Annotated in this window: 361 protein-coding genes, 4 pseudogenes and 2 riboswitches (1 of these 367 cut by a window edge); of the genes and pseudogenes, 79 read left to right on the top strand and 286 right to left on the bottom strand. The window is 50.5% G+C overall.

Features of this window, described 5'->3' with window-relative positions; translation table 11 throughout:
* Nucleotides 1-266 precede the first annotated feature (266 nt).
* From KZ483_RS09720 to iolD, 8 genes are all read right to left on the bottom strand, one after another.
* Entirely contained in the window at nucleotides 267-935 is a 669-nt protein-coding gene (locus KZ483_RS09720) for a PspA/IM30 family protein (RefSeq protein WP_220352453.1), read from the bottom strand.
* Nucleotides 936-1,496, bottom strand: coding sequence for a hypothetical protein (locus KZ483_RS09715; RefSeq protein WP_220352451.1), 561 nt, complete (start codon nucleotides 1,494-1,496; stop codon nucleotides 936-938).
* A gap of 305 nt (nucleotides 1,497-1,801) precedes the next feature.
* Entirely contained in the window at nucleotides 1,802-2,830 is a 1,029-nt protein-coding gene (gene iolG, locus KZ483_RS09710; RefSeq protein WP_220352449.1) for an inositol 2-dehydrogenase, read from the bottom strand.
* A gap of 28 nt (nucleotides 2,831-2,858) precedes the next feature.
* Complete coding sequence (locus tag KZ483_RS09705) at nucleotides 2,859-4,313, bottom strand: CoA-acylating methylmalonate-semialdehyde dehydrogenase (protein ID WP_220352447.1); 1,455 nt, start codon at nucleotides 4,311-4,313, stop codon at nucleotides 2,859-2,861.
* A gap of 30 nt (nucleotides 4,314-4,343) precedes the next feature.
* Nucleotides 4,344-5,357 carry a 5-dehydro-2-deoxygluconokinase gene (gene iolC, locus KZ483_RS09700; RefSeq protein WP_220352445.1) on the bottom strand — a complete coding sequence of 338 codons (1,014 nt, stop codon included), beginning with the start codon at nucleotides 5,355-5,357 and terminating at the stop codon, nucleotides 4,344-4,346.
* Nucleotides 5,358-5,383: 26 nt separating this feature from the next.
* Nucleotides 5,384-6,199: a 5-deoxy-glucuronate isomerase gene (iolB, locus tag KZ483_RS09695; RefSeq protein ID WP_220352444.1), complete on the bottom strand. Its 816-nt coding sequence runs from the start codon at nucleotides 6,197-6,199 to the stop codon at nucleotides 5,384-5,386.
* 4 nt (nucleotides 6,200-6,203) lie between these two features.
* Nucleotides 6,204-7,127, bottom strand: coding sequence for a myo-inosose-2 dehydratase (gene iolE, locus KZ483_RS09690; protein ID WP_220352443.1), 924 nt, complete (start codon nucleotides 7,125-7,127; stop codon nucleotides 6,204-6,206).
* A 22-nt stretch (nucleotides 7,128-7,149) separates the two neighbouring features.
* Nucleotides 7,150-9,015 (bottom strand): 3D-(3,5/4)-trihydroxycyclohexane-1,2-dione acylhydrolase (decyclizing), encoded by a 1,866-nt coding sequence (gene iolD / locus KZ483_RS09685; protein ID WP_220352442.1) that lies wholly within the window; start codon nucleotides 9,013-9,015, stop codon nucleotides 7,150-7,152.
* 465 nt (nucleotides 9,016-9,480) lie between these two features.
* On the opposite strand from iolD, the gene KZ483_RS09680 reads away from it, so the two are divergent.
* The 3 genes from KZ483_RS09680 to KZ483_RS09670 all read left to right on the top strand — a co-directional run bounded on the left by KZ483_RS09680 (nucleotide 9,481) and on the right by KZ483_RS09670 (nucleotide 12,810).
* A complete protein-coding gene (locus tag KZ483_RS09680; protein WP_220352441.1) occupies nucleotides 9,481-10,311 on the top strand; it encodes a glycerophosphodiester phosphodiesterase in 831 nt (276 codons plus the stop codon).
* A gap of 202 nt (nucleotides 10,312-10,513) precedes the next feature.
* A complete protein-coding gene (locus tag KZ483_RS09675) occupies nucleotides 10,514-11,704 on the top strand; it encodes an MFS transporter (protein ID WP_220352440.1) in 1,191 nt (396 codons plus the stop codon).
* Nucleotides 11,705-11,736: 32 nt separating this feature from the next.
* Entirely contained in the window at nucleotides 11,737-12,810 is a 1,074-nt protein-coding gene (locus KZ483_RS09670) for a bifunctional transcriptional activator/DNA repair enzyme AdaA (RefSeq protein WP_220352439.1), read from the top strand.
* 35 nt (nucleotides 12,811-12,845) lie between these two features.
* Here KZ483_RS09670 and KZ483_RS09665 read toward each other — a convergent pair whose 3' ends face one another.
* Complete coding sequence (locus KZ483_RS09665) at nucleotides 12,846-13,709, bottom strand: LysR family transcriptional regulator (protein WP_220352438.1); 864 nt, start codon at nucleotides 13,707-13,709, stop codon at nucleotides 12,846-12,848.
* Between the two features lie 155 nt (nucleotides 13,710-13,864).
* Here KZ483_RS09665 and KZ483_RS09660 point away from each other — a divergent pair, with 155 nt between their 5' ends.
* On the top strand, nucleotides 13,865-14,956 hold the full coding sequence (locus KZ483_RS09660) for an oxidoreductase (RefSeq protein ID WP_220352436.1): 1,092 nt from the start codon (nucleotides 13,865-13,867) through the stop codon (nucleotides 14,954-14,956).
* 234 nt (nucleotides 14,957-15,190) lie between these two features.
* Here the strand turns inward: KZ483_RS09660 and KZ483_RS09655 are convergent, their stop codons facing one another.
* Together KZ483_RS09655 and KZ483_RS09650 are read right to left on the bottom strand one after the other, a co-directional pair.
* Nucleotides 15,191-16,960, bottom strand: coding sequence for a glycoside hydrolase family 2 protein (locus KZ483_RS09655; RefSeq protein ID WP_220352434.1), 1,770 nt, complete (start codon nucleotides 16,958-16,960; stop codon nucleotides 15,191-15,193).
* Nucleotides 16,961-17,053: 93 nt separating this feature from the next.
* Entirely contained in the window at nucleotides 17,054-17,245 is a 192-nt protein-coding gene (locus tag KZ483_RS09650; RefSeq protein WP_220352433.1) for a hypothetical protein, read from the bottom strand.
* A gap of 297 nt (nucleotides 17,246-17,542) precedes the next feature.
* Between KZ483_RS09650 and KZ483_RS09645 the strand changes: the two genes are divergently transcribed.
* Nucleotides 17,543-18,706 (top strand): LamG-like jellyroll fold domain-containing protein, encoded by a 1,164-nt coding sequence (locus KZ483_RS09645; protein ID WP_220352432.1) that lies wholly within the window; start codon nucleotides 17,543-17,545, stop codon nucleotides 18,704-18,706.
* A 169-nt stretch (nucleotides 18,707-18,875) separates the two neighbouring features.
* Here KZ483_RS09645 and KZ483_RS09640 read toward each other — a convergent pair whose 3' ends face one another.
* The 6 genes from KZ483_RS09640 to KZ483_RS09615 form a co-directional block, all read right to left on the bottom strand.
* On the bottom strand, nucleotides 18,876-19,487 hold the full coding sequence (locus KZ483_RS09640) for a flavin reductase family protein (RefSeq protein WP_220352431.1): 612 nt from the start codon (nucleotides 19,485-19,487) through the stop codon (nucleotides 18,876-18,878).
* A 24-nt stretch (nucleotides 19,488-19,511) separates the two neighbouring features.
* Nucleotides 19,512-20,123, bottom strand: a complete 612-nt coding sequence (locus tag KZ483_RS09635; RefSeq protein ID WP_220352430.1) for an alpha/beta hydrolase — start codon at nucleotides 20,121-20,123, stop codon at nucleotides 19,512-19,514.
* Nucleotides 20,120-21,070, bottom strand: a complete 951-nt coding sequence (locus KZ483_RS09630; RefSeq protein ID WP_220352429.1) for a ring-cleaving dioxygenase — start codon at nucleotides 21,068-21,070, stop codon at nucleotides 20,120-20,122. The genes KZ483_RS09635 and KZ483_RS09630 overlap by 4 nt, the downstream gene beginning before the upstream one ends.
* 226 nt (nucleotides 21,071-21,296) lie before the next feature.
* Nucleotides 21,297-22,556: a SpoVR family protein gene (locus KZ483_RS09625; protein ID WP_220352428.1), complete on the bottom strand. Its 1,260-nt coding sequence runs from the start codon at nucleotides 22,554-22,556 to the stop codon at nucleotides 21,297-21,299.
* 17 nt (nucleotides 22,557-22,573) lie between these two features.
* The gene (gene yhbH, locus KZ483_RS09620; RefSeq protein WP_220352427.1) at nucleotides 22,574-23,800 is read right to left on the bottom strand and encodes a sporulation protein YhbH; all 1,227 of its coding nucleotides are present in this window, start codon (nucleotides 23,798-23,800) and stop codon (nucleotides 22,574-22,576) included.
* Nucleotides 23,801-23,821: 21 nt separating this feature from the next.
* Nucleotides 23,822-25,720 carry a PrkA family serine protein kinase gene (locus tag KZ483_RS09615; RefSeq protein ID WP_220352426.1) on the bottom strand — a complete coding sequence of 633 codons (1,899 nt, stop codon included), beginning with the start codon at nucleotides 25,718-25,720 and terminating at the stop codon, nucleotides 23,822-23,824.
* 611 nt (nucleotides 25,721-26,331) lie between these two features.
* Here KZ483_RS09615 and KZ483_RS09610 point away from each other — a divergent pair.
* The 3 genes from KZ483_RS09610 to KZ483_RS29105 all read left to right on the top strand — a co-directional run bounded on the left by KZ483_RS09610 (nucleotide 26,332) and on the right by KZ483_RS29105 (nucleotide 28,993).
* A complete protein-coding gene (locus KZ483_RS09610; RefSeq protein WP_220352425.1) occupies nucleotides 26,332-27,687 on the top strand; it encodes a cytochrome ubiquinol oxidase subunit I in 1,356 nt (451 codons plus the stop codon).
* Nucleotides 27,684-28,709, top strand: a complete 1,026-nt coding sequence (locus tag KZ483_RS09605; protein WP_220352424.1) for a cytochrome d ubiquinol oxidase subunit II — start codon at nucleotides 27,684-27,686, stop codon at nucleotides 28,707-28,709. The genes KZ483_RS09610 and KZ483_RS09605 overlap by 4 nt, the downstream gene beginning before the upstream one ends.
* Before the next feature lie 185 nt (nucleotides 28,710-28,894).
* Nucleotides 28,895-28,993, top strand: coding sequence for a cytochrome bd oxidase small subunit CydS family protein (locus tag KZ483_RS29105; RefSeq protein WP_397376166.1), 99 nt, complete (start codon nucleotides 28,895-28,897; stop codon nucleotides 28,991-28,993).
* A 151-nt stretch (nucleotides 28,994-29,144) separates the two neighbouring features.
* On the opposite strand, the gene KZ483_RS09600 is transcribed toward KZ483_RS29105, so the two are convergent.
* Nucleotides 29,145-29,528, bottom strand: coding sequence for a VOC family protein (locus tag KZ483_RS09600; protein ID WP_220352423.1), 384 nt, complete (start codon nucleotides 29,526-29,528; stop codon nucleotides 29,145-29,147).
* Nucleotides 29,529-29,548: 20 nt separating this feature from the next.
* A complete protein-coding gene (locus KZ483_RS09595; RefSeq protein WP_220352422.1) occupies nucleotides 29,549-30,052 on the bottom strand; it encodes a DinB family protein in 504 nt (167 codons plus the stop codon).
* 219 nt (nucleotides 30,053-30,271) lie between these two features.
* Here KZ483_RS09595 and KZ483_RS09590 point away from each other — a divergent pair, with 219 nt between their 5' ends.
* Nucleotides 30,272-30,787, top strand: a complete 516-nt coding sequence (locus KZ483_RS09590; RefSeq protein WP_220352421.1) for an NUDIX domain-containing protein — start codon at nucleotides 30,272-30,274, stop codon at nucleotides 30,785-30,787.
* Between the two features lie 276 nt (nucleotides 30,788-31,063).
* On the opposite strand, the gene KZ483_RS09585 is transcribed toward KZ483_RS09590, so the two are convergent.
* Complete coding sequence (locus KZ483_RS09585; protein ID WP_220352420.1) at nucleotides 31,064-32,143, bottom strand: Gfo/Idh/MocA family protein; 1,080 nt, start codon at nucleotides 32,141-32,143, stop codon at nucleotides 31,064-31,066.
* Nucleotides 32,144-32,304: 161 nt separating this feature from the next.
* Here KZ483_RS09585 and KZ483_RS09580 point away from each other — a divergent pair, with 161 nt between their 5' ends.
* The gene (locus KZ483_RS09580) at nucleotides 32,305-33,174 is read left to right on the top strand and encodes an AraC family transcriptional regulator (RefSeq protein ID WP_220352419.1); all 870 of its coding nucleotides are present in this window, start codon (nucleotides 32,305-32,307) and stop codon (nucleotides 33,172-33,174) included.
* A 63-nt stretch (nucleotides 33,175-33,237) separates the two neighbouring features.
* On the opposite strand, the gene KZ483_RS09575 is transcribed toward KZ483_RS09580, so the two are convergent.
* The 4 genes from KZ483_RS09575 to KZ483_RS09560 form a co-directional block, all read right to left on the bottom strand.
* Entirely contained in the window at nucleotides 33,238-33,957 is a 720-nt protein-coding gene (locus tag KZ483_RS09575; protein WP_220352418.1) for a response regulator transcription factor, read from the bottom strand.
* Nucleotides 33,958-34,083: 126 nt separating this feature from the next.
* Complete coding sequence (pnpS, locus tag KZ483_RS09570; RefSeq protein WP_220352417.1) at nucleotides 34,084-35,889, bottom strand: two-component system histidine kinase PnpS; 1,806 nt, start codon at nucleotides 35,887-35,889, stop codon at nucleotides 34,084-34,086.
* A 31-nt stretch (nucleotides 35,890-35,920) separates the two neighbouring features.
* On the bottom strand, nucleotides 35,921-36,853 hold the full coding sequence (locus KZ483_RS09565) for a bile acid:sodium symporter family protein (RefSeq protein WP_220352416.1): 933 nt from the start codon (nucleotides 36,851-36,853) through the stop codon (nucleotides 35,921-35,923).
* A 61-nt stretch (nucleotides 36,854-36,914) separates the two neighbouring features.
* Entirely contained in the window at nucleotides 36,915-38,459 is a 1,545-nt protein-coding gene (locus tag KZ483_RS09560) for a fumarate hydratase (protein ID WP_220352415.1), read from the bottom strand.
* Nucleotides 38,460-38,617: 158 nt separating this feature from the next.
* On the opposite strand from KZ483_RS09560, the gene yfbR reads away from it, so the two are divergent.
* Nucleotides 38,618-39,391: a 5'-deoxynucleotidase gene (gene yfbR, locus KZ483_RS28430; protein WP_258881620.1), complete on the top strand. Its 774-nt coding sequence runs from the start codon at nucleotides 38,618-38,620 to the stop codon at nucleotides 39,389-39,391.
* 158 nt (nucleotides 39,392-39,549) lie between these two features.
* Here yfbR and KZ483_RS09545 read toward each other — a convergent pair whose 3' ends face one another.
* The gene (locus KZ483_RS09545; RefSeq protein WP_220352414.1) at nucleotides 39,550-41,148 is read right to left on the bottom strand and encodes a glycoside hydrolase family 3 protein; all 1,599 of its coding nucleotides are present in this window, start codon (nucleotides 41,146-41,148) and stop codon (nucleotides 39,550-39,552) included.
* 267 nt (nucleotides 41,149-41,415) lie between these two features.
* Nucleotides 41,416-42,393, bottom strand: a complete 978-nt coding sequence (locus KZ483_RS09540; RefSeq protein ID WP_220352413.1) for an aldo/keto reductase — start codon at nucleotides 42,391-42,393, stop codon at nucleotides 41,416-41,418.
* A gap of 251 nt (nucleotides 42,394-42,644) precedes the next feature.
* Between KZ483_RS09540 and KZ483_RS09535 the strand changes: the two genes are divergently transcribed.
* Entirely contained in the window at nucleotides 42,645-42,785 is a 141-nt protein-coding gene (locus KZ483_RS09535) for a hypothetical protein (protein ID WP_220352411.1), read from the top strand.
* Between the two features lie 120 nt (nucleotides 42,786-42,905).
* On the opposite strand, the gene KZ483_RS09530 is transcribed toward KZ483_RS09535, so the two are convergent.
* The 5 genes from KZ483_RS09530 to KZ483_RS09510 all read right to left on the bottom strand — a co-directional run bounded on the left by KZ483_RS09530 (nucleotide 42,906) and on the right by KZ483_RS09510 (nucleotide 50,514).
* The gene (locus KZ483_RS09530; RefSeq protein ID WP_220352409.1) at nucleotides 42,906-43,208 is read right to left on the bottom strand and encodes a hypothetical protein; all 303 of its coding nucleotides are present in this window, start codon (nucleotides 43,206-43,208) and stop codon (nucleotides 42,906-42,908) included.
* Nucleotides 43,209-43,235: 27 nt separating this feature from the next.
* Nucleotides 43,236-46,196 (bottom strand): DEAD/DEAH box helicase, encoded by a 2,961-nt coding sequence (locus KZ483_RS09525; RefSeq protein WP_220352408.1) that lies wholly within the window; start codon nucleotides 46,194-46,196, stop codon nucleotides 43,236-43,238.
* On the bottom strand, nucleotides 46,193-47,788 hold the full coding sequence (locus KZ483_RS09520) for an SWIM zinc finger family protein (RefSeq protein WP_220352406.1): 1,596 nt from the start codon (nucleotides 47,786-47,788) through the stop codon (nucleotides 46,193-46,195). The genes KZ483_RS09525 and KZ483_RS09520 overlap by 4 nt, the downstream gene beginning before the upstream one ends.
* A gap of 120 nt (nucleotides 47,789-47,908) precedes the next feature.
* Complete coding sequence (locus tag KZ483_RS09515) at nucleotides 47,909-49,657, bottom strand: sensor histidine kinase (protein ID WP_220352404.1); 1,749 nt, start codon at nucleotides 49,655-49,657, stop codon at nucleotides 47,909-47,911.
* Between the two features lie 182 nt (nucleotides 49,658-49,839).
* On the bottom strand, nucleotides 49,840-50,514 hold the full coding sequence (locus KZ483_RS09510; protein ID WP_220352402.1) for a tetratricopeptide repeat protein: 675 nt from the start codon (nucleotides 50,512-50,514) through the stop codon (nucleotides 49,840-49,842).
* A 173-nt stretch (nucleotides 50,515-50,687) separates the two neighbouring features.
* Here KZ483_RS09510 and glsA point away from each other — a divergent pair, with 173 nt between their 5' ends.
* Nucleotides 50,688-51,620 carry a glutaminase A gene (glsA, locus tag KZ483_RS09505; protein ID WP_397376165.1) on the top strand — a complete coding sequence of 311 codons (933 nt, stop codon included), beginning with the start codon at nucleotides 50,688-50,690 and terminating at the stop codon, nucleotides 51,618-51,620.
* 106 nt (nucleotides 51,621-51,726) lie between these two features.
* On the opposite strand, the gene KZ483_RS09500 is transcribed toward glsA, so the two are convergent.
* The 6 genes from KZ483_RS09500 to KZ483_RS09475 form a co-directional block, all read right to left on the bottom strand.
* Entirely contained in the window at nucleotides 51,727-52,074 is a 348-nt protein-coding gene (locus KZ483_RS09500; RefSeq protein WP_220352398.1) for a DUF3243 domain-containing protein, read from the bottom strand.
* A gap of 185 nt (nucleotides 52,075-52,259) precedes the next feature.
* Nucleotides 52,260-52,907, bottom strand: coding sequence for a fructose-6-phosphate aldolase (fsa, locus tag KZ483_RS09495; RefSeq protein WP_220352397.1), 648 nt, complete (start codon nucleotides 52,905-52,907; stop codon nucleotides 52,260-52,262).
* A gap of 41 nt (nucleotides 52,908-52,948) precedes the next feature.
* On the bottom strand, nucleotides 52,949-53,371 hold the full coding sequence (gene ndk, locus KZ483_RS09490; protein ID WP_220352395.1) for a nucleoside-diphosphate kinase: 423 nt from the start codon (nucleotides 53,369-53,371) through the stop codon (nucleotides 52,949-52,951).
* Nucleotides 53,372-53,415: 44 nt separating this feature from the next.
* Entirely contained in the window at nucleotides 53,416-54,390 is a 975-nt protein-coding gene (gene glpX, locus KZ483_RS09485; RefSeq protein ID WP_220352393.1) for a class II fructose-bisphosphatase, read from the bottom strand.
* A gap of 27 nt (nucleotides 54,391-54,417) precedes the next feature.
* On the bottom strand, nucleotides 54,418-55,236 hold the full coding sequence (locus tag KZ483_RS09480; protein WP_258881619.1) for a pyruvate, water dikinase regulatory protein: 819 nt from the start codon (nucleotides 55,234-55,236) through the stop codon (nucleotides 54,418-54,420).
* 26 nt (nucleotides 55,237-55,262) lie between these two features.
* On the bottom strand, nucleotides 55,263-55,871 hold the full coding sequence (locus KZ483_RS09475) for a CBS domain-containing protein (RefSeq protein ID WP_220352392.1): 609 nt from the start codon (nucleotides 55,869-55,871) through the stop codon (nucleotides 55,263-55,265).
* A gap of 200 nt (nucleotides 55,872-56,071) precedes the next feature.
* Between KZ483_RS09475 and KZ483_RS09470 the strand changes: the two genes are divergently transcribed.
* The 3 genes from KZ483_RS09470 to KZ483_RS09460 all read left to right on the top strand — a co-directional run bounded on the left by KZ483_RS09470 (nucleotide 56,072) and on the right by KZ483_RS09460 (nucleotide 58,273).
* Nucleotides 56,072-56,410 carry a L,D-transpeptidase gene (locus tag KZ483_RS09470; RefSeq protein ID WP_220352390.1) on the top strand — a complete coding sequence of 113 codons (339 nt, stop codon included), beginning with the start codon at nucleotides 56,072-56,074 and terminating at the stop codon, nucleotides 56,408-56,410.
* 426 nt (nucleotides 56,411-56,836) lie between these two features.
* The gene (locus tag KZ483_RS09465; RefSeq protein ID WP_220352389.1) at nucleotides 56,837-56,992 is read left to right on the top strand and encodes a hypothetical protein; all 156 of its coding nucleotides are present in this window, start codon (nucleotides 56,837-56,839) and stop codon (nucleotides 56,990-56,992) included.
* 180 nt (nucleotides 56,993-57,172) lie between these two features.
* Nucleotides 57,173-58,273 (top strand): acyltransferase family protein, encoded by a 1,101-nt coding sequence (locus tag KZ483_RS09460; protein ID WP_220352388.1) that lies wholly within the window; start codon nucleotides 57,173-57,175, stop codon nucleotides 58,271-58,273.
* A gap of 73 nt (nucleotides 58,274-58,346) precedes the next feature.
* On the opposite strand, the gene KZ483_RS09455 is transcribed toward KZ483_RS09460, so the two are convergent.
* The 5 genes from KZ483_RS09455 to KZ483_RS09435 all read right to left on the bottom strand — a co-directional run bounded on the left by KZ483_RS09455 (nucleotide 58,347) and on the right by KZ483_RS09435 (nucleotide 64,559).
* Nucleotides 58,347-59,753, bottom strand: coding sequence for an O-antigen ligase family protein (locus KZ483_RS09455; RefSeq protein WP_220352386.1), 1,407 nt, complete (start codon nucleotides 59,751-59,753; stop codon nucleotides 58,347-58,349).
* A 36-nt stretch (nucleotides 59,754-59,789) separates the two neighbouring features.
* Complete coding sequence (locus tag KZ483_RS09450; protein WP_220352385.1) at nucleotides 59,790-60,887, bottom strand: acyltransferase family protein; 1,098 nt, start codon at nucleotides 60,885-60,887, stop codon at nucleotides 59,790-59,792.
* A 706-nt stretch (nucleotides 60,888-61,593) separates the two neighbouring features.
* Nucleotides 61,594-61,809: a hypothetical protein gene (locus tag KZ483_RS09445; RefSeq protein ID WP_220352384.1), complete on the bottom strand. Its 216-nt coding sequence runs from the start codon at nucleotides 61,807-61,809 to the stop codon at nucleotides 61,594-61,596.
* A gap of 49 nt (nucleotides 61,810-61,858) precedes the next feature.
* Nucleotides 61,859-63,151: a hypothetical protein gene (locus KZ483_RS09440; RefSeq protein ID WP_220352383.1), complete on the bottom strand. Its 1,293-nt coding sequence runs from the start codon at nucleotides 63,149-63,151 to the stop codon at nucleotides 61,859-61,861.
* 250 nt (nucleotides 63,152-63,401) lie between these two features.
* Entirely contained in the window at nucleotides 63,402-64,559 is a 1,158-nt protein-coding gene (locus tag KZ483_RS09435; RefSeq protein WP_220352382.1) for a glycoside hydrolase family 5 protein, read from the bottom strand.
* 346 nt (nucleotides 64,560-64,905) lie between these two features.
* Between KZ483_RS09435 and KZ483_RS09430 the strand changes: the two genes are divergently transcribed.
* Together KZ483_RS09430 and KZ483_RS09425 are read left to right on the top strand one after the other, a co-directional pair.
* Complete coding sequence (locus KZ483_RS09430) at nucleotides 64,906-65,064, top strand: hypothetical protein (protein WP_220352381.1); 159 nt, start codon at nucleotides 64,906-64,908, stop codon at nucleotides 65,062-65,064.
* 24 nt (nucleotides 65,065-65,088) lie between these two features.
* Nucleotides 65,089-65,244, top strand: a complete 156-nt coding sequence (locus KZ483_RS09425) for a hypothetical protein (RefSeq protein WP_220352380.1) — start codon at nucleotides 65,089-65,091, stop codon at nucleotides 65,242-65,244.
* Nucleotides 65,245-65,397: 153 nt separating this feature from the next.
* Here KZ483_RS09425 and KZ483_RS09420 read toward each other — a convergent pair whose 3' ends face one another.
* From KZ483_RS09420 to KZ483_RS09410, 3 genes are all read right to left on the bottom strand, one after another.
* Nucleotides 65,398-65,550, bottom strand: a complete 153-nt coding sequence (locus KZ483_RS09420; protein ID WP_220352379.1) for a hypothetical protein — start codon at nucleotides 65,548-65,550, stop codon at nucleotides 65,398-65,400.
* 72 nt (nucleotides 65,551-65,622) lie between these two features.
* On the bottom strand, nucleotides 65,623-67,938 hold the full coding sequence (gene gshAB, locus KZ483_RS09415) for a bifunctional glutamate--cysteine ligase GshA/glutathione synthetase GshB (protein WP_258881618.1): 2,316 nt from the start codon (nucleotides 67,936-67,938) through the stop codon (nucleotides 65,623-65,625).
* Nucleotides 67,939-68,040: 102 nt separating this feature from the next.
* Nucleotides 68,041-68,490: a MarR family winged helix-turn-helix transcriptional regulator gene (locus KZ483_RS09410; protein WP_220352378.1), complete on the bottom strand. Its 450-nt coding sequence runs from the start codon at nucleotides 68,488-68,490 to the stop codon at nucleotides 68,041-68,043.
* 71 nt (nucleotides 68,491-68,561) lie between these two features.
* Here KZ483_RS09410 and KZ483_RS29100 point away from each other — a divergent pair.
* Nucleotides 68,562-68,665: pseudogene (locus KZ483_RS29100) on the top strand (ArsB/NhaD family transporter); the annotation flags it as partial.
* Between the two features lie 404 nt (nucleotides 68,666-69,069).
* Here the strand turns inward: KZ483_RS29100 and KZ483_RS09405 are convergent.
* The 4 genes from KZ483_RS09405 to KZ483_RS09390 all read right to left on the bottom strand — a co-directional run bounded on the left by KZ483_RS09405 (nucleotide 69,070) and on the right by KZ483_RS09390 (nucleotide 76,002).
* Nucleotides 69,070-69,294 (bottom strand): helix-turn-helix domain-containing protein, encoded by a 225-nt coding sequence (locus KZ483_RS09405; RefSeq protein ID WP_204819491.1) that lies wholly within the window; start codon nucleotides 69,292-69,294, stop codon nucleotides 69,070-69,072.
* 180 nt (nucleotides 69,295-69,474) lie between these two features.
* Nucleotides 69,475-70,245 carry a YhcN/YlaJ family sporulation lipoprotein gene (locus tag KZ483_RS09400; protein WP_220352377.1) on the bottom strand — a complete coding sequence of 257 codons (771 nt, stop codon included), beginning with the start codon at nucleotides 70,243-70,245 and terminating at the stop codon, nucleotides 69,475-69,477.
* Between the two features lie 183 nt (nucleotides 70,246-70,428).
* Nucleotides 70,429-72,510, bottom strand: coding sequence for a glycoside hydrolase family 31 protein (locus tag KZ483_RS09395; RefSeq protein ID WP_220352376.1), 2,082 nt, complete (start codon nucleotides 72,508-72,510; stop codon nucleotides 70,429-70,431).
* A gap of 6 nt (nucleotides 72,511-72,516) precedes the next feature.
* Nucleotides 72,517-76,002 (bottom strand): COG1470 family protein, encoded by a 3,486-nt coding sequence (locus tag KZ483_RS09390; RefSeq protein WP_258881617.1) that lies wholly within the window; start codon nucleotides 76,000-76,002, stop codon nucleotides 72,517-72,519.
* Between the two features lie 469 nt (nucleotides 76,003-76,471).
* Between KZ483_RS09390 and KZ483_RS09385 the strand changes: the two genes are divergently transcribed.
* Nucleotides 76,472-77,317, top strand: a complete 846-nt coding sequence (locus KZ483_RS09385) for an AraC family transcriptional regulator (protein WP_220352374.1) — start codon at nucleotides 76,472-76,474, stop codon at nucleotides 77,315-77,317.
* A gap of 31 nt (nucleotides 77,318-77,348) precedes the next feature.
* Here KZ483_RS09385 and KZ483_RS09380 read toward each other — a convergent pair whose 3' ends face one another.
* From KZ483_RS09380 to KZ483_RS09350, 7 genes are all read right to left on the bottom strand, one after another.
* Nucleotides 77,349-80,069 (bottom strand): glycosyl hydrolase family 95 catalytic domain-containing protein, encoded by a 2,721-nt coding sequence (locus KZ483_RS09380; protein ID WP_220352373.1) that lies wholly within the window; start codon nucleotides 80,067-80,069, stop codon nucleotides 77,349-77,351.
* Nucleotides 80,070-80,286: 217 nt separating this feature from the next.
* Nucleotides 80,287-81,048: a response regulator gene (locus KZ483_RS09375; RefSeq protein ID WP_220352372.1), complete on the bottom strand. Its 762-nt coding sequence runs from the start codon at nucleotides 81,046-81,048 to the stop codon at nucleotides 80,287-80,289.
* Nucleotides 81,020-82,786 (bottom strand): sensor histidine kinase, encoded by a 1,767-nt coding sequence (locus KZ483_RS09370; protein ID WP_220352371.1) that lies wholly within the window; start codon nucleotides 82,784-82,786, stop codon nucleotides 81,020-81,022. Before KZ483_RS09370 ends, KZ483_RS09375 begins: the two co-directional genes overlap by 29 nt.
* Nucleotides 82,787-82,905: 119 nt before the next feature.
* The gene (locus KZ483_RS09365) at nucleotides 82,906-84,489 is read right to left on the bottom strand and encodes an extracellular solute-binding protein (RefSeq protein ID WP_220352370.1); all 1,584 of its coding nucleotides are present in this window, start codon (nucleotides 84,487-84,489) and stop codon (nucleotides 82,906-82,908) included.
* A gap of 77 nt (nucleotides 84,490-84,566) precedes the next feature.
* Nucleotides 84,567-85,448, bottom strand: coding sequence for a carbohydrate ABC transporter permease (locus tag KZ483_RS09360; protein WP_397376164.1), 882 nt, complete (start codon nucleotides 85,446-85,448; stop codon nucleotides 84,567-84,569).
* 24 nt (nucleotides 85,449-85,472) lie between these two features.
* Nucleotides 85,473-86,399: an ABC transporter permease gene (locus KZ483_RS09355; RefSeq protein ID WP_258881616.1), complete on the bottom strand. Its 927-nt coding sequence runs from the start codon at nucleotides 86,397-86,399 to the stop codon at nucleotides 85,473-85,475.
* Between the two features lie 599 nt (nucleotides 86,400-86,998).
* Nucleotides 86,999-87,346 carry a winged helix-turn-helix transcriptional regulator gene (locus KZ483_RS09350; RefSeq protein ID WP_258881615.1) on the bottom strand — a complete coding sequence of 116 codons (348 nt, stop codon included), beginning with the start codon at nucleotides 87,344-87,346 and terminating at the stop codon, nucleotides 86,999-87,001.
* A gap of 138 nt (nucleotides 87,347-87,484) precedes the next feature.
* On the opposite strand from KZ483_RS09350, the gene KZ483_RS09345 reads away from it, so the two are divergent.
* Complete coding sequence (locus KZ483_RS09345; protein WP_220352369.1) at nucleotides 87,485-88,402, top strand: SDR family oxidoreductase; 918 nt, start codon at nucleotides 87,485-87,487, stop codon at nucleotides 88,400-88,402.
* A gap of 120 nt (nucleotides 88,403-88,522) precedes the next feature.
* Entirely contained in the window at nucleotides 88,523-89,281 is a 759-nt protein-coding gene (locus KZ483_RS09340) for an MBL fold metallo-hydrolase (RefSeq protein ID WP_220352368.1), read from the top strand.
* Nucleotides 89,282-89,574: 293 nt separating this feature from the next.
* Here KZ483_RS09340 and KZ483_RS09335 read toward each other — a convergent pair whose 3' ends face one another.
* The 16 genes from KZ483_RS09335 to KZ483_RS09265 form a co-directional block, all read right to left on the bottom strand.
* Entirely contained in the window at nucleotides 89,575-90,888 is a 1,314-nt protein-coding gene (locus KZ483_RS09335; protein WP_220352367.1) for an MFS transporter, read from the bottom strand.
* A gap of 138 nt (nucleotides 90,889-91,026) precedes the next feature.
* Nucleotides 91,027-91,698, bottom strand: coding sequence for an ArsR/SmtB family transcription factor (locus KZ483_RS09330; RefSeq protein ID WP_220352366.1), 672 nt, complete (start codon nucleotides 91,696-91,698; stop codon nucleotides 91,027-91,029).
* A 354-nt stretch (nucleotides 91,699-92,052) separates the two neighbouring features.
* Nucleotides 92,053-93,498 (bottom strand): family 43 glycosylhydrolase, encoded by a 1,446-nt coding sequence (locus tag KZ483_RS09325; RefSeq protein WP_220352365.1) that lies wholly within the window; start codon nucleotides 93,496-93,498, stop codon nucleotides 92,053-92,055.
* A gap of 638 nt (nucleotides 93,499-94,136) precedes the next feature.
* Entirely contained in the window at nucleotides 94,137-95,810 is a 1,674-nt protein-coding gene (locus KZ483_RS09320; protein ID WP_220353353.1) for a cellulase family glycosylhydrolase, read from the bottom strand.
* A gap of 279 nt (nucleotides 95,811-96,089) precedes the next feature.
* Nucleotides 96,090-96,494: an alpha-L-fucosidase gene (locus KZ483_RS09315; protein ID WP_258881614.1), complete on the bottom strand. Its 405-nt coding sequence runs from the start codon at nucleotides 96,492-96,494 to the stop codon at nucleotides 96,090-96,092.
* Nucleotides 96,495-96,752: 258 nt separating this feature from the next.
* Complete coding sequence (locus tag KZ483_RS09310; protein ID WP_220352364.1) at nucleotides 96,753-97,400, bottom strand: SGNH/GDSL hydrolase family protein; 648 nt, start codon at nucleotides 97,398-97,400, stop codon at nucleotides 96,753-96,755.
* A 55-nt stretch (nucleotides 97,401-97,455) separates the two neighbouring features.
* Nucleotides 97,456-99,429 (bottom strand): beta-galactosidase, encoded by a 1,974-nt coding sequence (locus KZ483_RS09305; RefSeq protein WP_220353352.1) that lies wholly within the window; start codon nucleotides 99,427-99,429, stop codon nucleotides 97,456-97,458.
* A gap of 36 nt (nucleotides 99,430-99,465) precedes the next feature.
* A complete protein-coding gene (locus KZ483_RS09300; protein ID WP_220352363.1) occupies nucleotides 99,466-100,611 on the bottom strand; it encodes a response regulator transcription factor in 1,146 nt (381 codons plus the stop codon).
* A 167-nt stretch (nucleotides 100,612-100,778) separates the two neighbouring features.
* A complete protein-coding gene (locus KZ483_RS09295) occupies nucleotides 100,779-100,973 on the bottom strand; it encodes a hypothetical protein (protein ID WP_220352362.1) in 195 nt (64 codons plus the stop codon).
* A 20-nt stretch (nucleotides 100,974-100,993) separates the two neighbouring features.
* On the bottom strand, nucleotides 100,994-101,230 hold the full coding sequence (locus KZ483_RS09290; RefSeq protein WP_220352361.1) for an extracellular solute-binding protein: 237 nt from the start codon (nucleotides 101,228-101,230) through the stop codon (nucleotides 100,994-100,996).
* Nucleotides 101,231-101,278: 48 nt separating this feature from the next.
* Nucleotides 101,279-101,407 carry a hypothetical protein gene (locus KZ483_RS28425; protein ID WP_258881613.1) on the bottom strand — a complete coding sequence of 43 codons (129 nt, stop codon included), beginning with the start codon at nucleotides 101,405-101,407 and terminating at the stop codon, nucleotides 101,279-101,281.
* Nucleotides 101,408-101,433: 26 nt separating this feature from the next.
* Complete coding sequence (locus KZ483_RS09285) at nucleotides 101,434-101,631, bottom strand: hypothetical protein (protein ID WP_220352360.1); 198 nt, start codon at nucleotides 101,629-101,631, stop codon at nucleotides 101,434-101,436.
* Nucleotides 101,632-101,682: 51 nt separating this feature from the next.
* On the bottom strand, nucleotides 101,683-103,182 hold the full coding sequence (locus KZ483_RS09280) for a glycoside hydrolase family 43 protein (RefSeq protein ID WP_220352359.1): 1,500 nt from the start codon (nucleotides 103,180-103,182) through the stop codon (nucleotides 101,683-101,685).
* A 12-nt stretch (nucleotides 103,183-103,194) separates the two neighbouring features.
* A complete protein-coding gene (locus tag KZ483_RS09275; protein ID WP_220352358.1) occupies nucleotides 103,195-104,898 on the bottom strand; it encodes an ABC transporter substrate-binding protein in 1,704 nt (567 codons plus the stop codon).
* Between the two features lie 75 nt (nucleotides 104,899-104,973).
* Nucleotides 104,974-105,879: a carbohydrate ABC transporter permease gene (locus KZ483_RS09270; protein WP_220352357.1), complete on the bottom strand. Its 906-nt coding sequence runs from the start codon at nucleotides 105,877-105,879 to the stop codon at nucleotides 104,974-104,976.
* Between the two features lie 11 nt (nucleotides 105,880-105,890).
* Nucleotides 105,891-106,823 carry an ABC transporter permease gene (locus KZ483_RS09265; protein WP_258881612.1) on the bottom strand — a complete coding sequence of 311 codons (933 nt, stop codon included), beginning with the start codon at nucleotides 106,821-106,823 and terminating at the stop codon, nucleotides 105,891-105,893.
* Between the two features lie 263 nt (nucleotides 106,824-107,086).
* Here KZ483_RS09265 and KZ483_RS09260 point away from each other — a divergent pair, with 263 nt between their 5' ends.
* On the top strand, nucleotides 107,087-107,938 hold the full coding sequence (locus tag KZ483_RS09260) for an AraC family transcriptional regulator (RefSeq protein WP_220352355.1): 852 nt from the start codon (nucleotides 107,087-107,089) through the stop codon (nucleotides 107,936-107,938).
* Between the two features lie 548 nt (nucleotides 107,939-108,486).
* Here KZ483_RS09260 and KZ483_RS09255 read toward each other — a convergent pair.
* The 8 genes from KZ483_RS09255 to KZ483_RS09215 all read right to left on the bottom strand — a co-directional run bounded on the left by KZ483_RS09255 (nucleotide 108,487) and on the right by KZ483_RS09215 (nucleotide 117,337).
* The gene (locus KZ483_RS09255) at nucleotides 108,487-108,756 is read right to left on the bottom strand and encodes a TIM-barrel domain-containing protein (RefSeq protein ID WP_220352354.1); all 270 of its coding nucleotides are present in this window, start codon (nucleotides 108,754-108,756) and stop codon (nucleotides 108,487-108,489) included.
* Nucleotides 108,757-108,848: 92 nt separating this feature from the next.
* Nucleotides 108,849-109,118, bottom strand: coding sequence for a hypothetical protein (locus tag KZ483_RS09250; protein ID WP_220352353.1), 270 nt, complete (start codon nucleotides 109,116-109,118; stop codon nucleotides 108,849-108,851).
* The gene (locus KZ483_RS09245; RefSeq protein WP_220352352.1) at nucleotides 109,103-109,354 is read right to left on the bottom strand and encodes a hypothetical protein; all 252 of its coding nucleotides are present in this window, start codon (nucleotides 109,352-109,354) and stop codon (nucleotides 109,103-109,105) included. The genes KZ483_RS09250 and KZ483_RS09245 overlap by 16 nt, the downstream gene beginning before the upstream one ends.
* 16 nt (nucleotides 109,355-109,370) lie before the next feature.
* The gene (locus tag KZ483_RS09240) at nucleotides 109,371-111,053 is read right to left on the bottom strand and encodes a glycoside hydrolase family 43 protein (RefSeq protein WP_220352351.1); all 1,683 of its coding nucleotides are present in this window, start codon (nucleotides 111,051-111,053) and stop codon (nucleotides 109,371-109,373) included.
* A 383-nt stretch (nucleotides 111,054-111,436) separates the two neighbouring features.
* Nucleotides 111,437-112,351 carry a glycoside hydrolase family protein gene (locus KZ483_RS09235; RefSeq protein WP_220352350.1) on the bottom strand — a complete coding sequence of 305 codons (915 nt, stop codon included), beginning with the start codon at nucleotides 112,349-112,351 and terminating at the stop codon, nucleotides 111,437-111,439.
* A 611-nt stretch (nucleotides 112,352-112,962) separates the two neighbouring features.
* Nucleotides 112,963-115,335, bottom strand: a complete 2,373-nt coding sequence (locus tag KZ483_RS09225; protein ID WP_220352348.1) for a glycoside hydrolase family 95 protein — start codon at nucleotides 115,333-115,335, stop codon at nucleotides 112,963-112,965.
* A gap of 19 nt (nucleotides 115,336-115,354) precedes the next feature.
* Nucleotides 115,355-116,368 (bottom strand): zinc-binding alcohol dehydrogenase family protein, encoded by a 1,014-nt coding sequence (locus tag KZ483_RS09220; RefSeq protein ID WP_220352347.1) that lies wholly within the window; start codon nucleotides 116,366-116,368, stop codon nucleotides 115,355-115,357.
* A 24-nt stretch (nucleotides 116,369-116,392) separates the two neighbouring features.
* Entirely contained in the window at nucleotides 116,393-117,337 is a 945-nt protein-coding gene (locus KZ483_RS09215; protein ID WP_220352346.1) for an aldo/keto reductase, read from the bottom strand.
* Nucleotides 117,338-117,481: 144 nt separating this feature from the next.
* Between KZ483_RS09215 and KZ483_RS09210 the strand changes: the two genes are divergently transcribed.
* Nucleotides 117,482-118,348: an AraC family transcriptional regulator gene (locus KZ483_RS09210; RefSeq protein ID WP_220352345.1), complete on the top strand. Its 867-nt coding sequence runs from the start codon at nucleotides 117,482-117,484 to the stop codon at nucleotides 118,346-118,348.
* Nucleotides 118,349-118,941: 593 nt separating this feature from the next.
* Here the strand turns inward: KZ483_RS09210 and KZ483_RS09205 are convergent.
* The 17 genes and pseudogenes from KZ483_RS09205 to KZ483_RS09130 all read right to left on the bottom strand — a co-directional run bounded on the left by KZ483_RS09205 (nucleotide 118,942) and on the right by KZ483_RS09130 (nucleotide 165,122).
* Nucleotides 118,942-125,928: a LamG-like jellyroll fold domain-containing protein gene (locus KZ483_RS09205; RefSeq protein WP_220352344.1), complete on the bottom strand. Its 6,987-nt coding sequence runs from the start codon at nucleotides 125,926-125,928 to the stop codon at nucleotides 118,942-118,944.
* A 275-nt stretch (nucleotides 125,929-126,203) separates the two neighbouring features.
* A complete protein-coding gene (locus tag KZ483_RS09200; RefSeq protein ID WP_220352343.1) occupies nucleotides 126,204-131,762 on the bottom strand; it encodes a LamG-like jellyroll fold domain-containing protein in 5,559 nt (1,852 codons plus the stop codon).
* Between the two features lie 191 nt (nucleotides 131,763-131,953).
* Nucleotides 131,954-133,597, bottom strand: coding sequence for an ABC transporter substrate-binding protein (locus KZ483_RS09195; protein WP_220352342.1), 1,644 nt, complete (start codon nucleotides 133,595-133,597; stop codon nucleotides 131,954-131,956).
* Nucleotides 133,598-133,651: 54 nt separating this feature from the next.
* Nucleotides 133,652-134,533: a carbohydrate ABC transporter permease gene (locus tag KZ483_RS09190; RefSeq protein ID WP_220352341.1), complete on the bottom strand. Its 882-nt coding sequence runs from the start codon at nucleotides 134,531-134,533 to the stop codon at nucleotides 133,652-133,654.
* Between the two features lie 16 nt (nucleotides 134,534-134,549).
* Nucleotides 134,550-135,530: an ABC transporter permease gene (locus KZ483_RS09185; protein ID WP_220352340.1), complete on the bottom strand. Its 981-nt coding sequence runs from the start codon at nucleotides 135,528-135,530 to the stop codon at nucleotides 134,550-134,552.
* A 347-nt stretch (nucleotides 135,531-135,877) separates the two neighbouring features.
* Entirely contained in the window at nucleotides 135,878-138,271 is a 2,394-nt protein-coding gene (locus KZ483_RS09180; RefSeq protein ID WP_220352339.1) for a helix-turn-helix domain-containing protein, read from the bottom strand.
* A 219-nt stretch (nucleotides 138,272-138,490) separates the two neighbouring features.
* On the bottom strand, nucleotides 138,491-139,927 hold the full coding sequence (locus tag KZ483_RS09175) for a glycosyl hydrolase family 28 protein (RefSeq protein ID WP_220352338.1): 1,437 nt from the start codon (nucleotides 139,925-139,927) through the stop codon (nucleotides 138,491-138,493).
* Nucleotides 139,928-140,153: 226 nt separating this feature from the next.
* Complete coding sequence (locus KZ483_RS09170; protein ID WP_220352337.1) at nucleotides 140,154-143,684, bottom strand: LamG-like jellyroll fold domain-containing protein; 3,531 nt, start codon at nucleotides 143,682-143,684, stop codon at nucleotides 140,154-140,156.
* A gap of 161 nt (nucleotides 143,685-143,845) precedes the next feature.
* Nucleotides 143,846-150,841: a LamG-like jellyroll fold domain-containing protein gene (locus tag KZ483_RS09165; protein WP_220352336.1), complete on the bottom strand. Its 6,996-nt coding sequence runs from the start codon at nucleotides 150,839-150,841 to the stop codon at nucleotides 143,846-143,848.
* A gap of 517 nt (nucleotides 150,842-151,358) precedes the next feature.
* Nucleotides 151,359-157,307, bottom strand: a complete 5,949-nt coding sequence (locus KZ483_RS09160) for a LamG-like jellyroll fold domain-containing protein (protein WP_220352335.1) — start codon at nucleotides 157,305-157,307, stop codon at nucleotides 151,359-151,361.
* Nucleotides 157,308-157,533: 226 nt separating this feature from the next.
* A pseudogene (locus KZ483_RS28420) lies at nucleotides 157,534-157,726 on the bottom strand (gfo/Idh/MocA family oxidoreductase); the annotation flags it as partial.
* A gap of 69 nt (nucleotides 157,727-157,795) precedes the next feature.
* Nucleotides 157,796-158,719 carry a carbohydrate ABC transporter permease gene (locus KZ483_RS09155; protein WP_220352334.1) on the bottom strand — a complete coding sequence of 308 codons (924 nt, stop codon included), beginning with the start codon at nucleotides 158,717-158,719 and terminating at the stop codon, nucleotides 157,796-157,798.
* A 33-nt stretch (nucleotides 158,720-158,752) separates the two neighbouring features.
* Nucleotides 158,753-159,736: an ABC transporter permease gene (locus KZ483_RS09150; RefSeq protein ID WP_258881610.1), complete on the bottom strand. Its 984-nt coding sequence runs from the start codon at nucleotides 159,734-159,736 to the stop codon at nucleotides 158,753-158,755.
* An 87-nt stretch (nucleotides 159,737-159,823) separates the two neighbouring features.
* Nucleotides 159,824-161,524: an extracellular solute-binding protein gene (locus tag KZ483_RS09145; RefSeq protein WP_220352333.1), complete on the bottom strand. Its 1,701-nt coding sequence runs from the start codon at nucleotides 161,522-161,524 to the stop codon at nucleotides 159,824-159,826.
* Between the two features lie 115 nt (nucleotides 161,525-161,639).
* On the bottom strand, nucleotides 161,640-163,094 hold the full coding sequence (locus KZ483_RS09140) for a response regulator transcription factor (RefSeq protein WP_220352332.1): 1,455 nt from the start codon (nucleotides 163,092-163,094) through the stop codon (nucleotides 161,640-161,642).
* A 1-nt stretch (nucleotide 163,095) separates the two neighbouring features.
* Nucleotides 163,096-164,766, bottom strand: coding sequence for a cache domain-containing sensor histidine kinase (locus KZ483_RS09135; RefSeq protein ID WP_220352331.1), 1,671 nt, complete (start codon nucleotides 164,764-164,766; stop codon nucleotides 163,096-163,098).
* A 62-nt stretch (nucleotides 164,767-164,828) separates the two neighbouring features.
* Complete coding sequence (locus tag KZ483_RS09130) at nucleotides 164,829-165,122, bottom strand: hypothetical protein (protein WP_220352330.1); 294 nt, start codon at nucleotides 165,120-165,122, stop codon at nucleotides 164,829-164,831.
* Between the two features lie 328 nt (nucleotides 165,123-165,450).
* Here KZ483_RS09130 and KZ483_RS09125 point away from each other — a divergent pair, with 328 nt between their 5' ends.
* Nucleotides 165,451-165,660 (top strand): helix-turn-helix domain-containing protein, encoded by a 210-nt coding sequence (locus KZ483_RS09125; RefSeq protein ID WP_397376194.1) that lies wholly within the window; start codon nucleotides 165,451-165,453, stop codon nucleotides 165,658-165,660.
* 129 nt (nucleotides 165,661-165,789) lie between these two features.
* On the opposite strand, the gene KZ483_RS09120 is transcribed toward KZ483_RS09125, so the two are convergent.
* The 7 genes from KZ483_RS09120 to KZ483_RS09090 all read right to left on the bottom strand — a co-directional run bounded on the left by KZ483_RS09120 (nucleotide 165,790) and on the right by KZ483_RS09090 (nucleotide 176,943).
* Nucleotides 165,790-166,602 (bottom strand): carbohydrate ABC transporter permease, encoded by an 813-nt coding sequence (locus tag KZ483_RS09120; protein ID WP_220352328.1) that lies wholly within the window; start codon nucleotides 166,600-166,602, stop codon nucleotides 165,790-165,792.
* Nucleotides 166,603-167,511 carry a carbohydrate ABC transporter permease gene (locus KZ483_RS09115; protein ID WP_220352327.1) on the bottom strand — a complete coding sequence of 303 codons (909 nt, stop codon included), beginning with the start codon at nucleotides 167,509-167,511 and terminating at the stop codon, nucleotides 166,603-166,605.
* A 68-nt stretch (nucleotides 167,512-167,579) separates the two neighbouring features.
* A complete protein-coding gene (locus tag KZ483_RS09110) occupies nucleotides 167,580-168,938 on the bottom strand; it encodes an ABC transporter substrate-binding protein (protein WP_220352326.1) in 1,359 nt (452 codons plus the stop codon).
* A gap of 143 nt (nucleotides 168,939-169,081) precedes the next feature.
* Nucleotides 169,082-170,809 carry a sensor histidine kinase gene (locus KZ483_RS09105; protein WP_220352325.1) on the bottom strand — a complete coding sequence of 576 codons (1,728 nt, stop codon included), beginning with the start codon at nucleotides 170,807-170,809 and terminating at the stop codon, nucleotides 169,082-169,084.
* 14 nt (nucleotides 170,810-170,823) lie between these two features.
* Nucleotides 170,824-172,332 (bottom strand): response regulator transcription factor, encoded by a 1,509-nt coding sequence (locus KZ483_RS09100; protein ID WP_220352324.1) that lies wholly within the window; start codon nucleotides 172,330-172,332, stop codon nucleotides 170,824-170,826.
* A gap of 282 nt (nucleotides 172,333-172,614) precedes the next feature.
* Complete coding sequence (locus tag KZ483_RS09095; protein WP_258881609.1) at nucleotides 172,615-173,799, bottom strand: SGNH/GDSL hydrolase family protein; 1,185 nt, start codon at nucleotides 173,797-173,799, stop codon at nucleotides 172,615-172,617.
* Between the two features lie 42 nt (nucleotides 173,800-173,841).
* A complete protein-coding gene (locus tag KZ483_RS09090) occupies nucleotides 173,842-176,943 on the bottom strand; it encodes a glycoside hydrolase family 2 TIM barrel-domain containing protein (RefSeq protein ID WP_220352323.1) in 3,102 nt (1,033 codons plus the stop codon).
* Between the two features lie 140 nt (nucleotides 176,944-177,083).
* On the opposite strand from KZ483_RS09090, the gene KZ483_RS09085 reads away from it, so the two are divergent.
* Nucleotides 177,084-177,923 (top strand): helix-turn-helix domain-containing protein, encoded by an 840-nt coding sequence (locus KZ483_RS09085; RefSeq protein WP_220352322.1) that lies wholly within the window; start codon nucleotides 177,084-177,086, stop codon nucleotides 177,921-177,923.
* 99 nt (nucleotides 177,924-178,022) lie between these two features.
* On the opposite strand, the gene KZ483_RS09080 is transcribed toward KZ483_RS09085, so the two are convergent.
* From KZ483_RS09080 to KZ483_RS09045, 9 genes and pseudogenes are all read right to left on the bottom strand, one after another.
* Entirely contained in the window at nucleotides 178,023-179,630 is a 1,608-nt protein-coding gene (locus KZ483_RS09080) for a cellulase family glycosylhydrolase (RefSeq protein ID WP_258881608.1), read from the bottom strand.
* Nucleotides 179,631-179,897: 267 nt separating this feature from the next.
* Nucleotides 179,898-180,011: pseudogene (locus KZ483_RS28415) on the bottom strand (metal-dependent hydrolase); the annotation flags it as partial.
* A 94-nt stretch (nucleotides 180,012-180,105) separates the two neighbouring features.
* Complete coding sequence (locus KZ483_RS09075) at nucleotides 180,106-180,870, bottom strand: hydroxypyruvate isomerase family protein (RefSeq protein WP_220352321.1); 765 nt, start codon at nucleotides 180,868-180,870, stop codon at nucleotides 180,106-180,108.
* A 484-nt stretch (nucleotides 180,871-181,354) separates the two neighbouring features.
* Entirely contained in the window at nucleotides 181,355-183,016 is a 1,662-nt protein-coding gene (locus KZ483_RS09070; RefSeq protein ID WP_220352320.1) for an extracellular solute-binding protein, read from the bottom strand.
* Between the two features lie 57 nt (nucleotides 183,017-183,073).
* Nucleotides 183,074-183,961, bottom strand: coding sequence for a carbohydrate ABC transporter permease (locus KZ483_RS09065; RefSeq protein ID WP_220352319.1), 888 nt, complete (start codon nucleotides 183,959-183,961; stop codon nucleotides 183,074-183,076).
* A complete protein-coding gene (locus KZ483_RS09060) occupies nucleotides 183,955-184,854 on the bottom strand; it encodes an ABC transporter permease (protein WP_258881607.1) in 900 nt (299 codons plus the stop codon). Before KZ483_RS09060 ends, KZ483_RS09065 begins: the two co-directional genes overlap by 7 nt.
* A gap of 298 nt (nucleotides 184,855-185,152) precedes the next feature.
* Nucleotides 185,153-186,733, bottom strand: a complete 1,581-nt coding sequence (locus KZ483_RS09055) for a response regulator (protein WP_220352317.1) — start codon at nucleotides 186,731-186,733, stop codon at nucleotides 185,153-185,155.
* Nucleotides 186,730-188,475, bottom strand: a complete 1,746-nt coding sequence (locus KZ483_RS09050) for a sensor histidine kinase (protein ID WP_220352316.1) — start codon at nucleotides 188,473-188,475, stop codon at nucleotides 186,730-186,732. Before KZ483_RS09050 ends, KZ483_RS09055 begins: the two co-directional genes overlap by 4 nt.
* Nucleotides 188,476-188,940: 465 nt before the next feature.
* Nucleotides 188,941-190,644, bottom strand: a complete 1,704-nt coding sequence (locus KZ483_RS09045) for a cellulase family glycosylhydrolase (protein WP_220352315.1) — start codon at nucleotides 190,642-190,644, stop codon at nucleotides 188,941-188,943.
* Nucleotides 190,645-190,906: 262 nt separating this feature from the next.
* Between KZ483_RS09045 and KZ483_RS09040 the strand changes: the two genes are divergently transcribed.
* Nucleotides 190,907-191,242, top strand: a complete 336-nt coding sequence (locus KZ483_RS09040; protein WP_220352314.1) for a helix-turn-helix domain-containing protein — start codon at nucleotides 190,907-190,909, stop codon at nucleotides 191,240-191,242.
* Between the two features lie 1,722 nt (nucleotides 191,243-192,964).
* Here the strand turns inward: KZ483_RS09040 and KZ483_RS09035 are convergent.
* From KZ483_RS09035 to KZ483_RS09020, 4 genes are all read right to left on the bottom strand, one after another.
* Complete coding sequence (locus KZ483_RS09035; RefSeq protein WP_258881606.1) at nucleotides 192,965-198,595, bottom strand: DNRLRE domain-containing protein; 5,631 nt, start codon at nucleotides 198,593-198,595, stop codon at nucleotides 192,965-192,967.
* A gap of 397 nt (nucleotides 198,596-198,992) precedes the next feature.
* Nucleotides 198,993-199,493, bottom strand: coding sequence for a hypothetical protein (locus KZ483_RS09030; protein ID WP_220352313.1), 501 nt, complete (start codon nucleotides 199,491-199,493; stop codon nucleotides 198,993-198,995).
* 850 nt (nucleotides 199,494-200,343) lie between these two features.
* Entirely contained in the window at nucleotides 200,344-201,759 is a 1,416-nt protein-coding gene (locus KZ483_RS09025) for a glycoside hydrolase family 18 protein (RefSeq protein ID WP_220352312.1), read from the bottom strand.
* 185 nt (nucleotides 201,760-201,944) lie between these two features.
* Nucleotides 201,945-202,955 carry a LysM peptidoglycan-binding domain-containing protein gene (locus KZ483_RS09020; protein WP_220352311.1) on the bottom strand — a complete coding sequence of 337 codons (1,011 nt, stop codon included), beginning with the start codon at nucleotides 202,953-202,955 and terminating at the stop codon, nucleotides 201,945-201,947.
* Between the two features lie 294 nt (nucleotides 202,956-203,249).
* On the opposite strand from KZ483_RS09020, the gene KZ483_RS09015 reads away from it, so the two are divergent.
* The gene (locus KZ483_RS09015; RefSeq protein WP_309568658.1) at nucleotides 203,250-204,101 is read left to right on the top strand and encodes an N-acetylmuramoyl-L-alanine amidase; all 852 of its coding nucleotides are present in this window, start codon (nucleotides 203,250-203,252) and stop codon (nucleotides 204,099-204,101) included.
* Between the two features lie 70 nt (nucleotides 204,102-204,171).
* Here the strand turns inward: KZ483_RS09015 and KZ483_RS09010 are convergent.
* Nucleotides 204,172-204,674: pseudogene (locus tag KZ483_RS09010) on the bottom strand (group II intron maturase-specific domain-containing protein); the annotation flags it as partial.
* A gap of 883 nt (nucleotides 204,675-205,557) precedes the next feature.
* On the opposite strand from KZ483_RS09010, the gene KZ483_RS09005 reads away from it, so the two are divergent.
* Nucleotides 205,558-206,547, top strand: a complete 990-nt coding sequence (locus KZ483_RS09005) for a ketoacyl-ACP synthase III (protein WP_397376193.1) — start codon at nucleotides 205,558-205,560, stop codon at nucleotides 206,545-206,547.
* A 414-nt stretch (nucleotides 206,548-206,961) separates the two neighbouring features.
* On the top strand, nucleotides 206,962-207,915 hold the full coding sequence (locus KZ483_RS09000; protein WP_258881605.1) for a glycosyltransferase family 4 protein: 954 nt from the start codon (nucleotides 206,962-206,964) through the stop codon (nucleotides 207,913-207,915).
* Here KZ483_RS09000 and KZ483_RS08995 read toward each other — a convergent pair.
* Nucleotides 207,881-208,840 carry an NAD-dependent epimerase/dehydratase family protein gene (locus KZ483_RS08995; protein ID WP_220352309.1) on the bottom strand — a complete coding sequence of 320 codons (960 nt, stop codon included), beginning with the start codon at nucleotides 208,838-208,840 and terminating at the stop codon, nucleotides 207,881-207,883. The genes KZ483_RS09000 and KZ483_RS08995 overlap by 35 nt on opposite strands.
* Nucleotides 208,841-209,034: 194 nt before the next feature.
* Here KZ483_RS08995 and KZ483_RS08990 point away from each other — a divergent pair, with 194 nt between their 5' ends.
* Both KZ483_RS08990 and KZ483_RS08985 read left to right on the top strand, forming a co-directional pair.
* Nucleotides 209,035-209,751 (top strand): glycosyltransferase family 2 protein, encoded by a 717-nt coding sequence (locus KZ483_RS08990; protein WP_220352308.1) that lies wholly within the window; start codon nucleotides 209,035-209,037, stop codon nucleotides 209,749-209,751.
* A 242-nt stretch (nucleotides 209,752-209,993) separates the two neighbouring features.
* Nucleotides 209,994-210,206 carry a nuclear transport factor 2-like protein gene (locus KZ483_RS08985; RefSeq protein ID WP_220352307.1) on the top strand — a complete coding sequence of 71 codons (213 nt, stop codon included), beginning with the start codon at nucleotides 209,994-209,996 and terminating at the stop codon, nucleotides 210,204-210,206.
* Between the two features lie 156 nt (nucleotides 210,207-210,362).
* Here KZ483_RS08985 and KZ483_RS08980 read toward each other — a convergent pair whose 3' ends face one another.
* The 8 genes from KZ483_RS08980 to KZ483_RS08945 all read right to left on the bottom strand — a co-directional run bounded on the left by KZ483_RS08980 (nucleotide 210,363) and on the right by KZ483_RS08945 (nucleotide 219,015).
* Nucleotides 210,363-211,133: a glycosyltransferase gene (locus KZ483_RS08980; RefSeq protein WP_220352306.1), complete on the bottom strand. Its 771-nt coding sequence runs from the start codon at nucleotides 211,131-211,133 to the stop codon at nucleotides 210,363-210,365.
* A 26-nt stretch (nucleotides 211,134-211,159) separates the two neighbouring features.
* On the bottom strand, nucleotides 211,160-212,122 hold the full coding sequence (locus KZ483_RS08975) for an NAD-dependent epimerase/dehydratase family protein (protein ID WP_258881604.1): 963 nt from the start codon (nucleotides 212,120-212,122) through the stop codon (nucleotides 211,160-211,162).
* Complete coding sequence (locus KZ483_RS08970; protein WP_220352304.1) at nucleotides 212,119-212,949, bottom strand: dTDP-4-dehydrorhamnose reductase family protein; 831 nt, start codon at nucleotides 212,947-212,949, stop codon at nucleotides 212,119-212,121. The genes KZ483_RS08975 and KZ483_RS08970 overlap by 4 nt, the downstream gene beginning before the upstream one ends.
* Nucleotides 212,946-213,929 carry a polysaccharide biosynthesis protein gene (locus KZ483_RS08965; protein WP_220352303.1) on the bottom strand — a complete coding sequence of 328 codons (984 nt, stop codon included), beginning with the start codon at nucleotides 213,927-213,929 and terminating at the stop codon, nucleotides 212,946-212,948. Before KZ483_RS08965 ends, KZ483_RS08970 begins: the two co-directional genes overlap by 4 nt.
* On the bottom strand, nucleotides 213,919-215,016 hold the full coding sequence (gene wecB, locus KZ483_RS08960) for a non-hydrolyzing UDP-N-acetylglucosamine 2-epimerase (protein ID WP_220352302.1): 1,098 nt from the start codon (nucleotides 215,014-215,016) through the stop codon (nucleotides 213,919-213,921). The genes KZ483_RS08965 and wecB overlap by 11 nt, the downstream gene beginning before the upstream one ends.
* 52 nt (nucleotides 215,017-215,068) lie before the next feature.
* Nucleotides 215,069-216,607 carry a glycosyltransferase family 4 protein gene (locus tag KZ483_RS08955; protein ID WP_220352301.1) on the bottom strand — a complete coding sequence of 513 codons (1,539 nt, stop codon included), beginning with the start codon at nucleotides 216,605-216,607 and terminating at the stop codon, nucleotides 215,069-215,071.
* Between the two features lie 150 nt (nucleotides 216,608-216,757).
* Nucleotides 216,758-217,882 (bottom strand): CgeB family protein, encoded by a 1,125-nt coding sequence (locus tag KZ483_RS08950; protein WP_258881603.1) that lies wholly within the window; start codon nucleotides 217,880-217,882, stop codon nucleotides 216,758-216,760.
* Nucleotides 217,883-217,923: 41 nt separating this feature from the next.
* Nucleotides 217,924-219,015 (bottom strand): CgeB family protein, encoded by a 1,092-nt coding sequence (locus KZ483_RS08945; protein ID WP_258881602.1) that lies wholly within the window; start codon nucleotides 219,013-219,015, stop codon nucleotides 217,924-217,926.
* A 329-nt stretch (nucleotides 219,016-219,344) separates the two neighbouring features.
* Between KZ483_RS08945 and KZ483_RS08940 the strand changes: the two genes are divergently transcribed.
* Nucleotides 219,345-219,554, top strand: coding sequence for a cold-shock protein (locus tag KZ483_RS08940; RefSeq protein ID WP_220353344.1), 210 nt, complete (start codon nucleotides 219,345-219,347; stop codon nucleotides 219,552-219,554).
* Between the two features lie 78 nt (nucleotides 219,555-219,632).
* Here the strand turns inward: KZ483_RS08940 and KZ483_RS08935 are convergent, their stop codons facing one another.
* Nucleotides 219,633-220,535, bottom strand: coding sequence for a LysR family transcriptional regulator (locus KZ483_RS08935; RefSeq protein WP_220352300.1), 903 nt, complete (start codon nucleotides 220,533-220,535; stop codon nucleotides 219,633-219,635).
* Between the two features lie 168 nt (nucleotides 220,536-220,703).
* Here KZ483_RS08935 and KZ483_RS08930 point away from each other — a divergent pair, with 168 nt between their 5' ends.
* Nucleotides 220,704-221,981: an adenylosuccinate synthase gene (locus tag KZ483_RS08930; protein ID WP_220352299.1), complete on the top strand. Its 1,278-nt coding sequence runs from the start codon at nucleotides 220,704-220,706 to the stop codon at nucleotides 221,979-221,981.
* 40 nt (nucleotides 221,982-222,021) lie between these two features.
* Here KZ483_RS08930 and KZ483_RS08925 read toward each other — a convergent pair whose 3' ends face one another.
* From KZ483_RS08925 to KZ483_RS28405, 10 genes are all read right to left on the bottom strand, one after another.
* On the bottom strand, nucleotides 222,022-222,312 hold the full coding sequence (locus KZ483_RS08925) for a hypothetical protein (protein WP_220352298.1): 291 nt from the start codon (nucleotides 222,310-222,312) through the stop codon (nucleotides 222,022-222,024).
* Nucleotides 222,309-222,629, bottom strand: a complete 321-nt coding sequence (locus KZ483_RS08920) for a hypothetical protein (RefSeq protein WP_220352297.1) — start codon at nucleotides 222,627-222,629, stop codon at nucleotides 222,309-222,311. The genes KZ483_RS08925 and KZ483_RS08920 overlap by 4 nt, the downstream gene beginning before the upstream one ends.
* Nucleotides 222,626-222,937: an alpha-helical endospore appendage domain-containing protein gene (locus KZ483_RS08915; RefSeq protein ID WP_220352296.1), complete on the bottom strand. Its 312-nt coding sequence runs from the start codon at nucleotides 222,935-222,937 to the stop codon at nucleotides 222,626-222,628. Before KZ483_RS08915 ends, KZ483_RS08920 begins: the two co-directional genes overlap by 4 nt.
* Nucleotides 222,938-222,964: 27 nt before the next feature.
* Nucleotides 222,965-223,252 carry a nucleoside-diphosphate sugar epimerase gene (locus KZ483_RS08910; RefSeq protein WP_220352295.1) on the bottom strand — a complete coding sequence of 96 codons (288 nt, stop codon included), beginning with the start codon at nucleotides 223,250-223,252 and terminating at the stop codon, nucleotides 222,965-222,967.
* 84 nt (nucleotides 223,253-223,336) lie between these two features.
* On the bottom strand, nucleotides 223,337-224,713 hold the full coding sequence (locus KZ483_RS08905; RefSeq protein WP_220352294.1) for a glycosyltransferase family 2 protein: 1,377 nt from the start codon (nucleotides 224,711-224,713) through the stop codon (nucleotides 223,337-223,339).
* Nucleotides 224,714-224,758: 45 nt separating this feature from the next.
* Complete coding sequence (locus tag KZ483_RS08900) at nucleotides 224,759-225,916, bottom strand: GT-D fold domain-containing protein (protein ID WP_258881601.1); 1,158 nt, start codon at nucleotides 225,914-225,916, stop codon at nucleotides 224,759-224,761.
* Entirely contained in the window at nucleotides 225,913-226,635 is a 723-nt protein-coding gene (locus tag KZ483_RS08895) for a sugar phosphate nucleotidyltransferase (RefSeq protein ID WP_220352293.1), read from the bottom strand. Before KZ483_RS08895 ends, KZ483_RS08900 begins: the two co-directional genes overlap by 4 nt.
* A 23-nt stretch (nucleotides 226,636-226,658) precedes the next feature.
* Nucleotides 226,659-227,405 (bottom strand): glycosyltransferase family 2 protein, encoded by a 747-nt coding sequence (locus KZ483_RS08890; RefSeq protein WP_220352292.1) that lies wholly within the window; start codon nucleotides 227,403-227,405, stop codon nucleotides 226,659-226,661.
* Nucleotides 227,402-228,481, bottom strand: a complete 1,080-nt coding sequence (locus KZ483_RS08885) for a hypothetical protein (RefSeq protein WP_220352291.1) — start codon at nucleotides 228,479-228,481, stop codon at nucleotides 227,402-227,404. Before KZ483_RS08885 ends, KZ483_RS08890 begins: the two co-directional genes overlap by 4 nt.
* A gap of 4 nt (nucleotides 228,482-228,485) precedes the next feature.
* Nucleotides 228,486-229,199 carry a glycosyltransferase family 2 protein gene (locus KZ483_RS28405; RefSeq protein ID WP_309568674.1) on the bottom strand — a complete coding sequence of 238 codons (714 nt, stop codon included), beginning with the start codon at nucleotides 229,197-229,199 and terminating at the stop codon, nucleotides 228,486-228,488.
* Between the two features lie 109 nt (nucleotides 229,200-229,308).
* Between KZ483_RS28405 and KZ483_RS28400 the strand changes: the two genes are divergently transcribed.
* On the top strand, nucleotides 229,309-229,842 hold the full coding sequence (locus tag KZ483_RS28400; RefSeq protein ID WP_258881800.1) for a hypothetical protein: 534 nt from the start codon (nucleotides 229,309-229,311) through the stop codon (nucleotides 229,840-229,842).
* Between the two features lie 164 nt (nucleotides 229,843-230,006).
* On the opposite strand, the gene KZ483_RS08875 is transcribed toward KZ483_RS28400, so the two are convergent.
* Nucleotides 230,007-236,066, bottom strand: a complete 6,060-nt coding sequence (locus tag KZ483_RS08875; protein ID WP_220352289.1) for a WIAG-tail domain — start codon at nucleotides 236,064-236,066, stop codon at nucleotides 230,007-230,009.
* Between the two features lie 129 nt (nucleotides 236,067-236,195).
* Nucleotides 236,196-236,573, bottom strand: a complete 378-nt coding sequence (locus tag KZ483_RS08870; RefSeq protein ID WP_220352288.1) for a hypothetical protein — start codon at nucleotides 236,571-236,573, stop codon at nucleotides 236,196-236,198.
* A gap of 240 nt (nucleotides 236,574-236,813) precedes the next feature.
* On the opposite strand from KZ483_RS08870, the gene KZ483_RS08865 reads away from it, so the two are divergent.
* On the top strand, nucleotides 236,814-237,278 hold the full coding sequence (locus KZ483_RS08865; RefSeq protein WP_220352287.1) for a DinB family protein: 465 nt from the start codon (nucleotides 236,814-236,816) through the stop codon (nucleotides 237,276-237,278).
* 151 nt (nucleotides 237,279-237,429) lie between these two features.
* Here the strand turns inward: KZ483_RS08865 and KZ483_RS08860 are convergent, their stop codons facing one another.
* The 24 genes from KZ483_RS08860 to KZ483_RS08745 form a co-directional block, all read right to left on the bottom strand.
* The gene (locus tag KZ483_RS08860; RefSeq protein ID WP_220352286.1) at nucleotides 237,430-238,308 is read right to left on the bottom strand and encodes a carbohydrate ABC transporter permease; all 879 of its coding nucleotides are present in this window, start codon (nucleotides 238,306-238,308) and stop codon (nucleotides 237,430-237,432) included.
* 17 nt (nucleotides 238,309-238,325) lie between these two features.
* On the bottom strand, nucleotides 238,326-239,216 hold the full coding sequence (locus KZ483_RS08855; protein ID WP_220352285.1) for an ABC transporter permease: 891 nt from the start codon (nucleotides 239,214-239,216) through the stop codon (nucleotides 238,326-238,328).
* 197 nt (nucleotides 239,217-239,413) lie between these two features.
* Nucleotides 239,414-241,105 (bottom strand): type 2 periplasmic-binding domain-containing protein, encoded by a 1,692-nt coding sequence (locus KZ483_RS08850; protein WP_220352284.1) that lies wholly within the window; start codon nucleotides 241,103-241,105, stop codon nucleotides 239,414-239,416.
* Between the two features lie 103 nt (nucleotides 241,106-241,208).
* Nucleotides 241,209-242,849, bottom strand: coding sequence for a response regulator (locus KZ483_RS08845; RefSeq protein WP_220352283.1), 1,641 nt, complete (start codon nucleotides 242,847-242,849; stop codon nucleotides 241,209-241,211).
* Nucleotides 242,846-244,600 (bottom strand): sensor histidine kinase, encoded by a 1,755-nt coding sequence (locus tag KZ483_RS08840; protein ID WP_220352282.1) that lies wholly within the window; start codon nucleotides 244,598-244,600, stop codon nucleotides 242,846-242,848. Before KZ483_RS08840 ends, KZ483_RS08845 begins: the two co-directional genes overlap by 4 nt.
* Before the next feature lie 258 nt (nucleotides 244,601-244,858).
* Complete coding sequence (locus KZ483_RS08835) at nucleotides 244,859-245,533, bottom strand: ABC transporter ATP-binding protein (protein WP_309568656.1); 675 nt, start codon at nucleotides 245,531-245,533, stop codon at nucleotides 244,859-244,861.
* Nucleotides 245,534-245,553: 20 nt separating this feature from the next.
* Complete coding sequence (locus KZ483_RS08830) at nucleotides 245,554-246,762, bottom strand: ABC transporter permease (RefSeq protein ID WP_220352281.1); 1,209 nt, start codon at nucleotides 246,760-246,762, stop codon at nucleotides 245,554-245,556.
* Nucleotide 246,763: 1 nt separating this feature from the next.
* The gene (locus KZ483_RS08825; protein WP_220352280.1) at nucleotides 246,764-247,939 is read right to left on the bottom strand and encodes an efflux RND transporter periplasmic adaptor subunit; all 1,176 of its coding nucleotides are present in this window, start codon (nucleotides 247,937-247,939) and stop codon (nucleotides 246,764-246,766) included.
* A 1-nt stretch (nucleotide 247,940) separates the two neighbouring features.
* Nucleotides 247,941-248,585, bottom strand: coding sequence for a hypothetical protein (locus KZ483_RS08820; RefSeq protein WP_220352279.1), 645 nt, complete (start codon nucleotides 248,583-248,585; stop codon nucleotides 247,941-247,943).
* 26 nt (nucleotides 248,586-248,611) lie between these two features.
* A complete protein-coding gene (locus KZ483_RS08815; RefSeq protein ID WP_220352278.1) occupies nucleotides 248,612-249,178 on the bottom strand; it encodes a stage II sporulation protein M in 567 nt (188 codons plus the stop codon).
* On the bottom strand, nucleotides 249,175-249,939 hold the full coding sequence (locus KZ483_RS08810; protein ID WP_220352277.1) for an ABC transporter ATP-binding protein: 765 nt from the start codon (nucleotides 249,937-249,939) through the stop codon (nucleotides 249,175-249,177). The genes KZ483_RS08815 and KZ483_RS08810 overlap by 4 nt, the downstream gene beginning before the upstream one ends.
* Complete coding sequence (locus KZ483_RS08805) at nucleotides 249,927-251,570, bottom strand: hypothetical protein (protein WP_220352276.1); 1,644 nt, start codon at nucleotides 251,568-251,570, stop codon at nucleotides 249,927-249,929. Before KZ483_RS08805 ends, KZ483_RS08810 begins: the two co-directional genes overlap by 13 nt.
* A 196-nt stretch (nucleotides 251,571-251,766) precedes the next feature.
* Nucleotides 251,767-251,985, bottom strand: coding sequence for a circular bacteriocin, circularin A/uberolysin family (locus KZ483_RS08800; protein ID WP_220352275.1), 219 nt, complete (start codon nucleotides 251,983-251,985; stop codon nucleotides 251,767-251,769).
* 27 nt (nucleotides 251,986-252,012) lie between these two features.
* Complete coding sequence (locus KZ483_RS08795) at nucleotides 252,013-252,222, bottom strand: circular bacteriocin, circularin A/uberolysin family (RefSeq protein ID WP_220352274.1); 210 nt, start codon at nucleotides 252,220-252,222, stop codon at nucleotides 252,013-252,015.
* 369 nt (nucleotides 252,223-252,591) lie between these two features.
* The gene (thiD, locus tag KZ483_RS08790; RefSeq protein ID WP_220352273.1) at nucleotides 252,592-253,530 is read right to left on the bottom strand and encodes a bifunctional hydroxymethylpyrimidine kinase/phosphomethylpyrimidine kinase; all 939 of its coding nucleotides are present in this window, start codon (nucleotides 253,528-253,530) and stop codon (nucleotides 252,592-252,594) included.
* Nucleotides 253,527-254,675, bottom strand: a complete 1,149-nt coding sequence (thiO, locus tag KZ483_RS08785) for a glycine oxidase ThiO (RefSeq protein ID WP_220352272.1) — start codon at nucleotides 254,673-254,675, stop codon at nucleotides 253,527-253,529. Before thiO ends, thiD begins: the two co-directional genes overlap by 4 nt.
* A gap of 1 nt (nucleotide 254,676) precedes the next feature.
* Nucleotides 254,677-255,501 (bottom strand): thiazole synthase, encoded by an 825-nt coding sequence (locus KZ483_RS08780; protein WP_309568655.1) that lies wholly within the window; start codon nucleotides 255,499-255,501, stop codon nucleotides 254,677-254,679.
* A gap of 6 nt (nucleotides 255,502-255,507) precedes the next feature.
* Nucleotides 255,508-256,371 (bottom strand): thiamine phosphate synthase, encoded by an 864-nt coding sequence (gene thiE / locus KZ483_RS08775; RefSeq protein ID WP_220352271.1) that lies wholly within the window; start codon nucleotides 256,369-256,371, stop codon nucleotides 255,508-255,510.
* A complete protein-coding gene (locus tag KZ483_RS28390; RefSeq protein WP_258881600.1) occupies nucleotides 256,368-257,816 on the bottom strand; it encodes a ThiF family adenylyltransferase in 1,449 nt (482 codons plus the stop codon). The genes thiE and KZ483_RS28390 overlap by 4 nt, the downstream gene beginning before the upstream one ends.
* A complete protein-coding gene (gene thiC / locus KZ483_RS08765; protein ID WP_220352270.1) occupies nucleotides 257,809-259,572 on the bottom strand; it encodes a phosphomethylpyrimidine synthase ThiC in 1,764 nt (587 codons plus the stop codon). Before thiC ends, KZ483_RS28390 begins: the two co-directional genes overlap by 8 nt.
* 299 nt (nucleotides 259,573-259,871) lie before the next feature.
* A riboswitch (TPP riboswitch) is annotated at nucleotides 259,872-259,979 on the bottom strand.
* 113 nt (nucleotides 259,980-260,092) lie between these two features.
* Nucleotides 260,093-266,122 (bottom strand): hypothetical protein, encoded by a 6,030-nt coding sequence (locus KZ483_RS08760; RefSeq protein WP_220352269.1) that lies wholly within the window; start codon nucleotides 266,120-266,122, stop codon nucleotides 260,093-260,095.
* Between the two features lie 581 nt (nucleotides 266,123-266,703).
* Complete coding sequence (locus KZ483_RS08755) at nucleotides 266,704-267,615, bottom strand: stalk domain-containing protein (RefSeq protein WP_220352268.1); 912 nt, start codon at nucleotides 267,613-267,615, stop codon at nucleotides 266,704-266,706.
* 215 nt (nucleotides 267,616-267,830) lie between these two features.
* Nucleotides 267,831-268,991, bottom strand: coding sequence for a glycosyltransferase family 4 protein (locus tag KZ483_RS08750; RefSeq protein WP_220352267.1), 1,161 nt, complete (start codon nucleotides 268,989-268,991; stop codon nucleotides 267,831-267,833).
* 104 nt (nucleotides 268,992-269,095) lie between these two features.
* Nucleotides 269,096-269,380: a transposase gene (locus KZ483_RS08745; protein ID WP_220352266.1), complete on the bottom strand. Its 285-nt coding sequence runs from the start codon at nucleotides 269,378-269,380 to the stop codon at nucleotides 269,096-269,098.
* A 151-nt stretch (nucleotides 269,381-269,531) separates the two neighbouring features.
* Here KZ483_RS08745 and asd point away from each other — a divergent pair, with 151 nt between their 5' ends.
* Entirely contained in the window at nucleotides 269,532-270,320 is a 789-nt protein-coding gene (gene asd / locus KZ483_RS08740; RefSeq protein ID WP_220352265.1) for an archaetidylserine decarboxylase, read from the top strand.
* Nucleotides 270,321-270,414: 94 nt separating this feature from the next.
* On the opposite strand, the gene KZ483_RS08735 is transcribed toward asd, so the two are convergent.
* The gene (locus tag KZ483_RS08735; protein WP_258881599.1) at nucleotides 270,415-271,881 is read right to left on the bottom strand and encodes a MocR-like pyridoxine biosynthesis transcription factor PdxR; all 1,467 of its coding nucleotides are present in this window, start codon (nucleotides 271,879-271,881) and stop codon (nucleotides 270,415-270,417) included.
* A gap of 187 nt (nucleotides 271,882-272,068) precedes the next feature.
* On the opposite strand from KZ483_RS08735, the gene KZ483_RS08730 reads away from it, so the two are divergent.
* Nucleotides 272,069-272,698 (top strand): pyridoxamine 5'-phosphate oxidase family protein, encoded by a 630-nt coding sequence (locus tag KZ483_RS08730; RefSeq protein WP_220352264.1) that lies wholly within the window; start codon nucleotides 272,069-272,071, stop codon nucleotides 272,696-272,698.
* A 73-nt stretch (nucleotides 272,699-272,771) separates the two neighbouring features.
* Here KZ483_RS08730 and KZ483_RS08725 read toward each other — a convergent pair whose 3' ends face one another.
* Nucleotides 272,772-273,557: a helix-turn-helix domain-containing protein gene (locus KZ483_RS08725; RefSeq protein WP_220352263.1), complete on the bottom strand. Its 786-nt coding sequence runs from the start codon at nucleotides 273,555-273,557 to the stop codon at nucleotides 272,772-272,774.
* Between the two features lie 312 nt (nucleotides 273,558-273,869).
* Here KZ483_RS08725 and KZ483_RS08720 point away from each other — a divergent pair, with 312 nt between their 5' ends.
* A complete protein-coding gene (locus tag KZ483_RS08720) occupies nucleotides 273,870-275,174 on the top strand; it encodes an aminotransferase class I/II-fold pyridoxal phosphate-dependent enzyme (protein WP_220352262.1) in 1,305 nt (434 codons plus the stop codon).
* 62 nt (nucleotides 275,175-275,236) lie between these two features.
* Here the strand turns inward: KZ483_RS08720 and KZ483_RS08715 are convergent, their stop codons facing one another.
* The 7 genes from KZ483_RS08715 to KZ483_RS08685 all read right to left on the bottom strand — a co-directional run bounded on the left by KZ483_RS08715 (nucleotide 275,237) and on the right by KZ483_RS08685 (nucleotide 282,094).
* Nucleotides 275,237-276,118 carry a GNAT family N-acetyltransferase gene (locus tag KZ483_RS08715; protein WP_220352261.1) on the bottom strand — a complete coding sequence of 294 codons (882 nt, stop codon included), beginning with the start codon at nucleotides 276,116-276,118 and terminating at the stop codon, nucleotides 275,237-275,239.
* On the bottom strand, nucleotides 276,115-277,464 hold the full coding sequence (locus KZ483_RS08710) for a sensor histidine kinase (RefSeq protein ID WP_220352260.1): 1,350 nt from the start codon (nucleotides 277,462-277,464) through the stop codon (nucleotides 276,115-276,117). The genes KZ483_RS08715 and KZ483_RS08710 overlap by 4 nt, the downstream gene beginning before the upstream one ends.
* A gap of 1 nt (nucleotide 277,465) precedes the next feature.
* Nucleotides 277,466-278,167 carry a response regulator transcription factor gene (locus KZ483_RS08705; protein ID WP_220352259.1) on the bottom strand — a complete coding sequence of 234 codons (702 nt, stop codon included), beginning with the start codon at nucleotides 278,165-278,167 and terminating at the stop codon, nucleotides 277,466-277,468.
* A gap of 111 nt (nucleotides 278,168-278,278) precedes the next feature.
* Complete coding sequence (locus KZ483_RS08700) at nucleotides 278,279-278,800, bottom strand: hypothetical protein (RefSeq protein ID WP_220352258.1); 522 nt, start codon at nucleotides 278,798-278,800, stop codon at nucleotides 278,279-278,281.
* Nucleotides 278,801-278,938: 138 nt separating this feature from the next.
* Nucleotides 278,939-280,183, bottom strand: a complete 1,245-nt coding sequence (locus tag KZ483_RS08695; protein WP_220352257.1) for an ABC transporter permease — start codon at nucleotides 280,181-280,183, stop codon at nucleotides 278,939-278,941.
* Complete coding sequence (locus KZ483_RS08690) at nucleotides 280,167-280,931, bottom strand: ABC transporter ATP-binding protein (protein WP_220353340.1); 765 nt, start codon at nucleotides 280,929-280,931, stop codon at nucleotides 280,167-280,169. Before KZ483_RS08690 ends, KZ483_RS08695 begins: the two co-directional genes overlap by 17 nt.
* Nucleotides 280,932-281,053: 122 nt before the next feature.
* Entirely contained in the window at nucleotides 281,054-282,094 is a 1,041-nt protein-coding gene (locus tag KZ483_RS08685) for a two-component system sensor histidine kinase NtrB (RefSeq protein ID WP_258881598.1), read from the bottom strand.
* 629 nt (nucleotides 282,095-282,723) lie between these two features.
* On the opposite strand from KZ483_RS08685, the gene KZ483_RS08680 reads away from it, so the two are divergent.
* Nucleotides 282,724-283,146, top strand: coding sequence for a hypothetical protein (locus KZ483_RS08680; RefSeq protein WP_220352255.1), 423 nt, complete (start codon nucleotides 282,724-282,726; stop codon nucleotides 283,144-283,146).
* A complete protein-coding gene (locus KZ483_RS08675; RefSeq protein ID WP_220352254.1) occupies nucleotides 283,143-284,216 on the top strand; it encodes a phosphodiester glycosidase family protein in 1,074 nt (357 codons plus the stop codon). The genes KZ483_RS08680 and KZ483_RS08675 overlap by 4 nt, the downstream gene beginning before the upstream one ends.
* 66 nt (nucleotides 284,217-284,282) lie before the next feature.
* Here KZ483_RS08675 and KZ483_RS08670 read toward each other — a convergent pair whose 3' ends face one another.
* Together KZ483_RS08670 and coaD are read right to left on the bottom strand one after the other, a co-directional pair.
* Nucleotides 284,283-285,023 carry an MBL fold metallo-hydrolase gene (locus tag KZ483_RS08670; RefSeq protein WP_220352253.1) on the bottom strand — a complete coding sequence of 247 codons (741 nt, stop codon included), beginning with the start codon at nucleotides 285,021-285,023 and terminating at the stop codon, nucleotides 284,283-284,285.
* On the bottom strand, nucleotides 285,020-285,517 hold the full coding sequence (gene coaD, locus KZ483_RS08665) for a pantetheine-phosphate adenylyltransferase (RefSeq protein ID WP_220352252.1): 498 nt from the start codon (nucleotides 285,515-285,517) through the stop codon (nucleotides 285,020-285,022). Before coaD ends, KZ483_RS08670 begins: the two co-directional genes overlap by 4 nt.
* 146 nt (nucleotides 285,518-285,663) lie before the next feature.
* On the opposite strand from coaD, the gene KZ483_RS08660 reads away from it, so the two are divergent.
* Entirely contained in the window at nucleotides 285,664-286,263 is a 600-nt protein-coding gene (locus KZ483_RS08660; RefSeq protein WP_220352251.1) for an HAD family hydrolase, read from the top strand.
* Between the two features lie 80 nt (nucleotides 286,264-286,343).
* On the opposite strand, the gene KZ483_RS08655 is transcribed toward KZ483_RS08660, so the two are convergent.
* A complete protein-coding gene (locus KZ483_RS08655; RefSeq protein ID WP_258881597.1) occupies nucleotides 286,344-286,556 on the bottom strand; it encodes a hypothetical protein in 213 nt (70 codons plus the stop codon).
* On the opposite strand from KZ483_RS08655, the gene KZ483_RS08650 reads away from it, so the two are divergent.
* Together KZ483_RS08650 and KZ483_RS08645 are read left to right on the top strand one after the other, a co-directional pair.
* Entirely contained in the window at nucleotides 286,555-287,319 is a 765-nt protein-coding gene (locus KZ483_RS08650) for a hypothetical protein (protein WP_258881596.1), read from the top strand. The two genes, KZ483_RS08655 and KZ483_RS08650, sit on opposite strands and share 2 nt — an antisense overlap.
* A 118-nt stretch (nucleotides 287,320-287,437) precedes the next feature.
* Nucleotides 287,438-288,208 (top strand): sporulation protein, encoded by a 771-nt coding sequence (locus KZ483_RS08645; protein WP_220352249.1) that lies wholly within the window; start codon nucleotides 287,438-287,440, stop codon nucleotides 288,206-288,208.
* Nucleotides 288,209-288,281: 73 nt separating this feature from the next.
* Here the strand turns inward: KZ483_RS08645 and KZ483_RS08640 are convergent, their stop codons facing one another.
* Together KZ483_RS08640 and KZ483_RS08635 are read right to left on the bottom strand one after the other, a co-directional pair.
* A complete protein-coding gene (locus KZ483_RS08640; RefSeq protein WP_220352248.1) occupies nucleotides 288,282-289,301 on the bottom strand; it encodes a Gfo/Idh/MocA family protein in 1,020 nt (339 codons plus the stop codon).
* A gap of 45 nt (nucleotides 289,302-289,346) precedes the next feature.
* A complete protein-coding gene (locus KZ483_RS08635; RefSeq protein WP_220352247.1) occupies nucleotides 289,347-290,135 on the bottom strand; it encodes a sugar phosphate isomerase/epimerase family protein in 789 nt (262 codons plus the stop codon).
* A gap of 72 nt (nucleotides 290,136-290,207) precedes the next feature.
* On the opposite strand from KZ483_RS08635, the gene KZ483_RS08630 reads away from it, so the two are divergent.
* A complete protein-coding gene (locus KZ483_RS08630; protein ID WP_258881594.1) occupies nucleotides 290,208-291,047 on the top strand; it encodes a helix-turn-helix transcriptional regulator in 840 nt (279 codons plus the stop codon).
* Between the two features lie 141 nt (nucleotides 291,048-291,188).
* The gene (locus KZ483_RS08625) at nucleotides 291,189-291,641 is read left to right on the top strand and encodes a hypothetical protein (protein ID WP_220352246.1); all 453 of its coding nucleotides are present in this window, start codon (nucleotides 291,189-291,191) and stop codon (nucleotides 291,639-291,641) included.
* Nucleotides 291,642-291,785: 144 nt separating this feature from the next.
* Here KZ483_RS08625 and KZ483_RS08620 read toward each other — a convergent pair whose 3' ends face one another.
* From KZ483_RS08620 to KZ483_RS08605, 4 genes are all read right to left on the bottom strand, one after another.
* Nucleotides 291,786-292,628 (bottom strand): lipoate--protein ligase family protein, encoded by an 843-nt coding sequence (locus tag KZ483_RS08620; protein WP_309568654.1) that lies wholly within the window; start codon nucleotides 292,626-292,628, stop codon nucleotides 291,786-291,788.
* A 66-nt stretch (nucleotides 292,629-292,694) separates the two neighbouring features.
* Nucleotides 292,695-293,084 carry a glycine cleavage system protein GcvH gene (gene gcvH / locus KZ483_RS08615; RefSeq protein ID WP_220352244.1) on the bottom strand — a complete coding sequence of 130 codons (390 nt, stop codon included), beginning with the start codon at nucleotides 293,082-293,084 and terminating at the stop codon, nucleotides 292,695-292,697.
* A 3-nt stretch (nucleotides 293,085-293,087) separates the two neighbouring features.
* Entirely contained in the window at nucleotides 293,088-293,237 is a 150-nt protein-coding gene (locus KZ483_RS08610; protein ID WP_220352243.1) for a hypothetical protein, read from the bottom strand.
* Between the two features lie 319 nt (nucleotides 293,238-293,556).
* Entirely contained in the window at nucleotides 293,557-294,120 is a 564-nt protein-coding gene (locus KZ483_RS08605) for an MOSC domain-containing protein (protein ID WP_220352242.1), read from the bottom strand.
* Between the two features lie 171 nt (nucleotides 294,121-294,291).
* Nucleotides 294,292-294,387: riboswitch (glycine riboswitch) on the top strand.
* Nucleotides 294,388-294,588: 201 nt separating this feature from the next.
* Here KZ483_RS08605 and gcvT point away from each other — a divergent pair.
* The 3 genes from gcvT to gcvPB are packed head-to-tail and all read left to right on the top strand — an operon-like array spanning nucleotide 294,589 to nucleotide 298,534.
* Nucleotides 294,589-295,713, top strand: a complete 1,125-nt coding sequence (gcvT, locus tag KZ483_RS08600) for a glycine cleavage system aminomethyltransferase GcvT (protein WP_220352241.1) — start codon at nucleotides 294,589-294,591, stop codon at nucleotides 295,711-295,713.
* Nucleotides 295,713-297,080 carry an aminomethyl-transferring glycine dehydrogenase subunit GcvPA gene (gene gcvPA, locus KZ483_RS08595; protein ID WP_220352240.1) on the top strand — a complete coding sequence of 456 codons (1,368 nt, stop codon included), beginning with the start codon at nucleotides 295,713-295,715 and terminating at the stop codon, nucleotides 297,078-297,080. The genes gcvT and gcvPA overlap by 1 nt, the downstream gene beginning before the upstream one ends.
* Nucleotides 297,077-298,534: an aminomethyl-transferring glycine dehydrogenase subunit GcvPB gene (gcvPB, locus tag KZ483_RS08590; RefSeq protein ID WP_220352239.1), complete on the top strand. Its 1,458-nt coding sequence runs from the start codon at nucleotides 297,077-297,079 to the stop codon at nucleotides 298,532-298,534. The genes gcvPA and gcvPB overlap by 4 nt, the downstream gene beginning before the upstream one ends.
* Nucleotides 298,535-298,850: 316 nt before the next feature.
* Here the strand turns inward: gcvPB and KZ483_RS08585 are convergent, their stop codons facing one another.
* The 17 genes from KZ483_RS08585 to KZ483_RS08505 all read right to left on the bottom strand — a co-directional run bounded on the left by KZ483_RS08585 (nucleotide 298,851) and on the right by KZ483_RS08505 (nucleotide 323,471).
* A complete protein-coding gene (locus KZ483_RS08585; protein ID WP_220352238.1) occupies nucleotides 298,851-299,384 on the bottom strand; it encodes a type 1 glutamine amidotransferase domain-containing protein in 534 nt (177 codons plus the stop codon).
* A 153-nt stretch (nucleotides 299,385-299,537) separates the two neighbouring features.
* Complete coding sequence (locus tag KZ483_RS08580; protein WP_220352237.1) at nucleotides 299,538-302,690, bottom strand: alpha-mannosidase; 3,153 nt, start codon at nucleotides 302,688-302,690, stop codon at nucleotides 299,538-299,540.
* Nucleotides 302,691-302,694: 4 nt separating this feature from the next.
* A complete protein-coding gene (locus KZ483_RS08575; RefSeq protein WP_220352236.1) occupies nucleotides 302,695-304,995 on the bottom strand; it encodes a glycoside hydrolase family 3 N-terminal domain-containing protein in 2,301 nt (766 codons plus the stop codon).
* Between the two features lie 81 nt (nucleotides 304,996-305,076).
* Nucleotides 305,077-306,744: a type 2 periplasmic-binding domain-containing protein gene (locus KZ483_RS08570; protein ID WP_220352235.1), complete on the bottom strand. Its 1,668-nt coding sequence runs from the start codon at nucleotides 306,742-306,744 to the stop codon at nucleotides 305,077-305,079.
* A gap of 137 nt (nucleotides 306,745-306,881) precedes the next feature.
* On the bottom strand, nucleotides 306,882-307,781 hold the full coding sequence (locus tag KZ483_RS08565; RefSeq protein ID WP_258881593.1) for a carbohydrate ABC transporter permease: 900 nt from the start codon (nucleotides 307,779-307,781) through the stop codon (nucleotides 306,882-306,884).
* 16 nt (nucleotides 307,782-307,797) lie between these two features.
* Nucleotides 307,798-308,718 carry an ABC transporter permease gene (locus tag KZ483_RS08560; RefSeq protein ID WP_258881592.1) on the bottom strand — a complete coding sequence of 307 codons (921 nt, stop codon included), beginning with the start codon at nucleotides 308,716-308,718 and terminating at the stop codon, nucleotides 307,798-307,800.
* Nucleotides 308,719-309,001: 283 nt separating this feature from the next.
* Nucleotides 309,002-311,218 carry an AraC family transcriptional regulator gene (locus KZ483_RS08555; protein WP_220352233.1) on the bottom strand — a complete coding sequence of 739 codons (2,217 nt, stop codon included), beginning with the start codon at nucleotides 311,216-311,218 and terminating at the stop codon, nucleotides 309,002-309,004.
* A gap of 263 nt (nucleotides 311,219-311,481) precedes the next feature.
* Nucleotides 311,482-312,894, bottom strand: a complete 1,413-nt coding sequence (locus KZ483_RS08550; protein ID WP_220352232.1) for an alpha-L-fucosidase — start codon at nucleotides 312,892-312,894, stop codon at nucleotides 311,482-311,484.
* Nucleotides 312,895-312,922: 28 nt separating this feature from the next.
* A complete protein-coding gene (locus KZ483_RS08545) occupies nucleotides 312,923-313,939 on the bottom strand; it encodes an asparaginase (protein WP_220352231.1) in 1,017 nt (338 codons plus the stop codon).
* A 25-nt stretch (nucleotides 313,940-313,964) separates the two neighbouring features.
* A complete protein-coding gene (locus KZ483_RS08540) occupies nucleotides 313,965-315,263 on the bottom strand; it encodes a glycoside hydrolase family 125 protein (protein WP_220352230.1) in 1,299 nt (432 codons plus the stop codon).
* Nucleotides 315,264-315,305: 42 nt separating this feature from the next.
* Complete coding sequence (locus KZ483_RS08535) at nucleotides 315,306-316,007, bottom strand: copper homeostasis protein CutC (protein WP_220352229.1); 702 nt, start codon at nucleotides 316,005-316,007, stop codon at nucleotides 315,306-315,308.
* On the bottom strand, nucleotides 316,000-317,253 hold the full coding sequence (locus tag KZ483_RS08530) for an alpha-L-fucosidase (RefSeq protein ID WP_220352228.1): 1,254 nt from the start codon (nucleotides 317,251-317,253) through the stop codon (nucleotides 316,000-316,002). The genes KZ483_RS08535 and KZ483_RS08530 overlap by 8 nt, the downstream gene beginning before the upstream one ends.
* Before the next feature lie 23 nt (nucleotides 317,254-317,276).
* The gene (locus KZ483_RS08525; RefSeq protein ID WP_220352227.1) at nucleotides 317,277-318,140 is read right to left on the bottom strand and encodes a sugar phosphate isomerase/epimerase family protein; all 864 of its coding nucleotides are present in this window, start codon (nucleotides 318,138-318,140) and stop codon (nucleotides 317,277-317,279) included.
* A 3-nt stretch (nucleotides 318,141-318,143) separates the two neighbouring features.
* Nucleotides 318,144-319,901, bottom strand: coding sequence for a glycoside hydrolase family 35 protein (locus KZ483_RS08520; RefSeq protein ID WP_220352226.1), 1,758 nt, complete (start codon nucleotides 319,899-319,901; stop codon nucleotides 318,144-318,146).
* A 643-nt stretch (nucleotides 319,902-320,544) separates the two neighbouring features.
* Nucleotides 320,545-322,074 carry a DEAD/DEAH box helicase gene (locus tag KZ483_RS08515; RefSeq protein WP_220352225.1) on the bottom strand — a complete coding sequence of 510 codons (1,530 nt, stop codon included), beginning with the start codon at nucleotides 322,072-322,074 and terminating at the stop codon, nucleotides 320,545-320,547.
* Nucleotides 322,075-322,102: 28 nt separating this feature from the next.
* Nucleotides 322,103-322,876: an SDR family NAD(P)-dependent oxidoreductase gene (locus KZ483_RS08510; protein WP_220352224.1), complete on the bottom strand. Its 774-nt coding sequence runs from the start codon at nucleotides 322,874-322,876 to the stop codon at nucleotides 322,103-322,105.
* Nucleotides 322,877-323,009: 133 nt separating this feature from the next.
* Entirely contained in the window at nucleotides 323,010-323,471 is a 462-nt protein-coding gene (locus tag KZ483_RS08505; RefSeq protein ID WP_220352223.1) for a chemotaxis protein CheX, read from the bottom strand.
* A 157-nt stretch (nucleotides 323,472-323,628) separates the two neighbouring features.
* Between KZ483_RS08505 and KZ483_RS08500 the strand changes: the two genes are divergently transcribed.
* A complete protein-coding gene (locus KZ483_RS08500) occupies nucleotides 323,629-324,627 on the top strand; it encodes a zinc dependent phospholipase C family protein (protein ID WP_220352222.1) in 999 nt (332 codons plus the stop codon).
* Between the two features lie 56 nt (nucleotides 324,628-324,683).
* Here KZ483_RS08500 and KZ483_RS08495 read toward each other — a convergent pair whose 3' ends face one another.
* On the bottom strand, nucleotides 324,684-325,682 hold the full coding sequence (locus KZ483_RS08495; protein WP_220352221.1) for an HRDC domain-containing protein: 999 nt from the start codon (nucleotides 325,680-325,682) through the stop codon (nucleotides 324,684-324,686).
* A 284-nt stretch (nucleotides 325,683-325,966) separates the two neighbouring features.
* Here KZ483_RS08495 and KZ483_RS08490 point away from each other — a divergent pair, with 284 nt between their 5' ends.
* The 4 genes from KZ483_RS08490 (at nucleotide 325,967) to KZ483_RS08475 (ending at nucleotide 328,993) form a co-directional block, all read left to right on the top strand.
* Nucleotides 325,967-326,263 carry a DUF3055 domain-containing protein gene (locus KZ483_RS08490; RefSeq protein WP_220352220.1) on the top strand — a complete coding sequence of 99 codons (297 nt, stop codon included), beginning with the start codon at nucleotides 325,967-325,969 and terminating at the stop codon, nucleotides 326,261-326,263.
* Between the two features lie 51 nt (nucleotides 326,264-326,314).
* The gene (locus KZ483_RS08485) at nucleotides 326,315-326,623 is read left to right on the top strand and encodes a hypothetical protein (RefSeq protein ID WP_220352219.1); all 309 of its coding nucleotides are present in this window, start codon (nucleotides 326,315-326,317) and stop codon (nucleotides 326,621-326,623) included.
* Between the two features lie 312 nt (nucleotides 326,624-326,935).
* Nucleotides 326,936-328,189 carry an NAD(P)/FAD-dependent oxidoreductase gene (locus KZ483_RS08480; RefSeq protein ID WP_220352218.1) on the top strand — a complete coding sequence of 418 codons (1,254 nt, stop codon included), beginning with the start codon at nucleotides 326,936-326,938 and terminating at the stop codon, nucleotides 328,187-328,189.
* Between the two features lie 150 nt (nucleotides 328,190-328,339).
* Nucleotides 328,340-328,993: a fumarylacetoacetate hydrolase family protein gene (locus KZ483_RS08475; RefSeq protein WP_220352217.1), complete on the top strand. Its 654-nt coding sequence runs from the start codon at nucleotides 328,340-328,342 to the stop codon at nucleotides 328,991-328,993.
* 100 nt (nucleotides 328,994-329,093) lie between these two features.
* On the opposite strand, the gene KZ483_RS08470 is transcribed toward KZ483_RS08475, so the two are convergent.
* From KZ483_RS08470 to KZ483_RS08380, 19 genes are all read right to left on the bottom strand, one after another.
* Nucleotides 329,094-329,975, bottom strand: coding sequence for a 5'-3' exonuclease (locus KZ483_RS08470; RefSeq protein ID WP_220352216.1), 882 nt, complete (start codon nucleotides 329,973-329,975; stop codon nucleotides 329,094-329,096).
* 46 nt (nucleotides 329,976-330,021) lie between these two features.
* Nucleotides 330,022-331,224 (bottom strand): aminotransferase class I/II-fold pyridoxal phosphate-dependent enzyme, encoded by a 1,203-nt coding sequence (locus KZ483_RS08465; protein WP_220352215.1) that lies wholly within the window; start codon nucleotides 331,222-331,224, stop codon nucleotides 330,022-330,024.
* A 21-nt stretch (nucleotides 331,225-331,245) separates the two neighbouring features.
* Entirely contained in the window at nucleotides 331,246-331,608 is a 363-nt protein-coding gene (locus KZ483_RS08460) for an arsenate reductase family protein (protein ID WP_220352214.1), read from the bottom strand.
* A 22-nt stretch (nucleotides 331,609-331,630) separates the two neighbouring features.
* Nucleotides 331,631-332,590, bottom strand: a complete 960-nt coding sequence (locus tag KZ483_RS08455; RefSeq protein ID WP_220352213.1) for an RluA family pseudouridine synthase — start codon at nucleotides 332,588-332,590, stop codon at nucleotides 331,631-331,633.
* Complete coding sequence (locus KZ483_RS08450; protein WP_220352212.1) at nucleotides 332,587-333,162, bottom strand: cob(I)yrinic acid a,c-diamide adenosyltransferase; 576 nt, start codon at nucleotides 333,160-333,162, stop codon at nucleotides 332,587-332,589. Before KZ483_RS08450 ends, KZ483_RS08455 begins: the two co-directional genes overlap by 4 nt.
* Complete coding sequence (locus tag KZ483_RS08445) at nucleotides 333,159-333,710, bottom strand: hypothetical protein (RefSeq protein ID WP_220352211.1); 552 nt, start codon at nucleotides 333,708-333,710, stop codon at nucleotides 333,159-333,161. The genes KZ483_RS08450 and KZ483_RS08445 overlap by 4 nt, the downstream gene beginning before the upstream one ends.
* A gap of 102 nt (nucleotides 333,711-333,812) precedes the next feature.
* Nucleotides 333,813-334,055: an aspartyl-phosphate phosphatase Spo0E family protein gene (locus KZ483_RS08440; protein ID WP_258881591.1), complete on the bottom strand. Its 243-nt coding sequence runs from the start codon at nucleotides 334,053-334,055 to the stop codon at nucleotides 333,813-333,815.
* 116 nt (nucleotides 334,056-334,171) lie between these two features.
* Nucleotides 334,172-335,392 carry an aminotransferase class I/II-fold pyridoxal phosphate-dependent enzyme gene (locus KZ483_RS08435; RefSeq protein ID WP_220352210.1) on the bottom strand — a complete coding sequence of 407 codons (1,221 nt, stop codon included), beginning with the start codon at nucleotides 335,390-335,392 and terminating at the stop codon, nucleotides 334,172-334,174.
* A gap of 13 nt (nucleotides 335,393-335,405) precedes the next feature.
* Nucleotides 335,406-335,897 (bottom strand): Lrp/AsnC family transcriptional regulator, encoded by a 492-nt coding sequence (locus tag KZ483_RS08430; RefSeq protein WP_220352209.1) that lies wholly within the window; start codon nucleotides 335,895-335,897, stop codon nucleotides 335,406-335,408.
* A gap of 136 nt (nucleotides 335,898-336,033) precedes the next feature.
* The gene (locus tag KZ483_RS08425) at nucleotides 336,034-336,783 is read right to left on the bottom strand and encodes a YheC/YheD family protein (RefSeq protein ID WP_258881590.1); all 750 of its coding nucleotides are present in this window, start codon (nucleotides 336,781-336,783) and stop codon (nucleotides 336,034-336,036) included.
* Complete coding sequence (locus KZ483_RS08420) at nucleotides 336,780-337,907, bottom strand: 2-aminoethylphosphonate aminotransferase (protein WP_220353335.1); 1,128 nt, start codon at nucleotides 337,905-337,907, stop codon at nucleotides 336,780-336,782. The genes KZ483_RS08425 and KZ483_RS08420 overlap by 4 nt, the downstream gene beginning before the upstream one ends.
* Nucleotides 337,894-339,063 (bottom strand): phosphonopyruvate decarboxylase, encoded by a 1,170-nt coding sequence (gene aepY / locus KZ483_RS08415; protein WP_220352208.1) that lies wholly within the window; start codon nucleotides 339,061-339,063, stop codon nucleotides 337,894-337,896. The genes KZ483_RS08420 and aepY overlap by 14 nt, the downstream gene beginning before the upstream one ends.
* A 3-nt stretch (nucleotides 339,064-339,066) precedes the next feature.
* Nucleotides 339,067-339,951, bottom strand: a complete 885-nt coding sequence (gene aepX / locus KZ483_RS08410; protein WP_220352207.1) for a phosphoenolpyruvate mutase — start codon at nucleotides 339,949-339,951, stop codon at nucleotides 339,067-339,069.
* Between the two features lie 15 nt (nucleotides 339,952-339,966).
* Nucleotides 339,967-341,571, bottom strand: a complete 1,605-nt coding sequence (locus tag KZ483_RS08405; protein WP_220352206.1) for a YheC/YheD family endospore coat-associated protein — start codon at nucleotides 341,569-341,571, stop codon at nucleotides 339,967-339,969.
* A gap of 7 nt (nucleotides 341,572-341,578) precedes the next feature.
* Nucleotides 341,579-342,760: a KamA family radical SAM protein gene (locus tag KZ483_RS08400; RefSeq protein ID WP_220352205.1), complete on the bottom strand. Its 1,182-nt coding sequence runs from the start codon at nucleotides 342,758-342,760 to the stop codon at nucleotides 341,579-341,581.
* A 295-nt stretch (nucleotides 342,761-343,055) separates the two neighbouring features.
* A complete protein-coding gene (locus KZ483_RS08395; RefSeq protein WP_220352204.1) occupies nucleotides 343,056-343,721 on the bottom strand; it encodes a DUF2642 domain-containing protein in 666 nt (221 codons plus the stop codon).
* Between the two features lie 16 nt (nucleotides 343,722-343,737).
* Nucleotides 343,738-345,144: an arsenic transporter gene (locus tag KZ483_RS08390; protein ID WP_220352203.1), complete on the bottom strand. Its 1,407-nt coding sequence runs from the start codon at nucleotides 345,142-345,144 to the stop codon at nucleotides 343,738-343,740.
* A complete protein-coding gene (locus tag KZ483_RS08385; RefSeq protein ID WP_220352202.1) occupies nucleotides 345,137-345,343 on the bottom strand; it encodes a hypothetical protein in 207 nt (68 codons plus the stop codon). The genes KZ483_RS08390 and KZ483_RS08385 overlap by 8 nt, the downstream gene beginning before the upstream one ends.
* A gap of 136 nt (nucleotides 345,344-345,479) precedes the next feature.
* Entirely contained in the window at nucleotides 345,480-346,334 is an 855-nt protein-coding gene (locus KZ483_RS08380; RefSeq protein WP_220352201.1) for a hypothetical protein, read from the bottom strand.
* Between the two features lie 400 nt (nucleotides 346,335-346,734).
* Between KZ483_RS08380 and KZ483_RS08375 the strand changes: the two genes are divergently transcribed.
* Together KZ483_RS08375 and KZ483_RS08370 are read left to right on the top strand one after the other, a co-directional pair.
* Nucleotides 346,735-347,175 carry a hypothetical protein gene (locus tag KZ483_RS08375; RefSeq protein WP_220352200.1) on the top strand — a complete coding sequence of 147 codons (441 nt, stop codon included), beginning with the start codon at nucleotides 346,735-346,737 and terminating at the stop codon, nucleotides 347,173-347,175.
* Nucleotides 347,176-347,272: 97 nt separating this feature from the next.
* The gene (locus KZ483_RS08370) at nucleotides 347,273-348,346 is read left to right on the top strand and encodes a CotH kinase family protein (RefSeq protein ID WP_220352199.1); all 1,074 of its coding nucleotides are present in this window, start codon (nucleotides 347,273-347,275) and stop codon (nucleotides 348,344-348,346) included.
* A 3-nt stretch (nucleotides 348,347-348,349) separates the two neighbouring features.
* Here KZ483_RS08370 and cysK read toward each other — a convergent pair whose 3' ends face one another.
* From cysK to KZ483_RS08345, 5 genes are all read right to left on the bottom strand, one after another.
* A complete protein-coding gene (gene cysK / locus KZ483_RS08365) occupies nucleotides 348,350-349,255 on the bottom strand; it encodes a cysteine synthase A (RefSeq protein ID WP_397376163.1) in 906 nt (301 codons plus the stop codon).
* A gap of 32 nt (nucleotides 349,256-349,287) precedes the next feature.
* A complete protein-coding gene (locus KZ483_RS08360; RefSeq protein WP_220352197.1) occupies nucleotides 349,288-350,592 on the bottom strand; it encodes an MFS transporter in 1,305 nt (434 codons plus the stop codon).
* Between the two features lie 112 nt (nucleotides 350,593-350,704).
* Nucleotides 350,705-351,253, bottom strand: a complete 549-nt coding sequence (locus KZ483_RS08355) for a hypothetical protein (protein WP_220352196.1) — start codon at nucleotides 351,251-351,253, stop codon at nucleotides 350,705-350,707.
* A 144-nt stretch (nucleotides 351,254-351,397) separates the two neighbouring features.
* Complete coding sequence (locus KZ483_RS08350; RefSeq protein WP_220352195.1) at nucleotides 351,398-351,817, bottom strand: DUF350 domain-containing protein; 420 nt, start codon at nucleotides 351,815-351,817, stop codon at nucleotides 351,398-351,400.
* Between the two features lie 21 nt (nucleotides 351,818-351,838).
* The gene (locus KZ483_RS08345) at nucleotides 351,839-354,208 is read right to left on the bottom strand and encodes an endonuclease MutS2 (protein WP_220352194.1); all 2,370 of its coding nucleotides are present in this window, start codon (nucleotides 354,206-354,208) and stop codon (nucleotides 351,839-351,841) included.
* A gap of 281 nt (nucleotides 354,209-354,489) precedes the next feature.
* On the opposite strand from KZ483_RS08345, the gene KZ483_RS08340 reads away from it, so the two are divergent.
* The 3 genes from KZ483_RS08340 to KZ483_RS08330 all read left to right on the top strand — a co-directional run bounded on the left by KZ483_RS08340 (nucleotide 354,490) and on the right by KZ483_RS08330 (nucleotide 356,381).
* Nucleotides 354,490-354,852: a phage holin family protein gene (locus tag KZ483_RS08340; protein ID WP_220352193.1), complete on the top strand. Its 363-nt coding sequence runs from the start codon at nucleotides 354,490-354,492 to the stop codon at nucleotides 354,850-354,852.
* A 206-nt stretch (nucleotides 354,853-355,058) separates the two neighbouring features.
* Nucleotides 355,059-355,445 carry a cupredoxin domain-containing protein gene (locus tag KZ483_RS08335; RefSeq protein ID WP_220352192.1) on the top strand — a complete coding sequence of 129 codons (387 nt, stop codon included), beginning with the start codon at nucleotides 355,059-355,061 and terminating at the stop codon, nucleotides 355,443-355,445.
* Between the two features lie 258 nt (nucleotides 355,446-355,703).
* A complete protein-coding gene (locus KZ483_RS08330) occupies nucleotides 355,704-356,381 on the top strand; it encodes an SDR family NAD(P)-dependent oxidoreductase (RefSeq protein WP_220352191.1) in 678 nt (225 codons plus the stop codon).
* A gap of 165 nt (nucleotides 356,382-356,546) precedes the next feature.
* Here KZ483_RS08330 and zapA read toward each other — a convergent pair whose 3' ends face one another.
* From zapA to KZ483_RS08295, 7 genes are all read right to left on the bottom strand, one after another.
* Nucleotides 356,547-358,850, bottom strand: coding sequence for a cell division protein ZapA (gene zapA, locus KZ483_RS08325; RefSeq protein ID WP_220352190.1), 2,304 nt, complete (start codon nucleotides 358,848-358,850; stop codon nucleotides 356,547-356,549).
* 145 nt (nucleotides 358,851-358,995) lie between these two features.
* On the bottom strand, nucleotides 358,996-361,440 hold the full coding sequence (gene pheT, locus KZ483_RS08320) for a phenylalanine--tRNA ligase subunit beta (RefSeq protein WP_220352189.1): 2,445 nt from the start codon (nucleotides 361,438-361,440) through the stop codon (nucleotides 358,996-358,998).
* Between the two features lie 16 nt (nucleotides 361,441-361,456).
* Nucleotides 361,457-362,491 (bottom strand): phenylalanine--tRNA ligase subunit alpha, encoded by a 1,035-nt coding sequence (gene pheS, locus KZ483_RS08315; RefSeq protein WP_220352188.1) that lies wholly within the window; start codon nucleotides 362,489-362,491, stop codon nucleotides 361,457-361,459.
* Between the two features lie 487 nt (nucleotides 362,492-362,978).
* The gene (locus tag KZ483_RS08310; RefSeq protein WP_220352187.1) at nucleotides 362,979-363,671 is read right to left on the bottom strand and encodes a YcnI family copper-binding membrane protein; all 693 of its coding nucleotides are present in this window, start codon (nucleotides 363,669-363,671) and stop codon (nucleotides 362,979-362,981) included.
* Nucleotides 363,672-363,815: 144 nt separating this feature from the next.
* Nucleotides 363,816-364,544, bottom strand: coding sequence for a response regulator (locus tag KZ483_RS08305; RefSeq protein ID WP_220352186.1), 729 nt, complete (start codon nucleotides 364,542-364,544; stop codon nucleotides 363,816-363,818).
* A gap of 30 nt (nucleotides 364,545-364,574) precedes the next feature.
* On the bottom strand, nucleotides 364,575-365,474 hold the full coding sequence (locus tag KZ483_RS08300; RefSeq protein WP_258881589.1) for a sensor histidine kinase: 900 nt from the start codon (nucleotides 365,472-365,474) through the stop codon (nucleotides 364,575-364,577).
* Nucleotides 365,475-365,477: 3 nt separating this feature from the next.
* A complete protein-coding gene (locus tag KZ483_RS08295; RefSeq protein ID WP_220352185.1) occupies nucleotides 365,478-367,136 on the bottom strand; it encodes a copper resistance CopC/CopD family protein in 1,659 nt (552 codons plus the stop codon).
* Nucleotides 367,137-367,637: 501 nt separating this feature from the next.
* Here KZ483_RS08295 and KZ483_RS08290 point away from each other — a divergent pair.
* The 5 genes from KZ483_RS08290 to KZ483_RS28380 all read left to right on the top strand — a co-directional run bounded on the left by KZ483_RS08290 (nucleotide 367,638) and on the right by KZ483_RS28380 (nucleotide 373,191).
* Complete coding sequence (locus tag KZ483_RS08290) at nucleotides 367,638-369,863, top strand: ribonucleoside-diphosphate reductase subunit alpha (RefSeq protein WP_220352184.1); 2,226 nt, start codon at nucleotides 367,638-367,640, stop codon at nucleotides 369,861-369,863.
* A 115-nt stretch (nucleotides 369,864-369,978) separates the two neighbouring features.
* Complete coding sequence (locus KZ483_RS08285; protein WP_220352183.1) at nucleotides 369,979-371,016, top strand: ribonucleotide-diphosphate reductase subunit beta; 1,038 nt, start codon at nucleotides 369,979-369,981, stop codon at nucleotides 371,014-371,016.
* Between the two features lie 322 nt (nucleotides 371,017-371,338).
* Entirely contained in the window at nucleotides 371,339-371,854 is a 516-nt protein-coding gene (locus KZ483_RS08280; protein WP_220352182.1) for a dihydrofolate reductase family protein, read from the top strand.
* A gap of 54 nt (nucleotides 371,855-371,908) precedes the next feature.
* Nucleotides 371,909-372,037: a hypothetical protein gene (locus KZ483_RS28385; RefSeq protein ID WP_258881588.1), complete on the top strand. Its 129-nt coding sequence runs from the start codon at nucleotides 371,909-371,911 to the stop codon at nucleotides 372,035-372,037.
* Between the two features lie 227 nt (nucleotides 372,038-372,264).
* Nucleotides 372,265-373,191 carry a multicopper oxidase domain-containing protein gene (locus KZ483_RS28380; protein ID WP_258881587.1) on the top strand — a complete coding sequence of 309 codons (927 nt, stop codon included), beginning with the start codon at nucleotides 372,265-372,267 and terminating at the stop codon, nucleotides 373,189-373,191.
* A gap of 182 nt (nucleotides 373,192-373,373) precedes the next feature.
* Here KZ483_RS28380 and KZ483_RS08270 read toward each other — a convergent pair whose 3' ends face one another.
* From KZ483_RS08270 to KZ483_RS08245, 6 genes are all read right to left on the bottom strand, one after another.
* A complete protein-coding gene (locus KZ483_RS08270) occupies nucleotides 373,374-373,787 on the bottom strand; it encodes a gamma-glutamylcyclotransferase family protein (protein WP_220352181.1) in 414 nt (137 codons plus the stop codon).
* Between the two features lie 26 nt (nucleotides 373,788-373,813).
* On the bottom strand, nucleotides 373,814-376,003 hold the full coding sequence (locus KZ483_RS08265; RefSeq protein WP_220352180.1) for a putative bifunctional diguanylate cyclase/phosphodiesterase: 2,190 nt from the start codon (nucleotides 376,001-376,003) through the stop codon (nucleotides 373,814-373,816).
* A 24-nt stretch (nucleotides 376,004-376,027) separates the two neighbouring features.
* Nucleotides 376,028-376,807, bottom strand: a complete 780-nt coding sequence (locus KZ483_RS08260; RefSeq protein ID WP_258881586.1) for a LamB/YcsF family protein — start codon at nucleotides 376,805-376,807, stop codon at nucleotides 376,028-376,030.
* 53 nt (nucleotides 376,808-376,860) lie between these two features.
* Nucleotides 376,861-377,886, bottom strand: a complete 1,026-nt coding sequence (locus tag KZ483_RS08255) for a 5-oxoprolinase subunit C family protein (RefSeq protein ID WP_220352179.1) — start codon at nucleotides 377,884-377,886, stop codon at nucleotides 376,861-376,863.
* Nucleotides 377,883-378,605, bottom strand: a complete 723-nt coding sequence (gene pxpB, locus KZ483_RS08250; protein WP_220352178.1) for a 5-oxoprolinase subunit PxpB — start codon at nucleotides 378,603-378,605, stop codon at nucleotides 377,883-377,885. Before pxpB ends, KZ483_RS08255 begins: the two co-directional genes overlap by 4 nt.
* Nucleotides 378,606-378,952: 347 nt before the next feature.
* Nucleotides 378,953-380,317, bottom strand: a complete 1,365-nt coding sequence (locus KZ483_RS08245) for a VWA domain-containing protein (protein WP_220352177.1) — start codon at nucleotides 380,315-380,317, stop codon at nucleotides 378,953-378,955.
* Between the two features lie 206 nt (nucleotides 380,318-380,523).
* On the opposite strand from KZ483_RS08245, the gene KZ483_RS08240 reads away from it, so the two are divergent.
* Nucleotides 380,524-380,826 (top strand): hypothetical protein, encoded by a 303-nt coding sequence (locus KZ483_RS08240; protein WP_220352176.1) that lies wholly within the window; start codon nucleotides 380,524-380,526, stop codon nucleotides 380,824-380,826.
* Nucleotides 380,827-380,934: 108 nt separating this feature from the next.
* The gene (locus tag KZ483_RS08235; RefSeq protein ID WP_258881585.1) at nucleotides 380,935-381,912 is read left to right on the top strand and encodes a ribose-phosphate diphosphokinase; all 978 of its coding nucleotides are present in this window, start codon (nucleotides 380,935-380,937) and stop codon (nucleotides 381,910-381,912) included.
* A gap of 54 nt (nucleotides 381,913-381,966) precedes the next feature.
* Here KZ483_RS08235 and KZ483_RS08230 read toward each other — a convergent pair whose 3' ends face one another.
* The gene (locus KZ483_RS08230) at nucleotides 381,967-382,545 is read right to left on the bottom strand and encodes a TetR/AcrR family transcriptional regulator (protein WP_220352175.1); all 579 of its coding nucleotides are present in this window, start codon (nucleotides 382,543-382,545) and stop codon (nucleotides 381,967-381,969) included.
* Between the two features lie 315 nt (nucleotides 382,546-382,860).
* Between KZ483_RS08230 and KZ483_RS08225 the strand changes: the two genes are divergently transcribed.
* A complete protein-coding gene (locus KZ483_RS08225) occupies nucleotides 382,861-385,773 on the top strand; it encodes an MMPL family transporter (RefSeq protein ID WP_220352174.1) in 2,913 nt (970 codons plus the stop codon).
* Nucleotides 385,774-385,852: 79 nt separating this feature from the next.
* Here the strand turns inward: KZ483_RS08225 and KZ483_RS08220 are convergent, their stop codons facing one another.
* The 9 genes from KZ483_RS08220 to fumC all read right to left on the bottom strand — a co-directional run bounded on the left by KZ483_RS08220 (nucleotide 385,853) and on the right by fumC (nucleotide 395,179).
* Entirely contained in the window at nucleotides 385,853-386,458 is a 606-nt protein-coding gene (locus tag KZ483_RS08220) for a hypothetical protein (protein ID WP_220352173.1), read from the bottom strand.
* A 14-nt stretch (nucleotides 386,459-386,472) separates the two neighbouring features.
* Nucleotides 386,473-387,252: a LutC/YkgG family protein gene (locus KZ483_RS08215; RefSeq protein WP_220352172.1), complete on the bottom strand. Its 780-nt coding sequence runs from the start codon at nucleotides 387,250-387,252 to the stop codon at nucleotides 386,473-386,475.
* Nucleotides 387,239-388,822, bottom strand: coding sequence for a LutB/LldF family L-lactate oxidation iron-sulfur protein (locus KZ483_RS08210; RefSeq protein ID WP_220352171.1), 1,584 nt, complete (start codon nucleotides 388,820-388,822; stop codon nucleotides 387,239-387,241). Before KZ483_RS08210 ends, KZ483_RS08215 begins: the two co-directional genes overlap by 14 nt.
* 2 nt (nucleotides 388,823-388,824) lie before the next feature.
* Nucleotides 388,825-389,553, bottom strand: coding sequence for a (Fe-S)-binding protein (locus tag KZ483_RS08205; RefSeq protein WP_220352170.1), 729 nt, complete (start codon nucleotides 389,551-389,553; stop codon nucleotides 388,825-388,827).
* Between the two features lie 78 nt (nucleotides 389,554-389,631).
* Nucleotides 389,632-390,483, bottom strand: coding sequence for a DMT family transporter (locus tag KZ483_RS08200; protein WP_220352169.1), 852 nt, complete (start codon nucleotides 390,481-390,483; stop codon nucleotides 389,632-389,634).
* Nucleotides 390,484-390,555: 72 nt separating this feature from the next.
* A complete protein-coding gene (locus KZ483_RS08195) occupies nucleotides 390,556-391,272 on the bottom strand; it encodes a FadR/GntR family transcriptional regulator (protein WP_220352168.1) in 717 nt (238 codons plus the stop codon).
* A gap of 134 nt (nucleotides 391,273-391,406) precedes the next feature.
* Nucleotides 391,407-392,369, bottom strand: coding sequence for an aldolase catalytic domain-containing protein (locus KZ483_RS08190; protein ID WP_220352167.1), 963 nt, complete (start codon nucleotides 392,367-392,369; stop codon nucleotides 391,407-391,409).
* A gap of 106 nt (nucleotides 392,370-392,475) precedes the next feature.
* Nucleotides 392,476-393,618 (bottom strand): VanZ family protein, encoded by a 1,143-nt coding sequence (locus tag KZ483_RS08185; RefSeq protein ID WP_258881584.1) that lies wholly within the window; start codon nucleotides 393,616-393,618, stop codon nucleotides 392,476-392,478.
* 178 nt (nucleotides 393,619-393,796) lie between these two features.
* Nucleotides 393,797-395,179, bottom strand: coding sequence for a class II fumarate hydratase (gene fumC / locus KZ483_RS08180; protein ID WP_220352166.1), 1,383 nt, complete (start codon nucleotides 395,177-395,179; stop codon nucleotides 393,797-393,799).
* A gap of 151 nt (nucleotides 395,180-395,330) precedes the next feature.
* Between fumC and KZ483_RS08175 the strand changes: the two genes are divergently transcribed.
* On the top strand, nucleotides 395,331-395,525 hold the full coding sequence (locus tag KZ483_RS08175) for a DUF2188 domain-containing protein (RefSeq protein ID WP_220352165.1): 195 nt from the start codon (nucleotides 395,331-395,333) through the stop codon (nucleotides 395,523-395,525).
* Nucleotides 395,526-395,678: 153 nt separating this feature from the next.
* On the opposite strand, the gene KZ483_RS08170 is transcribed toward KZ483_RS08175, so the two are convergent.
* Nucleotides 395,679-396,317 carry a TetR/AcrR family transcriptional regulator gene (locus KZ483_RS08170; RefSeq protein ID WP_220352164.1) on the bottom strand — a complete coding sequence of 213 codons (639 nt, stop codon included), beginning with the start codon at nucleotides 396,315-396,317 and terminating at the stop codon, nucleotides 395,679-395,681.
* A 177-nt stretch (nucleotides 396,318-396,494) separates the two neighbouring features.
* On the opposite strand from KZ483_RS08170, the gene KZ483_RS08165 reads away from it, so the two are divergent.
* The gene (locus tag KZ483_RS08165) at nucleotides 396,495-397,481 is read left to right on the top strand and encodes a tetratricopeptide repeat protein (RefSeq protein WP_220352163.1); all 987 of its coding nucleotides are present in this window, start codon (nucleotides 396,495-396,497) and stop codon (nucleotides 397,479-397,481) included.
* A gap of 52 nt (nucleotides 397,482-397,533) precedes the next feature.
* On the opposite strand, the gene kduD is transcribed toward KZ483_RS08165, so the two are convergent.
* The 10 genes from kduD to KZ483_RS08115 all read right to left on the bottom strand — a co-directional run bounded on the left by kduD (nucleotide 397,534) and on the right by KZ483_RS08115 (nucleotide 410,097).
* The gene (kduD, locus tag KZ483_RS08160) at nucleotides 397,534-398,289 is read right to left on the bottom strand and encodes a 2-dehydro-3-deoxy-D-gluconate 5-dehydrogenase KduD (RefSeq protein ID WP_220352162.1); all 756 of its coding nucleotides are present in this window, start codon (nucleotides 398,287-398,289) and stop codon (nucleotides 397,534-397,536) included.
* Nucleotides 398,286-399,059, bottom strand: coding sequence for a DeoR/GlpR family DNA-binding transcription regulator (locus tag KZ483_RS08155; RefSeq protein WP_220352161.1), 774 nt, complete (start codon nucleotides 399,057-399,059; stop codon nucleotides 398,286-398,288). Before KZ483_RS08155 ends, kduD begins: the two co-directional genes overlap by 4 nt.
* A 36-nt stretch (nucleotides 399,060-399,095) precedes the next feature.
* Complete coding sequence (kduI, locus tag KZ483_RS08150; protein WP_220353329.1) at nucleotides 399,096-399,926, bottom strand: 5-dehydro-4-deoxy-D-glucuronate isomerase; 831 nt, start codon at nucleotides 399,924-399,926, stop codon at nucleotides 399,096-399,098.
* 251 nt (nucleotides 399,927-400,177) lie between these two features.
* Nucleotides 400,178-401,326 carry a glycoside hydrolase family protein gene (locus KZ483_RS08145; RefSeq protein WP_220352160.1) on the bottom strand — a complete coding sequence of 383 codons (1,149 nt, stop codon included), beginning with the start codon at nucleotides 401,324-401,326 and terminating at the stop codon, nucleotides 400,178-400,180.
* Nucleotides 401,327-401,377: 51 nt separating this feature from the next.
* Nucleotides 401,378-403,336, bottom strand: a complete 1,959-nt coding sequence (locus KZ483_RS08140; RefSeq protein WP_220352159.1) for a heparinase II/III family protein — start codon at nucleotides 403,334-403,336, stop codon at nucleotides 401,378-401,380.
* A 19-nt stretch (nucleotides 403,337-403,355) separates the two neighbouring features.
* Entirely contained in the window at nucleotides 403,356-404,954 is a 1,599-nt protein-coding gene (locus KZ483_RS08135) for a response regulator (RefSeq protein ID WP_220352158.1), read from the bottom strand.
* Nucleotides 404,947-406,713, bottom strand: coding sequence for a cache domain-containing sensor histidine kinase (locus KZ483_RS08130; protein ID WP_220352157.1), 1,767 nt, complete (start codon nucleotides 406,711-406,713; stop codon nucleotides 404,947-404,949). Before KZ483_RS08130 ends, KZ483_RS08135 begins: the two co-directional genes overlap by 8 nt.
* A 109-nt stretch (nucleotides 406,714-406,822) precedes the next feature.
* The gene (locus tag KZ483_RS08125) at nucleotides 406,823-408,184 is read right to left on the bottom strand and encodes an ABC transporter substrate-binding protein (RefSeq protein ID WP_220352156.1); all 1,362 of its coding nucleotides are present in this window, start codon (nucleotides 408,182-408,184) and stop codon (nucleotides 406,823-406,825) included.
* A gap of 110 nt (nucleotides 408,185-408,294) precedes the next feature.
* On the bottom strand, nucleotides 408,295-409,128 hold the full coding sequence (locus KZ483_RS08120) for a carbohydrate ABC transporter permease (RefSeq protein WP_220352155.1): 834 nt from the start codon (nucleotides 409,126-409,128) through the stop codon (nucleotides 408,295-408,297).
* 24 nt (nucleotides 409,129-409,152) lie between these two features.
* Nucleotides 409,153-410,097, bottom strand: a complete 945-nt coding sequence (locus tag KZ483_RS08115) for a carbohydrate ABC transporter permease (protein WP_220352154.1) — start codon at nucleotides 410,095-410,097, stop codon at nucleotides 409,153-409,155.
* A 236-nt stretch (nucleotides 410,098-410,333) separates the two neighbouring features.
* On the opposite strand from KZ483_RS08115, the gene KZ483_RS08110 reads away from it, so the two are divergent.
* Complete coding sequence (locus KZ483_RS08110; RefSeq protein ID WP_220352153.1) at nucleotides 410,334-412,193, top strand: DUF2264 domain-containing protein; 1,860 nt, start codon at nucleotides 410,334-410,336, stop codon at nucleotides 412,191-412,193.
* 246 nt (nucleotides 412,194-412,439) lie between these two features.
* Here KZ483_RS08110 and KZ483_RS08105 read toward each other — a convergent pair whose 3' ends face one another.
* The 6 genes from KZ483_RS08105 to KZ483_RS08080 all read right to left on the bottom strand — a co-directional run bounded on the left by KZ483_RS08105 (nucleotide 412,440) and on the right by KZ483_RS08080 (nucleotide 417,710).
* Nucleotides 412,440-412,838, bottom strand: a complete 399-nt coding sequence (locus KZ483_RS08105; protein ID WP_220352152.1) for an acyl-CoA thioesterase — start codon at nucleotides 412,836-412,838, stop codon at nucleotides 412,440-412,442.
* Nucleotides 412,839-412,985: 147 nt separating this feature from the next.
* On the bottom strand, nucleotides 412,986-413,684 hold the full coding sequence (locus KZ483_RS08100; protein WP_220352151.1) for a response regulator transcription factor: 699 nt from the start codon (nucleotides 413,682-413,684) through the stop codon (nucleotides 412,986-412,988).
* Nucleotides 413,662-415,194: a sensor histidine kinase gene (locus KZ483_RS08095; RefSeq protein ID WP_220352150.1), complete on the bottom strand. Its 1,533-nt coding sequence runs from the start codon at nucleotides 415,192-415,194 to the stop codon at nucleotides 413,662-413,664. Before KZ483_RS08095 ends, KZ483_RS08100 begins: the two co-directional genes overlap by 23 nt.
* 13 nt (nucleotides 415,195-415,207) lie before the next feature.
* On the bottom strand, nucleotides 415,208-415,957 hold the full coding sequence (locus KZ483_RS08090; RefSeq protein ID WP_220352149.1) for an ABC transporter permease: 750 nt from the start codon (nucleotides 415,955-415,957) through the stop codon (nucleotides 415,208-415,210).
* Complete coding sequence (locus tag KZ483_RS08085) at nucleotides 415,950-416,699, bottom strand: ABC transporter ATP-binding protein (protein WP_220352148.1); 750 nt, start codon at nucleotides 416,697-416,699, stop codon at nucleotides 415,950-415,952. Before KZ483_RS08085 ends, KZ483_RS08090 begins: the two co-directional genes overlap by 8 nt.
* Nucleotides 416,700-416,771: 72 nt before the next feature.
* On the bottom strand, nucleotides 416,772-417,710 hold the full coding sequence (locus tag KZ483_RS08080; RefSeq protein WP_220352147.1) for a hypothetical protein: 939 nt from the start codon (nucleotides 417,708-417,710) through the stop codon (nucleotides 416,772-416,774).
* Nucleotides 417,711-417,913: 203 nt separating this feature from the next.
* On the opposite strand from KZ483_RS08080, the gene KZ483_RS08075 reads away from it, so the two are divergent.
* Nucleotides 417,914-418,915 carry a YihY/virulence factor BrkB family protein gene (locus KZ483_RS08075; protein ID WP_220352146.1) on the top strand — a complete coding sequence of 334 codons (1,002 nt, stop codon included), beginning with the start codon at nucleotides 417,914-417,916 and terminating at the stop codon, nucleotides 418,913-418,915.
* Between the two features lie 52 nt (nucleotides 418,916-418,967).
* Here KZ483_RS08075 and KZ483_RS08070 read toward each other — a convergent pair whose 3' ends face one another.
* The 3 genes from KZ483_RS08070 to KZ483_RS08060 all read right to left on the bottom strand — a co-directional run bounded on the left by KZ483_RS08070 (nucleotide 418,968) and on the right by KZ483_RS08060 (nucleotide 424,689).
* Nucleotides 418,968-423,113 carry an OmpL47-type beta-barrel domain-containing protein gene (locus KZ483_RS08070; protein WP_220352145.1) on the bottom strand — a complete coding sequence of 1,382 codons (4,146 nt, stop codon included), beginning with the start codon at nucleotides 423,111-423,113 and terminating at the stop codon, nucleotides 418,968-418,970.
* A gap of 296 nt (nucleotides 423,114-423,409) precedes the next feature.
* Complete coding sequence (locus KZ483_RS08065; RefSeq protein WP_220352144.1) at nucleotides 423,410-423,931, bottom strand: OmpL47-type beta-barrel domain-containing protein; 522 nt, start codon at nucleotides 423,929-423,931, stop codon at nucleotides 423,410-423,412.
* Nucleotides 423,932-424,095: 164 nt separating this feature from the next.
* Nucleotides 424,096-424,689, bottom strand: a complete 594-nt coding sequence (locus KZ483_RS08060) for a hypothetical protein (RefSeq protein WP_220352143.1) — start codon at nucleotides 424,687-424,689, stop codon at nucleotides 424,096-424,098.
* A gap of 602 nt (nucleotides 424,690-425,291) precedes the next feature.
* Here KZ483_RS08060 and KZ483_RS08055 point away from each other — a divergent pair.
* On the top strand, nucleotides 425,292-426,011 hold the full coding sequence (locus tag KZ483_RS08055; protein ID WP_220352142.1) for a peptidylprolyl isomerase: 720 nt from the start codon (nucleotides 425,292-425,294) through the stop codon (nucleotides 426,009-426,011).
* 167 nt (nucleotides 426,012-426,178) lie between these two features.
* Here the strand turns inward: KZ483_RS08055 and KZ483_RS08050 are convergent, their stop codons facing one another.
* Nucleotides 426,179-426,493: a hypothetical protein gene (locus KZ483_RS08050; protein WP_220352141.1), complete on the bottom strand. Its 315-nt coding sequence runs from the start codon at nucleotides 426,491-426,493 to the stop codon at nucleotides 426,179-426,181.
* A 250-nt stretch (nucleotides 426,494-426,743) separates the two neighbouring features.
* On the opposite strand from KZ483_RS08050, the gene KZ483_RS08045 reads away from it, so the two are divergent.
* Complete coding sequence (locus KZ483_RS08045; RefSeq protein ID WP_220353328.1) at nucleotides 426,744-427,751, top strand: NADP-dependent oxidoreductase; 1,008 nt, start codon at nucleotides 426,744-426,746, stop codon at nucleotides 427,749-427,751.
* Nucleotides 427,752-428,126: 375 nt separating this feature from the next.
* Nucleotides 428,127-428,921, top strand: coding sequence for a GH12 family glycosyl hydrolase domain-containing protein (locus KZ483_RS08040; protein WP_220352140.1), 795 nt, complete (start codon nucleotides 428,127-428,129; stop codon nucleotides 428,919-428,921).
* Between the two features lie 76 nt (nucleotides 428,922-428,997).
* Here the strand turns inward: KZ483_RS08040 and KZ483_RS08035 are convergent, their stop codons facing one another.
* The 4 genes from KZ483_RS08035 to KZ483_RS08020 are packed head-to-tail and all read right to left on the bottom strand — an operon-like array spanning nucleotide 428,998 to nucleotide 433,553.
* Nucleotides 428,998-430,116, bottom strand: a complete 1,119-nt coding sequence (locus KZ483_RS08035) for a glycoside hydrolase family 88/105 protein (protein WP_220352139.1) — start codon at nucleotides 430,114-430,116, stop codon at nucleotides 428,998-429,000.
* A 38-nt stretch (nucleotides 430,117-430,154) separates the two neighbouring features.
* Complete coding sequence (locus KZ483_RS08030) at nucleotides 430,155-431,036, bottom strand: carbohydrate ABC transporter permease (RefSeq protein WP_220352138.1); 882 nt, start codon at nucleotides 431,034-431,036, stop codon at nucleotides 430,155-430,157.
* Nucleotides 431,037-431,056: 20 nt separating this feature from the next.
* Entirely contained in the window at nucleotides 431,057-432,010 is a 954-nt protein-coding gene (locus KZ483_RS08025; RefSeq protein WP_220352137.1) for an ABC transporter permease, read from the bottom strand.
* 4 nt (nucleotides 432,011-432,014) lie between these two features.
* The gene (locus tag KZ483_RS08020; protein ID WP_220353327.1) at nucleotides 432,015-433,553 is read right to left on the bottom strand and encodes an extracellular solute-binding protein; all 1,539 of its coding nucleotides are present in this window, start codon (nucleotides 433,551-433,553) and stop codon (nucleotides 432,015-432,017) included.
* Nucleotides 433,554-433,824: 271 nt separating this feature from the next.
* Here KZ483_RS08020 and KZ483_RS08015 point away from each other — a divergent pair, with 271 nt between their 5' ends.
* Nucleotides 433,825-436,086 (top strand): helix-turn-helix domain-containing protein, encoded by a 2,262-nt coding sequence (locus KZ483_RS08015; RefSeq protein WP_309568653.1) that lies wholly within the window; start codon nucleotides 433,825-433,827, stop codon nucleotides 436,084-436,086.
* 96 nt (nucleotides 436,087-436,182) lie between these two features.
* On the opposite strand, the gene KZ483_RS08010 is transcribed toward KZ483_RS08015, so the two are convergent.
* A complete protein-coding gene (locus tag KZ483_RS08010; RefSeq protein ID WP_220352136.1) occupies nucleotides 436,183-438,597 on the bottom strand; it encodes an OmpL47-type beta-barrel domain-containing protein in 2,415 nt (804 codons plus the stop codon).
* 281 nt (nucleotides 438,598-438,878) lie between these two features.
* Between KZ483_RS08010 and KZ483_RS08005 the strand changes: the two genes are divergently transcribed.
* The 4 genes from KZ483_RS08005 (at nucleotide 438,879) to KZ483_RS07990 (ending at nucleotide 444,352) form a co-directional block, all read left to right on the top strand.
* Nucleotides 438,879-439,874, top strand: coding sequence for a substrate-binding domain-containing protein (locus KZ483_RS08005; protein ID WP_220352135.1), 996 nt, complete (start codon nucleotides 438,879-438,881; stop codon nucleotides 439,872-439,874).
* Nucleotides 439,871-441,322 (top strand): sensor histidine kinase, encoded by a 1,452-nt coding sequence (locus tag KZ483_RS08000; RefSeq protein WP_220352134.1) that lies wholly within the window; start codon nucleotides 439,871-439,873, stop codon nucleotides 441,320-441,322. The genes KZ483_RS08005 and KZ483_RS08000 overlap by 4 nt, the downstream gene beginning before the upstream one ends.
* Entirely contained in the window at nucleotides 441,300-442,649 is a 1,350-nt protein-coding gene (locus KZ483_RS07995) for an AraC family transcriptional regulator (RefSeq protein WP_220352133.1), read from the top strand. The genes KZ483_RS08000 and KZ483_RS07995 overlap by 23 nt, the downstream gene beginning before the upstream one ends.
* A 266-nt stretch (nucleotides 442,650-442,915) precedes the next feature.
* Nucleotides 442,916-444,352: a sugar porter family MFS transporter gene (locus KZ483_RS07990; protein WP_258881583.1), complete on the top strand. Its 1,437-nt coding sequence runs from the start codon at nucleotides 442,916-442,918 to the stop codon at nucleotides 444,350-444,352.
* Between the two features lie 27 nt (nucleotides 444,353-444,379).
* On the opposite strand, the gene KZ483_RS07985 is transcribed toward KZ483_RS07990, so the two are convergent.
* From KZ483_RS07985 to sigI, 13 genes are all read right to left on the bottom strand, one after another.
* The gene (locus tag KZ483_RS07985; protein ID WP_220352132.1) at nucleotides 444,380-445,891 is read right to left on the bottom strand and encodes a response regulator transcription factor; all 1,512 of its coding nucleotides are present in this window, start codon (nucleotides 445,889-445,891) and stop codon (nucleotides 444,380-444,382) included.
* Nucleotides 445,888-447,639 (bottom strand): cache domain-containing sensor histidine kinase, encoded by a 1,752-nt coding sequence (locus tag KZ483_RS07980; protein WP_220352131.1) that lies wholly within the window; start codon nucleotides 447,637-447,639, stop codon nucleotides 445,888-445,890. Before KZ483_RS07980 ends, KZ483_RS07985 begins: the two co-directional genes overlap by 4 nt.
* Nucleotides 447,640-447,753: 114 nt before the next feature.
* The gene (locus KZ483_RS07975; protein WP_397376192.1) at nucleotides 447,754-448,572 is read right to left on the bottom strand and encodes a carbohydrate ABC transporter permease; all 819 of its coding nucleotides are present in this window, start codon (nucleotides 448,570-448,572) and stop codon (nucleotides 447,754-447,756) included.
* Entirely contained in the window at nucleotides 448,572-449,489 is a 918-nt protein-coding gene (locus KZ483_RS07970) for a carbohydrate ABC transporter permease (RefSeq protein WP_220353324.1), read from the bottom strand. Before KZ483_RS07970 ends, KZ483_RS07975 begins: the two co-directional genes overlap by 1 nt.
* Nucleotides 449,490-449,707: 218 nt before the next feature.
* A complete protein-coding gene (locus tag KZ483_RS07965; protein WP_220352129.1) occupies nucleotides 449,708-451,021 on the bottom strand; it encodes an ABC transporter substrate-binding protein in 1,314 nt (437 codons plus the stop codon).
* 797 nt (nucleotides 451,022-451,818) lie between these two features.
* On the bottom strand, nucleotides 451,819-452,391 hold the full coding sequence (locus KZ483_RS07960; protein ID WP_220352128.1) for a sulfite oxidase-like oxidoreductase: 573 nt from the start codon (nucleotides 452,389-452,391) through the stop codon (nucleotides 451,819-451,821).
* Nucleotides 452,392-452,430: 39 nt separating this feature from the next.
* Nucleotides 452,431-454,284 carry a hypothetical protein gene (locus tag KZ483_RS07955; protein ID WP_258881582.1) on the bottom strand — a complete coding sequence of 618 codons (1,854 nt, stop codon included), beginning with the start codon at nucleotides 454,282-454,284 and terminating at the stop codon, nucleotides 452,431-452,433.
* A complete protein-coding gene (locus KZ483_RS07950) occupies nucleotides 454,179-455,456 on the bottom strand; it encodes an MFS transporter (protein WP_220352127.1) in 1,278 nt (425 codons plus the stop codon). The genes KZ483_RS07955 and KZ483_RS07950 overlap by 106 nt, the downstream gene beginning before the upstream one ends.
* Before the next feature lie 56 nt (nucleotides 455,457-455,512).
* Nucleotides 455,513-457,027, bottom strand: coding sequence for a leucyl aminopeptidase (locus KZ483_RS07945; protein ID WP_220352126.1), 1,515 nt, complete (start codon nucleotides 457,025-457,027; stop codon nucleotides 455,513-455,515).
* A 334-nt stretch (nucleotides 457,028-457,361) separates the two neighbouring features.
* The gene (locus tag KZ483_RS07940) at nucleotides 457,362-458,735 is read right to left on the bottom strand and encodes an ATP-binding protein (protein ID WP_220352125.1); all 1,374 of its coding nucleotides are present in this window, start codon (nucleotides 458,733-458,735) and stop codon (nucleotides 457,362-457,364) included.
* A gap of 3 nt (nucleotides 458,736-458,738) precedes the next feature.
* Nucleotides 458,739-459,131: an ATP-binding protein gene (locus tag KZ483_RS07935; protein ID WP_220352124.1), complete on the bottom strand. Its 393-nt coding sequence runs from the start codon at nucleotides 459,129-459,131 to the stop codon at nucleotides 458,739-458,741.
* A gap of 155 nt (nucleotides 459,132-459,286) precedes the next feature.
* Nucleotides 459,287-460,786 carry an anti-sigma factor domain-containing protein gene (locus tag KZ483_RS07930; protein ID WP_220352123.1) on the bottom strand — a complete coding sequence of 500 codons (1,500 nt, stop codon included), beginning with the start codon at nucleotides 460,784-460,786 and terminating at the stop codon, nucleotides 459,287-459,289.
* Nucleotides 460,783-461,373: the 3' portion of an RNA polymerase sigma factor SigI gene (gene sigI / locus KZ483_RS07925; protein WP_258881581.1), read on the bottom strand. Its footprint extends 240 nt past the window's final position; only the last 591 of its 831 coding nucleotides appear in the window; the start codon falls outside the window, past its right edge — the gene reads right to left on this strand; the stop codon is at nucleotides 460,783-460,785. The genes KZ483_RS07930 and sigI overlap by 4 nt, the downstream gene beginning before the upstream one ends.

Raw genomic sequence — 461,373 nt, 5'->3', positions numbered from 1 at the left:
TCTCATTCATTGTTCTCCTCTCATTGCCAGCTTTTAATGGAATACATTCATTTCCTGCCTTCAAAAAAAACAATAATACCTCCTTGTCACCCAATTCGGCTTTAGTTTATAAAGCGCTTACAAATAATGTTTTTGTTAATGTTATTACCAACAAATTAATAATACTATGAATATTGAAAAACCTCAATCACAACATTTAATATTAAATTCCCATAAAAAAAGCCACCAGCCCCGCATACGATCGCGGATTTGATGGCTTCACTCCATTATGAGGTTGCGGCTTTCATTTCTTTCATGCGCCGCAATTCCTCCTGTACTTGACTCTGTAGTTCATCGTTTTGCTTCGGGACGGCGCCGTGCAGGATCTGGTACGCCTTTTGGCTGGCTTCCGCTTCGGCTTCAGCCCGCCACAGCTTCTGTTCAAGCTTCGAATATTCCTTCAAGACACGGTCGGTGTCATATTGACCAATAGTATCATTTGTTTCCCGAATGGTTTGAGCGGCGCTCGATCGCGAAACATACACGAAATGCTTAAATTGAAGCTGACTATGTGTATCCTTCAGTCGCCGAAACTGTTCCGTCAGCACTGTTATCTGGGTCTCGGCGGCCCCCAGCTCAAGACGGTAAGCTTCCAGCTTCTTCTCCTGCAATATCCGCTCCTGCAGCGCCAATTCGGCGATATTATCTTCTCCCCGCTGCACTGCAAGCTCTGCTTGCCGGGCTCGTCTGGAAACGACCGGCTCCGTTTCGGCGATCAGCGCCTGGAGCTTCCGCTGTGCAAAAAGCTGGTTCCCCAGCGCGGTCTGTATTTTCCCCATTTGTTCTTCCAGTTCCCTCGCATACAGCTTGAGCATGCTGGAAGGATCCTCCGCCCGGTCAAGCAGATCGTGAATATCCGCGGACAATATGTTCTTGATTCTCTTGAATACGGCCATCTATTTTTCCTCCTTAAGGGTGTCTCGCTCCCATTGGTCTAATACATCGGAATTCGAAATAACGGTCGGTTGCTGGATTGGTATATCCGAATAGCGGCGTTCTTCTTTCTTCCTCGTTTTGTACGCCAGATAAGCGATCAGAACGATAATCGGCAGTGCCAGCAAAGCCGGAAGCAGCGACCAGATGCCGCCCAGGACGAGAGCAGCGCCTGCCCATTTTCCAAAGCCTCCGTCTCGAGCCTTTCTCCACAGCAGCAAGCCGGCCATAATTACTCCAATCTTGACCAGCAGGAGCCAGATTCCGAAGCCGTGGAACCAGCCTCCGTGTCCTTTGAACATTCCGCGTTCGAACATGCCTCCGGCTCCTGGAGCACCGTGCCTCATACCGTTTCCGAACGGCCCGGCAATGCCGGGGGACATTCTCGGCGATCTGTCGAATCCATATCCATGTTGGCCCGGAAGGAGCATTCCGATCCATTTCACCACCAGTGCCAGCACGACGACGGCCGCAAGAATCAAGATGCCTTTAAACAGCCATCCTTTTTTCTTCAATTCGTTCATTTGTGCACCTCCTTTTTATTGGAATACTTACGGCTTCTATTTGAAGCTTGTCCTCATTATCCCTAACGAGTCTTAAATGTTAATGAAGCCCGGCTGAACGTTTGTTGAAGGTTGGCTGAAAATTATATGAATGTAGAGGGAGCCTGAAAATCGAAAGGCTTGGTAACCTCATTATTCGGAACATAACAAAAATCGCCCTCCACTTGGCCAAGCGGCCAAGAAAGGGCGATTCCTTATTATATTGGAGTCCGATTCCAGCAATATCTATGCGGGACACTTATCCTGTTAAGTATGATACCGGTGAGTTATACCTTCTGCCTCAGTCCGCTCACGACTTCTTCAATGCGCACGGGACGTCTTTCCCGCAATGAAATGGCAGCAGCGCTCGCGATCAGCTCGGCCTGGTAACCGTCATTGGCGTCAACAGGCACCGGCGTATCATTGACGACCGCATCGATAAAGGAAAGCACTTCCTTCACATAGGCTTCCTTGTACCGTTCGAGGAAGAAATGAAGCGGATTGTCCCTGTATGCGCCGTTCTGCGTATACACCTCTGCGGTATTCGGATTGTCATTTTGGATCGTGATTGAGCCTGCCGAGCCGAAGAACTCGACACGCTGATCATAGTAGTGGGCCTGCCTGCTGTTATGGATAACGCCTAGAGCTCCATTTTCAAACTTTAATGTGATAATGGCCGTATCGATATCCTGGAATTCGGCGAATACAGGATCGACCAGGACCGCACCCTGTACATAAACTTCCTCAACATCGCTGTCCATCAGAAATCTTGCGATGTCAAAATCATGGATCGCCATGTCAACGAAGAGCCCGCCTGAATTTTTAATATATTCCTTATGCGGCGGCGCGGGATCCCTCGATGTAACCTTCAGCATATGCGGCTCACCCGCTTTGCCTTCCCTGATCAGCTCCTTCACGCGGCTCATATTGTGATCGAACCGTCTGTTGAAGCCGGTCTGGAATTTGACGCCGGAGCTGCGTACCCACTCCAATACCTGAATCGTTCCGCCAAGATTAAAGCTGATCGGTTTCTCGCAGAAAATATGTTTCCCTGCCTTTACCGCCTCTTCAATAATCTCGATGTGAGTGTCAGTCGGTGAGCAGATGAAGATAGCGTCGATTTCGGGATCGTTTACGATGTCTTTGTAGTTGTTCGTCACGTTCTGTATACCGTTATCGGCCGCCCAATCCCGAATGGAATCGGCAAGGATATCGGATATCGATTTAATTTTCACTTGAGGAAGGCCTTTCAGATTCTCGACATGAAGCTTGCCGATTCGTCCGGCTCCAATAATGCCCAATGTTATTTTCCGCATAGGTGTTAGTCCTTTCATCATTTGCGAATTAGTACCGTGCCACTACCATTTTTTTGCGGGTATAGAACTCTACGCCGTCTTTGCCGTTCGCATGCAGGTCGCCGTAGAAGGACTTCTTGTAGCCGGAGAAGGGAAAGAAGGCCATCGGCGCAGGTACGCCGACATTGATGCCTAGCATTCCAGCATCGATGTTGTCCCTGAACTCACGGACGGCTTTCGCGCTGTTTGTGTATAAACAAGCCCCGTTTGCGAATTCCGACTGATTGGTAATCTCAATCGCTTCCTGAAGACTGCCGGCACGAACAACCTGCAGAACGGGAGCAAAGATTTCATCGTTCCAGATCTCCATCCCAGGCTTCGCATGATCGAATATCGTCGGGCCGATAAAGTAACCGTCAGCGGGTGCCGACTCGCACTTCCGCCCGTCCAAAGCAAGCACCGCACCCTCGGCTTCTCCCTTGCCGATGTAGCCGATCGTGCGCGTTTTATGCGAGTCGCGTATAACCGGGCCCAGGAAGTTTTCCTTGTCCATGCCGTTCCCGATCGTCAGCTGCTTGGCCGTCTCCACTAATTTCTCAACCAACTCGTCACCGGTCTCTCCGACGGCCACCACTACGGAACAAGCCATGCACCGTTCTCCCGCCGAACCGAAAGCGGCGTTGACGATTTCCTTGACTGCCAGGCTCATGTCCGCGTCCGGAAGCACGATGGAGTGGTTCTTCGCTCCGCCTAGTGCCTGCACTCTTTTCCCATGCGCTGCGGCCGTTTTGTACACATATTCCGCCACCGGCTGCGAGCCTACGAATGAGATCGCGCTGATATCCCGGTGTTCCAGCAGACCGTTCACCACATCGTGCGCGCCATGTACGATGTTGAACACACCGTCCGGCAGCCCCGCTTCCTGGAGCAGCTCAGCAAGGCGGCAGGCAAGAATAGGCGTACGCTCGGAAGGCTTAAGCACGAACGTATTGCCGCATGCGATCGCCAGCGGGAACATCCAGCACGGCACCATCATCGGAAAGTTGAAAGGTGTAATTCCGCCTACAACGCCGATCGGATAACGGTACATATTCGATTCAAGACCGGTCGCAATGTCGGGAAGTACGCTTCCCATCATCAATGTCGGCGCACCGGCGGCGAATTCAACGCATTCGATGCCGCGCAGCACTTCGCCGTGGGCTTCGGCATAGTTTTTACCGTTCTCCAGCGTGACCAGACGCGCGAGCTCATCCCAGTTCTCAACGAGCAGCTGCTGGTATTTGAACATAATCCGGGCCCTCCGCGGAACCGGCACTCTGCTCCATTCCTTGAATGCGGTTTTGGCCGTCGATACTGCGCGTTCCACGTCTTCCCGGGTGGAAAGGGGTACGGCCGCCAGCTCCTCTCCAGTCGCGGGGTTCACTACGATATCCGTCCGCTCCGATGCCGCATCGACCCATTGTCCGCCGATATAGTTCTGGATTTGTCTTAAATTCTGTGACATGGTTGTTCATCCTTTCAAGGTGTGGTGACTTTATAACCCGGTATTCTGTTTCTGCTTTGCCTGTTCTATAAATTCGGTAATCTGCGGAGCGGTAGGCATTGCATCCGAGCAGTTGTGGCTGGATACGACGATCGAAGCCGCTGCGCTGCCGAACTCTTGGCATCGCTCCACCGGCCAGCCCTGCATTAAGCCGTAAATGAAAGCGCCTGCGAAGGAATCGCCTGCGCCGAAGGTCTTGATGACATTCTCGGCCGGGAAAATTCCTGCTGCGGATTCTTTGCCGTCTTTCATAAATACGGTGGATCCTTCGCCGCCATGCTTAACGACAACCATCTTTGCAAAGTGATCAAACCATCTCCGCGCCGTGGCCCGGTCATTCTTCTCCGCAGGACCCGTGATCGTCTCCATAATATCGAACTCTTCCCGGCCACCGATAATGACATCGCATTTCTCGGCTACCAGATTGCAATAGACCGCTGTCTCCTCTTTCGATTGCCAGGTATAGCCCCGGTAGTCGATATCGAAGAAGACGACGACGCCATGCTTGCGCGCATGCTGAAGCGCCAGGAAAACCGCTTCCCTTGACGGGCTCTTCGCCAATGCCGTGCCGGAAATCAGCAGCGCTTTGGCATTCTTGATGTATTCCTCATCGATATCTCCGGTTTCGAGATTTAGATCGGCCGTATTGTCCCGATACATCAATATGCTGCAGTCGGTAGGGGATTTGATCTCGGTAAAAGCAAGCCCGGTCACGCTTCCCGGGCGGTCCGTAATCAAATTGCCCGTGTCGATATTCTCATTGTTGAAATAACTCGTGATGAAGCGTCCGAATTGATCGTCGGCCACCCGCCCGATAAACCCGGTCTTCATGCCCAGCCTCGCCATTGCGATCGTTATATTAGCCGGCGATCCGCCCACATATTTCGTAAACGTCCGCGTCTCTTCCATCGGACGGTTGATCTCATTGGCGTTGAGATCGATGCAGGCTCTGCCCAGACCGATAAAGTCCAGCCTGCGGCCCTGCGGAAATTCGATTTCGCTCATGTTACCCAGCCTCCCCGTACGGATATTTATTGCTTGCTTTGCGTCATTAACCATTCATGCGCGGGATCGTTATGAAACTTCCAGGTCCGTACCGGTCCGGCCATAACATTCAAATAGTAGCCGTCATACCCCGGAGGAGCCGATACCGGATGATAGCCCTTAGGGACAAGAACCGCGTCTCCATTCTTGATGACCATGGTTTCATCCAGCGATCCGTCATCGGTATAAACACGCTGCACAGCAAAGCCGGTATCGGGGCTAACTTTATGATAATAGGTTTCCTCTAAGTACGATTCATGAGGCAGGTTATCCTGGTCATGCTTGTGAGGAGGGTAGCTCGACCAATGGCCGTTAGGAGTAAACACCTCCACTACGAGAAGACTGTCCGCAGGCTCTGACTCCGGCAAAATATTATGAATCCGGCGTTCGATATTGCCGTATCCGCGCTTTTCAATGCCGACCTGCTCCGGAGCGATCAGTCTGGCCGGGTTACCGCCTTTGCCCGGTGCGCTGCATACTGCCAGCTCCAGCTCGGTTACCGCCGTTACCTCGTAGAAATCATCAGACGGAACATATACGCTGTAGGGTGGAATCCTCTCGAAGACCGACATCCGGCGTCCGATATTATCCAGCTCCAGCTCCGAGGTGCGGACATCCGCTTTCCCCGTTACCAGCACTAGACATATTTCCAGATCGCCGGTTTCTTTCCTCAGGCTCTGACCGGCTTTCAACGTGTACACTTCAAATCCGACATAGGTCCAGCCGGCCGATTCCGGCGTAATTGTGAGGACATTGCCCCGCTCATCCGCCTGCTTGCCGCTTGGTACAATCAATTTCGCCATAAACTCACCCCGTTATATCCGTTTTAAGATTCGAAAGAAGGCCATTGATGTACTGTTTGGATAGTTTGGCATATTCGTAAGGGTTAGCAACGGAAGGATCCTGCTCGGCTTCGATAATCATCCATCCGTCGTAGCCTTGTTTAAGCAGCAGCTCTCTGAATATCGGACCAAAATCGATGCAGCCGTCTCCGGGAACCGTGAATACGCCCTGGATCACCGCATCCTGGAAACGAATGCCTTCGCGTCTCACGCGGTCAAGCACGTCCTGCCTGATATCCTTCAAATGGACATAAGGGATTCGATCCGGGTATTTTTGCAACAGGGCAAGCGGATCGGCACCCCCGTAGTATGCGTGGCCCGTATCATACAGCAGATGCACCAGCTCCGGGTCGGTCGACTGCATCAGACGGTCGATCTCCTCCGGCTTCTCGACTATCGTTCCGATATGATAGTGATATATCAGCTTCATTCCGTACTCGCGGCAAATTTCTCCGGCTTGATGGAGTCCTTCCACCATATGGTCCCATTCCTCGTCCGTCGGCGGGATTATATCCGCTGCGAGCGGCTCCCGCCGCGGATCGCCGATAATCGATCCTCCCAGCTCACAGGTAACGACGTGTGCGCTGCCCATTTTTTTGAGAAACTGCACATGCTGTCTATATGCTTCGAGCTCGGCATCGCGGCGGCTGGGATCGGAGAACAGCACTCCTTTCCACTGAGAGGTCAATTGAATGCCTTTCTCTGCAAGAGCCGCGCGCAGAATCTCCGGGTCCTTCGGGAATTTACGGCAGTTCTCCGTGGCGCGAAAACCAAGGGACGAGAAATCCGATACCAGATCCTCAAACGTATAGTGGTCACCGAGTTCAAGAACATCCTCATTCACCCAGTTGATTGAGGAAATGCCCAGCTTCAGGTTATCTGTGTTCATTGTCTGCTCTCCTCTCTCATCATCAATATTTTTTGACAGTCTCAATCTTCTTCAATCCCGCTTGATACGACTCGGTCACTTTAGTGCTCTCCGATACTTCAGCCACTCCGACCCGCCACCACGATTCATAGCCGTCCGTATTCGTTCCGGGCACCACCTTCACCTCAATCAGCACAGACCGGGCATCGTCCTTGGCATTGGCCAGCGCCGCCTGCAGCTCTTGTATCGTGCCTGCCGTGTAGGCCTTGACCCCAAGCCCTTTCGCAATCAGGGTGAAATCAAGTGGCAGAAAGTCCCCGCTGAGCCGGTTCGTCTCGCCCGAACGGAACCGGAATTCATTGCCGAACCCGCTGCTGCCGTGACCTCTTTGAAGGTTGTGGATGCATTGAAACCCGTGGTTGTCGAGCAGAATGACCGTGATTTTACGCCCTTCCTGAATGCTCGTCAGCAGCTCGGAATGAAGCATCAGGAAGCTTCCGTCTCCGACTACGGCATACACCTCGCGCCCAGGATCAGCCAGCTTCGCACCGAAGGCCCCGGATACCTCGTAGCCCATGCAGGAGAAGCCGTATTCCATATGGTAGGTGTTCGGATTCTCGCATCTCCACAGACGGTGAAGGTCCCCGGGCAAGCTTCCGGCAGCGCATACGATTACGTCGTTCTTGCCGATGAACGAATTGATTGTTCCGAGAACTTTGGTTTGTGCAAGCCCGTCTTCCCGTTCCACTGCGTACAGACGGTCGACCTCGGCGTCCCATTCTTCCTTCAATGCCGCGAGCCGGTTAATGTCGTGCGAGCTCTTGTAATCAACACCGCGCAGAGCCTGCTGCAGTGCGGTGAACGCCTCCTTCGCGTCGGCTACTAGCATAAGCGAATTCATCTTCATCGCATCGAAAGCACTCACATTAATGTTGATGAAGGATACATCCGGATTCTGAAAAGCGCTCTTCGACGCCGTCGGGAAATCCGCCATGCGCGTTCCGGCGCAGATGACCAAATCCGCTTCCCTCGCCAGCTTGTTGGCCGCGAGCGACCCGGTTGTTCCGATGCCGCCCATATTCAGCGGATGCGTCCAAGGAAGGGCGCTCTTCCCGGCCTGCGTCTCGACCACCGGAATTTGAAATTCTTCCGCGAATGCGATCATTTCCTTCACCGCAAGCGAGTAGTGAACGCCGCCGCCGACAATCATGATCGGCTTTTTCTTGTTTTTCACAGCATCTACGGCTCTCTGGAGAGCGCCGGCGGATAATGACCGCCTGTCGATATAATGGATCCGTTTATCGAAGAAATCAGCCGGGTAGTCAAAGGCTTCGCATTGGACGTCCTGCGGGAGGGACAAGGTTACGGCCCCTGTATCCACCGGATCGGTCAATACCCGCATCGCCTGCAGGGCTGCCGTCATCAGCTGCTCCGGCCGCGAAATACGGTCCCAGTATTTGCTTACCGGCTTGAATGCATCGTTCGCGGAGATCGTATAGTCGGCAGGGTTCTCAACCTGCTGCAGCACGGGATCCGGCTGCCTGCAGGCGAAGATGTCGCCCGGAAGAAACAGCACGGGTATTCGGTTGACCGTAGCAGTTCCCGCAGCCGTCACCATATTTAAAGCACCGGGTCCTATTGAAGAAGTGCATGCGAATATTTCAAGCCTGTTCTTTTGTTTTGCGAACGCCATAGCGGCATGGGCCATGCCCTGCTCATTCTTTCCCTGTATGAACTGAAGCGTCCCTTTATCGTTCTCGAGCGCTTCTCCAATACCGGTCACATTGCCATGGCCGAATATCCCCATTACGCCTTTGACGAACTTGCGCTCCTCGCCGTCAATCTCAATGTACTGGTTATCAAGAAACTTCAATAATGCCTGGGCCATCGTTAATCGGATTGTCGTCATAATTTCCTCCCGATAAGTTAGGGTAAGCGCTTATCCCATCAATAAAATAAAAAGAGGACTACTTCTTGCCAGCTAAAACGAAGATACGAAAACATCCATCATGAGCAACCGTTTTCATTTTCAACTTTAGAAGATAAACAAGAAATGACTCTCTTCGTGCAAAGATTATTAGCTCCCCTAAAATGGTGCGCGTATATGAAACGATATGTAGGGTAAGCGCTTTACCTTTCAGCATTTATTATACCCTTTACTTTATTCGATTGCAATCAAATTATTAACATGAATTGAGCCGGCTTTGGCCGGTTACCGCGCACTTCCACGACCGGGTTGAAAGTCTTGTACAACTGTTCTTCCACCGCTATGTATTCACTTACCCGTTAATGTTTAAAATAAATGAGCCTTATACTGCGTTAACATAACTCCTTTAAGATTAGTTCGATTTCAATTCAAAGGAGGAGATTAATAATGATTCGTCCAGGCAGAATAACGGTTTTGACATTACTTGCTGCGGGGATGCTGGCAGCCCAAGCAGGAGGAGCGTCGGCAGCCATTCAGAAGGAAGAGAAGCTTGTAAATGTAGCCCATCGGGGGGCATCGGGGTACGCTCCGGAGAACACGATGGCTGCATTCGAGAAATCGGTTGAGATGAAAGCGGACTATTTGGAATTGGATGTTCAGCTCAGCCAAGACGGGCGTCTTGTCGTTATTCACGATACGACGGTCGACCGTACCACTGACGGCACCGGTCTGGTCGGCAGCCTCACCTTTGACCAATTGAGACAACTTGATGCAGGCAGCTTCTTCTCTGAAGCATTTAAAGGCGAGAAGATCCCGTCTTTGGAGGAGGTTTTGGATGCATACAGGGGTCGAATCGGTATTTTGATCGAGATTAAAGCATCTTATCTCTATCCGGGAATTGAAGAGAAGGTAGCGGCAGCACTCAGGGATCGTGACATGGATAAGCCGAATAACGCAAAAATCATTGTGCAGTCCTTTGAATTCGAATCCGTCAAAAAATTTCATGCTCTTCTTCCGGATATACCTGTCGGTGTACTTACTTCCGGCTACCACCACTTGACCGATGCCATGCTGACCGAGTTTAGCACTTATGCCGATTATATTAATCCGAATCTGGCTTATGTAAATGCCGAATTAGTGGAACGCGTTCATCGCTTGGGTATGGGCGTCATGGCCTGGACCGTACGGAACCGGTCGCAAGTGCAGCCGCTTCTGGATGCTGGCGTTGACGGCATTATTACCGATTACCCTGATTATGTTCCGCGGGTTAACGGATAACGATTTGCATTTGGATTCAATTTACCTGCGCAGGCTGCCAATGACGGCAGCCTGTTTTTGTTGATGGTATCCAAACAACAAAACGGTTGAAAAAAAAATCGATGTACGATTTTCGGCTGCGTCATTTTATGAAAGAAATATAATAGTGACAGATAACGGAATGAGGCTGGTTAATTGACAAGCGGATAGGAGCGGAGCGGTCATGCCGAGTACATGGAGAATTTACTTTTTGGCGGTCGTCAGTTTTTTGGTGGGGACTTCCGAGTACATTATTTCGGGTGTTTTGGATAAAATTGCGGTTACGATGGAGATATCGATATCCGCTGCCGGTCAACTCATTACTGTATTTTCATTGGTATATGCGGTCGGAACGCCCATTCTTATGGCTTTGACTACGAGCATAGAGAGGCAAAAGCTGCTCATTTACTCACTGGGAATATTCGTGCTGGCCAATATCCTTTCTTATGCGCTGCCGGGGATTGGACTTTTTGTTGCCGCGCGCATTATCATGGCTTTAAGTGCAGGAATGGTTGTTGTAACGGCATTAGGAATTGCAGCAAGAATTTCACCTGCGGGCAAGCAGGCCAGCTCCATTGCAATTATTATTATGGGATTCACGGCCTCGTTAATAATCGGTGTCCCGCTCGGGCGAATTGCAGCTGCGGCCTTTGGATGGAAATCGGTTTTCGGACTTATTGCGATACTCGGAATCCTTGCAATGATTGTTCTATTCCTGGCCATCCCGCGGTCAAAAGGGGATGTACCCATACCTTTACGTAAGCAGGTCGCACTGCTGAAAAACACCAAAATAGCGCTTGGATTATCCATAACCTTCTTTTGGCTCGGCGGATACTCAGTCGCTTATACCTACATCTCTCCTTATCTTCTCACGGTTACGGGATTAAATGAAAGGATGCTTAGTGCCGCTTTACTCGCTTTCGGTCTCGCCAGCTTGATCGGCTCCAAATTCGGGGGCTACAGCACGGACAAATGGGGCGTTCCTTCAACGTTAATCGGGGGGATGCTGCTTCATTTGGCGGCATTGATAGCCCTCTCATTTACAACTGCGGCGGAGAATTTCATTCCGATTTTCGCCATCCTTATGGCGTGGTCGTTCGCGTGCTGGTCATCCGGCCCGGCACATCAGTATAATATGATCCGTCTTAAGCCGGAATCTTCCGGTGTGATACTTGGATTCAATCAGTCGATGATGCAATTATCCATGTCTGCGGGGGCAGCAATAGGGGGTGCGGCGGCGCAGTATGTCTCCTTATCATCTGTTACCTGGGTCGGGTCTATTGGAATCGTGGCAGCCATTGCTTGTTCTTTGATGCTATTCCGCTCAGATATGCGGGAAAAGGCCGGAGGAAGCACACTACAGCTTCAAGACTAATATTTCAGTAAGTTTCGTTAAGGAGGAACAAAATGATTGCGACCGAAAACAAACATGAATATTATCAGGCATTAATCGATAAGAAGTCAGAATATGAAGGTGTCTTTTATGTGGGGGTCAAGACAACAGGCGTGTTCTGCCGCCCGACATGTCCCGCCAGAAAACCAAAATTCGAGAATTGCGAGTTTTATGAAACTGCCGAGCAAGCACTTCTGGCTTCGTTCCGGCCTTGTCAACGCTGCCGTCCGCTTTCTCATCCGGGTCACGTTTCAGAGCTGGTTCGGCAGCTTGTTAGCGCCGTCGAAGAGAATCCGGAAAAGCGATGGACCGATAGAGACTTTCGGAATCTGTCCGTCGATGCTGCAACAGCGCGCCGCCAGTTCAAAAAGCGTTTTGGCATGACATTTGTTCAATATGCACGAGCCCGGCGCATGGGAATCGCATTGAAACAGATCAGAGCGGGAAACCCCGTAATCGACGCCCAGCTTTCAACCGGTTATGAATCCAGCAGCGGCTTCAGGGATGCGTTCTCACGAATCATGGGAGCAGCGCCAACCCTGCTTGGTCATCATAATATCTTAAAAGCATCGTGGCTCGATACACGGCTCGGCCCAATGATAGCGATCGCGGATGAAACAGCGCTTTATCTGCTCGAATTTGTTGACCGCCGTGGTTTGGAGCGTGAGGTTGAACGCCTTAGACTAAGAACAAAATCAGCCATTATTCCGGGTTACACGGCACCGATCCGTTCGATTGAAAGTGAGTTGAGCGGCTATTTTAACGGCGAGTTAACAGAATTCAAAACACCGTTATTTCTTTTGGGATCGCCTTTTCAAAAGGAGGTTTGGGAGCAGTTAATACAAATCCCTCCAGGAGAAACGCTATCCTATGCCGAGATTGCAGCAGCGGTTGGAAAACCAAACGCTTATCGTGCTATAGCTCAAGCAAACGGCGCAAATCAGCTTGCCATTGTAATTCCTTGTCACCGCGTCATCAACTCCAATGGCGATTTGGGTGGTTACGGTGGAGGGATTTCACGCAAACAATGGCTGCTAAATCATGAAAAATACGATTTTGTTCAAACATCCAAAACTAGTTCAGACTAACATCCGGATTGATCGGAACAATCGTCCTAAGTATTTCAAAACCCTGTCGTTCTCACACATTCCGCGAAAGCGGCGAATGCTTTGCTGCGGAACTGCTCATTACGACGAACCAGGCGTGTAGTGGCGTATTGATACGGTTCCGGAACCGGATATACACGCAGCAATTCATTATCTCCGGCAAGAGCTGATTTGGGCACTAGTGCGAAGCCGAGTCCTGCCCGTACGCAGCTCAGCATCGTTTCCATTGTACTTATTTCAATTATGTTCGTATTCGACGCCCCCCTGCTACGAAGCCATTCCTCAACTGCAGTCCTGAAAGGGCAGCCCTTTGGGAATACGACCCACGCGGCATCCTCGATACTGGGGTATTCTGACGTTTCATTCTCAGCTGCCGTTAGCAAGACAACTTGATCTTGAATCTCAACCTCTACCTCCAGCGCGGAGGTATCGAAGTCCCCCGTGAAGAACGCGCCGTCCAATTGACGACTCAGCACATTCTCGTAATTTTGCGGTGATGTTCCGGGAACCAGCGATAAGGCAACTTCGGGGTATTGTCGTTGGAATTTCGACAGCGCCTGGATAAAAGGACCTGAGGATGCGATGGTCTCCACAACTCCAATGGCAAGCGGTCCGCATGGATATTCCGGCTCTTTCACCGCCATCACAGCTTCTTCCGTCTTGCGAAGAATTTCCAAAGCATATTTGCTGAAGGTGAGCCCTTTCTCGGTGGGGGTTACACCCTTCGGATGTCTGCTGAAGAGATGAATACCAAGCTCCGTCTCCAGCTTGCGGATCCTCGCAGTGACGTTCGATTGCACGTAACCCAGCTTCTCTGCCGCTCTCGATATGCTTCCTTCCTCCATAATTACGATTACGATTTTCAAATCCGTTAATTCCATAGGTGCCCCTTATTCTTCGGTATCATTTTTTTTAATACATGTATCATTATCAATCATTTTACAGTATGTTTCAACCCGGGTTACAATCATTTCCACAACAACTTACCATCGGCTGGAACAACGACCGCACACCCATATTTGAGGAGGACTATCAAATGATTACGTATTCCAAGCTTTTATCCGCATTTCAATTAGGCTCCTTACGTCTCCACAATCGAGCGGTACTCTCGCCCATGACACGTACGAGCGCAGAGTGCAATGGCCTTGCGAACCAACTTATGGTCCGTTATTATACAAGGTTCGCCAAGGGAGGGTTCGGTCTTATCATAACGGAAGGGATCTATCCGGACTCAGTGAACAGTCAAAGCTATAAGAATCAGCCCGGCCTTGCGGATAAAGAGCAGGCCGAGTCCTGGAGGCCGGTTGTAGAAGCCGTACATCGTGAAGGCGGACGAATAATCGCTCAACTGATGCACGCAGGTGCCCTCGTTCAGCATAACGAATTTAAGCCGATAGCACCTTCCGCCGTCAAGCCGGTCGGTACAATGCTGGAAGAACACGGAGGCAGCGGAGAATATTCCGTTCCAGACGCGATGAGCAAATCAGATATCCGGCAGGTGATTGATAACTTCGCACATGCCGCACAACGCGCCAAACAGGTTGGATTCGACGGGGTCGAATTACATGCCGCCAACGGTTATTTATTGGATCAATTTATTACCAAATACACGAATCAAAGAACCGATGAATACGGCGGTTCCACGGAGAATCGTATTCGAATCGTCGTGGAATTGCTGGATAGGATTCGATCCGTTGTGGGCCAAAATTACACGGTAGGCGTTCGCATATCGCAAGGCAAAGTTAATGATTTCAACCATAAATGGGCGAACGGAATCAACGATGCGAAAATCATCTTCGAAAAGCTCGGTACCGCTTGCCCAACTTACATTCATACTACCGAATACAAGGCGTTTGCGCCGGCATTCACAAATGGTGGGCCTACGCTGGCCAAACTCGCAGCGACTTACGGCGGTCTGCCCGTTATCGCAAACGGCAAACTCGGGGACCCGGAAATGGCGGAACAGCTTTTAGCCTCAGGTGAAGCCGAGTTAGCCGCGATTGGCACAAGCGCATTAGTGAATCCGGATTGGGTGAATAAAGTGAAGGAAGGAATCGTTCTAAACCGTCTCGAACATCAATTCCTGCACCCCATGGCGACACTTCGGGAAGATGAAATAGGTATGTAGTTGAGTTCTTGGAGGCTGTACAAAGTAAAGACGTCACCGCTTTCGTGGCGACGTCTTTATATAAAAGTACAGTCTGGATTGTCACTGGGACGTGCTGAGACTCTAGGCTTCATAGAGTTGCGGCATAAGGCGTCAAACGCGTCCCAGATGACCGTCTGGAGCCCCTTCGCTTTCGCGGCGAGCATAAGCTGAAATACCCAGTTTTTCCAATGCCTATTCTGCCGGCTTTAACCTTTACCGCTTCATATCATTGATCTCTTTTATTTTGGCGAAGTCGCACTTGGGCTTGCGGTCGTAGGTCAATAAGCCGTTAATTTCCTGCTCCACGTCCGTCAATTGCGTATAGCAAAACCCCTGAACAACCGGGCTTTCCATTAATGCCGCCGTCGCATCGCGATAAGCTTCGATCAGCATCTCTCCGGATTGCACGGAGGAATAGCCCCAACCCTCGGTTTGATCCATTTTGAAGGCAATGCCGCCGTATTCGGTAATCAGAATCGGCTCGCCCCGGTATGAATATCCGTTCGCGTAAATCGCCCTGCCTGCCGGCTCCGTAGCCACTGCCGATTCGAGTGCAGCATAGGCTTCTTTCATTTTTTCACCGCTTTGATAGTTATGAATGGTACACAGATCGGATAAAGTATGCTCCCAGCCGTCGTTGGAAATGACGAGGCGGCTAGAATCCAGCGACTTGACCAGTTGGTACATGGCAGTCGCATGCCTCTGCTGTCGTTCCTCCAGCTGGATACGCGAAACGCCCCAGCTTTCATTGATCGGCACCCAGACAACAATCGACGGGTGATTGTAGTCGCGGTTTACAATTTCAAACCATTCCTTCGTGAGCCGTTCTACCGCCTGCGAAGCGAATTCCACGCAGTTGGCCGTTTCCCCCCAGACCAGAAATCCGAGTCGGTCCGCCCAATAAAGATACCGCGGGTCCTCCACCTTCTGATGTTTCCTGGCCCCATTAAAGCCCATTTGTTTGGCCAATACAATATCGTTCTTCAAAGCCTCGTCCGATGGCGCAGTCAACAGCCCGCCCGGAAAATATCCCTGGTCCAATATGAGCTTCTGGTAATACTTCTTATTATTCAGCAGAAACTTGCCGTTGTCAGCAGATACCTTGCGCATACCGAAGTAACTGTCTACCTGATCGACAGTGCTGCCGTTTTTCTTCAAGACAAATTTCACATCGAACAAGTTCGGTGTTTCAGGCGTCCAATACCAGCCGTTGTCATGAATGTTGCTTCGATGGGCGAAGCGGTTACGCAGATTGTATGCACGTTTGGTATATGCTTCAAATACCTGAAACGAATCGGAGACGAGCAGCTCGCCCTGAAAAGAAATTTCTGTAAGCAGTTCGTACCGGGAACCGTCTTCACTTGTACATTCGATATCGTATTCTGTAATGATATCTCCTGAGTCAATATCCGGCGTAAACTTGATATTGTCAATATGTGATTCATTTACTGCCTCCAGCCATACCGTCTGCCAAATCCCCGTCGTTCGGGTGTAAAAAATCGACTCCGAACGCTCATGCCAATACTGCTTTCCACGGGGAATCAATTGATCCTCGGAAGGGTCTTCCACACGCAGCACCAGTTCATTCTCAGCTCCATTCAGAAGGTGAGTGATCCGGGCTGAGAAAGAGACGTGGCCTCCTTCGTGGTAGTGCGACATCTGGCCGTTTACATAAATCCAGGCGCGGTAATCGACCGCCCCAAAATGCAGAATGACCTCCTGACCCGCCCAATCGGAGGGCACCGTGAAGGTCCGGCGGTACCACACCATATCGTGGAAGGATGTATCGTGGATACCGCTAAGCTTGGTTTGAAAAGCAAAAGGAACCTCAATCGTTCGACGTTCGGCGGGGAAACTGTGATACCACTTTTGTTTCAATCCTTCATTATGATCATCAAAGCAAAAATCCCAGGTCCCGTTCAAATTTATCCACTGGTCACGGACAAATTGCGGACGAGGATATTCCGGTCTTGGAGGATTCATACGATTTCTCCTTTTAATAGTAGTCGGTAAATCGGCCGCGGCTTCTAACGGATTACTGGGCCGTTCTGCTTCCCGCTTCCAGGATGAGAATCCTTAACGCGCGGCCAATCGTCCTGCTTTACCGGCATCGTCTTTAAAATACATAGGATCGACGGAATTGTCCACCCCGATTTCGTTGCTCGAGAACAAAGCGCCGTGATCCGTAAGCGGACCCTCAGGACGGCCCCCAGTCGCAACGCCTATTTCAAGATTGCTGTCTCCCCAAATCGAAAAGGAATAATACATAAGCAAAATTGACAATAAAAGCACAAGGTTCCGATTCGTGCGCTTCCGCTCATAATATCCCTCTCTTTATTTAATGTCCGATTGCGTTATCGCTTTAACGAACGAACGCTGACTTCTGAAAGATATCCCGTAAAACAAACAAAAAAAATGTCCAATATCCAGTTAAAGTGGACATATTTTCAGGTCTCATTTGCTATCAACATTAGAATATTTACCAGAGTTACTATACATACGAACATTTGTTTGTTATGATAACATTATTCAATTATATTCCAATTAAGGAGGATTGGGCATCCGATGACTGATTCATTGCGTAATGGTTTAATCGCCGAATATTTGTTTCAAGGTAGCGCCCGCGATACCGGCAGTGCCGGTAGTTATGATGGGCAGCTGCATGGAGCCACTCTGACCGCCGACAGGTTCGGCAACCCTGAAAGCGCTTACGAATTTGATGGACTGGACGATTACATTCTAGTGCAGCCCGCACCAAAACTCAATAAGGAAGCATTCTCGCTTTCCGTTTGGGTCCGGTATGGACGTGACGCCAAGCTGCTGGGGTGGAACAACGCGATTGTTTCTCAGGATGGCCATGATGGGCGTCGTGTTTTTCAGCTCAGCACCCATCAGCAGCATGTCACTTGGCACCGGTTTTTCCAGTCTGACGAAGTGTTCGTTCAGGAGCCGGTCGGCGCCGGGCTTTGGGAGCACTATGTGACCGTATACGACGGCAGCAAGCACAAGCTGTATCGAAACGGGGTTCTAATGTCCGTGAAGGAGGGAAGCTTCGAACCGAACGACGACGAACCGCTCTATATCGGACGAAAGTCTACGGACGAGCCTTACTTTTTCTTCCGAGGCGCAATCGATGACATTCGAATCTATGACCGGCCCCTCGAAGACGATGAAATCATTGTACTTTATACTGAGAACGGTTGGGACAATCCGAAACTGGCCGCCGCCGCCCAACGGGCAAAAGTCGGGTCAGAAAGTCTCGAAATCAAGCACAAACGGGAGCCGAATCAGAAGCTTCGGGTAGAAAACACGAACTTTGCCTATTCGATATTCGTTAACTGCCGAGCTGAGGATGTCAAATTTCACGACGTGTCGATGCCGGGCTTATCGATCGAATGCGCCGATCTCCGCCGAACCCGTCTGCATAACATCAACTTAATCAACGGAAAAATAAGCGACGCCAATTTAAGCGATTTGGAAATCGATGGCGCTCAATTGGGCGGTGCGTACATTCATAACATCGGTATGCCGCCGAAGGGCCATCCCGGTTATGTGGAAGGCGCCGCGCAGCGTCCGCTTCGGCTCGAGAATTGCAACCTTCAGGGCAGCAGTATCCACGATTGCGATTTAAGCGGGGTCGCTATTGAACGCTGCAGTGTTCAGGGGATGACCATTGACGGCATTAGCGTCGAGGCTCTGCTCGACGCCTATTACCGCAGGCTGGCTTAAATCGTAAACTTGTTTGATACTGTTGTTTTTTCAAATAGACCCATGGGTCCAATTAGGCTCTCGAACACCGGCAGCCGTATTTAACCTAACAAGCAGACCCAGTTTCTTTTGTAGCAATCGCGAACCCGTTTTGTACCCGCGCCGTTTTGGATTACATTAAACCCGCTTTCTAATCTGGGCGCGCTATGGAGAATAGCTCGCCCAGCTTCGAATAATTGCTGCCTGCCATTCGGCTTATCGGCGCAAGTTTTGCAGGATTGATATGCCCTTCCTCATAGACTTCATCCGCAATGTGAAAGCGCACGACACGCCCGATCAACAAATCACAGGCGGGGTCTCCTTCTGAGCCTCCAAGCGGTACAGCCCGTTCCAGCAGGCATTCCATTCGGATTTTGGCTTCCGCCACTCCCGGAACAGCAATCATGTCGCTGGCTGCCGGCGTGAACCCTGCCATCGATACTTCACTTTCGCTTGGAGGCAAACTGGCGGCCGTCTGATTTACCTTGACAATGATGGATTCGTCCGTGATATGGATTACAAAGGCTCCGGCGTCGATCGCATTCCTTGCCGTATCCTTCATCACGCCTTGTTTCCGCTGAACGGAAACCGAGAGCAGCGGAGGCTTATTCGCTACGATGGAAAAGTAGCTGAACGGTGCGGCATTCAAGACTCCGTCCTTGGAGAGCGTCGTAACGAATGCGATCGGCCTTGGAACAATACTCCCAATAAGCAGCTTATAATTTTCCAGGTCGGTTTGCGCAGCCGGATCAATGGAAATCATGGTTATCCCCTTTCGCAAATCGTATTATTCGGCGAAATGATTACCGAACCACTCAGCGGCGGCATCTGCTTCAGCACCGGTCAGCTGGTGGCCGAAATTCTCCCAATGTACGGTAACGGAAGCGCCTGCTCCGCTGAGCAGCTCCTGAAGCTCTTCCGTTTCCCGCGGTGAACAAATCGGATCATTGGTCCCGGCACCGATAAAGATTGGAGTTCCGCTTAACTCCGGCAGTTGTATGCCTCGGCGAGGCACCATGGGATGATGGAGAACGGCGCCTTTCAATGAATTCTTATAGTGGAACAGAAGGCTGCCCGCGATATTGGCTCCGTTGGAGTAACCGACGGCCACCAGGTTGCCGCGGTCGAATCCGTATTGCTCGGCGGCCTGATCCAGAAACTCGTTTACTTCCGTTGTCCGGAAGATCAAATCTTCTTCATCGAATACGCCTTCCGCCAAACGTCTGAAGAAACGGGGCATCCCGTTCTCCAGTACATTTCCCCGGACACTAAGCACCGAAGACGACGGTGAAATACGTTTGGCCAGCGGCAGTAAATACCTCTCGGTTCCACCGGTTCCGTGAAAGAGAACAAGAGTCGGCGCTTCAGGAGCACTGCCCTTTTCGAAAATGTGTTTCATATCTCGCCTCCCTCCAATTCCCTTACCTGGATGGGCAGCAGCTTCGCTTCGATTTGCGAGCGCTTCGGCTCAAACCATTCAGGCAGCATCAACTTTTCCCCTAAAGCATCTGCTTGCTCATCACGGGCGAATCCCGGCGGATCCGTTGCGATTTCAAACAATATGCCGCCGCCCTCACGGAAATATATCGCATTGAAATATTGGCGATCGATGATCTGGGTCGGTTGATAGCCGTGTTGCGCGACTGAACGCTGCCATTCTTCATGCTCATGATAATCTTTCGCCCGCCATGCAATATGGTGAACAGTACCGGCACCGCCCCCGCCCCACTCCATATTGGCTTTCGGAACGTCAATCACGTTGCCGATATCCCCAGCAGCGCGATAACGAACATACTCTGCGTCCTCGGCGGTTTTAGCCAAGCCAAGGATGTTTTCAAGCACATCCATTGTTTTGCCGGCATTGGTACTGAATAACACAGCGCCCCCGAAGCCCTTGATTGCTCTGCCCTCCGGAATTCCGCCGAATAACCATTTGCTTTCCTGACCCTCTTCACGTTCTACCAGTTCCAGCTGCATGCCTTCTTTATCCGCGAATTGAAGATATTCCTCGGAAAACCGGTTTACTCTGTGAGTGGAAATGCCAAAGCTTTTCAACCGGTTTTCCCAAAAACCGAGCGAGCCCGGCGGTACGGCATAAGTCGTGATCCCGACTTGACCTCCCCCGACACTCCCTTTGCGCGAATCCGGCCATGGGAAGAAAGTAATAATGGTTCCCGGGCTGCCGGCTTCATTGCCGAAGTATAAATGATATACCTCAGGAGCATCGAAGTTAATCGTCTTTTTGACCAGTCGAAGACCGAGCACACCTGCGTAAAAGTCGACATTTTCCTGCGGATTTCTGGCAAAAGCGGTAATATGATGGATGCCGGCCGATTGTAAAGACATAAATATTCCTCCTTAAGTTATATTAATTGATAAAACTTTGTTTCTAAAGCTCTGTAAATATCTTTAAATTATTTATCTTAAATTTAAGATATAATATTTATTGGATCTTGTCAACTGCTGCTGCAAATTCTTCCATCCAACAAAACAAGCAGGCACGTGCGCGCCTGCCTAATTTGCCCAATTCCGGCATTCATGCCATCCTTCAATCGTGATGTTACCTTCACAATCAGTGATTCCCCTTCGCGAACATCTGAAGACCGTCATAACTGTACTTTAGTGTGAGATTGTCTTCATTCCGCGTCTCCAAATGAACGGGACGTCCCCACAGCCGGTATACGAGCGGCAGCGTTCTCTCGACATATTTGCTGTCGAGCTCGAGCCCTTCGTACCGGTGTTTAAGCAGCAGCTCGCCTCGTCCATGATAATCGTCATCCATCGCCGTTATATAAGGGAAGCCGCCATTGGTACGCTGGAGGATCAGCGCTTCACGCACTTGAGCGACATCCTTCTCCGTCACCCTGTATACGTCATGATCCCGCTCAAACAGAAACAGGTCCATTTCTTCCACCAATTCCCGGTTTAAGTAGTTGCGCAGGAACGACACATCCGATTCTGTCTCGCGAATCTCGAACAATGCGTCCCTTCCTTCTTTTCGCTCGATGTATTCAAGCATCCGCAGCCCCAAATAATATGGGTTCACGCCGCCTGTCCCCGGTTGAATCACACCGGCGTTCATTTTGGCGAATTCCAGAATTTCCGGGTCGGTCAGTTCGAGCTCCCGCACAAGGCGCAGATGCCAGAAGCTTGCCCAGCCTTCGTTTAAGATTTTCGTTTCCATTTGCGGCCAGAAATAGAGCATTTCTTCGCGCAGCATATACACAATCTCTCGCTGCCAGTCCTGCAGCGTCCTGCTGCCGCCGGCAATAAAGCCCATGACGTCCTTGCTCCCGCCCTCCGTTTCACTGAAGCCTTCTTTGCGCCCGAACCGGTGGTGGGGATCGATATGCTCTTGAATGGAGATACCGGCGTCCAGAATGAGCTCAACCTCATCGGCACCGTATTCCTGCTCGAATTCTCTCATTCGCCCGGCAAACGCCGCCATACGGTCAACCATTTTGCGGTCGGTACCCGAGAACATGGCATTATTCTTGAAAAAATCGCTGTGCCCCAGTACATGGGCGACGATCAATTTGTTTTGCAGCAGTGTGTTGCGGTCCAGGAGAAAGGCGTAGCAGGGGTCAGAATTTATGACCAGCTCGTATATCCGGCTGAGGCCGTAATCATACTCGGATTTCATTCGTTGATAAGCTTTGCCGAAGCTCCAGTGGGTGAATCGAGTCGGCATCCCATAAGCGCCTATCGAATACAGCACCTCAGCCGGGCATATTTCGTAACGCATCGAATAGAAATCCAGCCCTTCCCGTGCAGCCAATTCGGTAATGTGCCCGATCGCCTGTTCAAGCTGCTCGTAATCCGTTTGTTTCACTGGATGTCCCCCCTTCGTCAGCCTGCGGCGGCGTTACCGAAAAAGTCCTTCAATGTACGGTACACATCGCCTTTTTCCTTCAGCACCGAGCGGATAAAGCCTTCATGCCGGACATCGGACATTGCGTCCCACAGCCTTCCACCTTGCCCGTACCTGCGAATCTCGCCGTACCCGAGCATGTTGATCTGCTCAAGCAGCCTCTTCACCAGTGCTGCCGTGGCAGGATTGTCCGCATCAAGGTTGTCGCCGTCCGAGAAATGGAACGCGTATGCATTGTAATACTGCGGCGGAAACTGGGTATCCAGCAGCTCCAGCGCCAATTCATACACCGAGGAGCATTTCGTGCCGCCGCTTTCCCCTTTCGTAAAGAACGATTCCTCATCAACCTGCTTCGCTTCGGTATTATGGGCAAGAAAGCATACCTGTACCTGTTCATGCTTAGTCCGCAGAAACCGGACCATCCAGAAAAAGAAACTGCGCGCGATGTATTTCTCGAATGTTCCCATCGAACCGGACGTATCCATCATTGCCAGTACGACTGCCGAGCTTTGCGGCTTACGAAAATCCTCCCATGTTTTGAAGCGCATATCCTCATTGCGGATTATTCCAGCCTGAGCACCCGATGCCGCCGTCCCTAATTCCCGGGGCATATGCTGACTTGCAGCTGCCGTCTCCGGCTCCCCGCCGGAATAGCCGGACAGGGCCCTGCGCTTCATCGATTCCATCAGTGTACGCCGTTTATCGATGTTGCCCATCATGCCTTTGCGGCGGATATCGTTGAAGCGGATATCGTCAACGGTCAGATCGGCGGCGCTTTTCGGTTTTAACCGCGGGAGCTGAAGGTCCTCGAAGATCAGCTCTGCCAGCTCGTCGACGGTGATTTCCGCCTCATAATAATCGATGCCTGGCTGATCGCCTGCTTGTCCGCCCTTTCCCGGTCCGCTTTTCTCCCCGTCTTGGGAAGCCTGGCCGATTACGTCTCCTACCTTCGTGCCTCCACTGCCTTGCCCGACTTGGTTCTTGCCTGCGTGATCGTAGCGAAACCTCGGCTCGTCCATCCCGCGGATCGGCACCTTCAATATACGATCGCCTTGCGACGTTATAATCGACTCCTCGCTCACAAGATCGGCCAGGTTATTCCGGATTGCTTCTTTTATCTTACGGGAATGCCGCTGCTGATCAAGCTCTCCTTTGCGATGAAGCGACCAATCATCTTGTGACAATACAAACAAAGGTTCAAACATCGGACTCACCCCGCTATTTAGTTATCGGTTCAACAGACTGCCTACGTACTTCATCAGCTCGTTAGCGCAAACAGCGCAGTAACCGTGGTGCTCGATCAGCCGCGCAGAAACGTCGTTAATCCGTTTGAGTTGATTTTCATCCGGATTTTTGACCGATGTCGTTATTTTCACGACATCCTTCAGGTCCTCGAACAGCTTCTTCTCGATTGCTTCCTTCAGCTTTTCATGCGAAGTGTAATCGAATTTTCGGCCGCGCCGGGCCATTGTCGAAATCTTGATCAGAATTTCCTCGCGGAACGCTTTCTTCTGGTTTTCCGTGACTCCGATCTGCTCTTCAATGGACCGCATGAGCTTCTCGTCCGGCTCCCGCTCCTCTTCCGTGATCGGGTCCTTCATTTTGAAGCCGTTGCAATAAGCCTCCACATTGTCCAAATAATTGTTCATGAGCGTGCGTGCCGAGTCCTCGAACGAGTAGACGAAAGCTCTCTGTACTTCGGTTCGCGCCTTGTGGTCGTATTCTTTACGGGCAAGCGTAATAAGGTTAAGCAGCCGTTCCCTCTCTTCCTTCATAATCGAGGCGTGCTGATCGAGGCCTTCCTTGAGCGATTTCAGCACATCAAGCGCATTAATACATGATTTGTCGCCCTTAATGAGCGCACTTGAAATCCGGTTGATCACATAGCGGGGGTCGACTCCGGACATGCCTTCGTCGTTGAATTCCTTCTTCAGCTCCTGGGCGTCGCCGCTTTTCGCGCCGTCCACTTCGACCCCGTCGTATAGATACATTTTTTTGATCGGGTCCATGCCGGGCTTCTTCGATTCCTTGAGCCGCGAGAGCACACTAAACACGGCGGCGGTCCATAATGTAGCCGGAGCCAGATGAACACCGTGAATGTTGGACTGATCAATCAGCTTGGAATAGATTCTTTCTTCCTGGGTGACCTTAAGGTTATAGGGAATACGCATGACGATCATCCTGGAATGCAGCGCCTCATTCTTCTTGTTGGAGATGAAAGAGCGGTATTCCGTTTCATTCGTATGCGCTACTATTAATTCATCGGCCGAGATCAGCGCAAACCGCCCCGCTTTGAAATTACCCTCCTGGGTAAGGGACAACAAATTCCACAGAAACTTCTCGTCGCATTTGAGCATTTCCTGAAATTCCATCAGCCCTCTGTTCGCCTTGTTCAGCTCTCCATCGAAACGGTATGCCCTCGGGTCGGATTCGGACCCATATTGCGAGATGGTGGAGAAATCGATGCTGCCAGTCAAATCGGCGATATCCTGCGACTTTGGATCGGATGGGGCGAATGTGCCTATACCTACACGTTTCGCCTCCGAGAACAGCACGCGCGCCACAGGCATATTTTCCATGCGGCCGTCGAATTCCGTCTCCAGGCGCAGCCGGCAAACAGGGCATAAATCCCCTTCAATCTTGACTCCGTATTCGCGGTAAAAATCCGGACGGAGCTCTAGCGGCACCAAGTGAAGCGGTTCCTCCTGCATAGGACAGCCCTTGATTGCATAAACTGCGCCGGCATCGGTTCGCGAATACTTCTCCAGCCCTTTCTTGAGCAGGGCCACAAGAGTCGATTTGCCCCCGCTGACAGGGCCCATTAAGAGCAATAACCGTTTGCGGACGTCCAGCCTCTGTGCCGCCGGGCGAAAATATTCCTCGACCAATATCTGCAAATCGTCCTCGAGCCCAAATAATTCGGAACTGAAAAACTTGTACTCGCGCCGGCCCTCTTCCAAATCGTTAATTCCCGCCGCTTCAATCATGCGATAGATGCGGTCGTGTCCAAGTCCCGCAATTTCAGGACGCTCCCGGACAAGGTCCAAATATTCGACAAATGTCCCTTCCCAATGAAGCTTGTTCTCACTTTCACGATAATCCGCCAGCTTGTCCAAAAATAACATATCGTCCCCTCCTCAGTGTTTTGCGTGAGCAAAAACCGGCTTCGAAAGCATTCCTCGGCATTCACAACCAGATCGCCACAACACAGTCGCAGATCTCCTTATCCAGCATATTGCTGCCGACCCGCAAATCGAAAACTGCCCAGCGGAAGACAGTACAGCAAACTTTTATCTATATCTATATTATAACATTTTTAAATTATCTGATAAATATGAATATTCTGTCTTTTAAATTATCGACTGGATTTGACTGATATAAACATGCTTGCGAGTAGTGTATGACATGATTTTTACTCCGTAATCTGCGTCTTTCTCCAGAGGTTCAATAACTTGACACTATTTAGTCAACTGCTGCTCACAATTTATTGTGAAAATAATCACAATTAAGTTTATAATACAATTAAGGACATACGAACATAGGAAAGAAGGGATTCCGGGTGGCCCGTGACGAAAATGATAATCGGATCAACAAGCAGGAAAAACGGCTCATCATCCTGTGCATTGCAGTAGCGGTCATTATGCTGCTGTCCCTGTCCCGTTATTTATTCAAATAGCGGCCATACAGGTAATATTACAAATACAAGCAAGTTGCTACCTATCGGGAGGGAATTGTTATGCTGCTCAGCGGATATGATCCAGTCGTCTACAGTCGAATACTTACATCACTCACACTCGCTTTTCACATCATTTTCGCAACTATCGGTGTCGGGGTGCCGCTCATGATCGCTCTTGCCGAGTGGATCGGCCTGAAACGAAATGACGAGCATTACCTGCTCATGGCCCGGCGATGGGCGCGCGGTTTCGTTATTACCGTCGCAGTCGGTGTCGTAACCGGGACAGCTATCGGACTGCAGCTCAGTCTGCTTTGGCCCAGCTTCATGCGCGTTGCCGGACAATCGATCGCGCTGCCGCTCTTTATGGAGACGTTCGCTTTCTTCTTCGAAGCAATTTTCCTTGGCATTTATCTATATACATGGGACCGGTTCAGAAGCAGGATGGTTCACTTCTGGCTGCTTATTCCGGTCGTTATCGGCTCTTCGGCTTCCGCCTTCTTCATCACGGTTGTGAATGCTTTTATGAACGCCCCGGCTGGCGTCACCGTCAAGGACGGTAAAATTATCGACATTTCTCCGTTCGGCGCAATGCTTAGTCCCGCTATGCCGACTAAGGTTTCTCACGTTCTTATTACCGCATATGCGACATGCGCCTTTGTACTCGCGGCTATCTCGGCATGGTCGCTGCTTAAAGGCCGGCAGCATGTGTATTACAAGAAAGCGCTCAAGCTTACGATGGTTTCCGCATTTGTATTCCTGATCGGAAGCGCAATAATCGGCGACCTCTCGGGCAAATATCTGGCCAACTACCAACCGGAGAAGCTGGCCGCGATGGAATGGCACTTTGAGACATCGAAGCAAGCGCCGCTGGTGCTTGGCGGAGTGCTTACGAAGGACAATGAAATCAAGTACGGGCTGACGATTCCTTATGCGCTCAGTATTCTCGCCCACGGCACGCCTAATGCCGAAGTTACCGGACTGAACGATATACCGGCAGATGAACATCCGCCGCTCTGGATTCATTACCTTTTCGATATGAAAATGGCGCTCGTCGCGCTGATGACCCTTATATCGTCTGTGTTCATGCTCGTTCTGTGGCGTAAACGCAGCTTAGCCTATACTTCCAAATGGCTGCTGCGCGCAGTTATCCTCGCCGCACCGGTCGCTATGCTTACGATCGAGCATGGCTGGATCTTCTCGGAGGTCGGCCGTCAACCGTGGATTCTTCACGGTATTATGAAAACCTCGGAAGGCGCCACTGCTTCCGGTCATGTCGATACAATGCTGGTTGTCTTTGCACTTTTGTATCTCGTTCTTGGAGTTACCGCGGTTCGCGTGCTTATTAAGATGTTCAGCAGCAACCGGGCGGAAGACGAGATCAAAGCAAGAGGCATTGAAGGAGGCGAGGAGCAATGAGCTACGAGGTTCTGGGTATTACCGTACTTTGGGTGTTCCTGTTCGGATATTTGATCGTGGCTTCGATCGACTTTGGAGCCGGCTTCTTCAGTTATTACAGCACGATAACCGGCAAACGCCATCTGATTCACAACATTATCGAACGTTATCTGTCCCCGGTGTGGGAGGTGACGAACGTCTTTCTTGTGTTCTTCTTCGTCGGGATCGTCGGGTTCTTCCCCGACACCGCTTACTATTACGGCACCGCCTTGCTGGTTCCGGGCAGCGTAGCTGTTGTTTTGCTCGCGATTCGCGGTTCGTATTACGCGTTCAACGCTTACGGCTCGAAGAAGAACAACAGCATTTATATACTGCTTTACGGGGCAAGCGGGCTGCTTATTCCTGCCTCCCTGTCGACGGTCATGACCATTTCCGAAGGCGGGTATATTGATGTGGATCCTGCCGGAAAAGTAACCTTCCTGTACGCCAAACTGTTCACGAGCACCTACTCGTGGTCGGTTGTATTGCTCGCGCTCGTGAGTGTACTTTATATATCGGCCATGTTTCTCAGCTATTACGCCAAACGAGCGAATGACCGCTCCGCATTTGAGGTCGTCCGCAGATATGCGCTGGCTTGGAGCGCGCCGACGATCCTCAGCAGCCTGCTGGTATTCTTTGCGATCCGCGGCCACAACGCGGAGCATTTTGCCAAGCTGCAATCACATGCGTGGATGTTCGTCGCTTCGTTCGCCTGTTTTTTAATGGCAGTCTATCTGGTTTGGACCCGTAAACGATTAGGGCTTGCTTTCATATTCGTCATGCTGCAGTTCGGCTTTGCCTTCTTCGGCTACGGGGCGGCGCATCTACCTTATATTTTGTACCCGTACTTGACGATTCATGACAACTTTACAAGCCAGCCTATGGCGATAGCGCTCATATCGGTGTTTATACTCGGTCTGCTGCTGCTTATCCCGTCGTTGTACCTGCTCATGCGGCTGTTTCTGTTCGATGCCAAATATGTACAGGGCAAGAGGGCCAAATAAAACGTCAGCTTATGCTTACGATGCCGCGTTTTCTCCCAAAACGCCTTAGCTTATGCTTACGATGCCGCGTTTTCTCCCAAAACGCCTTAGCTTATGCTTACGATGCCGCGTTTTCTCCGAAAACGCCTTAGCTTATGCTTACGATGCCGCGTTTTCTCCGAAAACGCCTTAGGAGGGTTTAAAACATGAAAGATTTCTTGATTTTTGTGGCGCCGTTTCTTGTTGTCGCGTTTGCCGTCGGCCTTTTGTTCTGGTGGGGGGCACGAGCGCCGAAGAAGCAGTAACTGATTTTCTGGGTTCTTACAGTTCTCAAAGTATGATCTCATACTTCAATATAACGATTATTTGTAACATAGAATCGTCAGCCCTTTAAAAAAAATTAGAGCCGCAGTTTATTCTGTATCGCACCTGCTGGGTTCTTTGATTGAAATATTCCTAAATTCCTGCATTAATTTCAATCAAATTCCCGGCGGGATCACGGAAATACGCTACACGGTGACCCCATTCCGGTGTATCATGCGGCTCCTTCACGAATGCTACACCTCTGCTCTTTAATTGATGGCAAGTCGCGTCGACGTCATCAGCTTCGAATATGATCGCAACCCGGTCACTTGCACTGAAGTCATCCCGTTCACGCAGAACTTCAGTATGTTCATTCATCAGCAGAGGCTCCAGCGCAATGTTAATGTCTCCCGTTTGAAATTCCGCATACGGAGTATCTTCATTTCCATGGAGAACTTTGAGTCCCAGGATATCCCTGTAAAACAAAAAACATTCGTTAACATTGGGCACCAATAAGCGTAAATGTGATATCTTCAAGTTATTCCCTCCATGATCAATTATCGATATACAAGCTTCTGTTCGAGTTCACGCTTCTGATTCAGATGGTGGCGGAAATGCATGCCGACAAGGCCCAACCACTCCCGCGCGTTCAGCCATCCAAAGCCATCGTGATTAGCTTTGTAGTTTGGGTTTACAATATCAACTTTACTTTTCCATTCTTTCAACTTGAGCAGCACTTGATCAAGTCCGCTCATAAGGTCTTCTTTACTATCCGAATTGCTCGGAGAATTCTCAGGCCCGTCCGGCAGCTTGATTTTAATAGGCGGAAATCCGCCGCGTTTGAACAAAAGCTCGCCACCTTCTGTCTTCCCGAGCGTTTGCTCTTCACCAGCTGCCGCACAAATTTCCACATGAACCAAATAGTCAAGAGCAGTGAGTATCATATGGTTGTACATTTGGCTGAGAGACCAAACCCCTTGCGCGCTTATATACCTTAGCTGCTCCAATGAATAAGCTTGCAAGCAGTTTTTATAACTTTCAATCATTTCTTCATCTGTCAAAGTCAGATACTCCTTTCTTCTTGATTGCCCTGTATTTCACACTAGACAATTTCTTCATGTTCGTTCCTTATCATATCATCCAAATCAATATTACATTTCTTATCAATTGCTATTTATATAACCTTGCGGCTCCGCTATTCTCATTTTCCCCAATAGTTATTAACTATTAATCTCATTGATTTTATATATTTTTCCAGCAAAGCTGAATGAGTTAAGATAGTGGAAAAAGTGAAAGCGGTGTTAATGATGTCAATAAGGCAAACGATGTCAACCGGCGGAGTCCTCATAAAAGACGGCAAAGTCCTACTTGTTCGAGTGAATTACGGAACCAATAAGGGGCAGTGGATGATTCCCGGCGGCTTCGTTGGAGAGGGGGAATCATTGGAACAGGCGGTTACGAGGGAAATTAGAGAAGAGACAGGACTAGATACTATTCCTCACAGTATCCTCGGTATACGCTGCGGGGTGATACAAATTGAAAAAAGATACGAAACAAGCATTTATGTCGTATTTCAAATGGATTACGTCTCAGGTATTCCAAAGGCTATGGACGTTAATGAGATTGCGGATTTACAGTTTGCACCTATTCCATCCGCACTGTCAAATCCTGAAGTAATATCGCTCTCAAAAGAATTAATCAGAGTTGCTGTCAAGTCTGATAAGGAATTACTGAAACTCGATAAAGAAATCACAACGAATACGCCGTACAAATCTTACGACGTGTATACGAAATAACAGCCTAAAGGGCGGTAGCCACTACCACCCGGTTACGAATCCGATTCACCAATGCGCCTGAAGCTTATTACCGCTCGGATCGTAAAAGTGAAATAAAACGAAGCGATTCTAGAGGTTCGTTTTTTTATTATTTGCAACCAGCCAATAAAACCATCTGTTCCGCATATTGCGGTCCTTCCGCATAAGCTGTTTCCTTTCCGGTGTTAAGCCGCTGACATGAAAAAGGCTGGTGCATGGTTAATCCATACCCCAACCTTCACATTCCTGCGTTACGCTTTATTCGAAATAAACCGCTTTGCCCGTACGGGACGATTCGTAGATCGCTTCAAGAATTTCCGAAACGACCAGCGCCTGCTCCGGTTTAACGAGCACATCTTTATCGCTTAGCACCGCATCGATCCAGGTGCGCATTTCAAGCTCGGCCGGATCTTCGCTTGCACCGTCGTAGAATGCCACACCGCCGCTGTTCAGTTCGATTTCATTGACATACAGACGACTGTTGTTCTCTCCGTTAATGCGTAAGCCTTTCTTCATGTCCGCGCCGGCTTTGGTGCCGCACAGCGTTACTTTCGCCTCATCCACCTCAAGCGAGTTAAGCGCCCAGCTGGACTCCAGCACGATCGATGCGCCATTCTCCATCGTAATCATGGCGAAGGCCGAATCTTCCACCGTAAACTCCTTCGGATCCCATGGACCCCAAGCGTTGGCCGCGTTTTCGGTTTGGGACAGCTTGTGGTATGCGCGCCCGAGAACGGCTTTCGGTTTATAGTTATCCATCATCCAAAGGACAAGGTCAAGAGCGTGCGTGCCGATATCGATGAGCGGGCCGCCGCCTTGTTTTTCTTCATCAAGGAATACGCCCCACGTAGGAACGGCGCGACGGCGAATCGCGTGGGCTTTGGCATAGTAAATCTCGCCCAGATCGCCCGCAGCGCAAACTTCCTTCAAATAGCGGCTGTCGGAACGAAAACGGTTGTTGTATCCGATGCTGAGCTTCTTGCCGGTGCGCTTAGCAGCTTCAAGCATGCGGCGGGCGGCTTCGGCCGTTTTTGCCATCGGTTTCTCGCATAGCACATGCTTATCCGCTTCAAGAGCCGCGATCGAAATCTCCGCATGAGAGTCGTTCGGCGTACAAACATGAACGACATCAATCGAGCCGTCGCTGAGCAGCTGGTGATAATCGCTATATACTTTCGCTTCCGGATTGCCGTATTTCAATTTCGCTTCTTCAGCACGTTCGATCACGATATCACAGAACGCCACCATTTCCGCGTCTTGTACCTTCGCAAGGCTTGGCATGTGCTTTCCGTTGGCAATACCGCCGCAGCCGATAATGCCTACCCGAACTTTGGACATTGAGTTCTACCTCCAGAACGAAATAATCGTATTATTTTCAATTGCGTGCTTGTTTCATTGCACGACAAACACTAGAATAAGTATAGTCGATACCGATTCCAAAAAAACAGCTTCTAAATGGCGATGCTTTTATGTGATTTTGGTATCTGAGGGAGGATAATGTGGAGTTCTTTAATGAAAAAGTAGCCTATGAAAACCCTCTTTTGTCGATCAAAGTATTTCAAGCGCAACGAACCCACGACTTTTTCATTAACTGGCATTACCATCGGGAAATTGAACTGCTGCTCGTCAATGAAGGTGTGCTTGACGTGTACATTGATGAAGAGGTGGTTCGACTGGAAGCGGGAGACGTGGCGATAATCGGGGCCAGCCAGCTTCATCGGGACCGAAGCCTCGGCACTCCTATGGACTATATCGTACTGCAGTTCGACCTGCAGCAATTTTTCGATCACAGCACCATGCCTTATATGCGTTTTTTTTCCGAAACAAAAAACCCTCTCAGCCGGGCTAATTATATTTTCCAGGATAATAAAACCGCCAATAAGGAAGCGGCCGATTGCATACGCGCGATTCTGCAGGAAGTAACCAATAAGCAGACCGGCTATGAGCTCGCGGTCAGTATGATCATCAAGAAGCTGCTGCTTCTGCTAATCCGCAGCGATTCGAAGAAAATGCTAGCCGAACGGGAGGATTTCGATCGTGCCCGCTTGCGGGGTGTCCTCGATTTTGTTGAGGAGAATCTGAATGACCGCATCCAGGTGGAGGACGTTTGCAAGATGGCTAATATGAGCTATTACTACTTTGTTAAGTTTTTCAAAAAAGCGATCGGATTATCCTTCACGGAATACGTCAACTACCGAAAAATCAAATGGGCGGAACGAATACTGCTGACTAAGGACCTGAGCGTATCCGAGGTAGGAGACCGGATCGGCATGCCTAACATGGCCCACTTCTACAAAATGTTCAAAAAGTACAACGAATGCTCGCCGAAGCAGTTCCAGAAACGGATGCTCGACTGGAACCGTCAATAGAACCGGAGCACAGGTAAGACAGGCTGCTGCCGTTTGATCAGAAAATAAAGCTTGGTCCGCCGTTCATTTCGGCGTTCCAAGCTTTTTTGGCATAACAAATTTGTAGCCGACACCGCGAATGGATTCGATCTGAACCGACTGCTGGCCGAGCTCCAGCTTCTTGCGCAGCGAACTGACATGAACATCCACCGTCCGCTGTCCGCCTATATAATCGAAGCCCCATACGACGTTCATCAGATCGTCGCGGGTGATTACCATTCCGGGCCGCTGCACCAAATAGAGCAGTACTTCAAATTCCTTCGGTCGAAGCGGAACCGTTTCGCCGCACAGCACGACCTCATATTTCTCCGGATATATGGACAGCTCGCCCGCAGTAATGACCTTCTCCGTGGATTCGGTCTGCTTTCCTTCTTCCTGGCTTGTACGGCGCAGAACTGCAGACACGCGCGCCAGAAGCTCGGCGACGCCAAACGGTTTCGTAATATAATCGTCCGCACCGCGCTTCAGACCCTGTACAACTTCTTCCTCGGCATTGCGGGCAGTCAGCACGATAACCGGCGTACTGTTGCCGCTCTGCCTCAGCCGCGATAATATTTCGAAGCCGTTCATACCCGGCAGCATAATATCCAGAATAATTAGTTCAAACGAACGCTGAAGCGCTGTCTGCAACCCTTCCGCTCCGTGGTCGATTACTGTCGTATCGTAACCCTCCTGAGTCAGATTATAGGAAAGCAGCCTCGCCAGTGTCGGTTCGTCTTCGATGACCAATATTTTTTGTGACATTTCGACCCCCAGCTTCCGCGCGTATTGCATACGCCGATTTGCATGAACATTTACAAACTTATCATATCATTGCGCCGGAAGTAACGTCCAGCGCCATCTTTAGCTGCGGTACAATCTGTAAGTCTATTATTGCAGCACAGGCAATTCGATCGTAAACGTCGAGCCGATCCCGACCTGGCTGTCGACAGAAATCGAGCCCTTATGCAGCTCGACCAGATGCTTTACGATCGACAGACCGAGTCCGGTTCCGCCTGAACTGCGGGATCTCGCCTTATCTACCCGGTAGAATCGTTCAAAGATACGAGGCAGATCCTTCTTGGGTATGCCAATGCCGGTATCGGAAATCGTGATGCGTATATGCTCGTAATCGGATATATCGGCGCCAGCTTGATCGGACACAGACGATACCGGCTCCACCTCAATCGTAACGAGACCGCCACCTTGCGTATAGCTGATGCCATTGGCCAGCAAATTCATCACGATTTGCCGCAGCCGGTCCTCGTCCGCCTCGACATAGATGCCTGGCTCCGCTTTCATCGCAATCCTTATATTTTTACGCTCCGCTTCCGCCGACATGAGCTCGACCGTCTTGCCGATAAATGCAGACAGCTCGATCGGAGAGAACTGCAGCGGCACCCGGCGCGACTCGATCTTCGACAGCTCAAGGATATCGCCGATCAAGCGGTTAAGCCTGTCGCTCTCATCGTAGATGATCTGCAGGAAGGACCGGGCCGTTTCCGGATCGTTCACCGCTCCGCCAAGCAGCGTCTCGGCGAACCCTTTCACCGCCGTAACCGGCGTCTTAAGCTCATGCGAGACGTTTGCAACAAACTCGCTGCGCATCCGCTCCAGCCGTCTTATCGCCGAGACATCCTGCAGCACAAGCAGTACGCCGCCGAATTCATCATCTTGAAAAATCGGCACAAGGTTCAGGTCAAGCAGGCGTTCCTCCGGATAGTAGAACGTGATTTCCTCGCGGAGATGCTCCCTGCGATCAAGACCGTCCTGAATAATCTGAGAAAGCTCATACTGCTGTTTAGCTTCCGCATAATGCCGTCCGACAAGCTCTCTGGCCGAGAATCCCAGCACTTCCTCCGCACAGCGGTTGAGCAGTACGATGCGGCCGTTTCCATCGATCATGACGACACCATCAATCATATTATCGAGAACGCTCGACAGCTGGCTTTCGTTCTGATGAATACGAGCCATCTGAACCTGAAGGCTGTCGGCCATCGCATTGATTGCAATGCCGAGCTCGCCGATTTCGTCGCTGCTCTTCACCGTGACACGCGCGCGGTAATCCATGTTCTTGATTCGCTTGGCGACACGGGTGATTTGCTCAAGAGGCCTGGTCAGCCCTCTGGCGATGCGGTAGCTGATCAGCGCTGCCGCAACTAACAGAATCAGCAAACCGATCAATAGCGTCATCCATATGCGCCGAAGGCTGTCATCCACTTCCTGAAGACTTAGCGAGAGCCGAATAATATCCGAGTTCGGGCTGCCTGGATGAACGAGCATCGCGACATACAACAAATTCTCGTTGATGGTGTCGCTGTGACGGATTGCCCTGCCGACTCCATTGTGCTCCGCTTCCTGGACCTCCGCCCTTTGCAGGTGGTTGTCCATCGTCTTGGGATCGTGATCCGAGTCTCCCAGCACAACACCGTCCCCGCGGATAAACGTAACCCTGGATCCGGTGATCTTCTTGAGCTTCTGCGCCTCCTGCGTATAGTAGCCGTACAGACCGCTAATCTGCCCCTTAGGCCAGTCCATTTGATCCAAAATAATTCGCATTTCGCGAACCATATTGTCCTGCAGAGCGTCCAGATGATTGTTTTTAAACGTCTTGCCCATAAACAGACCGGCTGCCAATACCGATAAGCCGATCAATGCAATCAATATAATTGTCAGCCGCGTACGAAAACTGATCATGCTGTTATACCTCCACCGTTTCTTTCGCTCCCTATCGTACCTGCCCGGGAGTTTGTACGCCAGTCCTTCGATTGTAAATCTTTTGTAAAATGTAATGATGGAGTGTTGCGAGCGGCTGCTGGATCAGTATCGAAAGTACCACGGGTACGGCTGCAAGCGGGCTGAAGTAGCCGAGCGCCAGCACGATTCCAAGCGAAATATTGCGCATCCCGGTTGCATACGAAACGGTCGTTTGCAGCTCCCGGCTGCGGTACGGCGCAGCCCCGATGAAGCCGACTGCATAACACAGTCCGACCATCACGACGGCCAGCGGCACAAGGCGGAGCAGATCGCCCCTCAGCGTTTCGGTATAAGGAGCGATCGCCGCCGCATTAAGGGCGACGACAGCAACGAAGCAAAGCTTGGAGACCGGCGCCGCATATGGATGGACGGTTTTCTGAATTCGCCCTTTGGTCGCTTCGTGCAGCAGCACCCCAAGAGCCGTCGGGACGACAATGATCAGCAGAAGGTCCGCTACCATAGATGCCGTATCCGTATCGACCGCCGTCTTGAACAGCAGATGTATTCCGGTCGGGACGACGAACGGGCTGAGCGCCGAGTCAAGAACAACCATCGCGAGCATGAGCGGGACACTGCCTGACGACATGCCCACCCATAAGACCGTGGAGACTCCGAGCGGTATGATCGTGAATAAGACCAGACCGACGACGTAGGGCGAATCATGTCCGAACACCAGCGTACCCAAACCGTAGGCAATGAGCGGCGACACCACATGTGCCAGAACGAATGTCCACACCATGATACCGGGTCTGCGCACGACGGCGCGCAGCTGAGCGAGACCGCACCCGATTGCCATCGTCAGCGTCACAAAGGCGAACAGATACGGGACGGCGGGCACAAATCGGTGCAGCGGCGATGAAAAAAGAAATCCCAGGATGAGTGATCCGGGGACAATAAGAAACATCCATTGTTCAAAACGTCTATTGAAGGCAAGTCCGAAACTGCGCGTAACGCATCCCTCATTTCTACTTGAAAACAGGTTCTTTAAACTGCGCCAGCTTGGCGAATGAGTCCTGTTCCACGTCGGCATGCAAACTGTTTCCATGCGCATCCATCGTGACAATTGCCGCAAACCCTTCCGTCTTAAGGTGCCACATCGCTTCCGGAATGCCGAATTCCATGAAGTCGACTCCGTTCACTTTCTTGAAGCATTCAGCGTAATACTGCGCGGCGCCGCCGATGGCGTTCAAGTAAACCGCCCCGTGCTCCTGCAGTGCGGCGAGCGTTTTGGGACCCATGCCGCCTTTGCCGATAACAGCCCTGATACCGAATTTCTTCATAATGTCGCCTTGATAAGGCTCCTCGCGAATACTTGTGGTCGGGCCTGCAGCCTTTACGTGCCAGCCTTCCTCGTCCTTCAGCATAACAGGGCCGCAGTGGTATATAACCGCTCCGTTCAAATCGATCGGTGCGTCGTGATCCATCAAATACTTGTGCAGAGCGTCGCGACCTGTATGCATCTCGCCATTGATAATGACGATGTCGCCGACCTTCAGGCTGCGAACCTGTTCCTCTGTAAATGGTGTATTCAGCACTACCTCGCGGCGTTCCGCCTGCTCCGCTACCGCCTCGGCAGCAGCGTCGGCAGCCCGGGATTTCATCGGGGTGTCCGAACCGCCGGGATAAATCCATTCTTTAATCTCGCCGGACTCCGCATTCAACAATACGCCTTGACGGCGGTAAGCCCAGCAGTTATAAGCGACAGAGACGAAGAAGCTGGCCGGCAGCCGGTTCATCACGCCCGCTTTGCAGCCGAGCAGCGTCACTTGTCCGCCGAAGCCCATCGTACCGATTCCGAGCTTGTTGGCGTTCTCCATCACATATTCTTCGAGCTGCCGGAGTTCCGGATTCGGATTCGTATCGTCGACGCTGCGGAACAGCTGCTGTTTGGCCAGTTCATAGCCGGTCGTCCGGTCGCCGCCGATGCCGACGCCTATGAACCCGGCGCTGCAGCCTTGTCCCTGCGCCTGATAGACGGCATGCATAACGCATTTACGGATACCGTCGAGGTCCCGTCCGGCTTTGCCGAGTCCTTCGAGCTCGGTCGGGAGGCTGTACTGGATGTTTTTATTTTCACAACCGCCGCCTTTAAGAATGAGACGGACGTCGATATCATCTTGTTCCCATTGCTCGAAATGTATAACCGGCGTGCCGGGTCCGAGGTTGTCGCCCGTATTGGCTCCCGTCAGTGAATCAACGGAGTTTGTACGTAGCTTGCCGTCCTTCGTGGCGCGCGCGATCGCATTTTTAATTTGCCGCTTCATAATGATCTGGTTGGCTCCGACCGGAGTATGAACAATAAAAGTAGGCATGCCCGTGTCCTGGCAGATCGGCGAGACATTGCATTCGGCCATCTCAATGTTGGTGGCGATCGTGGAGAGCGACAGGCCTGCACGGGTTGCACGGTCCTCCGCCTCTTGGGCCGCCTGGATGACTTTCCGGACGTCGCCGGGCAGGTTCGTGGAGGTTTCTACGATAAGTTTATAGACGCTTTCTTCAAACTGTTGCATAAAGTAGTGCTGGCTCCTCTCTCTAGTCGCATTTGTCAATTAACTATATAATAGCATATACAGCCACTCGGGGCATCCCGTTTGTCGGTTAAAAAGAGCCCGGAAGATCCGATACAGCGGAGCCTCGCCACTCATCACAACGAAGGAGAATTCGTGCCATGGAAAGCCATTTTATCGCTTATATGTACAGGCTGAGATATATAGAACGCTGGAGCCTCATGCGCAACACCACCCGCGAAAATGTCGCCGAGCATTCGTACCACGTCGCGCTGCTGGCCCATATGCTGTGTGAAATCGGCAACCGTATATTCGGCCGGTCGCTGAATGCGGACAGAGCGGCGTCAATGGCCTTGTTCCATGACGCTACGGAGGTGTTCACCGGCGATATTCCCACGCCGGTGAAGCATCACAACCCCAGGATGCTCGCGAATTTCCGCGAGCTTGAGGCAATGGCGGCAGAGCGGCTGCTCGGGATGGTGCCGCCGGCGCTCAAGGCGGCTTATGCGCCGCTCGTCAGCGGCACGGCCGCGCCTTCGCCCGGCGCCGCTCCGGCTGCACCCGCCGACGCATCCGGCACAGCCCGGGGCGACGCGCCGGGCATGGTATCCGGAGCTGCCGCTTCGGTTACTGCGCCGGAAGCCGCATCGACCACGGAACCCGGCGTCGCTTCCGAGCTTGCTTTGGATGCGGGCGCCCCGCCAATCGATGAGGCTGACCGCGAGCTGCTGAAAATGCTGAAGGCAGCCGACCTGCTCGACGCCTATATCAAATGTCTCTCCGAGCTGTCATCGGGCAACCGCGAATTTGCGGTAGCCAAAGGTCAAACGGAACAGGCGCTCGCCCTGCTCAAGATGCCCGAGATCGACTGGTTTCTCGCGCATATGGCTCCAAGCTTCAGCAAGACGCTGGATGAGCTTTCAGAGCAGGAATAACGCGGCAGCTAAGCAAATACTGCTGCGCGGTGTTTTCAGCGAAGAAGATTTGCTCCATTTGTTAAACGAACAGCCAAAAAGCCGGAGAGCGGCCGTCACGCAAATGTGCGGCCGGTGCTCGCCGGTTTTTTTCTTCTTTTCCGGATTGAATTCCGCTACTACTCCGATCGCCAGCCGAAGGGATAGGTCTCCGATATTGTCAACGGCAGCCGTCCCTCGGGCGTGATCTGCCCTACGAGCGCCTTTGCGGCAGACTCCAGCGCGAGCGGACGGCATTCATAGACAGCAAGGTAAGCCCGCACCTCAGGGTATACAAGCAGATCAAGTGGATTGCGGACGGATACCGCCACTGTACGCTCACCTGCCTCGGCAAGCAGCTTCGCCGCGACATCCCGTTCAAGCGCATGCTTGACCGCATCATAGCTCACAAACACGATTTGTTCGAACTCGTCCAACCCGCTTAACGCACCTTCTTCGTTCATCGGCCGCTCCGTCACATTCTCCATATATTCGGAGAGACAGGCCCCAAGCGTGCCGTCATCGGTAAGCAGTTCATCAGCATCCGATACGGTAACGATCTGAGGCCAGAGGATGAGCGTTCTCGCTTCCCGCTTGAGCGGCAGAAGGCCGCCTTCATTCTTGACAAGCGTAACCGACGCTTCGCTCCAGCGGCGTGCGACTCCCTGCTGCTCCGGTGTATCGAGCTCCGGCTCCACGCTGTCCCACGGCTTAAGCGGCTCATCGAAGCCGCGCTTCTTCTTGAGCCGCATGATCCGCTCCACGGAGGCGTCAATGCGCTGTTCCGACAGCTCGCCTCGCTCCACTGCGGCCGCCACCGCTTCAAGCGCAGCCCGCTGCTTCGACGGTGTGTGGCTGACAAGCACCATGTCCGCTCCGGCTTGCAGCGCCATGACGGCGCCGCGTTCAGGTCCGTAGAACTTGTCGATTGCGTTCATCTCGAGGCAATCCGTCGTGATGACCCCCTCGTAGCCGAGCTCGCCCCGCAGCAGTCCGGTCAGTACCGGCTTCGACAGCGTGGACGGCACGCCTGACGGGTCGAGCGCAGGCAGGCACACATGCGCCGTCATGATCAAATCCGCTTCGGAGGCTGTCATACGGAATGGAACCAGCTCCACCGATTCCAGCCGTTCACGGTCATGCGTCAGCACCGGCAGATCCCGGTGCGAATCCACGCTCGTATCGCCATGGCCGGGAAAATGCTTAACTGTTGCCGCAACTCCCGCATCTTGATAGCCGCGTACCGCGGCGAGGCCAAGCTCGCCGGCCCGGCCCGGCCGATCGCTGTATGACCGCACATTGATGACCGGATTGTCCGGATTGTTGTTCACATCGATACAAGGAGCATAATTAACATTAATACCGACCGCCCGCAGCTGCCTGCCGCAGATGTGAGACGTGGCGTAAGCTCCCTCCGCCGAACCTGCTGCACCAAGCGCCATATTTCCGGGCATGAGCGTAACGCCCTTTACGAGGCGGGCGACCATGCCACCCTCCTGGTCCACCGCGATAAACATCGGCGGGCGTCCAGCTCGCCGAGCCGCCTCATTAAGGGTCGACGACAGCGTATGAACCTGCCGCGCATCTGCGATATTGCGGCTGAAATAGATAATGCCGCCAACACCGTATCGCTCGATTAACTCCAATATATCTTCAGACGGCTCCTGCCCGTGAAAACCAAACACGAACAATTGACCGATTTTCTCCCGCAGGCTCCAGCTGCGCCACTGCTCTGTCATAAATGCTGCACCTCTTCTTCCAAATTGATATTTGCGGCCGTTTAACCTATGCATTCATTATTGTTCCGTGGGCAGCCCCGCCTCGCCGCCTTGAAGCGCGGCGCGATATCCGTAGGATTCCGCCCCGTGTATTTCCTAAAACACCCTTATAAAATAGTGTAAGCTATGGGGTGAAAATAAACCACCCACAGGAGGTTTATCTCCTGTGGGCGGCGCTTACATTCAGATAAAAATATCCATCATGTCACGGAATATTACAAAAACCGACTACCAAGCGTATGCGCGCGGAGCGTCGCCGCCGGGTCCCGGGAAAATCTCATCGATACGCTTCATCGCAGCTTCATCCAGCTCAAGCTCAACCGCACGCAGCGAGCGTTCGAACTGCTCCAGCGTACGGACGCCGATAATCGGCGCAGTAACCGCAGGATTGGCAAGCAGCCATGCGAGCGATACGACATCCTCGCGTTCGCCCAGCTCATCGCACAGCCCTTTATAGGCTTCGAGCTGTGAACGGTGCTTCTCAACACGCTTCATGTCGCCGCTGCGCTTTCCTGCTCCGCCGCGCAGCGCATTCCCGGCCAGCAGGCCGCCGTCCAGCGGACTCCATGGAATGACGCCTAGTCCAAGGCTTTTTGAAGCGGGCAGCACTTCAAGCTCCGGCAAGCGGCACAATAAATTATATTTATGCTGCTCCGATATGAGTCCGATTAATCCCCGCGCCTTCGCTTCGCCTTGGGCTACCGCAATATCCCATCCCGCAAAGTTACTGGAGCCGACATAACCGATTTTGCCTTGGTTTACGGCCGTTTGAAAGGCACCCCAGAGCTCGTCCCAAGTGACATTGCGGTCCACATGATGCATTTGGTAAAGCTCGATATGATCGGTCTGAAGGCGGTGCAAAGAACCCTCGAGGTGGCGGCGGATTTTGTAGGCCGACAACCCCGATGATCCATTCGGTCCGTCATTCGCATCACTCATATCGCCGTACATTTTCGTCGCGATGACCGTGCGCTCGCGGCGTCCGCCGCCCTGGCTGAACCAGCGGCCGATAATCTCTTCAGTCCTGCCGGCATTTTCGCCCCAGCCGTAAATATTCGCGGTATCAAAGAAATTAATGCCTGCATCCAGTGCAGCATCCATTATACGAAATGATTCCTGCTCGTCCGTATCCACACCGAAATTCATCGTGCCCAAGCAAAGACGGCTCACCTTTAATCCTGAACGTCCCATATACGTGTACTTCATAAAATTAATACATCCTCCTTCACTTTATGGTCCACTATATATGATAGAGTAATCGCTCCAGCCTGTTAAGTACGTACTTTATGTGAAGTTGGTTACCTTCAGTATAGTGTTGTCCCCCTGTAGTTGTCATTTTCAACTGATTTACTATGTTTATGACGATGTCTGAAAAGCAGTAATTGCCGGACGTGGAACGACAGCAAGTATGAAATTCCCCTCGGCCGCTCATGTTATGAACGTCGGAGGTGACAACCATGACAGGCAGAAACAATAAGCCGGACAACGACGGACCGGCATCAAGCCCCGACCGGCTCGATCAGTTCGGCGACAAGCTCGCCCGGGACACCGGCACGAAGCCGATGAAGAAGGATAACGGCAGCGGCAAAAGCTGCTAACGCGAAGAGAAATAAGCCCTTTGGAACGGCCGTTCCAAAGGGTTTATTCCGACTTCGTTGCTATACTCAAGCGTCCGGAGATTATATTGTACATAAGCTGAGGGATTCGCCGCTTAACCTTTACGTGTTCGGCCGCATCGCCGCGATTGCATCACTGACAGCGCGGTAGAACGACTGCCAGTGCGGAGCCGCTTCAACCGGGCCGATTATTTTCTCACCGGTGGCAGGCGGTTCATCGTGAGGATCGTTTAATTGAAGCGAACCCGGCTGTCGGGGGCGAAGCTTCTTAACGGCTTGGCCTTCTGCAACGGTTTGGCCTGATACGTTGGTTTGACCTTCTGCCTTGGTCTGGTCTGCTGCGCTGGTCTGGCCATTGTGATTGGAATGGACCTCTTCTTCGCTTCGTTTATCTTGTTCCACCATTACGGGCCCACCTCGCTTTCGTGCTTATCAGCCTTTCAGCCTCTGCTTCCTCAGCGAGAACAAGTCTCGAAGCTCATCTGTCGACAGCTCCGTGATCCAGTTCTCCGACTGTCCGACCACTTGGTCGTTAAGCAGCTGCTTGCGCTTAATCATGTCGTCGATCCGCTCCTCGAGCGTACCGAGCGTTACATATTTGTGAACCTGGACATTTCGTGTCTGGCCAATGCGGAATGCGCGGTCTGTCGCCTGGTTCTCAACCGCCGGGTTCCACCATCTGTCGAAATGAATGACATGGTTAGCGGCCGTCAGGTTTAGACCGGTCCCGCCCGCCTTGAGTGAAAGAACGAAAGCGCAGCCAGGCGATTGCTGGTCCTGGAAGGATTCGATCATTTCATCCCGCGCCGCCTTCGGCACCCCCCCGTACAAATACGGCGTTGGCAGCTCAAGCCTTTGTTCGAGCAGTCGTTTCAGCATGGCCCCCATCTGCACATATTGGGTGAATATCAGGCAGCGTTCGCCTTCGGAGGCGATTTCCTCAACCATTTCAAGCAGCCTGAGCACCTTGTTCGAACGCTCTGGATCCCATGCAGTGAGGGAGGCTGCTTCATCCTCCTTCAGCAGGAGATTCGGATGATCGCACACCTGCTTCAGCCGGGTAAGAGCCGACAGAATGAGGCCGCGGCGCTGCATGGCGCCTGCCGATTCCAGCTTGCCAAGCAGGTCGGAAACGATATTTTCGTACAATGCTCCCTGTTCCACGGTTAAAGAGAGATATGTTTGCATCTCATTCTTCTCCGGAAGGGCCAACTGGATGGCCGGATCTTTCTTCACGCGGCGCAGCATGAACGGCTTGACCCAGCGCTGCAGCTCGGCAATGAGCGCTTCATCGCGGTCCCGCTCGATGGGAAGCACGACCGTTTTGCGAAATTCGCCCAACGTACCGAGATACCCGGGATTCGTAAAATCATAAATCGACCAGAGCTCGGTCAGACGGTTTTCCATCGGAGTTCCGGTAAGCGCAATCCGATGCTGCGCGGACAGCTGCCTGATCGCGGAGGATTGCTTCGTATAGTAATTTTTAATGTTTTGCGCTTCATCCAGACATACGACATCCCACTGCACCGAGGAAAAATCTTCTTCATCGATCGGCGCGAGCGCATATGAGGAAATGACGAGATCGGCCGCTGACGCCGCAGCCGCAAATTCCTCTCCCCGCGACCGCCGGGGTCCGTAATGCACATGCACACGGATGCCAGGCGCGAAACGCTCCAGTTCCTTCTCCCAATTGCCGATAACCGAGGTAGGACAGATCAGCAGCGACGGACCAAGTCCCCCGTGCTCCATAACATGCTGCAGGTACGCCGTAAACTGAATCGTTTTGCCAAGCCCCATATCGTCGGCCAGACAACCGCCGAGCCCGAACCGCCGCAGAAATACGAGCCACGAGACGCCCTGCAGCTGATAATGCCGCAGTTCTCCTTGAAAAGCGGCAGGCTTCTCGACCATCGGCAGCTCCGTTGATTCATTGAGCTTGCCGATCCACGCCGCCAAATGCTCATTCAGTTCAACCTCGGCCTCGAGCGCCTCCCGGTCCTCGTCCTCCGCCTCAAGCTCGGTACCGCCGCGCAAATGCATTTCCAATACATCGCGCATCGTAAAGCCTCGTTTGCCGCCGCTCTTGCGCAGCCATTTACGAAGCCGCTCCATGTCATCAGGATCCAAATGGACCCATTCCCCGCCAATTCGCATGAGCCGGCGGTTCTCCTGCGCCAGCCGCATAAATTCCGCTTCGCTCATATCCACATTGCCTACTGCGAGCTTCCAATCAAAATCTACGATCTGCTGCAAGCCGAACATCGACTGCTCGGATGAGCCGACAGACGATTTAACCTTAGCTCTCAGACGAAGCTTGCGGCTGCGGACGGTTTCCCACCATCCCGGCAGCAGAACGGAGCAGCCTGCGGCGAGCAGCCGTACGCTCGCTTCCTCCAGAAACAGCCAAGCTTCGGCGTCTGTAAGCTCCGTCTTGATGAAGACTGTGCCATCCTCCGATTCAGCGGGCACGGGATCTGTCCACTCGGGAAGGGCTTCAGCCCATTTCGCCTCTTCCTTGCTCATTCGCTGATGGAAGTAAAGCTGCCACTCCGGCGGAGTATCGTCTGGCAGCCGGAAACGGAGCGAATCCGCAGCGGCTGCGTCCGAACCGTCTCCTGCCGGCTTTCGCCAACCCGCGGCCGTGCGCTCCAGCGTCTTCCAGCGTCCGCCTTCCCCACGGTTTTGTACGGCAGGACGGAGCCTCCATCCGGCTTCGTCATCCGGCTCCAGCAGCTGCAGCGCCGTCCGAAACGGCACGTTGTCCTGCTTTAAGCCGATCGATACGAGCCAATCGTCTTCGTCTCCCGCTTTCATCATAAGAGCGCCTTCGCCCGCTCCTTCAGATGCGGCGCGCCAACTTGCAGCCACAACGCCATTGCCGGCAAGAAGCTCTTCTATGATGCCGCCAAGCCACATCCGCGCGGCACTGCGGTCACCCTGCTCATCCAATTCCATCACCAGACGGTTCACAACTGTTCCATGCTCAAGCTGCGCAGCCGGCACCTCCAGCTTCCACGCTCTTGACTCGGCCGACCAATTCGACCAATCAGGCGTGTACCAGCCGTTAAGCAGCGCCTCCCGCAGCAGACGGGCGTATTCCCGCAGCTTCGACGCCCGCTCCGTCCACTCCACCCGCAGCAGCCGGACGGAATCCGGGGATGCCAGGTAATCCATCGCCACAAGCGGCGATAAATACAGTTCCGTCAGCTTAGAGCGCTCATCGGTCCGTTCATCGATGTCTGCACCGTACCATGAGGCTTCGTGCCAGGCAAACAGCAGATGGCGCAGCCGCATCGTCAAACCGGCGGCATGACCGGCCGTCAGCACAACTCCTTCGCCCTCTTTCCAGTATCCGTCCACAATGATCGTTTCAGCGCCAGTGTAGCCTCTCATGTGATGATTTTTCCCCTCCAGAGCTCTTCCTGCAGCGCACGCAGCCGTTGATGCTTGCGTACGATACCATCTACAAAACGGCTCCATTTCTCCTGCTGCTTCTCAGCCTTATACAGCCGTTCCAGTTTCTTCATCAGCTTGACTGCCTGCTTGTAGCCCTGCCGATTACGGGCCCGGATCGACCCGTCAATCGCTTGATGGTAAAGTGGAATAAGCACGGACGGCGCAGCTTTCGCAATTTCACGCACTGCTTGTGCGTCGATTTCATCCGGCGCAATGCCAAGCAGCAGCTGCAGGTCGGCCCATTCCGTATACTGCCTGCGATCCAGCCAATGCTCTGTCAAGGCCGAATACGAATAAGGCAGAAAGGAAACCAGATACCGCTGCCATGCCGGATTCTCAGGCTGACGGATGTCGGCGAGCCGGCACATGTTCAGAAACGGACCGAATGCCCTTGATTTCCGTTCCACCGCCAAGCCTCCGTACAAATAGCCTATCCACCCCTCCAGCTTGCTCCAATCGTCTTCCTCGAGCCGCTGCAGCGCACAGTCGCAGGCCAGTAAAGCGGTCCGGTTGAACGCTGTTTCCGCCAGCAATTCGACCGCCTGTTCATCGCGCCGCTCAGCAAAAGCGAGAAAAGCAAGCGACATCGGATAGAACGAACCGGTCCTCCCCGAACGCTTCGTTTCTTCCAGCTTCCCTTCAAGCCATCGTTCCTCAAGGCTCCTCCAATCCGGAAAAGCGACAAGCTTCTCCCAAAGGGAGAAATAGAGCGTCTCCCACCTGTGAAGCTGATGCTCCCGGTCCATATCCCGTTCATGAAAAATCGCGAGCAAGCTCCGCAGACCTTGCTTTTCCCTCTCTTCCATCCTTCCCGGTTCGAGGGCCGCTGCCATCTCGTGGTAATGATTGATCCACGGCTCGGTCATGCGCGCAAATGCCATTTCGTAATAATAACGGCTGTAGCTGTCCGTCGCCGAATAGGCTCTCTCGGCCTGCTCGATCACAAAGAGAATCGCGTGCAGCCAATGGAGTCGGCGCAGCCCTTCGTCCCACGTCTTCGACGTCCCTTTCAAAGAGGAAAGCACCGACTGCAGCGGATGAAGCGAGTGACGGCACTGGCGCCAAACATCGCCGTGCTTCCGCTCCATATCAGGAATCCACTCGGCGGCAGGGGGTTCAGCTTCCACGGCGCCCGCCGCATTTCTTTCGCCTTCCCTGGAGCCAGCCTTCTCACCCTCTTCCGTAAACAACTCGCCGCCATAAAGCAGCCTGTTGTGTACCTCGTCGGGACTTGCGCCAATATAATTGCAATAAGCGTAATAAACAGCCGCCATATGCTTGCAGTACCCGTTGTAAGGGCATGTGCAGGTGCTGAAGGCAAAATCGTCGGCATCCAGCGTGACGGCATAAACATCGGTACCGCGCACCGCCGCGTAGATAGCGTTTCCGTCCATCACCTGAACGCTTAACACCTTTTCGCGGCGGTAATAATCCCATCCCCTCTCGAGCATGGATAAAGGCATGACGCCGGCAAGCTTTGATTCCATCGCCTGCAGCTTCTGCTCATCAAGCTGGAAAAATCCGCTCATCCCGCGTCCCTCCGTTCAACTTTTCTGCATCCATCTATTATACCACAATTAAAAAGCTCCTTGCGCGAACAGAACGTTCGGCAAAGAGCCATATCTTCTTAGACAATAATCGATCTCTTGTCAATGCGGAATTTTGATCACAAACGTAACCGAGTCCGGCTCGTCAAGCGTCATTCTGATAATCCCTTTATACCGATCGACAAGCGACTTGACAATAGCAAGCCCAAGCCCTGAATGCTTCGCATCCTTTGTGCTGTATCCCGACTCGAAGAGCGGTTTTCCTTCCAGCGCCTTCAGATCGCTGCACATGTTGTTGACTGAAAACTCCAGAAACCCTGAATGCTGCCCGATCGTGACGGTGACTTTACGTTTGTCTTCCGGGTAATTCATCACTTCATCAAACGCATTGTCAATCAAATTACCGAGCATTCTCGTCAAGTCGAGTGATTTCACGCCAAGCGCAAGCTGGTTAATATCGCTGAATCTGGTCTCAAACTGGATTTTCATCGATTCCGCCTGAGATATTTTGGAACGGATCAGCGCCGCAATCGCAGGGTTTCCGATATTTATGATATCGTTCATCTCCCTGATTTCGCCGGTCAATTCGGCGGTATATGCTTTAAGCCCGTCCAGCTTGCCAAGCTCCGCCAGCGAATGTATCGTTTGGACATGATTCATGAAATCGTGCCGCTGCGCCCGAATGGAGTGAAACAGCTGATTGATTTCTTCGACATAGGTCTCCTGGGCGTTACCCACCAATTTATCCCGGGACTTGCGATATCCCGTCATCGTCAAATAAACAATGATGAAGCTTAGAAGCGTTACAAATGCGACGATTATGACGATGTTGTAAAATTGCTTGTCCATGGTGTCCTGAATGGTTTGGTAATCTGCGACGAGCGTCAGAACATAACGGTTAATCGGATTGCCGTTCTCGTCAACCATACTCGCAACTTTATTTTCGACCGACACCGGAATAAACAGCTTGAACACGTGCTTGCCGTTTATGGTGGTGTTGATCCACACATCTTGATTCGATTCGTTGGCCAGCTTCACATTCGCCTTATCGTCATCCTGTTTATACATATTCGACCCGTTAATAATGGGTTCCTGGGTAATATGCTTGAGCTTGTCGCCGTTATCGGTTATGGTCGTCTGCGATCCGACCGGGAACGTATTGGGGTTAATGACAGCGATTTCCAGCAGCGAATGGTTGGATTTCAGCGTTTGCGAAATGACCCGGTTCACGCCCGTTACTTCATCATATGCACGCTGCCTGCTTTCGTAGCTGATGTAAGGATCGATAATATAATTGGTTGCCCCGTCATAGTAATAGCCCCACTTATTAATTTTGCTTGTGTCGGTCGAGGCAAATTCAAACGGGCCGGTCCAGAAATTGGTGAGCGATTGTCCCCACTTCACCGTTACATTTTTCTCGTCGAAGAGCTGATTGAACGCTTGGTACCAAGGCTTCCAAGAGCTTGTTTTATAACCAAGTTCCTTCGGATCCGATGATTTATACAGCACAATATTATCCTCTGTCCGCTTTAGCAGCGTAATATCTACCATATCGAGCTTCTCTCTGAGCTCTACCAGTTGAGGATTGGTGACTTTCTCGATATCGGGATTCAGGGCAAACTGGGTTGCAATTGACGCTGCGCGAAGCTCACGCCCGATTTGCTCCTGATACTTTTCCGCTCCGTTTCTGGATAACTCTATGGATATTTCAATCTGTTTTGCCACCGATTGGAGCTCATGCCGCAGGCGGTCCTCAAGCGTTTTTTTTGTTGTAAAGTAATATATGGTGTTGTTCACACCGAGTAAGGCGGCAACCAATACGATTGCCAACAGCCAGACATTTCGCCGCATTCCGTTATACTCCCCGCTCCCATTTCCTTGTACACATCTCAATAGATTGCTCGTCCGAATTTACTGTAATTATGAATGAATTATGACCACAGGACAATGATAGACATTATATGGAAATCACCGAAACGAATAGCCGCCCCCTTGAACGAGGGCGGCATGGATGGTAGCGTGCATTCAGCAGGCTACGATTTAATGCGTTTCAGAAACGCGAGCAGCGCCCATTTGCGCTCTTGACGCTTCTTATACCGCGGAAGCGAGCGGTATATCGAGCCGCACTCCGTCAGCGCGTTTCGGGCTTCCGCTGTGCGGCCAAGCTGCGTGTACGTTTGCGCCAGCCTGTAATAGGCTTCACAAGAAGACGATTGTATAGCGCGAAATGATTCCAAATGCGCGATCGCGGCCTGCGGATTGTTCCGGGCATTCAGTGATGCCAGGCGCAAATACGGTGTTCCGTATTTAACCCGCGGATTGATCGACAGCGCGTTGTTGATGGCGGCTTCCGCCGCATCATGCTCGTGTAAGTGGGCCAGACAGTTGCCTAAGTCATCCCAGAATTCGGCCGAGTTCTCAAGCGGGTCCTGCAGCGGCATAAGCCATTCTTTCGCTTCTCTATACCGCTTCCGCTCGATAAGCAATCTCGCCAGCTCATATTTGGCTGGTATGTCATTCGGATTCATATACACCTGCTGCCTAAGGCGCCTGATTGCGCCGAGCCGTTTGAGAGGCTTGACGAAGCTAGGTGTAATACCGACAAACCTGCGGTCAAGCACATAGAACAGCACCAGTATCACGATTATTGCCAGAAAAGGATTGCCGAGGAGCCGCCAAAGTAGAAGGAAACCTAATATTTTAAACATAGTGCCTCCTGCTGTATCATCTTCGTTGTTTAATATAAATACTTCAATTATTGTACACCAAACCGGCATCGGAATCATCTCTTTTTAACCGGTGCAAGTCCTTGTTTGCTTCCTGTCTTGGTTAAGACTTACAATGGAATGAAAGCGCCTGGGAACGGATGGTGAGTTCGAAGATGGAACAATTGCGGCAGGAACTGCCGGGATGGGTTGAAGCAAGCAGGTTAAAAGCGAAAGAAGGCCGTGTGGCGGCCTATATACCAGAGCTGGCAAAAGCGCCTGCCGAAGCGCTTGGGGTGACCGTGATCGGCCCGGACGGCGAAATGGTGTCAGCCGGGGAAACCTCTCTGCCCTTTACGATGCAGAGCATCTCAAAGGTTTTCACACTGCTGCTGGCTTTTATGGATAACGGTGAGGAAGGCGTATTTGCGAAGGTCGGCATGGAGCCGACGGGTGATGATTTCAATTCGATGCTCAAGCTCGAGCTCGTCGAGCCGGGAAAGCCGTTCAACCCTCTCATCAATGCCGGAGCCATCGCAGTGGCATCACTTATACACGGTTCTACCTCTTCGGAGAAGACGGAACGAATTTTGCGTTTTTTTGGTGAAGCGGCCGGCGGTGAACGGCTCGGCTACAACGAAGCCGTATACCGGTCGGAATCTGCGACAGCGCATCGCAACCGGTCTCTGGCTTATTTTCTGAAGGACAATGAGGTGCTTGGCGAAGAAATCGATGTCGAGGATGTTCTCGATGTTTATTTCAAGCAATGCGCCGTGGAAGTTACTTGCGGGCAGCTTGCGCGAATGGCGCTTTTACTGGCTTTCGACGGTACTGATCCGCTGACCGGGAAGGAGCTGATTCCCCGCCGTTATGTGCAGATTGCCAAGACGTTCATGATTACGTGCGGAATGTATAATGCTTCCGGCGAGTTCGCGATTCGCGCCGGCATTCCGGCCAAGAGCGGCGTTTCCGGAGGCATCCTCGCTCTCGTGCCGGGACGGTTTGGCATTGGCGTAGTCGGCCCGGCACTTGGCAGCAAAGGTAACAGTACAGGCGGAGTTCATTTGCTTGAGACAATGTCCTCAGCCTTCGATTGGTCGATATTCTGATTATTCCTCTATCCAGAATCTCATTCGGTGCAAAACAAAAGAGCTGCCTGCAAACTCGCCCTGAAGCGAAATTGCCGGCAGCTCTTTAACCGTCCCATGTCTCATATTAGTGCTCTTTCCTTTGCGCTATCCGCACAAGCATGTGAGCGAGTTTATGTCTCTCGTCTTCACGGCCTACCTTCCACAGCTCGCGCAGCAGCTGCTCCTCCGCATTGCGCGGTTCCTCATGCCGGGCAAGATAATCGGCAACCTTCTGAGCGGTTATGGCCATCTGTTCTTCGTTCAACCCTATCGCTTCGGCCATTCTGATCCGTCTGGCAAGATAAGAGCGGAAGCCCTCGAAATCCTGAAGGATTTTATCTTTGTCGCTTGAATCCAGCCTGTCCATCACATCCGCGATTTTCTCCGTTTGCAACTCACCGTCTTTAAGAACAGCATGATATTGTTCTGACATTCGATTCGCCTCCTAAGAGTTCTGCTTTCGCAAAACTGGCTTCGTAAGCATAAACTCAGTTTTCTTCGAGACTTCCGGGTTAACCTTCATGGCAAGCGAAGAACCCGCCTCGAAAGCTTAACCTGAAGTTTTATGTCACATATATTACTTAACTTTCCCGAAGGCGAATGAATCAGAAAATGCCGTTATTTCGACTGTCCTTTATTCCAATCGCTTAGAAACTTCTCGATACCGATGTCGGTAAGGGGATGCTTCCACAGCTGCGGAAGAAGCGAACCCGGAATGGTTGCGATATGAGAGCCGGCGAGAGCCGCTTTCTCCGCATGTCCGATATGGCGGATGCTGGCCGCAATAATTTCCGTCGTAAATCCGTAGTTATCCAGAATGGTCCGCAAATCGCGTACGAGCTGCATACCGTCTGCTCCGATATCGTCCAATCGTCCGATAAACGGACTGATGAAGGTTGCGCCCGCTTTGGCCGCCATCAATCCTTGGGCCGCGGAGAAAATAAGCGTCACGTTCGTTTTGATGCCTTTGTTATACAGTTCATTGCAAGCATACAAGCCGTCCTCGGTCATCGGCAGCTTAACGACCACATTAGGCGCCCAAGCGGCCAGTTCTACCGCTTCCTTGAGCATGTCCTCGGCCTTCGTTCCGATAACCTCCGCGCTGACCGGACCACTTACGATCGTGCAGATTTCCTGGATCACTTCCTTGAAATTACGGCCTTCCTTGGCAATCAGCGACGGATTTGTCGTAATTCCGTCGACAAGCCCAAGGCGCGCGACCCTTTTGATTTCCTCCACATTTGCGGTATCAAGAAAAAATTTCATATGCATTGTCCTCCCTATATTCCTGCAAAGTCATTGTGCCATCAGCTGGCGATCTGTTTCGACGATTGACCGAAAAACAATTCAATTTCGCGCGCAGCACTCTCACTTGAATCCGAGCCGTGAATTATATTGCTTGCCACATCGCATGCGAAGTCGCCCCGAATTGTTCCTGCGGCTGCATCCACAGGATTGGTCTTGCCGATTAAAGCTCTTGCGATCTGAACGGCGTTCGGGCCTTCCCATACCATTGCAAATACCGGACCGGACGTAATGAATTCCACAAGCTCGCCGAAGAAAGGCTTCTCAAGATGCTCCCGGTAATGCTGCTCAGCCAGATTCCTGTCGAGCGCTCTTAACTCAGCATGGGCCAGCTTAAGTCCTTTATGCTCGAATCTTGAGACGATCATACCGATTAAATTACGCTGCACCCCGTCCGGCTTCACCATGATAAATGTCTGTTCCATTGTCATTTACCCCTTTCCCGCATATGCGACGCTATCCGCTTCGGCTAACGTTTAAGTTCCGACAAAAGCGGTTTGTTCGGCAAGTAATGCAGCGATTTGATATACCGGATCGTCCGGGTTTTGGCCCGCATGACGATTGAATCCGTCTCTGCACGCTGATCGGGCAGCAAGCGCACTCCCCCAAGAAATTCGCCTGGCGTAATACCGGTGGCTGCAAAGATGACGTCCCCGGTACCGATCATATCTTCCATTCGAAGCAGCTTCCGCGGATCGGTGAGCCCCATTTCGACACAGCGCTGGGCTTGCTCCTCATTCTCAGGCATTAATCTGCCCTGTATTTCGCCACCAAGGCATTTCAGCGCCGCAGCCGCGAGGACACCCTCAGGAGCGCCCCCGGAACCGACGTACAGGTCAATGCCGGCCTCGGCAAAGGCCGGTGCAATCGCCCCGGCAACGTCCCCGTCGGACAGTAATTTGATCCGAACACCGACCTCGCGCAGAGTACGAATGGTATCTTGGTGACGTTCGCGGTCAAGAATGATAACGGTCAAGTCCGAAATCTTCTTGCTCAGCGCGAGCGCGGCTTTCTCCATTGTCGTGCTGATCGGGTCATTGATGCTGAGCTTTCCTACAAGAGACGGCCCAACGGCCAGTTTTTCCATATACATGTCCGGTGCGTGGAGGAGATGACCTTTCGGTGCGACTGCTATTACGGCCAGCGCATTGTTCAGCCCTTTGGCTACCAGTTCCGTTCCTTCAAGCGGGTCGACGGCTACATCGACTTCGGGCCCCTGCATGCTCCCGACTGATTCGCCGATATAGAGCATCGGCGCTTCGTCCATCTCGCCCTCGCCAATGACAACCGTTCCCCGTATCGATACCGAATCGAGCATACCCCGCATTGCATTAGTGGCGGCTTCATCGGCATGATGCTTGTCTCCCCGGCCCATCCACGGCGCTGCGGCCAACGCGGCAAGCTCCGTCACCCTTACAATTTCCAATGCCAATTCCCGTTCCATACCGATCTCCTCCTCAGGTTCTTGTAATCAGGACATGTTCTGCAGCCACTGAATAATCGTCCCTGCCGTTTCTTCGATGGCTTTCTCAGTGACATCAATAACGGGACAGCGCAGCGACTTGAGAACGGTATCCGCGAACTCAAGCTCCGTATGTATCCGTTCCATCGATGCATATTGCGCTGAGAAAGGAAGCCCCATCGCCTTCAGCCGTTCCGTGCGAATCGCGGACAGCTTCTCCGGCTTCATCGTCAAACCGACTACCAGGCTTGCCGCCTTTTGCAGCTCCTGCGGAATTTTCACCTCCGGCATGAGCGGTAAATTGGCGACTCGTATTCCTTTATGAGCCAAATAAATGCTGAGCGGTGTTTTTGAGGTGCGCGACACGCCGACCAATACGACTTGTGCGAGAAGCAGACCACGCGTATCTTTCCCGTCATCATATTTCACCGCGAACTCGATGGCGTCAATCCGGCGGAAATAATCCTCGTCGAGCGTATGCAGCAGCCCGGGCTGACGCTTCGGGGAATCATTGAACGTATCAATGAACGCTTGCATCATCGGCCCAAGAACATCGATGGCCCGAACGCCCTTGCGAAGTGCTTCTTCCTTCATCGCCTCGCGAAGGTCCGGCTGTACGAGCGTATAAGCGATAAAACCTCTGCTTGCCGCTGCTTCACCCACGATTTGCCCGACTTCATCCTCCGTTTTAATTTGACTGAACCGTTTCAGCTTCACCTGCTCGGCGGCAAATTGCCGCATTGTCGCTCTCACGACCGCCTCGGCCGTTTCCCCTACCGCATCGGAGCAAATGTATATATTATGCGGCCCGTTCCCTATCTTCTCCAATTTATAAGCTCCTCCTAACCTGCCATTCAAGCATCCGATTCCGTCATCCAGCGGAGGATGTTCGTTTTGCTGATCCAGCCTATCACTTCAACTCGTTCTGACTTATTTTCCGGCTTCGAAACGACAGGAAGACCGTCCAACTCATGAATTAACATTTTGTTAACCGCCTCCAGCAGAGGCTGCTCGGGCAAGACGGCTGCGATTGCGGGCAGCCGGTTCATCGCCATGCTCACCGGAATGGCGGCAGCGTTCGGGTTGCCGAGCGTCACCTTCAGAAGATCCTTCGGGGTTACGACACCGACAAAACGCTGATTCTCGTCAATAACGGTCAGCGCCTCCGTGTTCCCGATAAACAGGGTAATGACGGCATCATGGACGGATACTGTCTCCGAAACGTTGACAGGCATACCCTGCACATCTTTAACAAATGCGCCCTCCCACCGTTTAAGCGCAAGCTCCCTGCCGGATCCCCCTTCCCCTGGAAAATACCCGACTTTAGGCTTCGCCTCCAGAAGCCGAAGCATGACGAGCAGCGACAGATCTGCTCTTAGCGTCGGCTTACCTGTTCCCATCATTTCGGCAAGCTGATCACCCGTTATCGGAGCATGTATCTTTACTAGCTTCAAAATCTCCATCTGTCGTTCAGACAATGTAATGAAAACCACTCCCTTATGTAGTAAAACTACCTTCTTCTACAAATAATGTATCATATTTAATATTTAATACACAACATATATCTTGTTTTATTAATATTAATTCATTGTGAGGGGAATATGAGCCCATATATTGAAACAGCGGCACTATTTCACATACCATATATAAAGGAGTGAACATCATGCCCAAGTACCGAATCATTGTCGATCTCTCAGACAAACAATTATATTTACTGGATGGCAACACTGTTGTGCGCGGCTTCCCGGTCGGCATCGGCAAAATGCTCACACAGACGCCCTCCGGCGAATTCACTATCATCAACAAGCAGGAGAATCCAGGGGGGCCGTACGGGGCGTTCTGGCTGGGATTATCAAAACCTCATTATGGCATTCACGGTACAAACGATCCTTCCTCGATCGGAAGGCGGGTTTCACGGGGCTGTGTCCGGATGTACAATAACGATGTTGTAACTCTCGCGAACCTGGTGCCTATTCGAACACGCGTTACGATTCGGCCATAAGAGACGGTATATTTTCGGGACAAGCTGTGGTACGATTTGCGGGTATATATAACCTAATGGACGAGGTGCCTCTTGAAACAACAAAATCCGCTATTACTATGCGTAGTTGGGGTCTTTTTTATCATCTTTGGCGTGATCGACATCATATTCCTGAACAAAATAATAGGCTTGGCGCTGACGGTGGCAGGAGTTGCGTTCGGAGTAAATGGCCTGCGACGCTGGTAGAAGTTAAAGCGATAACAGCCAGGTCTCTGCTGAGTTGAATAGCGTCAGCTTGAATACAAGTTCCCGTACACGGGAGCTTTTTTGTTGTCCCGATGATAATTTTCCGGACATACATATCCACCTTATGTATTTTTATTCATAAATGTACCGATACTAATTCCGGTTCAAAACAAAAATAAATCAAAAATAGAGGGTGATTAAATGGAATACAAAACAGCCGACCTCTCTTCAGAGGCTTTAAAGCAGCTTCGGCAGTATGAGCAAGATTTGTCAACTGACACAGGTAAAAATATTGTACTGGTTGCATATACACAGCCGGAAAACGAAATGGCGGATGAACCCGATGCAGACCATTAAACATTACATGACTTGAGTTCCACGATTGTAAATCAAAGGAATGGAATAGTTCCAATTTCACTTGTAATGATACAAAATGTATCATATTATTTCACTAGTCATCCAGAAATGTGTATTGGCTAACTTTGGGGAGGAAGATGGAATATTATTTATTTTAGAATGATATAAGAGGGGGAGCCCATGAGCGAAAAAAGATCGGAAGAAATGATTTTTATAAGAGTGATAGCCTGTTTAAGCATTGTTCTGCTGCATTCTATTGAAGAGTTCAGAAAAAGAGTATCCGACATTGACAATTATAAAACTCTTGCTGAAACAATAGTTGTTATTCTGAAGTTTGGCACCCCGGCTTTTGTCTTTATTTCGATATTTCTGCTTGCGTATAATTATAAAAAGTCGCTTCCGGTCGGTTTTTTTCAAAAAAGAATAAAGTACATACTTATACCCTATGTATCAATGGCATTTTTCTTCGGTATCGTTTTCCATATTTATGGTACGGAGAATAGATCGGTGAAGTCTTACACATTTCATAATTTGTTCTATGGAGGGTATCACGGTTATTTTCTTTTAATCATCTTTCAGTTCTTCGCACTGTATTGGCTGTGGACCAAATATCCAATTGGTTACAAGAAGCTTTTGTCTTTCTCATTCCTCATTAATATTTTGTATCTCGCAGTTTTCAATCTCGTTGATTCGCCGAAATTCACTCCATTTTTAGATATATCAGGTGATTTGCTGTGGTACAGATTATCATGGATACCTTTTCCCGGATGGCTTGCCTATTTTGCTGTAGCGGTATGGATGGGAAATAATTATGAGCAAATCCAACGTTTTCTTGTGAGTCATAAAATTGCGGTTCTGACGGCACCCATTATCACCGGCGCACTGGTCGCATGTCTGTACAACTTTGACGTGATTACGCTTAACAGTTCCAAAAGAATCGATATGATACCCTTTACACTTAGTATGATCCTGGCCCTTTTATATCTGTTCAAAGACCGTAAAGCATCAAGAATTTGGTTAGTCATTAACAACTATTCGTTCAGTATATATTTTCTTCACGTTTTTTATGTCGTTGTTCTAACTGATCTATGCGCTCGCTTTAAAATAACTAACTTCACAATCATTGCAGCCCTATTTGTAGCAAGTACCGTTTTATCAATATGGTCTTCATGGTTATTGAATAAATTCAGTTTTGGAAAGTACATCGTCGGCAGAGTGAATACAATAAAATCAAAAAAATCCAATCGAAAAATTACTCGTACCAGCTATGAATCCGCATAATTAACGGCATCACGTATTATTTCGAATGAGGCGCAGAATGAGCTGCGCCTCATTTCTTTCTTTTCCTTTACATTCACATCTCTTCCTTGACTCTTATGACCGGTTTGTCCGGCATCTCTTCTTCTCTGCTGTTTCCTGCAACTGCAAGGAGTAAACCTAAATGGATCCAAAACATCGATAGGGTATGGCCGGGCGTGAAATTGAAACTGAATAAATATAACAAGGCCCCGGACAGCAAAGCTGTAATCATAATTTTTCTTTGCTTGTCCCGGGTTCTTTTAATGCCACGTACCCCCTTTATCATGATGCTCAAGATGACTAGGAAGAATATGATGCAGCCTACTATCCCGGTGTCGTGGTAAATAAACAAATACATGTTCGAGATCCATGCCGTGCTACCGTATACCTTAATCGAATAGTAACCTTTACCCAGCAGCTCATGACCTTGAACATCATCCAGGGCAGAGTTGAATTGTTGGACGCGATATCCTCCGGTGCCGCTGGTATGGTCAAATAGATGACTTAACTTTGAGATGAACAGACCGTTTTCTCCCGAAACATGATCAAACTGATTCTGAATAAGAAGAAACGACGGTACAACGATAAGCGTTAAAGTTACTGCTAAGCGAACGACTGTTTTGGGGTTTAAGAAGCTCCTAAAGTTATAGACTGCCATCACCGCCAACGCAAGAGCAAAACCGATCCAAGCCGACCTCGTCCAACTAAAAACCAGTCCGACGAATAAAATAATTGAAGCCAAGTACCATAGCCTAACATGAGCAACCATCTTATTGATGAGCAGGGCAAGGCAAAGAATGAGACCGACCGCAACAAAAGCGCCAAATAGATTCGCTTCAATGAATGTGCCCTTCAAAGTGACGGATTCCGCACCTTGGCCAAACATTAGCCCGCCGAGAATCGAACCGTTTAACCGATACGCCGTAAAACTGGCCAGACCGTAAATAGTTTGCAGTACACTGATGAGCACATATACTTTAATCAGACTTAATTGGGATTGAAAGTCGTAATTTCTAAGCTGCAGCATTACAACAAGTCCGAGAAAAGCAATGGTGATTTGTATCATTCCGTGCACGGATTGGTCAAAAACTGGGCTATATCGAGATGATACATAGTAGCTATAAGCTATGAATATAATAAAGCAGGCCACTTCGCTGCTTAAAAACATTTTCCCGCGTTTATATGTAACAAACAGGAAAATTGCTGCAATACTCAATAATATCGATGCGTTTTCCAGCTTTAAGAGCGGTGATGCTATATTTAATCCATTCATAGTAGATGCGAAAAGCACAAAAACAAGCGTTATCTTAAAATTGCTGATCAAGTACAATAAAACAATTCCGCAAGCCGCAATCGGAGCAAGTAACCAGTTGAAGGTGATCGCATATGAAACGACTATAATTGCTAAAGTCAACATCAAGGTAGTAGAGCGTTTTAAAACTAAATACCCTCCAAATTGCAAATATATAACCCCCTGCCCAAATTGCTCTATATTTCTCTAAACCGATACTTTCAAATTTACTTCCCGAATCTTCGGAGGATTATTTGCTTTCCCCGGTTTGAGCTTCAAGGCGTTCTTTTCAAGTACATGCCATGAGAAAATCGAGCATAGCAGTGTCAATGGTAAGGCTAATAAAAATTCGGTGTACGGATTGATATTAGGATATAAATACATAGTGATTGTTTGTTGGATTGGAAAGGCAAATATATACAGGCCATAAGAAAAATCTCCATACTTAGATGAGTTGTTTAATTTGATGCTTGGATTGAACACCAGGTAAATAATTAAATAAGTTCCAAATACAATTAGCCCATCTTTGACTCCGCCAGTAAACGTCAACACCGCCAATATGACAAATGATATCGATGCATAGTAATGATTAATTGCAATTTTGTCCCTGAATAAAAAACATAACATACCGGCCGAAAAGTATTGCAAGAAGTAGGCGGTGTGCTTAATGAGGTCTATCCCGAGCGTAAATCCCAGCGGAATATTGTAGATTATTATGGAGGCGATAAGCAATAGAAGCGCGAACGGTTTATTCAATATTTTCAGAACACCCATAAAAGCTACAACCAGATAACATATAAATTCATATTCAAGCGTCCATAAAGAACCATTGACCACACCCTCATGAACATTAGTCTCAAATACAGAAGGCAATCCGGGGGTATCACCAAATTGGTGCAGAAAAATGGTGGTCAGATATGTGTATGTCTCAGGATTTGAGAAGTAAGCTTGTACCGAGCCGGTGGAAACAATCGGCCCCAAAATAAACACAGTCGCCAATATGAGAAAAAGTAACGCAGGAAATATCCTTAATACGCGTGCAATCAGGAATTTTCTAAGGTTCTGACTATATACAAAGCTTTGAGTGATTAAAAAACCGCTTACGACAAAAAAGATCATAACGGACAAATTCCCCAGTGTAATCTGTCCACCAGATAGAATCATTAAAGGCTCTTCAGCATTCTCAGATGGTAAAGTTAATGGAAAACAATGAGAAAAAATAACCAATGAAGCGGCCATAAGCCTAATAAAATCAAAATTGTTTTTCCTTCGATCAACAAGACAGCTTTCAATTGTTTTTGCCATATTACTCCCTCCTTCGTGGAAATTTTAAGTCACATGTTGAAGTTTGCCTTTTAATTTGAAGCCAAAGAAGTTAATGCATCCCGAAGGACAATAATGATCGTCCGACTCAACAGTAGTTCCCATAATAACAGCAAAATTTTCGTCATCCTGATCTCTTTTAACTCGCCAAAGCGTCTTACACTTTGGGCATTTGAAAGTATCTTCAGAATCGCAGGACTCGTTTATCATGATGGATTCAGCCCTTCCTCTCATTAACGTCTGATGCGATTAATTTGAATTTATTTGTAAGACTTTTGTCGCTAATTTACGCTCAACGGTTATTTACACCTTAAAACTAAATTCCTATTTAAAATGCATACACATCCCTTACAGCATCCGTATTAAACATATATTTTCATATGAGGAAATAATATGATACTTTATGTAACATTGCAAGTCTTTTTCGTTACTTTTGAACCATGCTCATTTATCGACAAAAGCCGCGGAATTATCCATTAAGTTGTCGAATTCCTATTTTTCGTTGCGAAGAATCCAATTTAAGCCATATGTTTTCATTATAAGGAAATAATATGATACATTTAGTATCATTTCAAGTCTACTTTTATGACTAATGTACTAATGAATCTAACAATATCCGATAGAAAGAAAGGTCAGATCTGAATAATGGTTTGTCCGCACAAAAAAAACACCCCGGAGGGTGCTTGTTTTAACTGAAGCCGATCGACTTGTACGTCTCTTTATTTGCCTCGGTTATTTCAACTCGTGTTACATTATTCAAATTGATCAACTTGCCCTTAATACCGAACCATCCATTGTCAGCTTCAGTGATTTGAGTGGTAATGTCTGTATATTCCTCGGCTTCAATATCAAACGATTCCGAATCGCCACCAACGAATTTAAACCATACATTAAATTTCTTCACCTCATCACCTCCCAAAAACCTCTTTCGACGCAGCAAAGGAAATTCCTTTTTATCTTAAGATTTCCGCCAGTAGTTCTGCAAATAAAACCGAACCTATTATAACGGCTGCAGACAGAACAGAAGTTACCGCTTTCATTTTCCCGCTCATAAAATTCGTTGCAGCCCGTCTTGCTCTCTCACTTCCCTTATTCCCAATTATCAGAATAATAAACACGAAAACATATGGTGGAAGCGATATGTTGAAAAAGCTTACTATCGGAAATGTAGTCCAAAAGGCAGCAATTGCTGTCGCTAAAGGGGTTTTGCGAATCGCTGCTTGCTTGAAAACATACTGTGTCATTGAGATAAAGAGCAAGCCAAACACAATTAAGCCAAGAATGCCGAATTGAGCCCCGACAGCCAGATACATGTTGTCCACATAATTGAAACCGAACCCCTGCGTAAGTCCTGTGCCGAACAATGCCGTATATATGTCACTGCTTAACCATTTCCGCATGATTCCGTCCCATTCGGTGACTCTCGATGTATGTGTATAAATATCAAATATATCCAGCTGCCCGAATAAACCTGATATAATCGGCGCCAATTTCATAACAGCGAAACCGGCAAGCGCATTAATAACCATTAGGATGTAACCGGCTGAGCCGCTGCTTCTATTCTTAGATAAAATCAGGGCAGCTATCAAGGCGGACCCTATCTCCAAATAAGTATTTCGGGTCAGCGTTGAATAACCCGCAAATATAACAATCGCAATCAGAATGAATTTCCAGAACTTTCGCATCGGCATCAGGAGAATAAGCGCCCCCGCAACTGCTATATAATGACCGAAGGAGTACCCCGATTCAAATAAAGAGAATGCCCGTTGGTTTCCTTGGAAGCTGGACGAATATACTTTAAAGGATGAGTCATTTGAAACGACGGGGAGCAGCGGCTCATTTAAGAGAAATTGTACAATTCCCAGAGCCGCCAGAATTACAAATAGAGATATCAGTATTCCTGCAATTTGTTTCTCTTGTAAGCTGTTGCGTAAATGCAAGACCAACGGAATGGTGAAGATGAAGAAATAAACCGAGAGGATAGATGCGACCAAGGTTATGGAATCAATCGTATCGGGGGAAGGCAGCAGGGCGGTTTCAGCCATAATATATGCCGTGAATAAAAGCCAGGATAGCATTAGCGGCGTATAAAGCTCGATTTTACGCCTTAGTGTCAGCAGCAGACCGCCGAAGCCTAAGATAACCGCAATAGCTTTTACCACCGAAACGGGTATGACCATGCTGCCGTTGAAAAGAAACATTTGCAGCTGAGGTATGGATCCATTAACCATTAACGTCATAATCACTATAAAAAAGCAAAATGAAATCAGACTATTAGACGTGACTTGACCTTCCAAGGCATCAGTTTTCATTTTAGCGATACTCATCATGTACCCATCCCTCAAGGTTCGGATCTCTCTAATACCTCTATATATGCCAATATTTAGATATAATGCTTATAGAGTAAGAATTCCTTGTCAGGGAAAAGAAAAACACAGCCGCCCGTAGAGGCTGCTGTGTTCGGTGTAGTGATTATTGTTTCTTGCAGTACCGCCGTTACTGCTTCGGCGGAAGAAACTTGTTCTTACTGAAATTGGCTTTGAGAATGAGCTCCCGTTCCGTCGGTTCCGTCGCTTTCGCCGCTGCACGGTTCGCATCGCTGGTCATGACGTCATTGTATTCGACATCCCAGCCGTGCCATTCCTTATATGCATGATAGGTCCAGCTCCACCCGTGCTGCTCGAAAATGTCAATCAAGTCGAGGGTATATTGTGCTGCGCCTGGAGCCCAGCGGATCGCGCTGAATTCCCCGACGTAAATCGGGACGTGATATTTGTTCTGAAAATCAATTACAGGCTGTAAATCGCGAAGCAGCCTGTTTTTATCCCATTTTTCACCGTTTATGACGCCCGGATAGGTGGATTTGTCGGGCCATTCCGTCGTGACCGGCGCCTTATTGAAGGTTGAAAGTCCTTGGTGCGTGTAGCTCAGAGGGTTATACATATGAACGCTATAAATCACTTTGTCATCGTTAAGGAGCTGAAAATATCCCTTTCGCTGCCATTTCCGGTTCTCGATGAACGCTCTCGTAAGTGCGCCGGGACTGGCTTCGTAAATAACCGGAGTTTGCTTGTCGTATATTCGGATTCCATCGACGATTTGCTGCGCCCAATCAGGCCATTTAACCGCGCCCAGTGGAAGCTCCGAAGCATTATAAGGCTCGTTTAAGAGATCGTAGCCCCAAATATTGTCGCGATATGGTTCGAACCGCTGTGCCATCTCTTTCCAACTGTCGATCAGGATTTGCAAATTGGCATCGTTGTTCCAAAAAGCATCCGAGGTTGTTTTCAGGCTTGCGTCGGCTATTGGAGGCTCATGCAAATCGATAATGACGTACATTCCTCCCCGAACGGCTTCCGTCAAAGCCATTTCCATATTATTCAGTTGATTTTCCCAAGCAACCTTGATGGAAACTCCCCTATTGGCGGCCTCCGTCCGGGGTGTCAGCTGCAGCCTGACGACATTGGCTCCGAATACATCCTTCACCCTTTGCAGATCACCGAAGGCACTCGTATTGAACCCCCTGACAATGGGCGGGTTAAACGCTGTCTTCAACATCTCGGCAGCCGGCAGCTCGTGCGAGGAGCCCTTCAGGGACAAAATAAGCAGCAGCGATATTATAACGTAGTATTTGTTCAGCACTCCTCTGATCATTAGTTTATGTAATCTCCCTATGAATAATAGTATGGGGCAGGTTCCGGTATTATCGCCTGTTGATTACCGATCTTCCGTATTGTATCCAAAGGAGTGATTCGTTGCAACCGTCCAGGCTTGAAGCGGCCCTGAAATGTTTTTTTAATGGAACTGTCACCTGTCACTCATATGCTTTTAAGGTTCCAAGCCTATAATCAAATCAATGACCCCCCTTTAATATAGATTTTCTTAGACCCGCAGTGATGCGGGTCACTTTTTTTGCGGTGCAATGGCAGACTTACTCAGCGTTATAATCGAATAAAATAGCTTATTCTGCGGAATATAATGTGGAAAGGAGGCATGTCCAATGCCCGAGCATAATCAAAGGAATGAACAAGATAATGCAACTCCGCAAACGGAGCAAAGAGTAAAAATTGTTGCTGAAATGCCTGAGGATCAAGAAATGCGCGATAACCTTGAGGAGCTTCAAGAGAATGACGGATATCCGGGGTCTTGCGGCCTGTAACCACAGAGGGAAGGCGGTCTTGGAATGGCGAAAGATAAAACCGATGAACAAGAACCGAACATCGCTCCTGGGATGAACACAAATGATTCTCTGGAGGAAAAACCGAGCGAAGAAGAAGTAAGGCGCGGTGAAATTACGGAGGTCACCCGTCTTTATCTTGATCGGACTCCGCAGGATTAGAGCCGGACTTCATACGTTTGGAAATAAACATGTTCTTGCAGCCGCCAAAAGCCTTCTTGCCGGATTCCACAGACGGATGCCGGCAAGAAGGCTCTTACTGCTTGAATGTGGCTGCAGCATCCACAAACCGCAGTTAAATACGGTGTTTACCTCTCAATCGTCAAAACGCTGAGTATTTTCGTCACGACTCTTCTCAGACTTCACGTTTTTGACAGGTATCCCTTCTGTTGCGTCCTCCATTGCCAACTCTTCCGCCGTTACCGTTTTCTCTAAATTACCTACGCCTTTACTTGTTGCTTCATCCACAAAAATCACCTCCTGTTAAAGTTGACCTTAGTTTTCCCAAATGAAGGGCCAGTATGTCGACCTAAATCAATTCTACCGGCCGAACAACAATTCCAGGATCTTTTCTTCAGCTTGTCGATTGATGCCTTTGTAAGGATAACAATGAATATGAATCGCAGGATTGAAATTGATTTCAATAATGCTGTAGTTGGTTTCATTGGCTTCTTCACCGATATCACTGATCATCATGTCCACGCCGCAAAATGTTGCCCTGGCAGCTTGGGCTGATCGCACGGCAATTTGCTTATAACTGCCGGGAATATCGTCTGTGAAATCAATGCTGTCTCCTCCTGTGCTAATGTTAGAGTTCTCCCTGAGAAATACGACTTCGCCATCTTGCGGAATATTAGTAACACTCCTTGACTGATTCTTCAGAAACATTCTTTCCACATCACCGAGATGGATGCGTTCAAGGGGCGTTTTATACCCTTTCCCCCTTAACGGGTCTTGGTTTTTCTTCTCAATAAGCTGCTCAATCGTATGAATGCCATCCCCTATGACATTGGCCGGCACTCGATGAAGCACACCAACAACCTCATCCCCCATGACAAGGAATCGATATTCCTTACCGGATACGAATTCCTCAATCAATACCGACTGATCATGAGAAAACGCCATCTCCAAGGCTTGCGCATACTCCTCTTGGGAATAGGAATCCTTAAAGATGGTAATGCCAAGGCCAAAGTTCGTCGACTTCGGCTTAATCACGATGGAGTTGCCCAGATGCCACGCAAAGTCGTTCATCGCATCATCGATATTCCGATAAACGTTTCCCTTAGGCACGCGAATGCCATGCTTATTGAGAACTTTCTTCGTCACCACTTTGTTCTCCATAATGAGCACGGTGCTGTATGAATCCAGCGATGTTTTCGTGGCTTGTTTGACGTACTCTAGCCGATCCCCTTTCTTCAGAACGACAAAATTATCGTCGCGATCCAATATTGTGAAAGCAATGCCGCGTTTGATCGCCGCTTTGAGAAGCAGCTGTGTCGAGAGCTCCAGATCCTCGTAACCGACGAATTTATAACGGTTAGCGTGACTTTCGACGACGTACTGTTTCGCCTTGGACAGATGATAAGTAAGATACGATGATTCCTGGATTTCGGCTTTTACGATGTATGCAAAGTTTTGGTCCGAATTGCGAATCTTCCGCATTTCAAGCTCCAAGACTTCCATGTAACGTTGATCGCTTGGAATGAACGTCCTCGCGATTTGTTTCATCTCCCCGAACATGGCTTCCGCCTGCCCAGTGAATGTAAAGCTTGTGCCCTTGTCACTTTCAAACATCCCCATAAGACCGTTGATAATCACACTATCGTGGTTGAGATCGGCTTTCGCTTGCGCTTCATCGTCAAATGGTTGATCTTCAAGGAGAAGCATATAGACAAGGAACAAATGGATGAATCGCATCGTCTCCTGGCTGATTCCGATCTTCTTGAGCGGATTCAGGTCGATCATCCGAAGTTCCAAATAACCGATGCCGTTGCCAAGCAATTCTTGATAAAAGTCGTTACTTTTAGCTGCTGGTTTGAGGCGCACAGGGCTATAATACTCCCTCACACTGATTAACTCCTTGGCATCCACCAAAGTCATGATATCCCGAACGTATTCTTTCACAGACTGATAGGACACATGCAGTTGTTTCCTGTTGCGGTATCCGCAGATGCTGTTGCGAAGTGAGTTCATCGAAGAAAAGAAATGGCTTTCATCGTCGAAATGATCGCTCCATTTCACGCATTGCTCGTTGTAGGTTTTATTGAATACGGGACTTGCTCCTGTTAAATAGATCAGCAGCCAGCGGTATTTCAGTACATTGCGAGCGACTCTTAAATACAAGCCATCCTTGAAATCCTTATAACTGCCGTCGCTGTTTTGTGCACGATACAACTTCTTGATGAACTCCTCATCGAATGAAAAATTGTAATGGATCCCGCTTATAAGTTGTCTCTTCCGGCCGTATTTTTCCGCCAACTGCTGCCTGTACCGGTCTTCCTCGGGATTGTCCATCAGCGCGATCGGAATATCCTCGTCTTTGGGAAGTGCAGGCGGATTGCTGCTTGGCCACAGATACTCGCCCTGCAGCTCGAGGGAGACAATATCGTGAAGCGTCTCAAGGAAGTTGTGGGTGTCCTCGATCGAATCCAGCACAGGCGTCACCATTTCGATTTGGCTTTCCGAAAAATCCACTTTGATATAAGGGTTCTCTTGCTTGCTGCCAAAAGCTACGGGATGAGGGGTTAATGCAAGATGTCCCTCACTATCCACGCGATTGTTTTCTTTCTCAAGTCCGAATTTCCCCCGAAACAGGTCTTTCTGCAACCTGTTATCTTCTATTAACTTTGTCAACACAGGATCCAACATGTTTATCCACGCTCTCTCTCCTACCGAATTAAATGGCCAAATGACGCCACCTTCATAAAACTTGCATTTTGCAACTATATGAGAAAAAAATCACCCGATGGGGGTGGAACAGCATTGGCTCGATTTGGCCATGGCTTCGTTCAAGAGCTTAATGGAGCGAAGGACCGTTTCTTTTTCAAAATCGTTCATGTGAGAGAAAACTTCAGCTAAATAAGCGTTCATTTGCTGCTCAATTGTCGCCGCCACATATTTTCCTTCTGTCGTTAAAGAAAGGACATACACCCTCCGATCGCTGGGATCAGGCGCTTTTTTCACTAAACTCATTTTGATTAACGATTGAACTTGGCGGCTAAAGGTCGTGACATCGGTACCTAATGCCTCAGCTACCTGCTGCATGGAAGGATTACGCTGATGGTCAATCTCATACAGAATATGGCTTTGGACTAAGGATATCTCGCATCCACCGGCCGAACAGCAGTTTTTATTCAGAAATCCAAAACGCCGTGTCATGATTTGAAATAGTTCTCGGACGTTTTCCACTAAGGTCTCACCTCATGACATATTATAATCTAAATATTTGCAACTTGCAAATGATTTAATCGGGAAGATAGGTGTTGATTCTGTGGCAGCCTAAAGGTTTAAACATCGGATGGTCTGCCTCCGGCGTGCGGTGCTGGCGCTTGTCGGCGTTGTTAGTTTCCCCGATGTACGAAATGGTTCAGAGGTAATGATTCACTATTCAGCCGCCAACCGTAAGTAAAGAAACAGATAAATTAGCGGATCTGAAATCTTTTTTAATGGAACTGTCACCTGTCACTCATATTTATTTAAGGTTCCGAGCCTATAATTTAATCAATGACCCCCCTTTAATATAGATTTTCTTGGACCCGCAGCGATGCGGGTCACTTTTTTTGCAGTGCAATGGCAAACTTACTCAGAAAAAGATCGAATAAAATTGCTTATTTTGCGGAATATAATGTGGCAGGAGGCATGTCCAATGTCCGGGAACACGCGATTTAACATAAATTGACGGCTCTCTGCGGCCATCAAAAAGCCTTCCACCGTCGCTTCCATAATCGGAAGCCGGCAAGAAGGCTCTCAAGGTATGCCAGGAACATGTCAAATTTTTAATTCCCCAAGCTTGATCAGCTCGACAACCGCTTGTGAACGACCTTTGACATTCAACTTCTGCATCACATTAGAAATGTGGTTGCGCACGGTTTTTTCACTGATAAACAGCTGCTGTGCGATATCCCTGGTCGTTTTATCCTGTACCAGTAGTTCAAAAACCTCGCGTTCACGATGAGTTAATAAAAACTTGCTCTTCTGGTCGCTACCCTTCAATGTTTGTCACCCCTCCTTGCTCGGGTTTTTATGGTTTAACAAGGTTAAGGGATACAGTCAAATTATAGTATGATGGGGCATATGTAGTGGTGCGGTTCTTGTTAAAAATGGGCGGGTAGCGGCCTTCTCGAGGCAAAGAAAGAACAACTGATCAGCGGATCAGCTGTTCTTAATCAAACGTTAACGTACTCTGTCTGTGGGGAACGTGGAGCCGACGCCTCGCGGCGCGGCGGGGAATATCCGTTCAACCATCGCATTGAATTCGGCGACGAAGCTCTGAATCGGATGGCCAAGCCTTACATCATCCATATAGGATGTCATACGTGCTACAAAATCCGGATTCGCCGATACGTATACGTTTTGGATTTGCGGCGACATGCGCTGCACAATGCCCGCTATCCGAGCTTGCAAATCCGTCGATACATTTGCGGTAGCGGCGTTCATGTAACTACCGCCGGTATTCCCGTTTCTGATGCCGGTATAGCCGTTCATATATGGGCGCATATAGCTTTGGGGCGTTCGGCCCAACAAAGGCGCGGGCGTCGCGCTTTGGCTTTGCAATCCGGCACCACCGGCGCCGGCTCTGGCTCTGCTTTGATTCAAGGAGACCGCCACATAAGCATTGTATTCGGTCAGCATCACATAAGCTTTGTTGACCTCTTTTAATTCAGCCACGCGGTCCGCGATATCATCATCCATTTCCAGACGGTAATTGGCATGAGAACCGATAATGTTGTTGCTGTTCAATCTGCGGCCTTCCATTCGATTCATTTCGTTCAACTGGTCATCCGCAAAACGTTTGTTCATAATAAGGTTGCCGTCCATGTCATACCGGATAGAGTTTGGCCTTATATCGCGATTACCGAGGTCACCCTGCCTCTCGGTGCAGCCGGCAATCACTGTACTTAACAAAGCGCCGGCTGCCGCAAGAACTGCCCATTTGCGCTGCATTTCCCATCCTCCGTTTCATTATCATGATAATACGGCCCGCTTATAGCGTTAGCCGAACGGAGTGGCTCTATGCCTGGCAACTTTTTATTCTGCTCCCATCGGTGCAAAGGCCCGGACATCCATCCTTCCGCTGCGAATTTTATCGCTGGGCGTTAGTCCGGGCGATGACCGTGTTCGTTTATCTTAAACGATGTGCTCCCAACCAATAATACGGTATTGAGTGCCTTCGTAAGCGCCGCTTCTGGATGAGGAACCGGCTGCGTCACCGTTCGGCTGCCAGGAAAGGCGAACCCGGTTGAAGCCGCCGTCCCGGTATGCAAAGGACGTTCCATCGTCTTCGAACAGCTCGAAATCCTGCGGCTCGTTTCCATATGCTTTTACCGTTATCTCAAATACGGCATTATCGGCGACGAACTCCATCGGCTTTGCCAAGGGCAGCAAGCTGTTCTCCTTTACATAGACCGGAATGCGGTCCAGCTCAGGTTCTACCGTATACGTCCGCCCGCCTTCGTAAAGCTCGCCCGTCCAGAAATCGCGCCAGCAGCCTCGCGGCAAATAAACGGACCTCATCGTCCTGCCCGTAATCAGGGGCGCGACCAGCATCCGGTCTCCCATCATGTAGGCGTCCTCGATTCCATATGTCCCGGGGTCGTCCGGATAATCCATCACAAGCGCCCTGAACGGTGGTATGCCGTCGAAATAATAGCTCGCAAAGCTGGCATACAAATAAGGGATCAGCGACATGCGCGTTTCAAACAGCTTCCGGCATATGTCACGGACCTCTTCATAGTTGTCCAGAAATTCGCCTTTCACATTCTTTTCCCTGTCAACCTGCATCCACGGCGGATTCAGAATCCGCCAGCAGTTCAGCAGCGCGAGAGGGGAGAAGATCGTCGTCTGAATCCGCCTGATCAAATCCTCGGCCGACTCGGCCTGTCTCACCTCCGGCGTCCACAACAGTCCTGAAAATCCGGCATTGACCACGCCCCGGATAAACACCTCATGGTCGTACAGATCGCTGTACAGGACGAACGGGTAAGGCGAAGCAAGAGCGCCTGACGCGCGAACCTGGGACCACGTCCGTCTCCCCGCTGTCTCGAACGGAGCCTGGACGGCCGCCTGATAGAGCGTGCCCAGCTGATTGTGCATCTGCTCTCCGTCCATGCCCGAGGGGAATTCCGTCGTATCAGGGAAGGACCAGTTGGAATGCACGAAGTCGGAGCTGTCGCATTCATCCAGCTTGAAGCCCGAAATTCCCTTCTCGACGAATTCCTTCAAGTGATGGCCGGCGAATACATCTTTGGCTTCCTTGACGGACAAATCGGGTACAAGTCCTTCCCAAACCTCGTAATTACCGGAATGGGGAAGAAGCTCCGGGTACATCGGCGATGTCGGGTGGACGAACAGATGCTCCCACAGATTGATCCTGAAATTCATGCCATACAGCTGCTTCAGCATGTCCTCATGACCCGAGAATCTGCCTTCGTCCCAGACGAACGAACACGAATAGGCTTTCGTCTGCCATCCGGGCTCAAACCCGAACACGTCGACAGGCATCCGGTCCTCCCGGAACTGTCCGGCGAGCCGCATAACGTCTTCCCTCTTCGCCGCGCTGTAGGCGCGGTACCAGACGCCGAGCCCCCAGACCGGGGGCAGGCATCCGCCGCCGGAGAACAAGTTATACCGCTGTACTGCCGTTTTGAGGTCCGGGCCTTCAAACAGATAAATATCGATCCCTTGCGCCGCCGGCACGTCGATGACCATCGTGCGGTCGCCCTCCGCGGCCTGATAGCCGTACAATTCAATCTCGGAGGTGGCAACCTCCTTCTGTTCGGCACTCTTATGCTCCGAAGCTCCTTTGCGCAAGTTGGTGCCGCAGTAGAAGGCTGCATACCTGGACGTGTCAATATAGACGCCGTAGCCGCCGGTCGACACATAGAAAGGTACGGGCGCATGGCTGTCCCCCGTATCCGTAACCGGATCGCTGTTGACGCGCATCACCTTTTTCCGGCCGGTATGATTGACACGGTGCAGCTGCAGGCCGAAGCCGTAGATCTGCTCCTCTGCCCGAAGCGGGAGCTCAATCTTCACCCCGCGCGCGGTATGATGAATGCTTATCTCCGATTCGGGAACAGGAGACACTCCCGGGCAGTCAAGACGATCCAGCTCCTCGTATCGAATCTCCGTTTCCCGCAGGCTTACTGGCGTATGACGCTCGGGCTCTCCCCCGCGGAGCCTCCAGACACCGTTTGCTATTTTATCCATTGGCAATCACCTCAGGCTCCATGATTTTAAATCCCCGGACGCTTCTTCACAGACGGTCCTTCCGTCTTCGCCAATCTCCCGGATCTGTAAGGAGATGGCTTCTCCATCCCCTTCAAAACCGCTCAGCTTGATGATTTGCCGTCTGCCGTCCGACAATTCCACGCTTATCTCATCTGCCGAAGCTGCGGAAGCGCTGATTATTTGTGCGGTATGTTCATAGGTTTCAATGACGGAAATAAATCGGGCGCTTTTGCCGACAACGCGGGCGCTCAGCATTTTGCGGCGGTACGTCTCATCGCCCAAGGGGAAATCGCCCCCGATGGAAGCGACGAAACGCACTGCATTCAAGCCTGACAAGTCTACGGAGATAATGCCTTCCCGGTCTGAATCGGCAGGGTTGGCAGGTACCGCTCGGTCGAACCGCTTCCCTGCAAGCTTAACCGGACCGCCTTCGTAATCCGTCCCGATTCCGCGGCCTTGGTCTGTGTTCTCGAAGCTTAGCGGCAAATCCGCCAAATACCGGATTTCCCCTTCCGCCGTAACGACGTACGGATCGCCCCAAAAAATCGTCTTCTCCGGCTCGTTCATCACGCCAAGCTCGTTCATTACATCGTCCGTGCGGACCCGCAGCGATAGTGTTCCGACACCTTCAATAGATAAGTTTAGTTCATCCCTTCCCAGTATCCATGCCCCGAATTTGCCTTCGGTAAGCGAGAGACCGTCTCCTTCAACCGTATAGTAGAGCTGCTTCTGGACAGGGAAATATTCCGGATCGGTTCCGACGATCATCGTAAGCTGCGGCGGCCATACCGTATAGTGATCGATCTTGAGCGGGCCGTCCTCGTTGAATGCGGTCCGGTTCGCCCTGTTGTCATACTCGGCACCGAAGCCCATCTCGAAGCCGGCCTTGACCGGTCCGGCCATGTCATACCAATCGCAATCGGTGATGAATTGCGCGCTTCCCAGCGGATCGGGATTCCACTGCTCCGTATGCCCTCTGTGCCGCTTCTCATCCGCTTCCAAAGCAATCAAGCCTTTGCAATGGAACAAAGAGTCATAGGTATGCTCTTCCTCCCCGTTCAAATAATCGAAAAGCACCACATAATCGTCTGTGACAACGGTCATCCGCCGCTGCAGGACAGGCTCGGTAAAAGCGGTTCGCTTCGAGTAATCCGGAGCTTCTTCCGGTACGGGCACATAACGGCCCTCGTTCCAGGCACGCTCCGCAAACGTCTTTTCCCCGTTGACCCGCCACCCTCCGTAAGGGGGATGTGACCAGCGGGCTTTATTCTCCACTGCGCAGGCTTGGAATAACCGGCCGCTGTGAAACAGAAGCCTTCTTCCTTCTACCGGATCCTGAAGCTTCTGATCCACGACGACCATGTTGTGAGTAAGAGAATTTTGCACATAAAATTTATACATAAACGTATGGTAGTGGTACCAAATATTTTCCGGATTATAGAAGCTTCTTCCATACCTCATAACGGACAGCAGGCTGACCCTGTCGTAGTGACCGTGAGCCCCTCCGTGGGAGCCGTATTTCACGACGGCCTGAATCTGTTCGCGCGGAGCCCTCCCCTCCGTTTGCGAACGAAGGACGGCTACACCGGCATTGTCCGCATATGCTGAAGACAGATACGGTTTGGATTCGCTTTGCGTAAGGTCTGGGACGGCATACAGCAGGTCCCTGTCCGCAAGCTCGCAAGTGAGCAGCACGTCGGCATACTCCGGCCTGCGGTAGAGATAATAAGCAAGATCGAAGCGGGCATCCATATACCCTCTCGGCGAAATGCCCGGAAGCTTCGACTCGGCGGAATCGTTAATGCCGAACAGAACGCCGCGGTAATCCGCGAAAGGCAGCAGGCTGTCCCACAGCTGGCTGATCGAACGGTAATTCATTCGGCTTGGTCCCCATATATCGAGACTGAGGCCGTCAATATCCGGTTTCGCCCCCGGGGTAACCTGATCATAATAATGGGCGGGAACCCACATATCGGAGAGATTGATGCCCCATGGCCTGCAGCTTTGCGTGATCTCGGAGAACAGCCCGGCCGCCATCAGGTTGTAGCCGACCGAGCATTCATACCACCATCCGTCGTCCAAGGTGCCTTTGGACAGATGATCGGTAAAGCCTCCTGTTCCGTACAGGAACCGGTTCATCCACTCATAATCCTGAAGCGACTGGCTGCAGTATAAAGCGCCGATCATTTCGGCGAGCGTCCAATTGGAAGTCCCGCCCTTGCACAGCGCGAAGTCGATCAGCTTGATAAAAAGACGGAAGGTCCGCTTCACATTGGCATGGTCTTCCTCCGAAAGCAATCCGGAATCGTATATCAAATCGTAGACGACCGCTGCATGCTTGAACAATTCGCCTTCGTGGACGAGCTCCTGATGGCTGGTTCTTCCCGTTGCGGGATACCCTTTCTCCGGGTCGGCGAGCCTGCGCAGGAACAGTGCCGCTTTCTCCCCGAATTCCCCTCTGCCTGTTACCTTCCAGGCAATCGCCGCATTCTCGGCTTCGTGCGAATTATGGGTCTCGAACATATAGGGGCCGATATGGATTTCAGGCACCATCCATTGGTCCGCCCGCTGCTCGTACATAGCCAGAAGCTCCCTGGCCCACTCATGGCTTTGAACCTTCTCCCGGACCCCGTTCCATTCCGGTTCGGTCATTTTGATATACGGGTGAGGAAGAGAGCGGAGAGTGAACAGCTCCAGAACGTCTGCGGCGGCTCCTAGTCCGCCGGGGACTGCCGTAATTTTCTGCCTTTCATGGCCGCCCGGAGCGACTTTCTCCGGAACATTCACGCTGACCCGGAGCTTCTTCGATTCCCAAGGCTCTAGTATCAGGAAGGGCGGGTCCAGCTTGACGGACATCGTTTCCCACCCGTATTTCTCGCAGTTAAAGCTTACCGGTTGCTCACGGCCCGTACAATTGTGAACCGTGACGTCGTATTCAGCCTTTCCCCCGCCAGGTGCTGCGATAGAGCGGATAGGCGCGCTGATATGGACAGCCTGCCTGCGTCTCAGCTCCATTCGAAGCAGCTTGAAAGGTTCTTTCAAGGCATCATCCGCAGAAACATCTGCTTTCCATTCGCCGGATATCCGGATGGACCTTACAAACTTCCATTTTCCGGACAAGGACTTCTTATCGTCAAACTGATGAAGCGGGATGGTGACGGAATGCCTGCCATGTCCTGAAATCAGACATTGGGCTGCCGCAAACTCAACCTTCTCCGGCAGAGGACTTTTATTCACGAGCAATCCGACCTCCGCTTTCAGTTCCAGCAGTCCGTCCGCCTGCAGCTCCACTTCCAATTCCAGGCCGTGCCAATCTCTCAGATCGGCGCTATAATCGTTCTTCTCTTCAAAGCCGCGCAAATACCAATTATTCGGCTCGTGCACGCCCGGATATTGAAAGGTTATGTTGTTAAAATCTTCATAAAGAATATCCCATTCCATGAGGTCGATTCTCACAGCATCCGTATTCAATACATACACCATCCTTCTCTGTTACTCGTTTCTTAAGCGTAGCACATGAAAATGGCCGGCATATGCCATTTTTTTAAGCTTTTTGCGCAGTTTCTTAAGGAGTAAGAGGGGGAGATGTGCAGTGTCAGAATTGTCGAGAAAACAAGCAGTGAAAAACAAAAAAACTCGATCGCAATGACCGAGCCTTCTATCATTATGACGCAGCATCTTCCTTCAGCTTGCTGAAATTCAAATCGCCCATTCACGGCAGAAACCGTCTAAGCTATGTTAAGGCGACCGAAGAACCCCCTGCGTACTCTTGCTTTCTAACTGCTCCGAAGTCAAGGAGTGTTAAACTGAAGCACAGTTATGATACGATGGATAAGAAATCGTTATCATGCCTCTTCCTTGAAGCGGGTAATAACTGCGTACATGATCTTCGAAAGGTGGACTCAGCCTAGTGGAGCTCCCAAAAGTTAGTGTCGAAAATATGAACGTCAAGATTTCGTTAGGCGGATTATTATTAAACGTTCTGTATGTCAGGTTCGGGTACTTTTACCAATCCTTTCTGGAACACAGCCATAGCATTAAAAGCTACGAACTGCATTATATTCCTCGGGGACAGGGAATCCTGATAGCAAACGGCCGCCAATATCCGATACTTCCCGGTACGCTTTACATGACTGGCCCGGATATTGCGCACGAGCAAATTACCGAACTCTCCGACCCTATGGCAGAATACTGCATTTGCTTTGAAGTGTTAGCCAAACATGTTAACGATGATCCGGAGCTCTCCTTCCTTGCAGACCAGTTCGTTCAAACAACCTTCTGGTTCGGTCAGGACAAGCAAAATTTGATGCAATTATTCGAGCAGCTCTCCTTTGAAACAACCCACCGGTATATCGGCTACTACCCGACCGTTCAAAATATTATCGAGCAGATCGTGATCAAGCTGATCAGAAACTACACAAATAATTATCCGGCATCCGCCGCTATGCCGCTTAAAACCTTGGATGACAAGAGAGTTGTTATCATTGAGAACAGCTTTCTGACAAACTTTCATGATTTAACGATACAGAAGCTCGCTCAAAAACTGGGGTTAAGCGTCAGACAGACGGAGAGAACAATTCAACAGTATTATGGCATGTCGTTTACGCAAAAAAAGACAAAGGCAAGAATGACGGCTGCCGCTCACCTTCTTACTACGACCACAATTTCAATTAGCGAAATAGCGCAGCAAGTCGGTTTTTCTTCATTGGAACCCTTTTGTACCGCATTTAAGAAATACTACAATGTCCCGGCAAGCGAGTTTCGCAACCAAATCGCCTTGAAATAGACTCTTACACTTGTGTTTCTGAACCATCCATTTACTCCTCATTCAAATAAAATACGACTGTAACATCTGTACCGGAACTGAGCGTTAAATGAATATGTTTATCAAGTCCATCGGAAAGCGCTTTTGCTTGACGGCCGTCAACTGTTGCTTTTGCCCACGGAATGCCGGCTTTTATTTTGATCTGATTGTGATCAGCGACCGATTTAAAAGTAACAGTTACAATATTAGATAACATGTCCCATGATAACTCTCTAACCTCCACCCGAGTCCTTGCCATCAATCCGCTGATGGATCCCGCTTTCCATTCGGTGGGCAGTGCCGGAAGAACTTCAATTTCACCCGTATTGGAAAATAATAGAGCTTCATTTACTGCTCCCACAGTCCCAAATAATGTATCCGTGCAATAGCAGTCGCTTCTTCTGTTTGTGTCGTGGTCTGTCATCAAGGAAGTGTAGTAACCGGACTCCGTCATCATCGGCAGAAGAGAAGAGATGACCCCGTCGCCGTTTTTTAATCTGGCGTAGACCAGAGCCTTGTGCATCCAGCCGTGCCCTGCCGTCGCGTCCCCTGTATTGTATTTATTTCTGTTCTCAACAGCGATATTGGCAGCTTTAGTCAACTCCATATTGTTCTGCGTTTCATACGCAGGCCATGCCGGATAGAGATGGCTCAAATGGCGGTGGTTGTTGTTTTCGGCGTATTCATTCATCGCCCATTCGCGTAAAGCGCCGTCCTTATCAACCTTATAATCCGGCAGCAGCCTCAGCAACGCTTCCCATTTGACGATTGCGACTTCATATCCGTCGCGTTTCACTGCATTTTCGATGGCTATGACCATATGCAGTCCATCCCGCGCCGCAGCAATATCCATCGTGGCATTTGCCGTAATCGTACTGTTGTACCCGATCGGGTTATTTTCCGGTGAATAGGTAGGGATTAGCATATATTTCTCGCCCGGATTTAACGCCGTTTTACCTTTCTCATAACTCGCGTTGCCATTAATATCCGTATAGTATTCCGGAGTGCATAACTGTTCCCAGAAGTTCGCCTGTTTGGTAAGCAGCGGAAGCAGAATATCCTGTTCTAAATCCAAATATCCCTTATCTGTCAATTGTCTGAATTCTTCATCCGACAGCCCTCCGTCCTCTACACTGAGAAGCGGTTTGAGATCATGGATTCTCATGTTGTCGTGGATTGGAATCTTTCGGTTGCCGTAACACTGCCAATACTCAAAGATAGGAAGCAGGCACCAGCTTGCCCCGGCATTCCAATATTCAAACGGATAGTCATTGTCGTATTCCACATGCATTGCGCGGTCGATGTCCGAGTTGACCGACACCTGCAGCGCATCATGCATCCCGTAAGCCATTCGCGCATTGTATTCGAAGTCGGGCGTGTTTCTCAAGAAGAATATGATATACCCAAGCTGCGCCTCTGTTAAATGGCTTGTATTCATGGGGGAAACCTGTAAATTCACGTTGGCGTCAAGGGTATAGATGCCACGCCAGCCAGGATTCCACTCCCCGGTCCACATCCCATACAATCGCGGCGCGCTTGAACCGCTGCAGCATATCAAGGCATATCGTCCCTGATTGTACACCTGCTCCATGAAAGCATGATTGATCCTCGTTGTCGATTCCTTTTGCGCGTTGATAAGCGTCAAGTTGTCCGCGCTCTTGAATTTCTCGTCGCCTTTAAGCGTAAAACATACAGCGTTAAATTCTGCGGACTGTTTGTCGCTATGCGGCTCAAGGGCAGCGTTATAATCGAATGTACCGGAAGGATCTTTATACTTTTCCGCTGCAGCATTCGTGTTTTTATAAAGATAGTCTACAAGAGCATATTGCGTCATACGGGTAAAATCTTCAATTTTGCCCATATCAAATGTCCTGTTCGATTGCGTTATTAAATATACGGCGTCGGCGTCGGTCACTTGAATGGCCGGATTCTGCAGCGTCCCAACGTTGATCTGTTCATTCGTGTCAGCGAGCTGCACCTGTTTCTTGGTTCCGTTAACAACAATAACCTGTGTCAGTCCGGCATATCCCCCATTGATCAGTTCGCTGCCTGGGTAAGCAGGATAATGTGCAACCTGTGCGATATATTCCGCATTTGGATCGACCAGCTTTTTATATTGAAGTGCACTAAGCTCGGTGTGACCATCGCGTGCCTTATACATGCTCGAAACGTCATCAATGGAGATGATCATGTTGATTTTTGCACCGGCGGAGGATTGTTCGATTTTCGTAATCGAAACATTGTCTTCTCTGGATGTAAATGAGGTTCGGATCCACTCGCCACATTCATCGGTATAACGAACGCCGGTTTCCGCCGTTTCATAATTCGTCCATCTTTCATAACCGGATACGGTCCCCTTGGAAGTCATGCCAAGTCTGAGCTGGTGTCCCGGATGATAGCTGTAAAAAAAAGTTCTTTTCCTTGTTTTACCGTCCGCATGGGTAATCTTCCATCCATCATTCAGGTTAAAAACATTCCATCTGGCATCAGCAAGCTGTCCCGTTAATTCTTCCGGAATCACTCTTGGATCTCGGGACGGATAGTTGAACCACATATATTGAAATATAAAACTGTCCGTATACGGCGACCCTGACGTAATATAACCGTTTTCGCCGTTTCCGCTGATCATGCCTTCCCGCCATGCCAATCCTGGATTTGAGGCTGGCACTTCTGTGTACGTGCTGGCGTAATTTCCTTTTTGGTACATGCGTTTGACTTCCGATACTTTAGTCATTTTATTACTCTCCTAATCTGAAATAAAAAAGGTCCTGATTTGACAGCGTTATCAAATAAACGCCCGGCTTATGGCTTTAATTATATCGGGCGGAAGAAGGATCAGTGAATCGTTCAACGCGACACAATAGATTGCAAACATGTCGCAATTGTGCAGGCAGCCCGGTTTCAGGAGAACAGCACGTTGTTGAATACAATAAAAAAAAAGAGCCGGCGGCTCATGGTTTCGGCTCTTTTATGCTATCCCGATATTGTCCCGGTGTCTGTTCTGCATATTTGCGGAACACCTTATAGAAGGTGCGGCGGTTCTCGAAACCGACACAACCGGCGATTCTATCAAGCGATATATTCTGTCCGCCGGTCAGCAGCTCTTTCGCTTTCCCGATCCGGGTTTGATTGAGGTAATGGACGAATGAATCGCCGGTTTCGTTCTTGAACAGTTTGCCAATGTATACCGGGTGCAGATCGAGATAGGCCGCCGCATCAGACAATGAAATATCCTTCATGTAATTGTTATGAATATAATCGATCAACATCTTTATATGATCGCTGAAGGACTGGCAGGTCTCATCTTCTGCGCTGCCGGCTTCATTCTCCCGGCGCCGCTGATCCATCACCTCGATAGCCATTCGCTTCAATAATTCCGCCAGCTGCGCTTCATCAACCGGCTTAAGCAAATATTCGCTTACCTGCAAGCGGACCGCATGCTGTGCATATTCAAATAAATCAAACCCTGAGAGAATGATAAACCGTCTGACATTCCTGGCCTTAGCTCTGCGAATGAATTCCAGACCACTCATTTCGGGCATTTGGATGTCCGTAATAACGAGATCGGGCTGGAAATACGCGATCATTTCCAACGCTTCTATACTATCGCCGGCCGTTGCGATTCTCGTAAAAGCCGTGTTCGCTTTCTCCACCATGTCCCGGATCCCGGTCAAAATAATCGGTTCATCGTCCACGATCATCAGCTTGAGCATGGCCATTCTCCTTCATCGTGAGTTTAAGGGTACATCGCGTACCCTTTCCTGGAGTATTTATAATATTAATCTCTGAATTCGGGCCGAAATAAGCTCTGACTCTCTCCGCCACATTGCTCAGCCCAATTCCCGTACCTTGCGTTTCGATGACACCGTCCCCTATGTCACCATTGAGGATTCGCTTCAAAACAACCAGCTTGTCAGGCTCTATTCCCGCGCCGTTGTCCTCCACTTCGATCATCATTCGGTCAACCTCTTTCTTTATGCTTACGCCGATCCGTTTAACGCCTCTCTTCCTTGATAATCCGTGAATCATGCTGTTTTCCACGAGAGGCTGAAGTATAAATCGCGGACAAGAAACCGTCAGGACACTTTCTTCCACATCCAAATCGAATATCAAATCCTTCATGCGGATTTGATGGATGGACATATAGGAACGAATCTGCTCCAGTTCTTCCTTCAGAATCGTATCCGTATTTTTGGATAAGCTGTAGCGGAGAAGATTCCCGAGCGAGAATGCCATTTCCGCGACGACCCGGCCCTGATTGGATCTTGCAAGCATTCGCATCGTTTCCAGCGTATTGTATAGGAAATGGGGCTGAATTTGTGCCTGCAGCATTTTGAAGTCAGCCTCTTTCTTAAGCAGCTCCACCTTCTGGACACGATAGACGAGTTCATCAATCCGGGTGATCATCGCATTGTAGCTTGTAATCAGAAAGCCGATTTCATCCCTGCCGGTATGGCCTGCAAAATGCTTGCCGAGCGAGTCTTGTCCGACTTTCCTCATATGACGGGATAACATCACGATTCGCTTAGTAAGTGACGAAACAATCAAATAATAGCTGACGGACAGCAAGCCAAGAAGTAAGAACCCTCCAGCTACCCACAGCTGTTTGACCCGCAGGAATTCAAATAACACGTTTTGCTTGTTGATTTCAATAACGGTCAGGCCGAGTCTTGGAATGCTCACGGAATTTACAAGCAATTGGTCATGCCAGGCGAGAAACGATTTGGAAGCGCCGCTGTGAATGTCTGCCATTATATTTGAGATTTGACTCTGCGGGATATTCGACTGGAAAGGAGTATCGACCGAATTCCCCTGCTTGTCCATAAGGAGAATCGCATTATCGCGATGGACGTCACGAATATTCTGCATGAAGTCACCAAGCAGTTTGGGCTCGACTGACAATTCAATAATGCCAAGATCTCTTGTGAAAGTATCGTTGTATATTTTTTGGTAGTAAGTGAGTGAAATTTCTTTCGCGCTTACCGACTTTTTCCAAAGTCCTTGCGAAGGGCGCAAGGCGTTTATTTCGTCCCGTGAGAGCTTATCGTAAATGTTGTAGAACGGGCGAAAACCAGTTACCGTAAGCAGCCTCTTCTGCGACTTCGGGTATATTGTAAGCGATTGCACCGACGGCTCCGCCAAGGTTGCAAACGATATGGCCGGACTGATTTCCCTCAAATAGAAATAAATAAGATCCCGGTCATCGGTATATTCATCGCGTAAATAATCGATCAGGGCTGCATTATTCTGATAAATCGATTGCAGGGATTCAATCTTGCCCAGTGTCGAATCCAGGTTGCCGGCCAGCTGCTCAATATTTTGCTGGTTGGACAGCTGGTACTGCGTCAACAATTTATCGTACAGCTGCATATAAACAAAGACGGTAAACAGAAGAAATGGAAGTACAATGAGCAGAACATACCCGATGATCATTTTCGTACTGATGCGCATACGATCCATTCCTCCGTGCCTGAATGAAGTGTGCTGACAAAAGACGCATACGGAATGTAAAGCCTGATGAAAGACCTTACATTCCGTATGCTTCTTCGTTCATTCTATAGGGAAGGCGTTCATTTCGTCAAACTGTCGTATTTTTCCTTCAACGGGCCGTATTGCGAATTCGCCCATGCTTCCAGCTTCTCTAATCCCATCTTCTCCGCTTTTTTGAGAATCTCATCATAAGCTTTGTTTGCCTCGTCCTGGCTTGGCGCCAGATAAACCTTCGTCATTTCCGTTTTTACCATATTATCGATATTCGCTTTAATAATCTGTTCGGGCGAATCCGTATCCGGGTTAATCATGCCGATTGCCGGGTTTAATGTGATAATTTTGGAATACTGCTCTCCTTGCCGGGTCGTTTCCGAACCCTCCTTATAGGACGTTAAGGCCATTCCGACGCCCGTTTCCCATGGTACGCCCCACCAGTATACGCCTTTCTTCTTCAGCGTTTCCAGGTCGTTGACGTCATAATTGAATTCCGGATAGCCGGCCGGATTCCAGGTCCAATCCTTTCCTTCGACGCCCCATTCGCCAAGTCTCCAACCTTCTTCGGAGTACATATACTTCAGGAATTTCACGGTAGCTTCTACGTTCTTATTGTTCTTCGTGACATAAGCGCCCAAACCGCCGGTTCCGGTACTTACGATTTTCGCATCCGGGCTGAGCGGTTCTGCAAGCTGCACGAACTCGTACTTACCCTTGGCGTCCGCATTGAGGCGCTCTGCCCCGGAGTATGTCCACGTATAAGCGAATCCTTTGCCGGCAAGCATCATTTGCTCGGTCTCGGTTTCATTCTTATAGGCATAATTCTCCGATGTCACAAAATCATTGCGGTACAAGCTGTTCATATACAGAACCGACTTACGCAAGGCGTCCTGCTTCAGGTAGTAGATGAGCTTTCCGTTCTCATCCGCGAACCCTCCCTGAGCGCCGTATTGCACATCAAAATAAGGTCTCTGCCAGTTCGGATTTATAATAAGCGGCGTAATGTCCGGATGCTTCCTCTTGACATCGGCGAACACTTTATCCAGATCGGAAAGCGAACTGATCGAAGGGTTCCCAAGCTCCTGCAAAATATCTTTGCGCAAGGAGAGGCCCGGAACCATCATATGCGCGTAGGGATTCGCTTTCCATTCCGCTTCGGTCGAGAAATCATTCCGGATCGCGTAATAATTGCCGTCGCTGACGGTGTTGACGAATTCTTTCACCGGGTCGAATTTGACGTCGGGCGCGTACTTCGGAAATATTTCATTGTAGGGAAGGCTCACATTAGCATCCGACATCAGCTTGAAGTTGAAAGAAAGGATGAGGTCGGGCAGATCGCCGGAAGCAACCATCAAAGCAAGCTGCTTGTCATCGGTTGCCACCGTTACCTTCGGCTTTATGCAGGTTGCCTTTGTAATAAATTCTGGAATTTCACCGGACCATTCCTGAAACGGATACCAGGTGGCATCGACGAACATGCTGAGTTCTACCGGTTTCGTGCAGTCGCCTTGTTCGCTGCCGCCGTTACCTTCTTTGTTGGAGTCTGCAGCAGTTCCATTGCCATTTGCGGCTCCGCCGTTATTTTCGCTCTTGCTGCATGCCGCCAGTATACTGCCAAGCAGAAGCAGAAGAGCCATGAGCATGGTGATGCTATTGAAGCGTTTAGCCATTTTTATCCCCCCGATTAATCATTTTTATTTTAAGCATTCCCGGTGCCCTTAATACCGGGATGCTATAAAACCACACGTCAGCCCTTGACAGACCCGAGCATCATACCGGAGACGAAATGCTTTTGCAAAAACGGGTACACCCCGAGAATCGGGACAATCGATACGACCATTGCAGTAGCCTGGATGGAGAAAGGAGTCACTTTCGATCTTGACATTGCAGCAGATGCCGCGTCTCCAGTTGGTATCATAGACTGGTTGATCACCTGCATCATGCGGTAAGTCAACGTCCGAAGTCCCTCATTCTGTACGAAATAGGCGGAATCCAGCCATGCATTCCAATGGCCAGAACCCATGAACAGGCTCATTGTCGCAACAAGTGGCATGGATACCGGAAGTATGATGCGCGCAAAAATGCGAAGCTCGCTCGCGCCGTCCATTCGTGCCGATTCACCGAGCTCTTCAGGAATGTCGTTGAAGAACGAGATGGCGATGAGCAGGAAAAACAAATTGAGCATGCCAGGAATCACGTACACGCCGAACGTGTTGATAAGTCCCAAGCTTTTCAGCACGACATAGTAGGCGATCAGTCCGCCGGAGAAATTCATGGCAAAGACGATGATAAAGAAATAGCTTTTCCGGAAGAGCAGGTCACGTCTTGCAAGACCGTAAGCAACCATCGCGGTAAACAAAACCCCAAGCGACGTTCCAACGACGGTTCGAAGCAGCGACATCCCAAGCGCGCTGAGCCATTTCGGGTCTTTAAGAAAGTAAATATAGTTTCCGAATGTAAAATCCCTGGGCCATAAGTACATCCCTCCGAGTGTGGTATCCGTACCGGAATTGAAGGTAATAACCAGAATGTAATAAAAGGGATATAAAGTCATAAAAACAATGAGCACCAATACGACCATGATGAACGAGTCAAGGCACCGGTCTTCCAACGTCTTTCTTCGCTGCACGAGTATGCCACCCCCTATTCTTTTTTAAAATAAACCTGTTCCCGATACCCGCTTGGCAATCGCATTGCTCGTATAGATCAGGAACAGGGAAATGACCGATTGCATGAGATCGATAGCCGCCGCGAACGAGAATCTGCCCTGCGCCAGCCCGATGTTAAATGCATAAGTCTGAATAATTTGCGACTTCTCGCTGTTAAGCGAGTTGCCAAGCAGCATCGACTGCTCGAAGTTCGAGCCGACTAGTCCCCCGCCAAGCATGCTGCCGACGGACAGTATAAGGACAACGATGCTTGCGCTTTTTAATTCGGGCAGAGTGATATACAAGATGCGTTTAATTCTGCCGGCGCCATCCATCTCGGCCGCTTCATATAGCGAAGGATCAATACCGGCAAGAGCAGCAAGGAATATGATCGTCCACCAGCCCGCTTCTTTCCAGATCGCGGAGGCTACGGCTAAGCCATAGAACGAGTCAGGATCCGTCAGAACATCGACCGGCTCTTTCAATATGCCGAGCGAAAGCAGCAGCTCGTTAAAGATCCCATAACCGGTGGAAAAGAAAGCGTATGCAATCCCCGTTACAACAACCCATGATATAAAATGCGGCAAATAACTGACGGTTTGTACGAACCTCTTGAATGCGACATTCTTGACCTCACTGAGTATTATGGCAAACAGGATCGGGACCGGGTAAGAAAAAACAACCTTCAGAATGCTTAGAATGAGTGTATTCCTAACCAGATTCGGGAAATTATAATCGTCGATCAGTGCCTTAAAATGTGTTAAACCTGCCCATGAGCTTGTGAATATTCCCTCAATACCGGTTGAAATTTTATAGTTTTTAAATGCGATAATAATGCCGAACATGGGAATGTAGCTAAAAATAAGTAGAAACAATATCCCAAGCCATACAAATACGTGAAATGGGAATTGCTTGTGAAGCTGCTTGAGCAATAGCTGCTGCTTTTGAATGGTAATCCCCCTCCTCAGGAAGCGCTTTCTCTCTTTCTTGATTCCTATTATAGGACTACCAAATTAGTCGTGAAAACGGTTCATTTGCAATAAACCTGTGTCCATTTTAAAGGTCATTCTACCGAGATTGTGGAGGGTTGCGACCAATGACACACAGATCGCCAAGAGGCTCATGAAGAAAGGATAATCGAATAAAGAGTCTGGATACACATTGACTGAGTGGCGTCAGAATTATTGAAAAAGCGGCGTTGAAAAACGTGATTAATCGGGGAGCGTTTTCATTATTAGTGAGAAAGGCTTTAGCTAAAATACTCGAAAAGGAATGATTTTCATGGTTGATGAGATTATCCGCGGAATGCAAATGCATATTTATGCATTCTCTATTTGCTTCAATATCCAGTACAAAAAATGCTTAACATTGATATGTCAAAAGTCAATGTTAAGCATTCTATATCCGTCAAGATGATCGGCTGGCCATCTTACCCCGTCTGCGGTCCATCGCATGAAACTGACTGCTTTCTCCGCCGATCCGCGGTGATCTTCGAGAACCTCCTGCCGCCACTCGTACCGGTACGTACTTGTTACTGCCTGACACTATTTTGGATATTTTGCATATAGTCCAGGCCCCATTTCTCTATTTGGAGAAATATAGGATAAAGGCTCTTACCAGTCTCTGATAGTGAATACTCTACCTTGGGTGGAATTTCAGAATACACTCGTCGGTTAATCAGCCTATCGCTTTCGAGCTCACGCAGCTGGCGAGTGAGTGTACGGTGTGTAATATTAGGAAAATCTTTTCTTAATTCATTGAACCGTCTCACCCCATGAATCGAAAGCTTGTGCAAAATGACAAGCTTATACTTGCCTCCAACCATATTGACCGTAAATTCAACCGGACATGGTGAGCACTGTGAGTATTGTTCATCCACTCTGTTTCCCTCCTTATTTAAGGTATCCTCAAAGATACTCTATATCCTTAATGTGCGTACTTATATCTTTAGATTTAAACCTATATGATTTAACTATAATCAGTAAATTACTTTTAGTAAACGAAAGGATGATGATCAATGGCAACTAAGGATAAAGTATTGATTTATGGAGCTGGCGGCGTACAAGGAGGTGCAGTCGCTCGTAAGCTTTTGAATGAAGGAGACACCGTTCATACGATCGTAAGAAGTTCGGACAAGGCCGCCGAGCTTCGAAAGCGAGGCATTACTGCCTTTGTTGGCGATCTGTCCGATGCAGACAGTCTCACCTCAGCTCATGATGGCGTCAGCAAAGTGTTCCTGCTGTTACCGGTGGACTATGACCTGGAGCGTAATCGCCAATTCATCCACAATACCGTAGATGCCGCCAAACATGCCAATGTTAAGCTTCTCGTTTTTAATACCAGCGGTTTCGTTCCGGATGATATTACAGGTGTCACTGCCTATGATATTAAGAGAGAATTGATTGCTTATGTGAAGCAAAGCGGCATTCCATCTATCATCCTTCAACCTACATTTTATATGGAAAACTTCCTAATCCCCGGAGTTGTAGGCAACCAAACACTGGCTTATCCTATACCAGCCGATTCTGCAATCACCTGGATCAGCATGGAAGATGCGGCTGCTTACGGTGTATATGCGCTTAACCATCCAGAGCTGGCAGGGCAGGCATTGCCTATCGTAGGGCCTGAGTTGCTGACCGGCAATCAACTGGCTGAGAAATTCAGTGCTGCATTGGACCGTGAGATACAGTTTTTCTCTCTCCCTGTGGAAGCGTTCGAAGAAGCGTTAGCTCCAGTATTAGGCAAGGAAACTGCAGCCGGCTTGGCCGATTCGTACAAATGGATTGGATTAAATACGAACTTACTGCCCAAGCCAGACCAAGTCATTGACGAGTTGCGTACTGCTGCACCTGGCACTCCGCTCGTGGAGTGGGTCAAACAAGCTGCACAGCATGGATTTTTCGCACCTGCCGCCGGGGAGAACGTAAACAGCTGACCCATTACTAAAGTCACCGCAGACTCCGCGATAGCCGCACTCTGGGGCGATTTTTCCGGTTACAGATGTATGACTGTTTTATCTAGCTATACAAACCTTATGATATGAGGGGATTCAATCATGAAAATTCAACAAATCAGAAACGCAACTTTAGTCGTTGATTATGCAGGTAAAAAATTTTTAATTGACCCGATTCTGGCGGAGAAGGGTACTTACCCGCCTTTCCCCAATTCTTTAAGACAAGATCAGTTTAATCCTTTAGTCAGCTTGCCCTTATCCATTGAAGATCTTATTTATGCAGATGCTGTAATCATCACTCATCTGCATCCGGACCACTTTGATGATGCAGCAAAAGAAGTGTTGCCGAAAGAGATCAAGATATTTGTACAAAATGAAGAGGATGCAAAGGAAGTTCGAAATGCCGGGTTCCAAAATGTTGAGGTTTTGCAAGAAGATACAGTCTTCGAGGGGATCCGGTTAAGGAAAACGAAAGGCCAGCACGGAAGAGGCGAAATATTAAAACTGGCCGGAAACGTGTGCGGCGTTGTCTTCAACCACCCCAACGAAAAAACGTTATATGTAGCCGGTGATACGGTTTGGTATGAAGCTGTTCAAGAAACGCTCGATACTCATAAGCCTGAGGTCATCATTGTTAATGGCGGCGATAATCAATTTTTTGGAAGCGGTTCTTTAATCATGGGGAAAGATGATATCTATGAAGTATATAAGACTGCCCCTGACGCGATAATAATTTCCAGTCATATGGAGGCTGTAAATCACTGGACATTATCAAGGGAAGAATTAAAAAGCTTTATTGATGAAAAGGGAATTTCCTCCACCATTTTGGTTCCGGATGACGGTGAAACATACACATTTTAGTTAGGATATCCCAATAGTCGAATCCAATTTTCGGGTAAACCGGCCAAAGCAACAGTCCGGGACATGACGTTCATGTCCCGGACTTTTTCTGTTTCATTCATATCCTAAACACAGATTACTGATTCATAACCTGAGTAATTTGCGCAGCGGTTAATGGATTGTTATAGATGCGGAAGTCTTCCACCAATACGTTCAGATAAGGGTTGTTGGAGAATTGGGAGCGGCCGATCCAACCTTACTTTTCTTCTGTCTTCCATAAACCGCTGTATACACATAAACTAAAGAATAACGCATCATGCCTTCCGCTTCTTCTGCGCCCAAACGATAACCGGAATAAGAACCAAGGATAGGAATCCTCCTGCCAAGGAAAGCGTGGAATAGCTGGACTGGGCCACAACCACTCCAGATAGGGCACCTCCGGAGGCCCCGGCCAAAGCGATTAGAACATCCACCGTGCCTTGCGTCTTTGCCCGAACCTGCGGCGGTGTCGCATCGACAATGGCTGCAGTCCCGCTTATTAAGCCAAAATTCCAGCCCAACCCAAGCAGCGCAAGCGCAAGAACGAGAAGTAACGTTGAATCACCGGGCGCAAATGCAGCCAGCAGGCCTGCCAGGAGCAAAGTAACACCGGAGGCATAGGACATCATTCTTCGCCCATACTTATCAACGAGTACACCGGTAATCAAAGATGGAAGATACATCGCAGCAACATGGATGCCGATGACAACACCAACCTCCCCCAGCCCGTGTCCGTGATGCATCATGTGAACGGGAGTCATGGTCATAATGGCGACCATTACAATTTGGGTTAGTACCATCACCGTTGCGCCGACGATGAGGCCCGGTTTATGAACACTCACTTTAGAAGCACTGGTTATCTCCGTACCGTTATGGCTTTCTTTGGCATGCTTCGCTTCCGCTATGATTTTGGCAACGATGAAAGGATCAGGTCGAAGGAAAATGAGGAGCACCAAACCGGCTAAAATATACGCCGAGGCTGCCAGCATAAAGGGCCCAGATAATGCAGGAGCACCTATCGAAGCGGCCGCTCGACCTGTGATGTTTACGAGATTCGGACCGGCGACCGCGCCAAATGTCGTGAAGACAAGGGCAGTACTAATCGCTTTTGCCCGCTGTGTTGGCTGCGCCAAATCTGTGCCGGCATATCGCGCCTGCAAATTTGTGGCCGAACCAGCCCCATAAATCAACAATGAAAGAAAGAGCATCGGTAAGTTATTGAAGAGGGCAGCGAGGACGACGCCTACAGCTCCTAGCCCGCCCGCTAAGAAGCCCGTCGCTAACCCGGTTCGGCGGCCCAAACGCTGGGAAAGGCGACCGACTAAAAGCGCCGCAGCAGCGGAACCTAACGTAGTTAATGCAGCGGGAACTCCAGCATAGCTGTCTGTTCCAAGCATGTCTTGTGCAAGCAGCGCCCCCACCGTAATGCCTGCAGCCAATCCGGCCCCGCCAAAAATTTGAGAAGCGATTACGATTATCATAGTCCTTTTATACAAATGACGCTGCTTCTCAGGTGATTCTACGTAGTCATTCAGTTGACTCGGGAGGCTTTTTATTTTATCTCCAACCTGCAAGGGATACTCTGACATATTTATTCTCCTTCTATTTAACGAATCAATTGAATAATTAATTATTGGGCATTTAAAAAGCCATACGCATCGGTATAGCTCAAACCGTAGGGTTCTTTTCTATTTCGTTTGATGAAACGAGTTTGGATACTGCCTGGCTTAATGTTTCCTCTGTACTAAGTACTCGCGCCACTCATAAACACCTTCTTCCAAACGGTATGCTGAAAATCCTTCCCGACGCATATTCTCCACCGCTCTGGTTGCATATACACAATAAGGCCCGCGGCAATAAGCGGCGATCTGAATATCTTTTGGAAGACTTTGCAGGTAGTGATGCAGTTCCTCCATCGGGACGGAAATGGCACCCGAAATGTGGTCGGCCTCAAATTCATCAGCAGGTCGCACATCTAGCAAGATAATACTTCCTTCCTCCATTTTGCTTAGCACTTCCTCCAGCGAGAGGGTATGGTAATCCTCATACTGACTCATAAAGTCCGTTTTTAGACGTGCAATGTCTGCCAGCTGCTTCTCACATATTCGCCATAGAGAGGTTAAGAATTCCGCAATTTCAGGGCTAGCCAACGTATAAATGACATAAGTCCCCTTCTTGCTAAACTTCACCAAGTTGGAGTCAAGCAATATCTGGAGATGACGTGAAACGTTTGCCACGCTCATATCCGTTACCTGTGCCAATTTTTCCACAGGCTTGGGCCCTTGGGATAATAGATGCAAGAGTTCCAGCCGTTTATCGCTGGACAAGCATTTCCCAATTCGAGCGAATTGTCGGAACAAGTCCTCTTTGAAACCACGATCAGGTTGCTCGTTATTCATATTCCCATTCCCCTTTGATTATTCAATTAATTAATTGAATTGTAGTAATGATCGGGTTTTTTCGTCAAGTCATAATTACATCGGATATTATGCGACAGTACCCTTGAAAACGCTAGGTGTCGCCTATTCCGCATGTCCGTCAGGTGCTGGATTACGCTGCATCGGTCATCCCGCGTAATAAAATTATAATGGAGCTCCTACGATCCTATTGGGTACTTGGAGAACCTTTCCCGCAAAACTGGACGTTGCTGTCAATATAAGAAGGCCTTAAGCGGCCTAGAAAGCGGAAAAAAGGGGCTGCAAGAATGCAGCTCCCTTAATAACAAGGTGAGGACCGGTTGATGCTTGATGCCACTATTCGATTATTTTGTATTCAAAGTTTTCAAATAAAACAGATCCTTGTCCAATCGCATCAAGACCAATTCGTAAAGCGAGAAACCCGCCTAAAGCATTGTGATGTAAACCTGATGTCTCAAATGAATGCTGCAGTTTCGTCCAGGTTTGCCGGTCATGGCTATAGTAGAAGACGACTTCGTGATGCTCATTTCGCATCCGCATGAACATTGTGCTTCCCGCACTGGGAACAGCAGGAGTCTGCCATCCTCTGATAATCCCATAGACTCCTTCGTCTGATATACCCATCCCGCTGTAGACGGAATCATTGTAAAAAAGCAGCAGCCTGCCCTGACTCCCGGGTTCGACCGTGATCTTCACTGAAGCCTCATAAGCATGATGTTCAGGCATACATACAAGCGGTGAGGTGTGTGCAGCCGCGTCAAGTACGAGCTTATTGTTCTCAAGCTGGAAATTCCGATGTTCAGCCTTTTTATAAAAACTCCACTGTAAACCAAGGTCAGGACCGGAAAAATCATCACTGAGATTAAAACCATGAGGAACTTCAGAACCCGGCGGCTTGTTTATCGGTTTGTCCGCTGCGACCTGCTCAGGGATGCGGAACCACCCATCCTCCGTCCAAACAACGGGTTCAAGCAAGGTTTGTCTCCCTAATGTGTAATATTCTTTCTCATAGGCGTGGTAAATAATCCACCAATTTCCTTCAGGCGTATCAACAAGAGTTCCGTGACCTTTTGAACTCCAGCGTTCATTTCTGCTTTGGGTGCGAACAATTGGATTATAGGGGGAGTTTTCAAATGGCCCCCAAGGCGTTCTGGATCTTGCAGAGACTACCATATGACTGGTAGCGGGACCTGAAGACCCGCCTTGTGCAGACGTTAAGTAGTAATATCCATTATGATAGGTGATCTTCGGTGATTCCAGGAAGTTGCCTTCCACAATCCATTCTTCCGGAAAAGTCCATCCGCTATATACTTTAGTCGTTTCTCCCTGGATAGATAACCCGTCAGGCGTTAATGGGGTCATGAAGCCCCCACCCGTATGCAGATAACGGTTTCCCTCATTATCCACAACATGACCAGGGTCAATTGCTTGTAATCCGATATCGACAGGCTCGCTCCAAGGTCCTTCAGGAGATGGTGCGGTAAAAGCGATGATTCTTCCATTGATTGGGGCATAAATATAGAATGTTCCTTCATGCTCTATAAATTCCGGGGCCCATACGTCGCCCAGGTATTGCTTCAGCACTCTTGTGACCGGTCTCCAGTTAACAAGATCTTTGGAATGCCATATCAATAAACCGGGAGCAAACGTGAAACTCGAATGCGTCATATAATAATTATCACCACTGCGCAGGACTGAAGGATCCGCATAATCGCCGGATAGTATCGGGTTCAGAAAAGTGCCGTCTTTTAAATCCCCTTTTTGTCGAATCAAGATAGTCATCCTTTCACAAAGCGATTGTTAACCTATATTACCTGTTCTGCGCCCTCTGAACAACCATACTAATTAATCATAAATTCACTGCAAAATTGAATGTTTCGCCGCAATATATTTACCGAATCCATCGTCAAGTGCTTTTGCTCCCAGGCCTTCCGCCCTTGCTTTGGTCCAAGGAAGGCCCGCTTAGTTTCCCTATATTGGAGCCTTCCAAACTTCAAAGACTCCTCTGACTTGACTCAACAAAAATCTTACGCCGCTCATAGGCAAAAAAGATCATAGCGTTCGCCCGAGAAAGACACTTGCCTAAAAAGCGATGTGACAGGCTGGTTTTCGTCATTGATAAGAATATCCGCCAAGAGCAATGATGTATATTTATGCATCTTTGTATGATGATCCAAACAAGAGCCGGAAGCACAAAAAAGTGCTTGCCATTGACTTATCGGAAAGCCAATAGCAAGCACTTTTTTAACAAAACCGGCAATGCATCAACATTTGCGCAAACTTCCACACTGAAAAAAAATCTGATTAAAGCATGGTTTCTAAAATAACCATTGGAGCTTGAACTATCGCGCTGTTACCCATTTGGAGCGAAAAGCGAAATCGTCCTTTCGCCTCCCGCTCCATTCATCCAATTCCGGCTATTACAAAGCTGTGCCTGTGATGCTCGTGCCGTTCTTCGTAATCTTATACTCGATAATTGCGCCGCTCCAGAAGTGGAACTTCAGAATGACCTCACCATCGCTTACTTCTTTGAAGAAACCGCTTGTAAGTTTGATTTCATTCGTTGCATAAGAAGGTAAGTAATTCCGGCCGTACTCCTTGAACGAAGTCCAGTTATGCGGACCGGCGTTGCCCCCCGCAGCGTACATGGCCTCCATCGTGGCAAGACGGTCACCGTTGAAGGCTGTTGGAATCGCAAAGCTTCCGGTTGTACCTTCCGCGTTTTGCAGGACCGGCGTGTCATTGTATTGTACATGGAAGGTCCAATCGGCACCATTGTTGAATCGGGTCGTCAATAAGGCAACCTCACCGAGTTCGGCCGATTCGGTCAGCTTGGCAAGAAAACTAGCTTTGAAGATCAGGTCTTCGCCGTTCAACACATAATCAGTGCCTTTAATCAATTCGTAGTCTCCGTTTTTGATGCTGGTCAGCACATTGCCGTTCAAGTTCAAGGGCATTACAGTGTCCTGAGCCGGCGCGTCTTTCCTGACAAAGATCAAATCGGATTCGCCGGTGGAAGAGCGGCCCTTCAAGCTGGCCATGATCAAATTGTAAAGCTCCTGATCTCTCCACTGAAGCGCTCTGCGGTCAAAACGCCCGCCGTTGTCCCACAGCATAAGGGTAATTTTGTTCTCTACGGATTTAGAGGTGAAATACTCGATAAACTTCAACATCTCGCCATGCTGGGGCACACCGTCAGCTGCATCCCAGCCGAGCAGTCCGTATTCGCCTACAATAACGGGAATTCCTTTCGATACGAACGCATCGTATACATTGCTAATCGTTGTATCGACATCCTTAATCGCGTCGCCTTCAAACTTCGTGTAGTTCGCAATGTTCACACCGAAATGCCATAAGCCGTAGTAGTGTACTGTAGCGATCAAATTCGGATCGTTCAGCTTGGCAATCGTATTTGCAAGAGAATCCACACGCAATTTCTCGGCATTGCAATATAATGTCGGCAGCACAAGCGGACGAACGTCATTGTTGCCACCCGTCTGTCTTACAAGATGGACGAAGGTTGTGTTGATCTCATCAATAAGTGCGAGCTGCGTCGTTGTATCGACGTTTAAAAATTCCGGTTCGTTGATGCTTTCGAACATCAGTTTGTTGGAATGATTCTTGAAGCGGTCGGCAATTTGCGTCCAAATGGCGGTATACCGAGCCATTACTTCATCATGATTCGCCGGCATCGTTCTGAGCCACTTCCAAGCGTCGTGGTGAACGTTGATCATGACATACAGACCCTCTTGGAGCGACCAATCGACAACTTGCTGAACCCGGTTCATCCAATCCGGATTAATTGTATAGTCCGGTGCGCCGCCCATCCGTTTATCCCATGTAATCGGAATACGAATGCTTTTGAACCCCTGCTTCTTAATTTCCTTAATAAATTCTTTGGTGACGCGCGGGTTGCCCCAAGCCGTCTCGTCACCTTCTGTCTCCGGATCATTCGGGTTAAATGCATCCAATGTATTGCCCAGGTTCCATCCCGGCTGCATCGCGCTGACATAGGACTGCATCGGGGTTTCTTTCTCGGAAGCTGCGGCCGGACTGAGGGGCGAGAAAAGCGAAAGCAGCAAGGAAACGGCCATGACTACGGATAAATACGATCTCTTTGTGTTCACTGAAATTCTCCTTTGGTTTCATAGATTTACTGACCCTGCATATGAGCAGCATCATAATTGACAGTAAAAAATTTGGATGAATATCCTTTCCATAAATGCGGCACAGCAGTGTCACGAAACGAACCAGCCTACAGCGCACTTGCGACTGCGGTTCGATGTGGTTATCATGCACCCACTTAGTGGAATGTAAGCGGTTCTATTTTATTGTAACTGCAAGACATTCCTAATAATACATAAAAAAACCATCTAAAAAATCACTAAAAATTCGATTTTCATAGCAGTGGATTTTCGAATCATAGTTGAAGAAGTTGTCGTGGTGCATAGCTTGCGCAACGAAATACTTGGCGCAGCGGCCACGTACAAGTCCATCAGCGATTCAGGATCGAATTTTTCCGCTTTCCACAGCTGTACGATATCTTTGTAGCCGAATGTAGACGGATGTCCGTAATGGCGAATATGGTACCGATACTGTTCGGAACCTTCGTAATACATATTTCGGGCATACCAGTCCCCGTACATGGGAACCGATTGTGCGCCCCAGTGCGACCAGATACCGAGCTTGGCATCCCGGAACCAATCCGGACACTTGAAGTTCCTGAGCGATTCAAATGCGGGTTCGAAAGGACCCTTGGCGATTTGCGCCTTAACCATGCCAGCAAAGCTTCCTGTTTTATTGCTGCAGTTTAACAGCTAGCAGTATTATTGTAGACACATGAATATAGAATCCTAACTACCTTTTGTATAAAATTATCTACATTTACTTATTCGGTGATTATCCATGGACAATACCGGGCAGCAATTGATCCGGTTATATCTCGATAACCTTCAGGTTCAAGTAACCACAATCCTTTTCCTATTCCATCTCGATTTGGAAGACAACAGGCACAGAGCTCTTAGTTCGGCTTCGTTTCAGCGAATGACTAACGGGCTGTTCTGAACGACGGACAGCCATTCTCGGGCAATGAGCTCATGGCCGGCAGCCGTCGGGTGAACGCCGTCCCATATCCAATAGGCGGGATCCATGCCGGACGAGGCCTTGTCGAACGCCGCCTGTAAGGGAACGAATACCGCATCGTATTCCTCGGCCAACTGGCGAACGATACGACTGTAGTCATCGATCCGTATTCGCCACTCGTCCCATTTCTCCTCAGTCACCCCGACTTTCAATATAAACGGCTCGCAGAGCACAATTCCAGCGGAAGGCAGCGTCTCCTTCGTTTCCGCCAGCAAATGCCGGTACGCTCTTTCGAAACGGTCGCCCGAACAACCTGACATAATCCGCCAAACGTCGTTGACGCCGATCAGGATACTGATCAAGCCCGGTTTTAATCTGATCGCGTCTTCGTCCCAGCGGGCGTATAAATCCGAAACCCGGTTACCGCTGACGCCCCGGTTGATGAAATGCGGCTGGCTGCGCGCCAACTCGAAGCCGAGCTTGCTGGCAATGATAAAAGCGTAGCCGTGTCCCAAAATGTGATTAGGATCCTCATTGCGGCACCGGTTGCCATCGGTTATGGAATCTCCCTGAAACAGAATGGTTTGCCGTCCTTGATTCATGTTCGATTTCCTTTCGTTGTTGAATAAGTTATTGATTTGTCTTGGATTGAGACACTTATTGTTCCATCTTCACGATTTCTACTCCGTACGGGTCCAAATCCAGCTCCGGCCCGACCGTCTTGCGAAGAAGGAGACTCGAAAATTCGCCGCCAATAGAAACGATCTGCCGTTTCCGCGTAAGATTCATAATAAACATGTAAAGTGTGGTACCTTTACTCCGCACAGAAATTTGCACGCCTTCCGGCAGTCCGGGGAGACGGTTTACCCCGGCCTCGCGAACCACCTCTCGGAAAAGATCCAGATAGAAGCTCTCCTCGGCAATCGTGCCCAAATAATAAACTTTGCCTTTCCCTAGTTCGCGTACCGTAGCTGCCGCTTTACCGGCAAAGAAGTCGTCTTCGTACCAGGCGATCGTCTCCGCGCCCGCAGGCTCAAGAATATCGCACCACTGACTGCACGAATATGTTTTACCGCTTTTCGTCCTGATCGCGTGAATATCGTTCCCGACCGGATCGTATTCCGCGACGGTCGTTCCCGCAACATCGGCCAAAGGACCGGGCAGCGGACTCATCCAGCATACGTTGTTCATGTTTTTGACTCCGGAACGTGCCGTCAAAATAAGAGTAGCCCCGTTCTTAACGCAGGTTTCCAGATGGTCGGCAAGACTCTGGTCCGTTAGAAAGAGGGATGGGGCTATAATCATCCGATAGCCGCCCAAATCCTCGGTCATATTGACCACATCGGCCACAATGCCCAGCTTGGTCAGAGCCCGGTGATACAGCTTCAAATGATCGAAATAATGCATTCCTTCCACTTGGGGCTGTATTCCAAACGCATTGTAGAGGTCGTGCGAATGCAGCACGGCTGCTTCGCTCAGCACCACAGACCCGCCCAGCACCTCAGAAAGCCGGTTGACTTCTTCGCACAACACACGATATTCCTCGAAGCGCCGGCCGGGCACATTGCTATGGTCGATTAACCCGTGCCAGAATTGCTCGGCGCCAATCGGAGCGCTTCTCCATCTGAAATGCACGAGTGCGTCCGCTCCGCGGGAAATGCACTGCCATGCATACGCGCGAATGAGCCCCGGATGAGGCGTCCGCCACATCGGAAACCAGCAGCCGGGCGGGCCGCTGATCGTCTCCATGATCCAGAAAGGGCTTCTCTTGATACCCCGTGTCAAATCAAGTGTCAACGCGCCGCTGTAACCGCTCGAAACTGCTTTCTCCGGACTCGTGTTCGGGTAATAATCGAGAGAGGCGAAATCCAGCGTCTCACAAAGCTTGTAATAATCCAGCGACATCGGATAGCTCCATATATTATGGGTAACAAAATGTTCCGGACAATAACGCCGCAATATATTTACCTGCAGCTGTTGGAATTCGACGACGGAGTCGGTTTCGAACCGTTTATAGTCGAGCAGATACGATGGATTCTTGTATGCCGTACCGCCAAGCGGGGTCGTAATCTGGTCCCAGCTGCTGTATTCGCCGCTCCACACGACCGTCCCCCAGGCCTCGTTGATGGCATCAAGCGAACCATATTTGTTCGAAAGCCATCGACGGAATTGCTTATTGCAGCTCTCGCAATGGCATTCGTTCAGGCTGAACTCGTTGTCAACCTGCCAGCCGATAACGGCCGGATGATTGGAATAGTGCCTGGCAAGCTTCTCTACAATTCGCTCTGCATATAATCGCATGGACGGACTATTATAGCAGCGGTGTCCGCGTATCCCGGGATAGCGCGGATGAAGCACGGCATCTACAGGCAGCACATCGGGAAACCGGTTCACGAGCCAATTCGGCGGCGTACAAGTCGGCGTGCCGATGACGACCTTGATCCCCTGGCGATCAAAGACGTCTATCGCATCATCTAGCCACGAGAAATCATAGCCTCCTTCTTCCGGCTCCAGGCGTGACCAAGCAAACTCGGCTACCCGAACAAGGCTTACGCCTGTCTCGCGCATCAAATTCGCGTCCTGCTCCCACATGGTGCGCTCCCAATGCTCGGGATAGTAATCGACTCCCATTTTCACGAAAACAACCTCCTGATGGTTAGCGAACTGTCATTCATTTTGAGCGATTTCGCCTTGAAACGAGACGGTTTTTCTTTTGTATAGGGACGGTTTTTCCCCTATATATTTTTTGAATTTCCTATTGAAATAGTCGACGTTGGAGATTCCTACCCGGGAAGCAACCTGGTGAACCTTGAGACCGCTCTCAAGAAAAATTTTGGCATTTCGTATTCGCACCTTATCTAGATAAGTGCGGAAAGCGTCGCCTGTGGCATTTCTAAATAATCTGCCCAAGTATCCGCTATTATAATGAAACAGCTCTCCAAGCGTTTCCAACTTCAAATTCTCGTCGTAATGACGTTCTACAAAGTCCAATACTTGCTTGATAACCGATTCCCTGCAGTCCGATCCTATCCGATCGAGAAGAAGCATCAGCCTGTCTTCGAGCATCCGCTGTAGTGTCTTGTAATCGGGCTGCTCATAAATATGAGAAATCACAGATAAAGCGTCTTGTACAACGACGTATGCAATTTCATTGGTTTTCGACAGCTTGGTGAGCGTGAGCGAGATCCACTGTGAGGTCGCCGTTTTGACAGCCTGCTCGGCTCCGTCGTATTGCGCGATTGAATTCAGTCCTTCCTCAAGCACGCGACAGAGCAAGGATCGATTCCCTATATCGATGGCGTAGCACAGTTTGTCCGATAATGTACCGATATCAGGCGCCTCCTGCCGCATCATATTCGCTCTGTTGTCGTTATTTCCCCTCCCCCCCCAGTACAAAAGCTCTTTCTTTTGCAGCACTGCGACTTCGAAATCAGACTTCTTTTGCATCCGTTTTCCGATTCGCATCAATTCCTTCTCGATTTCAATTCCTTCTGCCGGTTTCAACAAATAAGAGGTTACCCCTAGTGAAATCGCAGTCTTGGCATAGTAGAAGTCTGAAAGACGACTTAAGATGACTATATGGCAATCCGAATCTGTCTTTCGAATTTCTTCCATCACTTGCAAGCCATCCATCACAGGGATGCTAATTTCGACGACGATCAGATCAGGCCGTAATTCATCATGCAAGAGCAACGCCTCCCTGCCATTACCTGCTTCACCGATGACTTCGAAACCGTGACGTTCCCAATCAACCGTCTCTTGCAATTGATGGCGTATTCCCTCTTCATGATCAACGAGAATGACCTTATGCAATGAGAATCCCCCTCTCCTTCAGACCGAAGAAAAGTAAAGGGCGCTCCCACGCCATCGATTGGGCTGCGTCCTCCATATTTCACACACAGAACCTGGAAGCGGTGCGTTTCGAAGGAGCCGCCAAGCGCGACGGCTCCTTCGAAACGGACCCGGTACGACAATCTAAATTACTGGATGCCCAAGTCCGCTTTCAGCTTGTCCTTGTCAGCCTTTACGGCCTTTTCGATGTCATCGGCGATTTGTTGAATCGCCGCTTTCGGGTCCTTGTTCTTCTCAATCGCTTCGTCGATGCCTTTATTCCAGATTTCCGACGCTTTGGCGTCCAGCGGGGTTGCGATAGACGTATCTGTTGAATTCTCCATAGCTTCCGCGCCGATTTCATTTATTTCTGTTCGCCTGTCAGCGGAGTCGTGAAGTCCTTGAATTTAGGGAACGACCATGCCGGCTTGTAGCCCGGAGCTCCGCCGCCTTCTACCCAAGCCTTCTGGCCTTCGTCCGATGCGAGCAGGAACTTGATGAATTCCCAGGCAAGCTCCTTGTTCTTGCTTTGCGACAGGATAGCTAACGTCGATCCGCTGCCGCAACCGCCTGCCCGAGCGGCAGGTGAGTCACTCTCCATTTGCCGACCGAATCCGGAGCCGCCTCCTGAATGTTTGCCCGCGATCCACTAGCCGTAATAAACCATCGCCAATTTACCGGATGCTACCGCTTGTTTACCCGGATCGCTCCAGAACGCGCTGTTATTAAGCGCAAGCCCCAATTGCTTCACCCGCTCGGCAAGCTTCAGACCTTCCACATATTTGTCTGTATTTCGGATAAAGTTCAGGTTTCAATCAAAGAAGCCTTCGCCGAGAGTAGAGATATCCACGTCCTGTTGAATTCGAGCAGATAGATGCCCTTCGCCTTGAGCGCTTGCGCCATGTCCAGGAATTGTTCCGGCTTGGACATATAGAAAGCAAGCTCCTTCGGATCGCTCGGGAAGCCGTTCTCCTCGAGTATATCCGCTCGATAGAATGACAATGTCGGCGGTGAGTCCCACGGCTAGCCAACTTGTTAGGATCGCCGTATATCCTAAAACACTGGATTATAATCGAACCAATCAAAGCGTGCCGGCGAGCCATGTCCCGTTTCGCACAACGCATACATCGCAACGATTACGCCCGTAAAGCCGCCTGCTACCTCCGTTGAGAGCAAATGCGATTCTCCCGAGCCTAATTCAAGTTCATCGGATTGATCCGGCTGGACGGAGAAGGCGAACCATTCCGGCCGAGCCTCTAACTTCAGTATGACAGAGCCCGCCGGGCAATCTAACACACTTTCCGTTCTCAGTGATCCTACGGTTCGCCTGAATACGATCACCTTGCGGCCTTCCTTGAGCTTGACGGCCAGGTCGTAGTGATACCTTGCGTTCATATATACGGTAAGTCCGGCTTCTTCACCGTCTCTTTCCGGCTCGTAATTCAGCAAGGCAGCTATGCTGCATGACAGGTGGCACAGCCTGCGGCCCACAAAAGCGGGAGCGCCGGCGTCGTCAAGCGACGTCTTATTCCCGCGCAGCACAAGATTCCCCGGACTTTCGTGAAGCGACCAGCTTTCCGGCGCCGGATTTCGCATGAAGATCCAGTCGAAACCCATCGTTGGTTCGTCGAAATCATCCCTGGTTGCCTTCAGCGGCCAACGGACTTCCGGCAGCTTCGGAGCCTCCATAAGGGGCTCGATGCGCCCGCCTTCACCGATGATCGGCCACCCGTCGGCTGTCCACGACACGGGTGCCAGGAAAGTCTCTCTGCCCAGATGATGCCGGAAGGGATAGGAAACAGGTCTGATGCCCAGGAATACCGCCCACCAGCTTCCGTCATGTGCCTGTACCAGATCCGCATGCCCGGTGGCGTGTATGCTGCTGTTCAAGCTTCTGTGAGACAAGATCGGATTATGGGGACACGGTGAATAAGGACCATAGGGAGAATCGCTTCTCGCTATTGTCGCCATATGGCCGTACTCCGTCCCGCCCTCGGATATCATCAAGTAATAAAGACCGTTAACCTTGTAAAGATGAGGGGCTTCCGGATAAGCCCCGCCGGTACCCTCCCAGATCAGAGTGCTCTCCGTCAGCATGCTTCCGGTTGAAATATCGATCTCGCATTGGTAGATACTGCCGTAACAAGCGTATTGAAAGTATACGCGGCCGTCCTCATCGAAGAACAGAGAAGGATCGATGCCTTCCTGCATGACAGGTACCGGATCGGACCAGGGACCCTCGGGCTGCTCGCTGCGGACATAGAAGTTGCCGATCCCGCTCACATTCGTCGTCACCACATAGAACCAGCCGTCGTGATGACGGATTGTCGGGGCATAGATCCCTCCCGAGCTCCCCGCGTTTGCCAGCGGCAGCTGCCGCTCGGTCATAAGACAATGTCCGATTTGGCGCCAATTGACAAGATCCTTGCTGTGAAATAGGGGGACACCGGGAAAATATTCGAAAGAGCTTGTCACCAGATAATAATCATCCCCGACCCGGCAGATGCTCGGGTCGGGATAAAAACCGGGAATAACCGGATTGCTATACTGCACAAAGGTACACTCCTATTCGTTCCAAAGCTTGACGCGATCCTGAACGTATTTCGTAAATCCTTTCTCCATTTTTTCCACGCCGGCTTTGATCAAATCCTGTTGGTAATCGTCCCAGATCTTATCGAACTGATCCGGTTTGGCCATAATGGCTTGAGGGATCCGCTTCCAGGTAATGTCCTTCATCTTGTTTTGCAGGATTGAGACCTCGTCGTCCGCCGGTACTGACAAGTTCCAAGCGGCGCCCCAAGGCTTCACCGGCAATTCTTGCATAGGTGTAAACAGATCCGCATAAGTCTTGGCGCCGTATGCCTGCAGGGTTTGCTTATCGGTATCGGAGTAGCCTTGAACGATTAGTTCCGGGAAATTCTTCGTATAGTAATTGCCGGTAGAATCCTTGACGCCGTCGCCGTATTTAAGGCTGTATCCATAAAAACCAATGCCGGATTCCTTGCTGAACGCCGTGTTGTCGTTGTTGATGCGATTCTGCACATCAGCCGGAACCACCCGTTTGCCGTTCTCCATGATGTATTGTTTTCCTTCAACACCCCAGTTGTTCAGGATTTGACCCTTCTCGGAAGCAAGGAAATCCAGGAACTTGATAGCGCGGACCGGGTCCTTGCAGCTCGTCGTAATGCCTACCCCCCAGCCGGCCATAAAGCCTGTCGACTGTAGACGGTTGTCCTTATATTTGTCGGACAGCATCACGGGAAAATACCCATAAGTTTGATCGAATTTGCCGTCTTTCTTAAGCGACTTCAAACCATCTCCGAAACTCCAGTCGGCATCGATCAACCCGATCACCCGTCCCGAAGCAATCTTTGCATTATATTGGTCGCTCTTCTGAACGAAAGTATCCTTGTCGAGCAGCCCGGTGTTAAACATATGGTTCAACCACTTGAAATAGTCCTTTTCACCTTCCGTGCGGTAGTGATAGGTTGCTTCATAGGTTTTCGGATCGATATACCATTCGCCGTCGCCGGCCTTCCCCGTCGAATCTGCAGCCGGGTTCGTAACGGAGATGTACGTATGCCAATCATCAGCATTGAGCGTCAGACCGATGTTTGGGTCCCCGTTTTCATTTGTGGGATGCTTATCCAGGTAGGATTTGATGACATTCTCGTAATCTTGCAGCGTCTTTATCGGCGGGTAGCCGGCTTCCTTTACCGCGCGGTGCTGGAGACTGAATCCGCCGGCTGCGACGAAGTTAACTTGATCGACGGCAGAGTAAGTCGGAATAACATAGATCGATTTGTCATCGTTGCTGTAGCGCAGACGCTTGATTTGATCGCCTAACATCTTTTTGATGTTGGGGGCGTGTTTGTCGATGAGATCGGTAAGATCAAGCATGGCCCCTGCGTCTACCAACTTGTTCAGTTCCGCCTTGGGACTGATCAGATCCGGGTATTGGCCGCTCGTTGCGATCAGAGCCACCTTTTGCGAAGCATCTCCTACCGGGAATTCGGCATCAAGCGTAACGCCCGTGAGCTTTGTGATTTCTTTGCCGACATCGTCCTGCATCTTGTTCCAGTTCGGATTAGGATCGGCACCGAAGAAGGAGAACGTGACCGGGCTCAAATCGTTATCGTTCGTCGAAGCTGCAGGCTGACCAGTATCCTCAGGCTTGTTAGTCGTGTTTCCACCGCAGCCTGCCAGCAGGCCAAGCGTAAGAGCCAACACCGTAACCACTTTCGCACTTCTACTAATCTTTGTTGTCATTCTTACTCTCCCCTTTTGAATTTCGTTTGATATTGTATAAACAGGCAGCCCTGTCGATACCGGATACGAGATCATCTAACTCTTTACAGCGCCGAGCGTCATGCCCCTGACGAAGTATCTTTGCACAAACGGGTAAACGAGCAGAATCGGAACTGTAACAACGATTGTAATGGCCATTTTGACGGAATCCGGCGATATCCGGTTCATGACTTGACTCATCGTCTGCGCGTTAGGGTCGCCGCCGGAGCCGAGCTGCGTGCTCTGCAAAACCTTCATTAGCTCGAATTGCAGCGTAGTCAAATGTTCACTAGAACCGTTATACAGGTAGGTGTCGAACCATGAATTCCATTGGCCGACCGCGAGGAACAGCGCGATCGTTGCAAGCGCCGGTTTCGTAAGCGGCAGAATAATTCGCCAGTATATCGTGAAATCGTTGGCTCCGTCAATCATGGCCGATTCTTGCATCTCGAATGGAAGCCCGTCAATGAAGGATCGGACGATGAACACATTGAAAGCGCTTACTATGCCCGGAAGCACGTACACTGCAAACGTCCCGAGCAGATGAAGATCTCTCATCAGGAGGTAGAATGGAATCAACCCTCCGGAGATATACATCGTAAGCGCCAGGTAGGTCGAGATGAATTTGCGTCCTTGAAAGTCCCTCCGGCTCAGCGCGTATGCCAGCATGGATGCGCTGATCAGTCCCAGAAGCGTTCCGACCAAGGTTCGCAGAATCGAGATTTTCAGACCGGTTAGGAGCCCCGGGAACGAAAAGATCAGCGAGTAATTCTCAAACGTCAGGTGGCGGGGAAATATCGTGATGCCTCCCTTCACCGTGTCCGTCGAATCGTTCAATGAAATGGCCAGCACGTTCAGAAACGGATAGAGCGTGCAAATTGTCGCCAGGAGGATGACCGTATAGACAAAAATATCGAAAAATCGGTCCGGCAAGTTCGCTCTCAAGCGGGTCTGTTTGTCCATCTATATTCTCCTTACATGATGCTTTCTTTCGTCAATTTCTTAAAAATGCCGTTTGATACAAAGAGCAAGATTAAACTGATAACGGAGTTGAAAATATTGATCGCGGTGCCGAACGAGTAGCGTCCCATACCGAGACCGTAATTTAATGCGTACAGATCGAGCACCTCGGATTTTTCCCTGACCAGGCTGTTTCCGAGGAGAAACTGTTTCTCGAAGCCGATGCTAAGTAAGTTACCAATCGACATGATCAGCAATATAATGATGGTCGAACGAATCCCCGGCAGCGTAATGTGCCAGATTTGCCGAATCCGGCTGGCCCCGTCTACACGAGCCGCTTCGTATAAATCGGCGCCGACGCCTGTTATGGCAGCGAGATAAATGATCGCGTTCCAGCCCGTCTCTTTCCAGACATCCGAGCTGGTGACGACGTACCAGAACAGATTCTCGTTGGCCATGAACTGTATGCGTTCATCGATAATGTGCCAACCGACCAGAAGATCGTTGACAACGCCGTCCGTAGCGAGCATCTTGGTTACAATTCCCGCAACGACTACCCAGGAAACAAAGTGAGGCAAATAAGAAACCGTTTGCACAAAACGCTTAAAGACAGAAACGCGTACTTCATTCAAGATAATGGCAAAGAAGATCGGGAACACGAACCCCGCAATTAGCCCCATCACACTCATGGCCATCGTATTCTTGAGTGCGTTATAGAACTGATCGTCCTGAAACAAAAGACGAAAGTTATCAAGACCGACCCATTGCTGTTCAAAGAAGGAACGTCCTACCCTAAACTTCTGGAACGCCATCGTCCATCCCCAAATCGGCAAATAACTGAATATAAATGCCCAAATGACAAACGGTACGGACAAGAAATAGAGATATTTCTGCCGAAGCAGGACATGCCAAAATCCTCTCTTCTTTACAGATCTGTCGTGTTGCACTGGTATCGAAGTCGAAGACAAACCTGCATCACTCCCCCAATTTCATAATGTTATATTTTCATTTCGGAATAGGTAGTGCTATATAGCATTGAATCTTAATTTTTTTGGTCGTCGGTCATCTCATCTCCTTTTTCCATTCGATATATGCTATTATTTTGTGTAAAGCATTCGATAGAGCCAATTATATTCTCTAGAAAATACGATGTAAATCACAAGATTTTGCAATATGAATATGAATAATTTGTGATTGCAGGGAGGTAAGAATGAGGGTTTACCATTATTTGCCTAGGCCTCGCGTTAACGGCTACGCATGTTACCCGGATTCCTTCGGGCATTACTATGACGAGCCGAATCATAGGGAGAATCGTTCGGCCGATCAATGCCCTGTCTGGAATCTGCATTTAATAACAAAAGGCAAGGGGTATGTGATTCAAGGGGATCGGAAGACGGCTTTGGGGGCGGGTACGGGCTTCCTTTATTACCCTCATATGCCCCAGCGCTACGAAGCAGATCCGGAAGACCCATGGGAATTTCGGTGGGTACACTTTGAAGGAGCGGGCATTAGTTCCCTGTTTAACAACGCGGATAGAGATGAGGTTTGGTTGTTTTCGTGGAAAGGGACAAAACGCTTGCCTGAGCTGCTGGACGAACTGCTGGCTTACGGCAACGATTTTGTACACGAGTATGAGAGACGTATTTCCGTTTTGCTTTATGAAATCATTGTAGAGCTGATACACGAAAGTGAAAGTTTGCATGCAGGCAGGACATCGCTGCTTCGGCAGAAGATGCTGCAGACGGCCGACTGGATACATGCGAATTGCCGCGGAACCATAACCTTGAAAGACATGGCGGAAATATCCGGTTACAGCGAATATTATGTAAGCAGGGAATTTCATCGGGTAATGGGGGTAAGTCCCGTAGAGTATTTATTGGAATGCCGAATCGTTCAAGCGAAACATCTGTTGGCTTCCACAGATTGGACCATGAAGCGTATCTCGGAATGGCTCGGTTTTTCACAGAGCTCATACTTTATCCGCAAATTTCGAGAGTCTCAAGGGATCACACCGGATCAATTCCGGAAGTTGGGGAGAGATGAATATACCATTCAAAAATAATAACTACAGAGTAGCCGGTTTCGGTATAAGATTCAGGTCGAGACGCGGGAATTTGGCTGCTGCTGCTTACCTAGGTTACTTGCCTTGGAACGGGAAGCCAATGTTTCCTTCGCCTCCCATTCCTCTCAAACAATTCTAGCTTGCTCTCCATGTCTTCGTTTAAAGAGTACAGCAGATAATAAGGTCCATTCACAACCCCGCGAAATGATTGTGGGTAAGCTTCATACTCCTCACGAGTAAGCAGGGGATAAATTCTCGCGCTCTTATTCGCGCGTTCTTGTGCCATTTTCTTGATTGCATCCTTAAATTCGTCCATGACGGAAAGAACAGATGCCTTTTGTTCATTGTACAAACAGAATCTCATATCTTAGCTCCCTCACTTTTGCATGTGCTGGAACTCCTCACGTAACCAGAGATACGCCTTGCTCGAAAGAGAAGCAGGCATTCATCCTGCTTCTCCATGAAACCCGATAGAATATTATATTTTGCCGATAAGATACTCTTGTTTTCCGTCCCGCAAAAATACCGGAATCGTGCTTAGAGGAGCTTCAACATTCCGGGTTGCCTCCTGCGAAACCTCCGATATCCGTCGTCCCCGCCATTCCCATATGAAGTCCTGCCACGATTTGTTTTCTGAAATCTTCATAGGAAGAATGAATATCTCCCGACCATACTAATGCGCCATAGCGTTGGCTGCCTGCCCAAGCGCATCGGACCAGGTTTACGATATTATCCTGTCCCTCCGCCTGCATGCCGTCATAAAAGGTTCTGGAGTAGTGCTGCGGATATATATTTCCGATTTGAACATTCGGTCCCATACGTAGCGGTAATTATCAAAGTCATACACATCGTATTCCGGTTCTGCTTCAGGTGCTTTCCGCAACCCATTCCGTCCGATTATTCGCGAAGTTCACTTTTCCGATCGCCGGATTATGCCATAAGAAGCCGTACCCTTTACTGGAATAAAGAACGGAACGCTGGCTTGGGAATTACGATGGGCCAATTCAAGCGTGGAGCCTTTCAAATCAAAGGTTTCCTGTTGGTATTGACCCATTCCGTAGATTCTCTCACCGTCATTCCCGGCGAAGGAAACCGTTAATTGATGATCCCCTCCGATAATCGGCTTGAATGCTCTTGACCGAAGCTTCAAAGCACCGCCGCCGCCTATTTCCTGAAGCAATAATTCACCTTTATCATTGTAAAAAGAATGCGTCCCGGCGTATCCCACCATGATTGTCTGACCACTGCCGTTATCTTGCCGTTCTGAATGGAAGCCGTTTGAGTATCGCGATCGATCTCAATGACAGCCTCCGCACCGCCGTTCACAGGCAGCAAGGCAAAGTCCGTATCCATTATTTCACCCATCATTCGGGAGCGGATACGTAAACTGTTATCCCCCCAGGCTTCAATTTGCAACGTTTCTCCGTTAAACTCAAAAATCAGTTTCCCATTTCCGACATATACCCTCTATGTGAATGTAGTCAATATCTACATATCCATTGTCAGATTTGTTGTTATAGTTGAAAAAACCAATATAATCGCCCCTGTAATCCTTGCCTTTAAGCCTGATTTTATCCCCTGCAGCGGCAAAGTTTACTCCATCAAAGCTATATGAAAAAATATTGATATAGTCAAAATCCCACTCCGATTTAAACCATATATGGTTACATCCTGGCTGCATTACGCAAATAACCTCTGCTATTTCATTTGTCATAAACCTAATCGTTCGTTTCCCGTCTTCTATAGAAACTCCAACCGAGGCAAAAGATCCCCCGGCAGCATGAAGCATTCCTGAGTTTTGGCCCTCTTCCATACCTGATAAATCAAACTTTGTTATTGCAGTATTTTTTTCATACCTATAGTTCCTTTGCAAGAGAGTATTTCCAGCCGTCTCTATCTTGTCCACTACTAGAGGTTTGAAAGCATAGAGTCGCAGGTAACCCGGACGCTCCTGTAAGGACCACATATCACTTCTCGGTTGGAAATTCCACATCCATTGAAGCCCCAGCTCGTTTTTGTTAAAATCATCACTTGTTTCGGGAACTACCCTTGCTGTTTCAGGGAATGGTTTTTTTAAGTCCTGCCATATCATCCTTCCCTCACTTTGTTCGCTCTTGACTAAAGGCCATTCGTCCTCCCATACAATGGGCAACAGGCTGCATGGGCGTCCATCAACATCATTCTGGCCATGGTGCGTGAAGAAATACCACTTATGCCCCTCCGGTGTGATTGCATCTATTAAATTTCCCTGGCAAGGTTCCCGATAGCCTTCAACAATCGGAAAAGGTATATGCTCATATTTGCCGGGATTTTCAAAACTTCCTGCGCTACCATCATTGTGTGTTCCATAAATACAGCTTGATTTCATAATCCAAGCCATTCTCACATGTCTGCCGTCAATAATATAACAGCCGTTATGCAAAAAATAATATTTACCGTTCTTTTTGAAAATCTTATTTGCCTCCGGTACGCATTCCAAAGGATTATATTCATCATTAGAACAATGTACAAGTACCCCATCATCCTGCAGCATGATGCCATCCTCAGAAAGTTTGAATAGCCACGACTTATAATTATTAGCAAAATTTGTGCCTATAAAATACCCTTGTCCATCATCATCCCATAGCACTGTGCAATCATCCCAGCCAAATTTAAAGCTGCTTCCATCCTGTTTCTTCACTTCATACACATCACTCCATTGTCCAAAAGGATTCTTTGTCTTTACCATGAAGAATCCTTCATCAGGAGTTCCGAAATGTATGAAAAATGTACTGTTAATTTTATTGTAGGTTATGCAAGGAGCCCATATGCCTCTGGAATACCCATCCATTTTATCCCAATTAAACCGTGGATTGATTTGTGTTAGATCCCTTACTGCATGATTTATTATTGTCCAATTTATCAGATCGCTCGAATGCAGGACCACAAGTCCCGGAGATAGTTGAAACGTCGAGCTGATTAAAAAGTAATCTTGTCCGACCCTAATGATATCAGGATCAGAATAATCTCCAGCAAGCACAGGATTATTGTAAGTTCCATCGCCTTGATCTCCCCAATTGCCTTGATACGAGCCTTTATCGAATAATTCCGTTGTAGAACTTTCCAGTTTAATCATAATTAATCAAATCCCCTCAGTGTACTGCAAAGCTGTTTTGGTGACTCCAATTTTGACTCATTTGCAATCACCCTTGAAGTGATTTTTGAGTCTGATGCTGAAAATAACGGACAGGGTAAGCTCGCCTTCAAAGCGGCTATACTTAAATTGAATGCGGTTTTTTCTATTTTCGTCAAAATGAGTACTTTATTCGCAATTTACCTATTCGGCATCAGCTGTTAAACCATTTTTGTCTTATCTCAAGTTTTTAGCCCTTGTCCAAAACTAGTCGGTCTTTAACCCAATAATAACAGCATAATCTAACAATAAAATATTAGATTATTGTGTATTTAATTTGCTGTCATCAACTTATACTGCGCCGCACCTGAAAACAAGCATCCCTATCAATCTTCAGCTCTAAGATTTAACTCAAACTCCTTGTTGCGATCACAGATCAGCACACCGTCCACAACTTCCAGCTTGGCCACCTGAATGGACGAGCGACGTGTTTCATAGTTCAAATCTTCATTATGCCCATTAACACGGCCAGGATGAGTGAAATAGAAAATATACCCCTCTTCTCCTTGTACGACCACATCTGCGTGAAGGCCGATCGTCCCGTCATCCTTACGCATGCCAGGTTGGTCGAGAATGATTCCGTTTCGTTCCCATGTCTGAAGGTCATCGGAACGGAAAACACCCTGTCCTCTCCATTCATCTATGATAAGCCAATAATATCCTTTTAAGTGAAACACATTCGGTCCTTCGTGGTTTCTTTCGGTTATCACCGGACCAATCGGCTGCCAATCATACAGATCCTTGCTCTCGGCAGCGTAGGTATGATTCCACTGTTTAAACCACATTCGAAACGTGCCGTTCGGCAGCCGGTACACACAGGCATCAATCACGTTCTCCTCACTAATTCCAAGTGTGGACTGGAACTCCCAACGAATAAGGTCGGGGCTTGTATAATGCCTGATACTAGCCTTGCCCGTCCAATCTTCCGGTACGCCGTGGACGTAAGTGACATACATATGGTATAGCCCATCATGCCAAATGATTTCAGGCGCCCAGAACGTATTTCTGCCCCAGCCTGTTTGGAGACCTTCCAGGGTTCCCCGGTATAACCAGGTTGATCCGCCATCCGATGAAGAAGCAACACCGAGATCGGTGCCATGCACCCATCCGAATTTCGGACCTTCCTGCGTTGCGCGGCGGTTCGTATAGATCATCCACCATTCCTTGGCCTGCCGATTCCAAATTACTACAGGATCTGCCGCACCGTCATAGATGGGATCCCTAAACAATGGCGATTTCATTCATTTTCCACTCCTCTTTTAGCTCTTAGCGCGTCTTGAGCTGTTGAACTTTAGAACCCTTCTCCCATTCAGTTGTTGTAAACCAATTGTGCAATAGGTTTGCGCAAAATGGCAAAGCCCCGCTTCCTGCCCGTCTGCCATGCCGCCGATCTCTATTTTTACGGTTGCCGCATTGTGAACGGTTCTAATCCTCCAGAACCGAGTCATCCATTCCATTCTAAAATTTGGGTTTTTAAATTCGGAAAATCCGGAACAAGCCATCATGTTCCGGACATCCGCTGGTCATTCAGTGACGCTGCAAACTATTCGTTCATTACAGCCGCTATTTCTACGGCATTGCGCTTTTGCCGGCAACCCGACTCGCGCCGCCAACCAATATTCAATTCCAACCATTTCCAGTTGCATCAATTGCCCTCGTCGTACTGCTTGTCTCGTCAAACGGCAGCTGCGCCATGGTCACGGTATCGCCTGTCGCTCCGCGTTTAGGGTTGTTAAAATATTACCGCTTTCAACACAACCTGTTCCCCACCCGACTATAAACGCTTTCACATTAATGAACAGGATGAACAATTTCGGACATCGGAATCCGTACGATTGGGGCTCTTACCCGGTTACTCCGGTATGATGGTGTAACTTTTTCCTTCGACTGCCTCGAACTCATATCGTCCGCTTGCAGTCAGATTCGTCAGAACAGGCTGATTGTTCTCCAGGATGCGGACCGGTCGCCCAACCTGAATTCTGCATGTCCGGGTTATGGAAGAGCGGATCTCGGCATGGGTGAGTTCCCCGTTCTCCCAGGCCAGGTCGATCCCGAATCCTCCTCGCCCTCTCAGTCCCTTGATATAGCCGCTGTTCCAGGCATCCGGCAATGCCGGCAGCAGCTGGATTTCTCCCTGGTGCGATTGCACCAGCAGCTCTGCGATCCCGGCAGTCGCCGCGAAATTGCCGTCAATCTGGAACGGTGGATGCGCATCGAAGAGATTGGCGTAAACTCCTCCGCCAGCATGATTGCCCGGCTCGTCTTCCTTCACGAGCGTCAGCAGGTTGGATAACAGACGGTGCGCACGGTTGCCATCCTTGAATCTAGCCCACAGTCCTACTTTCCATCCGAGGCTCCAGCCTGTGCCGCCATCTCCTCTTATTTCAAGCGACTTTCTTGCGGCAACGAACAGACGAGGCGTCTCTGTTTCCGTTAGCTGTCTGCCGGGGTAAACGCCAAACAGATGGGACACATGCCGATGATGAACGTCTTCATCCTCAAAGTCCTTATACCATTCCTGCAGCTGTCCGTGTTTGCCGATTTGGAGCGGCTGAAGCTTCGCGCGCGCATCGGCTAATTTCGACCGGAAAGCTTCATCCGTACCGAGAATTTCAGACGCTTCGATGCAATTCGTAAATAAATCCCAGATGAGCGAAATGTCCATCGTTGCCGAACGGCTTACCGCATAATGCTTGCCGTCTATGACGAATTTATGTTCGGGCGAGGTCGAAGGCGCGGTTTGCAAATAACCCTGATCGTCTTCGTACAGCCAATCGAGACAGAACATGGCGGCTCCCTTCATTAAAGGGTAGGCCTTATCTCGAAGGAATACACGGTTCTGAGCGAACGCGAAGTGCTCCCACAAATGCTGTGCCAGCCATACGCCCCCCATCGGCCAGTACGCCCACACCGGATCACCGTCGCCGTAATCGCCTACCGGAGCAGAATGGGCCCATATGTCCGAATTATGGTGCGCCACCCATCCCTCGGCCCCATAATTGACCGCCGCGGTTTGGCTGCCACTTAATGCGAGCCGTTCGATATAATCAAACAACGGCCCGTGACACTCTGCCAAATTGCACGTCTCGGCAGGCCAGTAGTTCATTTCCGCATTGATGTTCAGCGTGTAATTGCTGCTCCACGGTGCGCGCGTCTGGTCATTCCAGATTCCCTGCAGGTTCGCAGGCTGCGTCCCCGGCCGGGAACTGGCGATCATCAGATAGCGCCCGTAATGAAACAGCAGCTCCACAAGTCCGGGATCGCTCGCGCCAAACTGCGCAATCCGCTTATCCGTCGGCATGTCCGGCGGTGCGATACTTTCCCCCAGTTTCAAGGTGACCCGATTGAAAAGCAGTCCATGGTCGGCAGCATGCTTGTCCCGAAGCCGCCCGTAGTCTCCGTCTTTGACTTTATCGAGGACGGATTTGGCGAAGGCCCCAGGATTCCGCTCCTTGTCCGGCGCGCCGCTTTTCCCGTCGTAATTGGTGGCAGCGCTGAAAAGCAAGGTTGCGTTCGTGGCCCCGGTAACGTGATACCCGTCATGGTCGACGCTCAGCTTGCCACCTTCACACGCAACATACAGCCGGCCATGAAACTTAAGCGACTTCTGTTCCTCGGCATCTCCGTATTGTATCGGATTGTCGCTTGGGTAATAATTGGGCCATACATGCTCCGGAGCGATTCCTTCGATGACAAAATCCCCCTCGGAAACCTCAGACCGAAAGCGCAGCGGGCTGTCCAGCCGGGCGTGAAAACTGAGACTTCCCTGTTTGCTGGACCGAAGACGTATCGCAATGACTTGATCGGGAAATGAAGCAAACACCTCGCGCGAATAACGAACATCGCCGATGGAGTATTCAACCAGCGACAGCCCCCGTTCCAAATCCAGCTGCCTTCTATAGTCCCTGTACACGTCGCCGTGCTCCATCACGAGCCTCAGATCTCCAAACGGCAGGTAGGACTGCGTATACGGCCCCATCATTTCTTTGCAGAGCCGGTCAGCCTCTGCATAGTTGCCTTCCTCAATTTGTTTTCGCACTTCAGGCAAAACCTGAATAGCCCGCGGATTCGTACCGTCTTTCGGATAACCGGACCACAGCGTATCTTCATTCAGTTGAATGCGTTCGCATTCCACGCCCCCGAAGACCATCGCTCCCAATCTGCCGTTACCTACCGGCAGCGCTTCCGTCCAGTATACGGCGGGCAAACTGTATTGCAGCTTCATGGAAATCCCCCTGATTCATTTACAGTGTAACGATCGCTTTGATAACCTTGGATGCCGGATTCAGCCAATCTTGAAACCTGTCCATCATCTGTTCGAATGGCGCGTTATGCGTCATATAAGCATCTGTCTGAAGTCGGCCTTCCTGGATCAGATCGATCACGTACAGGAAGTCCTCACGTGTTGCATTTCTGCTGCCGAGCAGCGTGGCCTCCCGTTTGTGGAACTCCGGATCGTCCAGGGGAATTTCCCCTTTAACAAGGCCGACATAAACCAATCGGCCGCCGTGTGCCATGTAACGAACGGCTTCCGACATGGAGCGGGCATTGCCGGTCGCATCGAACACAACGGTCGGATATTCCCCGTTTGTCAGTTCTTCGATTGTTGAGGCAGGGTTTTCCGTCGCATGTACCGTTCCGTCAACATGTGCCCAAGCTTTGCAGAAAGAAAGCCTCTCCTTGTCGATATCCATTGCGATTACCTTGGCGCCTTGAAGTTTTGCGATCGCCATGACGCCAAGACCGATCGGACCTCCGCCAATGACTAATGCAGTCTCTCCTGACTGCAATGCCGACCTGCGCACGGCATGGGCCCCGATACTCAGCGGTTCGACGATTGCAGCCTGATCGAGCGTTAGCGAATTGGCCTTCAGCAGATGTGTAACCGGCACGGAGAGCAGCTCCTTCATACCGCCGTCGGTATGGACACCAAGTACCCGCATGGATGTGCAGCAGTTCGTCTTTCCGTTCCTGCAAGCGATGCAGATCCCACAATGCAGATAAGGAATAATACTGACTTGATCACCGGCATGCAAACCCGCATCATTGTCCCCGATCCACTCGATGATGCCGGACAGCTCATGTCCAAGAATTCGCGGATACGTGAAGAAGGGTTGATTCCCTTTAAAAGCATGAATGTCGGTTCCACAAATGCCGATACGTTTGATCCGCACGATCCCTTCCCCGGTAACGGGGGACGGTTCTGGAAGTTCGATCCGTTTAAACTGCCCGACTTGTTCGCAGACGATAGCTTTCACAGTTTTTATTCTCTCCTTTTGGTACTAAAGATTAATATCAGTATTGTATGCCTGGATACCGCTGGACCAGGTTTTATCTTTGATAGGCTCCAATATCCCCAGCACTTCGTGGAGCAATTCATGGTCAATCGGCTCCGTGACCCATGCCGCATTCTTGCGAATATTGGCCGGATTGGCCGTGCTGACGAGCGTAGTTGGAATTCGTTCGTTCATGGTTGAGAATTGTATAGCGAGTCTGGAAATATCTTCGCCTTGCTCCGCGCAATACTCCGCAGCCTGTCGGCAAATCCGCTTGATTTCATCGCCTGCCGGATGCCAGTCCGGTGTACCGCGCGTGCCTAGCAGTCCCATCGAGAGCGGGGATGCATTCACAAGACCGACCCCTTTCTCCTCGATGAGCGGCAGAAGCCTCAGCAGCGTTGTGTCGCTCAGGGAGTAGTGACAATAGGAGATTATCGCATCCGCCTGAACATGAGGGAGGAATGTCTCGAAGAGACGGATCGGCAGGCCGCAGATTCCCGTATTGCGGATTTTGCCTTCCCGCTTAAGCCTATCAAGTGCGGGGAAAGCCTCCTCATACAAGATTCCAGGCTCAACAAACTCGATATCGTGGAGAAATAGAATATCGAGATAATCGGTATGAAGTCTTGCAAGGCTTTCTTCCACACTTGCGACGATCCGCCGACCGGAAAAATCGAAGGTATCAGGTCCATACCTGCCTGCTTTGGAAGACAGATAATAGCGGCTGCGCGGAACTTCCCGGATTGCCTTCCCAAGCACGGACTCCGCTTTCGTTAACCCGTAGTAAGGAGCTACGTCGATATAATTGATCCCGGCGTCAAGCGCCTCATGAACCGTGCGGATGCCTTCTGCATCATCAATGTCGCGAAACACGGATCCAAGCGACGATGCGCCAAAGCTTAGGATGGAAACGTCCATTCCGGTATTCCCGAGCTTCCTGTATTTCATATATACCTTCCCTCTCAACGATTAAAATGTGATCGTTCTTTACCCCAATAATAACAGCATAATAAAACAATAAAATATAAGATTATTGTGTATTTATGCTCTTATTTGCTATCATCAATTATAGTGTCGAGGAGGGGATTCGAAATGAAAGCAATTCACAAAAGATTAAGCGAGGGAAATAAAATCCCTGTGGTCCTTGTTTACAAGGATACCAAGACTCCCCAGATGGAACTTCCCCACCATCTGCACGACTGGCATGAAATCATCTATGTATATTCCGGAAAAGGTACTCTGCTGGTCAACCACACTTTTTACGAGATGAACGAAGGCGACCTGTTTCTCATTCCCGGCAATACCGTACACCGCGCTTTTCCCGACGAATACAACCCTGTAACATCGAGCGCCCTCTTCTTCAGCCCAGCCTTGATCCAGCCGCTGGAGTTGGGGGAACAGGGCTCCATTCTCCGCTGTCTCGAGAATGCAAGGCGAAACAAGCAGTACAAATTAGAAACACCGCAATCGGAACGTGCTTCTATTACATCCTTCGTTGCTTCCATCCATGAAGAGCTCGGTAAAATGATGGCATATTATCAAACCGCTGTTCAAATCCGGGTCTGCGACCTGCTGCTGACGTTAAACCGTATTTCTTTGCCAGGCACCTCAGCCAAGGGGGATTCAATGCTTGAGCCTTTATGGATGCGGGAAACCTTATCATACATGGATACCAATATCGGCGATCCTAACATGACACTTTCCGCACTGTCCAAAAGGGCTGCGATCACACCGTCACACTTCTCCAGGGTGTTCAAACAACTGACCGGTATGAACGTTACGGAATATGTCGTGGTCAAGCGAGTCATGCTGGCGAAAGAACTGCTGGTACGTACGGATGACAGCATCAAAACCATATGTGAAAAATGCGGGATGGAGAGCGAGTCGTACTTTTATCATAAATTCAAGCTTATTACAGGCATGACACCGAAGGCTTACAAAACGCTGCATCGGATATAGCTGCGATGCAAGCAGCTTTAAAGGCAAGAAGTACGAAGTCGCGGTAGCGCCCACACAGCCGGGTCGGATGAATTAAAGCTTGCTTGACTTGTAAGAACCTGGCTGCTTCGGTCCGGATGAATGACCCTTAGTACGGATTGGTGCGTATGATTGATATAAAGAACATAACTGCTTACGTGGATTCGGTCTGGATTGCGGGTCGGCGGCAAACGTAAGAAACGCCGTATTCCACGGCTCGTCTCCTGCTCTCACATGGTCGCGCATATTGTCCAGATCGGCCAGCGTTATGGCAATGTTTGTAAGAAGTAATCAGCGGCGAAACAGCCGCATTCGCCGATTCAATGCCTCCAAAACCTGTAAAGGTAACGGCTGTCGTAATACAAAGGATACTGGAAACAACCTTCTTGTAAGCGATCTCACTTGCGATAAACCCATTTCATTTTCCTCCTTTTTTGAACATTCATAACCTGTGTTTCTGATAACCTCCCACATAGCTCTTAAAGCTTAATGATGAGAGGCCCCTAACCTCAAAATCGAGATTGGGGCCTCTGGTCATGCTTTCGACAGATGACACCCGAGAAATTCCGTTTGAGCTAGATCACGATCTGTGCCCAGCGGATCAGAATATCCGCTTGCTCTTGCGTGAAATATTTCCCGGTTTGGTCCGTTACCTGTTTGATATAGTCGGCCATCATGCTCCTGGCCGCGTCTATTTTACCTCTGGAGGCTGCAGCTTTGGCCTGATCGAGTTTTTGATGGTACGACTTAGCAACAGTTTCCCAACCCTTATAGCCGGTCGTTTGCATAAAGGTGTTCGTCACGGTCTTCAAGCTGTCAAACGTGACCGTCACCGTAAAGGTGTGGGTGACCGTTGTTTGATGGCCTGCCATATCCTCTGCCGTAACCGATATCGTGTTCTGGCCCGCAGGCAGCGTGTACGCCTTCGCTTGAACCAGCGGTGCGGTACATGGCGTACCGTATACACTCGAGACGACATCGGTCGCGCTGCATGTAATGATCACCGTCTGGTCGACCGTGTACGATGACTCGCCCGTTATCTGAACTACGGGTGCGCTGCGGTCGATCTTGATCTCCAGCGTTTGAGCTTCTCCCGGTTCGACGGAACGGCGGTACATAAACGGATGCGTTCCCTCTTGATCCAGGGTTACATTCGCACTATAGACAGCCCAGGTGACGCCCTTGTCCAGGCTGTATTCCGCGATTGCCGCCGGAGACAGTGTCACCGTGACCGATGACGTATACCAGCCGTTCTTGCCGTTTGGAGCTGCAGGATCTGCGGACGCCGTTACATCCTTCCACTGCAGTCCTTTAAGTGCGGCAAGCAGCCCTGCGGATGCGGCATCGATCTCGGCCTGGTTTGCAGCTGCATTATTGTAGACCGATTGTGCATTCGATACTTCCGCTTGAAGCGCTTGTACGCTCTCCTCTGTGTAGAGCTCGGCATTGACCTTCGCTGCTTCTTCCAGCAGGATCGGAATTAACGTTTTGTCAATCCAGTTCGCCGTATTATTCATGGTGGCCTTGATCTCGTCCGCGTTCAGGACGTAGTTGTAGACGCGGAATTCGTCGATCATCCCATTGAACAACGGATCGTTAAACTGGCTTTTGCCAATGTAATTGACGCCCGGCTTAAAATCGCTCGGCTTGATGGTCGTATTGGTATTCGTCGCCTTCAGCTCGCCGTTCACATACAGCTTCGCCGAACCACTTCCTAGCGTCACCGCGACGTGAACCCATTGATTAACGGCAAGCTGCGACGTTTGTACGATTTGTTCGCCGCCGCCGTTCTTGATCGCGAAACGCAGCGTATTGTTGCCCGATCTCGGCGTAAGGAACATAAACTGATTCGTATTGTTGCCGAAGTCGAAGATTCGCTGCCACTGGTTGCCGCCCTTCCAGTAGACCCAGGTTGCCAGGGTGATCTCATTGTACCCGGCTAGAGCATGCGTCGAAGGCAGTTTGACGTAGTTATCCGTGCCGTTCAGATTGATGGCCTGGCCGACCTTTCCTTCCGTGTAAACCGGAGGTCCGAATACGGCCCCGCCGGATGCGGACGAGCCGTACGAATTGTTCGCATTTCCTTCAAACGCGTAGAGCGAAAGAGGGACGGGAACAAGCGACTTCCCCGCTTGGTCAAGCTGAGCGGCAAGCTGCGCCTTGTCGGCACCCGGTTTCGCCATCTCCGCTTCGATACGTGCAACTTCCTTCAGATAAAGGTAGTAGCTGCCCTTCGTATAGCCTTCAGCCGAGAGGATACCCAGCTTCACCTTGAACGCCACCGTCTGGCTGACCGAATAATTGGCGTTGCTCACGGTGAAGGTTACTGAATGGCTGCCGTAATCGGCCTGGCCCGGCTTCCAGCTGAATACGCCGGTCGCCGCGTTGAACGCTGCCCCTGCGGGCAAATTCGCGGCGCTGTAAACCAGCTGCTCGCCAGTCGGATCGGATGCCGGAACCTGATAGCTGAAGTCCTTCTTTGCCGTCAGCTCCACCGTAGTATCGGGACCAATAACCGGCTGTCCTTTGACTGTGATTTTAATCGTTTTGGAAGAAGACATTTCACCGGCCGTCGCAGTAAAGGTTACGGTATGCACGCCGCTCTGTTCTTTGCCCGGCGTCCAGACGAACGTTTGAGCGGCCGCATCAAAGGATGCTCCTTCGGGCAGACCGTTCACCCCATATACGACATCCGTAACCGCATTGACTGCTTGAACCTTGAATGTTAGCGTGTTTTCTGCAATGACAGTCTTGTCTGCAAGGGATTGAAGAACCGGCATGCCCGGAATATATTTCAGTCCTTTGAATGCAGCCAGCAGATTGCTATCCGCGATATCAATCTCTTCCTGAGTCGCATCCGGGTTATCGTGTACCGCAGCTGCCGCAGCAGCGTGCTGCACGACCGACTGCAAACTTTCTTCCGTATAGATGCCGGCTTCTTGCGCTGCCGCCGCTTCATCCAGCAAGTGCGCGAGCAGCGTCTTGTCAATGCCGATTTTAAGGAACTCGATTTCTTCAAAGTTTACGAAGCCGAAATGGTCGTCGTAAATGCGAATATAACGGTATGGCGTCCTGTCTGGATTGATGACGGAATACCATTCATATACGCCTACCCCTTTAATGCGATGCAGATCAGTCCAGTTCACGCCGTCTTTCGAACCCTTGAAGACGGTGTCGTTGACTCGGTGGGTAGCATTCCTCCTCGGCAGGTAGCGGAACGTATCCACCACTTTTTCGTTTCCTGCGCCAAAGTCCACGTCAACCCAGCTCTCTTTAGACCTGGTGTGGGCAATCGTGTCGGGATTTTCATCAAATAAATACCATGCGTTCTGTTCCTCGGAGATGTTATCATTCTGCCAAAACTTCTCAGAGGCCCTGGCCATCGATGGATCCATCTGAATTTTCGTCAGCAGCGTCCGAACCGAAACGAGCAGCTTCTTCGCATCGTAGATTTCGTCAATCAGCTGCGCCTCTTCAAATTCAGGCCTCATCATCTCCGCTTTAATACGATCCAATTCCTTATGGTACAGATAGAAGCTCGCCTTCGTATAGTCGTAGGCCGGCAAGCTCTTCGCATCCTCCAGCACCACCGAAATCGGATCCGCATCAGCGGAAACAGTGGCCGAGAACGGTTGCGGGGAACCGTCGTCATGAACGGCCAGCACCTTATAATACACACTGCCATACCGTAAGACGTCCTGGAATGGCTTCGCTCTTGTACCTGTGAGAACCTCCTCCCAGGGGGAGCCGTCTTCCAGTTCAGTCGTGCCTGCCTTGAATACCGGATCGATCAAGCTCGCCTCTTCATCATAGGTGCGGTATACGTTGAACCAGGAGGCTTGCTTCGGTTTAGTCCAATGCAAAGTGATTTGATCTTTTTCTTTTTCAACAAACGGAATCAGACTCTCTCTCGGCATTTCCGATACGGTTACTTCACTGAATGCTGCCTCTTGAGTCGATATGAGTCCTGTATAATATGCATATGGGAATAAACTTTCTGTCTTGGCGACGTATTCCCAATCGACTCCATCTTTCGATACAAATGCGTAGGCGATCTGTGAATTATGATGCCACAATAGCTTGATATAAGGATAGTCATTGATATGATACCCTTTAATTCCATGATTTAACGGACTTACAGCTTTACCGCCATTCCATACCACAAAGGATACTCGATTACGATCTTGCAATACCAGGTTCCCTTGGTCATCCGCGCCGAAATAAAGATAACGGGAATTTTCAGAAAGCTTTTCCCTTAACATAATACCGCTGAGAGCGCCGCTATTCTGATCAATTCTGGCACTGATAGAGCTATTTCCAACGGCTGTCTGATGGACAAAGTGGAAGGAGTCATTAATATCTCTTTTATAGATATTAAAATCATCCCCTTCACCCAGGCCTTTTCCATCTACATTCTGAATTGTAATCACATCACCGTTAATCGTTGCGCTGCCTTTGGTGGTACCTATGAGATCCTGCTGCCATGGGGAAGCCAGATTTTTGGATCCGGCATCGCTCAGATCTGCTTTTGCGCGCCATGACTCCCAGCCTGATCCGTGTTCATTAACGGCTGCCACTTTATAGTAGTAAACTTTCCCATTGACTACATCGGTATCTTTATAGTGACTGCCCGTTAACCCTTCTGCAATCACGGCATACGGACCATGTTCTACTTCCGAACGTTTGATGGTGTACGTCTTTCCTCCGGCAGTGGTTTTCCAAATCACATCTACAAATCCATTGCCTTCAACCGCTTTGGCAAAATCCACATGACTTGGCTTTGGCGTTGGATCAAATTTGGACGATAATTTAAGAACCATTCCTTTTTCAGGTCCAATGGTTACTTTTCCATTGATTACCGGAATATTGGCTTTTGAAACAAGATCGAAGATCTCATTTCCTGTATAATCGGAAGGCAGCTCCACCTCAAAGGATCTTTCATTCTCGTATTCAGCACGAGTGGTATTCATGAGGATGAAATACTCCCCATATCTTGCAACCCTTAAATCCGACAAAGATGAATAGGGGTGATCGACTTCAAGATTGTCTCGCACCACTGTACCAACCCCCGGCTGATAAGCAGTGGGTAATATTTCACCAGCCAGGGACTGAGGCGCAAACCCTTTGGTTGCCGGATCTGATCGCTGGTAAAATAGATCCACATCATGAGGTCTGATGTAGTAATCTGTATATTGAAATTGATTATTGTGAGCAACTTGTACCGTTCCCACATACTTAGGGGTAACAATATGAAGCCTGCCAGTGGCCGAAACTCCCAAATTCAGCCATGCTAAAGCCCCGAACATTCTAAAGTTCCCATCTCGCATGGAGATGAATGCATTATCTACATCGATCCATGCAAACTGTTCATAATCCTCCGGATTCACACCTAATGCAGCAATCTCTTCTTCTGTATAATAATCAAAATCGGTCTGAGGAATGACAACCCCGGCCTTTACATCATTAAATCTTGCATAGTCCTTCCGGGTTTTGAATATATACTCATAGGTCTCAGGCAGATGGAAATCCCTCGAAGACAAATCACCCATTAAGCGATTATCCATCTTCATCTGCTGTACGGCCCCTACGGTATATTTGGCATAGTCCCAATACCGCTCCCATTCCGGACCGCTATATCGTTCTTCATGATCCGCCATATGTTTTTCCAAATAAGCATAGGACGTGCCATATCCGAGCATTCTGGCGCCATAAGCAGGAGTTCTGGAAGGCATACCCCCATTTCGTGCATCTACAGTGGCATTCATCGCTATGAGTCGTTTGCCCTCATCATCCAGGTCTTGGATTCGAGTCCACACACGAGCATAAAAGTTGTGAAGAGCTTGTTTCAGAAGTTCATCATTGAGTTGTTCATCCCCAGGCTGATCCAAGGTTTTATAGAAGTAATCCAAAATATAATTGGCTACTTCCCCATAAATTCCCACATAGTGATTTTCTCTTGTCAACCCGGCTTTGGTTAGATTTGTATAATGTTCTCCATAAGGATTACGCCGTACAACATGACCCTCTTCATCCAATTTGCTTTTTGCAAGCCCTTTTCCGACAATGTGTACATAGTCATCTGTAAAGACAGCTGAATTATCATGCGCAAACAAAGAATGATAGAGATCTAATTCTTCCCCGTTAGGACCAACCAATACTTCTTCTCCTAACCATGGTCTTACTCCAAACATTTCTAATACAATTTGATGACTGCGCGCTTTCCCTTCATAAAATTTGGACCCTACCATCCTGAGCCCTTCATGAGCTTTCCATGCGCCTTCGTACGTATAGAACACCTGATTCGTAATATAAGATTGTCTGGAACGGGCAAAATCAAAATTCGCTTTCAGTACCCGTTCCCATGCCATTCGACGGGTTAATGATTCACCATTCCACCCTGCGCTGGCGAGGGAAAATTCTCCTTCAACCGTTCCTGTATCAAAGGGTTGATCCAGAAAGTCATTATAGGCTTCTTCTCCTAACACATCTTCATCAAAGATCAGGGTTTCCGCAAGATACAACGCCTCACCTAATTCGCCGTGAAAGCCGCCCCAATCCCCCTGGTGTCCTCCGCGAAGCACCAGTCTTGTATTTCCATAATAGTTTTTCGTATGAACATCAATGGCCTGAAACATACGCATTAACGCTTCACGTTTCGCTTCCGGGGTTTTCATTGGAGATATGTCCTGTTTCAAGACCATGGCATAATACCGAAGTTGATTTGTGTATTTCGCGATATTTAACGTGTTATTCGGATTATTGCCGAGATGGTTATACAGATTATTAAAGGTGTTAATTGGTTCTTGTCTTAACTGTTCAATTCTTGCTTCAATTTCCTCATAGGTATCACCAGATTGCAGTACGGTCTCCGGTCCCTGATTTTCTTTAAACTTATACCCCTGCACTTCGTCATCCACATCAATATAAGCCTGGGTATGGGAATAACCGGTATAGTACCCCCTTGATGGTTGTTCTACCTTACCCGGGGGATTCGTTGTATTAATTGTAATTTCTACTATTTCTTTCCCTCTCGTTGACTCCAGAGGAAGCACAATGGTGCTGTATATAAATTGATTCGGTGCTCGTTCGCCACCAAACAGAGCACCATAATCCCCCCCTCTGAAATATCCGATCTGTTCGCCATTGATCACAATTTGCGCTCGAGCTCCCGGAGGCATCGTCTCATTTCCTGAAAACTTCACCGTAAAGTAATTTTGCAGATACGGATCCACTTTCATGGAAAAGGTTAAAAAACCTCCTGTATCTGAAGCAGGAATACGCGGCTCAGATACTCTGGCATTCTCCCCCATAAAACCGGTGATCACGCTTGTAAATTCACCCCTGAAATTGTGAGCGCTTTCGGAATCGGCATTGCCGAAATCGATCTTATCCAAAATACCGTAAGCAGGTTCAGACTGTGCAGATTCAAGCTGCGGATCTTCATTAGCCGCGAATACACGATTATTCACCGCGGGGACGAGCAATTGCAACAGCATGGCTGCCGCCAGACAGACGGCCAAGGTGCGCATGGTCCAGGCTGCTTTCTTGTTACCTAAATACATAATGGCGATCCTCCTTGATTATTGTGCTGTTCAAGCATTCTTTATGGTCTGTATCCCTTTACTCTCCTTTTTTCCATGCATCACCTCCCGCGAAATCGCCACTTTCAGCCGAATACCGGAACATGTTCGATAAGGAAGCAGAAATATCGGAATCATGTCGGAAGGTCCGGAACATCGCGTTCATGTTCCGGACTTCCGCTAGTTCATTCACTGCCGCGGCAATTTACTGCTCCTTATTCGCCTTACAGATGACGCCCGAGATATTTTCGTTTGAGCTAGATCACGATACCAGCCCACCGGATCAGAATTTCCGATTGTTCTTTGGTGAACGATTTGCCGGTCTGATCCGTTACTTTGCCAATATAGTCGGCCATGATATCCTTCGCCGCAGCGGTCTGGCCGGCAGCAGCCTTCGCTTTCGCCTGATCCAGCAGTTTATTCAAGGAACTGGCGACGTTATCCCATCCTTTGGCATTTGTTGCCTGCAGGAATGATGTTGTTACTGACTTCAAGCTGTCAAACGTAACCGTTACCGTAAACGTATGGGTAACCGTCGTTTGATTGCCCGCCATATCCTCTGCCGTAACCGATACCGTATTCTGGCCCGCAGGCAGCGTATATGCCTTGACTTGTACCAGCGGCGCCGCGCACGGCGCACCATATACGCTCGAAATAACTTCGGTCGCGCTGCACGTAATGGTGACATCCTGTTCAATCGTGTACGATGCCACACCTGTTATCTGAACGACCGGTGCGGTACGGTCGATCTTGATCTCCAGATTTTTAACTTCTCCCGAATCGACGGAACGGCGGTACTGAACCTGATGCGTTCCGTCTGTGTCCAGAGTGACAGGCGCGCCGTATACTGCCCAGGTGACTCCGCCGTCCAGGCTGTATTCCGCGATTTCCGCGGGAGACAGCGTCACAGTAACGGGCGCCGTATACCAGCCGTTCTTACCGTTTGGAGCTGCTGGATCTACGGATGCCGTTACATCCTTCCACTGCAGCCCTTCGAGAGCCGCAAGCAGACTCGCGGATGCCGCATCGATCGCGGCCTGTGTTGCAGCTGCATTATTATAGACCGATTGTGCATTCGATACTTCCGCTTGAAGCGCTTGTACGCTCTCCTCTTTGTAAAGCTCGGTATTAACCTTTGCAGCTTTATCCAACAAGTATACCAGTAAGGAATTGTCCCCCTGCGGCGCCGTATTGTTTGCTAGCTGAAGGATCTCATCAGCGCTTAATACATGATCATAAATACGGAATTCGTCCAGCATGCCGCTGAGCAGCGGATCTGAAGAGAACTGGCTTTTCCCGAGATAATTTAGTGTCGCTTTCAAGTCGCTCGGATTGATCGTGACGTTAGCGGATGCCTTTTCCACGCCGTTCACATACAGCTTCTCCTTACCGTTCCCTAGTGTCACCGCCACATGAACCCACGTATTCGCTTCAAGCTGCGAGGTTTGCACGATTTGCTCGCCGCCGCCGTTCTTGATCGCGAAACGCAGCGTGTTGCTGCCCGATCTCGGCGTCAGGAACATGTACTGGGTAGTGCCGTTGCCGAAGTCAAAGATTCGCTGCCATTGGTTTCCGCCCTTCCAGTACACCCAGGTTGACACAGTGATCTGATTGTAGCTGGACAGAGGATGCGCAGCGGGCAGCGTGACATAGCTATTGGTGCCGTTCAATTCGATCGCTTTCCCGACTTTCCCGTCTTTGTACGCAGGCGTGCCGGAAACCGTCCCGTTGAAAGACCCGAATGCATTACCCGCGTTTCCTTCAAACGAATAGAGGGAGAACGGGCTCCGGGCAAGCAAGCTCTTCGCATCGTAAAGCTCCTTGGCGAGTTTCATCTCAGAATAACCCGGAGTCATTTCCGCTTTGATGCGTTCAACTTCTTGGTTGAACAGATAATAGCTCAGTCTTGAATAATCTCCCGCCGGAAGCTTTGCCGCATTATCGAGTGCAATCTGAAGCGGGTCAATGACCGTTACTGACGTACCGTCCGTGGTACCGGTCACGACAGGACCATTATCGTACAGGATCACAAATGGAATGCTGCCCGTTTGATAAGTCGTTCCAACCTTATAACGGGCTTGCCAATGAAGCTTGTCGCTCGAAGCCGTCTCCATCAATTTATCGCCGAAATAAACCCTGACATTCTCAAGAGCTTTACCGGCAGCAAAATCCAAGGTGACCGTATTCCCCGTCACAGCTAAGGAAGAATCCTCCGGATTATCCGACTTCAGCGTTACCGTATCCAATATGGCCGGGCTTCCCGTATGGATGACGGTACCATAGAACTTGACTTCGGCAAGATTGCCGAACCATTGGTTCCCGTTGAAAATCCGGATATAACGGTAGGCTTTCGGATTCTGGACCGTTAACGTTTGCCAATTCACCGTATTTACAGCCGGGGCAGTCAACGTCACCCACGGCTCATAATCAATGTGGTTGGTTCCCTGGATGACAATACCTGCCGCCCGGGCGGGAGCGCCCTGACTTGCAAGCAATTTTACTTGAGTTAATTGCACTTTATCCTGGTCGCCGAGGTCAAATGCAACCCAAGAGCCCCAGCCTCCGCTAGTGGAGCGAAAATCGGAAACGGTGGCTGCATTCCAATCAAACAGATTGGCCACTTGCTGAATTGTCGTATCCATGCTTCGACCCGGTGTTGAATCAATCAAAGAAAGATTCTTGAATACATCGTTGATGAGCCCATCTTCATTAACGATAGTCACCGAGGTGCCGTCCATCGTACTTCTGACCGATTTCCCGAAATTCGCACCTTGATCGTAGTCGATGCGGAACTGGACTTTGCCGAGCTTATAGATTTCTCCAAGCTTTTGCGTCACGGTAAAATGACGGGCATCTGTGGAAACGGTATTCATCTTCGTACTGCCGAAATAAACGGCAACATTATCGATCGGTTCGCTGGCCGTAAACGATAAGGTCACGGTATCTCCCAGCGTTGCGATGGAGGGATTTCCCGGATGATCGGACACGATGGATACAGCTTGCAGCAGTTCGACAAACGGGATATCGGCATTGTCAAAACTGAAGTAATCGATTTCCACGTTACCATCGGCAGTTCCGCCGGTTGCTTGCAGCCTGATAAAAATCGCGCCTTCTCGCGCAGCATAACCCGATTTCGCCAAATCGTATGCGATTGTTACGAACTCGCCGTTCGTATTCGGAACAGCAAATTCAGCTACGGTATTGGCGGCCGCATTTCCATTGCCAAGATCGATGGCTTTCATGACAACAGGCTCGTTGCTCTTCACCCGCACAACCATAAAGCGCCGGTCATCACCTTTGGACCCCATATCGACATTACGATAGGTGACTGCGGAGCTGTCTCCTTGTAATACGACATTATCCCCGACCTTCTCGGCATTGCCGTACAGATCGGACAGATAGCTTCCACCCTGCCTCTTTGTCGACTGAACCGATCCGGAAGAGGATGGCGTTACGTATTTAAAGCTGTTAAAGGTCAGAGAGCCGGTCCCTCTGTAGACCAAATAAAAATCGTTATTGCCTCCGTTATTGCCGTAAATAATCTCATCATTCTGATGGTCGAACGCGGCGGTCACCGTGCTGCCTGTCGTATCCTCAATCGGATACGTCTTGACGAGCTGGCCCTGCGGGCCTCCAAGCCTCATTTCAAGCATGCCGCTTCCTGCGGCTATGTGATTCAACTGCATCTGCATGGTTCCGCTGTCAAAATTCATATTGCGATATCCGATATAACCGCCGTCTGTCAAGGTAACGTTTTTCGCCGCCTCGTTTTTCATATAACCTGTACTGCTCGTATAAGGGGCTTCAATCGCCTTGTTATCGGTTTTGGCAAAACCGCCCGAAAATTGAAACCAGCGCGTTTCGGCGGCGAAATTATAAACGTTGTTGGAACCCGTGGTTTTGAAATATAGATTTTTCTTGCCTTTCAGTGTATCGCCGATGTTATCGAATTTCTGAACATAGGTGTACGGTACGGACCACCAGCCTGTATGGGGGACCTGAAAGATGGCTGTCGGCGTTGTTTGGGCCATGGTCTCGTCGGTCAGCTTCACGTCAGGCTCGGTAACGTACATGGTGATGGTCGACCCGGCCGTCGAGTTCAAGCCATAGGTGAACGCGAGCGTATCTGCGGGAACCAAGCCGAAATCGAAGTTTTCGTAGCCGAACCAGTTGCCGTTCATCGTCCCTTCGGCTTTGTATTGGACAAAACCGTTTTCGTCCAGATAACTGGCGATCCCAGGTTTTACAAAGCCGTTCTTAAACCAAATGGCGTTGTTGAACGAAAAAGGTACAGCCGGGTACCGGTTATACAGACCATATAAATTTCCCGTTTCCTGCAAAGGCTGCGGCGGGCCCTTCGGCTCCGTATCCATGGCGCCGTTCGCAGGGGTAAAGAGCAGCTGGCCAAAACCCGGCATATCGATGGACTGGCCTTCAGGATTGTCCATCATGAGCTCGGGATATTTGTACAATTCGTCGTAAATACCGCCGGAATATCCTTTCTCATATTTATAATGATTGTAGATGGAAGCGATATCCGTTCCGCTTCCCCGTCCCCCCGAACTGACGGCGGACCATTCGGTCTTTTGCCCCAAGCCGTTGACATTGGGAATATAATCCACATCGTAGCCAGCATTGTATTTCGTATAATAAGATAAGGCCTTTAGCAGCTTTTGATTCTGGAACTCATAGGGGTCTACCCCGCCCTCGGCAACCGGCACCCCGGTTGCAGGATCAAGCTTCGTCCCCTGGACATTGATGGTTCGGGCCGCTGCGCCGAGCGCCGCCACGTCACCGCCCGAATGAGGCTGGTCGCGTCCCATCTCGACGATCTGTCCATTATCCAATACCATCGCGGCAACCGAAAAATTGATGCTGTTTGCTCCGGTTTTATTTGCCTCGTCTACCGCTTTTTTATTGTAGGCAAACCGCTCCACCGCTTCGTTATAACCGTTAATATCGTCCAGGAAGATGGAAATGGACATATACCCCATGTTCCCTACGGCCGCTTGATTAAAAAATCCGTACCACTTGTTCGATTCCTGCCAGATGAGTCTTAAGAAATGATCGAAGACCTTCTTTTTTTCATAATCGATAGTGCCTTGGGCGTCCCGGCACCACCCGGAGCTTGGCGTATAAAGAAGAATTTCTGCCGCGGCAGCCATCTTCTGTCCTGCAACACCGGAGCTGAGAACGCTGGATGCCCCCCACACCTGTGCAACCGTATCCCAATTGGCCGGCTCCGTCGTATCGAAAAATTGCTTGAGACCATTGCCCCACGCGTCCAATACCTTTTTGGCATTGTTCAGATAATCCTCATCCCCCGTGATGTACCACATGAGCGCTTGTTGATAGGCTGTCGTGGCATCCTGGCGCAATTGCTTGTCCCCGTTGCTGTCGGAGATTTGGGAATAGGTGAATTCCTTTTGCGTTCCTCCGTTCCCGTAGATCGCTACATTTTTCGAAGATTCGGGAGACCTTCTGAATAAATCGAATGCAGATGCCCAAGGCTCTTTTCCCTGCCAAACCATGTCCCTCATGGTGTTCAGATCCGCCCTCGATTGCAGAACACCCGGATGGACGAGTCCTGTCGGACCTTTGACCTCATAGTTGTCATAGCTTCGGTCATAGTTCGGATTGATGACTGCGCTATTTTGCGGCGTCGGCACAGTGGAAACATAAGGAGCATAGGGTGCAATGTTTGGAGCTTCGGCAGCCTTTACGGTTATATTGCTAACCGGTATGGCGCCGCCTAAAAATAGCAGAGATAATAAGATAGAAAGAGAGCGTTTGCATTTTGGCAGAAGCCCTTTCATTTCAAAGACCTCCTTTCAAGATTGAGCCCCTTGCGGGCAAAACGATCGACCTGTTTGAATTTCGTTTTCATTACTTTCCCTCTTCCCTAATTTATAAATAGGAACACCAAAGATTTGAGTTAACTAAATCTATAGATGTCCCTATTTTACTTACAAATACATTCTTCACTGCGATGTATATTCAGATAACTTTACTTCTTCTGAGCGAGGAAGGCGTTTATTTGATTCTTCAATTCCACTTTAATTTTTTCTACACCTGAAGCCTTCAAATCCACATTCATCTTCGACAAATTATCATTAACATCGCCGAAACCGGACAGCAATAATGGAAGATACTTATCCATAACAGTGTTGCATTTGGCAATTTCATTTTTTACAGGCTCTTGATCAAATGTAAATCCTGCCAATACATGTTTCTTATATGTTTCCGGCTTAAATTGATATTCGTAATATTGTTGAACCTGCTCCGGTAACTCGGCAGGAATTCGATACATTGTCGGATTCCAAGTCAACTGGTAACCGGGAAAAACGTAATTTTTAACCGGATCGACTCCATCCGGAATCTTCCACTGATTACTTCCTACAGCCTCCCAGTTTGTACCTTCGATACCGTAAGTGAATAAGTCATTGTTCTCCTGACTGGAGAAAACCCAATCCAGGAACTCCATTGTTCTGTCAATTTTCTTAGAAGAAGCAGGTATAGCAATGAAATTCCACGCCTTTCCATCTGTAGATTGCGTTCCAGGCGCCATTTCCTGATTGTTCTTGAAAATAGGCCAGAAACCGATCTCCGCATTCGGATCTTGTGCCTTTGCACCAGCTTCAGCTCCCTTGAAACCATTTAATGTTGCGTATCCGGCAGCGGCAGGCTTTCCTGTCCCAGTCGTATTCGTCAGGGTATCTGCCGGGATAAATTTGTTAAACCGCTTCGCTTGATTAAACTGGTTCATAAGATAATCCAGACCGTATTTGGGATTAAAGTTAGCCCATTCGGATGCCGGATCGCCATAAGCCGCCACACCCGCAACGGATTTCCCATCCTCGGCTATTTGAGCGTAAACGAAATTTCTCTTCGGATTTCCGGCGCCGGTAAATGGAAATACTTTACCCTCCAGCTGTTGTGCATTGATATCGGTAAATAGTTTGAAGAAAGCAGTATTTCCATAGTTTCCAAACGGGATCATGTCTTTTTCGTTTTCTTTTACTTTTTCAAGGAAGTTATACAAATCATCATAACTGCTGATATCCTTCATTCCATACTTCTTTAACAAATCTTTTCTGTACCATACACCTTCCATATCCATGAAAGCGTTTGTAATCGGAATGACATAAGTTTTGCCATAGAGCTTATTATCATTGATATACTCTTCTGCGAAGGCCTTCTGAAGTCCGGGATATTTAGGGTTGTTAAAATATTCGCTTAAATCCGCCAACACGCCTTCTCTAGCGAATTTATCCTTTTCCCACGGGATAAAGAGGTCGATGTCTTCTCCCGATGTCATCCATAATTGATGCATGGTTCCATAGTCGGCAGGCGGTGTCCATTGCACATTCAAGGTCGTATTAAGCGTATCCTTCGTCCGTTTCTCAAACTCCTTAATGGCGGGATCGACAGCGCGATAATGCGCGTTTTCAGACCCGAAGAAACGAATATTGAGCGTAACCGGATCCTTCTTTTTTGAGGATTCGGTACCTTCTGTCGCATTGCTGGCAGGTGCATTGCTGTTAGGCGCAGTGCTTTCATCCGGCTTGTTTGGTTCCTTGCTGCTGCATCCAACGAATAAAGTAGCAAGCATCATTACAGCAAGCAGCATTACAAAAAACTTTTTGTTCATGCTTCTTCCTCCCTTTTATTATTTAATAATATGTACTAAACCGCTTTTGCGGGTTCAGCCCTTAACAGCTCCAACAACCAATCCCTTAACAAAGTACTTTTGCAGAAACGGATAAACAAAAATAATGGGACCTACAGTGACTACGGCAGTAGCCATTTTCGCCGTATTGGTTGGAACGACATATTGAACTGCAACTTCTTGCATTTGATTCATTTGATTTGCAAAATCCACTTCTCTCAATACCTTCATGATCAAATATTGCAAAGAATACAGGTCTTTATCGCTAATAAAAAGGATGGTTGTAAACCATTCGTTCCAGAAACCGAGTCCATAAAACAATCCGATCGTTGCCATTGCAGGCTTTGCCAACGGAAGGATGATTTTAAATAAAATATAGATGTCATTAGCTCCATCTATTTTGGCAGACTCGGCCAGCGAATCCGGTATTTGCTTGAAGAAGTTTCTTAACAGAAACATATTAAACGGATTAATCAACACCGGCAGGATATAAACCAGAATATTGTCTCTTAAACCTAAATATTTAGCGATGAGAAGATAGGAAGGTATCAGCCCTCCGTTAAACAGCATCGTAAAATAGACGAAAAAAGCAATCTTGTTTCTGTGAGTAAACGTCTTCACGGAAATGGCATAAGCCATAGCACTGGTAATGATAAGACAAAGAATCGTACCTAAAACCGTGAAAATGATCGTTGTCTTGTAAGCGCTGAATATTGCGTTATCCTGAAATATGACCTTGTAAGCAAACAGCGAGAATTCTTTTGGAAAAAGAACAAAGCCGGTCTCTTGTACAGCTTTTTCATCCGATAGGGAGCTTGATATAATAAGGATAAAAGGCACAATGCAAAATATTGAAAATATGGCCATGAAAAGATAAGAAAATAGATCTAATACCTTATTCTCCAAGCTGCTTTTCATTTTTTATCTCCTTCCTTTAAAAAATGGCTGAATCCGAATCATATTTCTTGGCAAAATAATTCGTAATGTATACGATGACAAAGCCTACAACCGATTGATAAAGTCCGATCGCAGTAGACATGCTGATGTCATTCATTTGTCTAAGCATTCTGAATACATAAGTATCAATGACATCGGTCGTGTCATACAAATAAGGGTTGTCGCCTACAATCGCATAAATCATTCCCAGATCCCCGTGGAAGATGCCTCCGATGCCAAATAAAGTCAACAGCACTGCTGTTGTTCTAAGCTGCGGCAAGGTAATCTTTGTAATACACTGCATACGGCTGGCTCCGTCGATTTTGGCAGCTTCATAGATTTCCTGGTCAATGCCTGCTATAGCAGCCAGATAGATAACGGAACCGAAACCTGCGGTTTTCCATATTTTTAAAACAACCAGTATTCCGACCCATAAATTCGGATTGGAATAGAAATTGATTTCCTGTCCTTCTTGAATAAAACCAAGCGTTTTTAAAACGGAATTAATAAATCCGACATCCGTCGACAGTAATGCAAAAACAAACATCGAAACTAATGTCCAGGAAATAAAATTCGGCAGAATGGCAACCGATTGTGTCACTTTCTTGAAATACTTGGAGCTGATTTCCGATAGAACAATGGCAATCAGGATCGAAAAAAACAATCCGGTAAAAAGAAACAATATATTTAAATACAGCGTGTTCCAGGTTACAATCAGCCAATCCTTTGAAGTGAAGAAATACTCAAAATTTTTCAGACCGACAAATTCACTTCCAAAAAGTCCTTTGCTCGTATTAAAGTCTTGAAAAGCTACGATTATTCCCACCATCGGCAGGTACTTGAAAATCACAAAATATAAAATACCCGGTAAAACCAATAAGTACAAATAGAAATTTTGCTTCACATCTGATAGGAAGGTCTTTTTATTCTTTTTAATGACTACGCTGTCTGCCTTATTATTGCTCAAAGCTACATTCACATTTATCATGCTCCTTTATAGTTAGATAGCCTCTCTTCCCAAATTGGTTTTGAATCCCCCGGAAAACGATTAAAGGCTTTCCCCTTTTGACATTAATACCAAGTTTATGAGTGTTCAAGTTCTCGTTTTGCCAAATTGCCGATCTGATGGTTTTTGAACAGGTTCAAAATATCACTGCAAAGGCTCCTGATGTTTTTTGAACTCAACATGTTGCTTATCACCGCCAATCTTGGCAAGAAAAAGCCGCCCGTTTCCCGACAGGGTAACTGAGCGGCAGCTCTCAACGGTTTCCGTCGAGATCGCTTTTTTGGTTTTTTCGCCTTATTGGAGCCGTCGGCCCGTGTCCGTCACTCGCTTTCTGAACTCACATTATTTTGGATACTCATTCTGTAATTCTCCGGAGTTCTGCTGTAGTGTTTTTTAAATATGGTAAAGAAGTGTTTACTATTCTCCGGATACCCAACCAATTCAGCAATCCTTCTGACAGGATAATCCGTTTCAATTAGAAGTCTCTGAGCTTCTGACATCCTGCAATGTGTAATATAATCTGATAATGATATTCCAGTCATCTCTTTAAAAATAGACCTGACATAATTACGGGACAGCCTTACATGCTCTGCCACTGTATCCGTTGATAAGTTTATATCATCATAATGCTTTCCAACATAATCTTTAATTTTATTGACAATCATTGTTTTGACATTTTCTTTAGAATCATTGCCTTTTGCCTCTACGACTTCGGAACACAGTGAGAAGAGGTACTTTTTTATTTCCTCCAAGGTTTCGCAAGTTTGTATCTCGGAAACCAGCACCTTTATGCTGTACTCTTCATTCTCAACACTAGTCTTGGCTATATTGCTTAGTGTCCTTGTAAGTAACACGGCTAGCTGCAGCACTGTTATTTGAATTTTATCAGCACTGTATAAATCAAGCATTTCAAAAAACCCATTAAGGCTTGCGTCTATTTTTCTCAAATGGAGTTCCTTTATAGCTTCAATAATTCTCTTCTCAATATCATAAGGATAGTCGTGAAGATCATTATTATTATTTCGTTCAGCTATATCAGAATATTTTATTACTGCTTTTCTACCGAATATAATTCGATAATTCGAAGCTGCCAGTGCATTTTGGAAGGATGTACATATAGCTTCAACTCTTTCTGCAATATCACCTATTCCCGCAGTAACAGAAATCTTCAGATATTTGTCTACTTTATCTTGTATTTCCTTTGTGTTATCGATTATTTCACTCAAAATCTCGTCATTTCTATTACTTACATTTAAAATAATACTTACATAATCCTGTCCGTTATCAATGCCCTCCACCTTAAACCGGTTTTCACTAAAGAGTTCACTTGCAATGTTAAGAATAGCAAATCTAACTAATCTCACGTCTTTCGACCATATACCTGATCGAACATTTTCAAAAGAGTCCATTTTAAGTACAATGGTCAAAAAGAATGGTTCGTCAAAACTTACCCCGCATGCCATCATATAATCCTTGTCGCAGATTTTCTCGTCAATATCCCCATCCACTAATTTCTCCAAAAATGAATTCTTCTTATTATTCAATATTATGCTTGAATCCAGTCTGTATTTATCAACATCGTCAGCCAGTTCATTGAAAATATGGTTCAAATAATCGTATACATCAAGAGATGATTTTTTTTTCTGGTTTCTAACTCTTAGTTGTATATCATGAAGCAATTTTCTAAAGGGATTATATATACTTGATGTAAAAAAAGCAGCTATTATGATCCCCACAAGTATGAAAATAATGGTTAAAATCAATAATGTTTTTTGCATTGAAAATGCTGACGATAATAGCTTGCTATGTTCGCCAATGCCTATAAATATCAAGCCCAGATGCCTTGCTTTCACATAACTGACAAGCGATTCCTTATCATTAATCTTCGTTATAAAACTGCCTTTTTCATTGTTAGACTGCAGTATTTGTTTCGTAAAGCTTTCATTGGCTAGATTTTTATTGATCATAGAAGTGTCATCATGAGATAACACATTACCGTCTTTATACATGATCAAAACCTGATTAAGATCTCCGGTTCTTCCACTGGTAACCATCTGCTGCAGTATTCTTTGATTTAGATTAATGACCAATGACGATTCAAGTTCACCGCCATTTGAAGCGCTTGCAAAAACCAAGGTCAAGAAGTTCTCGCTTATATTTTTATTATCTATTACATAATCCACTTTTCTTGTGAAATATTCATCGGAAATGTTATTTTCCGTGTTTCTCAGTCTATTGATTATATCTTGATCAAAAAAATCAGTTGTAGGCTGAATCCCTTCTCCTACCTCAGATATACTGAATATTACCCTGTCAGCTTTTGAATTATAGATATAAATGGAGCGAATAAGCGGATTTGACATCACATATTGCTTTAGTTTCTTCAATACGTCCTGATCGGCGAATATATCCGATTTATTATCATATAAACCATAATTAAGATCGCGATCCACACTATTGACAAATAAATGATAAAAATAGTAATAAACATTGATGAGCATTACATCTGCAATATAATATGATTGAGATATAAAATTTACAGAGGTTTGACTTACTTGTTCTATACTTTTTTTGCTGTAAGTACGAAATAAAACAAAGGAAAAAACGGATAATAGAACGATAACAATAACTAAATAGGATGATAGGATTTTTATTAATAAAGAATTTCTTCTATAAAGGGAATTTAGCCTGACCCCTACACGCTCTACTCTCATTTTGCAGTCCCCCTCGAAATATCTTGGGCTTTCGCAGCGTTTCAATGCTAGGCGGCCAGTTGGGAGTGAGGCTGAACGCGGCCCTTTTCCGAATCTTCTCTTCGTCTCGTCGATGTATTGGGAGAACGCCCCGGGGAAACCGCTCTTGTATGCAGTCCCCCAGTTCGCCTAAGGCCCGTCCTTGATAACCAGGTAGAAAACGCGCCTCAACTTTGATAATCATTTACGAAACTGAATACCATGGGCGTGCTCGTTGATGTCGAAATACCCCTGCTCCGCACTCAAAATCAACTCGCCATTGATCCGCAAATTGGTAAAGGTGACGCCTTCCACACTCCGTTCACTGTCAAAGCCGTATATTCGGTTTTTGTTTTCATTTTTGCCATTATAGGTTACATTCCGGAAATGAATGTTCTCAATACGTTTACCGGCTACAGGGTTATATTTCTCGTTCCACACCACACGGATGTCCACCAGCTGGCCGAGTTCAAAATCCTCCACACGAATGTTGTCATAGGTGACGTTCCGCACCGTGTTATTGTCGCCGACATTAATATTCATGGCCCCCCAATAACCGGGCTGGGGCTCATGATGCTCCAGAATATCGATATTGCTAAACTGGATATCCTCGATCAAATCGCCTCCCCGACGGTAGTCCCCATGTCCGCCGATATTCATCGCATGAGCTACGTCAGCCCAAAGGACGGAGTCTTTGACACTTACGCAGCGTGAATCCCCTTTATAATCCCAACGGCTTCCATAGACGGCAATACAATCGTCGGACGTCCGCAGGAACACATCTTCGATCTCAATATGCGAACTAGACATCATGTCGATGCCGTCGGACCACCCCCGCGTGCTGAAGGATTTGAAGTTACGAATCCGGATATGCTCGGACTTGCCGATGTAAATGCTGTAGTGCGGCGGGTCCAGCAGCACGATCCCTTCCACGGTAATATGGTGCGAGAAGAGGATTCGGACACCCCGGAACGCAGAAAACCGGTGAAAGTCACCTAGATACAGTACCCCTCTGCCGCGGATAGTGACATCCTGCACATGATCGCAAACGAGGGACCCGACAACAATGGCGCCTCCGGCGATATAGACGGTTTTTCCGGACGGAATGCGGAAAATCGTTTCCTCCAGATAATGCATCCCTGGCCCGAAATAGATTACTTCCGGCACCGCTCCACCAGGCAGCGGACTATTCGCCAAACGTTGAATATCCTCCATTCTGTGGATGGCAGGCTTCAAGAACAGCACATTCGGTTCATCCGGTTTCGGTGGATTCTCCTCCGGGGCATTTGCGAAAAGATGCAAATTGCTAAACCGGTCACCATTCACTTCAATGGACAGCTTACACGGTTCATTCAAACTGAATGTAATCGCCGCTCCTTCTACCTTGAACGGAATTTGCTTCGAAAGAGGCCGGATGACGACTTGCTGTACGGTTTCCTTCCGGCTCTCGACCCTTACCTCCACGGTTCCATCCATGTCAAAATAGGCCATGGAGGCCCGTCTGACGTTGTGCATGTCCACCTTCGCTTCATACACGAAGAGCGGCTCCCAGCTCTCCCCCGGAATGCGGACGCTAACCTCAAAATCATCCCGGCCTATCGCCCCTTCGGGCGCCCCCCAAATCTTAAAAAAGCTCATTAATTTTTCTCCTCACTTTAACAAGATACTCTCTTCTCCATGCTTTTCAGTATGCATAGAATAGCGCTTGCAGATAAAATACATCATCATGTAACTGCCGTCATTGAAACTTATCTCTCCAAGCGTTGTGATACTTCGGTCCCTATACTGCTATTGATTTAACTTATCGTTGTATATCTTCAATACCACTTCGGAAACCCCATTCGTCTTACTATCCCGCCTGTTACTATCCTGCAAGGGCAGCGATCTCGCCGGCAGAGAGAGCTTGGTTATAGATCCGGAAGTCATCCACTCGCCCGTCGAGATACGGATCGGAGGTATATTGGGAACGGCCGATCCTATTTTGAGTCGTAGCTCCCAGATCCGACGGTTTAATGGTCATCGACGTATTACTCCCCACTTGAAGACCGTCGACATAGAGGGTGCCGGTTGAACCGTTTAACGTGACGGCCACATGATGCCAGCCTCCCGTAGGCAGCGCCGACTGCCCGTCGATGATTTGTTCGCTCGAACCGTTCTTTTTGATCGCAAAGCGGATCTTTCCATTCGCTCCGTTTTTCGGCGTGAGGAACATATTGGTCGAAGTCCCGGAACCGAAATCAAAAATACGTGTCCAGTTGTTAACGCTATCCAGATTCACCCAAGCCGAGATTGTGATCGTGTCGGCCCCGGAGACACTACCTGCAGGAAGCGCAATATAGCCGTTCGTTCCGGCAAGCTCCGCTGCGCCTCCGAATTGACCTGCCGTCCAGGAAGCACCGCCATTGATCGTCGCGTTATTGCCGTATCCCGATGCGTCTGCGGCTTTAGTTCCGATTGTTTCGTCGAATTTATACCAGGATTTAAGGCTGGCGTCCGGCATACTGCCCGTTGTTGCCGAAGCAATAGCTGACACGGTTGATTCTCCTGCTGCATTTACTGCCGTTACCTTGTAATAGTAAGTTGTGTTCGCCTTCAGTCCCAGGCTGGCATACGATGTTCCTGTGATCAAATCGCTATTTGCCTTGGTATAGACGGCATTCTCCGCCAAAGAATCGGCGACGTATACATGATAACCCGTTGCTCCCGGTACAGCCGACCAGCTTAAGTTAATCGAACTCTGGCCTGCAGTTGCTGCCATTACCCCCGTTGGCGCTGCCGTTACAGTTTCTAATGTTTGTCCGTTCATCACACTGACAACTTCTGATGAACTTATCGCACGGGTATAGATTCTGAAATCGTCCACCCGTCCGTCGAGATACGGGTCGGGGAATTGGGAGCGTCCGATCCAATTCTGTGTCGTTGCTCCCAGATCGGACGGTTTAATGGTCATCGTGGTATTGATTCCCGCTTGGGCGCCGTCAACATATAGAGTTCCGGTGCCGCCATTTAATGTGACGGCCACATGATGCCAGCCTCCCGATGGCAGCGCCGATTGGCCTTCAATGATTTGCTCACTCGAATTATTGTTTTTGATCGCAAAGCGGATTTTTCCATTTGCTCCGTTTTTCGGCGAAAGGTACATATAGGTCGAAGTTCCCGAACCGAAATCAAAAATACGCGTCCAGTTGCTCACGGTATCCAGATTAACCCACGCCGCAACCGTGATCGTGTCGGCGCCGGAGACAATACCTTCAGGAAGCGCAATATAGTCGTTTGTCCCGTCAAGAGCTGCTGCGTTGCCTGTTTGTCCGGTTGTCCAAGCTGCGCCGCCATATACTGTCCCGGTATTGCCATCTCCAGATGCGTCTGCGGCTGAAGCTCCGCCGGATTCATCAAATTTATACCGGGCTTTTAAATTGGTGTCGACGATGACTTTTACGGTTGCATGATAAGCTTGCCCGTTGTATGTCGCAGTAATCGTAGCCGCACCCAGACTTATCCCGGTCACCAAGCCTGCAGAATCGACGGTTGCCACAGCCGGGTTGGATGAAGTAAAGCTTGCTTGACTTGTAAGAACCTGGCTGCTTCGGTCCGGATGAATGACCCTTAGTACGGATTGATGCGTATGATTAACATTAAGAACATAACTGCTTACATCGAAAGCCGGAACACCGGTTCCTCCTGTTGTTGCCGATACAACGCCCGATGTCGGTCCGCCGGACACTCCTACCTTGTAATAGTAGATGGTATTCGGTGTTAAGCCTGTATCGCTATAAGACGTTGTTGTAATTGGTGCGCTGGTAATCTGTGTATACGTTCCATTCTCTTTTGTTGATCTGTAAATGTTGTAACCGAGCGCTCCGGAAACAGCCGTCCAATTTAAGTTGATCGCATCCGAGCCGGCCATCGTTGCCGTCAGTCCTGTTATGCCGCCTAAGGTGATCTTCTTGCTTAAGCCATCCGCTAAAGCCGCATCAGGCGTGTACAACAAAGTCGCAAGCGGATAATCCTTTCCTGCAACTTCCGGCATTCTCGTTTCATAGGCATAGGCCAGGTATTTGAATTTTTCCTGGGTCATATCCTGCCCTTCAATATATTTATAATAGTTATATAAAACACTGTAGAACGCATCGATTCTGCCTCTGTCCCCCCATGTTTGGATCTTGTCAAAAATTTGACCGGAATAGCTTTGGTTTGCCACTGCAGGTGTCCATAGCACATCATAACCCAAATGATACCTCAGAGCATATGTTGTCCCTTTGAGCAGGCGGTCATCGAGGAAATTGAATGGATTCACCGCATTAGCTGCCGTAGACATTGTTCCGTCTACCGGGTCAACCTTCGTACCCTGGGCGTAGATGGTCTGTGCCAATGCAGACAGTCCGGCGATATTGGCGTAAGAATGTCCCACATCGCGGCCCATTTCCATTAACTGCACATGATAATCCGACGGGTCGAGCGGTTCTCCTGTCATTTCATTTTTCGTCATCCATCGCATTTGCTGCTTGATCGAACCGTTTCTTCCCCCATCATCGCCTAATGCATTCACTGTTGTTGCTTCTACGGCTTCCGCATAAAGCTCCAGGTCATTCGTAAAGATCGCTCGCGCCATGGTTCCCATAACCGTGAATTGGTGCTGATTCATGAAAAAATAATGCGCGTTATAAGTGACCGAGCAAAGTTCCATCATATTGATAAAATTCTGAGTATCGGTTTCATTCCATTTCAGACTCCCCGTCGGTGTATCGGAATAACGCAAAATTTCTGCTGCTGCTGCGAGCAAATAAGTCATCGTCGCGAAACGGAAGCTCGTATGCGTAACGACAGACTGGATGCCGGCATAAGCTCTGATAATATACATCGCATTCGAACGATACGTTTCATCACCGGTAATGTACCACATAATGGCTTGATAAAAAGCAGTTTCGGAGTCCGTATTCGCACGGGTTCCTACATAATCGCTGGGATTGGAGTAATAGATCCCATCGATGGTTGCAGCCCAGGGTCCGCGGATATTTACAAATACGTCTCTTCCTTCTTCATAGAATATACGCGGCGTTTTGCTGGATCTGCGATCGCCTGCAAACGCCCCGAACGCCGTATTCCACGGCTCGTCTCCTGCTCTTACATGATCGCGCATATTGTCCAGATCGGCCAGCGACATAGCAATGCCCGGATGATGGATCGTCGCCGATACCGTGTTTCCGTTAGCGTCCGTGTAAGAAGCATTTACATCGGCACTTACTGCCTGCGGTTTATAAGAAGTAATCAGCGGCGAAACAGCCGCATTTGCTGTTTCGATGCCTCCAAAACCTGTAAAAGTCATGGCTAACGTAAAACAAAGAATACTGGAAATAACCTTCTTGGTAAGCGCCCTGATTTGTGATAATTCCATATCATTTGCCTCCTTTTTTTTTGAACATTCATAGCCTGTGTTTCTGATAACCTCCCACATAGCTCTTAAAGCTTAATGAAGAGAGGCCCCTCACCTCAAAATCGAGATTGGGGCCTCTGGTCATGCTTTCGCCAGATGACACCCGAGAAATTCCGTTTGAGCTAGATTACGATCTGTGCCCAGCGGATCAGAATATCCGCTTGCTCTTGCGTGAAATATTTCCCGGTTTGGTCCGTTACCTGTTTGATATAGTCGGCCATCATGCTCCTGGCCGCGTCTATTTTACCTCTGGAGGCTGCAGCTTTGGCCTGATCGAGTTTTTGATGGTACGACTTAGCAACAGTTTCCCAACCCTTATAGCCGGTCGTTTGCATAAAGGTGTTCGTCACGGTCTTCAAGCTGTCAAATGTGACCGTCACCGTAAAGGTATGGGTTGCCGTCGTCTGATTGCCCGCCATGTCCTCCGCCGTGACCGCTGCCGTATTCTCACCGGCCGGCAGCGTATACGCCTTCGCTTGCACCAGCGGTGCCGCACACGGCGAACCGTATACGCTCGAGACAACATCGGTTGCGCTGCATGTAATGGTCACCATTTGGTCGATCGTATACGACGCCTCGCCCGTTATCTGAACTACGGGTGCGCTGCGGTCGATCTTGATCTCCAGCGTTTGAGCTTCTCCCGATTCGACGGAACGGCGGTACATAAACGGATGCGTTCCCTCTTGATCCAGGGTTACATTCGCACTATAGACAGCCCAGGTGACGCCCTTGTCCAGGCTGTATTCCGCAATTGCCGCCGGAGACAGTGTCACCGTGACCGGTGACGTATACCAGCCGTTCTTGCCGTTTGGAGCTGCAGGATCTGCGGACGCCGTTACATCCTTCCACTGCAGTCCTTTAAGTGCGGCAAGCAGCCCTGCGGATGCGGCATCGATCTCGGCCTGGTTTGCAGCTGCATTATTGTAGACCGATTGTGCATTCGATACTTCCGCTTGAAGCGCTTGTACGCTCTCCTCTGTGTAGAGCTCGGCATTGACCTTCGCTGCTTCTTCCAGCAGGATCGGAATTAACGTTTTGTCAATCCAGTTCGCCGTGTTATTCATGGTGGCCTTAATCTCGTCCGCGTTCAGGACGTAGTTGTAGACGCGGAATTCGTCGATCATCCCATTGAACAACGGATCGTTAAACTGGCTTTTGCCAATGTAATTGACGCCCGGCTTAAAATCGCTCGGCTTGATGGTCGTATTGGTATTCGTCGCCTTCAGCTCGCCGTTCACATACAGCTTCGCCGTATTCGCGCCGAGCGTCACCGCCACATGTACCCATTGATTCGCCGGAAGCTGCGCGGTTTGTGTGATCTGCTCGCCGCCGCCGTTCTTGACCGCGAAACGGAGCGTATTATTGCCCGATCTCGGCGTAAGGAACATAAACTGATTCGTATTGTTTCCGAAGTCGAAGATACGCTGCCACTGATTGCCGCCTTTCCAATGCACCCAGGTTGCCAGCGTGATCTCATTGTAACCGGCCAGAGCATGCGTCGAAGGCAGTTTGACGTAGTTGTCGGTGCCGTTCAGATTGATCGCTTGTCCGATCTTTCCTTCCGTGTAGACCGGGGCTCCGAATACGGATGCGGACGACCCGAACGAATTATTCGCATTTCCTTCAAACGCATAGAGCGAGAGAGGAACGGGAACAAGCGACTTTTCCGCTTGGTCAAGCTGAGCGGCAAGCTGCGCCTTGTCGGCACCCGGTTTCGCCATCTCCGCTTCGATACGTGCAACTTCCTTCAGATAAAGGTAGTAGCTGCCCTTCGTATAGCCTTCAGCCGAAAGGATACCCAGCTTCACCTTGAACGCCACCGTCTGGCTGACCGAATAATTGGCGTTGCTCACGGTGAAGGTTACCGAATGGCTGCCGTAATCGGCCTGGCCCGGCTTCCAGCTGAATACGCCGGTCGCCGCGTTGAACGCTGCCCCTGCGGGCAAATTCGCGGCGCTGTAAACCAGCTGCTCGCCAGTCGGATCGGATGCCGGAACCTGATAGCTGAAGTCATTCTTTGCCGTCAGCTCCACCGTAGTATCGGGACCAATAACCGGCTGTCCTTTGACTGTGATTTTGATTGTTTTCGAAGAAGACATTTCACCGGCCGTCGCAGTAAAGGTTACGGTATGCACGCCGCTCTGTTCTTTGCCCGGCGTCCAGACGAACGTTTGAGCGGCCGCATCAAAGGATGCTCCTTCGGGCAGACCGTTCACCCCATATACGACATCCGTAACCGCATTGACTGCTTGAACCTTGAATGTTAGCGTGTTTTCTGCAATGACAGTCTTGTCTGCAAGGGATTGAAGAACCGGCATGCCCGGAATATATTTCAGTCCTTTGAATGCAGCCAGCAGATTGCTATCCGCGATATCAATCTCTTCCTGAGTCGCATCCGGGTTATCGTGTACCGCAGCTGCCGCAGCAGCGTGCTGCACGACCGACTGCAAACTTTCTTCCGTATAGATGCCGGCTTCTTGCGCTGCCGCCGCTTCATCCAGCAAGTGCGCGAGCAGCGTCTTGTCAATGCCGATTTCAAGGAACTCGATTTCTTCAAAGTTTACGAAGCCGTTATGATCGTCATAAATGCGGATATATCGATATGGCGTCGTGTCCGAATTGAGGGCGGAGTACCACTTGTATTCCGTCGTCGTCGGAATCTTATACAGATCAACCCAAGTTGCGCCATCGTTAGAGCCTTTAAATACGGTGCCGTTGACACGGCTGACATGCGTTCTCCTTGGTAGATAGCGGAGGGTGTCGATCACCTTTTCATTACCTGCGCCGAAGTCGACGTCCACCCAGCTTACAGCCGACCTGGTGTGAGTAATCGTATCGGGATTACCGTCAAACATATACCACCCGTTTTGCTCCTCGGAGATATTGTCGTTATTCCAGCCTTTCTCCGAGGCTCTGACCATTGAAGGGTCCATCTTCACTTTCTCCAGCAGCGTTCTGACCGAAACGAGCAAGCTCCGGGCATCATGGATGGCGTCAATCAGCGCTTTCTCGTCTGCTTCAGGGCGCGCCATTTCAGCTTTGATACGGTCCAATTCTTTGTGAAACAGATAATAGCTCGCCTTCGTATAGTCGGAAGCCGGCAAGCTCTCCGCATCCTCCAGCACGATGTCAATCGAATCCGCAAAAGCGCTTGCAGTGGCCGAGAACGGTTGCGGAGAACCGTCGCCGTGAACAGCCATCACCTTATAATGTGCACTGCCAAACCGTAAGACGTCCTGGAATGACGTCGTTCTGGTACCCGTGAGAACCTTCTCCCATGGGGAGCCGTCTTCCAGCTCGGTCGTGCCTGCCTTGAATACCGGATCGGTCAAGCTCGCCTCTTCATCATAGGTGCGATATACGTTGAACCAGGAGGCTTGCTTCGGTTTGTTCCAGTGCAGCGTTACCTGATCCTTCACTCTGGAGGTGAAAGGAGTAACGATGCCTTGCGGCGTTTCCGTCACCGTGACTTCGCTGAATTGCGCCTGATCGCTTGCGGCGACTCCCGTATAGTACGCATAAGGCAGCAAGGTAGACATCTTCGTCACATACGTCCAATTCGTCCCATCCTTGGATACGAACGCATAAACGGTCTGCGAATCATGATCGCGCATCAGTTTGACGTACGGATACTCTGCTGCGGTGTAGCCTTTAATATTCGCATTTAGCGGACTTGCGACCGGAATCGAAAATTGAGCGAGCGAGACCCTCGTGCGGTTTTGCAGCACAAGGTCGCCGTTCTCGTTCGCACCGAAATAGATGTAGCGGGCTTTGTCCTTCGTGAGCCGGTCGCGCATCATAATGCCGCTCGCTTCTCCCGAAGCGCTGTCGATCTTCGCACTGACGGAGCTGCTGCCGGCAGCGACCCGGCTTACAAAATGCAGCGAATCGTTAATATCCCGCTTGTAAATATGGGAGTCGTCTCCTTGACCGAAGCCTGTCCCGTTGACAGCATCGATCGCTACGGAAGATCCGTCGATTACTGCGTTGCCTGCCGTGGTCCCGATCCGGTCGTCGCGCCACGCCTCATCGGTATTACCGGATATCGGCACCGACACATCCGTTTTCGCGCGCCAGGAATCCCAGCCCGCTCCGTTCTTGTTGACGGCCGCAACTTTATAGTAGTACACATTACCGTTTTGAACCGTTGTGTCTTTGTAGAAATTGCCGGTTACCCCTTCAGCGATAATCTCATAGGGTCCGTCTTCCGCTTCCGAACGTTTAATCGTGTAGGATTGCCCGCCTGAAGTCGTTTTCCAGGAGATGCCGACATAACCGTTCCCTGCAAGCGCATGGACAAAGTCAACATGGAACGGCTTCGGAGCGAGTTCGAAATCCGACGTCAATTTTAACACCATTGCCGTTTTTGGAGCAACGCTCACTTTGCCGCCAACGACCGCAATGTTCGTCCCCGAGACAAGATCGAGCACCTCGCTGCCCGAGAAGTCGGCCGGCAGCTCTACCTCGGATGTCGTCTCGTTGCCGTATACGTCACGGGTCGTGTTGAAAATCATGAAATACTTGCCGTACCTTGACGTTGACAATTCCGGATAATTGTTGTAAGGATTGTCAAATTCAAAGTTGTCGCGGTTAATCGTTCCTACGCCCGGCTGATAAGAAGCTGGCACAGCTTCGCCTACCAGCACCGGCGGCGCACCGGTCCAATTCAAATTTTGCGCCGATCCGGAATGATAATCCCAGTCGATCTGAGGTGCCCGCAAGTAGTAATCCTCATACCTGAATCGGTTATTCGTGGCGATCTGGACGACATGATCGTAATTGTCTTTGATCACATGAAGGCGTCCGTTGCTTGCCATGCCGCGATTGCGGAAATTCAACTCGCCGAACATTCTGAAATCGCCGTCTTTTACCGACACGTACATATTGTCGATATCCGTCCATGCAAACTGCTCATAGTCGTCCGGATTGACTCCGAGCGCGGCAATTTCTTCCGGTTTGTAGACGTCGAAATCCGTTTGCGGAAGAACAACCCCAGCCATCGCATTACCGCCGAATCGGCCGTAATCGGCCCGGCCTCCCGTGATGTAATGATAGGTTTCTTCAAGCAGAAAATTTACTCCGCTCATGCTTCCTCTATATCCGAAGTCTTTCACATGCAACAGCTGGCGATCCGCAAGCTGCTGCTGCACGAAACCGACCGCTTCTCCCGCATATTGCCAGTACTTGTCCCACTCCGGACCGCTGTATCTTTGCTCGTTCCCGGCCATCGCCATTTCCAGGGATGCGAACTGCAAGCTCATTCCTCTGCCGGTTCTCGCACCGTATGCCATGAAGCCGGTAAAGCTTTGATTTCGCTCATCGGTCACTTGTTCCGCTCTCATGATTCTTTTACCGTCGCCATCCAATGACTGATAACGGACAAATCCGCGGGCGTGGATGGATGTAAGCGCCGCTTTCAGGATTTCGTCGTTAACCTCTTCGTCGCCGGCGTGGCCGAGCGTTTTATAGAAATAAACCAAAAGATAGTTGGCGGCCTCGCCGTAGTTGGCTACATAACCGTTTTCCCTTGTAAGTCCAGCCTCGGTTAAGCCGGTATAATGCTTGCCGTAAGGCAGTCTTCTAACAACGTTGCCTTCCGCGTCCAGCTTGCTCCCCGCCAGCCCCTTACCGACAATGTGGACGAAATCGTCCGTGAACTGCGCCTGTCCGTCATGTTTGAACAGGGAATGATACAAATCCAGTTCTTCGCCGCCGGGACCAACCAGCACCTCTTCGCCCAGGAATGGCTTGACCCCCAAAGTTTCAAGCAGGATTCGGTGACTGCGCTCTTTGCCTTCAAAGAATGGCGAGCCGATGATGCGCAGCCCCTCGTGAGATTTCCACGCACCTTCGTACGTATAAATTACCTGGTTATAAATATAGGAAAGCCGCGCACGGGCAAAGTCGAAGTTCGCTTTCATCACCCGTTCCCACGCTTCACGGCGCGTCAGCTCGCCTCCGTCCCAATCCACTCCCCCAAGAGAATACTCCCCTTCGGTCGTTCCGGTTACGAACGGCTCATCTAGAAACTCATTAAACGCTGCTTCCCCATAAACGGAATCGTCTTTGATCAGATTTTCGACGATGTACAGCGCTTCGCCAAGCGCCATATAATAACCGCCCCAGTCGCCCTGATGTCCGCCGCGCAGCACTAGTCTCGTATTGCCGTAATAATCTTTCACATGGTTATCGATCGTCTTGAATATGCGCTGAAGCGCCGCTCTTTTCTCCTCCGGCGTCTGCGCCGGAGACCAATCGTACTTCAACACGTTGGCGTAAAATTTTAGCTCTTCAATATATTTGTGGATCGCCAACTTGCCGCCAGCGCTTCCATCCACTTTGGCCGATAAATTGTTAAACAGATTAACCTGCTCTTGCAGGTAGTCATTGATCAGAGCCTGTTTCTCCGCATCCGTCAGATCCGGCGCCAGCATGTTATCCGGATTCTGATCGGGCTTGAATTTATAGCCCTGCTTTTCCCCATCCGCATGAATATAGGCTTGTGTATGAGTATAGGCATTATAATAGCCCCTTGATTCAGTCGTCATACTGTTCCAGGGATGGGATTTAATCGTGATCTCGACCGTATCCTTCCCAACCGTTGATTCCAGCGGAAGCATGATCGTTTTGTAAAAAAAGCGGTTCGGAAGCACCCATCCTGTGTTAATGGGTTCATAATCCCCATTAGTGGTATATCCAATCTGCTCCCCGTTAATATGAATCATTTCGTTGGAGGTGGACGATTCTTCCCCCGAAAATTTCACGGTGAAATAGTTGCGGAGATACGGATCGACTTTCATTGTAAAAGTCAACTCCCCCCCGACCCCATCAGCTGCGCGAATATTCGACACACGGGCTGTTTCGCCCATGAAACCGGTAATCACGCTCGTAAAGGCGTCCTTGAAGTTGTGAGCGCTTTCAGAACCGTTATTGCCGAAATCAAGCTTGTCCAAATAACCGTTCGCGGATGGATCCTCCGCCGCTTGCACCGTCGCGCCCGGCACCGGTCCTATCACCTGTAGAATCAACGCGGCGATCAAGAGAATAATCAAGACCCTTCCGGCTTGTCGTTTCGTTTTCTTTACTCGTTTGAATACGTCACATATGTAACCTTTCATTCGACTTTTCTCCTCCTTTTTTTTGAGTGATTCTTCTTTCCCAATCTTGCTTCGTATACTCTTGTCTTGCCTCACCTCCCTTTCGGAGTACGCCATACCAATATTCCGCGGAAGTAAATTCTCCTTTTAATAGAATTCAATGTTATATGCATGCTCGCCAAATAACGAAATTACCCGCCAGAGTTACCGGTGAGCGCGGCCAGCTCGAGCCAATCCTCGAAAAAAGCCAACGCAAACGGATCAAGATGATGGTGTTGAATACCTGTAGCTATTGTCATTTTCACATTGTTTCCAGTTGATCTCCATCGTCAACACCATTCCTAATAGAAACCCCCATGCTTCTAATAAAAGTATGGGGGGTTGATTAATTGTACATCCTTCAAGATAAAACTTTCCGCTTACTTTCCTCCTGCATCAAGCTACGCTTGGACTTGCTTGATTACTTCTGCACGGACTTTTTCAAGTCCAATATCGCGCATTAGTCATGAGAATATCCGAAGCCGGATCGAATACCGGCTTAACCCGCATATCCTGGTTGATATACGAGAATCTGAGCCCAGCGGATCAGAATATCCGCTTGCTCTTGCGTGAAAAATTTCCCGGTTTGGTCCGTTACCTGTTTGATATAGTCGGCCATCATGCTCTTCGCTGCGTCCATTTTTCCTTGGCCGGCCGCAGCTTTCGCATGGTCCAGCTTTTGATTCAGCGATTTGGCCATGGAATCCGATGCTTTGGCATTCGTCTCCTGCAGGAATACGTTCGTCACGGTCTTCAAGCTGTCAAACGTGACCATCACCGTAAACGTGTGGTCGGCTGCCGTCTGATTGCCCGCCATATCCCCTGCCATAACCGATACCGTATTCTGGCCCGCAGACAGCGTATATGCCTTGGCTTGTATCAGCGGTGCCCCGCACGGAGCACCATATACGCTCGAAATAACATCGGTCGCGCTGCACGTAATGGCGACATCCTGGTCGATCGTGTACGATGCCGCACCTGTTATCTGAACGACCGGTGCAGTACGGTCGATCTTGATCTCCAGATTTTTGGCTTCTCCCGAATTGACGGAACGGCGGTACTGAACCTGATGCGTTCCGTCTGTGTCCAGAGTGACAGGCGCGCCGTATACTGCCCAGGTGACTCCGCCGTCCAGACTGTATTTTGCAATTTCCGCGGGAGACAGCGTCACCGTGACCGGGGACGTATACCAGCCGTTCTTACCGCTTGGTGCTGCAGGATCCAGTGAAGCAGTGATGTCTTTCCACTGCAGCCCTTCGAGCGCCGCAAGCAGACTTGCAGCCGTCGCATCGATCTCTTCTTGTGTCGCATCTGCATTGTTGTATACCGATTGAGCGTTCGATACTTCCGCCTGAAGCGCTTGTAAGCTCTCTTCTTTGTACAGCTCGGTATCAACAGCGCCGGCTTCTTCGAGCAAGACCGGGATTAAAGTTTTGTCAGTCCACTGTGTTGCCGTACTGTTCATGACAGCCTGGATTTCTTCCGCGCTCAAGGCATAGTTGTAAATTTGGAATTCGTCGATCATCCCATTGAACAACGGGTCAGAAAATTGGCTCTTGCCAATATAGTTTTTGCTCGGTTTAAAATCGCTCGGCTTGATCGTGAAGCCGCTTTTGGTCGCCTTCAGATCGCCGTTCACGTACAGCTTCGCCGTGCCGCCGCCGAGCGTCACCGCCACATGTGCCCATTGCCCCGTTGCAAGCTGCAACGTTTCCACGAATTGTTCGCCGCCGCCGTTCTTGATCGCGAAACGCAGCGTATTGCCGCCCGATCTCGGCGTAAGGAACATGTACTGATTGGTGTTGTTTCCGAAATCGAAAATCCGCTGCCATTGGCTGCTTCCATTCCAATACACCGAGGTTGTCAACGTGATCTCGTCGTAGGTGGATAGTGGATGCGCCGCGGGCAGTGCAACATAGCTGTCCGTACCGTTCAAGCTGATCGCCTGCCCGACGCTTCCTGCCGCGTAAGCAGCGTTTCCGGCAAGAGCAGCGGTTGTCGACCCGAATGAATTTTGTGCATTGCCTTCAAACGAATAAAGCGACAGAGGGACGCGAACAAGCAAGCCTTCGGCCTGGATCAGTTCAGCGACAAGCACATCATTATCGGCACCAGGCAAAGCGATCGCCGCTAGGATTCGCTCCGCTTCCTTATAGTACAGATAATAACTGCCCTTGGTATAATCATCAGGCGGCAGGATACCGAAATTGACCTTTAAATCAACCGTTTGGCTGATCTTATATAAGCCGTTGCTCACTATAAAGGTGACAATGTTGTCGCCGTAATTCGCATGAGTCGGGGTCCATGTGAACACGCCCGTGACCGGATCGAACGCCGCGCCCGAAGGCAGCTTGGCAGCGCTGTAAGTCAACGCCATCCCCGTAGGATCCGTTGCTTTCACCTGATACGTAAACGGTTGTCTAGAAGTAAGCTCCACAGTTCCACCCGGGGCGATGACCGGTTGACCTTTGACGGTAAGCTTAACGGTGCGGGAAGTTGCCCCTCCGTTTGCTTCAGCGGTTAAGATTACGTTGTAGAATCCCCCCTGCGTTTTGTTCGGCGTCCAGACGACGGTACTCTTATCCGCATCGAAAACCGCTCCTTGCGGCAGTCCGCTGACACTGAATACGGTGCCGGCAACGGAATTTAACAGATGAAGCTTTATGGCAAGCTGATTGCCCGCTATAAGGGTTTTGTCCATGACAGGAGCGATCGCCGGAACGCCCGGTTGGTAAACCAGACCATCGTAAGCAGCCCGCAAGTTGTCAGCTGCGTCGTCAACCTGAGCCTGGCTTGCGCCGGTATCGGAGGCTATAGCTTGCGCCGCAGGGATAGCCTCCTGCAAAGCTTGTACGCTGTCAGCCGTATAGATGCCGGCATTGCCTGCTGCAGCAGCTTGATCCAGCAAGAACGTGAGCAAGCTCTTGTCAGCCCCATATCCTGTCTGGTTATATACGGCCCCAATCTCGGCATCGCTCAAGACGCGATTGTATATGCGGAATTCGTCGATCATGCCGTTAAACAGCGGATCGGTGGCAAACTGGCTCTTGCCTATGTAGTTCGAGCCAGGCTGGAAATCGCTAGGCTTGATCGTGACACCGCTCGACGTTGCCTTCAGCGTGCCGTTCACATACAGCTTCGCCGTGCCGTTACCCAGCGTTATCGCCACATGCACCCATTGATTGGCCGGCAATTGCGCCGTTTCCACACCTTGCGCGCTGCCGCCGTTCTTGATCTCGAAACGCAGCTTGTTACTGCCCGATCTCGGCGAAAGTAACATGTATTGATTGCTATTGTTGCCAAAGTCGAAGATCCGCTGCCACTGGCTGCTTCCATTCCAATTCACCCAGGTTGCGAGGGTGATCTCGTTGTAAGCGGACAAAGGCTGCGTTGCCGGCAGCATCATGTAGCTATCCGTGCCGTTCAAGCTGATCGCTTGCCCGACCTTTCCTGCTGCGTAAGCTGCGGTTCCAAACACGGCTCCATCGGTGGACGAAGAAGAACCAAACGTATTCTTTGCGTTTCCTTCGAACGAATACAGCGACGTCGTGTACGGCACCAACAAATTACGGGCGTCATAAAGTTCGTTAATCAGCTCTTGCTCGGTATAATCGGAGTTGCCGACGGCGCTCTTCACATATTCCAATTCTTTCTGGAACAGGTAATAGCTTTGTTTCGTATAATCTTCGGCAGGCAGCTTCGCCGCTTCCGCCAGCGCTTCGGCAATCGTTCCCGGAATTTGGGTTACCATATCGTGGCGCTCTCCATGGATTCTGAATTCGGCCACTTCGAGCATTGGTATGTTTGAAATCGGGGTGGGCCCCGGCTCAATGATTTGTATTTTCAGGAAGCGGAATTGCTGATTTTTGAGATCGTCCTGCACCTCAAGTCTTTGCATATCTTCCGTATACGTTGTCAGGCCGGGGGTTAACCTTGTCCAATTCAATTTATCGTTGGATCCGAAGATGGCCGCACCGCCTATACGATCAGGAAAACTGACTCTTACCTGCAGCTCGAAGGCATTTGCCGAAATTTTATAATTCGGACCGAAATCCATGTAATGAGTCAAATTCTGAGCTACGCAAAAACATACAAAACTATCACTATTGTTATCCGAAAGGGTGGCGACTGCTGTTCCAAAGGTGGAACTTGCAAACATATCCAGGAAATTCATGCTTCCATCTTGTAATAATGGATTCAGTTCTTTCAGACTCTGAACCGCACTATTCAAATCAATCAATAGCTGATAGAAAGCATCATCGGATGCGCTTGAGATTTGATTCATTACATCTGCATACACGATTTTAAAGTAATCAAAAGTTGACAAAATATAACTTGTATTTGGATTATATGGACTAACTACTGCTGCTACTGCGGATTTCCGGTCATTCGTTACGACAATCTTAACGTCCTTCATTACAACCGTGGTTCCGTCCGACGCACTCACAACAAACGAATAGGTTCCAGCTTGCGTCGGCTTCCAGGTAAATGCGCCGGTGCTCTCATTCAAGACAGCGCCCTCAGGTTTATTATCGATCTGATAGGATACGACATCAGCTGCATTCGCGTCTACTGCCGAAAAATCGAATTTGACCGGTGCCTCAGAACCGACATAGACAAATAAATTTAATGGCGCGATTCCTGCATGGAACACCGGCGGCGTCAGCTGTGTTCCTGCGCTTACATTGATGTGGTCAATGTCGACCGTAGTGCCGGCTCCTTTTACTTTGAAATAAACAAGGTCCCCAAAAAACTGGAAATTATTCATCTTATAGGTCACATATCGCCACTGCCCCTTCGTGTCCGGCAGCGCCAATGTATCGTTAATTCCACCAATCACTTCCAGCTTGGCTGTCCCATTGGTCCGGATCTTGAACCCAATGGTTTTCTCACCGGTGCTCGAAGCCACAAGCGCAATTTTGCTTCCCTCTTCCGTTGCCGTCATCCTGACGAAAGAAGTATCTCCCTCTTGCATTGTCGTGGAATTATTGTCAAATTTGGTGTATCGATCTTCAATTTCCCGCAAATTTGAATCTGTTACAGGTTTCGGTAGAGTTTGCGTACCCTCGGCTTCGGCCTCTTTAGGGATATAAAGCCAATAATCCGCCCCTCCGTCCGGAGACTCCCAATAGAAATAATGTCTTTTGTTGAACATTTCGGTAAAGTACGGAGCCTCTACCTCCATGTTTACTCCTGCGGTGTATTTATAGTAATAGTAAAGGTCATATACGTTACCGCCAATTCTTCCCCGATATCCTTCTTTCAGTTGTTTGTAAATAACAGTCGGATTTCCATTGGCATCCGTATGCGCCGCGACAGGTATCCATGGCGTATCATAACCCAACATGAAACGGCCAAAAAAGTCGGCAGCCTTCAAGATGCGGTTATCCAGAAATTCGTAAGGTCCTACAGCATTCGGCGCTGTCGAAGCAGTTCCGTCTACCGGATCCACTTTGGTTCCCTGGGCAAGCAATAAACGCGCTAATATTTCCATGTTGGTTATGTCACCGGCACCATGAGCTTGATCCCGGCCCATTTCGACATGCTGAACGACCGGGGGATCCACTTTCTCTCCTGTCAAAGCATTTGTATCCACCAATCTGAACAAGGATTTAATGGCGCCGTTTTGACCCTGGTCTACAGCGGTCTTGTTGACGGTAAACCACTCGACTCCCTCATTATACCGGTCTCTGTTGCCGGTAAAGATATAACCCGACATGGCCCCCAGCAGCGGATAAAGATGCTGGTTCATGAATTTGTCATTAAAATGCATAAACGTTTCAATCATCGGGGTAATCAGGTTATTCGTAAAATCAGCAGTATCCTTATCCGTCCATTGCAGAGCATCGCTTTGTGTGCTGGAATACCGCAATATTTCTGCCGCAGTCACCATCCGGTTAAGAGGGATACCCATATGAATGTGAGAATCCGTGAAATACGTATATTGATTGGGGTCCATTTGCTCCCAAAGTCGGATAATTCTCATGGCATTGGCCCGGTAGACTTCGTCTCCGGTAATAATATACATAAGTGCCTGCGTATACGCGAGTAACCCATCCGTCACAAAAGCGCCTTTACTATTCACCGCAACAGTTCTCGGCTTGGTTGGATCCGCACCCTGAATGCTTGATCCGACGTTCTTCGCAGCGGCCCCAGATAATAGCATTCGATTAAAATATGAATTCCAAGGTTCTTTTTTCGCCCGTACCTGTGTCCTCACATTTTCAAGAAAATCCTTGGTAAGTCCGATGCCGGGATGTTTAAATCCGCTTGCATCGATGACCTCTTGAATCGTTGGTTGATAATCCGTCATCAACGATTGAGCCGTTGTTTCCGCTGCAGCTGCTCCCGCCGCTACAGGCAGGAACGTTGCCATTAAACAAATGGAAACAAATATAGACAACATACGCTTAAGACTATTTCCAAATCTAAGCCCTTTCTGAACCATTATGCATTCCTCCATTTAATTATAATATCAACGGGAAACTGAAATTCTTAAAGCTACTTTCTAAGGGTAAAAAAAAACCCCCTTCATGCAATTGAGAAAGAAGCCTGCGGCTTGTGCAGAGATATGCTTACCGCTTTACGCCTGCACTTCGCTTATAAAGTATTGTTTCCTGTTTAAACATGCAAATCAGAAAACTAATAGCGCTTTCACGCACTTTTACATTCCCCCTCCAAATAATGCAAAAAATCGGATCGACGATTCCATCCTGCAGGAACTGGCCGCGGAAATGCTAATCCTTCCTAGGTCCTGCCTTCCTGAATCAGCTTCTTTACAAGCTGTACGGCGGGAGTGAAGCGGTAATTGAAGCCGACCATGTGCTTCACGCCTGCTTCCCCAACCGCTTGCAGTATTTCTTTCGCAGAATGTTACGTTCCGAACCGTATTCTTGTCCCCGGCGTTAATGGCCATACAGCCCCATGATTGTCTCGTTATCCTTTAATAGAACCAAGCAGCACGCCTTTAATAAAAAACCTTTGCGCAAACGGGTACATAATAATCATCGGAATTGACGAGATGACCATCGCCGCCAGCTGAAGGGTTTGGGCCGTAACGATGCCATGGCCTTGCGCTCTGGAGTAAAGCTCTGCGACAGCAGGATTGTTGTTGCCAGCAATGTTTGCCATCTGATTCACCGCATCAGCCGACTGAAGCAGCTTTAAGATTAAATATTGCAGCGTCTGCAAGTGAGGCGATTGAGTAAAATACAGCGTCGCTCCGTAATCGTTCCATACGCCGACAGCCGTGAAAACCGAAAGTGCGGCCAATACCGGCTTCGATAACGGAACGACGATTCGGAAGAATATGGTGAACTCATTCGCTCCATCCATCTTGGCCGATTCAAACAACGCATCGGGAATCGCCTTGAAATTTGCATTGAAAATAATGACGTTCCAAAATCCGAGAAAAAGTCCGGGGAGGATGTAAACCCAGTAGGAATCATACAACCCGAGCCAATTCATCAGCATAAAGGAAGGAATCAGCCCGCCGCTAAAGTACATGCTCGTAAAGCCGATTACCGCATACACTACTTTCCCTTTTAAATAAGGACGGGAAAAGGCGTACGTAAACATCGCCGTATACATGATAGAGACAACCGTTACAATCACCGTCCGCGACCCGCTGATCCATGCAGCCTTAAGCATCCCCGGGTCCGCCATCACCGACTGCCAGCTCGCCCAAGTAAATTCCCTCGGCCATAGAAATATAGGTCCGCGCACAAGATCGTCGCCTGTGTTCAAAGAGTTCACGACCGAATACCAAAACGGATACAATGTCAGAAGCATCACAATGACCATGACGATCACAATCGATGCCGAAAAAATACGGTCTCCCCAGCTCCTGCCCCCGACCATAACGGACACCTCCTATAAGTAATTCGTATATGTCTAAAACAAACCTGATTTTGTCAGCTTCTTGGATAAATAGTTAGCTCCAAGCAACAGCAACAATGCAAACACCGCTTTCATCAACCCGATCGCCGTGGCGGAACCAAACTGGAACTGTCTAAGCCCCTGTTGATACACGAAAGTATCGATAACTTGACTCGTCGGCAAGTTCAATGGATTTTGGAAGACATAAATTTGTGTAAAGTTATTGTTTAGCATGCCGCTTACGGCGAAGATGATTAGAATCATCAAAGTAGGCAGAATGCCTGGCAGCGTGATATGCCACATCCGTTTGAACCGGCCCGCGCCGTCGATGGCGGCAGCTTCATATAAAGACTGGTCGATGCCGGCCATGGCAGCCAAATACAAAATAGCGCCCCAGCCGATTTCCTTCAATAAATTCGTCCCGATGGCGATACCCCAGAAATATTTGGGTTCGCCCAAAAACAGAATGGGCTCATCGATCAAGCCAAGCTTCAGAAGCAAATAATTGACCATTCCGCCATCCGGATTGAGCAGCGTAATAAACAATCCGCCAAAAATAACCCAGGACAGAAAATGCGGCATATACGTGATGGTCTGAATAAGCGATTTAAACTTAGCATTCCTGATCTCGTTTAACAGCAGTCCGAAAATCAGTGTTACCGGGATCCCGATCAGCGACCCCAAGAGATTGATTCCGAGCGTATTTTTCACCATAGGCCAAAACTCAAAGTGGTAGAAAACCCCCAGAAAGTTCTCGAAATTGTTCCATTGACTCGTAAAAATACCTTTGATTCCGGTGATGGGGTCGTAAGCCTTGAATGCCATCAACAGCCCGTACATCGGGACAAAGTCAAATATTGTAATCAGAATAACTGCAGGCCAAAGCATCGTCTTGAGCTCCAACTGTGTTCGAAGATCGTGTCCGAGCCTGAAGGATTTTCTGCTTTTTTTCGTTCTTTCTGATGGGATGTGTACTTCATCGACGCTCTTCGCCATCATTTCTCCCTCCCAAGGCAATGATAATGCCAAAGTGCAGCAGAGAAAGGCACATGCACTTCGGCACTATTCATCGTTCAAATCATGCGATTATGAATTTACGCCTTTCACCGTGACGCCCATTTCTTTCGACTTCTTCTGGAGTTCTACGTCCAGCGCCGCATCAAGTTTTTCAACACCCAATCCCTTCATCTTTGTGACAAACTCGTCGTAGAGTGCGTTGAACATTGCCTCATCCTTCGCGAGCACCATCTTGGCAACCTGAGCTTCATAAAATTGCTGGATTTGATTTCGGATCATCACATTCGCGCTTCCGGGTGCAAAGAAGTCCCCGGGCAAATCCAGTACGGAAGCATCATATCGAACGACTTCCTGTGATCTGCCGTAAGCGGTCTTCGCTTCCATCTCAATCAATCCGCCAGCGCCTTCCCTCTTTGTCGGAGCAGGCTGCACGTGTTCAAGGAATGCCATATTGGTGAATTGCCAGAATATATCCATTGCCGTTTTGGTGCTGTCCTTCAGAGCTTGAATTCCTTTATCCGTTCTTGTAATGAGACCTTTGTCGTCTTTCGTGTAATCAACGCCTTCGATACCGAAGTGACTAAGCGTCATCCCCTCGTCACTGGTCGCATAGCTAAGCCATTTCGCCAACTTTTCCGGTTCCTTCGTCGATTTGGAAATGTGCGTTTGCATCCAGCCGCGCCCCGGCTCGGACCAGAACATGAACACCGGCTTTGTGCCTTCACTCGATAAGATCACACCGGGCGACTTCCAGAAATCAAGCTGATCAAATTTGCCTTTGGGCGTCCCTCCGATGAACATGAACACACGTTTGGACAAGAGGTTCGCTTCGATCGCCGCATCATCCGTTGTCATCTGGCCGGGATCGAAGTACCCGCCTTGGGCCGCCTTAAACAGGAATTGAATGGCATGCTTGTTTTCCGGAGACATGTAGATATTTCTAAATTTACCGTCCTTGTCAATCGGCATCGCGCCAAAAGATCTATGCAGGAATTGGAGCGTTTCGCCATGGTAGTTTTTGCCGTGAATCTGAAGTGGAATGACAGGCTGGCCGTCAACCGTCAGATTCATGTCCTTTACCTTCTTAAGAGCCGCGAGCACGCCTTCCTCGGTTCTGAGATCGGAAAGTTCAATGCCGGCCTCTTTCAAAATATTCCCATTGACCAAAACGCCTTTATTTTCAGCATACTTCGCTACATCTGTATAGTAATCGCTTGACGGCGGATATACCTTTCTCGCGTCATCGCTGGTCATATGGCTTCCGATCGCGTACCAGCCGCCATAGTGTTTAATCATTTGCTGCTTGACATCTTCAGGAAAATCTTTGAGCAAATGGGATTCCGGATCGTATTTCGTAAGGAATTCTTCCAATTCCCAAACCTTGCCGGCTTCAACCAGCTTCTTTCCCATATCCGGGCCTAACGTCGTAATGACATCCGGGAAAGCGTCCGACGATGAAACCATCATCAGATTCAATTTCGTATCAGCATCCTGTGCCGGAATGTTGAAAGTAAAGGTGAGCCCCGTCTTTTTCGTCTGTTCCCCCATAATGGTGCCAGACTCCGTGGTCCATTGCGGCGGGTTCCAGCCTCCTGCTGTAGCGAACCAAGTAAGATCTACCGGCGCCGCAGGCGTCTCGGTCTTCGCCGTTTCGGTTTTCGACGTCTCCGTCGGTTCGGTAGTGCTTCCCCTTCCCGAATTGTTGGCGCTGCATCCTGATAGCGCGACGGCCCCGGCCAACATCAAAGTTGTAAACAGTTTCAACTTCATATTCGCAATCCCCCTGTATAGATTAGTTGTTGCTTCTTTAGCATAACGGCATACGTACCTGCATCCTATGTTTCCACTTTACTCTTTTTGTGCTTTTCAATAGTTTTCGATAAGACTACAATTTACGAAATTTACCCGGTGTGATTCCGAAATACTTTTTGAAAATTTTGTTGAAATGAAAATAATCCCGATACCCCACCCGATCTACGATCACTTGAATGGACAACGAAGTATCCTGCAGTAATTCCTTAGCCAGATTCAGCCTTTTGTTCATCACATACTCCATATACGTTTTTCCCGTTTCCTTCTTTATGAGAGCGCTCACATATCCGACGGTAATATTGAACTTCTTTGCCACATCAACGAGCATTATATCTTCCGTAAAGCTGGAGTCGATGTATTCGATGATTTTCCTTACCATTTCATTGGAAATGTGCAGCTCTTCTCCGGTTTGCTGCCGGAAAATGGCCTTCAGCTTTTCGAACAACTCCTCGACCGAGCGGTACTGGCGAAAGATTTGATCGTAGTTCAAATATTCGATTTCATAATTTGCGTCGGTACTGCTGTAATATTTGTAAAAGAGCAACACGATTTGATTGTACAGCGCGCATAATTGGTCGATCTGCATGGACCGCTCCTTGCATTCGGCGCTTAGCTCATCCAGAAGCCTGTTCGCTTGCTCCGGCTTTTGCTCCTTTACGGCCACTTCGATTTGCAGGATCGTTCCCATCAAGACAGAGGCATGGTCAGCTTGTTTGTATTCGAGGATTCGGCTTTCAGGCCGGGTGAAAAAACTGCAAAGGGCAATATCCGATTCCTGATAGAGCTTGGCGACGGGCGTAGAATAGACGCCGATTCCGCTGATCCCGATACACCGGGCGTCGGACAAATGATCTGAAATAAAATCAAGTAAACCGGTCGGATACTTCAATTCGTCATAATTGATCAGGAAGGAGACTTTATTCTGTCCCGTACGAAACCGCAAATAACGGATCCCGGAGATCGCCGGCTGCGTGTCGCCCGCATCGGGAAACGATGAATGCTGGTACAAACAGCTAATGAACCGGAAGTGCGGATATTCGCAGTCAATTCCCCGGCTCGACAAGAAGTTCTGCAGCTTCATATTCTCATCGGACTCGAATATTTCGAAAAGATCGTCCAGCAGAAGTTCCAGTCCTTTTTGCACTTTTTGCTTCTCCTCGAGCGTCGCTTTCAACCGTTCCAACGCGTCGGTCAGCTTGTCCTTATCGACCTGCTTGAGCAAGTAATCGAAGGCTCCGAACCGCAGCGCTTTCTGGGCATATTCAAACTCCGAATATCCGCTGATCATAATCACGTTGCTCCGCAGATCGTGGAGCCGGATTTGCTCCAGAAGCTCAATCCCGTTCAAACCAGGCATACGGATATCCGAAATGACGACATCCGGCTTCTTCTCCAGAATGATCTCCAGAGCCGACAGTCCGTTGTGCGCCTCCCCGATAACAATAAAGCCGAGCCTTTCCCACTCGATCATTTCTCTTATCCTGTACACAACCCAGGGTTCATCGTCTGCGATCAATACCGTAAACATGTTATTCAGCCTCCAATGGTTCCGCATGGTCTTGTAAGGGGAAAGTCATTATAACGGTAGTTCCGGTACCGAGTTTGCTATAGATGGACATTTCGGCCTTGTCTCCGTATAATAGCTTGATTCTCCGATAAATATTAGGCAAGCCGATACCTTTCGCTGTTTCCCTCGCGATCCATCCTTGGCTTTCAAACTGCCTAAGCCGGGCGACCAGCCCTTTCAATTGGGTTTCTTCCATCCCGTATCCGTTATCCTGTACGATGTATTGAACCTGCTTCTGCTCCGTCATCTTCACTTCCACTCGAACGACGCCGCTGTCGATCTTCATCTCCAATCCGTGAAACACGGCATTTTCCACCATCGGCTGAAGAAGCATTTTTATCGTTTTCAGCTTCAACAATCGTTCATCCGCGTCGACGACGACCTGAATTTTCCCCATGAAGCGGTACCCGATGATTTTCGCATATTCCTGGATGTGTGATATTTCATCCTGAATCGTGCTGAAATCGCCTCCTTTGACCGAATACCTGAACATATTGGATAAGGAGGCGGAGATATCGCCTATATCCTGAGCCTTGTAAAAGATGGCCATAGCGCTTATACATTCCAACGTATTGTACAAGAAATGCGGGTTAATCTGATTGCGGAAGGCCGAAATTTCCATCTGATTTTTTGTAATTTCGATTTCGTACTTTTGCTTGCTTAAGCTGTCGATCTCGTCCAGCATTTTATTCAGGTTGGCAGCGAGTACGCCAATTTCGTTATGATAGACCAGTGGAAAGCGGCTTTCTCCCCCCGTCTTCGGATAGGACTTCATAAAATCCATCAGCGCTTTTATCGGTCGTAAGATACGTGTGAAAAAAATGATCAGGAAGAGACCGAGCAAACAAAACATGACCGCATATGTCGTTATGTTCAGCCTTTGTACGATATTCAATTCCTGCAGCAGCTCGTTCTTCGGTATGACGCTGATCAGCTCCCACCCGGTCCGGGACAGCGTACTCGTCTGCATGATATATCGGTTGTCGTTCTCCAACTCCTCAAATTGAAACGTATCGATGCTGGGCGTATTTCCTTCGCTGGCCATAATCTCTTTGTTTTGATCAAGGAGGAATAGCCGGGAATTGGGTGTCATTTTTGCGCCCTTCAATATATTGTGGAAATTGCGGACATCCATAAAAAACACGCTATATCCCATGTATTCTTTGACCGGTGTGCTTTCCAAATTATAAATCGGAATGGAGATGGAATAGTTTGGCATTATCCCACCCGTATTCGAATCCGTCAATAAACCGGAATATTCGATCTTTGGAGGCGGCAATTGGACCGTCTCGCCGATCCCGATGCCTGAATCGGAAATCATCTTTCCTTCCGGGTTGTAAAGCTGGATGCCCCGGATATTCGCTTTCAATGCAGTGGTATTGGAGAAGACCGATACGATCTCATCGCTCATGAGAATCCTGGACAAATAGTCCTCCGAGTTCAAGTAGGCTTGCACCGTCGGACTATACAGCATTGAATCCGAGATTCTCTCCATGTCCGCATAAAAGCTTTCCATATTTTCTTCAACCTGATTCAATAATTTTGCAGCAGAGTCCGTTACCTTGCTCTCGACAATACGTTTGGCAACCATGTTCGAGATGACAAATGAGATCAGGAGGATGATCAACATCATTAAAATCAAATAAAGGATTTGCCTGGTAAGGCTGAGGTTACGAAAGTGTCCCATCAAGCTTATCAATTCCTCTCAACCTGATAATAAGCTATCCGAAGATTCGACACCCGGGCTATTTCGCCCATGAAACCGGTGATCACGCTCGTAAAGGCGCCTTTGAAGTTGTAAACGTTTTCAGAATTGCCGAAATCAAGCTTGTCCAAATAATCGTCAGCAGGTTCAGGCTGCGTATCTTCATTAGCCGCGAATAGACGATCGTTCGCCACGGGGACGAACAATTGCAACAGCATTACTGTCGTCAGACAGACGGCCAGGGCGCGCACCGTCCAGGTTGTTTTCTTTATAAATAAATACATAATGACGATCCTCCTTAATTATTAAGCTGCTCATTCATGATTTTTCTCCTCCATACTTCATAAGATTCCTAGTCACATGCCGGGTTCCTGTGCAAGGAATCCGGCAACATGGCGGCAGTTTTCGGCTCCGTCCAGTTTAAGTCTTTAATTCCATTAATCGCGCGGGTGGTGCCCTCTTCAGTGGCCAAATAGTAAATCGTTCTTTACCCCAATAATAACAGCATAGTTAAACAATATAATATAAAATTATTGTGCACTTATGCTCTTATTTGCTATTCTCAATTTATAGTGCCGGGGAGGGGACGGAGCTTCCCCACCATCTGCACGACTGGCACACTTCTCCAGGGTGTTCAAACAACTGACCGGTATGGACGTTACGGAATATGTCGTGTTCAAGCGAGTCATACTGGCGAAAGAACTGCTTGTACGATCGGATGACAGCATCAAAACCATATGTGAAAAATGCGGGATGGAGAGCGAATCGTACTATATAGCTGCGACGCAAGAAGGAGCAGAGGTATCTTCTGCTCCTTCTTAGCGCATCCTTATAAAATTCCGGGCCTCCATTCGCCACCATAATCATCCGCCCTCGGGCCTGAACTTGCTTCCCGACAAAATTCCCATGGCTCCGCTTAACGAAGCCATAAGTACCTCCATTTCAAGTTCGCTATCCTTTTACGGCCCCGCCCGTAAGTCCTCTTACCAGCGTTTTGGAACCGAACAGGAACAGAACGATGAGCGGCAGCGTTCCGAGCGTCAAGCCCAGGATACTGGCGGAATAATCCGTCCTGTAAACGGTGGATAAATTAGCAATACCGAGCGGCAGCGTATACAAGTCCGGCTTGTTCAGCGTGACGAGAGGCAGTAAATAATTGTTCCAGGAGCCTAGGAAAGCAAGCAGCGCAAGCGTGCTGACGGCAGGCATCAAGAAAGGATAGGCGATCCTGACGAATGCCCCCAGTTCCCCACAGCCGTCGATCCTCGCGCTCTCCAGCACTTCCGCAGGTACGCTGGACCGGCTGAACTGAGTCATGAAGAACACGCCGAATGCGTTGTTCAACCCCGCGATAAGCAGGGGCATGTGAGTGTTCCCGAGATGGAACCACTTCATTTCCATCACGTATGCAATCAGGCCAAGCTGGCCCGGAATCATCATGGTGGCGAGAATGATGAGATACAGCACTTTCCTGCCGGGAAAATCGAATTTCCCGAAGGCATAGCCCGTGATCGTGGAAATTCCGACCGATATGGCCGTGAAAAGAATGGCGACATAAACGCTGTTGCCGTAATACTTCATGAAATCTCCCTGCAGAACCGTGTTCAGGTTGTGTGCCAAATAATGGCTTGGCAGCAGCGGAAGCTGCTTAAACAAGTCCTCGGAATAGTAAGTTCCCATGACCACCATGGTATAGAAAGGCAGAAGACACAATGCCGTCAATAAAGCAAGGACGGAGACAGCCCCCCATTTAGCAGCCTTCATTTATGCATCCCTCCTATTCAACCATTTGACGCCGATCAGGGAAAACAAAGCAATGAACAGGAATGTCGAGTACGCGATCGCCGCGCCTTTGCCGTATTTGAACGACGAACCGTTGAATGAAGCGTCGAACATATACCAAATCGGCGTAAACGCGGCGCCGTCCGGACCGCCAACGAGCGATGAGCCGGATGCCCAGCCGCTGAAAAGCAGCATCGGTTCTTCAACGAGCTGAAGCCCGCCGATCATCGAAGTGACGATCAGGAACAGATTGATCGGCCGAAGCAACGGCACCGTAATCTTTAGGAACACATCCTTAGCATTCGCTCCGTCTACGACGGCGGCTTCATAAATCGAAGGATCCACACTGGCCATTCCCGCGGAATAGAACATGACGAAGTATCCGATGTTTTTCCAGAAAATCATAAGAATGATGATTAACCTGGCCGTCGCCGCCTCTCCGAGCCAGTCCACCCTCTCTTGGATCAAGCCAAGATTAAGGAGAATCCCGTTCACAATCCCCCCTTGCCAATCGAACAGCAATGCGAAAATGATCCCGATCGCGACCGGAGTGGTCATATAGGGTGTGAAGATGCCTAGCCGCCACAACGCTTTGCGCCGGATCAGACGGCTCTCGATCAAGCTGGCCAAGAGCATGCCGACGATGATAAGAGCAGGCAAGTATCCGGCCAAATAGACCAGGACGTTGCCGATCGACTTCCAGAAATACGGATCTTCGGCAAGGTCCGCGTAATTGTCCCAGCCGATCCAAGCATGATTGCCGAACAGATCCCAGTTGGTGAAGCTGATGTATAACGTGAACGCGATCGGAAACAATCCGAAAACAGCGTAGGACACGAAGTATGGCGCGATAAAGAAATACGGCCATTTATATTTCACGATTGCCCGCATTCGTCTATACTCTCCTCTCTTCCAAGCAAACGGCAACCGGCCATGGAGCACCGGTTGCCGGCTGGCGTTTATTTGAACTCGATTTCCGGATGGTTTTTCTTCAGTTCTTTCTGCCAATTCGAAACCGCGGTCTCGGTGCCGTACTTCAAATCCTTCGTCATGGTTTGCATGTTGATCGAGGATGCGTTGTAAATATCCTGGTCGTATTTGGAGTAAGGTCTCGTCTTCATGGTCGGCAGAACTTTGTCGACCCAGAACAATCCGAGATCTTGTCCGCCATAATATGGATTAGGTCCGGCAGCAAACGCTGCAGAGTTGCCGAATACGGATTTCAGCGGAACGTAATAGTCGAACGCTTCCTTGCTCAGCTTGGCGCCTTCTTCGGATGCAAGCGTCCACTCGAGATATTTCCAGGCAGCCTCCTTGTTCTTGGAGTCCTTCCAGATTCCCAGAGATGTCCCCCCGTAGCTGTACCCTCCGCCCGGAGGTACCATAAGTCCCCAGCGGCCGGTGCTGCCCTTATCGTTCGGTTCGATGACGAAGTGCGGCGACCAGTTCGCGGCGGGATAGAAAATCACGTCATCCTTCGCATAGGAAGCGTTCCAAGTCGGGGACCACATGTCAAGCTTGGCCGTAATATCCGCGTTGCGGATGTTCTCCAGCGTCTGGAAGATGGACTTGACGGCACTCGTATCGAACTGCACTCCGTGAATAAAAGCCTCCGGATATTGCGGATATACCACGGTATAAGCATCCATCATCCCTGGCAGCATGGATACTTTGCCTCCGCTCTTCTGTTTGACTTCCTTCCCTTTCTCAATGAACGAGTTCCAATCCGGGAACATGGCGGCCAACTGGTCGGGATCGTCTGTTCCCAAATATTGTTTCGCCAAGTTCCTCTTGTACGCCAGAGCGCCCGGGTTGACCGATTGCTCCAGTCCGACCAATTCACCTTTCTCGTTTTGCAGTTGCGGTATGACCTGATCGATAAGTTTCGATTTATCGAAGCTATAAGGCTCTTTGGTTAAATCGTCCAAGATGTTTAACGCGAACAGAGCGCCCCGGAAACCGGCTTCTCCCCAAATGATGTCCGGCAGATCGGAGCCGGCGGCGACGGACGTTTGGAGTTTTTTGAGATAGTCTCCAGCCGAGACATCAACGAATTCTACCTTGATATTCGGATAGACTTTGTTAAAGCCTTCCACCGTTTTTTCGGCATAGGCCTTATCCCATCCCCACATGGTGACGGTTGCTTGCTGATCGTTGCCGGAAGCCGAAGTGCTTGCGGAAGTCTCCGTGGAAGCGCTGTCAGAAGCGCTGTCGGAAGCGCTTTCCTTCCCTTTTCCGCTGCACCCTGATACAAGGACTGATAGTACGACAACGGCAATAACGAAAACCCGCCATTTGTTGCCTCTGTTGATTTTCAAGCTCATTCCCCCTTGATGAATAGTCGGATGTCGGTCTCTGATAAGGTGTAACCGTCTCCACACATAGTGTACGTTCAGGGGTTGACGGCAACAATGAGACATTCCGATAGTTTTGTACAAATTTCGATGGCGGCCATCAGATTCTAATGGTTCTCCTTGATCAGGGGTAAAGTCAGAACGACTTCAGTCCCGACTCCCTCTTCACTTGCGATTTCGAGCCCGTACGCATCTCCGCACAAGTGATGAATTCGCTCCCGGATGTTTCGGATTCCGATCCTGCTGGGCCCATCGGTCCTTTCGGGTCCCGAAGCATCCTGCTTGAGCTTCCCCGCCATTTCCGGGCTCATTCCGATCCCGTCATCCCATACCAGTATCCGCAAGGTCTCTCCTTGCTCCCGAATCGAAATCCCGATCGAACCGGGTTCTTCCCTTCCGGATACCCCGTGAAAAATCGCATTTTCCACCAAGGGCTGCAGAAGGCTTTTCGGAATGCGGCAGTCCTGCGCGCCTTCTTCAACTTCCCAGACGAAATCGAATTTGCCGCCGTAGCGGTGCCGCTGGATGGCGACATAATGGTCAATAAGCTTCATTTCCTGGTGCACCGTCGTGTGCAGGTTGCCCTCGCCGATATGCACCGCATCCTGCAGGATGCCGATGAAGGATTCGACCATGTCGATAATGGAGTCATGGCTCTTCTTGCGGGCTAAATAGATGACGGTGTTAAGCGTGTTGTATATGAAATGGGGATTGATCTGGGCAAACAGCAGCTCGGCGGACATCCGTCTTTTCCATCGTTCCTGCTCCGTGCGTTCCTCGATTTGACGTTTGATGTTACCCAGCATCAACTCGAAACCGTTCTTCAAAATCATCAATTCGTCCTGGCTGTGAAAATGAACCTGAACATCGTAATTGCCAATGGATACTTGTTTCATGGCTCTTGATAACGACGAGATCGGCTTCGTAATGCTGGAGACGATCGGCAGGAACAGCAGGAAACAGAGCAGGATGCAAATGCCGATGAATCCGAGCAAATACAAGCTTGCCTCACGGACGGCGCCGTAGAATCGATCTCGGGAGAGGAAGGTGACGAGAGCCCAATCCGGATCCGAAAGCCGCTGAGCCAAGTAATATCCTTTGCTGTCTTTCGTCACCTCAGGCAAGTCAGCAGACAGAGGACCTACGACCGTTTTCACCTCTTCCTCTTCCAACCCGTTATTCCGGATAACACCATTCCGGCTGCTTGTCCATAAGTAATGATCGAATGAATCGTTCAAATAATCAAACACCTGCGTGAAAGCTTCGGTTTTGATATTCAGCAGAAGCAGGCCGCCTTCCGGTTCCGCAAACCGGATAAAAAAACTGATGACCTGACGGTTCCCGTCCGTCAGGGACGGGTGGGGCAGCGTAAATCCGCTTTTGCGAGGCTGATTGACGGCATCCCGGTACCACGGCTTCAATAGCTCGGACTGAAAGGAAGGATCAAAGGATAGCGTGGACCAGAATACTTTGCCGTCAGGGCGGATGATCGCCGAGCTGTCAAGATAATCCCGAAGAACGTTAAACTTGGTGAGCTGCTGCACAACTTCGTTATATGCGGAAAGCTCGCTGTAGACGGAACCGTACGACAAAGTGCCCGCGAATTTCTGAAGCATTTCATCGTTCACCATGTTCGCGGAATATTTCCGAATATCGTCGATCAGCTGATTCATTTGCATTTCCGCTTGGCGCATGTCGACTTGGCCGTCGTGCAGCGTTTTCTTCTCGAATTCTTTATAGAAATATCCGAAGGCGAGCAGCCCGCATGCGACAAGGGATAAAGTGACAATCAGAACGGCGCTGCCGAGAATTTTATTTTTGATTCTTCCTTTCAATGCCATCGCCGCCCTTACGGATAATCTTTCGGATGGATGCCAGTCGCCTTCTTGAAGACTTGACTGAAATATTGGCTTGTTCGGTAACCGACCTTCTCGCTGACCTCATATATTTTATATCCGCCATCGCGAAGCATCGCCTTCGCTCTCTCGATCCGGTGCTCCGTGATGAAATCAAGCATTGTCCTCCCGGTCTCCTTTTTGAAGGTTGCCCGAAGGTGAACGTTGCTGATGGACAAATGTTCGGCGATCGCCTCCAGCGTCAAATCCGGATCGGCGTAATGCTCCTTCACATATTCGATCGCTCCGGCGACAAGCCGAGAATAAGCATGGTCTCGACGAACCGATTCCCGGATCCGATTTTCCAGCGACTGCAAAATCTCTTCCGCGGATACCCCCAGCGCTGCGGAAACATCGGACTGAAAATGGCGTACAAGTACGTGTCCGACTTCCCGGAGCAGCAAGAGAAATGCCCGATCGTCCCTGGTGTTCACGATACGCTCCCATACGGTCCGCAGACCGCTGATGGTTTCTCCTTCATCCCCGCGGGATAATAAGTCCGTGACCCGTTTAATTTCGGCAGAGAGTTCCGAAAGATTGCCGGCTTTACCAGGCTTTTGATCCATGGGCGTTACGATCTCGTTTCCGAAGAGGCAGCGACGGTCAAACCCATCGATCATTCTCCGGAATGCATCCTGCAGCTCTTCCTGACGAACTCCGGATATGACCGATACTTTCGTTTCCCATTGCTTTAATCGTTTGATTGAACTATGCAAGTGGCGCAATAACTGCTGCAGCTCGTTCCAAGCATGCAGGAAGCTGCTGCCGGGAGAAAACCTCATCAGCAGCAGGGTGCCCCCTTCATCCGTACGTACAGAGCCGATCTGCTGCAGGATCGAGTCATGATCGGTCAAGTAGGCAGCGGTCAAATGATGATATTCCTCAGGCTTCATAACGCCATTCTGAATGCGCTTTCCTTCCAACGTATAGTATGGAGATATTTCCATATATACGAGCGCAAGCGTGGCTTCCAATTGCTTGGACAACTCCCGGTAAACAGGGTTGTTCGCCCACTCGGCGGGTTGCATGACACCCATCAGCAGGTCGGTGAGAAGCTGTTTTCTGGACTGGTGCCACTGCTGATTCTCTGCCTCGAATGACTCTTTCATGACAATCAATGCGTCAAGCAGTCGGTTTTGGCTGATTTCATGTTTCAGAACGTACCGCGAAGCCTTGATTTCCAGTGCTTGACGCGCATATTCGAAATCCCGGTAAGCCGTAAGGAACAGCAGCTGCGTGCGCGGCTCAATGGATCGAATCATCCTCCCCAGCTTTAGACCGTCCAAAAAAGGCATGGAGATGTCGGTGATCACGATTTGCGGCCGCCATCTCCGGAAAAGCTCCATCGCTTTGCGGCTGTCGGTCGTTCGGGCGACAAGCCGAAATCCGTATGATTCCCACGGGATCATATCCGCCACGTTATCCAATGCCAACGGTTCGTCGTCCACGATCATTACGTCCATCCGAATGCCTTCCTTTCTCAATGGCAGCTAAAAAAGTACTCAACCTTGCATCAGCAATCTTATTCAATAAGACCGCTGACTTTGGCTTGCGCCTTCATCAACGGTCTTAATAATTTCACTTCTATTCTACGCTTTCGGGGCTTTGTTGTTCAATCCATGATCTCTAAAGTGATCTTATAAACATAGATGCCCACAGGTCTGTCGAGCACGGCTCCGCTCCGAAAATGCAGCTTTAGCAGCACCTCTCCGTCGGGAATTACGGAAAGCAGAACCGACTCTTCTTCATTGCGGAACCTGCCATTCCATCACATCTTTTATCTTGGCAATCAGCTTGCCTGCAGCTTTGGAATGGGTTGCCTCCGTCGGATGCCAATGTGCAGCGTGGCCGTCTGCCGGCAACTGCACGTCAAACTTCAAAACCGAAATATTGGCATCCCCGGTTTCATTCGTATAAGCTGCGGCTGCTTGCTCCACCATCGGATAAAGTCTGTCCCCCATCATGCCCAGGGTGCACATCAAATGCGCATCCGCGTTATGCGATCGAACCTGCTTCAGAAATTCGACATAGGCATCTCTGTACTGAGCCTGCTTCTCCGCATCATCCAACGCATACGAATCGTCGTTCGTCCCAAGATTAATGACAATCAGATCAGGTAAGAATTTGTCGAAGTCCCATGGTATGGACATGACCTCTATAGTCCCGTCTATTCTGCCGTCAGACCTTCCCATTTTGTCATAATAATCCGGAACCAGCTGTGAGTCGACCTTCTCATCCGACCCGGTATAGCCAGAGATGATGCCATAGCCGCTATAGGCAACGATGCTGTAGTCGGCCTGGAGCGCAGCCGCCGTTTTAAACGCATAGGTTTTGGTCACGTCTTCTGTCGCGGTGGAAAATCCGTGTTCCTTCACCTCATCGTCCACTCCGTAGCCGGCCGTAATCGAATCGCCGATGAACTCGATCTTCCGAGCCGAATCCTGCGTCGGTTGAATCCCATCCACAGCATTAACGCGGATCTCGTGGATTCCAGCCGTAGACATGGCCGCCTCCGACAGCTTGATGATCCGAACGACGACATCCTGTTCAGAAACGTTTTCAAATACGGTGTACGTCTTCAGAGGTTCATTCAACAAATCGTCTACGACTCGTTCTCCGTTGACATAAATGCCGATCCTTGCATGATTGGACTGGCGTAACGCAACCTGGTCGCCTTTCAGCGTAATTTCCGCCCTCCTGCCGCTAAACCTGAACTCCGCCCCGCTGCCGGACAAAGCCATCCAAAGCGTGTCGTTTAAGAAATATGTCCTGCCGAGCGGCCTTACGAAATTCTCCTCTGCTCTAAACAATTGATCTGCTTCTTTTGCTGCCATAGCGGCTTCACCCTCTTGCAGTTTATTGCCCGGCTCGGGCGGCTTCATGCATGCTGTCAGCCCGGCGCATAAGATTGCCAACAGTAGCTTCCACATAGGTATAACTAATCCTTTATTATTGGCTTCGAGATCTGCCGTTCAATCCATGATCTCTAAAGTGATCTTGTAAACATAGATGCCCTTTTCGATTTTATATTCATCGTGAATATTTTTGGTCCACCCGTTGTCTCCGCCAAGACCTGCATGTTTATAATCGATATGAAGGAAAACGGAATCGGATGTGCCAAGCTCGTCTTCATAGGCGGCATTGTCATACTGTCCGATGCTGTATTGATGAATATCGAAATGGAAGTGTCCTGCCGCGGTAACTTTTACCTTGCGATCATCCGCGGACACATAAAGATAACGGACATCTTCCTTGCCCCCGCATTCAACCGGCACGATGTAGGGAACGTGTTGATCTTGGATAGAGCTTTCATATATACCGACTAAGGCAGCCGTTTTACGGTCCGCATAGTTCTCCCATGGCCCGCGGCCATACCATTTGATCTTCTTCCAGGCATCAGAGAAGGTAAAGCTTAGACCAATTCTCGGAAGGGTATCGACAGGGGCATTATTCACGACAGTGTTGGCAATTTCTATGCCTTTACCGCCAATCGCATACTCCGTTAGTGTTTCAATGCACCCATGATACAGAGCATGAACCTGAATGATTACGGAAGCAGGCGCTCCATATACCCGGATACGCTTGATCTCTTTTCGATCGGAGTCGAGCCCGAGGCTTCTCCAATCATCCGCATAGTTCAGCGTCTCGCCCTGTACACCGACGTCTATCCCCGTTGGCGGGCGATAGAAATTGTTAGCTCCGCCCGTAAAATAGTCCCGGTTATTGTATCTCACCGAAATGAATTCTGCCGTTTCTTTGGAGAAGACCACGTTCGTATTTTCATTATAAATATAAATTCGATCTGCGGCTTCTTCATATACCAGGCTTCCGCTTTCAATATCCCCGGCATGTATTTCATAAACGGAATCATTCAACTGGGTCTGGCAGGCATAAATACAGGTTCCCTTATTTGCATAATAGGTGTCTTCGTTCAGAAAAGCATGGAAATTCAGGAACGCTTCCCCAGAGACCTTGGTTGGGTCGTATGGCGCCTGAACACTGTCCATAGTTCCGGCAGGCGTGTGCAATTTGGGCAACGTACCGTTGTCCACAACCTTCCCGTCGCAAACAAGCTCCCAACCGATATCCAGGTGGCTTAAATCCCGATGCATATAATGATTATAAATTCGATAACTTTTGTTACCGGGAGCATAATAAGGCCGTTCAAAGTAATCGATTTGGACGGGAGCTTGAACATTTTTGATTTCATAGGCGGCCGGTTTCGGCGTTAAATCCGGAAATACAATGCCGTTCAGGCACATATCGGGCGCGGAATCAATAATCTCTTCCTGGAACGCGCCGCCATAAACATACTTTTTGTTCCCGGATTCATCATGCCTAACAAGCGCTTTATCCTGGAAATCCCAAATAAAACCTCCCTGAAACCGCGGGAATTTATGAATGAGGTCCCAAAATTCCTTGAAATTCCCGTTGCTGTTGCTTTTCGCATACGCATATTCGCACATAATAAACGGCCTCAAGTCTTCGCAGTTCGTCATGCATTCCATGATCCAGTCCTTCTGAGGATACATGGGCGCAAGGATATCGGAAATATTGGCCGGAGGATTCAAGGACTCGTACTGGACATATCTTGTTTTATCATATTCCTTAATCCAGCCGTACATTGCGGCATGGTTCGCTCCGTAACCGGATTCATTCCCCAGGGACCACAGAATGATCGAGGGATGATTCTTATCTCTCAGCACCATCCGTGCTGCACGTTCCATATAATTATGCGTCCATTCGGGAGAGGCGCTGAGCTGGCCGCCGATGCCATGGGTCTCAATATTGGCCTCATCCACGACATAAAGGCCCAGTTCGTCACAGAGGTCGTACCATTCGATTGCATGCGGGTAGTGACTTGTTCTTACCGCATTGATATTCAGCGATTTCATGCTCTTGATCTGCTCACGCATATACTCCGTCGACACTACGCGCCCCGTTTCGGGACAAAACGCATGAAGATTGGTTCCACGGATGATAAGACGCTTGCCGTTTATTTTCAATATCCCGGTCTTATCGATGCTGACTTCGCGGAAGCCGACATTTGCACTCTCGATGTCGACGACGTTTCCACCTTGGTCGATCATTTCCAACACCAATTTGTAGAGGTAAGGAATTTCGTCGCTCCACAATTGGGGGCTCTTAATGGGTTGTTTGACCTTCGCCACATAGTTATCTTGCAGGTAGGATCTGCAATCCGCAAACTTCGGCGTTTCAAATTGCGTTACCAATTTATGATCGTGATCATAAAGAGACAGGCGCACATGAGCTTCCCCGTAACAGCTTGCTTGATTATTAGGATAAACCGTCACAGCTAATTCGGCATTGTCGTAATCACCCGAGAAGAGCGTTTCGATTTTATAATCATGAATGCGCATTCGCGGTTTTGCATAAATCAGAACATCTCTGTAGATCCCCGATAGATGCCAGTAGTCCTGATCCTCCAGATAAGAACCGGCTCCGAATCGCATCACCTGAACGGCCAAATGGTTCTGTCCCGTTCGGATGTAATCCGTAATATCGAATGAAGCGTTAAGCTTGCTGTCCTGCGAATAACCGACGAACTTCCCGTTCAACCACAGATAGAAGCAGGATTCCACACCGGCAAAGTCGATAAACAGATCCCGGCCATTGAAATGTTCGGGAATTTCGAATGTCTGGACATAGCATCCGGTGAGGTTATCCTCCGGCACATAAGGCGGATTCAAAACAAATTCATCTTTCTTTAGTTGAATTTCATGATGGGAGTCCGCCCACTTTCGTTCAAAGGGATACTTTGTGTTCGTGTACACCGGTTTTCCGTATCCGAACAGCTCCCAGTTGGAAGGAACAGGCATATCATCCCACTCGGACACGTCAAATTCAGGATGATAGAACTCATCGGTTACTGCAACCGGAGACGAAAACGATTTAAATTTCCACGTGCCGTTTAAGCATTGTACGTATTTTGACTTTCTGCGATCGCCGCTTAGGGCCTGTTCCACGGTTTCGTATACGCCGTACGGCTCATGCATAGGGTAACGGTTCTTTTGAGCGACATGCGGATTCTCCCAGTCTCTGCTTGGCTTCATACGTTTCGAATAAACCTCCTATTAATTGTTCTAATTGGTTGTACCATAGAATCGATACCCTTATAATATAAAGATAAGTCTTCATATAAAATGTTTTGTCTGGTAATTCATTTATCCATTTTGGTAGGTGCAAGGGCGATATGAATGAAGATGATATAAAGGAAAATGATGTCGTATATCGGTGTATCGGCGACGATTTCGACCAAGGCATTTTGTCATGCGGCTTTATGAGAAAAAGAACGGCGGACCATTCCCAGTATGATTTTAAGATCGGATATTACAGCTGTTTTTTGATCCTGCAAGGCAGTGGACGATATATCTCAAAGGATGGTACCGTTATTCCGATGCAATCGGGGGATCTGGTACAGCGTTTGCCCGAACGTTTGCATTCCACCGAAATCGAGCCGGATGGGGAATGGCTCGAGTTTTATATTAGCGTGGGCTATCCTGTCTATCACTACCTGAAAACGCTTGGAATTATCAATTCCGACAAAGAGGTGCAGGCAACGCAGGTTGCGGGCGATTTTGTCTTTGATTCCGCTGCCTTGCTAAACAGCCTTAAAGGCGCTGCAGATGAAAGGCTCCCCTATTTGCTGATGAGAGCACAGGAGCTCATTATCCGGTTACACGGCAGCGTGCATTATACGCAGAGTGAGCACAATGATCATAAAATATCGAAGGCTTGCCAACTAATCGGCGGCTCCAATGATATCAAATATGATATTAAGGAAGCTGCAGCAGCCGTAAATATGGGCTATGAGAATTTCAGGAAGTTATTTAAAGCCACGACCGGGGTTTCCCCTCAGCGGTACCACATTCAACATTTAATGAAACAGGCAAAGATGATGCTCCTCTCCGGACTCCCCATCAAACACGTAGCAGTTAGTCTTGGTTATGGAGACATTTATTCCTTTACCAAACAATTTACCAAATCGGAAGGCATGCCTCCAGGACGTTATGTCCGTAACCGCCACAGGTGACAAGGCTTCACATGGGGACTTTATACTTTCTATCTTTGAAAAAAAACCGTCCTCACGGACGGTCCTTTCAACGTAATCGAATGGTTCGTGCATGGTGGCCTAAGGATTCACAAACTGCCACTGCAGGTTGGTGCTGGGGTCGCTGCTCCACATTTTCAAGTCGGAGCCGTTTGCAGTACTGCCGCCGCCATCCAAATAAAGGCCGGTAGATTGATTTCTGATCCTGTAATTGCCTCCATAGGCCTCCAATACCCATCGCTGGTTCCAGCTGGTGCTGCTGCTCCACTGTCCGCAGACGGAGCCGTTTGCAGTACGGCCTATGCCGTCAAGATACAAACCTGTAGCAGAATTCTTTATTTTATAATAGCTGCCGTAGAATTCCATTACCCATCGCTGGTTGCTGCTGCCGGCGCTCCATTGACCTGCGTTTGAGCCGTCCGCGGTACGGCCTATGCCATCAATATACAAGCCTGTCGTAACGTTCTTCATTTTATAAGTGTTCATCGTACTCATGATCGCATCAATAATTCCCTGCTGGGTTACCGCGTAGGTCGACCTGTCAAACAATCCAAATCCATACTGTCCATTGTGACCGTTATCCCATATAACAGGTACTGCACCGTATTTCTTGGCAGTCGCGGTTACTGCTTTTGCAAAAGCCGCACGATACGTATTATTCGCGGAATCAAAGGCCGTTTTATCGATGGAACCGAATTCACCGACGACCACAGGATATCCTTGTGTGACGAATTTATCGTACGTGGACTTCAGCTGCGAATCCAAATAATCTTCCTGTCCCCAGGTTGATTTTTTCGAAGAGTTGGTAGCTGTTGCTCCCCATTGGGTGATTGTGCCGGATTCTTCGCCGGCGAAGTCCCAAGGCGAGTAATAATGAACGGAGATCATGATTCTCTTCTCGGAACTCGGAATGCTGGATGAACGATAATTGTCCGTAGGAAGCACAAAGCCATAGTTACCTACCGTATAATCAATGTTCGTATTCCAGCCGGGAATAAGAAGCCATCTTGCAGCATTGTTTCCTCCGGTTTGTCTTACGGTATCGACAAAGATTTGATTATAAGCATTAAGATTTGAATAATAGGTGGTGTTCGGTGTGCCGAAAGTACCGTCAAACACTTCATTCATGGATTCGAAGATCAACCGCTCGTCATAATTGACAAACGTATTGGCGATCTGCTGCCACACTTTTTGATATTTTGCCCTGATCGTGGTTTGATCGCTTGAATTGACTAACAGCCAAGAGCCGGGAATCGTACTGTAACCGTCTCCATGAATGTTGATGATGACATACAAGCCCTCGTTATAGGCATAGTCAACGACTTCTTTAACTCTGCTGAGCCATGTAGAATTAATCGTATAATTCGGTCCGCTCCCGATATAATTCAAATACGAAACAGGGATCCGGATGGTTTTGAATCCAGCTGCCTTTACCTTCTGGATGAGAGCCAGTGTTACAGGAGTAGAACTCCATGCAGTCTCACTGGGTGTACCGTTAATACTGCCTTCAAGCTGGTTTCCCAGATTCCACCCCGCACCCATTTCAAACACAATTTGTGAAGCGTTCAACTGTGTAAAATCGGCTGTTTCTGCTGCTGATACGACCGGACTCCAGCTGGAAATAACAGTCGAAAACACCATTACCATGGCTAACAAATGGACCCGGAATGACTTAACTTTTGACAACATGCGAAAAAACCTCCTTCTCATTCTACTTGATTTCTACTTGATTTCTTTGATGAAACGAGCAGAGGAAAGCGCTTCCTCCCGATGGCGACTCTATGAATTCCCCCTTTCTATTGATTAGTCTCATGGAATGACTTCCTGAAGACTGGAGTTTGAGAGCTGCGGAGCAATTAGATTATATAATAGCAAACGCCGACAAATTACCCCCTAAATTGTCACAATAATCACATAAAAATATTGAAAAGCAAGCCTGCTCGAAAAGGTATTTCCCTAAAGCTCCAATCCTTCTCCCGGCTTCAATACTTTCCCGATTCCCTCCTTCAAGAGCGCGACGAAGCGCTGCGGGTCTTGTTCGATGATCGGGAAAGTATTGTAATGGATCGGTCAGAATTGTTGAGAATATTTGTAATTGTTATACTTCCGCAGATTTCCTTTTCGCCACATGAAAAAAGCCCGCCGCCACGGCAGGCCCACAGGCTTATAGCCATTCACTATACGCAGCAGCCATTCGCTGCAAACTTTCTACCGGATCTCCTGCCGTAAAATACTCCAGGCCTACATACCCTTGATACCCGGCTTCTGTCAACCGCCTAAAAATGTACGGGTAATGAAGCTCACCCTCACCGAGCTCACCTCGGCCCGGATTGCCCGCCGAATGAATATGCCCGACTCGCTCCAGCATACGGAGCAGATTCGTCGTCACATGCCCTTCGGTAATCTGTTGATGGTAAATATCGAAGAGCATTTGCACTTGCGGATGACGGACTTCCTGCAGAATATCCCAAGCCTCCTGGGAGTAGGACAAAAAATAGCCGGGATGATCCACAAGGGTATTCAGCGGTTCTACGGCCAGCGTCACACCGGTCCCCTCCAGCAGAGGAAGGCTCGCACGGAGTCCTTCTACTAAGCTCCGCCGCTGCTCCTCCCGGGGTACACCGGCTCGCTCACTGCCGACTGTCAAAATGAGCGTTCGGCACTGCAGTCGCTTCGCCACCTCCAGCGTTTCTTTCAATCCATCCAGATAAGCCGAACGTGCGGAGGGCTCTGTCAGATTCGCTTGCTTCACACAGAAGGCACTGACCGATAAATCCATTTCCTGTACCAGCTTCGTCATCAGACCTAAGTCCTTCTTCTCCCAGCCCCAGAACTCAAAGGCCCGGAAGCCCTCTTCCTTCACCTTACGAAGACTGTCTTCCAATCCTAGCTCGCGAAACACGGAATCGATACATACCGATAGCTTCACACGTTACAACCTCCCATACAGCACGGCTCCAGCCTACTTTGTAAATCGGAACCAGCCAAAATAGAAATTTGAGCCCGGCAGGAAGAGAAAGGTCACCTTCTGCATCCCCTTCTCATGTGTCCAATGCAAAGGATTGCTCCTCATCTCCCTCGGTCCTTACGAATTCGACCAATTGCTATCGTTTTCCTTCCGGACTCGTGAAGCTCACATTGGAAGAAAAGTAATGGACGCTGCCCATGCCATCGCTCGGGCAACGTCCTTCATATTTCCACTCAAACAGCCAACTTGATAGGAATCGCCATATACTAAATCGCCGGCATTATAATCGAACCAATCAAAGCGTGCCGGCGTACCTTGCCCACAATGAAAAAGCAGGATTCGTTTACCGGCTCGAAATTCAGCAAGGCAGCAATGCTGCATGACCAATGGCACAGTCGACGGCCGACAAAAGCGGGGGCGCCAGCATCGTGTCAAGCGATGTTCCTTACATGCCCATTTTCTCCCTGTTCTTCTTCCATACCTCAGTCTCATGCGCAATCAGATCCATGTAGCCTGAGGCGTTCAAAGCATCTTCATATTCCTTGAATACGGAATCGAACTCCGCTTGGTCTTTCGCAAAAACAAGCTTCGCGTCGTAATCCTTAACGATCTGCTTCATCCGCGCAAAGTCGATTCCCAGCTTGGACTTGGAGTCAATATTCATAATTCCATTGAATTGATCATTATTCGTTTTAACGAATTTACCATAGAACAAACTTGCTACAACATCCCATTCGGCCTTCTCTGGGTTCTGCTTAACCCGTGCTGCCCCAATCTTATGGAATTGCCAAGAGCCGAGCGGATTCCAACCAAGCTTGAGGTTGGCTTTCTCTTCCATAGTCATTGTCTTGCTCTTTTCGTTGTCGATCGGTGCGCCGTTCTCGTCAAAAGTGTCCCACAATATTCCCGGAGGCCCATATGTTGAAATTCGTTGACCTTCTGCGCTAGCCCACCAGTCGAAGAATTGGAAGATTCGCTCCGGTTCCTTGGCACTAGTCGTAATTACCGTTTGGTTCCAGCCCAACTTACCAAAGCCGATAGGCGCTACTGTAGCTGGATCCACGCCATCATCGTATAGGTAGGGGATAAAATCATAACCTGCCGCAGGGTCCTTCGCCTGCAAAATGTTGTTCGCTGCTCGCCCTATTGAAGTTATGCTGTTAGCGGTTTGTACGGCAATTCGACCAGAGTTAAGCTTTTCGGTTGCTTGCTCGCCGCTTTGAGTGAGGAAATCCTGCGAAACCAGTCCTTCTTGATATAACTTGTTTGTCATTTCCTTCATTTTCTTGAATGCCGGATCCGTGAATATGGATTCGATCGCGTTCGTCTTGAAGTTCACATACACTGGAACTTCTTTAAGAGAATCCGACCAGCGCAAATCGCCGTAGCCGCCGTAAATCATCATTTCCGATGGATCTTGCATCGGTATGATATCCGGATACTTATCTTTGACGAGCTTCAAAAACGCATACAAATCATCAAACGTCTCAAGCTTCGGCTTACCTAGCTCGGCATAGATCTTACGGTTGACAATCCATCCGAAGCTGGCCATTTGATTTTCATTCCTGGAACTGCCGAACCAACTAGGTATGCCGTAGACATGGCCGTCGGAAGCTCGCATCATTTCCATCGTATCCGGATCGATCAAATCTTTTAGGTTCGGATACTTATCATAGTATGCATCCAATGGAACGATCTTTTTGTTTTTCACCAAGTTTTCGAATTCCGGCGTGTTCGGATCCAAAGCTATAACGTCTGGCAGTGTATCCGACGCAACCATCGTCCCGAATTTCTGCTTCGCATTGCCATTGGAGCCAATTTCAATCCAATTCATTTTTTTCTCTTCTTTTAACCATTTGGTAACCGCATCATTGGTACCATAACCGCTTGGAGAAGCCCAGTCATAATTCATATAGTAGCTGAACTCTAATGGCTGTTCCCCAAATGCGGGCAGCGCCTCTCCAGTCACTTCCGGCGTGCGTGTTCCTGTGCTGTTCGTTTGCTCTTTCCCAGGGTTGTTACTATTGCTGCTGCAAGCACTCAGAACCAAACTGCCGGCGAGAATAAGAGATACTCCCCCAAACAGCCGCTTTCTTATTTTTTTCAACACATGATAACCCCTCTCTAGCTTGTTTTATATATTTAAAGGCACGAGGCCTCTAAATCATTCCTTCAAAGAACCAATCATAACACCTTTGACAAAATACTTTTGCAGGAACGGATACACCATGATGATGGGCAGAGTGACCACCATAACGGCCGTCATCTGAAGCGATTTTGGGGTGACCGTCTGAGTCACCACATTGACCCCGTTGCCCATTTGGCTAAGCATCTCCGCGGTCGAGCTTGAATTAATCATGTTCATCAAATAGTTTTGAACAGGATGCAGCTCTGCATTATTGATGAAAATACCGGCATTAAACCATTCGTTCCATAAACCGACCGCCGTGAAAAGCGACAATGTTGCGAATACAGGCCCCGATACGGGCAGCACGATTCGAAAGAAAAGACCATAGTAGTTGCAGCCGTCCAGCTTGGCCGATTCTTCAAGCTCATCTGGTAGTCCCTGGAAAAAGGTGCGGAACACGATCATATTCCAGATGTTAAGGATCCCGGGGATAATCAATACCCAGAAGTTATTGAATAGCCCGATCTCCCGCAGCCACAGGTAGGTCGGAATTAGCCCGCCTTGAAAGTACATCGTAATGATGCCCGCAATCATGTAGAACCGCTTGCCCTTAAGCTCTTTTTTCGCTAGCGCAAAGGCCATTAAAGCCGTAATCAGAACAGAGAGGAACGTACCGGATACTGTTCTTGCAATGGATATCCCCATCGCTCGGAAGAAGCGTTCATCGCTGAATATTACTTCGTAATTCGAAATAGTAAATTCGCGAGGCCAAAAGGTCAGCCCCCCCATGGAGGTGTCCTTTCCTTCATTCAGAGACATGACGAACGTATTCCAGAATGGGTATATGGCCGTAAAGGAGAGCAGCGCTAACAGCGTATAGATAATTATGTCGACGATGCGGTCATTCCAGCTGTTTCTTACCATAGGGAATTACCCCCTACTCTCTTGGCTATCGTATTTGCAGCCACCAATAATACAACATTAATGATGGATTTGAACAAACCGACCGCCGTTGCGAACGAGTACCTCTGTTCGCTTAGACCCACACGATAGACGTACGTATCGAGCACTTCCGCCACATTGGTCAAGGTCCCGTTCTTGCCGTTATTGGTTAGCGTTAAGATATCTTCAAAACCGGCGCTTAGCAGGTTGCCAATCGACAGGATTAGGAAGATGATAACGACAGGTGCGATACAGGGCAGCGTAACACTGAACATCTTGCGGAATCTGCCAGCTCCGTCTATCTCCGCGGCTTCATACAAGCCGGGGTTAATACCGGCTATGGCAGCCAGGTAGACGATGGAGCTGAAACCGATTTCTTTCCACATACTAGCACTGAGCAGAATACTGTAGAAGTATTTCGGCATAGATAACCAGTTAATCGGCTTATCAATAATCCCAAGCTTCTCAAGAAGATAATTCAAGCTGCCGCTTTCCACCGACAGGAGGGAGAATACTAATCCTGAAACGATAACCCAGGAAATAAAATGCGGCAGATAGGTTGCCGTTTGAATGAAGCGCTTGAACCCGTTATGCCTGATCTCATTAAGCAGGAGCGCCAATATGATCGGAGCGGGGAAAATCAAGACCAGCTTCAATGTCGAGATGATGATCGTGTTTCGCATGACCATATTCAGCTCGGGAGATTCAAAAAATAGATTAAAATGATAGAAACCAACCCAGGGACTCGCCCCTATTCCCTGAAATATGTCAAATTCCTTAAATGCTATAATGACTCCATACATCGGAATATAGCTGAAAAGAATTAGACAAATGAACCCCGGCAAAACCATTGACTGGAGATCCCATTGCCGCATTATGCCTCGTAATCCGTAACCGGATCGGGGTGTTCTTACTTTGCGTATGTCCGCCTTTAATGTGATATGTTCTTTCATCGCTATGGTTGAGCCTCCCTCTTTTACTTAATGATAAATATTATGGGACGATCATGGGACTGAGGTGAGCAACGAAAACTTTACTTTTTCAACGATTTCAAACGTAAACGGCTGTCGTTTCGCACGAACATTTAGCTGCGTTTGTGCGCATCTCGGTTCTGTGCGGTCCTCTGGCAGACAAGCGCACAGCTTTTTTTTAGATTGGGTTTCACATATATTGTTAAATACTGAGCCGCTTTCGGTATTCGCCGGGCGACATGCCCGTTACTTGTTTGAACTGGCGGTTGAAATAAACAATATTCTTATATCCAATGCTTTCGGCTATTTCATAAATTTTGACCTTCGGGTTTTGCAGAAGTTGGCAAGCCTTCTTGATTCGCTGTTCATTAATATAAGCGCTAAAGTGCTGTCCCGTCTCTTGCTTGTATAGATACCCCAAGTAATTAGTGGAAAAACCAAAGTAATCCGCTGCTTTCTTGAGCGTAATTTTCCTGTCAATCTGCTCCTCCACATATTGCATGATTTCAAGTATTAGTTTTCTCTTCTGATTTTGTTTCTTGAGGTACCATTTTTCTGAGAATGCAAAAAACTTTCGTCTCAGCCAGGACTTCATATCCAACACGGTTTCAAACCCCAGCAGATTGTTCGGAAAGGGGGTTTCCCACTCCATCAATTCGTCGAAGTTCTCGTTCAATGTCGAAAATTGCTCGCTCAATTTGATAATGGAATGGACAAGGTGCTGGAAGACCGTGCTTTTGGTTTCCAAGGGCTGCAACTGATGAAAGATCAGCTCGATCCAATCATCGATCGCCATTAAATTGTAATCCGCTAGCGCCTGCACGATTTCTGGCCATTGCTCGTCCGGATTATGCGCAAACGTATTTATCGGCCCACCGCTATCACCAGAAGTAAGTGTCTTATTCTTACCTGCATGCCACTTGGTTCCAAGTGCTTTTTTGGCCGCTTCATAAGACTGGGGGAGTTCCAATTGATCATCTGTGTGAAAGCCGAGTCCGATCGAAATCGTTAGCGGAAACAGCTTGCCCACTACTGCAATAAGCTCGTCCATCCTTGTGCTGTGCGTATGCTCATCCCCGAATAGAAGCAGTATCCGGCGCTGATGTTCTCCCTGAAAACAATACCCCCATCCCCGTTCCTCTACATACTCCTCGACAAACCGGGTGATCTGTTGGTATGAAGCTTGCCAATCGCTCACGTCATCCTTCCCCGTCCGCCAATCTACTTGATCAACCTCGACTACCGCAGCAGCAGTTCCGTAAGCCTGCACTTCCTCTTCAAGTACGGATGCAGCCTTTGCAGCCAGCTGCCGGTTATCACCTTCCAGCCATCTGAAAAGCATCTCCTGCTTTACAAGCGAGAACGTCTCCTTTAACTGCAGCGTCTCTTCATTGCGTTCCCGCTCCTTGTCCAAATCAGCGATAACAGCATCCAGCTTATTTGACAACTCCTTATCCTCCACCGGCTTCAGGAGATAACCAAAGGCATTGAAATCAACAGCCTGCTTCGCATATTCAAACTCTTTATGACCGCTGACGAACATAACTCTGATATGCGGGCGGGATTGCTTCACCTTCCGGATAAGTTCCATTCCCGTCATAATCGGCATCCGTATGTCCGAAAGTATAATATCAATCTGCTCTTCCTTGACGACGTCCAGAGCGGCATATACGTTATCCACAGCTGCAGCTACCTCAAGCCGTTTGCCGCTGCTTTGTATCCTTCTTCTCATCCACTCTAAATCCACCGATTCATCATCGACAATTAATATCCGATAGGTCATGCATCTTCCCCCCGCATCTTTCGTATATCTTTTATGCCCGTCTTCGGTTGCTCATAGGGGAGAATAAGTAAAACCGTGGTGCCCCCTCCATAGAAGCTTGATACCTTAACTCCGTAATTACCGCCGTATCTCAGCCTGATCCGGTCATTCACATTGCTGATCCCGCAACTTGAAATCATCAGCTGATTGCTGTTAATCTCGCGTATCCGGTCTCGATGTATGCCGATTCCGTTATCAATAACCGATATGAAGATATGATCGCCCACTCGTCTCCCAATAATTTTGACGGTTAGACGATCAACATGCCAAGCATGTTTTAATGCATTCTCGACAAATGGCTGCAAAATAAGCTTTATGACCTCGCATTCGAGCAATTCCGGCTCAACCTCTACATATGTATCGAAGCGGTTGGCATATTTGATCTTCTGAATTTCGATATAGGACTTCACCTGTTCCAGCTCATTGACAAGCGGTATCATGATACGTCCATCATTAAGCGTCAACCTGTAGAATTTCGCCAAACCGGTTACCATAGCGCTGACCTTGTCCGTTTCCCCCATCTTGGCAAGACTATTAATCGAGGAAAGCGTATTATACAGAAAATGAGGATTAATCTGGGCTTGCAGAGCTTCCAACTCTGCTTCCTTCACATTAATTTTTTGCAAATATACAGTTTTAATTAAATGATCAATATTGGAGGCTGTTTGGTTAAAAGCGACCGCGATTTGTGCAAATTCATCATGACCTGAAATAAGGATACGTTTGCGAAACTCGCCGGATCGTAGTGAACGGATGTACGAAATGATTTTCTTCATCCTCCTATTAGACAAACGGGCCACAAGAATGCCGATGAATAGCATAATTAGGAAACTGGCGATACATACGGTTAGGGTGACATTTCGAATATCTTGAGCATCCTTGAGGAAATATTGATCTGAAACCAATATTTCCAAGCCGTAACGAGTCCCCGGAATGTCCTGCTTGACGGTTAAGTAGGATTCGTTGATCTTCTCTTCGCCGCTTGTATTTACTTGGTATAAAATGTTGCTCGTCGTTTTATCCCTCACCTGTACGATTGAATGCTCTCCAACCCTAACGCTATTCAAAGATTGAAACAATTCCTCCAAGCGAATGGATATTCGCAAGTAACCTATTTCTGTTTGATAATCGTTAAACGAGATCAGCTTTCGAATAAGAGAAATGTTATGTTGCTCTAAATCGGTATCCACCTGCAGCCATTGATTATCTAGCTTTTTTACGGTTAGCTGCTTAAACCATTCTTCATTTTCAATACGCGAGAAATAGAGCAGATTGTATGCTTTCTCTTGGATGTTGCCTTTCAAATCCTTGAAAACCTCTTGATACTTCTCATTTTTGACATACAGCATGATTTGAATATTGTTTCTCGTCGATTGCAAAGGAGCAGCAATAAGGGGTAGCAATTGATCTCTCGTAATTATGTAAATATCAAAGGGGTCTTCTTCTGAATCCAAATATTTTTGAATTTCTGTTGACTGGAACAGTGAATCCGATATTTGCTGTACGTCTTGAAGCTGATACAAGATATTGTTCGTGATTTGCTGAAACGTCATCTTCATATTCAATTCCGTTAATACAGAGCTTGAATTCGAAAGTCTCGTATAGGTATAGGATCCGATGAAAATTTCGGTAAGCATGATGAGCAGCAAATAAGGAATCATGATCTTATAGGAAAACGGCACATAAGTTCTCGATTGATTCATCAAGCCTTCCTCCTTAGCGCCGGGCCCATTGAAGCGCATTCTTTGTAGTTTCATCTTAGACTATCGGTTTCAACTCGCATATCTCATAAATCGTATGCGTTTTCCTAAATTAATTGTACATTTGCGCGATCGGTAAATGGGGCTGTTCTATGAGTCATCTCAGTGACGACGTTGTGACGTCCATTTGTTGTAACAGCCCACATCGCCAGATGAATGTTTGTCAAACAGAAGATGCATCTGCAAGAAAAAGTTCAACGCTTGTCATAATATAACTTATGCCCGTTGATAAGCCGGAGCAGAAACAATGAACTCCTTATGTTTAAGTACCCGATTTTCGATTGTCGTCATGGCATTTGTCAGCCCTAGCCGCCATAGGCGGCTTTCATGCCGGATGACAGCAGAGGAGTCCTGCCCCAGCGCACGGGCGCAAGGCAGGACTCCTTTTTTACCGAAACGATTTCAGTTCTACGATGCTGTGCCCGTGATGTTCGTGCCGTTCTTCGTAATCGTGTACTCGATGATGGCGCCGCTCCAGAAGTGGAACTTCAGAATCACCGTTCCGTCGTTCACTTCTTTGAAAAAGCTCTGTGTAAGCGTGATTTCATTTGTTGCATAAGATGGTTTGAATGTTTGGCCGAACGCCTTGAACGAAGTCCAGTTATCCGGACCGGCGTTGCCCCCTTCAGCATACACGGCCTCCATCGTAGCAAGTCGGTCGCCGTTGAAGGCGGTCGGAATCGCAAAGCTTGCTGTGGTGCCTTCCACGTTTTGCAGCACAGGTGTGTCATTGTACATGACATAGAAGGTCCAATCGGCGCCTTTGTTAAATTGGACTTTCAATACGGCTACCTCGCCGAGTGCGGCCGATTCAGTCAGCTTGGCGGTAAAACTTGCTTTGAGGGTCAGGTCTTCGCCGTTCAACTCATAATCTTTGCCCTTTTTCAACTTATAGTCTCCGGCCCGGATGCCGGTCAGCTTATTGCCGTTCAAGTGCAAGGGCACTAAAGTGTCCTGAGCCCGCGCGTCTTTTCTGACAAAGATCAGATCGGATTCGCCAGTGGAAGAGCGGCCTTTCAAGCTGGCCATGATCTGATCGTAAAGCTCCGGATCGTTCCACTGAAGCGTTCGGCGGTCAAAACGCCCACCGTTGTCCCACAGCATAAGGGCAAGTTTGTTCTCTACGGCTTTAGAGGTGAAATACTCGATATACTTCAACATCTCGCCATGCTCGGGCAAACCTTCGCTGACATCCCAGCCTAGCAGTCCGTATTCGCCTACGATAACGGGAATTCCTTTCGATACAAACGCATTAGATACATTGTCAATCAATGTATCGACAACCTTAATCGTGTCGGCCTCAAACTTTGGGTAGCCCCCAATGTTTACGCTGAAATTCCAGAGGCCGTAAAAATGAACGGTCGTGATCAAATTCGGATCGTTCAGCTTGGCAATCGTGCTTGCAAGCGAATCCACACGCACTTTCTCGTCATTGCAATATAACGTCGGCAGCACAAGCGGACGATCGGCATTAGCGCCTCCAGACTCTCTTACAATATGCACGAAGGTTGTGTTGATTTCATCAAGTAATTCGAGCTGCTTCGTGATATCAACGTTTAAAAATTCCGGTTCGTTGATGCTTTCGAACATCAGTTTGTCGGAATGATTCTTGAAGCGGTCGGCGATCTGCGTCCATAGCGCAGTATATCGGGCCAATACTTCGTCATGATTCGTTGGCATCGTTCTGAGCCACATCCAAGCGTCGTGGTGAACGTTGATCATGACATACAGACCCTCTTCGAGCGACCAATCGACGACTTGCTGAACCCGGTCCATCCAGGCCGGATCGATCGTATAGTCCGGCGCGCCGCCCATTCGCCCGTCCCATGTAATCGGAATGCGGATGCTTTTGAAGCCCTGCTTCTTAATTTCCTTAATGAATTCTTTGGTAACGATCGGGTTGCCCCAGGACGTCTCGTCACCATTATTTGGTTTATTCGTATCAAATGAATCAAATGTATTGCCCAGGTTCCATCCGGGCTGCATTGCACTGACATAAGACTGCATTTTGCTTTCTTTCGGGGAAGCAGCGGCCGAACCGACGGATGAAAACAACGACATCAGCAGGGCAACGACCACTAGGACGGATAGATATGATCTTTTTGTGCGCATGAAGAATCTCCTATACTTTTAATAACGCGGTCTTGCTGTCGTTCGAGTAAATCGGCTTACAGCAATACTTGAGACAGTTCTTCAATGTTGTTTTCATGCATCTCCTTTATGAATGTTTGTTGTAAGCGGTAAATAATATCGATACCTCTATAATATTAAGGATAAGTCTTCTTAAATTAAATGTTGCATTTGGTAATTCATTTATTCATTTTGGTAGGTGTAGCGACTATAACGACGAATCACTGGCATTGGATAACCTTATATGCAGAGAGAGCACAATGAAGATAAAATATCGAAGGCTTGCCAACTCATCGGCGGCTCCAATGATATCCATTATGATATGAAGGAAGCTGCAGCAGCCGTCAATATGGGCTACGAGAGTTTCAGGAAGCTATTTATAGCCACGACAGGGCTTTCCCTTCAGCGGTACCACATTGAACAATTAATGAAACAAGCCAAAATGATGCTTCTCTCCGGACTCCCCATCAAACACGTAGCCGATAGTCTTGGTTACGGGAATATTTATTCCTTTACGAAACAATTTACGAAAGCGGAAGGAATATCTCCGGGACGTTATAACCGTAACCGCCAAGGGTGACAAGGCTTCAAATAGGCAACGAGGCAAATGAGAGCTACCAATTAGAACAATTGAAGGGGGATATTCGAAACCATGAAGCTGAACAGAGACGTGCGGATTCTCCCAGTCTCTGTTCAGCTTCATACGTATGAGTAACACTCCTATCCATTGTTCTAATTGTTTGTGATTAAATTAACGACACCGTTATAGTATAAGGATAATTCTTTATGTGAATGGTTAGACTGGTATTTCATTTGTCCATTTTGGTAGTAGTGGCGACGATATGAATTATGAAGTTATTAAGGAAATTGATCATATACCGGTGTATTGGCGAGGATTTCGACCATGCGGCTTTATGAGAAAAAGAACGGCGGAGCGCTCAATATGACTTTAAGATAGGCTCCGCCCGATCAAGTCATGAGTTACTTAAAAAATGAAGACAGATCGTTTAAGCAGTTGCCGAAACATATCATCCAAAAGGTCTAGATTGGGGTAAGACGAGGGATTACTCCCTCGGACTCTCCGTCAAACCGTGATTAAGGAAGTATCTCTCAATCCTACTGAAAAGTTTGATCGAGTGGTACTAGTGATTCCATTAACGTAACGAGTCTAACCAGATTGACAAGAACTTGATCCCATAAAATAAAAATGCCGCAATTTATGCGGCAATTAATGAGATAATGTTCTTGTCACCCGACAATATTTTGATGTCGGTCGGTTGACAAGAACTTGATGTCATAAATGACAAGAACTTGATCCCCATTCCTGATTTATGTATGATTTAAAGCTATCATCAGGCCTTTGCTGGCAGTAAAGCTACGATAATCATGAAAGAATGTGTCTCTAAAAATTCATAAGTTTTTTGGTTGAGTCGAGTTTTCAATGATTATAAATTTTCCCAATAAGCTTGTAGTTTTTGATACCATTGTAAATCGGCTTCTTGTTCTTCTTGAGGTAAGCCACTATTCAATTTTTGCCACTAATTCTTCCATGAAATATATCATTTTTCGCCTCCTTTCTTACTATAAAGCTGGTACTAAAAAAAGGTCGCGATACGCGACCTGGTATTCCCCTCATGGTTGACAACGAAAAAAGGTTATCTGCTAAGATGAACTTTACCTTGTTGCCTGGGGGAAATTTATGCTGAAATTTGCAAAACTCAATCACATTTTCTTATTATAGTAAATAATAAGTAATGGCATTATAAGAAATGATCCAACTAGAATGAATTTCAAAGCGGCAACTGCGCTATTTATAAAACTAAGATGATATAGCTCCACAATTAGAACTACATACACCAAGTTAATAAGATAAGAAATATAACCACTTTGTTTTTTAATATTTTTGTTTCTTTCACTATTGGGATTTGATGAAGTGAAAATTATGTCAAACACGAATATAAAAACTCCCGAAATAATAAAAATAAGATCAAAAAATGAAATATCAGGCCAATCTTGAATAAGAAAGTAGCTTCCCAATATAATGAATAATAAGCCTCTTAAACTTATTTTCATATTTCTTATCCTCCATTTTTTTAATACGTTGCCTTGAAATATCATAAAGATTAGCATTTGGCTTTTACTTTTTTCATTCAATGGAGAAGATCAAAAGTGAAGAATCATCACTTTCGGCAAAACAAACTTTTTAAGGATCGCCCTTCACCTAGCGAGAAGCCTTTTAAAAGGAAGGGCGATGGCATCTAAAGAGCGCAATCATCTAACTATTTTTGTCATGAAATATATATTATTGTGGATAAACACCAGAAAAAAAGATATATGGCAAATGCCCAGTAAAACGAATATAAACTCCATTTCCTTTATTAGCATTTGTAATTGCCCGACCAATTAAGCCATAACCTGCTCCCAATATTGTAGCAAATGTTTTCACGACTGCACTGGGAGCAGAGGGAATAGCTCCTGATATAGCGATAGCAATACCTAGCCCAGCTGCACCACTATATAAAGCTTCAACCAATTGCTTTGACCAATAGTTACTGAGGTAGATTTTATACCCCCACCAATAACTTTTTAAGCCATTTATTCCGTAATGACCAGTCGGGTCAAAATACATGACAGGATTATTTTTAGTATAAGCATATTGATTAAGACTTAATGGATCACTTTCAAATCCATGGAAGGTATCCCTTGTAATAAACCTACCGACACTGGCATCATAGTACCTAGCCATCAAGTAATACAGCCCAGTAGCTTCATCATACCTGTATCCCGAATACCTGTATGGGTTTACAGAAGCCATTGCACCTGACTGCGTTATAATATTACCCCATGCGTCATACTGATACTGAGCTACTGTATTGCCGCTGGCATCAGTCATTGCAGTTACACTGCCGTGTCCATCCAAATGATAGTAATAGGTGGCGTTATTGTACGTCATTGTAACCGGTTTACCGGCAGCATCCCAGGTATATTCAGCAGTAATGGTGTTGTTTGCATCCGTAACATATACAACTTTATCTCCACTGTAATGGAAATTGGCAGTAGATCCGGATGCTGTCATGCTTATGCGTTTGCCCTGATCGTCATAGGTGAAGGTCGCTATTGTGCTTCCGCCGGTATTTTTTACTTCTATAAGCTGATTCACTTCATTATACACATATGTCTTTGGCCCGTTGCTAGTGAGGTTCCCGTTCGAATCATACGTGTAAGTCTGACCGTTTACTGCAGTAAGCTGGTTGCCGTTATCATAGGTATAGTTTGTAATATTGGCACCAACCGTTTTCTTCGTTCTGTTTCCTGCTGCATCATACTCATAAGCTATTGTAATTCCATCGGGTAACGTTTCTTGCGTCAACTGGTTCAATGCATCGTATTGGTACGATATGGTGCCAGAACCCGTTACGATACTGGTTCGGTTGCTGTTGGCATCGTAGGTATATACATACGAATTCAACACTGCACCAGCGGCATTATAGTTCTTCAATAATATCAATCGGTTGTCGGCATCATACTCATACGCTGTATAGGTTCCGTTGCTGTTCTTGACCGATATAACGTTGCCTCTCTCATCGTATATGAACTTGGTAAGGTTAAAGCTGTCTCTGGATAATGCGGTCACTTGGTTCAGGCTGTCATAGTTGTAACCTTGTGTAACCGAAGTTGCCCCTGCAGTAAGTTTCAGCGATCTCAGGTTGCTATTGTCGTCGTACCCAAAGTCGAACCTGTTATTCGCACCTTCCGACATCGTTGTTACACGGTTATTCTTGTCGTACGTGTAGTTGGTAGTCTTACCAGCGGCAATGTTATTTATTGAGGCAACATTCCCGAGGGAGTCGTAGGTATAACCCCATTTCTGCACTCCGTTATAAGATATCCCATTTAGGCGGTTCAATGCATTGTATGTGCTAGTTATGCTGTCGCCCTTCTGGTATATCACCTTTGTATTCTGCCCGTTTTTATCATACCCGAACTGTATTGCCTGGCTTAATGGGTTGGTTATCTTTGATACCTTGTTGAACTCGTTGTACTCGTAGGTTGTTATCTTGTTCCTTGCATCAGTGACAGTAGTCCTGTTTCCAGCATTGTCATATCCGTAAGTGGTTATACCATTCTTTGCATCGGTCACCTGAGTAAGGAGGTTCCTGCTGTCGTACTGGAATGAAGTTGTCTGATTCTTCGGGTCTTGTGCAGTTAATACATTCCCAAAGGTATCATAGGTGTAGTCTGCTATATTGCCAAGCGGGTCTTTTAAACTGGTCATGTAGTTGCCGTTTGCGTCATAGGTGTTGAAGGTAATAGAAGGCCCGATCTCAAGCCTCGGTGCATCAAACCAGGCTGTACCAGTCTGGTTGTAGTAATAGTAGTAGACTTCAATCCAATCAAACGCCGCAGTAGGATTGACAGCAGCCGCTACGTGCTGCCAACCGGAAGCTGTTTTGCTAATATTGTTCGAATTGCTCCAATCGGTTGACCCGCTTGTATAGTGGATTGCTACCTGCATGAGGTAATTGCCTCCACTGGGGTTGGCACCCGACTGTTTCGACCAGCCTGACAGGGTAAGCTTCGTATTGGCATCACCAGAGATATTTATGCGCTGCTTTATATATTTGTTTACTCCGCTTTGGCCGGTTATCTTATAGGAATAGGACCCTATATACTTTTCACTCGAGTCTTTAACATCACTCGTTGTCAAAGAACCTCTGTCCCAATTATCAGGATAGTTGTCCGCATTGGCGTCGCGCTCGAAGCTGGAGTTGTCAAGCAGGTTATAGGCGCTTAATACGGTCCCTTTTTCAAGCTGAATTCCATCAAAATAGGCAGTACCTGTACCAGGATCCATTCCTACCGATACTTTTATGTTTGCTGTTCCGGCCGGAATGCTGTCAACGACAGCCTGAACGCGAGTCCAATCATGGGTTCCCTTTAATGCGTAGGATACCTGCTGGCTGATCCACCCGTTTGATGAGTTGTAGAAATCGATTTTAATAAGAGAGTTGCTGGTTGTACCTGATGTTTTTACATACCCACTCACGATAAATTTATCTGTTGGGGCGGCAGAAATAAAATCAGAGGAAACTACCGCCCAACCAGTCGGGTTAGAGATACTGACACCTTTACTACCGTATTTGGACGTACCTGACCATGCAAAGGTTGCTGATTTCCCCGTGTCAACTGCCTGTGTCCAGTTGTCTGGCCAGTTATTAGCATCGGCATCCAACTCAAAGCTTGAATTCGCCAGCAGGTTATCCGCTGCTGCCATCATATTTGTAGAGTAGTCAAGATTACCGTTTGACAAATACCTGCTTGCGGCAGTCTGGGTATAAGGGTCTGTGGATTCAGTCTGATTATTGCTTCCGTCAAAGCTGAATTTACTGGTGTTTAAGTTGTAATCCCGTGAGGTTATCCTATTGTTCTGACCGTCGTAGGTGTAAATCTCCGACTGGTTTTCAGGAAGCTGTGCCCCGGTAACATTTCCGTTAGAATCATAGGTATAGACATAGACATTTACAGGATTGGACTGTGTCGCAGGAGGCTGCATACCGGTAATATTACCGGTCGCACCATAGGTGTAAACAAATGCGTAAGCATAATTCTCCGTCTTATTAACATTGGCGTCCTTCACTTGAGTGAGATTGTTGTTGTTATTATAGGCATAGGTTGTAACAGCCTTGTTTGCCGTATCCTGACCGTTTTCCGTTATTTGAACGATATTATTGCTGGAATTATAACTGTAGTCTATTCTCCGTCCTTCACCGTCAATGACTGAAGTAACACTGTATGCAGTATAATAGCTATAATTAGTAGTGCTGGTCTGTATAGCGCCATCTATAGTGATCGGCCTGCTGATGCTGGTTACCCTGTCGTTTGGCACGTCATACCCTACGGTGGTTGTTTTACTTCTCTGATCGGTTATTGTAGTTATGTTATGACCAGAGTCGTAGCCCATGGTTATGAATTTTGCTGCCGGATCGGTCACTTTGGTAAGGTTGTATGATGCATCATACTCATAATTTACCGTACGGCTCGCGGGATTGTAGGTTATACTTGAAACGTAACCGTTAGCGCCGTAGGCAATGGTAGTCGTCCTGCCCGAAGCATCGGTTATCGTAGTAAGCTTGCCTGAAGTGTAGCTATAAGTGGTAGTATTGTTATTTGTATCTACGAGTGAAGATATTTTACCACTGGTATTGAAATTGATTTTAGTACCGTCGGTTTTGGTTACGGTATAAGTGTTGTCTCCATTTTTTACTAATGTCAGGTATACCCCTCCGGCAGCAGCATAACCTCCCCCGACTGCCTGTCCGAAGATATGACGGGTGTTATCTCCATCTATAAGTGTAATAGGACCGCTGCCTGCATCGACAATCTGAGCTTCCACATTACTCTTCCAGCCATAGCCGAACATACCTGCTATAGCGGATTTACGGCTGTTGTATGTCCTATCAATGCTAACGGACACACCTCTTCCGGGTATTGAAAAGTCGTTTTGCTGAAGTACCAGATTTCCATTGGCCGGATTTACGCCGTCTTTAGTATATCCCCAGAAATCCTCAAGTCCTATCGGATCGATAGTATAATTAATAGTAAGCCTTGGCGTATTAGTACTTGCGTTAACCGTATTGAACGATCTGTAAGGTGATGTGCCTTCGTTCTGCTGCTTGAGCATAAATCCATAGTTTGGTAATACACCGTTATACCAGTCCTTGGTTAATTGGGTTATATCCCACTGCCAGTATGCACTGGATGCATTACTGGTTACTGTCGATTCAGCCGTTGCATTGATTGTAGGCTGGGTATTCCATGTTACAGAACCCGTCCAATCGGAGGTTATTTTAAATAAGTCTACAGAGACATTGGTAGACTCTACTCTCGACTGGTAGGCGTTGAAGTTTGCACTTGAAATTTTACTGTCGCTCGGCAGGGCAGGCAGATAAAACTGTGCCAATGAGCGGGCAGCACCGTAGGAAGGCGTATTCCCAGTATGCATGGAAGTGGCGCTGGAATATGAACTAGTGGGGTTGGTTCCGGATATGAACGTATCCTTCAAGATGTTCCAACTGTCTACAGTCGGATCAATGGTGACCGGATATTGTGTGCTGGGATCTTCAAGGAATGTCTTGTCGGCAGTAACGTCGACATACGTTTTTCCGTTTTCCTTTCGGAGCGTCAATGTCAATTTATCCGAATATTTACCACTTGCATCGGTCATAAAGGGCTTTTCAAAGTACCAAAGCTTGTTGCCTTTGCTATCTCTAAATAGTATCGTACCGTCACTCTCAGTTGAAGCCGTTACTCCATTGAGCTTCAGTTCATATGAAAATACATTTCTGTTGTTATATTTGTTCAGAATTAGATCTTCCTTGACTGCGTCACCTTTTACCTGGTAACGGACATCCGTATCCTGGAAAAGTCCGGCATATGTGATTTTGTCTTGATTAATTGAGCCTGTGACATTGTTAGCTTTTACCGGGACAAATGAAAGACTTTTACCGTCTTTTTCAACAGTAACAAGGTCACCTGTTTCTGAATTGTCTGCAAATATGGCGTTGAAGTCGTTGGCTCCGTTTTCATACTTACCCGAATTATTTGCTTTGAGACCGTTATCGATATTCTTCCACTTTTTATCTGATGAATCCTGGTAAAACTTCGGTTCGAGAAAAATTTCTTCAGTAAAGCTACCATCCGGGTTAAGGAACCTGGTGGAGTATTTCGTGCGCTTGCTCGTTAATTCCAGCTTTTCCTTTGGAAGTTTGCTAGGTATTTCACCGATATCCGCCACGAGTTTGTTATTCTGCGGCGCGTTTTGCGTTTCTCCAGGGGCAGCGCTGGCAAAAGACATGCCAACGAGATTAAAAATCAAGGAGAAAGTGAGAAATAATGCAAGTAAGCGCAAAGATGACTTTAAATGTGTGGTCAAAGTTTAGTCCCCTTTTATGTTATGTACCAACCGACTGGTTGATACTCACAAATATATCAGGACGAAGATATTTAGTGCTAGAGGTATTAAATGGATCAATCAAGCATTACTAAATGGGTGATTTTAACATTGAAATCGTTTTTTTCATAAAAGTATGAGTCGAGAACAGCCGCCATCCGTCTCCTGAAGTCAGAGTTAAAAGTGGTACGAAAATTTATGATGATGAAATATATTGTAATTCACTAAAGAAAAATTCGACGATTTATCAACGCGAATGCTTTTTCTGATATACCTCTAGCGCCTCCTTTGGCACCTTCTTCTTGTAATACCCGGGAATATGTACTAAGCAATAGGTCATTCGTGTACGGTACAGACCTGGAATGCTGCCGAGCAACTCTCAAGTTAAATTGGTACCGCAGTTACAGAAGATACATTTCCGGTCGATCATTGGAGACGACTGCATTGTCGGATCGGACTCCCCAGCAGGGGCCGAATCAAGAAGATGTGTTAGCGCAGGGTTTCCACCCCAATCTTTCGGATAAAACGGCGCAAGGCCTTTCCACCTGATTTGCCAAGTATCTAGCACCTTTCGGAAGGCTTCGTTCGTTGCTTGGTCAACCGTTGTGGAGAGTTGCTTAATATGACCGTTTCCGTCCACTTGGATTTCAGAAAACCCGATACCATCACGAGAGTGAGGCCTTATCGTAACACGGCAAATCACCTTTACAAATCGATGTGGAACGTTCACTTCGATGTCGCGGATCTCCCGAATCCATCGGCTCTGGGTCGCCGCTTCAATGCGATCGGTATAGACTTGGTTAGGTATGTAGGCACGGTTGTTATCTGTCCGCTCTTTGACGGTGCCCTTCGGGAAGCGGGCTTTAATGTGTTCGATCACTTCTTGATAATTTAAGTTCTCCCATGATCCCTTAAGCAGGAATTGCGGCCGTCTACGCACGAGTTGACCGTCGAATCCTGATTTTTCCAGCCCCTATCACCCAAAAGCATAAATTGTTCTCATCGGCTTGAGCGAAGGACAGCACGAAACCTTTCGATCCGGCAGGCCTCTTGACTGCCTCGTGCAAGGTATAGTTCGTCCAATCGGTATGCCGAGCCGAATGGAACGGGCCTGCAAGCCTCGCTTCCTCGGTGTCGTCCAATTCGGCATCAAACCGTCGAACCTGCGAACTTCCCCTGTATAGTTATTCATGATTCGAACATCCGAGTAGACGACTCGGCTTCCGTCTGCGACAAAGGATACAAGTTCTTGTCCTAAATCGGCAATGGATATATGTTCTTGTCCTCGACAAAGGACAAGAACATATATCCATAAAATAAAAAACCACGCTGCGCGTGGATCCGTAAGGTTACCATGTTCTTGTCCTCCGGACAGGTCGATGCTTCAAAAACTTCCGTCGGATTGTCGGAGGACAAGAACATATATCAATTAAAGACAAGAACTTATATCCTTTCCTGTAAAGACAAGAATCCATATGGTCATCTAAAAGCCGGACAAAAATTTACGAAAATTGATAACGATTTCACCGATTTGAATAATTTCCGATATCAAGAAAGCCAACCATTGAAGGTCGATCAATGTGCGACGTCTGGGCATCATAAAAGCAGAACCCACGATTGATGAATTATTAAAAACTCGAAGGGCTCGACCTCAAAGGTCACATTAGGACTTTTTGGTGTCAGCCCTTTCTCTTGTCTTTAAGAAAAACTGATCACTAGCTGGTCGACAGTTATATTATCTTTCTTACCATAAAATTATTTTGTTGTACAAGCCAATTTTGCGGGGATGGACTACCTAGCACCCAATAGCTGACGCCGCGAAGACCGTATTGCTTTACCGTGTCAAATTTGGTTTGAAAACTGCGCGCATCTTCAAACCAGACTTCATGCTCCTGACCACTCTCATCGACATAATGGAAAAACGGGGACTGATATGTCTCATGATATTGAATGTCGACACCATACCTTGCTGCTAGTCGGACTGCTTCCTGCGGAGTGACTATTTGGGCAAAAGTCCCTTGAACCCATGGTATTTTCCAATCCCTTCCGTATAAGGGCATCCCCATTAAAATTTTGTTGCGCGGGATAGCTGTAACGGCATAATCGAGAACACGCTTCACTTCATTAATTGGCGCGATCGCCAACGGCCTTCCTCCTGCCCATCCCCATTCGTATGTCATTAATACGACGAAATCGACAATTTCTCCGTGAGCTGCGTAATCGTGTGCTTCATAAAGCAATCCTTTTTGACCCTCCCTCACTTTAGGAGCGAGAGCCGTAGAGACCGAAAATCCTTCGGGACGCAACCGTGCAACCGTCTTGCGAAGAAAAGTGTTATAATTTTCACGGTCTTCCGGTTTAACGTACTCAAAGTCGAAATTCACGCCCAAATAATTTTTGCTTTTGATTTTATCCAGTATGTTCGTAATTAGAGCATCCTGTAATTCTGGGCTTCGCAGAACGGTTGCCGCAAGATCCGAGTCAAATTTTCCTCCGGTGAAGTTTGTGAGGACAAGAAGCGGCGCAACCCGATTTGCTCGAGCGGCATTTAAGATAGGGACCTCATTCATTTCCGTAATGCTTCCGTCCTGTCGAATGGAGTACGTAAAAGGGGTTAGGTACGTGAAGTACCTTCCTAAGCTTAGCACTTCCTGCCTCCCCTCTTCACTCGTGCTTGTCGTATAAGCGTTCACTTCGGTTATCGGTCTTGCTTTTGCGGGAATCCGAAGCACCTGCCCAGGGAAAATTTGGGAAGTGTTGGCGATTCGGTTTGCTTGAATAATCGCCTCTACGGTTGTGCCGTAACGTTGTGCTAACAACCAGAGTGCTTCTCCCGACTGAACGGTATGAGACAGAAAAGGCATGGTGAGCATTTGTCCAACAAAGATCATTGCCGGATTGGATATCTGATTTGCTTCAACAAGTGCTTGGACTGTAGTCCCATAGCGCTGAGCAACCGACCACAAATTATCGCCCGGTTGGATAATGTATTCCCGTTTCGTCTCCGGTACAACAAGTGATTGGCCAACTATAAGAACATTGGGGTCTTCCAATTGATTGGCTAATACGATTTGACTGGTAGTTGAACCGTATCGTTGCGAAATACGCCACAATGTGTCTCCTCTTTGCACGACATGAATTTGCATTCGATATCTCTCCCTACTGCTAAAAATCAAGAATCCTTATTAGTTTATTCATCAAAGACAATAATGTTTTGATAATAACAAAAAAACGCCCATCCCTTGGAATTAGTGCAGAGGGCGCGCCGAAGAGGCATTTCGATTGACAGCTGCCGGAAGGCTGCTCTGATTTCTCAAGTAACGAACTATGATTATTGCATTGATGCTAAAATTTCTTGCATTTTTTGTGACACTACAGGATAAAAGTTGTTTTTTGCACTAGCTGTGGAATTACCACCGAAAAAACCAGTGCCTGGACATGTTTTAATGGCATGTCCTTCACCTTTGTCTAATACTCTTTCCCCCGAATTGATATCCCACCAATGATGGTATGTGATACTGTCAACGGACGGAGTTAACCCGAATTTCAACATAAGCAAGGCACTGACAGTAACAATCGTTTCTCTTTGTTCCGCAGTCATTTGATTATTACCTGCATCAAAGTTCCCAACATTTTCAATAGCTAACGCATCAGCTTCAATAGCCTGCATTGCAGATTTATTAAGCAACCCGAATGAACCTTCAGGAGGTATGTTAAATGGCCTGCCTACAGCTACTTTTCCGTCTGGAAATGTGGTTAATTGTTGGCTTATATTACTCCATCCCATCACATTAACGTGATAATCCTCCATACCCTTCAACAACGAAAAATGATTCGATCCGTTGAATTGCTGATAAGACGGTTGATAAGTATGATGTTGCTGTATTTTACCAATTCTTCTTGTGAATTTATGATTAAATATCCAATCTTTAAATTCCTCTCTGGTCATTAGCACATACTGTCCTTGCATGGTCAGCTTCGTAGGAGGAATCTTTATTTTTTGCCCTACATAAATAACATCGGATGTAAGTCCATTTTTTGTTTTTATAGAAACGACTGTAGAATTAAATGCTTGTGCAAGCTTCCATAGACTATCCCCAGGAAGAACTTCGTACATGATGGGAACCCTTAATTTCTGACCAACTACTATTAAATCCGATTGTAATCCGTTAATTAGTTTCAGGTCCTCTACAGAGGTCCTATATGTATTTGCAATTTTCCATAAATAATCCCCTGATTTCACCTCATATATATTCCTCGGGTTATTAACTGCATGAGCAGGAGATACATTCATTAGCATTAATAAAATCAAACTAAATAGAAGCACAAATTGTTTTTTCATTTTTTATATCCTTTCATGAGGATTTCACGAACTCTGTTGTTTAAAAGTAAGACATCTTTTTTAACTTTTTTATCGTTTCAATACATCTTTGAAATTATACGGGCTGATACCCGCGAGGGCAGATCGATTATCATTGCCGAGGACACACTTGGGGCCGTCCGCTTACGAACCTTTGAACTCGCTACAGGGGTTCCCGGGACCACATTTGGTCAAGCGTGAGACATGCATAATTGGCTCGTCTGCAGTGCATGATAATCACAAAACAAGGATTTAATTTACAGAGGAGTACTTATTATGAAACTGAGAAGTTTTTTTTCGCTCTTTTTTTTATGTTTGCTCTTATTTGGATGTAGCGACCAAAGCGCGGAGCCAGCGCCGATCCCGGAATACAAGAAGCAGGCGGTCAAACATAACATTTCACAAACTAGCGTGAGTGCCAGTAATGTCCCAATTCTTAATTTTTACCTTTCACCCCAATCTTCGAACCCCCGGACCGAGAAAGTCACACATGTGATGATTCACTTTATTTCGAATGCCATACAGAAACCGCAGAACCCGTATGATGTAAAAGATGTGTATCGCATATTTCTTACCACCGGAACCTCCACTAATTACATGATTGGACGGAACGGAGAAATTTACCGATTGGTGAGTGAAGACCGCGTCGCATTCCACGCTGGAAAAGGAAGTCTGCCAGGATTCCCACAGTATCAAAACAAAATGAATGAATATTCGATCGGAATTGAGATGTTAGCGATTGGAACACGGGATGAGATGCTGCCTGTCATGCCTGGAAACACGTATGGTTTGATAGCCCCTGCTAATATCGGATATACCGATGTTCAGTATCGCTCTCTAAATCGCTTATTGAATGAAATTCTTAAACGCCACCCTACTATTCAACGGGACAGAAAACATATTGTCGGCCATAACGAGTATGCTCCTGGAAGAAAGACGGATCCTGGGAAGCTATTTGATTGGTCACGCATCAATATTAGTCACCGAAACTATACAGTGAAGTCAGGTGATACATTGTGGAAAATTGCGCAAAAATTTGGTGTGAGTATACAGACGATTATCAAATATAACAATCTAAATCCGAACGTTTACCTCAAAGTCGGGCAAAAGTTATTGATCCCTCAATAATGCGTGAGTCTTTGATGGCTGAGGATTTGAACTGTCAAGGGTGAATGCCAAAAGGTTGACAAAGCTCCAATTAACGAGAAAGCATACTTTTCAGCCCTTTCGCTTCCCAATAGGAAGTCGGGAGGGCGTCGTTTGTGAGACATTTCCCACGCACCTCGCCAGGAATTGGCCATGACTAAACAAGCCCACACCGGAACGCCAAGTGCTCTCGAAGCTCGCGAATTCGGGTGCGCACCCGTTTCCATTGCTTCCATAAGCACATGCGGAGCCTTCGGCGAATCCATTGGTCGAATTTCTCACAGTGGATCTTTGCTGAGGCGAGTCGAAAGTAGCCAATCCAACCTATGAGGTATCGGTTAAGCTGAACAATACGGCTTTCCCTGGGCATCGAGCACGTTCGGTTCGTTAGCTCTCGAACCTTCTCTTTGAATCGTGAGAGGGTCTGGGAGCCAGACGAATCGTCGCTTTCTTGTCCCTCAGGAAACTAAAGCCAAGAAACTTGCGGTTCCAAGGTCTGTCTACCGCACTCTTCTCTCGATTCATGTTTAGTTTCAGCTTTCCTTCTACGAATCTATAAAGGACGGCGAACAACCATAATGTGAGTTATTATGTACCATTTTCGTCTTCTCGAACGTGAAATTGTGTGTAGAATAGTGCAAGTACTAAACTTGCAGAATCCGCCATGTTACAATAAATCAATAAGCATTTTTAAGAAAACCACCACATAGTTGAATCATTTTTTCTAGTGAATGGCAGCTTCATTTCTCTATTGAGCTAACATAATAGATTCATGAACTTTGATCCTCAAGAAGTCTAAGATTCGCCTTTGCCGTACCGGGACACCTTACTCTGAAAAGCAGTCCATCCACAACAGGGGGCTGACTTGCTCTCAAGATTCGTTTTTACGTTAAAAATGAGCACGGTGAGGTAGGTTGTAAATTGCATACGAAAGAACCCCCATTATTGGGCTCTCTTCATTACTGTGGAGCCTGTTCATTCGCTCGGAAAGGATACGAATCGAGTAGTATTGTTCGGCCCCCGGTTTGCTTCGCGAAGCTGACAGGCGTACACTTCACAATGTCAAAGAAGCGTGCCGGCTGTGTAGAGGATGATACGCATCCTTGTTGTACTCCAATCGTTACTGTCGCTCCTCCTTTTTGGATGATGGGGCGCAACCCGTTCCGTATTTTCGTGGGTACAGGAGGAATATATGAAACCTGTTATTTGATCTCTGTGTTGCTGTATCGCGTACAGTTGTTCAATTGTTTATCACTTTGAATATTTATAAATAATGTTGAATATTCCCTGTATATCTGACGATTTACTATCCCAAACTCTGCAAACATTCTCAACAAATATGACACCACTCATTGACATAACCGTTAAATTTAAATAAAGTTAAAATATTAGAACCTGGTACTAATACCTGATCATAAAGAAGGAGATGAGCAGTGTGCTGCAGCCAACCTTGTTGTCACATGCCAAAATAACCGCATTCGGGGCGTACGTTCCGGAGCAGGTGCTTCGAAACGATGATTTGGAGCGGATGGTCGATACGAACCATGAGTGGATTGTTCAGCGAACCGGAATTTATGAGCGGCGGATCGCATCGGATGAACAATTTTGCAGCGATCTGTGTTTTGCGGCTGTCCGGGATTTGCAATCGCGCTATGATGCGGTTTTGGACGATGTAGACTTTATCCTGGTCGCAACGACTACGCCCGATACGTATTTCCCGAGCATGTCGGCCCGGGTACAAGCTGAATTCGGAATCGCATCCTGCGGAGCCGTCGATATTCAAGCCGCGTGCGCAGGTTTCGTTGCAGCACTGCAGCTGGCGAACGGTCTTCTGCTCTCCGGCGTTCACCGTAAAATCCTCGTTATCGGCGCGGAGACATTGTCCAAGGCGACCGATTATACCGACCGCTCGACGTGCATTTTGTTCGGGGACGGGGCAGGAGCAGTGTTGGTGGAACGGAGTGAGGAAGGGGCCTTCCTCGGCTCTTATGTGCGAACAACCGGAGAAGAAGGCCATCATCTTTATCGCTCCAGCCTTTCCTCTTCCATAGGCGGGCACCCGATTGACACAACGGGCAAAATTGTGCAAAACGGCCGTGAGGTTTATAAATGGGCTGTAACCCAGGTCCCGAAAGGGGTCGCATCCATTTTGGAGCAGAACGGCTGCCGGGCGCATGAATTGGATTGGTTCGTCCCGCACAGCGCCAACATGCGGATTGTGGAATCCGTTTGCGAGAAAACGGGCATTCCCGTCGAGCGGACGCTGACCAGCATGGCGCAGTACGGCAACACTTCGGCAGCTTCCATTCCACTGGCGCTTGACCTTGCATTGAAGGATGGCCGCATCAAAACAGGTGATATCATGCTGCTCTATGGCTTTGGCGGCGGGCTTACCGAAGCGGCTCTTTTGCTTCGCTGGACCCTTTAAAAGATCGAATCTCCGGAATTCCTCAAGGCGGTACCGTTCATACATGGTGTATGTCCGGACCGCCTTTCCGGGCATCCCTTCCCTTCCCTTCCCTTCCCTTCCTACTATATCTACCCTTTAGAAGACCTTTAAACTCTTTCTTGTCATTTCCGGCTTTTAAGAGACGAGTACCCAATCGGAATTTCGGCTCCGAACATACACTATTGGAACCGGACATTCGGCTTGAAATCCAGAGGTTTATTCTTTGTAAATCCATCGTATAGAGAGGACGGAACAGCGATGAAGCTGCTTTTCACCTTTTTTGTTCCCAGTGGAGGGATTGAAACGCTCAACCGTCTTCGGTGCCGCACTTTGCGTATGGTCGGAATAGAAAGCCACTTTTTGTATCTACAGAACGGTGCAGGAAGGCAGAACATGGCGGATATTCCGCATTTCATTACAAATAACGATGGTGATATTCAAAAGGTGCTGTCTGACGGCCGATACGACGCCGTCATTGTTACCTGCGACCATTTAATGCTTCAACGGCTGCGCGGGATAGGCTATCAAGGCCCGTTAATTTATGAGGCACAGGGACTCGGCACCTACGAAGAGGCCCAGTCAACGCTGCAATTTGCTTCACAATTTATACGGAGGTATGCTCGTGCAGCCATAAGCACTCCTACCTCGCATCTTATGGTTCTGTTCCAAACCTATTTAGCCGATATTCCCCGCTTCTATATCCAGAATATGATCGATACCGGCCGGTTTGTTCATATTGGAGCCTTGGGATTAAATCCCTCCGGCAAACCGATTTTGGGCTGGATCGGACGGCTTGAGAAAAACAAAAACTGGCGGCTGTTTCTGGAAATAAGCGCGGCGCTGAAGAAGCAGCGCCCTGATTTGCAAATATGGATGTTCGAAGATGCGAATATATCCGAACCGGGAGAACGGGCCAAATTCAACGAGCTCGTCCGGGATTTGAATTTGATGCCGGACCTGAAGATCCGCTCCAACATTCCCCATGATCATATGCCGCACTATTTGTCCGTAATCGGCGATTCGGGGGGATTTGTTTTGTCCACCTCCTTCGTCGAAGGCTTCGGCTATGCTGTGGCCGAAGCGATGAGCTGCCGGTGTCCTGTGCTCTCGACTGATTCGGACGGTGTCCGTCATTTCATAGACCATAACCGGACGGGCAAATTTTTTAAAACCCGTTCCGTCTCCGAAGCGGTGCGCGAGGCCTCCGAGCTTATGGACAACCGGGCTTTGACCGAAAGCATCCGCGTTCAGGCGGCGCAGCACATCCGCACGCATTTCTCCCCTGGCCGCTATGCCGCAGACATCGTTAACATCATGGTTGCGCTTGGACTTCGTCCCTATAGTTAATGCCGTTCCCGCCACCGGTCTCCGCCGCATAGGTGGCACGGATTCCTTCCGCGAATCTGATTTGCGGCGACCAGTCAAGAACCGCTCCTGCCTTATCGGGAACGAACACGCTGTGGAAGGCATCGTAGGGCCGCTTTCCGACGTGGCGAACAGCAGGAACCGGATCCTTCTGAAGAGCTGCCAGCGTATGAGCAAGCTTAATAATCGAGCATGGCTCTCCCGTGCCGATATGCAGGGTCTCATTGAAGCCTTTGCAGGCTGCCAGGAGACAAGCGCGAACAATATCGTCGACATGCACGAAGTCGCGCATTTGAGTGCCGTCACCCTCGATGAGCAGCGGCAGTCCTTGACGCAGCCGCTCAATGAAAACCGCGACAACAGCCCCTTCCGCCTTCGGTTTTTGCCCCGGACCATAAACATTGGCAAAACGCAGAATCGTGAAGGGAACGCGATGAAGCCTGTAATACCAGACGGTATATCTTTCTGCTATTCTTTTGGACAATCCATAAGGCGACAAGGGTCTTTCAGGGAGTTCTTCACTGGGCTTGAAAATATTTAAGTCACCGAAAACCGCGGCAGTCGAGGCCAATACAATTTTGCAGCCTGGTGATTGTCTGCAGCCTTCAAGCACATTTAAAGTACCGATGACATTGGTCGTCAAATCCGCCGGCACATCGGTAAAAGTAAGGCTGGAGACATCCTGCGCAGCCATATGATAAACGACCTCGGGCCGTTCGGCTCCAAGCAGACTCGGCAATTCCGGGTCGCACACGCTCATCTGCATAAATTTCGCCCCTTGAGGTATATCCTCCGCACTGCCGGATGAGAGGTCGTCGAGAACAAGCACTTCGTTGCCGGCGCTGATCAAAGCGGCCGTCAACCGTGAACCGATAAATCCAGTACCACCCGTTACGACTGTTTTCATAATCCATCCCTCCCGAGAGTAAAACGCATTTTCTCTATTCTATGAAAGCGGTTTATCAAAAGGTGTGGACAACTCCGGCAAATATGAGATTTTCGCATGAAAATGGTCGAATGCTTGAGAACAACTGTCGTGTCTGCATACGCCCTGTTTCCATATAGTAAGTAGAAAAAGTAAAACAGTGAGGTGAAAAGGATATGACACCGAAAGTGTCGATCATTATACCGTTTTATAACGATCCGTATGTCGATCAGGCGGTCATCAGCGCGCTTTATCAGACATATCCGAACGTTGAGGTTATCGTCGTCGATGACGGTTCTACGCGCTATCAGGAACGTCTGAAGCCTTACTTGTCCCGTATTCATTATTTGGGCAAAGCCAACGGGGGTACGGCCAGCGCCCTTAATTACGGCATGAAGCTTGCCTCCGGCAAATATGTGGCATGGCTGAGCTCCGACGACCGGTTTATGCCGGATAAGATCGCCAAGCAGGTAGCCTATATGGAGAAGACCGGCGCAGAAATCAGCCACACTGATTACGATGTAATGAACGAGCACGGGACGGTTACCTCTCTGGCTCAAGCCGTCAAATTCCCTTCTGCGAAGGCGTTTATTTCGTCGCTTCGTCACGGTTGTGCGATTAACGGCTGCACAATTATGATGACGAAGCAGCTTCTCCAATCCATCGGTTGGTTCAACGAAGGGCTGCCGTATACGCACGATTACGATTTGTGGATCCGGATTATACTGGAGCGGGTCGATTTCCATTATATTAACGAGCCGTTAACGGTTTACCGGCGGCATTCCCAGATGGGGACCGTCAAGCATTTTGACTCGGTACTGAAAGAAGCGCAGGCTATTATCAATCTCTATGCGGGAAGGCTCGATAAGCTGCTGATGGAGCTGCCCGGGTAATGCGCCCAAAGTCGAAACAACAAAGAAACCGCCGGAGCAGGCGGTTTCTTTGTTGTTGACTTAATATTCGTTTTCAACGATACTGCGCAGTTCTGCGGCAACTTCTTTTTGCCACTCTTCTTACGCGAATTTCATTTGTCCAATATCTTACGTGGAGTACATCCCATAATGCGTTTGAAAATGGCGGTACAAGTGGCTTTGGTCGGTAAAGCCGCGCCAATTTCAAGGCGGAACCATTATTCATGGAAGCAAATGATACTTACGTAGTCGATTTGCACCGTGGTTGGGGCGAGTATGACGGACATAAAATCGATTTGAACTGGATCATTACTGTTAAAATCGAAAACGGAAAAATTGTGGAAGCTTATAATTATATTGCCGATCAGCACCAGGTGGATGATTTCTTTTGGAAGGTGTATCCTTTGAAACCCATACCCGAAAGACTTGAAGAGTGAATGGCAGTTCAATTTCGATCCGGAACGAAGTACTCCTGATCAACCGTGACGATTGCCGGGAGTACAAGTCCAATCCAAAATGGAACTGCAAGAGCTGTTTCTCCCCGGCAGTTTCTGAATCGCTGCGTCAGCATGCTGGCACCGAGTTTGTTCCCGCTACATCCGGCTTGTAATTTTGCGGTCATTGGCTCTGGTTGGCGGCATAAAGCCGAGACGGGCGATATAAGCCTGCCAACGCTTCTCATATTTGGCGAATGTCATAGCGGTTTCACGTTCGATCGCCTCGCGGTTGCGCATCGTGCCCATATTGTCGTGCCACCGGTAAGCGCTCAGCGGCTCTGCCAGCAGATGGAACGGAATACCGGCAAGCAGAACCCGGTACCAGTAATCGAGATCATGTGTGAACGGATGCTGCTCGTCGAAATTACCGATTGTGTCGAACAGCGATTTGCGCATCATGACCGTGCAGCCATTGACGGGGTTGCTGCTTTGCAGAGCGCGGTAGAAATCCCCCGACTCGCTGCTAGGCGGAATGATCTCAAGCTCCGTCAGCTTACCTCCGCCATCAATCGTATCAAAACCGGTGTGGCTGATTAACGCGCCCCGCCGCTCCATCTCTTTCACCTGCCGCTCCACCTTCAGCGGGTAAAGCCGGTCGTCGGAGCTGAGCCAGGCTATATATTTGCCGCTTGCATATCGGAATCCATGATTTAACGCGCTGGCTGTTCCGCCGTTTGCCTTGCCAAGGTAATAGATCCGGCCCCGGTATTGTTTCAGCTTATCGGCATGCATGGTCGAGCCGTCATCGACAACTATAATTTCCAAATTGCCGTAAGTCTGCGCAAGTGCGCTGTCTACCGCCTCCGTTACATACGGATCGTTGTAAAAAGGGATCACGATCGTAACTTTCGGCCCACTTGTCCCCATTCACTTTTCCCCTCCCAGTTCAAGCTTTACGGCTTCCGTGCCGTCTCGAGCGCATCCTGCAGCGACTGCATGAGCGGAATACGCGGCGACCAGCCCAGCGCCCGGACTGCATGACAATCGACAGGAGCAGGTGAAGGCGAATCCGACTCGCCGACGGACCACTGCAGCGGGCAGGATGCGAGCGAATCGAATGTATCCGCAAGCTCGCCCAGCGTTCGCATCGTTCCTGACGCAACCGGGTAGATACGTCCTCGCTCGCCCTGGCGAAGCAGCAGATCATATGCGCGCACCGCGTCGCGCACATCGAGCACATCGCGATTCTCCGTCCGCGATGACAGCCGGAACGGCGCCGGCGGAGTCGTGCCGGCAGCTGCGGCACGCTCCGCTGCGGCAGCGTAACGGGCAATCAAGGCGCATATGCCGCTTGAGCGGCCCGGCCCGATCAAATTGGACGGCTCCGCAACGACGACGTCCATTCCGTAGAGCGCGGCCCAGCTTTGCGCCGCCAGCACCTGCATCGTTTTGCTCAAGCTGTAAGGATGCGGCGGCGAAGGCAACTCGCCGGCAGGCGGCAGAGGAAAGCGCAGCATCGAACCGGCCACGACGACGCGGCATTTCACAATGCCATCTTTGCCGCTGCCGTCTCCGCCGCCAAGCCGCCGAACCGCTTCAAGCAGGTGCACCGTTCCCATTACGTTGCTGTGAAGCACATCCGCCGGATCGCTCCAGGATGGAGGGACTGCGTTCATACCGGCCAAATGCAGCACGTAACCGGGCTGCACCCGTACCAACGCTTCTTTGGTCTCGTTCAAGTCAATCAAGTCGCAGCGAATTACGGATTGAGCGCATCTCAGCCATTCCGCTTCACCTTGCTGCGGCAAGCGATGGACGAGTGCCGTCACATCCCAGCCCGCATCCGCGAAGTAACGGCAGGCATGCTCGCCGCAAAAGCCGCCGGCGCCTGTAATCAGCAGGCGTGGGCGGCTCATGCTTCTCTCATCCATTGCGCCAGCTCTTCAAGCATAACCGCATAACCAGGCGCTTCATAACACCAATCCGCCCGGGTGGAGACCAGCGTTCTGTCGATCGCAATCCGGTAGTCGGGAATAATCGTCAAATACGGTTTATGGAAATAATGTCTAAACAGCATCAGCAGCTCCAGTTTGCTGACCGTTTCTGCGGCGGTCAAGTGAACGAGGCCGCCCAGATTCGGCCTCGCTATTGCATAAGCGATCGCCTTCGTCAGCTCAAGGGTAGTCACTCCGTTCCACATGACACGGCCATAGCCGTAAACCGATTCTTCCTGCCGCAGAAACCATTGCAGCAGTCCGATCCCGTTCTCCCGGATCTCCGGCCCTATGATCGAGGTCCGAATCGTCAGGTGCCGTGAATCCCGCATTTCGCCTAGCGTCTTCGTCTTGGCGTACACAGTCGCTCCGTCCGGCAGGTCATCCTCGCGGTATTTCCCTCGTGAACCGCTAAATACGCAATCGGAGCTAATGTGGATCAGGCGTGCATCGACCTCATCCGCGAGATGCCCGAGCCAATGCGGGAGCAGCCCGTTAACCCCATAGGCCTCAAGCGGATGATCTTCGGCATCCTGATTAAGTACGCCGACGGCATTGACGATGACATGCGGGCGCAGCTCATGGATGAGGGAAGCGACCGCTGCCCCATCCGTAACGTCGAGCAAATATCCTTCGCGGTCCTCTCTGGACCTTGTCGTATAAACGACCTCGCAGCCTGGCTCCGACCGGAAATAGCGAACCAGCATATGACCCGCCATCCCGCGCCCTCCGATGATAAGCAGCTTCATGGGAGGAACCCCCCGCGTACGAGCATCGAACGGATTTCTTCCTTATTCATAAGCGAATTGCCGGAGCTGAAGCTTTCGAAATCAACGGCCTTATATTGGCTGTAGTGTTGACGAAGTCCGGGGATATCAAGCGTCGGCAGAATAACGAGATATTCGCTGTCATAGACGATCGTAGTGGTGCTCTCGTGGTCAGTCAGCAAGATTTCGTGAATCTTTTCACCGGGCCGAACTCCTGTTTCAATCATCTTCGCCTCAATCCCCATTGCATCCATCAATACTTGCGCAAGGTCGACGATCCTGCATGTCGGCATAGTCATGACGAAGATTTCGCCGCCAAGGCTTTCCTCAGAAGCTTTAAACAGCAATTGTATCGCATCCTGCAGCGTCAGGAAAAAGCGGGTCATTTTCATATCGGTAATGCGAACCTGCTGCTTCGTCCGGATTTGATTCATAAACAGATGGACTACGCTTCCATTCGTACCCAGCACATTGCCGCCGCGCACGCATACAAATGTCGTGTCCGACCGGAGCAGATTTGCATAAACGATCAGCTTCTCGCCGATCGCTTTCGTCATTCCGTAGAAATTCGACGGATTCGCGGCTTTGTCGGTGGATATATATATGACACGTTTAACCTGATTCGCAATAGCCGCTTCGATGACATTTTGAGTGCCGATGACGTTCGTTTTGAGCGCTTCGTAAGGCTGATCCTCACAAACCGGAACATGCTTCAGCGCTGCCAGATGAAAGACATAATCCACCTCTTCGCATGCCCGCATCAGCGCCTCCTTGTCACGGATATCGCCGATACAGAAGCTTAAACGGGGGTCTTCAAACGAACGGCTCATCGCGACCTGACTCGATTCATTTCGGGAAAAGACAATAATTTCCTTCGGCTGCTGCGGAAGAAGCTGACGGATCAGTTCATACCCCCAGGATCCGGTCCCCCCGGTCACCAGGATACGCTGATTAGTAAACATCCCATTTCCCTCCAAGCACAAATTTGACCACTTTATCCGACACATCGTTCGCCAAATAACCTTCCGGACACTGCCACTTGGCCGGCAGCGCGGTCATGACCGCCGCCGCTTCCTCGATCCGCCGGGAGTTAAGCCCGCAGACGACATTGCTACCGCAGTCGACCGTCTCAGGACGCTCGGTCGTCTGGCGGATCGTCACTGTTGGAACGCCCATCAGGCAGCATTCCTCCTGAACGGTCCCGCTGTCCGTTATTGCGCAAGCGGCATGCCGTTCGAGCCGGACAAAGTCGAAGAATCCGAACGGCTCATAAAATTCTACCCGCTTATCCATCTCGAGCCGGACGCTCCCGTTGTCAATCCGGGAACGGGTGCGCGGGTGAACGCTGCAGATGAGCCGCTTGTCGAACCGCCTTGCAACCCGGTTCAACCCTTCGAGAATGCCGGCGAGCATCTCCGGCCTGTCGACGTTCTCCGCGCGGTGCGCGGTTACGAGCATATAGCCCCCCGCTTCAAGGCCCAGCCGCTCCAGAACATCGCTCACTTCAATGCGCGGCATGTAATGGGAGATTACTTCATGGATCGGATTGCCTGTCAGAACGATTCGTTCCGCCGGAAATCCTTCCCGCAGCAGATTGCTTTTGCTGTAAGCGGTGTACGGCATGTTGATCGTCGACACCGCGTCGATAATCCGCCTGTTCTTCTCCTCGGGTACACGCAGATCGTAGCACCTGTTGCCCGCTTCCATGTGAACGACGGGAATTCCCATTCGTTCGGCGATTATGGCGCAAAGCGCGCTGTTCGTATCACCCAGCAGAAGAACGACGTCCGGCTTGTTTGCCGTAAGCACCCGTTCAACCTCACCGAACATGAGCGACAGCTGCCCGCCAAGTGTTTGCATGCCTTCACCGAGCATATAGTCGGGCTGCCGCAAGCCGAGATCCTGGAAGAAGATGTCGCTGAGCGATGGAGAGAAATTTTGTCCGGTATGCACGAGGACATGCTTCTCGGCCAGCGCATCCAGTTTCTGGATGATTAGACTAAGTCGTATGATTTCCGGGCGTGTGCCTAAGATCGTTACCACGCGCATTATCCAATTCCCCTTTCAGTGAGAAAACTAGAAGCAGGACGCATCTTCGCAGTCAGCGCCGTTTGCGCGGTCCTCCTGAGGCGGAACCCCGCCGGGAGCCTTTTCCGCTTCTTCGAGATCGGCGGCTGCCGGCCTTCCTCGGGAGAGCCTGACGACGGCGGGCCGGCCCGCCTCTCCGGCGTCCCGCCGTCCTTCTCCGTCGTTTGCCCCCACGCTGCGGTGTATGGCCGCCGATCGGCTCGCCTTGTGGAAGAGAAGCTATCATACTGTCCGGAACGGTCCGGACATCTTCAAACAGGTATCCTCCCCCAAGAAAAGCTTCCTCCGAGCCAAAAGGCCTCAGTACTCCGTCCTCGAACAGATATACGGTCGGCCCGCTGCCCCTTACCAGCCACAGCGGTATATACCCGCGCACGATAAGCGCATCGACGAATTTGCGAAGCCGGTCCCGGTATGCGTCAATGCCGAACGCGCCTATCGCCGCTTCCAGATTACGCGCTCCGACAGCCTGCAGCAGCGCTTCATCCCCCAACAAGCGGCTTACCCGGTTGAATAATCCTTCCACATGTCCGGTCGGCACGACGAAGCCTCCATTGCCGGTCGACTCGCCGATCTCAGCCAGCCCTCCGGAGCCGTAGACAATGACAGGCTTTCCGAACACCATGCCTTCGAGAGCGGTCATTCCGAATCCTTCGACCGATAGGCTCGGAACAACGAGGATATCCATCGCAGGGTATACCGTCTGCACCTGTTCCTCGAAACGAATCCACCTGAAACGGCCGATGATATTCCGGCTGCGCGCATAATCGAGACATTTTTCAAAATAGGCGGGGTCAATCGGATTACCCACGATCAGAAACACCGCTTGCGGAAACCGCTCGGACACGTCGACCGCCATTTGCATGAAATGTTCGAGGCCTTTAGCCTCGTAAATCGACGATGAAATATATCCGATCAGCTTGTGCCCGTCCGTTATACCGAGCTGGTTCCGCCGGTTTTGCCGTTGCTCGCGCCATGTTTCGGGCGCCAATTCGCCATGATGCCAGGAAGGCAGGATGAGAGAGGTTTTCGGAAGCAAACCCGGAGTTCTCAGAGGGGCAAGCGCTGCTTCGGAAATCCCGAGTAAGTAATCGGAATAACGCTCTATGACAGCTGCCGCGGCCGACGTATAAGGTGTCCGGCGAATGGCCTCCATTACGGTCCAGACGACGGGAATGCCCAGTGACTTGCCGGCAATGGCAGGCAGCGGATGTACGCACGTATTGGTCAGCACTATATCCGGGCGCTCACTGTTTAAGAGATGTATCAGCTCGCGCCATTGCACGCTTTGCTGCTTCTCTGCGATTTCATCATTCATATGGGATTCAGCGGAATACAGTGAATTAATGAGCGGAACATCCTGGATTATAACGGGGATATCAAGCCGTCTCGCATGTTCCGCAATAACACCGTCATTCGGTACGACGAGCGTGCAATCGAAGGTCGGCAGCAGCTCACGAACCATGAACAACAGAAGCTTCTCCGCACCGGTAATATACTGCGGAGTGCATATGTGCGAGAAGATAAGCATTTTCGGTTTTGAATGCCTCAAGCCGCCCTCCCACCTCCTTCTATGACTGCATTTTCCTCGGTAATACAATATATTGAAAGGGCAGTTCAATCGGCACGACACTTGAACCCTTTACAAGAGCACAAATATGGCTTGAACCGCCTCGGCCATTATCTTGGTAATCGATTCGCCCTAAACAGGAAACAAAATCGCCAGCATTGTCTCAAGGCGGTTCTGGTAAGTGTGATCGCGCATCGTCCTCAGCATGCCGCGCATGGCGATATCACGCCTTTCCTGCTCGTGAGTCAAATAATATTCAATTCTCTCCACCATCTCCTGTGGCGACGAATAAGTTACAATATCTACGCCAGGCGTATAAAAGGAAACGAGATCATCCCTTATATCCGTCAGCTGCAGAGTGGCGCAGGCCGAAATCTCAAATGTACGCGGATTCGGGGACACAGCCGTAATTCCGGTCTGGTTGTTGTTAAAGGTTTCGTCGTCATGCGCCCTATGCATGTTGATAACGATTTTTGCGCCGTTATACATATCCGCCGTCTCACGAGGTCCCATCCATCGTCCAAGGCCGATTTTGTTCGAAAATGTTGAAAAATCCTTCAGCCGCTCCCACCAAATTCCCGAAATGTGGGTATCTTTGGAGGCTAAGTAGCCGGTTACCTGATCGAAGAAAGCAACCCGCTTCCAATAGGCGGAGCCGATAAAACAAATATCGTGGCGCTGCGTCCGTTTCGGGTTGCGCGGCCTGAATTCGGTTGGAAAAGCTCCAAGAGGCAAATAATGCACGCTTCTGCAGCCCAACCGCCGATAGAAGTCGACACAGTTGAGCTCGAGCGTAAAGACCTCATCGTAATGACCGGCAATCGCACCCGTAATATCGGTGTAGTAAGGGTCGTCGGTGAACCAAATCGCCGTACGGATTCCATTCTGGCGCATTTCATCAACATGAGCCAAATTGAAATGCAAGCCATCCAGTACAATGACAATATCAGGCCGGACTCTGGCTGCAATAGCGGCTACAGGCTGAGTTGCATCCGTAACCGTCAGCTGTCTGACAAGCCCCCTCAATGTGGTCGAGATTGCCTCGTCCAGGGGCGAATACGGAAAGCCTTTGCCTGTTGCGACGAATAGAACATGGATCGGCCGGGCTACTACTGCTCGTTCAGCCTTTTTCATTACCGATTCGCATTGTCCATACCAATAACCGTGCTCCCATCCGAGCTGGTAACCGTTCTCCCGTCCCAACGTACTTTGCCTCAAAGTCAAATCGCCTCGTCCTCTGCGCTTGGAAGCCGCCACCCGGTTCACTCCTCTCCTCAAGCTGTAACGCGGTTGTGGTGTTACCAATTAAGCGCTTCGGCAAGCTGCTGCACGCGCGCCTGGAACGTGTGATCTTTCATCGTCCTGCGCAATCCCCGAAGCGCGACGGCACGCCTGTCATCCTCGTGGTTCAAATAGTAATCCAGCTTTGACTGCAGCTCCGCAGCATTTGTAAAGGTCTCAATCTCACTGCCTGGCGTGTAATATAATGGCAAATCCTCACGAAGGTCGGTCAGCTGCAGCGTTCCGCATGCTGCGATTTCGTACGTGCGGGGATTGATGGATCTGCCAGGCAAATTAAGCGTGTTTTTGTTATCCGCCCCGGCGGCCGTCATGCGGTGGAGGTTGATCACAATCTTGGCGCCGTTGTAATACCGTATCGATTCTTCCACGGGAAGCCATCCCATGTGAATGGAAGATTTGAGCCGGGAAAAGTTTTGCATCCGGTCCCATAATCCCCCTGCAATGAAAATCCGCCGGCCGGCCAGATATGGCGCGATTGCGTCTAACATTTCCACCCGATTCCAGAAAGCTTGCCCAATGAAACATATATCGCTGCAATATTTCTGCTCGACTCGCATCGGCTTGAACCAACCTTGATGGACTGCAAGCGGCATGTAATGGACATTCGGGCAGCCAAGATTACGGTACAACGCGATCGTACTCAGTTCATGAGTAAGCACGACATCATACCGGGGCACGATGCGCACCGTATCCTCGGTCGCATACGGATCATCAGCAAACCAAACAGCCGTTCGAACACCAAGCGCGCGAACGGCGTCGACCTGCTCCAAATGATCCTCAGGGAACACATGCAGTCCGTTCAGAACAACCATCCAATCCGGCCTCAGCAAAGAGGCTTGCTCTGCCATTTGCTTCGCATCCGCAACGTACAGCTCCCGTACCGATAACCTCAAAGCCTCAATTATCCCTTGATCGATCGCTTCGAAGCCTTGCGGAATATAAAGCACGCGAACATCATGCTTGACAGGCGTTGCCGGTTTGATAAGGCGCAGCAGCGATTCGCAGGCACCATCTCTCAGACCTCTCTGATAACCGGAAGTATATCCCTTCTCCGCCGCAGCGGAGTAAGCTTGTTTCATCGGCCGCATAACGTACACTCCCGCCTTGTTCTACGTTCTGTCTCCATATATATGCGAGTGACACGCAAGGCTCTTGGTCACTTGTCCGCCGGGGCTCTAAAATTGGCGTTTGTCCCGCCACCTGAGGACACAGGAAAAAAGCCGTTCACATGCGCACCGACGGCTTTGGTTGAAAAAAGGACGTTATGACCGTAACATATACCGTTCATTACCTGTACAATAATACATAGTATAAATTTGGAAGCCAAATCACATATTATAAGAGGTCGCTAAAAACTCAGCTTATGCTTACGATGCTAGTTTTTAGCTAACGCTAAAAACTCTGAGGAGGGTTTGTTATTCATTTCTCTAAAAAACAAGTGGAGCCTATTCCTGAAGAGGAAACGACGATTTGGACATGCAGTAATGAAGGGTGTTCATGCTGGATGAGAGACAATTTCTCCTTCGTCGAACTGCCGGCCTGCCCCATATGTAATTCAACCATGATAAGCGATACGAAATTGCTCCCGATATTGACAAACGGCACAAAAAAAAGTTTTCAAGCATAATAACGGCAGTGTGCACGCTATAACGGATAAAGACATCGCTGTGCCCCCGATGTGAGAGCATCAACTGTACATCATGGCTTACTGCGCCGAATTTGTATGTGCTGACAAGACCTCTTGGATAAATCTGTCTGCAGCCGCGCTTAGCGGGACATCCTTTAAGGTGACAATGCCGATTCCTCTGGCAGGGATCGGTTTTTTCAATTGAATTTCATAAACCTCTCCGGCCTTCAGTTCATCCGCAATGAAATTTCTGACCACACATGCGATTCCGAGGCCTGTCCTGGCAAATTCGACTAACAGATCAACACTTCCAAGTTCAATTTCCGGTTTGATGATGACCCCCTGCCGCTCCGCATAACGGTCAAAGAATGCCCTTGTCACGCTCCCCTTCTCAAGAAGCAAGACCGGATATTCCGATAATTCCTCCCATGAACGCTTCCTCTCCGAAAGCTGCTTGAAAGCTTCGCCGGCGATAAGACAATCCTGGGTCCGCATCGTCTCACGGATTTCCAAAGCTTTATCGGCAATGGGAAGATTGACGATGCCCAAATCGATTCTCCCTTGCTTCAGCAGCTCGACCGTCTCAGGCGTAGTCCGGTTGGTCACCTGTATTTTGACGGCAGGGTAGGTCTCGTGAAAGGTTCTCAGGTGCGGCAGCAGAAAATGCTTGCACAGCGTATCGCCGGCACCTATCTTGATTTCCCCATCGTTAAGCTGGTGCATCTCGGCTATCATTCGTTCTCCATTTTCGATAAAGTGATAAGCTTGTTCAATATATTGATAGAGCGTTTCACCCTCGGAGGTCAGTTTCACACCTTTGGAGGTGCGGAAGAAAAGCCTGCCGCCAAGCTTCGCCTCCAGCTGCTTGATCGTATGGGTAACGGCGGGCTGTGTGATGAACAGCTCGGCTGCAGCCTTGGACAAGCTTCCTGTCTTGGCAGTGAAATAAAACACCCGGTACCATTCCATATTCTCAACCATATCATTAACCACCTTTATATCGGACATAACTAATATTAATTTTATTAATATTTCTATTGAAATTATAATAGAGACCGGGAACAAGTTACAAGCACAACCTCTGGTGGTGGCGAAAAACCATCATTAAGCCAAGAGGCATTACAATCACCTTTAAAGGAGTGAGTCCACTTGAGCGTAACGGCTGTTGCAGGTGCGAACTGGGGCGATGAAGGAAAGGGTAAAATGACCGATGCTCTTGCGGCCGATGCAAGTTTCGTGGTCCGATTTCAGGGCGGCAGCAATGCGGGGCATACGATCATCAACTCGCTTGGGAAGTTTGCGCTCCGCATTCTTCCCTCGGGTGTCTTTTATCCGGGGGTGACGAACGTTATCGGTCCCGGTGTGGCGCTTAATCTCACCGATCTGTTTCAAGAGCTCGATGCGTTGACCGCCAGGGGAATTTCCGAGCCCCGTTTAAAGGTCTCAGACCGCGCGCAAATCGTGCTTCCGATTCATAAACAATTTGATGAGCTGGAGGAGGAACGGTTAGGGGACCGCAGGTTTGGTTCAACCAAATCCGGCATAGCACCGTTCTATGCCGATAAAGCGGCAAAGCTCGGCATTCAAGTGGCGGACTTATATGATCAGAAGCGTTTACTGGAACGCCTGGAAGCCGCTCTTACGGCGAAAAATATTCTTCTTGAGCATCTGTATCATAAGCCCCGCGTGAATGCGCAGCTCATTGCCGCCGAACTCGGAAAGCAAGCGGAAAGGCTCCGGCCGTATGTATGCAACACCTCCGAACTGCTGCTTCAGGCTGTACGGAGCGGCCGCCCGATACTGGTTGAAGGACAGCTTGGCGCTCTGCGCGATCCGGACCATGGAATTTATCCTTTCTCGACCTCTTCTTCAACTCTGGCCGGTTATGCCGCCGTCGGAGCCGGGTTACCCCCGCATGCGATTACCCGTATCGTGGCGGTAACCAAGGCTTATTCCAGCTCGGTCGGAGAAGGCCCACTTGTCTCGGAAATCGTGGGACCGGCGGCAGAAGAGCTTCGGAGGCGCGGAGGCGATTCCGGAGAATACGGCGTTAACACAGGACGTCCGAGACGAATCGGCTGGTTCGATGCGGTGGCGACCCGGTACGGCTGCATGCTGCAGGGTGCTACGGAAGCGGCTCTGACCAATCTCGATGTCCTCGGTTACCTGGATAAAATACCTGTTTGCACCGCGTATGGAATCAACGGCTCATCAACGACGCAATTTCCCGTTTCGGCCATAATCGGCTCAGCGAAGCCGGTTCTTGACGAGCTTCCGGGCTGGAAGGCAGACATATCCCATATTCGCAAGTTTGATGAGCTTCCCCCGCATGCACAGAATTATGTACTCCAAATTGAGAATCTCATCGAAGTGCCCGTCCGCTTCATATCGGTCGGACCTGACCGGGAACAGCTCATTGTAAGGTAGCTTAAAGCCGTTAAGCGACCGCTTTTCTGCGGTCGCTTTGTTACGGCTGCTGCTCATATGCCAGTTGATGCCCGTCTTCAAAGCCTTTCGCAAAGCCTGCGTTATATCCCTCATTATAGGCCTGATCAAACGACTGATTATAGGCGCTCGCGGCATTGTTTGCTTTTCTGGCCTGTTGACGCCTCCGCTTTACCGGTTTGCCTTTGCGCATGCCGGCGGACCGGCTCGATTTCCTTGGTTTTGCAGCAGCAGACCGCTGAATCCGCCGTTTTGTTCTCGCTGCCGCAGCCGGACGCCGGCGTCGACCCGCTTTTCTCGCTCGTGCTTTCACAACAGTTTCCTCCCGTTGGTCTCTGACCTGCCCTCGGACGGAGCCGCATCAAAGGAGATTGCACCCGCTTGGAGCCATGGTTTTGCAGGTATCCCCTGCTTCAACCGCCTCATTCGAACACACGAAACCGCCTCTGCCATTGTAAGCTGCAGCGCGGTAAGCGACCTTACGTTCTCGCGAATCGATTTGGACAGTCCCGGCGAGTGCTCCGATATATCCGCTATACTCTCCAAAATGCGGGCGACGGCCTGCTGGCTGCGGGCAATTGAACGGACCAGTTCGATCCGCGCCTCTCCCTCATTTCGAACTATATTCATAAGTCCTTATCTCCCATATCGAAGCCAAAGCCCTCCTGTTCTTGACGGAGCGCAGCCTTCAGGACGTTCACCATGCCTTGGTTCACCTTGGTAAGGCTCTCTATTACATCAACTACTTTATCATGGACATTCAAAGTCTCCTTCAAATGCTCCTCGTGATCCGAAAACGCATCCGGCGTGACATGATTACACAGCCAGCTGCGGACCTTCTCGGCCTCGACCGCTTTGGCTTCCAGGATCATCGCCACGTTCCACTGAAGTTTGGCGGAGGCATCCAGCATTCGCGCATATGCCGTTTCCCGACCCATAGCTCAGCACTCTCCTTTTACCCCGCCTTATTCTTCTTCCTCGCCGCCAAGCTCTTTCATTACGGAAGAAATAGTCAGAGCTATCGTCTCCTGCAGCTCGGCTATACCGTTCAAATAAGCGATAACACTCTTGGTCAGCTCCTTCGATTGGTCCATCAATTCGCTTACCCCGCCGAAATTCGGATGCTGATCCGGCAAAGCATGCACCAATTGAGCCATTCGTACCGCAACGTGGCGCTCCGCCTCAAGGACACGCACCATTTGCTCGTGAGAATGCGACATATGCTCGACCAGTTCCGTTACAATATGATGCATGTCACTGACCCTCCCTGTTCACTATCAGCATATGCACGCGGAACGCGCATGACACTGTTAAAGAGCCGGCGCCGCTTTGACAGCTTACAAATGCGCCGCAACCCGCACCGGAGCGATGATGGGCAGACCTTCCGCCATCGCAGCGATTTGCTCGGCGGACAATGCGGCAAGCGGCTTACTGTGCAAGCCCCACGCCTGCATAGCGGTTTGGCTCGCCACTCTGCGCCGCATTCCGTTCTCCAGCACATAGACGAATCCGTCAGGTCCCGGTGCGATCAGTCCGCTTACCGACGCCGGCTGATCGCCTCGTCCGTGCCAACGAGCTTCGGCTTCTTCCGCCGAAATCGCTTCTCCAAGCGGCCACCGCCTAAGATCAACCAGCGACAACCTCGCAACCGGCAGCGAGAGCATGCCCATGATCGGACGGCGCAGACCGCCTTCGATCCAAAATAGTGTCTCGCCGACTCCGCGCGCAGCGATTCCTTGCGGGAAAAACGCCGTTTCGCCCATTTGCTGCAGCTCAGGTTCCCCTCCGCCTGCCCGCACACGTACCATTTCTTTAACCCGGTGCACCAGCTCATGGGGATTGCCCCATTTGTCCATATAAAACTGCATATTACGGTCATTCACCTCGGTGAGCTGTTCCCCGAGGGCATTCATACTCACGCTGCCATAGTGATGTATGAACGTATCGCGGGCGATGACAAGCGAATATCCCTGCAGGCGAACGCGGATATTGTAATCGTCATCCTCGAAATTCCCCACCGCATAGCCCTCGTCAAGAAAACCGGTTCGCTCCCACAATTCCCGGCGGAACAGCAGGCAAAAGCCGGTCAATCGATCGGTTCGCTGCCATTTGGCCGGATCGGGCACATTGAAGCTCTCGGCAAAACCGTGCATATCTTCTATCCGGGTATAGGGCACACTGATGCGCTGATCCCCGCTGATAAAATTGGTCACCGGTCCCACCATGCCGATCTTCGGATCACTATTGAGGCACTGCAGCATGTTAGCCAGCCAGCGCTCGGTAACGATGGTATCATTATTCAGCAGCAGCATCGTTTTACCTTTGGCCATCATCATACCAATATTGGTAGCGCCGGCAAATCCCCGGTTCGTTTCCAGAATGCGGTATCGCACAAGATTGCCGGTACTCCGCAAATATTTACTAGTTCCGTCCTTCGAGGCGTTGTCGACAACAATGATTTCATAGGAAAGATCGGTGTGCTCCCCTATGCTCTCTATACATTGCTTCAAATAGTCGACCTGGTTGAAGCTGGGAATAATTATGCTCGTTCCTTCGAAAAACGTGCCGAAGCTATCGTAGCCCGCGCGCATCCCTTGCTGATATCCGGCCTCATGGCCTACCGGATAACCTTGAGGGACGCGGACGGCGGAACGAGCGGGCCGGCGCCTTTTAGGCGAACGTACTTTCCGTCTCTTCCGTCTCTTCCGTATCATCGGTTTCCACCCCTATTTTCGCTTATCCTTCAAACCGGTCATCGATTAGAGCGTATAGTTCCCATTGACGATCATATCGGCCATATGGCCGAAATCGAGTGCCACCTTCCCCCGTTCCGCCGCGATCCTCCAGCAGAGGATAACCGCCGGAATTCCTGCGGAAACGAGCGCCAGATCGAAGTCAGAGTCCCGCAACTCCGCCATGACCCGCTCAATATCGGGAAAACCTTTAACCGGACTGATGACTCCGGACACCGTATATCCGCGTCCCGTCAACACACGTGCCAGTTCAGACGCCGCATTACCGATAACAAGAAGCTTGCGGCCTGTAAGCAGTTGGGTAAGCAGTCCCGCTTGATATAAGCCGTAATTAATCGTGGAATTCGTCATTCGCAGCGATCCGGCGTCAATATCGTGGCTTCGCAGAACCGGATGCAGCAACGGTTGGAAATGTTTCCGTCTCGATTGCGGTACTCCCACGATCTGTGCATGACGTACAGCCAGTGCGAGCTGGTCGCGTGCGGCGAAATCCGGGGGATCTACCCCTGCATAGGGTAGAAACCGGCCTTCCCTCTTCACCGTTTCGACATCATAAACGCCTCCCTGCGAAAGCGCGAGAAGCTCCCCGTCGCCTAATCTGACTACTGCGCACGGCCGATCCGACACAATGGCTTGCTCCATCTCCGCATATACATCCTGGACATCAATTAGCGGATAAAGCATCGGCCGCAGCCGTTCAACGCCGGCGGCAATAACCTCCTGAAGGGTCACCTCGGGAAGCAGCACATTCGCCGGCACCAATTGCTCCAGCCATTGTTCGCCGCCTTCGTATTTACCAAGCTCGTAGCCTGCGGTAAAAGCGGACTCGCGGTGATCATGCGCTTCCGTTTCTACGTACGTCTCCTGCCTGAGCTTACCGTTCGACTGCTTCCGCAGACGACGGTGCTGGCCTTTGGAAACAGGGCGAACCCCCAATCTTGTCCGTTTCTTGGATGAATAAGTCCGTTTATCTCCCGCAATGCGGCTTCGGGTTTGCCCGGCCGGTGCGCCGGCTGCCTTCCGCTTGGGAGATGTCCGGGGCTGCAGATTCCTTACCCTCTTGGGCGATGCCGGTTGTTCAGGCTTAGGACCGTTCATCACGGCATGAGTAACCACAACCGGCATAATCGACCGGTTATGAAATATTTTATTTCGGCCGCTCATGGCGCGGTCCCCATAAGCTTCGCGGAAGCTTCATACAGGGATTCGAAAGTCCCGGCATCCGTCCACCAACCGCTTAACAGGGAATGCTTCAGCAGCCCTTTTGCTGCATATGCGTTATTCACATCGGTAATTTCCAGTTCTCCTCGCTGCGAAGGCGTTTGCCCGGCAATAAACGTAAACACCGAGTTGTCGAACAGATAAATACCGGTTACGCAGCTGTCCGTCTGAGGAAGGGACGGTTTCTCATCGATTCGGAGAATGGCGCCGTTCTCGCCGAATACCGGGACACCGTAGCGCTCCGGGTCCGGTACCTTTTTGAGCAGCACCATCGCCCCCTCCGGCTGACGTTCAAATGCTTCAAGGTGCGGCTTTAACGGCTCCTCGAATAAATTATCTCCGAGCAGTACAAGGAATTTCCGGTCACCGGCGACGAACGGCCGCGCCAATTCCAGCGCCTGGGCGATTCCCCCTGCTTCCTCCTGAACCCGGTAGGTCAGCGAAACTTCGTAATCGCGGCCGCTTCCCAGAAACGATGTGAACGATCCCGCTGCGTCCCGCCCCGTAACGATCAGAATGTCGGTTATGCCTGCTTCTTTGAGCTTCTCAATACTGTAACAAATCATTGGAAGCTTCCCGACGGGCAGTAAATGTTTGTTCATCAGTCTTGTAAGCGGCAGTAACCGCGTCCCGGTTCCGCCGGCCAAGATGACAGCTTTCAAATGGAAGACCTCCTCTTACGAATTCATATAAAAACAGCAGGATCGATCTGCCACTTCCCCATAAATCGCTGCCGGTTGCATTCGACAAGCTGCTGCAGCGCGCTTGGGTCGCTCCGATTGAAGCTTGCGCTTCCCAGGTGGTGCACGAACACGCTTCGGCACATCAACAGAATAAAGCCGTTCATTCGCGCACGCAGGCAGTAGTCGTCATCCTCGTAATGGCCTGGTGAGAAACCCTCATCGAGCTCGCCGATCCGCTCATACAAATCCCGTTTAAACAGCATACAGAAACCGACGAGCCGAAGAATCGGCTCGGCAAGCAATTCCGGCTGATTTCTCAGCTCTTTCGCCACCCGGTGAAATTCATCCATAGAATCGAAGGGATACTGCACTTGCTGTCTCCCGCTTGCGTAGTTCGTTACCGGACCTACCATTCCAACCTCATCGCTGCTGTAGAGCGATTGCAGAAGACCGTCCAGCCATCCATGCGAAACGATGACATCGTTATTAAGGAGAAGCAGATTATCTCCTGATGCCATGCGCAGCCCTTTATTGCACGCTGCTGGAAAACCGGTGTTGTACGGCAGTGAAATGAACGGAATTCTCTCCCGGATGCACCATTCACAGGTTCCGTCCGTCGAACGGTTATCGACGATGATCAGCTCATACGGCGTTTTCTGCTCGTCGGTGAACCGACGGATCGAGTCGACTGTTTGCTGGACGAGACCAAGACCATTGTGCGTTGGAATGATAATGCTCGTTCGTTTCATTGACGTCCACCTCCAGCATGGCTGCGGCGCCTGACACGGTCGTAAAGGGTCAGTCTGCTCCCCTTTAATTCCATCGCCGCTTTCAGCGCCTCAATATGCTCATCGAGAGAAAGCTTTGTTGAACCGTCTTTTTCCTTCGGCTCCCGAATATTCGGGCAAACAGCGATATTCAGGTCATGGCCGATTGCCGCCTGATGGGCAATTGGCGGAATCGCAAGCGCGGTTATTCCAATCGTTTCGATCGCTCTTCTCGACCAGGCGTTGGGGAGCGTCTCGGCTGAGTTTGCCCCTAATTCAGGACGTCTGAGCGACCAGTTGATGAAAGCTCTCACTCGCGACAGATCATCCCAATTCCGGAAAACGCCAAGAGAAGCCGTGGTATCACTGATTGCCACGTCCGCCCCGCTATCCACCGTTTTAAGGAGGATGGCCAGTCGTTCGGCCGGGATACGCTTGCTCCCATCCGCGAATAATACGGTGTCCACGTTGGAAATCTTGGCGCCTACGGACCGAATGCCGCCGAAGGGTTCTCCCGGATAGACGATCGTGATGCCCGGTACATTGCGGATTTGGCTAAACTCACGGCCCTCCGCATCCCTAAGAATCACGATAATTTCCTGCAGCGGCAAGCGAAGCAGCTCCTCCAGTGAACCCCGGTCGATAGCTTTTCCGCCGGTTAGGACGACGGCTGCCGCTGTTCTGTCCAGAGGCACAGGCAGCCAGGATTGTCTTGGCCAACGCAGGGCATCGGTAAAACCATCCGCATATGCTTTTCCCTGTCTAAGCAATAAATCGGTGATTTGGCCGCCGTCCCGGCTCCCGCAGCGCCCAGTCCAGCTATCATTAATCCGGCGCTTCAGCCAATCCGGATCCTGAATGGCGCTGCTTCCACCTTGCAAAGAAGCCGCATCTTGGGATCCGGCCTCGTAAGCCGGCCTTAAGCTGCCGCTGGATAATCTTGGAGCGGTTCGAATCCTCCGCCGTTTATGTTTGCTTTGGCCGTTAGGCTTTGAACGCGAGATTCTAAACGCTTGATTATGTCTTTTACTTGATCTGGCCGGCTTCGATTTTCGCATGCGCTCACCTCGTCATGTCCTGTTTTCGCGGCCAATCCGCGGAGCCTTCAGATCCGCTGTTTTGACTTATCATCCAATCAATTGCTTCCAAATGATCGCCGACAATGAGCAGCTCGAGTGGATTCGTCCGCTCCCGCCCGACACGCGGCAGATTCAGCTTGCCGACATTAATGCGGCGGACAGGTGCAACGCGAAGTCCGAGCTGTACCGCTTTGGCATGCGCGAGAGGCGGTACGGAAAGCGCATCTACCCCAATCGTTTCAAGTGCCTTTCGGCTTATCGCATGCGGCACCGCCGTCATCGATGTGCCGTTCAAATCCGGCCGGTTAAGAAGCGCGTTAAGCGCGTGCTTTGCAAGGACGACGCTGTGAACGACCGGTTTATTCGTCGGCCCGGAATAATTGTTCAGCGCAACGTCAGTTTCTCCCGACAGAACGGCTTGAACGAAAGGCTTGAGCGCCCCCGCGGGAATAATCATATCGCCATCGATAAAGAGAAGCACCCGGCCGTTCGCCGAAGAAGCCCCGATGCTGCGTCCGACATCATGACCAAGCGGCTCCGCGTATTCGATGACGCGCGCGCCGCTTCGTCTGGCGATAGCAGCAGAACCGTCGGTCGAGCCGTTAACGACTACGATAACCTCCGTGCTTTCATGAATACGCTGAGCTTCGCGGATAACACGGCCGATCGTTCGCCTCTCATTCATTACCGGAACAATAACTGAAACGGCTGTTCCCTCTTTTCCGTCGGCTCTTCCGGCCTGACCTTGAACAATAACAGACCCATGAGCCGGACTAAAGGCCGGGCTTTTATATTCGTCATGCTTTATGCCACGTGGCTTAGTGCCGGGAATACGTCCTTTCCGCTGCTTCCAGGCGGTGTTCCGGTGCGCCGAAACGGCTTGCCGCGAACGCAGCTTCGACCGCTTAGCACCGCCTGATGCTGCTGCGTGTCCGCCGGATCTTCCGCCCGCAAGCCGGGGCGGCGGAGATTTCCTGCTCGTATGGCGTACAGCAGCTGCCCGCTTACCGCCCGAAAATGCTGCTTTAGCCAAGCCGCGGGAGGCTCCCCGACCGGCTAATCGATTTGATGCAGCGCTTATGAAGGCTGTCGGCAAAGGCTTGGAGGCGGCCAGTGACGAGGGAATCAGTCTTTTGTTTCCTGATAACTTTGCTCTTCCTTTGCTCCTCCGTCCGATTACCACACCCGCCCGCGAGGTTGAAGTGAGGTATGAAGCCGTTCGCCTGAAGCCTAAGGGATACCTCAACATATTCACCCTTTCGTCAAATACGGATCATTACGGCAAACCGCAAAGTAGACAGTCCTTCTACAATTTATTGTATGGACACGTAAGCGCATGAGGAACGGCATTTGTACGTCAAGGCTACAGCCTCGCGCATTACTGGGGCTCTCGCTATGGGTGGATGGAGCCTGATTAAAGCTTGATTGGCCAAACATAAACAAAATAACCTCTGCGGCACCCATTGAAAGGGTGATCCGCAGAGGTTATCGATTGTGTTATTGGTTATTTGAGACCTATCGCAATCCAGTTAATGAACCCTTTAGGTTCGGGGCTGATCCGCGTCCGCACAACCGTAAGCTGGATGGCGGAAGGCGTTTTTGTTTTGATGACGGCAAAGCAGGATGGTTGATCTGTAGTAGCAACGAAAACATATGAATCGTTTACGAAAGGTTCGTCGAAAATGAGCGTTACATCCAACTGCTCGGCTTGACCGGACAAATTGTACGGTGTCAGACCGAATTGCTGGAAAACGGCAGCCGTCTGCTTGATTGTTGTAATTGGCGTAAAATCAAGCTTTTCGACGCTTATGGTTCCATCCTCGAGCTCTGCGCCGCTGATTTCAACCGGTATTAATGAGGGAATGACGTCCGGCGCTAAATGGTCCACAGTTATCGATCCATGCGCTAGTTTATCAGCTGTGACCGCTCCCTGTGCTATTTTTTCGGCTGTGACCGCTCCCTGCGCTATTTTATCGGCTGAGACCGCTTCCTGCGCTATTTTATCGACTGTGACCGCGGCATCTGCCAAATTCTCGTTCGACACCGCGCCTTCTGCGAGCAATGAATCGGATAAGAGAGACTGCTGGAGCAGTCCGGGCGCTAATTTTTCCGCCGTTACCGCACCGTCCTGCAGCGCTTCCGTACCGACTGCGCCAGCGGCGAGTTTATCAATGGTTACTGCGCCATCCTGCAAAGAATCGCTCTCGATCGAACCGGGAATCAAATGTGCAGTCGTTACCGAGCGTACCGCAATCTTACCGAGAGTTACCGCCCCGTCCTGCAGCGACTCGGTGCTAACTGCTCCCACCGCGAGCTTCGCTTCCGTTACCGTGCCATCCTGCAGCGTCTCTCCACTAACCGCGCCTAGAGCTAGCTTCGTTCCTGTCACCGCGCCATCCTGCAGCGTCTCGGTGCTAACTGCTCCCACTGCGAGCTTCGCTTTCGTTACCGCGCCATCCTGCAGTGAGTCCGCGCGTACCGCGCCTGGGGCCAGCTTCGTTTCCGTAACCGCACCATCCTGCAGCGTCACCGCGCTAACCGCGCCTGCGGCCAGCTTCGTTTCCGTCACTGCGCCATCCTGCAGCGATTCCACGCTCACCGCGCCTGCGGCCAGCTTCGTTTCCGTCACTGCGCCTTCCTGCAGCGATTCCACGCTCACTGCGCCTGCGGCCAGCTTCGCACTCGTAACAACGCCGTCCTGCAGCGATTCCACGCTCACTGCACCGGCCGCCAGCTTCGCGCTTGAAACAACGCCGTCCTGCAGCGATTCCGCGTTAACCGCTCCCGCCGACAGTTTCGCACTCGTAACAGCTCGGTCCGCAAGCGCTTCGCTCTCGACGGATCCGGGAATAAAGTGCGCAGCCGTTATTGACCGTATCGCGATTTTATTTTGGGAGACCGCGCCTTCCTGCAGCGAATCCGCTCCTACCGCGCCTGCCGCCAGCTTCGCTTCCGTCACCGCGCCATCCTGCAGCGTCTCTGCGCTAACCGCGCCTGCCGCCAGCTTCGCTTCCGTCACCGCGCCGTCCTGCAGCGACTCCGTGCTCACCGCGCCTGCCGCCAGCTTCGCTTCCGTCACCGCGCCATCCTGCAGCGTCTCTGCGCTAACCGCGCCTGCCGCCAGCTTCGCTTCCGTCACCGCGCCGTCCTGCAGCGACTCCGTGCTCACCGCGCCTGCCGCCAGCTTCGCGCTCGTTACAATGCCATCCTGCAGCGATTCCACGCTCACTGCACCTGCCGCCAGCTTCGCACTTGAAACAACGCCGTCCTGCAGCGATTCCCTGCTCACCGCGCCTGCCGCCAGCTTCGTGCCCGTTACAATGCCATCTTGAAGCGATTCCGCGCTAACCGCACCGGCCGCCAGCTTCGTACTCGTAACAACGCCGTCCTGCAGCGATTCCGTGCTCACCGCTCCCGCCGACAGTTTCGCACTCGTAACAGCTCGGTCCGCAAGCGCTTCGCTCTCGACGGATCCGGGAATAAAGTGTGCAGCCGTTATTGACCGTATCGCGATTTTATTTTGGGAGACTGCGCCCTCCTGCAGCGAATCCGCTCCTACAGCGCCTGCCGCCAGCTTCGCTTCCGTCACTGCGCCGTCCTGCAGCGTCTCCGTGCTCACCGCGCCTGCTGCCAGCTTCGCTTCCGTCACTGCGCCGTCCTGCAGCGACTCCGTGCTCACCGCGCCTGCCGCCAGCTTCGCTTCCGTCACTGCGCCGTCCTGCAGCGTCTCCGCGCTCACCACGCCTGACGCCAGCTTCGCTTCCGTCACCGCACCATCCTGCAGCGACTCCGTGCTCACTGCGCCTGACGCCAGCTTCGCTTCCGTCACCGCACAATCCTGCAGCGACTCCGTGCTCACCGCGCCTGCCGCCAGCTTCGCTTCCGTCACTGCGCCGTCCTGCAGCGTCTCCGTGCTCACCGCGCCTGCCGCCAGCTTCGCTTCCGTCACCGCACCATCCTGCAGCGACTCCGTGCTCACTGCGCCAGCCGCCAGCTTCGCTTCCGTCACTGCGCCGTCCTGCAGCGTCTTCGCTCCTACCGCACCTGCGGCCAGCTTCGTTACCGTCACTGCACCGTCCCGCAGCGACTCTGCTTTAACCGCGCCTGCGGCCAGTTTCGCTCCCGTCACCGCGCCGTCCTGCAGTGACTCCACTCCTACCGCGCCTGCGGCCAGCTTCGCTCCTGTCACCGCGCCGTCTCGCAGCGACTCCGCTTTAACCGCGCCTACGGCCAGCTTCGCTCCCGTCACCGCGCCGTCCTTCAGCGACTCCGTTCCTACCGCGCCTGCGGCCAGCTTCGCTTCCGTTACCGCGCCATCCTGCAGCGACTCTGCTCCTACCGAATCTGAAGCCAGCTTTGCGCTCGTAACAGCGCTGTCCTGAAGCGAATCCACTCCTACCGCACCTGCGGCAAGCTTCGCTTCCGTCACCGCGCCATCCTGCAGCGACTCTGCAACTACCGCGCCTGAAGCCAGCTTAGCGCTCGTAACAGCGCTGTCCGCGAGTGCTAAGCTGTCGACGGATCCGGGAATAATATGTGCCGTCGTGATCGATCGCTCCGCGATTTTGTCCAGGGTCACCGAGCCTTCCTGCAGGTGCCCCGTGCTTACGGAACCGGGCGCCAAGTGATCAACGTCTATGCTGCCTTGGATAATGTGCCCGGCTCCGATTGTCCCCGGTTTAATTTTGCTGCCGTGAATGACGCCATCCGGGAATTTATCAAACGCCATCAATTCTCCGGCCAGATGCACATGCGTGATCGATCCTTTACGGATATGGTAGCCTTGAATGGATTCAGCCCGCAAATGTTTTCCCGCAATCGTCTCGAGCAGAATATGCTCGCCGCTAACTGTCACCGGAGCCAGCTTGGAGCCTGTTACTGCGCCGTCCGCAAGCTGATCGGTGCCGACGGCGTTCTCGCTTAAATGTTGGAGAAGGACGCTTTCGTTCTTCAGCTGCAAGCTGCCTACGGACGAATCGGCCAGCTGCTCTGTGCCAATTGCACCCGGTGAGACATGTGTGGTAAGAATCGCCTTATCCTGTATGGATTGCGAACCTATGGCGCCTTTTTGCAAATGAAGGCTGCCGACACTGCCGCCAGCCAATTTATCCTCAGTAACGGCCTCGCGGCTCAGATGCATCTCACGTACGCTATCGACGCCAAGATGAACGCCAAGCACCGATTGCTCCGACAAATGCCGGCTGTCAATGGCTTCTTCCGCAAGGTGATTGCCTTCAATCGCACCGGCGGCCAGCTTAACTGCCGTTACCGCTCCGTCTGCTATCGCATCGCTGCCAACAGCGCCGGCGGCAAGATGACGGGCATTAACAGTCTGTTCCGCAAGATGGCCAGCTTTGACAACTCCCGGAGCCAGATGCTCGCTGCCGACTAGTTGCGGGGCAAGCTGTTGGCCCGTAACCGCTCCTATTGCCAGCTTTGCGGATGTCACACTGCCGTCGGCAAGCTTGCTTGTGGTCACCGCCAAGTCAGTCAGCTTATCGGTAGAAACGCAATCGGGGGATAGCTTGAGCGAATTAACGACATGATCTGCCAAGTGATGAGAATAAACAGCTCCTGCCGCCAGATGTCTCTCCGTAACCGCTCCGTTTGCAAGCTTTTGCGATTTTACCGCTCCGTCCTGCAATGATTCGGTGCCGACCGCAAGATCCGCAAGGTGTGCGGATTTAACCAGGCCCGGCTGCAAATGGTGCGAACTGATCGCCTCGCTGGATACTGTTTCCTCGGTAACCGCGCCAGGTGACAAATGATAAGAACGAATCGCTCCCGGCGATATTTTATGAAAGGTGATCGCTTCATCTGCCAAATGCTTCGTACCTACCGCATTTTCGGCTATTTTCTTGCCGCTTACGCTGCCGGGAGTGAGCTTACTTTCACTGACCGATTCGTTCGCCAGCTGCGCCCGGCCTACCGACCCGTCGGCAAGATGCTCCTGCTGAACGGCTTTCGCGGCTAGCTTACGTTCTGTAACCAGGCCGTCGGCCAAATGACCGGTTTGCACACTTCCGGCGGCAAGCTGTTTGGGTCCGACCGAACCGGGAGTGATATGCCCCTCTTCGATGCTGTTAGGAGCAATTTTATCCGAGCTTACGCTCGCACGGCCCAGATGTTTCCCCTGCACCGAATCGTCCGCAAGCTTCGTGGTTGTAATGCTTTGATCGGCTATTTTGGAAGCGGTGACTGCATGGTCGACAAGCTTAATCGTTGAAACCGCCATATCGGCGATCTTCGGCGATGTAACGGCTAAGTCTGCCAAATGCTCAGCACCGAGCTCATTTAATGCGAGGTGATTTCCTTTTACGGACCTTTCCTGCAGATGCGCCGATCCGACGGCTCCCTCCGCGATTGCCGGTCCGGTGACCGCTGCTTGCCCCAGCACTCTTGACCCGACCGCTCCTTCGGCTAAATGGTTTGCGGTGATTTCGCCCGGGGCCAAATGCTTTCCCAGCAGCACACCTGCGGCAACATGCTCGGCGAGCAGCAGTCCGGGTTTAAGGTGTACGGATTCGATGGCGCCCAAGCCGATTTTCTCGCTGGTGACCGATTGGTCGCGCAGCTTAGACCTCGTCACCGAGCCATCCGCTATTTTGGATGTATGAATCGCATCGTTGGCGATATTTTCAGTGCGAATCGTGCCGCTCTTTAGTTTGCTTGTTGTAACTGATTGATCGTCAAGCATCTCTGTGGTTATCGTAAACGGCTTCAGATGCTTCGCCTCGATGGAGCCTTCAGCAAGCTTATCGGCGCTGATCGTCCGGTCGGCGAGCTTCTCCGAGGTGATGCTGTTATCGCGCAGCTTCTCCCCCGTAATCGACCGGTCGCGAATTTTCGACCCGGAAATAGCGTTTTTGGCCAAATGATCGCTGGTAATCGATTCTGAAGCTATTTTGGACGAAACGATCGCACCGTCCGTGATTTTGATGCTTTCTACCGCAAAATCGGCAATCGTCTGCGTGACGACAGAACCGGCTTTCAGCCGAAACGCATCGACCGCACCATGCGCAATTTTGTCTGTCGTGATCGCATTGTCCGCGATATCGTCGGTGAACACAAACGGCTGAGGTTGATCCGGCAAACGCCGCTCCTCGGCAATTTCTTCCTTGCTCGCCGAATCAAGTTTCGGCAGCTCTTCCGGCAGTTCAGCCTCCTTACTGGCCGGCAGCTCGGTCTCTTTGGCAATTTGTTCAACCTTGTCTGTCTCCGCTGCCGATTCAGCGGCGTCGGAGGTTTTGGAGATGTCTACCGCCTCAAAAACGGTCGAAAACGCCTCCTCCCGCAGCTGCTGCGGCGGAGTTTGAAGCTGAAAGTGAGGCTGCTGCTGCTGCTGAGGTTCCGGTTGAGGCTCCGCCTGAGGCTGGGACTGAATCTCAGGCTCCAGAACCGGAGCAAAAGCATGCACCTGTACCGTTTTTTTCTCACCCGCGCGCTGAGCTGCAGGTTTTTTTTTCAACTCGTCGAGCCATTTCAACTCCGAAGCATTCGGATTATCCACGTAAAATAACGGTTTTCGCCCTTTGGGGCTGTTCCCTTTTCTGCTCTTCGCCATAGCCCTCTCCTTCTTCAAGCTAAGATGTCATAGGTATCATATGCATTCACCCATGGGCAGGTCACTTGAGCGGCGGACGATTTCAGCGGAAAATACTCAACGGGCGGCTGCAGCAGAAAAAACCGTCGGTTAGTGAGGGCACCACGGCTCGGTTTGGATCATTTGTACGCCTCTTGACAGAGTGGCCATATAAAGCTCTGTACCGTACCAATCGATGTCGGTGACAGGCACGCCTGGCTTGACCGAAAAGAGTGTGACTTGTTCGTTCCTCAGAGTGATGCGGTATAGGCCGTGGTCAGTGCAAGCATATGCATCCGGCTGCCTGGATACAACGGAAAAAATATGAATTCCGTCAAACCGGCTCGTGTTAAAGCCGCCTCGACTGTTACTGACCACGAGATCGCCGCGATCGCTCGCTCCATACAGATGCTGCCTCGATGCCGCAAGTGAAGCAACGCCAAGACCAAGCTCGAAAACGGCCCAGCGGTCTGCGATTCTGTCATACATCGAGATGCCCCGATCTAGGCCGATATACAAGAACTGCGGGGTGAATAAAAAGTCGTACACAATTGAGTTTTCATGAGTGGATAGCTTCCACTTACCGGAGGACCTGTAATGAAGTCCGGACTGCGTCGCGGCAAAACTGCTTTAATTGATAATAATTATCATTGTCAACAGCAAGGATATTTTATTCGGACCTCGAATTACTATGATGGGGTTAAACTATGGTTAACGGAGTGGTGCGCGTTGATACACTTATTTCAATATAACTGGATGGTTAGAGATGAATGGTTTGAATTGTGCAAGCGAATTCCAGGCGAGGAATTGCTCCGTCGACGTATCGGCGGAGCTGGCAGTATTCTGTATACGCTATTTCATATTGCAGATGTGGAGTACAGCTGGGTTCGGGGTATACAAGGTAAACCGGATGTCCAGGTTTCATTTGAGGACTATAAGTCGATTCCGCAAGTCCGGGAGCTTTCCGATTCCTGGAAAGCTGAGACAGCGTCGTTCGTTCAAACATGGACAGAGAAGCTTGAACAAGAACTTGTGAGCGTTCCGTGGAGTGATGGACGTTACAGCAAAGGGGAAATCCTGCGGCACGTGATCGCTCATGAGATTCACCACATGGGGCAATTATCGGTGTGGGTAAGGGAACTCGGCTTTCAACCGGTATCGGCCAATTTTATTGGACGGGGGTTGCAAAGATAGCTTATAGTTTCATATAAAATTCTCATGATGCATCTGCTGCCCGTCTTCGTCAGTGAAGATACCTGCTCCGCCTTGTTCGATTTCATCCAGAAACGATACGTCCATACCGATATAAAATGATTGTGACATGCAGATAAACCCCTACCCTCAGCTACTCTTTAACCGATCCGACAACCAGACCTTTAACGAAATACTTCTGCAGGAACGGGTACATGATTAGAACGGGAAGCGCCCCGATAAAGATCTGGGCAGCGCTTACCGTCTTCTGCGACAGCAGCGCCTGCTCCTTCGGATCGATGCTCATTGAACTGAGGTCCTTCTGTATAATAACGGTCTGCAGGAAGCTCGCAAGGGGGAAATCCTCCTTGTTGTTGATATAGAGCAAACCGTCAAACCACGAATTCCAGTGAAAGACGATACTGAACAGTGCAAGCGTGGCGATCGCAGGCAGCGATACCGGCAAATAAATACGGAAAAGTGTGCGGAAATGGCCGGCTCCGTCGATCAGCGCAGCTTCCTCAAGCTCCTTCGGTATGCCGCGGAAGAAATTCATCATCAATATCGTTAAATAAACATTGACCGCTCCGGGCAGCACCAGAACCCAGAAGTTATTCATCAGCCCGAGCTTCTGTATAACGATATAGAAAGGAACCAAACCGCCGCTGAAAACCATCGTGAATACGAATATCCACGAATAAGCGGTCCGTGCTTTAAACACGGTGCTCTCCTTGGAAAGCGGATATGCGGCCAGGAAAGCGAGCAGCAGCGTTAGAGCGGTGCCTATCACCGTTCGTTTAACGGATACCCAGATGGAATGCAGAAAAACCGGGTTGTCGATCGTTTTTTTGTATGCCTCGAGAGAAAAATTAACAGGCCATAGCCCGACCATATTGGCGTCCGCCGCCGATTTGGCGCTGAACGAAACCGCCAGCACATGAAGCAGCGGAATGATGCACATAATCGACAAAAGCAGCAGCAGGGCGATATTGGCAACATTGAAGATTCGGTATGGTAACGTTTTATGATACAAGTTCGTTTGCCTCCATTCTAGAAAATACGATAATTAGCCCATTTGTAGGCAAGCCTGTACGAAAGAAGAATAAGAACCATACCGATAACGGACTTGAAGAGGCCGATCGCCGTTCCGAAGCCCATTTCGCCGTTCAGAATAGCCGTACGGTACACAAACGTATCGATAATGTCGCCTTTCTGGTAGACGAGCGGGTTGTACAGATTAAAGATCTGGTCAAAGCCCGCATTTAAAATATTGCCCAAAGCCAGCGTGCCGACGACGACCGCCATCGGGATCAGAGAAGGAATCGTAATGTGGATCGTTTGCTTGAGCCTGCCGGCTCCGTCCACCTCGGCTGCCTCATAAAGGGACGGATTGATACTGGCCAGAGCGGCCAGAAACACGATCGTGCCGAAGCCGAATTCCTTCCACACGTCCGAGACGATAACGGTTACGCGGAACCAGTCATTATCTCCCAGGAAGAAGATCGGTCCGATTCCAAACCAGGAGTGAAGGATCTGATTCACAAAGCCCCCGTCCGACGAAAGAATGTCGATCAGGATGCCCCCAAGGATGACCCACGATAGGAAATGCGGCAAATATACGAGCGTCTGGACAAACCGCTTGAATACCTGCTTACGGATTTCATTGAGGAACAGCGCGAATATAAAGGGCGCCAGCAGATTGAAGAGGATTTTCAACGAAGCGATTATCAAGGTGTTGAACACGACCTCCATACTATCCTGCCGCTCGAACAAATACCGGAAATTATTGAGTCCGACCCAATCGGATCCGGTGAATCCGAGCCACGGCTTGAAATCTTGAAAGGCCATCACGATGCCTGCCATCGGAATATAGCTGAATACGATCAAAAACAATAAAGACGGTAAAATCATTAAATGAAACGGCCACGTTTTCTTGAACATTTCTTGCGTCCCCCTGTTCCCTGCCCTGTTATATTGCGATTATAGCAACCTTCAAAAAGCTTCAAAAGCAGGCAAAACCAATATAAATGGCACTATTACAACCAGTTTGGACCGGGAACGGCAGCCCCGGAATTCATGGTGTAAAAACGGGTTAATAAGAAAAAGCGGCCTGCTTCCGGCCGCTTTCCTCACCAATCTCATTTGCTCAATCCTGCATACCAATCGTTAACCTCTTTAGTGATTTCATCGCCGCCGGAGGATTTCCATGTTTGCACGAAAGCATCGAAAGCGTCGGCCGGTTTTTTGCCGTAGATGATTTGGTTGAACGTTTCGCTTTCGATTTTGTTCAGGTAGTCCATTTTGGTCTTCATCGTTGGGGTAATCGGTCCGGTAAACATGTCCTTGAAAGAAATGTCCTTCTGTTCCAGCAGCACCTTCGCCGCAGCAGGCGTTTCGGCACCGTAGTTGTTTTTCACTTCTTTCTCCAGCCTGGTCTTCGGCTCCTTGCCGTCCGCAAGATTCAGCAGCGCCTTCATTTGAGCATCCGGAATACGGGCGCCGTCACGAACGAGCAGGTAACGGATGGAGTTCACGTAACCGCCCGGAATTTTATCCATGAAAAGCGGTTTGCCGTCTGCATCGAGATCGTAGTCATAGCCTTTGAACAAGCCGAAATCAAACTTGCTGCCCGGCTGCGGATCTGCAAAATTGTCAAATAAATAGTTTTCGTAAGTGAAGAAGGCTTCCGGGTTTTTCATGTTTTTATTGATCAGAACGACACCGTTCGTGAAATTCGTGCCGTGGCGCCCGGCTTTACCGTCAGGACCGGCCGGAATCGCGATCGGCTTCCAAACCGCGCCTTTAACATTCTTCACTGTATCCGATAAAGGCCATCCGCCCATCCAATACGGGCCGGGGATGATGCCCGCTTTGCCCGCGACTGCCGGCTCGGACGTCTTGTTCTCATCCCATAGAGCCGCTTCTTTCGGGATAAATCTTTTGGTAAACCATTCATTCAGCTTCTGCAGACCCTGCTTCATGCCTGCATTAGCCGAACCGTACTCCAGATTACCGTCGGTACCCAGATTCCACTGCTGCGGAATCGTTCCGTAGGCGCCGAATATCCAGGAAGGGTCGCCCATCCAGGTGTTCATTGAATTCTTGAAGCCGATGCTGAGCGGAACGACGTCATCCGGCTTGAGGCCGTCCGGATTGTTGTTCTTGAACGCATCCATAACTTTCTCCAGCTCATCGATCGTCTTCGGTGCTTGAAGGCCCAGCTTGTCCAGCCAGTCCTGACGAATCCACAGCATATAATCATGGTTATATGCGTAATCGAGAACCGGTATCCCCATCTTCTGTCCGTCGCGGACGTAGGGATTCCACACGTTCTTGTCGAGCTCCATCGCTTTCTTCCATGTGTCCGACGCATATTGATCGAACAGCGGTCCAACCTCGCGGAACATGCCTGAGTCGATCAAATCCTGCGCGAGCTGCGCATCGCCGATCATAACCATGTCCGGCATCTCTTGTCCGGAGGACATGGCCAGTCTGAGCTTGGTGGCGAATGCACCGTTCGTATCGGTAACCGACCAAAGCGATTTGATATCGATGCCCAGTGTATCGCGGGCCCATTTGGTGGCGACGTTATTCTCTATAGTCTCGTTATTCTTGAATGTAAGTGCCGGGTCTACACCCCATACCGTCGAAATGGTAACCGGTGGATCATATTTCTCCTTGTAGACGTTTGCCGCTTGTTCCTTATCCCCGGGTGTGCCGGAGTTCGTGTTTGCGCTTTCATTCTTGGCCTTATTGCCGGAGCATCCTGCCAGCAGAGTTATGACCAGCGTCAATGCAAGCAGTGTTAGCCATGTCTTTTTCAACCTCATGTTGTTCCCCCTCTATTCATCTTCCTACATTTATAATTATAGGGGGGTGTCGTCCGCCGGCCTATGTCATTAAACGAAGATTTCTGCACCTTTGCAAACCTGTTTATTGATCGCGAAATTCGCCCGGCGTCACGCCATAATACTTTTTGAACATTTTGCTGAAATACTGCGGGTTCTGATAGCCGAGCTCGGAGGTAATTTCATAAATCTTCTTATTGCTGTTCTTCAGAAGGTAATGAGCCTTCTCCATCCGCATGCGGATAATGTAATCTCCGAGGCTTTCCCCAGTCTCGGCCTTATAGATTTTGGACAAATACACCGGATGGAGAAACACGCGGTCTGCGATCATCTTGACCGACGTTTCCTGCCCCAAATCCGTCGATACGATCTCGTGGACCTGCCGGATAATGAAGCTTTTGGTATTCAGCGCGCTGACGGACAATTCCGCCTCTAGCTTGCCGAGAATAGCGACCGACCACTCCCGGACACGGCCTGGCGAATGAAGGAGGCTTTGATCGAATAAAGGGTTATAGCCCGATGGATCGAGCTCAGCCATATATTTGCCCTGCTTGTGCGACATATACATGAACGCATTCGTTATGGATAATAAAACGCCATATAGATGCTCCCTGGTATACCGCCTTTGCTCCAAATCGGCGAACACCTCGTTAATTTTGTGCTCTGCGGTGTCCCATTGGTTTGATTCCAGCAGATGAATAAGCGTAGGCGGCTTGTAGAGCAGATCGATCGATTTGACGGAGGTATCGCCGCTCACATGCCGGTCCTCCAAAAAAATGATTCCGCCCGCTGCATCGGCTTGATTTGGCAGCATCGCGCTTAAACCTGCACGATACGCTGCCGGAATTTCGTCCGGAAATTCGAACCACTCCGTCAGAAGGACAGAAATCTCCCCCTTCAAATAATTGCTCACATTGTTCCGGAAAAGCCGCACTCTCTCCTCCAGACTGTCCCGCCGACGTTTCTCGAAGTCGTTCGAAAGTTCGATCCTGCGGATGTAATCCTCGTCGAGGGCTGCCAGCACCGCCACGCAGTTATGCGGAGCTTTGCAATTCCAGGTATGAAATTCGCCCGCGAACACTTCCTCGGCAATGTTGCCGACCGCATATTCCATAAGCGATATCGAATGATGATCCAGTCCGTTAAAGGAATCGCTGAGCTGAACGAGAATCAGAACCGCCGCTTCTCCGATCTTGAAAGGAAGCTCGTACTGCTTCAGCTTATCATCTACGGTTTTGTGGGATAGCTTGCGGCCCAGCAGCAGGTCGTGCATTAAATTGGCCCTCAGTACGGCAAAATCTGATTTGCGGTTATACATCAGCTGATTGTACTTGTCCGACTGGCTCCACTCGTCCTTAAGCGATTCGATCGCATTCGTTACGCTTTGCACAAATTCATCGTCGTTTACCGGCTTTAAAATATAGTCGAACGCCTGGAGCTGAATTGCTTTCTTCGCATATTCGAAATCAGAGTGTCCGGTCAGCAGCATGCTGCGGATATGAGGCCACCGCTCGGCGACTGTCGCGATTAGCGTCAGCCCGTCCATTTCCGGCATCCTGATGTCGGTAACCATTATATCGACGGACTGCTCCTCCAATATTTGCAGCGCTTCCTGCGCAGAACTTGCCTGATAAACGCTTGTGACGCCGATTTCCTGCCACGGAATTGTCTTAGCCAGGCTCTCCGTAACATATGACTCATCGTCAACAAGTAATATCTCAATCATAGCTGCCCTCCATCGTTTGATTGCCGCCCGTCTGCTCCAAGGTCCAGCTTAAGCGTGACCTTCAATCCCCCAAGCGGAGATTCCGATACGTTCAATCCGGCTGCATCTCCGAAGCGCAGCTGCATACGCTGGTGCACGTTCCACAGCCCGCAGCCCATCTTCTCATCCATCGGCTTATACAGCTTACTCTCAAGCGCCGCAAGCTCTGCAGGTTCCATTCCTTTGCCGTCGTCCTCCACGATGATGCACATCCGGTCTCCTTCATATTGTCCGTAAATCCTGATCCATCCCGCGTCGCTTCGGCTTTCGATGCCATGTATCACAGCATTCTCCACCAGCGGCTGCAGGATAAGCGGAGGGATATCCAGCTTTCGCATGCGCAGCGGGATTTCAATATCATAATCAAGCCGTTTCATCCGCATCTTCTGAATTTCCAGATAGCTCGTCACAAACTCCAGTTCTTCCGATAACGGCACCAAATCCCGCTCCTGCCTCGTCGTGTAACGATAATACTTGGATAAATTTTGCGACATTGCCACGACGGCCTGGTGATTCTGCAGCTTCGCCATGCTGGATATGAATGAGAAGCAATTATAGAAGAAGTGAGGATTGATCTGAGACTGAAGCTGTTTGAGGCGGGCTTCCCGAACATGGATTTTCTCCATGTACACTTTCTCGAACAAGTCCTGAATTTGCGCGACCATCGAATTAAACCTGGCAAAAACAAAGCCGAATTCATTGTTGCCTTTGGACTCCATCCGTACCGAATAATCGCCGTTCTTCAGCCTTTGAAAGCCCTGCACCAGTTTTTTCAGCGGAACCTGTACCTGGGCGTACAATAAATAAGCCGCCAAACAGCTCATCAGAAGCAGACAGCCGACGGAAATGTAGAAGAGGAGATTGGATTTTTGAATCGGCTTGAAGATGTCCGCGAGCGGCATGTAGTCTATCAAATACCAGCCGGTTGTCTTCGAATTCACAACATTCACCATGTACGAGCTGCCGTCGACCTTGACCGTCCGGTAATCGATGTCATGAAGCTTCTCGTCCTGGAGGCTCGCAATAATCTTGTCCGCAAGCTTCGTATCGGCGGTCCTGTTGTAAATGACTCCGGTTCCTTTCTTGTAGAATACGGGATCCCTTCGCCCGTCGCTCTTGAATTTATCCAGCATATTCTGAATATTGACGCTGTCGAACTGAAGCTCAATAATCAGATTGGCATTTGCCGGGTCATGCAGCTCCGAATAAGGATAAACGGTAATTAAGGAGAACAGGAAACCGTTTTGTCCCGCTTTCCTGGCGACCTGCCAGCCGGGCTTCAGTCTTTTTCTCAGCTCCGTATCGTTATAAGTCCTTACATCATTGACAGATATAACTCGCTGCAGCAAGGGTGAGTAGATAAACAGGCTGCTTCTCCAATCAGACGAGCTCTCCTGAATGTTCAGCTTCGTCTGGATCCGCTTGATCAACGTGATCGGTTCCAGATCCAGATACTTACTGTAGCTGAATATGTCCTTAAGGGTGAGGATGTCCGGATCCTGGATCAACAGATTGGGCCACAGCGTGAGCAGATCCATATTCGTATTTACCTGGTTCTGAAAAAAAATCAATTGATTCGTGTTGGAGCGGTTAAGCTCTTCGCCGAGAACACCGGTACTGGTCTTATTAGAGTATAAGTAAAGCCCGACAATCGGCACCAGCATAATGAGGAGCAGAATAACCATCTTTCTAAACAGATTATACCGGGGCATTCCGTACTCGCACCTCGCCCTAAATTATCATAGTAGCCTCATTGTAGATAACAAGACCCGGCGAAGCAATGGAAGCTCAGGGCATAAGAGGTATTTCTTTCATTCTAACGTGCGATCAATTGATGAAACAGGGCATAAAATAAAGTAAACAGCACTTTTGGCAGCCAAAGAAGCCTTCACATAACAGAGGGGCGGCTGTTATCGGAAGGCTATCTTTTATTACTTGCAGTTATGGACCGGCAGACGCGGCACGGTTGTTTAAATGGCGTCCCTGACGATCGAACCGTCCTGCAGCGTGACAGTCCGCTTGGTGTACCCGGCAATTTGAGGGTCATGAGTAATAAGCAGGATGGTGTTGCCCTGCTCGTTGAGCCGAAGGAGCAGTTCCAGCACCTCGTGGCCTGTCTTCGTATCAAGCGCTCCCGTCGGCTCATCAGCCAGCAGCAGAACAGGATCATTGGCCAATGCGCGGGCGATTGCGACCCGCTGCTGCTGCCCGCCCGATAACTCGGCCGGCCTGTGCCGGAATCGATGGTCCAAGCCGAGCATTTCCAACAAGTGGAGCGCCCGTTCTCTTCGTTCTTTCTTCGGCATGCCTGCATAAATCATCGGCAGCTCAACATTCTCGAGGGCATTCAGGCGGGCCAGCAGATTAAATTGCTGGAATACGAAACCGATTTTTCGGCTGCGGACCTTGGCTGCCTGCATATCGGACAGCAAGCTGACATCAAGCTGCTCCAGCATGTACGCCCCGGAGGTCGGCGCATCAAGCAAGCCAATTACGTTCATGAGGGTCGATTTGCCCGAACCGCTCGGTCCGATGATAGCGGCAAAATCGCCTTTAGTCACATTCAGATTGATATCTCTCAGAATATGAAGGTCTTCCGCCCCCCTGTAATGCTTATTAACGCCCCGCAGTTCTATGATATTCATGAAACCTTTCAACCCCTCCGTCATTCATGACGCAGCGCCTGGATCGGCAGCAGCTTGGAAGCCCGGCTTGCGGGCAGAATACCGAACCCGATACCAATGAGCATAGAGAATAACACTCCGCCGGCCACAACCGGCCATGAAATCATCGGCGGCCAGTGCGTAATCATACTTACGAGGTATGAACATCCCCATCCGAGCGAAACCCCGATGATACCGCCGGCTGTCGTTAATATGACCGATTCGATCAGAAACTGCGTCAGTATTTCACCACGCGTCGCGCCAAGCGCTTTACGGATGCCGATTTCCTTCGTGCGCTCCGTAACGGAGACGAGCATGATGTTCATCACCCCGATCCCTCCTACGAACAGGGAAATGCCGGCGATGCCTCCGATAATGGATGTCATAATGCGGGAAATCGTAGAGAGCGATTTGCGAAGCTCCTCCAGATTGAATATCGTATACTCGCCTGTTTTCCGGTTGCTCTTCTTCGTTTGGTTGAGCAGCTCGACAGCCTTCTCGCCTGCGGTCTGAAGCTTGTTCTCGTCCGCAGCCTGAATAGTCAGCGCCTGAATCTCGTCCTTCCCGTACATAACCGGCCAAACGGAAAGAGGAACATACATCCTGGAGCCTGCCAGACCGGCAAGCGGACCGGAGTCTTCCTCCGCAATGCCCACCACTTTAAAAGGAACCCCCTCCACCTCCACTACCGCACCGAGGGCTGATGTTCCATTAAACAGCTTGTCGGCAAGCCGTTCCCCAATTACGGCTGACTTTCTGCTCTGGCGGATATCGGCGGCCGCCAGCCACCGCCCCTGGGTGATTTTCATGGGGTTAATGTCTTCATAGCCGTGCGAAATGCCTGTAAGCTGAACATTTGCCTTCCTGTCCAGATAGCCCGCCTCCGCGGTATTCGTATTGACGGCGATAACCTGTGAAATTTCCGGTATATTCCGTATCAGTTCGATATCCCGCTCCGTGAACAGCGGCTCCGAAAGCGTCTGTCCCCCCATTCCGGCCCCTTCTTCCTCAAAGTACCGGAAATCAATATCCAGCGTATGCTTTCCACCGGTAGAGAAAAACTGCTTAAGCATCTGTTCGCCGCTCTGGCCGATCGCGACAATTGTGATGACAGAAGAAACTCCGACGATAATGCCCACCATGGTCAAAAATGAACGGAGTCGGTTTGCGGCAATCGAGAAAATCGCGATTTTGACATATTCACCCACCATATTACGATGGCGCTCCTTCAGCTTGTACGGCTGTACCGTCCTTCAGCTCCGTATTGGGGTTCGCAACGATTTGTTCCCCTTCCCTCAGACCCTCGACGATTTCGACGAAGCTGTCGTTGGATTCGCCTGTCACTACATGCCGGGTGCGCACGATACCCCCCTCTACAAGCAGGACGCTTTCCTGGCCGTTTTCATTCCGCACCGCCTGATAGGGGACGACCAGCCGCTCGCCTTTCAGCTGCAGGCTGATTTCAATAAATACATGGTACCCGTATTTCAGCGCATCGCTGGGCTCAACAAGATCGATAACAACGGGGTAAGACGTGACCGCATCCTTCTGTGCGGCAGTGTCAGCGCCGGTGGAGCTTTCTACGGGAATATAGTCGATCTTCCGGATTACGCCTTTCAATTTCACGTCCGGTTGAACCTTCGGCTTAACGGTGACCGTTTGTCCCGGCTGAACGAGTACGGCGTCGAATTCCGTAATCGTACCTGCTATGTGGTACTCCGGCTCGGAAACAATATGAAGTATCGGGGCCGTTGACTCGCTGCCGCTTAGCCCGTCCTCGGTGATCGTCCGGTGGACAACGCCGGAAATACGGCTTTTGACCAGCATACTCAAGCGCCTCTCTTCAAGCGTCTTTCGCTGCTCATCGAGCCCCTTTATCTCAAATTCCGATACTTTGATTTGCTGCTGCAAGGCGCGCAGCTCCTCAGCGGTTTGATTGACCGCGGCATCGGTGTCGCTGCCGTCCGTATCGCCGCTTAAGGTCCTGATCCGGTTTTTGAACTGCTGCTGAAGCTCTGTCACTTTCCCCCGATTATCTGCGAGCTGAAGGTCCAGCCTCTTTCTTGAAAGAACCACATCGCGAAGCTGTCGTTCCAGTTCTTCCCCGTGGTAGCGAAGCAGCGGCGTTCCCTGCTTCACTCGCTGTCCCTCATGGACCAGTAGATCATATTCACCCAGTTCTCCGTCGCGATAAATTTTCTCCTCAGCAGTCGGCAGAACGATGCCGGAAGCAAGGATCGAGTCGCTCATCCGCTCCTTGTGAACGGTAACGGTTGCAACGACTGCCGGTGTTGATGAAGAGGAGGGCTGATCAGCGGTCACCCATATATTCACAGTCACAACCGCAGCTACAGTCAGAATGGCTGCCCAGATATATGTCTTCTTCACTCTATATACCGCCGATATATCCCGAAATGAGCGACGATGCAAGCCAAGTGACGATCACCAGCGCCACGCTTCTGACACGGCGATTCTCCGGTGACATCAAATAGATACCGAGCGTATAGAGCAGCATGCTCCAAATGCCAAATACGGTCAAAGCCGAAAGCATGCCGGCGATAGGGGAATCCTCAGCGGACAGAAACGGGAATAGTTTGGCTGGCGACTCCATTAGAGGCTTCAGTGTAAACAATTGGATGCCTATACGGAGGAGCGTGTCCATCAGCAGCGGGATGTAGGCGAAGCTGCCTAGAATGAACAGCTGACGAAACGGAATGTTGACCCGGAACAGCAGAAGAAGCAGTTTGTTCACTATCGAGTTTAATAATATGAATACCACCGGGGTGAATAAAGCGACGATGCCGGAGCCCAGCATCATAAAAATTTTATAGGCCTCGTAGGTATCGGATTCGATGGAGTATCCGAGTACCTTGCTCATGTCTTCCGCCCTGAAGAAGGAGATGGACGCAACCGCAAGCACGAGCGAGAAAATGCTTATAATCGCAATGAGCGAGAAGAACTGCTCCCGCTTCATCCATTTTTCCATGATCGGCTTCGGATTTACAATCACCTTCGCCACATCTGTAAGCACCATCCTTAACCCTCCCGGCTTTCGCTAAATTATGAGCTTAATGCCATCACGACAATCGGTGTAAACCATGCTTCGATCATGCCTGCGACCCATAGCAGCAGTAAGGACGCCGCAGTGCATCCAAGTATCGGTTTCCAGTCGAAGACGAATTTCTCTTTGGCTTTTGTATACCGGATAATGGCCCGCAGAGGATACAGGCCGACTGCCCCGGCAAGCAGCATCGCCGGCACCTCGAACAATCCGTGAGGTATCACGTGCAGCAGCGCCGGAATAACGGGGATATGCTTCATCAGGCCGATAAGCAGGTACCCGATCAAAAAACCGTTGAACAACAGTGCGAACAGGCTTGATAGTCCGAACGTAACCATTCCGCCGATGAAATAAGCAATGCTTTGCGTATTATGGACAATGTAGGTCGCAGGGTTTCTCGACAACAGCCCCGGGTCCGAACGTTCCAGCTGTTCAATCGGCGTACCGGCTCCCACAATCGCGCCTGCGACCGCTCCGAGAGCATAAAGAATGAAAGCGGCGAGAATAAGGGAACGAAACACTGTCCAGCCATAGGCAAGGGCTTCTCTGAGCATGACCGGTTTCATTCGTTCACCGGACCGGCTTCTTCGCCGGAGATACGCAGCAGCGCTTCCTCCAATGTGCCGGAAGCATGGGCCTGTTTCTTCAAATCCTGTATTCCCCCGCTGTATACCATCGTTCCTGCATGAATGACCACAACACGGCGGCAGATGTCCTCGACAATGTCAAGCCGGTGGGACGATAGCAGAACGCCGGCCTTGCGCTCCTTCGCATACGACAGCAGGAACGTCTTTGTCTCCTTCGTCGAGAGCGCATCGTATCCGGTCATCGGCTCATCGAGCACAAGCAATCCCGGATGATGGATGACGCCGGTTATCATCGCCACCTTCTGCTTCATGCCGTGAGACAAGGTTTTCACATATTCGGACCGCTTATCGTCCAGCTGGAAAACGTGCAGCAATTCGTTCATCCGCTTCTCACAGGCCGTCCGGGGCAGCCCATGCAGACCTGCCGTAAAACGGATCATCTCCTCAACAGTCAATAAATTGTACAAATAGATGTCGGATGGAACATAGCCGAGTGACGGCTCAGCACCTCCGCCTTCCTTACTGGGAGCGCCGCCGAGCGAGGCTTCGCCTTCTCCCGGCTTCAGCAGGCCGGCAATGCATTTGAGAATGGTCGTTTTGCCGGCGCCGTTATGACCAAGAAGACCAACAACCTCGCCTTCCTCCACTGTAAAGCTGATTTGTTCCACAGCAGGCCGGTCAGTGCCTTTATAACGATAGGACAAATTATTCACCCGAAGCTTTTCCATCACAATCGCCATTCCTTCCACCACGGTCTAGTGAGCAGCCACGTCAAAACTGCGCACCATATCATACTCGACAATACGATTCCCGCAGCCGACACGGCAAAAAACAGCTCCTCGGTAATTCTTTTGCCGTAAAGCATCGCTCCTGACGTGCCCATTACGGTGATGTGCATCAATTCGTATCCCCGCAAAATAAGCGACTCGATCAATGAAGCTTTCTCCGACGTGCCGATCCGGGATTCATCCTCCCAATCGAAACGGGGGTACATCGCAGAGGATGTAACGGAGGCCAGACTTGAAACGAGATTGATAAGCACAAGCGACAGCAGGCTGAATGCCGCCAAGCTGAGAGTAAGATTAAGGACGATGGATAATATGAGGCTTGCCATGAAACCGAGCGCTGTCGTCAGCGTAAAATGCAGCATGATTTTCGCTTTATAGATACTCTTGGGCGTCCGTAGATGCGTCAGCAGAACCTGCATCATCATCCCTTCCGCGTCCACGCTTGTGGCTCGCGATACGAGGAAGCCGGCGAAGCTTGACAGCATGAGCTGAGCGGCAAACATAGCCGAGAACGAGACAGCCGGGGATTGAAGCCACCCCATCTCGCGGATCCCGGTTCCGATTCCGATCAGGACCATGAGAATCAGCACGAAATTTCTTAAGGATGGGAGTACATTATAGTGGTCCCTTGAGAGCAGCATTAAATCTTTGGCGAACAGGTTCCACATCGGCCGATTCCAACGGCCAATAAGATCGACCTTCCGCTTGGCGTTCAGCACCGTCTCCGGCAATTCCTGCCGAAGCGATATGAACCTGTCCTGCAGCCGGTAAACCAACGTCACCGCCGCTGCAAGCAATAAAACAGTCCATGCTGCGTACCACCCTGAATGCCCCGAGAGCAACCAGTTCGAAGGAATATAAGGACTGGCCAGCGTATCGGAGATGGCAGCCAGCCGGCCTGCCTCATCCGCAATTACGGTGCTTAGAGAGCTGCTGCCCACCCACCTGATCGCGAAGTATCCAAGTGCGGCAAAGAGCGCCGATTTCATCACAAATGTTATAGCCGAGCTGCCAAGCTTTCTCCCGTTCCGCCTTAGAAAAGAAACCGTCATTACCAGAATCCGAACGGCTAGGGAGCTTGCGGCAAGGAGCAGCAGCGAAGTCGTGTACCAGCCCGCCGGAATATGCTGAGTGAAAATGGCGTTAAAGGCGATTGAACCCCCGATAACGAGCGGTACGAACGGAAATACGATCTTCCAGGCATACACGTCAATCAGCTTGATCAACTGGACATTGGCGGATGCTCCGTAATGGACCTGTACGAACTCAGTATCTTTAGAGTGAAATGCGCGAATATACACCTCTTTATATGCATCCGTAATAAACGTTAGGCCAAGCAGCATATAGATAACCGAGAAGGCGGCGGACAGATGATCCGCTTCCGGCACATAGCCCCCTGCCCTTGTTAACAGAAATATTGCACGAAAGACGAAATAGCTGATCCCTGCCGTCAAAACCGGCAATCCGGCAAACAGCAATGCCACATGACCGGACCGAATTCGGGCTGCGCTGAAAAATTGAGTGACGAACCAGCGAAAGTAGAGCAGATGCTGGATTTGCAGCAAGAAAAAAAACTTTTTCAAGCTTTACACACAACCCTTTGTCATGTTAATTTAATGTTAAAATTATAGTTTTTCTATATTTAGCCGCCTCTGGTGTGATCCGGAAGAAACGTGTATCCTTTGGCGGATATTTCTATTGATTAAAGAGAGCAGGCAGGTTGCAGCCTCCCTGCTCTTCCGTAACAACCTTTTCTTTCAAAGCGGTTGCTTTATCCGATTACCAAGCTGCAACCGCTTTGAAGGACCACTCTTTCAACTTGCGCTTAATCAGATAGACCAGGGTGGCGTATCCGATACCGATAATGCCGCCGCTAGCCAGTATGATGCCGATAATGGACCAGATGGAAGTACCGGCCATAACCATGCGAATTACGGCGTATGCGGTTTCAACGCTTAAACCAAGCGATGCTACAAGCTCTAAAGCGAGTTGTTCCACGTATTTACCTCCTCCGATATGATGTTATTACCATGCAACTACAGCGTCTGCCGTCCACTCTTTCAGCTTGCGCTTCACGAGATAGATCAAGCTCGCGATGCCGATACCAACGATTCCGCCGCCTGCGATGATAAGCGACATAATCGACCAGAAGGATGCCCCAGCCAGAACCAGGTTAACGACACGGCGGGCGATAAGTGCAGGCAGTCCGATTGTAACAGCCAAATCCAATTCCATTTTCTTTCACCTCCTTCCGCACTCATTATATGAATTATCAAAAACTTCTAACAATCGTAAAATTTTCCTAATTTATCGGGACGGATTGTTTCTTTTATTTATATGGTGTAACAGATTCCAACATGATTGACGTAAAACGAACTGAATTACCACTCTTTTTCCCTATTTTTTTAGGCTGTGAAATTGCGTTTTTGTAAACATCGGGTATTGCGGATCAGGAATTTATTAACTAATCTTAACAATTTCTTACAATTGAGGTACCGCCTTTAGGCTTATATCACAATATTGATGCTAAAAAAACAAAACCAATGTCGAATTTGTTCGCAATGAACTTAAAATTCGACACTGGTTTTGTTTGTGTATGGCTGACTAATGGGTATCCCGATATGCCGCGTGCCAGAGAGACCCGGTCCCGCAGCCAAGCGGGAGAGAGGAAGAAATCGCAGCGGTTACGAACTGCTTCGCTCGTAATGCGGCCTCGTGAGGCGGACTGCCGTGCGCCAAAAAAGCGGCTAGCGCCGACGCCGTCGTGCAGCCGGTCCCGTGCGTATGCCTGGTCGGGAGCCTCCGGGCGCGCAGCAGGAGCGGCTCATTCGAGCTGCCGGCCTGCTCCACGAACACATCAATTGCCTCTTCTCCGCTGACTCCTTTTCCATCATCATATGGCAAATGTCCTCCTTTAAGCAGCACATTTCGCGGACCAAGCTCGAGCAGTTTACGCGCCGCCGCGACCATATCGTCGACCGTAACGATATCGGTGAGGGGCACATCAAGAAGCTCGCATGCCTCCGGCACGTTGGGCGTTAATACTTCGGCGAGCGGAATCAGCATCGTCTTCAATGCCGTAAGCGCCTCGCGGCGCAGCAGAGCCGAGCCGTCCTTGGCATGCAGCACCGGGTCGATTACAACATGGCCAATGCCGTAACGGCGGATCGCCCGGGCAACGAGCTCGACGATATCCGGGGCAAGCAGCATACCGGTTTTTACGGCATGCGCGCCGATGTCGCCAAGTACCGAATCAATCTGCGCTTCCACCACCTCTGGCGGGATCGGATAGATTGATTGAACGCCGAGGCTGTTCTGGGCCGTAACCGCCGTAATGGCGCTCATGCCGAATACCCCCAGCTCCTGGCACGTTTTCAAGTCGGCCTGTATGCCGGCTCCCCCGCCCGAATCGGATCCCGCGACGGTAAGCACCCGCGGCGGAAAGTCCGTTCCGGGAGCTGCCGTTTGCGGCAGCTCTGTTTCGCGGGCATTTGACTGGAATCGCGGATGATGCCGGCCCGACGTGTAAAAGCTCCCGCTCATCGCGCACTCCTTGACGTCGCAGGTGCGAAGCGTTCAGGAGCGAACCGCGCAATCGGCGTCCCGGGCGTCCGCCCGTTCAGCAGATCCGCAACGATAGAAGCTGTTACAGGACTGAGCAAAATGCCGTTCCGGTAATGACCGGCCGCCAGAATAATGTCCGGCCTTCCAGGTACAGGACCGATCAACGGCAGGCCGTCCCGGGTTGCGGGACGCAGTCCGGCCCATTTGCTCGCCGGCTCAAGCCCTTGAAGGAAAGGAAACAGCCTCGGCCCCCAACGCACAAGCCGGTCGATTCCTCGGCCCGTTACCGAAGAATCGTAGCCTGCAACGTCTTCAGAGGCTCCGCATACAAGCGATCCGTTTTGTTTTCCGACCCAATACGCTTGGCTGGAAAATACCATATGATTGACTCTGGCCGGAGGCGGTGCGTTAAATGAGCATATTTGGCCCCTTATCGGATGAATGGGTATCGGGAAGCCGAAGGTTTCCGCATAATAGCACGCCCAGGCTCCGGTACAAACGATCAGCGTGTCTCCCTTCACGATGCCGTGCCCGCTTGTCGATACGGATATGCCGCTTCCGGATGCGCCGCCGATCCTTGGAGCGTCGATCTCTCCCGCGTGGGCCAGGAGCGCAACACCCAGCTTGCGGCATGCCGCCTCAAGCGCAGCAACCAGCTTCGGCGCGTTAATATGGCTCTCGCCCGGGCAGTATAAGGCAGCAACCGCTTGAGCCGACAGCTCCGGCTCCAGCCGGCTCAGCATCTCCGGACCGACCAATTCCGCTTCGGCTCCTTGCGCGCGCTGCCAGGCGATCCGGGTCTGCAGCGGCAGCACATCCGCCTCGTGCATCGCCACTGTCAAGCTGCCGGTATGCAGCAGCTCGGCATCCATGCCGGAAATCGATTCGACCCTCTTCACCCATGCCGGATACCGGCGCAAGCTGTCCTGACACAGATGAAAGAACGGGTCAGGCTGCTCGGGGTTTTCCGTATAAGGTGCCAGCATACCTGCCGCTGCGCCTGACGCCTGGCCGCCGAATGCTCCCGGCTCTATTACGGATACGAGCGCGCCGCCGCTTGCCGCCTCGAACGCGCAGGCAAGCCCGATGATGCCGCCGCCAAGTACAATGACCCGCTCCGGCATCTTATAAGCTCCCTTCCGGAGCCGCTTTCACTAGTACAGGGGCTGAGATCCCCTCGGTCTCGCTGCTTGCCGAAGCGTATCGGCGCTTCGGAATGCGTCCGGCCTGGTAGGCCAATCTGCCTGCTTGGGCGGCGAGCCTCATCGCTCTGGCCATCGCTACCGGGTCGTTCGCCTTCGCCACAGGAGTATTGACGAGAATGCCGTCCGCGCCGAGCTCCATCGCCTGTACGACATCGAGAGCGGAGCCTATGCCCGCGTCTACGATAATCGGAACGGAAGCTTCCTCTACGATGAGTCCTATATTATAGGGATTAAGAATGCCAAGACCCGAGCCGATCGGCGAACCGCCAGGCATAACGGCGGCTGCGCCGGCTTCCTCCAGACGTTTGCACAGGATAGGATCGTCTGATGTATAGGGAAGTACGACAAATTGTTCTCGCACAAGCCTCTCCGTCGCTTTCAACGTTTCCAGCGGATCCGGAAGCAGAGACCGCGGATTCGCGCTGATCTCGACCTTGATCCAGCTGCCCAGACCTGCAGCCCGCGCCAATCTTGCGATGCGCACGGCTTCATCGGCATTGTTCGCCCCCGAAGTGTTCGGCAGGTAGGTCAGTTCCCTGCCCGCCATGTGCTGCAGAATCGAATCGTCCTCGACTGAATCAAGGTTCACCCGGCGTACCGCGAATGTTACTACCTCCGCCGCCGACGCTTCAAGCGCCTGCTGCAGCACGGCCGGACTGGGAAACCTTCCCGTACCGAGAAAAAAACGTGAAGACAGCCGCTTGCCGCCGATGATAAACGGATCATTTTGCTCAATTTCCGTCACTATAACTCAGCCTCCTCCGACAAAATGCACCAGCTCCAGCGATGCTCCGTCTTCGAGCAGTGTTGTATTCCATATCTCGCGAGAAATAATCGCGCCGTTCATTTCGACCACGATGCGCTTGCCGACAAGACCTAATTGTATGACCAGCTCGCCTACTGTGCGAGCAGTCGTCTTCTCGCTCTTCCCGTTCAGCAGAACGGTAAACGGTGAATCGCCCAGCTTATCGCCTGCTTCCCGAAGCTTTATCTTCTTCAGGAAAGCGCGGCAGCTCCCTGCGACATCGCTGCTGCCGACGATGGCTGATACAGCGCATATACGCGCAGCGCCGGCATCAAGCACCTGATCCACATTCTCCAGCGTGATTCCGCCGATCGCTACGAAGGGAATCGAAACCTGCCGCGCAGCCTCCCGTACGTAATCCGTCGTTACCGCCATCCGCCCCGGCTTCGTGCCTGTCGGGAAAACAGGTCCGACGCCGATATAATCGGCGCCGCCGCGCTCCGCTTCAAGCGCCTGCCCGATATTGTGCGTCGATATGCCGATAATGCGTTCCGGACCGAGTATGCGTCTTGCTTCCGCAAGCTGCAGATCGTCCTGGCCGAGATGAACACCGTCTGCATCGACATAGAGCGCGACATCCAGATGATCGTTGATAATAAGCGGAACCCCGTAATGTCTTGTAAGCTCCCGAAGGGCAAAGCCCTGGGCAAGCACTTCCTGCTTGGACAGGTCTTTCGCGCGCAGCTGCACAATGTCCGCCCCGCCGATCAGCGCCTGCTCCATGACTTCCAGCATGCTGCGGCCGGGATGATAATTCTCGCCGGTTATGGCGTACAGCCGAAAATCATTCCATTTCCGGTTCAACCTCATTCGCTCCTTTCCAGCTGCTCCGCCATCGTCCCGGTAATGTAGCGGGTGCACAGCGATATCGCCAGCTGTATATCCTGCGTCCCTTGAACAAGCACGCGCCCGTCGGGAAAGAGTACAAGCCTCTGACCTTCAGGCACCTGCGCCCGCACCAGATACGGATTGGACGTTACAGCACAGCCGAGTGATGCTGCCTTAGACTGCATTCCGGACAAATTGATAGCGCGCCCAAGCGTTACCTGCACCGTATCTCGTCCGCACAAGGTTACGGTTTGCGGCTGGCTTTCCGCGGAAGCCGCCGCTGGCGCACCGGTTATTATCCGCGCTCCCGACCGGGCTGCATTATGCGTGTCAGCTGCTTGTGCCGACAGTGCAGCCGACTCCGCTGCTTTTTCTGTTGCTGCTTCAGACGTTATGGCCGCTTCTGCTGCGGCTTTCACTGGCTCCATCGCAGCCCTGCCTACTCCGGCTGCCGTCCTGCCTTCTCCAGACGCCGGCTCGGCGGCTGCCGGCCGGGCTTGGTCAGCCTTCGGCTTGGCGACTGCCGCCTGGGCTTGGTCAGACGCCGGCTCGGCTACTGCCGCCTGGGCTTGGTCAGACCGCTCGGCTACTGCCGTCCTGCCTTCTCCGGCTGCATTCACTTCTCTGCCGGAGGCGGCCGCAGCTTCGCCGCAGCAAGGACAGCCGGCCGTAGGCAGCGGCAGCGCCGACTCATGGACCCGGAACGGCCACAAGTCAGCCGTCAGCCATGTCCGCCGCAGCGCATCCCGGTTGCCGCTCAGCCACTTGAGCGCTTCGGCCGCCTGCAGGGCGGCTATCCATTCGACGATCGGCGAAATTACGCCGATCGTATCACAAGTCTCACCAGCTTCCCCCTCGTCCGCTCCCCCGATCAGACAGCGAAGACATGCCGTTTCGCCGGGTACAAGAACTGCGCTCATTCCTTGCGAACCGGCGACACCGCCATAGAGAAAAGGAATGCCAAGGCGGAAGCAAACCCCGCTAAGCAGCAGCCGTGTGGCGGCATTGTCCGTACCGTCAAGCACGAGATGTGCGCCCGCGGCAAGCTGATCCGCCACCTCCGCCGTCACATCGACTACAAAGGGCTCGATGTTGACGCTGCTGTTGATGCGGCGCAGCTTGTCAGCGGCAGCGACCGCTTTGGGCAGCGCCGCAAGCGCGTCCGCTTCCTCGAAGAGCATCTGCCGCTGCAGATTGCTTAGCTCTACAAAGTCGCGGTCTGCAAGACGGACAGTTCCGATTCCTGCCCGCACCATATGCTGGGCAAGCGATGCGCCAAGAGCGCCGCTTCCGACAATCAGTACACACGCGTCGGCAAGTCTCGTTTGCCCGGACGCGCCGATCGGCATGAATCTAATTTGCCGCGAATAGCGGTCACTCCAGGCCTCGCGGTCCGGATTAACTTGCGTTTCTGCAGGTTTAAGCATAAATCGAGCTGCCCGCCGATTTGAATGCTTCCGCCTTCTCCTTCATGCCAGCCTCGATCGCTTCCTGTGTTTCCAATCCGTGTTCGGCCGCATAATCGCGGATATCCTGAGTGATCCGCATGCTGCAGAACTTCGGTCCGCACATCGAGCAGAAATGCGCCGACTTCGCGGCATCGGCCGGCAGCGTCTCGTCGTGATAGGACATCGCCCGCTCCGGATCGAGCGACAAGTGGAATTGGTCGCGCCAGCGGAACTCGAACCGCGCTTTGGATAACGCGTTGTCCCTGATCTGCGCGCGCGGGTGCCCCTTCGCCAAATCGGCTGCATGCGCGGCTATCTTGTACGTGATAACGCCTTCCTTGACATCCTCTTTATTCGGCAGCCCCAGATGCTCCTTAGGGGTTACATAACATAGCATCGCCGTTCCGAACCAGCCGATCATTGCCGCTCCGATAGCGGATGTAATGTGGTCATAGCCGGGAGCGATATCGGTCGTGAGCGGTCCAAGCGTATAGAAGGGAGCCTCTTGGCACACCTCGAGCTGGCGGTCCATATTTTCTTTAATGAGATGCATCGGCACATGTCCCGGACCTTCGATCATAACCTGGACATCGTGCTTCCAAGCGATTTTCGTAAGCTCGCCGAGCGTTTCCAGCTCCCCGAACTGCGCTTCGTCATTGGCATCGGCAATCGATCCCGGACGTAAACCGTCGCCCAGCGAGAACGAAACATCGTACTTCTTCATAATTTCGCAAATGTCTTCAAAATGTGTATAAAGGAAATTTTCCTTGTGATGCGCCAGACACCATGCGGCCATAATCGAACCTCCGCGTGAAACAATTCCAGTCACACGCTTTGCCGTAAGCGGGATGTAGCGCAGCAGAACGCCAGCGTGAATGGTAAAATAATCCACACCCTGCTCGGCCTGCTCGATCAGCGTGTCGCGGAACACTTCCCAGCTGAGATCCTCCGCTTTGCCATCCACCTTCTCAAGCGCCTGGTAGATTGGAACCGTTCCGACTGGAACAGGCGAGTTGCGCACAATCCATTCCCGCGTCGTATGAATGTTTTTGCCGGTGGAGAGATCCATAATCGTATCCGCACCCCAGCGGGTGGCCCAGGTCATTTTCTCCACTTCCTCTTCAATGGACGAGGCAACGGCGGAGTTACCGATATTGGCATTGATTTTCACGTGAAAATGGCGCCCGATAATCATTGGCTCGGATTCCGGATGATTAATGTTTGCAGGAATTATCGCGCGGCCGACAGCCACTTCGTGCCTGACAAACTCCGGGTCCATGCCTTCACGGATCGCGATGTACTCCATCTCAGGCGTAATGATTCCGTTTCGGGCATAATGAAGCTGCGTCACGTTGGAACCCGCCTTCGCGCGGAGCGGCTGGCGCTCCAGAGCCGGGAACAGCTCGGCGCCCCGCTTGGCAGCCGTTTCCTCGGAGCTGAAGCCGTTGTCCACAGGCTTGATCTCACGTCCCTCGTAAGCTTCAACATCTCCTCGTTCTTCGATCCAGGCACGGCGAAGAGCAGGCAGTCCGCGGCGAACGTCCGCCTCGTAACCGGTATCTGTATAGGGGCCGCTCGCATCATATACACGCACCGGTTCGTTCATTTCTTCCGTACCGCTGCGGCTCGAGCTGGGCGACAATTCAATCTCACGCATTGGCACCCGTACATCAGCGCGGCTTCCTTCAACATACACTTTTCGGCTGCCCGGCAGCGGCGTCGTTAAAATAGACATAATAAAACCTCCCGAGGAATATTGGATAATCCCCTAGGAGGCTCATGAGGTTATGGGCAATTGTTGGACAAGAAGCTTAGCATGGACGGACCCGGTCATTGTCATTCCGATCGTCGTCACGCTCACCCGCCGTATCAGACACGTCCCTCCCCGAAGCGAATAAAAATAAACCGCTCCGGCGAAGGAGCGGTTTGAATGTCGCGGTCTTCCGCCTCGAACATGAAGACAATGCTTCAGGTCCGGGGCTCGGGCAATTCGTATCGAAGCGATAAGCTGCTGCAATAACGAAGCCCGTTGTCGCACATACAAGCCCACTTTCCTACGCTGGCATAACCCAGATCAGGTTCGAAGGGACCAAAGCAATCATCGCTTTATCTCAGCCAAAATCGGCGCCCCTAGTGGATTTCCTGGTTCGAGCATACCGCTGCCGGTATGTTTTGTCAACCTTGTTATAACATCTGTGCTGCGAATTCCGTCTAAACTAACCGATTCCGCTTCCTCCGCTCAGGCTGATAATAGGTCATTGTCTCCTGTGCACACCGACCGTCTGCTGCACATTTCCGGCAATCGTTACCGTCACTATATCGGATTTTACCGTGCCGTTATTATATGTCGCTGTGAAAGTAAAAGTAAGCGGGCCGTCAGCCAGCGTTTCGAAGCTCGCATCCCACATTTCACCGTTCCAGTCGGTTCGGCCGACGTTCCCAGCTGCGAGTACGACATTGAAACCGTTCAATTTAACTTCGACTTTGTCCGCTTTGGTGGCGGTTCCGGTAGCCGTTGTTTGCGCCGACAGCACAAACTTCTCCCCTGCCCAGAAAACACTGTACCCCCTCGGAGTATTCGGGTCGCCGGTTTCGTTTGTGTTGTAGTCCTTGCGCCGTAAATCCCACAGCTCCGTATGCCGCACTTGTCCGCCCACCATGAGCGGCAGCACCGGAATGCTTCTGCGGACAACAACTGGGGGTGCTTTACCGTCCGAGACCGTAAGCTCAACCTGATAGGTTCCGGCTTTCGTTGCTTTAAAGCCCGGACCGGCGGCAGGATAAGGATTATAGAGCGTATAAGAGAATGATTGATTCACTCCGTCAGGGGCCGTGACGATATATTTTACGCTCAATGGATCCTTGTCCAAGTCGTCTACAGCATGTGTCAGCATAACGGTATCGCCTTCGTACACAGGCCTTGGCGTCCAATTGAAATCAGCAGTCGGGGGCCGGTTCGTTTCGATGTAGAAATATTTCGGATTGCTCCAGCTACCCCAGTCGTATCCGTCGTAAGCCCGAACAACAACATACATGTTCACATGCTCCGGCAGGTCGACGCTCGGCCGCCAGGAAAGCACATTGCCCGGCTTGATGTCGGTATCGAGAAACTGAACGCCGCCATACTTGTAAATCTTGAGCTGGTAACGAGACTGCACATCGCCATCAGCATCGAAATAGCTCCAGATAAATGCCGGCCGGAATTCAGTCAGCTTCGTCGGGTTGTTTTGGTCTGTACTTGCCGGAACTGTGATTTGCGCATTCGGTATTTGATTATAAATGTTGACTTGCCTGCTGAACTGCGCTTCGACACCGGCCGAATCCTGAACCATCTGACGAATATTGAAATTCCCCAGGCTGTTGAACGTTTTGGTCCAATTTGTTCTTGATTTACTTTGCAGCGTTTCGCCGCCGCCCGTTGTTATGTTGCGGATATAGTACTCGTGCGGCAAGTTCTCCCTTCCGCCGTCTTCCGCATCGTAGGCCGTGGAGTTGATCGTGATCGGAACGCCTCTGAACGTGTTCCCGTAATTCGTCGTAAAACCGGGCACCGGCGGCGCGTTCGGTGTCGGAATGGTCGTGACATCGAGCGACACTATCAAATAATCGGACCAGGCTCCGTACTCATCCTTCACCGCCATGCCGATCTCGTAATTACCTTTCTCCTGAGGTGTTACCAGCTTCTCGTATACGGTGACACCCGACGGCGTGATATAGTAGAACTTTTTCTCTAAAATGCCTCGGGTCGTTTTGTAATCAATGCCTGTAGCCTCGGTTGAATAATTAGCAGAGCTTTCATACCGGTCCGGGTCATAGCTGCTATCCGTCCATATCAGCTTTCCATCGCCGCCGGGAGTGACCGTAAATTTGGATGCCGGACGCCGATGTACTGTGACCTTTTTCTTAAACGAATTCGAACTTTTCCGGTACCCGTCGAACGTCATACCCGGATAGCGGTAGCTTGAATTCGGATCATCCTTCGCCTGCAGCGTGACGATATAATCGCCGACTTTGTCAAAGGTCAGCTGCTCGGAATTATAGGTTTGGCCATTCTTTGATGAAAGACCCTGGTTATTGATGAAGCGCGGCGTGTGCTGAATGCTCCACCTGTAGGAGCCGGCTTTCGGATCGCCTTCCGGATCGAGGAACAGAATGTTATTATAGGCAACATCCGCGCTGGCCGTGCCTTCATCCCAGATGGCAAAGCTGTCGGACCATTCTATTTTGTTCTGCACCGCTTTATACGTAAAGGCACTGAACGTCACAAACGATTTGTCGCTGAAATAACCGAAACGCCCTTCGGCAAATGTGCTATCCGTTACCGTCAAAATCGGAATGCTGTTCAAGAACACATCGATCTGGCTGCCTACCGCTTTGATTCTGATGCCATAGCTTTTATTGGACTCAAAGGCATAGGATCCGGCTTTCAGCAAGGTCGGCTGACCGTTGACATACTTCATCAGATTAAAGGAATGGCCATCCGTTTCCACCGCGTACCGGTTGCGTGTATTCTGCATTCGGAACGAGAATCCGGCTGAATCTTGGTCATAATCAATGTTATCCATCCGGAAGCTGAATTTCATGTCCGCATCGTTTAGCGAGAGGTTAGAGACAAACTGGCCGTTGGTATACCCTCTACGCAGCAGCGGACTCGTAGTCGGCGTACCAACCGAGTAACCCATAGCTGTCGAACCGTTAGGTCCGTTAGATGGAAATGCTGTGATCACAAACCCATCCCCAAAGTACTCGCCATAGAGCTGCTGACTTGAGTAGCCGCAATAAGGAGCTGACTGTTGTATTTTGTTCCCCGAGGGATCAAACACATCAATCGTCGCACTTGAACATCCTCCGGTTAAAGGCCAAGACGTGCGATATCCGTCAGCGGTGACCGAACTCGTTTTCTCTCGAACTTTGTTTCCATTCAAGTCTACATAAAATTTGGTATAGGACGGATCCCAAGAGTATATCGAACCATCTTCGACATATGTATCCGCCCTGGTTTTAACCGTTCCTGTATTACTATCCAGGACATAATAAACGGGATATAACACTCCATAGCTGCTGTCATTCGCCTCATAGTTATATACCGTCAATTCATTTTTAAACGGGTTTATGAAAATTCCATTTAAGTACTGCGATATACTGCCTCCGCCTCCCTGGCCCTGACTTGTAGACCCCGAGCGATCCGGAGCAGTGAGATACTTCCTCCAAGCCAGCGTCATGTCGGGATTATACTTGGCGATATTCATGTCGTAAAAATTATCTTGGGCAACGTACCCTTCGTAGGTATACATGGCTCCTTTTGGGTCCGTGAATATCGGTTTGGAAACGCGATACTCCTGCATACTAGAGAGAAGTTCAGGTTTTCTAATCGGAGGTACTGTCCATTTCGGTAAATCTTTAATCGAAAGGTCCGGCGAAATTTCGAGCCACCGTGTACTATATGGCATGGATGACGTTGTATAAATGTTGTTATCACTTCGAAGCAAAATTTTACTTCCGTTCGAATGGTCAATCGGCCACCATCCTTGGCCGTTCGAATCGCCTTTACCCATGTATGGCCCGTATGAATTTTGATTGAGCTGCGCACCGGTATAAGCATCGTATACCGTTATCGTGTCATTTGTACCGTCAGAAGTCTTAACATACAGGTATTTGTCGGCCAACTCCCAAGAAACAAATTGAGCAATCGTATCAGGTATAGTTTTTATGAACACGTAAGGATTGCCATCCCTATACTGGTACTTTAAATAGTATGAGTTAGGATCATAAACCGATACCTGCGGAGATATCTTCTTGGGATCTAAAGCATAGATTGTTAGACTAACCTTGCCCCCTCCCACGAACTTGCGTTGATCGAAGTAAAATAACTTTTTATTCGATTTTAACTTCGTTAAACGATCATCGAACGTCGCCGGATACCCTTGCTGATCCAATAAGGTATTGGTCAATGAAGGGTTAAAACTCGTCGCTGCTCTCCATGGCGATAATCGGTTCGTTCCGTACCCGTTATCCATCACCTGTGAAGCAAAACCAATATTGGTATACTGGTTTCCGAAGTTTTTACCTTCACTGCTTATCAGGCTGCCGCCGGAAACGGTCCATAAGTTGTTTTTATTGTAGACTTCCTCGTTCGTATTGGTGATATAGACAGGCCAATTAATCATTACGTCCGGTCGGATCGTCGTGCTTGCATCCAGATCCGGCTGCGGATTCTTCCCTTCCACTTCGAACGAGACTTCCGGCGCATTGTTCACAATGTCCAATGTTAATGCTGATTCGGTAGTAGCCGAAGTGTCTCCCGACTTTCCATACTCTTCGATCACTTTGACATAGAACAAATATTTGCCAACCTTATCCGGATTGATCGTCACCTTGTCCATCTGGCCAATGATCGTTTTCCAAGCGTCGTCCGCAAATCCGTTATTGTTAGCATCGTATTTATACTTATAATCCGCTGCGACAATCTGATCTCCGTCCGGACTGTAGGACTTATTCAAAATAACGGAAGGTTCGTTACGGATACCAAGCTTCGGAACATCGAGCTTGGCGACCGGTGGCAAGTCCGGTTTGACAATAATACTGCAAGTAGCCGGATTTAACGATTTCAGGCCGGTTGAATCGTAAACGTGCAATGACACTTGAACGGTGATGTCTTGATTGGTTCCGTTCGTATATGAGGTGAGCTTGTTTGTCCACTCATCCCTGTTGTGATTGATCGTTCTGCCAAGGGGACTATAGCTTTTGGTTGCATCAAAGGCGGAATCCGGAACCGGATGATTCTCAATGACGCTTGGCGGACATTGAATGACGGGAACAGGATTATCCGGAATGACGTTTATATAGGTCGAAGCTTGGGCTGTAGTTCCCCATTGATCGCGGATCTGAGCGGTAATATTGTGGAAACCGGTGCCATCCATAGTGATGTTGTACATGCCCCAAGGTACTACCGGATACTTGCTTGGCAAGGACTGCATCCACGGATCGCTGTCGGCAAAGAAGAACTGATCAAAAGACAAGCTATCTCCGTCCGGATCGGTTGGCGTTGGCACAGAAGGATCATTAATAACCACTAAATTCAGCACAGTTCCTTTGGTCACTTCATACACCGGTTTCGTCGGTTCGCTAGGGCGTACCCATGCAATCGTAAATTGTGGGGGATAATTATTTGTCGGACCACTGACGGTAAGTGTTTTAGGACCGATCCAGCTCGATTCGCCGCAGCTGGTTTTAATTTTCATATAGACGCTATGTGTACCCACACCGATAACCGAAGGGTATGTACTTCGCGTATAGGTGGAATCACTGGATTGTCCGTTTACGTCAGGACCTATCCACGTTACACCTCGTTCAATTTTGAAAGAATGAGACACGTATGTACATGCTTGAAGCTGAAAATCTTTCGGATGAAGCGTAAAGGAATCCCCATAAGCAACGCTGCCTGGCAATACATCGAAATCGCCGCTGAAAGTACCTGCCTTTTCATAGAAAAAGGTTACATAGGCTTTCGGCTGTGAGCCTGTCAGATTTACAGTTACGCTTGAACCCGAACTGGATGTATCCAAATAGCCGGTATACGACATACTGCGGCCAATTATCGTACCTTTGGAACTATCCGCTGACACGGTTTGACTGTTCGGCAATGATGTGACGGCAATGGTGCTTTCACTTTCTTTTGTGTACGTTCCGGTTGAGCTGGTTCTCACCATATTTCTCACGTTGATTTGACCGGGCAGGTCGTAAACATAATACAAATACAACGTCTTAAATGCCCCATTATATGGGGACAATCCGTACTCGCCAGGTGTTGAATTGCTGAAATCAGTCGGTGGCGTGCCGGTTGTCGTTTTCACATATCCCGCGTAGGAATATCCTGCTGCTGAAGAATGAGTTGGTGTGTAATTCTGATTCGTCGTCAGTGCATCGGTTCGGTCCGGGAACACAGAGGAAAGACTTTGCCCATCCCGTGTGACATGCCGAATGTACGATGTACCGTCCGCGACTTTATCATAGTAATAGTTGACGATATATTTATCAAACGAACCGTCATAAGTGAATGAAGGCGTTCCTGTTAAAAAGGAAGTTTTTAAAGCCGGGTCACTACCATCTTTTGTTTCTTTATACTTATTGGCATAAACATAATTCGAATTAGTTCCAGGTGCTGGCGGATATAGAGATCCAGTCTGCATTGACTTCGATTGATTAGTAAAAGAGGCGTCGATATTTGTTCCATCCGTTGTATAGTGGTGAACTTTAAGATTTCCGTACAATTCAAATTGAATCAATATGGGGAAGAAATATCGCCATCCGTCTACCGCAGGGGCGCACTCACTACAAGCGTAGGGAGGATTATAACGTGTGCTGTAGTGATCGCCTGAATTTGTCTCTAACTTCCCTGTTACATTAAGGTCGAAACTGATGGTGCTAGTGTCTCTTCCCACAACATTTGACGCTGATGAAGTAAATTGGTTTTGACCAAGATAAGAAGTATATAAATTATAATCATCACCAATACGAGACGAAAAATAAAAACCATTGGGATCGATACTTGGGGTGTAAGGTTTAACTGATATGATATCTTTTACAACTCTATCGGGAAAAGAAAAAGTATAGGTTTTGGGTATTGAAACAGAGTCTCCTGGTTTGTTCGTTGTCCAATTACCCGAGGAATCTTTCCAAATATCATAATACATGAAGGCAACCGCATATCGAATGTTATTAACGGATACTGGCTGAATGTTTCTGTTATCACCAAGTGCCGTATCTGCCGAAGCAGGTACAGGAAACATTTCGAACAGAAGCATTATGACTAACGAAAAACCCAAAAGCTTGTTCACAGTTCTATAACGTCTCGTCATAATTGAAGTTACTCTCCAGTATTTTTTATTAATACCGCACTTGGATATCCGGCAACCAATCCAATGTAACCAATTTCCGACAAATTCAAAGATTTGTAATTTTTTATCCCATAATTGCTCAGATCATAACCCGAAACGATAGGATAGTAATTTATTCTTAGATCTCCTTTAGGCTCCCTATACAGTGAATTTCTAATCCTTAATGAGACATCAGAAGTATTATTGATTAATAAAAAAAAGGTTGTATCCATAACACTTTTAGCCGAAGTACTTGCACGAATATATTCATTTTCATCCAAGTAAGCAAGATCCAGTCGATAAAGATTGTTACCATTTACCTGTAGTGGTAAGTCATTTTTATCCAAAACCACGACTTTATTTTTATTTTTATTTAGATAAAATTCCCTACCCTTAAAATATGGCAAGAAAGGCTTACTATCCACCAGTTTTTCTTTGGCAATATCTTCAAGCTTCGGGATATTCTTATTTCCGATCCATACAAATTGATTCGCCCCATCCCACTCAACTGGAGCACCAAGCCCTTCACTAATGACCCGCAGCGGCACGAGCGTCCGGCCCGACTCTTCAATAATGGAAACAGGAAGTCTGATTGGTTTTCCATTCACCTTCGCCAATGAAGATCCGATTACGAATTCCAACACGGTATTCCCTTTGACAATTTGAATATTTTTACCATTAAGCGTTATTTTTCCGCCGAGCTTATCCGAAACAAAGCGGATCGGTACAAGCACCGAATCATTAACCATCTTCGCTTTTACATCCATTTTAACTTGCCGTGCATTATACAGCACTTCAATCGGCATACTCTTTACCTTTGGATTTCCTTCCTTAGCATTCACGGTTCCTACAGGCAACAATATAGATAGGGCCAAGATCGAAGCAATGATTTGTCTTTTCATAGTTTGTTTCCCCTCATATCATATTTAAACCTATTTTCTACCACATTCTACCACCATTCGCTATCATTCGACGAGACTTTCGCGCGAAAAAAGCACCTGCCTGCAAGCTAAATAAATAGCCTGCAAGCAGGTGCTTCCTGCTAATGTCTACCTCACACCGAACATGCAATTAATTCCTATATTACCCATTCATCCGACATTTTTCAACTATAAATTCACAGCATACCGCTTTCTGCAAGGAGCTTCAGCCAACGATCAGCCGAATGACGCCACGTAAAGCGCTGCTCGACCCGCTCTCTGCTCCTCCAACCCATTTCATGCCGCAGCTGATCGTTCTTCAGAAGCATGAGCAAATATTCGCGCATCTGAAGCTCCACCTCGCATGGATCAACAAGATAACCGGTGACCCCATCCTGGATGATTTCCTTCATCCCGCCGGCCCTCGTGGCCACTACCGGCAAGCCGCACGCCATCGCTTCCACATTGACGAGACCGAACGCTTCGCTTCGTCCGGAAGGAACGACTGCGACATCCGCTCCCAGAAACCAATCCGGCACTTCCGAGTACGGCACGTAGGGTACGAACTGCACATGCCCTCGCAGCCGCCGGCCAAGGCGGTGCAGCTCACGCACGTAACCGGTCGTTCTTGCCGATCCGTAGAATGCCCCGCCAACAACAACGAGCAGTGCAGCAGGATGCTGCTTGACCAACTCCGGCATCAGACGCAGCAGATGATGGACGCCCTTTTTCCGGATCAGCCTGCCCATAAAAAGAATAACGCTGCGGCCGTTCCAGCCCCGCGCATTGCGTAATTGTTCCCTGCGGGCTGCACCATCAGGCGTAAATTGCGAACGGAAGCGTTCCGTATCGACACCCGGATAAACCACGTTCAGCTTATGCGCGCACTGCGGCACGCGGGCCGCCACAACCTCCTGCAGAAACTCGCTGTTGACGATTATTTTCTCCGCCGCCTGGAAGCTTCGAACCAGTCTGGAATGACGAATCGCCTTCGTTCCGATGAACGTAGCTGAGTGCAGATGGAGCCAAACCCTTCCTTGCGGCCGCAGCCGCTTCAGCCTCAGCACAGTACCCGGACGGTTCTCAACCTCCGTAATATCCGGCTGAAACCGACGAATCGCACGCCCCACCCGACTCACATACTGAATTTTATCCCCTGCGGGAAACCGTACGCAATCCGCTCCGCTTAACGTTCCCTTGCGGGGAAGCGTTCTACCCGTTCTTCCGTAGATCCGTGCTTGAATCGCCGGTACGAGCAGCGGCACCAGCTTCTCCACGACACGCTCGACAGAGCTGCTGTTCGGAGAAGGCAGTGGAAAAGCACCCGGCGTCACAAACGCGATTCTGGGTCGCGCCATCTGAGCAACCAGCCCCTCTCTCCGCTTGTTGTCTTAGCATACGCCGCAAGCACTGCCGCTGAACCCGGCATTGTCCTAATCGGATATCCGAACGATGAACCGGCCTACCCGGGCAGCAGCCGCTCTGTGAGCAAAGACAGCACATAAATGCCCAAATAGGCTCCACATGCCAGAAATACGGGACTGAGAAAAACCTCATGCACCTGTGTCATAAACACGGTATCATCCAGCAGCGTCCGCATCACGCTCTCTGCAGCTTCAGCGAAGAATAGCGAGAAAGCGATCAACGCCAGAGCATCAATAATCACTTTGAGACTGCGCTTCCATCGACGCAGACCAAATAATAAACCGCCACCGATAATCACGCCCGCCAAAATCAAGACCAACACTGCAATCACCTCATCTCCCAGCATTCGCAAAAATCAATGCCGCTAAACACGCTGGAAAGCGGACTCTATTGATTAATAAGACGCAATATGTCAAACTAAGCCGGAGACCATAAGCTTGACCTTTACTGAAGAGAGGACGTGAACATCCGGCATGACAAAATGGCTGCTCCGATCGATGACTGAGCTTAGCTCGCGCAAATGGATATCGCGAGTAACCGGTCGATTCGCCCAGTCGCCCGCAAGCCGGCGCTTTATCCCCAGATTCGCCCGCATGTACGGCATCCGTGTTGAAGAAGCCGAGAAACGGCTTGAAGAATATAGCACGCTCAACGATTTTTTCACGAGAAGACTGAAGATCGGCCTGCGCGCTATAGATAATGATCCCGAAGCGCTGGTGAGTCCTGTCGATGCCCTCATCACCGGGGCCGGTGAGATTAAATCGGGTACGATTTTGAATGTGAAGGGACAGGATTATACAGTAGAAGAGCTGCTTAATCGCTCTCCGCGCACCGAGAACTATAAGAACGGTTATTTTATCGTGCTTTACTTGAGCCCGACCGATTACCACCGCATTCATACTCCGGTGGACGGAACGATCGTAGAGCGCGAGCATATCGCCGGCAAGGTATATCCGGTAAACGAGTTCGGCCTGCGCCACATGCGCAGAGTGCTTAGCCGCAACGAACGCTTGATCACCTATATCAGACATGCTCATGCCGAGACGGCCGTCGTCAAGGTAGGCGCGATGAATGTGAGCAGCATCAAATATGTCGAGCCTCTTCATGATAAAGTGACGAAAGGCGAGGAGCTGGCATACTTCGAGTTCGGTTCGACTGTGGTGCTTCTGACGGAAGAGGGTACATTCTTCCCGCGCGGCGATTTGCAGACAGGCTTGAAAGTAAAGATGGGAGAAAGAATCGGAACGATAGTGTCCCGTTAATTGCAAGCGCCGCTAACGGCCGTTTCATCCATCTTCATAAGGATGAAGCAGCGTTAGCAGCGCTTTTTTTGTATTACTTCTGACTGAACAAGCATTACTCAAACAGGGATTTCGCCACTTCTTCCATCCGGGAGGCTCCAAGCTCGATCATCTCTTCAGTTAGATGGGAGAAGCCGAATAACGCCGAGCAGTACTCCCTCTTCCCTATCCAGAACCTTCCGCCATCGGACCACCTCACGCCTGCATTGCCGCATGCCGCCTGAAACCGGGCATAGTCTTCCGCTTCGCCGCGCCACTGAGCATACAGGTGCAGCCCGGCATCGGTCTCCACCCAACGAAACCATCGTTCAAGCCTGCCGTTCATTTGTTCCTGGAAACGGATGAGCCTCCGTCCGCACACGCGCCGCATCCGTCTCAAGTGTCGCGCATAACCGCCGCTCGCCATAAAATTGGCCAAAGCTCGCTGCTCAGCCATACCTGAAGGTAACGGCTCCAGCAGCGCTTTGGCTCGGCGGAACGGCTCTACAAGCGATTCCGGCAGCACCGCATAACCAATACGCAAATCGGAATACATCGTTTTGGAAAATGTCCCGAGGTAGACGACTCTCCCCTCCCGGTCGAGCGCCTTCAGCGGTTCTGCCGGTCGTCCGCCCCAGCGAAGCTCGCTGTCGTAATCGTCCTCCACAATGACAGCGCCGCGCGTTCCAGCCCACTCCAGCAGTTCCTTCCTTCTACCGGCCGTCAGAACCGCTCCGCTTGGAAAATGGCGCGTAGGCGTGACGAACAGCAGTTGTGCGGCCCAATCCGCCGGCACGATGCCGCAGTCGTCGACAGGAGCTGCGATAATGCTGCCTCCGGCTGCCTGGACAGCTGATTTTGTGCCGGGATAACCGGGATTCTCCAGCACAACTGCGCTGCCCGGAGAAACGAGCAGCAGCGAAAGCAGCGCTATTGCCTGCATGGAGCCGTTCGTAATGAACAGATGGGACGGTTCGGCGTCGATCCCGCGAGACCTCCGCAGCTCATGTGCGATTGCCTCGCGCAGCGGCATATATCCTTCGAGCGGTGCAGCCGGAATGGGCCAGTGGTCCATCATTTCACGAATTTCCGCGTAAAGGGACGTCTTCCATCCCTCCACCGGGAACAGCCCCGGATCAACCTGACCGATATTGAAATCAATCTGCCCTGCTGCCTCTTGTCCCCCGCTATCATCAGGCCTGCGGGCCGCTTCAAGGCGTTGCGCCCAGCCGGAGAGCGCTATCGGCGCCGAGCTAATCTCTCCCCGTCTCCTTGCCTCAGCCGTCTCCGAAACACGAAAAGCCACAAACGTGCCGCTGCCTGCTTCCGTCCGGACGAAGCCTTCGGCAATCAGCATCTCATACGCCTGATTAACCGAGCCCCGGGACAGATTATACAGCTCCGCAAGCTTGCGGCTCGACGGCAATCGCATTCCTTCGGTCAGCACACCCTCTACAATCGCCTCGCGCAGGGCTTGAAACAGCGCTTCCGACTTTCTCCCAAGCTCCCTGTAATAGCGGTCGAAAGCAATCCGGGACTCCACAAAGAACACCTCCCGCCGACTCAAGTTAAATACCTGAAGTCAGACTCTTCTCAGATCTGCAGGCATCATAGAAACTGGTCTAATAAATTTACTCTAAATTGGATCTTTTTTAATGTCAATAATGGCGGTATGCTCATAGCTACAACCGAAGCGCGCCCGGAATAGTAAATGAATGGAGGAAGCTGCTATGCGCAGAAAAGAATTTGCAATCGATGATGAGGAGAACAAGGTGGAATTGGAGACGTTTCTTGAAGAAATGAGCTTTGGGTTCCTTGGCACCATCGGGGCGGACGGGCTTCCATCCGTCACTCCCCTTAACTATGTCTACCACCAGGGAACAATCTATTTCCACGGAAGCCGGATCGGCGAGAAGATGAGCAATTTATCCGCAAGCGGGGCGGTTACGTTCGCGGTTGCCAAGGAATATGCAATAGTACCGTCCTACTTTTCCGATCCGCTGATGGCCTGCCCGGCAACAGCATACTTCAAATGCGTACGGCTGGACGGCCATGCGGTTATCGTTGACGATCCTCACGAAAAGGCGCGCGCGCTGGAGGCGCTAATGCGCAAGCTGCAGCCGGAAGGCGGCTACAAGCCAATCGACGCTGACGATCCCGATTACATCCCCCGGCTTAAAGGGGTGGCTGTCGTCCGCATAGACGTACAGCGGATGAGCGGTAAATTCAAGTTCGGACAGAACCTGAAGGAAGCGCCGAGAGCTGCAATTACCGACGGACTCGCTGAGCGAAATCTTCCGCAGGATGCCGAGACAATCGAGCTTATGCGCCGATACTGTCCGCATGCTATCGGCGATTAGCGAAAATATTTTCTAATCTCTCGAAAAAAGCTTCGCCTATCGACCAGGTCGACGGCGAAGCTTTTTAATTAAATCACCGAATTTCCGAAGGGCTTTTTCCCGTATACTGCTTGAACTGTCTGCTGAAGAAGAAAATATCCCTGTAACCGAGCGCATCCGCCACCTCAGTCACGTTCATGCCCGCATGCATAAGCAAATGCTGCGCCCGTTCGATCCGTGTGCGAATCATATAGGTCTGTACCGACGTTCCGATAATTTCCTTGAATTTAATCGAAAAATACCGCGGAGACAGCTGCGCACGCTGCGCCAAATCCTCGACACGATGGGCAATCCCCGGATTTTGCCGGATAAAATTGGCCACTTCGTGAATAGCTTCGGTCAGCTGATTGCTCGCCTTGCGCTCTACCGGACCCTCCCGGTCCTCCCGCAGCAGGTGAATGATCAGCTGTTTGAGTATGAGCTGCGCTTCAACCTCTGCCGCATAGGTCTTCACGAGGAACAGCCTCACATAGCGGGAGAGCAGGTGCTCGAAATCGACAGTCTCGTGAAGCCGCCTGTATGAGTCCGGAACAAGCTCCACCGTCTCGCTGACGTCGAAATGGATATAGGTGAGAACAAGCGGCTTCTGCGGATTGTGCGTGGCGCTTGTGAAATCCCCCGGCCTGAAGAGGAAGCAGCTTCCTTTGCCCACCGGAAAGGGCTTGCCGTTGAGCTCGACCTCACCTTCGCCGCTCCAGACGTAGAACAAGTCATAGTTGGCCATCGGTTTCTCGCGCTTCTGCCATTTCCACCCGGGCTCGCAGACGATCTTCGCAAAAGCCGTCAACAGTACGAACGAAGACGGCGCGCAATCCAGCATGAAACTTCCTCCTCAACGTAACAAAACTATGGCGAGGCAGCCGTCGCTAGCAGCCTCTATCGTTGTCATCATACACCAGCGGAAAATCGGTACGCAAGCGAGTGCAAGCGCATATACCTGCTCATCCCAGAAGCATACTCGAAAGTCTATGGCAGCAATCGGGTTTTAAACGGCCCGACATGTGAAATAATGTTGATAAAATTGCTTCTTTAATGGCCTTCGTATCCTAAAAAGTGATATAATATCACCTAAACGGTTTCCTTTAGAGCCCAAATCAGACGAATGAAATATTTGGAAGGATGAATGAGGTCCATGAACCCACTTGCCCAGCAGTTGAACGAGACGATTGAGCGGGAAAATGCAAATGTCTATGCCATGCTGTCATCACTCGGTAAAGCGATTTATTTTCCGAAGGAAGGCATTATAAGCCAATCGGCCGAAGCAAAAGCGAAGGCGAAGAAATTCAATGCCACGATCGGCATCGCCATCGAAGGCGGTCAACCGATGCATTTGAAAGTCATTCAAGAGACGTTGTCCTCGTACAATCCGAAGGACATTTATGAATATGCGCCACCGGCCGGCAAGCCGGAGCTCCGAACTGCCTGGAGAAGCAAGATGCTGAAGGAGAATCCTTCGCTTGAAGGCAAGCCGTTCGGCAATCCTGTCGTTACGAACGCACTGACACATGGCCTGAGCATCGTGGCCGATCTCTTCGCGGATGAGGGTGACGCGGTAGTTATCCCCAACAAGAACTGGGAGAACTATGAGCTGACTTTCGGCGTACGCCGCGGTGCGGTGATGGTCGAATATCCGCTTTATAACGAGAGCCAGCGTTTCAACAGTGCAGGACTGCGCGAGGCTCTTCTTGCCCAGAAGAACAAAGGCAAAGCGATCGTTGTGCTTAATTTCCCGAACAATCCGACCGGCTACACGCCAGGCATACAGGAAGGCGCGGAGATCGTGGCCGCGATCCGCGATGCCGCTGAAGCCGGCGTTAACGTCGTAGTTGTCACTGATGACGCATACTTCGGCCTCTTCTTCGAGGATTCCATGCATGAATCGCTGTTCGGCAAGCTTGCCGACCTGCACCCCCGCGTGCTCGCGGTCAAGGTTGACGGTGCGACCAAGGAAGAATATGTATGGGGGTTCCGTGTCGGCTTCATTACGTATGCCGGAAAATCCGAAGCGATGCTTACGGCTCTCGAGCAGAAAACGCTCGGCATAATCCGTGCAACAATTTCGAGCGGTCCGCATCCGTCGCAGACATTCGTGCTGCGCGCGCTGCAATCTCCGGAATTCGAAGCTCAGAAGGCGGAGAAATCCGCAATTATGAAAGGCCGCGCCAATCGCGTGAAGTCGCTGCTGGACAGCGGCCGTTATGGCGACATATGGTCGTACTACCCGTTCAATTCCGGGTATTTCATGTGCCTGAAGCTGAACAACGTCAGCGCCGAAACGGTGCGCAAGCAGCTGCTGGAGGAATACGAAGTCGGGACGATCGCACTTGGCGAGACCGATCTGCGCGTTGCCTTCTCGTGCATCGAGGAGCCGAACCTTGAAGAGCTGTTCGACACGATTCATAAAGCGGTGCAGGATGTTACAGTGACAAGCCAATAATGCAAGCCGCCTTCAGCGCCGGAAAACGAACTAATGTTTTCCGGCGCTGCATTTTTGTCAACTTATGCATGTGCAATAAGAGGGAACCGAAACTCTAAGGGGATAACAATCGATGCCGACTTAACAAACAGCTGATCTTCATTCTGATCAAGGGGTTCGGCTTTTGCGTCGCAGGTGAATATATCCGGGGTAAAATAAAATTGAACATTTGTCGTATCGTTACCCCCTATTTCAATCAGCAAACCTGTAAAATCGACATTTTCGCTGCTTATTACATCATATAAATGCAGTGTTTTTCCCTCGTGCTTACAGACAATGATTGCTTGGCTGCTCTCTGAGTAATACAGGCAGTCCCGGAACATGTTCAGTGCATGGAACATAAAAATACCCCGGTCGTTTTCAACTCCAAACCGTCTGGAAACAGTCCTCCGCGTTCGCAGCTTTCTTTCGATAAGACTCAAATCTTCCTCTTCCTCAATACTCAGTTTTCGTAGTAGGGAGTTACTTCCCATTCCCCTCGGCATGTCCTTGATATCCAGCGAGAACTGCGATTCGGCGGCTGTGTTAAAGCCAAATTTCGGATACAAATCAAGCACGCTCTTATTCGCGAATAAAAAGAAAAAATCGCAATCCTGTTCGTAATGCTCCAGCACGCGGTTCATCAAGCTTGCCGAAAGCCCTCTTCCCCTGCATTCCGGATGGGTCATCACGGTTCCGATTTGGATCGCACTCTTCTTCAAGCCGTTAACGACCAGCCCCATTTTACTTATCGAAACGTTGGCCACTATCTCATCTTCATACAGGAAAGAATGGCAAATGTAACGCTCGTCCCACAATCCTTTTCTGTACCACTCGTCAAATTGTATACCAAAAATCTGCAGCGCAAGTCGATTAAAACTATCCCTGTATCTCTCATTTGTTTTGTAATCATATACATATTTCATTTCCTCACCTCTTGAGCAGCCGGTAAAACGATACGTATGACCGCTCCCACCCCAGGATTCGCCGAGTCGGCGGCAATCGAACCGCCGTGGGCCTCAACGATCGCTTTGGTAATCGCCAGCCCGATCCCCGTACCGCCGTATTCTCCTTTATAGAACCGGTCGAAGATCCGTTCCTCTTCTCCAGGCGATAACCCCTTTCCATCGTCCTCGCATACGATTTCCAATTGTCCCGCTCTCGCAATAGCCTGCACAACTACTTTCGTCTTCGCATAACGGATCCCATTGCCGATTATATTGATGAGAGCTCTCTTCAGCTTCTCGCGGTCGAAAGCGCCTGCGGAATTTAGATCCCCCGTCACCATAATCGCAATCCCCTGCTGATCGGCCAATCCCCGAACACCGGCTGCCGCTTCACCGATTATTTCCCCGATCGCAGCGGGCTCCAAGCGCAGCGCATCCGGCTGATGGTCCACCCGGGTCAAATAGATCAACTCGTCAACGACCGTCTTGAGCCGCTGGCACTGTGCTATGATGACATCCAGGCTTTCCTCGGCCTCTCTCTCCCTGACGATACCGTCTTTAATCGCCTCTGCGTTTCCTTGAATGGCCATCAGCGGCGTTTTCAATTCATGGGACGCATTCTGCAAGAAGTCGGTCTGCATCTTATCGTTCGCCCTAAGCTTATCTGCCATCACGATAAACGATTCCGCCAGCTCTCCGATTTCGTCCCCGCTGTGAACGGCAATTTCCGGAAGCTCCTTACGCGGCGAGAATCTCCGCATACCCCCGGCCAAAGACTGAATCGGCCGCGCTATGCTTCTGCCCAGCAAAGCGCCCATGCCAAGCGCTATCGTTCCGCCAATTATACCGCTGACTAGCTGAGCTCTCCGAAGCAAACGATTCAGATCGTTTACATCCTTGATCTGGACCGCCAATAAAATGCGCCCAATGGTTGCGCCTTCCTCCGAACGAATTAATCGCCGTTCAATCAGGTAATCCGCGTTGCCCTGCTGGTCAAGCTTTTGAATCGACTGAACTTCGTCTGCGCCGACGTTAGTATACAGGATACGGTTCTCGTTATCAAAAACAATCACCTTCGAGTCAATCGCATGACCTAGAATTCTTAGTTGGTGCCGGTTGATGATACGCCGGGCTGCGCTTAGGTCAGAATCAGACTTTAGCCCTTTCAGCGATCTGGCGAAAGCTTCGGCATCGATCTTCATTTGCGACCTGGCTTCCTTCAGCATATACTGGCCGGACAAGACGTGAAACGAGAGCGCGGTAATCGCAAGCACCGTAATTATAAGGGCCAGATTGCCAAGCTGCAGCTTGGTGCCGATTCTCATATTAAGCGTCAAGGCGGTAGCCGTACCCCCAAACCGTTGTGATTTGAACCGCTGAATCATGCTCGGCCAGCTTCTTGCGGATCCGTTTGACCAAATCGTCGATTAACCGCTCGTCGCCGGTATAGTCGTAGCCCCAAACCTTCTGCAGGAGCTGATCCCGTGTAAAGGGCAAATTCCGGTGAGCGGCAAGAAATTCAAACAGCGCAAACTCTCTTGACGTGAGCTTGATTTCCTGGCCCTCTTTCTGCACAAGCCGCCTGTCCGGGTGCAGCTCAATGTCCTGAAGTTTGACAAGCGCCGAGGCGGAATAACCTTTATCCAGCCTTTTGAAAATATTTTTAATCCGGACCACCAGCTCCCGCGGGCTAAACGGCTTGGTCAGATAGTCGTCCGCTCCGAGCTCCAGTCCCAGCACCCGGTCCAGCTCTTCGCCTTTGGCACTGACGAAGATGATCGGAACATCGCTCGTTTTGCGAATCTGCTTGCATAATTCCATACCGCCTACCCCCGGCATCATAATATCAAGGACCAGCAGGTCCGGCTTCATACGGGTGATTTCCGCGAGTACGCTGCTGCCGTTGTCAAATAACGTGACCTTATCACCCTCGTTTTCGATATACTTTTTCAGAATATCCCTGATGCTTTTCTCGTCATCGACAACAAAAATATGCTTCACCGGCTCCACCCTCTGTGTTTTGTTCATAAGGGAATCCCTGTTCTTCCCTCAATCAGATAAGAAAAGTATAGCTCAAAATTGATGTTTTCTGTACGAAAAAAAGGACAGGCTGCCCTGTCCTTGCTTTCACATTCCGTATTAGCTTAGAGCGGTGATCATTTGGCCCAGCAGTTCGTTCTTCTGTCCAAGCTTGGCATTAAGCTGGCCATACTTTTCGATTGCGCTGTTAATATGACTTTTAGCTTGCTCGAACTTACCTTTTTTCTCGGCCTTGCGGAACGACTTCAGTTGGTTTTTTATGCTCTTATGCAGCGACTTTATCTCTGCGTTGATCGGCTTAATTTGTTTACGAAGCCCGGCAGCCTGTTTGATAGCGTCTTTGTTGCCATTTTCTTTAGCCGCAATGGTCAAATCAATCAAATTGTCCTGCTTATTAACGATTTGCGACTTGAGCCCAAGCTGATCTACCTTTAAATTATCGATTTGATGAAGCTGGGTCTGGAACTCCTTCATCGCTTCAAGCTTATTCTCATGCTTGGACACCACTCCGCTCCCGCTAGCTGCGGGGTTTGCCGGTGCATTGTCGGCATAAGCGCTGCCTACACCTGCGAACATCATGAGGCCGATCATAATCGCCGCAACCTTTAACCTCTTCTTCATTGTCCATTTCTCCTTCACTGATTGAAATTGTACTGCATAGTTCAGTGTAAGCGGAGTATGTAGGACAAACCGGACAAAATTGTGGAAAAAGTATGTGAAAATCTCACCGGGTGTACGGCGGCTGTCCATTCGAAGCGGCTAATCCTCTTCTAAAGCTTTCCGGTAGCTGCGCTTCAGCCGGCCCGGCCTTATCGCCAGCACATAGCAGGCGATAAGAGCGGCTGCGGCTGCCGCCGGGGCTGCTGCGCCCCGGCCCGGGAGCAGCAGCGCATGCGGCAGCCAGAGCGCGGCGCCGCAAATCAGCGAAGCGGCGCGGTCGATCCGGATCAGCGCCGCAAGACGCGAGCTGTCCGGCAGCGGATATACATGCCGCCACACGGAGTGACGGTGCGACTGCGCCAGCGAACCGAGCTGTATCCCGAGAAACCAGACGAACAGCAGGCATACGCCCGCAGCGCCCCAGCCCGACCACAATGCGGAATACGCCGAAAGCCAGCCCGCGATAATGCCGAAGACGGTCAACCGAAGCAGAATACCGCCAAGCTCCGTCCTAATCAGCGTGTACGCATACAAATAAACAAATGCGTTCGGTTTGCCATAACGGATTCGCGCAGCCAGCCAAGACGCGTACCTGCGAGGAGCCACCTGAGAACTCTCCGCCGGCACATCGATGAAGGCGCTGAAGAATACCGAGTATCTCCGCCGCGTCCGCGCTTCTTCTGCGATTAGCGTCAGCCACGGCAGCGGATAACGCTGCAGGCGTCTGTAGAGCAGCGCCAACAACCCGGCAGCCGCGATAAGGTATAGTGCCGCCCGCCATGGCGCTGTTTGCAGCAGCGCGGCGATTCCAACGGCAGTGACCGCCCATCGCAGCATGCGGACGCCGCGCCGCATTCCGCGCCATGCAAGCTGCCTCTCCCGCCAGGCAGCGGCGCTGTTAAGCAGCTTGAGCAGAACTGCCGCAGCAAGAAGCAGCGGCGCGGCCAACTGCCCTGGGCCATGCAGATACAGCGGAATGAAAATCAAACACACGACTGCCGCCGCAATCACACCCGCGATGCCGTTATAGAGAAACGACCGTCGCAGATACGCATTCATTTCCGCCTCTCGGGGCACAAGAAAGACGACGTCAGCCTCACGCAGCCATGTCCTTAGCGGGCTCCAGCAGACGACCGGCGTCAGCGCAGCTGTGCCGGTAAGCGTAAAAGGAAATGCCGCAGGCATATGCTGCAGCAGCCATATATATCCCGCCGCGCCTGCGAGCAGCAGCATGATTGTTACGCCGGGAACGCCGCTCTGAGCCATATAACGGAGGTAGGGCATCGATTCCCGCCAGAAGGCGCCGGCCCGCGAGCTCCAGAGCGACCTAACCGACCGGTCCATTTGATCCCCCATCCGTTACAAGCCGGTAGAAAGCCTCCTCAAGTGAGCCGCTCCCGCTCCGCAGACCTGCAGCCGCACATACATCCTCCAGCGTACCCTGCGCGATTATGACTCCTTGATGCAGGACGATGAAACGATGGCAGTATGATTCCACTGTGGAGAGAATATGCGAGCTCATGAATACGGCCGAACCCTCCTTTGTAACCTCCACCAGCTTATCCAGCAGCGAACGGATCCCAAGCGGATCAAGACCGAGAAACGGTTCATCGATAACATACAGCGCAGGCCTGGCCAGGAGCGCGTTCATGATCATTACCTTCTGCCGCATTCCCTTGGACAAGTGCGCCGCGAACGAACCGCGTTTGCCCGTCATATAGAACTCCTCCATCAACCGTGCGCTTCTCTCTTCATAGCTCGGCTCCTCAACCCCATAGGCCATACCGGTCAGCCGCAGATGCTCCTCAACCGTGAGCTCGTCGAAGAGCAGCGGCGTTTCCGGCACATAGGCCAGAGCGCCGCGATACTGCTCCGGATGCTGCTCCAGTGTCAAGCCTTGTATTCGGACCTCGCCTTGATGCGGCTGCATCAGCCCGAGAATATGTTTGATCGCAGTGCTTTTTCCTGCGCCGTTAAGTCCGATCAAGCCAACCATTTCGCCGGCGCGAACCTCGAAAGACAAGCCGTGGAGCACAGGCTTGCGCGGACTGTAGCCGCCTGTCAATTGAACAACTTCAAGTACCTGTTCCATCACAATTCACCTCATGAGAACCATTATACCGGAAATTGGGAGGCAAACGAAAACCCCCTGCCGGCTCACGCCGTAGGGGGGGAATTTTCTATCCTATGTAGATGCAGCAGCTTTAACTTTCTTTATACTGACTTGCAGGGAAGTTCAACATAAAATATTGTTCCTTTTCTTAGTTCGCTTTCAACGTGGACATGACCGCCATGTTCATGGATCGTAGTAAACACCTGCGTCAGACCCATTCCGGTACCGTCGGTCTTGGTGGAGAAGAAAGGAGTTCCAAGAATTCTTATTTGCTCTTTCGGAATGCCCATGCCCGTATCGTGAATCTTGACGTGAATTCTGCCGTTCTTGTAGAAATGTTCGACTATGATTTCACCTTTTCCCTCGATTGCTTCGACCGCGTTCTTAATGAGATTGAAAAAAGCCTTTAAAATCAAGTTCTTCTTTCCTACAACTTCCCGGTCGCTGTCCCGGAATATCTTGGTCACCGTCACGTTGTAAAGCTTTTCCTGGAAAAGAAAAATTAACGAATCAAGCTCAGAGCATAGATTGATCGATACGTTCGCTTCATTGTCGAAATCCGGTTTAGCTACCTGAAGTAAATTGTTTAAGGTCTTAATGGCGTTATCCAATTCATCGACGATGATCGGAAAGTAAGAATGGTTCAATTCCTTCTGCAGCAATTGGAAGAACCCCTTCACCGTAGTTAACGGGTTTCTCACCTCATGCGCTATGCCGGCTGCCATCTGACCGATCGATGATAATTTCTCCAGGTTATAAATTCTGCTCTCCGTATTTTTTCGTATCGTAATGTCACGAACCCTGATTTGAGCGAGAGTCTGATGGTCTACAATGTAGGGGGCCGCCATCACTTCAACATCAATCATCTCACCGTCGGATTTGATCATTTTTTGCTCCATCAGCTCGGTCACTTCCCCTCTGCCGACTCTTTCGAGCCGTTCGCGGAAGATATCGTGGAAAACAGGATGTAAAAAACGATCGAATTCTACGCCGATAATCTGATCGGGATATTTTAGGCCAAGCAGGTCAAATGCGGCCTGGTTGACATAAATCACCTTGCAATCTTGAAGTACGAAAATGGTATCGAGCGAGTATTTTACTAATTGGGAAAAATCCAACTCCGAATTACCGAAACTTTTCAATGGTTTCCACTCCCGATTCGCCCTTTCTAGCAACTTCCTCCGCTTTAATTCAACTTCCAGTATAAGCAGGAAATCCCGATCGGTATCACCTTCAATGCTTTTAAGGTAAATGTCAAGTATCTCATCGTCGCTGACTTTCTGGAGCATAGATTAATCACCGTACTTTGTTTACTACCGGCATCTCCACGCATTGTTCTATCTTCCTGCACAGCTGCCGATGATGGGATGGGATAGGATAAGCTCGATCAAACCGTTGTGAGAAGTTTCTCCTATAAAATACAAGTTTAGCATAATCCGGTTCGATTTCCTCAATCCATTATTTTCATATCGGCAGACCCTATAATTCGCTCAATGAAATTTATGTCCTGCTCGGCTTATGCTTGAATGAAATCTGTCCGGTCCTTTTTACTCATCTGTTTGTATCACGGATAACCCTCTATGATACACGTTTCTATAAGGTTATCATAGATCTATCTTTTTATAAAGTTCGTTCTAAAGTTCGACTCTATCGGCCTGCCTTCCTTCTTTTTTTATGTTAAAATATAGATTCAGCCAAAAGTAAACTGAAACTTTTTCCCAGAGACTGCGTCTCTATAATTGAAGAAAATTAAGAGGAGATTGATTGAAAAATGAATACTGACATCCAGACGTCGACACAAAGCGACTATGAGCCGCGACCGCGAAAAAACAGGTCGTCCGTCCCCTTGTTCCTTGCCGTTTGGGTACTACTGATTGCCGCAGGCCTGCTGGGCACGATTTGGTATACGGGCAAGATCAAGCAGAAGCTGACAGTCGAGATCGGGCACCAAACCGCGCAGCAAATCGCAGCGATGCAAACCGATTACGAAGCGCAGCTAAAAAAACTGGAGACGAATTTCTCGAGTGAAATATCGAAGGTTCAGGGTAAAGTGGACGCGCTTAACGAGCTGCTGGAATTCTCCAAGGATAACGCGAGCAGCAAGACTGACAACAGCAATAAGCTGTATACCCAAATAAGCGATGTACAGAAGAAGCTGAACGAGCTGCAAAAAGACCTGGATGTGCTCAAATGATGATCACGGTCAAACAGGTCAACCGTTTATGTATGCTAACCTGTGCTCCTTTTATCGGTCTGATGATTTACTTGTTGGTATCGAACATGACTTTCACGCTGCCTCAAGAAGCTTTTCCGGCAAAAACCGTAAGCCTTCCGGTTATTCCTGCCGCGACGAAGAATCTGCTTACGGGGCTTGATCATGCAAAACATACGGCTATTGGCACAGCCAAGTCCATCAAACGGACGGTCGAGCTTTATCATGCAACGAACGAGACAATGAGTGCGATAGTAAGGACTGCTTCCGCTCAGGCGGACAGGCCGGAAAAAATATATGATGCCAGAATTACCCGGAAAATCGGGACCCCTCTTCAAAGCATACAGTCCGATAACTTGCGGGCGCAGCTGTTCGCCGTTCATGCAGAGAACTTCAGCGGCTATGCGCTTAAAGTCAAGCTGAAGACCGACAACGCAATGAAGATGGTGCTGGGCAAAGATAAATTCGGCGGCGCTGAGACGACGCTTGCCGCCGTGAAGCGTTACAATGCCATTGCCGGCGTTAACGCCGGCGGCTTCTCGGACGACCGGGGAAAGCGGTACCCGCTCAGCACAACTGTAATAGACGGCAAATATTTGAGCGGCTTCGAGCCGACCTATAAGGACCTGTTCTTTGTCGGACTCAATGAGAGCATGAAGCTGATCGGCGGCAAATATCAGGATAGAGCTCAGCTGGACAGTCAAAAACCGAAATTCGGCGCATCCTTCGTCCCGGTACTGCTTAAAAACGGCGTAACGCAGCCCATTCCGGCCAAATGGCAGTCAAGTCCGCTGCGAGCTCCAAGAACGGTAATTGCAAACTACAAGGACAATCAACTGCTGTTTCTCGTCATCGACGGGTATAACGAAAGCGGCAGCTCGGGAGCGACGCTGGAGGAGATGCAAATACTGCTCTCCAGATTCGGCGCTGTGGACGGCTATAACCTGGACGGAGGGGGATCTTCCTCGCTCATCTTTAACGGCCGTGTCATTAACCATCCGTCGGATGGCGCTCTTCGGGCACTGGCGACGAACTTTTTGTTTTTTAAATAGACCGTAATATAAACCCTATAGAACAGCAAAAACGCCGACCGGCTCTCGGTTGGCGTTTTTGTGTTTTTATATATCGATCTCAATTTCCATACCGCAAAACGCGGTCTCAATATCGCCTTTGTAGACTTCACCGAATTCCGAGGCAAGCCGGTCCACAAAGCCGAAATGCGGCAAATGCGTCAAAACGGCCTTTTTCACGCCCGCTTCCTTCGCCAGCTGTCCAGCCTCGACACTGTTCATATGGCCGTACTTTCTCGCATCCTTGATGCTTTTGTAGAAAGACGTTTCCACGATTAACACATCCGCATCCGCACAGTGTGGAATAAGCGACTCGTGAAAATACGTATCCGCCGTGTAGACAATCTTTCGTTTCCCGAACTGTATTATCAAACCCAGGCAATATGCCTCGTGGAACGTCTTGAAAAAAGTGAAATCCAGGCTGCCGTCCCGCATCGTTTCACCGTCACCAATTCTGCGGATTTCGGACCCCGGCATCGATTTATGGGTTAAGTCGACGTCCAGCTCGGCAGCATAATAAATCGGAAGTGTTTGACTCCGATTGCCCAAATCCATATCGATTAAACTTGCATACTGAAGGCAACCGAGGTCGGCTGTATGATCGTGATGCTTATGTGAAATGTATACGCCGTCCAGCTCGTCAAGCCGCTTATACCTCTGCACCTGCGCAAGCACGCCGCTGCCGCAATCGATGAGTAAGCAGCGGCCCTCATGCTCAAGCAAATACCCCGCCGTAGCTTCGCCTGCTTTCGGATATGCGCCCCATGGACCAAGAACCGTTATATTCATTGATTGTCCGCCCCCAATTCGTAAAGTAACGCCAGAGCGTAAGCGCCCGGTACCATGTAATGGCTCGCCAGCTCGTGCTTGCCCGATCTGAAGAACATTCGGACAAGCGAGCTGTTCGTCTGCATATGCTGCGTGTAAGGAGACATGTACACCGTTTCGGCATCTGTCGTGTTTCGGATATATTGTTCCAGCTGAAGCTCATACTCCAAATCCGTCGCATTGCGAATCCCCCGGATAACGGCGCTTATTCCGTTCGCATTAATGTAATCCGCAACAATTCCTTCAAACGGGGAAATAACGGTTCGTTCGGTTAATTGCTCCGGAATGGACCGTCTGACCAAATCCGTACGCTGCTCCAGCGAGAACAAATGCTGCTTTTCGCGGTTATTCGCCACTACGATGTGAATCGTATCAAACAGTTTGAAAGCACGTTCAATAACCGAAACGTGACCGAGCGTGATCGGATCGAAGCTTCCCGCATAAACGGCCTTCATAGGAGTTCCACCTCTCGCTCGTTTTCCTTAAATTGTAGCACATCCCGGCTGATAGAGGAGATTTTGAATAATTAATTTCATGCTGTAACTGTATAGCGGAGAATTTGTTATACTGTGGACATCTTTCACAATGGGAGGTTGGCGAAATGACCGTCAAGCCACAGCTTGTCCTGGATGCCGGCGGTGTGCTGGTTACGAATTTAAGTCCTCTATTCTGGCGGGAGCTTGCCGGGCAGGCGGAAGTCCCCTATGACCGGTTGTATGCGAATTACAGGCGGGAGATAAGTGAGTCATTATGGACCGGAGAAATAGCGGAGGAGGAATTCTGGAGCTGGCTGAGCAAGCAATTGCCTTCAGCGGACCCCGGCCAAGCGCGCCGGTTGCTGGCCATGAATTTAAAGCCTTTGCCCGCTTTAGACAAGCTTAACGAATGGTGCCGGGACATCGATATCCATCTGTTGAGCAATCATCGGATCGAATGGCTTTCTCCGATTATAGATTCTATACGGCCCTGCTTAAAGAGCGTGACCGTCTCCAGCACGGTCGGCTGCTCCAAACCGCATCCGGCTATATATGAATGTGCTGTCTCCAATCTCGCTTCAACCCGAAACGTCCTGTTCGTTGACGATCAGGCGAAAAACTTTGAACAGGCCTCTATTCTAGGTTGGAACACATTGCTTGCGGATCCGCAAGGAGACTGGACCGAGAAGGTGTTTTCCCTCTTATTCGGGACGGCTTCGGACTAACTAAGCAGCTTGATTCCGGTTCCAACGGTTATAGAAAGCGCACGGCGGTGCCGCTGACCTCCGCCGTGCGCGCTTTGCCATCACATCACCGGCATTGTAGGCCGATATGACGCTGATACCGTTCGGGCGAAGGATTTTACGGGCGTTCTCCATCGCGGCGATCCGCTCCTGATCGGCCCATATATCGCCCCGCCGACCGAGTTGATGCGGTCCTGACCGCTTAGCGATTCAAAGCCGATGCTAATGCCTTCGTTTTTCTTCAGCTTGCCAGTCGAGGATTGGTTCAGCAACATGACTGTATTTTCCGGAACGAAGGCTAATCCTTCCGTATTAAAGCCGTTCAAAGCGCCGACGCTGGAAAATAAGATTTATGTCACGTACACGTTCAGCGAGGGCGACAATTTCCAGTACAACCAGCACCGGATGCGGAATATTTGGGATGACCCGAACCGCGGAAAGGTACCGATCAACTGGACTTCGAGTCCGTTGCTTTACGACGGCGCTCCCGCCATTTTGAATTATTACCAATCGGGCGCAACGGAGAACGACCTGCTCATCGCCGGGCCTTCGGGCGCCGGGTATTTCTACCCGAATGCTTGGCCGGACAATACGTTCCCTGATTTCCTGAAGCGGTCTTACTCCTATTTGAGAAAGACCGGAATAACGATTCCTTACGTGCTAAACCGAATCGACGGTCAGAACGTTCCGCTGAGCGAACTGAGGTCTGCCGCCTATCGGGATGAATATGATGCCCCCGGACTGTTCCTCAGCTGGGAGAACCGGTATGGCGTGGAATTGATGAACGGAGACCTCCCCGTGTCGACAATCCAGGGTATCAGCACCGCACAAGACGGCAAGAACATCTTGGCGGAGGCCAAAGCGAACTGGGACGGGAATTCACCGATGTTCGTCTCAATTGGACTGCTTGCCTGGAGCATGACACCCTCGGATGTCGTGGCCATTACCGAATCGCTCGGACCGGAGTTTAAAGCCGTTCTGGCGGATCAATATTTCTCCCTCATCCGCGAAGCGAACAGACTTCCTCTGAAGCCGTAATACTAGCCTCTTCCAGGGAGTGCAGCGCAATGCCGATACCGATAGTGAAACCTGTTTTGACCCTTCATCGTAATACGCTAAGTACGGTATTCATTATCCGAAAATTGGAGGGGTTACAATGTTTAACCGGTTATTAGCAAGCATTGGAATCGGAGCTGCGCAAATCGATACGCTTTTGGAGAAAACCCGGTACGCTCCGGGGGAAACTATCAACGGCGTCGTCCGGATCAAGGGCGGCAGTGTGGAGCAGCGAATCGAAGCGATCTCTTTGTCTGTCATGACGGAATATTTGAAGGAATCGGGCGACAATAAATATTATAAGCATGGCGAAGTCGCACGATTTCATGTAAGCGCTCCGTTCATGCTGCAGTCAGGCGAGAACCGTGAGGTTCCATTCAGTTTCGTTCTGCCGGAGAACACTCCGCTCTCGATCGGCAGAACGCCGGTCTGGGTAAAAACGGAACTGGATATCCGCGGAGGCGTTGACCCCGGTGACAACGACCGGATCGAGGTAGTCCCTACACCTCAGATTAGGACGGTATTTGAAGCGCTTGAGCTTCTTGACTTTCGGCTCCGCAAAGCCGACTGCGAGCATTCCTACAAGCACGGCGGACAGCTGCCGTTTGTCCAGGAGTTTGAGTTCGCGCCGGGCGGGCAGTTTCGCGGACGCTTGGATGAACTGGAGGTTATGTTCTTAGGCGGCAGCGATGGAGGACTGGAGCTGCTGCTGCAGATCGACCGCCGGGCACGGGGGCTTTCCAGCTTTCTCTCCGAGGCGCTCGACATGGATGAATCGTTCGTGCGCATTCGGCTGTCGGGCCGGGAGCTTGAGGCCGGTCCGCAGGGTGTCGCGAAGCTGCTTGCGGACACCATCGCACGCTATTGCTGATAATTTAATAAGCCTCCCCGTCAGGGGAGGCTTATCTTATGATTATCGGGTTTTTCGCATGCTTAACTCAGCCTTACAGATTGATCACTCTGCCGGTTTCCTGCGATTCGAAAGCGGCCAGAATTACGGCCAGCGACTTTCTGCCTTCTTCTCCTGAAATAGAAGGAGGCGTGTTCGTGATCAGACTGTTGATAAATGCGTCTACGACACCGCTTGTCTCCTGTTTATCGTTGGTAGAGATTGCGCCGACATTATATCGTTCAACCGATCCGTTCGTCAGCTCTACTATGATTTGATCATGAGGATCAGTGCCGATCTTCATGACGCCCTTCTCGCACCAAAGTACGGTACTGTTATCCTCGCCCTTGTAATAAGTCCAGCTTGCCACAAGCGTGCCGATCGCGCCGCTTCTCATCCGGAGAAGACAGGTAGCGTTATCGTCCACTTCCGTGCCTTTCTTATCCAATGTGCCGATAAAACCGGTTACTTGGGCGACTTCATCGTCAAGCAAATAACGGATCAAATCGGATTTGTGCACGCCCAAATCGCCCATCGCACCCATAACCGCTTCTTCCTTGCGGAAAAACCAGCTTCCCGGTCCGTCTACGCTCCAATACTCGGGTCCAGGGTGGCCGAAGGACGTACGGAATGTCAGCACCCTGCCGAGATGGCCCTTCTGCAGCAGCTCTTTCGCCTTGACATGCGGCGGCATCAGCCGCTGGTTATGGCCCACCATCAGGAAGACGTTATTGCTGCGGGCGGCTTCGATCATAGCCTCCGCTTCCGCATCGGAGGCGGCCATCGGCTTCTCGACGAGCACATGCGCTCCGGCTTCTGCCGCTGCGATCGCAACCGGGGCATGCAGTGCATTCGGGGTGCATACACTTACCGCATCCGGTTTAATTTCACTCAGCATGTCCTCATAACTCGAATAAGCCTTCGCTCCGTATTTATTCGCATATTTCTGCGCGCGTTCCGTCACCGGATCGCAGAAAGCGACAAACTCCACGTTCGGATTAGCCGCATATTCCGGAATATGCCGTCTTTGAGCAATAGCTCCGCAGCCGACAACCGCAACCTTAATCTTGTCCATTATTCACATGACTCCTCTTTATTTTATAGGAAAATGATAGCCTGTTTAGGCTTTATAACCGTTGCTTTCCAGCCATTTCATACTCGTTCGAACGGATTCCAGCGGAGGATTCGCACAGGTGTCCTGTTCTACAATGAGCCAATCCACTTCCGCCTGCTTGGCCGATCCGATAATATCGTGAAGAGCCAAGTCTCCTTCTCCCAGTTCGACGGTATCGATTCGCGCCCCAGGCTCTCCATTGCGGAAATCCTTCAGGTGAAGCAGCGGCAGACGGCCCTTATATTTAGCGATGTAGGCAAGAGGGTCTTGCCCCGCATATTGTACCCAGCCGATGTCCATCTCCACTTTGAGCAAATCCGCATCAACGGAGCTGTACATGGAATCGAATACGAATTCGCCGTCAATCTTGTCCGCAAATTCAAAGTCGTGATTATGATACGCAAACTGAAGCCCTTCCTTCCGAAGCCGCTCCCCGAATCCTTCGAATTTCTTGAACAGCCCGCGCCAGAAGGCTTCCCCGCCGCTAAGCTGCTCGGCCGTCAAATACGGACAAATCACATAGCTTGCGCCGACCGTTTTCAGGTAGGCGATTTCCTCGTCCAGATTTTCCTCCAGACGCTGAAGGCTAACATGGCTGCCGAATGCCTCCAGTCCAAGCTCCTTCAACAAATCGCGCATCTCTTCAGCAGAAGCGTTACCATATCCGGCGAATTCCACCCCTTGATAGCCCATCGCAGCAATCTGGCGCAGTGTGCCGGGAAAATCTGCGGCTGTGTCATCGCGAACGGTATACAATTGCAATCCGATTTTCACTGTTAGCTGACATCCTTCCATTATTAGTTTACCTATCTGACTACAATTATAGTGGAAAAGCGTCGGTTTCGAGATGTAGAATATAATAATAACATGAACAATATTGCTATTAAAAATGAGGTCGACGCCATGTTCTCTGAAATTATGCACTGCAGCTATTCCTATCATTCCGAACCTTTTGAACTCGGGTATCCTGACGGACTTCATGCTTATGTATTCCGCCTACAAACAGAAGGCTCATGCGAAGCGCTGGTAGAAGGCAAAATGCAGCGTATCGAATCCGGCGATTTAATGCTGTTCAAGCCCGGCGATTCGTACCAGCTTAACATTTACGGACATAACACAGATCAGGATAACGGAGGCGCCGGAGTGTCCAGCGGGGATTATTTTGTCATCTGCCGGGGACTTTGGGTGGATGAGTGGTGGAACCGAAAGGAACGTCCCCGGAAGGCAAAGGTCGTTGCCGATGAGAGACTGCTGTCGACCTGGCGGGCACTAATACTGGAGAAACGCCGGTTTCTGGAAGAGGACAGGGAAATGGCCGATTATTTGCTGCGCGCTCTCTGTCTCGGACTTGACCGGGCGATGATCACCCAGTCCGCGCTGCAAGGAAAATCGTTCATCGCCACAAGAATGAAAAATTTCATCGACGAACGGGCTGGCGAACCTTTCCTCATTCGGGATATTGCCGGCCATGTCAAGCTGAGCGTGTCGCGTACGATTCACCTGTTTAAGGAATGCTTCGGCATGACGATTATTCAATATACTCACAATGTCCGTTTGTCCATGGCAATGGAACGAATGAAGTTCAGTACGATGACGCTGGAGCAGATCGCCGAAACATGCGGATTCGGCAGCTACTCTTATTTCTACCGGGTATTCCGGCAAAAACACGGCATTTCTCCTGCCGAATATCGCGTGACGAAGCTTTAATATAATCAAGGTACACAAATACGATCGAAACACACTCAGTTGGCACATACGCTAAAGCCGAGGTAGAGGTTATTGAAGAGAGCCGCTTTCTATATAAAGTAATGAACATTTTGTTGAACAGGAAAAACAGGAGGTGCTATTTTGAGCAAAATGCTTCTTCTATGTGTTTTTTTATCATCCATCCTTTCTGCTTGTTCTCAAGACGATAACGAATTTGAATCCGAAACGTTGTATCATTACAGTGGAGAGATGCTTAGTCTGGTAGACCAAAGTAAAAGCGATTATTCAAAGGAACTAGGAATTCTTTATACTTTAATGCTTCTTGATTTTCGTCCTCAAGAACCTGTCTTTGAAAAATTTATAGATTCTTATAGTGGTTCTTCAGAAAGAAACGGTCATATTGTAATCACAGAAAGAACAAAAATATATATCCCAAAAGATACAAATTTAAAAACCTTAATTTCAGCTTCTGAATTGGGCAAACATGTAAAACCGACTGGAGCAGGGGACTATCCTAAACTGGAATTTTGGGTAACACCTTATAAAGAATCAGATTATGAAGTTGAAGCAGTAGAAATTAATTTGTTATTATAGCAATAAGTTGCTGAAAATAACGTTATAGGCTTCTTACAGGTCTTCTTTGCGGTATGTAACACGATGACCTTCGCAGGATCTATGAAAAAAGGAGCGGCGTCTGTGAACGCGCTCCAGTTTCGCAATTATTTGAGGTTATTTTTTTTAACGACGGAAATTCCAATCGTCCGTACTGTATTTTTGCTCCAGGAGCCGCTGAGCAAGTCCTTGCTCATAACCGGTCATTTCATCTTCGGCAAGCTCTGCGTCAAGCCCTTCGGCAAACCCGTCACGAAACGCTTCTTCAGCATCTTTTATCGTAATTGGCGGCTTCCCCTTCTCCGCCAGACAAGTGTTTATGGCGGCGGCTTTCTCCTTGAAGGATTGCTTCATCCGGTCCTTCGCCCTGACGCTGGAAAAGCGCAGCAAATCGAACAGCAGATCGGTGTCAACATCGAGAAGAACGGAACCATGCTGCAAAATGACGCCTTTGGAGCGCATTTGCGCGCTTCCGGCAATTTTGCGGCCCTCTACGACGAGCTCGTAACGGGAGGGGGAGTCGAAGCAGGCGGAGGAAACATCGGCGGGAATGCCTGCCGAATCACCATCGGTCTTTGCAAGTCCGACCATGACCGCATCCAGTCCCAGTTTGCGGAAACCGTGCAAAAGCCCGGAGCTCAGCACACGGTAAGCCTCCGTTACACTCTTCGGGACGCCGGGATAGGACTCTGAAACGATGATGCTGTACGTAAGCTCTTGATCATGCAGCACCGCCCGTCCGCCGGTCGCCCGCCGCACAAAGCCTACGCCGCGCCCGCGCACCATTTGCAGATCAACCTCGCGCTCCGCCCGTTGAAAGTAGCCGATCGAGAGTGTCGGCGGATTCCACCCGTAGAACCGGACTGTCGGGGGCGTTCCGCCCTCGCTGTGGGCGATGAGCATCGCTTCGTCGATAGCCATATTTTCAGCCGGAGGACGGCTGCCGGTATGTATGTATCTCCACTGCATTGCTCGTCCGCCCTTCCGCTGCATTCCGACTCACCATACTCTTCATTTCCATTCAACTAAACACTCTTAATCGGCGATCGCGCGGTAGCCCTCTGCGGTCAGCAGCTTCTTAAGCGCATCGTCAACGCTGCCTTCCACAGCCACCTCGACGATCCAGCCCCCATCGTACGGTTCACTGTTGATCAGCTCCGGTAAATCCACCAACGTTTCATTCACTTTCGTTACCGTACCGGGAACTGGACAGTACAGCTCCGAGACGGTCTTGACCGATTCAATCGTCCCCATGCTGTCTCCTGCCGCGACCTTCGTTCCGGGTTCCGGAAATTCGACGAATACGATGTCGCCGAGCTGGCTTTGCGCATAATCGGTAATGCCGATCCGTACTGTGTTACCTTCAATCGATTGCACCCATTCGTGCTCGTCGCTGTATGCCAGCCCATCTCTAACTTCACTCATCGTTTACGCCTCTTTTCCAAAGTATTGTGCGGTATGAATAAGTATAACAAAAAGGACAGAGAGAAGGCGATGCCGCCTTTTCTCCGCCCTGTAAACCTCAAGCGTACGCTCACTGTCGGAACCGGCAAGCCCTTCACCTTCAGTGACCTTCACGCTCTACGGAGCTTCATCGAATGGTGGTACCGCTTCCTGTTCCTGTATCTCCCAAAGCATAAATCAACCGTCTCGGCAATGTCAATATAGCTGACAGAAAACATAAAGAATTAAAAAATAACCGCTGAAATCTTGAATTTGGTCCGTTCGATCAATTGACACCTAGACTTCGAAAGCATGGCAAGCTGCAGACAAATCCGCATATTTGCAAATGATATTGGAAGCGCCGTATGCGCAGGGTTATCTGACGTCGTGAATGGGCCGTTGTATTCAACTATGTCTCTTTTTGCTGAACAGTAATTCCTCAGTTTGGGCGGTGTCAGACCCGTTCGAGAGGGCGAAATGGTTCCGCTGGCAGGCTAACGCGGATTGGGTCCCCGGCTCGGACTTCTCCCCCAGTTAACACTATACCCATTACTCCAGCCTTTCGGACCAGGTTTCCGTATTGATCGTGGTCCAAAACTGCACTCAATAGCCCTGTCTGGAAATTATCTATTTGTACACAAGGATTGCGCAGTCCCGTAATTTCAATTACTGCTATCTTACCGATATAAAGCTTTGTTCCTGTTGGCAGTCCGAGCAAATTTATCCCTCGCGTTGTAATGTTTTCACCTAACTGCCCAAACTCGACGTGAAAACCTGCATCACGTAGTTCGTCGAATAACTCCGAGTGAAGTAAGTGAACCTGGCGAAGGTTCGGTTGATTCGGATTTTGTGCTACGCGTGAACGATGCTTTACGCTCTTTCCCATGTGTGCATCGGCTTCCACTCCTAGACCAGCGAGGAGCCTAATAGCCTCGAAAGTCTGTTTACTAAAGCTATGCGTTGCATTGCGGCTAACTGACAGAACTTCTCCGATCTGGGATTCAAGATTCTTTCTCATTCATAACTCACCCTCTCCCATGATTATACCTATAATCATAAAACGTCCGTTCCTGGATATCAAAAATCAACTCATCGTTTAACATAGCCAAAAATATAGGTTGACACATTTCGACGAGAAACGTTTATAATGATGCTATATAGAGGTTAATTACGACAACTGAATAAGCGGATGATGGTACAGGGAGAGATTACCGCATTACAGGTAACGCCGAAGGAGTAAGCCTATTCAGGTGAATCTCTCAGGCAAAAGGACCTATGCCGGACGCATCTCTGGAGAGAATCCTAAAGTTAAGGATCACCCAAGGTGAAACTCACACAAAGATGACACAGATAGTCATCCGGATATTTTGTGAGGTAACTCTCAGGTACAAAGGACAGAGCGGAAGGGCGGTTATGCGCGCATATGTGCGGGCATATCGATTCCTTTTGCCTGTCTTTTTTCATATCCAGAAAACGAGGTGAAGAGATGAACAGCCTGAAGCGCACGCCGCTTTTCCCGTTCTATGCCGATTACCCTGCCGCACGCTGCATCGACTTTGGCGGATGGGAGCTCCCCGTCCAGTTTTACGGCATTCAACGGGAGCATGATGCCGTACGCGGCCAAGCCGGATTGTTTGACGTATCGCATATGGGTGAATTTATCGTAACCGGCCAGTCCGCCGAAGCCTTCCTGCAGCAAATGACGACCAACGATGTGACACGTTTGTCTCCGGGCCAAGCCCAGTACACGCTGATGTGTTATCCCGAGGGCGGCGCGGTCGACGACCTGCTCGTTTATAAGCTGGCTGCAGACCGGTTCATGCTCGTGGTTAACGCATCCAATATTGATAAAGATCTGGCCTGGCTGCGCGGCCATGCAGCAGGCGGCGTTCAAATCGAGAATAAATCGGACGAGACTGCGCTTCTCGCACTCCAGGGCCCGCTGGCCGAAGCTGTCCTATCCCGTGTCACCGGTGCACCCGTGCAGTCGCTGTCATCTTTCCATTTTAAGGATAATATTATTATTTGCGGTGTTCCCGCACTCGTATCCCGTACCGGCTACACCGGCGAAGACGGTTTTGAAATTTATGCCGAGGCCGGCAAGGCCGGGCTCATATGGACAGGTCTGCTGGATGCGGGCAGGTCGGACGGTCTCATCCCGGCCGGGCTCGGGGCCCGCGATACGCTCCGCTTCGAAGCCAAGCTGCCTCTGTACGGACAGGAGCTCTCTCCTGATATTACTCCGCTTGAGGCGGGCCTTGGCTTCTTCGTCAAGCTGGACAAGGGTGATTTCATCGGCCGCGATGTGCTCGCCGCGCAGAAGCAGGCAGGTGTGACGCGTAAGCTTGTCGGCCTTGAGCTGGTCGATCGCGGCATTCCGCGGCCGCATTATTCCGTCTATGCCGACGGCTCCCTTATCGGCGAGGTCACGACCGGAACGCAGTCCCCGACGCTGAAGCGCAGCCTGGGACTTGCTCTGATCGATGCTGCATACAGCGCTCTTGATACGGAAGTGTACGTGGAAATACGCGGCAAAATGCTAAAGGCGCGTATCGTCAAAGCCCCTTTTTACAAAAACTCACCTTCAACCGGTAAAGGAGCGAAAACGTAATGAAGCATCGATATTTGCCGATGACGGAGCAGGATCAAGCCGAAATGCTGAGCACAATCGGCGTGGACTCCGTCGAGCAGCTTTTTTCCGACATCCCGGATGAGGTCCGCTATGATGGCGTCATGGAAATCTCGGATGCGATGAGCGAGCCGGCCTTGCTTAAGCATATGCGGTCGCTATCGGACCGCAACGCCGATTTTGACCGGTACACGAGCTTTCTAGGGGCGGGAATTTATGATCATCATATCCCTGTCGTTATCAACCACATCATCTCGCGTTCCGAATTTTATACCGCATATACTCCCTATCAGCCTGAAATCAGCCAAGGCGAGCTTCAGGCGATTTTCGAATTTCAATCGTATATATGCGAATTGACCGGCATGGCGGTAGCCAATGCAAGCATGTACGACGGCGCCACCGCACTGGCGGAAGCGGCTGCCCTCGCAAGCGGCGCAACCAAGCGCAAACAAATAATCGTCTCCCGCAGCGTACATCCGGAGGCCCGGGAGATTCTGCTTACATCGGCACGCGGCTTAAATCTCGATGTGATCGAGGTCGGCTGCACGAACGGCGTTACTGATATCGGGAGGCTGGAAGCGGCTATATCGGAAGAAACCGCGGCGGTAGTGCTCCAAAGCCCGAATTTCTTCGGCTGCATTGAGGATGTCCGGGCCATCGAGCCCTTGGTCCATTCGAAGAAAGGCCTTCTCGTGCTGAGCACCAATCCGCTGTCGCTCGGGCTGCTTGAATCTCCCGGCGTGCTGGGCGCGGACGTAGTCGTCGGCGATGCGCAGCCGCTCGGCATCCCCGCTTCGCTCGGCGGACCGACATGCGGCTTCTTCGCCGTATCGGAGCCGCTTATGCGCCGCATTCCGGGACGAATCGTAGGGCAGACGGTCGATCGGGACGGCAAGCGCGGCTTTGTTCTGACGCTTCAGGCGCGTGAGCAGCATATCCGGCGGGAGAAGGCGACCTCGAATATTTGCTCCAATCAGGCGCTGCTTGCGCTTTGCGCTTCCGTCTATATGTCGACAATGGGTAAACAAGGAATGCATGACGTGGCACTTCTCAATGTGCGCAAAACGCACTACGCCGCCGGACAGATGAGCAGCCCGGACGCCGCACACCCGGGGCTGACAACGCCGTTCCAGGCCCCGTTCTTCAACGAATTCGTAGTTAGGCTGCCGGAATCCGCGGATGTTCAAGCCGTGAACGCCAAGCTGCTCCGGGCCGGTTATATCGGGGGCTATGATCTCGGGGCCGCTTACCCTGAGCTGCAGGGACACATGCTGATCGCCGTCACGGAACGAAGAACGAAGGATGAAATCGATTCATTCATCCGCGAACTGGAGGAGGCCTGTATATGAAACCCGAGAAAGCGTTAATTTTCGAAATGAGCAAACCAGGCCGGGTCGCCTACTCTTTGCCCGAATGCGACGTACCGGAGACCGACCCGTCCGAGTTAATCCCAGCGTCTTTGCTGCGCAGCCGTCCGGCTGAGCTTCCTGAAGTGTACGAGGTCGATGTCATCCGCCATTACACGGAATTATCGCGCCGTAACTTCGGGGTCGACAACGGCTTCTACCCGCTCGGATCCTGCACGATGAAATACAATCCGAAGATCAACGAAGACACCGCCAGGTTTCCGGGGTTTGCCAAGATTCACCCGTATCAGCCCGAGGAAAGCATTCAGGGCGCTCTCGAGCTGCTATTTACGCTCCAGAATGATCTGGCTTCCCTGACGGGCATGGACATGGTCTCGCTGCAGCCCGCCGCAGGAGCGCATGGCGAATGGACCGGCCTAATGCTGATTCGCGCCTATCACGAGAGCCGCGGCGAGACCCGCACCAAAGTGATCGTCCCCGATTCGTCGCACGGGACGAACCCGGCCAGCGCAACAGTCGCCGGCTTTGAAACGATTACGATAAAGTCCAATTTGCAGGGCATGGTCGATCTGGATGCGCTGCGCGCGGCTGTCGGCAACGATACTGCAGCATTGATGCTGACGAATCCGAGCACCCTGGGCCTGTTTGAAAAGGATATTCGGGAAATCGCCCAAATCGTGCACGAGGCAGGAGGGCTGCTGTATTATGACGGCGCCAACTCCAACGCAATTATGGGAATTGCAAGGCCAGGCGATATGGGCTTCGACGTGGTCCATTTAAATCTCCACAAAACGATGAGCACGCCCCATGGAGGAGGCGGACCGGGTGCGGGACCTGTCGGGGTGAAAAGCAGGCTCATTCCGTTTCTGCCGAAACCTGTTGTCGGCAAGAAAGCGGACGGGACGTTCTTCTGGGACTATGACCGCCCGCAATCGATAGGCAGGGTCAAAGCCTATTACGGCAATTTCGGTATTCTCGTGCGGGCTTATACCTATATACGGACCTACGGGCCGGAGGGACTGCGCCGGGTATCGGAGTGTGCGGTGCTGAACGCCAACTATATGATGCACCGGCTCGCGCCTTACTATGAAGTTCCGTATCCGGGCGTATGCAAGCACGAATTCGTGCTGTCAGGCCGAAAGCTGAAGCAGTATGGCGTACGCACACTGGATGTGGCCAAGCGGCTGCTCGATTTCGGTTACCATCCGCCGACCATTTATTTTCCGCTCAATGTCGAGGAAGCCATCATGATCGAACCGACGGAGACGGAAAGCAAGGAAACGCTCGACGCCTTCATCGATACGATGATTCAAATCGCCCGGGAAGCCGAATCGAGCCCGGAACTCGTTGTTAACGCCCCATACGATACGGTCGTCAAGCGGCTCGACGAAACCACGGCCGCCCGCAAGCCCGTACTTAACTGTACTTGCGGGTAAGCAGCCGAAACAGCCGATCAAGATCTTGTCATTAAATGCGATGTTATAAAATATATATGGTATCGGGAGACGTAAAACGGAAGTATGAGAGAGGAGAACCGGCGCGAAGGAGCATTACGCATTGACATGGAGGTTATGAAATGGGAGCAGAGCTGCTCATTCAACTACTCATGCTCATCGTGATGATCATCGGGCTGGCAAGCGGTTCAGGGAAATCATAATGCATTAAAACCGGAAGCGCATCTGACTGCGCTTCCGGTTTTTTTCTGCTGCTTCAGTGATTCAATCGTTTCAGAGAGACGGTTTCACTCCCGACTCAGTAAGCGGCAACGCCGAGCTGATTAATCGTCTCTTCGATAAAGAACGGTTCATCTTCCGGCGTGCGCGAAGTAATGAGATTCTCGTCAACAACGACGGCTTTATCGATAAACCGGCCGCCTGCGTCGTTGATTTCGGCATGAAGCTCGGGAAATGCCGTCAAGTTGCGTCCATCCAGCAGCTGAGCTTTAGCAAGAAGCTGCGGCCCGTGGCAGATCGCCGCGATCGTTTTTCCTTCTTTGTCCATTTTCTGTATAAATTCGATGATGTGCTCACTGTCCAGCAAATGCGACGGCGACCCGCCCCCGGGAATTATTACCGCATCGTAGTCAGCCGGATCCGCTTCTGCCGCGGATAAATGAGAGGTGTATGAGACCGTACCATTCTTACCGGTTAGCTCAGCACCTTTCGTAAGGCCGATGATGACCGCTTCGTGACCGTTTTTCACGATAGCTTCGTAAGGATTTTTCATTTCAGAATCTTCGAAATCGTTCGCGAGCAAGAAAGCTACCCTCTTCGCATGTTCCATCATGAAAGGTTCACTTCCTTTCGATTTTTTTTACAAACGGCCTGCACCGCCCAGCAGGCTTATTTTCTATTACCCATTCTGCTACCCCATGAGACGCTGAAAACATAAATAAGCTCCTCGCGCCGAAGAAAGCAGGCTGGCGCGAGGAGCTTAAAGTTACAAATATTTGACCGATTTGATCTCGAAAGGCTTGAACGATAATCGAATTATGCCGTCTTTAATTTCGAGCGGCTCCAGTTCATCCTCAAGCAAGTTAATTACATAGGCTTTAACCGCAGATTCCGGCAAACGGAACAATACCGTATCCCGGCTCCCGGTAGATTCGTAGAAGCGGACAATGGTGCCTTCTCCTGCTTCCGCCTCTTTAACCGTATCAAGCACCGCCGAGCGGCTCTCAAACTGAATGAGAGATTGCTTGCTTGGCAGCCTGTCTTTGCCGGCAACTTCAGCTTCATTCCCCGCCGGAGCAGGAACCACGGTTACAGGGTGGTTAAGCTCCGCGGCCCTGCGGACAACCTCCGCTCCACGCCAATCCTGCTCGTGCGGATACAAGGAGTACGTGAATTCATGTTCGCCTTGATCGGCGGTGACATCCGGCCATTTCGGCGAGCGCAGCAGGGATAACCGGAGCGTATTCCCTTTGATATCATAGCCGTACTTGCAATCATTGAGCAGGCTGACGCCGTAGCCGCCTTCGGACATATCGGCCCAGCGGTGGCCGCAAACCTCAAACTGGGCTTGCTCCCAGCTTGTGTTGTTATGGGTTGGCCGTTCAAGGGCACCGAATGGAATTTCATAGGCAGCTTTATTCGCAACCACATCAACCGGGAATGCAACCTTGAGTAATTTATGATCCTCGTTCCACAGCACGCGGGTTTTGAAATCGACGCGCTTCTGATGATGGTAAATGATGATGTCCTGCGCGATGGCGGAGTTGTTTAACAGCCACTCGAATCTTAGCACATCGGCTGCCTTGCCTTTGGAGACGAGCTCCTTCTTGACCAGTTCAACTTCGCCGGCACGCTGTGACTCAAACCGGGGATCGATATCCCAGGCATCCCAGGAGAGCGGCTTATCGTGGAAAAATTGCAGCTCATTGGCGATCGACCCGGCGGGCAGAAGCTCGCGACCCGCGGTTTTGTCCAGCCAGCGCGTAATCTCCCCCTTGGAATTGAATTCAAGCCGGTACTGTTCCGTTTCCCACGCGTCACCCAGCACATTGCTTGCAGGATTTGCGGTCGAAACGACGTGGCCTGCAGCTGAATCCTCTGATTCTCTCAGCCAAATCGTCGTGTAGCCGAAGGCGGGAATTGACGGAACTTTTACCGACAGCGTATACCTGCCTGAAGTCGGATCATCGCAGTGGACATCGCTTTGCAGACGATTTCCCGCATGATCGAATGCACTTAGGCTGCGAGCTTCGGCGTCACCGTCGATCGTTACCACTTCAGTCCGGTTCCAGCCGAGACTGTTGAACACGACATAAGGCGTTCCTTCTCCTGCAGTCGATACTTGCGCCGCGATCGTGCGCAGCGACTGTTCTTCGCATTCTTTCCCCAGCCTGAATATCTGCTCATACTCAGTTGCCGACGTTACATAGGTCTCCGTGATCGCAGTACCCGGAATGATGTCATGGAACTGGTTGAGCAGAATCAGCTTCCAGCCTTCGCGAAGAGCCTCTCGGCCGAAGTTTGCCTGTTCCCCGGCCAGATACGGGGCCGCCATACGGCTCCAAATCTCCGCCTCGCGGTAAAGCACCTCCGCCTTGCGGTTGCTGCGTTTGTTTCGCGCATGCGTTGTATAGGTTCCGCGATGCAGCTCCAAATATAAGTCGCCGTGCCACTGTGGCAGCGTATCGCCGATTTTGCCGACTTCTTCAAAGAAAGCCGCCGCCGTGCTGAACCTGCTCTCCGGCAAACCCGGCATGAGAGGAGAACGCTGAGTGAATTCGATCATTTCGCGTGTAACTCCGCCTCCGCCGTCTCCATGCCCGTAAAGTAGCATCAGCTCATCGAGCTTGTCCTTCTGACGAAACTCTTGCCAGTGCTCCTGAATATCGCCCGGTCTTGTATGCTCGTTTAAGCCATGGTTCAAGTACGAAACAATGGACGTTCCGTCAATGCCTACCCAGTGGAACAGCTCGTAAGGGAACTTGTTGGTATCGTTCCAATTCAATTTCGTCGTCATAAAATAATCAATGCCCGCAAGCTTTAACATTTGCGGAAGCGAAGCGCAGTAACCGAACGTATCCGGCAGCCATTCGATTTGGGAGGTCTTGCCGAATTCTTCCTGGTAGAAGTTTTGCCCGTAAAGCATTTGGCGCACCAGAGACTCTCCGCTTGGAATATTTAAATCCGGCTCTACCCACATGCCGCCGACCAATTCCCAGCGGCCTTCGGCGATTCGCGCTTTGATCTTCTCATATAAGGCAGGATCGTGTTCCTTCGCGAACGCATACAGCAGCGGCTGGCTCTGTGAATAGATGAAATCGGGATACTCATCCATCAGTGTCGTCATCGTAGAGAATGTACGACTGACCTTGCGGACGGTTTCCCGTACAGGCCATAACCAGGCGACATCGATATGCGATTGGCCCACCATATGCATTAATCCGTAGGCGCGCTGTTCCGGCGCCAATGCTTGAATGCGTTCCTTCAACCCTTCCTCCGCCGACTGCAGCCATTCTCCGTCATTGAAGCGGCTTTCAAGAAAGGGCTCCGTTTCTTCCATCGTTTCATACAAGGCGCTCATCATCCTCGACCGGAGCAGATCCTTCTCGGGAAGCTGAAGCATCGCTTCATAGGCAACCTTGACGCTGTATAACAAACTCTGCAGCGGCTTGTTGACACGTACGAGCCGGATCGAAAAGCTGTGAACCGGCGGGTTGATCGTAGCTTGCGCATTTAACGGATCGACCGGTTCCGGAATCGGATCGTACAGCTCGATTTCAAGCAGCGGATTATTGCCGATTGCGCTTAAGAACAGCGGGACGAATGGGTGGTTCCGGTCGAGACCGTGATAGGACGCGCCGTTTACTCTAAGCAGACCTTCTCCTCCGCCCTCGGCGAGCAGACCAATCGAACCCGATCCCCAATGATGCGGAATTTCAATTTGTTTCTTCAGGAAATAAGTGACGCCATGCTTGCCGTCCAGCCGGTCTGTCGTGTAGAGGCCGTCCCCGTCCGGATAAAATTGATATTCACCCGGCGTGATATAACGGGCTTTCCGCATTTCCAGGTCGCGTACCGGCACCTCTTCGAGCCATTGTTTATGAGATAAGTGCTTGATAAATCTAAGAATACGATACATATGGTTACACCTCGTTCTTAACGATTAAAGACGCTGTAATGAAATCCTCGGAGTTTCTTCCGACCATGATGCGGAATTCTCCCTCTTCGACAACCGGCCGGAGCTGCTGGTCGAACAGCTGCAAATGCTCCTTCGCAAGCGTAAAGGCAACCTTCCTTGTCTCGCCCGGTTCGAGCGTCACCTTGCGGAAGCCTTTCAGCTCTTTCACAGGCCGGGTGACGGAGCTCACCTTATCGGAGACATACAGCTGCACCACTTCCGTGCCTGCGACAGCTCCAGTATTCGTAACGTTCACCGTCACGGTCGCTTCCCCATCCGCAGGGATGAGCTCCGGAGAAACAGTCAATCCGTCGTAGTCGAAGGACGTATAGCTTAAGCCGAAACCAAACGGATAACGGGGCTTCACATCGGTTTCCAAATACCGTTTGCCCCTGCTTCTCTTGGCGTTGTAGTAAACGGGCAGCTGGCCGACGTCTTTGGGTACGGAAACGGTCAATCGGCCGGAAGGATTGTAATCGCCGAACAAGATATCGGCAATAGCGTTGCCGCCTTCCTGCCCCGGATACCATGCTTCGATAATCGCATGCGCATGCTCGTCAATCCACGGCTCTACAATCTGACGGCCATTGATATACACGATAATAACAGGTTTCCCTAACTTGTGAATTTCTTGCGCCAATTCCAGCTGAACGCCGAGCAAATGAAGGCCGGTCCGGTCAATGCCTTCGCCGCATTCCATATCGCTCCACGAATGCTCTGTTACGACGGAAGCGCCCGTTCGCAGATCGATCGTACCTTCGCCGAAATCCCGTGCGCTTGATCCGCCAAGCGCCAGCACGACAACGTCGGCTTGTGCGGCGCAATCGAGCGCCCGCTCGAATCCCTCTCTGGAATCCCCTTTGATCCGGCATCCCGGCGCATATAGAATTCGGTCATCACCGCCGCCTAATTTATTGACTATACCGTCCAATAACGTGACAACCTGCTGACGAGCCTGCGGAGACGTATAATCGCCAAGCTGGTTGTAAATATGATTCGCGTTCGGTCCGATCACGGCAATCTTGCCTTTTTCCTTATCAAGAGGAAGAGCGCCGCCGTCATTTTTCAATAAAACGATCCCTTCGCGGGCAACCTGGCGCGCAAGTTCAACATGCTCATGACTGCCTATGATTTCCGCCGCTTGACGAGGATCGACATACGGCCGTTCAAACAATCCGAGGAGAAACTTGATCTCCAGTACGCGTTTTACGGCAGTATCGAGCTCATCCTCAGTAACGGTCTTGTTCTCCAGTGCCGAAAGAAGGTGCTTTCCGAACATTTCGCCCGACATCTCCATGTCGACCCCGGCTTTCAGGGAGATAGCGGCCGCTTCCTCGCCGTCCTCCGCTATATCATGGCCGTAGGCTAACATATTGATAGCGCCGCAGTCCGTAATGACGAACCCGTCAAAGCCCCATTCGTTCCTGAGCAGCTGCTGCAGCAAATATTCGCTTGATGTGCAAGGAACGCCGTCTATCTCGTTGTAAGCGGTCATAACGGAAAGAGCTCCAGCCTCGACCCCTTTACGAAACGGGAGAAGATCGTTCTCATGCAGTTCGCGCAGGCCCATATGAACAGGGCCCGCATTCCGTCCGCCTTCCGAGCTTCCGTAAGCCACAAAATGCTTCAATGTTGCAATAACACTGGTGTCGCTGTCAAGCCTCTCGCCCTGAAGTCCCTGCACGGCAGCTACTGCAAACTCACCGATCATATACGGATCTTCGCCGAAGCACTCCTCTGTCCGTCCCCAACGGGGGTCCCGGACAACATCCAGTACGGGAGAATAGGTTGCGCTGCCGCCTTGAGCGCGGGTCTCGGCTGCAACGGCGCGGCACATTTCCCGGTACAGGTCGATATTCCACGTGCTGCCAAGCAGAATCGGTACCGGAAATACAGTCGCGCCAATCGCCATATGTCCGTGCGAGCATTCCTCTCCGAACAGAATCGGAATTCCGAGCCGCGAATACTCAATCGCATAGCGCTGAATCTCATTAACCGCATGAGCGCCCTCTTCGGGTGACAGTCCGTTCTCAAGCGTAACCTCGGTCCATGGGTCTGCACGCAGCACGCCGTATAATGAACCTACGCCGCCGTTTGCAACCTGTTTCTTGAAGTCTTCATCAAGTGAAATTGTACCATTATCCTTGTGGTACGTCTTCCAGCCGAACGGTTGAATTAATTGTCCGATTTTCTCTTCAACCGTCATCAAGGCAAGCAGGCTCTTCGCCCGTTCCGCCGCCGGCAGCGACGAGTCCCTGTAATCCATACTTTCTCTCCTTTGTATGTCCAAAGACAAGCAGGAGGAAGTAAACCCGAAGGTTATACTTCCTCTTCCGCTGGTCAATCGTTATTTTTTCTGAATCGCGTCCTGATAGATCTGAATATATTTCGTCAGGTTCAGACCGTCAAAGCCTTTCACATAAGCATCCCAGTCTTTATCGATGTCTTTGTTCCCGATAATGAACTGAGCCATGCTGTTTGTTACATAATCCTTGACAGATGTCGTCAGTTGGGCTGCGCTATCGGTGTCATCCGGACGTATCCAGGAAGCTGCCGGATAGTATTCTTTTGGAGCGTACGGCTCATATTCCTTCGTCGCACGCGCCAAACGCGTTTCGTAGCCTTTCGAACTGAGCGGATCCTGCGAATAAGCGAACATTTCGCGGAATTCCTTGGACATATTTTTTGGACCCATCAGCGACCAGCTGTCGTTTCTAACCACGTTGTCAGGCAGCTTCTTCAGTCTCTCAAAGCTGTATTTCGCCGGCTGTCCCCAGATGTTCTTCTCGCCCGGCTGCGCTTTGGTCCAGCCGATTCCTTCCGTCGGTCCGTATTCGCTGTACAAAGCGCCTTCTTCGCTGTACGCATAGTCGGCGATTTTGATCGCCGCAATTTGCTGCGCTTCGCTTGCTTTGTTCGTGATCGTCATTTCGAACTCGCCGAGACCCTGCGAAACGCCGGCAAGCTGAACGCCGTTCGGCCCTTTAAGCGGCGGTACGATGACCCAGTGCTTGTGGCGGGTTATTTTATCGTCCCCAACGTTAAGCAGATAGCTGAGCAGCGCAGTGGTAATGGAGCCGACGATTTCATCGCCTTGGCGGTTGCCGAGCTGTCCGATAGCCTGATCGTTCTGCGTAAACGCAGCAGGGTCGATCAAGCCTTCCTTATACAGCTTGTGCATGTAGGCGAGGCCTTCCTTCCACTCCGGCTTGTTTGCCGCGAAATCGACCTTGCCGTCCTTAACCGTCAAATACTTATCGTTGTCGTTATAGATAAAGGAGTTCATCAGGAATGCGTCGATGTTTCCGTTCCAAACATATTTGTTTGGAGCGCCCGTGAGCGGGATTTCGTCCGCTTTCTTATTGCCGTTCGGATCTTGCGTTTTGAAGGCTTTCAGAACGGTGTACAATTCGTCCGTCGTCGTCGGTACCTTCAAACCGAGCTTGTCCAGCCACTCTTTGTTCATCCAGTACTTCTGCGAGTACGTGCAGTGGTAGCACTCATTGAGGCGGGGAAGCCCGTAAATGTTGCCGTCCGGCGATGTAATAGCGTCTTTGAAATACGGCTTCTCATCCATCACCTTCTTGATATTCGGTGCGTATTTATCGATCAGGTCGTTGAGCGGAATGAATACGCCTTGCTTGCTGTAGGTCTGGATGTCCGTATTGTTGAACTTGCCTTCCAGGAATACTTCCGGATAGTCGCCGCTTGCCAGAAGCAGCTGCCTGCGGTCCTTCAAAGCGTCAGCGGGAGCAAGGTCCCATTTAATATTAACGTTGAACTTCTTTTCAATCAATTTTGTATAATCGTTGTCTTGCAATGGTGCTTTACCTTGAGGCGCAAAGAAAGTGATATCCACGGGCGCTGCAGGTTGTTCGCTGCCAGTATTGCCTGTCTCTTTATTACTTCCAGTGCCGCCGGTGGTTGTATTACCGGTTTTATTGCCCGAGCAAGCTGAAAGCACAATACTGCTGATCAACACAATTACAAGCGTTAGCCACAATGACCTTTTCAAAACAGACTCCTCCTTAATATTTACCCTAAAAGTTTGGAATATCTGTAATACTGTGAAGCCATGATGCAGTGGTGCTGTGGTCCGGTACTACCTTCTCTTCGGCCATCACCTCCATACAGAGTTTACATAGGCTTAATTTAACCTTTCAAGGAACCGATCATGACACCCTTGACAAAATGCTTCTGCACGAAAGGATACATAATCATGACAGGAACGCATGCAACTACTATGAGCGCGTACTTGAGCACCTGCTCGAAGCCCTGGTCCCTGAGCTTCTGCGCCGTGTTCGCCAGCATTTCCGGATCGGCCGCGTTCAGGATAAGCATGTTTCGCAGTACGTACTGCAGAGGGAACAAATTCTCAGACCGCAAATAGATCAAAGCGTCGAAATAAGCGTTCCAATGTCCGACCGCGTACATAAGCGTCATGACGGCGATAATCGGTTTGGACAAAGGAAGCACGATGCTGATCAGGTAGCGTGAATCCCGGGCACCGTCTATTTGCGCCGCTTCCGCGAGCTCTTCCGGAATGGAGGTCTGGAAGAAGGTCCTGGCCACGATGACCTGAAAGACCGATAGCGCTCCAGGCAGCCACAAGGCCCAGCGGGTATCCAGCATATGAAGGTTTTTAACGAGCAAATAGGTAGGAATCAGCCCGCCGTCAAAGAACAGGGTGAACATCATCATCATCATAATGATCTTGCGTCCGACAAACCCTTTTTGAGCCAGCGGGAACGCAAGAAGCACCGTAAACAAGACGTTAATGAATGTTCCGACAACTGTATAGATAATACTGTTCCAGTAACCGAGCATCAGCTGCGAGCTTTGAAAAATCGACTTATACGCTTTAAACGACAGTTCGACCGGTAACAGCCAGACCTGGCCGGATACGACCGCGTTGGGAGAGCTGAACGACGAACTGAGAATGTAGATCAGCGGATATAAGACCGTTAGCATGATCGCTGAAAGCAGCAGATAGATGACACCGAGAAGAACACGGTCGCCGAAAGACTCTTTAATTTTGTTTTTATTGAACACAAGTGCCCGCCCCTTTCTACCACAAACTCGTTTCCGAAACTTTACGGGCAAAGAAATTTACCGTCAACAGCAAGATAAGGTTAATGACGGAATTAAACAGCCCCACCGCCGCGGAAAAACTGAAGTTCGCTCCGAGTAAACCAACTTTGTAAACGTAGGTGGATATGACCTCGGATGAGCTTGCATTTAGCGGGTTTTGCATCAGATATATTTTTTCAAACCCTACGCCCATCACGCTTCCCAAGCTTAAAATCAACATAATAACTGTGATCGGAATAAGAGAAGGCAAATCGATATGAATGATTTTTTTCCATCTTGACGCTCCGTCGATCCGTGCCGCTTCGTACAGTGAAGGATCGACTCCAGCGAGCGCCGCGATATAAATGATGGACGCGTAACCCATCTCCTGCCAGATGCCGGACCATACGTATATGGATTTGAAATATTCCGGAATCCCCATAAAATTGGTCATCGGCATCCCGAGTAACGTGAAGAAGTGGTCTACGATTCCCACATGCGGTGACAGCATCAGAATAATGATCGAAACCATGACGACCGTTGATATGAAGTGAGGCGCGTAGGTGATCATTTGGACCGAACGCTTGAAGAAGCCCGTTCTGACCTCATTGAGCGCGAGTGCCAGCACGATGGGAACCGGAAAGCCCGCAATCAGGGAATAGAAGCTGATGCCGATCGTATTCTTGATGAGCAGCCAGAAGTTAGGCGAATCGAAAAACTCCTTAAAGTGTTTAAGTCCGACAAAAGGACTGCCCCAAATCCCTTTGATGACATTAAAATCTTTAAACGCGATTTGAACGCCAACCATCGGGATATACTTGAATATCAGCAGGTAAAGCACCGGTAGAAGTACAAGGAGATACAGTTCCCAGTGCCGTTTTACTTTAATTAATGTTTTGCTGCTGTTGCTTTGGTACATCCGCATGTCTCCTTATTTGAATCGAATTTACCGGAACTCAACATTTCCGGCTGCAAATCGATTCTACCTCTCGCCCTTCACTCCATCAATTTGTAAGATTCGTTCATAACACAATTTTCGCACGGGCTAAAAAGACCAAAGTACCTGCGATAAAAGAGATGTATTTCGCCGTTTTTGCATTTTTCATCGACTCATCCTTTTTCGTAATGCAAAAAACCCTTGAAACTACCGCTGGCCGGTTGGTTTCAAGGATTCTTTATCTTTATGCCCTCGCTTCCGATGCCTAAGCGGATTCGCTTCCCTGCTTTCGGTAATCTCGTGGGGATAGTCCCACCACGTTTTTAAAGGCGCGGTTAAAGGAATTGTAGTTGTAATAGCCGACCTCGAGACTGATTTCCTGCATCGATTTATGAGTTTCGGTAAGCATTCTTTTCGCACTGTTCATACGAAGGCCGATAAGGAAATCAACGAAATTCTCGCCGAATTCCTCTTTAAACATTTTGCTCACATTTTTCGCATTCAACTGGAATTTTTCACTCAAATAATCAAGCGAAAGATCCGGATTGGCGAAATTCTCTTCGATATAATTCCGGATATCTCCGATCACGGCCCTGTTGCTGTAAGAATCCCTCAGCGCATGCATATTGTTATACATCGTTTCGAATATGCGGGTGCAGCCGGCCTCCAGCTCGTCCACCGTCTCCCATTGTTTGCCAAGCCCAAGCAGCTCGCCTTGGGTGGATTTCCATATATGGCGATACTCTTTGGACAACTCCAGGAATTCCCGTTCCAAATGCTGCTGCAAAAATTGCATCAGGCTTTTGACTTCTTTACGGGAGGAAAGAGAGCTTCGAATTTGCTCGAACAACAGGCTCAAATGCCGGGTCCACTCGTCATCGGATAAGCGTAACGACTGCGAAAGCGAATAGATCGTATAGAAATATTCATTAATTTCATTCTGCGGCGGTCTCACGCTGTCTTCCGGACAGATAATCCTGTTCGGGCCAAGGACCGCTTTAAACTGCAGCAAATCACCGGCCTTTTCATAGGATTGGCGTATTTCCTCCAGCGTTTCAGCCGAGTCCCCTTGTCCGATCGTTACGGTAAAGCTCAGATTCTGCTCAATCCACCCGCGCACCGACTCGGCAATCGCAACCTGAATTTCTCCCGGGTCCGAATCCTCGGGCGCCCAAATGATGGATGAAAGCCGATTGTCCGCCGTCCACTCCGCCCATACAGCGGCATTATGATTTTGGGCCGTTTCAAGCACCACGATAAACAAAGTAAACTTGAGCAGTGATTGATCGTGCTGGCTGTACATTTGTGTGAAGTTCTGATAACCGTCCATCTCATAGGATTGCACGAAGGCGGTCTTGCCTTCAACCTGGAGGTCGTATTTCTTAAGCTCGGAAATCCATTCACTTTCCTTGATCGGCGCGTTTCCTTCCATAACCTCTTGAAAGCGGTATTTTTTTTGCAAAATCAAATTTTTCTGGTTCTGCATTCGGAATTTCTCTGTTTCTTCCATCAAATGTACCAACGTATTTTGAATAAACCCGAACTCACCCTCGCTCTTTTTCCCGTTCGTCTCATTCTTGAGGGAATTGGTCTGGATGAGCGACACGATCTGCTGGATCGGCTGGTAGTTCCTTCTGGTCACATGGATAACCCATATGACGCCCAGAATTACTGCAGCGAAAGCCAGAATCACCCATACGCTGTAGAAGTTGAGGGCGAACTTGATACCGCCTTTGCTGATAAGTCCGCTTTCCACTTTCCAGCCGGTATAAGGAGAGGTGAATTGTGAGAACACTTCGTTCTTATCGGCTGCCCCTTTGTCATTTCCGAGTAAATTATGACCTTGATTGTCTACCAGACGAACAAAACTGATGTTGGAGTTGTACATCTGGCTAATGGAATTCTTGAGATTGGATAAGCTTACATTAACTACGAAAAAGCCTTGCTTTTGACCTGAATAAGGGACTGCTCTAACCAAGGTAATGACTTTCTTGGGGGCCACATTGGCATAGGCTTTATAATCACGTTCCCCCGTCCATTTATCCGACATTTTTTTGTTCTTATATTGGTCGATGAATTGCAAGTCGGGAAAATCCGAGAGCGCGCTGGAACCGTCACCCAGCACGTAATTATCCTTCAACCTTACGAAATAAACGGAATCAATAATGGGATAATTAAATTTTATATCATCCATGACTTTAAGTGCCTGCATGTTTGCATAAACATCATTGTCTCCAGGGGCGAAAAACCGCGAAACGACCGGGTTGGTGAGAATTTCCCGTACGACCCTGTAATCAATCAGCTTTAAAGTATTGTCAGAGTACCGGATAACCTGTTGGGAGAGAAACTCGTTGGCTTTTATGGCTTCTTTCCGGTTCTGTTCGTTTAAGGTTTGGAAAAACAAAAAAAACAATATCATCGTGATGCCGAAAAAAGCGGGGAGATAGGAAAACAGCAGCTGACGAAACCAATTTTTATTCACGTTATAAATCCCCCTTCCCTTTTATGCGCTCTCTCTTTATTATACTTATCCCCAAACATTGTGGACAAGCTTTGCGCATGTATTAGAATTTACCAAAGTGAACCGGCTAACGCCGTCCTTTGGCGGCGGAGTGCGGTTCATTCCGGAGAAATAAAAGCGAAGTATAGTGCAAAATATACTTTCTTATATTTCAAAGAAGCCGGCGAACGTTCATTCGTCGCCAGCTTCTTGGGTGTAAAGCCTAATATTTTACCATAAATAAATTAACTCTCACTGAAACGGAAAACGTGTGCGATCGGCGCCTTTTCAGATAGAACTCCCTGCGGGAGGCGAATAACCAATCCTTCTTCCGAAGAGCGGTATTCGAGGCTCTCTCCGCTGCCGACCAGCTCCACGCCGGTTACCTGCTCCGTATAGGGAACCGTGACATATTCCGTTACCGGAGCGTCCGGGCCCGGATACATATAAGAGCAGTACACCTTGTTTTCTTTACGTGTAAAGGCGCATCTGTCCGTAAAATACGGCGCGCAGATTCGTGTCCCATATACAGCTTCGCCATATGTGTTCATCCAGACTCCGAGTTCCTTGATCCGCTTTACTGCGCCTTCAGGCAGACGTCCGTCCGGCTGCGGTCCCACATTCAAAGCCAGGTTGCCGCCTTTTGCCACAACTTCAAGCAGTATATGAACCAATTGACGCACGGATTTGTATTTATCCTCGTACCTGAACGAGAAGGAGGTGCCCATCGTGATGCAGCTCTCCCACGGTACATTCAGCGGACCGTCCGGAATCGTTTGTTCGGGAGTTACATAATTTTCGTAAGGGCCGCCTACCGTCCTATCCGCTGACAGCAGCCAAGGCTGAAGCTCACGCGCTTTTTCCACAACTTCGCCGAGCTTGATATCCTGGCCGACCCGGCTGCCTTCTCTCACCCAACCGGCATCCAGCCACAGTACATCGATGCGGCCGTATTTGGACATCAATTCCATGATTTGATCATGCGTAAAGCGGACAAAGCTGTCCCACAGCCAGGGATACGCTTCGGGATCGTATGAGGGCCCACGCCACATATCACGTCCCCTCGCCATCCCGGGTGCCCAATAATAGGGTGTATGCCAGTCCGCTTTCGAGAAATAGGTTGCAATGGCAAGTCCCTTGGCACGGAAAGCATCAAAGAGGTTTCTGCATATGTCAGCGTATTTGTGCGTGTGAAAAGGTGTTTCGGGACCGGTGATCCGATAATCCGTCGTATGTGTGTCCCACATGCAAAATCCGTCATGGTGCTTGGTAGTAAAAATCAGATACTTGAATCCGCCTTCGGCAGCCAGCTCCGCCCATAATTCCGGCTGAAAACGAATAGGATTAAACGTACGGTTAAGGCCGAAATATTGACGCTTGAATTCCTCGCTGTCCTGCTCCCAATCGATATCGTTGCGGGACCAAACGCCGTCCTCGTCGCTCAGCGCCCATGATTCGACGACCCCAATTTGAGAATAAGGCCCCCAATGCATCATGATTCCGAGCTTCTGATCCTTAAACCATTCCAGGCGCTCCCGGATAAGAGGATTGTCCGGCACAACATAATCGGATTCACTGCTGAAATTGTGGACGCCATTCTCCACTTCCTGGGTTTCATCCCGCTCTTCTTCGTGCGGAGCTGCGGTGTGTTCGCTCATTGAAAAGTTCCTCCCGGCATTACAATTTTTAGTGCGATTTCAACTTAAACACGGCTTTATTCCATCCTACCGCCGCCTGGCTGTCATTCTTAACCTCCGGCGGTGCCAGCACATACATGCGTTCTATCGTCTCACGGTTGTCATAGCCGATTTGCTCGAGAATGGCGGCGATAATAAGCGGCCACTTCTCCTCCGACCCGTCCAGCACCTTTAATGCGAAGGCGATCCTTTCTTTGCGGAGACCGAAGCAGTAGACACCCTTCGCGCCTCCTTTAGCCACAATGTTCGGATCGCGGAGCAAATTCGAACAAATAAACCATGGAGCGGAAATCATCTCGGAATAGTCGTTCATCAAACCCGATATTCGAGTAACGGCTTTTCTAACAGGCTCCGATTCGATTCTGTCCGGGCAAGCGAGCTTCATATACATGACTGCCATGTACCGAAGGGGCATTGCGACGACCGGTAGTCCACAGCCGTCGACGCCGGTATGAATCCGGCCTGAAGGACAGCCTGACAGGGAAGCGACCGCTTCCGCGATTTCCAGCTGCGCCGGATGTCCTAGCTCGCTGTATCCTTGAAGCGGATAGCCTTTGCTTTTGCATAGCGCAAGAATGCCCAAATGCTTACCTGAACAATTATGGTATAGCTTTCTCTTGGGCATATGGCGGAACACCAAGTCGTCCCTTGCCGCCGGGCTGAGTGGGTATGTCGAGCCGCAGGCCAGACTATCCTCTTCAACGCCGATTTTTTGCAGCATCGATTCAAGAGCGGCAACATGATATGATTCGGCTCGGTGAGAAGCCATCATGATGGCTTTGTCCCGGTCCTCAAGGCCGAATTCTTCATCGCAGCCCTGGACGAAAGCCGGAATGGCTTGGATCGGTTTTGCTGCAGAGCGCAGATAGGTGACCCATTCCGGATCTCCGGCGCTTAAGATGACGTTCCCTTCCTCGTTAACCGCGCAAATATGCCCGTAATAAACGTTTTCCAATACTCCGCCGCGGTATTCTTCGACCAGTCTTACCGAAGTCTCTGTTTCCATATCGTCCCTCTTCCCGCTCTGCTTATTACTTACCGGCGCCGAGTCGATTCTCGATCATGCAAGTATAGATGAGTTCCCCGAACAAGCTGTTCGCCCAGGCAAACCAGGGCCTAGTGAATTCACTCGGATTATGGACGCTGAAACCCTCGTGCATGTAACCGGTATCGCCGTCGGTTGCGGTTAACGTTTCGATGATTTCTGCGATTTCCTGCGGATCCGTCGATGTCAGCGCCTGCATACTCAGGGCAATCGGCCATATATATTGCGGAGGGGTATGTGGACTGCCAATTCCTTTGGCATAGCTTCCCTCGTAATAATATGGATTCGATTTGCTCAGAATGAATCGTCTTGTGTTTAAATAGACGGGATCCTCTTTCGTCGTATAGCCGAGATAGGGGATTGAAAGCAGACTCGGCACATTCGCATCGTCCATCAGATTATAATTGCCGAAGCCGTCGGTCTCGTAGGCATATATATCTCCATACACCGGATGACGGTAAATTCCGTAGGTTCGGATGCCATGGTCGATTTCTTCCTTCAGACCCTCCGCCTCTTCTTTAAGCGGCAAATCACCATACACATTAACAGCGATTTCCGCCATGTAGCCCAGGACTACACTGGCGAACATATTGGCCGGAATCAAATAACCGAATGTGCACGCGTCGTCGCTTGGACGGAAGCCCGACCATGTCATGCCGGTATAGTTAACCGGCATCCCCATTCCCTTATTGATCACGGTATCGGTCTTGGGGCCGGTTAACCGGGTAAAGCGGTAAGGCGACTGCTCAAAATGCCTCTGCTCTGCCTGCCACAACCGAATAATTGCCTGCATTGTTTGTTTGTAGGTATCATCGAAGAGCGCAGTGATCCCCGTTTCCTTCCAGTATAAATAACTGAGCTGAATCGGATAACACAACGAATCGATCTCGTATTTTCTTTCCCATGCCCAAGGATTAGGCTCGCTCAGCTCGGTGAGGTCGTCATCATAGCGGTTGTTGTTAGCCGTTTCGTTAAACGCGTTTGCATAAGGATCGATGCCGATGTACATTAGTTGGCGTTTCACGAGCCCCTCGATGATTCGCTGAAGCTCCGGGTCTTTCGCGGCAAGCGGCAAATAATGACGTACTTGAGCACTGGAATCCCGCAGCCACATCGCAGGAATATCTCCGGTAAAAACAAAAGTCGTGCCGTCATTCATCAGACGGGTCGTCGTCTCCAGCGTGTTCGGATAACACTGCTTGAACATATGCAGAAGCTTCGGATTGTGGGCAAGATCCTTCTCCGCCCGCTCAATCACTTCCCGTACAGATTCGGGTAAATTCATTGCAATCACCTTCCTTATAAAAATCACTATTCAGCCCGCAGATCAGAGTTTCTTCTGCAAGGCGTCGTACAATCTGGATCTCGCGAGCGCGACTTTCCCGGTATCGACAACATCCAAGCCCTCATGGACGGCTCTGACTCCCGTTCCGAGGTGGACCTCGGATACGCCTGATGCGTGCACGAAGGATTCCAGGGAGGGGATTGTGAGCCCGCTGCCTGCAAGGATCGTTAAACCATGCTGCTCCGCAAGGTTTCTCAGCCGTATAATCTCATCAACGGAATCCAACACACTATTTTGTCCGCCCGAAGTCAGAATATGCCTGATTTGCGGATACCTCGCAATCTCCCTCAGCGCTTCCTCCCGATCGGCAATCCGATCGAAAGCCCTGTGAAAGGTTACCGACAACCCATCCGCTTCCTGCAGCAGGAAACTCATTGCGGAATGATCGACTTTGTTATAAGGTGTCAGAGCGCCGACCACAATTCCGTTCGCTTTCAGGCCCTTGATGCTGCGAATATCTGCGCACATCACGGCAATATCGTTGCTGTCGTAACAAAATGACCGGCTGTGCGGTCTCACCATGACGTGGACAGGGATGGTTAAAGCGCTCAAGACCTCCGAAATCAGACCATGGCTGGGCGTCAAACCACCCTCCGACAGCGCGGAAACCAGCTCTATACGGTCCGCCCCTCCCGCTTCGGCGGCGATTGCGTCAGACAAGCTTTCAGCTATGATCTCAAGCATGCCGTTTCCCCTTGTTTACGTAATAGACGGCAAGCGAACGGATGAACGGTTCTCCGACACTTTGCAGGATGCGAATGCGGATTTCCTTTGTCCGAACAGCCGCGAACGAATCGATTTTTTTGTGACCGATCGCGCTTCCTTTGACAAGCTCAACCCACTCGCCATTTCGCTCCGCTTCCAGCACATAGTCGCGGACACGTTCCCCGAGCTCGATCTTCTCCATGAGAATGACATGGTCAATCTCCGTCTCCGTCTCAAGCCGGACGGTTACAGTTTGTCCTGTTCCGCCTGTCACCGCTAGCGGCTTCGCGTATCTGGATCTGATCTCGTCTCCAAACTCTATGACGCGGACGACTTCTTCCTCCGGGAACAGCCCCCGGTTATCCGGCGCAAGATTAAGGAGCAGCGTTGCACCGTGTCCGACAGAGCGATTATACATATCCATTAACTCTTCGAGCGGACGAAGAGGGGTCTGGTCATTCGGGTGCCAGAACCAGTGATTGCCGCGAATCGGGACCGGGCACTCCGCAGGAACCCAATCCGGCGTTTCCGGAAGCCACGCGGTCATATCGTTCGTGAACATGCTCACTCGTGCTTCAGCAGCGGTATTCCAGCATGGATATGGCGCTATGCCGTCTTCATTGCCTACCCACCGCACCGTCGGGGCTCCCATATTAAAGACCATCGCTTCCGGCTGATATTTTTGAACCAAAGCCATTACTCTGGGCCAGTCGTATTCCCTTCCTTCCGATCCGGCACCGTCAAACCATAATTCGACGAGCGGTCCGTACTGAGTCAGGAGCTCGGTCAATTGGGCGCAGTATAAATCATCGTAAGCTTCCCTGTCCGGATATCTCGGATCATGCCTGTCCCAGGGGGAGAGGTATATCCCGAACAGCAAGCCTTCCTTCCTGCAAGCTTCAGCACATTCGCGGACGACGTCTCCTTGACCGTCCTTCCATGGACTGGATTTGACCGAATAATCGGTCGTATCCGTTTGCCACAGGCAAAATCCGTCATGGTGCTTGGCTGTCAGCATCAAATACGAAAAGCCCGCGCGCTTCGCCGTTCTCGCCCACTGGCCGGCATCAAGCTCTGTCGGATTGAAATTGGCAGGAGTATCCTTGCCTTCTCCCCACTCCCGGTCGCAAAATGTATTCAAACCGAAGTGGCAGAACATTCCCAGCCCCAAGTCCTGCCAGGCAAGCTGCTGCTTCGAAGGCACTGCCAATGGCCTGTCATTCATCAAGGTTTCCTCCCGTTGAATATTTACGCCTGATTCCATAATCTTCGGACATTGTCCATGGCGATTCTCGAGCCGGTTCGACATTCTTCCATGCCTTCGAACTCAATCGAAATATAACCGTCGTAACCGGACTGCTTCACGATCCGCAAAGCTTCGGCGACAGGAATATCTCCTTGCCCGGCTATGGCTCCGCGCAGATAGTTGCCGTATGCCGAACGAAACCAGCCTTCGCCGGGGTTATAAGTCGCGGGACGGCGATAGAAATCCTTGACATGAACCATGGAGGCGAAGGGCACATTATACGTAACGGCGCTTAGCGGATCCTCATCCACGCATAGAAAATTTCCGATATCAAGCGTTGTTTTGAAATTATCGCGGTCGACTTCATGGATCAAACGGCGCACGCGTTCGCTTGCCTGAATATAATAGCCGTGGTTTTCCACGCTCGTAACAATGCCGAATTGCCCGGCATAATCGGCTACCCGCCGGCAAGCGGCGACCAATGCGGGCAAGTCTTTCTCGAATTGCTCGACCGTGGCTTGCGCGGTGGGGCGCGACGCGACGTCGTGGCGCATACGCTTGACGCCCAGATCCCGGGCTACATCGACATGACGCATGGTTGTGAGGATTTCCTGTTCATATTTCTCCGGATCTTCCTGAGCGAAATTAGCGCTGACTGCATAATTCGAAAGCTCAATATTCGCTTTTTCCGCAGCGATGCGGATCTCCTCCACCAGTTCCGGGCGATCGATCAAATCAAACCCTAGAGGCACAATTTCAACATGCTCGCCGCCTTGCCCAGCGACCCAGCGAATAATATCGACTACGGACATTTCCTTGCGGTTAAGGGCGCTCTGCAGGCTGTAAGTGCTTAGTCCAAGCTTCATTGTTTATTCCTCCATCAGTTGATTCAGTATTGGCTTATCCGTGAAAGTTATCGAGCGCTGCCGGGTTCCGTGCAGCTCGAATACGATTATTTCGTTCTCGCCTTTGCGCAGTAAGGGGCCGGGAACGTATAAGGTTCGCTGCGGTCCTTTGTTCCAATACCGGCCCAGGTTGAAGCCGTTGATAAATACGACCCCTTTGGTCCAGCCGCCCATATCGATAAACGTGTCTAGCGCAGTCTCGGTATGAAGAGTTCCCCTGTAAAATAACGGCTGTGTTTGTACATAAGTGTTACCGTACGTTACATTTGATAAATCCTTCAAAGGAAGGGGACGAATCGTCCAATCGAACAAAAATTGAAAGCCGAGCCGGACGCCTTCCGTTATTCCCTTGGCATCTTTCAAATATGGACCATAGTTGATCCGCCCCATATTTTCGACGAGGATACTTAGTGTCGCTCCTTCAGCCGGAACGGAGAAAGATACGGTTTGCTCCTTCTCCGCCCGTTCGATAATGCCGATTAACGCATCGTCAAGGAAAACCATTGCACGGTCGCGGACGTCCTGAAGGTGAAGCTCCTCAGCCGGACGCGGACCTGTAATTCGAGTCGTATACATGATGAAACCGTAATTTTGACCCGCTTTCTCCATCGGCAGAGGTGTCGCTGAGCGAAACGGCGTTGAAAGCCTGTCCAGATTCTCAAATAATCCGGCTTGCTCCTCCATCGCGACTTCACCGTAAGCCTGTCTGCCGATTCTCTCCGGCGGTTCATATTCACCGATATCGGAATACCGCGAAATCACTTCCCGCACGGCAAAATATTTCTCCGTCGGCTCGCCTGCTTCATCAAGCAGTGAATCATAGTCGTAACTTGTTATGGTCGGTTCATAATGGTTATAAGTTTGGCAGTTCGCGCCATTGTAGAATCCGAAATTCGTTCCGCCATGAAACATATAGAAATTAACGGATGCTTGCTCTTTGAGCATCTCTTCGAACACTTGCGCTACATCCCCTGCATCCCGGGTATGATGGCCCTTTCCCCAATGGTCGAACCAACCGTTCCAAAACTCCATGCACATGAGCGGAGCATCCGCTTGATATTCCCGCAGCTTGGCGAAGGAAGAAACGGGCTGCGATCCGAAATTGACGGTAGCCAGCGTACCTGGAATCGAACCTCCCTGGAGCAGTGCGTCTGTCGGTCCGTCGGAAGTGAACAGCAGAACATCGATTCCGCGATCGGTTAAAGCGTGTTTAAGGTACTCCAGATACCGGGCATCGTTCCCGTAGCTGCCGTATTCATTCTCGATTTGAACGGCAATGACCGGCCCGCCATTCGTACACAGAAGCGGCTTCAGCTTTGGCATTAGCACGTCATAATAAGCATTCACCCTGTCCAGGAACGGCTGATGATAGCAGCGAAGCTGCATATCCGAATCCGCCAGCAGCCACGCGGGCAGCCCGCCGAACTCCCATTCGGCGCAAATATACGGGCTTGGACGGACGATAACGTACAAACCAAGTTCTCCGGCGGTTTCAATGAACCGGACAACATTGGCCATCCCGTCAAAATGGAACTCCCCTTCTTCAGGTTCATGAAAATTCCAGGGAATGTAAGTTTCGACCGTATTCAAACCGCATGCTCTCAGCTTAAGGAGCCGGTCACGCCAATACTCCGGTACAACCCGGAAATAATGAATGGCGCCCGAAAGAATGCGAACCGTTTTGTCCCGATCGTAAAATTCACTTTTCTCAAAGCTAAACATGATATTGCTGCCTCCGGATGTCCGTATTTAGAGATGGGTATACCTTCAAGAAACCCGAATCGGGTTAGCCAAAAGATAATCTTTATTGCGCTTTCGCTCAACAGGATTTTTTCGATTTGTTACCATTTTTCCACCGCCTTGTACAATTACAGCGGATTTCAAATCCGGTGCAGCATAGGCATTCAAGGGCTTCTCTGAAGATAAGGCACTATACGATTCTTACACTTCACTATTTTCAATTGACACAGAACTGAGGAGAAAAATGGTTACTTTCAGGCTGTAGGCAATAATCGACTAAACCTGCTCACTCAATTATGGCCAGCGAATATCAGGTCTTCCGTTCATCCTGTCTATTGACAAATGTGAGGGTTTACTTTAGATTTCACTGCTGTACCGCGTTAAACTGCCGGTATATAATAATGGCTGTCGAGTCATCTCGACAGCCATTGTTTATGTGCATTTAGCCCTGCCCGGCAGTAAAGCTCAGCAATTAACAGAAGCACCTTGATTGTACGCTGCTTTTGATCGCGGTTAATCGCGCAGCGCAGTTGGAACTAACTCTGATTCGGTTAGCCTCACATCGCGCGTGGACTAACTAACTCTGATTGGGTTAGCCTTGTCATCGCGCTTGTCAGCGCTTTGATTAGTCATCGCTCTTAGCGCTGTCATTGCGCTTGGCCTTCAGCCACTTCGGCGCGCCCTTGTCTTTACGGTCTCGTTCCCTCTCCCGCGCTGATTTGGCCGGTTTGTCTCGGGTTTGCGCGGCTTGTCCGCCTTTCGCCGGCTTCTTCTGCTTGCCGCCGCCTTGCCCGGCATCTGCACCGTTAAACAATTGCCCCTGCTTTCTTGGGGTATCTGCCCCCTGCTGCCGGCCGCTAGTCTGCAACGGGCGACTGCCGGTTACAGGTGTACGCGGTTCCCCGACAACATCCGGGGAACCGCCCTGCCGTTCAGACTTCGTCAGGTCGGCATGTCCCCCGGTTGCGGTGTTACGATCGCTCCGGAGCGCTTGCGGAACGGCGCGCCCGCCCTTTAGGTCCCCTGGTTCCGTTAAGCGGCCGCGGTACATCGTTCTCTCCCGCAGATCGATACCCAGCTGCTTTCGGAATTTATCCATGATAAACAACTGCTGCTGAGTTACGATGGACACTACGGTGCCGGGCTTGCCCATGCGGCCGGTGCGGCCCGAGCGGTGTACGTAGTGGTCTGCATCGAGCGCCGGATCCAGATGTACGACAAGAGGCAAATCGACGATATCAAGTCCCCTCGCCGCAATGTCAGTTGCTATCAGCAGCTGGCATCGGCCTTCTCGAAACCGGGCTAACGTACCTGCGCGACGCTGTTTGTCCGCATCCCCGTAAAGGGTCTCTACCGTAAAACCCTCATACCCGAATTTCGCTTCGTAGTTGGCGATCTCATCGGTTTCGTTAATAAAGAGAAGCGCTGATTTCGGCTCCAGCATCCGAATAAGCCGCCTTGCCGTATCTACTTTATCCCGCTTATCGCAAACAAGGTAATAATGCTCGACATTCTCCAGCGCATTATAATCCTCTGTAACATCGACCCGCTCGGGGCTGCTCATCCACCTTTCTTCCACTTTCTCCATCTCCAGCGGCCGGGTTGCAGAGAAGAACGCGATTTGTCTGTCCCTCACCATTCCTTTAAGCAGCGTTTCCACTTCTTTGGTAGAACCGAGATTAAACACCTGATCCGCTTCATCGATGATCATTAGCCGAATATGATGAAGTTTCAGTTTGCCTGTCGTCACAATCTCATGAATACGCCCTGGCGTTCCAATCACGACATGAGGATGCTGCTTTAATTTCTCAACCTGCCGCTGCATCGAAGCCCCGCCTATCAGCTGCTGGACTTTTATACCTAATTCCCCGCCATAGTTCTCCGCCACGCGGAATATCTGCATGGCCAGCTCTTGTGTCGGCGCAAGTACCATTACCTGAACCGCTGTATTCTTGACGTCGACCAGCTGCAGTGCCGGCAGTATATATGCGAGAGTCTTGCCCGTTCCCGTCTGTGATTTCGCCGACACATCCCGACCTTCCAGCAGCAGGGGGATAGCTGCTTCCTGCACCGGTGTCGGCGTTTTAATTCCGTTTATCTTGAGCGCCTCCGTCAGCTGCGGGTGAAGCCCAAAAGTTTCCCATGTTGCGTTCATTATGCCCCTCATTTCTATAAATAAGCGTTTATTTGCGATTAAGCCACCGGCCTGCGAGTCGATCGGCCAGACGCGGAAACAGTCCATAAAGACGAATCCCGACCGCTGCCCATAACGGCAGGTCCACCTCCGGCGTACGCCTTTCGATAACCTTCACAATGGCTTCCGCCACCTTCACCGGTGTGAGCATGTAGCCGCGAATACTGTCGGAATATGTCCCTTCGGGATCCGCCAGCTGAAGGAAAGGAGTATCGATCGGACCGGGGTTGACCGCCGAGACCGCTATACCCATCGGGGCCAGCTCCGACCTCATCGCATTGGTAAGACCCAATACGGCATGCTTTGTGGCCGCATAGCCGGACGTTTTCGGAGTGCTTAACTTTCCCGCCATGGAAGCGATATTGACGATATGGCCGCCGCCCTGCCGCTTCATAAAAGGAAGCACTGCTTTCGCACAGCGGACAATGCCCATATAATTTGTATCCATCATGCTCGCAAAACGCTCAACCGGCGAATCGTCAAATAGCTCAAAATGGCCGAAACCGGCATTATTAATCAGCACATCGATTCTCCCAAAATCGGACACGGCCCGTTCAATCACCCGACGGACCTCTTCATTATCGGTCACATCAAGCTTATAATAACCATGCCTGCCGGTAATCGATGCAGCCGCAGCCATCAACTTACGCTCATTTCTTCCCGTCAAAATCGGGACCGCTCCGCGGGCGGACAGCAGTTTTGCAGTTACTTCCCCAATTCCGCTGGTCGCTCCGGTTATGAATACAATTTTGCCCTTTATCAACTTGTATCACCTGATCTTCAGTTTACTGCAACCGGTACATTTAGGCAAAAAAATGTCTTATTCTCATCCTCAATCTTGCGGAACCTCCGCCTTTCAAATAATAAAAAAAGCTCCCGCAGGAGCTTAAAACATGTTACGATGCAATTAGGACCTGTATATCCAATTCGCCAATTCCATCCATAATCAGCGGAATTGTAAGGGCTTTCTGTGTGGCAAAGCCTGCGGATTGTGCCGAATGCAGGACTTTAGGCGGGGTGATATCGACCCGAATGCCTTGATTAAACAGTATCGTACTCGCGTTTCCGCTAATCATATTACCAAGCTCGGAAATCGCACTTCTGCCCATTTCGTCAATTTCTGATATAACGTAACCGCCCATCATCGCCGAAATGATCTTCATCGCTACTTGCTCGCTTAAGCCAAATACAATATCGCCGTTCATTTGGCCGTTGAGGCCAATCTGAATCCATATGTAATTCTCAACGAATTTAACATCCTTTACGCCCAGATGTCCTGTTGCCGGACGAATTTGAATCATCTGTTCGATGACAATTTTAGCGGACTCTAAGAAGGGATTAATATATTCCGCCTTCACCGCGAGGTAGCCCCCTTTTCGACTTGATTCGAGTAATTTCCACTATTTGATTTGTATTATACTAAATTGGCCAGGACAAGTATACTATTCCTTTGATGTTCATGAGAGAAAATGAAAATAAATGTCGAACAATAGTCCCGGGGAGGAGAAGCAGAGTATGCCGAATGTATGGACCCATTTCATTTTTGGGCAAAAGGTCTTGGATTCGATTGGCGAAAAACAATTAATTGCAGCTCCTTCGCTGAAACGGATGTTCAACATGGGCTGCCAGGGACCGGATTTCTTATTCTATCACCGTTTTCTTCCATGGCAAAAAGATAAGACAATGAACAGGCTGGGCAGCGAGATGCACAGCCGCCACTGCGGTCCCGTGCTTATGGACCTGCTGGATGCGGTAAGCCTGCACCCTTCGGACGATTCAAAGCCCAATCCCGCTTTGGTCTATACCTTGGGTTTCGTGCTGCATCACATTCTGGACCGAAACATGCATCCTTATGTTTTCAGCCGGTCCGGCTTCCGCAAATGGGATCACCAGCGATTCGAAGTGATGATGGATACGCTTATAGTGAGAAAGCTGATCGGGATCGAAACATGGAAAACGGAGGTTTGGCGCGAAATCAACAATGAGGGAGAGCTCCCGGACGTAATTGTGGATGCCTTTGAACAAATTACCGCTGTCCACTATCCCGAGCTTGCTTCTTATATCAGGCGCGAGCACTGGAGAATCGCGATGCGGGACATGATCCGTGCCCAGCGTTTATTTTATGATCCGACTGGAATCCGAAGAATGCTGACCTTCCGGAAAATCGAGCCGCTCGTCTATAAACGCGACATTCCGCCGCTTGATATTTTAAACGAATCGGCACGGCCTTGGCTGGATCCTACAGATGGGATACAGATGAAAAACGAGAGTGTCTGGGATATGTGGGATCGCGCGATGGAAGAAGGTAAAGCGGTTACAACGGCAATACTTCTTTGGTTCCGTGAACAAGAGAAATTCGCCGATCAGCCGATCAGCTATGATACTCTTATCCATTGCAAGCTTCGTGAAGCGGTCGCGGCAGCTATCGGCAACCGCTCCTACGAAACCGGGCTTCCCTGTGACAGCGGAGCAGAGATTCGATTTGCCGATCCCATCTGGTCAGACGCTAATTGATGCAATCATCGCACAAGCGGCAGGCTTTCAGGCCTCAGGCGACGGGTTCCAACGCCTTACATCGCTTCCGGCTTTGTGCGGCGGTAGCGCAGACGGATCAGTCTTAAACGGTCATACAGCAAATCGAGGGGTTTTCCTTGAACTGAATCTTCCCCATATACTTTGTACAATACCGGCTTTAAATATTGGTCGCCCACACTAAGAAGCGCATCCCAGACGAGCAGCTGCTCCGATTCCGGCATCTGCTCGAGCTCGCGTTCAATCAGCGGCTCCATGTCATATCCCTCCGTCTCGAGCTTCTCAATACGCTCCATCAAATCACGGCGAGGCATCTCAAGCTGGGTCTGGAGCTCAGCGAGAGATTTACCTTCCGCAATTGCCCCCAGTAGAAGACGTTTCTCCTGCTGCTTGTCCATTTGAGTTTTATATTTGTTTTCCTTTTGCTTGAATAGCCATTGCGTATAGGCCTGTTGATCCAGTGATTCTGCAACCCAGTCAAGAGGAAATGACGTATTACGCTCGAAGCGGCGCGTAATGGCGAGTACATCTTCGCCGAATGACGCTTGCTTTGCTTCTCCCCACCCCGGAATTTGATTCAGTTCATCGGGCTGCTGCGGAATGAAGGCGCTTATCATCCAAAGCATCCTGTTCGTGGCAACGAGGTATGCCGACTTCTTGTCGGACACGGCTCTCGCCCGGCGCCACTCGCGAAGCGCGTCATACAAATCCTGATTGGCATTGATTTCTCCATAGCATTGGAGCATCGAGTATAAGCTTCCCGTCCCGGTCACTGTTCGGCGGTCGTCTAGCATGCCGTCAAGCAACGGGGAGTAGCCTCCCCCCATCTGAATGGCGACGCCATGACGGAAGGCGGCCATCATCTCCTCCCAGGATCCGCCTTCGAACCAAACCGCCTGGCGGTCAGCCTTGCCGTTTGGGGAATCAGTCCATATAACCGACCATACGCCATCCTGCTCGCAGATCGATAGCTGCGCCTGCAGGGCGCGGCCGTCCGCTTCCATTTTTTCAAACGTGTTTAGAAATACGACTTGCATATTTGAACCCCTCCGCAAATGATTTTTCACCAAACGAATGAACGGTTGAAATGCGAACAAAAAAAAGCACCCTTCCGGCCGGTGACGGCTAGAAGGGTGCTTCCCCACGTTCATTGATTTGATTGCTCACATCATAGCACAGCGCAGGCTGCATGGCAACAGAAATCCATCAATCAAGCGGCTATAGATGTTGCTCCCGGAGTTGGCCGAGTGCTATGATAGGACGAACATACTTATCCGTGATATGCGGCTTTATGTAATGATTTAAAGGAGGAACCACCCACATGCTGTTGCCTGATTATGATTTTATGTCCGACACGACCGAGGAAACGTCGACCCGATTCGTTACGTTTATTTCCCCAAGCGTCAAGCGATTTGACCTTGCGATCACGTCTACTAACCGTTTTTACGGAAAGAAGCTTGTAACCGATTTGCAAAGCGGCCGTACCGCCATTGTCGGCCAGGACGATTTGGAGGAAGAAGGCTATTTGGAGCATGTCTTCAAGCTTTCTGAAGAAGAGGCTGCAGACTTGAACCAATTTTTAGGCTTGGTCGTAGGAACGGTGAATTTTACCGACTGATCGGGGCAAACTGTAACGGAAAACGAGCGCCGTTACAGGAGGGAAAACACGATGAGCGGATTCAAGGATGAAAATCGGGAAGTATACACGGATCTAACGACGGTTGAATCACAACGAAACGACCTCACCGCTGAAGAGTTTCCGGAAGGCCCCTACGGCTCCATCGTCGATGCGAGATCGCTCGGCAAGAGCACGCCGTGGCGGGTCGACCAAAGGCCGCCTAACCGATTCGACTACGAGAACCGCGAGCTGCATGCAGGTCTTGAACGCGGCTACCCTGGAGACAGCGGTGAAGGCAATGCGACTCCTGAGGCAATAATGGAGCTTGACGGTAAAGAAATCGAGTCCAGCGATGAATAGGAAGAACTGACTGTCACGCCGCACGAACCATGGGTGCTCTTCTTCTTACTTTTGCTGTCTTTGGCCGCGGAGTTGGTTTCTTCACTCGGAAGGTAAGAGAAATATAGCGAAAACCTAAGGTTTCTTATATTTAATACAAGCCGGCCGCCGTTAACCATCAGGCGCCGGCTTGTTTTTGTTAGATTCCGTTCGCTTTGATGTTCGCATGACTCTGTTCACATGACTCATTTGCTGACCCTGGTAACTGGTCATATTGCTGCTTTCTGGAATAACATTAAAGGTAGCCATTATGTTTGCGAGGGAGGGTATTTTATGAAGGATGGACATCATAGAGAATCCAAATATGACGTCATTATTGTTGGGTCGAGGGTGGCCGGATCGACGCTTGCCTATGAACTCTCGAAGGCAGGCTTTAACGTGCTCCTCCTGGACCGGTCGGGTTTCCCGAGCGATACGCTCTCGACTCATAACTTCTTCAATAATGCGGCTGTGCTTCTTCGGGAGATGGGCGTCTGGGACCGTCTGCTGGAGACCGGAACACCGACATACAAGCGGGCTTATATTCAATTCGAGGAGGCGGTTATTGACGGGATATTTCCGGAAGTCGAAGGTGAAGCGGACTGTTTGTGCATCCGCCGCACACACCTCGACCACATCTTGTTTGAGCATGCGAAAGCACAGGAAGGGGTTGCAGCAATAGAAGGGTTTCGTGTCACCGATTTGATATGGAACAATGAGACGGTGACTGGTGTTATCGGCCGGAATAGTGACGGCGTGGAGAAGCAGTTCACTTCCAGGCTCGTTGTTGGTGCCGACGGCCGCAATTCAACCGTGCGAACCCTTGTCAAAAGCGAACGGAAAATGTGCGTACCGACCGATTTCGCCAGCTATGTCGCTTATTTCGCCGATTATCAGCAAGAGGGTGAGAGATGCGTTGAGCTCTATAAAGTGAAGGATACTATCGCTATCGTGTTTCCGACAAGCGATAACTTGTTCGTCGTCGGACTCATGTTTCCACTCGGCAGTAAGGAATGGATCGAGCGGTTCAAAGCCCATCCGGAAACAGGGTTCCGCGATCTTGTGAATGCCGGACTCTCCCGGACACCGCTGCCGCAAAGACTGCAAGGAGCGAGTCTGGCCGGTTCGGTCAAGGGATTGCATGGTTATGACAACGATTGGTATGACGGCATGGGGAAAGGATGGGCGCTGGTTGGAGACGCCCTCTCCTTCAAGGATCCCGCAGTTGGTCAAGGAATGCACGACGCGATATATGGCAGCCGGATATTGACGGATGTTTTATCCACATCCCGGGAATGGCAAACAAGGTGGGAAATAATGTCGGCCCTTTATCAGTCGACCCTGGAATCCAAAATGATGTCGCGCTTCGGCCTTGCTTGCCAATTTACCAAGAACATTCCGTTCACTGCGGACCAAACTGCCGTTAACAGCCTGATCGGCAGCAATGCCGATGCGACCTCGGCTTTTCTCGGAATCTATAACTACGCGAATGAACCTGAGGATCTGGAGACTACAGTTGTCCGTATTCTGCAAGGAGGAAACGGTTAAATTCCCTCTCAAGTAAGCCCGTGATCAAACTCATTTTCTTCTCTTAGTTTATGTCAACTGACGCAAGTGACCGCAAGCCATTCTCATTCTTGCAATTGAAAGATGTTTGTGTAAAGGTAGAGGCATATGAAGAGAATGGAGGATTATGCCATGCCGCAATCGTTTGAGCAAATTCGTAATATTTATTGCGTTGGCCGAAATTATGCACTTCATGCCAAGGAGCTGGGTAATGAAATTCCGGATGAGCCTATGATCTTCAGTAAACCTACTCATTCGCTCCATCCTGCGGAGGGTAAGCTGCTGCTGCCCGGAGGAGTTGGGGAAATTCACTATGAAATTGAGGTAGTCATCAGAATCGCCAGCACCTATCAACAGGGTGCGTCGATAGAGCATTGTATTGACGGCATTGCCCTCGGAATCGATTGGACACTAAGGGATCTGCAAACAAAGCTGAAAGAGAAGAGACATCCCTGGTTAACCGCCAAGGGGTTTATCGGGTCCGCCGTGGTCACAGATTTTCAGCCGTTCACAGGCATCGATAGCTTTGAACGTATCGAATTCAGTCTGATTAGGAACGGGCAAATCGTTCAAGCAGGCAGCCCGAAGGATATGATATTTTCGGTTCAGCAGTTGATTGATTTTATCGGTCCGAGGCTGGGACTTGGCGAGGGAGATATTATATTTACCGGCACCCCTGCTGGCGTAGGCGCGATTGCCGATGGTGATTCCCTTGAGCTGAAGCTGAACGTTAAGAACGAAGGTCTTGGACAAACATTCGGACCGCTGTTAATTGAAATGAAATAAACAAAACAGACCCCTTGCGTATCAAACGGCCATCCCTGCAGGATAGGCTCCAAATGATCACGTATGGGGTCTGTTGTATCAACTAATTGAATCTTGAATATTAACTAATTAATGCCATTAAGCTTCGGAATTCGAGTTCTTCGAACTTGTTTACGACCTGGGCGCGGTTAACGGCCCAACCGCAGCCATTGAATTCTAATTCTACCGGCACGTCACAGCGGATGCGGGCAAGATCGCGGGACAAATGGAGCATGTCAAGATCGGCTTCTATCTTGGCGCGAATTGTTTTGGATAGGCTCTCCAAATTGGCCAAAATCCCGTCCACCGAGCCGTATTCCTGCACAAGCTTGTGAGCCGTTTTCTCGCCGATGCCGCGAACGCCCGGGTAATTGTCGCTCGTATCTCCCATGAGTCCTTTGACGCAAATAATTTGCTCCGGAGTCAGCTGACGCTCCTCGAGCAAAAATTCCGGCGTGTATACTGCATAATTGCCCTGCCCCTTCTTCATAATGACGACCGTAATGCGGTCATCCACGAGTTGAAGCAGGTCATGGTCTCCCGACAGTACATACACCTGTGCGTCCCGGCTGTGACGCTTCGCAAGCGTTCCAATGCAGTCGTCCGCTTCAAATCCGACGATCCCGACGTTCGGAACTCCGAAGCTTTCGACTACTTCCTTCACAAGATCGAACTGGGGAATCAGATCGTCCGGAGCGTCCGGCCTGTTCGCTTTATAGCCGTCATATTGTGACGTCCGAAACGTCTTGCTTCCCATATCCCAGCAGCAGACGACGTGCGTCGGCTCAAACCTTTGCACCGCATCCATAAAATATTTAACGAAGCCGTATACGGCATTTACGGGCACACCGGCGCTCGTACGCCTTACAGTCCCGCCATAGGAGTTGGCGAAAAACGCCCGAAAAAGCAGCGCCATTCCATCGACAAGCAGCAGTCTGTTCCCTTCTTGCTCCACCTTTTCCATCCGTTCGCTCCCCTTTTCACTATATCAAATTAGAATGATTTCGCCGCTACTCTCCCCGGATAAACCGGCCGATTCGCCTCGCCGCTTCGATTAAACGCTCCTCACTCTCGACCAGCGCGATGCGGACGTAACCTTCACCTTCGGTTCCAAAAGCATCACCGGGAATGACAGCCACTCCCGCTCGGCTAAGCATTTCCCGGGAAATGCGACGAGAGTCCCATGTTACGGGCAAGCTCCAACACATGGTGGGCAGCTGCGCCCATACGAACATCGTCGCCTTCGGTTTGGCTGCCTGCCAGCCTTCTTCACCCAATGCTTTCAGAAAAGCATCCCTCCGCTTTTCATAAAGCACTCCTGCGGATTCAGTCATCCCGGCCATATCCTGCCGGAGCGCAGTGATAGCGGCTTCCTGAACCGGAAGAAAAACACCGTAGTCGATGTTTGCCTTGAGCTCCCTAAGCGCTCCGACGGCTTCTCTGCTGCCCGCGAGAAAACCGATTCGGCAGCCGGCCATATTGAAGCTCTTGGACAACGAATGAAACTCCACTGCCGCCTCCTTGGCCCCCTCCACCTGCAAAATGCTCGGCGGCCGGTAGCCATCAAAGGCCATTTCCGAATAAGCCAAATCATGCACAACCAATACGCCATGCTGCTTTGCGATCGTAACGGCTTTGGTAAAAAAGGCGAGGTCCGCCACTGCAGATACCGGATTGCTCGGATAATTGAGCAGCATAAATTTCGCTTTTCGCCAGACATCATCCGGGATCGCTTCAAAATCCGGCAGAAATCCGTTCTCCTCACGGAGCGGCATCGGATAAGGCTCTACGCCGGCTAAAGCCAGTCCCGCAGCATATACGGGATAACCGGGATCCGGGACTAAAGCAATATCCCCTGGATTACATAAGGAGAGTGCCAAATGGCCCAAGCCGTCCTGCGAGCCCATTAGCGGCAGCATCTCGCTCTCTGGATCAACTACAATACCGAAGCGGAAGGATAGCCACTCTGCGGCCTGCTTCATAAAGGCAGCACTGCCTTTCGAAGAAGGGTAGGCATAAGCATCCTCGCGCAGCACCGCTTCACTCAATGCTTGCCGAACCGGCTCCGAAGGAGGCAGGTCAGGACTGCCGATACTCAGGTCGATAACGTCATGGCCCAAAGCACGGGCTTCTTTCTTCCACTCCGCCACCTCGGCAAATATCGACGAGCCCAGCCTGGAGAGCCGGTCGGCCCGCCATATTTTCTTCGTCACCTTGAAAGCTCCTTCCTCCGGTCAACCGCCCCAAACACGGCTGAATTCATCCTCTTTGAAGCCGACCGTTACTTTTGAGCCGTCAGTCACGACCGGTCTCTTAATCAGTCTTCCGTTTGAAGCGAGAAGCTCGATTTTCTCCCGCTCGGACATTCCCGGCAGCTTGTCCTTCAGGTTCATTTCCTTATATGCTTCTCCCGAAGTGTTGAAAAACTTTTTCACTTCAAGGCCGCTCAGCTTGATAATGCCTTCCAGTGTATCTGCTGAAGGAGCCGTCTCGAAGACGTTAAGCGATTCCAGCTCGTAGCCTTTCCCCTTAAGCACTTTATTGGCGCTGCGGCAGGTTCCGCATTTCGGATATTCAAATATCGTCAGCTTTTTCATCTTGTCGTAATCTCCAATTCTGTCATAGCTCCCGAAGCGTTGCTTCCAACCGCCGCAGATCCTGCGGGAGGTCGGCTTCAAATTCGATGTATTTGCGTGTTATAGGATGCGTAAAGCCCAGCGTGGCCGCATGGAGCGCCTGGCGCCGGACTGCAGCTTCCAGCTCTGCGGAGCCCCCTTCGGCAGCTCCTTCTTCCGCGGCATAGCCGTACAGCTTATCCCCGATTAACGGGCAGCCGATGTACTTCATATGTACGCGAATCTGATGGGTTCTTCCGGTCTCCAGCTTCAGCTTGACCTTGGCGGCTGCTCCGTCTCCATAAATGGCTTCCGTCTCATAGTGCGTGACCGAGGGATAACCTTCCGGCATTACGATCCGGATATGCGGTGCCTCCGGATTGCGGTCGATAGGCGCATCGACCGTCCCGGAAGCAGCGGCCGGCCGGCCATAAACATAAGCGCGGTAACGTTTATCCACTTCGCCGGACTGCATCTGTTCCGACAGCTGTTGATGAACATAAGGATTCTTGGCAATCGCCACAAGTCCTGACGTTTCCTCGTCGAGCCTGTGTATCGGGCGGAAACGCACGATTTCCCCCCGCTCACGCCAATGGTGTACAACCCCGTTCGCGAGGGTGCCGGTGTAATGACCATGGGTCGGGTGTACGACTATACCCGGCGGCTTGTTCACGATCAACAATTCGGGGTCCTCGTATACAATATCGAGAGGCATCGGTTCCGGCAGTATGTCATCCGACTGCTCCTGTTCCATGCGCAGCGCCAAACTATCGCCCTGGCGAACCCGTTCGTTCGTATAGACCCTTCTGCCGTTCAAGGTGATCCCATGCTCGGTCAGCTTCAGCCGCGACAGCAGCTTGCGGGATACGCCAAGCCGCCGTTCCAGCACTGTTCGCACCGTCTTGCCGTCATCCTCCGCTGCCACTTCGAGTATCAGTGGTTTATAATATGCAGCATCGCTCATTTTTTTCGTTTGCGGAACACTTCGGCGCTCCGGATATACTCCGTATCAGGCACACCCAGCGCGGCATTCGCTGCCCGTGCGGCTGCAAAGAAATAATCCGACAGCCTGTTCATATATTTCTGCGCATCGACGTTGACAGGCAGTTCGCCCGAGAGCGTCACGACGCGGCGCTCCGCTCTCCGGCACACGGTCCGGCATACGTGCAGCAGCGCGGAAACCTCGCTGCCGCCCGGCAGGATAAAGCGGGTCACCTCCGGCGCTGCTGCGATATGTGCGTCGATCCAGCTCTCGAGCCGAGCTACCGGCTCAGCTTTCATCTTGAAATCACGGCCTTCCGGATCGGCGAAAGCCAAATCCGAACCGCAATCGAACAGCTCCTGCTGAATTTCCATCAGCTGTTGGCTGAGTTCCTCGAGCGCCCCTGTTGCCGATGCAGCTGCTGCAGCTTGTCCGACGAAAGAGTTCAATTCGTCGATCGTGCCGTAGGCTTCGATGCGTATATCGTCTTTACGGACGCGTCCGCCTTTTACCGATGTTTGTCCTTCGTCTCCCGTTCGCGTATATAATCTCATTTTTTTATAAGCTCCTTTAACACCTGGACGGATAAGTCCACATCCGGCGCATTGGCTGGAATAATGACAAAAATATCTTTTTCGCCATAGCCTGCATCCTTGAAAATAGTCTTTTCAAGCGGGATTGCAAACAATCCTTTTACGACATTCGGTTTTTTCGAGTCGCCGAGATCGCTTTCCATTACGCCGGTTGGATAATCCGATGCCTTAAACCACTTGTCCAGCTGAAGAGCCGGGCCTTGTGAAAGCATGCCTGCGAGCTTTTCCTTCGGAAGAACAAGAATCCCGTTTCCTCCGGCTGCGATTTCAACGATCAGCTTCTGTTCATTATACATCGGCGAAGCATTGACTTGAATCGTTTTCTCATCGCCGAACGCGGCCTGAAGCTTCTGTTCCACCTTATCCGTTACCCCGTCCGGGATATACTCCCTGGGCATGACGAATACGGTAAGGTCCGCATTGGAGCCGCAGCCTGAGATAGCCAGGCATAATAAAAGCAGTGCGAGTAATGAGATAACGGCTCTACTTCCTCTGGTCAAACAAGACAAAATAATCCCTCCACATCTGATATCTACGTCAAATATAGCACAAAAGAAAAGACCGAAAAAGAAAAGAAGCCCCCGCAGGGACTCCTTCGTCAGCAATAGGCGTTAAACCAGCTTTGTCCTTCTTCGCTTGAAATTCATATATTCGTTGATCTTCAGATCGAGCTTGCGGCTGAGATCAATGACTTTGTCGGAATTAAAGGTCTCCTCTTCCATGTACGATTGCTCCATCTTCGTACGCAGCATGTAGATTTCGTCTTCTAAGATCCGCATTGACGAGGACAATTGCTTGGCTGAAATGGCACCTGGGTCATTATGAAACGTGAGACCATAATCCGCATAAGCCATTGCCATCCCTCCTGTCATCAATCAGCGAATCATAAAATCTGCACCTGGACAACCCTTTTAATATAAAGATTTTATTAAATTATAACAAACAATAACAATTCTGAATATATTTTTTTCTACCTGTTTTTCCTTAAATTAAGGACAAAAGCTCCGATCCTCTCGATAGCTTCGGTTAACTGGCTCACAGAGGTGGCATAAGAACAGCGCAAATATCCTTCTCCCCCAAGCCCGAATACGTCACCGGGCACGGCGGCTACATTTCGCTCGTTGAGCAGTGCCGTGGCGAACTCATCCGAGCTGAGTCCGGTCGATTTAATGGAAGGAAATGCATAGAACGCCCCTTGCGGCTCATGGCATTCCAGGCCGATCTCGCGGAAACCGTGGACCACCAGTCTGCGCCGTTGGTTGTAGGATTCAATCATCCTGTCCTTCTCTTCCAGGCCGTTTTTAAGCGCTTCTAACGCCGCTACCTGCGCCATTATCGGAGCGCACATGACCGTATATTGATGGATTTTGAGCATCGCCGCAATAATCTCCGGATGCCCGCAAGCATAGCCGATCCGCCACCCCGTCATCGCAAACGCCTTGGAAAAGCCGCTTACGAGAACCGTCCGGTCCTTCATCCCCGGAAGTGAAGCAAAACTTACATGCTTAGAGCCATAAGTGAGCTCTGCATATATTTCATCGGAGATGACGATAAGGTCATTCTCCTCAACGATCTTGGCAATCGGCAGCCAATCCTCATAAGTCATGATAGCGCCGGTCGGATTGCTTGGATAGCTCAAAACGAGCACTTTCGAGCGCGGCGTCAGCGCAGCCTTCAGCGCCTGAGCAGTCAGCTTGAATTGGTCCTTAGCAAAAGTTTCGATACCGACTGGGACTCCGCCGCTCAGCGAGGTGATCGGAGAATATGAAATATAACAAGGCTCCGGCACAAGAATCTCATCCCCGGGTGTAATCAGCACGCGAAGCGCGAGATCGATTGCCTCGCTTCCGCCTACAGTCACAAGAATTTCCTTCGCCGGGTCGTAAGTGACGTCAAATTGATTGTTCAGGTAAATGCCGATTTGCTCGCGCAGCTCAGGCGTGCCCGAATTGGATGTATACTGTGTCTTACCCATCTCGAGCGAATATACGCACGCTTCGCGTACATGCCAAGGCGTCACAAAGTCGGGCTCTCCGACGCCAAGCGTAATAATGTCTTTGCGGCCGCTGGCCAAATCGAAAAACCGGCGAATGCCGGAAGGCTTGATCGCCCGTACTTGAGGCGATAAGTAATCGGCCATCGATACGCGGCGGACAGAGGTATTAATTTGAATTTCCTCGTCTTTTATCATCGCATTTCATCCCCTATGGTGTGATCAGAAGACGATGGTCGTCTTCATGCTCTTCAAAAATAATGCCGTCCTGCTTATATTTCTTCAGAATAAAAAAGGTTTTCGTCGACAGCACGGCGTCAATCGGGGACAGCTTGTTAGAGACGAAGGAAGCGACATCCTTAAGCGTCTTCCCTTGCACTTCTACGAGCAGGTCGTACGCCCCGGACATCAAATATACCGATTTCACTTCCGGATATAAGTAAATCCGTTCCGCTATGCCTTCGAATCCGCGGCCGCGTTCCGGTGTGATCTGTACCTCGATAAGTGCAGTTACTTTCTCGTCCTCCACTTTACTCCAGTTAACGACGGTCGCATATTTGACGATGACATGATCTTCTTCCATTTCTGCAATCGCCTGTTTCACTTCCGCCAGAGGTTCATCCAGCATGGTCGCGATCAGATCCGCGCTGCGGCGCGCATCCTCTTTCAGCAATTCCAGTATTTTCATTTTGCGCTCGTTCATCGTCAAACCCTCCCAGACTCAATAGTTATAATGACTATATTACAACGAATCCAAGCTTCCTGCAAAGCCGATTGTGAAGCCGTAATAAAATAATGCAGCCCGCTCTCAAGCAGAGAGCGGGCTGCATTTTGCAGTATTAGCCTTTTTTATACTCCAGTATGCGGCGATACATTGATTTATCCGCCAGCTTGCGGAAATGAGTGAGCATCGGCTTAAGATTCGCTTCAATAACCCATACCCGTCCGGTCCGGTCCAATCCCATGTCGAACCCGTAAATAAGTTGATTCTTATAATATTCGCTGCCGCTTAATTTCTCTGCCGTTAATAAGGCAACCCTGGAGATTTCCGCTATCAGCCTCGAGTTCGAATAAGAAGCCAATGATGACCGCCGGATTGCGGTTTCCAGCGGCAGAATTGTTCCGGAGCTTCGGGAAATGTTAGTTACGAAATAGCCCTCTCCCGCCACCTTGGCCACCATTCCCGTTACCTCCCATGAGAGGTAAGCCTTTTTGCGCTGCACGACGATCCTCATATCAAACGGCCGACCATCGACGGTTGCAAGCGGAATTCGGCGCTGAATTATATATTTACGTATTCCAACTTTTTCCTTAATATAATCATTAACCAGGTACTGTCCGGTAAATGTCTTTTTGATGTTTTCAATTTGCACTTCGTAAACATCGGTACCCACCGCAGTTATGCGTATCAGACCGGCTCCGCGGCTGCCGTGTGAAGGCTTAAGAATCACATCGCCGTATTTTGCGAGAAATCTCCATAACTTACCGAAATTCATCCCTTTTGTGACCGGTATATGCGTCCTCAAGTCCTTGGATTTTCTCATGATAAGATATTTATTCCATTTACTGCGCTGCTTGAAGGTGCTCACCGAGTTCGCTCCTTTCCAAGCCTTAGCCCTTTGAAATAGTGTTCCATCGCTTCCAGAAGCCGATCTATATCCGTGCAGTTTAAATCTCCGATATTCGCTATCCGGAACGTGTTCAACGCTTCAAGCTTGCCGGGGTAAATAGTAAATCCTCTCTCGTACAAATAATCATGAAGCCCGTTAAAATCAAACCCGTCGACAGCCGGCTCGATAATAGAGGTGACCAATTTGGAATGATGCCGTTCGCTGCCCAAATAGTTCAGACCAAGCCTGCCGATCCCGGCGGTCAACCTTCTCCATAGATCCGAGTATCGCAGGTACCTTTTACCTACACCCTCCAGGCTCAGCTCGTCGAGCGCCTGCTTGAGCGCATAAAGGGTTTGTGCAGGCGGTGTGAAACGCATCTGCCCCTCTGCCGCAAAAAATTGGTACTGGGCGTACAGATTAAGGTAATAGTTGGCGGGTTTGTCTCTCGGCCCACGCTCTATCAACCTGCGATCAGCGATTACAAAGGAGACCCCCGCCATGCCCTGCAAGCATTTATTCGAGCTGGCTGCCAGATATCTTATATTCATGGCGTTCAACTGTATCGGAATAGCGGCGAAAGAGCTGATCGCGTCCACGATCATATCGATTTGATATCTTTCGCATATTTGCCCTATTGACGCTATATCGTTCAGCAGTCCTGTCGTAGTCTCGTGATGCACGACCGCAAGATGCGAGACGCGCTTTCCGCAGGTTATAATTAACGATTCGAGAGCCGGCAGATCAAGCTCCATATGAGGAGGACTGCGAAATATGACTGCACTCAGACCGTAAGCCTCCGCGATCTCATGCATTCTTCGTCCATACGCGCCGTTGTCGATAATAAGCACCGTATCTTCACGGCCGATTACGGAGCTTATAACCGATTCCACCGCCGCTGTCCCCGAACCTCCGAACAACACGGCGCTGTAATCGCCCGAATCATCAACAATCCTGGTTAATTCCGCGCAAACGTCTGCCATCAGATTGCCAAATTCCTTCTCCCGTGGACAAATATCCGGTACGACTTGAGCGTATTTGACGCTGTCCGTCGTTGTGGCGGGGCCTGGGGTAAGCAAAATATTTCGTCTAACGGGAGTCATTGCCGTCATCACTTTCCGGCAAATACGCTTCACCCAAGAACTTCATTAAACGTTCCTTTACTTCATGCGGCTTTATTTTGGGTCGGCCCAGAGGCTCTGCGGGGTTCGAGGAAATCCTCATTGTGAGAAAGGTCAGACCTTTTGTCTGCTTCCATTCTTGCATCGCCATCGCAAGCTCATCGAGATTGTGAACATAAACGGCCCTCCCATACCCGCATGAGGATGCTGTTTCAACGAAATTAACGTTATGAGAGACTGTGCTTTGTCCTCCCGTAGAATCATGTGCGTTATTATCCAGAACGACATGCAGCAGATTTGGCGGACCGTAAGTTCCATTCGTAGCCAGGCTGCCCATTCGCATAAGAGCCGAACCGTCCCCGTCAATGACGACAATATCGAAATCCGGTCGGCTCAGAGCCAGACCAAGCCCTAGAGAACTGACGCACCCCATGGAACCGACCATATACAGATTGCCGGGAGCATCTTCGATTTCAAACAGCTGCCGCCCGGTTCTCCCTGTGGTCGCCAGCTGCACTGTCCTGCCATCTCTCGCCGCGTTGATGACCTTCAACGCTTCGTTCCTGGCAGGCAGTTCGTCCGGCAGCTGCTTCACAGCCTTTACCTTGTTCGAGCTGATAAGCGGCTCCTGCTGCTGAAGAGGTCTCGTCTCGAATGTCCCTTTTCTGACTACAAAGAAGAAAGGCCTGTCACTCGAAATATATTTTGCCGCCAGCAGCAATTGCCGTTTCGCCTCATTAAAGTCCGCTGAAAGGTACAACCACTTGACTCTCATCAAACCAAGTAAATTTGTTGTCATACGTCCTATCAGCTCATGCTGAGGTTCGTCTGACGTGCCCGGTTCACCCCGCAGGCTGACGAATCCAAGTACTGGAATACGAAAAGGATCGATAAGGGATACTAATGGGGAAACAGCGTTGGTAAGACCAGAGTTTTGCATGAGGATAACCGGGTTCCTGCCTCCTAACGAAGCTCCCGCTGCAATGGCGACCGCATCGCCTTCGTTCGCCGCTGCAACATATTCGCACTCGCTCATCGCATAATTGATCAAGTCCTTCAAAAACGAGCAGGGAACTCCACAGTAAAACTCAAAACCAAGCTTTTTCATTTCGTTTCCGAATTTGTCTGTTTGCAGCATCGCTTAATCCGTTACCAATCCGGGAAGGTATTTAAGCTCGGCCTCTTGGAGCTCCCCGGCTCTTTGAAGGCGGAATACTTCCTCTACGGTGGCGATCCCGTTCTCTACATGAATAAGACTCTCGTCCAAATTAATCTTCCTTGATATTTGCTGCATGGCGCTTATTGAAGCCCTTAAATTATGATTAGCCCAAATTACCAGGCTTGTTCCGAGTTCCACGAACCGTGTGGTCGGAGTGGAATAATATTTGGTAGGCACAATAACGACCGGGAGCCTTCCGCCCCACTCCATCATAAAGGATTCAATTTCAGCTGAATCCGACCTGCCGCTGTGGATGAGAATGGCATCCGATCCCGCTTTTCTGTAAGCTTCCGCCCGCTTCAGCGCTTCCTTCAGCCCCCAGCCGGCTATAAAAGCTTCCACCCTTGCCACGACCACGAAATGTTCGTCATTCTGGGTATCCTTCATCGCTTTGATTTTGCCGCAGAATTCGTCAATGCCGGCAAGCGGCTGAGCTTCGCCATCGATGAACGAATTCATTTTTGGAAACAACTTATCTTCGATGCATACTCCGGCAATGCCGCGCTGCTCCAATTTCTTGACCAGTCGTCTTGCGTTGTTAAAGTTTCCATAACCCGTATCTCCATCCAGCAGGATCGGAATGGAAGCCGCATCGGACATAAATTCAAGAGTATCGAGCACTTGCGACCAGGAAGCCTCGTTATTGTCCCTCAGTCCCATACTTGCGGAAATGGACAGCCCGCTGGCCCATATTCCTTTAAACCCGGCTTCCTCGACAATAGCTGCGGATAAGCCGTTATGGGCTTCCATTAAAAATTCAGTGCGGGGCGTATTCAGCATATTTCTCAATTGAGTTGTCCTCTTCACCTAAGCTCCCCCCTGTTAGGAATTGCTTCTCCGGCCCGAGCTGCCGCCCGACGTGCGGGGTGCTCCCGACGTCCGGGTGCTGCCTGAGGTGCTGCTGCCGGAGGCACTGCGGCTGCCGGTGGTCCGGCTGCTGCCGGAGGCACTCTCGCTGCCGGTGGTCCGGCTGCTGCCGGAGGCACTCTGGCTGCCGGTGGTCCGGCTGCTGCCGGAGGCACTGCGGCTGCCGGTGGTCCGGCTGCTGCCGGAGGCACTGCGGCTGCCGGTGGTCCGGCTGCTGCCGGAGGCACTGCGGCTGCCGGTGGTCCGGCTGCTGCCGGAGGCACTGCGGCTGCCGGTGGTCCGGCTGCTGCCGGAGGCACTGCGGCTGCCGGTGGTCCGACTGCTGCCGGAGGCACTCTCGCTGCCGGTGGTCCGGCTGCTGCCGGAGGCACTGCGGCTGCCGGTGGTCCGGCTGCTGCCGGAGGCACTCTGGCTGCCGGAGGAACCGCTGCCGCGGGATGTCCGAATGCCGCCTCCGGCAATCAATTTTGCATACTCCAGCGGATTTAAGAAAGCTCTTCTTGCGAGCTCGCCATAAGCTTTTCCGATCGAAACCTTCGCCGATTGCGCGTTGCATTCAATGAGCCATATTTTCCCTTGGCGGTCAACGGCAAAATCAATACCGATCTCTCCGAATTTACCGTACTTTTTCTCCACACCCGCATAAACAGTCATCAGAAAAGAATTGATTTTCTGTTTCAAAGTAACTAATTGCGCTTCGGAATAGTCCGGAAATAATGTACTCAAATAAGTGTCGTACCGGAAGGCTTCGCCATGGGTAGTGATCGGGGAGTTGCGCTGTCCAACCCTTATCGAAATTCCTACAATTTCGATTTCCCCTTTTTTATTTCTTTGAACCTCGGCGCGAAAATCGCACAGGCGGCCCCGGTCCACTCGTGCCAGATCGATAGCCTGCTGCACAATCACTTCTCTACCACCGAAAAATCTGTTAATTACCTGCTCCAGTCGTTGCATGCTCTGGACCTTTTTGCGGACCAAGTCGCCGAGAATCGAATAACTGTACCGATAGCCGCCCGCGGACAGCTTTTCAATGCGCATCACCTTTGTTCCCTTACGGCCAATGCGCGCCTTAACGTAAACTTTTTCATGCTTACGGATCATCGTTCTGATTTCCGCCATTTCCTTAACGCTCACGGTAGCGGGTATATAAGGGCTGACCTCCTGATCCCTGATTAATTCCTCAAACAGATTTCCTTTATTGAAAGCAACGATCGGATTGATTCTTTTGACCCCCATGCGTTCAAGCGTTGTAATTAATTTGGCGACCTTCTGTCCTGAACCGCCTCGTACATAGATAACATCCGGTAAAGGCATCGTTCTTCTTTCCCACCGGTTGCCGGAGAAGTTAAAGAAGGTTCCGGACACTGTCCTGCTTGCCAGATTGATGTCTTTCCGCGAAAAGAAGTTAAGGTTTGTGTTTGCTTCCTTGTTAGCTTCAACCAGCTGCTGTATACGGTCTATCGACTGCTTGGTCTGAAGTATTATTCGAATCAGTTTGGGACCTAGCAGCACCCCGACAACAGTTTGCTTGGAAGATGATAACTTTTCAGATAAATCCATTCACGATTCACCTCTCGGCTTCTAGTAAACTGATTTTTTTCTGCGGCATATCCGGCATCTCGTTGACGGAAACAACCCTTACCGTTTTCTTGGCGGGTTTTGTCCAATACTGCTCGTTCCCCGGAAGCTCGTCAAACCAAGACGCCTCCTTCGGACAATCCATGATCATAAGTTTCCCATATTCCCCGTCGCGCGACTGGTGATACTTCAAATAGGCTTTGCCGTTCTCGATCGCCAGAATCTCGATCTTGCCCGAAGTATGACTCATGCATAGCCTTACCCGCTTGCCGAGTCCGGAGGTTCTTGCTTTCGCTTGCTCCACGATTCGATAAACTTCTTTAAGAGAAAGAACGAATCCGCTGTTTCCTGCGACCGGCCGGTTAATAAAGAAATAATAAGGCGTTACTCCCGCCCATGACAGCTTATCAAGGAGATCGCCAAGCACAGCAGGATCGTCATTGATGCCTCTCAGCACAGGAGTTTGATTGACGACGATCGCCCCGGCATCGTATAGAGCCTTGAAACACCTTCGCGCCTCTTGAGTGATCTCTCTTGGATGATTAACATGAGCCATGATGTAGATTCGTTTCTCCTCCGTGGAATATGTCCGGATCAAATCGAGAAGTTCCTCGTCCTCGTATATTCTCATGGGGTTGAACAACGGCATTTTCGAACCGATTCTTATTATTTTTACATGCTCGATCGACCTTAAGGCTTCAATAATAGAACGAAGCTTCTTGGTCGACAATATTAAAGGGTCCCCGCCTGTAAGCAGAACGTTGTTGATTTCCGGTTTACCTGCGATATAATCGATTCCCTCCTGAACGTCCGGCATCGCTTCTTGAACATCTGCCCGGAATAATCGTTTGCGGAAACAAAACCTGCAGTAGGAACCGCATACTTCCGAGACGATCAAGAGGGCTGTGGATTTGTACTTATGCTGGCATCCCTTCACGGTGTAGTTTGTATCTTCGTCGGAGGCATCCCACCGGCCGTATTCCTGGAGTTCGCTCGTGCTCGGGATCACAAGGCGTCTTATCGGATCGTTCGGATCCGACCAGTCGATCAACCGCAAGTAGTAATCATTGAGACGGAAAACGAACTTCTCGGTCACTTGCTTCAAGGCGGTTTTCTCACTCTCCGTCAAACCGGGAATATCGTCTAAATTCGTGATGTATCTGACCTGCATTCGTATCTATTCTCCTTTCAATGGTGTCAGTTTTCCGGTAAATTCGGTGTTAGATTCTCCTTTCTGTTTCAATTAAATAATAGCTAGTAGATGCAGTTGGTAGATTTCAGGTGATAGACTTGCGCGTAATAATCTATTAAATCCGCACATTAAGAAAGAATGCAGTCAGCCCCCGTTAGGGTGGATATTCTGCATTCTTAATTCATTTCATATATTTGAAATACGATTGGCACGATCGAGATCATATGTACCCGAGTTCTTCCTATAGAGGAAGAATTCGATGAACACTCGGGCTTCAAGGAAGATGAACCGTTTTTACATGGTCAAAATGCAGATAAACCGCATTGCCGCCGGCTGTCGACAGCTCAATCATATTTTGGTCGATGCTTTTGAGCACACCGATTTTGTTCGGATTTTCACCTAAATCGAGAATGACAAACTCACCGATCAATTTGCGAAGCTGCTGTTCGAACGTTCGTGCGAGCGTAATCGGTGAAGGCTTGAGCGGAAACTGCTCCGGGGTCAGCGTATAAGGTGTAACGTTCGGGTTATAAGGGATCAGATATTTGAGATGGTGGAGCGACACGATAACCGAATGATACACCGGTGAATAGAATACGAAAAAATCGTTCATCACGCTCGTCAAGTAACCGTGAATAGATTGGTGGCCTGTGATATACAGCTCCGAGAACATCCCTTTGGCATTCATCAGTACCTTTCGGTACGAAATTGGTTCGTTCTGCGGCTCAAAAGGCGTCTCAGGCATCACCATTTCCTGGTTTTCCCGAGTTGCGACACGGAGCTGCTGCAGGTGGATAAGAGGGATATAAAGAAACTGCGTGCCGTTATGAATAACAAGAATATCCTGTCCTAAATCGATTAGTTTGCCTCGGATAGGCACAGCTTTTCCCGAAATATCAAGTTCGACAAAATGATCCAACAGAGGGTGACGATTCTTCAATGGGGCCGACCTCCTTTCATCCTATTATTCGCGTCCAGACATATAGACTGAGTAAACTTATAAGCAGACCCACCGGGATAATGATTGCTGTCACCTTCATGTATGCTTTCCACGAAAGTTTGACGTGATGTTGACGCAAAATGAACATCCATATCAGAGACGCCAGTGTTCCGAGCGGCGTAATGAGTGCACCGATGTCGCTGCCGAGTATATTGGCCAAATAGGCAAGCTGCAGCGTATGCGGATCCAGGTTCATTTGTGTCAGCGATAACGTACCGATCATAACCGAAGGTAAGTTATTCAGAACATTCGACATGATCGTCAGCAGTCCGCCCGTTACGAAGATAGCGGACAAATCCCCGGAAGCGATAATCGGAGATAGCTCCCGAACAATGAAACGGGTTAGGCCAATCTGCTGCAAGCCGTCCACAATCACATAGATGCCGAACGCAAACAAGAGGATATGCCAGGGGGTTTTCGTTGCCAAATCCTTCGCGCTGCGGCCGGTGCGCAGCCATCTGACGGCGATTAATAATACCGCTCCGGAAATTGCGATCCATTCCATCGGCACTCCGAAGCCGGATGCGATAAAGAATCCGGCCCGAGTGGCGATAACGATCGTGATGCAAACCCGAAACAGCCACCAATCGATCGGGGATTCATCATGCACGTCCATTAACGGGTGGAACTCTCTCTTTCGGTCTATCGCCGCTGTAGACAGCCACTTTTTGGCGGTCTCTTTGCCATCGCTCACTTCCGAATGCAGGGCATAGCCGGTACGGAGATTTTGAATCCGTTTCGGCAGCCTTCTTCTGAACATGAAGTAAAGCATTAAAGCAATAGCGAATATACCGATCATTGAGGGGAGAAACATCAAAACCGCATAGCCGTTCAAATCAAGACCTACAATTTTCAGAGCTATGAGATTGGCCAAATTGCTTACGCCGATCGGAGCGCTGGCCGCTGTCGCGATCAGAGCGCCGCTGATCAAATAAGGAAGCTGCTGATGAATCTTCAGCTGCAACAAACGGCCGATTTGCAAAATAATCGGGGTTGTGATTAATATGCTGCCGTCATTGTTGAAAAAAAGCGTCATTAAAAAACATAGTCCGATTACGTACCAATATAACCGGACGCCGGAACCGCGCGCATATTCGATGATATTAAGCGCCGCCCACCGGAAGAATCCGATACTGTCCAGCACGATGGACATTACGATTGTGGATAAAATGGTTATGGCGGCCCCGCTGACCGTTTCCGCGATGACGCCGATACTGGAGAGCGGGACTATGCCTGTAAGGAGAAGAACGGCGGCCCCAACCGTAACCGGTACCGCTTCGTTCATTCCCTTGGGCCGCCATATGAGAAAAACGACGGTTAGAATGAACACTAGGGAAGCCGTTATCGTTTGTACATCAACCATGCTGATGCGCCTCGCCTCGGGGCTGAAGCTCAAATGCGTACGTTTCCGACCCGGAAGCCGGCAGCGGAACCACTATTTGCGGTTCTATTTGCTCATTCCGTTTCTGGACGCCAAGAGCAGCCCGTTGACGCGAGGACGCTGGAGCAAGGAGCAGAAAGAGAGGTATGCCGGCAAGCAATATGATTAAAGCGATTGTCATCTTTTCTCCCCCCTTGAAGAGCGGATAAGGTGGCGGTTGCCGGAATCCGGACGGACGCAGATGCTTTGCTCGGGAACCCCGGACTTAGCGATCCGTTTCGAATATCCATCCGCGATGACCGGATTCCGGCAGCCGTTCAGCCTTTTTTTCCGTTACGGCGGGAGATTCTTTTTGCGGGTTTGTTGACGGCGCGTTTCTTCAAGCTGGACGTATTCGCATTGCCGGAATTGTTGTTGTTATTGTTGTTGTTGTTATTGTTGTTGTTTTTATTGTTTTTAGCGTATTGATCCACTTTTTTCACCGATTTGACATGGTAGAGCGGTATCCGAACAAGATTTTGGCTCATGTTATTGTTGTTATTGTTGTTATTGTTGTTATTGTTGTTATTGTTGTTGTTTTTCCCTGTCACGAGGAGCAGAAGCGAATCGCCGGATGCTTCCACGACAAATCCTTCGACTTTCTCAGGCCCGCCTCCGTTAATTTGTACGAAAGATTTTTTCAGCTTGTTCAGAACGCCTGTAAAGCTGCTGGCTTTCAAGTAGTCGGCTTTAACGCCGGTACTCTTTTTGTACGATGTTTCCGTCACACTTTTGACATGTCTCAGGTTGACGTAAACGACATCGCCTTCTGATGAAGAATCATTCGAGTTATTGTTGTTATTGTTGTTGTTATTGTTGTTGTTATTGTTGTTGTTATTGTTGTTGTTATTGGATGACATCAGCGCCAGGAATCCGTTTTCGATCCCGAGAACCGTGCCTTGAAGAGTATCAGGACCTCCGCGGTTAATTTGCACGCCCATTCCGATCATGTTGCTCAAGTAGCTGTGGTCTCTTGTTCCTGCCGTACCCTTTGTTCCTCTCGTCCCGCTTGTGCCCTTTGTACCCCTTGTACCCTTTGTACCCTTTGTTCCGCTTGTACCTTTTGTTCCGCTTGTGCCTTTAGAGCTGGCGCTTTTCTTACTTTGAACCGGCGCCGATGCCGCTTCTTTCATTGGCATGCCTCCTTGATTGAATGTGTAGCTGGTATAAAGGCTGTTGTAAGGTTTGGCAAACGAACTATTAAACGGCTTGTAGTTTGAATACGGAAAATACATAGAAGAAATCCCTCCATTAACTAAAATAATAGACTTCGTTACTGGGGACGACCCAGTGCATGAACGATACCACGACCGCATCTCCTCGGTTCCTCATTATCGCTTCGGCATTCATCCCTCCATTACTTGTCTCGGTGAAATCTATCATGGGAGACAATTTGTAATATATCTATATGTATCCCGTAGCTATACGGTACTAGATTGATATCTATTTTCTATATTATTGCACTCTAACCTAGCGCGATCGGTAGAGTAGTTTCATAGCCTGTATTATCACCAACAAGGAGGAGTTCATTATATGGAAGAGGTGCTAGCCTGGATCAGCAGGAACGGGGAATCCAGTAGAAAGAAAGGCGCTAAGAGCTCGAAAAACTCGAAAAGCTCGAAGAGATCGAAAAAATCGAAAGGCTCCAAAGGCACTGAGGGCGCCGAAGGCTCGAAAGGTTCCAAAGGGTCAAGAGGCGCCGAGGGTACACGAGGTACCAAAGGAACAAAGGGCTCCAGAGGCACCGAGGGTACACGAGGTACCAAGGGGACGAAGGGCTCCGGAGGCACCGAGGGTACACGAGGTACCAGAGGTTCGAAAGGTTCGAAAGGCTCCAAGGGCTCCAGAGGCTCCAAGGGCTCGAGGGGGACACAAGGAACGCAAGGCACCAGAGGAACGAAGGGTACTCAAGGCACGAGGGGAGCTTGCGGTTCCGAAGGCCATAATGTCGACAAGTGCGACGCTCCCAGCTGAAGCTGAGTGACACGTTGGGCGCTGCCGGCATAAAGTAAATTAGCATAAGCCTATCGTAACCCGATAGGCTTTACTTTTTGCCTGGAGGGATAGCCGAATGTCCGAACAAGGACTGCCTACCCGCTCGATCAAGATTGCTTCGGCCGACCTGATGGAGCTGCATAAAGACGTATGGAGCAACCAGTTTGTACCTGTTTGGCTCGTTATGGACGGTAAATCGATGGAGGCGAAGCTGAGGATACGAGGCGGTCATACCCGCAATTATATGAAGAAGTCGTATGAGGTTCAGTTTGGAGATAACCGTACACTTCATTGGAATGCCGAATTCGACGATCCCTCCATGATCCGCAACGCTCTTTCTTTTCGTTTCTTTAACTTAATCGGCGTCCCTGCGCCTGAAACGCGGCATATGCAGCTGGAGTGGAACGGAGAGCAGCATGGCGTTTATTTGGAAATCGAAGCCGTTGATACCGAATTTTTCAGAAAACGCGGAATTCGTACCCGCTCTTTGATTTATGCAACGAACGACAATGCCAACTTCAGCCTTATAGATCCGGATACGAAAAAGGAGAAAAGCTCGCTGTTTTCCGGTTATCAGATGATGAAAGGCTCAGAATTGACCAAGAAAAGGCTTACCCGTTTCGTTGACCGGATCAATCGGCCGGTCGGCCGGTCATTGCGGGCGTATATTACAAAACGGCTTGATATCAATCAGTATTTAGAGTGGCTGGCCGGAGCGGTACTCACTAACAATTATGACGGCTTCGACCAGAACTACGCGTTATATGAGCATCTGCCCAGCGGCAAATACCGGATTATTCCATGGGATTATGAAGGAACATGGGGAAGGAGTCCTTATGGGAAGCTATGCCGGAGCGATCTTGTTCCCGTTAAGGGCGACAACAAGCTGACCGGACGCCTGTTTGCCTATAGAAGCTGCCGGCTGTATTACCGCCGATTTCTTCGTAAGGTGCTCAGACGCCAATTCACCGTCGAAGCTATTGCACCGATTATAGAAGAGCTGTACGGCCCCCTATCCAAAGCAATCCGGAACGACTTTACGCGAAAATGGCCTTATGACACTTTCTTGAAGGAGCCCGAGGTTTTCCGGAATTACATTAATGAACGAAGGGCCATTATCATTGGCGAGCTTAAGAAATGGACGAATTGAGCGTCAAAAAATATCCATGCTCAAATATCTTTCCCCGCTGTCCGGCGCGATACAGAGTACTCGTCCGCCCTCCCCGATACGCTGCGCAATCTGCATGGCCGCCCAGACAGCGGCACCAGAAGAAGGACCGACAAGAAGTCCCTCCTCCCGGGCGAGCCGGCGCATGGTTCCAATCGCGTCATCGTCGGCAACCTGGATGATTTCATTATATACCGCGGTATTAAGTATGGCCGGCACAAAGCCGGGACTAGTACCAACGAGCTTGTGAGGCCCCGGCTCACCGCCGGAGAGGACAGGGGAGCCGAGAGGCTCTACTACGGCGACATGCAGTCCTGGCAATGCCGCTTTTAATGTTTCTCCGGTTCCAGTTATGGTGCCCCCGGTTCCGGAGGTCGCAACAAATGCGTCAAGCCGTCCGCCTGTCTGCTGCAGTATTTCTTGCGCCGTAGTCCTGCGGTGAATGTCGGGATTCGCCCTATTTTCGAATTGATTGGGGATATAGCTGCCGGGCAGCTGCGCTTGCAGCTCCTGAGCCTTGCGGATCGCACCGGGCATTCGTTCTGAAGAAGGAGTGAGAAATACCTCCGCGCCATATGCCTTAAGAAGGCCTATTCGTTCCTTCGTCATATTATCCGGCATGACAAGTATAAGCTTGTAGCCTTTTGCCGCCGCGTTCATTGCGAGACCGATTCCGGTGTTTCCGCTGGTCGGTTCAATGATCGTATCACCCGGGCGGATAACGCCCCGCTGCTCCGCATCCGCTATAAGGGCAGAAGCGGCACGGTCTTTAACACTTCCGCTCGGATTGAACCTCTCAAGCTTCACAATCACTTCAGCAGCGCCCGGCTGCAGCATTCGGCTCAGACTTACCGCCGGAGTGTCACCTATCAAATCCGTAATACTATTCACAACGCGTGCCACCTAAGTTCCCCCCAAGTCAATTACCTTACTCCCCTGCCTATTACATATACCCGCATCAGCAGCCAACAAACAATCGGAAAAGCGCCCACTGCAAGCATCAGCCAGGATACCGCCTGCGGGGAAGAATCCATGAACGGAAGCACAAGCAAATACGCTGCAATTCCGATACTTCGTCCGATGGTAAGCGAAGCCTCGCGAAGCACGATAAACTCCTCGCGATGCTTGGCGCTCTCCTCATTGCGTCCGATCATATCGAACACCGCCGAAGTCATCGGTATAATGTAGAGCGGCATGAACAGGGCCGTCCCGATACCAAACATTAGCAGTGTGCCGTAACGCAAGGGCCAGAACAACGGAACGATAACCGCCGTTATCGCGATTGCTCCGATCAGCATTGCGATCTTCCTTCTGGCGGGTGTCAGCACTTTTCCTATGAGCCAGAAGCTGATGAGCGCGACGAACGAGGTCATAAGCGAGTAATTCCCGAGCTTCTGTTCGTTCCTGGTCGCCATATATACAAGCAATCCGACGAGAAACATGAATACGCCTTCGCGAATGCCTTGAGAGATGATGGCAGGTACAACGCGCCGCCAAGGATTATCCCTGTTGCGAAGCTGCCTTATTCCGTAGAGCCATTCATAATGTCCGACTGTTTTACGCTTCTTAAGCCAAAAGCTGAGGATGGCGGCAATCGCAAAGATAATGCCCGACACAGTGAAAATAATGCTGTAGCCGCGTTCGCCTTTGTACCCGGTAATGAGCATACCCGATACCCATGGAGCTACGATACCCGCTGCAGAACCAAGAAGCCCCGCCCACCCGTTAAACCGGTCGCGGTTTCCCGGTTCCGTTATTTCAAAATAAACGACATTGAACGCAAGCCAGAAGAATCCCATGGCCAGTCCGTTCATCATGCCAAGCGGTACCGCGAACTTAACGGCCCCTTTGCCAAGCAGCAGGACGGTGAAATAAAAGACCCCCGACAGCGCAACGCCGAGCCGGAGGCTGTTCATCTTGTTATGCTCTTTAACCCATTTCCCGGCGATCCAGAAGGTAAGGCCGCTGACGCTGTATTGACTGAGGTTGAACCAGCCTATGAGCGACATGGATAAGCTCGCTTTCCACAAGTAAATCGGTAAAAAGGTACCCGAAAGGGCATTTGCAATGCCAAAGAGCCCCTGAACGGCGAGCAGAAGCACCGCCTGGCGATCCAATGTCCGGTTTACCGCACTCTGTCCTTCTCTTTCCAAGGATCCGGTTCCAAGCTTCCCCTGCGCAGTTGAAGCGAACCAGCGAGAGTGAACCGTGTGATTGCCATGCTCCAAACTAAATCCCTCCTGCCTGTCCGCTTTGATTATCCTTGACGTAAGGTTCCCTCAAAGCGGCAGATGCATGCTGGAGTGATTAAATTTCCAAATATTTCTACAAGGCGATACTCTAACCTTGTTCCTCTGCCGCGGAAGCCAGCAGCTGTACAAACCGTTCCTGATCCTGCGCGGCGAGCCTGTTTTCCGTATGAAAGCAGGAGGGACATACGTACAGGACGATTTGAAAAGGCGGCGCAAGCAGCGGAGCGCTTAGCGGCGCCGGCGTTCTTGGTTTAAATTGCCCTTCCGTCACGGTCATCGTGCCCGACTCGAGCATGAATTCCCGGCAGGACGGACATTCGGGTGCTTCCAGCTGATCGTCGAGAATCCGTTCCATCGTAGATTCCAAAGCAAGCCGTTCCAGTCCGTACTGGCGCAATTCGGCGATATCCGGAGAAACACGGACACGTTCTTCGTCATCACCTTCGGTTTCCCAATCGCTATCATCGCCTTGCTGTTCCTCTTCATCGGACTCCTCTTCGGAATGAATGCCAAATTGTACAGTCCGATAACCTGACAGCTCGTTCTCGCAATGCGGGCAGTGCTTCTCGGGCCCGATTTCCTCATCCCACACGATTTCCGTTTGACACCACGGACACAGGACATGTTCTTCTTCCATCCGCTTTCCCCTCCTCTTCGGTTGCAGTGAGCTTATTTCAGCAAATACATAACGCCAAGCACGATAAAGAGCGCTGCCAGCGCAAATAACGTTCCCCATAAATATTTCATTGTTCTTGCCCTCTCCGACACTGAATAATTCTCCTCACGCGACCGTGGCTCCTATCACATAAGAAAGTGAGATGGATATGACCATCGCGATAAACCCTACCGCCCGATTGTCCTTCTGGATCTCCTCGTCGATCCGGAATACCGGCGTTAAAAACTCAAATACGAAATAAGCCGTGAGCAGCAGCAAAAAACCGAAAAGAGCCCATGTCATGCTTTGGTAAACCGTTTCGCTCGCCTGAATCGAAAAACGAAAGATGTTGCATATTCCGAAGATCTTACCGCCTGTAGCCATCGCAACCGATAAATTGCCGTTTTTAATCTCCTGCCAGCATTTATACTTCGTAACAAACTCGAATAAAAACAGAAAAACGACTAAAGCGAGAACCGCAACCGAGACATAAGCGAGCGATGCCACAAAAGAATTGCTAAGCAGTTTATCCACTTCGTACTCCATCTCATATTCCCCGCTCTCCGGTTATTTCAGTTCCGCTACGGTGACGCCGGCGCCGCCTTCTCCATAATTCCCGAGCCTATAGCTCTTCACATGCTTATGCCGGCGCAGAAAATCACTGATACCGGTTCGCAGAACTCCTGTGCCTTTACCATGTATAATGTATATCTGTCCAAGTCCGGCGAGGAACGATTCATCCAGAAAACGGTCCACCTCGACGATCGCTTCTTCCACGTTTGCGCCCCGTAGGTCGAGCTCCATCTTGACGTTCTCGTCGCGAGTCCGTTTCAGACTGGCAGCCTGCTTCGGCTGCTGTGTCTTGGCAGTTTCGGCCCTCTTTACAAGCTCCAGATCGCCGAGCGCCACCTTCATTTTCAGAATTCCAAGCTGAACCAGCGCATCGTTACCCCCGATTTCGACTACATGTCCGCGCTGACCCAGACTATAAACCATGACTTCATCGCCCGCTTCGATACGCTGCGGCTTTGTCCCCGCTTTCGGTTTATTGGCCTTCGCCGGTTTCTTCAGTTCCGGGGCCGCTTCATCGAGTTTTCGACGCGCGTCGATCAGCTTATGCTCCTTGACGGACGCGCCTTCCTCAAGCGCCAGCTTTCGCAAATCGGCGATGATTTGCTCCGCCTCCCGCTTCGCTTTGGCAACCGCTTCGTGCGCATCTTCCTGCGCTTTGGCCATAAGCTTGTCGCGCTGCTCGTCGAATTTCCGGCGTTCCGCCTCATAACGGTTTCGCTCGGCCTCAAGCTCTTTACGCAGCGCTTCCGCCGATTGCCGCTCGGCTTCCGCGCCAATGCGGTTTTCCTCAAGCGATGCAATCATGTTCTCGACCCGCAGATCCTCCTCGCTTACTTCGCCTCTCGCGTGCTCGATTATATCGCGCTGCAGTCCGAGCCGCTCGGCAATTGCAAAAGCATTGCTCCGGCCTGGAACTCCAACGAGAAGCCTGTAAGTCGGGCTGAGCGTCTGGACGTCGAACTCCATGCTTGCATTGATAATGCCTTTGCGGTTATATGCATAGGCCTTAAGCTCGCTGTAATGAGTCGTCGCAATGATTCGGCAGCCCAGTTTATGCATATACTCAAGAATAGCGATAGCAAGCGCGGAGCCTTCAGCCGGGTCGGTGCCCGCTCCAAGCTCATCGAGCAGTACGAGGCTCTTCGGCGTCATCGTTTTTAAAATCCGGATTATGTTCGTCAGATGGCTGGAAAACGTACTAAGGTTTTGCTCAATGCTTTGCTCATCGCCGATATCGGCATGAATAGCGTCGAAAACGCACAGCTGGGTGCCGTCTTCAGCCGGGACGAACATGCCCGACATGGCCATCAAGCTCAGCAGACCGATGGTTTTGAGCGACACCGTTTTACCGCCCGTATTAGGTCCGGTGACGATAATAGCCGAGTAAGAATTGCCCAACTCCACATCGATTGGGACAACATGCTCCCGGGCAATTAACGGATGGCGGGCCCGGCGCAGCTTTAAATAGCCCCGGTCGTTCATCCGCGGCAGCGATGCGCCCATCTGGTGCGCGAGCCTTCCTTTCGCGAATGCGAAATCCAAGGCGCCCAGAGTATCAAGATCAAGGAGCAAATCTTCAGCATAATCGGCGGTTTGTGCCGTGAGCTTTTGTAAAATTTTCTCGATCTCACGCATCTCGGATAGCCTCAGCTCGCGCAGCTTGTTGTTCATGGCCACGATGGCCTCAGGCTCGATAAACAGCGTTGCGCCGGAGCCTGACTGATCATGGACGATACCTCCGAAATGGGAACGGTACTCTTGTTTCACCGGAATAACATAGCGGTCGTTACGGATGGTAACAATAGCATCCTGAAGCATTTTTTGCACGGATGAGGAACGAACCATTTGTTCCAGCTTCTCCCGGACTCGCGACTCACCGTTCCGGAGCTCCCGCCTGATCGCAGCCAGCTCCGCACTCGCGCTGTCCATAACCTCAGCTTGGTCGTCGATGCAGGCGAGGATCGCATCCTCCAGCGTCTTATGCTCGGTAAGCTGTTCACACAGGTCCGCCAGCATCGGGATCGGGTCATCATCGTGAAGCTGGAGCACATGGCGCTTAACCCTTCTGGAGCCGCGAACCGTTTCGGCGATTTCGAGCAGCTCTGCAGGGTTAAGCGTTCCGCCGATACGCGAGCGAAGCAGCGATGGACGAATGTCTGCGACGCCCCCGAACGGTACGCTGCCTTTCAACCGATCGGCCTTGTAGGCTTCATCGGTTGCCTGAAGCATAAGCTTGACCGACTCGAGGTCAGAGCTCGGAGTGATCGCTTCCGCTGCAGCTTTTCCGAGCGAAGTCGCGGCATGCTGAGCCAATTTATATACAATCTTAGAAAATTCAAGTGTGTGTAGGATTTTATCGTTCAAACTGAGCACAACTCCCCTCATCCTTATTATAGCCGAAGCAAACAACGTATGCCATGACGGAAGCTCCCATGCATGACTGAAAGCCGATCAGGGGACAATAATTGTTGCATCCCGAGAATTATGCGAGAACCGGCGGATGATTCAAAGCGGCAGGATAACGCAAGTTTTGCTTCACTCGGAGCCTTAATATGCTTTCGATTCCGCCTCGAAAGCAGCGAAAACTGAGCGTATGCTTTCGAAGCAAGTTTTCGCACACGAAAAACTTTCAAGGAGGTTCGATTATGCGTTTTTTGGGTCATGTTGTTCGATTCATCGTTTCTGCGATCGTTTTGATGATCGTAGGTTATATCGTACCCCAATTTAGTGTCGGCGGATTCTGGAGCGCCTTATTTCTAGCTCTTGTCATCGCCGCGTTCGGCTGGATTATCGAGGGCATATTCGGCAAACGGGTAACGCCTTTCGGCAGAGGCATAGTCGGCTTTCTGGCAAGCGCCGTTGTCATCTGGCTTGCTCAATTTATAGTCGGCGACGTATATGTCACTTGGCTTGGAGCCATTCTGGCAGCTCTGGCAATCGGTATTATCGACTTGTTCATTCCTATCGGCTCACCCTATAAAGCAGGACGGGCGAAGGAACGTCGGTAACCGGAAGCAACCTACAGGGCAGCGTGAAGCCGGGCAGATACGGAACAATCCGTTGAGCCCGGTTTTTGCATGTTATATACATATACTGCAAAGAGTTCATGATTTGTTCATCAACCGGTCATAGTTTGGCGCTGAAATATAAGCGGATTCACGATATACTGAACAGGTAGTGCTAAATACATCGAAAGATGGAGGGAGTCAGAGATATGTTGAAAAAATTGTTGCTGTTGTCGATGGTCGCAGCCCTAGTCTTGATTATGGCCGCCTGCGGTTCGAACAATACGGCCAGCACATCCGATAATGGCGGAGACGTTCAGGAGACTGGCGCAGCCGCTTCGCAGGAACTCGTTATCAAAGCGACGAACTGGCAGTTCGACAAGAGTGAATATACGATTAAAAAAGGTGAAGCAACCAATATTACCGTTCAAACAGACGGCATTCACGGTATTGAAATTCCAGATCTCGGCATTAGCATCGGTGGGGGAAAATCGCAGGTCGTTACGTTTAAAGACGCCGGCACTTACCAATTTCATTGTGATGTAATGTGCGGAACAGGCCATTCCAAAATGATTGCAACGATAAAAGTGGAATAGCCGCATCAACTCAAGCAAATAACCCGAAGCAGCTAACTCTGCTCGGGTTATTTTTTGATCTGTCACCTAATTTTATCGAAGTTATTTATCCACTTGATAAGCAAATTTCATAATGACATGTTTTGTTCCGCTTAGCTCCGAGTTTGCCTGCGAACCTTATCGATTGCATCAGAAAGTCTTATGGCCCGGCCTCTTCCCCGTCACAGCAATTGTTTGCTAAGATGTTTACAACAGTTAAAACGGATGGAGGAAGAGTATATGGGCATTCTGGACGGACGGACAGCGGTTATCAGCGGTGCTGGGACCGGGCTGGGCAGAGCCGCTGCTCTCGCATTTGCGCGTGAAGGGGCGAACGTCGCACTTCTGGGACGGCGGGTCGGGAAGCTGGAAGAAACAGCTGCGCTTATCGGACAGCACGGGACAGGTAAAGCTCTGGTTATACCGGCGGATATCTCCGTGGAAGCACAAGTGAGCAAAGCCGTTCAAACGGCAGCAGCCGCTTTTGGCAAGATCGATATACTGATCAATAATGCGGCGATCTTTGAACCGGGATTGGTGTTCGAACTGAGCAGCGAGGAATGGACTCAGCAAATCGCCGTCAATTTGACCGGACCTTTTCTGCTGACCAAAGCGGTGCTGCCCATTATGCGAAACTCGCATTACGGACGTATTATCAATATAACGTCCAGCCTGGCTTCCAACGGCGCCGGCGGCTACGCCGCTTACAGCGCTGCCAAAGCCGGACTGGAATCGCTCACCCGAACAACGGCCGACGAAGAAAACGAACACGGCATTCTTGTCAATCTGTTTAATCCGGGAACACTGCGAACCGAGATGCATGCTACGGGACAGGACCCGGCCACCGTGACGCCGGAACTGATCAGACTTGCTTCTTTGCCGCCAGGCGGCGTTACAGGAACGATGGTTTCCGTCTGAACGAGAAAGAACCTTCGAGTGCTTTACTTTGCGCGCTGCAAGGTTCTTCGCGTAGAAACATCTGGATTAATAAGATAATATCCCAAGCTTGCTGCATTGCCGGCAGAATGCGCGGCTCCGAACGGTATCGTTCGGAGCACGCGCTTTTTTTAATATCGAATATCGTCAGCTTTTTTCGATTAATTCGATCCACTCGTTGTATTCCGTTTGCAGCTTGGAATATTCAATCTGAAGCTTTCCATGCTCGTTCTGCAGCCGTTCGTGCGCTGCCCGCAGATTATTCTCCGAGCGGCTCGCTTCGGCCAGCGACGCTTCAAGCTCCGCAAGCCGGCTGCTCAGCTCCTGCGCCCGAATTCTCGCATTGCCGGTCTCCTGCTCGCTCTGCAGCAGCTGCTCGAATAGTCCGGCTTCCGCTTCGGCATGAGCCGCGGCCTGCTGCCTGGCAAGCTCTACTTCAGCAGCAGCGGAGCGCTCACGCTGTTTCGCTTCGAGGGCCGTTTCATCGGCTAACCGCTCTGCCTCCGCCATTTGCCGCCTCGCCTCGTTCATCAGGTCGGCTGCTCGTTCTTCGGCAGCTTGTAGCTTCTCCTCGAGCTCGCGCTCGCGTCCCTTGAGCTCTTCCAGCTCAGCTTTATGACGGTCTCTCTGCTCGGCCAGCAGACTATGCTGCTTAACGGCTTGATCGCTTGTCCGCTGAGCGTCGGTTAACTGATCGCGCAGCTGTATAATCTGTTGTTCCTGCTGCTGGATGGTCTGCACGCGGCGGCTTTCCTTGTTCTGCAGTTCTGTAAATCGACGCTGCAGCTCTTGGGCAGTCTTCTCACGATCGCGCATCTCGCTCTCCAGACTGCTGACGGTTGTACGCAGCAGCTCTTCCTGCTCGGCTGCTTCCATGGCGATCCGCTCAATTTCCTGCCGCAGGCTGTCAAGCTCCTCCTGAGCCTCTTCACAGTCGCGGCGCGACTGGTTCAGCTGGGACTCCAGACGTTCACTATCCTGCTGCCACGCCGCCGTGCGGCGTTCCAGCTCCTCCCGGTGCAGCTGTATTAGCGAATCACGCTCAGCCGTAAGCCGCGCCGTTATTGCCGCAGCCTCTTCATCGCCTTCGCGCAATGCCTGCTCGAGCATCGCCTGGGCAGTTTCGCGCTCCTCGTGAAGCACGGCGGCCGCAGCCGCCCGCACGCGTTCCAGCTCCGCCGCGGCCGCTTCGCGCGCCTGCGCAAGCTGCGCTTCCGCTTCCAGGGCAGCCTGCGCAGCTCCGCGCTCGAGGTCTGCGCGGAGACGCTCGAGCCGCTCGCGAGCCGCATGCCTCACCCGCTCGAGCTCCGCCTCGGCGGCTGTACGTGCTTGATTCAGCTGCGCTTGCAGTTCTGCCCGGGTTCGCTCATGCGCGGCTTCAGCCGCCACCGCCGCCGCTGCCTCGGCCTCGCGCACCCGCTCAAGCTCCGCGTCATGCTCGGCGCTTACGCGGACAAGCTCCAAGCGCGCGGACTCCCTCTCGCTCTCCAGCTCCAAGCGCGCGGACTCCCGCACTTCCGCGAGCTGCCGCTGCAGCTCGTCACGGACGCGCTGCAGCTCTTCAGCCGCCGCCTTGGCAGCCTCCGCATGCAGCTCCCGCTCGAGCTCGATCTCCTCGCCCAGCGACTCACGCAAACTCGCAATCTCAATTCGGGCGGCTTCACGCACGCTCTCAAGCTCCGCGCTCAGTGATTCACGAGTACGCTCCAGTTCAATTCCGGCAGCTGCCCGCTCCGACTGAAGCTCCGCACCCAGCGACTCACGCACGCGCTCCAGTTCGATACCGGCCGCTTTACGCTCCGACTCAAGCTCGGCGTTCAGCGATTCACGCATGCGCTCCAGCTCAATCCGGGCGGCTTCACGCTCCGACTCAAGCTCAGCGCCCAGCGACTCACGCACGCGCTCCAGCTCGATACGGGCGGCTTCACGCTCCGATTCCAGCTCCTGGCTCATTTCGTTAAATGTTTGCGCCAGTTTAGCATCGTGCATGGCTTGGAGTCGTTCCTGCTCCAAGCGCCCGCTTTCCTGAGCCTGCTCCAACCGCCCCTGCAGCCCGGCGCTTACCCGTTCCAATTCCTCACGCGCGATTTCCCGTTCAAGCTCTATCTCAGCCTGCGCGTCGGCAAGCTGCGCGGCAGCCTCCTCTCGGAGCGAAGCCATGGCCAGCTTCGTTTGTTCGAGCTCCGCTTCAGCCGCCCTTCGGCGCTCCTCCGTTTCGTTCATCCGCTCGTTCTCACGGCTCAGCCGGAACACGTCCTCCGCCATATGGACGGCGACAAGCACCGCTATTTTCGGCAAATCCAGCCTTGGGTAGCCTTTTGCCAGCTTGTTCATATTCTCATCCACCAAAGCGGCGATCCGTCTGATATATTCCGGGTTATTGTGACCCGCCAACTTAAACTGATTGCCATATATATCAACTGTTACACTTGTACGTTTAGATGCATCCATGAGGGCATATCCTCCTATAAAGTTTTCGAAGAAACCGGGCTTCGAAAGCATAAGAATGTTAAAATTTCGGCTACAAAACAAACGAAGCCGCATCGATATCGGTTCGTAAGAGAACTAATTCGATGCGGCTTCGGGCATCTCCTGCCTATTTACGCAATTCCGCGGCAAAAGATTGTTCCAATTTTGTTACGACCCCATGGTGCAGCTCCGTTACCTCTTCATCGGTGAGCGTCCGGTCGGCGTGCCGGTAAATAAGCGACAATGCCACGCTTTTCTTCTCAGCCCCGAGCTTCTCGCCAGTGTAGACGTCGAATATGTCCACCGACTCGAGAAGCGCGCCTGCCGTTTCGCGCACCGTTTCAAGTAGCTTGCCGGCTTCCACTTCGCGGTCCAGCAGGAGCGCAATGTCACGCTGCATGGCCGGATAACGCGGGAGCACTTGATACGTAATTTTGAAATCCGCCTGATCGTAAAGCGGTTCAAGCTCGAGTTCCATCACATAAACATCGCCAAGACCATGCTCCAGCTGGAGAGTCGGATGAAGCTGGCCGAGATAGCCGATCGTCTCCGGACCACGCTCGTTCTGAAACACAACCGCAGCTGTGCGGCCTGGATGCATATGCTCCGGCTCGGCAGGTTCGTATCCTATCAGTCCGCTCACGCCGAGAACATCCGCTATCGTTTCGAGGACGCCCTTCACATCGTAGAAATCGACAGGTTCCGCTTTGCGGTTCCATGCCGCTTCAACACGATTGCCGGTGAGGAGCACTGCAAGCCTGTGTTTCTCGTGCGGAAGTCGCGTAAGCTCTGTTTCGTCGGTATGGAAGACACTGCCGATTTCGAATATCGACAGGTTATCGTTCTTGCGGTTTCGGTTATATACGGCGGTTTCAAGCATCTGCGGAAGCAGGCTCGTGCGCAGCACGCTGCGGTCTTCGCTCATAGGGAGAGAGAGACGCACAGGCTGGACCGCATCTCCGGTAAGCGCCGGAAGCAGCTTCGTACGATCCGGGTGCGTGAACGAGTAGGAGATAATCTCGGTCAGCCCGGCATCCGTAAGCCGTTTGCGCAGCTCGCGGCGAATAGCCTGCGGCTTGGTAAGAGCGCCCGGCGTCGAAGCCCCTTCGATTGCAGTAGTCGGAATATTGTCATAGCCGTATAACCGCGCGACTTCTTCGATTAAATCGACGTCGCGCGTAATATCGCCGCGCCGCGAAGGGACATTCACGGCGAACACTCCATCACCGGATACCTCGAATGGGAACTGCAGCCGCGAGAAAATCGTCTCCGTCTCCAGCATTGACAGCTCGGTTCCCAAGTAACGGTTAATTTTGTCCAGCGAAACGGTTACGACCGCATGCTCAGGCTTCGAAGGGACCGACTGGGCGACGCCTTCCAGTACATGACCATCGGCCAATCGCCCCATGAGCGAGGCCGCCCGGTCCAGCGCCGGAATAACGCGCGCGGGATCGACGCCTTTCTCGAAGCGTATGCTCGATTCCGACCGCAAACCGATCTGACGCGATGTTTTACGCACCGTACTGCCGTCGAAGCGCGCCGACTCGAGCAAAATATTGACCGTTTCGCCCGTCACCTCTGAGGTCGCTCCACCCATGACACCTGCCAGGGCAATCGGCCGCTCCCCGTCTGTAATAAGCAGCATGTGGGGCTCAAGCCTGCGTTCCTGATCGTCAAGCGTGACCATCGTCTCGCCTTCGCGGGCAAGGCGCACCACTATGCGTCCGCCTTCTACCTTGTCCGCGTCGAAAGCATGAAGCGGCTGACCATATTCAAGCATTACGAAGTTAGTAATATCGACTACGTTGTTGATCGGGCGAATCCCGGCCGCCATGAGACGGTTTTGCATCCACAGCGGCGCCGGACCGATCTTCACGCCTTTAATGTAACGCGCCGCGTAATGCGTGCATTGCTCCGGCGCTTCAATGCGGACCGTTACGCGGGATGATGCTTGCTCCGCCGAATCGCTTACCCGGTTGTCCGGAAGCTTTACCTGCCGCCCGGTCAGCGCGCCAACTTCATAGGCGACTCCGAGCATACTCAGGCAGTCCGAGCGGTTGGGCGTGAGATCCAGCTCCAGCACTTCATCGTCAATGGCAAGCACGTTCAGGATCGACTCGCCGACAGGCGTTCCTTCCGGGAGTACGAGAATGCCCTCCTGCTGCTCCTTAGGCAGCAGCTTTTCGTTCAGGCCAAGCTCCTTGGCGGAACAAATCATTCCCTGCGACTCCACCCCGCGCAGCTTTGCCCGTTTAATGGCAAAATCACCCGGCAGCTTCGCGCCGACCGTCGCCACCGGAACAAGCTGCCCCGCAGCTACATTCTTCGCGCCGCAAACGATCTGCAGCGGTTCGTTTCCTCCGACATCCACCGTGCAGACGCTTAGTTTATCGGCATCCGGGTGCTTCTCACGGGTCAGCACGAGCCCAACGACCACACCGGTCACACCTTTATTACGGCTTTCCACTACATCGATTTCAATGCCTCCGCTTGTCATCAGCTCCGCCAGCTGTCCGCCGGTATAGCCGTGCAAGTCCACATATTCGCTTAACCATTTATAAGATACGTTCATTTTATTGGCCCCCCAATTACATTCGGACAAACTGGCTTAAGAAGCGCAGATCGTTCGTGTAGAAATGACGAATGTCGTCGATATCGTATTTGAGCAGAGCGATACGTTCCACGCCCATACCGAATGCAAAGCCGCTCACCTCATTTGGGTCGTAGCCGCCCATTTCAAGCACGCGCGGGTGAACCATGCCGCAGCCGAGTATTTCAAGCCAGCCGGTATGCTTGCACATCCGGCAGCCGTGACCGCCGCATTGCGAACAGCTTATATCAACCTCGGCGCTCGGCTCGGTGAAAGGAAAGAAGCTCGGACGCAGACGAATCTGAGCCTGTTTGCCGAACATGAGCTGCGCGAACTGCAGAAGCGTCCCCTTCAGATCGCTCATTCTGATGTTAGGCCCCACCACGAGCCCTTCAATCTGGTTGAACTGGAACGAATGCGTAGCGTCATCATCGTCACGGCGGTATACTTTGCCCGGACAAATAACCTTCACCGGAGTCTTGCCGTTCATCGCCTTCATCGTCCGCACCTGCACCGGCGACGTTTGCGTGCGCATCAATATGTCGTCCGTAATATAGAACGAATCCTGCATATCGCGTGCCGGATGGTCCTTCGGCAGATTGAGAGCCTCAAAGTTGAAATAATCCGTCTCAACCTCAGGACCTTCCGCAACGGTATAGCCGAGCCCAATGAAAATATCTTCAATCTCCTGCACGATCTTGTTCAGCGGGTGGACGGCACCGGCGGGCAAACGTTTGCCCGGCAGCGTCACGTCGATTTTCTCCTCGCGAAGCCGGTTTTCGGTCTCCGCCTGCTGGAATGCCGCTTGCTTCGCTTCAATCACTTCCTCGATCGCCGCGCGAACCTCGTTGCCGACTTGGCCGATAACCGGACGCTCTTCGGCGCTGAGGCCGCCCATGCCGCGCAATATCTCCGTTAAAGCGCCCTTCTTGCCCAAATATTTGACCCGCAGGTCGTTCAGCTGCTGCGGAGAAGGGGCATTCTGCAGCTCCTGCAGCGCCTCCGTCCGCAATGCTTCCAGTCGTTCTTTCATTGCCATCCATTCCCTTCTGTGCAAAATAAAAAGGCCCTCTCTCCCCGTAAGGGACGAAAGAACCGTGGTACCACCCTAAATTCGGATTGCCGCCGCCGCATGACCCTTTGTGCCGCCAGAGCTTGCAATCCCTCTTGCCGGCTGTAACGGGCCGGAACCCGGACTTCCCTACTGGCGCGCGGTGCGCACGTTCAAGAGTCTGCTCGGGAGTGAACTTCAGCGGCATTCGACCTGCGAAGACGCTCTCAATCTGCGGCGTCTTCTCCCTGTGCGCGAAATGCGGCCTACTTATCTCCGTCAATGCATGTTCGTATCACTAACTTACTTAATTAACTATTATAAGCAAAGCGCGGCGTCTTCGCAACACCGCGCTTGCATGGGTCTTGTAACAAAGCTGTGGATGAAAAAACTTCTTGCCGGTATTGTGCGTGCACTGCAGACCGCTTGTGCTATTGAACATTGGGTTTGCTTCTTTCACTGCATGGGCCTAAGCCTTGCGGCGCTTAGCCAAGGCTGTAATCAGCGCCGCCACTGAAAGGACAAGCGCGGCTATCGTCACCGCCAGCGTTACTGCTTCCATCGTGCCGCTTCCGCTGCCCGCCGCAGTTCCAGCTGCGGTATCCGCAGCATGGCCGTCAGACGCCACCGCCGCTGATTCACCGTCCGCAGCAGGCGCCGACGCGCCGCCGTGGCCGTCATTCCCGCCGGTTCCGGCCATCACGGTCGTAACGGAAGCCGGATAGTCCGAGCCGGCTGCACCGGTCCACTCCACGACCTTGTTGTCGCTGTAGGTTTGGTAAGCCTTCCAGATGAGCTCCTTGGCGTCCGCAGCGACTTTTCCCTGCACGCGGAATTCATCAAATTCAGTTTGCGAAAGTCCCGGACCATCGGCCGTCCATGTAATGGAAGTAATGCTTCCGTCCGCGGCGGTCTCCAGCTGCGTTTTCCAGCCAGGCTTCGGCTGTGTCCTGCTGACGGCAACACCCTCGGGAACCTTTACTCTGATTGATTTGGTGGTTACGTTTTCTTCCTCGCTCGGCACGCGTACCGTAAACACCTCGTAGCTGCCCTGTTTCGTTTCGCTCGGCTGCACCGTAACATGTGCGCTCGCAAGGCCGGCGAACAAGAATAGCGAAAGTAACGCGATACCGGCGACCGGCCATTTTTTCCTTTGAATCATCTCAGTTTGCCCCCTAACAGAATACGTGCTTTTTCCCGGTTGATTTACGATCCCTTGTCTGTAATGCACGCTTATTATACCGTTGTGCCGAAAGCTTAACATGACTCGATAGGGCTATAAGATTGTGACAGATACGTGGCGCCCTTAACGGTTCAGCAGCCCTTTTTCCAGCGCATAACGCGTGAGCTGCACACGGTTGTCGAGATGAAGCTTCTGCAAAATGTTTTTGAGATGGTTTTTCACAGTGTGCTCGGACAGGCCAAAGCCTTCCGCGATCTGCCGATTCGAGTCGCCGGATGCGACCCGCTCGAGCACTTCGCGCTCGCGCTGTGTTAGCGGCGACTTGCCGTCGGTTCCCGCACTGCCGTGCTGCGCCCGGTTCCACTTTGTGCCTTCTACCCCATCTGATGATGTGGAAGATGGCTTTACCCCGGGCTGTCTGCCTCCGAACTCCTGCAGCAGCCGAAACGCGAGCTCCTTCGAGAGTGGCGCTTCGTCGATCGCGACTGCGCGCAGGTACTCGATCCATGAGGAGGGCAACAGGTTTTTGAGCAAGTAGCCCTGAGCACCGCGTTTGATCGCTTCGAACAAATCGGTAATCTCGCCCGAAACGGTCACCATTACGATTTTGATGCGGGGATCGATCGCTTTGATATGCTGCGTGGCCTCCATTCCGTTCATGACCGGCATGTTAATATCCATCAGCACTAGATCCGGGCTCTTCTCCGCCGCAAGCAGTACCGCCTGTTGGCCGTCGGCCGCTTCCCCGACAATTTCAAAGGCGGGATCGATCCCTACAATCTCCCGCATGCCTTCCCGGCCGTGCGGATGGTCATCAGCCAGCAGTACGCGTATCCTTTTCTCTCCGGTCATCCCGCTATCCCCTTTTCAGCTTCCCCTTGATCATTCGCGCGCTCTTGTCTTCGTGACCTCGACAACTGTACCGCTTTGAAGTCCGTCCTCACGCTTATCAATTCGGCGGATGGCGAAATTCCATCCCATCGCTGCCGCGCGGTCCCTCATCATTCTTACGCCGTAGCGGCCTTTGGCAGCCAATCGGCTTTCCTCCGCTCCGACTCCGTCATCCTCAACCGTGCAGCTGAATGCCCCGTCTTCTGCGGCCGGTTCAGGAGTTGCGCGTACCGTCAGGCGCGCTGCGCAGGCGTGTTTCTGCACATTCAGCATCGCTTCCCTTACTATAGACAGCAGCTCTATCTTCTCTTTGCCCGTAAGCCTGCTGTCCGAGAGCCTCCAATCCAGCTCGACCTGCAGCCCTCCGCGCCGAAGTTCTTCCGCCATCTCGCGTACGGCATCCATCCACTGCACGGCTGTCCTGGACGGCTCGCTGCGCAGACTATCTATCCATTGCCGAACATCTTCATACACATGACGCACCGTCTGGCGAATTTGTCCGGCCGTTTCTTTCACATGCTCGCTGCCTTGAGCGTGCTCAAGCTTATCCAGCTTGACCGACAGCAGAAACAACGATTGCGAAATGCCGTCGTGAAGCTCACGCGCCAGCTGTTCCCGCTCCATGAACGCGGCTTTGGCCGCCCTCTCCTGCTGAAGCAGCTCGCTTGTTTGCTCGAGCATCCGAAACAGCTTGAGCCCGAGCGTCGCCGTCACCGCCAGAATAATGACCGGAGCAAGCGCATTGCCAAGGTCCATCGATACATAAGGCAGAAGAAAAACGTGCCGCACATATTCCCATAATGCGATCGTCACAGTCGGTATCCACAGTATGAGCCATTTGATCCGTTTGTACGGCATCACATCCACCCCTCCGCGATTTGAAAGATACATTAATCAATAATTGCGGAACTCGTATTGTTCCACCTTCTCGTTATCGTCCTTGTCCATTACCCTAATTTCCGCCATCCAGCGTCCGGCAAAAGGAATGAAAGGTCCTTCGGCGCTGTAAGCGGCTTTCACATACCCGTCAAAAGACGTAATTTCTTTGTCCTCATACGGCTTTACCGGTATGTCGATCGGCCCCAGCTCCTTGCGGTCCTCGGAACGCAGCCGCAAAATGATCGACTTCGGCTGGCCGACCTTGTCCGGCAGCCATACCTTGACGATAAATTGATTGACACCGGGCCTGTTCGGCGAAATTCTCAGCGTCAAATGCATTTCTTCGCCCATTTTATGGTACGATACCGGTTCATTGGCCGGCAAAGGGCTGATATAAGTGAAGAGCGCAGCAATAGTTATTATGAGGGCCATTAACGCTCCGTCCATGCGCAGCAGCGCGGAGGCGGGAAGATCGCCGCGCCTGATCCGCAGATGAAGGATTCCTCCGACAACGAGCACAATGAGTACGAGGCCTGATTTTACCAGTAGAAGCGTTCCCCATGACGTGTAAAATAAGTATTGCAAGGAAGGCAGGAAAAGCAGTGTCATGCCTATGCCCGTGACGACGAGAGCCGAGATAGACAAAAGTGCCGCCTTCGAGAATATGACAGCAAAACGCCCCGCATCCTTCCGGTCGGCAAACCAGAGCGTAAGCAGCAGGACGAAGCCGCCGGCCCACACAGCCGCAGCCGCAAGATGAATAAAGTCAAAGAGCACCGTCAGCGCCACCGGTTTAAATACGACGGCGTGTCCGCTCCAGCTCTCAAGGCTAAGCACGGCCGCCGCCCAGACCGCCCTGAACGGCCGTCCAAGCCTCAGTACGCCGAACCCCGCAAACACAAGCAGCACCAGGGCGATCCATTCACGGCCAATCGATGTTAACAGGAACAACCGGTTATACTCGTCCGCGGGATAGCCCTGCAGGATTTCGCGGGCATGGACAAAAACATAGAGCAGCGCAGCTACCGTCAGCGTTCGCATTCCAGGCAGCTCCCATTTGCGCAGAGCGGCGGCGAACGTCCCGTCTGCTCCGCGCGGCAGCAATACCGACCAAATCATCATTCCCGCGGCTATCAGCAGCGCGGCATAATAAGCGATCCGCACCGCATAGAGAATAAACTCCCCGGTGGTCAGCTGTGTAGAAGCGCTGTGCCCTTCATGACCGAGCTCCTTATGCGGGTCGAACGAGGATGCATCCTTCCCTTCGGGGGGATTGCCCACGACAAATACATAGGAGCCGCTGACGGGATGACCGTCCGCCGAAATAATTTGATAAGAAACGGTGTACACGCCTTCGCCGAGCTTCGGCAGCAGAAGCTTCAACGATTTATGGTCGGTGCTCGCGACTGGTTCATTGGCCGTAACCGAATGCGATTTGGAATCCAGCACCTCGAGCGAACCGACCTGCGACTCGATCGATTCATTGAATGTCAGCTCAACGGCCGGCGGACTTCCGTCCAGCCTTGTATTCGGTTCAGGCACTGATTGTTCGAGCAAAGCATGGGCATCGGCGGTCTTCGGCATCCCGAACAACGCCATGCACAGAATCATGCAGACGGCGAGAGCGGAGCATATTCCGGATATAGAGGGAAGCTTGCGTTTAGTAAACATCATAACTGTTGAATTTCACGTCCTCTCATAGATGACCGATCCCAAGAAGAAACTGCTGGCCCTCCGCGAACGACCGGCGCTGGTGTCCTTTCGCGCCTGGCTGAGTCCGGACCCTTCTCACGCGAAAGTGCCGTTTCTCCATTTGGAAAGCTTAGAAAGCAGAGCGAATACCTTTACTCATAATTTATAAAATTGGCCTAGCTTTAAGTGTACTAAACCTATCATACCAGTACCAATTCCAAATCCGAAAATTTTATGATAACTCCAAATATTTCTCAGGGACGTTTTGAGCGGAGAGGGGAAATCCGGCAGCAAAAAAAAGCCGTAACTATACGTTTTCATTCTCTTTTCACACCCTTTTCCGGCGCTTTAAGAGTCCCGTTTGTCGAATGATATAGCCTTGACACACCACTATATATTGGTGTAATTTAGTTAAGTGATATCAATATATTGTGTATTTAGGGCTTAAGATCGACGCCCTTCGACAAGGAGTGACGTACTCTCGTGGATATTATCAAGAGGAACGGCCAGAAAGAAGAACTCATATTTTCCAAGCTGAAGAAGGTTATCGATTTCTCCTGCGTCGGTTACAATGACTGCGACCCGCTTGAGCTCGAAACGGCTCTGCTGCCGTACTTCCGCAACAACATCACGACCAAAGAAATTCAGCGTACGCTCATCCAAGTGGCGGTCGAGAAGACAAGCATCGAACAGCCGAACTGGCAGTACGTTGCGGCCAAGCTTCTGGTGTACGATCTTTATAAAGAATCCGCGATCAATCGCAAGTACGGCTATTTCGGTTACGGCGATTTCTACTCCCTGATCACGTACTTGACCGACAAGGGACTATACGGCAAATACATATTAGAGTATTATACCCGGGAGGAAATCCGCGAGCTTGGCAACTACATCGTGCCCGAGCGCGACTATCTATTCAATTATATCGGTCTCAAAACGCTGTCCGACCGTTATCTCATTAAAAGCTTCAACGGCGATGTGCTTGAGCTGCCTCAGGAACTGTTTATGGGCGTTGCCATGCATCTTGCGATGAAGGAAAAGGACAAGCTGGCTTGGGCCCGCAAATTTTATGATGTGCTCAGCCGCCTGCAGATGACGGTCGCCACTCCGACGCTGGCGAATGCCCGTAAACCGTTCCATCAGCTGTCCAGCTGCTTTATCGATACGGTGCCGGACAACCTGTGGGGCATCTACAACGTGGATTCCAGCTTCGCCCAGGTATCGAAATTCGGCGGAGGCATGGGCATCTATGTCGGCAAGGTGCGCAGCCGCGGCTCCAACATCCGCGGTTACAAAGGCGTGGCCGGCGGCGTTGTTCCATGGATCAAGAACTATAACAATACCGCAATCGCTGTCGATCAGCTTGGCGTCCGTTCCGGCGCAGTCGCCGTTTACCTGGACATTTGGCACAAAGACATTCTTGACTTCCTTAACCTCAAAACGAACAACGGCGACGACCGGATGAAGGCGCATGATATTTTCCCGGGGGTCTGCATTCCCGATCTGTTCATGCGGAAGGTGCAGGAGCGTGAAACGTTCTGTCTGTTCGACCCGCATGAGGTCCGCAATTATATGGGCTGGTCACTTGAGGACGCTTGGGGCGAGGAATGGGAGCAGCGCTACGAGGAGTGCGTGAACCATCCGCAGATCTCCCGCGACGAAGTGCCTGCGATCGATATTATGAAGCGCATTCTGACCAGCTCGTTTGAGACGGGCACGCCGTTCGTCTTCTTCCGCGACGCGGTTAACCGCGCCAACCCGAACAAGCATAAGGGCATTATTTACTGCTCGAACCTGTGTACGGAAATTTGCCAAAACATGAGCCCGACCGAATATGTGTCCACGACGCATGAGGACGGCGTAATCACGACGCAAATCAAGAGCGGCGATTATGTAGTGTGCAACCTCTCTTCGCTTAATCTCGGCCGCACGAGGTCACGCGAGGACATCGAGGAAGTTGTCACTTGCCAGATGCGGATGATGGACAACGTAATCGACTTGAACCATTATCCGATTCCGCAGGCGGAAATCACGAACCAGAAATACCGCGCCGTCGGTCTCGGGACCAGCGGTTATCATCAGTGGCTGGCGCTCAATGGAATCGCCTGGGAATCCGAAGACCATCTGGAGCAGGCTGACCAGCTTTACGAGTGGATTAATTACTGCGCCGTCAAAGCGTCGATGGAAATCGCCAAGGAAAAAGGCGCCTACAAAGTATTCGAGGGCAGCGAATGGCATACGGGCGAGTTTTTCGACCGCCGGGACTATGTCAGTCCGCACTGGCAGAAGCTGAGGAAGGACGTGGCCGAATACGGCGTCCGGAATGCCTGGATGTTCGCCATCGCGCCGACCGCTTCAACCTCCCTTATTGCCGGTTCAACGGCGGGGATCGATCCGATCTTCAATAAGTTTTTCGTCGAAGAGAAGAAAAACGCGGTAATCCCGCAAACGGCTCCTAACCTGAGCGATGAGACGTTCTGGTTCTATAAAGAAGCGCATCATATTGACCAGCACTGGAGCATCAAGGCGGCGGGCCGCCGCCAGCGCCACATCGATCAGGCGCAGTCGTTCAATCTGTATATTACGCCGGATTATACGGCCAAGGAATTTCTCGAGCTGTATATGGCCGCTTGGGAAAACGGCTTAAAAACGGTATACTATTGCCGTAACAAGAGTCTCGAAGTTGAAGATTGCGTAAGCTGCAGCGCGTAAAGCGCTGCAGTTTTGCTCTCTTCGTACCAGGGTCCCGTTTGACGAGCGCTTCATAGAAGCATATATGCCCTCGGCCCTGCAGCGCTTTAAATGTATTAAAGGAGGAAGCAAGCCAATGGAATTGCAAAAGAAGAAACTCTTTAACGAGGATGGCGACCGCGACTGGGGCAAACGCCGCATGATCGGCGGAAACACAACGAACCTTATCGAGCTGAATAACGTGAAATACGACTGGGCTACCAAAATGTACCGCACCATGATGAACAACTTCTGGATTCCGGAAGAAATTCCTCTTGCCCAGGATGCCAAAGACTACCGTAACCTGACGCTCTCCGAGCGCAACAGCTACGATAAAATTATCAGCTTCCTGATCTTCCTGGACTCGCTGCAAACGGCCAACCTGCCGAATGTAAACGAGTACGTCACTGCGCCGGAAGTCAATCTGTGTCTAACCGTTCATACGTTCCAGGAGGCGGTTCACAGCCAGTCGTATTCCTACATTCTGGACAGCGTCTGCTCGGCGGAAGTGCGCGATCAAATTTACAACTTGTGGCGCGAGGACAAAAACCTGCTCAAACGAAACCGGTTCATAACCGACCTGTATGAAAATTTCATCGCCAATCCGTCTTCGCAAAATCTGATCAAGACGATTATGGCCAACTACATTCTCGAGGGCATTTATTTCTACAGCGGCTTCAGCTTCTTCTACGCCCTCGGACGTCAAGGCAAAATGCTCGGCACCGTGTCCGAAATCAAATATATTCAACGCGACGAGCTGACTCACCTTGCACTCTTCCAAGGTATTTTCCGCGAAATCCGCAAGGAAAACCCTGAACTGTTCACACCTGTGCTTATCGAGGAGCTGCGGCAGATGATGCGGACGGCCGTCGAGCACGAAATCGAATGGGGACAATACATCACGAACAATCAAATTGCCGGCATTACCAATGAAATCATCGATCAATATATTAAATTCCTTTCGAACGAACGTTTGCGGAAGCTCGGTCTTGACATCCTATTCCCCGAGGTCGTCGAGCACCCGATGAAATGGGTTGAGAGCTTCAGCAACATGAACGGAATGAAGACAGATTTCTTCGAACAAAAGGTGACCAATTACAGTAAATCGTCCAACCTTAACTGGGGCGACCTGTAAGTCTAAAACCAGTGAACGCTCACGCTTCTACATGAGGCATGAGCGTTTTTTTTATTCCATGTTACCTCGCCCGCAGGAGCGGTTGCAGCACCGCAAGACTATCCAATCACGCTTCCTCTTCTTCACCCGATCGCCGTCACCTTCAGTGATTTCCCATAGTTCATTTTATGAAACTATTGCACTTTAATGTAACTACTTTTCAGATGTACCATAGTCCGTTACTATTGTGGATAAGGAAGGAAAATAATTGAAGTAAGAGAATCAGCCCACCGTTCCGGGCATCTATTTCAAGAGCGTTTCAAAAAAATAGGGAGGAATCAATATGAAAACTATTTTATGGGCAACGTTAAGCGCCAACGGGAACTATGCGCAGTCCAGTCCCGAAAATCCGCCGAAGAAGGAAGCATTTGATGATTTCGTCAAGCAGGCCATGGCTGCAGGAAACTTTATTGTCGGACGCCGAACATTCGAAGGAATGCTGGGAAGCGATGGACGCGCCCCTGGTCCCTTAGCCGATCTGGATATCGTAGTGGTTTCCAAGAACGCCGAAGACTATCCGGGGGTTACGGTTGCGAGATCGCCGCAGGAAGCGCTGAACCACTTGGAGCACAAAGGGCATCAAACCGCTATAATAGGGGCCGGTGCGGACCTGCATAATGCATTTTTAGGTCAAGAGCTTGTAGATGAGCTGATCTTCAATGTAGCACCGGTGCTCGAGGGTAAGGGATATAATCTTCTGATCGATCAAGAAAATTACCGTTACAAAGATGTGCAGCTGCTGAATTTCATGCCCCTCGGCGGCGGAGTCGTTCAGATGCACTATGCGATAAGCCGTTAGGTCCTGCATGGCCAGTAATCAGCGGTGCAGCCGGATAAAGATGCAGCATCAGTCATGGCAGCAAAAGGCTGCAATAATCCGGAAATTCAAAATAATAGAATAGTTTTTGCGACCTGCGAATCCCCGCTTGCCTGTGCTTGCGGGGATTTATGCTGCCCTGAAGCGCTTGAGGCTCGTCAATAAGACGTATGAACGGCGTATGCCCCGGCCCGGACTTGTATGAGCAGTTCCGGGATGGGGTTGTTTCCCGGTTGGACTGTTGTTGAAGCCGCTTTGAATTCCGCTGCGGTACTGCCAAGGTCTGGTTCGGCGTCCGACTAAAGTCCGGTTCGAATACCGGACCGGGGACGATTAACGGTTCTCTTCGACCCTTGTAAAATTGATACAGATAAATCAAACAGGGGGAATCAATGATGTCCGAAGGGCTTCTGGGCACGAATTCTGTGATCGCGCTCGTATTTCTGCTCATAACGCTGCTGACTGGATACGGTGCAGGCAGCATCGCCTTCCGCCAAACGATTGCCGGCATGCGCCGAACCGCCAGGATTAACCTCGCGCTGCTTGCGCTGGTGGGAACATTGGCAGCCGTCAATATCGCGCTTTTCATCTTCTTCAACAGTTATAACATTGGGGATAACGTGTTGTTGTTCGTGCCGCTCATTGTGCTGCCTTCCATAGTGATCGCGGTCTTCTCCGTACCACGGCTGCTGGATATCGCCCGACTGTCTTCAGCATATCCGTTAGAGGAAGCAAACCGCACAAAACGGCGCTCTGCCGCTGAAGCCGCGCTTGTCGTTCCGATCCAAACGCTGACCGTCGGCTCGATTATATACACATACAAGAACGTATATCCGGTCCCTCAGCAATTTGCCGACGATCTGCTAGTGACCGGAGTTGTTTTCTTCGCCGCAGCAGCGCTGCTTACCTGGAGGCAGTCTGTCCGCCGCAGAAGGGTCCACCGGGATGACGGCACATCGGCTATTCACTGGATGAAACGGATCGGAGTCTATACAACATCAGGCCTTCTGCTCACGATCTTGATTATATTTACGGTATCTAACGCAAAAACGGACAGCATAATACCGGGAGACAATATAGGGAAGTATACCGAGGTTGATTATGGCGGGGACGTTCAATTAGCCAACAGCGGCTTGAATAGCCGGAACGGTCATGTCATCGGCTCTCAAAGTTCTCTCAGTAATTTGGCAGACTTAAGGAGGCCGCTTAACGTCAAGCAAATTGCAGTTAAACCGGGAGAAACCTTCACATACCGTTTTGCAGCGGAGCAGGCGGGAGGCTATTGGTATCACTACCTGCAAAGTTTACCAATCAAGTGAAGACAAGCGGAGTTATGCTTTTCAAGAAGAGAAGCCGGCCGGCAAGCGTTATCGCGCTTATACTAACGCCCGCAGCCGGCCCGTCTTCTGAAAACATGCCCTATAATTAGAGCAGGGTCCACACTGGGTCCGCAGCCGGCGAAGTTCACAATTCTGTGCACAAACTAAACAGGAAAAGCAAATCATCCGCGCGCGATTTTACGCTTATAGTAGGCCGGCCAGTAATCGCCCTCGACCGGCGGACAGCCGCGCGGACAACCCCATACGTATACCCATCCGCGCTGCTCAGGCCGGTCAATGTCTACAGCCTGAACGCGGTCATAGTCGTTGCACTCTTCGATGCCCCGGAATTCCTCCAGCGTATCCATTACATGCAGCCCGTCCTTCTCTACATCGATCCATAGCCCGCGAACGCAGCTTCCGCTTCGCGCCGCCTCGGCATCGCGAACGAGCGCCGGATAAGGCCCGAAATCAACCAGTCGGCCTGCAATACGCCCTGGCCTTGATGCCAGAATGTAATCCGAAACGACATGATTGTTGCTGTGGCCAGGCAATAGTGATCCATAAATAAAGACGGTGGCGAACCCGGTGGCCATGTTTGAAAGGACTCCTCCTGGAACGGTCATGCACTCTGGCTGCGAAGCCTGTACCAGTTCTCGAACAGATTAGCCGGAATCGGCTTTGAATAATAGTACCCTTGCGCTTCCTCGCACTGGCGCTCGCGCAGAAAACGGATTTGCTCGTCATTCTCGACGCCTTCGGCCGTTACCCTCAGCTTCAAATGCTTGGCCATCGAGGTTATTGTGGTAACGATCGCTGCATCGCTGCCGTCTGCGGCCAGATCGCTAACGAACGACCGGTCAATCTTCAGCTTGTCGATCGGGAACCGCTTCAAATAAACAAGCGAGCTGTAGCCGGTGCCGAAATCGTCGATACTGATTTGCACGCCCAGCGCCTTCAGGCTGGTAAGCGTTTCTGCCGCGAACTCCACATCGCTTGTCATGCTTTCGGTAATTTCAAGCTCCAAATATCCGGGATTCATCCCCGTTTGCTCCAGGATCGACTTAATCCGCTCAGCCAGCTGGTGCTGCCTGAATTGGCGCATCGAGAGGTTCACGGACATCATCATCGGCGGAAGCCCTGCATCCTGCCATTGTTTGTTTTGCGTGCAGGCTGCCCGCAGAATCCATTCTCCGAGCGGCAGAATAAGCCCGTTCTCCTCGGTTAGCGGGATGAACTCGCCCGGCGGCAGCAGCCCCCGCTGCGGATGGTGCCAGCGCACAAGCGCTTCGACGCCTACAACCTTGTTCGTGCTCAAATTGACAAGCGGCTGATACGCCAGTGTAAACTGCCCGTGATCAAGCGCCCTGCGCAAATCGCTTTCCAGTCGGAGACGATCGTGTGCCTTCATATTCATATCCGGCAAATAGCTGGAAAATTCGTTGCGATTCACTTTTGCGCTGTACATTGCGGTATCCGCGTTTTTAATCAGAATATCCACGCTATCCCCATCCTCGGGATAAAAGGAAATTCCGACACTGATCGTAATATGGTACTCTGCTTCACCGAGCATGAAGGGCGCATCAAACAGTCCCATCAACGATTGCGCTTGTCTGGCAGCCGCCGCTTTGTCAGGTAAATCCGGCAGCAGGATAACGAATTCGTCTCCCCCCATCCGAAAAACATGCTCCGGCTCAGCCGCTGCATGACTCAGACGCTTCGATACGGCCTGCAGCATTTGATCTCCGAAAGAATGTCCAAGCGCATCGTTAATCGTTTTGAAGCGGTCGATATCAAGCAGAAGCACCGCGAACCGGCTATCGGTTTCCCGGGCGCGCTGCATTTCCCCATTGAGCCGCTCGGTGAGCAGCCGTCGATTCGACAGCCCTGTCAGCTCATCGTGAAAGGCCATATAGTTAATGCGTGATTCGGAACGTTTCTGAGCCTTGAAGGGTTCCTCGACAGTGACGAGATAGATGCCTTTAAGCAGGAAGCAGCAGCCCGCAAGCTTGTATACATGGCCGATGAGCATATCGAGGTCATTTACGCTCGAGCCGAGAATGAACTGGATGTTTGCAAAAAGAAAAAATATGAGCGACTGCACGATCGTAAGCATCGCTTGCGGACGTTCATTTCGGTTGCGGTACAGAATCGCTCCGATCGTGGCACTGTATGCGGACAGGATAATCGCTTCAACCACCGACTCAAACCGCAGCAGCGTTTGACCGGTTAAAAACGGTATGGCAGGCCATTCCGCCAGCGAGTAATATAGAGCGGCGAGCAGTGTCCCGAAGCCTAAAGCCACGCTTACGACAGGAAGCCGCCTGCCCGCGGGGACGGCCCGGTCATCCGTGCGGAATATAATGAATAAACCGACCGAAGCGATCAATTGGGCCGAAGCCGAATAAAGAAGGGAGAGAGTGGTATCCCCAATGAAATGAAAGAAAGGCATTCCTTCCATTGTCAGCGCATGGAGCATATCAAATAAACCGACGACGCCGAATAAAGCGGCCGTATACAGCCGATGCCGCGAAAGCGATTTGACGAAAAACAGCCATCCAAGCACCAGCATAGCAAAGCTGACGGCGAAACTGATGAATTCCATTCCCGAGTGCACAAACAATGAAGCCCGAGCAGGTATCGTGTGATACAGTCCGGCATGAAAAAACCGTATAAGAATAAAGCTGAATAAGGCACAAAACGTCGTCCCTATCGTAATTTTTTCCGCCCGGTTAATTGACATGATGTCCCCTTTCAGAAGGAAAGCCGTGAAGATGTCCGCTTGCACTGCGCTGTATGCTTTGCGTTCCATGTATGTATATATGTGTTATGTATTTTAATGATGTGAATGAGGCTTCAAAATAACCCCGGACATCTCCAGTCCCTGCCGCAATGCTTTAGCAAATTCGGCCGCATGCGGACCGTCACCGTGCAGGCAAATCGTATCCGCTTGGACGGGTGTCTTCCCGCCCTTGATCGTGGGAGCCGCGCCCATCGTGACCATCGTGAGCGCTTGCCGCAGCGCGTCCTCCGGCGTGGAAACCACTGAATCCGGGCGTGATCTGGACGTCACGGACCCGTCTTGCATATAGGTGCGGTCGGCGAACACCTCCGATACCGGAGTCATGTACTGTCTCGTGGCTTCGGCGGTGAGTACGCTTCCCGACTGGCCGTAAATAAGAAGCTGCTTGTCATAATCACGGACGGCGCGGACGAGCGCTTCAGCAAGGTCGACACGTTTTCCGGTCATATGATAGAGTGCGCCGTGCGGTTTCACATGACGCAGCTTGCCGCCCGCCGCCCGGACAAACGCATCCAGGGCGCCGATCTGGTAGAGCGTCAAATCATAAACCTCCTGGGGACTAACGGCCATCTCCCGCCGGCCGAAGCCAACACGGTCCGGAAGACCCGGATGGGCTCCGATCTCCGTTCCGGCTGCAACGGCCATTTCGACCGCTTCACGGATCGTATGCGGATCTCCGGCATGAAAGCCGCAGGCGATGTTAACCGATGTGACATGCCGCAGCAGCGCTTCATCTTGCCCGAACGTATATGCACCATAGCCTTCTCCGAAATCGCAATTCAAATCGACTGTTCGGATGCGAGGGTTCGTCATGACCTGCCGCTTCGCCCCTTTCCCTTGTATATGATGTCAGGTATGTATGGCCTTTACGGCTTGCGCAGCCTTACAGCCGCTGCGAGCCGCTGCATTTCGCGCTCGAAGCTGATGCCTATGCGCTGCGCTTCCTGTAGAGACACCTCCCGAAAGCGAATGGTATCTCCCGGCTTCGCTTGCGCGAGCAGCGGCAGGTCAACCGAGATCACATGAGCGATTTTCGGATAGCCGCCTGTAGTTTGGCAGTCCGCCCCGAGAATAATCGGCAGCCCTCCCGCAGGCACCTGCACCGTACCGGGAACTACGCCGTGCGAGAGCAGCTCACCGCTTCCGGCCTCAATTTCGAGCGGGGGGCCTTCGAGCCGGACCCCCATCCGGTCGGATGCGGGAGCAACACGGTACCGCTCCCGGAACAGCGCAGCACGGGCAGCTTCGCCGAATTGCCCGTACTCGGCTCCCGGCATTGCGCGCAGCTCAATGCCGTCCTCGGCGCCGCCGCCATAGGCAAGCGGCGGCGCGAACCAGCCCGGGGCCGCCCAGCTATGGCGGGCCTGGGGCTGCTGTGCGGCGCGCGCGCCAAGCTCCCCGCGCCAAGCGGCCGCCCATGGCGCCTCTGCGCCGCAGGGCAGCGCATCGCCTGCCCGGAGCGGGCGTCCTGCGACGCCGCCAATGCCGGCGCGCGTGTCCGTCCCGCGGCTTCCGAGCGCCGGAGCCACCGCAATGCCGCCGGCTACCGCGATATAGGCGCGGCAGCCGATCGCCGCGGCTCCGAAGGAAACGCTGGCACCTGCGGCAACCCGGACCGGCCTCCACATCGGCATCTCTTCTCCGTCGATGAGCGGCGTCATATACGCTCCGCAGACGGCAATGAGAAGATCGGACGTCGCTTGAAGCTCCGCACCGGCCAGTGTCAATTCAAGGCCGGCCTCCCCTTCATTGTTGCCGACCAGCAAATTTGCGCAGCGCAGCGCATAACGGTCCATCGCTCCGCCTTCGGATATCCCGTCCTTCCGCCAGCCGGGACGGCCAAGGTCCTGAACCGTCGAATAGAAGCCGGGCTTCCTTACAATCGAGCTCATCGGCTTCCCTCCAGATCTGCCATCCGCTTCCCGTCGATCGGGACAAAGCGGACCCGGTCGCCGGCCTGCAGCAGCGAGGGGGATTCACGCCGGTAGTCGAACAGTTTTAACGGCGTCCTTCCAATCAATTGCCAGCCGCCAGGCGATTCTAATGGGTATACACCGGTCTGGCTGCCGGCGATTCCGACCGAACCAGCCGGAACACGGCTGCGCGGCGCTGCTTTGCGCGGCTGCGCCAATTGCGGGGGAAGACCGGTCAAATATGGAAACCCCGGCATAAACCCGATCATGGTAACAATGTAACTGCCCGAGGCATGGCGTTCTATGAAATGCTCCTCGCTCAATTCCGACCGCGCAGCCGATTCACGCAGGTCGGGACCATATATTCCTCCGTAGCACACCGGAATGTCGATCAAGCGGGCCTCTGCCGCCGGCTGAGCCGATTCGACTGCAAGTATCTGCAATACCTCGGCTGCAGCGCGTTCATAGGGAAGTCGTTCTTCCGGGAACAGGCCGGCAAGACGCATCGGATCGTAGACAATCGTAACCGTCTCATATGCCGCCACAACGTCAACGATCCACTCGCGCCGGGCGGCCTGGACGCATTCGGCAATGCCGGCCATAACCCGCCAGTCGTTCAGCAGATCCCTGCCCGGCACTCGAACGACCAGCGCACGGTCCCCGAGCGGTTCCACCGCCGGTTCTACGGCTGCAAGCACAGATATCCCCTCTTTTTCTAAAAAAGCTTATTTGTAGTTTTAGTTTGAAGCTGTTACCCGGCAGTTGCGGGAATCAATATTAGTTTGTACCAAAGGGGTGCTTCTTGTCCAGCACCTTCCTTTAGCTTTAATAAACTTTTTTGTTAAGAGCACTCTTCATTCTGCAGGAGAGAAACCCGAATGCCGACACTTGGCAATCAGACTAAAAAGCAAACGGCCGCACGCTGTCGCCGGCAAAAGCCTCAGCTTCTGCCGACGTCAGCGGCTGCCCGCTTATTTTTCATTATATAGGGTAATTCAAGCCGCGGAGTTTATGCCAAAGAAGATGACGCCGGAGAGCGTTTATCCTATTCCCGGCCGAAACCGCCTCCGCCCTCGCAATAACGGTTAATGATTTCGACGAGCATATCGTTCAGCGCTTTCACTTCATATTCTCCGACCGCCGGTTCCAAATGATCATTTCCGATGCCGCTGTGGTCAGTAAGAAACAAATAAGTTCCACCGGTAGCCACGGCCATAAAACGCATTAAATATTCGGTATTAATGTCAACGCCGCTTGATGCGACAGGAATAATCCGGATTCCTTGACCGGCTGCTTCCTGAGTAAGCTCGCGGATTCGCTTTACGATACTGCGATCGTGATGCGGCGGCGCGTCGAGCACTAGAAAGAGAAGCCTTGCCCGCGCATCGTCACTCCATTCGTGTTCGTGTATTGCGTTATCAAGAGCCTCATCGACGGCCTCAGGGAAGTCCCCTCCGCCGCTCGCCCGCTGATCGGAAATTTGCTTGATTGCTTTATCGATATCCTTTGTAAATGGAAAAGGCCTTACGACATAATCATCGTCTTTATCCCGGTAAAAGTTCGTACTGACCCGTATGCCAAGCTGTTGGCCGTTTTCTTTACCCACCCGCTCGACAACGTCCTTGAGCTCTGTCTTCAAATATTTCAATTCGTCGCCCATCGAGCCCGTAGTGTCCACGACGAGCATGAGATCGAGCGTATTTGAAATCGGCACCCCTTTATCCAGTTCGATTTGAAGCTTCTTGTCGCGCGGTATAGGCACATTCTCGAACCGTTTCACCTGGCCGTCGGCTTTCACTTCAACCAAATATCCGTTCCGGCTCTCCTGCTGGTCGAATAATCCGGCAAAAGCGTAGCCCTTTCCCTTCACGTCGGTCCGCGCTTCCCAGATCGACTGGCCGTCCCCATCCATGACCGCAACCTGCGCATCGGATACCGGCTGGCCGCCGCCGACCACCTCGATTTCCAGCCGGTCAAACCGAAGAAAATCCCAGTATTCACGGTTATCCGAGCCTTCACGGCCGTTTAGCAGCTGCTCCCAATCGCTCCAACGCGCCAAATCGTCCCATTCGCCCGCCGTAAGCATCCCCGCTTGCGGGTCAGGGGTCTGACGGCCGTCTGCGGCGGATGGCACGGGTTCCCGTTCACCCTTCCCCTCTCCGCGGTCTCCCGTGCTGTCTGCCGCCGGCTCTTCCGAGCGGCTGTCGGTTGACCCGCTGCTGCCGGTTCCTTCCGTCCGGTTGCCCGATGAATATTCACTGGCCGTATTTCCCTCATCCTGCGTGCTGCCGTTCTCCGAGGAGCAGGCGCCCAGAATCAGAATCATGACGACCAGAAGGCCGCTCAGCCATAAGGGCGTCGTTTCTCTTCCTGTTTTCGCCCGCGTCAAGCCTCTTGTTTTCTCTGCCATACCGAATCCCCCCAAATTGCTTTGATAAATCCCCAAGCGCGCTTTCGGATGCCGCCTGCCGGTATATATAATGTGACGGTTCAATTATCCGACGGAAATAGCCTGCCAATTGTTGCATTATTTACAGTCCAACATTACAATCGAAGCAGGCCGGAAGTTCGACAATATTTTCAGTCGTGAGGGGCCTGAGAAGGAGGCATAAAGTCTTGGACACTTATTTGCTGGCTGAACTGTCGATTAACTGCAACGGTCTGACGACCAGACTTACATATACGTCCGCCCGGCTTATCATCGTAACCGACTCCGGCTATAGGCTGTGGTACATCGAGATCGACGGCATGACGCAAACTTCGCTGCTGCGCATGTTCAGCGAAAGCGAAGACATTCGCGTTGAGCTGTCAGGTGTGACGGCGGGAGGGCGCGCATTCGAGGCGGTCGGCTACTTTCATCCGAACGAGATGCACCGCGCCGCAGCGATTCGGGGAGACGGGGAACTGCCAGGATTTTGATCCGGGCGGGATTTCTTATTTTTAAGGGAATAATGTAAATAATGTGAAGAAGGATATTACCCTTATACGTATAAGTCTTTATTAAGGAAATATGAATTTCGGAGGTAAATGATGAACAGTGGTGAGATCAAAATATTTGCCGGCAGCTCCGGAACGGCCTTCGCCCGTAAAATGTGCAAATTTATGGATGTCGAGGTCGGCCATTCTGAAGCGTTTACCTTCTCTGATGGAAATACATTTGTAAGAATCGGCGAGACCGTTCGCGCCAAAGACGTTTATCTTGTGCAATCAATAGGCCTGAGGCCCAATGACGAATTTGTGGAGATCCTTTTCTGGGTCGATGCCTTCAAGAGAGCGAGCGCCAGTTCCGTGACTGTAATTATGCCTTATTTCAGCTATGCCAAAGGCGACAAGAAGGACGAACCGCGCGTTTCCATCCGGGCAAGGGTATGTGCGGAATCAATTGAGCTGGCAGGGGCCGACCGGGTAGTGACGATGGATTTGCACAGCCACCAAATTCAGGGCTTTTTCAAAAAGCCGGTCGACCATCTGTTTGCTCTCCCCGTACTTTGCGAGTCGATCAAGCAAATGAACCTGTCCGATCTGGTTGTCGTTTCGCCGGATGCCGGGTTTGCCAAGCAGGCCCGAAAGTATGCGGATTATCTGGGCGCTTCGCTCGCCCTCGGAGATAAGACGAGAAAAGACCACAACGAACGGGCCGAAGTAATGGAGATCATCGGCGATGTACAAGGAAAAACCGCTTTAATCGTCGACGATTTCTCAATATCCGGCGGGACCTTGATCGAATTGTCAAAATGGCTCAAACAAAAAGGGGCAACGAAAATTATTGCCTGCTTGTCTCATTTGGTGTTAACCGAGGCCGCGGTGAAAAAGCTCGATGACAGTCCGATCGAGCTCATCATCGGGACGGACTCCGTCGCGAATCCTTATCTGGTTCAATCCCCTAAAATAAAGCTCGTATCCGTCGCTTCCTTATTCGGAGAGGCTATAAGCAGAATTCATAAAAGCGAATCGGTCAGTCCTCTGTTTGAAAAGGTTCCGGACGACGTCATCTCGTTTGACTAAAAGTAAACTCCCCGCCGGTATTGGTGCCTGCGGGGAGTTTATTATTTATACTACTTAAGCTGTAATCCCTTTGAAGAACAGATCAAACGTAAGCGCAATCTGTTCATTGATCCCCTCTTCCTCATCACTCATCGACCACACGATCAATGCCCCGAAATAGGTCTGAACGGCAAGCTGGGAGATCATCTCAGCCGGCATGTCTTTGCGCAGCTCTCCGTTCTCCTGTCCCTGAGCGATAAGCGGAACAATCGACTCCATCACCTGAGCGACAAGCTGGTTATGTTCTTCAAGAGCCGGTCCGCTTCCCAAAATCGCTTGAAAGAGCGCCCTTGTAACGGATTTATTGTGCGGAAGCTGCTGCACAAGCTGGAATAGAACCATCCGCATACGCGGTATTAAAGGCCCTGGCTTGTCTTTGAGCTTTGCCGCCTCATTCATGACAAATACGGTTTGCAAATCGCAAATAAGCTCATCTTTCGAAGCGAAATAGTTGAAGAAAGTGCCCTTCGCGACTCCGGCGAGCTTCGCTATCTGTTCAATTGTCGTCGTTTCATATCCCTGCTCGGCCAGCAGCGAAAGCGCAGCCTCTTTGATCCGCTGCCGTGTCAGTGCCTTCTTGAGCTCGCGATTCATCCGTCTCAATCTCCCCGTTGTCGCTTGTGGAATCCAGTTTGTTGTTCTTTTATTTTATCATAACTGCATTTCTTACGTAAACCATTATGACTGGTGGTACAACTATTATCCAATCTGCATGTTTATACAGGTACAAGAAAACGATAATATACCGTTCATTTCACATAAATTTCACAAAAAATAATAATGACCGCAAGTACAATAATATTGATTTTATATCCGCAATCAGATATAACTAATCGTAGAGATCGAATAAAGGTTATGCTTACGATGCCGGTTTTGCCCACGCAAAACCCTTGGGAGGGAAAGAGAAACATGACAGAACGGTTTGTTCGCGGCCTTGCCCGCCTGAAGTGGGTCGTGTTGATCGCTTGGCTGCTTATCGCGGCGGCGGCGATGTTCGGGCTGCCGGATTTGCAAGGAATAGTGAGAAAGACGGAGCAGAAATTCATACCCGCCGATTCCGAATCGGTTGTGGCGAAACAAATTATGGAGCGGATTGACCCGGAAGCGACGACCAAGTCAAGCGCAATTATCGTCTTCTCGCGTGCATCGGGTCTGACCGATACGGACAAAGCCTGGCTGAAGGCAAAAGCCGGGATGCTTGCCGGACTGACAAGCAAAGACGGCTTCAAGTCCGTTCAATCCGCCTATGATACACCGGAGCTGGCTTCCAAATTCCGCAGCAAGGACGGCACAACCGAGCTGCTTATCGTCGGATTCGACCGGGCTGAGAATGATACGGTAACACAGGAAGCTGTCGATAAGCTGGCCGCAGAGGTGAAGGATTCACCGGCGGGCAGCAAGGTGGCGCTCACCGGCAGCGCGCCGATCGGGAAGGATTTTCAGACGAGCTCGGAGGAAGGTCTTAAAAAGACGGAGCTGCTTACAGTAGCGCTCGTGCTGGTCATATTGCTTATCGTCTTCCGTTCACCGGTGGCCCCGTTCATTCCGCTGCTCACTATCGGAATTTCACTTATTATAACGCGGGGGCTTGTGGCGCTGGCGACCGATTACGGAATGCCGGTATCCTCTTTCACCGAGTCGTTCCTCATCGCCGTACTGTTCGGCGCCGGTACTGATTACTGCATCCTGCTGATCCAACGTTACCGCGAGGAGCTGAGCCGTGACGGCGACAAAGTCGAAGCGCTTGTACGGACGATGAGAACAGTCGGCAAAACCGTCGCTTTCTCGGCAAGCACTGTTTTTGTCGCCTTCTTCCTGATCGGCTTCGCACAGTTCGGCTTATATCAGTCCGCCGTCGGGGTTTCGATCGGCGTCGCCGTAACACTCATTGCCGGCTTGACGCTGACGCCCGCGCTGTTAATGATTTTCGGCAAGGCGACGTTCTGGCCCACGCGGGTGAAGAGCGGACAAGGACACGGCGAATCCAGGCTGTGGGGCGGAATGGCGTCGCTCGCGGCACGCAGACCGGTCGCTGTTCTGCTGGTAACGGTAATTCTGCTTGCGCCGATTACCCTGCTGTTTGAAGGCAAGCGTTCGTTCGACGATCTCGCGGAAATCGACCCGAGCCACGGCTCCGTTCAAGGGTTCCGCCAGGTAGAACGCGCTTTCGGCTCCGGCGAAGTGTTCCCGGTGTCGATCGCGCTCACCTCTTCCACCTCGATGAGAACGCCGGAAGCGCTGGCTGCGCTGGAGTCGGCAAGCGCCGGCCTAACGAAGCTTGCGGGGGTCAAGGAAGTGCGCAGCGCGATCCGCCCGCTTGGCGAGCAGCTGGCAGAACTGACCGTTCCTAATCAGCTGACCCGAACCTCGGAGGCACTCGGGGACATGAAGAACGGTGTTGACAGGATCGCCGGCGGATTAACATCGGCAGGCGATTCGATCGTGAAGGGTGAAGGCGACATCGACAAGCTGACGAACGGACTTCGAACGATGTCTTCCAGAACGATCGAAGCGAGAAACGGGTTGAATCAAATTTATGGCGGATTGAGAGAGACGTCCAAGGGCGCCGACCAAATAGCGGGCGGATTGTCCCAAAGCGCGAAGCTCTCCGCTTCCATGAGCGCTGACTTGCAGCAGCTGCTTAAAGCTCATCCGGAGCTTAAGGAAGATGCCCATATGCAGGCTCTGCTCGGTAAACAGCAGGGACTCACGGGCGGCTTGAACGGTTTGACTCAAGGCGCAGCCGCAGTTCAGCAGGGATTCATGCAAATTAACCCTTCCGTTGCAGGGATCGCCCGGGGGCTGGGACAGCTGGCTGCAGGCCAGTCCCAGGCGGCCGACGGAACGGTCAAGCTCAAAGACGGCTTAAACCGGCTTTCAGACGGGCTGAAGGACGGAACGAAAGGACTGTCTGACATTTCCACCGGGCTGGTAAAAGTGAAGGATGCCGAGAAGATGATCGGCGACAGTCAAATTCCCGGCTGGAATTTGCCGAAGGAAGCGATGCAAAGTCCCGAGCTCCAGAAATCGCTGGATTACTATATGTCCAAGGACGGTAAAACGACGAAGCTCGACGTCGTCCTGTCAGTCAACCCGTACTCGGAAGATGCGCTCCTTACCGTGGACAATATACGCGACACGCTGAAGCACAGCTTGGCCGGCGGGGCGATTTCGGATCCGAAAGTATCGCTCAGCGGCACATCCGCCCAAATCGGCGAGCTGAAGGACATCTCGCGGAATGATTTTACGCGAACCGGCACATTCGTATTGATCGGCATCTTCATCGTTCTGATGATTCTGCTCCGGTCGTTTCTTGCGCCGCTCTATGTCCTTCTCTCTCTTGGCTTCAATTATCTGGTGACAATGGGCATCGTCGAGTTTATCTTCGTCGATCTGCTTGGCAAGCCCGGTTTGTCCTGGAGCGCTTCGTTCTTCGTTTTCCTCATCATCGTCGCGCTCGGCGTAGATTACAGCATCTTCTTAATGGCACGCTTCAAGGAGGAATACCGTCCGGGCGGCATTGCTTACGCCATGTCCAGAGCTATGACGACGACCGGCGGGGTAATCATCTCCGCGGCAGTCATTATGGGCGGCACGTTCGCCGCGCTTATGATGTCCGGCGTAAACACCCTGCTGCAGATCGGCGCAGGCATCGTGATCGGTCTCGCGCTTTATTCGACGGTCTTCATGGGACTCGTCGTTCCCGCCTTGGCCAATTTGGTCGGCGAAACAAATTGGTGGCCGTTCCGCAGGCACGAAGCGGCCCCGGGAAGTGTGCACGAAGACAAAGCCGAGAAGCGGCGCGTCGTTCAACCGGATTAAAAGGACAAATAAAAGGCCTTAGCTTAAGCGGCATCGTCTCATGCCGCAGGCTAAGGCTTTTTTATCGGATTCGGATTCCTTACTCTTGATTGGCAGCGGCAGCGACGGTATAGGCCAGCAGTTCGGATATTTCGATATGCTGAATGTATTCCAATATGGCGCGGGTCTCGCCGGATACAGTGCCGCTCTCTTGACGCTGCACGGCATCGGTGAATATCGGTGCTTTCCACGTGTCCCCATCTCTAATGCTCATGAGCAGGTCGCGAATGCTGCCTTCGGGCAAAGCCTCGATATTGACTTCGCTCCGCAAATATTCAGGCACCCTTTCCTGAAGCCTGGCCTTAACCGGATGTGTTCCTGCGGATCGGAACCAATAATTCGCATTCCAATAATCGCCCTCCATCCGGTGCATGATTCCGTGCCAGTAGCAGCCTGTGGCGTCGTCTTCAATCTCCTGGGAATACGAATGCGACCGGTCCAAGCTGTCGTTTCGCAGATGAAGTCCTGCCTTGAGCGCAAACATCGTCCTGTCTACCGCGGAAGCCGATGTCGGAGTAGGAAAACTTAGCATTTGAATATCCGCTTCCAATGACTCCTCCCACACGGCTGCAGGAGAAAGCGTCTGGAGCGTATCACGCGCCTGCAGCCGTTCGAGAATGAGCTTTAGCGATTCATTCATGGGCATGGAAACATCGCTCCTTATTGAATAATGACCGCGTACACGCTCCCCGGTCCGTGAATGCCGATGGTCAGATCGTTCTCGATATCGGCGCTGCGGCTGGGTCCGGTTATGAGATTCAGCGACGACGGCATAACAACCGCCTCCGGATACCGGCTCTTGAACAGCTCGAACGCTTCTCCCATCCGGGTAACGATCTGGTCCGCTCTGAATACCGAGAACAGAACCTCTGTAAGCAGGCTGACGGAGCGTCCTTTGCCTCCCTGACTGAACAAGGCAAGCGTGCCCGTGTTTGCAATAACGCAATCCGGCCATACAATTCCGAGCCGGCACTGCTCTGCGGCCTGCAGAAGTCCGATTCGCTTCGACCAGTTGCCTTCAGGTCCGGTCGGAAGCTCCCTCCGCTGGAGACCGGCGTCGCCGCCTTCCCGCCAAACGAGCGATTCAATGCCTCCGCGCTGCAGGGCCGCATCCAACTCGAGCCCGTTCAAGGCATCGTGCTCCCACCTTGCAGCGCGCGTTATTCCATGATCGGCGCATACCTGAAGCAAATATTGGCCGATCGTCTCAGCTGCGGTCGCCTCATCCACGATGAGCACTTTACCGCTCAGCGCCGTCCAGTTGCTTATGAAAGTATCGAGCCGCTCTTCCGCGCTTAATATGCGGTCACGGTAATGCTCAGGCACGCCGCGAACCGGCTTCTCCGGAGCGGTCTGCATAGGATTGCTGCGTCCGAGCCTGCTTGCGATCCGCTGCATGAATGCTTCTTTTCCGCTCATTATACCATTATTCGGCGTCATGGCCGCCCCCTCCTTTCGCTTTCGCGTCACCGCCGACGGCCGGCGCGCCGTTTCTCGGTTTGGCGGCGAGCTCCGCTTGCAGCGCTGCCCACTTGTCGCGGAATGACTGCTTAGGCAGCATCGGCATGAACCGCGACTGCGTCCAGCCGGATAACGGCGGCGGGCCGCTCTTGATGAACCCGTTCCGCGCGAGCGGCTTCTGTAAATAATAGGCCGACTTGGTCGCCAGCTTGAACAAGGTCACGCTGCCGAACATCGTTTGATACACTTTAAAGGCAATGCGTTCCGGCAGCGCCGTCAGCTTCATTTTCACTTTCCGGTGGCGCAGGTGAACCAGCATATCGTGCAGCGGAATCTTCACAGGGCAGGCCTCGTAACATGCGCCGCACAAGCTGGAGGCGTAAGCGAGCGTACCCGCTTCCTTCATATCCTGCTGCAGCAGCGGTGTGAGCACCGCGCCGATAGGACCGCTGTATACCGAGCCGTACGTATGCCCGCCGACATTGCGGTACACGGGACAAACGTTCAGGCAAGCCGCGCAGCGGATACAGTTCAGCACATCCTGAAAAATCGGATCGCCAAGCTGCTCCGAGCGGCCGTTGTCGAGAATAATAACATGCAGCTCTTCCGGACCGTCAAGATCTTCCGGCCGTTTCGCGCCGGTCAGGATGGACGTATACGTCGTCAGCTTCTGCCCGGTTGCGCTGCGCGCAAGGAGATTAAGGACAACTTCGAGATCCTCGAATGTCGGGACAAGCCTCTCCATTCCCATAATTACGACATGCACCTTCGGCAGCGTCGAAACCATTCGGCCGTTGCCTTCATTGGATACGAGAGTGATCGATCCCGACTCCGCTACGCCGAAATTGCAGCCGGTGAGACCGATATCCGCTTCGAGAAAATAATTGCGCAGCTTCTGCTTCGCATAATTCGCCAGTGTCTTCGTGTCCGGCTCAAACGGCCGGCCCGCGTCCGCCTCGAAGAGATCGGCGATCTGCCGCTTGTTCTTATGAATAGCCGGAATAATGAGATGAGACGGCGTTTCCCGCGCCAGTTGCAATATATATTCGCCGAGATCGGTTTCAATCGCATCAATACCCTGCTCTTCGAGATGATGGTTGAGATGGATTTCCTCCGAGACCATCGACTTGCCCTTTGCCACGAGCTTCGCCCGGTGCCGGCCCGCAATGTCCATAAAGGTGCTCACCGCATCATCGCCATTATGGCAAAAGTGGACGTTCCCGCCGTTCTTCACGACATTGTCCGCGAATTGCCCGAGGTAATAGTCGAGATGGGAAATCGTATGCTGCCTGATGGCGCGCCCCCGCTCACGCCAGGTTTCCCAGTCGCCGAATTCATCAGCGGCCTTGAGCCGCCCGCCGCGCAGTTTGTCGGTGGTGAATGCCACCGCTTTACGCAGAAAGTCATCCTTCAGCGCTTCCTTCGTCCGCTTCTTAAGACCCGAACCGATCGGCGAAGTCTCAGGTTCATGGCCTGTATGTCCGCTGCCGGTATCACCCGTCGAATGCGCTTTCTTCGGTTCGAGCACTTTTTGTCCGCCATCGCCCATCTTTAAGCACGTCTCCCTTCCTCGAGCAGCTGCGCAAGGTGCATGACCCGCACAGGCTTCCCTTCTTTATTAAGCCGTCCACCAATGTTCATGAGGCAGCCCATATCGGTCCCGACCAGCACCTCAGCACCGGTCTCGCAGACACAAGCGGCTTTCTCGCACACCATGGCTTCCGACATATCTGCCATTTTCACCGCAAACGTGCCGCCGAAGCCGCAGCAATCTTCCTTGCGCGGAAGGTCGGTAAATTCGATGTTCTTGACAGCGCCAATCAACTGCTGCGGCTCTTCACGTACGCCGAGCAGCCGCATCGCATGGCAGGAAGGATGATAAGTGACCTTATGCGGAAATGACGCACCAACATCCGTAACGCCCAGCACGCCGACCAGAAATTGCGAGAACTCATACATTTTACCCACGAGGGCTTCGGCTTTGGCCTTCCATTCCGGTTCATTCTCGAACAGATATGGATAGTAGTGGTGCACCATCCCGGTACAGGAACCCGACGGTGACACGACATAATCGCTGTGCTCAAACGCACGGATAAGCCCACGAGCCACCTCGCGTGCTTCATCCTGATAGCCGCTGTTGAACGCCGGCTGTCCGCAGCACAACTGGGCCTGGGGAAAATCCACCTCACAGCCGTAATCATGAAGCAGCCTAACTACGCTTTCCCCAACTTCCGGATACAGCTGATCGGCAAGACATGTTATAAATAACGAAACCTTCATCGGATGCTGAGTCCCCTCTCGGTTAATTATCTATTTATCAGCTTATCAGACATGTGGATAAAAATAAAGAGAAAACTGTCATGTTAACAGCCCTAGACAAAGGATTCCGGCCGTGATCAGAATAGAGGCGAATACCCGGCGTGTTCCCTGCTTTTCTTTAAGAATAAAGACCGCCAATAATGCGGCGAATACGGTCCCGATCTCCCGCATTGGCGCGAGCACGGCAAGCGGCGCATAATGCAGCGCGTACAGAAACAGCAGATATCCGGACGGAGCAAGAAGTCCCGCGGCCGCGATATTCATCTTGTTATGCCTCCACTCGCTGAGCAATGCCGTCCCGCGGGAGGCTGCGATGGATAAGGCGATGAGATTCCCGATATTCCCTATATTGTTCAGCAGCGCCGGACTGAAATAATCAAGCGCCAGCCTGTCCACAACGGTATACGCCGTAATGCTTAAGCCGACTGCAAATGCGTACAGCGTTACTGCCGTCCTGCCTTTGAAGCCTTTTTTGAAACCTCCGTTAATCGCAAAAATACCGATCAAGATGAGGGCTATCCCCGCCCAGCCCGCCGCCGTTACCGTTTCACCGAGCAGGGTTACGCCGATAATCGGCACCAGAAGGGGACTGGTGCCTCGCATAACAGGGTAAGCATGCGATAAGTCGCCTACCGTATATGCTTTGGCTAACAGCAGCACATAGCCGCCGTGGATGACTGCGGAGCCAATCAACAGAAGGATGGACTCTGTCGTAAAGGAAGCATTATGAAGGTCGATTAATGCCCATGGTGCAAACAAGAGAATGCCGATCCATTGACAGTGCCACAGGAATGCGTTTTTGTCCCGGCTGCTCTTGGCCAGCATGTTCCAAGAAGCGTGAAACATACCGGAAACCATCACAAGCGATATTGCAGCAGCGTTCATCTCCATTTGCAGGCCCGCCTTCAACGAGAAGTAGCTTATAACGTTCCATTGTTTCTGCTCAGGGCAGCCTGCATGCGCCTATTTTCCGTCTAAATAGGAGCGAAGCCCCTGCTCTACGTGCGTCAAATGCGCACGCATGCTTGCCTCCGCACGGCCGGAGTCGCGTTCCGCTACAGCCTGGAAAATCGCTTCATGCTCTTCCCACAATCTGACGGATACCTTCTTGCTGCCGTAAAGCTGAATACGGCGCGCATCACGTATAGCCGCTTCCATCTGTGAGGAGATCGTATCGAGCAAGCGCATCATGATAGAGTTATGCGTCGCCCTGGCAAGTAACCGGTGAAATTCGATATCGGCGGCCTCGCCGTATGCTTCATCTCCAAGATGGTCCTGCATCGACTTGAGCAGCTGCCGGAATGCGGCGAGATCCTCGTCAGTCCGGCGGCTTGCGGCAATCCCCGCATTCGCCGCTTCCAGCGCGATACGCGCTTCCATCAGCTCGAAGATCGCGTCTCTGCTGAGCAGCAGCGAATCGAAGGTTGGCATCTGCACGTCCGTCGCTTCAACCCAGCGAACGAAGCAGCCTTCGCCCTGCCGGATTTCGATAAGTCCCATCGCTTTGAGCGCGCTAAGCGCCTCGCGCATGGTGGAGCGGCCGACCTGAAACTGCTCCGACAGCTCCTTCGTCGAAGGCAGCTTGTCGCCGCTTCTCCAGCCGCCCTCTACAATAAACTGTTTGAGCTGGTCGGCGATTTGCTCGTATATTTTCCGTGTTGATATTTTCGCAAACGACATCCGTCGGCCTCCTTCAGCCTGCCCCGGCTTTTACTAGTTAAACAGCATAAGGGCTGGCCCGCCGAAGCGAGAGCCGTGAGCGGCTCCGCTTCGGTCAGGACAGCCCTTATGCCTGATGTCATGAATCGAAGGTTTTACTTGCTGTGCAGCACTTCCGGCGTTGTCAGCTTATCGTAGAAATCGACTGCTTTATCCTTGTTCTCGGTATCACGAAGCGCCATCGCCGAACGCGGATGCTCATCGAGCATTCCGGTAATCATGTAAGGAATAATGTAGCCCCACTCTTCTTTCTCGCGGAGCGGAATCATAAATTTCTCGATCATGTCCAGCACCGGACGAACATTGTATTTCACATTCTTCAGGTGAGCGACAAGCAGCTCAGTCGGGCAGTTGCCGGCTGCGCGGCCCATGCCGTACACAGAAGCGTCCAGCAGCTCGACACCCTTCTCCGCCGAGATGAGCGTGTTTGCGAACGCCAGCTGCATGTTATTATGCGTATGCACGCCAAGGCGTTTGTTAGGAAGATGCTTCTGGAATTTCTCGACCAGGTAATTGAAATCGTTCGGGTCAAGGCTTCCATACGAGTCTACGATGTACACGACATCGACGACGCTTTCTTTAATAAGCTCGAAAGCTTCAAGCAGCTGATTATCCATGACGTTCGAGAGGGCCATAATATTAATGGTCGTTTCATAGCCGCGGTCGTGGAATACCCTCACCAGCTCAAGCGCTTTCTCCACATCCTGAATATAGCATGCGACTCGGATCAAATCGAGCAGACTTTCCTCGCGCGGCAAAATATCATTCTCGTCCACGCGACCGATATCGACAAGAGCGGACAGCTTCGTGTTCAGTTTTTGCGGGATGACTTTACGAAGAAATTCATCATCCAGAAAACGCCAAGGACCTGCGGATTCGGCGCCTTTCAGAAGTTTCGGCGAGTTTTTGTATCCGATTTCCATATAGTCTACGCCGGCTTCGTTCAAGCTGCTATACAGATGCTGAACGAACTCGACGCTGAAATCCCAGTTATTGACGAGCCCGCCGTCGCGAATCGTACAGTCTACGATTTTACAATGACTTGTTTTAGAATTCATACTATTGTGTAGCTCCTTTAGCCATAACTTGTTTTCTATTCATGATACTTGAAAACCGTCGTGAACGCAAAGCCATTTTGTCTCAATAGGCGCGCTTCTTCTAAGTTTAACCTCCCCGGCGAAACCTGTCGTAATGTGTCACGATGACATGACGGGTTCCGCTCCATTTTTCATAGAACATCGTTTTATCCTTGCGAAATACTTTAAGCAGCACATGGATACAGAACGAGAGGTCGATCCCGATCGTCATCATAAGAACGAACAGCTTGAACAGTCTGCTTGCATCCCACTGCGAAACATCGACGGCTAGAAGGTTTGCGCCGCCGATCAGCATGTAAAGGATTCCGTACCTGACGAACAGTTCCTTAAACGCGATTCGGTTTCCCTTTCCTTGAAGTTGAATACGGACGACCCACTTGCCGAAAGTCCTTCCATTGGTCATAAAAGGCAGGAGCATGAAGTACATGATAAGCAGGAAATAAAGATAGAAGAGCTCCCCGGTAAACAGCGCCGCAATTACGAACGGGTACAGAATGAAGGCATCCAGCTGAAAAGCCACCCAACGCCGGATAAATCCTATTTTTTTGACGGATAAATCCACCTGTTCATCCAGACGTGCGGAGTCGGGCAAGAACCTCGTCAGATAAGGAGCGATCATGTACCCTACAATCCCTCCGGTTGTATTCAGCATGATATCGTCCACATCAAAGAGCCTGTAAGGACAATCGTAGAAGCCGTATAAGCCGGTCAGCTGCGTCGTTTCGAAAAACAATGACAGCAGGAAAGCCAGAATAACGGCCACCCACGCCTTACGGCGAAAATAGTAGCGCAGGAAAATCCCAAGCGGTACGAGCAGCGCAACGTTAAACGCGGCTTGCAGAAAAGCCCTTTCCCTAAATAACCGCCAGTAGGTCAAGGGGTTCGCCAAGTCGACCTGGGTCTCTTTAACGATGTCCCTTATGAACTGAAATGGAACAAGCGATATGAACGTCGTTTGGAGTCCGGTGCACGTATGTCTTGTTGCAGGAAGCGGGAGAATGACAAGGTAATAAGCAGTAAGCAGATACAGAAGAAGCGAATAAAGCACGACCAACCGAACTTTATTGATATATGCATACTTGCGGTACTGCACGATGAGAAAAGGAAGCGTGAAAAAGAATGCAAGCACCGGGAACGTAACCAGCGCATATCGGATCGGTATGAGATATACGTTAATGGTCAGCTGCATGCAGCTCGCCTCCGCAATCATCTGAAATGGGTCATCAAAACGTATATATCCATTTTACTCCGATTTAATCTCATTTCGAAATGATTCATGTTACAATTCGGGAACAAAGCTCGTAATATTCCAGACGGCCCGACTGAAAAAAACACGGCCGGGAGTGTTTCCGGCCGTGTTTTATGGGCGCTTCCGAAGCAGATCTTGCTTATATCATCTCTTCCGCCCGGACGACTTCATCGAACTTCTCGGCGGTGATCAGCCCGCTGCGCACCGCCGCCTCCCGCAGAGTCAGCCCTTCCTTATGAGCCTTCTTCGCAATCGAAGCCGCATTCTCGTATCCGATATGGGGATTGAGCGCCGTAACCAGCATAAGCGAATTGTTCAAGTAACCGGCGATGACCTCGCGGCTCGCTTCAATTCCTACTGCGCAATGCTCGTCGAAGGAGCGGACCGCATCCGCCAGCAGCCGCGCAGACTGCAGGAAGTTATGGATAATGACGGGCTTGAACACATTCAGCTCGAAATTCCCCTGACTTGCGGCAAACCCGATTGCAGCGTCATTCCCCATGACCTGGCAGACAACCATTGTCAGGGCCTCAGCCTGCGTCGGATTTACCTTGCCAGGCATGATGGAGCTTCCCGGCTCGTTCTCGGGAATGCGGATTTCACCGATTCCGCAGCGGGGTCCGCTTGCCAGCCAGCGCACATCGTTTGCGATTTTCATCAGATCCGCCGCCAGCGCCTTGAACGCACCATGCACAAAGACGATTTCATCGTGGCTCGTCAGCGCATGAAATTTGTTCGGCGCGCTGATAAATCTTTTGCCGGTCAAACGGCTGATTTCATTGGCTACGAACTCCCCGAACCGGGGCGGCGCGTTAAGCCCGGTTCCTACGGCCGTCCCGCCGATCGCCAGCTCACGCAGCTCTTCCCGGCTGCTCTTGATGTTGCGCTCACCCTTCTCAAGCATGCTGACCCAGCCGCTGATTTCCTGCCCAAGCGTAAGCGGAGTCGCATCCTGCAAATGAGTGCGGCCGATCTTCACAATACCGGCGAACTCTTCGCTCTTGCGCTGCAAGGTTTCTTTCAACCTCGCAACCGCGGGAAGAAGCGTATCCTCAACGACCGTAAGCGCGGCTATATGCATTGCGGTAGGGAATGTATCGTTGGAGCTTTGTGACCGGTTGACGTCGTCATTGGGATGAATAACGATGCTCTCATTCTCGCCCTTCTCCTTAAGAAGCTGCACCGCCCTTCGCGCGATAACCTCATTCACGTTCATATTCGACTGCGTGCCGCTGCCGGTCTGCCATACCGCCAGCGGAAATTCGCCGTCCAGGCGCCCTTCCATAATTTCATCGGCCGCTTCCGCAATCGCCAGCGCTTTGACGGCATCCAGCTTGCCAAGCTCCTTGTTGACGAGTGCAGCCGCTTTCTTGAGCAGTGCAAACGCGTGTATAAGCTCAAGCGGCATTTTCTCCGTTCCGATTTTAAAATTGCGCAGGCTCCGCTCTGTCTGTGCGCCCCACAGCCGTTCCGAGGGGACCTCGATTTCACCCATGGAATCTTTCTCGATTCTGAAATCCATCTTCCAACCCTTCTTCCTCAAGCTTATTGTTCGTCGATCCACCTAAATCATTAACGTCAATCCGGACTTCTGTAACATCGAGTCTGTTTTGCAGAGGGCGAATTAGGCTAAATATTTACTAAATCTACGATTTACGAAGGAGGACGACTTTATGCCTTGGAGTAAAAACGATTATCCGGATTCGCTTAAAAATTTCACCGCGCCGGTTCGCGAGAAAGCGGTCGAAATCGCCAATGCCCTGCTCGAAGACGGCTATGAAGAAGGCCGGGCGATTTCAATCGCGACCGCACAAGCGAAAGAATGGGCCGAGGACCGTCATAAGCAGGTGCGCAAGAAAGGACATTAAGCCAACCGCTAACTAACAATCAATTCTCTTGCCGGCGGTTTGTCAGGGCGATGCCTCGTGTTAGCCTTGGGTTAATCCGGTGATTTGCCGCGTGGTTAACCCTTAGTTAATGTGATGCGTTCCGTGCGGTTAGCCCGCTGGTTAATCTGACGATTACCCCGGTGTTTGGCCGGGTGTTTCCCGGCTAACACCCTCCATAATCAGCATTAATATCGCATCCGCCATCTGCTCCGCAGGAATCTTTATCGGTTTCTGACTCCAATCGATCGCTGAACCGAAGATTGCCCAACCTGCCGCCTGGGCCTTTGCTTCCAGCGTTAGAAGCTCTTCGGAATCCTCAGGAATCTCCTCATTCAGCCGCTCCAGGCAAGACTCAGAACTCTCCTTTTTCAGCCAAGTGAAAAGAAGACCCGTCAGTTCTTTATGAATCGCACGTTCAAGCAGCGCCGCGGGGAATCGCGAGGCGGGAAGCCGGTGGTGATATTTGCCCTCAAAGCAGTCCAATACCGTCAGGATGAGCAAATGAAGCGTCCTTTTGTCCCACTTGGGATCGGGAGGGAGTGAACTCGTCACCAGCTGCCCAAATTTGTCACGTACGACTTCATCAAGCAGCATATATTTGTCCGTAAAATGAATATAAAAAGTTCCCCGGTTTACGTTGGCCCGCTCGGTAATATCCCGAACGCTCATCGCCGCGAAGCCTTTTTCCCGCATGATTTCAATGAATGCCTGCCGCAGCAACTGCTGCGTCCGCTGTATTCGCCTGTCGTGGCGCCGCTCTATGCTCGTCATAGCGCTTCTCCTCTCTCATCTAATAGAGTAGGCAAGGGAACTGTTCAAGTTGGCTCAACAGTTTCTCTGAAATGTTCATTTCTCAACAAGAGCGCTGGATTGATTATTGATTCACGGGCTGTGAACCCTAGAATTCCATTATAAACGACTTTTCGGCAGGTGAAAGGAGAACGAAATATGATGCGATCATCAGAGGATGCTTATGCAGAGCTCGATCGATACTATACGATAGCAGTCGATTCGATCTGCAAGATTGCAGGAGTTTATCACGCACTTGGTAAAGCGGCCGATGCCCGGAGTCTTCTTCATCATTCCTTGCAGCTGGTTGAAGGGAGCGGGAAACGGCTTCTTCTAAAGCTTCTGCTTCAATATGGAAAGATTCTGGTCATCGAGTATGTTTATACCAACCAGGACGCTGACGGTATGTTTTCGGTTATTACGAAAGCCAAGCGGATTGCCGAGGAGATTGATGATCGACGAGGCATAGCGGACGCGCTCAGTTTACTCGGAGCGGCCCACTATTTTGTAACGCTGAACAACAGCATGGCAGCGGCTGATTCTCAGCAGAATTACGATGAAGCGCTAGCCTGTCAGCTGCAGGCTTTGGAACACAGGAAGGCGTTAGACGATACGAGAGGAATCAGCGAATCAAACTTTCTCATCGGCAATGTTTATGAGCGTCGGCAGCAGGGTGATACGGCTGTGGAATACTATAAGAAAGCTTGGGAAATCGCGGATCAATACGGCCATCTAAATGAAAAGACGGAACCTGCCCGTCATTTTGCCTACTATGCTGTCATGAAAGGAAATTTGAATCAGGCACTGTCCTATGCATTGGAAGCTTTATCGTTGCGCGAAGAATCGGGCTTCAGGCCTTACCTTCCTTTGGATCATCTACTGCTTAGCGATATTTATATCAAGCTGGGTGATGAGGCCAATGCTCTCATTCATACGCAGAGGGCTTATGTCCTTGCCGAAGAGATGGGCTATAAGCGTGCTCTCGCCAGCGCTCTGATCAGCCTTGGAGATATGCAGGTTGACCGAAAAGAGGAAAAACAAGCGAAAGCCAATTATGAAAAAGCTCTCGACATTGCCCAAGAATTACGGCTGCCCATGAGCATAGCCAGAGCCAATGAGCGGCTGGAGCGCCTTGCTGCGCCTTAAAATGAAAGAGTGCCTCCCGGGAAACTTCCGGGGGCACTCTACTGTTATGAGATTAACGGTTCATCCAGCCGCCGTCCACGCACAGCACATGGCCGTTCATATAATCCGAAGCCGCCGAGGAGAGCATGACGACAGGCCCCTTCAAGTCTTCCGGCCTTCCCCAGCGACCTGCCGGAATCCGATCCAGAATGGATTTGCTTCTATCGGGATCCGCTCTCAGCTGTTCGGTATTGTCAGTTTCGATGTAGCCGGGGGCTATAGCGTTCACTTGAACGCCTTTGGAAGCCCATTCGTTCGCGAGCGCTTTGGTGACGCCTGCTACCGCGTGCTTGCTTGCCGTATAGCCGGGAACGTTGATCCCGCCCTGGAAAGAAAGCATCGATGCGATATTGATGATTTTGCCCGATCCCTGCTTGATCATTTCTCTTCCTGCCAGCTGGCACAGAAAGAACACCGAATTCAAATTGAGATTGATCACATCATGCCAATCGGAGGATGCGTGATCTGCGGCCGGGGTTCTCCGGATAATGCCTGAATTATTAACGAGAATGTCGATTTTGCCGAACGCTTCGACCGTTTGCCCGATAATGCCCGGAAGCTTGCTCTCATCCGATAGATCCGCTTTGATTACGATGGACTTCCGGCCCAGCGCCGCGATTGCCTGCACGATGTCCGCCGGACTGCTCTGATTTGTCACGAGCGCGACATCCGCTCCCGCTTCAGCAAGACCCAGCGCGATCGCCTTGCCGATGCCGCGTGAGGCTCCGGTTACAAGCGCCGTTTTACCGGTTAGATCAAATAAACTCACTTACTCCCACTCCTGTCCGCCTGTTGAATGTGCGCGTTTAACGCTTTATACCGCTTTACGACCGAGCTGCCAAGCTCATGGTCGGTAATAAAAGTTTCAACTTCACCCAGGGCTGCGAATGTAAACAAAGCGCCTTTGTCGAACTTGCTGTGATCCGCAACGCAGATGACCTTCTTCGACGTTTCAATGAACATCCGCTTGATCGGAGCGAGCTCTGGCGTAAAGACGCTGAGCCCGTATTCCGTATGGATCCCCGTTGTGGAAAGAAAAAATTTGTGAATGTTCATCCTGCTTACCCATTCAAGCGATTCCGGATGCAGAAGCAGATTGAGATGCCTGTAACCGCCGGGCACCACGAGCCGGATTTGGTCAAGGAGTGCAAGCTCCCGTATGATCATTACGTCGTTCGTAACAACGGTCAAAGGCATATTGCCCAGCTGCTTCGCAATTTGCAGCGTCGTGCTGCCGCCGTCCAGCGCAATGATATCCCCTGCCTCGATCTGTTTCACGGCAGATGCGGCAATCGCTTCCTTGGCTTCCTCCAGCTTGTTGTTCGGGTATACAAGCGGATAAATATTCTCGTCGCTCGGTTCGAGCGGAACAGCGCCGCCGTGCGTTCTTCTCAGCAGTCCTTTGCCTTCAAGCTTCTCCAGATCGTCGCGAATCGTTTTCTCGGTGACCTGCAGCATTGCGCTAAGCTCGGAGACCTTCACGGCGCCGGTTTGCTGCAGAGTATCGATGATCTTCCGTTGCCTCGTTACGGCCAGCATTGTTCCGTCCTCCCAAGCTAATTCATGTTGAGCCGCTTATTTCAAATCGTTCAGCGAAACGATGTCCATATCTTTAAACGTGTAATTCTCCCCTGCCATCGACCAAATGAAGGAATAGTTGGACGTGCCTGCGCCCGAGTGTACGGACCAAGGCGGAGAGATGATCGCTTGCTCGTTGGCTACGACAAGATGGCGGGTTTCTTCCGGCTGCCCCATAAGATGGATAACACGTGCGTCCGCATTAAGATCGAAGTATAGATAAGCTTCCATCCGCCGATCGTGCACGTGAGCAGGCATCGTATTCCAGATGCTGCCGGTCTTCAGAATCGTAATGCCGAGCATAAGCTGGCAGCTTTGCAGACCGCCCTCGTGTATGAACTGGTAAATGGTCCGCTCATTGGACGTTTCAATCGAGCCGAGATGGAGCGGATTGGCTTTGTCAATCGCCATCTTGCTGGTCGGAAGCTGTGCATGCGCATTTGCAGAGCAGAAATAAATCTTCGCCGGATTGGATGCGTCGGCGCTGGCGAGCGTAAGCTCCTTCGTTCCTTTACCTACATAAAGAGCGTCGAGCCGGGCGAGCGTGTGTGTTTCGCCGTCAACGGTAATAACCGCTGTCCCTCCGATATTGACGAAGCCCGCTTCGCGGCGTTCGAAGAAATATTCGGTCTTCAGCGTGTCGGCCGCCTCAAGCTTCAGCGCCTGCTCAGTTGGCATGGCCCCGCCGATAATCATCCTGTCGTAATGGCTGTATGTCATATGAATGCGGTCTTGTTCAAACAAGGTTTCAATGAGAAAATGCTTTCTTAAAGCTTCCGTGTCGTACTTCTTAAAATCATCAGGGTGCGTGGTGTGACGAACTTCGATTCCCATTATTGATTTCCTCCTAAAATGTTTGTTTTGGTTCGTTTTTTATCATTATAGTATAACTAGGCCGGGAAAAGGAAGAGAAATAAAATATATCTTTATTTCGGCTAATTTTCGCCCGCCCGGAGCCTTTTGACACTTTGTCGGATCAGAATGATTACGCACCCCCTTGGAAAGAAGGGCAGGGTTCCTCAAAATGTACAAGAAACAGCCCGGAGCTGCATAGCACCGGGCTGACAGTATGATGAATCTCACCAGAACGATACGGGGTTGCCCCTCAGCTTCGCCAAAGCTTCAACGAAGAAATAATCGCCGTAAATCAGCGGCACGTCGATGTTACGGCCCTCCGGATAATGGCTTGTACCATGCAGCACAAGCCCTTCCTCATTAGGATCGTCCCATGCTCCGTAATTCTCATAAAGCGAGCGGACGATGCGAATGCCGGCGTCGCGATAGAGCGCTGACTCGGCCGGCTCAGCCAGCTCGCCAATCAGCAGCAGGCCGCATGCGGCGCATGCGCCTGCCGAGCTGTCGCGGAACTGCCCGGCCTCCGGCGACAGGCGGAAGTCCCACAGCGGAACATGATCCTCGGGCAGATTCGCTATGAAGAAATGGGCGACCCGCTTCGCAGCATCGAGAAATTTGCGCTCACCGGTATACTGGAAGCATAACGCCAAGCCGTAGATCGCCCAAGCCGCACCCCTTGACCATGCAGACTCCTCGGCAAACCCTTGGCCGCCCAAAGCTCCGGTACGCTCCCCCGTAAACGGATCGAACGTCACGATATGGTACACCGATCCGTCCGGCCGGATGAAGTGCGTCAGCACCGTCTCCGCATGCGCCGCGGCGACGTGCTTGAACCTTGGATCTCCGGTTACCTCGGACGCCCAGAACAGAAGCGGCAAATTCATCGTACAGTCGATGATCGCAAGCCCGCGGTTGTCATCCCCCTCGCGCCATGAATTCCAAGCCCGGATGTAGTTCCCCTTCAGGTTGAACCGACCCGCAAGATGGCTCGCTGCAGCCAGTGCGCGGCGCCTGGAGCTGCTCTCGCCGAGCAGCTTGAATCTGGCTACGCTCGTCAGCGACCACATAAAGCCCAGATCGTGATCGAGCCGCTCGAAACCGTTAAGCACATCATCGAGCCGCTCCTCGCACTGCTCGGCCAGCATCTTGAACCTTCCGTCGCCGCTCTCACGGTACAGATGCCACAGCAGCCCTGGCCAGAAGCCCGCCGTCCACCAATGCGGCTCTTCAAGCCGATAGGCGCCTCCGTTCGAGGCATGAGGAAAGCCCGATCCGATTCTGCCGCTCGTTCGGCCCACCTTCTCCAACGTTCGTCTCCATGCTTCGTTTACCCATTCCAGACTGACCGCAACCGACACACCGATCAACTCCATCTCCTAAGTTTTGTGCTGTTCGACAGCCAAGAATAAACGGCTATGGCCCCGCTAGCGGCCGTGCAAGGTTCCTCCCTTGAAGCTGAACCGGAATGTCCCGGATAGCCCTAACTCAAGTTTATCCGGCTTGCAGCGAAAATCAATGCGGTAATAAACCTGCTCTGCTCCGAAATGATCCCGGTACGCAGCAGCCTCTATCGCCGGTACCCATTGATGCTCATCATAAAAAATCATAAGCTTCCTGCTGCCTTGCACTACGAGCGTTCCCCGCCCGGCCCGGAGAACCTCGTGAGCTGATATAAACCGCTCGATAACCGACTCGGGCTTCCCGGCAAACACATAATCGTCAGTGAGCCGAAGTTCCGGAATATCCGACTTATGCCACTCGAGCCTTCTTCTGAGACTGATCAAGCAGGAGCTCCCATACGCCTCGGCCATATCCAGCTCGAACCGGTCGACATCCTCGCTGAGGTCAACTATAACGCCCTTAGCCCGGTATGATTTTCCGGGAAGCTGCATGCCGCCGTCAACTATCGGCACTGAGTGCCCTTGCGAGCCGTTGCAATCGTACGCATAACGCTTCTCCCCGAAATAGTCCTTCGTATATTCGCCGCAGCCCAAGTCAATCAGGCAGCCTGTCCCGTCGGCATGCAGCATAAAGTGGCCGATGTCATTATGATTGTGAGGCTCGTCATTGTCGCCGCCCTTAACCGCGAAGCCGTAGCCGCGGTATCGCGATACGAGCCACTGAGCATCTGGCAGATAGTTCGCGGAATCCGCCCAAAGCGTTCCGGAAGAACCCCGCTCCGGAGACTCTTCGGCCTGCCCCGACTCTCCTGGCTCCCTCAGCCACAGCAAGCTGCGGACCGCAGGCGCCCAGCGGCCGCAATGATCGTCTTCAAACCGTGAACGCAGCGACCGGTCCGGGATCTCGACATCCGTATAAATGCCGTTCAAATAATGCGTAATGCCCATATGGATGCGAATATGCGCGATCGAATCCGAGAAATTCGCTACCGCGCTTCCGCTTAGGAAGCATTTCTGCTGAAACAGCGCGATACTATGGACCTTGTCGCTGCGGAACAAGTCAACCGCACCACGTGTCCGCCGCTTTAGAAGATCGGCGAAATAGACGAAAAATCCGAAGCCGTAGTTCCAATACCCCAAACCTTCCTTACACGCACCGTCATCTTCGAAACCGCTTAAATAACACTCGGTCGAACCAAGCGCCTTGGCCAGTATCACAGAGAGTTCACGCTCATCCTGGATGAGGTAGATCGCCGCAGCTCCGACCGAGCCGGCGCATACGGCGGCCCAATTGTGCGTAGCCGTTTCCCAACCGAATGGCCCGCCGTTCACATAAGGCCACAGCACCCGCCGGTATATCTCGCTGCGTACGCGCCGCGTTACGGCTTCCGGAAGCTGCCCGGCCGTCATTGCGGTGATTTCCGCCAGAGCAAATGCGGTCTCGGCCGCGAACAAATCGATAGTCGTATCGCGCATTCGTTCCACCAGCCACTCATGCCCGGTTGCCGACTCGGCGGCGCCGAGGCCGGTTGATTCCGTGCGGTCGCCCACATGCGCAGGCAAGCACCATGTATGCTCATCGCAGATTGCCCACAGCAGGTCGATAAAGCCGTTCAGGTAATCGCCCCGCTGCTGCTCCGCCATAGCCATAATGGCAAACGCATTCAGCCGTCTCCGGCGTTCGAAGTAGACGCGCTCGAACTCGAGCCTCGAGCCCGTATCCCCGAACTTCCGGAACAGCGAATACGTCGTTTGTGGAATCGGCTCGCCGATATGCCGCTGCGCATACCGGCGTATCTCCTCCATCAGCTCACCGCCAATATTTACTTCCGACCCCGCGTTGTCTTCCGCACGGTCTTCCGTTCCCGCTTCCGCCAGAGATGAAGCCATCCTTCGCAGCCGCTCCCCTGCGGTCTCGCCCGTCAGCCCATCCCAGTCTCTCCCCGCTTGCTCCAATACGGATTGCAGCCGCACCGCTTCCATGGCTCCCACTCCCCAAACGTTATTTCTGCACACGGTAATCCTTCGGGGAATAACCGCTGAATGCTTTAAACAGCTTGATGAAATAGCTCGTATTGTCATATCCGAGCGACTCCGAGATCTGCTCGACTGTTTTGTCCGTGCGATCGAGCGATTCCTTCGCCCTTTCCATCTTTACTCTGGTAACGTATTCGATGAAGGTTTCTCCCGTCTCCTGCTTGAATATCCGGCTGAAATGGCTCGGATTCATATGCAGAATTTGAGCGGCATCCTCCATGCTGATCTTCTCATGAAGCCGCGCGGAGACATACTTTTTGGCCTCATAGATCTCCTGGCGCTGCGAGACGTGCTTGATCGTGCCTGCATGCCTGATCTTCTCCTGCAGAAACTCATTAAGAAACCGCTCGATCTCGGATAGCGATTCCACATGCGTAAGGCTGTCATACAACGGCTTCACCGTTTGGCGGTCATGAAAATGCGAGAGCGAGCTGAGCTTCAGTTCTATATCCATCATCAGCTTGAGAACCCACGCACGCACCGAATCGACCGGAAACCGTTCGTCGCGCAGCAGCTGCATCCATTCCTTCACCACCAATTGATAATCGCCCGATTCAAGCGCAATCAGCTGCCTGAAATCGTCTAATGCTTTCTGGTAATGAAAGAAGATGTTGGTTTTCGAGGTTTGGAACGGGATCCATTTGTAAATGCTTTCTTCCGAAGCATAGAAGCGCTGATCGAAGGCCGATGCCAGCGTCATCAGGTTCATCTTCAACTCCGACAAGTTGGAGGCAGGCTCGCATGTCATTGCGGACATCGTGATCCCAAGCCGCTGGAACGTCTTGAACAGCGCGTTAAGATTAGCACGGATTCCTTCGTATGGATTGACCTTCAGGCTCTTGACGAACGGGAACAGAAGGAACGTTTGCTTGGTGCTGTACCGGAAGCTCGCTCCCGCCCCCGGTTTGTCAATCATCTCGGTGATCACGTTATCGACCGCATACGAAAATAGCTCCTCCGTTCGGAATCTCTCCTTCAGCTCCAGGTATCGGTTTGGATAGAGCAGCACCGGCATGACCGGCTGCGTCACAGCTTCAATACCGAATTCCCTCAGCTCCGACAGCCATTTGTGCTCGTTGATGATGGGATTGCTGATCGTATTCCGTATGAATTCGGCCTTGATGGAGGGAGTATTCCGATCCAGTACACGAATCAGCTCATCGTTCTTGAGGCGAACCCCGTGCCGGGTCTTAATCCGGTCCGTAAGCCTCCGAAGCACCTCTGTCAGCTCCTCCGGCTGAAGCGATTCCTTGAGCAGGTAATCCTGCACACCGAGCTTGACCGCTCTCTGTGCGTATTGAAACTCATCAAGACAAGACAGAATGATGACTTCGACATCCCCGCCCTCATCTCGCAGCGCTTCTGTCAGCGCCAGGCCATCCATCCGCGGCATTCCGATATCGGTTATGAGAATATCCGGATGATGCGCTTTGCACTGAGCAAGCGCTTCCTCTCCGTCCGAGCATAACGCGACGACTTCCATGCCGAGTTCCTTCCATGCCACCGATTGCGCGAGAAATTCAAGAACGGGGTAATGGTCGTCTGCAAGCAGTACCTTAATCAAGTTCATGCCCCCTCAATAGTGGAATGGAGAGATACACGGTCGTTCCTCTGCCGGGCTCGCTCTCTATCGTCATCGCGCATAAGCTGCCGAACAGCATATGCAGCCGACTGTATACGTTCGTTATTCCGATACCGGACAACCCGCCCGCCGACTCGGCAACCGGTCCCCGCTTGCTCTCGTCAAGCTTGGTTCTCAAGCGTTCAAGCTCCTCCTGCGTCATGCCTCTACCGTTATCGCGAACCAGAAGATGAAGCCGCTCCGCATGGAGCTCCGATCCGATGTAGATCGTGCCCGAGCTTCGGTTCAACCCGTGTATCAAAGCATTCTCGATGATCGGCTGCAGCAGGAATCGGGGGACCAGCTCATACTCCGTCTCTTCCCTGATGTCCAGCTGGTAGCTGATCGGCTCCCTCATCGTCGAATTCATCAGCTCGATATATTTCGTTACAATCGTAACTTCCTCACGGAGTGTAACCATCTTGTCCTGCCGCTGAATCGTCATACGGAGCAGCTGCGACAATGAACTGATCAAATCCGCATTCTCCCGGTCGCCCTTCAGCTGAATCCGCATCCGGATGGAGTTTAAGATGTTGAACAAAAAATGAGGGCTAATCTGAGCCTGCAGCATGGAAAGCTCCGATTTCCGGGCTTGCTCCTGCTCCCGCTTGATCTGCTCGATCATCTCCTCGATACGATCCAGCATATGATCGAACGAACGGCCCAGCCTGCCGATCTCATTAGACCCTCTGACCTCCGAACGAATGGACATATTGCCGCTTTCGATGCTGGAAGCAACTTTGCCGAGCCGTATAATCGGATGGGTGAAGCGGCGAAGCAGCAGCACAAGTACTACGAGAAATAATGCAACGAAGCCGATCTGCAGAAGAAAGTTCATCTTGTAGATCCGGTTGACTTCTTCGGTTGCATTCTCGTAGGGCATCAGGCTGACCAGCGTCCAATCGTCGAATGGAAGCTTCTCCAGCACATACAAATAATTGATCCCGCCGATCTCTACGATCGGATTCCCGCTTCCCTCTTGAAGCTTCTCATAATACGGGAAGCGCTCGCCCAAATGCTCACTGCCCGAGATCACCGTGCCGCTCTTATCAAGGAGCATGATGTTCTGTTCGGTATAATTGGCAAACAGCGAGCGGACCCGGTTCTCCGAAATGCTGATGATTACATATGCATACGGACGCTTAGCCGTACTGATCGTCCTGGCGAATGAAATGACGTACGGATCCCGCTGCTTCACGACGTCCAAATAAGTCGGCATCAGTCCGAGCCAATAATTCTCATAAGCGGCAAGCGAATTCAATCGTCCGAACCAGGGCTCCTTCGTAAATTGCAGCGGATTAAAGCCATCGTAAAGCAGGTAATTGGTAAAGAAGCGGCCGTCCTTCGTAAGTAGGGTGACGAATACGCCTGTCGTGTTATTCGTCAGATTTCCCAGCGTCGACGTAACAATCGAAACGGTCGAATTAGTCGTATAATAAAGCGGGCTTTTTAAATACGGGGCAATTTCCGCGTCGAATTCGATACTGTTGGCTATCTTAAACATGCTCTCGACCTCGTTGATCAATTGAGACCGGATCAGCTTCAGCGATTCATTTGCATTCATGGTCGCCTGCTTCCTGATCAGATTGTTCGAGAAAATGCTGCCGATTAACAGCGAGACGGCAAGCGGGGCGATCAGACACAAGAGCGAGGTTACGATTATTAGATTCCGCAATGATATTTCCTTCATCCAGTCCCTCATATGCCGTCCTCCTGCTGCTTGTGTCCTTCCATTGTAGTGTATCCGGCTACAGCCGTAAACCGGGAAGCAAGGACCTGTTCACAGGTCCTTGCTTCTGCAGTCGTCCCTATTATTTTTTATTGGCTTCAATCAGGTTCAGAATGTTTTTCTTCGCATTGCTGATTGAGGTTTCGACATCCTGGCTGCCCAGGAGCATCTTTTCTACTTCCGTGTGGAGCGCCTTCTCCAGTTCAGCCTGATATGGAACGGGAATATACATCTTCGCCGGCTTCGTCACTTCAAGCACATGCTTCAGCGAATCCTTATCGATAAGCTTCTCGGCATTCTCACCGGAAGTAAGCGAATCGATCACCTTGTTCATATCGGCCTTTTTCCAGGATGAAAGGTACTTGCCCTGAAGAACCATTCCTTCGGTGGCCATCCACTTGATGAAGGTATACGCGGCTTCCTTATGTTTGGAGCTTGCGGCAATTGCGAGGAAGTCGCCGTCCGTCTTGCTTGCTATCGGATCGCCCGCTTTAGCCGTAGGGTACGGTGCGAATGCCGTTTTGAACGTCTGCTTGATCGGTCCGTTGCCCGCGGCTTCCGGAATCATCCAGGAACCGATTTCGATCATGCTTGCCTGACCGTTCATGAATACGTTGCGGTAATGAAGCTTCTGGCTGATCGTATCCTCGTATGGGACCGCCGAGCCTTCCTTCATTGCGCGTTCACGCAGTATGAAGCCCTGGCGGAACAAGTCGCCCTCAACGTTCGGCGTCCCGTCCGTCTTGATAAGGTTGTTGTTCTCGGGCTGCCCCATCAGTGGAAGCATTTCGTAGTCTGCCCAGGTATGGAAGTATGTGCCGTACCGCTTCTGAGCGCCCTCGCCCTTCGTCAGCTTCTTGGCGTAGTCGAGGTACTCGTCCCACGTCCACTGCTTCGGAACAGGCAATCCCGCTTCATCCAGCTGGTCTTTGTTCAGCAACACGAAGTACTGGTTTAATTTGCCCGGAAGCGCATAGTATTTGCCGTCAATGGACGTGTCCGACTTGAATTCGGCGTTATAGTCGACACCGTCTTTCGTCAAATAATCGTTGAGCGGCTCAAGGAGTCCGATTGAAGCGCGCTGCGCGTAATTAGTAGGTGAGTTCAGGGCCATAACGTCTATCGTTTCGCCGGAAGCGGCTGCCAGGTCAATCTTCTTCATCGTTTCATTCGCGTCGTTGATGGCGCCTACGACGGATTCCACTTTAATGTTGGGATATTTCTTATTGAACTCGGCGAACAGCATATCGAACTTCTCGATACTATCATCGTACCAGTGGTAGAACTTCAGTGTGACTTGTTCCTCAGGCTTTTCCTCTGCTGCGCCGCCTGCAGTGGAATTACCGGTCTGCTGCGTGCCGCTTTCCTTGCCGCTGCCGCATCCGGCGAGCAGGCCACCGAGCAGAACCATGCTAAGCGCGATTGCACTCAACTTTTTTTTCATTTTATTGCCTCCCTTTATCTTAGGTGAAACGCTTACAGAGCAAATGGTAACATTCGACAAGCGATTCCCGCATCAAACACATTTTTCTATTGCGAAAATATTTTTTCTGTTTATCCCTTGACCCCGCCGACGGCAATACCCTCGATAACCTGCTTCTGGCCCAGGATGAATATAATAAGCAGCGGTATAATGGCGGAGACTGCTCCGGCCATAATGAGCGAATAATGCTGGCTGTATGCGTCCGCGAATTTGCGGATCGCCAGCTGCAGCGTATACATATGATCGGACCGAATGAAGACGAGCGCATTCTGATAGTCGTTCCAGGTCCAGATGAACCGGAGAATGGCATAAGTCGCAATGGCCGGACGAACCAGCGGGAAAGCGATGCCCGCGAAGATGCGGATATGGCTGGCACCGTCTATTTTGGCCGATTCGATGAATTCATTATGGATACTCATAAAAAACTGGCGGAGCATGAACGTACCCAGGACGCTGAAGCTGCCGAGCAGGATCAGTCCGATATGGCTGTCAAACAAGCCCAGCCAGCGGTATAGAATAAATTGCGGAACGAGAATTGCCTGCTGAGGAACCATATAAGTTACGAGAACCGCGATAAACAAGACATCCTTGCCCTTGAAATTCACTTTGGAAAAGCCGTAAGCCGCCATGCTGGAGAACAGCACGGATGTAATGGTCGTAACAACCGTCACCTTGATCGTGTTCCAATAATAGACCGCAAAAGGATATTGCCCGTTCCAAACCTCCGAATAATTATTGACCGCATTCCACGTCTTAGGAATCCATTCGATTGGAAATTTGAATACATCCGCTTCAACCTTGAACGAGGTAGACAGCATCCAGAAGAACGGCAGCAGAAAGGCTAGTCCAAGTATAAACATGATAACGGTCAGGAGCAATTTAACGGGATTCAGCGCATTTGACATGTTATACAGATTCTCCCTTCCGTATTAATAATTGACCCAGCGCTTCTGCGCAGCCCACTGAAGCAGCGTAATGATGAGGGTTACCAGAAGCAATATGATGCCCATGGCTGATGCGTAACCTGTCTTGAGATTGATAAACGCCGATTCATACAGATAGTAGACCAGCACCGAAGTCGAATTCGCCGGTCCGCCGGATGTCAGCACCGAGATCAGATCGAATATCCGGAACGTACCTATAATACCGGTAACCAGCAGGAAGAACGAAGTCGGTGAAAGCATCGGAACCGTGATCGAGATGAGCTTGCGCCAACCCGTTGCCCCGTCGATATCGGCTGCCTCATACAAGTCCTTGGAAATGTTCTGCAGCCCCGCAAGGTAGATAATCAGATAAAAGCCGATACTGACCCATACCTGAATCATCATGACCGAGACAAGCGCAAACTTCGTATCAGCCAGCCATTTCGGCGGACTGTCGATACCTATGGACATTAAGAACTGATTGACCGGGCCGAACGACGGCTGGAACAGCACTTGGTAGACGACAGCGACCGCCACAATACTCGAGATGTAAGGCATGAAATAGACGACCTTGAAAAATCCCTTCATATACACATGCTTGTCGATCACAATCGCAAGCAAGAGCGCAATGATCATCGTGACAGGGATCACCGCGAGCAGGATAAAGTTGTTTTTCATCGATTGCAGGAAGATTGGATCCTTGAACAGCTGCACGAAGTTATCCAGGCCGATCAGCTTGATCTTGTCGATTCCCGATACGAAATTCCAATCCGTGAGGCTGAGGAAGATCGTCGCCAGAATCGGCAGTACGGTAAAGACGCCAAGTCCGAGGAGCATCGGCCCGACAAACAAATACCCCATCCACGTTTCCCTGGTCTGATGCCGGATACGTTTTTTTCCTGCAGGCGTCTTCTCTGCGGTATAGTAATCAGACGCAGCATATTGGCTCATATGCGGCCCCCCTCTCCTTAAGTTAGATTTGACATTCGTAAGTGTAAAAAAAAACGGCTGAAAATGCATGCCACTATTTTTTCGTTTTCGAAATAATTATGAGTTTTTTGTTCGGAGCAGATAGATAAAATCGTTTCAAAAGATATAAAATTGTTTCTACCGCTCATTCTGTCTCTCCTATAAACTAAAGAGAGCTAAGCATGTTTGAGAAACTTATTAATGAAGGAGAAATGTCAATGTTACCTGAGGCTCTTCATCCAGCCAGCCGGAACCCGCTGCAGACTCGCGGCGAACTGGAGCGGGCGTTCACCGAGATCTGCGGCCCGCTGCGGCCCTATTACAGTCCGGGCCGGGCGAGAATCGACTTGAAGGACGCCGGAGCCGCATACCCGCCCGCAACGGCCGGCTTCGAGACGTTCTCAAGAGTGCTGTGGGGGCTCGTCCCGTTAATGGCGGGAGGCGGTACATCCGAGCTTTGGGATGAGCAACTGGCCGGAATCAGAAATGGAACGAATCCCGAGCATGAGGAATATTGGGGAGATTTGAACGACTACGATCAACGCATGGTTGAAATGGCCGCGCTGGGGGTTGCATTGTGCCTGATCCCGGGGCATATTTGGGAGCCGCTCACGGAGCAGGAACGGGGCAATCTCACCTCGTGGCTCAGTCAGATAAACGACAAAAAGATCTGGGGCTGCAATTGGCTGTTCTTCCTCGTCCTGGTCAACCTGGGCTTGAAGAATGTCGGGATGCCCTTTAATCAGACACGAATGAACGAATGTCTGGACGAGCTTGACACCTATTACTTATCGGACGGCTGGTATGCCGACGGCTTGAACGGACATTGCGATTATTACGGTCCTTTCGCTATCCATTATTACGGACTGTTCTATGCCAAGCAAATGGAAAAGGCCGATCCGGTCCGGGCGCAGCAATATAAAGACCGGGCAGTACAGTTCGCCCGGGACTTTATCCACTGGTTCTCCGCGGATGGTTCCGCACTTCCCTATGGAAGAAGCCTTGCCTACCGGTTCGCGCAATCGGCTTTCTGGAGTGCTGCGGTGTACGCCGGCATAGAGCCATTCCCAATGGGCGTGATGAAAGGGCTGCTGCTCCGCAATCTGCGCTGGTGGTTCCGGCAGCCGATCTTCCGCCCCGACGGCACACTGTCGGTCGGCTACACATATCCGAACCTGGTCATGGCGGAGAACTACAACGCTCCCGGCTCTGCTTACTGGGCGATGAAATCATTCCTGCCTCTCGCGCTTCATGCGGATCATCCGTTCTGGACCGCCGAGGAGCTGCCGCTGCCTCGCCTTACGACGAAATCGGTTCAAAAGCCGCCCCATCTGGTCATCTGCCGGGAAGAAGACAGCAGACATGTGCTGGCCTTCAATTCCGGTCATCTTTCGTCCAACGAGCACACGCACACCTCGGCAAAGTACGAGAAGTTCGTCTATTCGAATGTGTTCGGCTTCAGTGTGCCGCGAGCAGAGTGGGGACTCGCGCAGGGCGCCTTTGATTCGACGCTTGCGTTATGCGAGGGTGATAATCTGTACAGGGTCAAGCGGAAGTGCGAGACAATTGCGGTCGACGGTTCCGTGGTGTATGCCGAATGGAAGCCGTGGACCAACGTCACGGTCCGTACGTGGCTGCTGCCGGGAACCCCTTGGCATGTCCGGATCCACTGCGTCGATTCCGAGCGTGTGCTGGATGCGGCTGAAGGCGGATTCGCGCTTGGGCTGGAGGGTCCGTCAGGCGCTTCGTACAGGCAGGAGAAGACGGAAGGCGATGCGGAAGCAGCTCTGAAAGTGGACTGGGGCGCGAGCGGGATTCGCGTGCTTTACGGGACAGGTAAGCCCCAGCTTATTTATCCGAACTCGAACACGAATCTGATCCATAACCGCACGGCCATACCGACGGTCAAGGCGTCTCTGCCGATCGGCCGCAGCTGGATGGTCCACGCGGTGTACGGAGAAGCCTCGGCAGACCGTTATTCCGTCAGCAGAGGAATGGCGCCAACCGCCGAAGTGACGGATGAGCAAATTGTGATATACCGCTGCAATGGTTCGGAGCAGTATCGATTAATGAAGTAGTGCGAGGGGACGGGGCATCTGCGAGCGGATGCACCGTTTATCCGACCCTGCGAACAAACTTAAACCACATTATAAAGAAAAATTTGTTGCGAAAGTTGTCAAAATAATTGCATAACATGGTCAGTTTTTAAAAAACGGTAAAGAGGCCGATCGTTCGGGAGTATAAGCATTATACACCGTGCGATCGGCCTTTTTTTCTATGTGAACTCTTGAGCCCTGACTGCGGATACCTCACTACTGAGCCTGCTATTGCTCCGGAAATAACGCCCGCAGCCCGCTGGGCAGCTCCCGGCTCTTACGCGACTTGTCATCCATCGTCACACATGTAACCATGGCGTCGGCGCACAGTTCACCGTGATTATTAACGATTCGCTGCTCCAGCACATAGCTGGAACGGCCGGCTTTGCTGGAAACGGTGGTTACCTTTAAGTGATCGCCCTGCCTGCATTCTTTGCGGTAATTGATGTTGATATTGACGGTCACCGTCTGAATCCCCATCTGCAGGAAAGTATCATAATGGAATCCGGCTCGCTCGTACCATTCTTCTCTTCCCCATTCGAGATATTCCAGATATTTGGCATTATTCACATGGCCGTTCACATCGATCTCCGTGGAACGAACGATAAGTTCAAGCTGCGCTTCCATAGCTCGGGTTTCCTTCTCCTTCTCCTCCCCCGCCTTGCCGGCCGGGGTGTCAGATGATTCCTTATGTTAGCCGTGATGAGGCGGTTTGTCAAAGAAGAATTCCAGCAGGATATCATCCAGCCTCGAATGCTCTCTCCATTCGAAATATTACATATTAAACCGGTAGCCGACTCCCCATACCGTCTCGATAAACTGCGGCTTCGACGGGTTCTGTTCGATCTTCTCCCGCAGCTTGCTGATATGAACCGTAACGGTAGGAAGGTCCCCGAGCGAATCGAGACCCCATATTCGTTCAAAGAGCTCTTCTTTGGCGAATACCCGGTTCGGATTGGTCGCCAAATACAGCAGCAGATCGTATTCTTTCGTCGTAAGCGTCGCTTCTTCGTCGTCAATGAACACTTTCCTGGGCAGCTTATCGATAAATAAGCCGCGAATGCGGATCTGATCCTTAGGATTAGGCTGCTGGCCGGTGCCTGCGGTCAGCCGTTCAAACCGGGCCAAATGAGCTTTTACCCTCGCTACAAGCTCCCCGACACTGAATGGCTTTATGATGAAATCGTCTGCGCCGAGCCCGAATCCCCTTATTTTGTCGATCTCCTCGCGTTTGGCGGAGACCATTAAGATCGGAATATTCTTCTCTTGGCGGACCTTTTTGCAAATTTCGTACCCGTCGACGCCCGGAAGCATCAGATCGAGAATGATGAGATCAACGGGCTCATTCATCGCTTTCTGCAGTCCGGCATCGCCGCTTGCCGCAACTTCGACCGCATACCCGCTTGCTTCCAGATAATCCTTCTGGACTTCGGAAATAACCGAATCGTCCTCAATGATCAATATCTTTTTCATGACGCTCCCCCTTGAACCCTTGCGGAGTCTTTAACGTAAAATAAATCGCCGTTCCTTCGCCCGGTACGCTCTCCGCCCACGTCCTCCCGCCATGCTCCTCCACGATCTGCTTAACGATGGCGAGGCCAAGCCCGCTGCCTCCGGTATCCGTATTTCGCGACAGCTCCGCTCTGTAAAACCGGTCAAATATATAAGGTAAGCCAGCAGACTCGATTCCGCGTCCGTTGTCTTCTATTTTCACCGTTACTTCCTGCCTTCCGGCACTCTCCTGCAGCACGATACGAATTTCCTTCTTGCTTTTATCCATGTGCTTCATACTATTGTTTACGATATTGGTAATGACTCTTCCGAGCTTCTCGCGGTCAGTCATCACCAAAGCAGGTCCGCCGATAGGATGCTCGTAATAGACGGAGATATCCGAATATTGAGGATGCAGCCGCAGCTCCTCCGCGACCGAACGCAAGTATGCATCCATATCCGTCTGTTCGAAGTGAAACGGCAGCCGTTTCAAATCGAGCTTGGAGAATAAGAACAATTCATCAATCAAACTATCCATATGAGTGGCTTTCGAATAAATCATCTCAATATATTTCTGCTGCTTCTCCGGGGTGTCGGCAATACCGTCGCGCATCCCCTCCGCGCATGCCGCGATTGCGGTGATAGGCGTCTTGAGATCATGCGAAATGTTCGAGAGAAGCTCCTTGCGGTTTTCCTCGACCTTCAGCTGCACATGGATGGAATCCTTGAGACGCACTCTCATTTCTTCAAATGCAGCGCCCAGCTGACCGATCTCGTCCCTCCGCGTAATCCGCAGCTCATGACCGAGGTCGCCTTCCTTAATATGCTCCGCCGCCCGTTTCAGAGCAAAGAGCGGTTTAATGAAGCTGCGTGAAACGAGAAGAGTCAGGATCCCGTTAGTCAGGCCAATCACACATACCAAGAACAGGACGATGGACAGGAACACGACACGGAATAAGTCCGACAGCTGGTCTTCCTCCAAAATATACAGTACGCCGGCGCTGCCGTCAGTGAATTGAAACGGCTGTTTCCTGAGCGTATAAGATACCTCATCAATGTCCACCTGATTATCCCGGTAATCGCTAATCGGAGCGGTTTCGACCTTTTCCAGAATATCCTTTGCACCGGCTTCCTTGGCCTTGCTGGTCAGATCCGTTGAGATATAGCTGATATGACCGCCTTTGGTAATAATGAGTCCGAGCTTAAGGGGATTCAGCTCTTGCTCAGCCCCGTTCAGAAATGCGGAATCGGCAAGCCGCTGAGGCTCATGCTTGGCGAAGAATATAAGCCCGGAGATCCATTCCGAGCTATTTTCGATCGATTGCCGGAATTCCTTGACGTTCTTAAAATCGCCAAGAAGCCTGTTGATCGGGCTTGAAATGGCATTATGAAAATAAAGCGAAGCTATCAGAATAGCTGTCAGCACAAATACGACAATGGGTATGACAATCATTGCGATGTAAGACAGCAATAATTTCTTGCGGATCGACATAACAGCTCTCCCGTTAAAATGTTCTGTTGGTAAATCGATACAACCCTGCGGTGTATCCTATTATACTGTATGCGACGAGAAAGACGAAGACGTTTAACAGCCGGCCGGGTGAGACATCTCCGCCGATCCACATCCCTTGCCAGTCGGAATACGCGAATGGGGACCAGACCGCTGCCTGCGGAAGGAAGAGAGGGAGCAGCTTCGCCGCTGCATACAAGGCGATACAAACGACAATCGTTGTTGTGCTGGAATTGAAAAACTGGGCGATCAGGGCGGCGAATATGCATAGGATCAGCATCGGGAAGAACGCGGCAGTGTATGCGAGCATACTATCAAGGAAGCCTCCGCCAATCCCGCTTCCGGGCAGTAGCAATCCGGACAGCACGGAGACGAGCCATCCCCCCGCCAATATTATGACGGCGATAACAGCGAGAGCCGCCAGCTTCGAAGCGAATACTTTGGCCCGGGAGATCGGACGGAGAAGCACAATTTTGAGTGTCCGCGATGCAGCCTCACCGGAGAAAGAATCCGCCGCCGCCATAAATAAATAGAGCGGAAGCAGGACCACGGTTGTAAATTGAAGCATAATAAGCGGAAAATCGGTCCCGATGATTGCCGATATCCCGATATTCGTCTGCACATTGTCAAGAAGAAGGGCAGCGGCAACCGGTATAAGGACGATAAACATGAGAAACCACTTCGTCTTCCGGTGCAGCCACCATTTTTCAAGCTCATTCCGAACATTGGCTGTAAAGCTATGCATGGATACCTCCACCTTTCCACTGCTCTACGGATGATAGATAAAACTTCTCCATCGTGACACCGCCTGCGAGCAGCTCTCTTACATCGCCTTCGCGGATTAACTCCCCGCCGCACAGAATTCCGATCCGATTGCAGATCATCTCCATCTCACTCATCATGTGGCTTGAAATGAGAAAGGCGATGCCTCTGCTGCGGGACAGATTAAGGATAATATTCCGGACGTCGATGATGCCCTCTATATCCAGGCCGTTGGTCGGCTCATCCAGAATGATAAGCTCGGGCGATGATAGCAAGGTGCCTGCCAGTGCGAGCCGCTGCTTCATGCCCAGAGAATACCCGCTTACCCGCTCCTTGCCGTAAGGCTTGAGGCCGACCCATTCGAGCGCCTCTTCGATGCGGCTTCTCGGCAGCCCCCGGTAAAACCGGCCGGCCAGCTTCAAATTGGCATAACCGCTCATATATTCGTAAGCGTCGGCCGTCTCAATAACACAGCCTACACGCGCCATTGCCTGCTCGAAACGATCCGTCGTGGAACAGCCGAACAAGCGGACGCTGCCCGTATCGGCTTGGCATAGTCCTGTCATAATTTTGAGCAGCGTCGTCTTTCCCGCGCCATTGGGCCCGAAGAGTCCGAATATATCGCCTGTGCCAATGGAAAAGCTGATATCGCGTATTCCCCGGCCATTCTTATAAGCTTTGGACACATTGTCGATTTCCGCGATATTGGTTGTGCTTGAGGTCATTATGAACTCCCTCCTATCCCTAATTAGGTTTGGCCGGACAAATACAAAGGAATTGTCCGGCCATTGCAATTGTTATCGACTATGCTTGCCGCCCCAGGCTTCGGGCGCGATGGTTTCAACCTGCTTCCCGGCCAAATCCACGTGGTCCGGAGTCGTGCTGTTATAGCCTTCAAATGAAGCATCCAGCGTAATTGTAATATCATGGACCTTACCGGCGGCGTCCTTACCCTCGAACGCAAGCTCCACGGTTTGATGCTTGATCCGATTATCCTGACCGATGCTCGCGTCGATATTAACGGATTCCATACGAACGTCCTGCGTCAGCGCCGGAAGCTGCGGCTTCCACTCTCCGCCGAGCAATTGCCGTGCGATTTCCTCGTCCTTCTGCACTCCCGGTTGTTCATGAGATTCATGGGTACCCGATGCATGCTTGATCATGAGCGAGCCGATGGCATTGGCTGCAGCCGGGATCTCGCTTCCGGTCAAATGCAGGGAAATCTCCTTGCTGCCGTCCGATGCCTGATTGAGACCGATTTGCTGCTGCAGATTGCCGACCAATGCATCAATGACATTTTCCAATTCTTTAGGGGGACCGCTTTTGCCTTCAGCTTGAGCTTTGAACTCCCTTCGTGGGTGTCCCTGCCCGTCTTCCGGCTGAACCGAGTAATAAACATTGCTTGTGCTGTTCTTGACAATGAGTTTTTCATCCTGGTGATAGACGTTCAATGTACGTGATTCTGTTCCGCTGCCGCCGAGCTGAAGCGAGCCGCTCGCCGCTTCGCTCGCTTTGTCGAGCTTGAGGTTCGCTTTCGCGTTGATGAGATCCTGGCCGTTATCGGTTACCGACACGCTGACATTGGCCGTTACGCTCTTAACGCCGGCGTTATTCTTCAGCGCTTCCTTGTACACCTCATACCCCGAAGTGCCCGCGCTTGCGGTGAAGCCGCTGACCAGCAGCAGTACCGCTCCCGCAGCTAGCGGAATACCGAATTTCAATTTGTTCTTCTTCATTTTCTAACCTCCTGTTCCTGGAAGCTCCTTCCCGAAGCTTCCTGTTAACAGAATAACCGCCAACTCTAAACCGCCCGTTAAGCAAATCTAAAGAAAGTATAAAATGAGCGCGGGGGAGGGAACCCGCACAACATTGCGGTTTCGGGTTTGTCCGGAAGACCCCCGGGTAAATAACTTGTAATCAATGGAAGGAGGAGAATCATATGGCCCGTTCGACGGGATCCAATACGACGAAGTCCAACGTCGTCCTTCTGTCGCCCAAACCCGAAGCCTATCGTCCCGCTTCCAATTCGGGGAAACGCAGCAGCAAGCGAGGGCGCGTGATCGATTTTGCACAGCAATTGTACTGCCGTTTTCAGGATGACGAGGTGCCCGCAATGGGGGCGCAGCTGACTTATTACCTTGTTTTGTCCTTTTTCCCGTTTCTCATCTTCATTATTGCGGTCCTCAGCTTCGCCGATCTGACCGTGCAGGATGTGACCGATCGGATCCACCTTGTACTGCCCGAGATGTCGACCAAGACGATATCGGATGCTTTCCGGCAAATTCAGCAATCGCGGAACGGCTCGCTGCTGTCGTTCGGGTTAATTGTGACCTTATGGTCGGCATCGAACGGCGTCAGCGCCGTTATGAAAGCTTTGAATAAAGCTTACGACGCTGCCGAGACTCGTCCTTTCTGGAAGATTAAAGCGTATGCGCTCTTCTTTACCGTTGTTCTGGCACTCGTTATTGCATTCAGCTTTATCATGCTGATTTTCGGAAGAGTGATCGGGGATATGCTGTACAGATGGACGCATCTTCCCGGCAATATCGATATAATATGGGGCGTCGCTCAATTTGCGCTGCCGATTATCGTCATGATCGTCGTTTTTTCCGCGCTGTACCTGTTTGTGCCTAATCTGCGGCTGCGGTTCCGCGAGGTTGTTCCAGGAGCCTTGTTCGCTACATTCGGATGGATCATTACGTCCATATGCTTCTCGTTCTATGTGAACAACTTCGGCAGCTATACGAAAACATACGGCAGCATCGGCGGTATTATTGTGCTGCTGACATGGCTCTATCTGTCAAGCATCATTGTGGTGCTCGGCGGGGAGATCAACGCCACCCTCCACTTCGGCAAGCACGGGAAGCAGAAGATGAACTGCAAGCAGTTCTCTCTCTCGATTCCTTTTCTGAGGCGGGACAAGAAGGATACAGGTAAATAGATTCATTTATTTTTGACAGAAAAAGGGGGCAGCTTAAGCTGCCCCGACATCCCTATGAATGAACTTCTTGGTTACCGGCGTTATCCTCGCTGTAGAACTCCAGATTTTGATCCCCTGTTCCAGTTAGGGTTATTCCTGTTGTGTACATTGTCCATTCGCCTTTATTGAGTCGATAGTAAGTCTGTTTGACACCCGATAAATCATCGGCAGCGGTAAAGCTCACGGTGTATCCTTTGATGTATCGGTATGGCTTATCCGTGCCGTAGACCGGGTCGACCTTATACTTCGTTATGGGTGCCGTTTTGTCAATTCGGAGGGTTACGGCTTTGGCATTCTCAATGTTGCCTGCTAGGTCAGTGCTGTAGTATTCCACTGTGGACTCGCCGGCATCTGATATGGTGAACGTCTTGGAATATTCTTGCCATTCTCCGCCATTGATACGGTAGAATGTTTGAGAGACTCCAGAGCCGGAAGCGTTGTCAGCTGCACTTAACTCCACGCTGATGTTCTCATGGTACCAAGGTGTAGGTGCGGCTGAGTTAGCAAGCAATTCCGTTGTTGGGGCTGTTAAATCTGCATCATTTGTGATACTCTCCTTATTTCCGGCGTTATCGGTGCTGTAAAATTCCAAGGTCAGATTACGGGTGACGGGCAGGGGGAAAGGGGAAGTATACTTCGTCCACTCACCTTGATTAAATCGGTAGTATGTCTCCTTCACGCCGGACCGCTCATCGGTCGCAGTGACCGTTACGGTATACCCTTTAATGTACTTGACAGGTTTATCCGTGCCGTATACCGGGGTAATGGTGTACTTTGTGACCGGGGCGATTATGTCAATTCCGAGTGTCACCGATTGGGTACCCTCTTTGTTACCCGCCAGATCCATGCTGTAGAACTCCACTTTATACTGGCCTGCATCTGATAACGTGAATAGCTTGGCATATTCCTGCCATGCTCCGCCATTGATTCGATAGAACGTTTTGGCAGCGGCTGAACCTGACTCGTTATCCATTGCATTGAGCTCTACGTTAATATCTTTGTTATACCAGGTTACCGGAGCGGCAGCATTCGCAAGCAAAGTAGTGATTGGAGCCGTTGTATCGGCGGTGGCGGCTTGTTCCTCATTGCCCGCATTATCCTCACTGTAGTACTCCAGTATTTGATTCCCGGTGCGAGAGAGTGTGAATGGAGCGCTATACATTATCCATGTTCCATGGTTTAGACGATAGTAGGTTTGTTTGACCCCTGAGATGTCGTCTGTCGCCGCCAACGTTACGGTGTAGCCTTCGTTAACCGGCGAGAGGCTGAATTTTGTTACCGGGGCCGTTTTGTCGATGCTCACGGTAGCTGATTTGGCGTTTTCAATGTTACCGGCCAGATCAGTGCTGTAGTATTCGACTTTATACGCTCCGGGATCTGTTAGCGTGAACAGCTTCGAATACTCCTGCCACTCACCGCCGTTAATGCGGTAGAGTGTCTTGGAAACCCCGGAACCCGGCTTGTTGTCGGCAGCCTTCAATTGCACGTTAATCTCGGTGTTATACCAGGCGGCAGGAGCAGCCGAACCTACAAGCAATTCCGTTGTTGGAGCGGTTTTATCCGCATCATTAGCGACGGATTCCATATTTTCTGCATTATCTTCGCTGTAGAATTCCAGGTTCCTATTACCACTGCCAGGCAGATTGAATGGAGCTGTATACCTCGCCCAAGCCCCGCCGTTGATCCGATAGAAACTGGCTTTCACACCAGATAGAATATCTTTAGCGGTGACCGTTACGGAATGGCTCTTGATATACCGATACGGCTTATCATGGCCGTATACGGGTGTGATCTTATAGCTGGTAATCGGAGCCGTCTTATCGATACCGAGTGTGACTGTTTTCGCAGCCTCTTTATTCCCCGCCAAGTCGCTGCTGTAGTATTCGACCTTGTACGTGCCGGGTGGCGACAGTGTATAAGGAGCCGAATACTCTTTCCACTCTCCGCCGTTGGTGCGGTAATACGTCTTAGCGACGCCCGAACCTGATTCTCCGTCGGATGCAGTTAACTGGACATTAATTTCGGTGTTATACCAGGCTGTAGGAGCAGCGCCGTTCGCAAGCAGCGTGGTTGTCGGGGCTGTCGTATCGCCGGTTCCGACCCTGATTGAGATAACCGTTTCTTTGTTACCGGCATTGTCCTCGCTGTAGAACTCCAGATCTTGCGCTTGCCCAGCCGGAACGGTAAATGGTGCTGAATAAGCTGTCCATGCACCTGCATTCAGGCGGTAAAATGTCTTCTTGACCCAGGAAAGGTTATCCGTAGAAGTCAGTTTGACCGAGTAACCTCCGCTTATCGGCACAACCGTGTGCTTCGTGACCGGTGCTGATTTATCGATCTTGAGCGTCACAAACTTGGCCGTCTCATTGTTACCCGCGACATCGCTGCTGTAATACTCGATCGCGTAGTCGCCTGCATCTGATAGGGTGAACGGTGCAGAATATTGCTGTAATGTTCCACCGTTGATGCGATAGTAGGTTTTCGCTATGCCCGAACCCGACTCGTTATCAACGGCTTTCAACTGCACGCTGACGTTGGTGTTATACCATGGTGCGGGAGCCGCAGAATTGACGAGCAGTTCAGTTGTCGGGGCGGTGATGTCGGTTGGAGCGTTTGAGTTGGTCTTTTCTTTATTGCCGGCGATATCTTCGCTGTAGAATTCCAAAGTGTTTTTCTCGGAAGCTGAAAGTGTCAGTGGGGATAAATACCGTGTCCATTTACCGTTATTAATCCTGTAAAAGATAGCTTTTACGCCCGAGAAGTTATCGGTTGCCGTTAATTTAACCGTAGAATTATCGCTGATTGGCGTGATGGTAGACTTCGTAACCGGCGGTGTGGTATCCACTCTTATACGGTATGATGGATTATAATCCGATTGTCCACCGGAATCTTTGCTGTAGTACGATATTTCATAGTAGCCGTCTCTCGGAATTTTGATGACGTTACCTTCGTAGGTTTTGACTTCAGAACCCGTTCTATATGTCCAGTACGTCCGAATACTTGACCCGTCGTCCGTGGCAGTCAATGTATATTCCGTAATGGAGGTCCAATCCGAACTAGGAGTCGGTGTAATTTTTGTCACAGGAAGCCGATCATATCCCCCGATCAATACTCTGCTCAATATCCCTTCTTCAGCTACAAAAATGTTCTTCGACCAATATACTTTCGCACTGGAATTGATTGTGGTCAAGACTGGACCCGGACAACTCCAACATCCTCCTCTGCTCCTGCTGGGGTTATAATAGTAAACTTTATCCGATACGGATGTAAATAGAAATGCACCTTCCGGACTTAACGAAAATGATTTAAAGGGATCGCTATCGAAAGTAAACCTATTGTGAGAATAACCGTATAAATCATTATGGATAAATGAATAGATACTATTTTTCTGTTCATTATCATATGTCGCAACAAACCCATTATTTATGACATAGTCCTCGTAGGGAAACAAGGTTAGTACCGGGAAATTAGCTACAACCTTTTCTTTGTTATACTCAAAGTCATCGTTGTTTACGACCGTTTCTACGTAACCGTAGTCAGAAGTCGGTACTCGTGTAAAAACGATGCTGGACCCGTCCGTAAGCGGCGAAAAACTTTGTTTTTCCGGGGTGTTTGTGATTTGTTTCGTTTCACCATTCAGAAAACTGTAGATTTGGCGGTCTGTTTTATCCCCCCACACGACTTTTCCATTGCTGCCTAAGTCGTAACCCTGCCCATCCGAATTATCCGTAACAACCTTGCTTTCACCTGTGGTTATATCCCGCAAATAGATCGTCGAGCCCACATTATAAACAGCATAATTCCCTTTTACGATTAGAGTAGGATCAACTTGTCCTAGATCGGTTAATTTGCCGTCGCGCCAATCGTACAGCACAGTGGAAGTCCCTCCGTCGCTTTTTGCGAGGAAAATGGCCCCTTTCGGGGTTAGGAAACCAACGATAGGCAACTTGCCCTGGGCGATGGTGGTGATCTGGCCAGAGCTTTGGTCTTTCACTTTAAGCGCCTGGTTAGCATCAAGGAATAAAATGCGGTTATCCTTGTAATCCCAGATCGTTCCGTCTACGGAATCGACCTGAATCTTTTCGTAAGCGTATGCGGCGGTACTCCCCAATACGAATAGAGCAAAAGTAAACAAAACCGTTATAAAAGACTTTTTCAACAATATCCCTCCACTCATTTATTCAACCTCTTTTGCCGCCGCTGCCCCGAGACAAGCTGTTATAGTAGATCAACGCGAGTATTATTGAAACTGCGATTTTTGCTTTTTGAAGCTCTTGATCGCGATAACCTCCTTTTACCTATTCAGGATGGATTCTCCTCCTTCTTCGATTATAGAGTCGGCTGGTATTCGGTTCTATGAGAATGTTTCTATAATCGTTGTCTTTTATATACTTATTGGCATTTGTCACTGCCAAAACCCAAAAGAAAAGGACGGCCTGAGCCGTCCTTGTCACATTACGAATGAACTTCTTTGTTGCCTGCGTTATCTTCGCTGTAGTACTCCAGATTGGTATTGCCGCCGGGCTGGAGGTTGATTGGAGCCGTGTACTTCCTCCAAGTGCCGCCATTAACCCGGTAGAACGTGGCTTTAACTCCCGACAACTGATCCGAAGCGTTTAGTGTAACGGTATACCCTTTGATGTACTTGTCAGGTTTATCCGTGCCATATACCGGCGTGACCTTGTATGTGGTAACCGGTGCTGTTGTGTCCACATTGATATAGAACCCGTAATGTGACTCGTGCCCGCCAGAATCCTTGCTGAGAACCATAAGGAAGTTACGGCCATCCCGACTGATTTTTACTGCTGTCCCTTCCCCTCTTTCCATTTCACTACTATTATAAGTGAGAAGCCAGTACATCTTAACATTTGTCCCGTCATCTGTTACCGTCAAAGTATATTCCGTTACGTTCGTCCAGGCTGAACCAAGGTTAGGCGTCAATGCAGCGACTGGTTGATGGTCGTACCAAGATATCAAGACTTTACTTAATACACCTCCCTCCGCGACAAAAAAGCGAAAGTCATCCAACCAAAAAGCTTTTGCATCAGCGCTAATCGAAGTCAGCGTTGGGGTATAGTATGAATTTGCAAAATAGGCTTTATCGGACGACGCCGTTGTAAATAGAATGTCGCCGTTCTGACTTAATTGAAAGGACCGGACCGGATCGGTTCCCCGATGTTGAGAAAATATTCGTAGGGAGTACCGTAGTTCTCATAGTGCTTCAAGCTTTGTTTATCACCACTCATATAGCCGGCAACATATCCATTATTTACAGAGTAGCCCTTATTAGGATAGCTTACTGTAGAGAAGGTCCCCAGTACAACTTCAGACATCCAATTCCCCGTCGCATCGTCTTGATGAATGACGATCGTCTCGACATCACCATAGCCGGACGCAGGTGTTCTGGTATAAATAATATTTATCCCGTCCGTAATCGGCGAAAAATGCTGCTTCCCCGTATTGTTTGTGATTTTAGTCGTTGCGCCGGCCAGATAGGTATAGATTTGGTGGTCTTCCTTATTGCTCCAAACCACCCTGCCATTGACTAATCCCTTACTGTCTACATCATACCCACGTTCATCTGCCTGATCCGTTATAACCTCGCTTTCACCTGTGGTTAAATCCCGCAAATAGATATTCGAGCCGACATTATAAACGGCATAATTCCCCTTTACGATTAGAGTAGGGCCAACTTGTCCCAGATCGGTTAATTTGCCGTCACGCCAATCGTACAATACAGTGGAAGTCGTTCCGTCGCTTTTCGCGAGAAAAATAGCCCCTTTCGGGGTCAGGAAACCAACGGTAGGCAGCTTGCTATGGGCGATGGTGGTGATCTGTCCAGAGCTTTGGTTTTCATTTTAAGCGCCTGGTTAGCATCCAGGAATAGAATGCTACTATCCTTGTAATCCCAGATCGTTCCGTCTACGGAATCGACCTGAATTTTTTCATAAGCGTATGCGGCGGTACTCCCCAATACGAATAGGGCCAACATAAACAATACTGTTACAAAAATATTTTTTCACCATTATACCTCCCATCTTTAATTGAACCACATTGTCGCCTCTGCTTCAGACAAGCTGTGACTGGAGGCCAACGCGAGCGTTTATTGAAACTGCGATTTTTGCTTTTTGAAGCTCTCGATAGCGATAACCTCCTTTTACCTATTCAGGATGGATTCTCCTTCTACTTCGATTATAGAGTCGGCTGATATTCGGTTCTATGAGAATGTTTCTATAAGCGTTGTCTTTTGTATACTTCTTACGAGGGCAGATGAATGATCAGTAGAATGAATTGTGGTAAACTAGCATAGAAAATATTGAAATGGGGGAAACAACGGATGGAACGGAAAGACATCGGTGGATATGCTCATCAAGCCGGTATCGGACAAGCAGTGAAGGGAACAGCTTTGAAGGGTTTGCTGCTGGTCTCGATCATCTCGCTGCTCGTTGTACTCTCGGGATGCGGAGCCAAAGGTACTCCAAACACGCCAAAACCCGCAGATAGCGGGAAGACAAGCGGCGCCACTGCTTCTACCAAGAATCCCGATGTCACGATCGAAATGGAAGACGGAAAAACGATCGAGATCGAGCTTTACCCGGAAATAGCGCCCAACACCGTCAACAACTTCATCTCCCTCGTAAAGAAGGGCTTCTACGAGGGGTTGATTTTTCACCGCGTTATTCCCGGCTTTATGATTCAGGGGGGCGACCCGGACGGCACGGGAGCGGGAGGACCCGGGTACAGCATCAAGGGAGAATTCACATCCAACGGCTTCCAGAATTTCTTGCTCCATCAGCGTGGTGTTATTTCGATGGCCAGATCTTCGGATCTAAACTCTGCTGGATCGCAATTTTTCATCATGGTGGCTGATGCACCGAGTCTCGACGGCGAATACGCCGCTTTCGGCAAGGTAATCAAAGGCATGGACACTGTAGACGCGATTGTGAGTGTTCCAAGAGGCGCACAGGACAGGCCAACGAATCCGCCCAAGATGAAGAAGGTTACCGTTGATACGAAGGGTATAGACTATCCGGAGCCGGAGAAGATTACGCCTTAAGGAATGTAACGAAACAAGACAAATCACGCCTCTACCTGTTCCCCGCTTTCGCGGAATGAACAGATTGAGGCGTTTTATTTTCATCCTGTATTCAAAGCAGTCACTTTTAAACGTTCGAACGAAACGTGCTTGCCGTCTCTGTTAATGGCCGTTGAATTTACCGCTTGTTAATTTTCCAACAAATCCTTGCCGAAACGCTCGCCGGGAGTGGGCGTAGGCTCGAGGTCCTTGAAGATCGCCTCATCAATCGGGATCCCCCGCGTTGTGCCTAATATTTTGCCTGCTTCCTTATTCGAAATAAACCATTTAATAAACTGCTTGGCTTGCTCTTTATTCGCGGACTTCTCACTTATGGAGAAAAAGATGGTCGACTGAGCCCAGCCTCCACCGGCAGCACCGATCGGATTGCTGCTCACGACCAGCTGCCCGGGAAGCAGCGCTTCGACAGCGCTTGCGGACCCTACGGTTGCTTCCTTCAGCATTGGCTTTGCCGGAGGCCAGCGAGTCCAGCATCGGGTCATTCTCTTTGAACGACAGCTGCAAATCGGCCGGAGGGACAGTGCCGTCTTTGCGGAACTGCGCGTAGGTTTGGGCAGCCGAGTTGACATATCGAAATAATGGAAGATATTTGAATAAAAACTCTTGACCGCCGGTGCTGAATTTTGATACGATACCAATCGATCAGATACTAATTCGGTTACTGAAGTGGGAGGGGAGATTTTGATAGTGGAAATGAATCGTCAGATCGTGCTTGTCAATCGTCCGGACGGAGAGCCGAGCGAGGATAATTTTACTATTGTGAAGCAGCCGCTGAGACAAACGGGAGAAGGTGAATTGCTGATTCGCCTCCTGTATCTTTCCGTGGATCCTTATCTTCGTTTCTTTATGACTGAAGTTACGCCATTAATACCTATATCTCCTTTGAATAATGTGTTTGGCGGAGAGGCAGTCGGTCAAGTCATCCAATCCAATCATGAAAGCTATGCGGTTGGCGATATCGTCAAAGGGCCCTTCGGATGGCAGGAATATGCGCTATCCAGCGGTGATAATGTGCAGAAAATAAATTCGGAAATAACTCCCTACTCTACCGCACTTGGTTTACTTGGCACGACCGGCTTAACGGCTTACTTAGGCTTGCTCGAGGTCGGCAAGCCGCTCGCCGGGGAAACCGTCGTCATATCGGGCGCAGCCGGCGCAGTGGGAACTGCAGCAGGGGAAATCGCCAAGCTGCACGGCTGCAGGGTCGTAGGTATCGCCGGATCGGATCGCAAGGCCCGGTATCTGATCGATGAGGTCGGATTCGATTCGGTGGTCAACTACAGAGCGGCAGCTGATTTCAGGGCCGGTCTCCAGGAAGCTTGCCCGGACGGAGTCGACGTGTATTTCGATAATGTCGGCGGAACCGTTACCGACAACGTCGTGACAGTTCTGAACCGTTACGCCCGGATCGCCGTCTGCGGTCAAATATCCCGTTACAACGGCAGTCCGGACGCTCAGGGGCCAAGCTTCCCTTTCGAAATATGGAAAAAAAGCGCATTGATGAAAGGCTTTATGATGCATGACTACGAGCCGAAGTTCGGCGAAGCGTTGAGCCGGTTAACTCAGTGGTACCTGGAAGGCAAATTACGCAGCCACGAGCATATTATCGAAGGTATAGAGAATGCTCCGCGAGCGTTGATCGGTCTATTTAAAGGGGACAATATAGGCAAATCAATTGTCAAAGTCGCACATTCCTATTGAGTGCTGAACAAACTGACCGTTAAACAACGAGGACAAAGGAGTTTCCAGCCGGGAAACTCCTTTGTCTATTTTGGGTTCTCGCCGATCGTTATACGCTTCGGAGGCGTACTCGTATCAGCATCTCTTATACTATCGGAGTTTTAACTGATTATTGTATGAAAAGAATATAAATTCGTGAGGTATATATCAAATTGAAAAGCTGGTATTTTATTTACTTTAAGCGTTATCATTGTTAAAAAGGCCCAATTAATACCACCATTGCATGATGTGCGGAAAGGAGGGGATGCAGAGAGCGAGGCAAAGAGAGACGCGCCGGAAGCGCGTTTGGATAAGGCGGATGGACAGATTCCTGCTAAATAAAAGGAGGTATCGAGAATGTCTTTAAGAAAATTATTCGGATCGAAAAAAGGTTTGGTAGTAATGGCAATCGCATTAAGCATGTTATTCGGATCGATCGCCTATGCAGCATCCACATCTACCCCTTTCGCCAAGCTGTACTGGGGGAACAACAAGTACTACATCTTCAATAACACGTGGGGCAGCAACAAAGCAGGCGCCGGATGGTGGGAGTCTATTTATTACAACAGCAGCACGAATATGGGCTGGTCGTGGGATTGGAAAACTTTGAACCCGAACGATGTGAAGGCATACCCCTCGATCGTCTCCGGCTGGCATTGGACCGATGGATATACGGCCGGCAGCGGCTTCCCTGCCCGGATTTGGGACAACAAAAGCATCAACGCTTCCGTGAATTATTCCATTAGTGCGAACGGCACGTACAACGCCGCTTACGACATTTGGGTTCATAATACGAACAATGCTCTCAACAACACCAGGCCGACCGACGAAATCATGGTGTGGCTCAACAATACCAATGCCGGCCCGCTCGGCTCCTATATGGAAACCGTATCGATTGCAGGCGCTTCCTGGAGAGTGTATAAGGGCTGGCTGGCCGATTCTTCGACGACGGGCTGGAACGTATTCTCCTTCGTCCGCACGAGCAATACGTCCAGCAGCAGCTTGAACTTCCGCGATTTCATCAACTATTTGGTCTATACGAAAAATTGGATGAGCAATTCCAAGTTTATCAGCAGCGTAGAGTTTGGATCAGAAATTTTCACCGGCAGCGGCAATTTCAACATCACCAACTATTCGGTAAACGTTCAGTAGAGCGTTGACTGCTAAATTGTTCATTGAAAACAGCAAAAGGACAGCTGTTTAGCTGCCCTTTTGCTTAAGATAATTCCTATTCACTCTCTGCCTCGATCTCGAGGCACGCCATAATAAACGGAGCGACGCCCTTCGGATCGTCATCACGGGTTGGCTCGCTAATATAGTAGGCATAGGAGCCGTCCCGGTAAGGATCCCCTCCCAGACCCGCTACGCTGCAGGTGTTACTCAGGATCAAAGCTTCATCCGGACCGGTTTTCAAGCAACGGTCTAACAGCCCTTGATGGCCTTTGCGGGCGGCTGTAAGTGAACTGCCGTCCAAATAACCGAGTCGCGCTCCCTTGGCCAGCGCATAGGTAAACATGGAAGAGCCGGAAGCCTCCAAGTAGTTCCCCGCACGGCGGCCTTGGTCGGTTACCTGGTACCACAGCCCGGACTCATCGTCCTGCATCCGCACGATCGCCTTCGAGAGCCGGTAGAAAATACCGACAATTTGTCCGCGTTTCGGGTGCCCTTCCGGCAGGAAGTCAAGAACATCGACAACCGCCATCATGTACCAACCGATCGCCCGGCTCCAGAAATGAGGTGAACATCCAGTCACCGGATTGGCCCACTGCTGCTCCTTGCTTTCGTCCCAGCCATGATAGAGCAATCCGGTCAACGGATCGCGCGCCCGCTTCTCCATCAGCAGTATTTCATTGGCCGCTTCGTCGAACCATTCGGGCTCATCGAACATTCCGGCATAAGCGGCCATGAGCGGAGCGGTCATATAAACGCCGTCGAGCCACATTTGGAACGGATAGATCTTCTTATGCCACAGCCCGCCTTCGCTTGTCCGGGGATGTCCTTTCAGTTGGGCTATAAGACGTTCGAGCGCTTTACGATATTTCTCTTCACCCGTTTGCTCGAACAAAACAAACAACGATTTGCCCTGATTGATCTGATCGACGTTGTATTCGTTCAGCTCGTAGGTTGCGATTGAGCCGTCGGGACGTATAAACAGGTCCATATTGGACTTAATATAGTCGAAATAGCGTTTATCGCCCGTTATGCGCCAAACCCGCTCCAAGGCAGTAAAAATACATCCGTTCTCGTACTGCCAGCTTCGCTTCTTATGGTGGGGCATGTCCGCAGCAATCGGATAACGACGGATGAATGAATCCGTCACCGCCTGCGACCAGGTTGTCGTTAACATATTTACCTCCCGATTTAAAAGTCCGGACGATTAAACAGCTACCCTTTGATTGAACCGAGCAGGGCGCCTTTCGCGAAATGCTTCTGCAGGAAAGGATAAACAAGCAGAATCGGCAGCGTCGCCACGACGATAACAGCCATCTTAACCGTTTGCTCCGGCGGCCTGACAAAGTCGTCGGCAAACCCCGATGTGTCCGCCGTCAAACCGCTTGCCAGGATGACAATTTGGCGCAGGATAACCTGCACCGGCCACTTGGCCGGATCGTTCAAATAGATGATCGCCTGAAAGTATGTGTTCCAGTACGTAACCGCATAGAACAGCGATATCGTGGCGATCGCAGGCATGGACAGCGGAATAACGATCCGCAGCAGAATACCCCAGTTGCTGCAGCCGTCGATTTTAGCCGATTCCTCCAGGCCTTCCGGTATGTTCTGGAAGAAGTTCCGCATGATGATCAGGTTGAACGCATTAATAGCATTTGGAATGATGAGCGCTGCATAGCTGTCGACCAAGCCCATGCTTTTGACAACCAGAAACGTCGGGATAAGTCCGCCGCTGAACAGCATCGTGAACAGTACCATAAACATGATCGGACTGCGGCCGACCAGATCTTTCCGGGAAAGCCCGTACGCCATTAGAGCCGTCAAGACCATACTGAATACCGTTCCCACCAATGTGATACTGATGGATACGCCAAGCGATTTAAAGATGACGTTAGTCGAGAAAATGTAACGGTAAGCATCCAGCGACCATACCGTCGGGAAGAAAACAAATTGTTTCTGCGCAAGCTCCGTAACGGTTGTAAACGAACCCGCGATAACGTTGATGAAAGGCAGTACAGTAACGAGAGAAACAAGAAATAGAAATGTATAATTTATACCGTCGAACAACCGGCTTCCAATAGATTTATCTTGAAGCATGGGATCTCACCTTCTATCAGTTAGTAGACGCCTTCTTCTCCCGCCTTCTTGGCGAGCCAGTTGGCCGCCATGATCAGAACCAGCCCGACGACCGACTTGAAGAACCCGACAGCCGTGCTGAAGCTGAATTGTCCCTGCTTGAGGCCTGCCGTATACACATACGTGTCGAAGATTTCCGCCACTTCCCGGTTCATAGAATTGAGCAGAAGGAAAATATGTTCGAAGCCAAGCTCCAGCACATCTCCGATCTTCAGAATGAGCAGCACGACTATGACACTGCGGATCGAGGGAAGCGTGATGTGCCATATTTGGCGAAACCGGTTGGCTCCGTCCATCCGGGACGCTTCGTACAGCTGAGGATCAATGGCCGCCATCGCCGCCAAATAAATAATTGTTCCCCAGCCGGCCTCTCTCCAAATGACTTGCAAAATGTACATAGGCCTGAACCATTCGTTGCTCATGAGAAAATTGATTTTCTCCAAGCCCATCATGGAGAAAACTTCGTTGATCAGGCCACGGTCCATCGACAGCATAACAAACGAAATGGAAACGATAATGACCCAAGACATAAAATGCGGAATATAGATCAGCGTCTGTACAAAACGCTTGAACAGGTGGTGCCGCACTTCATTAAGCATTACCGCGATCAAAATCGGCACAGGGAAATAAATGACCAGGTTCATCGTGAATAGAAAGAGCGTGTTGCGTAATATTGTGAAAAACATCGGGTCGTTGAACAGCCGCTCAAAATGCTTTAAACCGACCCAAGGGCTGCCTGTAATCCCTAGATAGGGCTGGTAATCCTGAAGTGCAATTACCAGACCTGACATGGGAATATATTTGAAGATGGCAAAGTACAGGAAGCCCGGCAGAATCATCAGGTAGATGGACCGGTTCTTGGCAATTCTCCTCATAAGCGACGAATCGCGTTTTCCCGGCACAGATACCGAGCTTGTTATGGCAGTATCATTCATAACGCTAGTTTCCCTTCTGGTAAGAAGCGTTGTATTCGTCTATGATTTGTTGACCGCCTTCCTTAAGCCATCTGTCGACTTGCGCTTTGAAGCCGGCTTCATCGATGCTGCTCAGCATAAATTGATACGTGGCGTCTTTAATAATCTCTTGAAGACGGGTGCCCTGCTCGTTGAATGTCTTGGAGTCCAGCGGTGCAGTAGGATCGTTAATCAGAATGTTATCGTTATCCTTGACAAGCTCTTCCGCTTTTGCTTTCTCCGGAGTAGAGTAGTTAGATTCCAACATTTGAATTGTTCTGGGTCCCCCTATAGCTACCGCTGCGTATGGCTTCACTTCGCGTTCGGTCAGCTTCGTATCTGTGGAAGGGATTACCTTGCCGTCTTTAATTGTATAGTGCTCACCCTCGATTCCGTACTGCATTAAATTTGCCAACTCGGGGCTCATCAATTTATCGTAGAAGGCAAGAACGTCTTTGAGCTGCTCTTCGGATTTCACCGAGGACTTAGGGAACAGAACAACAGCGGCGTATCCGGGAATGGACCATATCCCAACCCCTTTAGGACCTTCAATCCGATTTTGAACATCCATCTTCGCATTCGGATTAATTTCTACAGCCTTTTCCAGCAATCCCACCACATCCGGCAAGGATCCGATATATAGGCCGGCTTTTCCGGAAATAAACAGATTGCGCTGATCCGTCTTGCTCGTAACCGGGAAATCCTTGTTGATAAGACCTTCCTTATGAAGCTTCTGGATGAATTTCATCGTGTCCATATATTCAGGGAACATGAATTCCGGCATCAGCTTGCCATCCTGCTCGCCCCAGCCGTTCGGAGTCCCGAAGTATGAGCTGACGGTTTTGAACGCACCGTAAATCATATCGTTACGGTCAGCCAGGCCAATCGTATCGTTTGCACCGTTCTTATCGGGGTCCTTCTCCGTAAACAGCTTGGCCATGTTGTAGATATCATCGATCGTCTTCGGCGCCTGAAGTCCGAGATTGTCTGCCCAGTCCTTACGGTAAATAACGCCTTGGCGAGACAATGGCCGCTCTTGATACAGCGAATATATTTTACCGTCGACTGATGTGTTTTTGAGAACTTCGGGCTTCAAATTTTTCAAATTGGGAAACTGCTCAAGATAAGGTCCTATCTCCCAGAACTGTCCGTTCCGGATCGCATCCCGGAAGAAAATGAGCCCTGTGTTAACCGCCATCGGCAGAGTGCCTGTCGCGAAAGAGGCGTTCACCTTATCGTCATAGCTGCCTTGAGGAACCCATTGAATGTCCAGCTCGGTATTCGTTTTTTCCTCCAGCAGCTTCTCTATCTTATCGGAAGGCACTTCAGGAGTATGGAGCGTTGCGATCATCGTAATTTTGACGGGGCCTTTTTTCGAGCTGTCGGTGCCGTCCGCCTGGCCCGCATTTTCGGAACCCGCCGCACCTGTACCGCCATTGCCGGCGTTACCGCCGCACCCGGCTAACAATGCAAGCGTTGTCAATCCGGTAAGTAATAAATGGACCCTTTTCTTTCTACTTTTCATGCTCATTTTCAAGACCTCCGTGTTTATGAATGATTTTTGCACTTGATGGGCCCAGCATAACCCGGCCCACCGATTACGTCCATAATCCATAGATTTGGGCTGGTTTCCTCAGGCGCTCCGGCAATGTATCAAATAGAAGGATTATTTTTTATAAATTGATTATTGCTCCACCCAGACATAATCTTTAGAATATATAGTACACGCTGGGATAGAAAGGCGGAGTATGATGCACAAACTCAGCTTTTACAGAAAAATGGTTATATTCGGATGCATGGCAAGCATAATCCCGCTTCTGGCGCTGGGGTTTTTCTCTTACATGAAATCTTCCAAATCGATTCAACATCATGTGAATGAGAGCAATGTCCATCTGATGGACCAGATGAACGGCAATATGGAGCAGGTGCTAAGAACAGTCGACTATACGCTCAATTATGTCATTAATTCAAATTTAGTTCAGGAAGCGCTTTATCATCCATTAACGTATTACGATTTCCAACTTTATAATAACTTAAAGTTAGAGCTTAGTCTTCTTCAATCCCCCGATACCAAGGTTACGGATGTTATTCTTGCCAACACTGCTTCCAACTGGCTGATTAATAATCGCGGGTTATACAAATTCAGTGAGAATGAGGCCAAAAATACGCTTCTCCAATTGGCGCAATTGCCGAACAGCACAAGTTGGGTGCTGCTCGGCACGGACGATCTCGGGTCCAGCGAAACACAAAGCTACGGCTGCAAATATACGATCGCGCTCGTAAAGAAGATGCCTCTCCATACGACGTCCAAACGGGGACTTGCATTAGCCACGATTCCCAGCTGCAAATTAGCGGCCATGATGGACAAGGAGACCGCTTCGCGCAAGGTTATGGTGCTCGATAAGGACTACCGGGTTATCGTTCACCCCGATCAGAACAAAATCGGGAAGTCACTGGCAGATGCGAATTATGTCAAACCGTCTGATCTGCGACGTTTCAACGCTCCCTCCGGCCAGTTCGAGACGGAATCGGGGGAGCAGCCGGTGACGGTCACCTATGTGCGCTCCGGCTTCAACGGATGGATTTACGTTTCTTTTACGGAAATTGCGGCAATTACGAAAGAATCCAAGTCGATCGGCTGGTTTACGCTGTACGTCAGCTTGCTTATCATCGCGCTGTCCGTCCTGTTCGTTTGGCTTGGAAGCCGCCGCGTTTACAGCCCTATCCGGAAGATTTTTCAGGGTATAACAGAGCGACTGCCCGAGGCAGGACGAAGCAAGAATGAGCTGCAGATTATCGATGAGCATATCCGTGATTTATTTGCATCCAACGCCAATTTGCGGCATGAGCTGCATCAGAACAGCCAGCAGGTTCGCGCTTTTTTCCTGCATAAATGGTATCAGGGGAATATAAATCCGGTCGAAACGAACGAGAAATTGGCTTTTTTCGGCTATAGCGGTCATATAGCGGGATGGGAGCATCTTGCGGTGATAACGCTTCAAATTGACATTTTGGAGGAGACGCGTTACGAGCCGGAAGATGCGGATCTGCTCCTATTCGCCATTAATAACATGATAGAAGAAATGATACCTCCATCCGACCGGCTCCCTCCCGTAATCATCGATCAGACACAGGTGACGATGGTAGGATGCGGCAGCCGAACTTTGGAAGCGTTTAACGATTACGTTTATAAGCTTACCGAGGATATACAACAAAACATGCGCTCCTATCTCGACCTGGACGTGAGCATCGGAATCAGCCTGCCTTTCAAGGACGTGCATAAAGCGCCGCGGGCATATAAAGAAGGTCTGGAGGCTTTGAAACAAAGACTGAAGCTGGGGAAAGGTGTAATCGTCCCTTATTTCAGCCTGAATTCCGGGAAACACACGCGAGTGTATTTCTACCCGAAGCAGGTCCAGAACGAATTGTTCGATGCAATAAAGCTTGCGGACGAAGCGCGTGCGGACGAATTATTAAAGCAGTGGCTGGAAGAAGTATTTCAGAAGGAGCGCTCGCCCCAGGAGTATCAGACCTCACTGATCCGATTATTGAACGATCTTATGATTGTCAGCCAGGAGGCAAGCATTGCGCCTGATCAGTTGAATATTCATGAAAGCTCCTTGTACGAAGAGCTGATGCATCTCTATGTAAGCTCCGAAATCGGGCACTGGTTCAAATCGCGGTTGATTCATCCCATGATTCAGGTATTCCGCGATCGCCAGGAGTCTCAGTACCACAACCTGTCAGGGAAAATTATCGAGATCATCCAGAAGGAATACAACACGGACCTCACATTGGAAGAGTGCGCCTTGCGGCTCCATTACAATGTCTTTTATCTGAGCAGCATCTTTAAGAAAGAAACCGACATGTCATTCAGTGAATATCTGTCCCAGTACCGGTTCGAAATGGCAAAGAAATGGCTCGTTGATACGGATATGCCGGTTAAGGAAATAGCGGAAAGCCTTGCGTATACGAATCCGCAGAACTTCATCCGCTTCTTCCGCAAGCAGGAGAATATGACCCCGGGGCAGTACCGGAAAATGTACGGAAGCAAATGAACCCTGGGTGGGGTTACAGATTAATATAGAGTATTTAAGAAAGGGGCTGTCCGGGAGTAGTATTTCCACTTCGGACAGCCCCTGACATAAACAAAATTATTTATCCTGCATAATCGCTTGTGCGTCGCGAAGCAGGTATCCTGCCGCTGATTTGTCAATGTGCTTGCCGCTTTGCGCTTTGACCAGGTTGATAAAATCGGTTAATTGGTTTAACTCTAATTTCTCGATCAGGCTGCCCGCAATATCTCGATTGTCGATCAAGCCGTTTGCCGCAAAGCCTTGCACCAATGCCTTCAGCGCAGCTATGCTCGTGGCCACCTCGAAGTCCACTGATTTCGTCAAGCTGCTGCCGGTAGGATTCGTTGCGGTAACCGTAAAGGTATGCTTACCCAGCGTCAGGCTGTAAAGAGGAATTTCCGATCCTGCTTGAACCGGACTGCCGTCTAAAAGCGCAGTTACGGCGATTTGGCCGTCGCCGTACGTATCATCGGTTACGGTGAACTGCGGCTTCAACACATCCGAGTCCATATAAATGGCAGCACCTGGCGATGTAACATTGATGACAGGCGCGATGTCGAGCTTGAATGAGACGGTTTTCGGCAGCTCCACCCCCCCTCCGACATCCGACGAACCGTACACTACGGTGTACTGTCCGTCCTTGTCGAAGGTAACCGGACCGGTGTAGGTGTTCCATGTTGCCCCACCATCGATGCTGTATTCGGTTTTTGCCGTATCCAGAACAGAGTCATTTGCGGTCAAAGTCAGTGTAACCGGATGTGTATACCAATCCTGCTGCCCTTCCGGAGCTGCCGGCGATAGAGCAGCCATTGTAACCGGCGGGTCGATCGGATAATAAATATAGAAACGTCCATTATCATTTACTACAGATCCGGCGTTGGCGGACAATTCGAATGTCGTCGGATCCATCGAAACATACATGTTATTCGCGAGCGATTTCAGTGTGCCGTTCGAATTGCCTGTGTAGGTGAGGAAGAACGTTTGGGCCGGTCCGACAGTGTCGCCGCTCGCAACAACAGCTCCGCTCGCGGTAACGGTGAGATATTTATTGCTCAGCAGAGATTTGAATGCGAAATTGTTCGATTCGCCCATGTACTGCATCTCGAATTCGTTCGACAATCCGGCGGTCATGCCGTTTGCTTTTACAGTACTCGTCCCGTCCGCAACGTTTATTAATGTGCCGGTGCCCGGTGATTTGAGCACTTTGGCGGTATTTCCGATCGTAACCGTTGTCGTTCGCCATTGAGATGCCTTATAGTCGTAACCATCAGGATCGGCCGCATATACTAGTTCGCCGTAAGATACCTGATCGTTTGTGAACGTTTCAAACTTCGTTCTGTCGATAATTTGCTTCGTATAGGCCAAAGCCGAATCCTGGACGCCGATATCGTACTTGTAGAAGTTATATATTTGCTGATAAATCGCAGAAAATGTTCCACGCCCTATTGGTGAAATGACCTCGTTCGGCCACCAAGGCTTATCGTAGCCAACTCCCGGAAGCGGTGTATAAGGAACGTCATAGCCCAAATTGTATTTGGCAGTATATTCGACCCCTTTCAGCAGCAAATAGCTATTGTCCGGATATGAATACATGTCGGCTCCGTTTGCGCTTACGGTACGCTGATTCCACCCGACTTGTGCGGACATGGCGAGAAGAGCGATTCCACCCTGGGTGTGCCCTTGATCCCGGCCGCTTTCTTGAGCTTGACCGTAATCTGTCTGGATGTAATGAGTCAGAGAACCGTTGCCCTCACCGTGTTTGTAGTACTCGACCCCTTCATTATAAAGCTCCTCATCATCCGACCATATGCCGAAGCACATGTAGAATAAGGCATCCGCTGCATCCCAGTTGCCGTTGGCCCATCCTCCGTTAACCCATCCCCAGGTGCTGACAATAGGAAGGAAAACGCTGCGCATCATGCTCGTGAATTTGTCCATATCGGCGGAGGACCAGCCGGAGCCGCTGTAACGGAGGATTTCCGCCGCATTGAGCAATTTGTAACCGTACAAGCTTGCCGCAAGCTGCTGGTCACGCCCTTGAATGGAGGTCAGTGTATTAGACCAGCCGTTCAAGATTTGAATCGCCTTATCGGCATAGGCCTGATTCCCGGTGACATACCACTGGACGGCATCGAACAGCGCGGCGGAGCCGCTGAACTGTAAGTCGGCGTTTCCTTGATTGCCGTATACGGCGTCGTTACGATATACAGTGCTGTGAAATTTCGGCGTATAATTTAGAGAGGCCAATTGATTGGCCTGCATCCTTTTAAACCCGTCAGCCCAAGGCGATTTCCCCGCCGCTGCATTCGTCTTCATTACATCGAGATCCTCTTGCGTGAAAAGCATCCCGGGATGAATGAAGCTGAAGCTCGCTTCGGCATGCGCCGCTTCGGGTTCTCCAATGACGTTTATGGATGAAGCCAGCAAACTGATTAAACATATGACTGATACAATGGCCAATCGGACTTTAGCGGTCTTGAACGTCTTTGTCACTTTTTAAAACCTCCTGTTATGTTTGGTTTCATTTTCCAACCTTTAAGCTAAATAGCGGACCGACTGTATGAAACCTCCCCTTTTGAGTGCTGATTGCCGCTTCATTGTAGCAAGCTTGTCCTTATCGATAAACTTTGAAATATACTCATATCATTAAATTTAGCCTTTTGACGAGTTTTATTTTTACATTTACGTTTATATTCACGAGGTGCTGTCTTTGGTTTAGTTGATGATTTCTGTATAATGAGCCTTATATCATACAGCATTAAAGGAGAGGCACAATGTCTAATCGAAAATGGTACTTGGGCTTACTCATCCTTTTTGTCATATTTGCCGGTTTGCTGCTGCAATTTTTCTTCTCTTCGCTGCGCATCCGCGAGCTGGTTCATTCCTTGGAGCCAGACCCCGGAGAGGAAGCGGGCCGTCATATCGTACTGATCTCCCAAGAACTGGACAACCCGTTCTGGAGATCCGTTGAGCAGGGAGCGCTGGAGGCTTCCCGGAAGTACAAATTCGACCTACAGTACGACGGGCCTTTGCGTATCAACGCCTCCGAACAGATCAAGCTTCTGGCGAAAGCGATTGCGGCCAAAGCCGATGCGGTTCTGGTTCAGGGCATCAACGATCCTCAGTACCGGGAACTGATCAATAAAGCCGTTTCCATGGGGATTCCCGTTATTACCGTTGACACGGATGAACCGGGGAGCCGAAGACTCTCTTACGTGGGTACAGACAATCTGGAAGCAGGCAAACAGATGGGCAAACTTGTTGCCAAGGCTGCAGCGGGAAGTCCTGGCGGTATCGGGGTACTCGTCGGCAGCAAGCAGGCTGCCAATCAACAGCTTCGTTTGGAAGGTTTTCGCAGTGTGATCAGTCACTATCCAAAGCTTAATGTGGTCAGCGTGCGTGCATCCAATATTTCACTTCTGCAAGCTTCAGGGGAAGCGGAAGACATGCTGAACAAAGAGAAGCAAATCCGTTATTTGATAGGCTTCAGCACCCTGGATGGCGTGGGGTTGATGGAAGCCGCGGCCCGCATGCATCGGCAGGATGTAAGGATTTTTGCGTTTGACGACCTGCCCGAAACTATCGAAGGGATTCGCCATGATAAAATCAAATCAACGATCGTGCAGCAGCCCCGTGAAATGGGCTATAAAGCGGTCTCTCTGCTTAGTTATTACTTTCAGGGTAAGCCGCTTCAGCCGGAGAATTATACCTCAACCAAGGTGCTGGATGCTGCAGCGGTCGGCACCGGAACGGGAGAGGAACGGCCATGACGATCCGGACAAAGCTGCTATTGTTTATACCGCTGCTGGTGCTGCTCGTCAATTCGGTCACGTTCTTTCTATTTCAGAGCGGGAAAGTCGTACAGGAAAGCTATGGCTTGATGATGGACCGCATCCTGCTTTACAAGCAAACCGCCCAGACTGCGGAGGATAACCTCCAGACACTCTATGGCTACCTCATCAACCGGGATGCCAATTCTAAGTCTGAATTAAAGCGGAAGCAAGCGTCGCTGCTCGAACTGAAAACGGTTGTTTCAGGGAAAAGGAGCAGCTCCCCTCACCCTGCCGCGCTTACCAGCTACGTAAACATGCTGGATACGCTGATGGAGCAGGAACAAGCAGCTATCATAGCGGCGAACGATCTGTCACAAGCCGCAGCTCTGGCCCATTACGAGGAAGCCGAGAAAACAACCGGATTTATCCGAGAGGACGGACAAAGTCTGGTCGACTCCGAATTGAGCTTTTATGAGCCGATTTATAAGCAAATCCAGCTTGAGAACGAGCGGATGAACCGGCTCGCCGCAGCTGTCTTCGTCATTAATACGCTGCTCAGCATTGTGCTTGCGGTCTGGATTTCCCGCAGCGTAACAGGTCCGGTAAGCCGTCTCGTAACAATGGCCAAGCAAATTTCCAGGGGCAATCTGCTGGTTGACCCTCCGCCGCTTCATTCTGCGGACGAGCTTGGTATCCTGTCAAACGCCTTCAAGCAGATGCTTGCCGACCTTAAAGCATCCATCGCCAGAGATAAAGAAAATCTGGAGAAAGACAGACTGGTTAAGGAGCTGGAGCTTCAAGCGCTGCAAAGCCAGATCAATCCCCATTTTCTGTTTAACACATTGAATGCGCTCTCCAAGCTCGCGCTGCTTGAAGGGTCCAAGAGGACCAGCGATCTGATTGTGTCCATGTCGAATCTATTGCGTTACAATTTGCGCAGCCTTGATCAGCCGGTGACGCTGCGGGACGAGCTTGAACACGTGAAGCAATATTTCACGATTCAACAGGCCCGCTTCCGCGACAGAGTGAGGTTCGAGATGGATATTGAGGAGCCAGCCTTAACAGCGCTTGTCCCCGCTTTAACGCTTCAGCCTCTGGTGGAAAATGCGTTCGTGCACGGCGTTGAAGCATTGGAAGAGGGAGCGGTAATCGGTCTGAGTATCAAATCAGAGCCCGAGGGCGGCCTTTGCATTACCGTATCCGACAACGGAAGCGGAATGAGTGAGGAAAAGCTGCAGGCGCTGCTTCGGCTGGAAGCGGGAGTGCCCGATAAGGACTCTACCGGTCTTGGCACCCGAAATGTGTTCAAGCGGCTGAAGTTATTTTACGGCCGCAGCGATCTTGTAAGCATACGGAGCAAGCCGGGACAAGGAACGAATGTTACGATACGCATTCCCCAAACTAAGGAGGACGATCTTGACTATGTACCGGTTATTGATCGCTGATGACGAGGCGCTGGAGCGGGAAGGGCTGGAATGGATCGTTAAACGTATGATGCCGGATACGTTCGAGGTGCTGCATGCCGAGAACGGACGGATAGCAATTGAACGGGCGGAAGAATTTCGTCCTCATATTATTATGATGGATGTGAATATGCCCGGCATTCAAGGACTCGCCGCCTTGCGGGAAATCAAAGAACGTCTTCCTGATACGAAGATGGTGCTGGTGACGGCCTATGATTATTTTGCCTATGCCAAGGAGGCGCTTTCGCTCGGCGTGAAGGAATATATCGTGAAACCGGCCAGTCGCGAGCAGGTAGTAACGATTCTAAAGCAGCTTGTGGACGAGCTGGACCGGGAGAAAAATAAACGCGCGGAAGAGCTCTCGCTGCTGGATAAAGTATCTCAGCTCCTGCCGCTGGTGGAAAATGAGCTTGCCTTGATGTTTATGGTCGATCAAGTAATGGACGCCGATGCCGGGCAGCTTTCCGAATGGCTTGATTTCCCCCTCGACCAGGGCGCCGCCATTGTGGTTGCTTTTCCGGATTTCGCAAATTCGCAGGATAAGAAGAGAATGTACGATATAATCAGGAGCTTTACGAAGACGCAAGACTCAGTCTCCGTTGTCAGCTCGCTGATCGACCGTCATATGGCAATTTTCATGACCAAATCACCGGGCATCCGCGATAATTCATGGACAATGGAAATGAAGCAGTTCGGGGAGAAGCTGTGCGCTCTCACCGGGCGGCAGCAGGGCTTGACGGTTTCCATAGGCATCGGCACTGCCCGAAGCGGCTATGAAGGGCTGCGCAAATCATACTTTGAAGCGGTGTTCGCATCCACATATTTTGAGGAAAGCGGACGGGTATGCCTCTTCGATGAGCTAAGGCGCGAGGAGCATGGATATTCATCCAGGCAAACGGGGCACAATCCCGCAAACGATGATACAGCCCGCCAATCCTACGTCATCTCCGCGCTGCAGCGAATCAGGGAGGATCGAGAGCGTCAAACCTTAACCGTTCTTGACAGGGCGAAGGGTTTTATCCAGGGAAGGTTTACCGAAGACCTCTCTCTCGAGGAGGTTGCAGAATTCGTCCACCTTAACCCGCATTACTTCAGCAAGGTGTTCAAGCAGCAGGTTGGCGAAACGTTCATCGACTATGTAACCGGTTTGCGGATTGACAGAGCCAAAGAGCTAATGGCATCGGAAGACCTCAGTCTTAAGGAAGTTTGCTACGAGGTTGGTTATAAGGATCCCAATTACTTCAGCCGGGTATTCAAAAAAGTGACCGGCGTCACGCCGACCGAGTTCCGCGGCGGTCAAACAAAATAATCAAACTAAAAGTCTATGCCTTAACCGGGCATGGACTTTTTTGCGTTTCGGATGCCAAGAATGTGCTAGTTTCGCTGCGCTTCGAGGGTAGGTACCGGTATAGTGATTTAAATGCGGGAACAACACGAATTAGTGCAGGTCATTGTTCCCTTCACCGTTTCCACCGCGTGATATAATGAACTCGTTTCTGATGAATCATCACATTCAATCGGATTGGAATTCATGGAACCCGCATAGATGAGGGGGTTCGAGAGGAGAAGAGCAAAGTGAATCCAACTATAGACAAGACCGGCGATCAGGTAAGCATGAAGTTTGTTACACTCGTCTCAATTGTAGCCGCGCTCGGCGGATTGCTGTTCGGTTTCGACACAGCTGTTGTGTCCGGCGCAATCGGTTTTATGCAGGATCGTTTCGAACTGAATGAGGTACAGGTGGGCTGGGCGGTATCCTCCTTAATAGTCGGCTGTATTGCCGGAGCCGCAGCCTCGGGCGTGCTCAGCGACAAATTCGGACGGAAGAAAGTATTGATAGCTGCAGCTATCCTCTTTATTATCGGCTCCATTGGCTCTGCTGTACCCGATACATTCTCGGGATACATTATTGCCCGCATTATCGGCGGACTCGGAATTGGGATTACCTCTACGCTGTGCCCGCTCTATAATGCGGAGATCGCACCGGCGAAATACCGCGGCCGACTTGTTGCGCTCAATCAGTTTGCTACGGTAACCGGTATTTTCCTAGTCTATTTCGTCAATTCTGGCATCGCCGGCTACGGCAACGATGCATGGGATGTCTCCACGGCCTGGAGATGGATGTTCGGCGTGGGTGTGCTGCCCGGCTTATTATTCCTTGTACTGCTTTTCTTCGTACCCGAAAGCCCCAGATGGCTAATCAAGCAGGGTAAACCCGCCCTGGCGCTGCCAATTCTGCTCCGCATTCACGGTGAACAATTAGCCAAACAAGAAGTGATGGATATTAAGGCATCGTTCAATCAGGAGAGCGGTTCTCTCCGGCAGCTGTTTAAACCGGGGCTGCGCATCGCTTTACTTGTGGGCGTCATGCTCGCCATTCTTCAGCAAGTAACGGGAATCAACGCCATTATGTACTACGCCCCCCGAATTTTCGAGGAAACGGGAGCCGGTACCAATGCCTCGCTGATCCAAACGATTCTGGTCGGCCTGATTAATTTTCTGTTCACGATTTTGGCCGTTTGGCTTATTGATAAAGTAGGCAGGAAGGCGCTGCTGCTTGTCGGTTCAGCTTCGATGACCGTATGTTTGGCGGTTATCGGTATCGCATTTCAGACGGGATATACCTCCGGACCGCTGGTTCTTATCTTTATTCTGCTCTATGTTGCCTCTTTCGCGATTTCGCTCGGTCCGGTCGTTTGGGTGCTGTTATCCGAAATTTTTCCGAACCGCATCCGAGGCAGAGCCACCGCCATTGCTTCGATGGCGCTGTGGACGGCTGATTATGTCGTTTCCCAGTCGTTTCCACCGATGCTGAGCGGCGCAGGACCGGCCGTAACATTCTGGATTTTCGGCTTTATGTCCTTGTTTACTTTCATCTTTACATTGCGCGTAGTTCCCGAGACGAAGGGGAAAACGCTGGAGCAAATCGAAGCCTTATGGTCTTCCCCAAAAACTCAGGCCCTTATACCGGGCAAAGAGGTTATCCCGAACGGGGATACGCAGTTCAGCTAAGACTAGACGCCGTCAATTTCTAATCGCTCACGAAGGCTGTTCAATTGCGTTATTGTCGATACTGCGGCAATCAGATGGGTACCTGCCGAACATTTCTGTAAACAGCTTCGTGAAATGGCGTGTACTGTAGTACCCGACCTGCTTGGCCACCTGCTTGATCTGCAGGTTCGTGTTCAAGAGCAGCTCTTTTGCCTTGTACATGCGGATTTGAGTCAAGTATTTGACAAAGGTGATACCTGTTGTTTTGTGAAACAGCGTACTCAAATAGTTTGCGGAAACGTTAAGCTCGCCCGCTATTTGACCGATGCCAATATCATCCATATAATGCTCATGGATGTATTGAATGACTTGATCCGTCAAATTCGCCGGTACCGGCTCCTTCGTTTCCCGCAGCATTCGTTCCCCGAACTTATGGAGCTCTTCGACCAGTTGCGAAGTCGGCGCCTCTCCCGTCAGTTCGATCCCAAGCGTATATCGTATGAACAGACGGGCAGCTTCCCGAGTGCTCATATCATCGCAAAGACGGGATTTATGCAGCTTGGTTTTGAAGCAGCACACCGAATTTTGAGCCTGCAGATGCAACTGGTTCTGAAATTGCTCAACGATTGAAGTGAGCAGCCTGGCCGCCTCGAGCTTATCCGGGATGACTGCTTCTTTCTGCAGCTCCCGGTAAGCGAGGCTTCGGCCAATGCCGCAAAGGGCGCGAATCTCGCTCCACTGCATCAACTGCTCAAGCTGACTATTCAACGCTTCAAAACCGCTGCATTCCTCTGTTTTCAACACGGTCATCATTACTGCCTCATTGCAGCGTCTCAGCGCCGAATCCTTCACCTTCTCCAAGAAACGGATGACATGTTCTTCACCGGCATTACCTTTCTCCTGATCCCAGGCCGCGACTGCAGCGAGCTCGCCGCCAGGTAGAGAGAGCAGCGCCAAATTCATGCCATAGACAAGATACTGGTCCGACAGCCGCCGCAGTTCCTCATAAAATTCCCGTTCCAGGGCAGCTGCGCCGCTTGCAGTTTGCTGCGAATCAAGAATGAATATCGAGCCGATAAACCGCCCGTTATAGAGCATGCTGTCCCGGTCTTCATAGTTAAGTGAAGAAAGTCCGTTGCAGAGCGCAAACAAATGGTTCTCACACTGCTGATTCAGCAGTGTGATATAGTCTTTGTTATCCCGGTATATGTGCAGCAGCGTCTTCTCCAATTCGGCCGGAGCGACAGGCTTGAGCAGATATTCCGATACGCCAAGCTTCAACGCCTGCTGCGCATAAGCGAAATCGGAAAAACCGCTCAGAATGATCCAATTCGTGAGCGGGGAAACAGCTTTGGCTGCGCGTATTGCCTCTAGTCCGTCCAGCTTCGGCATGCGAATGTCCACAATTGCGATATTCGGTTTATGTTCCGCGATCAGTTCAAGCAGTTCCTCGCCGTTCGTCGCCTCTCCGACAATACTCCAGGCCGAATCCATATCCCTGATCATACTCGCCAAGCTTGCTCTGATGAGGCTCTCATCATCGGCAATGACCAACTTCATTCTCCGTTCACATCCTTTAACGGAATTCGAATATGGACGACCGTTCCGCGGCCGATTCCCGTCTGCATGTTCAATTCGGCACTCTCATATGCGAATTTCAAGCGTTCTCGAACATTGGCGAGCCCAACTCCTGCACGTGCGCCATCCGGATCGAATCCTATTCCGTTGTCCGTGATTCGGATATCCACCCAGGACTTGCCCGATTCGCCGGACTCGCCGCTCGCAGCCGTGCTTATTAAAGCTTCAATAGTCAAGGTGCAAGCTGATTCGCTGGGTTCAATACCGTGGATGAGCGAATTCTCGACGATCGGCTGAAGCAGCAGCTTCGGGATCGGCACTTTCTCGGCCCTGGGATCGCATTCAATGCGCAAGTTCAGCTTTTCCGCGAAGCGGATGCGCTGAAGCTCACAATATTTGGCCAAGAAATCCATCTCCGCTTTAATCGTCACTGTGTCTATGTGTTCGAGCGTATAGCGGAGCATGCCGCTCAGCGACAAGATCGCCCGTTCAAGAAGAATGCTTTGTCCGGTACGATTTAAACCGATGAAGCTGTTTAAGGTATTGTACAAGAAGTGCGGCTGAATTTGCGCCTGCAGCGCCCGGTATTCGGAGTTGCGCCGCTCCAGCACAGCGCGAAACTCACGGTCGATAAGCTCCCCGAGCCGGGAAATCATCGTATTCAAATGTTTGCCCAGCTGATCAACCTCGTCTTTTCCCCGCAAAGGATAGAACGTTTGCAAATCTCCGAGCTGCACCCTCTTCATCACCCGGACCATTTGTTTAAACGGTGTAACCAGCCAGCGTGTTACCGTGAAATAAAGCAGAAGGCCGATCAGCAAGCCGGCTAATATAAAGAGAAATCCGATCCTGTAAATGCTCCTAAGCTGCCCTTTAATGACCGATTCGGGGAAAAGCATGACGATTCTCCAGTTAGAACGGCTTACCGTTTTGCCTACCACCGAATAACTGTCCTCCGAATCACTCAACACCTTATAACCGGCCGCCAATTCACGCTGCATATCCGTCGACAACGGACTGCTGGAATAAATCAATTTCTTCTTATCGTCCAATACAGCGGCGATCGAACCGGATGTAGGCTTGATCCCGCGGATCATGCGCTGCAACACGACGGTGTCCGCATCGGCCATAATGACTCCGAGCGGCCGCTGCGTATCAGGATCCTTGATCAAGCGGGCGACGGAAAACACCTTCGATCCTCCGCCCTGCAAATAATTCTGGTCATGGACGCTTATGAATGCAACGTCGCCGTCCGCCTTAAGCGCCTGTTTGTACCAGTCCTGTTTCTCGAACGGAAAACCCTTGACCGCCTGATTTGAATAGCCGTTCGGTGATGTAACATACACGGAGCCGTCCATTGGCAGCAGAATCGTGCCCAATATATCCTGACGCAGATTTCTGAAATAATTCGGCAGCGTCGCATACAGCTGTTGATCCGCGTACCACTGTTCATAGGGTGTGAGCAATTCCCATTGAAAGGTCGATTTGTCCTTTAACGCCCTCATAACATCGTCGTTCATATAAGGCGTAATCGTCATCCGGTCAAGATCGTCCAAATAGGTTTCGATTTCAAACGTCAGTGCAGTTAAAGTCCCTTCCGTGAGCGTTAACGCCTGGCTGACAATCAACTTGTGGTAATACGAAGGAAGCGCAATAACGAGCGCGACCACGGGTACGACAACCGCAGCAAAAAAAAGCAGCGACAATTTAAATCGGATTGATTGCAGCATGCAAGCTCCCCTTCGCGTCAAGAACATGTCCCTATTAGATCTATTTTAACATGCTCTTCACCGCCGCAAGCTGTTGTTTCGTTTCCAATTCATGCAAATAGCCTCAATAATTCATTACCCTTTAACAGCCCCGGACGACAGCCCGGAAATGAAATACCTTTGCAGGAATAAATAGGTAACCACCATCGGGAGTGCGCCAATTAACGAACCCGCTGCGACCCAGCCGATCTCGTTGGAATATGAGCCGAAGAAGCTGGCCAATGCGACGGTAAAGGTGCGCAGCTCCGGTTTTTGCAGGAAAAAGACGGAAAACTGATAATCGTTCCAAACCGCAACTCCCGTGAAAATAATGACAGTCGCCGTAATCGGCTTGAGCAGGGGCAAAATGATCCGGTAGAACAATGTGAAGCGCCCAGCCCCGTCAATCATCGAAGCTTCATCCAGCTCCCGAGGAATCGTGCTTATAAATCCGGTATACAGGAAGATCGTCATTGGCAAATTGAACGTGACATGCAGCAGTATGATCCCCCAATAGGTGTTCATACCCCCGATGTCAACCATATATTTGTACAGCGGCACTAATATCGTCAGCGGCGGTACGATTAATGCGGATACGAACAACGCATAAATAAATTTGTTCCAGCTCGTTTGGCGCCGGGCTAACGGGTATGCGGCAATCGAGCCGACAAGGACGATCAGCGCAACGGAAACTGCTGTTACGATGATATTATTGCGGAATGCGGACGCCAAATCGGCTTGATTCCAGGCGTTTATGAAATTATCCAAATACCAATAGCCCGGGAACTCCCACTTGGAGCTTAAATCGTCATCGGCTTTAAATGCCGTCGTGATCAATATATAAAACGGGAGGATATGAATGAGACATATTACCGCCGACAGGAGCGTGAGCCAGAATTTCTTGTTTTTACTCATCATGACGCGACCTCCCGTCTTCTTAGCAAAATAAGTGCAGTAATGCTGACTACGGAAATCATCACGAACATCAGGACGCCGATTGTTGACGCGTAACCGGCATCTTCTCTGCCGAAGTAAAGCAGGTACATCATTGAAGAAAGTGAGGCCGAAGCATAGCCTGGACCGCTGTTCGTCATCGCTACTATGACGTCGAATAGTTTCAGTCCGCCGATCAAGTTAAGCACCATGCTCACGGTAAACGACGGTGCGAGCAGCGGCCACGTTACGCGGAAGAAGCGCGATAGGGGGCCGGCGCCGTCAATCGTCGCCGCCTCGTAATAATCTTTCGGGATGGATTGCAGACCGGCGAGGAAGAGTACCATGGCGATGCCGAGATACTGATACGTGTTGACAAATGTAATAATCCATACGTTAATCTTCGGGTCGCCGAGCAGGTTGGCAGGCTGATCCTTGAACAACAGCAAAATATCATTGATCGCACCACCATCATATTGAAAGAAAAAGTACCATATATAGCCCATAATAAGCGCGCTTACAATGACCGGTAAATAAATGACCGTTCTGACAAAGCCGCGGGTACGAATGCTCGTGTTCAGAAAAAGGGCGTAAAGCAGGCCGATCACATTCTGAAAAACGGTACTGCCCACCCCATATATAACGGTATTTTTTATGACGGTTGTCATATCCGGGTCGCCAAGCATGCGGGCATAATTGCTGAATCCGATCCACTTGTAATTCTGGTTGTATCCGTCCCAATTCGTGAAAGAAATCTGAATCCCTTTCAGAAAAGGGTAAAATATAAAAATGATAAACAGGATAAGCGCCGGTAAGTACAACAAATTCAGCAGTGCTCCGCTATGGACGAGTTTTCTGAAATACCCCTTGTTCACCGGCTGAGCATGTGAAGCCTGCATCGGTGCAGCATTCGTTTCGGACATAATTGATCCTCCTCAAACTTTCCGTTAGGAAAGTCACTTCGAAAGCATAAGCTAAACTTTCCGTTAGGAAAGTCACTTCGAAAGCATAGGTTAAACTTTCCCTGAGGAAAGTCACTTCGAAGCAAAAAAACTGGCGTTCTCATAGAAAACACATCACTGGAAAGGGGAGGGCATTCACCCTCCCGGCATTGCAGTTATTGATTGCGCAGACGCTCGTATTCGGTCTTCATCTTTTGGGAGAACTGTTCCGGCGTTACTCCTCCTGCGAGAAGCGCGGCCCCAGTTTTGCACATGACATCCCACATGCCGTTAGGCAGATATACGCGGTCAAAATACGGGAACACGCGAATGTTGGCAAATTCCTCGTAGTACTGCGTGAATTCATGCTGGGATTTGATGTCTTTAAGTCCGGAAGGCAGCTTGGTAGCATTTGCGATCTTCGACATATTTTCCGGTTTCGCAAAGAACGCGATCAGCTTCTTGGCTTCTGCCAAATGCTTGCCGTCCTTCCATGCACCCATCGTGTAGCGCTCACCGCCGGAGAAATTCTGACTGTCGCCGGCAACCATGGATGTGACCGGCATATAACCGATTTTTACGTTCGGGTTTACTTTGTACACATCGTCCGCGAAGGCTGGGCCGCCCATGACGAAGGCCACTTTCCCTTGCGCAAAGCGCTGCGGCAGGTCACTATATTTGGCGGTCAGCACGTCTTTATTAATGTAGCCTTTATTTTTCATATCAAGAAGACTTTGGGCAAGCGGTGTCCATTTGTTCCAGTCAAAGGTGCCGTCAAGCAAGCTTTGGGCATCGTTCTTTTCCGGACTGATCAGCAGCGACGTTGCGTACTGGTCGAGGAATCCACCGATCATGCCGGTATCGACGCCGGACATGAAGAATGGAGACGTTTCGCCATTGCTTTCCGTTTTAATTTTTTCAGAGGCCGCCATCAGTTCCTCGAATGTCTTTGGAGGTTCGATATTATATTTTTTCAAAACGTCGGCATTGTAAGTAATACCGTCTTTCGCTTCGCTCAAAACGAGAGCGTATACTTTGCCGTCCTTGTCGGTTACGACCGGCTTGATCGTATCCGTCATTTGAGAAGCCCACGATTCGTCTCGAAGGTCGGCCAAATATTTGCCGTAGCGGATAATCGCCCAGCCATGTGTGTCGAATACGTCCGGCAAATCGTTCGCAGCCATTTTAACCTTCAGAATGTTCTCATACTCGGACCCCGGAAATTGAAAATCCACCTGAATGTTCGGATTCTCTTTCATAAAATCGGCGGCGATGCTTTTCATCATTTCCTGGTTTTTGGTTTCATTGATTGTGCTGTACACCGAGAGCCGGATTTTGTCGCCGCTCGCGTTGGCACTGCTGTCACCCGCTGCCGGGCTGGCACCGCTGCCGGAAGCATCTGTTGATCCGCTCGGACGCTGAGAACAACCGCCCAGCACAATCGCAATCGCCAGTAGTGCTGTCAGCATACTGAAGGTCATTTTTCTCATAAGTTAAGAACCTCCTAAAAGTTTTTTGCGATACTTCCTGATTCACTACATTTAGAGCAGAAAACTTACTTCGGAAGCATACGCTTAGTTTTTTGCGATACTTCCTGATTCACTACATTTAGAGCAGAAAACTTACTTCGGAAGCATACGCTTAGTTTTTTGCGATACTTCCTGATTCTTTCTTCGGAAGCATACGCTTAGTTTTTTGCGATACTCCCGTAAGACACCCAGTAACACGCTTGTACTTGAACCTTTCACTTGCTTTGTGCCTGCCCACAACTTAATAGTAACACGAGTGTTAGCGCTTTCAAGTGACTCAATTCTCAGGTGAAAGCGCTACATTTTATAATGGTTGAACGAAAGAATTCTTGATATCACAAAAATGTCCGCATCGATAAAACCGAAAAAGCCTACCTTTAATAGTTGGCAGGCTTTGGTATATAATAGATTTGTACAACACAACTTGAGTGGATATGCTGCCTCCGGAAAGGAGGTCATGCATATGGCGAATTTCTCTTTCCAGGATGTCCTGCTGTTTGCCATGTTTGTTCTGGCTCTGCTGACTTTCTTAAAAAAGAAATAGCCCCACTCCGGTTGGCGCCGAGTGAAGGGGCTATTCTTTCCTTGATCTGATCTTGGAGGAGCTACCCGCTCAAGAAAGGTTGTGCAGGGGACGGGTCGCGACCGTCCCTTTTTGTTATTCTAAGCATATCATACCCTTTTTAGACGTTCAAGAACCTTTGTTGGGATGCTGACCGTCCCGGCTGCCTTTTTTTACCAGAGAGGGCGGCTTCGGATTAATCATAATCATAGCGTTGAGACTGCCAAGGGTCTCCATACATATGATAACCGTTCTGCTCCCAGAAGCCCGGCTTATCCGACTCCATAAATTCGATGCCGCGCAGCCATTTGGCGCTCTTCCAGAAGTACAGATGCGGTACGACCATGCGGACAGGATAGCCGTGCTCGGGTGTCAGCAATTCGCCGTTATGCTTGATCGCAAGAAATGAAGTCTCTCGCAAAAAATCCTCGAGCGGCAGGTTGGTGGTCCAGCCATGCTCAGCATGCAGCATTACATATTTGGCGGAATCCAACAGCTTCACTTTGCTCATAATTTCGGCAATACGGATACCTTCCCATACATTGTCAAGCTTGGACCAGGCTGTGACGCAATGGATGTCATTGCTGAATTCATTCCGCGGCAGCTTCATGATCTCCGCATACGATATCGTCGCTTCCTGCTCCACCAGGCCGAATAGACGAAGGTCCCATTTGCTCATATCGCGGTAGTAGGGGATTTCGCCGTAGTGAAGCACGGGGAAGCCTTCCGTCTGCCTCTGACCCGGCGGTACACGCTCTTTATGCTGCATCGGTTCTGATACCTCCTGGAAAGTATAAACAATCTATTATTACCTTACCCCATACTTGGTAAAATCAACGGCCTTACCGTTAATGAACGCTTTCGGAAGACCCGGCTCCATAATTGACAACCGAAGATTGTCGTCATTTAACGTAAGATATTCGACGATTGCAGGTGAACCATCCTCATTCCATTGCGGCATTCTCGAATTAAATGCCCGGGCAAGCTGTTCAAGCGTGGCCAGGCCAAGTCTCCCGGCATCACGGCGGTCGATCGTTTCGACAACGACACCGTTAACAGTGCCTTCGCTTGTGACAAGCATATGGTCCGCCTTTTCCTCCAGGAGGAATTTCTTCATCATAAAAACTGCGATATACGTCCCGCCGACTTCACCGAACAAGGCCGTTTCCGTCTTCAGCCACGAGCCTTTCGGTAGCACGCCGATAATATCGCCGTATGAAGCCCCTTCTTTCTCTTCATTGAGAAATAAACTGAGAATCGTGTTTCGGTGGAACAGCACCTCACTTCCCTCGCTTTCGTGACGAGGGTCGCCCTCCGCCCAGCCTTCGCCGGGACGAAAGAAATACAAGTGATTGACACTCTCCGAATCCGCAAGAGGGAACGTCACGTCCCAGCGATGCTGTTCATTGTCAAACTCCTTGACCCGCTCCCACATTCCTCCGGAAGCAAACCGCTCCGTTATGTATACGTATTGGTGCAGCTTCCGCTCCACGGATCCGATCGTCTTCGCGCAGCTTCTTGCGACCTCGACAGGCTCCGCACGGTTTAATGCGGTATCGCGGGCCGCAGCGGGCGCCTCATAGAACAGAAAGCCCGCATATTCCGTGCGCGGCATTGCATCAGGCAAGCTGAAATCACCGAACTGGACATAGTCGAACAGTACGTTGCGATCCCGCGGCAGATCATGCGGCAGAGAGCGGGCGCGGGCACCCGCCCATGCTCCCTTCAAGTAGTACCGCGCTCTTTCGTTCCATAAATAATCAAGCATACTGCCCAGCTCCGATTTAATTTCGGAATCATCGGCAAGCTCCCACGCGCAGGTGAACGCCTGCACCCAGTGCCAGAACCAGGGCAGCGACCCATACTCGGACATACCATGCTGCCGAATCCGCTCGAGTGTGAGCCGCAAGCTCCGGCGGCCATCATCGGTCAAGGCGCGGTCCTTGTATAACTGCCCGAAAATCAGTTTAGCCGCCGTATACTTTGCTTCGTGATGACCATAGTGCTCAAGCGGTACCTTGTAGAAGGGACTGCGGTAAATATGCTCGAATGCCGCCCTGAATGCAGCACGAACCCATTCGGGTAATGAGAGATAATACGTCCGGTAGAAGTAAACCATCAAGCTGCCCATGAGCTCGACCGGCAGCACATGCGGCCTTGCTTCCCTCGGAGAGAGGCCAAGATTAAGCGGCCAGTGGCCGTACGTAGCGCTTTGTGGATCGCGGTCCTGAAGCGTAAGCACCTCTGCAAGAACTTTCAGGGCCGTTTCCTTGGCGAGAGCGCGGTCTATAGAGAGTGGAACCGCAGCGTCCGCTGCAGCTGCGTACAAATATGAAGCGTAATAGAAGTTGTCGCGAATGTCCTGGTGAAACCATAAGCCGCTGTCCAGAATTGGCTGCGCACAAGCCTTCGCTGCGGCTTTTTCGATTATTTCAAGTCGTCTATCACGATATACATCCAAATCTCCTTCATTCCTTTCCATCTCATGCCGCTTAACGATCAGCAGCCTGGCGTCAACCAAACCAACTGCGATATGAAACTTGCCGGCCAACCGGATTAACTGCCGCGGCGTTCCGTCCGTAAAATCAACGGTCCCGCAGTCAGCGCCAATATGAGCAGCGCCGCTCCTATAACGAAAGAAACGCCATAGCTTTGCAGCCATAAAGGGCTTTGCTCGATTCGCTTATAAATGGACCCGCCGACGAGCGGCCCAATAAACCCGGTCAATCCTGTCAACGCGGAAAACATCGCTACATACATCGGCCTATCGGCTTTCGGCGTATCGCCGATAATAAAGTTGAAGACGAGCAGATTATAACCGCCGCTGCCGAACCCAAGCGCAATATGAACCGCGATTAATACTGCAATCACCGGCATAATCTCGATCCCCGCCCAAAGCAAGCAGGAGAGGGCAATAATCGGCAGCGTCCACAGCAGCAGCGTACGTGTCGCAAACCGCGAATTCATGGTACCCCAGTAATAATAGCTTATCATCATGACGACCATTTGAACGGTAGTAATGACCGTAATCCACCACTTGCTGATATGAAGAATTTCGAGCATAACATACGAAAACAGCGGCACCGCGATATTTTGCAGCAAAATAAACAGGGAAATAAAAATCGTCGCTTTCATATATGCCGAATCTCTTAGCGGCTTGAAGAACAACGCGGCCGAGCTTGATTCCATCGAACGCTCAAAAGGGGGGTTCGGATAGCGCCACAGCTCCAGCGCATTCCAAATCATGCAAACGGCGCTGATGGTGTACAGAATTGCAAAACCCGTCTCCGCATTAAAACGTTCAAGAATTTGACCTCCGATGAGAAGCGCAATACTTGCAACGGCCCAATGAATGGTGTTGCGGATTCCAAAATAACGCCCGCGCACCTGAGCCGGCACCATATCGGCAATGATGGATGTCCAGAACATTCCGCCTGTCGAGGCAAAAAGAAACGACATCAGCAGCATGCCGATAAATACCGGGACCTGCAGCTCATCGGAAACAGTGAAAGGGATAAGGCCGGTAGCAATCCAAACCGCCCGATGCGCAACCCCGAATACGGTCAGAAGGAGACGGCGGTTGTTGAAGCGCTGCATATAAAAAGCCGCAATCAGCTGAACGAGATTAGCAAGCGGAGGAATCGCCAGTGCCAGACCGACATCCTCGGGAGTCCCTCCCAAATAAACAATGTATATCGTCAATATGGGACCGCCAAGCAAGTTGGAAATAATGGCTGCCGGTATGCCTTCCATAATGGATGTATGCAGTCCTCTTCGCTGAGAGGACAGTTGTTTTCGTCGGAACACCGAAACGAGGTGATTCCAGAATGACATTGTGATGCAGCTCCTTCATGATGTCAGGTCCATTTAACTTGTGCGTAATAAGCTGCTTAAACTAATAGTTCTCCTAACGTACGTACCATTACGCCCGTTCCGCCCTTCGACTCCCAGGACCTGTCGCGTTCAAGCCACGCCGTACCGGCTATGTCCAGGTGGACCCACGGCCGCTCCTCGGAGAAAGCGCCGATAAACAGCCCGCCCGTAATCGCCCCGCCGAGACGGCCGCCGATATTCTTAAGATCGGCCGCATCGCTGTCGAGCTGTTTGCGGTACTCCGGGTATGAAGGGAGCGGCCATATCCGTTCGCCTGCCCGCTTCGAAGCGAGAATAACCTGTTGAAGCAGCATTTCATCGTTTGTGACCGCTCCCGTTGCCACATTGCCGAGGGCGACGCCGACTGCGCCGGTAAGCGTCGCCACATCAATAAGCTTAGTCGCCCCGCGGCGGATCGCGGTCGTAAGACCGTCTGCCAGTACAAGCCGCCCCTCTGCATCCGTATTCACCACTTCAACGGTAAGACCGCTCATGGTCTTAAGAATATCGCCCGGCTTGAGCGCCCTGTCTGAAGGCATATTCTCGGCGGTCGGGATGACGGCAACGACATTCACTGCCGGTTTGAGCTCGCCGATGATGCGCATAGCGCCCAGTACGGCCGCCGCTCCCCCCATGTCGGATATCATCTCCTCCATTCCTTCCGCTTTCTTAAGCGAAATACCTCCTGTGTCGAATGTAATGCCTTTTCCAATGAGTCCCCAGGTTTCTTCATTGTCCGCTGCGCCGGCATAATGTAGAACGATCATTCGAGGAGGGTTGACGCTTCCCTGTCCGACCCCGAGCAGGCCGCCCATCCCTTGCTCTGCGGCAGACCATTCGTCCATTACTTCACAGTCGAGGCCATAAGTCCGGGCAAGCGTTTCCGCCTCCTCCGCAAGCATCTCCGGTGTAAGCCGGTTTCCCGGTAAATTCGTCAAGTCCCGTGCGAATACAACCGATTCGGCAAAAATAACGCCTCGCCTGATGCCCGCTTCCCATTGGCCGCCGGCTTGCTCGGATCCGGCGAATTCGCCTGGAGGCGCGAAGGCCACCGTCTGCACCGTTGTTTGCTTTCTCTCATCGTCCTTCTTCTCCGTCCTGCGCGCAAATAACCCGAGCGTATATCCCTCGGTCATCGCTTGAGCCGCTTGACTGATTGAATATTCTTGAGAACCGGTGCAGGTCTCTCTCGGCAAAATCTGTTTCACAGCCTTGGCATTGAGCCGTTTTGCCGCTTTCGCGGCCGCAGTCGCTGCATCTCTTAGTTCATCCGGGGATAAGCCTGCGTGGGAGATTCCAACGTATACGACATAGGATGCCGGAAGCAGCCCAAGCGTGGACAGGGCAAGGGTCTCTTTGGGCTCGGCTTTGAACAGCTTCCTTGCAAAATGATCCCGGAGCGCTTCGTCCAGCTGAGGGTGGACCCATTCGGCCTCTGAAGCGCCATCCCGCTTAAGCTCCTCGCTGCTGACAAAACAAACGATCGTATCGAATTCTCCGTTATCCGCACCATATGTAAACTGAACACTCATGATAATTCATCTCCTCTACTCTCTTTTCTGTTCTCTCAACACAAAAAATCGGGTTGCCCCGATTTCTGATTGCTGTTGCCTCTGAATTTATGATGACGTTCCAATGAGGAAAAGGGAAGTCCACTAGGCTGATGCTTTCGAAGCAGCTTTCCTATGGAAAGCTTTCAGACTTGGCGATCGCCTTTGAAACCGGGAATACACCGCATAGTGTAATAAGAATTCCCGGTTTCAACAGCGACGCAAGTGGAATTCCCGGCTCCTCTCGATAAGTTGTCATCATAGTTTTTAAGAGGCATTTTGCGTCAGAATCGGTCACTAACCCGATTCTAATCCTTTATTCCACCAATGGCAAATAGATATTAAACACCGTTCCTTCTCCGATGCTGCTCGACACCCGTATGGTCCCTCCATGGTTTCGGATGATACGGTAGCTCACCGAAAGCCCTAGCCCCGTACCGGCTGCCTTTGTCGTGAAGAAAGGATCGAACAGCCTGGCTTTCGTGGAATGGTCCATCCCTTTACCGTTGTCCCGGATCGTTATCTCCGCGTATGACCCGTCGCGCCTCGTAATGATATCGATGCGGCCGTTCCGCTCGTCCTTAAGCTCTTCGATCGCATCGAGCGCATTGCGGACAATATTGATAATAACTTGCTTGATTTGCTTCACATCGATCGAGATCGTCAGCTCCTCGTCATATGACTCGAACTGAATTTGAGAGCCTTTCATGAGCGCTTCGCTTTCGCAGAGCAGAATAACCTCTTTTAGCAAAGAGGCTATGGGTACTTTCTGTTTCATCGGAGCCGAAGGCTTCGATGAATTGAGAAATTCATAGATAATATCGTTGGCCCTGTCGATTTCCGCGAGAATAATACGCGCGTACTCTTCTTTGCCGAGCTGCAGCAAATGTGGGCGAAGCAGTTGAATAAACCCTCTTATCGATGTAAGCGGGTTTCGGATCTCATGGGCGATGGAAGCCGCGATTTTCCCAAGCATGGCCAGTTTATCGTTCTGATAGGCGCTCTGCTCGATCTGTTTATACTCCGAAACATCTTTAACGCTGAACAAATAATCGCCGTCAAGCTGATCTCCGTACGTAACCGTCACCAGCAAATGCCGACCGTTCGCATCCTGAAACTCCAAATACCGGCTCCTTCGCAAAAACATTTCTTTATAGAGCCGAAGTACAATGCGTTTGGTACCCCGCCTTAATTGTGTATGTGCAAGTATTTCCCGGAGACTGCAGCCGATGAGCGTTTTGCGGGGGATGTCGAGTAGTTTTGCCATCTGTAAATTAATAAAGGACAAGATCCCATCGCCGTCAAAAATCGCGATGCCACTGTCCATGTGCTGAAGTACATTCTCGTATTTATTTTTTACCATGCGAAACGAACGATGGGAATTCAGCAGCATATCGCGCATTTCGCTAAACCGCTGCTCAGGCGTTTGCTCCGGTTGAAGCCGGAACCTGAATGCGACCATCAGCTCGATAAGGAAAATAAAAGACCGGCTGTAAAGTTTCAACGCCTCCTCAGATTCTACGTTTGCGACAAGCATTTGCATCGATTCTTCGTGAATCGCAATCATGTCTTCCGGATGAATGCCGTGAAGCAATTTACCGATTTCAGTTGCTTCAAAAAGCGATGCCTCGCTACCGCTTCTAATGTATTCGGCAAGCGCCGGAAAGTAGCGCTTTCGAATCGCTTGCATGTTTTACTCCTCTCCTGCAGCACAAATCGATGAGTCGATGCGGAGCGGAGACATGAGCCATTTACGAAATGTAATCATCGTTCCCCGTAAATAATCGCTTGTCACGTCCAAATCATCGACGAGTTTTTCAACCCAAATCGGATTAATCCGACTTGGACCCCGATAATGATCGTACAGACGCACTTCGATGCCTGACTCCGGCTCCCCTTTACTTTTGCAAATCGTACGTATGACCATATGTCCCTTCTCGGAGAAGGAGATAAGCTTGAGCGACAATTCCGAAATCGTATACGCTATAATCGTTTGATCAACGAGACCGAAGCCGATTTCTTTTGCTATGTCCCTTCCTCTTTGACGTGCGATGATGGCATCGGTCGTCCCTCGAATATGGAACATTTCCACTTTGCTTATTCGCCTCCGCTCTTAATGCCCGCTCTTATCTCTTCTTTCAAGTAGGGAACGCTTACATACACTTATCATAGTGACTGCTCCTAATTAATGTCAACAGGAGATCCTGTCGAAAAATGTTGCGTCTTAATAGCACTTTTTACTCATTCTGATTCTTTCCCTTTTTGTGCAGCCGTCTGACCCTTTTTTTGATCTTTATTCTCGTCAGCACCAGAGCTGCTATTATCCGGTGAAAGCTGAATATCGCGGCCATTGGAATCGTTTTTGACAATTCCCTGCCCGCTTAGCGCGTTGTTATTATTCTGTTCTGAAGATCCTTTTTGCTTACCGGGAGATTCTTTATCAGGGATGGAACCGGAATTTTGTCCGCTTGATGGCTCCTTGTTACTCGGATTCCCTTGCTGCTTATCCCTTTCTTTAGCCGCATCCCCCGGACCAGGATCGGGCATCTTTTGGGGCGGCGTGTTAAGTCCGGCCCTTGGATTCTTAGAGTTTCCGTTCCCTTTTGCTTCTTTATCATCAGATTGATTTTGCCCGGGGACCGCGTCTTCCGCCTTGTTCCTTCCGGGCTTTTGTCCATCATCCTTTGACTTGGGATCGGTATTCCCGAGCAAATCCGGTTTCTTGATTTGACCGTCACCTTTCTTCTCGCCTTGGCCGCCGGATGCTTTACCGCTATTGTTCTTTGCTTTATCCGTACTGCCGTTATTTTTCTTATCGTCCGTATTTGGATCGTTATCCTTTTTCCCGTTGTCCTTTTCATCATCCTTCGCCGGACTAATCGCAGCTGCCTTCTTATCTTCTTTCAAAAGCTGCTTCAGCTGCTCCTTCTGTCTCTCATCCTGCTTTTCTTTATCGGTTCCGTTGATTTTAGAATCGCTGACAATGGCGTCCAACCCGCCCCAAGCCTGCACAGTTTGGTGAATCGACTCAGTCTTAAGCTGCTCAATCGACACGTCGCGGCCTTGGCTTTTGGCCAACAGATAAACAGTCATTTTCCCGGCGGAGAGCCCCTTAACATTCGCTTCGTCCCGTACCTCTTTCGGCGCGGATAACGTGGTTACGACTATGCTGCCGCCCGCTCTTTTGTCTGATTTCGCCAGCACTTTACGAACGGCGGCATCGACTCGAGCCGTCAATTGAGATTCGTATCCGGGAGCACTGTCCGCCTTGATCAGAACACTGGTAATTACGATATCCCCTTCTCCGCTCTTCAAGTAGGGACCTGCCTCGACATGCTCTATTATCTGACCTGCCACTTGGTCTACGGGCAATCCCTTGAATTTCACGCTGGATATAACAGCTGCACCGTCTTTATTCAAAGCTCGCAGCTCTACCACCCGGTCGGTATCGTCCACACCAAGTTCGACGCTTGGATTAATATCCATTGTCAGATATGCGGCGACCGGCTTTTGCGTGCCATACTGCTTCATCAGAAACGGTATGAAGAGGAGAAGCATGACTGCAGCGGCGGCAATGCCAATACTGTACAGGCCGCGCGGACGCGCCAATTCCCGCTGGCTGAAATTGATTTCTTCTCCGACAGCCGTATTGCGCCTTGCGGGCACTTTGCGAAATTGGCCGTCCGGGGTCAGTACGATGGCATGGCGTTTGCCAATCTCAATTACGATTCCACGATTCATGCTCTCACTCCTTCCGCTTCAGCTTCATCCGTTTGCAAGGAAAGCACAGGCTTCAAATATTGCTGCAAATGCGGATAATCCCCGTTATATAATAAAGCTACAGCTATTAAATATTTCCGGTTTCGTTCAATCGTTTTCCTTGAGACGCCCGCTACTTCGCAAAGCTCTTTGATCGGCAGCTTTTGCGTAGATTCCAACGTTTCGAACATGGTTGTTACAGATGCAAGGGTGTAGCCTATTGAGACCAGCAGCTGCCGGGAATCTGCATGCTTGGGCGACAATTCGGGCAGTTCGGCGAAAGTAATTCCATATCTGCCTAAGCAGATATTATAGTCGGCGATTTCCAGCCTTCTTGCATCCGCTTCCTGAGATATTTGATAACGATGAATTGCTTCCTGCGTTTCAATCGGATTGACCGCCTGCTCTTCTTCATCCACCATATCGAAAGCGCTGTATGGAACAGTATTCGAATGACGCTGCTCTTTTCGCACATAGTCAATAAGCCTCCGCCGAATGACCGTTTCGGCAAAGCCGAGAAACGATTTTCCTGCATGGCTTGCATATTGTGCGATCGCTTCATCGAACGC

Source organism: Paenibacillus sp. sptzw28 (genome assembly GCF_019550795.1).
Taxonomy (GTDB): Bacteria; Bacillota; Bacilli; order Paenibacillales; family Paenibacillaceae; genus Paenibacillus_Z.
This window is presented reverse-complemented; position numbering and strand designations above follow the sequence as displayed.

Excerpts from the sequence above, each read along its gene's own strand:
- KZ483_RS09720 (WP_220352453.1), bottom strand. The coding sequence starts at position 935 with ATGGCCGTATTCAAGAGAATCAAGAACATATTGTCCGCGGATATTCAC.
- KZ483_RS09715 (WP_220352451.1), bottom strand. The coding sequence starts at position 1,496 with ATGAACGAATTGAAGAAAAAAGGATGGCTGTTTAAAGGCATCTTGATT.
- iolG (WP_220352449.1), bottom strand. The coding sequence starts at position 2,830 with ATGCGGAAAATAACATTGGGCATTATTGGAGCCGGACGAATCGGCAAG.
- KZ483_RS09705 (WP_220352447.1), bottom strand. The coding sequence starts at position 4,313 with ATGTCACAGAATTTAAGACAAATCCAGAACTATATCGGCGGACAATGG.
- iolC (WP_220352445.1), bottom strand. The coding sequence starts at position 5,357 with ATGAGCGAAATCGAATTTCCGCAGGGCCGCAGGCTGGACTTTATCGGT.
- iolB (WP_220352444.1), bottom strand. The coding sequence starts at position 6,199 with ATGGCGAAATTGATTGTACCAAGCGGCAAGCAGGCGGATGAGCGGGGC.
- iolE (WP_220352443.1), bottom strand. The coding sequence starts at position 7,127 with ATGAACACAGATAACCTGAAGCTGGGCATTTCCTCAATCAACTGGGTG.
- iolD (WP_220352442.1), bottom strand. The coding sequence starts at position 9,015 with ATGACGACAATCCGATTAACGATGGCCCAGGCATTATTGAAGTTTCTT.
- KZ483_RS09680 (WP_220352441.1), top strand. The coding sequence starts at position 9,481 with ATGATTCGTCCAGGCAGAATAACGGTTTTGACATTACTTGCTGCGGGG.
- KZ483_RS09675 (WP_220352440.1), top strand. The coding sequence starts at position 10,514 with ATGCCGAGTACATGGAGAATTTACTTTTTGGCGGTCGTCAGTTTTTTG.
- KZ483_RS09670 (WP_220352439.1), top strand. The coding sequence starts at position 11,737 with ATGATTGCGACCGAAAACAAACATGAATATTATCAGGCATTAATCGAT.
- KZ483_RS09665 (WP_220352438.1), bottom strand. The coding sequence starts at position 13,709 with ATGGAATTAACGGATTTGAAAATCGTAATCGTAATTATGGAGGAAGGA.
- KZ483_RS09660 (WP_220352436.1), top strand. The coding sequence starts at position 13,865 with ATGATTACGTATTCCAAGCTTTTATCCGCATTTCAATTAGGCTCCTTA.
- KZ483_RS09655 (WP_220352434.1), bottom strand. The coding sequence starts at position 16,960 with ATGAATCCTCCAAGACCGGAATATCCTCGTCCGCAATTTGTCCGTGAC.
- KZ483_RS09650 (WP_220352433.1), bottom strand. The coding sequence starts at position 17,245 with ATGTATTATTCCTTTTCGATTTGGGGAGACAGCAATCTTGAAATAGGC.
- KZ483_RS09645 (WP_220352432.1), top strand. The coding sequence starts at position 17,543 with ATGACTGATTCATTGCGTAATGGTTTAATCGCCGAATATTTGTTTCAA.
- KZ483_RS09640 (WP_220352431.1), bottom strand. The coding sequence starts at position 19,487 with ATGATTTCCATTGATCCGGCTGCGCAAACCGACCTGGAAAATTATAAG.
- KZ483_RS09635 (WP_220352430.1), bottom strand. The coding sequence starts at position 20,123 with ATGAAACACATTTTCGAAAAGGGCAGTGCTCCTGAAGCGCCGACTCTT.
- KZ483_RS09630 (WP_220352429.1), bottom strand. The coding sequence starts at position 21,070 with ATGTCTTTACAATCGGCCGGCATCCATCATATTACCGCTTTTGCCAGA.
- yhbH (WP_220352427.1), bottom strand. The coding sequence starts at position 23,800 with ATGTTTGAACCTTTGTTTGTATTGTCACAAGATGATTGGTCGCTTCAT.
- KZ483_RS09615 (WP_220352426.1), bottom strand. The coding sequence starts at position 25,720 with ATGTTATTTTTGGACAAGCTGGCGGATTATCGTGAAAGTGAGAACAAG.
- KZ483_RS09610 (WP_220352425.1), top strand. The coding sequence starts at position 26,332 with ATGCTGCTCAGCGGATATGATCCAGTCGTCTACAGTCGAATACTTACA.
- KZ483_RS09605 (WP_220352424.1), top strand. The coding sequence starts at position 27,684 with ATGAGCTACGAGGTTCTGGGTATTACCGTACTTTGGGTGTTCCTGTTC.
- KZ483_RS29105 (WP_397376166.1), top strand. The coding sequence starts at position 28,895 with ATGAAAGATTTCTTGATTTTTGTGGCGCCGTTTCTTGTTGTCGCGTTT.
- KZ483_RS09585 (WP_220352420.1), bottom strand. The coding sequence starts at position 32,143 with ATGTCCAAAGTTCGGGTAGGCATTATCGGCTGCGGCGGTATTGCCAAC.
- KZ483_RS09575 (WP_220352418.1), bottom strand. The coding sequence starts at position 33,957 with ATGTCACAAAAAATATTGGTCATCGAAGACGAACCGACACTGGCGAGG.
- pnpS (WP_220352417.1), bottom strand. The coding sequence starts at position 35,889 with ATGATCAGTTTTCGTACGCGGCTGACAATTATATTGATTGCATTGATC.
- KZ483_RS09565 (WP_220352416.1), bottom strand. The coding sequence starts at position 36,853 with ATGTTTCTTATTGTCCCCGGATCACTCATCCTGGGATTTCTTTTTTCA.
- KZ483_RS09560 (WP_220352415.1), bottom strand. The coding sequence starts at position 38,459 with ATGCAACAGTTTGAAGAAAGCGTCTATAAACTTATCGTAGAAACCTCC.
- yfbR (WP_258881620.1), top strand. The coding sequence starts at position 38,618 with ATGGAAAGCCATTTTATCGCTTATATGTACAGGCTGAGATATATAGAA.
- KZ483_RS09545 (WP_220352414.1), bottom strand. The coding sequence starts at position 41,148 with ATGACAGAGCAGTGGCGCAGCTGGAGCCTGCGGGAGAAAATCGGTCAA.
- KZ483_RS09540 (WP_220352413.1), bottom strand. The coding sequence starts at position 42,393 with ATGAAGTACACGTATATGGGACGTTCAGGATTAAAGGTGAGCCGTCTT.
- KZ483_RS09535 (WP_220352411.1), top strand. The coding sequence starts at position 42,645 with ATGACAGGCAGAAACAATAAGCCGGACAACGACGGACCGGCATCAAGC.
- KZ483_RS09530 (WP_220352409.1), bottom strand. The coding sequence starts at position 43,208 with ATGGTGGAACAAGATAAACGAAGCGAAGAAGAGGTCCATTCCAATCAC.
- KZ483_RS09525 (WP_220352408.1), bottom strand. The coding sequence starts at position 46,196 with ATGAGAGGCTACACTGGCGCTGAAACGATCATTGTGGACGGATACTGG.
- KZ483_RS09520 (WP_220352406.1), bottom strand. The coding sequence starts at position 47,788 with ATGAGCGGATTTTTCCAGCTTGATGAGCAGAAGCTGCAGGCGATGGAA.
- KZ483_RS09515 (WP_220352404.1), bottom strand. The coding sequence starts at position 49,657 with ATGCGGCGAAATGTCTGGCTGTTGGCAATCGTATTGGTTGCCGCCTTA.
- KZ483_RS09510 (WP_220352402.1), bottom strand. The coding sequence starts at position 50,514 with ATGTTTAAAATATTAGGTTTCCTTCTACTTTGGCGGCTCCTCGGCAAT.
- glsA (WP_397376165.1), top strand. The coding sequence starts at position 50,688 with ATGGAACAATTGCGGCAGGAACTGCCGGGATGGGTTGAAGCAAGCAGG.
- KZ483_RS09500 (WP_220352398.1), bottom strand. The coding sequence starts at position 52,074 with ATGTCAGAACAATATCATGCTGTTCTTAAAGACGGTGAGTTGCAAACG.
- fsa (WP_220352397.1), bottom strand. The coding sequence starts at position 52,907 with ATGAAATTTTTTCTTGATACCGCAAATGTGGAGGAAATCAAAAGGGTC.
- ndk (WP_220352395.1), bottom strand. The coding sequence starts at position 53,371 with ATGGAACAGACATTTATCATGGTGAAGCCGGACGGGGTGCAGCGTAAT.
- glpX (WP_220352393.1), bottom strand. The coding sequence starts at position 54,390 with ATGGAACGGGAATTGGCATTGGAAATTGTAAGGGTGACGGAGCTTGCC.
- KZ483_RS09475 (WP_220352392.1), bottom strand. The coding sequence starts at position 55,871 with ATGGAGATTTTGAAGCTAGTAAAGATACATGCTCCGATAACGGGTGAT.
- KZ483_RS09470 (WP_220352390.1), top strand. The coding sequence starts at position 56,072 with ATGCCCAAGTACCGAATCATTGTCGATCTCTCAGACAAACAATTATAT.
- KZ483_RS09465 (WP_220352389.1), top strand. The coding sequence starts at position 56,837 with ATGGAATACAAAACAGCCGACCTCTCTTCAGAGGCTTTAAAGCAGCTT.
- KZ483_RS09460 (WP_220352388.1), top strand. The coding sequence starts at position 57,173 with ATGAGCGAAAAAAGATCGGAAGAAATGATTTTTATAAGAGTGATAGCC.
- KZ483_RS09450 (WP_220352385.1), bottom strand. The coding sequence starts at position 60,887 with ATGGCAAAAACAATTGAAAGCTGTCTTGTTGATCGAAGGAAAAACAAT.
- KZ483_RS09435 (WP_220352382.1), bottom strand. The coding sequence starts at position 64,559 with ATGATCAGAGGAGTGCTGAACAAATACTACGTTATAATATCGCTGCTG.
- KZ483_RS09430 (WP_220352381.1), top strand. The coding sequence starts at position 64,906 with ATGCCCGAGCATAATCAAAGGAATGAACAAGATAATGCAACTCCGCAA.
- KZ483_RS09425 (WP_220352380.1), top strand. The coding sequence starts at position 65,089 with ATGGCGAAAGATAAAACCGATGAACAAGAACCGAACATCGCTCCTGGG.
- KZ483_RS09400 (WP_220352377.1), bottom strand. The coding sequence starts at position 70,245 with ATGCAGCGCAAATGGGCAGTTCTTGCGGCAGCCGGCGCTTTGTTAAGT.
- KZ483_RS09395 (WP_220352376.1), bottom strand. The coding sequence starts at position 72,510 with ATGGATAAAATAGCAAACGGTGTCTGGAGGCTCCGCGGGGGAGAGCCC.
- KZ483_RS09385 (WP_220352374.1), top strand. The coding sequence starts at position 76,472 with ATGAACGTCAAGATTTCGTTAGGCGGATTATTATTAAACGTTCTGTAT.
- KZ483_RS09380 (WP_220352373.1), bottom strand. The coding sequence starts at position 80,069 with ATGACTAAAGTATCGGAAGTCAAACGCATGTACCAAAAAGGAAATTAC.
- KZ483_RS09375 (WP_220352372.1), bottom strand. The coding sequence starts at position 81,048 with ATGCTCAAGCTGATGATCGTGGACGATGAACCGATTATTTTGACCGGG.
- KZ483_RS09370 (WP_220352371.1), bottom strand. The coding sequence starts at position 82,786 with ATGCGCATCAGTACGAAAATGATCATCGGGTATGTTCTGCTCATTGTA.
- KZ483_RS09365 (WP_220352370.1), bottom strand. The coding sequence starts at position 84,489 with ATGGCTAAACGCTTCAATAGCATCACCATGCTCATGGCTCTTCTGCTT.
- KZ483_RS09345 (WP_220352369.1), top strand. The coding sequence starts at position 87,485 with ATGGCAACTAAGGATAAAGTATTGATTTATGGAGCTGGCGGCGTACAA.
- KZ483_RS09340 (WP_220352368.1), top strand. The coding sequence starts at position 88,523 with ATGAAAATTCAACAAATCAGAAACGCAACTTTAGTCGTTGATTATGCA.
- KZ483_RS09335 (WP_220352367.1), bottom strand. The coding sequence starts at position 90,888 with ATGTCAGAGTATCCCTTGCAGGTTGGAGATAAAATAAAAAGCCTCCCG.
- KZ483_RS09330 (WP_220352366.1), bottom strand. The coding sequence starts at position 91,698 with ATGAATAACGAGCAACCTGATCGTGGTTTCAAAGAGGACTTGTTCCGA.
- KZ483_RS09325 (WP_220352365.1), bottom strand. The coding sequence starts at position 93,498 with ATGACTATCTTGATTCGACAAAAAGGGGATTTAAAAGACGGCACTTTT.
- KZ483_RS09320 (WP_220353353.1), bottom strand. The coding sequence starts at position 95,810 with ATGGCCGTTTCCTTGCTGCTTTCGCTTTTCTCGCCCCTCAGTCCGGCC.
- KZ483_RS09315 (WP_258881614.1), bottom strand. The coding sequence starts at position 96,494 with ATGGTTAAGGCGCAAATCGCCAAGGGTCCTTTCGAACCCGCATTTGAA.
- KZ483_RS09310 (WP_220352364.1), bottom strand. The coding sequence starts at position 97,400 with ATGAATCAAGGACGGCAAACCATTCTGTTTCAGGGAGATTCCATAACC.
- KZ483_RS09305 (WP_220353352.1), bottom strand. The coding sequence starts at position 99,429 with ATGGGAGTCGATTACTATCCCGAGCATTGGGAGCGCACCATGTGGGAG.
- KZ483_RS09295 (WP_220352362.1), bottom strand. The coding sequence starts at position 100,973 with ATGGAGAATTCAACAGATACGTCTATCGCAACCCCGCTGGACGCCAAA.
- KZ483_RS09290 (WP_220352361.1), bottom strand. The coding sequence starts at position 101,230 with ATGGAGAGTGACTCACCTGCCGCTCGGGCAGGCGGTTGCGGCAGCGGA.
- KZ483_RS09275 (WP_220352358.1), bottom strand. The coding sequence starts at position 104,898 with ATGACAACAAAGATTAGTAGAAGTGCGAAAGTGGTTACGGTGTTGGCT.
- KZ483_RS09270 (WP_220352357.1), bottom strand. The coding sequence starts at position 105,879 with ATGGACAAACAGACCCGCTTGAGAGCGAACTTGCCGGACCGATTTTTC.
- KZ483_RS09260 (WP_220352355.1), top strand. The coding sequence starts at position 107,087 with ATGAGGGTTTACCATTATTTGCCTAGGCCTCGCGTTAACGGCTACGCA.
- KZ483_RS09255 (WP_220352354.1), bottom strand. The coding sequence starts at position 108,756 with ATGGGACCGAATGTTCAAATCGGAAATATATATCCGCAGCACTACTCC.
- KZ483_RS09240 (WP_220352351.1), bottom strand. The coding sequence starts at position 111,053 with ATGATTAAACTGGAAAGTTCTACAACGGAATTATTCGATAAAGGCTCG.
- KZ483_RS09235 (WP_220352350.1), bottom strand. The coding sequence starts at position 112,351 with ATGAAATCGCCATTGTTTAGGGATCCCATCTATGACGGTGCGGCAGAT.
- KZ483_RS09225 (WP_220352348.1), bottom strand. The coding sequence starts at position 115,335 with ATGAAGCTGCAATACAGTTTGCCCGCCGTATACTGGACGGAAGCGCTG.
- KZ483_RS09215 (WP_220352346.1), bottom strand. The coding sequence starts at position 117,337 with ATGAAATACAGGAAGCTCGGGAATACCGGAATGGACGTTTCCATCCTA.
- KZ483_RS09210 (WP_220352345.1), top strand. The coding sequence starts at position 117,482 with ATGAAAGCAATTCACAAAAGATTAAGCGAGGGAAATAAAATCCCTGTG.
- KZ483_RS09205 (WP_220352344.1), bottom strand. The coding sequence starts at position 125,928 with ATGTATTTAGGTAACAAGAAAGCAGCCTGGACCATGCGCACCTTGGCC.
- KZ483_RS09200 (WP_220352343.1), bottom strand. The coding sequence starts at position 131,762 with ATGAAAGGGCTTCTGCCAAAATGCAAACGCTCTCTTTCTATCTTATTA.
- KZ483_RS09195 (WP_220352342.1), bottom strand. The coding sequence starts at position 133,597 with ATGAACAAAAAGTTTTTTGTAATGCTGCTTGCTGTAATGATGCTTGCT.
- KZ483_RS09190 (WP_220352341.1), bottom strand. The coding sequence starts at position 134,533 with ATGAAAAGCAGCTTGGAGAATAAGGTATTAGATCTATTTTCTTATCTT.
- KZ483_RS09180 (WP_220352339.1), bottom strand. The coding sequence starts at position 138,271 with ATGAGAGTAGAGCGTGTAGGGGTCAGGCTAAATTCCCTTTATAGAAGA.
- KZ483_RS09175 (WP_220352338.1), bottom strand. The coding sequence starts at position 139,927 with ATGAGCTTTTTTAAGATTTGGGGGGCGCCCGAAGGGGCGATAGGCCGG.
- KZ483_RS09170 (WP_220352337.1), bottom strand. The coding sequence starts at position 143,684 with ATGGAATTATCACAAATCAGGGCGCTTACCAAGAAGGTTATTTCCAGT.
- KZ483_RS09165 (WP_220352336.1), bottom strand. The coding sequence starts at position 150,841 with ATGAAAGGTTACATATGTGACGTATTCAAACGAGTAAAGAAAACGAAA.
- KZ483_RS09160 (WP_220352335.1), bottom strand. The coding sequence starts at position 157,307 with ATGGTTCAGAAAGGGCTTAGATTTGGAAATAGTCTTAAGCGTATGTTG.
- KZ483_RS09155 (WP_220352334.1), bottom strand. The coding sequence starts at position 158,719 with ATGGTCGGGGGCAGGAGCTGGGGAGACCGTATTTTTTCGGCATCGATT.
- KZ483_RS09150 (WP_258881610.1), bottom strand. The coding sequence starts at position 159,736 with ATGATGGCGAAGAGCGTCGATGAAGTACACATCCCATCAGAAAGAACG.
- KZ483_RS09145 (WP_220352333.1), bottom strand. The coding sequence starts at position 161,524 with ATGAAGTTGAAACTGTTTACAACTTTGATGTTGGCCGGGGCCGTCGCG.
- KZ483_RS09140 (WP_220352332.1), bottom strand. The coding sequence starts at position 163,094 with ATGTTTACGGTATTGATCGCAGACGATGAACCCTGGGTTGTGTACAGG.
- KZ483_RS09135 (WP_220352331.1), bottom strand. The coding sequence starts at position 164,766 with ATGATGTTGATCATCCTCCTGATCTCATTTGTCATCTCGAACATGGTT.
- KZ483_RS09130 (WP_220352330.1), bottom strand. The coding sequence starts at position 165,122 with ATGTATTTATTTATAAAGAAAACAACCTGGACGGTGCGCGCCCTGGCC.
- KZ483_RS09120 (WP_220352328.1), bottom strand. The coding sequence starts at position 166,602 with ATGAAGGCTGCTAAATGGGGGGCTGTCTCCGTCCTTGCTTTATTGACG.
- KZ483_RS09115 (WP_220352327.1), bottom strand. The coding sequence starts at position 167,511 with ATGCGGGCAATCGTGAAATATAAATGGCCGTATTTCTTTATCGCGCCA.
- KZ483_RS09100 (WP_220352324.1), bottom strand. The coding sequence starts at position 172,332 with ATGGACGTAATGATCGTGGACGACGAACCGTTGGCATTGGATAACGTG.
- KZ483_RS09095 (WP_258881609.1), bottom strand. The coding sequence starts at position 173,799 with ATGTGGAAGCTACTGTTGGCAATCTTATGCGCCGGGCTGACAGCATGC.
- KZ483_RS09090 (WP_220352323.1), bottom strand. The coding sequence starts at position 176,943 with ATGAAGCCAAGCAGAGACTGGGAGAATCCGCATGTCGCTCAAAAGAAC.
- KZ483_RS09085 (WP_220352322.1), top strand. The coding sequence starts at position 177,084 with ATGAATGAAGATGATATAAAGGAAAATGATGTCGTATATCGGTGTATC.
- KZ483_RS09080 (WP_258881608.1), bottom strand. The coding sequence starts at position 179,630 with ATGTTGTCAAAAGTTAAGTCATTCCGGGTCCATTTGTTAGCCATGGTA.
- KZ483_RS09065 (WP_220352319.1), bottom strand. The coding sequence starts at position 183,961 with ATGGTAAGAAACAGCTGGAATGACCGCATCGTCGACATAATTATCTAT.
- KZ483_RS09060 (WP_258881607.1), bottom strand. The coding sequence starts at position 184,854 with ATGCGGCAATGGGATCTCCAGTCAATGGTTTTGCCGGGGTTCATTTGT.
- KZ483_RS09055 (WP_220352317.1), bottom strand. The coding sequence starts at position 186,733 with ATGACCTATCGGATATTAATTGTCGATGATGAATCGGTGGATTTAGAG.
- KZ483_RS09050 (WP_220352316.1), bottom strand. The coding sequence starts at position 188,475 with ATGAATCAATCGAGAACTTATGTGCCGTTTTCCTATAAGATCATGATT.
- KZ483_RS09045 (WP_220352315.1), bottom strand. The coding sequence starts at position 190,644 with ATGCGCACAAAAAGATCATATCTATCCGTCCTAGTGGTCGTTGCCCTG.
- KZ483_RS09040 (WP_220352314.1), top strand. The coding sequence starts at position 190,907 with ATGCAGAGAGAGCACAATGAAGATAAAATATCGAAGGCTTGCCAACTC.
- KZ483_RS09025 (WP_220352312.1), bottom strand. The coding sequence starts at position 201,759 with ATGCAAATTCATGTCGTGCAAAGAGGAGACACATTGTGGCGTATTTCG.
- KZ483_RS09020 (WP_220352311.1), bottom strand. The coding sequence starts at position 202,955 with ATGAAAAAACAATTTGTGCTTCTATTTAGTTTGATTTTATTAATGCTA.
- KZ483_RS09015 (WP_309568658.1), top strand. The coding sequence starts at position 203,250 with ATGAAACTGAGAAGTTTTTTTTCGCTCTTTTTTTTATGTTTGCTCTTA.
- KZ483_RS09000 (WP_258881605.1), top strand. The coding sequence starts at position 206,962 with ATGGCGGATATTCCGCATTTCATTACAAATAACGATGGTGATATTCAA.
- KZ483_RS08995 (WP_220352309.1), bottom strand. The coding sequence starts at position 208,840 with ATGAAAACAGTCGTAACGGGTGGTACTGGATTTATCGGTTCACGGTTG.
- KZ483_RS08990 (WP_220352308.1), top strand. The coding sequence starts at position 209,035 with ATGACACCGAAAGTGTCGATCATTATACCGTTTTATAACGATCCGTAT.
- KZ483_RS08985 (WP_220352307.1), top strand. The coding sequence starts at position 209,994 with ATGGAAGCAAATGATACTTACGTAGTCGATTTGCACCGTGGTTGGGGC.
- KZ483_RS08980 (WP_220352306.1), bottom strand. The coding sequence starts at position 211,133 with ATGGGGACAAGTGGGCCGAAAGTTACGATCGTGATCCCTTTTTACAAC.
- KZ483_RS08975 (WP_258881604.1), bottom strand. The coding sequence starts at position 212,122 with ATGAGCCGCCCACGCCTGCTGATTACAGGCGCCGGCGGCTTTTGCGGC.
- KZ483_RS08970 (WP_220352304.1), bottom strand. The coding sequence starts at position 212,949 with ATGAAGCTGCTTATCATCGGAGGGCGCGGGATGGCGGGTCATATGCTG.
- KZ483_RS08965 (WP_220352303.1), bottom strand. The coding sequence starts at position 213,929 with ATGTTTACTAATCAGCGTATCCTGGTGACCGGGGGGACCGGATCCTGG.
- wecB (WP_220352302.1), bottom strand. The coding sequence starts at position 215,016 with ATGCGCGTGGTAACGATCTTAGGCACACGCCCGGAAATCATACGACTT.
- KZ483_RS08945 (WP_258881602.1), bottom strand. The coding sequence starts at position 219,015 with ATGCGGCCGATGAAACAAGCTTACTCCGCTGCGGCGGAGAAGGGATAT.
- KZ483_RS08935 (WP_220352300.1), bottom strand. The coding sequence starts at position 220,535 with ATGGTTGAGAATATGGAATGGTACCGGGTGTTTTATTTCACTGCCAAG.
- KZ483_RS08920 (WP_220352297.1), bottom strand. The coding sequence starts at position 222,629 with ATGAATATAGTTCGAAATGAGGGAGAGGCGCGGATCGAACTGGTCCGT.
- KZ483_RS08915 (WP_220352296.1), bottom strand. The coding sequence starts at position 222,937 with ATGGGTCGGGAAACGGCATATGCGCGAATGCTGGATGCCTCCGCCAAA.
- KZ483_RS08910 (WP_220352295.1), bottom strand. The coding sequence starts at position 223,252 with ATGCATCATATTGTAACGGAACTGGTCGAGCATATGTCGCATTCTCAC.
- KZ483_RS08905 (WP_220352294.1), bottom strand. The coding sequence starts at position 224,713 with ATGATACGGAAGAGACGGAAGAGACGGAAAGTACGTTCGCCTAAAAGG.
- KZ483_RS08900 (WP_258881601.1), bottom strand. The coding sequence starts at position 225,916 with ATGAGCGGCCGAAATAAAATATTTCATAACCGGTCGATTATGCCGGTT.
- KZ483_RS08890 (WP_220352292.1), bottom strand. The coding sequence starts at position 227,405 with ATGAAACGAACGAGCATTATCATTCCAACGCACAATGGTCTTGGTCTC.
- KZ483_RS08885 (WP_220352291.1), bottom strand. The coding sequence starts at position 228,481 with ATGCGAAAATCGAAGCCGGCCAGATCAAGTAAAAGACATAATCAAGCG.
- KZ483_RS28400 (WP_258881800.1), top strand. The coding sequence starts at position 229,309 with ATGCCACGTGGCTTAGTGCCGGGAATACGTCCTTTCCGCTGCTTCCAG.
- KZ483_RS08875 (WP_220352289.1), bottom strand. The coding sequence starts at position 236,066 with ATGGCGAAGAGCAGAAAAGGGAACAGCCCCAAAGGGCGAAAACCGTTA.
- KZ483_RS08870 (WP_220352288.1), bottom strand. The coding sequence starts at position 236,573 with ATGTATGACAGAATCGCAGACCGCTGGGCCGTTTTCGAGCTTGGTCTT.
- KZ483_RS08855 (WP_220352285.1), bottom strand. The coding sequence starts at position 239,216 with ATGTTCAAGAAAACGTGGCCGTTTCATTTAATGATTTTACCGTCTTTA.
- KZ483_RS08850 (WP_220352284.1), bottom strand. The coding sequence starts at position 241,105 with ATGAGGTTGAAAAAGACATGGCTAACACTGCTTGCATTGACGCTGGTC.
- KZ483_RS08845 (WP_220352283.1), bottom strand. The coding sequence starts at position 242,849 with ATGATTGAGATATTACTTGTTGACGATGAGTCATATGTTACGGAGAGC.
- KZ483_RS08840 (WP_220352282.1), bottom strand. The coding sequence starts at position 244,600 with ATGCCCCGGTATAATCTGTTTAGAAAGATGGTTATTCTGCTCCTCATT.
- KZ483_RS08835 (WP_309568656.1), bottom strand. The coding sequence starts at position 245,533 with ATGAATATCATAGAACTGCGGGGCGTTAATAAGCATTACAGGGGGGCG.
- KZ483_RS08830 (WP_220352281.1), bottom strand. The coding sequence starts at position 246,762 with ATGGTGGGTGAATATGTCAAAATCGCGATTTTCTCGATTGCCGCAAAC.
- KZ483_RS08820 (WP_220352279.1), bottom strand. The coding sequence starts at position 248,585 with ATGGTGCTTACAGATGTGGCGAAGGTGATTGTAAATCCGAAGCCGATC.
- KZ483_RS08815 (WP_220352278.1), bottom strand. The coding sequence starts at position 249,178 with ATGAAACCGGTCATGCTCAGAGAAGCCCTTGCCTATGGCTGGACAGTG.
- KZ483_RS08810 (WP_220352277.1), bottom strand. The coding sequence starts at position 249,939 with ATGGCGATTGTGATGGAAAAGCTTCGGGTGAATAATTTGTCCTATCGT.
- KZ483_RS08795 (WP_220352274.1), bottom strand. The coding sequence starts at position 252,222 with ATGGAATTGGATTTGGCTGTTACAATCGGACTGCCTGCACTTATCGCC.
- thiD (WP_220352273.1), bottom strand. The coding sequence starts at position 253,530 with ATGAGCGGGAGCTTTTACACGTCGGGCCGGCATCATCCGCGATTCCAG.
- thiO (WP_220352272.1), bottom strand. The coding sequence starts at position 254,675 with ATGCCGGAGCGGGTCATTGTACTTGGCGGCGGCATCATCGGGCTTGCC.
- thiE (WP_220352271.1), bottom strand. The coding sequence starts at position 256,371 with ATGAGGTTGAACCGGAAATGGAATGATTTTCGGCTGTACGCCATAACC.
- KZ483_RS28390 (WP_258881600.1), bottom strand. The coding sequence starts at position 257,816 with ATGCTTAAACCTGCAGAAACGCAAGTTAATCCGGACCGCGAGGCCTGG.
- thiC (WP_220352270.1), bottom strand. The coding sequence starts at position 259,572 with ATGTCTATTTTAACGACGCCGCTGCCGGGCAGCCGAAAAGTGTATGTT.
- KZ483_RS08755 (WP_220352268.1), bottom strand. The coding sequence starts at position 267,615 with ATGAAAAGACAAATCATTGCTTCGATCTTGGCCCTATCTATATTGTTG.
- KZ483_RS08750 (WP_220352267.1), bottom strand. The coding sequence starts at position 268,991 with ATGGCGCGACCCAGAATCGCGTTTGTGACGCCGGGTGCTTTTCCACTG.
- asd (WP_220352265.1), top strand. The coding sequence starts at position 269,532 with ATGACAAAATGGCTGCTCCGATCGATGACTGAGCTTAGCTCGCGCAAA.
- KZ483_RS08730 (WP_220352264.1), top strand. The coding sequence starts at position 272,069 with ATGCGCAGAAAAGAATTTGCAATCGATGATGAGGAGAACAAGGTGGAA.
- KZ483_RS08725 (WP_220352263.1), bottom strand. The coding sequence starts at position 273,557 with ATGCTGGATTGCGCGCCGTCTTCGTTCGTACTGTTGACGGCTTTTGCG.
- KZ483_RS08720 (WP_220352262.1), top strand. The coding sequence starts at position 273,870 with ATGAACCCACTTGCCCAGCAGTTGAACGAGACGATTGAGCGGGAAAAT.
- KZ483_RS08715 (WP_220352261.1), bottom strand. The coding sequence starts at position 276,118 with ATGAAATATGTATATGATTACAAAACAAATGAGAGATACAGGGATAGT.
- KZ483_RS08710 (WP_220352260.1), bottom strand. The coding sequence starts at position 277,464 with ATGAGAATCGGCACCAAGCTGCAGCTTGGCAATCTGGCCCTTATAATT.
- KZ483_RS08705 (WP_220352259.1), bottom strand. The coding sequence starts at position 278,167 with ATGAACAAAACACAGAGGGTGGAGCCGGTGAAGCATATTTTTGTTGTC.
- KZ483_RS08700 (WP_220352258.1), bottom strand. The coding sequence starts at position 278,800 with ATGAAGAAGAGGTTAAAGGTTGCGGCGATTATGATCGGCCTCATGATG.
- KZ483_RS08695 (WP_220352257.1), bottom strand. The coding sequence starts at position 280,183 with ATGGACCGGTCGGTTAGGTCGCTCTGGAGCTCGCGGGCCGGCGCCTTC.
- KZ483_RS08690 (WP_220353340.1), bottom strand. The coding sequence starts at position 280,931 with ATGGAACAGGTACTTGAAGTTGTTCAATTGACAGGCGGCTACAGTCCG.
- KZ483_RS08680 (WP_220352255.1), top strand. The coding sequence starts at position 282,724 with ATGAATACTGACATCCAGACGTCGACACAAAGCGACTATGAGCCGCGA.
- KZ483_RS08675 (WP_220352254.1), top strand. The coding sequence starts at position 283,143 with ATGATGATCACGGTCAAACAGGTCAACCGTTTATGTATGCTAACCTGT.
- KZ483_RS08670 (WP_220352253.1), bottom strand. The coding sequence starts at position 285,023 with ATGAATATAACGGTTCTTGGTCCATGGGGCGCATATCCGAAAGCAGGC.
- coaD (WP_220352252.1), bottom strand. The coding sequence starts at position 285,517 with ATGAAGGCCGTTTATGCGGGAAGCTTCGATCCGATCACGCTCGGTCAC.
- KZ483_RS08660 (WP_220352251.1), top strand. The coding sequence starts at position 285,664 with ATGACCGTCAAGCCACAGCTTGTCCTGGATGCCGGCGGTGTGCTGGTT.
- KZ483_RS08650 (WP_258881596.1), top strand. The coding sequence starts at position 286,555 with ATGACTGTATTTTCCGGAACGAAGGCTAATCCTTCCGTATTAAAGCCG.
- KZ483_RS08655 (WP_258881597.1), bottom strand. The coding sequence starts at position 286,556 with ATGTTGCTGAACCAATCCTCGACTGGCAAGCTGAAGAAAAACGAAGGC.
- KZ483_RS08645 (WP_220352249.1), top strand. The coding sequence starts at position 287,438 with ATGTTTAACCGGTTATTAGCAAGCATTGGAATCGGAGCTGCGCAAATC.
- KZ483_RS08640 (WP_220352248.1), bottom strand. The coding sequence starts at position 289,301 with ATGGACAAGATTAAGGTTGCGGTTGTCGGCTGCGGAGCTATTGCTCAA.
- KZ483_RS08635 (WP_220352247.1), bottom strand. The coding sequence starts at position 290,135 with ATGGAAGGATGTCAGCTAACAGTGAAAATCGGATTGCAATTGTATACC.
- KZ483_RS08630 (WP_258881594.1), top strand. The coding sequence starts at position 290,208 with ATGAACAATATTGCTATTAAAAATGAGGTCGACGCCATGTTCTCTGAA.
- KZ483_RS08620 (WP_309568654.1), bottom strand. The coding sequence starts at position 292,628 with ATGCAGTGGAGATACATACATACCGGCAGCCGTCCTCCGGCTGAAAAT.
- gcvH (WP_220352244.1), bottom strand. The coding sequence starts at position 293,084 with ATGAGTGAAGTTAGAGATGGGCTGGCATACAGCGACGAGCACGAATGG.
- KZ483_RS08605 (WP_220352242.1), bottom strand. The coding sequence starts at position 294,120 with ATGAGAAAGAATCTTGAATCCCAGATCGGAGAAGTTCTGTCAGTTAGC.
- gcvT (WP_220352241.1), top strand. The coding sequence starts at position 294,589 with ATGAACAGCCTGAAGCGCACGCCGCTTTTCCCGTTCTATGCCGATTAC.
- gcvPA (WP_220352240.1), top strand. The coding sequence starts at position 295,713 with ATGAAGCATCGATATTTGCCGATGACGGAGCAGGATCAAGCCGAAATG.
- gcvPB (WP_220352239.1), top strand. The coding sequence starts at position 297,077 with ATGAAACCCGAGAAAGCGTTAATTTTCGAAATGAGCAAACCAGGCCGG.
- KZ483_RS08585 (WP_220352238.1), bottom strand. The coding sequence starts at position 299,384 with ATGATGGAACATGCGAAGAGGGTAGCTTTCTTGCTCGCGAACGATTTC.
- KZ483_RS08580 (WP_220352237.1), bottom strand. The coding sequence starts at position 302,690 with ATGTATCGTATTCTTAGATTTATCAAGCACTTATCTCATAAACAATGG.
- KZ483_RS08575 (WP_220352236.1), bottom strand. The coding sequence starts at position 304,995 with ATGGATTACAGGGACTCGTCGCTGCCGGCGGCGGAACGGGCGAAGAGC.
- KZ483_RS08560 (WP_258881592.1), bottom strand. The coding sequence starts at position 308,718 with ATGTACCAAAGCAACAGCAGCAAAACATTAATTAAAGTAAAACGGCAC.
- KZ483_RS08550 (WP_220352232.1), bottom strand. The coding sequence starts at position 312,894 with ATGAGCGAACACACCGCAGCTCCGCACGAAGAAGAGCGGGATGAAACC.
- KZ483_RS08545 (WP_220352231.1), bottom strand. The coding sequence starts at position 313,939 with ATGGAAACAGAGACTTCGGTAAGACTGGTCGAAGAATACCGCGGCGGA.
- KZ483_RS08540 (WP_220352230.1), bottom strand. The coding sequence starts at position 315,263 with ATGAATTTACCCGAATCTGTACGGGAAGTGATTGAGCGGGCGGAGAAG.
- KZ483_RS08535 (WP_220352229.1), bottom strand. The coding sequence starts at position 316,007 with ATGCTTGAGATCATAGCTGAAAGCTTGTCTGACGCAATCGCCGCCGAA.
- KZ483_RS08530 (WP_220352228.1), bottom strand. The coding sequence starts at position 317,253 with ATGAATGACAGGCCATTGGCAGTGCCTTCGAAGCAGCAGCTTGCCTGG.
- KZ483_RS08525 (WP_220352227.1), bottom strand. The coding sequence starts at position 318,140 with ATGAAGCTTGGACTAAGCACTTACAGCCTGCAGAGCGCCCTTAACCGC.
- KZ483_RS08520 (WP_220352226.1), bottom strand. The coding sequence starts at position 319,901 with ATGTTTAGCTTTGAGAAAAGTGAATTTTACGATCGGGACAAAACGGTT.
- KZ483_RS08515 (WP_220352225.1), bottom strand. The coding sequence starts at position 322,074 with ATGAACGCAACATGGGAAACTTTTGGGCTTCACCCGCAGCTGACGGAG.
- KZ483_RS08500 (WP_220352222.1), top strand. The coding sequence starts at position 323,629 with ATGCCGAATGTATGGACCCATTTCATTTTTGGGCAAAAGGTCTTGGAT.
- KZ483_RS08495 (WP_220352221.1), bottom strand. The coding sequence starts at position 325,682 with ATGCAAGTCGTATTTCTAAACACGTTTGAAAAAATGGAAGCGGACGGC.
- KZ483_RS08490 (WP_220352220.1), top strand. The coding sequence starts at position 325,967 with ATGCTGTTGCCTGATTATGATTTTATGTCCGACACGACCGAGGAAACG.
- KZ483_RS08485 (WP_220352219.1), top strand. The coding sequence starts at position 326,315 with ATGAGCGGATTCAAGGATGAAAATCGGGAAGTATACACGGATCTAACG.
- KZ483_RS08480 (WP_220352218.1), top strand. The coding sequence starts at position 326,936 with ATGAAGGATGGACATCATAGAGAATCCAAATATGACGTCATTATTGTT.
- KZ483_RS08475 (WP_220352217.1), top strand. The coding sequence starts at position 328,340 with ATGCCGCAATCGTTTGAGCAAATTCGTAATATTTATTGCGTTGGCCGA.
- KZ483_RS08470 (WP_220352216.1), bottom strand. The coding sequence starts at position 329,975 with ATGGAAAAGGTGGAGCAAGAAGGGAACAGACTGCTGCTTGTCGATGGA.
- KZ483_RS08460 (WP_220352214.1), bottom strand. The coding sequence starts at position 331,608 with ATGAAAAAGCTGACGATATTTGAATATCCGAAATGCGGAACCTGCCGC.
- KZ483_RS08455 (WP_220352213.1), bottom strand. The coding sequence starts at position 332,590 with ATGAGCGATGCTGCATATTATAAACCACTGATACTCGAAGTGGCAGCG.
- KZ483_RS08450 (WP_220352212.1), bottom strand. The coding sequence starts at position 333,162 with ATGAGATTATATACGCGAACGGGAGACGAAGGACAAACATCGGTAAAA.
- KZ483_RS08440 (WP_258881591.1), bottom strand. The coding sequence starts at position 334,055 with ATGGCTTATGCGGATTATGGTCTCACGTTTCATAATGACCCAGGTGCC.
- KZ483_RS08435 (WP_220352210.1), bottom strand. The coding sequence starts at position 335,392 with ATGATAAAAGACGAGGAAATTCAAATTAATACCTCTGTCCGCCGCGTA.
- KZ483_RS08430 (WP_220352209.1), bottom strand. The coding sequence starts at position 335,897 with ATGAACGAGCGCAAAATGAAAATACTGGAATTGCTGAAAGAGGATGCG.
- KZ483_RS08420 (WP_220353335.1), bottom strand. The coding sequence starts at position 337,907 with ATGACTCCCGTTAGACGAAATATTTTGCTTACCCCAGGCCCCGCCACA.
- aepY (WP_220352208.1), bottom strand. The coding sequence starts at position 339,063 with ATGCTGCAAACAGACAAATTCGGAAACGAAATGAAAAAGCTTGGTTTT.
- KZ483_RS08405 (WP_220352206.1), bottom strand. The coding sequence starts at position 341,571 with ATGGATTTATCTGAAAAGTTATCATCTTCCAAGCAAACTGTTGTCGGG.
- KZ483_RS08400 (WP_220352205.1), bottom strand. The coding sequence starts at position 342,760 with ATGCAGGTCAGATACATCACGAATTTAGACGATATTCCCGGTTTGACG.
- KZ483_RS08390 (WP_220352203.1), bottom strand. The coding sequence starts at position 345,144 with ATGGTTGATGTACAAACGATAACGGCTTCCCTAGTGTTCATTCTAACC.
- KZ483_RS08385 (WP_220352202.1), bottom strand. The coding sequence starts at position 345,343 with ATGACAATCGCTTTAATCATATTGCTTGCCGGCATACCTCTCTTTCTG.
- KZ483_RS08380 (WP_220352201.1), bottom strand. The coding sequence starts at position 346,334 with ATGAAAGAAGCGGCATCGGCGCCGGTTCAAAGTAAGAAAAGCGCCAGC.
- KZ483_RS08375 (WP_220352200.1), top strand. The coding sequence starts at position 346,735 with ATGGAAGAGGTGCTAGCCTGGATCAGCAGGAACGGGGAATCCAGTAGA.
- KZ483_RS08370 (WP_220352199.1), top strand. The coding sequence starts at position 347,273 with ATGTCCGAACAAGGACTGCCTACCCGCTCGATCAAGATTGCTTCGGCC.
- KZ483_RS08355 (WP_220352196.1), bottom strand. The coding sequence starts at position 351,253 with ATGGAAGAAGAACATGTCCTGTGTCCGTGGTGTCAAACGGAAATCGTG.
- KZ483_RS08350 (WP_220352195.1), bottom strand. The coding sequence starts at position 351,817 with ATGGAGTACGAAGTGGATAAACTGCTTAGCAATTCTTTTGTGGCATCG.
- KZ483_RS08340 (WP_220352193.1), top strand. The coding sequence starts at position 354,490 with ATGCGTTTTTTGGGTCATGTTGTTCGATTCATCGTTTCTGCGATCGTT.
- KZ483_RS08335 (WP_220352192.1), top strand. The coding sequence starts at position 355,059 with ATGTTGAAAAAATTGTTGCTGTTGTCGATGGTCGCAGCCCTAGTCTTG.
- KZ483_RS08330 (WP_220352191.1), top strand. The coding sequence starts at position 355,704 with ATGGGCATTCTGGACGGACGGACAGCGGTTATCAGCGGTGCTGGGACC.
- zapA (WP_220352190.1), bottom strand. The coding sequence starts at position 358,850 with ATGGATGCATCTAAACGTACAAGTGTAACAGTTGATATATATGGCAAT.
- pheT (WP_220352189.1), bottom strand. The coding sequence starts at position 361,440 with ATGAACGTATCTTATAAATGGTTAAGCGAATATGTGGACTTGCACGGC.
- pheS (WP_220352188.1), bottom strand. The coding sequence starts at position 362,491 with ATGAAAGAACGACTGGAAGCATTGCGGACGGAGGCGCTGCAGGAGCTG.
- KZ483_RS08310 (WP_220352187.1), bottom strand. The coding sequence starts at position 363,671 with ATGATTCAAAGGAAAAAATGGCCGGTCGCCGGTATCGCGTTACTTTCG.
- KZ483_RS08305 (WP_220352186.1), bottom strand. The coding sequence starts at position 364,544 with ATGACCGGAGAGAAAAGGATACGCGTACTGCTGGCTGATGACCATCCG.
- KZ483_RS08300 (WP_258881589.1), bottom strand. The coding sequence starts at position 365,474 with ATGTATCTTTCAAATCGCGGAGGGGTGGATGTGATGCCGTACAAACGG.
- KZ483_RS08295 (WP_220352185.1), bottom strand. The coding sequence starts at position 367,136 with ATGATGTTTACTAAACGCAAGCTTCCCTCTATATCCGGAATATGCTCC.
- KZ483_RS08285 (WP_220352183.1), top strand. The coding sequence starts at position 369,979 with ATGGAATTGCAAAAGAAGAAACTCTTTAACGAGGATGGCGACCGCGAC.
- KZ483_RS08280 (WP_220352182.1), top strand. The coding sequence starts at position 371,339 with ATGAAAACTATTTTATGGGCAACGTTAAGCGCCAACGGGAACTATGCG.
- KZ483_RS28385 (WP_258881588.1), top strand. The coding sequence starts at position 371,909 with ATGGCAGCAAAAGGCTGCAATAATCCGGAAATTCAAAATAATAGAATA.
- KZ483_RS28380 (WP_258881587.1), top strand. The coding sequence starts at position 372,265 with ATGATGTCCGAAGGGCTTCTGGGCACGAATTCTGTGATCGCGCTCGTA.
- KZ483_RS08270 (WP_220352181.1), bottom strand. The coding sequence starts at position 373,787 with ATGGCCACCGGGTTCGCCACCGTCTTTATTTATGGATCACTATTGCCT.
- KZ483_RS08265 (WP_220352180.1), bottom strand. The coding sequence starts at position 376,003 with ATGGAACGCAAAGCATACAGCGCAGTGCAAGCGGACATCTTCACGGCT.
- KZ483_RS08260 (WP_258881586.1), bottom strand. The coding sequence starts at position 376,807 with ATGACGAACCCTCGCATCCGAACAGTCGATTTGAATTGCGATTTCGGA.
- KZ483_RS08255 (WP_220352179.1), bottom strand. The coding sequence starts at position 377,886 with ATGAGCTCGATTGTAAGGAAGCCCGGCTTCTATTCGACGGTTCAGGAC.
- KZ483_RS08245 (WP_220352177.1), bottom strand. The coding sequence starts at position 380,317 with ATGGCAGAGAAAACAAGAGGCTTGACGCGGGCGAAAACAGGAAGAGAA.
- KZ483_RS08235 (WP_258881585.1), top strand. The coding sequence starts at position 380,935 with ATGATGAACAGTGGTGAGATCAAAATATTTGCCGGCAGCTCCGGAACG.
- KZ483_RS08230 (WP_220352175.1), bottom strand. The coding sequence starts at position 382,545 with ATGAATCGCGAGCTCAAGAAGGCACTGACACGGCAGCGGATCAAAGAG.
- KZ483_RS08225 (WP_220352174.1), top strand. The coding sequence starts at position 382,861 with ATGACAGAACGGTTTGTTCGCGGCCTTGCCCGCCTGAAGTGGGTCGTG.
- KZ483_RS08220 (WP_220352173.1), bottom strand. The coding sequence starts at position 386,458 with ATGCCCATGAATGAATCGCTAAAGCTCATTCTCGAACGGCTGCAGGCG.
- KZ483_RS08215 (WP_220352172.1), bottom strand. The coding sequence starts at position 387,252 with ATGACGCCGAATAATGGTATAATGAGCGGAAAAGAAGCATTCATGCAG.
- KZ483_RS08210 (WP_220352171.1), bottom strand. The coding sequence starts at position 388,822 with ATGGGCGATGGCGGACAAAAAGTGCTCGAACCGAAGAAAGCGCATTCG.
- KZ483_RS08205 (WP_220352170.1), bottom strand. The coding sequence starts at position 389,553 with ATGAAGGTTTCGTTATTTATAACATGTCTTGCCGATCAGCTGTATCCG.
- KZ483_RS08200 (WP_220352169.1), bottom strand. The coding sequence starts at position 390,483 with ATGGAGATGAACGCTGCTGCAATATCGCTTGTGATGGTTTCCGGTATG.
- KZ483_RS08195 (WP_220352168.1), bottom strand. The coding sequence starts at position 391,272 with ATGTCGTTTGCGAAAATATCAACACGGAAAATATACGAGCAAATCGCC.
- KZ483_RS08190 (WP_220352167.1), bottom strand. The coding sequence starts at position 392,369 with ATGAATTCTAAAACAAGTCATTGTAAAATCGTAGACTGTACGATTCGC.
- KZ483_RS08185 (WP_258881584.1), bottom strand. The coding sequence starts at position 393,618 with ATGATTGCGGAGGCGAGCTGCATGCAGCTGACCATTAACGTATATCTC.
- fumC (WP_220352166.1), bottom strand. The coding sequence starts at position 395,179 with ATGGATTTCAGAATCGAGAAAGATTCCATGGGTGAAATCGAGGTCCCC.
- KZ483_RS08175 (WP_220352165.1), top strand. The coding sequence starts at position 395,331 with ATGCCTTGGAGTAAAAACGATTATCCGGATTCGCTTAAAAATTTCACC.
- KZ483_RS08170 (WP_220352164.1), bottom strand. The coding sequence starts at position 396,317 with ATGACGAGCATAGAGCGGCGCCACGACAGGCGAATACAGCGGACGCAG.
- KZ483_RS08165 (WP_220352163.1), top strand. The coding sequence starts at position 396,495 with ATGATGCGATCATCAGAGGATGCTTATGCAGAGCTCGATCGATACTAT.
- KZ483_RS08155 (WP_220352161.1), bottom strand. The coding sequence starts at position 399,059 with ATGCTGGCCGTAACGAGGCAACGGAAGATCATCGATACTCTGCAGCAA.
- KZ483_RS08145 (WP_220352160.1), bottom strand. The coding sequence starts at position 401,326 with ATGGAGTTGATCGGTGTGTCGGTTGCGGTCAGTCTGGAATGGGTAAAC.
- KZ483_RS08140 (WP_220352159.1), bottom strand. The coding sequence starts at position 403,336 with ATGGAAGCGGTGCGGCTGCAATCCGTATTGGAGCAAGCGGGGAGAGAC.
- KZ483_RS08130 (WP_220352157.1), bottom strand. The coding sequence starts at position 406,713 with ATGAGGGACTGGATGAAGGAAATATCATTGCGGAATCTAATAATCGTA.
- KZ483_RS08125 (WP_220352156.1), bottom strand. The coding sequence starts at position 408,184 with ATGAAAAAAAAGTTGAGTGCAATCGCGCTTAGCATGGTTCTGCTCGGT.
- KZ483_RS08120 (WP_220352155.1), bottom strand. The coding sequence starts at position 409,128 with ATGTCAAATGCGCTGAATCCCGTTAAATTGCTCCTGACCGTTATCATG.
- KZ483_RS08115 (WP_220352154.1), bottom strand. The coding sequence starts at position 410,097 with ATGAGCCAATATGCTGCGTCTGATTACTATACCGCAGAGAAGACGCCT.
- KZ483_RS08110 (WP_220352153.1), top strand. The coding sequence starts at position 410,334 with ATGTTACCTGAGGCTCTTCATCCAGCCAGCCGGAACCCGCTGCAGACT.
- KZ483_RS08105 (WP_220352152.1), bottom strand. The coding sequence starts at position 412,838 with ATGGAAGCGCAGCTTGAACTTATCGTTCGTTCCACGGAGATCGATGTG.
- KZ483_RS08100 (WP_220352151.1), bottom strand. The coding sequence starts at position 413,684 with ATGAAAAAGATATTGATCATTGAGGACGATTCGGTTATTTCCGAAGTC.
- KZ483_RS08095 (WP_220352150.1), bottom strand. The coding sequence starts at position 415,194 with ATGTCGATCCGCAAGAAATTATTGCTGTCTTACATCGCAATGATTGTC.
- KZ483_RS08090 (WP_220352149.1), bottom strand. The coding sequence starts at position 415,957 with ATGCATAGCTTTACAGCCAATGTTCGGAATGAGCTTGAAAAATGGTGG.
- KZ483_RS08085 (WP_220352148.1), bottom strand. The coding sequence starts at position 416,699 with ATGACCTCAAGCACAACCAATATCGCGGAAATCGACAATGTGTCCAAA.
- KZ483_RS08080 (WP_220352147.1), bottom strand. The coding sequence starts at position 417,710 with ATGAAGAAGAACAAATTGAAATTCGGTATTCCGCTAGCTGCGGGAGCG.
- KZ483_RS08075 (WP_220352146.1), top strand. The coding sequence starts at position 417,914 with ATGGCCCGTTCGACGGGATCCAATACGACGAAGTCCAACGTCGTCCTT.
- KZ483_RS08055 (WP_220352142.1), top strand. The coding sequence starts at position 425,292 with ATGGAACGGAAAGACATCGGTGGATATGCTCATCAAGCCGGTATCGGA.
- KZ483_RS08050 (WP_220352141.1), bottom strand. The coding sequence starts at position 426,493 with ATGCTGAAGGAAGCAACCGTAGGGTCCGCAAGCGCTGTCGAAGCGCTG.
- KZ483_RS08045 (WP_220353328.1), top strand. The coding sequence starts at position 426,744 with ATGAATCGTCAGATCGTGCTTGTCAATCGTCCGGACGGAGAGCCGAGC.
- KZ483_RS08040 (WP_220352140.1), top strand. The coding sequence starts at position 428,127 with ATGTCTTTAAGAAAATTATTCGGATCGAAAAAAGGTTTGGTAGTAATG.
- KZ483_RS08035 (WP_220352139.1), bottom strand. The coding sequence starts at position 430,116 with ATGTTAACGACAACCTGGTCGCAGGCGGTGACGGATTCATTCATCCGT.
- KZ483_RS08030 (WP_220352138.1), bottom strand. The coding sequence starts at position 431,036 with ATGCTTCAAGATAAATCTATTGGAAGCCGGTTGTTCGACGGTATAAAT.
- KZ483_RS08025 (WP_220352137.1), bottom strand. The coding sequence starts at position 432,010 with ATGAATGATACTGCCATAACAAGCTCGGTATCTGTGCCGGGAAAACGC.
- KZ483_RS08020 (WP_220353327.1), bottom strand. The coding sequence starts at position 433,553 with ATGAAAAGTAGAAAGAAAAGGGTCCATTTATTACTTACCGGATTGACA.
- KZ483_RS08015 (WP_309568653.1), top strand. The coding sequence starts at position 433,825 with ATGGCAAGCATAATCCCGCTTCTGGCGCTGGGGTTTTTCTCTTACATG.
- KZ483_RS08005 (WP_220352135.1), top strand. The coding sequence starts at position 438,879 with ATGTCTAATCGAAAATGGTACTTGGGCTTACTCATCCTTTTTGTCATA.
- KZ483_RS08000 (WP_220352134.1), top strand. The coding sequence starts at position 439,871 with ATGACGATCCGGACAAAGCTGCTATTGTTTATACCGCTGCTGGTGCTG.
- KZ483_RS07995 (WP_220352133.1), top strand. The coding sequence starts at position 441,300 with ATGTACCGGTTATTGATCGCTGATGACGAGGCGCTGGAGCGGGAAGGG.
- KZ483_RS07985 (WP_220352132.1), bottom strand. The coding sequence starts at position 445,891 with ATGAAGTTGGTCATTGCCGATGATGAGAGCCTCATCAGAGCAAGCTTG.
- KZ483_RS07980 (WP_220352131.1), bottom strand. The coding sequence starts at position 447,639 with ATGCTGCAATCAATCCGATTTAAATTGTCGCTGCTTTTTTTTGCTGCG.
- KZ483_RS07975 (WP_397376192.1), bottom strand. The coding sequence starts at position 448,572 with ATGAGTAAAAACAAGAAATTCTGGCTCACGCTCCTGTCGGCGGTAATA.
- KZ483_RS07970 (WP_220353324.1), bottom strand. The coding sequence starts at position 449,489 with ATGCAGGCTTCACATGCTCAGCCGGTGAACAAGGGGTATTTCAGAAAA.
- KZ483_RS07965 (WP_220352129.1), bottom strand. The coding sequence starts at position 451,021 with ATGAGAAAAATGACCTTCAGTATGCTGACAGCACTACTGGCGATTGCG.
- KZ483_RS07960 (WP_220352128.1), bottom strand. The coding sequence starts at position 452,391 with ATGCAGCATAAAGAGCGTGTACCGCCGGGTCAGAGGCAGACGGAAGGC.
- KZ483_RS07955 (WP_258881582.1), bottom strand. The coding sequence starts at position 454,284 with ATGGCTGCAAAGCTATGGCGTTTCTTTCGTTATAGGAGCGGCGCTGCT.
- KZ483_RS07950 (WP_220352127.1), bottom strand. The coding sequence starts at position 455,456 with ATGTCATTCTGGAATCACCTCGTTTCGGTGTTCCGACGAAAACAACTG.
- KZ483_RS07945 (WP_220352126.1), bottom strand. The coding sequence starts at position 457,027 with ATGAGTGTTCAGTTTACATATGGTGCGGATAACGGAGAATTCGATACG.
- KZ483_RS07940 (WP_220352125.1), bottom strand. The coding sequence starts at position 458,735 with ATGCAAGCGATTCGAAAGCGCTACTTTCCGGCGCTTGCCGAATACATT.
- KZ483_RS07935 (WP_220352124.1), bottom strand. The coding sequence starts at position 459,131 with ATGTTCCATATTCGAGGGACGACCGATGCCATCATCGCACGTCAAAGA.
- KZ483_RS07930 (WP_220352123.1), bottom strand. The coding sequence starts at position 460,786 with ATGAATCGTGGAATCGTAATTGAGATTGGCAAACGCCATGCCATCGTA.